We start from the raw sequence: 329,130 nt of genomic DNA on the forward strand, positions 1-329,130 counted from the left end.
GGTGGCGACCGGCGCCAACCAGGTCATCGCCTCATCCTTCTCCGGCGCGCTGTCGCATATGAAGCGCGGCACGCTCGACTTCAAGCTCGGCGGGGTGCTGCTTGCCGGCGGCATCGTCGGCTCCACCGGCGGCATCTATGTCTTCGCTTTCCTGCGCAGGCTGGGACAGCTCGACCTGTTCATCTCGCTGCTCTACGTCGTGCTTCTGGGCACCGTCGGCGGGCTGATGCTGGTCGAAAGCATCAACGCGCTGCGCGCCACGCGCAGCGGCGCGGCACCGGTGCTGAAGAAATCCGGCCAGCACAACTGGATCCACCGCCTGCCGCTGAAGATGCGGTTCAGGGCCTCGAAGCTGTTCGTCAGCGTCATCCCCGTGCTTGGGCTGGGCGCGGCCATCGGCTTCCTGTCGTCTATCATGGGTGTCGGCGGCGGCTTCATCATGGTGCCGGCTCTGATCTATCTCCTGAAAGTGCCGACCAACGTCGTCATCGGCACCTCGCTGTTCCAGATCATCTTTACCTCGGCCTACACCACTCTGGTCCACGCCACCACCAACCAGACGGTCGACGTGATGCTGGCCTTTCTTTTGATGGCCGGTGGTGTCGCCGGCGCGCAATATGGCGCCAAGGCCGGCCAGCGGCTGCGCGGCGAGCAGTTGAGAGCGCTGCTGGCGATGCTGGTGCTGGCGGTGGCGATAAGGCTTGCCATCGACCTCTTCGTCACACCGCCCAATCTTTATTCGCTGTCCGGCGCGGGCTTCAACTGATGAATGGCCTGAAAGCGCTCGCAACCGCCGCTCTTCTGTCATTGATCGCCGCCGCACCCGCGAAGGCGCAGACGCCGCCGACCGAAAGCATCCAGATCGGCCTTTCCACCGACAAAGTCTCGATCACCGCCGGCTTTTCCGGTGCCGACCTGACCATTTTCGGCTCGCTGGAAAATCCCGATCCGCTGGTGGCGCGCCAAGGCCGCTACGACATCATCGTCGTGCTCGAAGGTCCACCCAAGCCGGTGGTGGTGCGCCGCAAGGACCGGGTGCTCGGCGTCTGGGTCAACCTGGAATCCGAGACCTTCGAAAACGTGCCGGTGTCCTATTCGGTGGCGACGACGCGGCCGTTGCAGGACATCACCGAGCCGAACAGCTACAGGCAATTGTCGCTCGGCGCCTCCAATCTCTACATGCAGCCGGCCGATGCCGGCGACAGCCCGGCCACGATCGAGGAATTCACCGCGGCGTTGCGCGAACGCAAGGCCGCAACCGGCCTCTACAGCGAGAATGTCGGCGGCGTGCAGTTCCTGTCACAGAACCTGTTCCGCGCCACGGTGCGGCTGGCGCCGAACGTTCCGGTCGGCACCCACAAGGCGCGCGCGTTCCTGTTCAAGAGCGGCCTGTTCATCAAGGAGAGCTCGGCCCAGCTCGAAATCCGCAAATCCGGTTTCGAACAGTCGATCTTCCGTGTCGCCCACGACTATTCCTTCCTCTACGGCGTCTTCGCCATATCGCTGGCCATGGTGACGGGCTGGCTCGGAAGGTTGATCTTCCGCAAGGACTAAAGCGGCTACAAAGGGGGTTCCCCTTTCCTGGATCATGCTATAGACCGCCACCTCCCGGCCCGCCGGGCAACACGCACAATTCAATTCGGCAGAGCGGTCCGATCACCCCGGACGACAGAGAGCGCACGCTTCACAGACGGCGCCGAACCGCTGCCTTAGCAGAGATGACAGGAGGCTGCGATGCGCCCAGCATTCGCCGGCATCGATTTTGGCACTTCCAACTCCACCGTGGGCGTGGTCAGGAGCGGCCAGCCGCACCTCGTCGCGCTGGAAGGCGGCGAGGTCACGCTGCCAAGCGCCGTGTTCTTCAACTTCGAGGACAACCGTACCTGTTTCGGCCGCCACGCCATCGCCAATTACACCGACAGCGTCGAAGGTCGGCTGATGCGCTCGCTGAAGAGCGTGCTCGGCAGCGCGCTCGCGCAGGAAAAGACGCGCATCAAGGCGCGATCGATCGGCTTCATGGAGATCGTCGGCCTGTTCCTCGGCCATCTGCGAAAAAGACTGGAGGAGGATGCCGGCGGCGCCGTCGAGAGCGTGGTGCTCGGCCGGCCGGTGCAGTTCGTCGACGACGACGCCGAGGCCGATGCCAGGGCACAAAGCGAGCTCGAAGGAGCCGCCCGCGCCCAGGGCTTCAAGCATATCGCCTTCCAGTTCGAACCGATCGCGGCGGCCCTCGACTACGAGCAGAAGGTGACGCGCGAGGAACTGGCGCTGATCATCGACATGGGTGGCGGCACGTCGGACTTCTCGATCGTAAGGGTCTCGCCGCAGCGTGCCCGCTCGCTTGACCGCAAGGACGATATCCTGGCCAGCCGCGGCATCCATATCGGCGGCACCGACTTCGACCGATTGCTCAGCATCGCGCATGTGATGCCGGAACTCGGCTACCTCAGCCCGACCAAGGACGGCAAGCGCAACCTGCCGGCCAGCTACTTCATCGATCTTGCCACATGGCAACGCATCAACCTGGTCTACACGGCCAAGGCGATGATGCATCTGCGCCAGATCCGCTACGAGGCCGAGCGCGCCGATCTCGTCGACCGCTTCATCCATATCGTCGAGCACCGGTACGGGCACGCGCTGGCTGCTCTTGTCGAAAGGGCCAAGATCGAGCTGACCGACAAGGTCTCGGCCGATGTCGAGGTGAGGCTGCCGGAAGTCCAGTTCGCCGCCGAGATCACCCGAAAGGCGCTGGACGCCACGATCGCCAGGGACATCGAGCGAGTTGCCGCCACGGTCGGCCAGACCATCGGCGACGCCGGGGTCAAGTCGTCCGACATCACCGCCGTGTTCCTGACCGGAGGATCCACCGCGATCCCGCTGGCGAGACAAAAAATCCTGTCGCTGGTGCCTCAGGCTTCGGTCATCGAGGGCGATATGTTCGGCTCGGTCGGACTTGGCCTTTCGCTGGACGCGCAGCGCAAGTTCGGCTGATATCCGGACAATTCACGAACGCGCGGACGCCTTCTCGTCGGCCCCCAAATGCGCCTTGAGCGCCATCTGGGCCAAGCTTGCCTGGCGGTCGCGATGTGTAATCATGGCGAAGTCGCGTTTCGGCAGTTCGAGCGGCACGGACCGCAGGCTGCCTTCGGCGACGGCGCGTCCGACGACGAGCTCCGAAATGATGGTGGCGCCGGCACCGGCCTCGACCGCCTGGCGAACCGCCTCGTTGCTCGGCAGCACCAGAAATATCTGCAGGTCGTCAAGCGAAATCCCTTCGCGGCGCGCCAGATCCTCCAGCACCTCCCGCGTGCCGGAACCGCCCTCGCGGATGATCCAGCGCAGCCCTTTTATGTCGGGGCGGCCCGGCGCGATTTCGGCGATCTCGGGATGAGAACCGGCAACCACCAGCATCAACCGGTCGATATCGACCTTGGCGCGGCGCAATATGTCGGACTCGGTGCGCCCCTCGACCAGGCCGAGATCGGCGGTTCCATCCAGCACGCTGGCTTCGACCTGCCTGGTGTTGCCTATGCTGACGCTCAGCCTGACCGCAGGATAGGCTTCGTGGAAGGACGCCAGCCGGCGCGGCAGCCAATAGCTGGCGATCGTCAGGCTGGCGGCGATGGAGAGGCTGCCGGCAACCGTCTGCGAGACATGTTCCAGCACATTGCGTGCGGCGGCGGCTCGTTCCAGTACGGCCTTGGCTTCTGGCAGGAACCGGTGACCGGTCTGGGCAAGCTCGATGTTGCGGCCGACGCGGTTGAACAGATGGACGCCATGCTGCTCCTCAAGCGCGCGGATGGCGGCCGACGCGGCCGATTGGGAGATGCCCAGCAGCTCCGCCGCCTTGGTCATGTGGCCGCGTTCGGCGACGGCGACAAATATCCGCAACTGGTCAAGTGTCATAAGGCATTAAGAACCAATATCGATCGAATTTACAAGAACAACTGATTAGACGAGTTGATAGCTTTATTCTAAGTTTTCAATCGAAGTTAGAAAAAATTCGCTACCGATTGACAGAGAATGAAATGATCGGGCGGTTCAAGTCCCTGTTCGCGCACTGGACCCGCGGCCTGCGGCGGCGGCTGGCCGGCGATCGCTATCATCCGGAAGAGCATTACATGCGCGGTCCCGGGCCGAAAACCAGGGCCAAAGCCGCGAACCGCAGAAGCGCTCGGGGATCATGACCCAAGGATCTCTGCGCGGCGCGAATTCCGCCCCGTCCCAACGCCCGCTCGCCGACACGAACGCACCCGACGAGAACGATGGCGTCGACACCTCGCCCGCCGTCTCCGACCGCATCGCCAAGACCACATGCTATATGTGCGCCTGCCGCTGCGGCATCGACGTGCACATCAAGGACGGCAAGGTCCGCTACATCAACGGCAACAAGGATCATCCGGTCAATCGCGGCGTGATCTGCGGTAAGGGCAGCTCCGGCATCATGCAGCATTACAGCCCTGCCCGGCTGAAAAAGCCGCTGCTGCGCACCGGCTCGCGCGGCTCGGGAGAATTCCGCGAGATCGAGTGGGAGGAGGCCTTTTCGATCGCGACCGAGCGGCTGTCGAACATCCGCCGCAGCGACCCGAAGAAACTCGCCTTCTTTACCGGCCGCGACCAGTCGCAGTCCCTGACCGGCTGGTGGGCAAGCCAGTTCGGCACGCCGAACTTCGCCGCGCATGGCGGCTTCTGTTCGGTGAACATGGCCGCAGGCGGGCTTTATACGATCGGCGGCTCGTTCTGGGAGTTCGGCGAGCCCGACTGGGACAACACGAAATATTTCATGCTTTTCGGCGTCGCCGAAGACCATGATTCCAACCCGATCAAGATCGGCCTCGGCAAGCTGAAGGCGCGCGGCGCCAAGGTGGTGTCGATCAACCCATGTCGCACTGGCTACAACGCCATCGCCGACGACTGGATCGGCATCCGGCCGGGCACCGACGGCCTGTTCGTGTTCGCCCTCATCCACGAGCTCTTGAAGGCAGGCCGCGTCGATCTCGACTATCTCCTGTGCTACACCAACGCCCATGTGCTCGTCATCCAGGATCCGGGTGCGGCCGATGACGGGCTGTTTGTCCGCGAAAGCGCCGGCAACCCGCTCGCCTGGGACAGGGTGGCGAAGGTGCCTGTCCGCGCCACCGACGCCAGCGCCAAACCGGCATTGACCGGCAGCTTCACCGTCGACGGTCGTCGCTGCGTTCCGGTGTTCCAGCTGATCGCCGATCGATACCTCAATGAGAGCTATTCGCCCGATGCGGTCGCGGAGCGCTGCGGCATTGCCGCCGATACGATCCGCAGGATCGCCGCCGAGCTCGCTCATGTCGCCTTTGAGCAGACGATCGAACTGCCGTTGGCGTGGACCGACTGGGCCGGCCGCCGCCACGAGACGATTAGGGGACGGCCTGTGTCGATGCACGCGATGCGCGGCATCTCAGCCCATTCCAACGGTTTTCATTCTTGCCGAGCCATTCATCTTCTGCAGGTGCTGCTCGGTACGGTGGACGTCCCGGGCGGCTTCCGCTTCAAACCGCCTTATCCGCGTTGCGCGCCGCCAGGACCGAAGCCTGCCGGCAAGAACGTCCGGCCGATGACGCCACTGGACGGCATTCCGCTCGGCTTCGTCCGCGGGCCTGACGACCTTCTGGTCGATGAGGCAGGGGTGCCGATCCGCATAGACAAGGCCTATTCCTGGGAGGCGCCGCTCGCTGCGCACGGCTTGATGCACACCGCCATCCGTAACGCCTGGGCCGGCGATCCATACAAGATCGACACACTGATGATGTACATGTCGAACATGGCCTGGAATTCCTCGATGAACACCGTCGAGACGATTCGTATGCTGACCGACCGCGACGAGGCGGGCAATTACAAGATCCCTTTCATCATCTATTCCGACGCCTATTATTCCGAGACCGTGCCGTTCGCTGACCTCGTGCTGCCCGACACAACCTATCTCGAACGGCACGACTGCATCAGCCTGCTCGACCGGCCGATCAGCCATGCCGACGGACCGGGCGATGCTATACGCCATCCCGTGGTCGAGCCGGACCGGGACGTGCGCCCGTTCCAATCGGTGCTGATCGAGCTCGGCGCGCGCCTCGGCCTGCCGGGTTTCGTCAGAGAAGACGGGGCGGCCAAATATGCCGACTATGCCGACTACATCGTCAATCACGAGCGCACGCCCGGTATCGGCCCGCTTGCCGGCTGGCGCGGCAAGGACGGCAATTCGACCGGCAAGGGCGAGCCAAACCCGGACCAGTTGCAGCGCTACATCGACAATGGCGGCTTCTGGCACCGCGATTTCGCTGAGGACCAGCGCTACTACAAGATGGCCAACCGGTCCTATCTCGATTTCGCGGTGCAGATGGGCTTCATCCCGAAGGCCGAACCAGTCGTCTTCCAGCTCTATTCCGAACCCTTGCAGCGCTTTCGTCTTGCCGCGCGCGGCCATGGTCGGGCCGTGCCGCCCGAGAGCGAACGCCAGCGCATCGAGACCTACATGGACCCGCTACCCTTCTGGTACGTGCCGTTCGAGGAAGCGGCCGTCGACCAGCAGAAATATCCGTTGCATGCGCTGACGCAGCGGCCGATGCACATGTACCATTCCTGGGGTTCGCAGAATGCGTGGCTGAGGCAGATTACCAGCCAAAACCGGCTGTTCGTGCATGAGAGGACCGCCGCAGGTCTCGGCCTTGCCGACGACGACTGGGTGTGGATCGAAAGCATCAATGGCAAGGTCAAGGGACAGATCAAGCTGGTCGAGGGCGTGAACGAAAGCACGGTCTGGACCTGGAACGCCATCGGCAAAAGGCGCGGCAGCTGGGGGCTGAAGGACGATGCCGCCGAGAGCAATCGCGGCTTCCTGCTCAACCACATCATCGGCGACCAGACCGCGGCAGACACCAACGGCAGGCGGTATTCGAATTCCGATCCGGTGACCGGCCAGGCGGCATGGTTCGATCTCAAGGTGCGCATCGTCAAATGCGCGGCGGAGGAAGCCGGTTTCACCGAGCCGCAATTCGAGCGTTTCCACCAGCCGCCGCAATTCCAGCCATCGCCGGACACACTTCGCTTTGGCGCCGAATTCCGCATGAACAGGGAAGCCGCCAAATGACCTGCGTCCCCGCCCACATGGGCAAAAAACTAGGCCTGGTCATAGACCTCGACACCTGCGTCGGTTGTCAGGCCTGCGTCACCGCCTGCAAGGAATGGAACACCGGCGGCCACATGGCGCCGCTGACCGACATCGACCCCTATGGCGGCCATGTCGACGGCGTCTGGTTCAATCGCGTGCACAGCTACGAGCACACCACCGCGATGGGCGGCCGCACGGTGAACTTCCCGCGCTCGTGCCTGCATTGCGAGACGCCGGCCTGCGTCACTGTGTGTCCGACCGGCGCCTCCTACAAACGAGCCTCGGACGGCATCGTGCTGGTCGATGAGGACAAGTGCATCGGCTGCAAGCTATGCAGTTGGGCCTGCCCCTATGGCGCGCGCGAATTCGACACCGATGTCGGCGTGATGAAGAAATGCACGCTCTGCGTCGACCGCATCTACAATGACAATCTGGCCGAGGAGGACCGCGTGCCGGCCTGCGTCGCGGCCTGTCCGACCAGCGCACGGCATTTCGGCGATCTCGGCGACCCCGCCTCGGCGGTGTCGCAACTGGTTGAGGAGCGTGGCGGTGTCGACCTGATGCCGGAACTCGGTTATCGCCCGACCAACAAATACCTGCCGCCGCGCGCGCATACCGAACGCGCCGCAAAGATTTCTGCGCCAACCCTGGAGCCGGTGAGGGCCGAGGGTGGTTTCCCCGGCTGGGTCGACCGCATGCTCTCGAACTGACCACTATGCATCCAGCCTTCTCCGTCGTCTTCTTCACCACCGCCACCGGCGCCGGCTACGGCCTGCTGGCGCTGCTCGGCGTGCTGGCGCCACTTGGCGTCATCGCACCCGATTTCTGGCTGGGCTTCATCGGCATGGGACTGGCGCTCGGGCTGATCACCGCCGGCCTGTTGTCCTCGACCGGACATCTCGGCCGCCCCGAACGCGCTTGGCGTGCGTTCTCGCAATGGCGCAGTTCCTGGCTGTCGCGCGAAGGCGTCGCCTCGGTCGCCACCTTCGTCCCGGCCGGACTGTTCGGCATTGGCTGGGTCATTCTTGGCCGCACCGATGGCTGGGTCGCCGCCGCCGGACTTCTGGCAACGATTGGCGCCGTCATCACCGTCTGCATGACCGGCATGATCTATGCCTCGCTGAAACCCATCGCTCAGTGGCACAGCCCTTACACCTTGCCCGGCTATCTCATTTTCTCGGCTATGAGCGGCAGTGTGCTTCTGGCCGCGCTATGCCAAGGCTTTGCCGTCGGTTCCAAAATGCTTCTGGCAGCCTGCGTACTGCTGACCCTGCTCGGTTGGGCCTGGAAGCTTGCGACCTGGCGGTACAACGACCAATTGGAAATCCCCACCAACGCCAACACCGCAACCGGGCTTGCCGGGGGGACGGTTAGATCGCTGGAATGGCCGCATACCGAGGAAAATTATTTGCTCAAGGAAATGGGTTTTCGCATCGCGCGCAAGCACAGCGCAAAGCTGCGGCGGATCACCCAGCTCCTGGGTTTCGCGCTGCCCGCCTTGCTGCTGATTACGGCCTTCGCCTTGCCGTCACCTTTCGCGGCGCTCGCATCGGTGTTCGCCGCGGTCGCACAGTTTGTCGGCATGCTGGTCGAACGTTGGCTGTTCTTCGCCGAAGCGAAGCACACGGTCACTCTCTACTACGGGAAATAGCGGCTTCAGCCGGGTCGCAGCATCGAGCCTGAAATCGCAAAGATGCGGTCCGTGCCGAGCATATAGGCCATCAGCGATTCCAGGCGGAACAGGCCGGCATAGGCGCGGTCGAGCACGTTGAGTGAGCCGGTATAGGCGCCGAAGGCGGGCATGATCATGCGGCCGCCATCGCCGGCGAAGCAGCGCCGCCGCACTGAACGGCCCTGCTGGACGATGCGGGCGCAGGGATGGAGATGGCCCGATATCTCGCCCTCGACGCGCAGCTTCGACGGCTCGTGCCGGAACAGCAACGAGCCGATGGCGAGTTCGCGCACCGTATCGCCCGGCAGGTCGGCCGGCGCCTCCGGGTCATGGTTGCCGGCCACCCAGAACCAGTCGCGGCCCGCCATCAGCGCCTCCAGCCGTTCGCGGAAACTTCGATGCATGCGCTCGGCGCCGCCGCCATCATGGAAGGAATCGCCCAGGCTGATGACGATTGCCGGCTGGTAGTCCGAGATGACGGCCTGCAATCGCAGCAAGGTCGCGCCGGTGTCATAGGGCGGGAGCAGCATGCCGCGCCTTGCCAGCGATGAGCCTTTTTCCAGATGCAGATCGGAAACGGCCAGAAGCTTCAGCTCGGGAAAGTAGAGCACGCCGCGCGGATCGCAGACCGCACGTTCGCCGGCGATGCCGACCAGATCGGCGTCGGCGATCAACGATGCGCGCGCCAGCGAAAAATTCATTCCTCAGCCATCTCCGGCCCCATGGCTTCCTCAACCAGCGTGGCCGCATCCATCAGCAGCGTTTCATCGGCTTCGCCGTGCACCGGCATCTTGCCGATCTCGAGCATGATCGGCACGGCGAGCGGCGATATCTGTTCGAGGTTCTTATGCATGATTCGACCTTGAATGCGCGAGAGCATGTCCGCAAGTCTGCTGACATCGAGCAGGCCCGCCGCCGCGTCCGCGCGCGTCGCCTGGAGCAATATGTGATCCGGCTCATGGCTGCGCAGGACGTCATAAATAAGGTCTGTCGAGACAGTCACCTGACGGCCACTCTTCTCCTTGCCGGGATGACGCTTTTCGATCAGCCCTGAAATCAGCGCGCAATTGCGAAAAGTGCGCTTGAGAAGCCAGCTGTCTGCCAGCCAGGCCTCAAGATCGTCGCCAAGCATGTCCTCATCGAAAAGCGCGCCGAGCGAGGGTTTTCCGGCTTTGAACATCGCCCCCATGTCGCCCAGCGACCAAATGGCCAAGGCATAGTCGGTGGCGACGAAGCCAAGCGGCCTGGCGCCCGTCCTGTCCAGACGGCGGGTAAGCAGCATGCCGAGCGTCTGGTGGGCCAGCCTGCCCTCGAAGGGGTAGGCGACCAGATAGTGGCGGTTGCCGCGCGGAAAGGTCTCGATCAGCAGGTCATCGCGTTTGGGCAGCACCGATTTGTCGGCCTGGAAGCGCAGCCAGTCGGCCACCTGCTCGGGCAGTTTCTTCCACCGCCGCGGATCGTCCAGCATGGCGCGGACCTGTTCGGCGAGATAGGTCGAAAGCGGGAACTTGCCGCCGCCATAGTAAGGCACCTTCGCATCGCTGCCGGGCGCGTTCGAGACGAAGCACTCATTCTCGCGAATGCCTTCGAAGCGAAGAACTTTGCCGGCGAACATGAAGGTGTCGCCATGCGTCAGCGTCTCGAGGAAAGCCTCCTCGATCTTGCCTAAAACCCTGCCGCCGCGCGACACGGAACCCTTGCTGCCGGCCTGGACATAACGCACGTTGAGCGCCGGCACCTCGATGATAGTGCCGACGTTCAGCCTGTATTGCTGGGCCACGCGCGGATTGGATACCCGCCACAATCCCTCCTTGTTGAGGCGGATGCGGGCGTATCGCTCGTAGCTCTTCAAGGCATAGCCACCCGTGGCGACGAAATCGACGACGCGGTCGAATGTCGGCCGATCGAGGCCGGCATAGGGGGCCGCCGACCGCACCTCCTCGTAAAGATCATCCGCGCGGAACGGTGCGCCGCAGGCGCAGCCAAGGACATGTTGCGCCAGCACGTCGAGCCCGCCATCGACCAGTGGAGGCGTATCCTGCGCGCCGAGATAGTTGGCGTCCAGCGCTGCCCGGCATTCGAGCACCTCGAAGCGGTTGGCCGGGATGAGGATGGCTTTGGACGGTTCGTCCATGCGGTGGTTGGCGCGGCCGATGCGCTGTGCCAGCCGGCTCGCTCCTTTCGGTGCGCCGACATGCACGACAAGGTCGACGTCGCCCCAGTCGATGCCGAGGTCGAGCGTAGAGGTGGCGACGATGGCGCGCAGCGCATTGTCGCCCATCGCCTTCTCGACCCGCCGCCGCTGCGCGACATCGAGCGATCCGTGATGCAGCGCGATCGGCAAGGTATCTTCGTTGACGCGCCACAATTCCTGGAACAGCAACTCCGCCTGGCTGCGCGTATTGACGAACAGCAGGGTAGTCTTATGGCGCTTGATCTCGCGGTAGATCTCCGGCGTCGCGTAGCGCGCCGAATGCCCCGCCCACGGTACGCGCTCTTCCGAGTCAAGGATGGATATTTCGGGCTTTGCGCCGCCGGTAACGACGATCAGTTCGGCCATTTCGGGACTTGCCGTATTTTTGGGCGGATTCTGGCCGACCAGCCAGCGGCGCAATTCGTCCGGTTCGGCCACAGTGGCGGACAGTCCAATGGTCTGAAGCTCGGGCATGAACTGGCGCAGGCGCGCCAGACCAAGCGCCAGGAGATGACCCCGCTTCGAAATCACCAGCGAATGCAACTCGTCGAGCACGACATAGCGCAGGTCTTCGAAGAAACGCCTGGCATCGGGTGCCGCGATCAGCAGCGCAAGCTGCTCGGGCGTGGTGAGCAGGATGTCGGGCGGCACCAGCTTCTGCCGCTGGCGCTTGTGCGCCGGCGTGTCGCCGGTGCGGGTCTCGATGGTGAGGGAGAGCCCGATCTCCTCCACCGGTTTGCCAAGGTTGCGCTCGATGTCGACAGCCAGCGCCTTCAGCGGCGAGATGTAGAGTGTGTGGATGCCGCGATGGGCCTGACCCGGTTTTCGCCTGGCCCTGACGGCCAGTTCGGTCAGCGAAGGCAGGAACCCGGCCAGCGTCTTGCCGGCGCCGGTCGGTGCGATCAGCAGTACCGACTGCCCTGCCTGAGCCCTCGCCAGCAATTCGATCTGGTGCGCGCGCGGCGCCCAGCCCTTCTCGCCAAACCATCTGAGGAATGGGTCGGGCAGAATGACGGCGGCATTCTGGTCGGCAAGGCGCGGCTTCTCTGTCACGCGTCAGAGTTAGCGCGACGGCGCGCTAACGCCAAGAACAATCGGAACAAAAGGTGATCGAGCAGTTTTTCTCTCCCTGGGAGAAGGGAGGATTGGCGCTAGGGCCGCCGGAACCCCGTCGGCCCGCCGTAGAGATAGCCGATGCGGGCGACGGCTTCCTTCAGGCCTTCGCGCGACACCAACATGGTGTGGCCGTTGGCGTGGATCATGGTCTCGGCATCGGTCATGATGGCGACATGGCCTTTCCAGAAAACGAGATCGCCGCGGCGCAGGCCGGAATAATCGGGGCCTGGATCGAGCGGCTCGCCGATGCTCTGCGCCTGCATGTCGGAATCGCGCAGGACATCGGCGCCGGCCATGCGCATCGCCAGTTGCACGAGGCCGGAGCAATCGATGCCGAAGCCGGAGACACCACCCCAGAGATATGGCGTGCCGAGAAACATCTCGGCCACCGAAACATAGTCGGCGGCCACATTACTGAGCGGCCGCAGGTGACCCGCTATGATTGCCTCACCGGAGGGCAGGACGGCATAGTGGGTGCCGCGCGTTTCGGCGGACCCGGTCACCGTGACGGTGGACCCCATCGACAGCTGTCCCGCGATCGGAAGGCGCAGATCCGGGCCGGGATAGAGGAAAGTTCGGGGCACGGAGACGATATGGGTGAGCGCATGATCCCGCCCGCCCAACATGGCGTCGGCGACATAGCCGACATAACCGTCCCGTTCGGCCTGGATCCAGGCCCAGCCCTCTCTGTCCTCGAAAACGAGCACGTCATCGCCGAATAGCGCTTGCGTGTTGACACCAGCGTCTGGACGCGGAGCCTTGCGGATATCGGCAACCGGGATCGAAATCCGCGCCGGCCGGCCGGCGACAAAGCGGTCGGCAGCGACCTCTCCTTTCAATCTCGCATCGGCAAGATCGGGCCGAAAGGCGTGGAGGCGGGCATCCCTGGCGGTCAAATCAGTTCATCCATTGAAGCGGCTGGTCGTCAGATGGGCAGCTCTTGTGCCTTGGCGATGATACCATCGCCGAAGCGCTCGACAAAGAGGGCGCCCTCGACCGTGCGCTTGATCAGCACGTTGCGCTTGTCGAGCTCGTCACGATGGCGCGACACCAGTTTGAGCGCGCCCATCGTGTCGAGCGCCCTGGTGATGACCGGCTTGGTGACGTTGAGACGGGCCGCCAGCCCGCGCACCGTGTGCGGCGGCGGATCGAGATAGATGGTGAACAGGATAGCCGTCTGGCGCATGGTGAGGTCGGGCGCGTCGTCGCGCACCTGCGACAGCATCACTTGCTGCCACAATCGCAAGGCCTGGCTCGGGCGCATCGAAATCGACATCGCACGAGAATGACGGCAAATTGTTTCGGTTCCGTTTCAGTTTCAGCAATCTGCCGGCCCTGAAAGTCGCCGCCACATCAGCCAAAACGCTTCGAGATGACGTGCTCCAGTGCCCGGATGCCTTGCGCCTCGCCGCCGGCAGGTCCGTGCGGACGATCGGCGGGGTTCCAGGCGAAGATGTCGAAATGCGCCCAGCTTGCCGTCTTCTCGACAAAACGCTTGAGGAACAGCGCCGCGGTGATCGAACCGGCGAACCCATCGGTGGTGACGTTGTTGATGTCGGCGATCTTCGACGACAGCTTCGCATCATAGGGCCGCCACAGCGGCATGCGCCACAGCGGATCCTCGACCGCCAGCGAGGCGGCCGCCAGGTCCGAGGCCAGCGCCTCGTCGCCGGTGTAGAAGGGCGGCAGGTCCGGACCGAGCGCGACACGGGCAGCCCCGGTCAGTGTCGCCATGTCGACAAGCAACTGCGGCTCCTCCTCGTCGGCCAGCGCCAGCGCGTCGCCCAGAACCAGTCTCCCCTCGGCGTCGGTGTTGCCGATCTCGACTGACATGCCCTTACGGCTCGCCAACACGTCGCCAGGCCTGAAGGCGTTGCCGGCGATCGAATTCTCGACGGCCGGGATCAGCACGCGCAGCCGCACGTTCAATCCGGAGGCCATGATCATCGAGGCCAGACCCAGCACATTGGCGGCGCCCCCCATGTCCTTCTTCATCAACAGCATGCCGGACGACGGCTTGATGTCGAGGCCGCCGGTATCGAAACAGACGCCCTTGCCGACCAGCGTCACTTTCGGCGCGCTCCTTGGCCCCCAGCCCATGTCGATAAGGCGCGGTGCACCGGACGAAGCGCGGCCGACGGCATGGATCATCGGGAAATTCTGCTTGATGAGGTCGTCGCCCTTGATCACCGACACTTCGGCCTTGTGAATTTCGGCCAGGGCTCGAACCGCCTTCTCCAGCTCGTCCGGCCCCATGTCGCTGGTCGGCGTGTTGACAAGATCGCGCGTCAGGAAGACGCCTTCGACGATGCGGCGAACGCGTTTTGCCTCTACGCCGGCCGGCAATTCGAAGCGCAGCGCCTTGCCCGGTTTCTTGCCATAGCGGGTAAAGACATAGCCGCCGAGGGCCAGCGCGATCGCCGCCAGCTCCGGCTCGGCCGGCGCGGAGGCGAAATGCCAGTCGCCCTCCGCCAGGCTTTTCGCCAGCGCGCCGACGGCCAGCGCGCCCTCGCCGTCGCCAATGCCGAACAAGGCACCGCCGAGCGCGCCGTTTTCCGCAGGCACGATGAGCGTCCTGCCCGCTTCGCCGGAGAAGCCGTTGGCCCTGGCCCACGCCACGGCTGATGACGTCAGACCGGCCGTCTCCAGACCGTCCTTAGCCACCAGATGGACAGGAAGCGGGTTGTTCAGCTTGTTCTCGACCAGTTCCACTGACATTCGATGTTCTCCTGCCGACGTCCGTCGATTCGGCGCTTCTTAACTGTCCGTTAGGGTTAACAGAATATTTCTTCGAGAGGGAAGATGGTCACGCAATGGCCACGCGCACGAATGGAGGCCCAGGGTGCCGATGTCGACGAACCGCACGATGAACGCCAGCGGAAAGCGGCTCATCACCACGGCCTTCATGCTCGCGCTGGCCGCAGGCGTTGCCGGCTGCGGAACCGACAAGATCAGCACAGGCTCGATCGGACGCACCAGCGGCAAGCCGCTGGAGACGATGTCGGCGGGAGAATTGCACAATGCGACGGCAGCGCTTGGCCAGTCCTATTCCAGGAATCCCAACGATAAGCGGATAGCGACCAACTTCGCCGCGGCGCTGCAGATGGATGGCGATGCCGACCAGTCGCTTGCCGTGATGCGCAAGCTGGCGATCGCCTATCCCAAGGATCGCGACGTGCTTGCCGCCTACGGCAAGGCGCTGGCCGCCAACGGCCAGTTCGAGGCGGCGCTTGATGCCGTGCGCCGGGCGCAGACGCCGGAATATCCCGACTGGAGGCTGGTGTCGGCGGAAGCGGCCATTCTCGACCAACTCGGCCAGAAGGACGACGCGCGCCAGCTCTACCGCAAGGCGCTGGAGCTCAAGCCGAACGAACCTTCGGTGCTTTCCAACCTTGGCATGTCCTATGTGCTGGGAGGCGACCTGCGCACCGCCGAAACCTATATGCGCTCGGCCGCACAGCAGCCGAATGCCGACAGCCGCGTGCGCCAGAACCTGGCGCTGGTCGTCGGCCTGCAGGGCCGCTTCGACGAAGCCGAGAAGATCGCCTCGCAGGAGCTGTCACCCGAACAGGCGCAGGCCAATGTCGCTTATCTCAGGCAGATGCTGGCTCAGCAAAATGCCTGGAGCCAGCTCAAGGACCAGGACAAGGCGAAAGCCGCAACCAACTGAGCGGCACGCGGCCACCGAACCCTGCATAAGAGAACCGCGCTGCGTCAGCCGCGCGGTTTTTCTTTGGATCGGTCAGATTCACCTACTGGCTGCTGGTTTCGTGCGCCTGGCCGAAGATGCCGCGCTGGCTGACCTGGATGCCGGCAGGGCCGAGGATGATGGCGAAAAGCACCGGCAGGAAAAACAGGATCATCGGCACGGTGAGCTTGGGCGGCAAGGCGGCGGCCTTCTTCTCGGCAGCGTTCATGCGTTGGTCCCGGCTTTCACCCGCGAGCACGCGCAACGCATGCGCCACAGGCGTGCCGTAACGCTCGGCCTGGACGAGTGCCTGCGACACCGACTTGACGGATTCCAGGCCGGTGCGGCTGGCGAGATTCTCATAGGCCTGCTTGCGCTCCTGCAGATAAGAGAGCTCGGCGTTCGTCAGGATGAATTCTTCCGCAAGGGCCACCGATTGGGCGCCGATCTCGTCGGCGACCTTGCGCAACGCCGCTTCCACCGACATGCCAGACTCGACGCAGATCAGCATCAGGTCAAGCGCGTCCGGCCATGCCATCTGGATCGATTGCTTGCGCTTGGTGGCGCGGTTGTTGACATAGACGACCGGTGCGTAGAAGCCGCCATAGGCAACGAGGACGCAGACGAACAGCCGGATGAACAGTGGCTGCTGCGGCAGTCCTCCGAGCACGAATATGTAGATAACGCCCAGTGCGAAGCCGACAAACGGAAGCACGAGGCGGAAGAAGAGGAACCGCGTCAGCGGGTTCTGCCCACGAAAGCCGGCAACCTTGAGCTTCTGCAAAGTACCCTCGTCGGCGAGGGCGCGCCGCAGGTCGAGCCTGTCGACGATGTTGCGCATGCCGATCGACTGTTCTTCGCGCAGGCCCTTGCGGCGGCGATCCGCCTCGCTTGCAAGCCGCGCGCGCTGCTTGGCGCGCAATTCGTCGCGTTCCAGCGCGACTGACTTCATGCGCGCCTTGAGCTGGTTTCCGCCAAATGCCGGCAGCAAGGTGAAGACCGTCGCGAACACGGCAATGCCGACCAGCAGCGCGATCAGGAGGCCGGGATCCGTCAGTGATTTGACGACTTGTTCGGTCATGCCGCGGCCCTAGACTTCGAAGTTCATCATCTTGCGCATCACGAAGATGCCGATCGACATCCAGACGGCCGAAACCCCCAGGATCAGGTTACCGATGCTCGTGGTGAACAGCGGCATCAGGTAGTTGGGGCTGGAGAGATAGACGAGAAACGCGACGATGAAAGGCAGCGCGCCGATGATGGCGGCGGACGCCTTGGCTTCCATCGACAGCGCCTGGACCTTGGCCTTCATCTTCTTGCGGTCGCGAAGCACGCGCGAAAGATTGCCCAGCGCCTCGGAGAGATTGCCGCCGGCCTGCGACTGGATCTGAATGACGATGCCGAAAAAGCTCGCCTCGGTGCATGGCATGGTTTCGGGCATGCGCAAGGTGGCATCCGGGATCGACAGGCCCATCTGCTGCGAATCGACGATGCGGCGAAACTCGGCCTTGACGGGCTCGGGAGATTCATTGGCGATCAGGCGCACCGCATCGTTCAGCGGCAGGCCGGATTTGACCGCGCGCACGATGATGTCGAGCGCGTTGGGAAATTCGTTGAGGAATGCCTTGACCCGCCGCGCGCGGCGAAATGAGACGAACCAGCGCGGCAGGCCGAGCGCACCGGCCAGCAGCACGCCAGGCAAAACAAAAAGCGGCGCCCCCACCACAAAGGCGATGATCGTCAGGGCTAGGCCGCAAATGGCGGAATAGATGTAGAAGCGTTCGATGGAAACCTTCAGGCCGGCTTGGCGCAGTTGGGCTTTCAGCGGCGGTTTCTTGACCGCGCTGTCCTTGGATTTCTGCTTCTCGTCGAGTTCCTTCAAGGAATCCTGGACCGACTTGCGTCTTTTGGCCGCCTCCGCCACGCGATCGCGCGAGGCCTTGACGACGGAGCGATCCGTCTCCGCGGTCTTGATCGTTTCCAGCCGCTTGCCGGCCTGCTTTTCGTTGCTGATCCGGGTGAACAGGAATGCATAGGCGACCGCGCCGGCGCTGAAGCCGGCGAGCACGACAAACGCCAATACGGTGCCGTCAATTCCAAACATCGACCAGAACCCTTACGCCTGCAGCAGCGTCAGTCAGCGCGTTTCTCCATCGCCTCAAGCGCTATTGCGAGGCGCTGCTCCTCGCCATAGTAACGGGCGCGGTCCCAGAAATGCGGGCGACCGATGCCGGTCGATACATGCTCTCCCAGCAGCCGCCCATTCGCGTCCTCGCCTTTGATGTTGTAGAGGACGATGTCCTGCGTGATGATGACGTCGCCTTCCATTCCGATCACCTCGGTGATGTGAGTGATGCGGCGCGATCCGTCGCGCAGGCGTGCCGCCTGGATAATCACGTCGATGGAGCCGACGACGATTTCGCGCACGGTCTTCTGCGGCAGCGAAAAACCGCCCATTGCGATCATGGATTCGATACGATTCAGGCATTCGCGCGGGCTGTTCGAGTGGATCGTTCCCATCGAGCCGTCATGGCCGGTGTTCATCGCCTGCAGAAGGTCGAACACTTCGGGTCCGCGCACTTCGCCGACGATGATGCGCTCGGGCCGCATGCGCAGGCAGTTCTTGACCAGATCCCGCATCGTCACCTCGCCTTCCCCTTCGAGGTTGGGCGGGCGGGTTTCCAGACGGACAACATGCGGCTGCTGTAGTTGCAGTTCGGCCGAGTCCTCGCAGGTGATGACGCGTTCCTCGCGGTCGATGTAGTTGGTCAGGCAGTTGAGCAGTGTCGTCTTGCCCGAGCCGGTGCCGCCGGAGATGACGATGTTGCAGCGGACACGGCCGATGATCTTGAGAACCTCGGCTCCTTGCGGCGAGATGGCGCCGAACTTCACCAGCTGATCGAGCGTCAGCTTGTCCTTCTTGAATTTGCGGATGGTGAGCGCGGTGCCGTCGATGGCGAGCGGCGGCGCGATGACGTTGACGCGGGAGCCGTCGGGAAGACGCGCATCGCAGATCGGGCTGGATTCATCGACGCGGCGGCCAACCTGGCTGACGATGCGCTGGCAGATGTTGAGAAGCTGCTGGTTGTCACGAAAACGAATGCCGGTCTGTTCGACCTTGCCGTTGACTTCGATGTAGACGTTCTTGGAGCCGTTGACCATGATGTCGGCGATGTCGTCGCGGGCGAGCAATGGCTCGAGCGGCCCATAGCCAAGCACGTCGTTGCAGATATCCTCGAGCAGTTCTTCCTGTTCGGCGATCGACATCGCGAAATTCTTGATCGCGATGATGTCGTTGACGATGTCGCGGATTTCCTCGCGCGCGCTTTCGGGATCGAGCTTGGCGAGTTGCGACAGGTCGATCGTGTCGATCAGGGCGGCGAAGACCTGGCTCTTGGTGTCGTAGTAGGTTTCGCTCTTTTCGCGCGCCGCCCGCTTCGGCTCCGGAGCTATCGGCGGCGACTCGACCGCGCGGCGGGCCGGCGGTGCAACAGGAGCGCTCGACGCGGGTGCGGCCGCCGGCCTCGCAAGAACCGCCGTATCGGCCGAATCCGCGACGGCTGGCGCGGTCGGCGCCGGTGCCGGCTGGCGGAATTCCGGCTTGAACCGGTTGCCGTCGTCGCTGCCTCTCTTACCAAACATGATCGACTACCGATTCCACTGAAGAAGCATCATTTCTTGTTGCGCGAAAGCTTGCCGAGCAGATTTCCGAGACCCGCTTTTTTCTTCACCCGGATTTCGCTGCGGCCGGTCAGCACATGGGCAATTTCGTTGATCGTGGCGACAACCGGGTTCTTGGCGTCCATTTCACCAAGCATACGTCCGTTGTTAGCGGCATTGCCGAACAGCAGCGGGTCAAAGCCGATGATCGCCATCGCGGCCAGGCCGAGCGGCTCGGCGAAATCGGACGGGGAAATCTCCGGACGTTTGGGCACGCCGGCCTGATTGATGATGAGTTTGGGCGGCGAGTCGTTGGGACGAAGCCGTTTGAGCATGTCGACCAAATTCTTGGTATTGCGCAAATTGGCCAGTTCCGGCGTCGCCGTGATGACGATTTCATCGGCCTTGATCAGGGTGTTCTTGGTCCAACCCGTCCAGACATGGGGAACGTCGAGCACCAGGAGCGGCACGGTGCGCTGCGCGGTGTCGACAAGCTGCGTAAAGGCGTCGGGATCGAAATCATAGACGCGTTCGAGCGTCGAGGGCGCGGCGAGCAGCGAAAGGTGTTCGGCGCACTGGGTCAGCAGCCGGTCGAGATAGACTTCATCGATGCGCTCGGGCGAAAACACCGCTTCGGCGATGCCTTGCGCGGGATCCTGGTCGAAATTGATGTTGGCGGTGCCGAAAGCGAGGTCGAGGTCTGCGACGACCACCTCGGATTTGAACAGGGAGGACATCGCCCAAGCCACGTTATGGGCGATGGTGGAAGAGCCGACGCCACCCTTGGCGCCGACGAAGGCGATCGAGCGGCCGAGCGGCTCGGCTTCCGGATCGACAAAGATCGACGATATGACGCTGACGATGTCGGCCATCGACACCGGCGCGATGACATATTCGGAAATGCCGGAGCGGATGAGCTCGCGATAGAGGCCGACATCGTTGTAGTGGCCGATTACCACCACTTTGGAAGACGGGTCGCAATATTCCGAGAGCTGCGCGAGCTGTTCCAGCAGCTGTTTGGGTTCGCTGCGCGACTCCAGCAGGATCAGGTTCGGCGTCGGCGCCGACTGGTAGAATTCGATGGCCGTGGGGACGCCGCCCATATGGACCTTGAGATGGGCCTTGGTCATGCGGCGGTCCTCGCCGGCGCGCTCGACTGGATTGGCGACACCCTCGGTCTCGCAGAATGCCTGGATCGAGATGCGGGGAACCGGCCGCAGCGCCTGCATCGCGGCGATGTCCTGCGGCGAGGTCTCACCGCCGTCCACGGGGGTGTCATAGGCAAGGTTGCTCATGGTCATCTTTCCGTGACTTCTCTTTTCCTTAGGGCGCGGCTCAGTACGTCACTTCAGAATTGCCGAGGAACTCGTCCGAAATACCCCTGCTGCGGTAGACATCGATCACCGCGCCACGATTTTCCGCGTCGATGGTGGTCTGCTTGCGCGGCCCGATCAGGTCGGCCGGATTGGCCATCTGGGCGGCGAGATTGTTTTGATAGGAGCAGCCGAAATCGGCATAGTGTTTGTTCTCAGACGTCTCCAGCAGGTCATCTGGCCATCGTCCGCATTTGTCGGTCAGGGCCTTCACGGCGATATAGGCGACCCGGATCGGGGCGGATGTCTCGCTCGAGGCAGCCTGATAGGAGACGACCACGATCCGGTTGCGCTTGACGCCCGCGGCAATCGCGAGCCGGGCGAAATCGCGCGCTGCTGCGGCGGCGGCGACCTCGTTGGCCGAGCCGCTCGGAACCTGGATCGTCAGCGTCGGGGCAGCACTCTTGTCATAGCCGTCGAGGAAACCCAGGAGCGTATCGCGCTGCGAGCCGGTCATGCCGCGGTCACCTGCACCGACAGGTAGATCTATCTTTTGGTTCTTCTCGGCGATCACGATCGGATGGTTGGTGCGGTAGTCGTCTGGAATGGCGCCGACGGTGACACTGTCGCGCTGGGCGCAGCCGGCCAGCAATGCCGCCATCGCCACCGCCAGGGCAGGAATGGCGCGCCGGAGAATTCGCGAACGGCCGGAGCGCGTGGTCATGGCGATGGTCCTTGCCTGCAATGCTGACTGAGACATGTCCGCTTCCCCGTTCACTTGTAGATGAAGCCGACGACGCCGTGATAACGGCCGCTGGGCTTGTCCGTCTGCATTGTGCCGTAGACACGATTGACTCGGCCCAGGAACATACCGGCGCCATCGCTGGCGGCGTTGAAATTGTCGTCAGGTTTGGCGAGGTCGTTTCGTGCCACCGGTTTCACCAGATAGGGCGTGATGATGATCACCAGTTCGGTCTCGTTGCGCACGAAGTCTCTGCTTCGGAACAGTGTGCCGAGCACCGGGATCTTTGTCAGCCCGGGCAGGCCGGCGACAGCCTGCCTGACGTCATCGCGGACGAGGCCGGCGATCATCATAGAACCACCTGACGGCAATTCGACGGTCGTGTCGGCAAGTCTCTTGCGGATAGACAACAACGTGGTTCCGGGCAACCTGCCTGCAGCTTCCAGCGTGGTGGCGCCTTCGGCAGTAGGCTCCGACACGGACGTCCGGACCTTGAGGCTGATCCGACCGGCCGACAGCACAACCGGCTGAAACTCCAGGCCGATGCCGTATTCGAGTTTGTCGTTGGTGTATGTGACCTGCCCTGTCTTGTTCTCGTCTGAAACATTGTTCGTACGGCTGGTGATGAGATTGAACTCGCCACCGACCCTGAATGTCGCCTTCTCACCCGACACGGCGGTGAGGGTCGGCTCCGCCAGCGTCTTCATGACGCCACCTTGCTCCATTGCGTTTAGATACGCCTGAAGCGCCGAGGTGCCGATCGAAGCTCCCGAGAATTGCGACAGCGGTTTCCCAAGCCCGTATGCCGGGGTGCTCATCGCGTCATAGCTGATGCCGTTGCTACCGCCGCTGCCCACCATGTTGACGCCAAGCTGCTTCATCACGGAGCGGCTGACTTCGGCGACCGTCACCTTGAGCGTGACCTGGTCGTCGCCGATGATCTGCAAAAGATTGACGATTTTCGAGACGCGGCGTTCCTGGTCCGGATTGTTGATGTCGACACCACTCTGGGCCGAGCCGCCGGCCGCGGTCTGCGAATATTGTCCCGTCGTCGCTTCACCGCCCGAGACGAAGATCGTCGCCAGGTCGACGGCGCGTTTGGCGTCCAGCGGCGTGTCGACGGTTCCCGTCAGGACGACGTTGTCGTTCAGCAGTTCGACCTTGATGGACGATGTCGGGATGAAGCGCTTGATATAATCCTCCAGGCCTGCGACGTCGCGTTCGACGGCCAGATCGAGGCTGACGATCTGTTCGCCATTCGGCCCGAACACAAAGATGTTGGTCTCGCCAACCGCCTTGCCGAACAGGTAGATGCGCCTCGCGGTGCGGGTCACCGCATCGGCGACGGTCGGATTGGCGACAAGAATGTCGTAGGCATCACTCGGCAGGTCGATGACCACCGACTTGTTGAGGCCGAGCTTGACGCGCTGGGTGGCCGCCGAAGCCGAAACCTGTGCACTCTTGGCCTCGACAACGCTCTGCACGTTTGTCCCAACGAGCAGCAGGCCGAAAGCCGCTGCCATGATCGCCGGCAGTTTACCGCTTAGCCTCATTTCCTTGCCCCCACTTCGGAAACTTCGCCCGACTTGATCAGCCTGACCGTTCCCTTGCGGCCATTGCCGGAAACGAGATAGTCGGCCTCATCCAAATTCTTTTCCTGGGTGTCCGTGATCGCGCGCAGCGCGAGCGTCAGGCGATCCGCCATCTGCTGGGCGACGGTGATGATCTCCGCCTGCTTGGGCGTCAGTTCCAGCGTGGCGGTCTGGCCCACCCTGGTCTTCTTGCCTTCCTCGTCCTCCTGGATGGTCTGGTCGATCGCCAGGACGCGGATGTTCTTGAGGATGGTTTCGGTGTTGAAGCCGGAGCCGCCGCTGTTGGCATCGGCCCGGCGGGTCATAATGACGTCGACGAAATCATTCGGAAGGATGAAGCCGCCGGCAGAGGTGTCGGCCGATATCGTCGTGGCGACCGCCCGCATGCCGGAGGGCAGGATCGACGACATGAAGCTTTGCCCCTCGCCGATCAGCTTGGAACGCCGCACCGGCTCGCCCGCGTACATCGGCACACGGGCTATGGACCCCTTCAGTTTCTCCAGGGCGTCGGGAGCAGTGGCCTTGGTGATGAAATTGGCGTTGATGCCGTCGGCCGGCCAGGATTGCCAGGCAATGTTGTTCTCGAGCTGGCTGCCCATGGTGACATCACCCGACAGGACAAGCACGTCCTGCAATGCCACGGCGGGAGCCGCTGGACCGGACTCGACGATCTGCGGTGGCGGCGCGGCGACCATGTTCTTCGCGACATAGCCAGCACCACCCGCCGCGGCGACCGCCACGCTCAGAATAATCAATCGGGATGCTGGCATCTGTCCGAACCCTCGCCTTGGCAAACCACCTAGCCAGGCCGGACTTTGCAGCGGCAATCGTCAAAACAAGGTTAATGTAATGCTTACGATCGTGATTAATTTAAGGTTTACATAAATTAGCTGTATTGCGCAGCCACGGACAAACAGCCAGCCCCGCTCCGCGGAGCCAGCCGCAACACAGCCAAGGAATGATCGGTAAGGTCAGGCCGCCAGCCTGGCCAGCGCCCAGACCATCAGGGGCGAATCCGGGTAGGTCAGCAATCCGCCCAAACCGAGCGCGATGCCGTAGGGAACCCCGGTCGTCTCGTCCGCGAAGTGACGCAGGAACGGATTGCGGCCGGTAAAAACCGCAAGCGGCGACTTCCGGTAGACGAGAATGGCAAGCGTCAGCAAGCCGCCTATGAAGGTCGAGACCACGAGATACTCGACGAGCTGGATGTTGAGTCCCATCCACACGGCGGTCGCGGCCAGCAGCTTGGCATCACCGCCGCCCATGCCGCCCATTGCAAAGAGGCCGAACGTTGCGGCAAGAACCAGCGCGCCGGCGGCGAAATGCCAGCCATAGGCCGCCCATTCCATGCCGGTCAGCGGCGCAACCAGCGCGAAGACGACGACGAGCAGCACCGGCACGCGATTGGCGATCGTCATCGACAGCATGTCGGAGATCGCGGCGAACAGCATGCAGAACGGGAAGACGACGAAGATCAGGGCTTCAAGCATCGGCGCTATGCCTATTATCGGATTAAGCCGCACTCAATCTAAGCATGTTCGATTAACGATTGATGAGGCCCAGGGCAAAAAGACATTGAATAGAACAAGGGCCGCCAGGTGGCGGCCCTTGTCCAGAACGCAATCCGAGCGCTCAATATACTTGACGTCGTTCAGGGCGTCGGGACGTTGTTCAGGGACGTTCCGATAGCTTCGAACTTGGCGTTGATGGCGTTGCCAAGCGCGCCGGCGCCGACGATGATGGCGAGCGCGATGAGGGCGGCGATCAGACCATATTCGATAGCGGTCGCGCCGGATTCGTCCTTTACGAAACGTGCAATGAGATTAGACATTCGAGAGCTCCTACTCCACGTGTTACAGCACTTCCGTCAACTTCTGTGATGGTTGATCGGATGCTGCCAATCTAGGGAGAAGCTCTTTCGATCGACTTAATAAACAGCCTTACCGATTCCTTTCCCGGTTGGAACATATTGCGTGGTTAACTATGGGCTAAGCGCCGGCCGAGGCGCAATTCCCAGGCAAGCAGCCGCAAAAGAAACAGCTCCGCGGCGCGTATGACGATCGCGGCATATGGCGCCCGGGCCTGCTTAACCGTTGGTTCACCAATCTCGTTCATGTTCCGTTGAACAGTCCGCCCGCCTGGAGCGCGTCAATGGCCGAGCCGAAATCGTCGATCCTGATTGCCGTGCTTCTTGCCGCCGTGAGCTTTGTCATGCCCGCCAGGGCCGACACCGGCATCGAGGTCACCATGAACCAGGCCAAGATCGTCAAACTGTCGCGCCCCGCCGACACGATCGTGGTCGGCAACCCGGCAATCGCCGACGCGTCCGTGCAGGACGCCTCGACGATCGTGCTGACTGGCAAGGGCTTCGGCGTCACCAACCTCGTCGTCCTCGACCAGGATGGCAGCCCGATCATCGATGAACAGATCACCGTCGTGCGGCAGGCGGCCTCGTCGGTGCGCATCTACCGGCGCGCTGAAGTTCAGACCATGTCCTGCACGCCCTATTGCGAAAGCTCCTACAAGAGCGAAGCCGAAAAATCCTCAGAAGCCGAGATGAGCGTCAGCCGGTAGGCACGCGGTCCAGGTTAGCGGGTGGTTAAGGCGCCCGCGGCGACTTTAACGATCATTCAAACCGGACTTCAACTGGTTTGCACTAGTACACCTGCCGAGACCGTCTGGGGATGGGCAGGATCAGAGCATGAGCATCGAATTCGTCTCGACAACCGACCGCAAGGCAAGACGGGCACGGCTTTTCGCACGCTTCGCCGGCGACCGCCGCGGCAGTACGGCACTGGAATTCGCGCTGCTCGCATTGCCGTTCGCGGTTCTTGTCTTCGCCATCCTGGAAAGCTGCATCTCATTTGCCGGCCAGGAAGTTATGGCCAACATCACCGACGACATCGCGCGCAAATTGCGCACCGGGCAGTTGAGACCGGCCGACGTCGCCGGGGACAAGTTGAAGACCATGATCTGCGACAAACTGAAGATCATCGTCTCGCAGGATTGCCCAAATCAGCTGGACGTGGACCTTCGCGCATATACCACGTTCGCCGACGCGGCCACGGCCAGCTTCAAGATCGAGAATGGCGAGATCATCTTGATGCAAGGCGCCAACTCGCAGCCCTTCGCGACCACGCCGGGCCTGGCAGAATCGAAGAACATGCTGCGGGTCTTCTACAAATGGCCCGTCATGACCGATCTTCTGGCTCAGTCGATGGGCGGTAACAAGACACTGCATTTTGCATCGGTGACCTGGCAGAACGAGCCATTCGACAACTGAGTTCGCGGCGAAAGCAAAGCCAAGAAAAAGGGACGGGCATGATGCGTGCGGGGGCACATCCAGAAATTGCAGGACGCTGGGGGAAGTGGGTCGGTTTCATACGCGATCGCCGCGGCATCGCGGCGGTCGAGTTCGCTCTCATCGTGCCAATCCTGCTGATCATGTATTTCATCACCATGGAGGCTTCGCAGGCCATCGAGACCAGCAAGAAGGTCAGCCGCATCGGCAGCATGGTCGCGGATCTGGTCACGCAGCAACCGACCATCGTCAAGGCGGATCTGGATGCCATCATGAAGATCGGCACCTCCACCTTGCAGCCGTACAATCGCTCGAAGCCGGATATCACCATCACGGCAATACAGGTCACAACCGACACGCCGCCCAGGGTGAACGTGGTGTGGTCGCGCAAGGTGGTCAATGGTGCTTACAGTATCGGCACCGCCCTGCCCGCAACCACTACGGTTCCGGCAACGCTCAGGGTCGCAGGCACCTTTCTCATTCGTGTCGAAAGCAAACTTGGTTACAAACCGATCATCACCTGGTCCGCAGACAGCTCACAGACGGCCGGATTGACGACGGTCTTCAACCACATATCGATGGGCGAGACCTATTATCTGCGTCCGCGCAGGAGCCTGACGATACCCTGCGGCGACTGCTGACGACCCCTATCGCCGCACGCCACCATCCGACACCAGACGCACGATGGCGTGCGCCATCTCGTAATCCTTGGGAACCACGGTGGCGAAACCGCCGGAATGCCTCGATTCCAGCAGGTCGTAGATGTCGGGCGTCGTCGATTTGAGATTGGTCAGGAAAACCGCCAACCGGCGCTTGGCTTCCGGGTCGAGATCGCTACGCACCGCGTGAGGACCGTATCTCAGCAAACCCGACGTCCATACGACTTGAAGGGCGGTCGCCGAAAGCCCGGCGGCTTCGAGCCTTGCCTGCGTGCCCGATAGTCTTGGCTCGCCGTCGGCCGCCGCCGTCGCCCAGCCGAACAAGGCATCGGCCTGGCCATCGACCAGCATTCCTTCCGCGGCCGAGGCGGAACCGGCGTGAACCAGAAACGATGCGTCCTCTGCGATCTTGACGTGCTCGGCAGCCAGTCCGGCCAATGGCAAAAGAGAACCAATGCTGTCCGCCGGCGGCATGGCGATCCGGTGGGTTTCCATCGCGGCCAGGCTGGGCACCTTGCCATCCTTCGTCAGCAGCACGGCGCGGATGCCGACCGCGCCATCGGAATCGACCGGTGCCACAAGCGGTTCGACGCACTCGCAGCGTCTTGACGCCGTTGCATAGGCGGTCGCCGAGTAGACGGCATATTCGATGCGAGCATTGGCCTGCGCATCGATCAGCGCGGCATAGTCACGGGCAACGACGAACTCCACCTTCATGCCCAGCGCGTTGGTAAAGGCCTCGGTCAACCGCGCCAGGCCTGGAACGGTGTTGGCGGCGCCGGGTTCGGCGACGATGCCGATGCGAAACGTGCCGATATCGTCACGCCAGTCGGCGTGCGCCGAGCCGGACCAGACCGCGCCTTGCGCGATCATGAGAGCGGCGCATGTCTTCAGGGCAGCTTTCATGGGAGACCCGGTCCTGCGATCCGTCAATGAATTGGTTCCGGACTATCGCGCCGAGCGGTTGCCGTTTGGTTTCCGAATTGCCAATGCCGCCGTGGAACCCTATGTCTGGGTGCTCAAACCGGCAACAATGACCTCATGGCGCGTGCTTTCCTCTTCGTCCTGGATTCCTTCGGCATAGGCGGCGCCGCCGACGCCGAACGCTACGGAGATGCCGGTGCCAACACCTTCGCCCATATCACCGAGGCCTGTGCGGAAGGCCGCGCCGATCGCGAAGGACTTCGCCAGGGGCCGTTGTTTGTTCCCAACATGGCGTCGCTCGGACTTGGCAAGGCTGCCGAGACCGCGACGGGGCTGGGCTTTGCCGCTTTCGGGACGGATCTCGTCGACAATGCCTTCCACGGTGCCGCCCAGGAGGTTTCGAGCGGCAAGGACACGCCATCCGGTCATTGGGAGATAGCCGGCCTGCCGGTGCGTTTCGACTGGGGTTATTTTCCCGACACGATCCCAGCCTTTCCCGCCGAACTGACCGAGGCGATCATCCGCGAGGGCAAGGTGCCGGGCATTCTCGGCAACTGCCATGCGCCTGGTACCGAGATCATCGAACGGTTCGGCGAGGAGCACATCCGCACGGGCAAGCCGATCTGCTACACCTCGGTGGACTCAGTCCTGCAAGTCGCCGCGCACGAGGTCCATTTCGGACTGGAGCGGCTCTACGAATTCTGCAAGGTGGTGCGTCGCCTGGTTGATCCGTTGAGGATCGGAAGGGTGATCGCGCGACCGTTCGTCGGCGAGACGGCAGCCACTTTCGAGCGGACCTACAACCGACACGACTACGCCGTGCCGCCACCCGAGCCGACATTGCTCGACCGGCTGACGGCGCGTGGCAGCCGCGTCATCGCCGTGGGCAAGATCGGCGACATCTTTGCCCATCGGGGGATTTCGGAAGTGCGCAAGGCCGCGGGCAACATGGCCATGTTCGACCAGGCGCTTGATGCAATGGATGCGGCCCGCGACGGCGATCTCGTCTTCGCCAATTTCGTCGATTTCGACACCGAGTTCGGCCATCGCCGCGATGTTGCAGGTTATGCCGCCGCGCTCGAGGCCTTCGACCGGCGACTGCCGGAAGCATTCGCGAGATTGCGACAGGGCGATCTGCTGATCCTGACGGCCGACCACGGCAACGACCCGACCTGGCGCGGTACCGACCACACACGCGAACGCATTCCGGTGATCGGCATCGGACCAGGTCTGACGGGCGGCGACATCGGGCTGAGAACGACATTCTGCGACATTGGTGAAACCGTGGCCGAACATCTCGGGTTGGCGCACGGCCGCTACGGCACTTCCTTTTACCCGGATATGGGCGGCCATGCCTGAATTGCCCGAGGTCGAGACGGTCCGGCGCGGGCTGGAGCCGGTTCTGGAGGGTGCCCGCATCATCCGCGCCGAGGCACGCCGGCCGGACCTGCGTTTTCCATTCCCCGAAAAATTCGCCGAGCGGCTGACCGGCAAGACGATCACGGCGCTCGGACGCCGAGCCAAATATCTGACGATGGATCTCGAAGGCGGTCCCGCCCTGATCTGCCATCTCGGCATGTCGGGCTCGTTTCGCATCGAGACGGCCGACGCTGCCGAAATGCCCGGCGTGTTCCATCACGAGCGGTCGAAGAGTTCGACGCACGACCATGTCATCTTCGACGTCGCCTCTCGGGACGGCACCCGCTCGCGCGTGGTTTTCAACGATCCGCGTCGCTTCGGCTTCATGCTGTTTTGCGAAGGGCCGCCGGACACCCATCCGATGCTGGCGGGGCTCGGCGTCGAACCCACCGGCAATGCGCTTGACGGAGTGCTGCTGGCCTCACTGCTGAAGGGCCGGAAATCGCCGCTGAAGGCCGCTCTTCTCGACCAGAGATTGATAGCCGGGCTCGGCAACATCTATGTCTCGGAGGCGCTATGGCGCGCCGGGCTGTCGCCGCTGCGCGAGGCGGGCACGATAGCCAAAGCCGGCAAGAAAGCGGGTGAGCAAAGCCGGGGGCTTGCCGTGGCGGTCCGCTCGGTCATCGCAGATGCCATTGCGGCCGGCGGATCGTCGCTGCGCGACTACATGCAGACCGACGGTTCGCTGGGCTATTTCCAGCACTCCTTCGCGGTGTATGACCGGGAGGGCGAACCCTGCTCCAAGCCTGGCTGCGGCGGCCATATCGAGCGCATCACGCAGAGCGGCCGCTCGACCTTCTATTGCCGGACCTGTCAGCGGTGAGCTAGATCGATCTTCAATTGCCTGGAAGAGGAGCCGAAGCCATGGCCTATGAAACGATCGTCGTTGAAACCAGGGGCAAGGTCGGGCTGATCACCTTGAACCGGCCGAAGGCGCTCAATGCGCTGAATTCCCAGGTCATGGCGGAATTGGTGGCCGCGGTAAACGTGTTCGGGGCAGATGACGGCATCGGCGCGATGGTCGTCACTGGTTCCGAGAAGGCCTTCGCCGCAGGCGCCGATATCAAGGAAATGCTGTCGATTTCCTACGTCGATGCCTACATCAAGGACTTTTTCGTCGGCTGGGAAGAGTTGACCCGGGCGCGCAAGCCGATCATCGCGGCGGTGGCGGGCTATGCGCTGGGCGGCGGCTGCGAACTGGCGATGATGTGCGACTTCATCATCGCCGCCGACACGGCAAAATTCGGCCAGCCCGAAATCACGCTCGGCGTCATTCCCGGCATGGGCGGCTCACAACGCCTGACCCGGTTCGTCGGCAAGTCGAAGGCGATGGACATGTGCCTGACCGGGCGGATGATGGATGCCGCGGAGGCCGAGCGTTCCGGGCTGGTCTCGCGCGTCGTGCCTGCCGGCGAGCTTGTCGAGGAGGCCGTCAAGGCGGCGGCCAAGATCGCCGATTTTTCGCTGCCGTCGGTGATGATGGCAAAGGAAGCCGTCAACCGAGCCTATGAAACGACGCTCGCCGAGGGGCTGCGGTTCGAACGTCGACTGTTCCATTCGCTGTTTGCGCTCGACGACCAGAAGGAAGGCATGGCGGCCTTCGCCGAGAAGCGCAAGCCGAATTTCACCAATCGCTGACAGCGCACCTCCGGGGCGCGAAATGCTTCGGCGTGGCTGAAAAAATGCTCCGGCGCGACGACAGCCAAAAAGAACGCCAGCCAGCGTTGACGCGCCGGGAAAGCTGAACTATAAGCCGCACCAACCGAGGCGGCCCTGTGGCTGCCCGTTTGTTTTTTGTGCCCTGCGGCATGCCGCATGCGCCGACCAGATCAGAAGAGAGGCATCATGGCCAATACATCCTCGGCCAAAAAGGCAACGCGCAAGATCGTCCGCCGCGCGGCGATCAATAAAAACCGTCGCTCGCGCGTCCGCACTTATGTGCGCCAGGTCGAGGAGGCGCTCGCCTCCGGCGACAAGGCCGCCGCGCAGGCGGCGTTCAAGGCCGCCGAGCCGGAATTGATGCGTGCCGCGACAAAGGGCGTGATCCACAAGAACACCGCGGCCCGCAAGGTTTCACGGCTGGCCCAGCGCCTCAAGGTGCTGTCGGCCTGACGTCCCTTTCCGGACTGATCTTCTGAGAACCCGGCCGATAGTGCCGGGTTTTTTCGTTTGCCGGCAAGCACTTAAAAAGAATACTCGGAAACGGCGTCGAAAGCGGAGTTTGCGGTCCGAAATGCTTTGCCGGCATATGCGTGCCGGCTGATGGTCCAGATACTTGAAAAGTGTCGGCTAAAAAATTCTCCCTCCGCAGAAATAATCAATATTTCCCAGCTAGTTACAGATAGTCATCCACACGTTGTCCACAGCGCGGCGAAGCGCCAGGAGAACAACTGGCTGTCAAGCGATTTATTTCACAAAATTTCGCGCCAGCCCGGCTTTTTCATATTCGCCGGAAAAGGGTTTGAATCACAATGGCTTTGTCAAACTATAGTGCTGCCGCATGGCGCTTCGGCGCGCCGGACCTAACCAGATTCCTTAAAAATCCGTTAGACGTGGCCTTGCCCTATCCACAGCGATTTCGGTAATGTCGGTCCATCGAAAGGGATGGGCCGGGTGGCCCTGACCCAGCCTGAATGGGCCAGCTTAAATTGGCGGGGTTTGTGGCGCGGATCAAGTCCGCGGACAGGTTTGGTTTGCTCTTTTTCGATACGGTAGGGGACTGGCGTAACTATACATGGCAGGTCGACAGCGCCGGCGATTTTCGCCGGACGGTGTTGCATTGCCCTGACATACCCAACACGGACTGGCTTCCATGGGCCGGCACCGGTTCCCTGGACAATGGGCGACGTTCATCTGCCGGCGGCGGCAGCGGGCGTCGTAGCAAAGCGCAGTCGCTGGAACACGGATGCAGGAGGCGCATCCCCGGCGGAAAAACAGGTACAGAGACAAGGAACTCGATCATGCAGAGCGGCGTCGAAAGGGAGCTTACCAATGACATCCCATTTTCAGGAAATCTGATCGGAGCTGATGAGATGGCGGCTTCCAGCGACGCGGAACAGAAGTTCGACCGGGTCAAGGCCCAGTTGAAGGCGCGGTTGGGAACCGAAGTCTATTCGAGCTGGTTCGGGCGCATGAAGGTCGCGGAGGCTTCAAAGGGCATCGTTCGCATTTCGGTGCCCACTGCCTTCCTGCGCTCGTGGATCAACGGCCATTATCTCGACCTTATCTGCGAGCTTTGGAAGCACGAGGATCCCGAGATCCTCAAGATCGAGATCATCGTGCGCACAGCCACCCGCCAGGGGCGCAGCCATGCCGAACCGGAATTGGCGCCGGCGCGCAAGATGACGCGACAAACGCAGACGGCGCTGGCCGCCGGCACCGTAAGCCCCGGCAGGCTGGAGCGGGCTCCGGCGCCGCGCCCGGGCATGCCGGCCGAGAGCGAGTTCCGCCACAATGTGCTGGGATCGCCGCTCGATCCGCGTTACACGTTCGCCTCTTTCATCGAAGGGCCGTCGAACCGGGTGGCCTTCGCCGCGGCCAAGGCCGTGGCGGAATCGCAGTCGAGCGCGGTGCGCTTCAACCCGCTCTTCCTTCATGCGACGGTCGGCCTCGGCAAGACCCATTTGTTGCAGGCTATCGCCGCGGAATCGCTGAAGCAGAACCCGAAATCGCGCGTCGTCTACCTGACGGCGGAATATTTCATGTGGCGCTTCGCCACCGCGATCCGCGACAACAATGCCTTGACGCTCAAGGAACAGCTTCGCGATATCGACCTGCTCATCATCGACGACATGCAATTCCTGCAGGGCAAGTCGATCCAGCACGAATTCTGCCATCTGATCAACATGCTGCTCGACAGCGCCAAGCAGGTCGTCGTCGCCGCCGACCGGCCCCCGTCTGAACTGGAATCCCTCGAACCGCGGGTCCGCTCGCGCCTCAATGGCGGCGTCGCGCTCGAAATGTCGGCCCCCGATTTCGCCATGCGCCTGGGCATGCTCAAGCTGCGCCTCGCCACCGCCAGGCACGACGACGCTTCCCTCGACATCTCCGACGAGATCCTCAATCACGTCGCCCGCACGGTGACCGGCAGCGGCCGCGAACTGGAAGGCGCCTTCAATCAACTCCTGTTCCGCCAGTCTTTCGAGCCGCAGATCACCATCGATCGCATCGACGAGATCCTCGGCCATATCTACCGCACCGGCGAGCCGAAGCGGGTCCGTATCGAGGATATTCAGCGCATCGTCGCGCGGCACTACAATGTGTCGAAGACCGAGTTGCTGTCCAACAGGCGCACGCGCACCATCGTCAAGCCGAGGCAGGTCGCCATGTATCTGTCCAAGGTGATGACGCCGCGCTCGCTGCCCGAGATCGGGCGGCGCTTCGGCGGCCGCGATCACACAACGGTGCTGCACGCAGTGCGCAAGATCGAGGATCTTTCCGGCGGCGACAACACGCTGGCGCAGGAACTGGAACTGTTGAGACGGTTGATCAACGACCAGGCCTGAGCCGTTCGAAAACGCCTGGCGGCGTGCTTCGCCGCCTTTATCCCCAGAAAGCCCGCGTAGCCGGCCCGAACCGGTCGCGCGGGCTTGCGTTTGCTGGTTTTTTCCTGTCAGTTTACGCAGATTCTGAAGCCTGTTCAGACCTTTCGCGGGACGCCGCCAGCCGGAGACCCGCTCATTCATTCAAGCGAGCCTGGTTCGTCATGCGTGTTATCCTGGAACGGTCAAATCTCCTGAAGTCGCTCAACCACGTCCACCGCGTGGTCGAGCGGCGCAACACCATACCGATCCTGTCCAACGTGCTGCTCAGCGCCGAAGGCGCCAGCCTGGAAATGAAGGCCACCGACCTCGACCTGGAGGTGACGGAAGCGACGCCGGCCAAGGTCGAGCGGGGTGGCGCGACAACGGTTCCGGCGCATCTGCTCTACGACATCGTGCGCAAGCTTTCCGACGGTGCCGAGGTGATGCTGAAGACGGACGAGGACGGCAACGCCATGACGGTGACCTCCGGCCGCTCGAGCTTCCGACTGCAATGCCTGCCGCAATCGGACTTCCCCGAGCTTTCGGCCGGATCCTTCTCGCATATCTTCCGGCTCGACTCGGTCGCGCTCAAGGGGCTGATCGAGAAGACCCAGTTCGCCATCTCCACCGAGGAGACGCGCTATTATCTCAACGGCATCTATCTTCACACACATGAGGTCGGCGGCAAGCTGAAGCTGCGCTCGGTGGCGACCGACGGCCATCGCCTGGCGCGCGCCGAGATCGACGCGCCGGCGGGTTCCGAAGGCATGCCAGGCATCATCATACCGCGCAAGACGGTCAGCGAATTGCAGAAGCTGGTCGATGATCCCGACGTGGCGGTCACCACCGAACTGTCGGACACCAAGATCCGCTTCACCATCGGCAGCGTCATCCTGACTTCCAAGCTGATCGACGGCACCTTCCCCGATTATCAGCGGGTCATTCCCACCGGCAACGACAAGAAGCTGATCATCGACCGCCAGAGCTTCGCGGCCGCCGTCGACCGCGTCTCGACCATCTCCTCCGAACGCGGGCGCGCGGTGAAGCTTTCGATCAGTGAGGGCCAGGTGACGCTTGCGGTCAACAATCCGGATTCGGGCAGCGCCACCGAGGAGTTGGCCGCCGACTATTCAGCCGACCCGATCGAGATCGGCTTCAACGCCAAGTACCTGCTCGACGTTGCCGCACAATTGACCGGTTCAGAGGCCCGGTTCATGTTGGCCGACGCCGGTTCGCCAACGCTGATCCACGACATGGCCGATGAAACCGCGCTTTATGTGCTGATGCCGATGCGGGTGTAGAGCAGTAGCGGTTGCCGGCACAAACCCATATAAGTAAGCTTACACTTACCAATTTCCGCAACTATGCGGCGCTGTCGGTCGAGCTTGAGCCGGGCGCGGTGGTGTTTTCCGGTGACAATGGCGCTGGCAAAACCAATCTGCTGGAAGCGATTTCCCTGTTGACGCCGGGCCGCGGCCTGCGCCGCGCGCCTTACGCGGACGTCGCGCGTGAGGGCGGTGACGGCGGCTTTGCGCTGCACGCACGGCTCGACGGACCTGACGGCCAAGTCGAGATAGGGACGGGCATTTCGGGTGGCGACAGTCTTGGCGAGGGCGGCAGACGGGTGCGCATCAACGGCGCCACGGCGCGATCCGCCGAGGACATGCTGGAATGGCTGCGCGTCGTGTGGCTGACGCCGGCCATGGATGCTCTGTTCACCGGACCGGCCGCGGACCGCCGGCGCTTTCTCGACCGGCTGGTGCTGGCGATCGATCCAGGCCACGGACAGCGCGCCCTCGACTATGAAAAGGCGATGCGCGGCCGGAACCGGTTGCTGACGGAAGGTTCGCGGGATTTGAGCTGGTTCGAGGCGATCGAGATGCAGATGGCCGAGACGGGCGTGGCGATCGCCGCGGCGCGCGCCGAAATGGTGCGCCTTCTGGCCGCCATGATCGACAGGCTGCCCGACAGCGGCCCGTTTCCGCAGGCCGATATCGGCCTGTCGGGCGATCTGGAAGCCGAGATCGCCACCATGCCGGCTGTCGACGTCGAGGAGCGGTTCCGCCGCACGCTCGCCGGGGGCCGCGACCGCGACCGCGCCGCCGGGCGCACGCTCGAGGGCCCGCACCGCTCCGATCTCGTGGTCCGGCACCGACCCAAGGCGATGCCGGCGGAGCTGTGTTCGACCGGCGAACAGAAAGCCTTGCTTGTCGGCATTGTCCTGTCGCATGCCAGATTGACCGGCGAGATGTCCGGCTTGACGCCAATCCTGCTGCTCGACGAGATCGCGGCACATCTCGATGGTGGCCGGCGTGCGGCGCTGTTCTCGATCCTGGAGGAATTGAACTGCCAGGCTTTCATGACGGGAACCGATGCTGCGCTGTTTTCCAGCCTGGCGGGCCGGGCGCAGTTCCTGATCGTGGATCACGGCACGGTCGCGCCGATGGCTGTGTGAGCACCTGACAAGGTTTTTCTCCCGCTATATGATCGAGCCATGATCGCCACCGCCCTCACCGACGAAGAACTCGAACGCTATGCCCGCCACATCGTGCTGCCCGAAATTGGCGGCGCCGGCCAGCAGCGCCTGAAGCGAGCGCGGGTGCTGGTCATCGGCGCCGGCGGATTGGGCGCACCAGTGCTTGAATATCTTGCCGCAGCCGGCGTCGGCACGCTCGGCGTGATCGACGACGACACGGTTTCGCTCTCCAACCTGCAGCGGCAGGTGATTCACGGCACGAACACTGTCGGCATGCTGAAAACCCACAGCGCCAAGGCGGCAATTGCCCGCATCAATCCCAACACCGCTGTCGAAATCCACACATTGCGCCTGACCGCGGACAATGCCCAAGCCCTCGTCGCCCGTTACGACGTGGTCGTCGACGGGTCCGACAATTTCGAGACGCGCTATGTCGTGGCCGATGCCTGCGCGGCGGAGGGAAAGCCGCTGGTGCACGCCGCCGTGGGCCGTTTCGATGGCTCCGTGACCGTGCTGATGCCGTTCCAAGCCGATAGGGACGGCACCTCCAACCCCGGCTACCGCGACCTCTTCCCGGAGGCCCCACCGCCGGGTCTGGTACCGTCCTGTGCCGAGGCCGGGGTGCTTGGCGTGCTGACTGGGGTCATCGGCACGTTGCAGGCGATGGAAGCCATCAAGCTGATCACCGGCATTGGCGAGCCGCTGATCGGACGACTGCTGCTCTATGACGCGCTGGCCGCGCGTTTCGAGACCATCCGCTACAAGAGACGAAACTGACGTTGACGCGCACTGCCAATATCGTCATCACCCGGATTCCGGCCGATTTCGACCGCTGGAACGAAGTGCTCGCCCTGATCCTGCGCGCTTTCGCCTTCATGGACGGCATCATCGACCCGCCGTCCTCGGCGCACCTGCTCACCGCGGAAACCTTGCGCGACAAAGCCCGCCGCGAGACCGGCATGCTGGCGCTCAGCGGCAACAGGATCGTCGGCTGCATCTTCGCCCTGGAACGAACCGACCACCTCTATGTCGGCAAGCTCGCCGTCACGCCGGACTGTCAGGGCCAGGGCATCGGCAGGTTGTTGATGCAAGCCGTCCAGGATTTTGCCCGCAGCCGCGGCAAGGCCGCAATCGAGCTGCAGACGCGAATCGAGCTGGCTGGGAACCAGGCAGCCTTTGCCCGGCTCGGTTTTCGCGAGACCGTGAGAACGGCGCATGAAGGTTATGCGCGACCGACTTCGGTCACCATGCGCAAGACTGTTTCGTAAGTTTCCACTTACATTATGTTGCGAAGCCGCTCAGGTCCTGAGCGGCAGCACGCGATCCGGCGGGCGGTGGCCGTCGACGAAGGCGCGGATGTTGATGATCACCTTCTCGCCCATGTCGATGCGGCCCTCGAGCGTCGCCGACCCCATATGCGGCAAAAGCACGACCTTGCCCTTGGTCGCGAGCTTGAGCAGTTTTCCGTTCAATGCGGGCTCGTGCTCGTAGACGTCGAGTCCGGCGCCGGCGATCCTGCCATCCTGAATCAGCTTGACCAGCGCCTCCTCGTCGATGATGTCACCGCGCGCGGTGTTGACGATATAGGCGGTGGGCTGGAGCAGCGCCAGCCGCCGCGCCGAAAGCAGATGGAAGGTCGCCGGCGTCGAGGGGCAGTTGACCGAGATGATGTCCATGCGGGCCAGCATCTGATCGAGGCTTTCCCAATAGGTCGCCTCCAGCCCGTCCTCGACCGCCTGCAGCACGCGATGGCGGTTGTGATAGTGGATGGAGAGGCCGAAGGCCTTGGCACGCCTGGCAACGGCGGTGCCGATACGCCCCATGCCGACAATACCGAGCCGTTTGCCCCAGATGCGCCGGCCAAGCATCCATGTCGGCGACCAGCCAGCCCATTTCTTGTCGCCGGTGAGTACATTGGCGCCCTCCGCCAGCCGGCGCGGCACCGCCAGCATCAGCGCCATCGTCATGTCGGCCGTATCCTCGGTCAGCACGTTGGGCGTGTTGGTTACGGTGATGCCTTTCTTGGCCGCGGCCGCCACGTCGATCTTGTCGACGCCATTGCCGAAATTGGCGATCAGCTTGAGGTTTTCGCCGGCCTGGGCGATCAATGCCGCGTCGATGCGGTCGGTCACCGTCGGCACCAGCACGTCGGCCTCCTTGACCGCCGCGACCAGTTCCGGTTGCGTCATCGGCCTGTCCTCGACGTTCAGCCTTGCGTCGAACAGCTCGCGCATGCGGGTCTCGACAGGGTCGGGCAGTTTTCGCGTGATGACCACGAGAGGCTTCTTTTTGCCTGCCATTGTTTCCCTCGTTGAGACCTCTTTAACCAAGACCGGCGAAACTGGAAGCCGGTCGCGGTAGCCGATTTACCCATGTACCAAGCGGTGCCGCCGAAGACAAAGAAAAAGGGGCGCCGGGGCCGGCAGGCCAGCGCCGAAAGGAACGAAAGTGTCTGGTTTCGCGTCGCTTCGCCTGACCCTCAGCGCAGCATTTCTCGGCGCTCTGCTCTATTCACCCCAACTGTGCGCGCAAGGTGCAGCAGCCCCCGCCCAGAGCGTCGTCACGCTCGGGCCGAGCGGCCTGCCGCTGCCACGATTCGTCAGCCTGAAATCCGGCCGCGTCAATTCGCGTGTCGGGCCGGGCGCCAACTACTCGGTCGACTGGATGTATCTGAAGGCAGGCCTGCCGATGGAGATCATTCAGGAATTCGACACATGGCGCCGCGTGCGCGACGCCGACGGTTCGGAAGGTTGGATCAACCAGTCGCTGCTTTCGGGCCGGCGCACGGCGATCGTGGCGCCGTGGCAGCGCGGCAAGGGCGCCCAGATCAATCTCCTCAGGCGCCCCGAAAAGGACGCCAGCGTGGTGGCGATCGTCGAGCCGGGCGTCATGGGCACGATCAAATCCTGCGACGGCCAGTGGTGCGAAATGACGCTCGATGGCCACACCGGCTGGCTCGCCCAATCCGTCGTCTGGGGCGCCTATCCCGGCGAACGGGTCAAGGACTGATTTTTGGCCTTGCCGCGACTCGTTTGAACCGCAGGCCGGACCGTTTAGCGGCCGATGCGGCCGAGATGGGTATCCTGAAAGCTGCTCGACAGCTTCAAGCCGTAACCCAGCGCGCGATCGATAGCGATGTGGGCGATCCAGATCAATGCAACCGCTAGAGCGGCTGCATTGCCGAACAGGCTGCCGGCAAGCACCAAAAACACCGGTGGGACCAAGATGTGGAAGGCATTGTAGCAGGCGGCGCCGACGCGCGGCCCGGCGAGATAGCCGAACATGGACAGATCAGGCGCCAGGATCAACAAGGCGAACAACCGCCAGGACGCACCGGCGAGTGCATAAAAGACGATAGCGGACACCGCGACAGCGGCCCATTCCAGCCGGACAGCCAGATCGAGGGGTTTCATTCCCGGCCGTTCATACGTGCCTGGCCGTGCATACGTGCCCGGCCGTGCATACGTGCCTGACCGTCGGTCATTCGGCGCGTTTGGGGCGCAGTCTCACCACGATGTCGACATTGGCGATCTCCATCCCCTCGGGTGGTTCCGGTAGGTTGGTGACGGTGACCGGACCATTGGCGATGTCGAAAATCCGGTTTTCGCCTTCGATATAGAAATGGTGATGATCGGAGGTGTTGGTGTCGAAATAGGTTTTGGCGCCCTCGACAGCCAGAATGCGCAGGAGTCCCGCCTGGGTGAATTGGTGAAGGGCGTTGTAGACGGTGGCCAGCGACACCGGCACGCCGGCGGCGACGGCCTCCTCGTGCAGTTCCTCGGCCGACAGATGGCGGTCGCCCTTGGCGAAAAGCAGGTCGGCAAGCGCAATGCGCTGCCGTGTCGGCCTCAGGCCGGCTTCACGAACCCGCTTGTCCACAGCGACATTTTCCTTCCGGCAGCCCCGGTCCATCTGGTCGTCCAAGCTCACAGTTCCGCCTCAAGACACGTCCAGAATGGCAAAAAAATGGATGTCTGCCGAAACCGGACCCCTTTCGACATATATTCTGTCGTCCGGATGCGATCAATAGCGCGCATTGACCCGGCAAGACTGGCGGGTTAAGCGCAAACGCCGGTTTCCGGCCTGAAACAGATTGTGTTAGGACACCAACGACAAGGGCGCGCCAGCGCCCGGGACATATGGGAACGAGATTGATGGCGGGTTCGAAATCCAGCTACGACTACGAAGAATTGCTGGCCTGCGCCCGCGGCGAGCTGTTCGGACCGGGCAATGCCCAGTTGCCCTACCCGCCGATGCTGATGTTTGACCGCATCACCGAGATCAGCGAAACGGGCGGGGCTTTCGACAAGGGCTTCATCCGCGCCGAATTCGACATCAAGCCGGACCTGTGGTTCTTTGCCTGCCATTTCATCGGCAATCCCATCATGCCTGGATGCCTGGGCCTCGATGCCCTGTGGCAGCTGACGGGTTTCTATCTCGGCTGGCTGGGCGAACCCGGCAAAGGCATGGCGCTGTCGACCGGCGAGGTCAAGTTCAAGGGAATGGTCACGCCCTCGGTTAAAAAGGTCGAGTATGGCGTGGAATTCAAACGTGTGATGCGTGGCCGGCTGGTGCTGGGCATCGCCGATGGTTGGCTAAAGGCGGACGGCGAACCCATATACGCGGCAACGGACCTGAAAGTCGGTCTGTCCAAGCAGTCGGCGGTCGCTTGACCGTCGCCCTGGCCGACTTCGTGGCCAGCATTCCTGGAAGGAGTTGCGAATGAGACGTGTCGTAGTCACAGGCCTCGGCATCGTGTCGTCGATCGGCAACAATGCCAACGAGGTGCAAGCCTCGCTGCATGACGCCAAATCCGGCATCAGCTTCTCCGACTCCTTCGCCGAGCACGGCTTCCGCTGTCAGGTCTGGGGCGCGCCGACGCTCGATCCCAGCGCCATGATCGATCGCCGCGCGATGCGCTTCCTGAGCCAGGGAGCGGCCTGGAACCATGTCGCCATGGACCAGGCGATCGCCGATGCCGGCCTTGGCGAGAGCGACATCACCAATGAGCGCACCGGCATCGTCATGGGCTCGGGCGGGCCTTCCACCCGCACCATCGTCGAGGCGGCCGAAACCACGCTCAAGAATGGCAGCCCCAAGCGCATCGGCCCATTCGCGGTGCCGAAGGCGATGTCGTCGACCGCGTCGGCGACGCTGGCCACCTGGTTCAAGATCCACGGCGTCAACTATTCGATCTCGTCGGCCTGTTCGACCTCGGCGCATTGCATCGGCAATGGCTACGAACTGATCCAGTGGGGCAAGCAGGACATGGTGTTCGCCGGCGGCCACGAAGATCTCGACTGGACGATGTCGGACCTGTTCGATGCCATGGGCGCCATGTCGTCGAAGTACAATGACAGGGCATCTGCCGCTTCCCGCGCCTATGACGTCGATCGCGACGGCTTCGTCATCGCCGGCGGCGCCGGCGTGCTGGTGCTCGAGGAACTGGAGCATGCCAAGGCGCGCGGCGCCAAGATCTATGCAGAGATCGTCGGCTACGGCGCCACCTCGGACGGCTTCGACATGGTTGCGCCCTCGGGCGAAGGCGCGGTCCGCTGCATGCGGCAGGCGCTGGCGACCGTCACCACCCCGGTCGACTACATCAACACCCATGGCACCTCGACGCCGGTGGGGGATTCCCGCGAAATGGGCGCGATCCGCGAGGTGTTCGGCGAGAAGATGCCCTTCATCACCTCGACCAAATCGCTGACGGGCCATTCGCTGGGCGCGGCCGGCGTGCAGGAATCCATCTATTCGATCCTGATGATGCAAGGCGGTTTCATCGGCGAAAGCGCCCATATCGAGACTCTCGACCCCGAATTCGAGGGTATGCCGGTGGTGCGAAAGCGCATCGACAACGCCAGGATCGACACCGTTTTGTCCAATTCCTTCGGCTTTGGTGGCACCAACGCAACGCTGGTTTTCCAGCGCTATTCCGCATAAGGCCACGTTTTTTCCACGAGGATTGGCGATCATGGACGGATTGATGAAGGGCAAGCGCGGGCTTGTCATGGGCGTCGCCAACGATCATTCGATCGCCTGGGGCATCGCCCGGAAACTGTCCGAACATGGGGCCGAACTTGCCTTCACCTACCAGGGTGACGCCTTCGGCCGCCGGGTCAAGCCGCTCGCCGACAAGCTCGGCGCGGCGCTGGTGGTTCCCTGCGATGTCGAGGACAGCGCCTCGGTCCGCGCCACCTTCGAGACCTTGGGCAAGGCCTGGGGCGGGCTCGACTTCGTGGTCCATGCCATCGGCTTTTCGGACAAGAATGAGCTCAAGGGCCTCTACGCCGACACCAGCCGCGACAATTTCATCCGCACCATGGTCATCTCCTGCTATTCCTTCACCGAGGTCGCGCGCCACGCCGCGGCCCTGATGCAGGATGGCGGATCGATGATCACCCTGACCTATGCCGGTTCGGTGCGCGTCATGCCGAACTATAACGTCATGGGCGTCGCCAAGGCCGGCCTCGAGGCCAGCGTGCGCTATCTCGCCAACGATTACGGCCCGCGCGGCATCAGGGTGAACGGCATATCGGCCGGACCGGTGCGAACGCTTGCCGGCGCCGGGATTTCCGATGCGCGCCACATGTTCTCTTACCAGCAGCGCAATTCTCCGCTGCGCCGCACCGTGACCATCGACGAGGTCGGCGGCTCGGCACTCTACCTCCTGTCCGACCTCGCTTCCGGCGTCACCGGCGAAATCCACTATGTCGATTCCGGCTATCATATCGTTTCCATGCCGACGCTCGAGGAGCTGAAGCAGACGGATCGCGCGAGCGAATAGGCCATTACGCGAAATAGTCTTTTCTCCTGCGAAGAAATAATTCCCTTCCAATAAAATTGGATGCATTCGCGGAAACTCATTTTAAGGGCCTATCGGCTATAGAGTCCCGCAATTTGGGGACTTTCAATGCCTGCCGTCAGCAACCCGAACCGCACACCGGTGTTCCGGCTGATCACCATAGCCAGTTCGGGCATTGGCAGTTTCATTCTCGGCATCTGGGGGCTGAAGCACGCGCTTGGCGACGGCTTTGCCGGCATGCCGGCGGACGTGATGGTGGCGATCATGGCTGCCCTTTGCGCATTGGCGGCGGCGGGAGCCGCGATGTCTTTCTTCGCCGGCGTCGATGAATCGGCTGATTTCGTCTTCAACGAAACCCAGTTCGACAAGCTGACCGGATTGCTGGCGCGTCCGGCGATGGTCGGCAAGATCGCCGAGGCAGCCTGCGCGACGAGCCGCACCGGGGCCCCGATGTTCCTCATCGACATCGACATCGACCGGTTCAAGCAGATCAACGACGCGATCGGCTACAGCCAGGGCGACGAACTGATCCGCGCCTTCACCAAGCGGCTGCAGGCCTGCGTGCCCGAGCGCGTGCAGATCGGGCGCATCGGCGCCGGCGAGTTCGCGGTGCTGCTTCCCGATCATCAGATTCAGGGAACGATGGAAGCTATGGTGGAGAGGCTCATCGACGAGATGATGGAGCCCTATGAGCTCAGCAGCCACCAGCAATCGGTGAGCCTGTCGGTGGGCATCGTGGCGATGCCCAAGGACGGCGTCGACCCGGTCCTCATCCTGCGCCGCTCCAACTTGGCGCTGCAAAATGCGCGCGCCAGGGGAGTCGGCAACTGGTCGGTCTTCGATACCGAGATGGGTCGGGTCGCCGATCATCGCCAATGGGTCGAATCCGAGCTGCACATCGCATTCGAGCGCGGTGATTTCGACCTTCACTATCAGCCGCAGCTGGACCTGCCGAGCGGCCGCATCGTCGGCTATGAAGCGCTGATCCGCTGGAACCATCCAGAACGCGGCATGATCCCACCTCTGGAGTTCATCCAGATCGCCGAGGAAACCGGCATGATCAATCCGATCGGCGAATGGGTTCTGCGCAAGGCATGCAGCGACGCCCGCCATTTACCCGACGACTGCTTCGTCGCCGTCAACATCTCGCCGGTCCAGTTCATGACCAAGGACTTCATCGGCCTCGTGCGCGACACGATGCGGACCACCGGCATCAAGCCCTCGCGGCTGGAGCTGGAAGTCACCGAGACGGCCATGATGCAGGACCGCGACCGCGCCGCCGCCATCCTGAAAGAGCTTGCCGATATGGGCATCTCGGTTGCCGTCGACGATTTCGGCACCGGCTATTCCAATCTCAGCTACCTGATCGATTTTTCATTCGGCAAGCTGAAGATCGACCGCTCCTTCGTCAGCCGCATCGATACGGATTCGAGCTCCGGCGCCGTCGTATCGACCATTGTCGGCCTCTCGCGAGCACTCGGCGTCAGTATTATTGCCGAGGGTGTCGAGACAGAGGACCAGGCGACACTGCTCAGGGCAGCCGGTTGCGAGGTGGTGCAAGGTTATCTGTTCGGCCGGCCGGCGCCGCTTGCGGTCATGGCCGGCGAGGGACATGTCATCGAGGATTCGAGGCGCGTCGCCAATCTGCACTGAGTGTCACGCCGTTGCGTGTCAGCGACGCGCGGAAAGAACCTTGAACATGCCGTCACGGGCGAGCTCGGCATGGCTGGAGAAGGCGGCGGCCAGTGCCGGCTCGTAGGGCAGCTGGCGGTTCGCCACCATGTACAGCCGCGCTCCCGGCTTCAGCGCCTTTGCCGCTGCCCGGATCAGGCCGGCGCCGATCTCCGGTTCGGCCGCGCGGCTGCGATGAAAAGGCGGGTTCATGACGACCGCGTCGTAGCGACGCTCGACCGGCTCCCCCTGCAGGTCCGTCCAGAAGAAACCTTTCGCAACCGACTGGCTGGCCGTGGCAAGATTGGCTTTGGCGGCTTCGAGAGAAGCGAAATCCGCCTCATAGAGATCAAGTGCCGAGATGCCGGGCGAACGCGCTTCCATCTCCGCCGCCAGATAGCCCCAGCCGGCGCAGAAATCGGCGACATGGCCGCGCAGGTCGGCCGGAAGATGGTCCGCCAGCAACTTCGAACCGGCATCGACACGATCGAAGGAAAACATGCCGGGCGCCGTGCTGAAGCGGCCGTCGACCAGCCCGGCGGGATTGGCGGCACGCAGCGCTGTCGACGCGTCCGTCCCGGCCGGCCGGCGAAGCCAGAAGGCGATGCCGTGATATTTGGGCAGATGGCCTTCGAGCGGCACAAGCTCGTCCATGCGCTTGCGCAGGCTGGCGATGCCATCATCCTTGCCGCCGGCAATGACGATCAATCCGCCCTCGGTGACGCGCTCCAGCGCATCCGCGATGCGCAGCTCGTTCTGGCCGCGATGGCGGCCCGCGAGCACCAGCGCGGCGTCAAAGCCATCGCCCTGCGTTTGCGGGGTGACAGTGAAGCCCGCGGCTTGCAGCGCGCGAAAATGCGGCCGGAAGCCTTGCACCACGTGCAGCTCGGCGTCGAAGTCCCGCGGTGTCCGCAAGCCGGATTCGGCCCCGAGAAAAAGCGCCCGTTCGCCCTTGCCTGGCAAAGCGACCGCCTCGGCCTCGAATGGATGGAAAAGTGTCTTCAGCGGTTCGGCAGACATGCCTTTGCTCCATAAACGAAAGCGGGCGCGACATGAGCCGCGCCCGCTTCGATTTTTCGGTCAGGCCGTTCAGGCGGCGTTTTCTTCGCTCTCAGCCTTCTTGTCGCGAACGATTTCCTTGCCGGTGGCCTGGTCGACGACCTTCATCGACAGGCGGACCTTGCCGCGCTCGTCGAAGCCCATCAGCTTGACCCACACCTTGTCGCCTTCCTTGACGACGTCCGAAGTCTTGGCGACCCGGTCGTTGGCAAGCTGCGAGATGTGGACGAGGCCGTCACGCGGGCCGAAGAAGTTGACGAAAGCGCCGAAGTCGGCGGTCTTGACGACCGTGCCTTCGTAGATTTCGCCGACTTCCGGCTCGGCGACGATGGTGTGGATCCACTTCTTCGCCGCCTCGATCTCCTTGGCGTTCGCCGAAGCGATCTTGACCGTGCCGTCATCCTCGATGTTGATCTTGGCGCCGGTCTTCTCGACGATCTCGCGGATGACCTTGCCACCGGAACCGATCACGTCGCGGATCTTGTCGGTCGGGATGTGCATGACCTCGATGCGCGGCGCGAACTCGCCGAGCTCGGCGCGCGCGCCGGACAGCGCGTGGCCCATTTCGCCGAGAATATGCTGACGACCGTCCTTGGCCTGGTCGAGAGCGATCTTCATGATCTCCTCGGTGATGCCCTCGATCTTGATGTCCATCTGCAAGGAGGTGATGCCGTTGGCGGTGCCGGCGACCTTGAAATCCATGTCGCCGAGGTGATCCTCGTCGCCCAGGATGTCGGAGAGCACGGCGAAGCGCTCACCTTCCTTGATCAGGCCCATGGCGATACCGGCGACCGGCTTGGCCAGCGGCACGCCGGCGTCCATCAGCGCCAGCGAGGTGCCGCAGACGGTTGCCATCGACGACGAGCCGTTGGACTCGGTGATCTCCGAGACCACGCGCAGCGTGTAGGGGAACTGGTCTGATGTCGGCAGCATCGGGCGGATGGCGCGCCAGGCGAGCTTGCCGTGGCCGATCTCGCGGCGGCCGGGCGAGCCCATGCGGCCGGTCTCGCCGACGGAATAGGGAGGGAAGTTGTAGTGGAGGAGGAACTTCTCCTTGTACATGCCGGTCAGCGAATCGACATACTGCTCGTCCTCGCCGGTGCCCAGCGTGGCGACGACCAGCGCCTGGGTCTCGCCGCGGGTGAACAGCGCCGAACCGTGGGTGCGCGGCAGGACGCCGACCTCGGACACGATCTTGCGCACGGTCTTCAGGTCACGGCCGTCAATGCGCGAACCGGTGTCGAGAATGTTCCAGCGCACGACCTTGGCTTGGAGCTCCTTGAACACGCTGCCGATCTGCTCGGAGGAATATTTCGGCTCTTCGCCTTCGGCCGGAGCGAAGGCCGCCTTGACCTTGGCCTTGACGGCGTCCACGGCGGCATAGCGCTTCTGCTTGTCGGTGATCTTGTAGGCGTCGCGAAGCTCGTCGCCGACGATCTTCAGCATCTCGGCTTCGAGAGCGGAATAGTCCGGCGCGGTGAAGTCGCGCGGGTCCTTGGCGGCGACTTCGGCCAGCTTGATGATCGCGTCGATCACCGGCTGGAAACCGCGATGGCCGAACATGACCGCGCCGAGCATCAGGTCTTCGCCGAGCTCCTTGGCTTCGGACTCGACCATCAGCACGGCGTCGGCGGTGCCGGCGACGATCAGGTCGAGCTTGGATTCCTGCATCTCGTCGACATGCGGGTTGAGCACGTATTCGCCGTTGATGTAGCCGACGCGGGCGCCGCCGATCGGGCCCATGAAGGGCACGCCCGACAGGGTCAGGGCCGCCGAGGTGGCGACGATCGACAGGATGTCCGGATCGTTCTCGAGATCATGCTGGACGACGGTGACGACGATCTGCGTGTCGTTCTTGTAGCCGTCGGCAAAGAGTGGGCGGATCGGGCGGTCGATGAGGCGCGAAACCAGCGTTTCCTTTTCGCTCGGACGACCTTCACGCTTGAAATAGCCGCCCGGGATCTTGCCGGCGGCGTAGGTCTTTTCCTGGTAGTTGACGGTCAGCGGAAAGAAGTCGAGGCCCGGCTTGGGCTCCTTCATCGAAACGACCGTGGCGAGAACCTTGGTCTCGCCGTAGGTGGCGAGCACGGCGCCGTCGGCCTGGCGCGCGATCTTGCCGGTTTCGAGGATGAGCGGGCGACCGCCCCATTCGATTTCCACTTTGTGGTGATTGAACATGTCTTGTCCTTCATATGAGGAAAGGGCCGCGCCGTTTCAGCGTGCGCGGGTGCCCTTTCCCCTGGCTTCCTTTCTCGGGCAGCCACGGGCAAGACAACGGGAAGCTCGATCCATGTCGGCCGGATGGCCGCGCGAGCGTCCTGCAATCCTGCCCCATGACCGTCCATGGGGTGGCTTCGAGGGGGCCCTCTGCACGCTCGAAACCGGATTTGGCCAATCGATCCGACTGGCCCTGCGCATGACCCCACAAGCAGCGGCTTGTGGAATGCGTCACGCGCAAACTCAACTTGTTGGAGCGTCCGTCCGGCATCCGGATGGGTGCGCGGCGCTCCAGTACCTGCATTCGAGATCGGATTGGTCCGGTGCTCAAATGCGCGACCGGCGGGCCCTTGTGAGGCCCGCCGGTCAATTCGTCAACGGCGCAGGCCGAGCTTCTCGATCAGCGTCTGGTAGCGCGTGTCGTCCTTGCGCTTGAGATAATCAAGCAGGCTTCGGCGCTGGGAGACGAGAGCGAGCAGACCACGGCGGGAATGGTTATCCTTCTTGTGGTCCTTGAAATGGTCGGTCAGGTTCTTGATGCGCTCGGAAAGGATGGCTACCTGAACTTCCGGAGACCCGGTGTCGCCCTTGGCGGTTGCGAATTCAGTCATCAATTCCTGTTTGCGCTCGGCAGTAATCGACATCGTGTTTTTCCTTATCTGTTCGAGGAAACGGGTCGCCCTCAGCCGGGATGTCGTCCAGCAGGGGCCGGTGCAAGCAGAGCGTCATAGCGCTAAGCTGCGGCGCATATAGTGCAATTCCCAAGAAAACACCAGCCCAATTCACGAAGCCGGCTTTTCACGCCAAAACGGCAAGTTATCCCTGCCAAAGCCATTTTTTCCATTTGAAGAAGGCAATCAGCCCAACCGCGACCACGGCCATGAACAGCAGCGACAAGGGATAGCCGTAATAGGCCTTCAGCTCAGGCATGTTCCAAGGCGACGTCTCCGGATCGAAATTCATGCCCCAGACGCCGACCAGAAACGTGAGCGGCATGAAGATGACCGAGACGATCGTCAGATAGGAAATGACGTCGTTGGTGCGTGCCTGGCTCAGCGACAGATGCATCTCGATCAGGCCGGTCAGCATGTCGCGCTGGTTCTCGACCAGCTCGATCAGCCGCAGCGCGTGGTCGAGCGTATCGTTCAGGAAGACCTTGGTTTCGGCCTTCACATAGGACACGTCGTTGCGGATCAGCGTCGCTAGCGCATCGCGCACCGGCCACAGCACCCCCTTCAGCACATTGGCGTCGTGCCGCAATCCATGAAGCTGCTGCATCTGATGCTTGTGCGGTGCGTGCAGCATCTGGTCCTCGATGCTGTCGACGAGTTCGCCGGCCGCCTCGATCGGCGGAAAGTAGCTATCGACGATGGCGTCGATCAGCGCATAGGCGAGATAGTCGGCGCCACGGGCGCGCAGCCGGTTCGGCGCCGAGCTTTCGATGCGCTTGCGCACCGGATCGAACGGATCGCCTTCGCGCTCCTGGAAGGTGACGACGAAATTCTTGCCAAGGAAAACGGCGATCTGCTCGTAGCGGTGCGAGGCGACGTCGTCGATCATCCGCACGACCACGAAAGCATGGTCTTCGTAGAAATCCACCTTCGGCCGCTGGCCCGTGTTGACGACGTCCTCCAGCGCCAGCGGATGCAGGCTGAAGATGCGGCCGATCTCCTTGATCAGCTCGATATTGGCCAGGCCGGTGCAGTCCAGCCAGATGACCGGCCACTTTTCGCAATTGGCATTGACGTCGTCGATGCTGGCATTGTCGATCGTTTTGGACTTTTGCGGCGAGATCAGGGTGAGCCGCAGTTCCGAGCGTCGCGCCGCGGGATCGGCGATCAGCGTTCCGGGCGATGCACCGACCGGCGGCCGCCTGGCCCTGAGCGGCGCCCGCGTCTTGATCGCCTCAACCTTTGCCATGCGGCCCCTCGGATAGATATCGCATAGAGATTAGACGAGGGCCCTCACCCGGCAAAGACCCGTTTGGGCTTGAACATGCCCTGCTCGATGGCGCCGATGGCCACCAGCTTGCCGCGCGCGGTCGCGCAGGCTTCCTCGGCCTCCACCGGCGCGTCGCGGCCGCGGATGATGACGGGATTGCCGAGGCGGATCTTCGTCGCCGCATCGTCGCTGATGGCTATCTGCGGCAGGCAGTCGAGTGCCGCCGAGGTGTCGACAAGCAGCGCGTCGATCGCGGCAAAATCGATCGGCGCTTCTATCGAATCGGGGGACGGTTGCTGCGTGCCATGACCCTGCTCGCCGAAGCGCGCCGCCTCCAGTTCGGCGACGGTGACGAAATCCTCGGCGGTGAACGGCTCGACCTCGATCCGGCGCAGTTCAGAAATATGGCCGAAGCAGCCGAGATCGCGGCCCATGTCGCGGGCCAGCGAGCGCACATAGGTACCCTTGCCGCATTCGACCTCGAAAACCGTGTGATCGGCCCCGTGCTCGACGATGTCGAGGCGGCCGATTTCGATCTCGCGCGCGGGAATGTCGACCGTCTCGCCGTCGCGGGCGAGATCATAGGCGCGTTCGCCCGCGATCTTGATGGCCGAGAATTGCGGCGGCGTCTGCATGATGACGCCGGTGTATTTCGACAGCAGCGCCTGCACTTCGGCCTCCACGGGGCGCCGATCGGAGTCCCGCGTCACCGGACCTTCGAGGTCGTCGGTCGAGCGCTCCTGCCCCCAGGCCACGGTGAAGCGGTAGATCTTGGCGCCGTCCTGGACGTAGGGCACGGTCTTGGTGGCTTCACCGAGCGCGATCGGCAGCATGCCGGAAGCGAGCGGATCGAGCGTGCCGGCGTGGCCGGCCTTCTCCGCCTGAAACAGCCACTTGATCTTGGAGACGGCCTCGGTCGAGCCCATGCCGACCGGCTTGTCCAGCACCACCCAGCCCGAGATCGGCCGGCCCTTCTTCTTGCCGCGGCGCGCCATTATTCACTGTCCTTGTCGTCGTCCGCATCCAGATCGCGCGCCACTTCCGGCGATTTCAGGAGATCGTTGATCCTGGCGAAATTGTCGAAGGAGGTGTCGAGCCGGAAGCGAAACTCGGGCATGTACTTCATCTGCCGCAGCGCGCCGGAGACACGGCCGCGGACGAACTTGGCATGCTTGTTGAGTGCCTCGACCACGGCGCCGGCGTCCGTGGCGCCGAGCGGCGAGATGAAGGCGGTTGCGATCTTGAGGTCGGGCGACATGCGCACTTCCGACACCGAAACCACGGCATTCTCGACCAGCGGATCGATGATCTCGCCGCGCTGCAAGGTTTCGGACAGCGCATGGCGCACCTGCTCGCCGACGCGCAGCATGCGCTGGGATGGGCCTGATGTGGTCGAACGGGGCATTTTTTCTCGATCCTGAAAGCGTGGGGCGCGGGATAGGACCGTGCCTCATGTCTCAAATGTTTGCCAGGCGGCGGCCTCTCGGCCACCGCCTGGCATGACGGACGTCACACGAACTCAGAGCGTGCGGGTTACCATCTCGACGCGGAAGCACTCGATGATGTCGCCGACGCGCATGTCCTCGTAGTTCTGGAAGGCCATGCCGCATTCCTGGCCGCCCGGGACTTCCGAAACCTCGTCCTTGAAGCGCTTCAGCGTCTTCAGCGTGCCTTCGTGGATGACGACGTTGTCGCGGATCAGGCGCACGCCCGCGCCACGCTCGACCTTGCCTTCGGTGACACGGCAGCCGGCGATCTTGCCGACCTTGGTGATGTCGAATATCTCGAGGATCTGCGCATTGCCGATGAAGGTCTCGCGACGCTCCGGCGAGAGCATACCCGACAGAGCCGCCTTCACGTCATCAACGAGGTTGTAGATGATCGAGTAATAGCGGATCTCGATGCCAGCGGCCGCCGCCGCGGCGCGTGCCTGCACATTGGCGCGGACGTTGAAGCCGATGATCGCCGCACCCGACGTCTCCGCCAGCGACACGTCGCTTTCGGTGATGGCGCCGGCGCCGGCATGGACGATGCGCGCACGCACCTCGTCGGTGCCAAGCTTGTCGAGCGCTGCGTTGATCGCCTCGATCGAACCCTGCACGTCACCCTTGATGACCAGCGGGAACTCCTTCAGTCCGCTCGTCTGCAGCTGCGACATCATCTGTTCGAGCGAACCGCGCTGGCCGGCATGACGGGCAACCGCCTTCTCGCGGGCCAGACGCTGGCGGTACTCGGTGATCTCGCGGGCGCGGGCCTCGTTGTTGACCACGGCGAAGCGGTCGCCGGCCTGCGGCGTGCCCTGGAGGCCGAGCACCTCGACCGGCATAGCCGGCGGCGCTTCCTTGACGTGTTCGCCGCGATCGTCGACCAGCGCGCGCACCCGGCCCCATTCATTGCCGGCGACAAGGATGTCGCCCGGCATCAGCGTGCCGGTCTGCACCAGCACGGTGGCGACGGGGCCCCGGCCCTTGTCGAGCTGCGCCTCGATGACGACGCCCTCGGCGGTGCGGTCCGGATTGGCCTTGAGGTCGAGGATTTCGGCCTGCAGCAGGATCGCTTCGAGCAGCTTGTCTAGATTGGTGCCCTTGGTCGCCGACACTTCGACGTCCAGCACCTCGCCGCCCATCGATTCCACGAACACTTCGTGGCGCAACAGCTCGGAGCGCACTTTCTGCGGATCGGCGTCATGCTTGTCGATCTTGTTGATCGCCACGATGATCGGAACGCCGGCCGCCTTGGCATGGCTGATCGATTCGATCGTCTGCGGCATCACGCTGTCGTCGGCCGCCACCACCAGGATGGCAATGTCGGTGGCCTGGGCGCCGCGGGCGCGCATGGCCGTGAAGGCGGCGTGGCCGGGCGTGTCGATGAAGGTGATCTTCTGACCGTTCTTCTCGACCTGATAGGCGCCGATATGCTGGGTGATGCCGCCGGCCTCGCCGGAGACGACATTGGCGTTGCGGATCGCGTCGAGCAGCGAGGTCTTGCCGTGGTCGACATGCCCCATGATGGTCACGACAGGCGGCCGCGACACCAGGTCTTCCGGACGGTCGGCGATGTTGAACAGGCCTTCCTCGATGTCGGACTCGGCGACGCGGCGGACCGTGTGGCCGAATTCGGTGGCGACCAGTTCCGCCGTGTCGGCGTCGATGACGTCGCCCGGCTTCAGGATCTGGCCCTGCTTCATGAAGAACTTGACCACATCGACGGCGCGCTCGGACATGCGCTGCGCCAGTTCCTGGATGGTGATGGTTTCGGGCAGGATCACTTCGCGCATAACCTTCTCGCGCGGCTCATTGTGCATCGCGCGCTTGAACTTTTCCTGGCGGCGGCGCATCGACGACAGCGAACGGGCCCGCGCATCCTCGTCGGAAAGCGCTGAGTTCAGCGTCAGCTTGCCGCGACGGCGGTCTTCCTCGCCCTTGGTCGGCTTGGCCGGACGCGCCACTTCGGGCGTCACCAGGCGGCGCACCGGCGCACCGGCGCCAGTCCGCTTCGGCTTGACCTCTTCTTCCTCGTCGGCGGTCGCCAGTTCGGCGGCCTGCGGCGCGCGGCGACGCGCCTCTTCCTCGGCGCGGCGGCGGGATTCGGCCTCGGCCTGCAACCGCGCTTCTTCCTCGGCCTGGCGGCGTGCGGATTCCTCGCGCTCGCGCTTGCGGCGCTCCTCATCCTCGGCGCGGCGCTTGGCTTCCTCGACGGCGCGTTGCCGGTCCTCGACCTCGCGCGCCTTGGAGCCTTCGAGCGCCCTGCGGCGCGCTTCCATTTCGCTGCGCGACAGTTCGTTCAACACCATGCCGCTACGCTCGACCGGTGCCGGCGGAGGTGGAGGCGGCGCCTTGGGTGCCTCCTGCACGACGGGAGCCGCCGCGACCGCCGGCTTCGGGGTGAACACGGGTGCCGCCACCGCCGGCTCCGGCTTGTCGCCGGGCAGCGAGAATTTGCGCTTCTTGGTCTCGACCACGACCGACTTGGTGCGGCCGTGCGAGAAGTTCTGGCGCACGGTGCCCTGTTCCATGCCGGGGCGCTTCAGCGTCAAGGTCTTCTTCGGCGTAACACTCAACGTCTTGTCGTCGCCCGATTTCGTATCGCTCATTCCATATCCTCTGCGGCCTCATCTTCGTCAGCAACGGCCGCAAGCATTGCCAGATCGTCCGGGGTACCGCCCCGATATCGGTCGAGCGCAACCATGCGCTTCTGGACCGCCTTACCCGCGTCTCCCGCGAGGACGGCAGCATGTATCACATTTGTACCCCCCAATGCCAAGCTCAACTCGGCCTCGGAGAAAAGTTTGTAGGCAAGGATGGAGGGGCCGCCAATATGGACGGTCGCCCGCCGCGCCTGGCTGATCTTGCGCACGCCATCGTCTGAGGCTTCGGTCGCGTGGAGCACGAAAAGCGCCAATCCGCCGCGCACCGCGCTCTCCACCTTGGTGGCGCCCAGCGCGATCGCCCCTGCCTTGCGAGCGAGACCCAGCATGCCAAGGGCGGATCTGGAAAGCAGCCCATCGACCATGCCGCCGAGATCGGACGGCACGACCACCTGTGCCTTAAAGGCGCGGCTAAAAAGGTTCTTGGCCGCCGCCTTGTCGATATGTAGGCGGTCGGCGCTCACCCAGCAACCACGGCCGGGCAGATTTCTCTTGAGATCCGGAACGACGGCCGAATCCGGGCCGACGACGAACCGGATCAGTTCATCCGGTTCGGCCTGCTTGCGGGTGACGATGCAGGTGCGATCGTTCATCTCGTCCAAGGGCGGTTTCTGTGCGATGCGGTTTCACCTCACGCACCAACGGCTTCGTCAGCCGGCGCTTCTTCGGCTGCAAGCTCGTCTTCGGAAATCCAGCCGGCCTTGAGACGGGCCGCGAGCACCATCTGCTCGGCATCGGCGCGCGAAACGCCATGATCGGCCAGCACGCCCGGATACACCTTGGTCTCGCCGTCCTTGCGTTCCTTCCAGCCCGTGAGGTCGTCGGCGGCATAGCCGGCGAAATCCTCGATCGTCTTCACGCCGTCCTCGCCGAGCGTCACCATCATGGCGGTGGTGATGCCGGGGATTTCGCGCAGCTCGTCCTTGACGCCCAGCGCCTTGCGCTTTTCGTCGTGCTCGGCTTCGATCTTCTCCAGATATTCGCGGGCCCGGGTCTGGATCTCCGAGGCGGTATCCTCATCGAAGCCGTCGATCGAGGCGATTTCGCCGGCATCGACATAGGCGACTTCCTCGACACTGGTGAAGCCTTCGGAGGCGAGCACCTGGCCGACCATCTCGTCGACGTCGAGAGCTTCCATGAACAGCGCCGAGCGCTCGACGAATTCCTTCTGGCGGCGCTCGGATTCCTCGGCCTCGGTCAGGATGTCGATATCCCAGCCGGTGAGCTGCGAAGCGAGGCGCACATTCTGGCCGCGGCGGCCGATGGCCAGCGAGAGCTGGTCGTCCGGCACCACCACTTCGATGCGCTCGGCGTCCTCGTCGAGCACGACCTTGGCGACTTCCGCCGGCTGCAGCGCATTGACGATGAAGGATGCGGCCGAGGGCGACCACGGAATGATGTCGATCTTCTCGCCCTGCAATTCGGCGACGACCGCCTGGACGCGGCTGCCGCGCATGCCGACGCAGGCGCCGACCGGATCGATCGAGCTGTCGCGCGAGATGACGGCGATCTTGGCGCGCGAACCGGGGTCGCGGGCGACCGACTTGATCTCGATGATGCCATCATAGATCTCCGGCACTTCCATGGTGAAGAGCTTGGCCATGAACTGCGGATGGGTGCGCGACAGGAAGATCTGCGGGCCGCGCTGCTCACGGCGCACGTCGTAGACATAGGCGCGGACGCGATCGCCATATTTGTAGTTTTCGCGCGGGATCAGCTCGTCGCGGCGGATGATTGCTTCGCCACGACCGAGATCGACGATGACATTGCCGTATTCGACGCGCTTGACGGTTCCGTTGACGATCTCGCCGATGCGGTCCTTGTATTCGTCATACTGGCGGTCGCGCTCGGCCTCGCGCACCTTCTGCACGATGACCTGCTTGGCCGACTGGGCGGCGATGCGGCCGAAATCCATCGGCGGCAGCTGTTCGGCGATGAAGTCGCCGAGCTGGGCGTCGGGATTGCGCTCGCGCGCCGAGGAAATGGCGATCTGCGTGGCATAGTCGTCGACCTTCTCGACCACTTCCATCAGCCGCTGCAGCTTCATCTCACCGGTGTTGGGGTTGATGTCGGCGCGGATGTTGGTCTCCTGGCCATAACGCGAGCGTGCCGCCTTCTGGATCGCATCAGCCATGGCGGCGATGACGATCGACTTGTCGATCGACTTTTCACGCGCGACCGCATCGGCAATCTGCAGCAGTTCAAGTCTGTTGGCGCTTACAACCATGTTTTTTCTCCCGAGCCTGTTTGCCGGCCCCTGGGGCCTGGCAGCTCAATCAACTTTCCTGTTCGTGTTCTTCCGTAGCGCCCGGTTCCGTACCCTCCGGTACGTCGTCGTCCGGTTCGCCGCGGCGTTTCTTGGCTTCCTTGCGCGCCCTGTTGTCCTTCGACAACGCATCACGGATGAGGTCGTCGGTCAGGATCAGCCGGGCTTCGGCAATGGCGTCGTAGGGCACGCGCACTGTCGGCTCCTCACCGTAGGCCGCCTTGTCGCGCTCGATCAGCACATCGTTCTCACCGGCTTCGGCGATCTTGCCCTTGAAGCGCTTGCGATCCGCGACAACGACCGATGTTTCCATCTTCACCAGATGACCGGTCCAGGTCACGAAATCCGATTTGCGCACCAACGGCCGGTCGATGCCGGGCGATGAGACTTCGAGATGATACGCCTTCTCGATGGGATCGTCGACGTCGAGCGCCGGCGACACCGCACGGCTCACCTCTTCGCAATCCTCGACGGTCATGGTGCCGTCCTCGCGCTCAGCCATGATCTGCAGCGTCAGCCCGTTCTGGCCGGACAGATGCACGCGTACAAGGCGAAAGCCGATGCCGCGCAGCACCGGCTGGACGATCAGCGCGATGCGCGCATCGATGCCGCTTTCGCGGATGATGCGATCGTCGCTCTCGCTTGCCGTTGACGTCATTCGATTCCTGTCGATCATTCTCTAGCCGTCGGCAGGTAATAAAAAAGAGCGGGACCGGGTGGACCCACTCTTCGTCATACCGACCAAGAATTTGAGGCTGATATAAACGATCCGCCCCGGTGTTTCAAGCCCGCCGTCCCAACTGAGCGCATGTCCGGTGCATTGGGCTTGCGCCAGGTGCATGCCATCCATGCGGCAACGGCCCTTGTTGGTCCTCAAGCCGCGCTCCTATCTATGTTGCATTGCACAAAACGATAGCGATAGCGCGTCACCGCACGCGAAAGGACATGACAATGAACAGCCGCAAGGTTTTTTCCGCCATAGGCGATCTCTTCACCACATTCGGCAGCGCCGTAGCCGCGTCGCGGGCGGTGGAAGCCAGCCGCAAGCCGCACGCCCAGGATCTGCGCAGGCTCGGCATGGATCCGACGGCTTTCGACAAGATCGGCCGTTTCTGAACTCCGGCCAACGGGCGACATTCGATTTCTGTGTCCCCGCAACAATTGAAGATCGCCCCCCTCACGAAGGGCGCCTGGATCCTGATGCCCAATCCCGATGCCTGGGACCTGATGCCTAGGTCCTGATGAAGGTAAGATAGGCCGGCCGCCTGCCCTCGCGGACGGCTTTCGCCTCGTAGCGGGTGCCTGGCCAGCCATCGTAGGGGCGATGCCAGTCGACGGCCTCTGCAGCCTGCCAGGCGAAACCGCCATGCGCGCGGCAATGCAGCAGGGTCCAGTTCACATAGGTGTCGATGTCGGAAGCGAAACGGAATTCGCCGCCACGCTTCACAACGCGTGCGAAACGCTCGAGATTGACCGGGCTGACGAAACGGCGCTTCCAGTGCTTCTTCTTCGGCCACGGATCGGGATAGAGCAGGTCGATGCCATCGAGCGAGGCCTGCGGCAGCCAGTCGAGCAGCCGCGTGGCGTCGTCGTCGTAGACCCTGAGGTTGGCCAGCGGCTTTTCCCGCACCGCCATCATCATCTTGGCCATGCCGTTGACGAAGGGCTCGACACCGATAAAGCCGGTCATCGGCGCTTCGGTCGCGCGATGCAGGAGATGCTCGCCGCCGCCAAAGCCGATTTCGAGGCGAACGGCGGAAACATCGGCTTCGAACAGAGCCCGCAGATCCGACGGCGCCTCGGTCGTCAGATCGAGCCGATAGGCGTCGAGGCCGCTTTCCAGCGCCGCCGCCTGCTGCGGGCGAACCGGCTTGCCGCGCCGACGGCCGAAGAAGGCTTCTGTCGCGCGGCTTGGCCTGTCCCCGGAACTCATCGGCTGATCAAGGTCCTGTCGCCGCCCTCAGGCAGCGACAGCATCCTTGAGCGCCTTGGCGAGATCGGTCTTTTCCCAGGAAAAAGATCCGTCGCGGCCGGCCTTGCGGCCGAAATGACCGTAGGACGAGGTCTTGGCGTAGATCGGCTTGTTGAGGTCGAGGTGGCGGCGGATGCCGGACGGCGACAGGTCCATCACAGTGCGCAGCGCCTCCTCGAGCCTTGCCTCGTCGACCTTGCCGGTGCCGTGCAGGTCGACATAGACCGACAAGGGCTGGGCGACGCCGATGGCGTAGGAAAGCTGGATGGTGCAGCGGTCGGCAAGTTTCGCCGCCACAACGTTCTTGGCCAGGTAGCGCGCCGCATAAGCGGCCGAACGGTCGACCTTGGTGGTGTCCTTGCCCGAGAAAGCGCCGCCGCCATGGGGTGCGGCGCCGCCATAGGTGTCGACGATGATCTTGCGGCCGGTCAGCCCGGCGTCGCCATCAGGCCCGCCGATAACGAACTTGCCGGTCGGATTGATGTACCACATGCAATCGTCGGCGATCTTGAGGTCACCCAATGCCTCGCGGATATAGGGCTCGACGACCTTGCGCACCTTCTTGGAATCCCAGCTCGCATCGAGGTGCTGGGTCGACAGCACGATCTGCGTCGCTTCGGCGGCCTTGCCGTCGATATAGCGGACGGTGACCTGGCTCTTGGCGTCCGGCCCGAGCTTGCCTGCATCGCCGTTGTTCTGGTGGCGGGCGGCGGCCAGAAGTTCGAGGATCTTGTGGCTGTAGTAGATCGGCGCCGGCATCAGGTCCGGCGTCTCGCGGCAGGCATAGCCAAACATGATGCCCTGGTCGCCGGCACCCTCCTCGCCCTGGCGGTCGGAGGCATTGTCGACGCCTTGGCCGATGTCGGGCGACTGGCCATGCAACAGAACGTCGATCTTGGCCTTTTTCCAGTGGAAGCCGGCCTGCTCATAGCCGATCTCGCGGATCGCCTTGCGGGCGACCGACTTGAACTTCGCCGGGTTGACGACCGGATGGCCGGCGGCATCCCTCAGGATGTTGCCTTCCTTGTCCTTCTTCAGCAGCGTCTCGGGAACGCGCACCTCGCCGGCGATGACGACGCGGTTGGTGGTCGCCAGTGTCTCGCAGGCGACGCGGACTTTCCACGGGTCCATGCCCGTCTTCTTGGCCTCACGGTAGACCAGGTCGACGATCTCGTCGGATATCCGGTCACAAACTTTGTCGGGATGGCCCTCGGCAACGGATTCCGAGGTAAAGAAGTAGTTCTGCCGCGTCACGGGTGTCCCCTCTTGAAAAAACGATCGGCAGGCTGCCGATTTGGCGCGCCACGTGTTAGCGGGGCGAAGCGCCGCTCGTCAAGCGGTGCCGCCCTTCTGGCATGAATGTCGATGTCGATATTTTGTACCACCAGCGGCCGAAATGCCGCCGGCTCGAGTCCTGTTGCGGATCAGTCGGAATCTTCGGACGCCAGCGACTTCACCAGGTCTATGATCCTGCGACGCACCTTGACGTCGGCGATCTTGACGAAGGCCCGGTTGAGTTGAAGGCCCTCCGGGCTGCCGCAGAATTCCACGGCGAAAGCCATCGAAGCATCCTCCGCGAAACCGCGGCCGGCCGGGCTCTCCTGGCCCGGCGCATCCTCGAAAAAGAAGGCGACAGGCACGCCGAGTATGGATGCTATCGCCTGCAGGCGGCTTGCGCCGACACGGTTGGTGCCCTTTTCATATTTCTGTATCTGCTGAAATGTGATGCCGAGGTTCTCGCCTAGTTTTTCCTGGCTCATTCCCAACATATTGCGGCGAAGCCGGATGCGACTTCCAACATGGATGTCGATCGGATTCGGTTTCTTCTTGTTATCTTCTGTCATTTTTTCCTCGCCGAATTTTTTCGGCTTTGTGATTTTTTTCCTACCCAAACAAAGCCGGAGGCGACTGCCCCAACAGAACGATCCACCGGCTTCGAGAAATTTTCAGGCGTTACAGTATGAGTTTCTAATGTGTCGACTGTCAATTCACCCGTAGCCTTTGCCTTACATTGAACAGGACGGCAGCCAGGGCAAACAGCAACATGATCAGCATTCCGTTAATGCGCAGCTGGCCGGCGGACACGACAGCTTGCCGCGAGATTGGCACACGGACGTCGATGGCCCCGCGCGCGTCGATCGCCAGCGCATCGACGATGCGCCCCCGTGGGTCGACAACCGCCGAGATGCCGTTGTTGGCCGCACGCAACAAGGGCAACCCGTTCTCCACCGCGCGAATCTGAGCCTGCCTGAAATGCTGATAGGGACCCGGCGTATCGCCGAACCACGCATCGTTGGTAACGTTGACAATAAGCTGCGCTGACGTTGCGTCAACCGCCACCAGTTCGGGAAAGATCACTTCGTAACAGATGAAGGGCAAGGCGCGGACGCCATCCGGCAGCGTGATCGCATGCCGCTCATTGCCTGCCGTGAAGGTCACCGGGCCAGCGACCAGTTGTTCGATGCCGAAACGATCGAGCAGGTCGGCGAAAGGCAGGTATTCGCCGAACGGCACCAGATGGACCTTGTCGACGGCGTCAGCGATTTCGCCCTTGTCGTTGATCGCCACCACGGAGTTGTAGTAGCGGCTGCCGGCACCGGCCGCCGCACCGCCTTCCTCGCGCACGACGCCGGCGATCAGCATCTGGCCGGCGTCCAGCATGTCGCCCAGTGCGGTCAAAGCGTCCGGCCGCTCGGTGAGGAGGAACGGGACCGAGGTTTCGGGCCACAGGATCAGTTGCGGCTTTTCATGGCCGGGGTCCGGCGCCTTGGCCGACAGGCCTATCAAGGTGGCGAAGATACGGTCGCGCACCGAGGCGTCCCACTTTTCCGAAAGGTCGACGGCCGGCTGGACGATGCGCACATCGATCGTGCGGGCCTCAGGCGCGGCCGGAGCGTTGAGCCTGAGATAGCCGAAGCCGGCATGAGCGGCGACGAGCACGACAAGCAGCGCGACGCCAAGACGAAGATGCGTGCGCGCCGCCAGCAGCGCCGGCAGCGAGAAGACGAACACGGCGAGCACGTTCATGCCGACCATCCCGGTGACCGAGACGCTCTGCATCAGCAGGGGCACCGGCATCGCCGCGTAGCCGATCGCATTCCAGGGAAAGCCGGTGAACAGGAAGCCGCGCAGCCACTCGGCCAGCCCGAAGGCGGCGGCCAGGGCCGCGATGCGGCCGATGTCGTTGCTCCACAGGAGCCGGGCGACCATGGCCGCAAAGCCGTAGAAGAAGGCCAATGCAAAGGGGATGCCGACCACCGCGAAGGGCAGCGCCCAGGCGAAACTGTCGGCCTCTACAAGCAGGGCCGAGCCGATCCACCACAGGCCGGCGAGGAAATAGCCGAAGCCGAACCACCAGCCGACGGCAAAGGCCGGCCGCAGCCGCGCAAACAGGCTGCCCGAGGCCTCACCGGTCGCCCCGTCGAGCAGCCAGACCAGCAGCGGAAACGAAATGAAACAAGCGGCAAAGAAATCGTACGGCGCCTGGCCGAGCACCGCCAGGGCGCCCGCGAGGAACGCCACGAGCGCACGCCGCCAACCCCAAAACAGAATTATCCGGCCGGCCAGGCGGTTCATGCATTGTTCCGAGTCGTGCGAATCACGGCAGCAGATTTATCAGGCCGCGGCCTGCGCTCCAAACTTCGGGTGGTCTGCCGTGAAACCCACTCACCACTGCTGGAGCGCATCGCGTTTGAACTGATCAGACGACGCGCCTTAGATCTTTGTTTTTGTGCATGTCCTCCTCCCAAAACCGAAGTTACTTAGGGCGACATGGATCAGCGGTGCCACCCTTCTATGCGCACGTCGCCGAGCCGTTCGGCCTCTTCCAGCGGAACGGAGCGGATGGTCTGGGTGAAGGTCCAGACATGGCCCTCGGGATCGCGCGCCCGATACTGGCGCTCGCCGTAGAACTGGTCCGCCGGCTCCTGGATTATACCGGCACCCGCCGTCCGCGCCTGCTCGCAATGTGCATCAATGCCGTCTTTCAGCCTGACATAGACCGACTGCGTGTTCTTGCCCGAGACCGAGGCCGGGCTGGCGACGTAGTCGCTCCATTCGGAATCGACAATGATGTAGCAGTCGCCGAACCGCATCTCGGAATGGACGAGCTTGCCGTCGGCATCGCTGACCACCATGCTGCGCTCGAAGCCGAAAGCTGCCTCCAGCCAATCCAGCGCGGCCCGCGGATCCCTGTAGAACACGCCGGATCCCAAGGCGGCGTGCTTGAAGGGGTCTTCGGTCATCCGCAGGCGCTTAAGCCTGCTCGGTGCGCGCCGCGGCGCGGCGGCGACGTTCGCCCTTCTGGTTCTGCACGATGCGCACGCGCTTGACGCGGCGCGGATCGGCGTCGAGCACATGGAACTCGAAGCCAGGGATGGCCTGCACCACCTCGCCGCGCGCCGGCACCCGGCCAAGCGTGTTGAAGATCATGCCGCCGATGGTGTCGACATACTCGCCATGTTCGCCGGCGGCGAAATCCCCGCCGATCATCTTGGCAACCTCGTCGATCTCGGCCTTGCCGTCGACGACGAACACGCCTTCACCGGTCTGGGTGATCATCGGCTCGTCGTCGTCGTGCTCGTCCTCGATGTCGCCGACCACCATCTCGACGATATCCTCGAGCGAGACGAGCCCGTCGGTGCCGCCATACTCGTCGATGACCAGCGCCATCTGCGTGCGGGTCGTCTGCATGCGGCCCATCAGATCGGAGGCCAGCATGGACGGGGGCACGAACAGCACCGGCCGGATCAGGTTCAGTTCGCCTATGGTGCGCGAGAGGTCGACCTGGGTGAGGTCGAGAACCGTGGCGGCGGGTGTCTTCCTGGTCGCCCGGCCTTTCCTGACGCGCGCAATCTTGGTGATATGGGCCAGCACGTCGCGGATATGGACCATGCCGCGCGGGTCGTCGAGCGTCTCGGCATAGACCGGCATGCGGGAATGGCCGGACTGCTCGAACATGCCAAGCAGATCGCCAAGCGTGGTCGTGATCTCGACCGCCTCGATGTCGGCGCGCGGCACCATGACGTCCTCGACGCGCACCTCGCGCAGCCGCAGGATGTTGTTGAGCATGGCGCGTTCGCCCGGCGAAAAGGATTCGACATCGCTCGTCGTCTCGGCGAGCGCGCCGGCGATCTCCTCGCGCAGGCTGGTTCCGTTGCGTTGCCTGAACAGGCCCAGAACGCGGTTGAACAGGGAAGGCCCGGCAGGCGACGGCTCACTGGCAGCGCTGCCGGTGTTGGCAACGCCAGGGGTAATGGTACTCGGACTTGATCCCTCTTCCGACGTGTCGGAAGCCTTGGTCGCACTGCCGGCGTCGGGGCGGACGGCAGTTTCAGGTTTGTCGTTCATCTTCGTCCGTCAATTGGTTAGAAGTAGTTACGCGTAGGGATCGGGAATGGCAAGTCTGGCGAGCGCGGCGCGCTCGACGGCCTCCATCTCCTCGGCCTCGGCATCGGTCTCGTGATCATGGCCCATGAGATGCAGCAGGCCGTGGATGACGAGATGGGAAATATGGTTCTCCAGCGGCTTGTCTTCCAGTGCCGCCTCGCGCGCCACCGTCTCCGCGGCCAGTACGATATCGCCGAGCATCGGCGGCAGCGGACCGCCCTTGGGGAAAGGAAAAGCCGGAAAAGACAAAACGTTGGTCGGCTTGTCCTTGCCGCGCCAGCCGGCATTGAGCGCCTGGACATGGGCATCGTCGGAAAAAACGACGCTGAGTTCGGAACGGCCAGCCGCACCCGTCTCGGCGAATGCAGCGGCGGCGGCGGCGCCGACCAGCCGGACAAGCTCGGCTTCGTCCGGCCAATGCCCGGCCTCGACCGTCAGATCGATGTCGACGGGCAGCGGCGGAGCCGGCCCGTTCGGCGTTTCGGGCTCAGCCATGAGGTCGCTCGATCAAATCAGCCTTCGGTCCCCAGGCCGCGGGCGAGCTTGCCGTCCCGGTCGTAGGCCTTGACGATCTCGGCGACCAGCGGATGCCTGACGACGTCGCCTTCGTTGAAGCGGACCGTCACCATGCCGGTCACACCATCGAGAATCCGGAGCGCCTCGACAAGGCCGGACTTGGTGTTCTGCGGCAAATCGATCTGCGTTGGGTCGCCGGTGACGATCATGCGCGAATTCTCGCCCAGACGGGTCAGGAACATCTTCATCTGCATCGGCGTGGTGTTCTGCGCCTCGTCGAGAATGACGGCGGCATGCGCGAGCGTGCGGCCGCGCATGAAGGCGAGCGGTGCGATCTCGATCACCTCGGCGGCGATGGCGCGTTCGACCTTGTCGGCCGGCATCATGTCATAGAGCGCGTCGTAGAGCGGCCGCAGATAGGGATCGACCTTCTCCTTCATGTCGCCCGGCAGGAAGCCCAGCCGCTCGCCGGCCTCGACGGCAGGCCGCGACAGCACGATGCGCTCGACCATGCCGCGTTCGAGCAGCATCGCCGCATGCGCCACCGCCAGGTAGGTTTTGCCGGTACCGGCCGGGCCGATGCCGAACACCAGTTCCGAGCGCTCCAGCGCCCGCATATAGGCATCCTGCGTGAGCGAGCGGGCGTAGATCGTCTTCTTGCGCGTCGATATCTGGGCGGCCGAAACCTTGCCCTTGCGCTCCAGCGTCGGCAGCGTGAGCTGGTCATCGGCGGCGACCGCCATGCGCACGGCGCCGTCGACATCGGACTGGCCGATATCCACCCCCTTCTGGAGAATGCCGTAGAGATTGTCGAGCGCCCGGCGGGCCTGCTCGGCGGCGGAAGCCGACCCCTTGATGGTCAGCTGGTTGCCGCGCGAGCGGATGTCAACGCCCAGTTTCTGCTCAAGCCGGGCGAGGTTCTCGTCGAACTGGCCGTAGAGGGCGCTGGCAAGCTTGTTGTTGTCGAAAGTCAGTACGATGTGCGCCATGTCAGAAGCCCCAGATGCCGGTACCGGGGGCAGGTTCTTCAGCTCCGCTGCGCTCAACCGTCTCTCCTCATCTGCCGAGGTCATCAGACCAATTCGGCGAACAGGCTATTGTAACCCGTCTTCGTGATTCGCACCTGGATAATGTCACCGATTTCGCCGGCCTTTTCATCAACAATAACGGGCTGAAGCCAAGGTGAGCGTCCGACCTTCTGGCCGGCCTGGCGACCTGGCTTCTCGATCAGCGTATCTATGGTGCGGCCGACGAGACTCAAGCCGAAATCCTGCTGCTGCTTCAAAAGCAGCGCCTGGAGCCGCTGCAAACGCTCGTCCTTGACCGCTTCCGGCACATGGCCGGCCATCTCGGCGCCCGGCGTGCCGGGGCGCGGCGAATATTTGAACGAAAAGGCCGAGGCGTAGTTCACCTGGCGCACCAGCTCCATCGTCGCCTCGAAATCCGTCTCGGTCTCGCCGGGGAAACCGACGATGAAATCGCCCGACAGCGCGATATCGGGCCGCACGGCGCGGATGCGGTCGAGCAGCGCCAGATAATCAACCGCCGTGTGCCTGCGGTTCATCGCCTTCAGGATGCGGTCGGACCCGGATTGCACCGGCAGATGCAGATACGGCATCAGTGCCGGCAGGTCGCGATGGGCCGCTATCAGCTCGTCGTCCATGTCGCGCGGGTGGCTCGTGGTGTAGCGCAGGCGCGCCAGCCCGGGAATTTCGGCCAGCCTGAACAGAAGGCGGCCAAGGCCCCATTCCTCGCCGTTTTCGCCTTGCCCATGCCAGGCATTGACGTTCTGGCCAAGCAGCGTCACCTCGCGCACCCCGGCTTCCGCCAGGCGCTCGGCTTCGGCGACGATCTGTGCCACCGGCCGCGACACTTCGGACCCCCTGGTGTAGGGCACGACGCAGAAGGTGCAGAACTTGTCGCAGCCCTCCTGGACGGTGAGGAAGGCGGTGACGCCGCGCTTGATCACCTCGGCGCGCTTCGGCTGCGGCAAGTGCTCGAACTTGTCCTCGATGGCGTAGTCGGTTTCGACGATCTTCTCGCCGCCGCGCACCCTGGCCAGTACGTCCGGCAGCAGGTGATAGGTCTGCGGGCCAATGACCAGGTCGACGGCGGGCGAGCGGCGGATGATCTCGGCGCCTTCGGCCTGCGCCACGCAACCCGCGACGCCGATCAGCAATTCGCGGCCGGCGGCGGCGCGTTCGGCCTTCATTTCGCGGATGCGGCCGAGCTCGGAATAGACCTTTTCAGCCGCTTTTTCCCTGATATGGCAGGTGTTTAGCAGCACCAGATCGGCTTCGCCGATGGTCTGCGTCGCCGTGTAGCCGTCGGCGGCCAGCGCATCTGTCATGCGCTGCGAGTCATAGACGTTCATCTGGCAGCCATAAGTCTTGACGAAGACCTTTTTCGCTGCCGCGGAAATCACTGGCTGCTGTCCAGCCGCAGTGCCGATGTCGTCGGTTTCAACCGTGTTCAAGTCCATCCGGCGGCTTCTAACGCCTTTCCGCGACAAAAAACAGACGATTCTGCCTGGGGGCCTTCGGGATTCAGCGGCTCGGGCGCGGCGCGGCCAGTGCCGCCTGCATCATTTCGCGCACGCGGCTTTCCATCAGCTTCGCCGTTTCCTTCCGGTTCGACCCCTTGGCGAAGGCAATCGGTTCGCCGAAATGCACCTCGACATCGAGCGCGCCTTCCGCCATCAGCACTTTGAGATGCGGCATCAGATCCTCGTCGCCGATCCACGCCGCGATCGGCCGGTGCCGGCGGCCGAGCGGCACGCCATGCAACCGGGTATAGGCGATCGCTACCGGCTGGATGAAGACCTGCTCCGCCGCGCCCTCCGAAATCGCCATCGAGGCGGCACCGAACAGCGTGCTCTTGAAGGGCAGGACGATGTTGCCGTCGCCCGTCGAGCCCTCGGCAAACAGCACCATGGCATCGCCCTTGGCCATGCGGTTGGCGATCTCGCTCGCCTGGTCGCCGGACGAGCGCTTGCGCTCACGCTCGATGAAGACGGTGCGCTGCAGCTTCGACAGCATGCCGATCAGCGGCCAGCCTTCCATGTCGGCCCTGGCGATGAACTTCACATCGGCAAAAGAACCCAGCACCATGATGTCGGTCCAGGAGATGTGATTTGAGGCAATCAACAAGGGGCGGCGGTCGGACATCGTGCCGTTGACATGGATGCGCATGCCGAGCGCCCTGACGATCAGCCTGTGCCAGATCTTGAGGATGAAGGTTTCCGGCCACCAGCCGGTCTTCATCGACAGGACCTGCAAAGGCACCAGGATCAGCGAACCGGCGACGACCAGCCCTATCGCCAGGAAAACCCTGATTTTTCCGATCATCGCTCCACCCCGAAAACCTGGCTAGCGAAGATCGCGGCGCATGACAAGCGCGCCGGTCGGTCCATGCTCGGGCGACCTGTAATAGTTGGGGCGCTTGCCGACCTCGCGGAATCCGAGACGCCTGTAGAGGGCGATCGCGGCGACATTGGTCTCGTCGACCTCGAGGAAGAGCGCTTCGGCGCGTTGCGCGTGCAGTTCGCGCAGCACCGCGTCCATCAACTGCCAGCCCAGCCCCTGGCGGCGATGCGACCGCGCCACCGCGACGGTCAGGATCTCGCCCTCGCCGGCCGCCAGCCGGGCCAGCACGAAGCCGACCGGCGGCTTGGCGCCCTGCCCGGTTTCGCGCGCGGCATAGCCGAACACGGTGTCCTGTTCGAGCAAGGCCGCGAACTCGCCATCGGTCCATGGGCGGACGAAGTCCTCGCGGTGCAGGAGCGAGACCGCCGGACTGTCGGTGGTCCTGAGCGGTTCGAGCGCGTAATCGCGGCGGCGCGACTGGAGAAAAGGTATGCGCATTATTTCCCTTGCCTGGAAAGTATGAACCCGGCCTGCGGCTTGGCGTCGGCGCCGCGCAGATAAAGAGGTTTCGGCCTCTCGCCGTCGCCCTTGGCGACCGCCAGGCGGGCGTAAGTGAGAATGTCCGCGGTCGCCGTCTCGGGTCCGATGTCGAAGGAGCGTCCGGCGGATGCCGCGATCCGCGTCGCGGCGGTTCCGGCGAGCACCGAAGACCGCTCGCTCGCCATGGCCACGGCATCCGCCAGTGTGACCACGGCCGGACCGTAAGTCAAAACCGACATCTCATCATAGAGAGCGGCATGGATCTCCTCGCGTCCGGCATCGAGCGCGGCCAGCACGGCGCGCCCGGGAAATGCCCGTGCCGCCTCGGCTGCCAGCGCCTCGAGCGTCGTCACGCCGATTGCAGGCACCTTGAGCGCCAGCGCCAGGCCGCGCGCCGTGGAAACCCCGACGCGCAGGCCGGTGAAGGAACCGGGGCCGACGGAGACGGCGATGGCGCCAAGGCCGGCATAGGCGGTTGCGCCGGCCTTCAGCGCCTCGGCGATCACTGCCATCAGATGCTCGGCATGGCCCTTGCCTAAATCGAGCACCGCGCGGCCGAGTTCCTGCCTCGCCCCGGCATCATAGACGCAGGCGGCGCAGAGGTTGGCGGCACAGTCGATGGCGAGCATTTTCATGAAACGACCGGTTCGAAAAACAATTCCCTGTGCCTGCCACAGCGCGCCACCGCAAGGGGATAGCGCATAATTTGTTAAGCGGCTTCGCTCCGACGCAGCGGGAAGGTGTCTATGCGGCCGGCTCTATGCGCAGCATATGGTTGTCCCAGACGTAGTCCGGTTCGGACCGTGTCGCGCCATTGCCCTCGACGATTTCGCCGGCTCCGGTGGTGGCCATGAAACCCGTCCCGTCGGGCGCCACGCCACAGACCTCGACGAGCGCGCTTGACGAGACGAGCCGCCCGCTCGCCGCCTCGATCACCACAAGCGAATTGCCTTCCGGCGAAGAGACGGCGACGGTGCCGGCAGCCGGATTGGCGGCGACGGAACCGATATAGTTGCGGAAGCCGGACAGGACATCCCGCGGCATGTCGAGGAGCTGCAAATCCTTGCCGCGCGCGGCGCGGCCGACCAGCAGCGGACGGTCGGTGCCGGACCCCCTGTACTGGCAGCCGAACCAGACGGTGCCGGTCTGGTCGGTGTCCATGTGGCGGATCGACAGCTGGTGCAGCGCCGCCGGCAATTCGTGCTTCTCGACCAGATCGCCGGTGACACGGTCGATGAGCACATAGGACGGCTTCATAGTGGCTATGTTGAGCTCGGCGCGGCCATAATCGGGATGCGTCTCGATGCCGCCATTGGCAACTGCGATCGTCCTGCCGTCGCCCAGGAGCAGAAGCTCGTGCGGCCCCATGCCATAGGTCGGGAATTCACCAAGGCGCTTGAATTTCGCCCGCGCGTCGTAGACGCCGACGACGCCGGCCGCGTTGTCGAAATCGTTCTCGGTGGCATAAAGCAAGGCGCCGTCCGGGGAGAACACGCCATGGCCGAAGAAATGCCGGCCGGTGATGCTGGCGATGGTCAGCGGTTCATCGCGCCCGGCGTGATCGAAGACCACGGCGAAGGTGCCGGGCTGGCGGGCGAACACCACTGAGCGCTTCGATATGGAATCGAAGGTGACGTCGTGGCCGCGGTCGGGCAAGTCGATCGCGTGCAGGAGCTTGCCGGCCTCGGACAGGATTGCGGCGCCATAGCTGCCGTCGCGCTTGACGAAGGCGGTGGCGAAGACGGCATCGGCGGCAAGCGTATTTGCCCAGGCCGGCGGCGCCATCGCGGCGGCAAAACCGATGCCCGCGGCTCTCAGGAAATCGCGACGGTCAATGAGGGAGGTTTTCACGCTCAGTCCCCATCCAGCGAGGAAAAACCGGCGGTCAGGCCGAATTCGGCGGTCAGCCTTGTGCCGAACAGGGTCGACAGGCTGGAGGTGATCAGCGCGAGATGCTCGAGCTTTGCGCGCAGCGCCGGGTCGGCGAGCGCCATGTCGATCGGCCCCTGGACCGACTTCGCGGTGGCGACGCCGTTGACCAGCTGGATACGGATCGATTCCGCCATCCAGCGCGCATCGGGCGGCAGCGCATCGCCGAGCTTCGAGGCCTCGAACAGCCCGTCGATGCCGGCAAGGTTTCCAGCCAGCGAATTGGTGGTGTTTTGCGAACGCCAGTAGATCGCCTGTTTCGGCTTGTCCGCCTCCGGCTTGCCGCCCAGGAAGCCTTTCAGGCGCACGTCGCGAACCATGTCCAGCTCGTTGATGAAGATGCCGACCAGTTCCGTCACCGCTTCCGTGCCGTCGCGATAGAGCGGATTCTGCGGCCCCGGATTGGCCCAGAGCGCCGCAAAGCCGTCCGGCTTGTTCCAGGCGTCGGCGACATCGCCGGCCATGGTTTCGATGTTGCCGGCAACCGCCGCACCATAGGCGCAGCGATAGGGATCGTTCTTGCCGGCAAGCGCATCGGCGCCGTCACCGTAGAGCACGAACTCCAAGGCGCCGAGCCCCTGCATGGCGACGCTCTTGCCGGAAAGCTGTGCCGGATCGGTGGCGCTCGGGTCTTGGGCGGCCAACGCGGCCTGCACCTGTTTCAGGCCGATGCTTTTGCGATCCGGCCAGAACAGCATTCGCTCCAGCCGGTTGTTTTCCTTGATCGGGCCGAACCCGATGATCTCGGCCGAAGACCAGGCATCCACCGTACGCGAGAATTCGGCGCGAGCCGCATCGAGATCGCCCTTTGAGGGTTTTTCGCAAAGCGCGTGCATTGCCTTGTTCAAGCCCGCCGCGCGGTCGTGCAGACTGGCATAGGCCGGGCGGACAAAGCCGTCGATTGCCCGCTGGATGATGTCAGTGGCCTTCACCGCCGCCCATGCGGGGGTGGCGCCCAGCAGGGCCAGAGGAAGAACGAGAACCAGCGCGGAACGCTTCAGCATCAAAGTGACTCCAGGAATTTGAGCAATGCCTCGCGGTCGGCGGCGCCGGCGGCGGCGAAGCGGTCGCGCGACTTCTGGCCCTCGCCGCCATGCCAAAGAATCGCCTCGACCAGGCTGCGGGCGCGGCCATCGTGCAGATAGAAATTGTTGCCGTTGACCGTTTCGGTGAGGCCTATGCCCCATAGCGGCGGCGTGCGCCATTCGTTGCCCGTCGCCTCGCCCACCGCCTGGCCGTCGGCAAGGCCGGGGCCCATGTCGTGCAGCAGGAAGTCGGAATAGGGCCAGATAAGCTGGAAGGCCTGCGCCTTGTTGGGCGCGTCGCGGCGGGTTACGAATTTCGGCGCGTGGCAGGAAATGCAGCCGATCTCGTAGAAGAGTTTCTTTCCGGCGAGCACATCCGGGGCGCCGAGGTCGCGGCGCGCCGGCACGGCCAGGTTCTGCGAATAGAAGGTGACGAGGTCCATGACCGGCGCCGGCGCCTCGGCCGGACCGAGCCGCTCCTGCACGCCGTCCGGCATGGCAAGGCAATCCTTCTCGGCGGCGGTGCAGTCGCCCCAGTGTTTGGGCTCCTCCGGCGTCGAGATGCCGATGTCGCCGGCAAAGGCATCCGCGGCCTGCTGGCGGATTGACGCGGTCTGCGCCTTCCAGCCGAAACGACCAAGGGTGAGCGCGCCGCTCATGCCGTCGCGCACGATGTTCGGCCTGCCGGAAATGCCGTCGCCGTCCCGGTCGTCCGGATCGGCATGGGCGAGTATATCAGCAGGCGCGATCTGCTCGATGAGGCCGAGCCCGATCATCGGCGGCGTCAGACGCGGCGACAGCGTGGTGCGCGGATCGAGCGGGCCGTAGGCCAGATCATCGACCGCGTAAGCGGGCTTGCGCAGCGAAACCACGGCGCCGTCGCCGAGCCCGACCTTTTCCTCGCTGTAGTCGACGCGCATCCGGCCCTCGCCGCGCAGGCCGGGGACGGCCAGGTCCTGCAGCTGCGAACCGTAGACCGGATCGGGGATGTTAAGCAGCCTGTGGTCGGCAAGCCCAGCCTTCTCCTCCTCGGTGCTCGCCTCGCGCGCCAGCCGCAGGAACATCGACGTGCTGCCGGTGCCTTGCGGCGGACGGCCGCGGCCGTCCTTCAGATGACAGTTCTGGCAGGCGCGTTCGTTGAACAGCGGTCCGAGCCCGTCGGAAGCCTGCGTCGAGGACGGCGACGAGACCCAATTCTTGCGGAACAGGGCGTTGCCCAGCTTGAAGGTGCCTTCTTCCTCGAAGGTGATGTTGGCCGAGGATTGCGAGAAGGAATCGCGGTTGACGTCCTTCCTGGATGTGCCGGCGCCGCCTTGCATCAATTCGAACTGCTCGGGTTTCGAGAAGTCCTTGGTCGGCCTGGTAACGGCTGTGACGCGCGCCTGATCCTTCGGGCTGAGGTCGGTGCGCGTGGCGGCGAAATTGGCGGGCTGCTGCGAGCCGGACCCGCCCGTGGCGAAGGCCAAAAGGATGATGGCGGCCGAACCGGAAAGCACGACGCTTCCCGGTTTTCTGTTTGACGACAGCCCTTTGGCCCGCCGCCAGCGGCGCAGCAATGCTAGGGTGCGCCGCATTCCCGCATGCCCTTACTCCGCCTCGTCCGCCGATGCGGCATTGAGCTGGCCGTATTTTTCCTCGCCGATCGAGGCAAGCAGATCGAGCTGCGTCTCGAGGAAGTCGATGTGCCCCTCCTCGTCGGCCAAGAGTTCCTCGAACAGTTTCATGCTGACATAGTCGCCGGCTTCGTTGCAGACCTCGCGCGAGCGCTTGTAGGCGGTGCGAGCGTCATACTCGCCGGCAAGGTCGGATTCGAGCACTTCCTTCACGTTCTGTCCGATACGCAGCGGCGCCACGGACTGCAGATTGGGGTGCCCTTCCAGGAAGATGATCCGGGCCACGAGCTTGTCGGCATGGTGCATCTCCTCGATCGATTCGGCGCGTTCCTTCTTGGCGAGCTTGGCGTATCCCCAGTCCTCCAGCAGACGGAAATGGACCCAATACTGATTGACGGCACCAAGCTCCAGGAACAGAGCCTCGTTAAGCCGCTCGATGATCTGTGGTTCGCCTTTCATGGGTTCTGCTCCCGTATTGGACGCGCAGGCCTCTGACGCGATCCAGATGTGAAACGATGTCCACGCCGCTCGCCTGCGAGCGGGCGTGGTAGTTCTCGGTGACCCGAATGATCGCTTCGACCACATTTGGGAAGCAGCCGCAACAGCGACCGCGCTTGTGCATGGCGTGATAGACTTTTGCCGGCACGATGAGCTGCCAGGGATCCTGGTCCAGCAGCCCGACGATCGTCTGCTCAATCTCCTTCTCGGTGATGATGTTGCAATGGCAGATCAGCATAAACTTGCTCGGATGGCTGACGGCGCCTTCCGCGCCGTGTGGCTTGACTCTATCTTCCCCGCGCCGAAGCCCTTTGTGACTTCGGCCCGGGCTTCCAGGCTTCGACGCTTACTGGAACACCTTGTCCGGCGCATCGAGGCTGTCTGAACCCTCAAAGGCGATGGCGTTGAGCTTCAGCGCGCCGACGGCGCGTTCGACCGATTTGGTCTGGTCGACCAGTGCGTCGATTGCCGCCTGCACCGTGGCGTTGCCCTCGGTGTTGCCTTCGGCGATCTGCTGGTCGTAAGCCTCGCCGCCTTCGGCGCGGGCCTTGATTGCCTCCATCTTGGCGACGGTGGCATCGAGCTTGTCAGACAGTTCCTTGTCGATGGCCGGATCGGCCGCCTTGACCATGTCCGCCACCGACGGCCCTGAAACGACGGTGCCGTCCAGCCTGGTGTAGCTGGCGTGATAGGCGGCGCGGATACCGACGGCGTCATAAAGATGGGAATTGTAGGTGTTGTCGGAGAAGCAGTCATGCTCCTCTTCCGGATCGTGCAGCAGCAGGCCGAGCTTCATGCGCTCGCCGGCGAGTTCTCCGTAGGAGAGCGAGCCCATGCCGGTGAAGATGGCCGAAATAGCGGCGTTCGGCTCGCCGTCGACCAGGTTCTTGCGCGCAGCGCCGCCTTCCTTCCAGTCGCCGACCATCTCCTGGAGGTCGGACACCAAAAGCGTGCTGGCTGACTTCAGATATTCCGCGCGGCGGTCGCAATTGCCGCCGGTGCAGTTCTTGAGATCATAGTCGGTGTAGGGGCGCTCGCCGGCGCCCGGTCCGGTGCCGTGCAGGTCCTGACCCCAGAGCAGGAACTCGATGGCATGGTAGCCGGTGGCGACATTGGCCTCCACGCCGCCGGCCTCCTGCAGCGTGCCGGAGAGGAATTCCGGCGAAAGGTTCGAGGCGTCCACCTTCTTGCCGTTGATCTCGATCTCCTTGTTGGCGATCACATTGGCCGTGTAGAGCGAATTCGCGTCGGATTCTGTGCCGTAGCTCTTGGCGACATAATCGATCAGGCCTTCGTCCAGCGGCCAGGAATTCACCTTGCCTTCCCAGTCGTCGACGATCTTGTTGCCGAAGCGGTAGACCTCGGTCTGCTGGTAGGGAACGCGCGATGCCTTCCAGGCCTCGCGGGCGGCATTGAGCGTCTCGGCCGAAGGCTTGGCCAACAAGGTATCGACCGCCTTGTCGAGCGCCTGCGCGGTGGTCAGCGAATCCTCGTATTTGGCAAGCGCGATGTCGGCATAGGTCTTGATGACCGCCTTGGGATCGCTCTCGGCCTTGGCCGGCAGCACGAACACCGCCGCCGTCAGCAGCGCCGTGGCACTGATCGCCGCAAGCCTGCTGCCATGTCGTGCCGTCATTATCACTCTCCAGTTTTTCGGGAATTTTGTGAACGGCGCGCGCGACAACCGGCGCCAGGCCATGTGCAGGCCGTCATTCGCGGGGCATGCCGCGCTGTCGCGCGGGTCGAAGAAGAAAGACACCAAAATGCCTCCAATCGAAAGGGTTCAAGGCCCAGACATCAAAGGGATGCGCCGATGCGCGAGGCCCCATAAAGCTTCAGGACCGATGGAAGTCAACGAAAATCGACAGGAAAACTCAATCGAAACAACAGTTTAGAATTATTCTAAACTGCGATAGTCAACTTTAGCCGCCTGCACCGTGTGCCGACTTCATCGCCGAACTGTCCGATTGACAGCCGCCGTTCCGGGTGCGACCCGCAAATGGCCTCTTGCGGCGGCGCCAGACAATTGCCACGTGGCGAGACATCCTAAAATCAAGCTTGGGATCGGAATGCGATGAAGAACGGCGTGGTCATTGTCGGTGCGGGACATGCGGGCGTGCAGGCGGCGGCAAGCCTGCGCGAGGAGGGTTACGACGGGCCGGTGATCCTCGTCGGCGACGAGAACGAACTGCCCTATCACAAGCCGCCGCTGTCGAAGACCTTCATCAAGGATGCCGAGGCCAAGCCGCAACCCTTGCGTGGCGAGGCATTTTACACCGGCAACGCCGTCGACTACCGGCCGGGCGTTCGGATCGACCGCATCGATGCCGGCAGTCGCCGTTTGGAGATATCAGGCGGCGGCGAACTTGCCTTCGATCATCTGATCCTCGCCACCGGCTCGCGCCCGCGCCTCCTGCCGCTGCCCGGCGCGGATCTGTCCGGTGTGGTGTCGTTGCGCTCGCTGGCCGATGCGCGGCTGATCCGGGACTTGAGCGCACGGAGCGAAGACGTCGTCATCCTCGGCGGCGGCTTCATCGGGCTGGAGATCGCGGCGACGCTGCGCGCGGCCGGCCGCACCGTAACGGTCGTGGAAGCGGTCGACCGGCTGCTTGGCCGCGCCGTGGCGCCGATCGTGGCGAGCCATGTCCGCCAACGGCTGGAAGCGACCGGCGTGCACATTCTCACCGGCACCACGATCGCAAGGCTCGAAGGCGAAAACGGCCATGTCACGGCAGCGATCACCTCGTCTGGCGAAAGGCTGCCGGCGCGCATGGTCGTCGTCGGCATCGGCGCCTTGCCCAACGTCGAACTGGCCGGGGAAGCCGGCCTCACCATCGCCAACGGCATTCGCGTCGACCACCAGATGCGCAGCTCGGTGCCGGAAATCCTCGCCATCGGCGACGCCGCCTCCTATCGACACTGGTTCACCGGGGGCGACGTGCGGCTGGAATCGGTACAGAACGCTACCGACCAGGCGCGGCTTGCCGCGCGCACCATAACGGGCCATGCCGACGCCTATTCGGCCGTGCCCTGGTTCTGGTCCGACATCGGCGACATGAAGCTGCAGATGGTCGGTCTGACATCCGGCGGCGACAGCCATGTCGTGCTGGGCGATCTCGCCGACAACAAGTTCTCGATCTACCATTATGCCGCAGACAGGCTGCTCGGCATCGAATCGGTCAACCGCCCCGGCGACCACATGCTCGGCCGCAAGATGCTGAGCGCCGGCTTCTCGCCGGCGCCACAGACGGTGGCAGCGGGGCCGGACGGATTGAAAGCGGCGCTGGCCGCGTTCCAGAACAAAGAGTCAGCCGAGGCCAGTGCCTAAGATTGCCAATTTTTGCCATAGGCTATAAAATGCCTGAATGAGCACCATGAACATCTCCCTGCCGGAAAGCTTGAAGCATTTTGTCGATCAGCAAGTGACCGATCGCGGCTATGGCACGAGCAGCGAGTATGTGCGTGAATTGATCCGCCGCGATCAGGATCGTCAGCTTCTGCGCGGCTTGCTCCTTGAGGGCGCATCGTCCGCCCCGGGCGCTCCGGTTGACGACGACTATTTCGCCGCGCTGCGGAAACGGGCGCAGGGCCAATAGAGTAAGTGCCCATAAAGGCGATCATTCCTCGAAAACTAGCCCTGCGGGATGTCGAGGATGCTGTCGATTACTATACGCGAGAAGCTGGTTCGCGCGCGGCATTGGGCTACATCGAGGAGCTTCAAAACGCCTACAAACTGCTAGCCAGCCATCCGGCATCGGGCTCTCTGAGATATGGCTACGAAATTGGATTGCCTGGTCTGCGTAGCGTGCAAGTCAGGCGCTATCCATACCTGATTTTTTATCTTGAACAGACCGACCATATCGATGTTTGGCGGGTGCTGCACGCCAAGATGGACATTCCAGCCTGGTTACAGAATCCGAGCTCCTGACGGCACGTTCACCGGGTCCGGTGTAAGCCGTCAGGAGAAATGGGCGCCGCCCTTTCAGGCAGCGCGAACCTCGCGGATCGAGCTTTCCAGAATGTCGAGCGCCTCATTCATGATGCCGTCCTGGATGGTGAGCGGCGCCAGGAAGCGGATGACGTTGCCGTGGACGCCGCAGGTGAGCAGGATCAGCCCCTTGTCGAGCGCCTTCAGCCTGACCGCATTGGCCATCTCCGCCGATGGCAAGCCCTTCCTGACGTCGTTGAACTCGACCGCGTTCATGAAACCGGGGCCACGGATGTCGACGATTTCGGGGACGTCGTCGCGGATCGAGCCCAGACGCTGCTTCAGCCTGGCGCCGAGCGAGTTGGCGCGATCGCACAGTTTCTCTTCCTCGATCACGTCAAGCACCGCGTGCGCGGCGGCAACGCCGATCGGGCTGCCGCCATAGGTGCCGCCCAGCCCGCCGGGGCCAGGCGCATCCATGATCTCGGCGCGGCCGGTGACCGCCGCCAGCGGAAAGCCGCCGGCCAGGCCCTTGGCCATGGTGGTGATGTCGGCGGTCACCTCATGATGCTCCATGGCAAACATCTTGCCGGTACGGGCAAAGCCGGTCTGCACCTCGTCGGCAATGAGCAGGATGCCGTGCTGATCGCAGATCTTGCGCAGCGCGGTCATGAAATCGCGCGGCGCTTCGTAGAAGCCGCCCTCGCCCTGCACCGGCTCGACGATGATGGCCGCGACCCTGGCCGGATCGACGTCGGCCTTGAACAGGCGATCGAGCGCGGCAAGCGAATCGGCCACCGACACGCCGTGCAGCGGCACCGGGAACGGGGCGTGGAAGACGTCGGCCGGCATGGCGCCGAAGCCGACCTTGTAGGGCACGACCTTGCCGGTCAGCGCCATGCCCATGAAGGTGCGGCCATGGAAGCCGCCGGCAAAGGCGATGACGGCCTGGCGGCCGGTGGCATTGCGGGCGATCTTGATGACGTTCTCGACCGCCTCGGCGCCGGTGGTGACGAAGATCGTCTTCTTCTCGAACTTGCCCGGAAGAATGCCGTTCAGCCGTTCGGCCAGCCTTACATAGCTCTCATAGGGCACCACCTGGTGGCAGGTGTGGGTGAAGCGGTCGAGCTGCGCCTTGACCGCCTCGATGACCTTGGGGTGGCGATGGCCGGTGTTGACGACGGCGATGCCGGAGGAGAAATCGATGTAGCGGCGGCCCTCGACATCCCAGATCTCCGAGTTCTCGGCCCGGTCGGCGTAAATCTGCGTGGTCATACCGACGCCGCGCGAGATCGACTGGCTCTTGCGTTCGGAAATGGCTGAGTTCTTCATGATGTCCCTCATAGGGCCGGCGCCCGTTCTGCTTGATCAGATGTCTTCTGGGCTTATTTCATGCTTTCCTCAAGTCGGCACCGCCGGCAGGCGATTGGGCCTGAGGTATCGCGCCTGACCAGCCGGCGATATCCGTACCAGGCAACGGACTGCGTTGAAGGGTTCGGAGCCTTCGCGGCGCGCTGTTGAGGATCATTGAGCGGAAAAACCGCCTGTGCGGCGGGTCCCTGGCGCAACTCAGCACCATATCCAAATATCTATCATAGTTGCCTTCACCTCATCAAGGAAAAAATTCCTATCACGAAAAGCTGCCCGGCCGGGACCGGCCGTCGTCAGGCCTTTGCAAACCCGAGTCGGATCACTGATACGGGTACGAGTCCGGTTTCCTTTTTCGGGAGATCGACTATCGTGCCGGGATCCGCGAGGCATCGCGATCGGCGAGCGGCCCTGCGGCTGAGGGAGCCCATGAGCAGGAACGCGACATCGTCCGTCTCGCCGCCATCGGCCAAACCTTCCAATTTTTCGTCTTTTTCCATCGGCGTAGCGCTTTTCACTTGCACGGCCGCCCTGCTTTTGGCCGGCTGCCAGAAACAGGAAGCGGCGGAGAAAAAGCTGCCGATCATGGTGCGCACCGAGACCGTGGCGATGGCCGACTATGCGCCAAGAACCGCGCTGACCGGGGTGATCGCGGCGCGCACGCTGAATAATCTGTCGTTCCGGGTCGGCGGCCGCGTCGCCGAACGGCTTGCCGATGTCGGCCAGCATGTCGACAAGGGCGCGGTGCTTGCCCGCATCGACCCGCAGGAGCAGGAATCCGATTTGCGCTCGGCGCAGGCCGATCTCGACGCGGCGCAAGCGCAGTTGACCCAGTCCGCCGCCGCCTTCGAGCGGCAAAAGACGCTGCTTGCCCAGGGTTACACCACCAGGCGCGACTATGACGCCGCCGATCAGGCATTGAAGGTGGCGCAGGGCAGCCTCGACGCGGCGCAGAGCGCGCTCGCCAATGCCAAGCAGAACCTGTCCTTCACCGAACTCAAGGCTGGCGCCGCGGGCGTCATCACCGCCCGCCAGGTCGAAACCGGCCAGGTGGTGCAGGCTGCGCAGACCGTCTTCACCGTCGCCGAGGACGGCGACCGCGACGCGGTGTTCAACGTCCAGGAGACGTTGGTCGCCAGGACGCCGACGTCGCCGGCGGTGACGATCACGCTCCTGTCCGACCCGCAGATCAGGGCAACGGGCAAGGTGCGCGAAATCTCCCCGGCGGTCGATCCGGCGTCGGGCTCAATCCGGGTCAAGGTCGGCATTGCCGATACGCCCGCCGGCATGCCGCTGGGCGCGGCAGTCATCGGCTCGGTCGGCGCCAAACCGGCCAAGGCGATCCTGCTGCCCTGGCAGGCATTGACGTCCAGCGCCGGCAAGCCGGCGGTCTGGATCGTCGATCCCTCGACCGGTACGGTGACGATGGCACCGGTCGAGGTGCTGGCTTTCAATTCCGGCACCGTCGTCATCGCCAGGGGATTGGAGGAGGGCCAAAGCGTCGTCACCGCGGGCGGACAGCTGCTCAGTGCGGGTCAGAAAATCGAGATGTCGGGAGCGGGCCAATGAGCCGGCTGCCGCGCCTCCTGCTTGGCGTGATAGCGCTTGGCGCGCTCGCCGCCTGCTCGAAATCGGAGGAGAAGCCTCCGGAGATCATCCGGCCGGTGCTGTCGGTGGTGGTCGAGCCGCGCACCACGCAGGTCTTCGGCTTCGCCGGATCGGTCGAGCCGCAGGTCAGCGCCGATCTCGCCTTTCGCCTGCTCGGCCGGGTCGTGTCCCGCGACGTCAATGTCGGCGACATCGTCAGCAAGGGCACGACGATCGCGGCACTGGACCCGACCGCCTTGGAGCTGTCCGTCCAGGCGGCCAAGGCCGAGCTCTCCAATGCCGAGGCACAGTTTGCCAACGCCGCCGCCAGCGAGGAGCGCCAGCGCCAATTGCTTGCCACCGCCAACACCACGCAAGCCGTGTTCGATGCCGCGCAGCAGGCGAGGAAGGCGGCCGAGGCCAGTGTCGAGCGGGCCAGGGCCTCGCTGGCCAAATCGCAGGAGCAGCTCGGCTATGCCAGGCTGTTCTCGGATTTCGACGGCGTCGTCACCGCTGTCGGCGCCGAGGTCGGCCAGACGGTCTCCCCCGGCCAGACGGTCGTCACCGTGGCGCGCTCGGACCCGCGCGAAGCGGTGGTCGATATTCCCGACCAGTTGACCGGCGATCTCACGGCCGGCACGCCGTTCCAGGTCATCCTGCAATCGCTGCCGACGATCCGGACCGAGGCCAAGCTGCGCGAGATCGCGCCGCAGGCCGAGGGCTCGACGCGCACGCGGCGCGTGCGGCTGACGCTCACCGATCCGCCGCAGGCCTTCCGGCTCGGCTCGACCGTGACCGCAACGCGCATGACCACGGTGGAGCCGACGATCGAACTGCCGCTGTCGGCGCTCTTCCAGAGGAACGGCTCCGACAGGGTGTGGATCGTCGATGCGCAGACATCGAGCGTGAGCACGCGCGAGATCAAGGTTGCCTCCAGGAACGGCGGAACCTTCACGGTGGCTCAGGGACTGGAAGCGGGAATGCGCGTCGTCACCGCCGGCGTCCACAGCCTGACCGAAGGCCAGAAGGTCAAACTGCCCGCGGGAGGGGCCTCATGAAGGGCTTCAACCTCTCCGACTGGGCGCTCAACCACCGCTCGATGGTCTGGTATTTCATGCTGGTCTTCGTTGCGGCCGGCATCTTCTCCTACCTCAACCTCGGCCGCGAGGAAGACCCCGCCTTCACCATCAAGACCATGATCATCCAGGCCAATTGGCCCGGCGCTTCGGTCAAGGAGACGGTGCAGCAGGTGACCGACCGCATCGAGAAGAAGCTCGAGGAACTCGACAGCCTCGACTACACCAAATCCGTCACCACAGCCGGCCAGACCGTCATCTTCGTCAACCTGAAGGACACTACCAAGGCGCGCGATGTCGTGCCGAACTGGATTCAGGTGCGCAACATGGTCAACGATATCAAGGCGCAGTTCCCGCAAGGCGTCCAGGGGCCGTTCTTCAACGACCGTTTCGGCGACGTCTACGGCAACATCTACGCCTTTACGTCGGACGGGCTGACGCCGCGCCAGCTGCGCGACTATGTCGAGGATGTCAGGACAAAAATCCTGACCGTGCCGAATGCCGGCAAGGTGGACCTGGTCGGTGCCCAGGACGAGGCGATCTACCTCGAATTCTCGACCCGCCAGATCGCGGCCCTCGGCCTCAACCAACAGGCGATCGTGGCAAGCCTGCAAGCGCAGAACGCGATCACGCCGTCCGGCGTCATCCAGTCCGGCCCGGAACGCATCAGCGTGCGGGTCGGCGGCCAGTTCACCTCCGAAGACAGCCTTCGCGCGATCAATCTTCGCGTCAACGACCGCTTCTTCCGGCTGAGCGACGTGGCGACGATCACGCGCGGCTATGCCGATCCGCCAACGGCACTGTTCCGCTTCAACGGCCAGGACGCGATCGGGCTTGCCATCGGCATGAAGCCCAACGCCAATCTGCTCAAATTCGGCGAGGCGCTGCATGAGGCGATGAACAAGGTGCTGGCAGACCTGCCGGTCGGCGTCGGCGTGCATCTGGTCGCCGACCAGCCGGTCATCGTCGAGGAAGCGGTCTCGGGCTTTACGCGCGCCTTGTTCGAGGCGGTGGCCATCGTGCTGGCCGTGTCCTTCATCAGTCTCGGCATGCGCGCCGGCTTCGTCGTGGCGCTGTCGATCCCGCTGGTGCTGGCCATCACCTTCACGGTCATGTCCTATCTCGGCATCTCGCTGCAGCGCATCTCGCTCGGTGCGCTGATCATCGCGCTCGGGCTTCTGGTCGACGACGCGATGATCGCGGTCGAGATGATGGTGGCGCGGCTGGAGGTCGGTGATAGCCTGCGCAAGGCGGCGACCTATGTCTACACATCGACCGCCTTTCCGATGCTGACCGGCACGCTGGTGACCGTCGCGGGCTTCATTCCGATCGGCCTCAACAACAGCGCCGCCGGCGAATACACCTTCACCCTGTTCGTCGTCATCGCCGTGTCGCTGCTGGTGTCGTGGATCGTGGCGGTGCTGTTCGCGCCGCTGCTCGGCGTCACCATCCTGCCGGCGACGATGAAGACGAAGCATCACGACCAGCCGGGCCGCTTCACCTCGCTGTTCCGGCGTGCCCTTGTGGGCTCGGTGCGCCATCACTGGCTGACCATCATCGCCACGGTGCTGTTGTTTGCCGGGTCGATCGCCGGCTTCGGTCTGGTGCAGCAGCAGTTCTTCCCGCCATCGGACCGGCCGGAGCTGATCGTCGACTGGAATCTGCCGCAGAATTCCTCGATCGCCGACACGCGCGAGCAGATGGAGCGGTTCGAGCAGCGGGCGCTGGTCGGCAATCCCGACATCGACCATTTCTCGTCCTATATCGGCCAGGGCGCGGTGCGCTTCGTGCTCGCCTATGACGTGCAACCGGCCAATCCCTATTTCGGCCAGACGGTCATCGTCACCAAAAGCATCGAGGCTCGCAACCGGGTGAAGCCGGCGCTGGAAAAGCTGCTGCGCGAGGAATTCGTCGGCACCGACGCCTTCGTGAAGCTGCTCGAACTCGGACCGCCTGTCGGCCGCCCCGTGCAGTACCGCGTCGGCGGGCCCGACATCCAGACGGTGCGCGCGCTGGCGCAGCAATTCGCCGGCGTCATCTCGGCCAATCCCAAGCTCGCCGCGCCGACCTTCGACTGGAACGAGCCGCAGCGCGTGCTCAGGGTCGACGTGCTGCAGGACAAGGCGCGGCAGCTCGGCATCACCTCCTCCGACATCGCCAGCGCGCTCAACAGCACCGTCGGCGGCGCCACCATCACGCAAGTGCGCGATGCCACCTATCTGATCAATGTGGTGGCGCGCTCGCGCGAGGCCGAACGCGGTTCGATCGAGACGTTGCAGAACATGCAGCTGCCGACCAGCACCGGCGAGGCCATCCCGCTCGCGGCGGTGGCCAACTTCCGCTACGAGCTCGAACAGCCGACGGTGTGGCGACGCGACCGCATCCCGACCATCACGGTGCGGGCCGGCCTGGTCGGCGACGTTCTGCCGGCAACGGTGGTCAACGAATTGAAGCCTTCGGTCGATGCCTTCATCGCCAAGCTGCCGCCGGGCTATTCGATCGAGACCGCCGGCTCCGTTGAGGAAAGCGCCAAGAGCCAGGGGCCGATCGCGGCCGTCGTGCCGCTGATGCTTTTCGTGATGGCAACCATCCTGATGGTCCAGCTGCAGAGCTTCCAGCGCCTGTTTCTGGTCGTTGCGGTGGCGCCGCTCGGGCTGATCGGCGTGGTGGCGGCCCTGGTGCCGAGCGGCGCGCCGCTCGGCTTCGTCGCCATCCTCGGCGTGCTTGCCCTGATCGGCATCCTGATCCGCAACTCGGTCATCCTGATCGTGCAGATCCAGGACCTTGTCGCAGAGGGCAAGGACCGCTGGGCCGCCGTCATCGAAGCGACGGAACACCGCATGCGGCCCATCGCGCTGACGGCCGCCGCCGCCAGCCTGGCGCTGATCCCGATCGCGCGCGAAGTGTTCTGGGGACCGATGGCCTACGCGATGATGGGTGGCATCATCGCGGGTACTGCGATCACGCTGCTGTTCCTGCCGGCGCTTTATGTGACGTGGTTCAGGATCAAGGAGCCGAAGCGTCGGGATGAGCCGCCCGCTCTGGAGACCGGCGAACCGGTGCAAGCTCAGACCTGAGACATTGCCGAGTCATTCGTTGTCGTTGGTGGGTGTGGGACGCGATTTTGCCCGCTGCCAAGGTGACGATTTTGAGCTGCGCCAGGCATGCCAGCCTTCCGGCAAGTCGGCCAAGATTCGGATGCTTTCATCCCGCTGCAAAACGCTTTGCAGGCTCACGATCATTATGTCGCCTTCTTCAACAGGTCCGGTTTCGCTGTTGTGGAATTGCCAACTGCCGTCGTCATCGTCATGCGAGACATATGCGATCCAGTCGCCCCGGGTTACTATGCCCCTGTCCAAAAACACCCCGACGTTAGGAGGATCTGCAAACTGCCATTCCTTCATGACGTCCCCTAAGACGATCGGTTCGCAAGACAAGCGAATTCAAATAGCTCTCACAAACCCGTCGCTGGCCCGCAAGAGATTGCGCGTGTAATCCTTCGTCACGCGGCGTTCGACCAGGTCATCCGCCGTCAAATTCTCCACCGCCTCGCCGCTTTGCATCACCATCAGGCGCTCGCACATATGGGTGATGATGGCGAGGTCGTGGCTGACCATCAGGAAGGTGAGCTTGCGCCGCCGGCGGACCTCCTCGAGCAGGTTGAGCACCTCGGCCTGCACGGAGGCATCGAGCGCCGAGGTCGGCTCGTCGAGCAGCAGGACCGACGGTTCGAGGATGAGCGCGCGCGCGATCGCCACGCGCTGGCGCTGGCCGCCCGACAATTGATGCGAGTAGCGGAAGCGGAAGCCGTTGCCGAGACCGACCTCGTCGAGCGCCCGCTGGATGCGCTTTTCCCCGTCGCCAAAACCATGGATGGCGAGCGGCTCCTGCAGCAGGCGGTCGATGGTCTGGCGCGGGTGCAGCGAACCGTACGGATCCTGGAACACCATCTGCACTTCGCGGTAAAAGGCCTTGTCGCGGCGCGCGCCGAGCTTCTTGCCGTTGACCACGATGCTGCCCGAAGCGACCGGCGCAAGGCCGGCGATCGCCCTGAGCAGCGTCGATTTGCCGGAGCCGGATTCACCGACCAGGCCGAAGGATTCGCCCGGCTGCACGTCCAGGCTGACACCCTTCAGTGCGCGAAAGCGGTCGAAGATGACCTCCAGCCCGTCGACGGCGATTGCTGATGTCATGCCGCCCACTCCGGCTTGCGGTCGAGCACCGGCAACGGGTGACGATCGGCGCCGATCTTGGGCATGCAGTTGAGCAGGCCGCGCGTGTAGGGATGCTGGGCGCGACCGAGTTCGGAGGCCTTGAGCTGCTCCACCACCTTGCCGGCATACATGACGATGACGCGGTCGCAAAAGGACGAGACCAGGCGCAGATCGTGCGAGATGAAGATCAGCCCCATGCCGCGCTCGCCGACCAGCCGGTCGAGAATGCCGAGCACGTCGAGTTGCACGGTGACGTCGAGCGCCGAGGTCGGCTCGTCGGCGATCATCATTTCCGGCCCGGCGATCAGCATCATGGCGATCATGGCGCGCTGGCCCATGCCGCCGGAGACCTCGTGCGGATGCAGGTCGAAGACACGCCGGGGGTCGCGGATCTGCACCGCCTCCAGCATGGCCAGCGCGCGCTCCCGCGCCTCGGCCTTGGAGACCTTCTCATGCGTGCGCAGCGTCTCGACGATCTGGCGGCCGATGCTCATCACCGGGTCGAGCGAATATTTCGGATCCTGCAGGATCATGGCGATGCGATTGCCCCGCAGCGCGCGGCGCTCGCGCGCCGAGACGCCGAGCAGGTCGATGCCGTCGAAGGCCAATTTATTGGCTGATATCCGCGCCTGTGGCGGCGTCAGCCCCATGATGGCACGGCCGGTCTGCGACTTGCCCGAGCCGCTCTCGCCGACAATGCCCAGCCTTTCGCGGCCGAGCGAGAAAGAGACGCCGCGCACGGCCTCGATCAGCCCGGTGCGCGTCGGGAAGGTGACGCGCAGATCGTCGACTTCGAGCAGCGTCTTGCTGTCAGCGTTCATTGGTCGCCGCTCCGGGGGTCGAGCGCGTCGCGCAGGCCGTCGCCAAGCAGGTTGAAGCCGAGGCTGACGATCAGGATGGCGAAGCCAGGCGCGCCGGCCACCCACCATTGGTCGAGCACGAAACGGCGGCCCGAAGCGATCATCGTGCCCCATTCGGGCAGCGGCGGCTGCGCGCCGAGCCCGAGGAAGCCGAGGCCGGCGGCGGTGAGGATGATGCCGGCCATGTCGAGCGTCACGCGGATGATCAGCGAGGAGATGCAGAGCGGCATGATGTGGCGCAGCACGATGCGGAAGGGCGAGGCCCCCATCAGTTCCACCGCCTTGATGTAATCGGAATTGCGCACGGTCAGCGTTTCGGCACGCGCGATGCGGGCATAGGGCGGCCAGGAGGTGATGGCGATGGCGAGCACCGCGTTCTCGATGCCGGGGCCGAGGGCCGCGACAAAGGCCAGCGCCAGGATCAGCTTGGGGAAAGCGAGGAAGATGTCGGTGATGCGCATCAGTATGGCATCGGTCCAGCCGCCGGCATAGCCGGCGACGGTGCCGACCACGAGGCCGATGGGGGCGGCGATGATGGCGACCAGGATAACGACATAGAGCGTCCAGCGCGAGCCGTAGAGAATGCGCGAGAGGATATCGCGGCCGAGATCGTCGGTGCCGAACCAGTGCTCGGCGCTTGGCGCCAGCAGGCGCGCATTCTTCAGATCGCCGAAAGTCGGCGAATAAGGCGCCAGCACCCCGGCAAGGGCGGCAATGACCAGCAGCGCGATGATGATGAGCAGGCCGAGAAAGGCCAGCCGATTGGCGGAGAAACGCCGCCACGCGACATAGGCGCGGCCGAGCCTCGCCTGCATGCGCGAGGCCGGCCGCTCGCTGAGCAGCCAGTCGCGGCGGGAGAGGGGGGCGGCGTCGGAGGCGGTCATGACGATGCCTCTTGGCGCTGTCGACCCCCACTCCGGTCTGCTTCGCAGACCAACTCTGCCCCGTTCGACGGGGGAGAGGAAAGGCGCCAGGCGTGCGACCGGCTCTTCCTCTCCCCCGGGCAAGAGGAGATGTGGCCCGAAGGGCCGGAATAGGGGCGATTGGCGGCAGCCGAGCCCGAAAGTGGGATTCCTCTGCTCATCTTACCTTCGTCCTCGGGTCGAGCACGCGGTAAAGCAGGTCGGACAGGAGATTGATGGCTATGAACACCGAGCCGATGACGATGGTGCCGCCGAGCACCGCGTTCATGTCGGCATTCTGCAGCGAATTGGTGATGTAGAGGCCGATGCCAGGCCAGGAGAAGACCGTCTCGGTCAACACCGAGCCTTCCAGCAGCCCGGCATAGGAGAGCGCGATCACGGTCACCATCGGCACGGCGGCATTGCGCAATGCATGAGCCCAGATGATGCGGGTTTCCGACAGGCCCTTGGCGCGCGCGGCGACGATGTATTCCTGGGTGAGTTCGTTGAGCATGAAGGAGCGCGTCATGCGGCTGATATAGGCGAGCGAGAAATAGCCGAGCAGCGAGGCCGGCAGGATGATGTGGCGGAACGCGTCCCAGAAGACATCCCACTGCCCCTGCATCGCCGAATCGAGAAGGTAGAAGCCAGTGATCGGCGTGAAGGTGTATTCGTAGACGACGTCGAGCCGCGCCGGGAAAGCCACCCATTGCAGCTTGGCGTAGAACAGGACGAGCCCGAGCAGGCCAAGCCAGAAGATCGGCACGGAATAGCCGATCAGGCCGATGACACGGACGACCTGGTCGATGAGGCTGCCGCGCCTGACGGCAGCCAGCACACCCAGCGGCACGCCGAACAGCGCGCCGATCAGTGTCCCCAACGTCGCCAGTTCCGTCGTTGCCGGAAGGGCGCGGCGGATGTCGGTCATGACCGGATTGGTGGTCAGCACCGAGGTGCCGAAATCACCATTGAGGGCATTTTTGACATAAATATAGAACTGCTCGACCAGCGGCAGGTCGAGACCCATCTCGCGGCGCGTGCGTTCCACGACATTGGCCGGCGCCCGGTCGCCGAGCACGGCCAACACCGGGTCGATGGGGATGACGCGGCCAATGAAAAAGGTCACCGCGAGCAGACCGAGATAGGTCGTGATCGCGATCACCAGGAAGCGGCCGATCGATGAGAAAATGGCGACGGCACGGGCGCTGCCGCGCCCTGCCGCCGCCTGATTTTCAGCTACGCTCATCCGCCGGCGCTATTCCTTGGAAACCGGCCCAACGAAATTGGTGTCGAAGCTCGGGCCGAGCGCGAAACCCTTGAGGTTCTTGCGCAACCCGGCGACTTCCAGCTGCTGATGGATGATGACGAAGGGACTGGTATCGAGGATCTTCTGCTGCAGATCCTTGTACATGTCGGCGCGCTTGCCCGAATCCTTCTCCAGCAAAGCGGCTTCGGTTTGCTTGGTCAGGTCCGGAATATCCCAGGCGTTGCGCCAGGCCAGCGTCTTGGACTTGCCCTCATCCGAATTGTCCGGGTTCGAGGCAAAGGTCTGGGCATTGGAGTTCGGATCGAAATAGTCCTGGCCCCACTGACCGATATAGATGTCGTGGTTGCGGGCGCGGTACTTGGTCAACGTCTGCTTGCCGTCGCCGGGAATGATCTCCAGCTTGATACCGGCCTGGCCGAGCGTCTGCTGGATCGATTCCGCCATGCCGGTTGTCGGCTGGCCGGTGCGCACATCCATGGTCACGCTGAAGCCGTCGGGCAGGCCTGCCTTGGCCAGCAGTTCCTTGGCCTTGGCGACGTCGAGCTTGAACGGGTTCTTGTCCAGTTCTCCGAGCACGCCCTTGGGCAGGAAAGTCTGGTGGATTTCACCGATGCCCTTGAGGATGGTCGAGCTCAGCGCGTCATAGTCGACCAGATATTTGAAGGCCTGGCGGACTTCGGGCTTGGCGAGGTTCTGGTTCTTTTGGTTGAGGCTGATGTAGTAGACAGTGCCCTTCGGCGCACTGGTTGTGGTGAGGTCGGCGTTCTTGGCAATGGCGTCGAGGTCGTTTGGCTCAAGATTGCGGGCGACGTCGATGTCGCCGGCCTCAAGCGCCAGGCGCTGTGCCGAGCTTTCCTTCATGTTGCGGTAGATGACGCGGGCAAGCTTGGCCTTTTCGCCGTAGTAATTGTCGTTCCGTTCGAGCACGACGGCCTCGTTGGCGCGCCACTCACGCAGCTTGTAGACGCCCGAGCCGGCATAGCCGGTCTTCAGCCAGGCATTGCCGAAATCATTGTCCCATTTGTAGTCGGCGCTCGGCGTGACCGCCGCGACATGTTCCTTGACCAGCTTGGCGTCGACGACCGAGGCGACGGTGGCCGACAGGCAGTTCAACACGAAGCTCGGCGCATAGGCCTTGTCGACGATGAACTGGAAGGTGGTGTCATCGACCGCCTTGGCCTTTTCGGCGACATTGTCGCCGCTGATCCCGAACTGGTCGATGATGAAGGCCGGGCTCTTGTCCAGCTTGACGGCGCGTTCGAACGAATAGGCGACGTCGGCCGCGGTGATCGGGTTGCCCGAGGCGAATTTCAGGCCGGGCTTGAGCTTGAACGTGTAGGTCAGGCCATCGTCCGAGACGGTCCAGCTTTCGGCGAGGTCGCCCTTGACCTTGGAGGTGTCGCTGAGGTCGAGCCGGACCAGCAGGTCATAGGTGTTGCCGGTGACCTCGGCGGTCGACAGCTCGAATGCCTCGCCCGGATCCATGGAGATGATGTCATCGATGGCGAAGCCTTCGACCAGCGTGTCGGCTGGCGTGACCGCGCCAGCCGGCGCTCCCGCCAGAAGCAGCGCCGACATTGCGGCACCCGCAAGCAGAATGCGGGATCGTAGAGCAAGCTTTTCCATCATCATGGTGATTGTTCCCTGTTTTGTTGACCTGAGTTCCCGGCTCAGGGTTGCGGTGTTTTTCCAGGCCGACAAGGGCCCCCTTTGACCACTTACCGTCGTGGTTTTTGTCCAGTTGGTCAACAGCATATCCGGCGGCCTCGCGGCGGGCAACGAGCATTTATGCGTCGGCTCACTGGATCATAGTGGCAGGCGGGCGAGCCGGAGCATGCGAAGGCCAACAGAGGCCCGCATTCGAGAAAAAACCCTGACGTGGGAGTTACTTCAGAGCAGCGACCAGGCCGGCATCGGGGAAGCAGGTGGCGGGCTTGCCGTTCTTTTCCTGCCAGGCGCCGATCGAGCGGCGGGTCTTGAAGCCGGGCAGTCCGTCGGCACTGCCGACATCATAGCCCTTGGCCTCCAGCGCCCGCTGCAGGGCGGCGATGTCGGAGCGGTGGAGGTCACCGACCGCACCCCAGCTGCCGGAAAAATTCGCATCGCCATGGGCGATGCGGTCGGCGCCATGGCCGATGAAGAGGGCATAGAGGTCGCTGGTGTTGTATTGCTTCAGCACGTAGAAATTGGGCGTGGCGATGAAGGCTGGGCCGCTGCGGCCGGCCGGCATCAGCAGGAAGCCCTCGGCCTTCAGCTCGCTCGCCGGGAATGCCTTGCCGCCGACACGCTTGATGCCCATTGCGGCCCATTGCGAGATTGTCTTGCCCTGGTCGGGGCCTTCGAGCGAACAGGAGACGCTCTCGGGCACGGTCACCTCGAAGCCCCAGCCACGTCCCCTCACCCAGCCATAATGGACGAGATAGTTGGCGATCGAGGCGAGCACGTCAGGCGTCGAGCTCCAGATGTCGACACGCCCGTCGCCATCGAAATCCACCGCATGCTTGAGAAACGATGTCGGCATGAACTGCGGTTGGCCGAGCGCGCCGGCCCAGGACGATTTCATCGCATCCACCGGGGCCAATCCGCGCTGGACGATCTCGAGCGCCGCCAGCAGCTCGGTGCGGAAGAAGTCCTTCCTCGTCGACATGAACGCCTTGGTGCCCAGCACCTCGAAGGCGTCGTAAGGCATCTTCGCCGCGCCGAACCCTGTTTCGCGGCCCCAGATCGCCAAAAGGACCTCGCCCGGCACGCCATAGCGCTTTTCGATCGCGGCGAGTGTCCTGGCGTTGGCCGCCTCGCGCGTCCGCCCGCCCGATGTGACCGCGCGGATGGTCTTCTCGGCGAAATAGGCGCCGGGCGAGCCGAACTCGGCCTGATGCTGCTTCTGCGGCGTCTTCGGCTTCTCGCCGGGCATGACAAGATCGGGCAGCTTGAGATTGGGTTTGACGCCGTCGAAAGCGGCATCGAAGGTCTGCTTGGAAATGCGCTTTGCCTTGGCGTCAGGCCACAAATCGTTCCGCAGCCAGGCGCGGAACTGGTTGTCGACTTTGGCGGCCGAGGCGGGGGTGGAGAGGAACAGTGCAGCCAGTATCGCCAGGAAAAACGCAAAGCAGAACTTGCGGAGGCCGCGTTCCTTGGCGCCCCCCTCTGGCCTGCCGGCCATCTCCCCCTCAAGGGGGGAGATCGACTGTTGTCTCTGCCTTCGCCAAACACCGCCGTTGAAAAGGAGATGCCGGCTGCGAAATTGCCAATCTCCCCCCTTGAGGGGGAGATGTCCGGCAGGACAGAGGGGGGCGCCACGGAACGCCAACTTTTGAGGATGCGGGATCACCGTGACAAGCATCCTTCCCCGCAATCGCGTCAAAACGCCGTCCTGGAGCGCAGCGCTGCCGCCAGCGTGCCTTCGTCGAGATAGTCGAGTTCGCCCCCGACCGGCACGCCATGCGCCAGCCGCGTTATCTTCACCTCGAAACCGTGCAATTGATCGGTCAGGTAGTGGGCCGTGGTCTGGCCCTCCACCGTGGCATTGACGGCCAGGATGATCTCCTTGACCTCGCCGCCGGCGACGCGGTCGACCAATGAGCGGATGTTGAGCTGATCGGGGCCGATGCCGTCGAGCGGCGACAGCGTGCCGCCCAGCACGTGGTAGCGCACGTTCATCGCCGCCGCCCGCTCCAGCGCCCACAGATCAGAGACGTCCTCGACGACGATCAGCGTGCCGGCGTCACGGCGCGGATCGGTGCAGATCATGCAGGGGTCGGACGTGTCGACATTGCCGCAGGTGGAGCAAATGCGCACCTTGTCGGCCGCCTCGCCCATGGCGGCGGCGAGCGGCGACAGCAGTTGTTCCTTCTTCTTGATCAAATGCAGCGCGGCGCGCCTGGCCGAGCGGGGACCGAGCCCCGGCACTTTGGCCAGGAGCTGGATCAGGCGTTCGATCTCGGGACCCGCGATTCGCTTGGACATTGCCCTGATCTAGAGCAATTCCGCGAAAAGTGCGAAGCGGTTTTGCGTCCGGACCGCGTCTCCAACCAGCACCGGCAGGCCGTCAAGTGCGGCCCGCCTCAGTTGGTTTCGAGCGGACGGCTCTGGCTGACGATCATCGCGCCGATGGCATCGGTGTTCTCAGGCGTCGACTGGAATCCCATCGCCGCTTCCTGCGGCGCGCCCTGCACCGAGGAAATGACCTTCGTGTTCAAGGTCCCGCCAAAACGAGCGGCGTCCGGTTCCTCCATCGGCTCCTGCATCGCCACCATCGTCGGCTTTTCCTGGACGCGCGCAGACTTTGCGGCCGGCGCAGCCGATGCCGTCACGTAGGTCTGCTGGGCCGCCTTGCCGGAGCGCACCGGCTCCGCCGCGGCAGTCACGTAGGCCGCAGCGGTGCGATCGGATGTCTTGGCCGCCGGCTCGGCGGAAGCAACACGAGTCGCGGCAACTCCGGGCAGGGCTGCTGGCTGCTCGGCCGAGGCGACCGCGACCGTCGGCTCGTCCGGCAGCGGCTGCCAGTTGCGGCCGCGCTTCTCGTAGAACGCATTGCCGCCGGCGACCATGGTGTAATGCATGTTCTTGTAGGGGAAGCGCAGGCCCGCGGTGTGGAAATACATCGTGTTCTTGAGCTTGGCCTTGCGCTCGCCCTTGAGCACGGCGTCGGCGGCTTCCTCGACATCGGGCATGGCACGCGAATTCATCGGCCTGGTCATGACGCCGGGCGCGAACTGGCCGCGCTCGCCCACCACCGCGCAGATGGTGTCGCCATGTTTGCCGGAGCGCAGCCGGTTCATCACGACAGTGCCGACGGCGATCATGCCATCGCGGCTCGACCGGTTGGATTCGAAGAACATCGCCCTTTCCAGGCATTCCCTGTCCTTCGGCGTGTGGTAGCCGCGGGAGCTCAGGAAACTCGGCGTGATGGCGTCGGTCAGGCTGGACATGCCGTGTGACGCGGTCTGGCTGCAAGCGGCCAGGAACAGGGGAGACGTGACGACGCCGAGCAACAGCGGCGTCTTCCATCGCGTGGCAATCAACAGGTAACCCTCTCACTTCGATGCCCGCCCCCAGGCTGCGGCAAGAATGAGACACTTTCGGGCAAAATGATGGCTAAAACGTTATTGATGAGATGCTGTTGCCAAACTGGCACAGTTACGTGGCAAGATCCGGACTTCAAGCCTTTGTTTTATGCACGCCCTTGTCCAGGCCGAGACCGCTTTTGGACGACATGCATTATCGCCCGGCTGAAATCGCTGCCGGCCGTCCTGGCTCAATTTCTTCGAATTTCTCCGAGAACAGCCCGCGCTTCAGGAACAATGCTCGCGCATTGCGGGCGACCGGCGCGATCTTTCCCGGCCAGTCGCTGTCGATGAACTCGGACCTGGTGAAATCGGGGTTGGCCTCCCCGGCAGCCTCCAGGAAATCCGCGATCTCCAGCACGATGGCGCGTTCTTCCTTCGAGAGCGCCGAAGTACCGGCTTCGATCGAGGGGCGATGCACGAAATCCTCGAACAGGTTGAAATAGCCCTTGATGCCGACGAGATCGACGCCGGCATCAGAATCGGCCAGGATTTCCAGGATCTCGTAGATCCTGTTGCGGATACGCTGCTCGATCAGCCTTTCGGACGGCTCTTCGGCCATGGCCAACTAGTCTTTGGCTTTATGCATGTCGTTATCCCCAAAACCGTCGCACACTCTTGGGCGACATGCATCTAGAACGGCAGTTTCATTCCCGGCGGAATCGGCAGGCCGGCGGTCAGCGCCTTGGTCTTTTCCTGCATGATCTGCTCGACCTTGGCCTTGGCGTCATTGTGAGCGGCCAGAAGCAGGTCTTCGAGGATCTCCACCTCATCCTCCTTGAACAGAGACGGGTCGATCTTCAGCGACTTCATCTCGAACTTGCCGGTCAACGTGACAATGACCAGGCCGCCGCCGGCCTGGCCGACGGCTTCGACCGTGGCGATCTCGTCCTGCATAGCCTGGAACTTGGCTTGCATTTCCTTCGCCTTGCCCATGAGGCCGAGAAGATCTTTCATGGTCCGATCCTTTGCAGAGTCGTGGTTTCGTCAGGGTTCGTCGTCGTCCGCCGGCGGCTCGACCGGCACTTCGGCTTCGACCGCGTCGGCTTCCGGCGCGTCGGGGATGCGCACGTCGATGATCCTGGCGCCGGGAAAACACGCCAGGATGGCGGCGACCGTCGGATCGCTCTTGGCGTCGAGCAAAGCGTTCTCGCGCCTGGTCGATTCCATTTCGGCCAGCGTCTGGCCGCCCTCTTCCTTCGACAGCGACACCAGCCAGTTGCGACCGGTCCAGGCGCGCAGCTTGGTCGTCAAATCGTTGAGCAGCATTTTGGGCGCATCGTCGGTCAGGCTGACGTCGATGCGGCCGGGCTCGATGCGCACGAGGCGGATGCAGCGCTTGACCAGCACCTTGAAGGCGATGTCGCGCTGCGCGTCGGCAAGGGCGACAATATCGGCCAGCGATTTCAGCGGTATTGGCTGCGCCTCCGGCGCCGGCTGCACAGGCGCAATGAAGGCGGCCGGAGCGGGCGCGGCTTCCACCAGCCGCATGGTCTGCGCGCCGCCCGACCCGCCGGGCATGCGCGCCTGCGCCACTGCGCTGGCGCCGTTGCCACCAGGAGCGCCGCCATTACCGGGGCTCGCCGGCGCGCCGTTCGAACGCGGCGCGGCGCCCGGCGCCGGCAGGCCGTTCTCCAGCGATCTCAATGCTTCGTCCAGCGTCGGCAGGTCGGCCGCATGCGCCAGCCGGATCAGCACCATCTCGGCGGCACTTACAGGGCGGTTGGACGACTGCACCTCCGGGATGCCCTTGAGCAGCATCTGCCACGTCCGCGACAGCACCTTGATCGAGAGCGTCCGCGCGAAATCGGCGCCGCGCTCGCGCTCGTCCTGCGACAGCGCCGCGTCGTCGGCGGCGGCCGGAACGAAACGCAGCCGGGTGACGAGATGGTTGAATTCGGCAAGGTCTGTCAGCACGGCGGCCGGATCGGCGCCGGTGTCGTATTGCGCGCGCAATTCCGCCAGTGCCGCGGCAACGTCACCCTTCATGACATGTTCGAACAAATCGACGACGCGGGCGCGATCGGCGAGACCCAGCATCGCGCGCACGGCTTCGGCGCTGACCGCACCGCCGCCATGCGCGATGGCCTGGTCGAAAATCGATTGAGCATCGCGCATCGACCCCTCGGCCGCGCGCGCGATCATCGCCAGCGCGTCGTCTTCCGCCTCGATGCCTTCCAGGCCCGCTATCCGGGCGAGATCAGCCTTCACCACAGCCGCATCGATGCGCCTCAGGTCAAAGCGCTGGCAGCGCGACAGCACGGTGATCGGCACCTTGCGGATTTCGGTGGTGGCGAAGATGAACTTGACGTGCGGCGGCGGCTCTTCCAGCGTCTTCAACAGGCCGTTGAAGGCCTGCGTCGACAGCATGTGCACTTCGTCGATGATGTAGACCTTGTAGCGGGCCGAGACCGGCGCGTAGCGCACCCGTTCGATGATGTCCCTGATGTCGTCGATGCCGGTGTGCGAGGCGGCATCCATCTCGATGACGTCGACATGGCGGCCTTCCATGATCGCCTGGCAGTGCTCGCCGAGCACGGCAAGGTCGACGGAAGGCTGGTCGATTGTTGCCGTTTTATAATTCAGGGCCCGCGCGAGAATGCGCGCGGTCGTGGTCTTGCCGACGCCGCGCACGCCGGTCAACATCCAGGCCTGGGCGATGCGGCCGGTGGCGAAAGCGTTGGTGAGCGTGCGCACCATCGGCTCCTGGCCGACCAGTTCGGAGAAATTCGCCGGACGGTACTTGCGCGCCAGCACGCGATAGGCGCCAGCCTTGCCTATCTCCAGGCTTTTTGGTCCCGAATTTCCGGCTTCGCTCATTCGCCCGCAAAACTCCAAATGGCCGCGCCAAAAGGCGGCCGATTCCTGCGCATAGTTTCGCCCGCGCTGCAATGCGTCGTCAACGTCGCGAGAAGGGCCGATGAGGTGGGAGGCTGGAACAATGACCCGTTCCGGGCTCGTTAGGGCTGCTTCCTTCCGGACCTGACCCGGTTGGCGAGTGGATCGTCCACCACCAACCTCCCTCCGTCCATATCGGCAATTCGGCGACGAAATGCAAGGGCGCAGGCAAATCGGCTGCACCAGCCACGAGATTCGCTTGCAGCCTCGATGCAGCCGCTCTAGCGTTCATGACTCTGAGGAAAACACCAAAAGCAAGGGAAACGCCGATGCTGCCGGGCCTGAAGGCCGGATTCACGCTGGATACCCGGCTGGAGGCGGACAGCGAGCAGTTGATGTGGCTTGGGCTGTGTGAACTGCGCGTGATGAACGACCGCCGCTGGCCATGGCTGCTTCTGGTGCCGCAGCGGCCGGGCGTGGAGGAAATCCACGACATGACGCCGCTCGACCAGACAATGCTGACCTTCGAGACCAATATGGTGGCGCAGGCGCTGAAGAAGGTGACCGGCTGCACCAAGATCAACACCGGCGCGCTCGGTAACATCGTGCGCCAGCTGCACATCCACGTCATCGCCCGTTCGGAAGGCGATCCCGGCTGGCCAGGCCCGGTGTGGGGGCACGGCCTGCGCGAGCCCTATCAGCGCTCCGAGCTGCGCCGGTTTGCCGAAACGATAAGGGCGGCGCTATAAGCCTTCCCGTGTCCATCCCGAACGTGTCCATCCCGAACGCCCAGAGTCCGCATGAGCTTTAGCCTGTTTGACGCGCCCTTGCGCGAGCCGAGCCAATTCGTCGGCTTCGCCGGCAACAGTATCGACCGACAATCCGAGAACCGCGCCGACGATTCGGTCGACAAAGCGCTCGCCGATCCTGGAACCAGGCTGCTTTTGATGCAGGGCGGCCGGCTCTACCTGAAGGTTCGTGACGGCAGCTTCGATCCCTGGTTCGGCGTCGCCGAAAGCCTGCCCTTCCAGACCTTGCCCGGCAGCGGTGTGCTGCTTGGATTCTCCGACCAGGGCCCGGTGCTGGCGGTGACCGCCGGCCTCGAGCCGGAACAGCTTCCCGAAACGGTCAAGGCCATCGACTACCGCTCGGTCTACATGCAAGGCCTGATCGACGAAGCGGCCGCCGGAGCGATGGCGCAGGGCGCCGCGCTGCTCGCCTGGCACGCCAGCCATCGTTTCTGCAGCAAATGCGGGACCGAGTCACAAATGCGGGCCGGCGGCTACAAGCGCCATTGCCCGAATTGCGGCACCGAGCATTTTCCACGCACCGATCCGGTGGCGATCATGCTGACGGCGACGCGCGAGAAATGCCTGCTCGGGCGCGGCCGGCATTTCGCGCCGGGCATGTACTCCGCCCTTGCCGGCTTCATCGAGCCGGGCGAGACGATCGAGGCGGCGGTGCGCCGCGAGACGCTGGAGGAGGCCGGCATCCGGCTCGGCCGCGTCGTCTACCACGCCAGCCAGCCCTGGCCATTCCCCTATTCGCTGATGATCGGCTGCTTCGGCGAGCCGCTCAATGAAGACATCCAGGCCGACCTCAACGAGCTGGAAGACTGCCGCTGGTTCTTGCGCGACGAGGTGCGCCTGATGCTGGCCAGGGAGCATCCGGGCAATCTGATCACGCCGCCGAAGGGAGCCATCGCGCATCACCTGATCCGCGCCTGGGTCGACAGCGAATAATGGAAATCAGGAGAGGGAAATGATCCGCCATACCGTCGTGTTCACGCTGAAGCATCCGCCGCACTCGCTGGAGGAAAAAAGGTTCCTGGTCGACGCCAAAAAATTCCTCTCGGCGATCAGGGGCGTCACCCATTTCGAACAATTGCGCCAGGTCAGCCCCAAGAACGACTACCAGTTCGGCTTCTCCATGGAATTCGCCGACCAGGCCGCCTATACCAGGTACAACGACCATCCCGACCACGTCGCCTTCGTGCGCGACCGCTGGATTCCTGAAGTCGAGACCTTCATGGAGATCGACTATGTGCCCCTTGGCTGGTAGCTCAATCCGCTACCTTCCACTGCTCGCGTGACTCACTTGCCGGATAGACGCCGAGGATCCGCACTTCGCGCGAGAAGAAGCGAAGCTCGTCCAGCGCCAGCTTGACCAGCGGATCGTCGGGGTGGCCCTCGATGTCGGCGTAGAACAGTGTCGCCGTGAAGGCGCCGAGCTGGTAGCTCTCGAGCTTGGTCATGTTGATGCCGTTGGTGGCGAAACCGCCCATCGCCTTGTAGAGCGCGGCCGGCACGTTGCGGACGCGGAAGATGAAGGTCGTCATCATCTTGGCGTCAGGCGACGGGCGTTCGGCCCACTGCTTGTTCTTGGTCAGGACGACGAAGCGCGTGACGTTGGAATCGGTGTCCTCGACATTCTCCTCGATGATGTCGAGGCCGTAGAGCGTGGCGGCCAATGCCGGGGACAGGGCCGCCATGGTACGGTCCTTGACCTCGGAGACCATCTTGGCCGCGCCCGCCGTGTCGCCGGCGACAACCGCCTTCCAGCCATTTTTGCGGACGTATTTGCGGCACTGGCCGAGCGCATGGATGTGGCTGTGCACGGTTTTGATCTCGTCACGCCTCACACCTGGCAGCACCATCAGCTGGAAATGGATGGGCAGGAAATATTCGCCGATGATGTGCAGCCTCGATTCCGGCAGCAGATGGTGAATGTCGGCGACGCGCCCGGCGATGGTGTTCTCGATCGGGATCATGGCGAGATCGGCCTTGCCGGTTTCGACCGCGTTGAACGCATCCTCGAAGGTCGGGCACGGCAGCGGCTGCATCGAGGGATAGACGTTACGGCAGGCGGTGTCGGAATTGGCGCCGGGCTCGCCCTGGAAGGATATTCTGTTGGTCTTTTCAGGCATGGCCAAAGCTCGTTGAAGGGGTGTCGGTTCGGCGCTCAGTTTGAAAGGATCGTCCTGGCCCGTTCCAGGTCTTGCGGCGTGTCGACGCCGAGCGGCAGCGACCGCACGATCTCGGCGTCGATGCGCATGCCGGCTTCCAGCGCCCGCAACTGCTCCAGCCGCTCGCGGCGTTCCAGCGGCGACGGCTTGAGCGCCACGAAGCGCTCGAGCGCCGAGCGGCGATAGGCATAGAGACCGACATGGTGATAGAGCGCGCCCTCGCCCCAGGGCGCGGTGGCCCGGGTGAAATAAAGCGCCCTCAGCCTGGTGGCCGACAATGGCGAGCCAACGATCTTGACGACGTTGGGATTGGTCTTTTCCTCGTCGCGCTCGATCTCGACGCCGAGCGTGGCGATGTCCACCGCCTTGTCCTCGAACGGCCTGAGCGAGGCCACGATGATCGCGGGATCGATGGTCGGCAGGTCACCCTGCACATTGACGATGGTTTCGACCTTGTTTGCCGGATCCAGCACCGTCAGGGCCTCGAATATCCGGTCCGAACCCGATTCGTGGTCCGAGCGCGTCATCACCGCCTCGAAACCATGCGCGCGCACCGCTTCCGCCACGCCTTGCGTGTCGGTCGCCACCACCACACGGCCAAGCCCGGCCTCGGCGGCGCGGCGCGCGACATGGACGATCATCGGGGCGCCGGCAATGTCGGCCAGCGGCTTGCCCGGGAGCCGGGTCGAGGCCATGCGGGCGGGGATCAGGATCAAGGTGGACATCGGTTTGGCGGGCGTTCGAAACGAGGAGGGGAAAGTGGCAAAAGGTCTCACTGGAAGCGCCCTTATAGGTGTTGCAACGCCGGAGCAAAAGACCTAGTTTCCGCGCGATTTGACCGGCTCTGGAGGGCAGGTCTCGATACCGACGGACGGAGTGGACGGATCGGTCCGCCGGAAAAGGGAGCAAGGGGCGTATGGATTCCAACGAAGTCAACAAGCTGCTCGCCGGATTGCTCGGAACCGTTTTCGTGGTGTTCTCGGTCGGCATCGTGTCGGACGCGCTGTTTGCCTCGCCCGCTCCGGAAAAGCCCGGCTTCGCCATCGAGGCCGCCGAGCCCGCCGAGGGCGGCCCCGCCGCTCCGGCAGCCGCCGAAAAGCCGATCGCGGATCTTCTGGCCAACGCAAGTGCCGAACAGGGCGCTGCCATCTTCAAGAAATGCCAGGCCTGCCACTCCGGCGAGAAGGGCGGCCCCAACAAGGTCGGCCCGGATTTGTGGGATCTCATCGACCGCCCGGTCGCCGAGCATGAGGGCTTCGCCTATTCGGCCGGCATGAAGGAGTTTTCCAAGGGCGGCACAGAGAAGTGGACCTACGACAACATCAACCACTTCATCACCTCGCCGAAAAAATTCGTGAAAGGCACGGCGATGGGCTTTGCCGGCCTGCCGAAGGAAGAAGACCGCGCCAACGTCATCGCCTATCTGCGCACGCTGTCGGACAATCCCAAGCCGCTGCCCGCGCCGGGCGCTGCCGCCGATGCATCCGCCCCCGCCAAGCCCGCCGAAGGGGCCGCACCGGCCAAGCCGGCCGAAGGCGCAGCTCCTGCCAAGCCAGCGGCGCCTGCGGCTCCCGCCGCACCAGCTCCGGCCGCACCAGCTCCGGCCGCCCCGGCACCGGCGCCTGCTCAATAAACCGGATATAGTCTCGACGACCTTGAAAAAGCCGGGTTCAGCCCGGCTTTTTCGTTAGGAAAACCGCATATGCGGCGACAAAGCCGCGCATGGCGGTTTTCACGCGCGGCAAATCATCTAGATTGCCCTTTCTGGATGATGGCACGCATCGCGAAGAGGACAGTGGATGACGCTTGGCCGAGTGCTTCTCAAATCGTTGCTGGCGGCGGCCCTGCTGGCCGCGGGGTTGCAGGCGGCCCTGGCCGATGAATGGCGCACCACCTCATCGCTGATCGGCGAATCCAAATATGGCGACAATTTCCAGCACTATGACTACGTCAATCCCAACGCGCCCAAAGGCGGCACGCTGAATTCGGTGGTACTGGGCACGTTCGACAGCTTCAATCCCTATATCGTGCAGGGTTCACCGGCCGCCGGCCTGGTCGGGTTCGGCGGCGGCCTGCTCTACGACACGCTGATGGAGCAGGCGACCGACGAAGGCAGTGTCAGTCATCCGCTGATCGCCGACGCCTACAAATACCCGGCCGACTTTTCCTCGGCGACTTACCGGCTCGACCCCCGCGCGAAGTGGCATGACGGCCAGCCTATCACCGTCGACGACGTGATCTGGTCATTCCAGGTGCTGAAGGCCAACAGCCCGATGTACAGCCGCTATTTCGAGAACGTCACGGATGCCGTGGCCGTCTCGGATCGCGAAGTCGAGTTTCATTTCAGCCAGAAGGGCAACCGCGAGCTGCCTAAAATCCTGGGTGACCTCGCCGTGCTGCCGAAACACTGGTGGGAAGGCACGGATGCCAACGGCAAGAAGCGCAACGTCACCAGGCCGACGCTGGAGCCGCCGCTCGGCTCCGCCGCCTACAAGATCGCAAGCTTCAAGCCTGGCTCGGAAATCGTCTGGCAGCGCGTGCCGGACTATTGGGGTGCCAAGCTGCCGGTGAAGGTCGGCCGCGAGAATTTCGACAGGCAGCGTTTCACCTACATCCTTGATGACAATGCCGCCTGGCAGGCCTTCACCAAGGGCGGACTTGACGACATCAAACCGGAAAACAGTTCGAAGCGCTGGAAGACATTCTATGATTTCCCGGCGGTCAAGGCCGGCGATGTCATCAAGCAGGAATTCAAGACCACCTCGCCAGAGCCGATGCAGGCTTTTATGCTCAACCAGAGGCGCCCGCTGTTCCAGGACCGCCTGGTGCGGGCCGCGCTGACCTATCCTTTCGACTTCGAGACGATGAACCGTACGCTGTTCTACGGGTTCAACACCCGCACCAGCAGCTATTTCCAGGGAACTGAACTGGCCTCCAGCGGCTTGCCGCAAGGCAAGGAGCTGGAAATTCTGGAACAGTATCGCGACAAGCTGCCGCCCGAGCTGTTCACCCAGGAATTCAAGCTGCCGGTCTACGATTCGCCGCAGGCCGAGCGGAAATACCTGAAGCAGGCAGTCGACCTCTTCGCCAAGGCTGGATGGGTGATCAAGGGCGGCAAGATGGTCAATGCCAAGACCGGCGAGCCGTTCAAGTTCGAGATACTCGGCTGGAACGACACCGACCAGGTCATCTCCAGCCCCTATATCGCCAATCTGCGCAAGATCGGCGTCGACGCCACGTTGCGCATCATCGACCAGACCCAGTACGTCAACCGCGTCAACAATTTCGACTACGATGTCATTATCGGGCAACTCGGCCAGTCGGAATCGCCTGGCAATGAGCAGCGCGACTTCTGGAGTTCCAGGGCAGCCGACCGACCGGGGTCGCGCAACTACGCCGGCATCAAGAACCCGGTCGTCGATGCCCTGGTCGACCGCATCATCTTCGCCACCGACCGCGACGATCTGGTTGCCGCCACCCATGCGCTCGACCGCGTGCTGCTGTGGAACTACTACGTCGTGCCGCAGTACTATCGAGCCGTGGTCTGGCTGGCTTACTGGAACAAATTCGGCATTCCCGCCAAACAGCCGAGCTATATCGGCGCCGACCAGAATTCCTGGTGGATCGATCCGGAGAAGGAAAAGGCGCTGGCGGCCAAATACAAGGGCAACAATTGATGGCGGTGCTGCCCCGTCGCGATTTCCTGGGCTTGGGCAGTGCCGCCGCTGTCGCCGCCCTGTTGCCCGGAAAAGCCTTTGCCAATATTGCGACCGGCACCAAACTGCACGGCCTGTCCGCCTACGGCGACCTCAAATACAAACCGGATTTCACGCATTTCGACTACGTCAATCCGGATGCACCCAAGGGCGGCCAGATGAATTTCGCGCCGCCGAACGCCACGCTCAACCAAAGCTTCCTGACCTTCAACACGTTGAATTCCCTGGTATTGAAAGGAGATGCGCCGCCGCGCACCGAACTCTGTTTCGATTCCTTGATGGCAAGCGCGCTCGACGAGCCGGATGCGGTCTACGGCCTGCTTGCCGAGTCCGTCACCTTGTCGCAAGACCGCAACGGCTTCCGCTTCGCGCTGCGACCGCAAGCGCGTTTCCACGACGGCTCGCCGCTAACCGCCGAAGACGTCGTCTTCGCGTTGAAGCTTTACAAAGAGCAAGGGCATCCGAACCTTTCCCAGGCGTTGCGGTATATGACCGACGCGGTCGCCGAGGATCCACTCACCCTCAACCTTACCTTCAACGGCGAACAGTCCGCGCAAAACATCCTCAGGATCGTGGCGATGCCGATCGTGTCCAAGGCCTTTTATGCGGTCAATGATTTCAATGCCTCGACGATGACGCCGCCGCTCGGCTCGGGACCATACAAAATGGGGCGAGTGGCCGCGGGACAGACAGTCGAATATGAGCGCGTGCCCGACTATTGGGGCCGCGACCTCCCGGTGAATCGCGGCCAGTATAATTTCGACCGTATCCGCATCGACTTCTATCTCGACCGGCAGGCGGCGTTCGAAGCCTTCAAGAAGGGTGACACGCATTTTCGCGAGGAGTTTACCGCGCGGGTCTGGGCGACCGGCTACGATTTTCCGGCGCTCAAGGACGGCAAGGTCGTCAAACGGGAATTTCCCGGCGAGAAGACGCCAGACATGCAGGGCGTCGCACTGAACCAGCGTCGTGCGCAATTCCGCGATGAGCGGGTGCGACGGGCGATCGCCCGGTGTTTCGATTTCGAATGGATGAAGCGGGCGTTGTTTTATGGCTCTTACGAGCGCTCTCAATCGAACTTCGAACGGTCGGATTACAAGGCCGAAGGCTTGCCCTCGCCTGAGGAACTGGTCCTGCTGGAGCCATTCCGGGCCGAGTTGCCACCGGAGGTTTTTGGCGAAGCCGTGACGCAGCCTCTGTCCGACGGGTCAGGCCATGATCGCAAGCTGCTGGGCGAGGCTTCGAGATTGCTCGCGCAAGCCGGCTGGAAGCGGGCGGGCAATTTCGTCGTCAACGACAAGGGCGAGCGGCTGCGGGTGGAAATGCTGACGGAGGATGACGGCATCGTTCGCATCTACACCCCATGGTCCGAGAATATGAAGGCGATCGGGATCGACGCTTCGATCCGGCAGGTCGATTCGGCGCAATATGAACAGCGGCAGAGCGATTTCGACTTCGATCTTACCGTGCTGCATTGGTCGATCGGGGCGACGCCGACTGATGACAGCCTGGAGATGCTCTATGATTCTCGAATGGCGAAAATCCCGGGGCAGCGCAACTACCCCGGAACAGAAAGCAAGGCCATCGACGCGTTGATCGTGGCAGCCGGCAAGGCGCAAAGCCGGTCCGAACTCGTCACCGCGCTCAGAGCGCTCGATCGGGTCTTGCGCGCGCGGCTGGACTGGATTCCAACATACTATCTGGCGAATCACCGCGTCGCCTATTGGGACATGTTCGGCTTCGTCGAGCAAAAGCCCGATTTCGGCTTTCCGGTCGAGACGCTGTGGTGGTTCGACAAGGGCAAGGCGGCAAAAATTGGCAAAGGCTGAATTTCTTGCGGGCGTAAGCACCGCCCCTCACCTGCCTGCCCGTCCTCCGCAGCAGCTGCGCCGCAGCTGCGGAGGGTGGACCGGCATCCTCTGCCCGTATAGTGACGGGGAAAGAGGCGCGTTCATCGACGGTTTCGCCAATCACATGCGTCGGGAGGGCACCATCTGATGGGCGCCTATATCCTGCGCCGCATCCTTTTGATGATTCCGACCCTGTTCGGCATCATGGCGATCTCGTTCGCCGTCATCCAGTTTGCGCCCGGCGGCCCGGTCGAGCAGGTCATCGCCAAGCTGACGAACCAGGGCGGCAGCGACCGTCTGGGCGGTGGCGGCGGCGATGCGGGCGGCGGTAATTTCGATGCCGCCGGCGACGTCGGTTCAAAATATCGCGGCGCGCAGGGGCTCGATCCGGAATTCATCAAGAAGCTGGAGAAGCAGTTCGGCTTCGACAAGCCGCCGCTCGAGCGCTTCGGCCTGATGCTGTGGAATTATATCCGGTTCGATTTCGGCGACAGTTATTTCCGCGACATTTCGGTGCTCAACCTGATCCTGGAAAAAATGCCGGTGTCGATCTCGATCGGGCTGTGGATCACGCTCCTGTCCTACCTGATCTCGATCCCGCTCGGCATCCGCAAGGCGGTGAAGGACGGCAGCCCCTTCGACATCTGGACCAGCGGCGTCGTCATCGTCGGCTATGCCATTCCGGGTTTCCTGTTCGGCATCATGCTGATGGTGCTGTTTGCCGGTGGTTCGTTCTGGGACTGGTTCCCGCTGCGCGGCATCGTCTCGGACAATTGGGACCAGTTGTCATGGCCGGCCAAGATCGGGGACTATCTCTGGCACATGACCTTGCCGCTGACGGCGCTGGTGCTGTCGGCCTTCGCCACGACGACGCTGCTGACCAAGAATTCCTTCCTGGAGGAAATCCGCAAGCAGTATGTGGTGACCGCCCGCGCCAAGGGCCTCTCGGAACGGCAGGTGCTCTATGGCCATGTCTTCCGCAACGCCATGCTGATCGTCATCGCCGGTTTTCCCGGCGCCTTCATCTCGGCCTTCTTCACCGGTTCGCTGCTGATCGAAAACATCTTCTCGCTCGATGGGCTCGGCCTGCTCGGCTTCCGGTCGGTGGTCGAACGCGACTATCCCGTGGTGTTCGCCAACCTCTACATCTTCTCGCTTCTCGGCCTGTTCGTCGGATTGCTGTCCGACCTCATCTACACCTGGGTCGATCCGCGCATCGATTTCGAGCGGAGAGACGTTTGATGTCGGAGGCAAGTGTTACCGCCGGGGTCGTGCCGGAGCGGATGCCGCGGCCGTTTCTGTCGCCGCTCAACAAGCGCCGCCTGCAGAACTTCAAGGCCAACCGGCGCGGCTACTGGTCGCTGTGGATCTTCCTTGTCCTGTTCGTGCTGTCGCTGTTCGCCGAATTCATCGCCAACGACAAGCCGATCATCGCCTCCTACAAGGGCGAGATCCTGTTTCCGGTGCTGGTCGCCTATCCCGAAGAGAAGTTCGGCGGCTTCTATGCCGTCACCGACTATCGCGACCCGGTGATCCAGGACGAGATCAACGCCAATGGCTGGATGATCTGGCCGCCGATCCGCTATTCATACCAGACCGTCAACAACGCCATTCCCGAAGCAGCCCCGGCCAAGCCGTCCTGGCAGTATGACGCCAAGACGCGCTGCAACCAGTACCCGCAAGGGGCTGATGATCCGGCCTGCAGCGTCGGTAACTGGAACTGGCTGGGCACCGACGACCAGGCGCGCGACGTGCTGGCGCGGGTCATCTACGGTTTCCGCATCTCGGTGCTGTTCGGACTGATCCTGACCGCCGGCTCGGCTCTGATCGGCGTCGCGGCCGGCGCCCTACAGGGCTATTTCGGCGGTTGGACGGACCTGCTGTTCCAGCGCTTCATCGAGATATGGTCGGCTATTCCCGTGCTCTATCTCCTGCTCATCGTCGCCGCCATATTGCCGCCGGGCTTCTTCATCCTGCTCGGGCTGATGCTGCTGTTTTCCTGGGTGGCGTTGGTCGGCGTGGTGCGGGCCGAATTCCTGCGCGCGCGCAATTTCGAGTACGTCAACGCGGCGCGCGCGCTCGGCGTGCGCAACCGCACCATCATGTTCCGGCACCTGTTGCCCAACGCCATGGTGGCGACACTGACCTTCCTGCCGTTCCTGCTCTCAGGCTCGATCTCGACGCTGACCTCGCTAGACTATCTCGGTTTCGGCCTGCCGCCGGGCTCGGCCTCGCTTGGGGAATTGCTCAAGCAGGCGCAGCGCAATCTCAACGCGCCGTGGCTCGGCATTTCCGGCTTCGTCGTCATCTCGCTGATGCTGTCGCTGCTGGTCTTCGTCGGCGAAGCGACACGCGACGCCTTCGATCCGCGCAAGACGTTCCGATGAGCGAGCCTCCCCTGCTCTCGGTCCGGGACCTCAGCGTCGCCTTTGCGCAAGGCGGACAGCAGTCGCTGGCCGTCGATCACATCTCCTTCGACATCGCCAAGGGCGAGACGGTGGCGCTGGTCGGCGAATCCGGCTCCGGCAAATCGGTCTCGGCGCTGTCGGTGCTGAAGCTCTTGCCCTATCCCAGCGCAAGCCACCCCTCGGGCAGGATCCTGTTCCAGGGCGCCGACCTGCTCGCCATGAACGAGAAGCAGCTGCGGCAGGTGCGCGGCAATAAGATCACCATGATCTTCCAGGAGCCGATGACCTCGCTCAATCCGCTGCACACGATCGAGCAGCAGATCGTCGAAATCCTGAAGCTGCACCAGGGCATGGCCGACCGCGCGGCCAAGGCGCGCACGCTGGCCCTGCTCAACGAGGTCGGCATCCGCGAGCCGCAGAAGCGCCTCGACGCCTATCCGCACCAGCTGTCCGGCGGCCAGCGCCAGCGCGTCATGATCGCCATGGCGCTGGCCAACGAACCGGAACTCCTGATCGCCGACGAGCCGACGACAGCGCTCGACGTCACCGTACAGGCGCAGATCCTCGAATTGCTGGCCGGCCTGAAGAGCCGCAAGGGCATGTCGATGCTGTTCATCACCCACGACCTCGGCATCGTGCGCAAGATCGCCGACCGGGTGTGCGTGATGACCAAGGGCAAGATCGTCGAGATGGGGCCTACCAAGGACATCTTCGCCAATCCGCAGCACGCCTATACGCGCCATCTTCTGGCGGCCGAGCCCAAGGGCAAGCCACCTGCGGCCAACAGCGCCGCGGCACCCGTGATGACCGGCAAGGACATCAAAGTCTGGTTTCCGATCAAGCAGGGCTTCTTCCGGCGCACCGTCGACCATGTGAAGGCGGTCGACGGCATCGACGTCACCGTGCGGGCCGGCCAGACGCTGGGCGTGGTCGGAGAGTCCGGGTCGGGCAAGACCACGCTCGGCCTGGCGCTGGCGCGGATGATCTCGTCGAGCGGAACCATCCAGTTCAACGGGCGCGACATCAACCAGCTCTCGTTCAACGCCATGCGCCCGCTCAGGCGCGAATTGCAGATCGTCTTCCAGGATCCTTTCGGCTCGCTCAGTCCCCGCATGTCCATCGCCGAGATCATCGAAGAAGGCTTGAAGATCCACGAGCCGAAGCTGTCGCTCGACGAGCGCGACGACAAGGTGGTCGACGTGCTGAAGGAAGTCGGGCTCGATCCGGCCACGCGCAACCGCTATCCGCACGAATTCTCCGGCGGCCAGCGCCAGCGCGTCGCCATAGCTCGCGCCATGGTGCTCAACCCGCGTTTCGTCATGCTGGACGAGCCGACCTCGGCGCTCGACATGAGCGTGCAGGCGCAGGTGGTCGACCTCCTGCGCAGCCTGCAGGCCAAGCATGACCTCGCCTATCTCTTCATCAGCCACGACCTCAAGGTCATCCGGGCCCTGGCCAACGATGTCATCGTCATGCGCAATGGCCAGATCGTCGAAGCCGGTCCTTCCGAACAGATTTTTGAAAAGCCGCAAACCGACTATACTCGGGCGCTGATTTCGGCCGCCTTCAAGATAGAAACCGCCCCGACGGGGGTCGTCAGCGAGTGACTTCTCCCTTCGCAATTCCGGACGGAAAGCCGCCGCGCCTTTCCCGCAATTGCTCCAAACCGAACAACAGGACAAAATCCATAAATGGAAAAAGGCAAAATCCTGCTTGCCGTCACCGGCTTTCACCCGCAGCGCTGGCGTGAACTGCTGTCCGCAGAGCGCGAGGTGGTGCTCGAGCCGGACGGCGCCAGCGATCCTTCGATCACCTATGCGGTGGTGTGGAAGCAGCGGCCGAACCTGTTGGGGTCGCTGCCCAATCTGCGCGCCATCTTCTCGATCGGCGCCGGCGTCGACCACATCTTCTCCGATCCCGGCCTGCCGGATGTGCCGATCGTCAAGGTCGTCGCCGGCAATTTGGCCCAGCACATGACCGAATATGTCGTCTGGCGGGTGCTCGATCATCACCGCCAGGGCCTGCTGTACCGTTCGCAGCAGCCGAAGAAGATATGGCGCGAGCCGGCGCAGCGCACCGCTGAAGACATCTCGGTCGGCATCATGGGGCTCGGCAGTCTCGGCCGCGCGGCGGCGTCGGCGCTATTGTCGCTCGGCTTCGCGGTCAATGGCTGGTCGCGCACCGACCGGCCGATGGAAGGTGTCGCGACCTATTGCGGCGAGGCCGGGCTGATCCCGTTCCTCAATGCCACAGACATACTGGTCGTGCTGCTGCCGCTGACGGCGGATACCAAGGGTATCATCAATTACGGCGTGCTGAAGGAATTGCGCAAGCGCAACGGTCTTGGCGGCTCGGTGCTGATCAATGCCGGTCGCGGCCGCCTGCAGAAGGACGCCGACATCCTGCGCGCGCTCGACGACGGCACGCTGAAGGAAGCGAGCCTCGACGTCTTCGAGGTCGAACCGCTGCCGAAGACCAGCCCGCTCTGGGCCCATCCGAAGGTGTTCGTGACGCCGCATGCCGCGGCCACGTCCGATCCCGTCCACCTGGCACCGATCATGCTGCGCCAGATGGACGCCTTCGAGCGGGGCGAAAAGCTGGAGAACCTGGTGGACCGCAAAGCGGGATATTAAGGAACCTCGACGCGGCTCACGCTTCCTCCCGTCCGGCGGGGACGTGGAGGTGAGGGTCTCGCAGAGGCCAGCTTAGCCGGGCAGTGCGAGCTTCTTCTGCTTGTCCGGCTTGCCGCAATCGCGGCGCTCGATGGACCGATTCATGGCGTCGATCTCGCCGCTTGCCTTGTCGGCATCGCGCTTGGCCTTGGAACGCATGTCCGGGATGAACGGGCCAAAACCCATCGCCGGATTGGAGAAGGTCGGCTTGGCCTGCTGTGAAAGGTTGTGTTGCTGCGCCAAGGCGTTGCGTTGCGCCAGCAACTGCCCGCAAGGCACGCTGTCATACTGCAATGAGGACTGGACGTTTTCGTCCTGGCGCTCGGACATGGAGTTGCCGACACAGCCCGCCATAACGAGGCAAGAGGCCAAGGCCATCATGTTCCAGCGCATGGAAAATCCCTCCGTACGACACTGCCCCGACATAATCCGGCATGCGATTGGGGCTTTTTCGCAGCAGAGGCATCCGCAGGCCTCAGAGTGCGTTGCCTGACTGCTGCCCGGCGGGTGGCTGTAGGACGAGTCAGCAGTCTCTTGCAACAGGCTTCCCGCGCCCGAATTAGCCACTATCTTGGAACGATGCGCGCCAGCGACCTGCTCCATCCCCGGCCCGAGGGCCTTTACTGCCCGCCGGGCGACTTCTTCATCGACCCGGTGCGGCCGGTCAACCGGGCGCTGATCACGCACGGCCATTCCGACCACGCACGCTCCGGCCACGGCTCGGTGCTGGCGACGCAGCAGACGCTGGACATCATGAGGCTTCGCTATGGCGAGGGTTTTGCAGGCACGACACAGACGGCAGGACTGGGCGAGCGAATTGCCTTCAACGGCGTCGACATCAGCTTTCATCCGGCCGGCCATGTGCTGGGCTCGGCGCAGATCGCGGTCGTGCATCAGGGCATGCGCATCGTCGCCTCCGGCGACTACAAGCGGCAGCAGGACGCGACATGCCTGCCGTTCGAGCCAATCGCGTGCGATGTGTTCATCACCGAGGCAACCTTCGGCCTGCCGGTGTTTCGCCACCCGCCGGACGAGGAGGAGATCGCGCGGCTCCTGAAATCGGCGGCGCAGTTCCCCGAACGCTCGCATCTCATCGGAGCCTACGCGCTGGGCAAGGCGCAACGGGTGATGCGTCTGTTGCGCGACGCCGGCTACGACAGGCCGATCTATATCCACGGCGCGCTGGCCAAGCTCAGCGACTATTACCAGAGCCAGGGCATCGATCTCGGCACGCTGGAGCCGGCGACAGTGGAGAGCGCCAGCAAGGATGATTTCACCGGCGCCATCGTCGTCGGTCCGCCGGCCGCCTTCGCCGATCGCTGGGCGAGGCGCTTTCCCGATCCGATCTCCTGCTTCGCCTCGGGCTGGATGCGCATCCGCCAGCGCGCCAAGCAGGGCGGCGTCGAGCTGCCGCTGATCATTTCGGATCATGCCGACTGGGACGAACTGACCGCCACGATCAAGGAGACCGGCGCAGAGGAAATCTGGGTGACACACGGCCGCGAGGAGGCGCTGGTGCGCTGGTGCGAACTCGAAGGGATCGCTGCGCGGCCACTGCATCTGGTGGGGTATGAGGACGAGGGCGATTGATGGCATGAATCGCTTCGCCGAACTGCTCGACCGCCTTGTGCTGACGCCGTCGCGCAACGGCAAGCTGACGCTGCTGACCGATTATTTCCGCAGCGTCGAGGATCCCGATCGCGGGCTGGCGCTGGCTGCCATCACCGGCGACCTCAACATCGCCGCGATCAAGCCGGCGATGCTGCGCACCCTGGTGACCGAACGCATGGATCCGGTGCTGTTCGGCTATTCCTACGACTATGTCGGCGATCTCGCCGAGACCGTGTCGCTGGTCTGGCCGCAGACGCCCGGAACCATACCGAACCGTGAGCCGACGCTCGGTGAGGTGGTCGCGAAGCTGCAGGCGGCGAGCCGCTCCGACGGGCCGAAAGTGCTGTCAAACCTGCTCGACAGTGCCGGCATCTCGGCCCGCTTCGCCATCATCAAGCTGGTCACCGGCGGGTTGCGCATCGGGGTGTCGGCGCGGCTGGCCAAGCAGGCACTGGCGGATTTCGGCAAGGTCGACGTCGCCGAGATCGAGGAACTCTGGCACGGGCTGTCGCCGCCGTACACAGCCTTGTTCGCATGGCTGGAAGGCAAGGCCGCAAAGCCCGAGAGGGCCGCGCGGGCACTGTTCCGGCCGGTGATGCTGTCCAACCCGGTCGGCGACGGCGATCTCGACAGGCTCGACCCCGCCGATTACGTGGCCGAGTGGAAATGGGACGGCATCCGCGTCCAGGCGGTGTCGGAAGGCGGCATCCGCCGGCTCTATTCGCGCACCGGCGACGATGTCTCCGGCGCCTTTCCCGACCTCGCCGAGGCGATGGTTTTCTCGGCCACGCTCGACGGGGAATTGCTGGTCGGCGATCCCCGGGAAGCGACAGGGACATTCTCGGATCTCCAGCAGCGGTTGAACCGCAAGACGGTGTCACTGAAGATGCAGCAGCAATATCCGGCTTTCATGCGTTGCTACGACCTTTTGCAGGTCGGCGCGGAGGATTTGCGGGGATTGCCCTTCCGGGAGCGGCGCGTCCGCCTCGAAAACTTCGTGAAAACGCTCGACCCGAGCCGCTTCGATCTTTCGCCATTCGTCGCGTTCTCGGACTGGCAGGCGCTGGAGGAACTGCGCCGGGCGCCGCCGCACCCGATCATCGAAGGCGTGATGCTGAAGCGCTGGGATTCGCCCTATGTCGCCGGCCGGCCGAAGGGGCCCTGGTTCAAATGGAAACGTGACCCGCACACGGTGGACGCCGTGCTCATGTACGCCCAGCGCGGCCACGGCAAGCGCTCGAGCTTCTACTCCGACTATACGTTCGGCGTCTGGTCCGGAGCGGAAGGCGAGGAGGAACTGGTGCCGGTTGGCAAGGCCTATTTCGGCTTCACCGACGAGGAATTGAGGCAGATCGACAAATATGTCCGCGACAACACGATCGAGCGTTTCGGGCCTGTGCGTTCGGTGCGCGCCGACCGCGACAACGGGCTGGTGCTGGAAGTCGCCTTCGAAGGGCTCAACCGTTCGACGCGCCACAAATCCGGCGTCGCCATGCGTTTCCCCCGCATCTCGCGGCTGCGCTGGGACAAGCCCGCCAATGAGGCCGACCGCATCGAAACGCTGCAGGCGCTGCTCGATCGTTGATCGCACCCTCTCCGGTGCCGGCGCTCAAGGCTCGATGGAGACGCGGATCTCGTAGATGTTGACCGCCTTGCCCTCCTTGTCGAAATCGGAGTTGATGGCGATCGTTCCGGCCGAGCCGGGCCGCTTGTCGGGGAATTTCACGTCGAACAGATATTCGTTGCGCTGCTGGCCGACCGCATAGCGTTTGCGGCCGCAATCACCGAGCTCGCCGAAATTGCAGTCGATGGAGATCTGCGTGTCCTTGCCATCCTCGGCGCGGGCGACGATATCGAACACGGCATGCTTGCCGGCGAGCTTCTCCAGCACGCCTTGCCCCACATCGAAGCTGATCGCCGAACCGGAAGCGCCGGACTGGATGCGCAGGAATGGCCCGGAATCGTCCTTCATAGCTTCCGCCTTGGCATCCGACGGGGCGCTGACATGCGCCGGGTCGGTGGGCGAAAACACGTTGATCCAGTTGCGCGCCTGATCGGCAGCGCCAGGCTTTTCCGGCCCGGTCTCGCCATCCGCCGGCGTGAAATCGTCATCCTCGACGGTCGGTGGCGCTTCGGGCGGCGCGGTGTCGAGCTGGGCCTGGGTCTTGAACACGCCGGTCTGCATGGCGAAAAACAGGCCGATGCCGACCGCGGCGAGCAGCGTCACGGTGAGGAAGATGGCGGTCAGTGGCAGGCGCCGGCCCCTGATGCGCCTCTCGTCGCGATCGGGCGCCACTTCAGCCGTGGCTTCGGACGAAGCAGGAGCCGACATATCGATGGACGGCACGCCGGGAAGGGTCGCATCGGGCATGATGTCTGGAACGACCGGCAAGACGCGCGAGCGCGGCGCATCGGCGGCCGGCTGGGCAGGCTCGTCGAGGGAAACTGCGGGAGGTGCGGCGCTCTCGCCGGTTACGGCGGGTGCGACCGGGCTCGCCGGAAGCTCGACCGCCGGTGCATCGGATACAGCCTGGGGAGCGGCATCCGGCACCGCCGGCAGGAATTCGGATTCGATTTCGGTGATCTTGGCCTGTATCGCCTTACGGCGCTTGATGGCGAGTTCCACCGTCACGCCGGGATTGGCCTGGAGCGCACGGTCGAGCGCGGCGAAAGCCGAGCGATAGACCTTCTCGCGGTACGCGCGGTCCTCGGCATTGCCTCTTTCGAGGGCATTCCGGATCGCTTTTTCGATTGCGTCCAAGCGAGATCCCTCTGTGCGTTGCCCAAACCTCGGCATGATCGTTAGCCGCAGCCGACCAATCAATCAACGGGCGAGCGTCCGCATTCTGCCTCGTTGGAGTGTCCAAAGTCCATCTTGGCGGTATTCCGGCAACGAAATCAACATGCTTCATTGATCTTTGCCGGTACGGAGGCACCGGCCAAGCGCCATGTCCCGGCCGATCGGTAAAGGGCGTGGCAGCCGGCTTTGTCGGCGATGTGTCGGGGGGGACGACGCGCAACACGAATTGCCGGGCCGCATCCTGAATTCGCGATCGCCCATCTTGAATTCGCCGTCGGTTGAGTCTATCACCCAGCCCATCTTGGAGGCCTAACGCTTCCCGGGCCGCTTTAGCTCAGTTGGTAGAGCACATCATTCGTAATGATGGGGTCGCGTGTTCGAGTCACGCAAGCGGCACCAAAACCTTCCTAATCGCCTGTGCTCCCTACTCCCAAAGCACTGACAAATCAGTTGCTTACAGCAATCTAGCGCCTCCACAGGGTCGTCGCGACGCGATTACGGCAATCCTTGGGCGCGCCGCGGGTACAACATTTGCGCGGGGAGTGAAGAGAAGGTAATAGATCGACCCGTGCAGACAGGGCAGTCCGGGTTTAGCTCGACACCAAAAGGTGAATGCGATGCGGGTAAAATCTATCAAAATAAAAGACGTCGGCGGGATACGAGACCTCTCGCTGTCCTTCTCCCCCGGCATGAACATATTGTGTGGCCCGAATGGTGTCGGAAAGACAACGGTCTTAGAGAGCGTGGCACATTCGTTCTCATTCCAATCTCAAATATTAAAACGCAACGCGCTTTCATCGGAAGGATCGGTCGAAATAGTTGCCGATATTGACAGTGCCGAAGTACCACATGTGATTACGGTCCGCGATTTCAGCCCTATGCAGACATCTCCAGTTCTAGGGCTGCATCAGAATGCCAACAAACTTTTCTCACTCAAGGCTGAACGCTCTTTTTCGTATTATGCTTTGAATGCCATACAAGCGGACGTTGAGAAAAACCCTAATACAATATTCGAAGAGGCCAGGAACGGCATCAGCACCTTCGACTTTAAGCAATGGTTTGTAAACAGACATATGTGGGCCGCACATTCAAATTCGTTATCAAATCAGCAAATGTCGAATTATATGCTTGCAGTAAATTGCTTTAAAATACTTGATAGAGCATATGAGTTCCATAGAGTTGCTGCCGATACTAATGACATAATGATCAACAGCCCTCGCGGTGAGATATATTTCGAATATTTATCGTCTGGATTTAAGTCAACTTTATCTATCGTATTCGGCATCATTAAAGAGATTGAGTTTCGGTTCAAAAAACCTCACATCGTGGCAAATGAATTCGATGGGGTCGTTCTTATTGACGAACTAGAACTTCATCTTCACCCCGATTGGCAAGCGAAATTACCAGGGATATTGACGTCAATTTTCCCTAAATGTCAGTTCATAGCTACGACCCATAGTCCGCACATCATTCAGGCTGCTAATCCGAAAGAGGTAATAGCGCTCGGAAGCGACGATGACGGTCGTACGGTCAGACGTCAGATTCCTGACGCCGAGTTTGGATTCAGGGGGTGGACGATTGAAGAGGTTCTAACCGACGTGATGGGTATGTCCGACACAAGAACTGAGCAGTTTGAAGAAAGCATCAAGGCATTTAACGGAGCCGTAGACGAAGGCGACGTTGGCGGTGCAGAGACAGCATTTGAGCGGCTCGATAAGATGCTCCATCCAGGAAACGAGTTAAGGAAGCTTCTCCGCCTTCAGATGGCTTCAATCAGGCTGGACTGACCATGATTCGCCTCACTCGATCAGCCGCACCAGCCTACCTTACGAATGCAAAAGTCACGGAACTTACAAGCGAGTTCAAAGCGACGAAGGAATCTGTCTGGCGAAAACCACAGATCACTCAGCCTTTACTGTCTTCATCCGCCGATAAATGTGCGTACTGCGAATGCAAGATCGACGAAGAAAGTAAGTACATGGAGGTGGAGCATTTCAAGAATAAGAATGATTTTCCTGACCTGGTTGTCCAATGGGACAATCTGCTTCCGGCATGCAAGCGCTGCAACGTCAGTAAATCTACACATGACGTAGTTAATCAACCTATAATAAATCCTTATGATGATGAGCCAAGAAATCATCTATATATGAATTGGTATCGATTTATTGGAAAGGATCAAAAAGGCAAAACCACTGTCGATGTGATTTCTCTTAACGACACTGACAGGGCAACAACGAAGCGTTTTCAGATTGGTCAGCAGATACATATTAATATTTCTGACATTTTCGATAAGCTCGAAAGATATAAACTTGATGGCACCGTTCTGAGAAGAAACAGGCTGCTTGGATCTGTCAGAAATTTATTGCGTGAGTGCCAACGTAGCTCGGAGTATGCCGCCACTGCAGCGACTGTTGTCGTCAACGATGAGTTGTTTGGCACAGTATTGTTGGATATGCGCGCTCTCGATATTTGGTTGCCCGATTTGGACGCGCTCTATATCGAGGCGGTTAGCATATCGTATTAGGAGATACCTTCATCAACGGGGCAAGCGTCCTGTGGCCAGAGATCGAGGCGACTTCTGGCACCGTCAGACCCAGCTCAAACAATCTCCAATATCGCTTCATGCCTCAGATCGTGAAGTTGAAAGCCCGGCGCTTGGCGAGAGGCGTTGCGCGCTGACGTCCAGAAGAAACTGCTAAGCAAAGCCGTATACTGCGCGAGTATCTGCGCCATTCGTCATCGGCCTGCTGCTGTCGTCCTTACGGCATATGTCCCTGCCACAAGGGCAATCCACTTTCCGCAGCGAATTCTTTGTCCTCCGCGTAGATCGGTTCGCCTCTTCTCACCACCCGTCGAAGCAGATCCGCATCTTCGTTGGCGTGATATCGAAAGGCATTTCGGGTGTCGTATCCATGCCCGGCCTGGGACAGGGAAAAACCGCTGACCACCACAGGGGCGAAACCGGCGAAACGCGCCAGTATGATCGCGAAGGCCCCGGTGGAGATTTTCCGGTGCCAGCCGCGGAACATATGATACTTGCCGCTAAGCTGCCAGACGACGTTGGCAAGCTGCCATTTGGTAAGCGCCTGCAAGGTTTCATAACGATAGTTGAAGGTGCGACAACCGGCTTTCAGCTTGTCCTCGACATCAGGCCAAACCGGGATGATCAGGTGCTTTGCCTGGCGTCCGTTTAACAAATCACGCTTGTAGAAATCCTGCTCGCTGGCATCGACGAAAATGCCGCGGCGGATCACGGCGATATCGGGAACGGGGAGGCCGACGGTTTCCGCCAAAAGCTGGGAAGCATTGACGGTCACAAGTGCCCAATCGGCATCATATCCCTGCGGGAGGCGAAAATTCGGCGCCGACCCCATCACCAAGGCGGGCCCCGTGGCCCTGGGCAGGCGAAGAATTGGCTTTGAGAAGGCTGGCAAGAGATCCGAAAGCGGAGTTTTCATCCGGGAATCTGGACCGCCTGTTCCTCAAACGCGCGCAGGATGCTCTCTTCCCGGCTCCACAATTCGTCCCATTGCGTGGTCCCGGACCAGCCCGCAAACCAAGGGCCGCCGAGCGTGTAGTGCGCCAGCGAGACATCGGCGGGATCGAGTTCGGAAGCCGAAGCCCCGACGAGGTAGTTCCATGCCAGGGGCAACTCGCCGATCTCGTGATCCTCAAGCCATTTGAAGGCGTGGAGGTCACGTCCGGGCCACGTATTGAGCATCTCCTTGGTCAACCGCTTGTTGGCGGGATGATCCAGATTCCATAAAACGACCGACGACCAGTTTTTGCGACGATAGAACGTCTGCGTTTGTCCGTCCATCTTGACCGCTTCGGATTCGCGTTGCTGGTGCTTGACCGCCATGATCGCGTAGGAAGGATCGAGCAGATCGAGCAGTTTGACCGGATCCTTTAGAAACAGGACGTCGCAATCGCAGAACATGGCCCAGCCGCTTTGCCCCATGAACGGAACGGCAAAGCGCGATATGGCAAACTCGGTCGCCATCGGCGCCTCGGAAATCGGGCACCAGAGCTTACCGTCACGTACTTCCATCGGTCGCGTCATGATTCCTTGGGCTACAAGGTCCTTGAGCACGAGCGGCTGTATCTGCAACGGGGTGCTTGTCCGCCGATAGGCGCTCCATCGCGCCACGTCCAGAACTCGGGATTCGCGCGGATCATAGCCAATGTAGATTGGTATCATGTGGCAGTTCTATAATCTGATGTGAATTTAGACGAATCTAGCATGGCAGCACTGCACGCGGAAGACCAGAAGCACATTCGCAATGCCGTGTGTCCGGGTTGCCACGAGCGTTTCATCTCTGAAGGTGTCGATGGTGTTTTTGCGCGACAAGTGCCAAGCAACCGGCATCGCACCTCTTCACGACGGAGCTGTCGAGCGGGTCGTCGCACTCACATTTGAGACAGCTCACCAGCAAGCCACATCGACCGTTGTTATTGGACCTCACATCTCCTGGCCTGGCCCGTCCAGAGTGGCAGACCGAGCGAGTCCGCCACGTGCGGATCGCTCGTATAAAGGGGGAAACCGAGCGCCAACAGCGCCAGCAGGGTGGCACGGTCGGAACCGACGTGCATCCGGTCGATGTTCAGTTTGTTGTACACATGGCCGTGCGAACCTGGGTCAATACCCGTGATGATCACGGCCGGCGCGCCGTTATGCAAGGCGTAAAGGACCGCCGTGATCCCGGTCGAGAACTTCTCCTCCAGATGCATCTCGAAATTGGGCACACCCATCACTGCTTCGTAGAGCGCCATGCGCTGGTGACGGGTCATCGTGCGCAGGTCGCGACAGCGGTAGTTGAAGGCCGCGATGTTGCAGCGCAATTCCTCCATCGTGCGGTGTGCACGCACAATCCAGAGCAGATCGGTCTCCTGGCCGGTCAAGACGGCGCGCACGGCCACAGCGTTGGGCTTGGTCGCGTCAAGTTGGTTGACGTAAAGAAATGTCGCGTCAGGAGTACCCATCCCCCAGCGGGCAGTCACGGTCTGCGAGCCATTCACGGTAAAGAGTGTGAAAGCATCGCGCTGAAAACCCACCGGCGGGTTCGAGACCGGCGCGGAGCCCACGACGAGGACCGGCTTTGTAAGCGGCACAGGGTGCCGTGGCGCCTGGGGGTGCAGCAGGCGATATAACAGTTTCCGCTTAACCACGAGAAGCGGGTGATCGAACAAGCGCTTGCGCAGCGGCTTCTGTGCATCGGGATTCGCTGCGCTATGCTCTGCAATCTCCAGAGCGATCCCCTTGGCCTTCGCCAAACCGGCCTCCTCTCAATGCTTTCCCGGGCATGTACTCCCCCCTGCCAGCCGGCGTTGATCAGCGGCTTGATCGTTGGGGCAGGCAGCAACCATAACGTGACGAATCATTTCCTCCGGCGCTCTGATGGGAACCCTTCGCTTTTCCCCAAGCGCTTCAAGCCTCTCTCACTCAATGTCGCAACTCTACTGTATTCGGCACGAGACTGCATGCGGGTTGCTGTTGTTTGTTGCTTCTGATCACGGTTCGATAGAACTCCGTCCGAAACTCATGGTGCCAGATCGGCAGCATCGCCGAAGCGATAGCCGCGCTCAATACTCAGCAGAGGATCAATCTCCACCAGCCGAACAGGAATTTCAACATCCAATTTCGACAACAAACGGCAAGACACATTGCTGCAACTGCGACCGAATCTGCAACTGCGACCGAGACCCGACCTCAAAACGCCGCCTGGCACTGTGGATCGCGATGCTGGCCGAATGCATCCGCCATTGTCGAGACCGAGGTTTGATGTGAAACTCCCGGCGTCAGCATGGGAGGTCAAAATGCCCAACAGTTTCAAGACCGGAGACGTCGTCAAGCTGAAGTCCGGAGGCCCGAAGATGACGATAAGCGACGGTGCCGCCTCCGGCACATATATGTGCCATTGGTTCAACCGCGAGGGCGATGTATGGACCCCGCAGCATGCCGGCTTCAAGCCGGACCAGCTGGTGGTGGCGGACCAATCGACATAGAGCGGTTCACCGCTTCGCGGAAGCGGCGAAACGCTCTATCTCTTTGTTTTTACGCAATTCCATAGGGAAGCGCTACGCGCTTTTCCCGGGGAAACCGTACACACTTTTCTTGGAATTGCTCTAGTTCCTGCCCTTCGGCTGAAGGGTTCGAACATGGCGCAAGCAGCGCCCGATCGGGCGCGTTGTTGCGGCATGCGCCTGCCGGCACAAAAGTCACCGACGGATTTCTACCGCCGCTGCGTTTAACGGGAGAAGCGTCGCCACGGCACAATGCCATGGCAGCGCGCTAACCGGAGACGCCAGCATGATACGCCGTTCGATCCTTGCCGCTGCCTTGAGCCTGCTGACCGCCACGGCGTTCGCCCAGACGGCGACACAGCCTCCGGCCGCGACGTCCCCTTCTGCACCGCCTCCCGCTGCCGCGCCAGCCGCGTCAAAGACCAGGCCCGACATCACGTTGGCCAAATTCCAGAAGCGGCGTGAGAAGGCGATCATGGCCGCCGACACGGATGGCGACGGCAAGATCAGCCTGCGGGAATGGGAGGCCCTCCAGGCAAAGCGCGGCACCAAGGGCGACCCGACACAGTCCTTCGCGCGCGCCGACTCGAACCATGACGGCTTCATCGACCGCGCCGAACTCGATGCCTTCTTCGCCGAGCGCTTCGCCAGGTTGGACAAGAATGGCGACGGCGTTCTGAGCGTCGACGAAATGCCGGGCCACAAAACCGCTCCCAAGACGGAGCAATGAACGGGGGTAATGGCACGCGATGAGCATCAGGGGTGCGCCAGCCGATGAGCGCGGATCCGGACGAGGAGCTGGTTCGCCGTATCGGCGCCGGCGATCCGGCGGCCGTGCAAACGCTCGTCGCGCGCAAACTGCCGCGTATCCTGGCGCTTGCCGTGCGCATGCTGGGCGACGCGGCGGAAGCCGAGGATGTCGCGCAGGAGACCTTCGTCCGAATCTGGCGGCATGCCTCGGGCTGGCGGCGCGGCAATGCCCGCTTCGACACCTGGATCCACCGGGTGACGCTGAACCTTTGCTACGACCGGCTGCGCCGCCGCCGCGAATGGGTGACAGACGATCTGCCGGAGGTGGTAGACCCGGCGCCGCTTCCGGATACCCAGCCGCGGGAAGACACGTGGCGCGTCGAACAGGCCTTGCGAGCCATCGCGCCGCGGCAGCGCGAAGCCATCATCCTGGTCTACTATCAGGACATGTCGAACATCGAGGCGGCCACGACCCTGGAGATCAGCGTCGATGCCCTGGAGAGCCTGCTTTCGCGCGGGCGCAGGGCGCTGCAGGCGATCCTGGCCAGGGACGATGTCCATGAATGAGAACCGCGCCGCCATGAAAGCGCAGCGTTCGCGCCTTGCCGACACCGCCTGGCAGCCGGCTCCGATGATCGCAGCGCCGTGCGGGCACGCGATGCCAGCGGGCAAGGGGCCAACAGGCAAGGGAAAGACCGATGTCTGACCGATCCAGGGACGCACCGACGATGGATGCCGAACGCTTTGCCGCGCTGGCGTCAGCCTATGGCGGCGACTTGCGGCGATGGCCACAGGCCGAACGCGCGGCGGGCAGCATCCTTGCCGCAAGCGACGCGGGCGCGGCCATTCTGAGGGATGCCGGCAAGCTCGACGCCCTGCTCGACAGCTATCGCGTCGAAGCGCCCGGCAAAGCGCTGCACGGCGGCATAGTGAGGGCTGCCGACGGTCATCTTGCCCAACGCTGGCGCCAGCGCTTGTGGTGGCTGGGACTGGGACTTGCCGGCATCGGCCTGGCCGGCGCGGTTGCCGGATCGGCTTTGGTGATCGTCGCCACGCCTGAGGTTCAGCCCGATCAGTATGTGCTGGACGCCAATGCGACGGCGTTCGGCGATGCCGGTCCCGACGACACCATCGAGGAAAACCTATGAGCACGGGCCGCAAGCTCCTCATCGCGTCCGTGGCGCTGAACGTCTTCCTGGCCGGCGCCCTTGCCGGCGGGGCCGTCTGGCTGAGAAGTGGCAAGGCGGGCCAGGGCTATTCGCTGGAAGCGGCCGGAGGCCGGCTTCCGGACCAGGAACGCAGGATATTCCGCAAGGCGTTGCGTGAGGTCCGGCGCGAATCCCGCCAGGTCATCCTCGACGGCCAGCAGGCCAGGCGCGAGGCCGCCGACCTGCTGCGGCAGCCCACCCTCGACACGGCAGCGCTGACGGCCGCGCTCGAGCGGGCCCGCAACGCCGACGTCACCATGCGCATGCGGCTGGAGCAGCGCATCGTCGAGTTTGCCGCGGCAAGTTCGGCCGAGGATCGCGCCGTGCTGGCTGAGGCGCTGACAAGACGCGCCGCGTTGCCGCCGGCGCCAAAAAAATCGCCATAAGCACCGACGGAATGCGCCGAAGCCGCCGTTTAAGGCAAGAAGGGCACACCTGCCGGACCGCCTGGTGCGAACAGGTTTTCAACTTCGAGACCATTTGGAGTATCGTCATGAACCGTCTGACACAATACGCGGCCGCCGCCGCGCTTGCCTTGACCGGAACGGCCGCGACCGTTGCGGCGGCATCCGCCACGCCGATGCTGGCCCAGCCAAGCGCCCCGGCGCTGATCGAGCATGTGGCATGGGGTTGCGGCCCCGGCTGGCATCCCAACCACTGGGGGCGCTGCGTGCCCAATCGGGGGGTTGTGTATCAGCGTTATTACCGGCCCGGCCCGGTCTTCCACGTCTGGCACCCCCATCGTGTCTGGCACCCACATCGGGTCTGGCACCGCTGGCGTCACTGGTAAGCGTGCGCGGGGCCAGGCGCTTCACCGGCCTGGCCCCCTCGACCGCAGTAACCGATCCGACCTGAGCGCATCGCGCCGAAAACGGGACAATGCGCCGCGCTGGGCCTGAACAAGGAGAGCTGACGTGGCTATCCCGGCCAAAGGCTCCATGCCGCCGGACGCCGCCCTGGTCGGTGGTGCTGCTCGCCGGCGGCGCGATCAAGGGCGGCCGCATCATAGCCGACTGGCCGGGCCTGAAGCCGGCCCAGCTCTACGACCAGCGCGACCTGGCGCCGACCAGCGATGTCAGGGCGGTGCTGAAAGGCCTGTTCGCCGACCAGTTCGGGCTTTCGGCGGCGGTGCTCGTCGACAAGGTGTTCCCGGAGGCCGCGGCGGTGAAGCCGATGCGCGATCTGGTCGTCTGAATTCCCATCGCACATGGCGATTAAGGTTAAATTTACTATGGAATTGTTCGAAAGCGGCAAATGACACAAAGCTCCCCCAAAGGAACGCACAGACATGTTCGTGGGGAAAGCCATATCTCGACTTCAAGGGCCTTTGCGGGCCTTCTGCCATCCGCTGGCGTTGGTGCTGATCAGCCTCGCGGGCGTTTTTGGTGCCGGCCGGGCCGAGCATGAATGGCTGTCGGTGCCGTTCTCGCTGACATTGGTGGCGGCGCTCGCGGGAGCGGTGTTCCTGACATCGGGGCGCCTCGCCTTTTCCGTCTATCTCGCCTGGATGGCCGTTGCCCTGGTGACGCTGATCTCGGCGGTCAAGTTCCGGATGAAGGGGTTCTCGCTGCACTTCTACGACACGATCTTCGTGTCCACGGATCCGGGAGTGTATCGCTTCCTGCTTGGCTCCTATCTCCACCTCATCCTGCCTGTCGCTGCGGCGTTGGTGCTTGGCATCGCCGCAGTGATCCTGATCTTTCGCGCCGACCGGAAGCTTGGCTGGCCCGCATCGGCGCGCGCCCTGCTTCTGGCCGTCCTCGTCACGCTGGTGCCGCTGACCTTTCCCGCCGAGGCTTCGAAGGACCGGTACTTCTACTATATGCAGGGCCGGCACATGTCGGCCTTCTTCATCTCACTGATGGATCTGCGCAACCTGGTCGTCGAGCCGGCGTTCGAGCAGCGGCTGCAGGCCGTCGCGCCACAGCCACCCTTCGCCGACACGGTCGACTGCGGCGACCGGGCAGCGCTTCCCGATATTTTCTTCGTGTTGAGCGAAAGCCAGTCCGATCCAAGCTATTTTCCGCAGATCGCCAGCGGCGCGGGATTCCTGCAGCGATTTGCACCTGCCGCCGGCGAGCCCCGCCCGATGCAGGTCGAGACGTTCGGCGGCGGCACCTGGATCAGCAATTTGTCCTTGATGACCGGGGTTTCGGCCACCGATTTCGGCTGGCGAAGTCCCTATCTGACGATCACGCTACAGGATAAGGTCGCCGGCGCGTTGCCGGAGTTGCTGGCGCGCTGCGGCTATCGAACGGCCGTCATGACGCCGATGGACTTTACCTTCGTCAACGAGGGGCCTTTCTTGAAGTCGATCGGGTTCGAGAACGTCCTCGACATCAAGGATATCGCCGCGCCCTTCTACCATCTGCGCGACCGTTTCTATTATCACGCGGCGGAGGCATTCATCGCCAGGCACCGCCGGGAAGACGGCCGGCCACTGTTCCTCGAAATCCAGACCATGTTTCCGCACTCGCCCTATGAGGGGCGGATGGAGCCGGGATTGAAGATGGAAGGCGAGCCTTTCGCGGACGATTTCCAGGTCGGCGAATATCTGCGCCGCATGGCGATCGCGCGCGGCGACCTTCAGGATTTTCTTAAGCAACGGGAAGCGGAGGCCGGCACGCGCGGCGCCGTGGTGCTCGAATTCGGCGACCACCAGTCCTCGGCAACCAAGCCGTTTGTCGATGCGACCGCAGGCAGTGACGCGCTGGCCAAGCTTGACTCGCTCGCCTATCGCACCTTCTACACCCTCACGACGTTCCATCATCCACTGCGTCACCCGATGCCCGATATGGCGTCGCTCGATATTGCCTTTCTCAGCGCAAGCCTGCTCGATGCCGCCGGCCTGCCGATGTCACCCGTCATGTCTGATCTGGTGCGGTTGCGTGACCATTGCGGCGGCAGGTTCCATGGCTGTGCTGACCGGGCCGAGGTGGAGGCACATCTGCGCCGCCGCGCCGATTCAGGACTGCTGCATCTTTTCCCGCAAGCTGCGCCGCTTCATTCACAAGTCGAAACACGGTGACGGCGCGACGCGGCCTCAGTGTGTCGGCCCGGCCCCCAGCGTCGCCACCGTCTTGAGGGCGCCGTCGAGCATGTCGCCCTTCTCGTCCTTCAGCGCCGCCTCGCGCAGCCGCCTGATCCAGTCAGCGGCGTCGGCGCGCCCCTTGAGCAGGTCGAGCGCCGACAGCACGCGGTCGAACTTCGACTGGGCACGGACATGGGTGTCGCTGTAGCCCTTGATCAGCCGGCGGCAGTTCAGGATCTCGACGGCCAATGCATAGTCCTCACGCGCATGGCCCAGCGCCAGCGCGTACCAGCTCTCCAGATGTGCGGCTTCCACCTTGTGGCGCAGCAGGCGGCGGCGCCAGCGGCGCAGGCCGCCGATGAACCACAGAGCGGTGAAGCCGGCAAAACTATCGGTACGGATGCGTCGGCCGCGATTGATGCGACGGTCAAGGAAGGCGGCGAGCTTCGGCCGGTTCTCGATGTAGCTGCCCAGCCCCGCCGGCAGCGTGCCGCAGAACTCCTCGATGCGCGGATGGAAATACTCGGTCACCTGCAGGACCGAGCCATCCCTGACGCCGACCTCCTTGCGCACGCGCCTGTCGCGGGTCGAGCGCGTCTTCAGGTCGGCGACGCGGATCATGTCGTCGTAGCATAGGGCGTTCGCCAAATGCTTGGCGGCGGCGATCGAGAGGGCATAGGCTCGATCAGGCCCGTCCAGCACGACGGCTTTGTCCAGGCGGTCGAGATATTCGCGTCCGTAGGCAATGTCCTGATAGTCCACGACCTTTCGCAGACCGCGCAGCGCCATGTCGCGCACCGCCACGGGCATCACGTCGATGCGGGCGGCCAGGGCCTGCCAGCCTCGCAGGAGGTCTTGCGGGCCACTCACCTGTCCAGCGGCCAGGGCGGAGCCGACGACAGCCGCTTCCGCCGGCTTTGGCGCAGCCGATGATGCCGTGCCGCGCGCGCGATCATAGGCGGCGGCGAAGGCGGCGAGGCTGGCCTTGACGCCGCGGCCACCGGCGCCGATCGCCTCCTGGTAGCTTTCGCGCGTGAACGGCAGAGCGTCGGAGCCGGCCAGCGCGCCAAGCAGACTGGCCGAGATCATCGAGCCGCTGTCGGCGGCGATCTTTTCCATATCGAAAGCGATGAAGCGCTTCGATGCGGCTTCAGCCGTCGCGTGCACCTTCGACGACGACGCCCTGCCGTCGCCGGGCTCGATCTTTTCCGACACGGCGGCGATGCGGTGCGAAGAGGTGATCAACGTCGTGCGGTCGGGAGTGACAAAGCCGCGGATGATGGCGCGGCCGGCTTCCATCAGCTCGGCGGCGATCAATATGTCGACGTCGCCTTGCGAGGGCGACAGCGCGAAGACCGGCAGGCGGCCGGTGTCACGGGCCATCTCGACATAGTAGATGGTGGCGCCGGTGCGCTGGGCGACGCCGGCCACCGAGGTCGATTGCGCCACGTAACCGTTGCGCTCGGCGACGTCGGTGATCCAATCGGCAAGCACGCCGCCGCCCTGGCCGCCGACGGCAAGCACCGCAAGCTTGATAACGCGTTCGTCGTCGGCGGCGCCTGTCTTCGGGCGTAATGAGGCGTTGTGATCAAGCATCGGCGAACACCAGACGGCGGCCTTCGCGGCGACGCTGCAAAAGACCGATGACGGCGCGCCGGGCGCTCTCGAGGAAACGGTCCCAGCGGCTCGGATTGTGCACGACATCGGCGCGATAGAAGGACGGGCACAGCACCGCCGCATCGGCGACTTCGCCGCAATTGCCGCAGCCGACGCAGTTCTGGTCGATGCTCGCGACGGGATCGTCGCGCAGCGGATCGTCGAGCGACTTCACCGACAGCGACGGGCAGCCGGACAGCCGCATGCAGGCGTGGTCGCCGGTGCAGATATCCTCGTCGACACCGAACTTCGGCTTGACGACGCGCGTCCCACCCTTGATCGCCTTGTCGACCAGGGGCTTTTCGCGGCGCTGGCGGTTGAGCATGCATTCCGACGAGGCGACGATGACTTTCGGGCCTTTCTCGTCCGTGGTCAGCGCCTCGCGCAGCGTGTCCTGCATCTTGCCGACGTCATAGGTGCGGTCGACATGGCGCAGCCACTTGACGCCCATACCTTTCACGGCCTCGGTGATGGGATGCTTCGTCGACTTGGTCTTGTTGCCGGCGCGAGACGACAGGATATCCTGTCCTCCCGTCGCGGCCGAGTAGAAATTGTCGACGATGACGATGACGCCGTCGTTCTTGTTGAACACCGCATTGCCGATCGAGGAGGTCAGGCCGTTGTGCCAGAAGCCGCCATCGCCGACGAAGGAGATCGAGCGGCGCTTGGCGTCGGGTGAATTGAAGGCCGAGGCCGAGGCCGGGCCGAGCCCGTAGCCCATTGTGGTGGCGCCGAGTTCGAAGGGCGGCATGATCGAGAACAGGTGGCAGCCGATGTCGGACGCGATGTGGTGCTTGCCGAGTTCCTGTTCGACCAGTTTTGTCGCGGCAAAGATCGGCCGCTCCGGGCAGCCGATGCAGAAACCGGGCGGTCGACCTGGAACGACATTGATCAGGTCCGCCGTGTCGACGCCGTCGCCGACCTTGTTGGGAGCCCGCACTTCGCCGGGCAGAAGATGCGGCGCCTCGGTGCGCAGGAAGGCGCCGATGCCGTCGAGCATGACCTGGCCGGTATATTCGCCGGCCATCGGCAGGTGCTCCTTGCCGACCAGGCGGGTGCCACGCCCGGCCTTGTGCAGCATGGCGGCAAAGGCCTGTTCGATGTAGTTGGGCTGGCCTTCCTCGACGACCAGCACCGCCTGCTTGCCTTCGCAGAAGGACAGAAACTCGTCGTCGATCAACGGATACACGGCATTGAGCACGTAGAGCGGCACGTCGGTCTCGCCATAGGTGTCGGCAAGGCCGAGCCGCTGCAAAGCGCGGATGACGGAATTGTACATGCCGCCCTGCATGACGATGCCGACGGAGCCGTGATCGGAACCGAAGATCTCGTTGATCTTGCGGCTCTTGATGAAATCCACCGCCGCCGGCCAGCGCTTCGCGACCTTCTCCTTCTCGTGCAGGAAGGAAGCGGGCGGCAGCACGATGCGGCCGGTGTCGCGGCGGGGCGCCTCCAGCGCATCGGCCACCGTCATCGGCGGCCGCTTGTTGTCTTTGGCGGTGAAATGACCGTGGACATGGCAGCAGCGGATGCGCACCTGCAGCATGACAGGCGTGTTGGAGGCCTCGGACAACTCGAAGCCGTCTTCCACGGCCTTGACGATCGAGGGCAGGTTCGGGCGCGGATCGAGCAGCCAGACCTGGCTTTTCATGGCGAAGGCATGGCTGCGCTCCTGCATGATCGAGGAGCCCTCGCCATAGTCCTCGCCGACGATGATCAGCGCGCCGCCGGTGACGCCGCCAGATGCCAGATTAGCGAGCGCGTCGGAGGCGACATTGGTGCCGACCGTCGACTTGAAGGTCGCCGCGCCGCGGATCGGATAATGCACCGAGGCCGCCAGCATGGCGGTGGCGGTGGCTTCCGAGGCGCTCGCCTCGAAATGCACGCCGAGTTCGCCCAGAATGTCCTGTGCGTCGGCCAGCACGTCCATGAGATGGCTGATCGGCGCACCCTGGTAGCCGCCGACATAGCCGACGCCGCATTGCAGCAGCGCCTTGGTGATGGCGAGGATGCCTTCGCCGGCAAATTCCTCGCCCGCGCCGAGCCTCAGCTTTTCGACTTCCTTGGCAAAAGACCGTTCGGCCATTTTTGGCCTCCTTCCGTTGCCGCCCGGCTTCGGCGGCGCGTAGCTCTAGATGTCGTGCTTGCGAATGTTCTTCAGCATCTTCTGCAATGTCGCGATCAGCGCTGCATATTCGGCATCGTCGACATCGTCGAACATGGCCTCGAAAGCGTCATGCATGGCCGGCCAGGCACGGGTGAACTCGGTGCGGCCCTCGTCGGTCAGGAACACATGGCGGATGCGACTGTCGCTAACCCCCTGCTCGCGCCGCACAAGCCCCTGCCCCTCAAGGGTGTCGAGCGTGCGGCTCAAGGTCGACTGCTCGATCACCGTATAGACCGAGAGGTCGTTGACGGTGACGCCGTCGGTGACCGACAGCACCGCGAGCGCCCGCACCTGCGAAATGGTCAGGCCCTGCTTGCGGAAATCGTCGCGCAAGGTGGCGTTGTAGCGGCCCATGATGCGGTTCATCAGATAGGGCGCGAATTGCTGCAGGCCGATCTGGCCCAAGGTCGAAATGCGCTGGCGCTTTTCCGCGATTTTCTGCTCCATCACAGTCTCCCCGCCAGGAGAAAGCCGGAGCCGCCGCCGAGGCCCGCGCCCGGATGGGTCGAGGCGCCGATATGGTAGAGGTTCTTGATGCCGGTCTGGTGATTGCGGCTGGTCTTGAACGGCCGCCACAGGAAGGACTGGTCGACGGTCGAGGACCCGCCATAGGGGTCGCCGCCGACCAGATTGATGTTCATCGCTTCGAGATCAGCAGGCGAATAGGCGCGGCGCGCGATGACGCTGTCCTTGAAGCCATCGATATGACTGGCAAGGATCGCTTCGGCGCGATCGGCATAGGCCTCGCGCAGCGCGTCGGTCCACTGCCCGTCCGCCGGTGCCTGCAGCTTGCCGGCGGCATCACCCTTGATGTGACGGGGAGCCTCGGGCAGTTGCAGCCACAGGATCGCCTTGCCTTGCGGGCAACGCGAGGGATCGAGCGCGTGCGGCTGGCCGACGCAGATGGTCGGCACTTCGGGCAGCATGCCCCGCACCGCCTCGTTGCAGGCCTTCGATACCCCGTCCAACCCAGGCGTCAGATGCAGCAGCGCCACCTTGTCCAACCCCTGGCCTCGCCATGAAGGCGGCTTGTCGAGGGCATAGTGGATCTGGAAATTGCCTTTGCCGTAGCGGTATTTTTGCGTCGCTTCGACGTCGGTTTTGGGGCCGTCACTGCCGAGCAGCCGACCGTAAAGCTGCGTTGGCGTGACCGAGCAGATGACGCTCTTCTTCGCATGGACGGTTTCGCCCGAGGCCAGCCGCACGCCGGTGGCGCGACCTTCGGTCAGGATGATCGAGGCAACGTCGGCCTCGGTGGAGATGACCCCGCCGCGCTCTTTGACAAGCGCCTCGAAGGCCGACAGCAGGTTCTTCGCCCCGCCCTTGACGATCGGCGCGCCCGCAGCTTCCAGCGCGAAGGCGATGACCTTGGCGATCTGGCCGGAGAAAGCATCTTCCGGCCCAAGTCCGGCATGCAGGACCCACGGTGCCCACAGCGCGCGTATGGTTTCGGACCGATAGGTGCTCTCCAGCCATCCGCGCGCCGGCACCAACGCATCGCCGAGAAAGGCGGCCAGCCCGCGCGGGCTCCGCCGCCAGGCATCACCGGCGAGCAGCTTCGCCGTCGGGTAGGTCCACAGGCTGCCGCCGAGCAGGCCGAACAGCAGCCCGGCATTGCGCTCGATGCCGCCGACATCCTCGGCGTGCTGGTCGCCGTCGCCTGCGGCGATCGCATTGAAGGCGGCGATGTTGGCGGCGCGGTCGGTGCTGAGCACGGCATGGCTGCCGTCGGGCCGCAGCACCCCCGTCGGGGTGGCCGCGTGACAGAACTCCAGGCCATGCCGGGCCAAGTCCTTGCCCAGCGCCGCGTAAGCCGGCGAGGTAATGAACAGCACGAAGGTCGTCGCCATCACATCATGGATGAAACCGGGCGCGGTGATTTCCTCGGTGCGCATGCAGCCGCCAATGCGGTCGTTGCGCTCCAGCACGAGTACCTTGGCGCCCTTGCCGCCGAGCAACGCCGCGCAGACCAGCGCGTTGATGCCGCTGCCGACGATGATGTGGTCGGGGGCGTTCATTGGCGGTGGCTTTTCGTCGGCGGGTGGGATTCAATTGCGTGGGACAGCGCTCTACGGCGCCCCCCTCTGCCCTGCCGGGCATCTCCCCCACAAGGGGGGAGATTGGCCGTCATCTCGGCTTTCGCCAATTTCCAACGTCGCAGGATGGTATGCGGCGCCCGAGCCGCCAATCTCCCCCCAAGTGGGGGAGATGCCCGGCAGGGCAGAGGGGGGCGCCGTAGAGCGCGAGCGCCGCCAGTCTGCCTCCCTATCGCATCGCCCGCGCGCATGATCTTCTCCCGAAGATCCACTTCGCCCTATTTGCCCGGCACCAGCGCCAGGGCGCGGATCGGGCTGCCGGTGCCGTGCTCGATCTTGAGCGGCGCGGCGATCAGGATGGCGCCCTTCGGCGGCAACTGGTCGAGGTTGCACAGGCTGGCCAGACCATAGCGGTTGGCCTTGTGCATCAGCGTGTGGGCCGGGAATGGCGGCTCCATGCCGCCGGCCTTGCCGGCATCGGTGCCGATCGTCTCCGAGCCCCAGCCCTTGATGTCCTTGCTGATCAGGAACTGGATTGCTTCCGCCGTCGGGCCGGGCGTGTGTGGGCCGGTCTCGTTGGCGTTGAGGAATTCGGCTTCCGAGCCGTTGCGCTTGTACCAGTCGGTGCGCATCACCACCCATTCGCCGGCGTTGATGGCGCCATGCTTGGCTTCCCACGCCTTGATGTGATCGACGGTGAGCAGGAAATCATGGTCTGCGGCGGCTTCCTTGGAGCAGTCGATGACATTGACCGGACCAATAAAGTTCTGCGCCGGAATGGTGTCGGTGGCGCCATCCGGATAATCCTTGCCGCTGATCCAGTGCTGCGGCGCGTCGAAATGCGTGCCCGAGTGTTCGCCGAGCTTCAGCCAGTTCCAGGCCCACCAGGGACCATTCTTGTCGTAACGGGAGATGTTATGGATCTCGACCTTCGGCGTGTCGACGGCAAGTTCCGGCGGCAGCTTGATCAGCGGCGTGTCAGGACCGAGCGGCGCCGACAGGTCGACCACCTTGATGGCGCCTGAAAGAAGCTGGCCGGCGACTTCGCCGAGGAGTTGTTGCGTGTCCATGGTCTCTGTTCCCTCTTGTCTGATGTGCTGAAGGCTCGTTTCGGCCCTTAATATCCTACTAGACGAAAACATATGCATCTGCAATTATCTTTAAGCATAAAGGAAATGGGTGCGGGGCGTGAGCGAGTTCGACGCCATCTTTGTCGGGGCGGGCCACAACAGTCTGGCTTGCGCCGCGCATCTGGCACTCAAAGGCTGGAAAACCGGGGTTTTTGAGCGCAGTGCAACGATCGGCGGCGCCGTCCAGACCCGCGAGTTCACGCTGCCGGGTTTTCGGCACGATTTCGGTGCGATGAATCTGAGCCTGTTCGCCGGCTCGGCCTTCCACCGGAAATATGCAAATGAATTGAACGCCCACGGGCTGGAATTCGCGCCGGTCGCCGACTGTTTCGCCAGCGCCTTCCCGGACGGACGCTGGTTCGGCGTCAGCAACGATCTGGAAAAGACGGCCGCGCGCATGGCTGCCTTCTCCGCCGCCGATGCCGCCACGTGGCGCAAGCTGGTCGCCGCCTTCCCGGCGGAAGCAGAGCATCTGTTTCGCCTCTTGGGATCACCGATGAGCGCCCGCGCCCTTGCCGGCACGGCGTGGAACCTTTGGCGCAAGAAGGGCCTTACCGGCGCGCTCGATACCGGGCGCCTGCTGCTTTCCTCGCCCCGCGCGTGGCTGGAGGAGACTTTCGAGTCGCCCCATGTGCGGGCGACGCTCGCCACCTGGGGCATGCATCTCGACTTTGCGCCCGACATCGCAGGCGGTGCCGTGTTCCCTTATCTGGAATCCATGGCCAACCAGAGTTTCGGCATGGTGCTGGGCAAGGGCGGCGCCCACACCATCATTCGTGCCTTATCGGGGATGGTCACGGGCGCCGGCGGCAAGATCTTCACCAACGCCGAGGTGGCCGAAATCACGGTTTCGGCCGGCAAGGCGACGGGTGTGCGGCTCAAGTCCGGTGAGACGCACACGGCCACCAGGGCGGTCATTGCCGGCGTTGCACCCAAGGCGTTGGCCGGCACGCTTTTGCCCAACGGTTCCGGCGACGCCGGCTTCAACACGGCGATGCAAAAATTCCGCCACGCGCCGGGCACCATGATGATCCATCTGGCGCTGGACGATCTGCCGGACTGGCGCGCCGGCGCCGAGTTGCGGCAGTTCGCCTATGTGCATCTGTCACCGTCGCTCGACGCCATGTCGCGCACCTATCAGCAGGCGATGGCGGGCGTGCTGCCGGACGAGCCGGTGCTGGTCCTCGGCCAACCAACCGCGGTCGATCCGTCGCGCGCGCCTCAAGGCAAGCATGTGCTGTGGGTGCAGGTGCGCATGCTGCCGGCAGAAATCCTTGGCGACGCCGCCGGCAAGATCACGCCCGCGCATTGGGATCAGGTCAAGGATCGCTATGCCGAGCGCGTGCTCGACATCGTCGAAACCTACGCGCCCGGCCTGCGAGCCAAGATCCTTGGCCAGGCCGTGTTCTCGCCCATCGACCTCGAGCGCGAGAACCCGAACCTCGTCGGCGGCGACCAGGTTTGTGGTAGCCACCACCTGGCACAGAATTTCCTGTTTCGCCCGGCACGCGGCTACGCCGGTTGGAACACGCCTGTGGCCAATCTGCATCTCACCGGTGCCGCCACATGGCCGGGCGCCGGCACGGGTGCCGCCTCGGGCTTCATGCTGGCGCAACAGCTTGGCGGGAGGTAGCAGCCGAAAGGCATTGGGGTGGAGCAAGGCAAGGTACGGTTGCCCAGGGAACCCACTGATCAAACAACGAAGCCGTGCACGGAAAACAGAAAAACCAACAAGGGGAACGACCATGACAATCAACAGACGCGAATTGCTCGGATACGGTGCCGCCGCACTCGGGGCGACGGCCATCGGCCTGCCGAAGATCGCCGGGGCGGCGGCCGGCGAACTGACCATCGCCTACAATGTCAACCTGCCGTCCTGGGATCCGACCACCGGACCTTCGGCGGTCAACCCGACCATCCAGGGCCTCTACCAGTCGGTGTTCGATCAGTTCATCCCGCAGAAGCCGGACCTGTCCTTCGCGCCGGGGCTGCTCACCGAGTGGGGCTGGAATGACGACCGCACCAAGATCATGATGACGGTGCGCGAGGGCGTAACCTGGCATGACGGCTCGCCGTTCACGCCCGAGGACGTGGTCTGGTCGTTGCAGCGGGCCGGCGATGAAAAGACCGGCAACCCGATCCAGTTCGTGTGGAAGAACGTCAACAACTTCAAGATCGAGGGCAACAAGATCACGGGCGATGTCGTGCAGTTCGACCCGGTCTACTTCAAGTGGATGTCGTTCCTCACGGGCTACATCATGCCGAAGGCCTATTACGAGAAGGTGGGCGCCGAAGGTTTCGAAAAGGCTCCGATCGGCACCGGCCCGTACATGGTCGAGAAGTTCGAACGCAACGCCTTCCTGCGGCTGAAGGCCAATCCGAAGTACTGGGGCGGCAAGCCGGCATTCGAGAACGTGACGATCAAATTCGTCACAGACGCGGCGAGCCGTGTCGCCGAAATCGAGTCCGGCTCCTCGCAGGTGACGCTCGAGATTCCCTATGAGGAGTATGACCGCCTGATCGCCAAGGACGGTCTTGCCGGCTCGATCAAGAATGTTTCCGACATCGGCATGATCTTCTTCAACGACGTCGAGGCGATGCTGGACAAGAACGTGCGCCAGGCAGCCGTCATGGCGGTCGACAAGGAGCTTCTGGTCAAGCGGCTGCTGCGCGGCTACGGCCAGCCGCTCGCCACGCTGGAAACGCCGGAATACGCGGCCTACGACGCGTCGATCAAGGTCGAGCACAATCCGGAAAAGGCCAAGCAATTGCTGGCCGCTTCCGGCTATTCGCCGGAAAAGCCGGTCAAGTTCACCATCCAGACGACCAAGGGCTTCAAGCCCAAGGACTACGAGATGATCCAGGCGATCGTCGGCATGTGGCGCAAGGTCGGCATCGAGGCGACGATCGAGGTCTACGAGATCGCCAAGCACTACGAACTGCGCGCCGCCGACAAGCTGGCGCCGGCGGCCTTCTACAACTGGGGCAATGCCATCGGCGACCCGACCACCTCGACCGGTTTTGCCATGTATGGTCCGAGCCCGCACTCGGTGTGGGACAGCCAGGATCTGATCGACATGATCAACCCGCTGTGGGGTGAGAAGGACGAGGCCAAGCGCATCGCCGGCTGGAAGGCGGTGGACAAATATATCGCCGAGCAGGCCTATGTGCTGCCGCTGATGCAGTACGCGCAGCCAATCGTTCATGCCAAGGGTGTCAACGTCGTCCAGCATGTGTCCGGCGCGCTGCTACCGGCCCTGATGACCCCGGCCTAATATCGGCCCGGGTTTGCCGCGCGCCGTCCATAGCGACGGCGCGCATCTTCTTTCGGCATACGAGCCTCCGGGCTCCAGCAAAGATTTACATGCTCCTGCAACGATTCCTGATCCGTCTTTTGACGATGCTGATCACGCTGTTCGGCGTGGCCGTCGTCGTCTTCGTCGTGATCCGCATCGCTCCCGGCGATCCGATCGCCATGATGCTGCCGCCCGGCGCGACCGATGTCGACATCGCCCGGCTGCGGGCGCTCTACGGCCTCGACAAGACGATTGTCGAGCAGTTCTTCATCTGGCTGTCCGGCGTCGTCAAAGGCGATTTCGGCACCTCGATCTCGCTGCGGCAAGACGTGCTCGGGCTTGTCTTCAACCGGCTGCCGGCAACGCTGGAACTCGCCATCGTCGCGCTTATCATGGCGGTGGCGATCGGGGGGACGACGGCCATCCTCGGCGCCCGCGAACGAGGCACGGCGGTGGAAGCCGGCATCGACATCGCCAGCGGGGCGGCACTTTCCATTCCCGACTTCCTCTGGGGCCTGGTGCTGATCCTGCTGTTCGGGGTGCTGGTGCCGATCTTCGACATTTCCGGCCGGGTCTCGCCGCAACTCGACCTGCCCTTCGTCAGCCAGTTCTATCTGTTCGAAAGCTTGCTTCGGCTCCGCCTCGATCTCACATGGGATCTCCTGAAGCACATGCTTATGCCGGCAGTGGCGTTGGCATTGCCGCTGGCGGCGATCATCTCGCAGCTACTGAAACAATCGCTGAAGGAAGTGCTCGACCTCGACTATGTCGTGCTGGCGCGGGTGAAGGGTTTTTCGGAAACGCAGGTCATCCTGCGCGAGGCGCTGAAGAATGCCGCCCTGCCCACGCTGACGCTGGTCGGCGTGCAGTTCACCTTCCTGATCGGGGGCACGGTCATCGTCGAGCGGCTGTTTTCCTATGAGGGTCTCGGCAACATGGCGATCGACGCGGTCATCAACCGCGACCTGCCGCTGATCCAGGGCATCGTGCTGGTCTTCGCGCTGTTGTTCGTGCTGATCAATCTCGCGGTGGATATGATGTACGCCCTGCTCAATCCGAGGCTGCGCCATGGATGAGAGCCGCATCTCGAGACACGGCTCAAGCGCCAGGCTTTGGCTGGCCGGCGGCTGGCTGCTGCTGGTGCTGCTGGCGGCGATCCTGGCGCCGCTGGTCGCGCCGCGGGACCCGCTCGCGCAGGATCTTATGCTCGAACGTTTGCCGCCGTTCTGGCTCGATGGCGCGGAGCCCGGCTATTGGCTGGGCACCGACAGCCTCGGCCGGGATCTCTTGTCACGCCTGATCTTCGGCGGGCGCATCGCCTTCATCGTTGCGTTCGCCGCCGCCAGCGCCGCCTGCCTTGTCGGCTCGACCCTGGGCTTGATCGCTGGCTATTTCGGCGGCTGGGCCGACCGCATCATCTCGCGCATCGTCGATGTCTGGATGGCATTCCCGCCGGTGCTGTTCGCCATCCTTTTGGTTGCCGTGCTCGGCACGGGTTTGAGCTCTGTCATCCTGGCGATCGCGATCATCGACTGGACGCGTTTCTGCCGGGTCATCCGCGCCGAGGCGATGGGCCAGTCGCGCATGGACTATGTCGAGAACGCCCGCATCGCCGGCTATGGCCGCATCGGCATCATGCTGCGCGAAGTGCTGCCCAATGTGGTGCCATCGATCGTGGCGCTGCTGTCGCTGGAAATGGGCATCGCCGTCATCGTCGAGGCGATCCTGTCCTTCGTCAACCTGTCGATCTCGACCGACGACCCGACCTGGGGCGGCATCATCGCCGAGGGCCGGCTGTCGATCCACCAGGCCTGGTGGGTGCTGGTATTCCCGCTGATCACACTGATCCTGACCGTGCTGTCGTTCAGCCAGTTCGGCGAGGCGCTGAAGACACGTTTCGATCCGGTGCTGCGATGAGCGCCTGTCTCGATATCAAGGAGTTGAGCGCCGTGCTGCCGAACGGCCAGCGCGTGCTGCGCTCGGTGTCGCTTGCCGTGCAGCCCGGCGAAGTGCGAGCACTGGTCGGTGAAAGCGGCGCCGGCAAGACGATGATCGGCAAGGCGGTACTTGGCGTCTTGCCGTCGAGCGTGCGCATCGTCGAGGGCGATATGCGGCTCGAGGGCGAAGACCTCGGCAAGCTCAACCCGAAGGCACGGCGCACGCTGATCGGCGCGCGCACCGCACTGATCCCGCAGGATCCGCTGACCGCGCTCAACCCGTCGCGCCGCATCGGCCCGCAAACGACCGACCGGCTGGTGCGCATCCTCGGCTGGAGCGGCGAGAGGGCCGAAACCCGCATCCGGCAATTGCTGGACGAGGTGCAGATCCGTGACCCCGACCGGGTACTGAAAAGCTACCCGCACGAGCTTTCCGGCGGCATGCGCCAGCGCGTGCTGATCGCCGCAGCCTTCGCCGCCGAGCCCCGGCTGATCGTCGCCGACGAGCCGACCACGGCGCTCGACGTCACCGTGCAGAAGCAGATCCTGCGGCTCATCGCTGCGTTGCAGCGCGAGCACGGCACGGCGATCCTGTTCGTCACCCACGACCTCGGCGTCGTCGCCAAGATCAGCCAGAAGGTCTCGGTGCTCTATGCCGGCAAGGTCGTGGAAGAGGCCGAAACAGCTGCCCTCTTCGCGGCACCGCAGCACCCCTACACACGGGCACTGATGGCGGCAACGCCGCGCTACACCGATCCCCTCGCCTCGCTAAAGCCGGTCGACGAGGCAGTGCTGGCCGGGCTTGCCGCGGAGATTGCGGCCGCGGACCAGGCGTGGAGGCGACCGCATGGCTGAGCCGCTGTTTTCCGTGCGCGGCCTGAAAGTCGCGCTGCCCGACATGACCCGCAAGCCGCTGATCGGCCGCGCGCCGCTGGCGGAAATCCTAAAAGGCCTGGACTTCGACCTGCCCAAGGGATCGGTGACCGGCATCGTCGGCGAGTCCGGATCCGGCAAGTCGACGCTCGGCCGTGCCCTGGTACGACTGCTGGAGCCCAGCGCCGGCAGCATCAGCTTCGACGGCATAGACATCACGCATCTGCCGGAGGCGGAGTTGCGGCCGCTGCGCCGCGATCTGCAGATGATCTTCCAGGATCCTATGTCGTCGCTCAACCCGCGCCGCACCATTGCCAGCATCATTGCCGCGCCGCTGAAGCAGAACGGGCTTGGCGACAATCTCAGGGACCGCGTGGCCGAGGCCTTGCAGCGCGTCGGCCTGCCGCAGAGCTTCGCCGGCCGCTACCGCCACGAACTGTCGGGCGGCCAGCGCCAGCGCGTCGGCATAGCGCGCGCGCTGGCGCTGGCGCCGAAATTCGTGCTGGCCGACGAGATCGTCTCCGGCCTCGACGTCTCGACGCAGGCGCAGATCCTCACCCTTCTGGAGAAACTGGCGGAGGAGATGGGGCTGACGGTCGCCTTCATCAGCCACGATCTGTCGGTCATCCGGCGGCTGTGCCGGCAGGTCATCGTCATGCGCGAAGGCAGGATCGTCGAAGCGAGCGCGACGGACGCTCTCTTCGAAAATCCCCGACAGACCTACACGCGCGACCTGATCGCGGCCATCCCACTGCCCGAAATCGACGACGGCTGGCTGGATATTCCTTCCGCTGCCAAGGCTCCGACATGAATGCATACGCACGCCGAAAAGCGGGCTCGGATGTGCGACCGGCCAATGACAAAGCCCCGCCAAATGGAGGAGAAACTGACATGAAGACAACAATTCGAAATGCAGCACTCGCTGCCGCCATCCTCGGCAGCACCGGTGTGGCGGCAGCAAGCTCGATCCCCGGCATGCGCGGGCACGACCACACCGGCATCACGGTTCCCGACATGAAGCAGGCGGTCGATTTCTTCACCGACGTGGTCGGCTGCAAGAAGGCAATGTCGTTCGGCCCGTTCGCCGACGACAAGGGCACCTTCATGCAGGATCTTCTCGGCGTCGATCCGAAGGCTGTCATCGAGCAGGTCACCATGGTTCGCTGCGGCACGGGGTCGAACATAGAGCTGTTCAAATACACCGCGCCGGACCAGAAGGACCTGACACCGAAGAACAGCGACATTGGCGGTTTTCACATCGCCTTCTATGTCGACGACGTCGCGGCGGCGAAAGCCTATCTCGAGGCCAAGGGCGTAAAGACCAGGTTGGGGCCGCTGCCGGTCAAGGAAGGACCCGCCGCCGGCCAGACCATCCTTTACTTCCAGGCGCCTTGGGGCTTGCAGCTGGAAGCGATCAGCTATCCCGACGGCATGGCTTACGAGAAGGGTGCCGAGACGGTGCTGTGGAGCCCGAAGAACCCGGAAAAGTGACCCCACGGGCCGCGCGTGCGGCGATGCGCGAGCGCGCGGTCCGCTATTTCGCATAATCGTTTCGGCATAAAACTTTAAGCTTGAAATACCTTGGCCCCGGCGCGATACTGAAATCAAGCAAGCGAAGAGGAGATCGCACAGATGAAGGTTGCGGTTCTCGGCGGCGGACCAGCCGGCCTTTACTTCGCCATTTCGATGAAGCTGAGGGACGCCGCGCACGATGTGACGGTTTTCGAGCGTAATCGCGCCGACGACACGTTCGGCTGGGGCGTCGTTCTGTCAGCCGAAACGCTTGAGAATCTGGCCAGGAACGATCCGGTCAGCGCCGTCTGGATCAAGAAGCATTTTGCGTATTGGGACGACATCGCCGTGGTCCATGACGGCGTGCGCACTGTATCCTCAGGCCACGGCTTCTGCGGCATCGGCCGCAAGCGGCTCTTGATCCTGTTACAACGGCGCGCACGCGAGCTCGGCGTCAAGCTGATGTTCGAGACCGACATCGCCGATCCCAAGCCCTATATGGAGACGCATGACCTGGTCGTCGCCGCAGACGGACTGAACTCCAGGGCGCGCAACAGCTTCGTCGACATCTTCAAGCCCGACATCGACACGCGCAAATGCAAGTTCGTGTGGCTCGGCACCCATCAGAAATTCGACGACGCTTTCACCTTCATCTTCGAAAAGACCGAGCATGGCTGGGTGTGGGCGCACGCCTACCAGTTCGACAGCGACACCGCGACCTTCATCGTCGAGTGCAGCGAACAGACCTGGGCCGCCTTCGGCTTCGGCGCCATGACGCAGCAGGAATCCATCGCCGTCTGCGAGCGCATCTTCGAAAAGCATCTTGGCGGCCACAAGCTGATGACCAATGCCAACCACATCAGGGGTTCGGCCTGGATCAATTTCCCGCGCGTGCTGTGCGAGCGCTGGTCGTTCGAGAACCTGGCGCTGATGGGCGACGCGGCGGCATCGGCGCATTTCTCGATCGGCTCCGGCACCAAGCTGGCGCTGGAAAGCGCTGTCGCGCTGGCCGAGTATGTCGAAACCGAACCGGACCTAAAGGCCGCATTCCGTAAATATGAGGATGCGCGCCGCACCGAGGTGCTGAAGCTGCAGTCGGCGGCGCGCAATTCGCTCGAATGGTTCGAGGAGGTCGAGCGCTATCTTGGCCTCGATCCGGTGCAGTTCAACTATTCGCTGCTGACCCGCTCGCAGCGCATCAGCCACGAAAACCTGCGGCTGCGCGACGCGGAGTGGCTTGAAAGCGCGGAGGAATGGTTCCAGCGCCAGGCGGGCGCCGGCGCCAACAGGCTGCGCCGCGCGCCGATGTTCGCGCCCTTCAAGCTGCGCGACATGCGGCTCAGCAACCGCGTGGTCGTCTCGCCGATGGCGCAGTACAAGGCCGTCGACGGCTGCCCGACGGACTGGCATTTCACGCACTATGCCGAGCGTGCCAAGGGCGGCGCCGGGCTCATCTATATCGAGATGACCTGCGTCAGCCCCGAAGGGCGGATCACGCCCGGCTGCCCGGGCTTCTATGCGCCCGAACATGAGGCGGCGTGGAAACGGCTGGTCGATTTCGTCCATACCGAGACCGAGGCGAAGATCTGCGCACAGATCGGCCATTCCGGCGCCAAGGGTTCGACCCAGGTTGGGTGGGAAGGCACGGACGTGCCGCTCGCCTCGGGTAACTGGCCAGTCATGGCGGCATCGGCGGTCGCTTGGTCGCCGCAGAATCAGGTGCCGAAGACCATGGATCGCGCCGACATGGACAGAGTGCGCGACGAGTTCGTGGCTTCGGCTGAGATGGCCGACCGCTGCGGCTTCGACATGCTCGAGATCCACGCCGCGCACGGCTATCTCCTGTCGTCCTTCATCACGCCGGTCACCAACCGGCGCACGGATGCGTATGGCGGTTCGCTGGAAAACCGCATGCGATATCCCCTTGAAATCTTTCGCGCCGTACGCGCCGCCTGGCCGGCGCAGAAGCCGATCTCAATGCGCATTTCGGCCAATGACTGGGTCGGCATCGAAGGCGTAACACCCGCCGACGCCGTCGAGATCGCGCGGCTGTTGCATGAGGCCGGCGTCGACATTTGCGACGTCTCGGCAGGACAAACTTCGGTGCTGGCAAAGCCGGTCTATGGCCGCATGTTCCAGACGCCGTTTTCCGACCGCATCCGCAACGAAGTCGGCATGGCGACGATGGCGGTCGGCAACATCTATGAGCCGGACCATGTCAATTCGATCCTGATGGCCGGCCGCGCCGACCTGGTGGCGCTGGCACGGCCGCATCTCGCCGATCCCTACTGGACGCTGCATGCGGCGGTGGCGCTCGGCGACCGTGGCGTCAAATGGCCCGATCCCTATCTGCCCGGGCGCGACCAGATCTACCGGCTGGCCGAACGCGATGCCGCAGCGGGGCTGAAAGTATGACGGCCGCCGCGATGATCGCCGGCAGCCACGCCCTTGTCACCGGCGGCGGGTCCGGTGTCGGCCGAGCGATCGCTCTGGCGCTGGCTGGTGCCGGCATCGACGTCACCATATGCGGCCGCCGCGAGGCGGAGCTGGCCAAGGTGGCTGGCGAAAGCAAACGCATTTTCGCCATCACCGCCGATGTCACCGATGAGGCGGCGATGGCCTCGCTCTACGAGACGGCGGAGGCCGCGCGCGGGCCGTTCGACATCGTCGTCGCCAATGCCGGCATGGCCGGCAGCACGCCGGCGCACAAGACCACGCTGGCCGACTGGCAGCGGACGCTGGACGTCAACCTGACCGGCGCTTTCCTGACGGTGAAGCCGGCGCTCGCCGGCATGGCCGCGCGCAGGGCGGGCCGCATCGTCTTCATCGCGTCTACCGCCGGAGTGAAAGGCTACGCCTATGTTGCGCCTTACGTGGCGGCCAAGCATGGCGTCGTCGGCCTGATGCGGGCGCTTGCCGCCGAGACGGCGAAGTCCGGCGTGACCGTCAACGCGGTGTGCCCGGGTTTTGTGGAAACCGAAATGCTGGAGGAGTCCATCCAGCGGATCGTGGAAAAAACCGGCCGCTCGGTGGAGCAGGCGCGGGCGAGCCTTGCCGCGACCAATCCGCAAGGCCGCTTCATCCAGCCGCAGGAAATTGCCGCTGCCGTGCTGTGGCTGTGCGGCGATGCGGCAGCGTCGATCACCGGACAGGCAATTTCGATCTCAGGAGGCGAAACATGGTAGCCGGCCCCCTGCCCGCGCCGTCGGGACCCGGCAAGGACCGCTTGCGGCTGTGGATCAGGCTGCTGCGCGCCTCGCGCACGATCGAGGCCGAACTGCGCGAGCGCCTGAAGAAGGAATTCAACACGACGTTGCCGCGCTTCGACGTGATGGCCGCGCTCTACCGTGCGCCCGAAGGCATGCTGATGAGCGATCTGTCGCGCTTCCTGCTGGTGTCCAACGGCAATGTCACGGGCATCGTCGATCGGCTCGTATCCGAGGGGCTGGTCGCCCGCGCCCGCCGCAATGGCGACCGCCGCACCTCGATGGTGCGGCTGACGGATGAAGGCTCCAAATCCTTCGCCGTCATCGCTGCCGCTCACGAGGGCTGGGTCGGCGAATTGCTGGGCAAGGTGAGCGAGGACGACGCACGCCGGCTGACCGGCATGCTGACCTCGTTCCGCAGCAACTGGGAGGGACGCGAATGAGCAAGATGGCCGGCTTCAAGCCGAAGCATTTCCTCTGGCAGGTCGAAGGCCGGATCGCCAAGGTCCGGCTCGACCGGCCGGAGCGCAAGAACCCGCTGACCTTCGACAGCTATGCGGAACTGCGCGATACATTCCGCGACCTCATCTATGCCGACGATGTCGATGCCGTGGTGTTCCTGTCCAATGGCGGCAATTTCTGCTCCGGCGGCGATGTCCACGATATTATCGGCCCGCTGGTCAAGATGGACATGAAGCAGCTCCTGGCCTTCACCCGCATGACCGGCGATTTCGTAAAGGCGATGCTGAATTGCGGCAAGCCGATCATCGCGGCGGTCGACGGCGTGGCGGTCGGCGCCGGCGCCATCATCGCCATGAGCTCCGACATCCGCATCGCCACGCCGGACGCCAAGACGGCTTTCCTGTTCACCCGCGTCGGTCTTGCCGGCTGCGACATGGGAGCCTGCGCTATCCTGCCGCGCATCATCGGCCAGGGCCGCGCCGCCGAACTGCTCTACACCGGCCGCACCATGACGGCTGCCGAAGGCGAGCGCTGGGGGTTCTACAACAGGTTGGTCGATGCCGCATCGCTCGAGGCCGACGCGCTCGACATGGCGGCGCGCATCGTCTCCGGCCCGACCTTCGCCCATGGCATCACCAAGACGCAGTTGAACCAGGAATGGTCGATGGGCCTCGACCAGGCGATCGAGGCGGAAGCGCAGGCGCAAGCGATCTGCATGCAGACGCGCGATTTCGAGCGGGCGTACAAGGCGTTTGTTGCCAAGGAAAAGCCGGTGTTCGAGGGGAATTGAGGATGAGCAGGTTGATGGAGACGTTGGCGGGACAGCGCCCCCCTCTGGCCTGCCGGCCATCTCCCCCTCTAGGGGGGAGATTGGCAGCTTCGGCGGCGGCAGCCATCCTGCGGCGCAGGCGATTCGCGAAAGCCGAGATGAGGATCGATCTCCCCCTTAGAGGGGGAGATGTCCGGCAGGACAGAGGGGGGCGCCGTAGAGCACGGACTCTGGAGAATAGCGGAGGCAGAAATGCCTGACCGCTCCTTCCTCGACTGGCCCTTCTTCGAAGACCGTCATCGCGAACTGGCCGAGCACCTCGAAGCATGGTGCGCGAAGAACCTGCCCGTCGATCACCATGACGTCGACACTGCCTGCCGGGAACTGGTGGCCAAGCTCGGCCGGGACGGCTGGCTGAAGCCGACGGCGCTCGACGCCGACAATCCCGGCCCGCTCGACGTGCGCACCTTGTGCGTCACGCGCGAGACACTGGCGCGGCATGACGGGCTTGCGGATTTCGCCTTCGCCATGCAGGGGCTCGGCACCGGAGCGCTCAGCCTGTTCGGCACGCCGGAGCAGCAGCAATGGCTTTCGAAGACGCGCGCCGGTAAGATCATTTCCGCCTTTGCGTTATCCGAACCGCGCTCAGGGTCGGATGTCGCGAATATGGAGATGACCGCGAGCCGCGATGGTGAGGGCTATGTCCTGTCGGGCGAAAAGACCTGGATCTCCAATGGCGGCATCGCCGATCTCTATGTCGTCTTCGCCCGCACAGGCGAGGCACCCGGCGCCAAGGGGCTATCCGCCTTCATCGTGCCGGGGGACAGCAAGGGCCTCGACATTGCGGAGCGCCTTGAAGTCATAGCGCCGCATCCGCTGGCACGACTGTCTTTCGATCAGGTCCGCCTGCCGGCCGCCGCACTGATCGGCAAACCGGGCGACGGCTTTCGCATTGCCATGTCGGTGCTCGACGTGTTCCGCTCGACCGTCGGCGCGGCGGCACTCGGCTTTGCGCGCCGCGCGCTCGATGAAAGCATCAAGCGGGTGGCCGAACGCAAGCTGTTCGGCGCGCCAATGACCGAGCTGCAGATGGTGCAGGGCCATATCGCCGACATGGCGCTCGACGTCGATGCCGCGGCGCTTTTGGTCTACCGTGCCGCCTGGACCAAGGACATGGGCGCGGCGCGGGTAACGCGCGAGGCGGCGATGGCCAAACTGTTCGCCACCGACAAGGCGCAGGAGGTGATCGACAAAGCGGTGCAACTGCATGGCGGCGACGGCGTCCGCAAGGGTCACATCGTCGAAAGCCTGTATCGCGAGATCCGCGCGCTGCGCATCTATGAGGGTGCTTCCGACGTGCAGAAGGTGGTGATCGCGCGACAGGTGATGGGGGCGGCCTGACTCCGGTCACGTCAAGGTTTGGACGGTTTCGAACGCGGATATTGCGGAGAGTTTGAAATGCACGAGATTCTGCAGCCGGATGGCTGGGCCAAGCCGGTCGGTTACTCCAATGGCGTAGCGGCTCGCGGGCGGCTTGTCTTCGTCGGCGGACAGGTCGGCTGGAATGGGCAGTGCCAGTTCGAGACCGACGATTTCGTCAGCCAGGTGCGGCAGACGCTTCAAAATATCGTCGCGGTGCTGGCGGAGGCCGGAGCTGAGCCGCGGCACATCACGTCAATGACGTGGTATTTCACCGATAAGAGCGAATATCTGGCCAATCTCAGGGGTATAGGCGAGGCCTATCGCAAGGTGATCGGCCGGCATTTCCCGGCGATGGCCGCGATGCAGGTGATGGCACTGGTCGAGGACCGAGCCAAGGTGGAGATCCAGGCCACCGCGGTTATTCCGGAATAATCGGCCGTCGCTTCGTCATCCTGGGTGCAGCAAGGAGCGTAGCGATACGGCGCAGACCCCAGGATGAGAAATCAGGAAGGCGTCGGCCAGACTATTTTCCGCGAAGGCCGGCCTGCTCCAGCAGCGGCAGCACGTGATCGCAGAAATAGGGGAGTTCCTGCGTGTAGTTGACGAAGGACAGCGCAATGCCCTGGTAGCCATGCCCGGCAATGGCGACCATATCGGCGGCGATCGTTTCGGGCGTTCCGACCAAGGGATAGGTGCCGGCGCCGCCGGCGAAACGCTGGCGATAGCGGTCATAGGCATACGGGTCGTGCGACCGCGAGAATTCCTTTTTGCCGGCCATATGGGCATCGACCGCCTCACGGTCGGCCAGATCGACGGCATAGCGTGTGTAATAGGCCTGCGCCTCCTCCATCGTCGGCCGGCAGACGACATGCGCCACGGTGTAGACGCCGACCTCGCGGCCAGCCTTGTCGGCCCGCTCACTGATATCGGCGACATGTTTGCCGGCATCGGCCATCTCGGAAAAGGTCGTGAACAGATAGTCACATCTGGCGGCAGCGAAATCGCGGCCCGGACCGCCGAAAGCCGCGTTCATCGTCACCGGTCGCGGAACTTGCAGGCTGGCCGGCCGGCTCACGGCTTCCTTGAGACGATAATAAGTGCCCTCATAGTCGAGAGGTTCAGCCGACGCATACAGCCTTTCCAGAATTTCGATCCATTCGGCGGCCTGATCATACCCCTTCTCGACCAGCGGCGTGCCGAACATGCCGAATTCCTTCGGGTTCCAGCCGCAGACGATGTTGAGGCCGGCACGGCCCTGGCTGATATGATCGACCGTCGCCAGCGCCTTGGCGGCGTAGAGCGGATGCACGAGGGGCACATGCACGGTCATGAACAGGCCGATCCGCTCGGTGGCCACACTGAGCGCCGCCGCCCAGGTGAAGGTCTCGAACGACCATTCGCGCACCCTGTTGCGGCCGCCAAAGCCGCGCCAGCGCGCGATCGGCAGCAGGAATTCCAGCCCCGCGCGGTCGGCGATCTGCGCCGCCGTCAGATTGTCGTGCCAGCTTGCCGTCCAGCGTTCAGGCACATCCGATATGGCAAGGCCGCCGTCGGCATTGGTCGAGAAGACGCCGAGCTTCAGTCTGTTTGGGCCGTGCAGGGGATGCGCTTTGATCATGTCCGGAACTCGCGGCGGGAGATCGACACGCTAGGCCCGCGCGAAAATATTTCAAGCCTGAAATAGCTTCGCCTCGCCGCTGTTTGCGGATATGAATTCCGGCACGACAACAAGGGGATGGAACGATGAGCGGGTTTCGCCACAAATGCATCTGTAGGGAAAGCCTCGTCGGTTCCTTTGCCGCCATTCCGCATCCCGTTGCGGTCGAGGTGATGGCGCAGTCCGGTCTCGATTTCCTCTGCATCGATTGGGAACATGCCCAGATTTCGCGCGACATGATCGAGGCGATGGTGCGCGCGGCCGACATCCATCGCGTGCCGGCCATTGTGCGCGTGCCCGGCCATGCACCGGAAGCGATCGCCGCGGCATTGGACAGCGGCGCGCAAGGCGTGCTCGTCCCGCGCGTCTCGACCGCCGCCCAGGCGCAGGCGGCGGCGAAGGCCTCGCGTTATCCGCCGACCGGCGAGCGCGGCGTCGGGCCCGGACGGGCCGCCGGCTATGGCTACCGCATCTCCGAATATCTCGCTCAGGCCAATGACAGCATCGTCGTGGCGGTTCAGGTCGAGACATCGGAAGGGCTGGCCAATATCGAGGCGATCGCCGCCGTCGAGGGTGTCGACGTGATCTTCGTCGGGCCCGGCGATCTCTCCGTATCGATCGATGCGATCGGCCCGAAAGGCGCCGACAAGCTCGCGCAAGCGATCCGCAGGATCATCGATGTGACGATCGCGCATGGCAAGACATCCGGGATCTTCTGCGCCGAACCGCAGGATGTCGCCCGATGGGCAGCACTCGGCGCCAGTTTCTTCATCCTGGCCAGCGACACGATGCTTCTGGGGGCTGGCGCTGCTGCCGGCAAAGCCGGCGCGGATGCCGAACTGGGCAGGAGCGGCCGCAGCTAGCGCCATCGAAAGATATGCCAGGCGCCGCCGCCGCCAACTTTTTAAGCTTAAAACTTTTGCCTTGAAAACTGCGGTGGTTTGGATAAGCATTCCTCGATCGATGGCGACTGCCGTTCCGGACGGGCTTGCCGGACATCCATCGTGGTGCATCGGGTGGGATCAAAGGGTTTCAGTCCTTGTCGTTCATGCTGCCCCCAGTCATCCTCCAGCACGCTATGCCTGCGATGGCGTGCGCGCGCCAGTTCCACGATCCGCATACCGAGAGCATCGCCAATCTTGCCGATGTGCGTCTGCCGCGACCGGACAGCGCCCGACCGTGTGGCGGCGAGCATGAATTGACGCCCCGCTGGGAGGTGGGGCGGCAAGAAACCGTGCGGGCATCAGCCCGCCCGATCAACAACCAGAGGGAACACCCCAGAGGGACCAACAATGAGCCTGACCCGTCGCAATCTCATCCTTCTCGCGGCCGCCATCGGCATCGCCGCCGGACCGGCAACCGCCTATGCCGCCGATGTGCTCAATGTCGGCGCCTACCCGACCAACCCGCCCTTCGAGTACAAGAACGAGAGCGGCACTTTCGAGGGTTTTGAGGTCGACATCGTCAACGAAGCGGCAAAGCGCGTCGGCATGACCACCGACATCGCCGATCTCGGCTTCCAGGCGCTGTTCGCCGCCACCACCTCGAAGCGCATCGATGTCGCCATCTCGTCGATCACCATCACGCCGGAGCGGCTGAAGTCGCAGTCGTTCACGCAGCCTTACTATGATTCCGACATGGGCATCGCCACCAAGACCGACAGCCCGATCAAGGCCGAGGCCGACCTCAAGGGCAAGATCGTCGGCGTGCTGTCCGGCTCGACCGGCGAGACCTGGGTCAAGGCGCATCAGGAGGCCGATGGCCTCAGCGACGTAAAGGGCTATGACACACAGCAGAACCTTTTGCTCGACCTCAGCGCCGGGCGCATCGACGCGGCTGTCAGCGACATTCCGGGCATGCAGTACTCCTTCACCAAGATGAAGGATCTCACCGTCAAGGAACGCATCAAGACCGGCGAACAGTACGGGCTGATGATGACCAAGGACCACCCGCTGCTCGGCAAGCTCAACGACGCGCTGACGGCAATGAAGAAGGACGGCACGCTGGCCGCGATCCACAAGAAGTGGTTCGGCAGCGACGCGCCCGCCGATTCCTCGACCGCCAAGGAAATGCCGGTGCCGAAGGCCTGAGCGGCGGCCGCCAAGGAGAACGTGCCGGTTCGAAAGGCCGGCACGTTTCGTTTGATACATAACCCTCCCGGAACCAGCTCGGCGCGGCAAACCCGCTTTCGCTGTTCCGGCTTCTGCTCCAGCGTCACGGGACGCCAAACGGTTCGGGAAAGCCTCCCATGTCGCTGCTCGATACCTTCTTCAACGCCGACGTCATCGCGTCCAGTCTGCCGGCGCTGCTGCGCGGCTTTCTCAACACGCTGCTGCTCGGCCTGCTCAGCATCGGCATCGGCATCCCCATCGGCCTGGTGATCAGCCTGTTGCGGCTTTATGCGCCGAAGCCGCTCCGGTGGCTGGCGGTCGGCTACACCGATATCTTCCGCGCGCTGCCGGTGCTGGTCGTGCTGATCCTGATCTATTATGCGCTGCCCTTCCTCGGCATCCGCCTGTCGTCCTGGGCTTCCGCCGTAACGGCCTTCGCCATCATCATGTCGGCCTATTCGGCGGAAGTGTTCCGCTCCGGCATCGAAAGCATTCCGCGCGGCCAGTTCGAGGCGTCGCAGGCGCTCGGCCTGCCGTTCCTTTTGACCTTGCGCAAGGTGGTGCTGCCGCAGGCGGTGCGCGTGGTCATCCCGCCGATGACCAGCAACTGCGTCTCGATGTTCAAGGACACCTCGCTCGCCTCCACCGTGGCGCTGCCGGAACTCCTGAAGGAAGCGACCAATGCACAGTCGCTCTATGCCAATCCCTCGCCGCTGATCGGCGCAGCGCTGGTCTATCTCATCTTCCTGTGGCCGATGGTTCGCCTCGTCAGCCTGCTTGAAGACCGTTTCAAGACCGAGAAGACGCGCTGACCCGCCTACAATTTCCCATCTACCGAGCACTTCGCAGGAGACGACCATGAACAAGCATCAAGCCGCCAATGCGACCGGCACTTCCGGCGCGTTTCCTGTTGAACGAATCCGGGCGATGTTTCCGGCCTTGCAGCGGGCAGGCGACTTCATCTTCCTGGACAACGCCGCCGGCGCGCAGATTCCGCAGAGCGTGCTCGATGCGGTGACCAACCATCTGGTTTCGCACAATGTGCAGCGCGGCGGCCGTTATGGGCGCAGCGTCACCGTTGACCAATCGGTCGCCGATGCGCGGACAAGCGTGGCACTGCTGATCAATGCCTACAGCCCATCCGAGATCTGCTTCGGCATGAACGCCACCTCGTTCATCCGCCTGGTCAGCCTCGGCATCGGCCAGATGCTTGAAGAGCGCGACGAGATCGTCGTCACCGACATGGACCACGACGCCAACATCGCGACATGGCTGGCGCTCGAATCCGCCGGCGCCAAGTTCAAGTGGTGGCGCATGCGCGAGGACGGCAATCTGCATGTCGACGATCTGCGCCCGCTGGTTTCAGAACGCACCCGGCTTGTCGCCTGCACGGTGACGGCCCATTCCATCGGCTCGATCGTCGACGTCGCTTCGGTGGCAGGGATCGCCCACGCCGCCGGTGCCGAAGTGTTCCTCGACTGCGTACATTACGGGCCGCACGGGCTGATCGACGTCCAGGCCTGGGATTGCGACTATCTCGTTTGTTCCGGCTACAAGAATTTCTCGCCGCATATGGGTTTCCTGTGGGGCCGCTTCGAAACGCTGAAGCGGCTGCCGACCTTCCGCGAGGATTTCATCCCCGACGAGCCGCCCTACAAGGTCGAGGCCGGCACCTTCATCTACGAGAACGTGTCGGGCATGGGTGCGGCGGTGCAGTATCTGGAACTCATCGGCCGCAACCTTACTCCGTCCAACAACCGCTCGCGGCGCGAAAACATCGTCGCCGGCATGGGCGCCATCCGCGACTACGAGCTGGTGCTGGCGCGCGAGATGCTGGCTGTGCTGAAGAGCTGCGGGGCAACGATCTACGGCGTTTCCGAGGAGGCCCGGATCAACGAACGCGTGCCGACCTTCTGTTTCAACATCGGCAAATTGTCGCCGCAGCGGATCGTTGAGGAAATGGCCGAATTGCAGATCGGCATCCGCGACGGCCACATGTACGCCCCGCGCCTGATGAAGCGCCTTAACCTGTCGATGGACAGCGGCGCCATCCGCGCCTCGCTGGTGCACTACAATACGGTAGACGAGGTCAGGCGTTTCGGTGAAGCGCTGCGGGCTGTCATCGCGAAGCTGTCGTAAGCGCTCGACCCTTTTCGCGAGAGAAACCGGAGGCGTGACTGCCTCCGTTTCGTCATCCACGGGCGGAGCAAGGAGCGGAGCGACGCGGCGCAGACCCGAGGATGACGACCACCGCGGCTTAAGCCGCTTTCTTCTTCGCCAGCCTCGCCTTGATGCTGGCGACGTCGGCGCGCGGCGTGGCGGCGAACAGGGTCCTGGTGTAGCTGTGCTTGGGGTCTGAAAAGACCTCGTCGCGCGAGCCGTATTCGACCGCCTCGCCGAAATACATCACCATCACGTCGTCGGCGATGTAGCGCACCACGGAGAGGTCGTGGCTGATGAAGACATACGTCAGCTGGAACTCGTCCTGTAGGTCGGCGAGCAGGTTGAGCACCTGCGCCTGCACCGAAAGATCGAGCGCCGAGACCGGCTCGTCCAGCACCAGAAGGCTCGGGTTCAGCATCAGCGCACGGGCGATGGCGATGCGCTGGCGCTGGCCGCCCGAGAACATGTGCGGATAGCGGTTGTAGTGCTCGTGACCGAGGCCGACCTTCTTCAGCATCTTCATGGCGAGGTCGCGCCGCTCGGCGGCCGTCTTGTCGGTGTTGATCAGCAGCGGCTCGCCCAGCACGTCGCCGATCTTCTGGCGCGGGTTGAGCGATCCGTAGGGGTTCTGGAAGACGATCTGCACCTTGCGGCGCATCTCCCTGGTCAATCCGCCCCTGGCGATGTCGACCTTGTTGCCGTCGATGAACAGTTCGCCCGATGTCGCCGGATCGATGAGCGTGATGATGCGGGCGAGCGTGGACTTGCCGCAGCCGCTTTCGCCGACGATGGCGAGCGTCTTGCCCTTATCCACGGTGAACGAGACGCCCTTGACCGCGTGCACCGTGCGCGGCCCGCTGAACAGGCCGCCGCCGATATGGTAGTCGCGAACGATGTTCTTGCCTTCGAGGACGGTGGTGCTCATGCGGAGGCTCCCGCGGCCGAGGGCGCCGGCTCGAACAGCATGTCGGAAACGGTCGGCAGCCGGTCGCCGACCGCGTTCTCCGGCAGCGCCGACAGCAGCGCGCGCGTGTAGTTGCTTTTCGGGCTCTCGAACAGCGACAGCACGTCGGCCTCTTCCATCTTGCGGCCCTTGTACTGAACGATGACGCGGTCGGCTGTCTCGGCCACCACGCCCATATTGTGGGTGATCATGATCAGGCCCATGCCGTATTTGGCCTGCAGCGAAACCAGGAGATCAAGGATCTGCTTCTGGATGGTGACATCGAGCGCGGTGGTCGGCTCGTCCGCGATCAAGAGCTTCGGATTGCAGGCGATGGCGATGGCGATCATGACGCGCTGGCACTGGCCGCCCGACATCTGGTGCGGAAACGAGCTCAGCCGTTCTTCCGGATCGGCAATGCCGACGAGCTTCATCAATTCGATGGCGCGCGCGCGGCGCTGGGCGCGGTCCATGCCCATATGGAAGCGCAGCACCTCCTCGATCTGGAAGCCGACGGTGAAGCACGGGTTGAGGCTGGCGATCGGCTCCTGGAAGATCATGGAGATATCCTTGCCGACGATCTTGCGCCGCTCGGACGGGCTGAGCTTCAGCAGATCGACGCCGTCGAAGGCCATGCGGTCGGCCTTGACGGTCGCGGTGTTGGGCAGCAGCCCCATCACCGCCAGCATCGCCACCGATTTGCCGGAACCGGATTCGCCGACGATCGCCAGCACTTCGCGCGGCTCGATCGACAGGTCGATGCCCTGCACGGCCATGAACGGACCGGCGGCGGTGTCGAAGGAAACGGTGAGATTCTTGATCTCGAGCAGGGACATGCTCACGACCTCTTCAGCTTGGGGTCGAGCGCGTCGCGCAGGCCGTCGCCGATCAGGTTGATGGCAAAGACGGTGATCAGGATGGCAAGGCCCGGGAAGGTCACCACCCACCAGGCGCGCAGGATGAACTCGCGTGCTTCGGCCAGCATCGTGCCCCATTCCGGGGTCGGCGGCTGCGCGCCCATGCCGAGGAAGCCCAGCGCCGCGGCTTCGAGGATGGCGTTGGAGAAGGACAGCGTCGCCTGCACGATCAGCGGCGCGATGCAGTTGGGCAGGATGGTGACCAGCATCAGCCTGAGATGGCTTGCGCCCGCGACCTTGGCCGAGATGACATATTCGCGGTTCTTCTCCGCCATCACGGCGGCGCGGGTGAGCCGGGCGAAGTGCGGCTGCAGCACGAAGGCAATGGCGATCATGGCGTTGACCAGCCCAGGTCCGAGAACGGCGACCAGCACCAGCGCCAGCAGCAGCGACGGGAAGGCCAGGATGATGTCCATGATGCGCATGATGAGCGTATCCACCCAGCCGCGGCAGTAGCCGGCGAGCAGGCCGAGGATGACGCCGGAGATCAGCGCCGTGGTAACGACGACGAAGCCGATGGCGAGCGAGAAGCGCGAGCCGTAGATCAGGCGCGAGAGAATGTCGCGGCCGACGGCGTCGGTACCGAGCAGGAACTGGGCGCTGCCGCCCGCCTGCCAGGCCGGCGGCGTCAGGAAGAAGTCGCGGAACTGGTCGTCCGGCGAATGCGGGGCGAGCAGCGGCGCGAAGACCGCGATCAGGATCAGCAGCGCGAAGACGAAGAGGCCGATCACCGCGCCCTTGTTGATCGAGAAATAGTGCCAGAACTCGGCGAACATCTGCAGCCGGGCGTCCTGCGGCCTGACGACGGTCGCGGCTTCGATTGTGGCAGGGCCTTCGTTGGTCATGTCAATTCGCCCGGATACGCGGGTTGATGACGGCATAGAGCACGTCGACGATGAGGTTCACCGACATGACGATGAGCGCGATCAAAAGCAACCCGCCTTGCACGGTGAAATAGTCGCGCTTGGAAATAGCGTCGATCATCCATTTGCCGATGCCTGGCCACGAAAAAATGCTCTCGGTCAGGATGGCGCCGGTCAGGAGCGTGCCGACCTGCAGGCCAATGGTGGTGACGACCGGGATCAGCGCATTGCGGAAAGCGTGCAGCCCGATGACGCGGCGAGGCGCCAGGCCCTTGGCGCGCGCGGTGCGCACATAGTCCTCGCCGAGGACCTCGAGCATGGCCGACCGCGTCTGCCTGGCGATGACGGCAAGCGGAATGGTGCCGAGCACGATGGTGGGCAGGACGAGGTGCGACAGGGCCGAGCGGAATGCACCCTTCTGTCCGGAGATCAGGGAATCGATGGTCATGAAGCCGGTTACCGGCTTGAAGAAATAGAGAAGGTCGATGCGGCCGGAAACCGGCGTCCAGTGCAGCATGCCGGAGAACACGATGATCAGCAGCAGCCCCCACCAGAAGATCGGCATGGAATAGCCTGCCAGCGCCGTTCCCATGGTCAGTTGGTCGAACCAGGAGCCGCGGCGGATCGCGGCGAAGATGCCGAAGGCGACGCCGATGACGATGGCGAAGATCATGGCGAAGATGGCGAGTTCGACGGTTGCCGGGAACCGCACCAGGAAATCCTTGAGCACCGGCGTCTTGGTGGAAAACGAGGTGCCGAAATCACCGCTGAGGATATTGGCCAGATAGGTCAGGTACTGTCGCCAGATCGGCAGGTCGAAGCCGAACTGGTGCATCAGCGCAGCGTGACGTTCGGGCGACAGGCCGCGTTCGCCCGCGAGCACCAGCACCGGATCACCGGGCAGGATGCGCACGAAGCCGAAGGCGAGGATGGTTATCCCGATGAAGGTCGGGACGATGAGGGCGAGCTTGCCGAGGATATAACGCAGCATGGCGGGCGAGGTGGGACGGCGCTGTGGCGCCGCCCCGTTTCGCGAACCTTATTCGGCGATATCGACGCCGTCGAAGCGATGGATGCCGAGCGGATCCATCGCAAAGCCGGAGACGGTCTTCTGCATCGGCATGAACACCTTGGAGTGTGCGAGCGTCGCCCACGGTGCCTGTTCCTTGAAGATGACCTGCGCCTGTTCGTAGAGCTTGGTGCGCTCGGCCTGGTCGGAAACCGTCTTGGCCTTGTTGATGAGCGCATCGAAGTCCTTGTTGCACCATTCCGCGCGGTTGTTCGAACCGACGGAAGCGCAGCTCAAGAGTACACCGAGGAAGTTGTCCGGATCGCCATTGTCACCGGTCCAGCCGACGATGACGGCGCCGTCGTGATCGACCGCCGAAGCGCGCTTGAGGTATTCACCCCAATCGTAGCTGACGATGTTGACTGTGACGCCGACCTTGGCGAAGTCGGCCTGGATCAGCTCGGCGGTGCGGCGCGCGTTCGGCATGTAGGGGCGCGACACAGGCATGGCCCAGACATTCATCTTGAGGTCCTTGACGCCGGCCTCTTCGAGCATCTTCTTGGCCGCATCCGGATCGTACGGATCGTCCTTCACGTCCTTGTTGTAGGACCACATGGTCGGCGGGATCGGGTTGACGGCCACCTGGCCGGCGCCCTGGAAGACCGCGTCGATGATAGCCTTCTTGTTGATGGCCATGTTGAGCGCCTTGCGCACGCGCACGTCGTCGAACGGCTTCTGCTGGGTGTTGTACATCAGCGCACCGACATTGAGGCCTTCCTGCTCGTCGACCTTCAGGTTCGGATCGGCCTGCAGGCCGGTGATGTCGGCCGGCGCCGGGTAGGACATGATGTTGCATTCGCCGGCCTTCAGCTTCTGCGCACGGACCGCCGGATCGGTGGTGATGGCGAAGACAAGGTCGTCGATCTTCTGCTTGCCGCCCCAATAGTCGGGGTTGGCCTTGTAGCGGATGGCAGCGTCGGTCTGGTAATCGACGAAGATGAACGGGCCGGTGCCAATCGGCTTCTGGTTGAACAGTTCAGGCGTCTTGTCCGCCTGCAGCTTGTCGGCATATTCCTTGGAAACGATTGAGGCGAAGTCCATGCCCAGCGTCGGGATCAAAGTGATCGCCGGCTCCTTGAGGGTGAACTTCACCGTCAGGTCGTCGACCTTCTCGACCTTGGTGATGTTGTCGCCGAACTGGTCATTGTAATACTGGTAGGCAATGCCCGGTATGTACTGGAACCAGGGGCCGTTCTTGTCGACCTGACGCTGGAACGAGAACACCACGTCGTCGGCGTTGAAGTCGCGCGTCGGGGTGAAATAGTCGGTAGCGGCGAACTTCACACCCTTGCGAAGCTTGAACGTGTATTCCTTGCCATCGTCGGAAATGGACCAGCTTTCGGCCAGGCCCGGCGAGACCGTTGTCTTGCCATGATCGAATTCGACGAGGCGGTTGAAGACCGTACGCGAAGACGCATCGAACGTCTGTCCCGCGGTGTAGGGCGCCGGGTCAAAGCCTTCCGGCGAAGCTTCGGCGCAGTAGACCAAGGTTTTTGCGTTGGCCACGCCGCCCAGGACGCTTGCAGCCAGCAACGCGGCTGCAAAAGTCAGTTTCTTCCTCATTGAGCACTCCCTGATGTTTTTCCAAGCCCCTCTATCAGGCTCGCGAAGCGCGCATATAAGCACCGTTTCTCCGGCTTTGGAACACCCAGTTTGCCTACCCCATGGTAAGCGGGAAAAAAATCCTCCTCTCCGCAAAAAAATGGAAAAATTTAGTATTTTTTTCTATTCACAACATTATTAACGACCGCATTTTTTTATTGATCACCAATCTTACGAGATCAACGTCGCGCCCGCTTTCATATGACCGGGGATGCCGGACGATGCAGGGCCGCTGCGCCCGTGGTGGGAAAGATTTTCGGCGGCAAATCTTTCGACGGCTTGCCGCTGGGGCAAGGCTTGCACGCCCGCCGATAGAGGCCATACATAGACAAGGCACCGTCGGCAGCGGGGGACGCCTCTCTTAGCAGGAGGCGAGCGCGGCAGGGGCGAACAAAACAGGGAGGGACGGTTGGCAAAAGCATCGAACAGGACGGCTCCGCCGAAGACGGCCAAGGCGACCCTGAAGCCGGCCGCGGGCGCCGACAAGCAGCCAACGCCCTCCGCCAAGAACGCAAAGGGCGCAAAGAGCACAAAGGCAAAGGTCGCAGGGAAACCTTCCGCCGGCAAGGCGGACGCTGTTGTCAAACCGGCCGCGAAGCCGGCGGCCAAAGCCGTCCCCGCAAAGACGTCGGCGAAGGCCGGAACTGCTAAAACCGGGACGACAAAGACCGGTTCGACCAAGGCCGGGACGACGAAGACTGGCGCGAGCAAGACCGGGGCGACCCGGACTAGCAAGACTGGGGCCGCACAAGCCGCATCCGTGGCCAAGCCGGCACCGGCGGCCTCGAGACCGGCGGCCGCCAAGCGATTGCCGAAAGCGCTCACCGCCCTTGCCGCAGGCTTGCCGGAAAAGCCCTGGCTGGAAAGCTACCCGAAGAACATGCCGGCCGAGATCGGCGCCCTGCCCTACAGCTCCATCGGCGATTTCCTCGTTGCCGCCTGCAAGCAATTTGCCGGCCAGCCGGCCTTCACCTGCATGGGCAAGTCGATCACCTATGCGGAACTCGAACGGCTTTCGGCGGCGTTCGGCGCCTACCTGCAATCGACCGGGTTGCCCAAAGGCGCACGCGTCGCCCTGATGATGCCGAACGTGCTGCAATATCCGGTGGCGATGATGGCGGTGGCGCGCGCCGGCTACACGGTGGTCAACGTCAACCCTCTCTACACGCCGCGCGAGCTGGAACACCAGCTCAAGGATTCCGGGGCACAAGCGATCATCATCCTGGAGAACTTCGCCAGCACCTTGCAAGCGGTGATCGCCAGGACGTCGGTCAAGCACGTCGTCGTCGCGGCCATGGGCGACATGCTCGGCGGGCTCAAGGGAAGCATCGTCAATCTGGTGGTGCGCCGCGTCAAGAAGATGGTGCCGGCCTGGTCATTGCCCGGCCATGTCAAGTTCAACGCGGCGCTGAAGGTGGGCAGCGGCATGGGTTTCAAGCCGGCCAAGGTGGCGGCCGACGATATCGCGTTCCTGCAATATACCGGCGGCACCACGGGAATCTCGAAGGGTGCTATCCTGCTGCACAGCAACGTGCTGGCCAATGTCGCGCAGAATTCGCTGTGGCTGCAGGACGCTTACACGGTCAAGCCAAAACCCGCCCATCTCAACCTCATCTGCGCACTGCCGCTCTATCATATCTTCGCGCTGACCGTGAATGCGCTGATGGGCATGCAAATGGGTGGACAGAACATACTGATCCCCAACCCGCGCGACATCCCCGGCTTCGTCAAGGAAATGGGCAAGTATCCGATCCATATCTTTCCAGGCCTCAACACGCTGTTCAACGCGCTGCTCAACAATGAGGATTTCCGCAAGCTCGACTTCAAGCCGCTGCTCCTGACGCTGGGCGGCGGCATGGCGGTGCAGAAGGGCGTCGCCGAGCGCTGGAAGGCGCTGACGGGCTGCCCGGTCAGTGAAGGCTACGGCCTGTCGGAGACGTCGCCCGTGGCAACGGCCAACAAGTTCAGCTCCGGCGAATTCACCGGCACGATCGGCCTGCCGCTGCCGTCTACCGAGATCGCCATCCGCGACGAGGAGGACAACAATTTGCCGCTCGGCGAGGTCGGCGAAATCTGCATCAAGGGGCCGCAGGTGATGGCGGGCTACTGGAACCGGCCTGACGAGACCGCCAAGGTGATGACCAAGGACGGCTTCTTCAAGTCGGGCGACATGGGCTTCATGGACGAGCGCGGCTACACCAAGATCGTCGACCGCAAGAAGGACATGATCCTCGTTTCCGGCTTCAACGTCTATCCGACCGAGCTCGAGGAAGTCGTGGCGCTGCATCCCGGCGTGCTCGAAGTGGCGGCAATCGGCGTGCCGGACGAGCATTCGGGCGAAGTGCCGAAACTGTTCATCGTCAAGAAGGACCAGGCGCTGACCGCCGAGGCCATCACCGCCTATTGCCGTGAGAACCTGACCGGCTACAAGCGGCCCAGATACATCGAATTCAGGACAGAACTGCCGAAGACGCCGGTCGGAAAGATCCTGCGGCGCGCATTGCGCGAATAGGAGCCGGCTTGGACCACGATCTTGCCGGCGACGATGCGCCGGACCGGCGCCAGCGCCTCGACCCGGCCGAGTTCATCAAGGCCAACATGCGCCTTGTCCCTGCGCCTGCGCTTCCAGAAATCCGGTTTTACACGGCGCACCCCAGCAGCGGATTGAGACGGCTCGTCGAGCCCGAAGGCGATGCGGAAGATGCACCGGAGCCACAACCGCCCTACTGGGCCTACGCATGGGCCGGCGGCACCGTGCTCGCGCGCTATGTCCTCGACCATCCGATGACCGTGGGGGGACGCCGCGTGCTCGACCTTGGTGCCGGTTCCGGCATTGTCGGCATCGCTGCCGCGAAGGCCGGGGCCCGCGAAGTGATCGCCGCCGAGATCGACCGAAACGGCGTCGCCGCGCTCGGTCTCAATGCAAAAGACAACGGCGTCACGATCTCGGTGATCTGCAAAGACATTACCACCGGTCCGCCACCAGCGGTCGACCTTGTGCTGGCTGGCGACGTGTTCTACGGACCCGATGTCACCCAACGCATGATCCCCTTCCTCGACCGCTGCCTTGCCGCTGGCGTCGAGGTCCTGATCGGCGACCCGCGCCGCGCCGATCTACCATTGTCGCGGCTCAGGCTGCTCGCCGAATATCAGGTGCCGGATTTCGGCGACGCGAAGGGCGCCGCAAGCAGGCCGAGCGGCGTCTTTTCCTTCGAAGCCGAGACGCCGCTAGCGACGAGATCAGATCGTCTCCTTGACCCGCGCTGAAAGGAAATCCGGCAGGTCGACAACCGAATCCAGGATCACGTCGGCAATTCCGGCCAGAGATTCACGCGTGCCGGTGCCCGAGAGCACGCCGACCGCCAGGCCGCAGCCGCCGGCACGAGCCATTTCGAGATCGTGGCGGTTATCGCCGATCATGGCGACCTGCGTCGGCTTCAGGCCGGTGAGATCGCAGAAGGCCTGGATCGTATCCGGCGCCGGCTTGGGATTGGCCACCGCGTCATAGCCGTAGGCGGCGTCGAACAGCTGCGCGACGCCGAGCGTTACCAGCGTTTTTTCCGCGCCGCTGGTCGAATCGTTGGTGGCGACGCCGAGCCGATAGGACCTTGCGTGCAAGGTGCCGAGCGTTTCGACGATGCCCGGCAGAGCCACCGCCATCGCCGAGCCCTGCACCGAGGTGATCTGGTTGAAGCGGGCGACGGCCAGCATCTGGTCTTCATCGGACAGGCGCGGAAACCACAATTCGACGACGTCGAGATTGGTGCCGGAGGCAAAGATGGAGTCGGGCTTGAAGCGCCTGTTGGCGAAATCGAAGCCCGCGGCCGCAAGCAGCCTGTCGGCCTTCCAGCGGTCGCCTTCGGAGGCGTCCATGGCCATGAAGTCGGCAACCCCGAGCCAGGTCGCATTGAAGTCGACAAGCGTTCCGTCCTTGTCGAACAATATTCCCTTGATGTCTGCCAACTCAGTCACTCCGAACCACGCAATTGGTGGATGTGTTCCACCAGGCCGGCGGTCGAGGCATCCCGCTTTGCGGCACTTTCCTTGCCTTCCACGACTGGCAGAAGGCCGGTGGCCAGTTCCTTGCCGAGCTCGACGCCCCACTGGTCGAAGGAGTTGATGTCGAACAGCGTTCCCTCGACGAAGACGCGGTGTTCGTAGAGAGCGATCAGGCGGCCGAGCGTGCGCGGGTCGAGCTTGCGATAAAGAATGGTCACCGAGGGCCGGTTGCCGGAGAAGACGCGGTGCGGGGCAATGCGATCGACATCGGCCGGCTTCATGCCCTTGGACAGCATCTGCGCGCGCGCTTCCTCCAGCGTGCGGCCCCTCATGAAGGCTTCCGACTGCGCCAGGCAGTTGGCGAGCAGCAGGTCGTGATGGTGCTTCAGCTCCGGCTCGTGGCCGTTCGCCGCGGCGAGGAATTCGACCGGAATGAAATCGGTTCCCTGGTGCAGGAGCTGGAAGAAGGCGTGCTGGCCATTGGTGCCGGGCTCGCCCCAGACCAGCGGCCCGGTCGGCGTCGCCACGGGGCCGCCGTCCAGGGTGACGCTCTTGCCGTTCGATTCCATGTCGAGCTGCTGGAGATAGGCCGGCAGCCTGGACAGGCGCTGGTCATAGGGGATGACCGCGCGGGCCGGGTATTTGCAAACGACGCGATGCCACCAGCCGACAAGGCCAAGCAGCACCGGCAGGTTTTTGGCCAGCGGCGCTGTGCGGAAGTGTTCGTCCATTTCGTGCGCGCCATCGAGGAAGGCGCGGAAATCGCGTGGACCAATGGCGATCATCACGGGAAAGCCGATGGCGCCCCACACAGAATAGCGGCCGCCGACCCAATCCCAGAAGCCGAAGACGCGGTCCGGCTCGATGCCGAACTTCGCCACCAGGTCGAGTGCCGTCGAGACAGCGGCGAAGTGCTTGCCGATCGCTTCCTTGCCGAGCGCCTTTTGGACCCAGTCGCGCGCCGTCTGCGCATTGGTCATCGTTTCGACCGTGGTGAAGGTCTTGGAGGCGACGATAAAAAGCGTGCTCTCGGCGGAAAGACCCTTCAGCGTGTCGTGGATATGGGCGCCGTCGATGTTGGAGACATAGTGCGCGCGCGGACCGTCATGATAGGGCGCCAGCGCCAACGTCGCCATGGCCGGGCCGAGATCGGAGCCGCCGATGCCGATATTGACGATGTCGGTGATCTTCTTGCCGGTGGCGCCTGTCGCCTTGCCGGAACGCACCGCGTCGGCGAAGGCGCCCATCGCGTCCAATACGGCGATGACCTCCGCCTTCACATCCTGCCCGTCGAGCACGATGCCCTTGCCGGTCAGGTTGCGCAGGGCGGTGTGCAGAACAGCGCGGCCCTCTGTAACGTTGATCTTCTTGCCGGCGAACATGGCGGCGCGGCGGCCTTCGAGATCGGCGGCGTCAGCCAGATTCTCCAGCAGGTCCATCGTGCGCGCATCGACGGCGCATTTCGACCAGTCGAGCAACAGGTCGCCGTCGCTGGCGGAGAACGTCTTGAACCGCTGCGGATCGGCGGCGAAGGCCTGGCGCATCTCGCCGGCTGCCGCGGCGCGATGGTCGCGCAAGGCGGCAAGCTGTTTTTGGAAGGCTGACTGATCCACCGGCGGGCTCCTGGGACTGTTAAATTATCTTAGCAGACCGGATGTTTCCGGCGCGTGTCGTCGCGCCAAACTATTGAGCCGAATTCCGTCCGGTCAATACGCGGCGATGACGCACTGCGTTACACGGGATGCGAAGGCCGAAAGATCACTGGCATAAATCCCAAAGATCAGAAAAATTGATTGGCGCAACCCCTTGTGCCACCGTTACATTCGACTGGTCCAGCCAAACGAAAAAAGCTGGCCATCGAGGAACATTTCCCATGCCACAGCGCAACGACACGGCCATATGGTCCGGCCTGTTCCGGATTTCGGCCGAATCCGGCCAGACTTTGCAGGCACAGATCCGCCAGGCGATCGTGGCCGCTATTCTCGACCGCCAGATCGCCGCTTCGATGCCGCTTCCGTCATGCCGGATATTGGCCGAAAAACTCGGCGTGGCGCGCGGAACCGTGGTGCTGGCCTTCCAGCAACTGGTCGACCAGGGCTTCCTGGTGGCGCGCGAGCGGCGCGGCCATTTCGTCAATCCCGACGTTTTGGCGACGCCGGCCAAGCCGCACCAGAAGGCGCCCGACCAGGCCAACGAGATCGACTGGAAGGCACGCCGGCAGATCGCGGCCAGCGACATGCCGCCGCCAGCCAAGCACGAGAACTGGATCAAGTCGTCCTACCCCTTCGTCTATGGCCAGTTCGATCCGGCGCTGTTCCCGACCGCCGAGTGGCGCGAGTGCAACCGCATGGCGCTTGCCGTGCTGGAGATCCGCAACTGGGCCTCCGACATGGTCGATCGCGACGATCCGCTGCTGATCGAGCAGATCCAGGCGCGGCTGCTGCCCAGGCGCGGCATCTTCGCCAACCCCGACGAGATCATCGTCACGCTGGGCGCCCAGAACGCGCTCTACATGCTGGCGACGCTTTTGATGACCAAGGGCTCGAAGGTGGCGATGGAGGATCCGGGCTACCCCGACGCACGCTCGATCTTCCGGCTCGCCGGCGCCGACATCCAGCCGGTGCCGGTCGACCAGTCCGGCATCGTAACCTCTTCGATTCCCAACGATTCCGGCTTTGTCTTCGTCACGCCCAGCCATCATTGCCCGACCATGGTGCCGCTGTCGGCGGAACGCCGGCAGGACCTTCTGGCGCGCGCCAACCGCTACAACCAGATCATCATCGAGGACGGCTATGACAGCCAGCTTCTCGACGAGGCGCCGCAGCAGGCCTTGAAGAGCCTCGACCGCTCGGGCCGCGTCATCTATGTCGGCTCGATGTCGAAGACGCTGGCTCCGGGCCTGCGGCTTGGCTACATCGTGGCCTCGGCTGGACTAATCGCCGAACTCAGGGCGCTGCGCCGCTTCATGCTGCGCCATCCGCCGGCCAACAACCAGCGCGCGGTCGCGCTGTTCCTGTCGCTCGGCCACCACGAAGCGCTGGTGCGGCGGCTGTCGAGCGCCTTCGACGAGCGGCGCAAGCGCCTGGTCCATGCGATTTCCGCTTTCCTGCCCGAGTGGCGTTCGACCGACTCGGCCGGCGGCACGTCGCTGTGGCTGGAGGGACCGCGCGGCACCGATTCCCGCGGACTGGCCGAGGCCGCCGCCTCGCGCAGCGTCATCATCGAGCCGGGCGACCGCTTCTTCGACCGCACCGAAAAGCCTTCGCGTTTCATGCGCTTGGGCATCTCCTCGATCGCGCTGCAGCATATCGAGCCCGGTATCCGCGAACTTGCAACCGCCGCGGGCCGCAGGCCGGCCGCCGCCTGATCACCTGGGCCTGACCACCTCCCGGGAGCCGCGCAACAGCGGCTCCTGCTTCTTTAGCACTGGCATATGCAACCGGACCGGCTGGCTCATAGGCTGTGCCAATGCCGGCGGCATAGTCGAGGCCTAAAGGGGACGAAGCAGCCGATGGTGGACCAACCGCCGCCCTGCTTCCGAGAAAAGGTGGAGTGCTTCCATGTCAGTGGCTGTCGAAAAGCAGGAAGCGGCCGACCAGCGTTCGCGCCGCTCCGGCGGACGCGAAGCGCGTCGCGCCATGCGGGCGGCGCCGCTCGCCGACGACATCAGGCCGGTTCGCGCCGGCCTTGAGGGGGGGAGCTATGGCCCCCTGCGCGGCACTGATTGCGAGCGCATCCACGAAGCGGTGCTGACCCTGCTGGAGACGGTCGGCTTCGCCAACGCAATCCCGTCCTGCATCGAGGCGCTGACCAAGGCCGGCGCCAGCCATGGCGACGACGGCCGTATCCGTTTCCCGCGCGCACTGGTGCTCGACACGATCAAGCGGGCGGCGCGGCATTTCACGCTGCACGGCCAGGACCCGAAGCACGACATGGTGATCCAGGGCAAGCGCGTGCATTACGGCACGGCGGGTGCTGCCGTGCATCTTGTCGACGTCGAGAAGCGCGAGTATCGCGAATCCTTGCTGCAGGACATCTATGATGCCGCGCGCATCGTCGACGGGCTCGACAACATCCATTTCTTCCAGCGGCCCATGGTGCCGCGCGACATTCCCGATCCGCTCGAAATGGACTTCAACACGCTCTATGCCTGCGTGATGGGCACGTCCAAGCATGTCGGCACGTCCTTCACGGTGCGGGAGAACGTGCAACCGGCGCTCGAAATGCTCTACGCGATCGCCGGTGGCGAGGAGAATTTCCGGGCCCGGCCGTTCGTGTCGAACTCCAACTGTTTCGTCGTGCCGCCGATGAAATTCGCCGAGGACGCCTGCGGCGTGCTCGAGGCCTGCGTCGAAGGCGGCATCCCGATCCTGCTGCTTTCGGCCGGACAGGCCGGGGCCACCGCTCCGGCGGCGATCGCGGGTGCGGTGGTGCAAGCCGTGGCCGAAGTGCTGGCCGGCCTTGTCTATGTCAACACCATCAAGCCGGGCCATCCGGCGATCTTCGGTACCTGGCCGTTCGTGTCGGATCTGCGCACCGGCGCCATGTCCGGCGGCTCGGCCGAACAGGCGGTGCTGACCGCGGCCTGCGCGCAGATGGCGCAGTTCTACGACCTGCCAGGCGGTTCGGCCGCAGGCATGACGGATTCGAAACTGCCCGACATCCAGTCCGGCTATGAAAAAGGCATTACCAATGTGATGGCCGGCCTTTCCGGCCTCAACCTGGTCTACGAATCGGCCGGCATGCATGCGTCCCTGCTCGGCTTCTGCCTGGAAAGCCTGATCATCGACAACGACATGCTGGGCCATTGCCTGCGCTGCGTGCGCGGCATCGAGGTGACGGACGACGCGCTGTCGATCGACACCATTGCTGATGTCTGCCTGAAAGGCCCGGGCCACTATCTCGGCAACGAGCAGACGCTGAAGCTGATGCAGACCGAATATTTCTACCCCGCCGTCGGCGACCGGTTTTCGCCGAAGGAATGGAACGAGAAGGGCCGACCCGACATATTGCAGCGGGCGATCGTCGAGAAGAAGCGCATCCTCGCCGAACGCTTCCCGCGCCATGTGCCGAAGCCGCTCGACGACAGGCTGCGCGCCCGCTTCGGCGACATGATCAAGCTGCCGCGCAACGGCATGGGCGGCTGAGAACGCCCCCCTTTGAAAATAGGTTAATCCGCGCTCAACCCATAATGTTCGACGACCTCGGTATTGACCAGCTTGGCGTGTACCGCCATCAGCACGATCTGGGCGTCGAAACTGTCTCCGGCATCGACCGCGGCCTCTATCCGACGCTCCACGTCCTGCCGCGGCTGCGCGCCATGAGAGCGCTCGAATGCCTCAGGCCCAGCAATACAATAGCTGAACAAACACGCCACTTGCGCATAAGCCTGCGGCGGCGGCTCGTCGGGCCAGTGATCCTTCATCAGGTTGACGATGGTGAGCTTTACGCCCTCCGGCACAAGGGCGGGATGCAAGTCGGCTCCGCGCAATGCGGCATCGAGCTGCCTGAGGTCGCTTGAACGGCCGAACATGCCGAGGAAACCGAGGGAAGAGCGTCGTTTGGCCATCATGGTCCAATCTGTTTCCCAGCAAATTGAGTGGCCTGGCAACGGAATGCAAATGCCGTGCAGGTGGTTTCTGCCCATGTCAGCTGGCTATTCGTGACAGGGACGCATTATCTGCGCCCCGATTCGAACAGTTCCACCAGATTGCCGGATGGGTCCCGCAGCAATATCTGGCTGCCGCCCATGCCCTTGACGATTTCGTTCCTGAAAGCCTGGCCGGCAGTTTTCAGCTTGTAAACCACGCCTTCGAGATCCTCCACCTCGATCTGAATGCGGTTCCAGCCGCCGGGTTCGGGCACGCTGCCGTCGGGCATCGGCTGCGACGCCCCACCAGGGCCGCCAGCGGCATTGAGCAGAAGCCGCAGGTTGCCCCTGGAAAGCATGGCGAAGGACGGCGCCGGGTGCATGGCGACCGTGAAGCCGAGATGGTCGCGGTAGAAGGCGATCGCCCTGTCGACGTCATTGACGATATAGCGAACGTTGACCGTTTCCATGGTCTCCTCCGTGCCGAAGCTACCCACTCGCCGCAAGCAATAAGACACCCGCCAGGGCCGATCCGGCAAGCGTCGGCAGCATGCCGATTTTCAGCTTGAGGATGGCGATCATGGTAGCGCAGGACAGCAGCGCGGCACGCCAGTCGATCGAGGACAGCACCGGCATCTCCATTCCGAGCCCCGTCGCGCGCACGTCGCGGAAGATGACGTGCAAGGCGAACCACAGGGCCAGATTCATGATGACGCCGACGACCGCCGCGGTGATCGCGCCCAATGCCGCCGACAATGCCTTGTTGCCGCGCAGCGCCTCGATGTAGGGCGCGCCGAGGAATATCCAGAAGAAGCACGGCGTGAAGGTAACCCACAGCGTAAGCAGCGCTCCAAGCGATCCGGCAAACAACGGATATGGCGATCCGGAATGGCGCAAGCCTGCAAGGAAGCCGACGAACTGCAGGACCAGGATGAGCGGTCCTGGCGTGGTTTCGGCAAGGCCCAGGCCATCGACCATTTCGCCTGGCGCAAGCCAGCCAAGAGAACCGACGGCCGCTTGCGCGACATAGGCCAGAACGGCATAGGCGCCGCCGAAAGTGACGACCGCCATGAGGCTGAAGAAGCCGCCGATCTGCGTCCAGACGCTGTTTGCCGATGTGAACGCCCAGATCAGCACAACCGGTCCAAGCCAGATCGGCAGCCAGATCGCGATGGTGCGCGGCGCGTGCCATCGCGTCGGCCTGGTGTGGGCCAGTTCGCCGCGCTCGAACATCAGATCGACCGCGCCCGTGGCGTCGGGAGCTTCGTCCTTGCCATGCGCGGCGCCAGAAAACAGGGCCGGCGCGATGCCGTTTCCGACCCATCCCACCAGTCCTGCAAACAGGACGAGGAGCGGAAAGGGGACGTTGAGCACGTAGATGCCGACAAAGGCGCAAAGCGCGATCGCCGCCATAACCCGGTTCTTCAAGGCGCGCCGGCCGATGCGGATCACGGCCTCGACCACGATCGCCAGCACCGCCGCCTTCACCCCGAAAAACAGCGAGTCGACCAGCGGCGCATCGCCATAGAGCGCATAGAGGATGCTCAAGGTCAGCATGACGACCGCCCCGGGCACGACGAAGAGGATGCCGGCGACAAGACCGCCGATCGTCTTGTGCAGCAGCCAGCCGATGTAGATGGCGAGTTGCTGGGCCTCGGGGCCAGGCAGCAGCATGCAGTAGTTCAGCGCATGCAGGAAACGCTGCTCGCCGATCCAGCGCTTTTCCTCGACCAATTCCCTGTGCATGAGCGCGATCTGCCCAGCCGGTCCGCCGAAACTGAGCAACCCGATCTTCGCCCAGAGTTTCGTGGCCTCGCGGAAGCTCGGGACCGCAGGCGCCTCGATGAGGTCAGCACTTTCCTCGGAAAGGAGGGAGCTCATGACGCCTTCGCCCCGGCCGGCCAATTGTGCGTTTCGTCGGTGGCATCGCGGCACCAGCGGAAGAACGCGTCGTAAAGCAGCATGCCGGCATCCAATTGTTGCAGGTCATCGCGAAACATGCGCGACAAGCCAAGCGAGGCGGCGAGAAATCCCGCCGCCTGCGGAACCAGGTCGAGGCTGGCCGTGTCGGCTGCGCGCACGATCACGGCGAGGCGGTCGAGCGCTTCGGATTCGAGCCCGAACTCCTCGAGCATCGTGTCGAAGGTGCAGCGCTCGCCGCGATGGCTCCAGAACGCATTGTCGATGTCGAAAGGCACGGCCTGAAAACGATCGGCGACATCGGGCACTTCCGCGGCGTCGACGAACAGGAAGACCGCTTGAGGATCGACGAAACGGCGGATCAGCCAGGGGCAGGCAATGCGATCGACTTTGGGCCGGGCCCGCGTCACCCAGACGGTGCGGCCCTTGTCGTCACGAGGCGGCATCCTGTCGGCACGGACCAGAAGGCCGTGGGCGTCCCGCCAGGCTTCGAAGCCGCCTTCGAGCGATTCGGCGGCAATCCCTTCATGACGCAACCATGCGGCGACGCCTTGCGAGAGCTTTTTTCCCTGCTGGCAGACGACCGCCACGCGGCCACCGGCGAAGTCGGCTGCCCAAGTCTGGACGGTTTTGAAATCGCGCCGGTACGACGCCGGCAGCAAACGTGGATCGGCGTTGTAGTCGTCCTCGGTACGGATATCGAGGATTGCAGGCGCGCCCGGCAAACCGACCATACGGATCAGTTGCGGCACGGTGACAGCGGTTGTTGACGGCATGGCGTCCACCTCCTGAAAGAGAAGCCTGGACGCGAACGTTGGGCTGACGCCTCACGGGGTCGTCGCGATGAACCCCTTGCAGCGATGGTGGATTTGTTGGGCAGGCTTGTCAAGGACGCAATGTCCCCGGCCTGTGGCAGGCCGCGAAACGGAAAGACGACCGGCGGCCGATCAGGCCGCCGATCGGCGATCGCTATCCGTCAATTATCGCTTGAAACGATCGATGATTGTCCGGGGAATAATCAGTGATTGTCCCGGGGCACGCCCTTCGTATGAGCGACGTCCTGGTATTTCACCGCCGGTTTCAGCACCATGCCGCCCGAGAACTGGTCGACCATACCGCGCTGGATTTCCTGCCATGGTGTCTGGTGCTCGGGATAATGGTAGCCGCCATTGTTCTGCAGCTCGGCGCGGCGGCGGGTGATCTCGTCATCGGTGACGAGAATGTTGGCCGTGCCCTTTTTCAGGTCGATGCGAACGCGGTCGCCTGTCTTGAGCAACGCAAGCCCCCCGCCGATGGCGGCTTCCGGCGAGGCGTTGAGGATGGAGGGCGAGCCTGACGTGCCGGACTGGCGGCCGTCGCCGATGCAGGCCAGCGCGTGGATGCCCTTCTTGATGAGATAGGCCGGCGGCTGCATGTTGACGACCTCGGCGCCGCCGGGATAGCCGACCGGACCGGCGCCGCGCATGAACAGGATGGTGTGCTCGTCGATCCCTTGCGCCGGGTCGTCGATGCGGGCGTGGTAATCCTCCGGACCGTCGAAGACCATGGCATTGCCCTCGAAGGCCTCGGGGTCCTTCGGGTTGGAGAGATAGCGCTCGCGGAATTCGGGCGAGATGCCGCTGGTCTTCATGATTGCCGAATCGAACAGATTGCCCTTGAGATTGATGAAGCCGGCATTGGCCTTCAGCGGCTCGGCGACAGTGCGGATGACCTCGCGGTTCTCGTTGACGGCATCGCGGCAATTGTCGCCCATTGTCTTGCCGTTGGCGGTCAGAGCATCCGGATGCGGCAGCAGCCCGGCTTTCATGAGCTCCGCCACCACGGCCGGCACGCCGCCCGCGTGATGGTAGTCCTCGCCCAGATATTCGCCCGTCGGCTGGAGATTGACGATGAGCGGCACGTCGAGGCCGATCTTCTGCCAGTCGTCATTGTCGAGCGGCACGCCGAGATGGCGGGCGATGGCGTTGAGATGGATCGGCGCGTTGGTGGAGCCGCCGATCGCCGAATTGACGACGATGGCGTTCTCGAACGCCTTGCGCGTCATGATGTCGGAGGGCTTCAAATCCTCGTGCACCATATCGACGATGCGTTTTCCCGTCTCGTAGGCGATCTGGCCGCGCTCGCGATAAGGAGCCGGAATCGCGGCCGAACCCGGCAGCTGCATGCCGAGCGCCTCGGCCAGCGAGTTCATGGTGGTGGCGGTGCCCATGGTGTTGCAGTAGCCGGTGGACGGCGCCGAGGAGGCGACGATGTCCATGAACTCGTCGTAGCCGATCTCGCCGGCCGACAGGCGCTGGCGCGATTCCCAGACGATGGTGCCCGAACCGGTGCGCTTGCCCTTGTGCCAGCCGTTAAGCATCGGACCGACCGACAGCGCTATGGCCGGAATGTTGACGGTCGCCGCCGCCATCAACAGCGCCGGCGTCGTCTTGTCGCAGCCGATGGTGAGCACGACGCCGTCAAGCGGATAGCCATAGAGCACTTCTACCAGGCTGAGATAGGCAAGGTTGCGGTCGAGAGCTGCGGTCGGGCGCTTGCCGGTCTCCTGGATCGGGTGGCACGGGAATTCGAAAGGAATGCCGCCCATCGAGACGATGCCTTCGCGCACGCGTTTGGCGAGCTCGATGTGGTGGCGATTGCAAGGCGACAGGTCGGAACCGGTCTGGGCAATGCCGATCAGCGGCTTGCCCGACATCAGTTCGGCGCGCGTCAGCCCGTAATTCAGGTAGCGCTCCAGATAAAGTGCCGTCATGCCCGGATTGTCGGGGTTGTCGAACCACTCCTGCGAGCGAAACTTTTTCTTTCCTGTGGGGGCGCCAGCCATCATGGTCTCCGTATTTGTATGACAAATCGATATGACAACGCGCGGATGCAGGCAAGGGGCACGCGTGATCTGAATCCGGACTTTGGTGCGATAGACATCAATCGGGCCGCACGCTACCAACAATCCGACATTGGTCGTCCGGGAGGTTCTGATGGCTTTGGTGATCGAGGGCGAGGAGCGCATCGCCGCACCCCTCCAGAAAGTTTGGGAAGCGCTGAACGATCCGGCGGTGCTGAGAGAAAGCATCCCCGGCTGCCAGAGCCTCGAAATGAAGTCGCCGACCGAGATGGCGGCGACGGTGGTGCTGAAGATCGGCCCGATCAAGGCGACCTTCAACGGCGAGGTGACGCTGAGAAATCTCAATCCCCCGCATGCCTACACGATCCAGGGCGAAGGCAAGGGCGGCATCGCCGGCTTCGCCAAGGGCGGCGCCGACGTGACGCTGACCGAGGATGGGGCGGACGCGACGGTGCTCAAATACGCTGCCAAGGCCGAAGTCGGCGGCAAGATCGCCCAGCTCGGCAGTCGGCTGATCGAATCGACCTCGAAGAAATTGGCGGGACAGTTCTTTTCGAGCTTCGGCGAGAAGGTGGGGGCTGCTTAGGCTGGTCTATCCAGCGTTAGCGCCCCTGGACGACATTACTCGAAGACGATGCTCGGCACGGCGTCCGCGGCCGCGCCGCGCTCTTCGTTGACCCTGTCCCAGACCTTCGAAGCGATATCGCGATAGATCTTCGCTTCGGCACTGTCGGGCTTCGATGCCACCACCGGCGCACCTTCATCCGAGCTTTCGCGAATGCCCATCTCCAGCGGCACCTCGCCAAGGAAGGTGACGCCGAGGCGCTCGGCCTCACGGCGTGCGCCGCCATGGCCGAAGATGTCGTAGCGCTTGCCGGTGTCGGGGGCGAGGAAATAGCTCATGTTCTCGACGATGCCGAGCAGCGGCACGTCGACTTTCCTGAACATGTTGAGGCCCTTGCGAGCATCGATCAGGGCCAGATCCTGCGGCGTCGAGACGATGACCGCGCCGGCCAACGGCACCTGCTGGGCCATGGTGAGCTGGGCGTCACCGGTGCCAGGGGGCATATCGACGACGAGCACGTCGAGTGGCCCCCATTCGACTTCGCGCAGCATCTGCGTCAGCGCCGACATCACCATCGGCCCGCGCCAGATCATCGGCGTTTCCTCGTCGACGAGGAAGCCCATCGACATCACCTTGAGACCGTAATTCTGCATCGGTTTCAGGATCTTGCCGTCGACGGTCTGCGGCCGGCCGCGGATGTTGAGCAGCCTTGGCATGGACGGGCCATAGATGTCGGCATCGAGCACGCCCACTTTCAGCCCGTTGGCGGCGAGGCCGAGGGCCAGATTGACGGCTGTGGTCGACTTGCCGACACCGCCCTTGCCGGACGCAACCGCGATGATCGCCTCGATGCCGGGCACGCCGCGCTTGCCCTGGCTGTGCGAGGCAGGCGCATGGGGCGCCGGGCGCGGCGCGGCAACGGGCGGGGCGGGACGTGGCGCCGGGCGCGCCGCGACAGGCGCCTCCATGCCGCCGCCCTTCTTCTCCGCCGTCAAGGCGACGACGGCGCCGGCGACACCAGGAATAGCTTTCACGACACGCTCGGCCGCGGCGCGCAATGGCTCCATCTCCTGCGCCCTGGCGGCCGGAACGGTGATCGAGAAGAACACTTTCGAATCGGCGATGAAAATCTCGGAAACCATGCCGAGGTCGACGATGTTGCCGGTGAAATCGGGGCCATTGACCGTTTTCAGGCGCTCGATGACGGTTTCCTTGGTGACGGACATGGCTGTTGCTTCCCTGGCGTTCGGCTGCTGCTCACATAGTGCAGATCGCCGGCGGCTCCAAGCGCCAGGCCGCGACATCAGCCTGCCAGGCGAACCGCCAGATAGGTCAGTGCAGAAATCGCCGCCGTCGCCGGCAAGGTGACGACCCATGCGATGACGATGTTGCCGGCTATGCCCCAGCGCACCGCCGAGACACGGCGGGCGGCGCCGACGCCGATGATGGCGCCGGTGATGGTGTGCGTGGTCGAAACCGGAACACCGAGCCATGTCGCGGCGAAGAGGGTGATGGCGCCGCCGGTCTCGGCGCAGAATCCCTGCATCGGGTTGAGCCTGGTGATCTTCGAGCCCATCGTGTGGACGATGCGCCAACCGCCGAACAGCGTGCCCAGCGCCAATGCCGACTGGCAAGTCAGGACCACCCAGAGCGGCACGTAGAAATCCGTTCCGAGCATGCCTTGGGAATAGAGCAGCACGGCGATGATGCCCATGGTCTTTTGCGCATCGTTGCCGCCATGACCGAGCGAATAGAGGGAGGCGGAAAAGAACTGCATGACACGGAAGGTACTGTCGACGGCAAACGGCGTCTGGCGCACGAACAGCCAGGAAACCACCAGGATCAGGAGAAGCGCCAGGACAAAGCCCGTCGCCGGCGACAGGACGATGGCGGCGACCGTCTTGCCGAGCCCCGCCCAGACGATGGCACCCGTGCCGGCCTTTGCGACGCCTGCCCCCACCAATCCGCCGATCAACGCATGCGAACTGCTCGATGGGATGCCGGCGATCCAGGTGACGATGTTCCAGACGATGGCGCCGACCAGGGCGGCGAAGATCACCGCCGGGGTGACGATGCTTGCATCGATGATACCCTTGCCCACGGTTTCGGCGACATGGAGGCCAAAGAACATGAAGGCGATGAAATTGAAGAAGGCCGCCCAGAACACCGCGTAATGCGGTCTCAGCACCCGGGTCGAGACAATGGTGGCGATCGAGTTGGCGGCGTCGTGCAGGCCGTTGAGGAAATCGAAGAACAGCGCGACGGCGACAAGGCCGACCAGCAGGGGAAAGGCGATCGCGACTTCCATCGCCTAGACGTTCTCGATGACGATGCCGCTGATCTCGTTGGCGACGTCCTCGAAGCGGTCGACCACCTTCTCCAATTGGCCATAGATCTCCGAGCCGATCAGATAGGCCATCGCATCGCTGCGGCCGTGCCGCCTGAAGAGATCCTTCAGGCCCTGCTCATGCAGATCGTCGGCTCGGCCTTCGGCACGCATGACTTCCTCGGCGAGTTCGTTCAGGCGCGCACTGTTGGCGCCGACCTTGGCCAGCAGCGGGATCGCCTCCGCGACGAGCCTGGCGGCATCGACAATGACGGCGCCCATTTCCTGCATCAGCGGATCGAATTCCCTCTTCTCGAACAGCCGCACCGTCTTGACGGTCTTGTGCATCATGTCGATGGCGTCATCCATCGACTGGATCAGGTCCTTGATATCGCCGCGGTCGAAAGGCGTGATGAATGAGCGCCGCACGGCAAGCAGGACTTCGGCGGTGATATGGTCGGCTTCGTCCTCGAGATCGACGATCTTTTCGCACCAATGCTCGATGTCCTTGCCTAGGAGGAGCTGCTGCAGGGCCTCCGCGCCGCCGACCACCGTGCGGGAATGCCGCTCGAACAGGTCGAAGAAGCGATCTTCGCGCGGCAACAGCTTGCGGAACCAGCCCAGCATGTTCGTCCCTCCCGGCGCACCAGTTCCATCCACATAGCGCCGCATGCGCCCATGGGGAACAGTAAGCCGGCTGAAAGATGTGGATGCAGCCAATTGCAGGCACCGCTCGCAATTGGCTGGCCGCCGGCAAAGCGGGGGTCGTCAAGCGACCGGAGCGACCTATTTCCAAGGAGGCGCCGGGGACGACAAGCAGCGAAGGAGAAACGATCATGCTTGCAAACAGCAACGCGACGGCCAACCTCGCGGTGAAAGAGCTGGCGAAGGCAAAGGCTTTCTACGAGGGGACGCTCGGCCTGAAACAGGTGCATGACGAGGGTGGCGAACTGATCGTGTACAAAAGCGGCGACACCACGATCAATGTCTATCGCTCTCAGTTCGCCGGAACCAACAAGGCGACGGCGGTGACGTGGACGGTCGGCGATGAGATCGACACCGTCGTCAGCGGGCTGAAATCGAAGGGCGTTGCGTTCGAGCACTACGAGATGCCCGGCCTGAGCCTGGAAGGCGACATCCATGTCGGTCACGGCATGAAGGTCGCCTGGTTCAAGGATCCGGACGGCAACATCCTCAATCTCGTCGACCGATAGGTTTCTGCGATCAAGCATCGGCTTGGGGCGATCGACATCGCAGTGGCCGGCAGCCCTCTGGCGCGGTGCGGCGGCGGCGGTTAGCTTCAGATATGATCGACAAGCTGGAATTTTTCATCGCGCTGGCCAAGGAAGAGCATTTCGGGCGGGCTGCCGAAGTGTGCGGCGTCACCCAGCCCACCTTGTCGGCCGGCATCAAGCAACTTGAGGGTCAGCTGGGCGTGATGCTGGTCCTGCGCGGCTCGCGCTTCCAGGGCCTGACCCCGGAGGGCAAGCAGGTGCTGGTGTGGGCGCGCCGCATCGTCGGCGATACCAGAACCATGCGCGAGGAGATGCGGGCGGCGCGGCACGGCTTGTCGGGACGTATCCGCATCGCCGCCATTCCCACCGCGCTCGCCATGGTGGCGCGGCTGACGACGCCATTCCGCGAAAAACACCCCGGCGTCACCTTCTCGGTACTGTCCCGGACCTCGATCGAAGTGCTGTCGCTGCTCGGCAATTTCGATATAGACGCCGGCGTCACCTATCTCGACAACGAACCGCTCGGACGAGTGACCAGCGTACCACTCTACGATGAGCGCTATCAGCTGATCACCGCCATCGGAAACCCCTATTCCGACCGCGACAAGGTGACATGGGCCGAGATCAGCCACCTGCCGCTCTGCCTGCTGACCCCGGACATGCAGAACCGCCGCATCATCGACCAGCACCTGGCCGAGGCCGGTGTCGAGGTCCGGCCGACGCTGGAATCCAATTCGATGATCGTGTTGTTCTCGCATATCCGCACGGGCAAATGGTCCTCGATCATGCCGCTCAACCTCACGGAAACGTTCGGCTTTTCCGAACCTATCAGGGCTATCCCGATCGTCGAGCCGGACGCCAGCCACACGGTCGGGCTGGTGGCCGCGTTGCGCGAACCGCATACGCCGCTGGTTTCGGCGCTGCTGGACGAGGCGATGGCGCTTGCAGACGATTTCCGCGCCCACCGCTAGGTTAGGGAATACAGGTGCTGGAACTCGATAGAAAATTTCTATCGAACGACGGATCAGCTTTATTGATTTCAGGGGTTTCTCCTGATTTTGTAAAGACTTAGCGATAAAGCCACCGACCAGGGAGGGCGCTGCGTGACGATGCAGCCTGCAAGTACCGAGATCGCATCGCGCACGGCCGCGATCATCCAGGAGCTGAAAGATCTCGAAGGTCCGCTGCTGCCGATCCTCCATAACATTCAGGAAGAGTTCGGCCATGTGCCGCAGGCAGCACTCCCGGTCATTGCCGACGGACTGAACCTTTCCAGAGCAGAGGTGCACGGCGTCGTCACCTTCTATCACGATTTCCGCGCCCGCCCGGCAGGCCGGCATGTGCTCAAGCTCTGCCAGGCCGAAGCTTGCCAGTCGATGGGTTCCGACGTGGTCGCCGCCAGGATCAAGCAATTGCTCGGCATTGATTTCCACGAGACTGCGAAAGACGGTTCGGTGACCCTGGAGCCGGTTTATTGCCTCGGGCTGTGCGCCTGCTCGCCCTCGGCGATGCTCGATGGCGAGGTGATCGGGCGGCTCGACAACGAGAAGATCGAAGAAATCGTCGCAAAGGTGCGCTCATGATCCCGCGCATCTACATTCCCGGCGACTCCGGCGCGCTGGCGCTCGGTGCCGAAAGGGTCGCCAAGGCAGTTCGCGCTGAACTCGCCGAGCGCGGCGTTGAGGCCAAGATCGTCCGCAACGGGTCGCGCGGCGCCTATTTCCTAGAGCCTATGGTCGAGGTCGCCACAGCAAACGGCCGCGTCGCCTACGGGCCGGTGAAGCCGTCCGACGTCAAGAGCCTGTTCGACAATGGCTTTCTCACAGGCGGCCACCACAAGCGCTGGCTGGGCGCGCCGGACAAGATCCCGTTCCTGGCCAAGCAGACCCGTCTGACCTTCGCGCGCTGCGGCATCAACGACCCGCTGTCACTCGACGCCTATAAGTCGCTTGGCGGACTGAAGGGCCTGCAGAACGCGGTGGCCATGGCCCCGGCCGACATCGTCAAGCAGGTCACTGACTCGGGGCTGCGCGGCCGCGGCGGCGCCGGCTTCCCGACCGGCATCAAATGGAAGACGGTGCTCAATACGACATCCGAGCGCAAATACATCGTCTGCAACGCCGACGAGGGCGACAGCGCCACCTTCGCCGACCGCATGATCATGGAGGGCGATCCCTTCGTGCTGATCGAAGGCATGGCGATCGCCGGCATCGCCACCGGCGCGACCAAGGGCTTCGTCTACATCCGCTCGGAATATCCGCATGCGGTGGCGGTCATGAACAAGGCCGTCGAGGTCGCCCGCAAGGCCGGGGTGCTCGGCGTCAACGTGCTCGGTTCGCCCAACGCCTTCGACATGGAGATCCGCGTCGGCGCCGGCGCCTATGTCTGCGGCGAGGAGACCTCGCTTCTGAACAGTCTGGAAGGCAAACGCGGCGTGGTGCGCGCCAAGCCGCCGCTGCCGGCAATCCAGGGCCTTTTTGGCAAGCCGACGGTGATCAACAACGTCATCTCGCTGGCTTCGGTGCCTGTCATCATGGACAAGGGCGCCGCCTACTACAAGAATTTCGGCATGGGCCGCTCGCGCGGCACGATCCCGATCCAGATCGCCGGCAACGTCAAGCGCGGTGGCCTGTTCGAGGCGGCTTTCGGCATGACGCTCGGCGAAATCATCGACGATATCGGCGGCGGCACGGCCACCGGCCGGCCAGTGAAGGCGGTGCAGGTCGGCGGTCCACTCGGCGCCTATTTTCCGCGCGCGCTGTTCGACACACCGTTCGACTATGAGGAATTCGCCAAGCGCGATGGACTGATCGGCCATGCCGGCATCACCGTATTCGACGACACCGCCGACATGCTGAAGCAGGCGCGCTTCGCCATGGAGTTCTGCGCCATCGAAAGCTGCGGCAAGTGCACGCCCTGCCGCATCGGCTCGACGCGCGGGGTGGAGACCATCGACAGGCTCGCCGCCGGCATCGAGCCGGAGAAGAACCTCGCCCTGGTTACCGATCTCTGCAACACGATGAAGTTCGGATCGCTCTGCGCGCTGGGCGGCTTCACGCCCTACCCGGTGATGAGCTCGATCACGCATTTCCCCGAGGATTTCAAGCCCGCGCCGGCGCGCGTGGCTGCTGAATAGGAGCTGGCAGATGAACATCAAAGCCGACTTCCCGACGCTTATCGAAGAGATCGATTACGGAACTCCGCAATCGAAGGCTGAGAAGCGGATCACGCTGACCGTCGACGGCCGCAGCATCAGCGTGCCGGAAGGCACGTCGATCATGCGCGCCGCGATGGAAAGCGGGGTCGAGATCCCGAAGCTATGCGCCACGGACATGCTGGACTCGTTCGGTTCCTGCCGCGTTTGCCTGGTCGAGATCGAAGGGCGCGGCGGCACGCCGGCGTCCTGCACGACGCCTGTCGGCGAAGGCATGGTGGTGCGCACGCGGTCGGAACGGCTCGACGCCATTCGCCGCGGCGTCATGGAGCTCTATGTCTCCGACCATCCGGTGGGCTGGAACGAGAAGGCCGGAACCGGCGCCAGTGAGTTCGACGCGGTGGCGAAGTCGGTTGGCCTGACCGAGAACCGCTACGGCGTCGAAGGCCGCAATCACGTCAAGGAGGATGGCGTCGCGCCCGGCCACGGCTCGCTGGCCGTCGACTACGTCGCGCGTGACGAATCCAATCCGTATTTCACCTATGATCCGGCGCAATGCATCGTCTGTTCGCGTTGCGTGCGGGCCTGCGAAGAGGTGCAGGGCACCTTCGCGCTGACGATCGAGGGCCGCGGCTTCGAATCGCGCATGGTCGCCGGCATGCACGAGGATTTCATCGCTTCCGAATGCGTGTCCTGCGGCGCCTGCGTGCAGGCCTGCCCGACCGATGCGCTGCGCGAGAAGACAGTGCTCGCCAAGGGCCTGCCGGAACGCTCGGCCGTCACCACCTGCGCCTATTGCGGCGTCGGCTGCTCGTTCAAGGCCGAAGTGAAGGACGACGAGGTCATCCGCATGATGCCCTACAAGGAGGGCAAGGCCAATCACGGCCATTCCTGCGTGAAGGGCCGCTTCGCCTATGGCTATGCCACTCACAAGGACCGCATCCTGTCGCCGATGATCCGCGAGAAGGTCAGCGATCCCTGGCGCGAAGTGAGTTGGGAGGAGGCGATCGCCCACACGGCCAAGGAGTTCCGCCGCATCCAGTACCAGTACGGACGTACGGCGATCGGCGGCATCACCTCGTCGCGTTGCACCAATGAGGAGACCTATCTGGTCCAGAAGCTGGTGCGCCAGGGCTTCCGCAACAACAATGTCGATACCTGCGCGCGCGTCTGCCATTCGCCGACCGGCTACGGGCTCGGCCAGACCTACGGCACCTCGGCCGGCACGCAGGATTTCGATTCCGTCGAATTCACCGACGTCGCCGTCATCATCGGCGCCAATCCGGCTTCCGCACACCCGGTGTTCGCCTCGCGGCTGAAGAAGCGGCTGCGCCAGGGGGCCAAGCTGATCGTGCTCGACCCGCGCCGCACCGAGATGGTCAAGTCGGCGCATATCGAAGCCGACTACCACCTGCCGCTGAAGCCCGGCACCAATGTCGCCGTGCTGACGGCGCTCGCACATGTCATCGTCACCGAAGGCCTGTTCGACGAGGCCTTCGTCCGCGAGCGCTGCGACTGGACGGAATTCCAGGACTGGGCGTCCTTCGTCGCCCTGCCGGAGAACAGCCCCGAAACCGTCGGCAAGCTGTCCGGCGTCGATCCCGAACTGATCCGCGGTGCGGCACGTCTCTACGCCAAGGGCGGCAACGGGGCGATCTACTACGGCCTCGGCGTCACCGAGCACAGCCAGGGCTCGACCACGGTGATGGCGATTGCCAATCTCGCTATGGCCACCGGCAATATCGGTCGCCCGGGCGTCGGCGTGAACCCGCTGCGCGGCCAGAACAACGTGCAGGGCTCGTGCGACATGGGCTCCTTCCCGCACGAACTGCCAGGCTATCGCCATGTCTCGGGCGACGCGGTGCGCGACATCTATGAAAGCCTGTGGGGCGTGAAGCTGGACGACGAACCCGGCCTGCGTATCCCCAACATGCTGGATGCCGCCGTCGACGGCTCCTTCAAGGGCATCTACATCCAGGGCGAGGACATCCTGCAGTCCGATCCCGACACCAAGCATGTCGCCGCCGGACTGGCCGCGATGGAATGCGTGGTCGTGCACGACCTTTTCCTCAACGAGACGGCGAACTACGCGCATGTGTTCCTGCCGGGCTCGACCTTCCTTGAGAAGGACGGCACCTTCACCAATGCCGAGCGCCGCATCAACATGGTGCGCAAGGTGCTGGAACCGAAGGCGCGTTACGCCGATTGGGAAGCGACGCAGGAGCTTGCCCGTTCCGTCGGGCTGGACTGGAACTATGCGCATCCGTCCGAGATCATGGACGAAATCGCCAAGACGACGCCGAGCTTCTCCGGCGTCTCCTTCGAGTTGCTCGACCGCCTCGGATCGGTGCAGTGGCCCTGCAATGAGAAGGCCCCTCTCGGCACCCCGGTCATGCATGTCGACGGCTTTGTGCGCGGCAAGGGCAAGTTCATCCGCACCGAATATGTGGCGACGGACGAGCGAACCGGGCCGCGCTTCCCGCTGCTTTTGACCACCGGCCGGATCCTGTCGCAGTACAATGTCGGCGCGCAAACGCGGCGCACCGACAATATCATGTGGCACTCCGAGGACCGGCTGGAGATCCATCCGCACGACGCCGAGAACCGCGGTTTGCGCGACGGCGACTGGGTGCGGCTGACCAGCCGCTCCGGCGAGACGACGCTGCGCGCGCAGATCACCGACAGGGTGTCACCGGGCGTGGTCTATACGACCTTCCACCATCCCGACACGCAGGCCAACGTCATCACCACGGACTTTTCGGACTGGGCGACCAACTGTCCGGAATATAAGGTGACGGCGGTGCAGGTCGGTGCCTCCAACGGACCATCGGAATGGCAACGCGACTATGACGAGCAAGCGCGCAACAGCCGCCGCATCGCCCCGCTGGAAGCGGCGGAGTAGAACTTGGACGAGGCATTCGACAATAAGAGCTTCAATCTTGATGGTTGATCGACCACCATTGCGTCGAGCTTCACTCGATACCTCTTCCCCGATCGACGGGGGAGAAGAAAGGCGCGAGGGGTGCGTCTCGTGACTCGCAAACGCCCCGCCATCACCGAAATGTCCCGTCTCGCTCGCCGCGCCAGCGGCACGGCAGCGGCCCGCCGCATGGTGCCGGAAGAAACGCCGGTGGCGTTCTCCTTTGCCGGCACGACGCACGCGGTGATGATGGCGAGCCCGGCCGATTTGAAGGATTTCGCGCTCGGTTTCTCGCTGACCGAAGGCATCATCGCTTCATCCGACGAAATCGAGGCGATCGAGGTCGAGGATCTCGGCGCCGGCATCGACATCCAGATTCGACTGAAGGACCAGGCCAACACGCGCTTCGAGGCGCGGCGGCGCAGGCTCGCCGGACCGGTTGGCTGCGGGCTGTGCGGCATCGAATCCATCGAGGAAGCGATGCGCTCGGTCGATACAGTTGGTGCGTCTAAACTTACGCTTGATGCCGGCGACATCGTCCGTTCCGTCAAGCTTCTCGCCAAGATGCAGCCGCTGCACAGCGAGACGGGCGCGGTGCACGCCGCCGGCTTCTATATCCCCGGCAAGGGCACCGTCATTGCGCGCGAGGATGTCGGCCGTCACAACGCACTGGACAAGCTGGCCGGCGCATTGGCCAAGGCCGGCATCGACGGCGCGACCGGCGCGGTGGTGGTGACGTCGCGCGTCTCCGTCGAGATGGTGCAGAAGACGGCGACGATCGGCTCGCCCTTCATCATTGCCGTCTCTGCGCCGACCGCGCTCGCCGTCCGCACCGCCGAACAGGCCGGCATGACGCTGGTGGCCTTGGTTCGCGGCGACGATTTCGATATTTTCACCCATCCGGACCGGGTGGTTCGCGGAGTTGCCAAACATGTCGCATGACGAAGACCACATCATGAGCACCAGCGAGAAGCTGGTGCGGATGGCCAACCAGATCGCGGCCTTTTTCCACTCCAGGCCGCGCGAAGAAGGCGTGGCCGGGGTGGCCGAGCATATCAACAAATTCTGGGAGCCGAGGATGCGGCGTCAGTTCTTCGAGATGCTGGACAGCGGCGGCGACGGCTTCGATGAACTCGTCGTGGCTGCCTCGACCAGGATCAAGCGGCCGGTCTCGCCCGCCGAGGCCGATCTGAAGCTCGGGCTCAAGCTTCCCCCAGGCGACGTAGCCGCCCAGCAAAAATAGCCATTGGTTCGCGTCCGCTTATATTTCCTTCCGCTAAAGTTTAAGCTGCCGCACGCGACGCAGCTCTGCTATGGTCAGCGATCCGAAATCGCCAGGCCGGGCGGAACAACTCGTGAGGCCGATCGAGACCCGATACGCCCGTAGCGGCGATGTGCGGATCGCCTATCAGGTGGTCGGCCAAGGCGCGTTCGATCTCGTCTTCGTGCCGGGCTTCATCTCCAATCTCGACCTGCATTGGGAGGATGAAGGCTATAGCAGGCTGCTGAAACGGCTTTCCGCCTTCTCAAGGCTGATCCTGTTCGACAAGCGCGGCACCGGCCTGTCCGACCGCGTCGATGCCAACCATCTCCCCAGCCTCGAAACGCGCATGGACGACGTGCGTGCGGTGATGGACGCGGCCGGCAGCGGCCGCGCGGCCCTGCTCGGCGCCTCGGAAGGCGCTCCGATGGCCATGCTGTTCGCCGCCACGTATCCGGAGCGGACGCGCGCCCTGGCGCTCTATGGCGGCTATGCCCATTTCCACCGATGGGTAATGCCGCCGGAACGGCTGGAGGCATTCATCGCGACGACGGAAACCGCCTGGGGCACAGGCGCCACCTTGCCGCATTTTGCGCCCGGCCGCGTCGAAGACAGTCACTTTGCCGCCTGGTGGTCGCGATTCGAGCGGCTGTCGGCAAGTCCAACGGCGGCGGCGGCGCTGGCGCGCATGAATGCCGGCATAGACGTGCGCGGCATACTCTCGGCGATCAGCGCGCCGACGCTGCTGATCCACCGCCGCAACGACGCGCGCGTCGATCCCGATGCCAGCCGCTTTCTCGCCCGGAAAATCCCGAACGCCCGGCTTGTCGAAATCCCCGGGCGCGACCACCCGGTGTGGACCGGTGATGTCGACCGGGTCGCCGACCTGATCGAGGAATTCCTGACCGGCGAGCCGGCCGTGGCCGACAGCGAGCGCGTGCTCGCCGCATTGCTGGTGACGCGTATCTACGATACGGCGCGCCTCGGCGATCGCATGTGGAGCGAGCGCAGCCAGCGATTCCAGGAGACCTGGCGATTGCTGGTGGGGCGCCATGGCGGACGTGTCGCAGGCACGCATGGCGAGCTGATGATCTCGCGCTTCGACGGTCCGGCGCGCGCCATACGCTGCGCGGCGGCATTGCGCGAAGCGGCGCAGGAGATCGGTGTGGCCAGTGCACAGGGCGTGCATGTCGGCGAGATCGAGATGCGCGGACCGCCGGTCGGCTTGACTGCACGCGTGACCATACAACTTGCGGCCCATGCCAGCCGCGGCGAGATCCTGGCGTCGCGGCTGGTTTCCGACCTGGCGACCGGCTCCGGCCTACACTTCATCGATGGCGGACGCATTGCGCTCGACGAGTTGGACGAGCCGTTGGCGTTTGTTCTTGCGACGTCCGAGCAGCATCTGGAACCCGCCTGCCGATCCAAGCCCAGGCCTGCCGAACCGGCCGCGCTGACGGCGCGCGAAAGCGAGGTGGTGAGCCTGATCGCCGACGGCAAAAGCAATGCCGCGATCGCCGCCGAGCTCAACCTCAGCGAGCATACGGTCAAGCGTCACGTCGCCAACATATTGCTCAAGCTCGACCTGCCGTCGCGGGCGGCGGCGGCCGCGTTTTCGGCACGGAACCCTGGCCCGCACGGGCCATAAAGGCCATGGCGCTTTCGGGCGAAGCGGCCGATGGCGTCGGGGATTATCAATTCTTCCCATGCAGGCCAGGCGATATCGCCGTGACGGTACTGCGAAGGGAGGATGAAATGGTGAAATCAAGTCGCAAGACCAGATTGCTCGTCATCGCGGCCGGCGTCGGCGCCTTGCTGGCCCTGGCTCCGGCGCGGGCCGAGGATGCCTCGGCGACGGCAGCATACAAGGACATAGAGGCCACGCTCGGCTCCGTACCGGACATGTTCAGGACTTTGCCTGACGTGGCGGTCGCCGGTGCCTGGGCCGAGATAAAGTCGATGCAGCTCAACCCCAAGACCGCACTCGACGGCAAGACCAAGGAACTCATCGGGCTTGCCGTCGCCTCGCAGATTCCTTGCCAGTACTGCGTCTACTTCCACACCGAGGCCGCCAAGCTCAACGGCGCGACCGACGAGGAGATCAAGGAAGCGGTGGCGATGGCGGCGATCGTTCGCCACTGGTCGACGATGCTCAACGGCAGCCAGGTCGACCTCACAGCCTTCAAGAAGCAGACCGACGACGTGTTCGCGGCCGTGAAGGCCAAGTCGCAGTGACACTATCGCTGCACGGCGATGACCGCCGGGCAGCACTTTGCTCATCAACCGCCCGATCGGGAAGACGGGCCCATGGAGGACGAAATGCTGACCAAGACACAGACCGTTGACGGCGCGGCAATCAAGAAAGCCATCGAAGGGCGCGACGGACAGATGCTGTCGAGCTTTTACGCCGACGATGCGGTGTTGCGGGTCGTCGACCGCAATAATCCGCCGAGCAAGCCGCGCGAGATCCGCGGCCGAGCGGCGATCAGCACATTCTGGGACGACATCTGCAGCCGGGCAATGACCCACAAGGTCGATACCGCCATTGCCGATGGCGACAATCTCGCCTTCACGCAAGCCTGCGCCTACCCGGACGGGACCAAGGTGTTCTGTGCGGCGATGCTGGAACTCAAGGGCGGGCGGATTGCACGGCAGACGGTCGTGCAGGCCTGGGACGAGTAAGCGGCATCAGCCGCATCTTCGGAGGAGGAAAACATGTTCAGCGCCAGATGGCAGATCGACGCCAGGTTCGGACACAAGCAGACCGTGCTCGACCTCATGCGGAAATGGGAATCCGAGATCGGTTCGCAGGTCGGCGTCGCCGACCTGAAGTTCCAGATCATGACGGGTTCGATCGGCGCGCGGGAGGCGACGGTCGAATCTCACCACCAGGTCGAAAGCCTGGCCCAGTTGGAAGAGTTCTTCGCCAGGATCGGCAAGATCGACGCGCATGCCAAATGGGGCAAGGAGATCGAGCCTTACGTCGTGTCGGGCACCAGCCTCTGGCAGATTTTCCGCATCGTCGAATAATGCATGTCGCCCAAAGGTGCCCATAGAACAACGATCTGAAGCGCGCCGCATCGGTCCCTTTCGACGCGACGCGCTTTCGCTACCATGACGGCTTCCGCCTGCCCGCTATGGCTCTCCCGGGCCATTTCCCCACTGGCCCTTTCGGGCGAAGCAGCGAGGAGCCGGATCGGTGCAATGTGCTCTCCTGCACCATCCTGCGCACCCGACGGATGGACGGCACAAGCAAAGCAACAAGATAAATCGTCGCGTCGAAACCATATGGCGCGGGCGCGATCAGGGAGGAAACCGATGACCGACGAAACCTATGCAAAACTGCGTGAAGGCTTGCGCGGAGAGCTGATCCTGCGCGGCGAAGCCGGCTATGAGGAGGCCCGCAAGGTCTACAACGGCATGATCGACAAGAGTCCGGCGCTGATTGCACGCTGCGTCGATGTCGCCGACGTGATCGCCGCTGTAAGGTTCGCGCGCATAAACGACCTCCTCATCGCCGTGCGCAGCGGCGGCCACAACGGCGCGGGATTGGGGATTTGCGACAACGGTCTCGTCATCGACCTGTCGATGATGAAAGGCGTCCATGTCGACCCGAAAACCCGCACCGTGAGGGTCGCGCCCGGCTGCACTTCGGGCGACGTGGACCACGCCACCCATCCTTTCGCGCTCGCCGTTCCGTTCGGCATCGTTTCGACCACGGGCGTCGCCGGTCTAACCCTTGGTGGAGGAACGGGCTATCTCACGCGCAAGTACGGTCTCACCATCGATAATCTGATCGAGGCCGATCTGGTGCTGGCCGATGGCAGCATGGCGAAGGCCAGCAAAAGCGAGAATCCCGACCTGTTCTGGGCGCTCCGGGGCGGCGGCGGCAATTTTGGCGTGGTAACCAGCTTCCTGTTCAAGGCTCATCCGGTGAACATGATCTTCGGCGGTCCGGTGTTCTGGGACGCCAGGCACGCGTCGGCGGTCATGCGTACCTATCGCGACTACCTGCCGGAAGCGCCGGAAGACCTCGGCGCTTTCGTCGGCCTCAAATCCGTCCCTTCGAGCGATCCTTTCCCGCGCGAGCATTGGGGCAAGCGCGCCTGTGCCATCATCTCGTGCTACAACGGCACGGAGGAGGACGGGCGCAAGGCCATGGCGCCGCTGCTGGACACCTTGCCGCCGCCAATGTTCAACTGGATGGGCGTAATGCCGTTCCCGGCGATGCAGTCGCTATTCGACCCGCTCCTTCCGAAAGGCCTGCAATGGTACTGGAAGGGCGATTTCGTCAAGTCGCTTCCCGACGAAGCGATCGCGACCCATATCGCCCAGGCCGCCCAGGCGCCCAGCGAATTGTCGCTTATGCATCTATACCCGATTGACGGCGCCGTCCGCCGCGTCGGCAAGGACGAGACCGCCTGGAACGCGCGTGACGCAAGCTGGTCGATGGTCATCGCCGCCATCGACCCCGATCCGGGCAAAGCCGCCGACCTGACCGCGTGGGCACGGAATTACTGGGCGAGCGTCCATCCCCATAATGGCGAGGGCGGCTACGTGAACTTCATGATGGACGATGAAGGAGACGCGCGCTTGCAGGCGAGCTATGGCGGAAATTACGAGCGGCTGAGCCAGGTTAAGCGAACCTACGACCCATCCAATGTCTTCCGGGTCAACCTGAACATCAAGCCTGCGACATCGGCGATGCCGGGCCGGACGGCCGCGTAGTGCCGGGGTCTCGCCGCTGATGCCGTTCGGCGGCCGTGCCTGTCAAATGCAGCGCAATCGCGAAGTGGAATGGCGCTGACGACCCTCTCAAGCGGGGTCGCCGGCGCCGGCCACAGCCATATAAGATCTGCCTTTGCCGGAAGGAGACAGATTACCCGTGCGCCACCATCACATGGCGCACGGCGGTATAATCCTCCAGCGCGTAGAGCGACATGTCCTTGCCGTAACCGGACTGCTTCAGCCCGCCATGCGGCATCTCGTTGGTCAGCATGAAGTGGGTGTTGATCCAGGTGCAGCCATATTGCAGGCGAGCGGCCGTCGCCATGGCGCGCGAGACGTCCCTGGTCCACACCGACGATGCCAGCCCATAATCGCTGTCATTGGCCCAGTTCACCGCCTCGTCGACTTCCGTGAAACGGGTGACCGAGACCACCGGGCCGAAGACTTCGCGGCGCACGATCTCGTCCTCCTGCAAGGCGCCGGCGACGACGGTCGGCTGGTAGTAGAAGCCGGTGCCCTCGCCCGGCTTGCCGCCGGTGGTGATCTCGATGTGCTTCAATTCCGAGGCGCGCTCGACGAAGCTCGAGACACGGTCGCGTTGGCGGCGCGAGATCAGCGGGCCGATCTCGTTCTCGGCATCGTCCGGCAGATTGTACTTGATGGTCGACACGGCCGAGGAGAGATCGGCGACGAGCTTGTCGTAGACCTTCTTGCCGGCATAGATGCGGCAGGCGGCGGTGCAGTCCTGGCCGGCATTGTAGTAGCCGAAGGCGCGCAGGCCGTTGACCACGGCGCCGAGGTCGGCATCATCGAAGACGATGACCGGGGCCTTGCCGCCGAGTTCCAGATGCGTGCGCTTGACCGACTTGGCGGCCGCCTGCAGCACCTTCTTGCCGGTGGCGACATCGCCGGTGATCGAGATCATGTTGACCTTGGGATGGTTGATCAGCGTATTGCCGACGCTGTCGCCGCGTCCGAGCACGACATTGACGACCCCTTCGGGCAGGATTTCGGCCAGGATCTTCGCCAGTTTCAGCGCCGTCAGCGGCGTCTGTTCCGACGGTTTGAAGACGACCGTATTGCCGCCGCCGATCGCCGGCGCCAGCTTCCAGGCCATCATCATCAACGGGTAATTCCACGGCGCGATGGAAGCGACGATGCCGATCGGATCGCGCCGGACCATCGAGGTGTGGCCCGGCAGGTATTCGCCGGCTACCTGGCCTGGCATGGAGCGGACGGCGCCGGCGAAGAAACGGTAGCAGTCGACGATCGCCGGGATTTCATCATTGAGCACGGCATTGATCGGCTTGCCGCAGTTCAGCGCCTCGAGCGCCGCGAATTCCCTGGCTTCGGCCTCTATGCGGTCGGCGATCTTAAGGAGATAGCCCGAGCGCTGCGCGGGCGTGGTACGCGACCAAGCCGTGAACGCCTTCCCGGCAGCCGTCACCGCCGCCTCGATCTGCGCCGGGCTCGCCTCGGGGAGATTGAGAATGGTCGCCCCGGTCTTCGGATTGAGGACCGACTCCTCGGTCTCGGTGCCTTTCTCGAACTTCGAGCCGATCAGCATCTGGGTGTCCATTGGGTTCTCCATTGGCAATAGTGAGTAGTGAATGATGAATAGTGAGTAGTGAGTAGTGAGTAGTGAGTAGGTTTCTGCCGCGTATTCACTATCCAAAACTACTATTCACCATCCTCCCATTCACTATTCACTATTCACTACTCACTACTCACTACTCACTGCTCACTATTTCATTTCCCGCTGCCGGCGATCTGGTCGCCGTCGCGGGTCAGGTAGTAGGCGGCGAGGATCGGCAGCAGCGTCACCAGCACCACCACCATCGCCACGACATTGGTGACCGGGCGCTGGCGCGGGCGGATCAGTTCTTCAAGCATCCAGATCGGCAGCGTCTGCTGCTGGCCGGCGGTGAAGGTGGTGACGATGACCTCGTCGAACGACAGCGCGAAGGCCAGCATGCCGCCGGCAAGCAGCGCCGTGGCGATGTTGGGCAACACGATATGCCGGAAGGTCTGGAAACCATCCGCGCCGAGATCCATCGAGGCCTCGATCATCGAGCCCGAGGTGCGGCGGAAGCGGGCAACGGCATTGTTGTAGACGACAACCACGCAGAAGGTGGCGTGGCCGAGCACGATCGTCCAGAACGAGAACGGAATGTCGGCCAGCGCGAAAGCCGAACGCAGCGCAATGCCGGTGATGATGCCGGGCAGCGCGATCGGCAGGATGACCAGCAGCGAAATGGTTTCACGGCCGAAGAATTTCGTCCGTGACACCGCGGCGGCGCACAGTGTGCCGAGAACCAGCGCGATGGCCGTTGAGATGGCGGCGACGCGCACCGAGAGCGACAGCGCTTGCCACACGTCCGGCCGGTTCCAGGTGACGGCGAACCACTGCGTGGTGAGCCCCGGCGGCGGCCAGACGAAGCTCTTCTCTTCGGTCGTGAAGGCATAGACGAAGATCAGCAGGATCGGTAGATGCAGGAACAGCAGGCCGCAGGCCGCAGCGATCTTCAGGCCAAGCGGAGCCGATTGGGCACGGTCAGAGCGCATCGAAGGCCCCCATGCGCTTGGCGCCCCAGAGATAGAAGCCCATGATGACGATCGGCACCACCGTGAAGGCGGCGGCGAGCGGGATGTTGCCGGCCGTGCCTTGCTGCGAATAAACGGCCTGGCCGATGAACAGGCGCGACGTGCCGATGATCTGCGGGATGATGTAGTCGCCCAATGTCAGCGAAAAGGTGAAGATCGAGCCGGCGACGATCCCCGGCAGCGCCAGCGGGAACAGCACATTGCGGAAGGTCTGGCCTGGCGAGGCACCGAGATCGGAAGAGGCCTCGACCAAATTGCCGGGCACGCGCTCGAGGGCTGCCTGCACCGGCAGGATCATGAAGGGCAGCCAGACATAGACGAAGACGATGAAGGTGCCGGTGAAGGACACCGACAGCGAGTTGCCGCCGACGACCGGCAGCGACAGCCACGCATCGAGCAACCACAAGAGGTTCAGCTTGGCGAGCAGCCAGGTGAGAATGCCTTCCTTGGCCAGGATCAGTTTCCAGGCGTAGATCTTGACCAGGTAGCTCGACCACAGCGGCAGCATGACGCCGAGATAGAACAGCGCCTTCCAGCGGCCGCGCGCATAGCGCGCCGCGTAGTAGGCGATGGGGAAAGCGACGACGGCCGAGGCCAGGGTCACCAGGGCCGCCATCGTCACCGTGCGCAGGATGATGTCGAGATTGGCGGCCTGCAACAGGTCGCCATAGGTCTTCAACGTGAACTCACGATTGATGAGGCCGGAGAACTCGTCGATCGAGAAAAAGCTCTGCGCCAAAAGAGCGAACAACGAGCCGATGTAGACGATGCCGAGCCACAGGACCGGCGGCAGCAGCATAAGCAGAAGGAGCAGTTGCGGCCTGCGCCAGAAGAGGTCGGAGAGCGCGCCGCGTATGCCGCCGCTGCCGGGCAGGATGGCAGGGGCTGGGCTGGGGTTGAGCGCGGCAATGGTCATGGGGCCGCCGTGTGCTGAAGAGAATTATATGAGAGGCCGCGTTCTGCGTCGCCCCCCTCTGTCCTGCCGGACATCTCCCCCTCACGGGGGGAGATTGGCAATTTCTCGGCCTCGCCAATTCTGCGACGTTGGAAATTGGCGAAACCCGAAAGGGCAGCCAATCTCCCCCCTTGAGGGGGAGATGTCCGGCAGGACAGAGGGGGGTGCTTCGCGCAAGCCTTCATCACACCGGCTCGTCCATCAAATGCAGGCTCTCGCGGTTGAAGGTGAGCACCACCGCCTCGCCTTCCCTGGGCAAGGCCGTGCCGGCAGGCACGATGGCGTGCAATTTCAGACCGTCGGCATCGAGCGCCAGCCTGGTGGTCGCCCCGAGATAGTTAGTTGAGACGAGGCGCGCGGCGACGCCCTCGCCGCTCGCCGCGCGGCCGACGCGGATGGATTCGGGGCGCAGGCTGCCCCAGCCGCGCTGGCCGCAATAACGCTGGACGAAATCCGGCGGCAGCACGTTGGAGGAACCGACGAAATCGGCGACGAAGCGAGTGCTCGGCCGCTGGTAGATATCTTCCGGCGTGCCGATCTGCATGATCCTGCCGTCGTTGAAGACGGCGACGCGATCGGCCATCGACAGCGCCTCGCCCTGATCGTGGGTGACGAAGACGAACGTTATGCCGAGCGCCTTTTGCAGCGACTTCAGCTCTTCCTGCATGTTCTCGCGCAATTTGAGGTCGAGCGCGCCGAGCGGCTCGTCGAGCAGCAGCACCTTGGGCTGGTTGACCAGTGCGCGGGCCAGCGCGACGCGCTGGCGCTGACCGCCGGAAAGCTGGCCGGGGCGGCGGGCGCCGTAGCCGGGCAGCCTGACCAGCGACAGCGCCTCTTCCGCTGCCTTGTGCCGCCCGGCTTTGCCGACGCCCTTGACCATCAAACCATAGGCGACATTGTCGAGCACATCGAGATGCGGGAACAGCGCATAGTCCTGGAAGACGGTGTTGACGTTGCGGCGATAGGGCGGAACACCCTCGGCGCGCTCGCCGAAGATCGAAATCGAACCCGCCGTCGGCTGCTCGAAGCCGGCAATGAGGCGCAGGCAGGTCGTCTTGCCGGAGCCCGACGGCCCGAGCATGGCGAAGAACTCGCCAGGCACGATTTCGAGGTCGACCGTGTCGACGGCGCGCACGCTGCCGAAATGGCGCGAGACTTTTTGAAAGGAAACGGCTGAGGTCATGGAGTGTCCTGATCTGCCGGGCTCATCGATCTCAGGCGGCGCCGCCCCTCATCCGCCTGCCGGCACCTTCTCCCCGTGAAGGACAGGGAAAGGGACGCGCGCCAACGCTGGCGATACCCTCTCCCCGTTCTTCACGGGGAGAGGGTAAGGGTGAGGGGCGGCGCCGGCTTCGGCAAAGTAAGGCTAGGTCACCGCCCGCCGATGACGCCGATATAGTCCGACACCCAGCGGTAATAGGGCACGCACTGGTCGTTCTGGGTGGCGCATTTGGTCACCGGCGTCTTCCAGAACTTGATCTTGTCGAAATTTTCGTAGCCGTTGGTCTTGCAGCCTTCGTCGGTCAGCAGCTCGTTGCCCTTGCAGGCGGCGGGGACGACCGGCAGCGAGCCGAACCAGGCCGAGACGTCGCCCTGCACCTTGGGCGAAAGCGAGTGTTCGAGCCACATATAGGCGCAGTTCGGATGTGCCGCGTCGGCTTCCATCATGGTGGTGTCGGCCCAGCCGGTGACGCCTTCCTCCGGCACGGTCGAGGCTATGGGCTTCTTGGCCGCGATCAGCGTGTTGACCTGGTATGGCCACGAGCCGGAGGCAACCACGCCTTCGTTCTGGAAATCGTCGACCTGGATGGCGGCGTCGTGCCAGTAGCGGCCGACCAGCGTGCGCTGGACGCGCAGCAACTCAAGCGCGGCCTTGTACTGGTCCTCGTTCAACTCATAGGGGTCCTTGATGCCGAGCTCCGGCTTGTGGAACATCAGGTAGTTGGCGGCATCGGCAATGTGGATCGGGCCGTCATAGGCCTGGACGCGGCCCTTGTTGGACTTGCCGTCCGGCAGCTTCATCTCCTCGAAGACGATGTTCCAGCTCTTGGGCGCTTCCTTGAAGACATCGGTATTGTACATCAGCACGTTCGGCCCCCACTGGTAGGGAACGCCGTAATGCACCTTGTCGACGGTGAACCAGGGGGCGTCCTTGATGCGGTCGTCGACCGTCTTCCAACTCGGGATGAGATCGGTATTGATCGGCTGCACGCGCTTGCCGGCAACGAGGCGCAGCGATGCATCGCCCGAAGCGGTGACGAGGTCGAAGCCGCCCTCGTTCATCAGCGAGACCATCTCGTCCGACGTGTTGGCGGTCTTGACGTTGACCTTGCAGCCGCTTTCCTTCTCGAAGGCGGTTACCCAGTCATAGCCCTTGTCGGTTTCGCCACGCTCGATATAGCCCGGCCAGGCGACGATATTGACCTCGCCTTCACCTTTGCCGAGTTCCGTGACCTGAGCGATGGCCTGGCCGGAGAAGGTCAGCGCGACCGTCAATGCAGTGCATGACTTCAGGAATGAATTCATCGTCGATCTCCCATTGATAGGGCCCGCGCTTCGGCGGCGGCTTGTTCCCTGAAGCGAAGTTGCTGTGAAAATCCCGGTTTCGCAAATTCATTTATCAGAAGGGGGATATCGGTTTTTCCGATAGATCAGCGGCCGTTCTTGTCGGGGCGCTGGCGAACCATGCGCTGCGACTGCGCCAGGCCGATGAAATCGCGCGCAGCCTGCGGCAGGCCGGAGCCGCGGCGCCAGACCATCCCGACCTGGACGACGGGTAGGGCACCGGAGACGTCGCGCGATTCGATGCGGTCGCCTTCCAGCGACCACGGCCGGTAGACGAGGTCGGGCAGCAGCGCCACGCCCGCGCCGGTGGCGACAAGGCTGCGCACCGCTTCGACCGAACGGGTGCGGAAGGCGACATGCGGCTTGGCGCCGATTGCCGTCAGCAGCTTGCCGGTGTTCTCCTCGATCTCGTCGACGGTCAGCATGATCAGCGGCTCCGAAGCGATGTCGCCGATGCCGATGATGTCGGCGCCGGCGAGCGGATGCCCGAGCGGCAGCCACAGGCGGTAAGCCGAGACTTCGAGGATTTCGGATTGCAGCGCGGTTCGGTCGCGCAGATTGGACGTGACCATGACCGCGATGTCCAGCTTGCCGCCGATCAGCAGATGCTCGAGATAGTCGCCATTGTCCTCGATTGCCGAGACCTCGACGCCGGGATAGGCACGACGGTAGCGGGAAAGCAGGTCCGACAGCACATAGCCGGCGACCAGCGAGGTGACGCCGAGCTGCAGCCGGCCGCCCGCTGTCGCCTGCTCGCCGAGGAAGGCGCGGCGCGCATCGGACACATCGGCCAGGATCTTGGTGGCATGACGCAGGAACTGGTGGCCCTTGTGGGTGATGTTGAGGCCGCGCGGATGGCGGTCGAACAATTCGACGCCGAGATCGCCTTCGAGCTCCTTGATCGCTTCGGTGACCGAGGATTGCGAAATGGAGAGGTTCTGCGCGGCACCCGACACCGTGCCCTGCTCGGCGACGGCGATGAAGAACTGCAACTGGCGGATGGTGAAAGCCATGGCCCGGACTAAACACGGCGGAGACGACGCTGGGAAGTGGAACGGATCGGCAACTTGACGGCCCCAGAATCGTAACTAAATAAGTTACATGAAACGCAACAGCCGGCTGTCTTCCACCTTGCACATTCTGGTCCACATGGCCGAGAAGCCCGAGCGGGCGCTGACCTCGGAGCAGCTTGCCACCTTCATCCATACCAATCCGGTCGTGGTGCGCCGCACCATCGCGGGGTTGCGGGATGCCGGCATCGTCACCTCGTCACGCGGACATGGCGGCGGCTGGCTGCTCGGGCGCCCGCCCGACGAGATCTCGCTGGCCGAAATCAGCGCCGCGCTTGGCGAGACGCTGCTGCCGTTCGGCACCGAGCCGGAGAGCCCCGGCTGCCTTGTCGAGCAGGCCGTGATCGCCGTCCTCGACGATTTTCGCATCGCGGCGGAGAAGCTGCTGGCGGAGAAGCTCAGCCGTATCACGCTGGCCGACCTGACCGCCGACTTCCGCCGCCGTTACGACCTCATAGGAGTCTCCAGCCATGCAGTATGATCTTGCCGTCGTCGGCGGCAGCTTTGCCGGCCTGTCCGCTGCCATCCAGGCGGCCCGGGCCCGGCGCAACGTCCTGGTGATCGACGCCGGCCGGCCCCGAAATCGGTTCGCCGCGCATTCGCACGGCTTCCTCGGCCAGGACGGGCGCACGCCAGGCGCCATCCTGGAGGAGGCAAGACGGCAGTTGCTGGCCTATCCGACGGCTCGCCTTGTCAACGGACGTGCGGACAAGGCGGTCGCCAATAGCAGCAGCGACTTCGAAATCAGCACAGAGGGCGGCGAGACCTTCGGCGCCGCGCGGCTGGTTCTGGCTACCGGCGTGCGCGACATCCTGCCCGAAGTTCCCGGTCTTGCCGAGCAGTGGGGCAAGACCGTGCTGCACTGCCCCTATTGCCACGGCTACGAGGTTTCCGGCGGGCCGCTTGGCGTGCTGGCGACCGGGCCCATGTCCCTGCATCAGGCGCAGTTGATCGCCGACTGGGGCGACGTCACGCTGTTCGGCAATCGCCTGATCGAGCCCGATGCCGAACAGATGTCTGCCTTGGAAGGCAAGAATGTGAGGTTCGAACCCGCTGCGGTCGCCGAACTGCGGGAGGATGGCACGGGCGGCTTGACGGTGATCCTCGACGACGGCCGAAAGGCCGGGGTTCGCGCGATATTCACCGCGCCGCGCAATAGCATGGCGAGCCCGATGGCCGAACAGCTCGGTTGCGGCTTCACGGACGGTCCCCTCGGCCCGGTGATATCAATCGATGACAGGCAGCAGACGACGGTCCCCGGCGTCTTCGCCGCCGGGGACGCATCACGCGCGATGCACAACATCGCCTTCGCCGTATCGGGCGGCGCCTTCGCCGGCATATGCGCCCACCAGTCACTGGTATTCGGTTAGCTCAGGCTGCGTTGCCCGCGACGCTGAGCCGCGCACCGGCCTGCGCCAGGCCGGCAGCGATGTCGCGCGGCGGCGGCCGGTCGGTGGCGAGCTCGGAAAAGCCATCGAAGCCGCAGACCTGGACCAGGCCCTGGCGCCCGAACTTGGAATGATCGGTGACGACGAGCGAACGCTGGCCGCGCGACAGCACCATGCGGGCGAACTCGGCCTCGTCGAGATCGTAATCCATGACACCCGTCATCGCATCGACGGCACCCGTCGAGATCACCGCATGGCTGACCGAGAAGCGGCTGACGAAGTCGATGGCCGAGGCGCCGAAGGCGGCGCCGGAATCGCTGCGCAGCTCACCGCCGGCCATGTAGACCTTGTTGCCGTTGACGGTGGCCAGCGTGCGGGCGATGTCGGATGAGTTGGTGACGACCGTCAGCCGCCGATGGCCGAGCAGTTCACGCGCCAGGAACGAGGTGGTCGTTCCCGTGTCGAGCATGATCGATTCGCCGTCGCGGATGGTGGCGGCGACCATGCGGGCGATGAGGCGCTTGGCCTCGGCGTTCTCTCGCATGCGCCGTTCGAACGGCGCTTCGCCGATCGTCGACGGCAGGCCGACGGCGCCATGCATCTTCAGGAGCGAGCCGTCGCTGGTGAGGGGCTTGACGTCGCGGCGCACGGTCTCCAGCGAAACGCCCAGCCGGTCGGCCAGGCTGGCGATGGTGACGGTGCCTTCCTCCTGCAGAAACCGCAGGATTTCGCCGTGCCGCTTGGAATGGCTCATCGGGTCATTTCCAGTCGCGCCATGATGCAGTGACCGCTTCTATGGCAAATCTGCCGCATATTACAAGGAATCTCGAAAGAATACGGGCAGGAAAGCAGAAAAAACCACAGAATCTCGTTGACAACGTGGCTTACCCGGCGTGACACTGATGCCGTGTCAGGCTCGCACTGCCACGGAAAAGCGATAGCGGAGCCTGATCCGAATTTGTGTGCCCCAAGGTCTGGAAACTGCCTGACGCGAGGGCGACTGGAAGAATTTTCTCATCCGCGGGGGCGGATGCCGGCCTCGAAGAGCCCGGCACGTGGGGCTCGTCGGTGCGGCGCGGGATACCGATCCCGAATGCCGCGCCGGCGAGGTCTTTGCCAGAACGAGCGTCCGGACAAACGGCGGGTCGCCACGGCGGCGCCGCCCCGTCGGCGCCTTGCCGTACGAAGGGCGAATTCATGACGGCCGAGGACCGCATCCGCGCCCTGCCTTGCTGGACGGGCAGCGTCGAGATCGAGCCGCTGCCCGGCGGGCTGAGCAATGCCAATTATCGGGTTAAGGACGCGGCCGGGAGGCATGTCGTGCGTTTCGGCAGGGACTATCCCTTCCACCACGTCTTTCGCGAGCGTGAGGTGATGACCGCACGCGCCGCGCATGCCGCCGGTTTCGCGCCGGCGGTCCGCCATGCCGAACCCGGCATTCTCGTGACGGAGTATCTCGGCGCCAAGACCTGTCTGGCTGAGGACGTGCGCGCCAATCTCGGCCGTGTCGCCGCCCTGATGCGCGGCTTTCACCGTGAGATGCCCAACCACGTCTCCGGTGCCGGCTTCATGTTCTGGGTGTTCCACGTCATCCGCGACTATGCGCGCACGCTGGAGGACGCCGGCAGCCGCAAGGCGAGCGACCTGCCGCGTCTGCTGATGCTGGCCGACGAGCTCGAACGCGCCCAGAAACTGCTGCCGATCGTGTTCGGCCACAATGATCTTTTGCCGGCGAATATTCTCGACGACGGCAGCAGGCTATGGCTGATCGACTTCGAATATGCCGGCTTCAATACCGCGATGTTCGACCTTGCCGGCGTCGCCTCGAACGCCGGCATGAGCGACGAGGAATCCTTCGCCTTCCTGACCGCTTATTTCATGAAGGAGCCGGACGAGGCGATCCGCCGCTCGCATGCAGCCATGCAATGCGCCTCGCTGCTGCGCGAGGCGATGTGGAGCATGGTTTCGGAACTCTACCTCGACGTGCCCGGCATCGACTACGTCGCCTACACGGAAGAGAACCTGACGCGGCTCGATGCCGCGCTGGAAAACTACCGGACAAAATACGGGACCTGAATTCATGACCTTGCCAACCCAGGCAGCGATCGTCGTCATCGGCGGCGGCATTATCGGCTGCTCGACGGCCTACCATCTGGCCCGCGACCACAAGGCAGATGTGGTGCTGCTCGAACAGGGCAAGCTGACCTCGGGCTCGACCTGGCACGCCGCCGGCCTGGTCGGGCAGCTGCGCTCGTCGGCCTCGATCACCCGCGTGCTCAAATATTCGGTCAACCTCTACAAGGGCCTGGAGGCCGAGACCGGCCTTGCCACCGGCTGGAAGATGAGCGGGTGCCTGCGCCTTGCCACCAATGCCGACCGCTGGACCGAGTACGAGAGGCTGGCGACGACAGCGAAGAGCTTTGGCATGGACATGGAGTTGCTGTCGCCGGCAGAGGTCAAGAACATGTGGCCGCTGATGGAAACCGGCGATCTCGTCGGCGCTTCCTGGCTGCCGACCGACGGTCAGGCGAGCCCATCCGACGTCACCCAGTCGCTGGCCAAGGGCGCGCGCATGCATGGCGCAAGGCTTTACGAGGAAGTGCGCGTCACCGGCTTCGAGATCAAAGGCGGCCGCATCATTGCGGTGAAGACCAACATGGGCGACATCGCCTGCGACAAGGTGGTGAACTGCGCAGGACAATGGGCACGGCAGGTTGGCGCCATGGCCGGCATCAACGTGCCGCTGCAGCCGGTGAAGCACCAGTTTATCGTCACCGAGAAGATCGACGGGCTGGCGACCGATGTCCCGACCATCCGCGACCCGGACCGGCGCACCTATTTCAAGGAAGAGGTCGGCGGGCTGGTGATGGGCGGCTATGAGCCAAACCCGCAGGCCTGGACGACAGATCTCCCCGGAGGCGACGTGCCCAATGACTGGGAGTTCCGGCTGTTCGACGACGACTATGATCATTTCGAACAGCACATGAGCCAGGCGATCGCGCGCGTGCCGGCGCTGGAAACCGTCGGCGTCAAGCAGATGATCAACGGGGCCGAGAGTTTCACGCCGGACGGCAATTTCATCCTCGGCGTGGCGCCCGAATGCGCCAACATGTTCGTCGGCGCCGGCTTCAACGCCTTCGGCATCGCTTCGGGCGGCGGCGCCGGCTGGGTGCTGGCGCAATGGGTGGTCGATGGCGAGGCGCCGTTCGATCTGTGGGTCGTCGACATCAGGCGCTTTTCCAGCCTGCATCGCGACCGGCACTGGGTCCGCGAGCGCACGCTGGAAGCCTATGGCAAGCACTACACGATCGGCTTTCCGCATGAGGAGTATCTTTCCGGCAGGCCGCGCATCGTTTCGCCGCTGTACAACAGGCTGAAACAGCATCGCGCCGTGTTCGGTTCGAAGCTCGGCTGGGAGCGGCCGAACTGGTTCGCCCCCGAAGGCGTCGAGCCGCGTGACGTCTATTCCATGGGCCGGCAGAATTGGTTTTCAGCCGTCGGCGACGAACATCGCCATGTGCGCGAGAAGGTCGGCATCTTCGACCAGTCGTCCTTCGCCAAATACGAGCTGACCGGGCCCGACGCGCCGAAGGCGCTGGACTGGATCTGCGCCAACGACGTCAACAAGCCGGCCGGCCGGCTGACCTATACGCAGCTTCTCAACACGCGCGGCGGCATAGAGGCCGATCTCACCGTGTCGCGGTTCGGCGAGGACAGGTTCTATATCGTTACCGGCACGGGCTTCCGCACCCATGACCTGTCCTGGATCAGCGACCATGTCGAAAAGGAGCTCGACATCACGCTCACCGACGTCACCGAGGATTTCGGCACGCTGTCGCTGATGGGACCGCGCGCCCGCGAAGTGCTGGCCGGCGTGACCGATGCCGACATTTCCAACAGCGGTTTCCCATTCGGCCATGCCCGCGAGATTGTCGTTGCCGGCCACACCGTGCGGGCGTTGCGCGTCACCTATGTCGGGGAACTCGGCTGGGAGCTGCACGTGCCGATCTCCGCAACCGGCGAGATCTTCGACGCGTTGATGTCGGCAGGCAAGCAACATGATATCCGCCCGGTCGGCTACCGGGCCCTGGAATCGCTGCGACTGGAAAAGGGCTATCGCGCCTGGGGCTCCGATATCACCCCCAACGACACGCCGCTGGAAGCCGGCCTCGGCTGGGCGGTGAAGCTTCGCAAGAACACGGATTTCGTAGGGCGGCGCGCCTTGGAGAAAATCACTGGCGGGCCATTGAAGAAGCGTTTCGCCGGCTTCACGGTCGACGATCAGGACATCGTGCTCGTCGGGCGCGAGACGATCCTGCGCAATGGCGAGCCGGTCGGCTATCTCAGCAGCGGCGGCTATGGCTACACCGTGGAGAAGAACATCGGCTACGGCTATGTGCGCAATGCCGACGGCGTGAGCGACGATTTTCTCGCCTCGGGCCGCTATGAGCTGGTCGTGGCGATGCAGCGCACGCCGGCAAAGATCCATCTCGAGCCGATGTATGATCCGGCCGGGAACAGGATCAAAGCCTGATCAGTTCACACGCAAGGCGAGGCAGCGGCTGGGCACCGTGTCGGCCTCGCCCGGCATCGAGACGTACGGGCGCGTTTCCTCGATGCGGGTGACCAGCCCCTGAGCCTCCAGCTCAGCGACTCGCGCGTTAAAGCCTAGATCCCAGATCGTGTTCTTGACCGTCAGCACGATCACGCCGCCCGGCCGGCAGATGCGGATCAGTTCGTCCAGCCCTTCGGCACCGACATGGCCCGAGGTAAAGACGCCGGCCGAGATCACCCCGGCATAGGCATTGTCGGCAAAGGGCAGCGGCCCGCCAAGCGCAAGGCAATGCAGGGCCGAATAGACGCCCTTGCGCTCTGCCTGATCCAGCATGCCTTGCGAGATGTCGAGCGCCTCGACCTCGGGATAGCCGGCAATGTCCAGCCATTCGCCGATGAGCCCGGTGCCGGCCCCGGCATCGAGCAGCGGGGCCGAGCCACGCGGCAGATGCCTTGCCAGCAAGGCCAGGCAGATGGTGGGATGACGATAGCCGGCGGCCGACATGTCGCTGTCGTAGGTCTGCGACCAACGGTCATAGAGCGCCGCCACGTCTTCCGGGCGCTTGGCCGCGTAGGCAGCGCCAAGCGCGCCCTTATGCTTGCTGTCGGTCACTTTCGTCCTGTCCGCCATGCCCCTAAATTGGTCTCGCACGGATGATAGCCAAAGCACGAATTTTGTGGAACCGTCTCTGCGACAAATAACAGCGGGGGAGCGGGCATGACAATGGACGAGGCACGGACAAAACTTGCCGCCATTCCCATGCTGGCCGGCTATAACGGGACGCTGGAGCGGCTTGGCGGCCTCACCAACCTGGTTTTCAAGGCCGGGGACTTCTGCCTGCGCATTCCAGGCAAAGGCACCGAGGAATATATCAACCGCGCCAATGAGGCGGTGGCGGCGCGCGAAGCGGCTAAGGCAGGCGTCAGCCCCGAGGTGCTGCATGTCGATCCGGGCACCGGCGTGATGGTGACGCGCTTCATCGCCGGCGCCGTAACCATGTCGCCGGAAAAATTCAGGGTTCGGCCGGGCAGCCCGGCGCGTGCGGGAGAGGCCTTCCGCAAGCTGCATTCGTCCGGTGCGGTGTTTCCGTTCCGTTTCGAACTGTTCGCGATGATCGATGACTATCTGAAGGTGCTGTCGACCAAGGAGGTCGCCCTGCCCGCCGGCTATCACGACGTGGTGCGCGAGGCCGGTGGCGTGCGCGCGGCGCTGTCGGCCCACCCGCTGCCCGTCGTCGCCTGTCATTGCGACCCGCTGTGCGAGAATTTTATCGATGCGGGTGACAGGATGTGGATCGTCGACTGGGAATATTCAGGAATGAACGATCCGCTCTGGGATCTTGGCGACCTCTCCGTCGAAGGCAAGTTCGATGCCGCGCAGGACGAGGAGATGATGCGCGCCTATTTCGGCGGCGAGGCGAAACCGGCGGAGCGCGGCCGCATCGTCATCTACAAGGGGATGTGCGACCTGTTGTGGACACTGTGGGGACTGATCCAGCTCGCCAACGACAATCCCGTCGACGATTTTCGGGCCTATGCCGACGGCCGCTTCGCGCGCTGCAAGGCGCTGATGGAGACGCCGGAATTTTCACGGCACCTGGCGGTGATCCGCGAGGGCTAATTCACGCCCTTCGGCACGTTTTCAGGCGGCACCGTCGTGTCGACCACCTTCTGGCGATGGAAGATGAACAAGCCGGCCAGCACGACGATGACCGAGCCGATGAGGATGCGCGGGCCGGGAACGTCGCCGAAGAACGCCAGCCCGAAGACCACCGCCCATAGAAGCAGCGTGTAGTGCAGCGGCGCCAGCGTCGAGGCCGGGGCCAGCTTGAGCGCCCGCGTGATCATCAGATGGGCACCGCAGGAGACGATGCCGAGCAGCAGCATGGCGCCGAAATCGAGCGCCGACGGCGTGTGCCAGGCGCCGATGGTCAGGGCGCCGCCGACCAGCAGCGTGCCGATGGTCTGCCATGTCACCAGATTGGTGTCGCTGGTGCCGCGCAAGCGCCGGTTGAGGATGATGGCGAAAGCGAAGGCAATGCTGCCCGCCAGCGCGAAGCCCGACGACAGCGAGAAAGCCGCCGAGGAGGGCTTGAGCATGATCAGCACGCCGCAGAAGCCGAGCAGGATCGCCATCCAGCGGCGCCAGCCGACCTTCTCGCCAAGCAGGAGATGCGAGAGTGCCGCCACATAGATCGGCCCGGCCATATAGAAGCTCATCACATCCGCAAGCGGCAGATAGACGACGGCGGCATAGAAGAGCCCGGTATCGAGCGTGGTCATGATGACGCGCAGGACCTGCAATTCGGGCCTTTCCATGCGGAACAGCTTGGCGGCGCCCTGGTGGGCGATCATCGGACCGAGCACGAAAAACGCGCCGATCGACCTGATCAGCACCACCTGGCCGACGGAAAAGCTGGCGACCAGCCATTTGCCCATGGCGTCGTTGAGCGCAAACAGGAAGTCGCCGGCCAGCATCAAAAGAATGCCGGCCAGAAGCACGTTCCTGATTGTGGAATTCTGCGCCACGGGTTGCGTCATGCCGATCCATTGCCTGTCTAGAGCGGTTCACCGTTTTACGAAAACGGCGAACCGCTCTATCTCTTTATCTCGCCCAATTCCGGACGGAAAACCGTACACACTTTTCCTGGAATTGCTCCAGGCCGCGTCGTAGACGGAAGCGGCCGTTTTGACGAGGAGAAATCCGGGAATCGGCAAGGCCAGCGCCGGGAATCGGCTGGGTCTAGGACGATGTGTGCCGCCGGTTCACCAGTGCCGGCCTGCCGGGGACGGCAAGCCGGGTGTCCTGCCTGGTTCGTTCCGCCACCACCTTGCCCCTGGCGATGACGCAAATGCGTTCGGGGCGCAGGCGAATGGCCTCGACCGGATTGCCGGCGTCGAGAACGACCAGGCTGGCGCGCTTGCCGACGGCGAGGCCCAGATGATCGAGCCCCATGATGGCGGCATTGACGTTGGTGACCATGTCGAAACAGCGCGCCATGTCGGCCGGGCTCGACATCTGGGCGACGTGAAGCCCCATGAAGGCGACGTCGAGCATGTCGGCGGTGCCCAGCGAATACCAGGGATCGAGCACGCAATCCTGGCCCCAGCCGACGCGGATGCCCAGCGCCAGCATCTCCTTGACCCGGGTCATGCCGCGGCGCTTGGGAAACGTGTCGTGGCGCCCCTGCAGCATGATGTTGATCAAAGGATTGGGGATGACGGAGACGCCCGCCTCGGCGATCAGCGGCAGGAGTTTCGAGACGTAGTAATTGTCCATGGAATGCATCGAGGTAAGATGCGAGCCGGCCACCTTGCCCTGAAGGCCGAGACGCTGCGTCTCATAGGCCAGTTGCTCGATGTGACGCGACAGCGGGTCGTCGGTCTCGTCGCAATGCAGGTCGACCATCAGGCCGCGTTTTGCCGCGATCTCGCAAAGCTCGGTCACCGAGCGGGTGCCGTCGGCCATGGTGCGCTCGAAATGCGGAATGCCGCCGACGATATCGACACCCAGATCCAGCGCGCGGATGGTGTTTTCCCGTGCACCGGGCGAGCGGTAGAGCCCATCCTGCGGAAAGGCGACCAATTGCAGGTCGATATAGGGCGCCACCGTCTTCTTGACATCGAGCAGCGCCTCGACCGCCAGCAGCCTGTCGTCGCAAACGTCGACATGGGTGCGGATGGCGAGCAATCCCATCGACACCGCCCAGTCGCAATAGGCGAGCGCGCGATGGCGCACCGCTTCATGCGTCAGAAGCGGCTTCAGTTCGCTCCACAGAGCAATGCCTTCAAGCAGCGTGCCCGAGGCGTTTATCCGCGGAATGCCGTAGGAAAGCGTCGCATCCATATGGAAGTGCGGGTCGACGAACGGCGCAGAGACCAGATTGCCCCGCGCGTCAATCGTCGTGCCGGCGTTGCCATCGAGCTTCGGCTCGATCGTCGCGATCGTCTCGCCGACGATGCCGATGTCGGCAACCCTGCCGTCAGGCAATGTGCCGCCGCGAACGATAAGGTCGAAATCCATCTGTGTCGTCCCCGAAGAATCAGCACCTGTCGGCTGCCGCCGTGATCGCGGCGGGCGAAAAATCTTGCCACGTGGCGCCGCCCCTCATCCGCCTGCCGGCACCTTCTCCCCGTCTAGAGACGGGGAGAAGGGAGATGCTGCGACCTCGCCGCCATTTTTGCAACGTCTACAATTGGCGAAATCTTTGGTTATAGCCCTTTCTCCCCGTCACTTACGGGGAGAAATGTCCGGCAGGACAATGAGGGGCAGCACGAACCTGGCCGATTCGAGCGCTACTCCGGAACGTGCCTCACCGCACCCTTGTCGGCGCTGGTGGCGAAGGCGGCGTAGGCGCGCAACGCGGTCGTCACCTTGCGCTTGCGTTTTTCTTCGGGCTTCCAGGCCAGGGCGCCCTTGGCCGCCATCGCCGCCCGGCGGCTGGCGAGCTCCTCATCGCTCACGGCGAGGCGGATCGAGCGGTTGGGGATGTCGATCTCAATCGTGTCGCCTTCCCGCACCAGCCCGATCGTGCCGCCTTCGGCGGCTTCGGGCGAGACATGGCCGATCGACAGGCCCGACGTGCCGCCGGAGAAGCGCCCGTCGGTGATCAGCGCGCAAGCTTTGCCCAAGCTTTTCGATTTCAAATAGCTGGTCGGATAGAGCATTTCCTGCATGCCGGGGCCGCCGCGCGGTCCTTCATAGCGGATGACGACGACGTCGCCGGCCTTGATCTCATTCGAGAGAATCGCCTTGACCGAGGCATCCTGGCTTTCGAACACCCGCGCCGGGCCGGTGAATTTCAGGATCGACTCGTCGACGCCGGCCGTCTTCACGATACAGCCGTCGAGCGCCAGGTTGCCCTTGAGCACGGCAAGGCCGCCGTCTTTGGAAAAAGGCGTCTTCGCCGAGCGGATAACGCCCGTCTCGCGGTCCAGATCGAGCTCGTCCCAGCGACGATCCTGGCTGAAGGCGACCTGCGTCGGCACGCCGCCGGGCGCGGCGAGGAAGAAATCTCGCACGTTCTGGCTTGAGGTGCGCGAAATATCCCAATGATCGAGCGCCTCGCCGAGGCTTGATGTGTGCACGGTCGGCAGGTCGCGGTTGATCAGTCCGGCTTGGTCGAGCTGGCCGAGGATCGCCATGATGCCGCCGGCGCGGTGGACGTCCTCCATGTGCACGTCGGACTTGGCCGGCGCCACCTTGCACAGCACGGGCACCCTGCGCGACAGCCGGTCGATATCCTCCATGGTGAAGTCGACCTCACCCTCATGCGCCGCGGCCAGGATGTGCAGCACGGTGTTGGTCGAGCCACCCATCGCGATGTCGAGCGTCATGGCGTTCTCGAACGCGCCCTTTGAAGCGATGCTGCGCGGCAGCGCCGTCTCGTCGTCCTGCTCGTAATAGCGTTGGGCGAGATCGACGATCAAGTGTCCGGCCTCGACGAACAGCCGCTTGCGGTCGGCGTGCGTCGCTAGTGTCGAACCGTTGCCCGGCAGCGACAGGCCGAGCGCTTCGGTCAGGCAGTTCATCGAATTGGCGGTGAACATGCCCGAGCAGGAACCGCAGGTCGGGCAGGCGGAGCGCTCGATGACCTTGACGTCCTCGTCGGAGATCTTGTCGTCGGCGGCGGCGACCATGGCGTCGACCAAGTCGAGCGCCTGCGCCTTTCCGGCGAGCACCACCTTGCCCGCTTCCATCGGCCCGCCGGAGACGAAGACGGTCGGGATGTTGAGGCGCAGCGAGGCCATCAGCATGCCGGGCGTGATCTTGTCGCAATTGGAGATACAGACCATGGCGTCGGCGCAGTGGGCGTTGACCATGTACTCGACGGAATCGGCGATCAGCTCGCGCGACGGCAGCGAATAGAGCATGCCGTCATGGCCCATGGCGATGCCGTCATCGACGGCGATGGTGTTGAATTCCTTGGCGACGCCGCCGGCCTTCTCGATCTCGCGCGCGACCAGCTGGCCGAGATCCTTCAGGTGGACGTGGCCCGGCACGAACTGGGTAAAGGAGTTGACCACGGCGATGATCGGCTTGCCGAAATCGCTGTCCTTCATGCCGGTGGCGCGCCAGAGGCCGCGGGCGCCGGCCATGTTGCGGCCATGGGTGGTGGTGCGGGAGCGATAGGCAGGCATGAACTTTCCTTAGCTGGCTGGCTGCGCCCGATGCGGAGCGTCGCGGCCCTGAATATGGATCGCAGGCGTTATAGACCGGCAATTATTGTCTGGCCACATTTTTGCAATGCGCCAGATTCTCCAGAAAAATTCAGAGTTTGCGAAAAAAGATGGCCTCCCGTGTCGGATCGCCTACCGGGCGCCCGTCCTTGGATCAACGGCAAGGGAGTGGGACCATTTTCTCAGACGGCCGTTCCATTGTAGCAGCAAGAAGCAACCGAGGAGCACGACATGCAAAAGATCACCACCTGCCTGTGGTTCGATGGACAGGCCGAAGAGGCGATGAACCACTATGTCTCCATCTTCAAGAATTCGAAGGTGCTGAGCGTCATGCGTTGGCCCAAGGGCCACGCCGATGAAGGCAAAGTGCTGCTGACCACGTTCGAGCTCGACGGCGTGCCGTTCCAGGCGCTCAACGGCGGACCGCAATTCAAGTTCAACGAGGCGATGTCGCAGTCGATCGACTGCAAGACGCAGGAAGAGGTCGACTATTTCTGGGAGAGGCTCACCGAGGGCGGCGAGCCCGGCCCGTGCAGCTGGCTGAAGGACAAGTTCGGCGTCTCCTGGCAAGTCGTGCCGGAACAGCTGCCGCGCCTGCTCCAGGATCCGGACCGGGAAAAGGCCGGCCGGGTGATGAGTGCGATGATGAAGATGGGCAAGATCGACATCGCCAAGATCGAAGAGGCGGCGAAGGGGTGAGAAGTGGTCCGCGTAGCGGACGGAAAGCCAATTGCTGGGCTTTCCGAGCTTCGAACGCCCTGAGCCTGCGAAGGGCAGGGCTGTCCATTGATTTTTGAGGCCGGCGCTGCCCCTCATCCGTCGCCTTCAGCGACACCTTCTCCCACAACAAGGGGAGAAGGAAAAAGGCAGCGCCGCTACGCCGCCTTGTCGCGGACCTGGTAGTCCTTGATCGTGGCGAAGCGGATCGCCTTCCAGCGCTCGGCTTCGTAGTTCAGCGAGAAGGCGTGCTGGGCGAGGAACACCGGGTCGTTGTCGAGATCGCGGGCAATGTCGCCGCGATGGGCTTCGATGAAGCGCTGCACTTCCGTCTTGTCGTCAGCCGATATCCAGCGGCAGACCGAAAAACGCGACATCTCGAATTCGACCGGCAGCGTGTATTCGAAGTTCAGCCGCTCCTTCAGCACGTCGAGCTGCAGCGCACCGACGACGCCGACGATGGCCGGCGAGCCGTCCTCGGGCGAAAACAGCTGCACGACGCCCTCCTCCGCCATCTGGTGCAGCGCCTCCTTCAGCTTCTTGGCCTTCATCGCATCACCGAGGCGCACACGACGCAGGATTTCCGGGGCGAAGTTCGGCACGCCGCGGAACAGGATTTCCTCACCCTCGGTCAGCGTGTCGCCGATGCGCAGCGTGCCGTGGTTGGGGATGCCGACGACGTCGCCGGCAAAGGCCTCGTCGGCGGTGACGCGGGTGCGGGCGAAGAAGAATTGCGGCGCAGACAGGCTCATCGGCTTGCCGGTGCGCACCAGCTTGGCCTTCATGCCGCGCTCGAGCTTGCCCGAGCAGACGCGCACGAAGGCGATGCGGTCGCGGTGGTTGGGATCCATATTGGCCTGGATCTTGAAAACGAAGGAGGTCATCTTGTCCTCGGTCGCCTCCACCATCCGGGTGTCGGCATCCTGCGCGCGCGGCGGCGGCCCGAAAGCGCCGAGCGCCTCGATCAGGTCGCGCACGCCGTAATTGCGCAGCGCCGAGCCGAAATAGACCGGCGTCAGATGGCCCTCGCGAAAGGCGTCGATGTCGAGCGGACGGCAGGCTTCGCGCGCGAGTTCCAGCTCCTCGATGAAGGCCTCGCGCTCGTTTTCCGGCAACAGGCCGGCGACGCGGTTGGAATCGGGACCGTTGACCGGAGTGCGTTCCTTCTCGTCATCGCCCTTGCGCACGGCGTTCAGCGCCAGGTGGTAAGTGCCCGAAAACGTCCTGCCGCGGCCGATCGGCCAGGTGATGGGCGCGGTATCGAGCGCCAGCTTCTGCTCGATTTCGTCCAGTATCTCGAAGGGATCGCGGCTCTCGCGGTCCATCTTGTTGACGAAGGTGATGATCGGGATGTCGCGCAGCCGACAGACCTCGAACAGCTTCAGCGTGCGCGGCTCGATGCCCTTGGCGGCGTCGATGACCATGACCGCCGAGTCGACCGCCGACAGCGTGCGGTAGGTGTCGTCGGCGAAATCCTCGTGGCCGGGCGTGTCGAGCAGATTGAAGACGTTGTCCTCATACTCGAACGTCATCACCGAGGTGACGACCGAAATGCCGCGTTCGCGCTCGATCTTCATCCAGTCCGACCGGGTCTGGATGCGGTCCTTCTTGGCCTTGACCTCACCGGCAAGCTGGATGGCGCCACCGAACAGCAGCAGCTTTTCGGTGAGCGTCGTCTTGCCGGCGTCCGGGTGGGCGATGATCGCGAAAGTACGGCGGCGCGATACCGCCTGTTCGATGTCTTCAGCCAATTTATGAAATCCTGTCTGTGGCGCGGGCTTCTAGCAGCGCTTTCCCGGCCTGTCGAACAGATTTGCCCGGATCGGTCCGCCGGCTCTTGAGATAGGGAAGACGCGATGGCATCAGAAGACCTGTTCGATGGAGATCCTGCATGAGCAAGAAAGTGATCGTCATCGGCGCCGGCATCATCGGCGCCTCGATCGCCTGGCACCTGGCCAAGGCGGGCGCGCAGGTGACGGTCATTGCCGACAGCGCTGCCGGCGGCGTGGCGACGCCGAACTCGTTTGCCTGGATAAATGCCAGCTGGGGCAATCCGGAACCGTATTTCCGGCTGCGCATCCGCTCCATGGCGGAATGGTCGCGGCTGGCGCAGGACCTGCCCGGCCTTCCGCTCGCCTGGTGCGGCGGGCTGTGCTGGGACTTGCCGGCGGACAAATTGGAGGCCTATGCGGCGGAGCATTCGTCCTGGGGTTATGGCATCAGGCGGGTCGACCGCGCCGGCGCGGTCGGCATCGAGCCCAATCTCGCCGGGCTTCCCGACTTTGCCTTACATGTCGCCGAGGAGGGTGTCGCCGAGCCGGTCGCAGCGACGAACGCGCTGCTGGCCGACGCCGAACGGCGCGGTGCGCGCTTCGTCTCCAGCACGGTTACGGCGTTGGTCCAAACCGGCGGCAGGACGACGGGCGTGGACACGTCGCATGGGCTGTTTGCAGCCGACGAGGTGGTGATCGCGGCCGGCGTCGGCTCGCCGGAGATTGCCGCGACGGCCGGCATAAGGCTACCGATCGAAATGCCGCCCGGCCTGATCGTCCATTCGCGACCTTACAGAAAATTGCTCAACGGTCTGGTGCTGGCCGAGCGGCTGCACATGCGCCAGACGGCGCAAGGCCGCATCATCGCCGGGTCTGATTTTGGCGGTGCCGACCCGGGGATGGATGCGGCGGCGACGGCGCGCGAGCTGTTTGCGGCGGTGCAAGCCATGCTGCGCGGCGGCGATGGCCTGGAACTCGATTTCCATACGGTCGGTTACCGGCCGACGCCGATCGACGGCTTCCCGATCATCGGCCGCGCCGAGGGCATGGACGGCCTCTACATCGCGGTCACGCATTCCGGCATCACGCTGGCGCCGGCGGTCGGCTTGTTCGCGGCGCGCGAAATCCTCGACGGCGAGCGCGATCCGCTGCTGGCGTCCTATGGATTGGGTCGGTTCGCTCAATAGCTTGGTGGACGGCTCTCTACGGCAATTCGCGCCGCGAGGAGGCTACCCGGCCAGCGCCAGCTTCGCCGGGGCCGGCGCAAACGGCTGAATATTCACGCCATCCCTGGTCATGGTGACGAAGCTCGATGGCGGGATCGCCTGCCAGTCGCCGCCTTCACGGTCGAAGGGTTCGGAGACGATGCAGCGGCCGCCGCCCTTGGCGGCGGTATAGAGGGTGGGCGCGTGGTCATCCGTGGCGTAGCGGACCGCGTGGAGCGCCTGCCCGTCGGAAAAGGCGGCCGTCAGCTTCAGCGCCGGCTCGATGCCGGCACGCCGCGAAGCCTCCAGCACGCGGCTGGTGGCACGGGCGACGGCGCCTTTCGGATCGGCGGCCAACCCTTCGTCGATCATCAGGAGAAAAAACAGCTCGGAATCGGTGGTGCCCTCGCGCTGGTCGAAGACGGCGTCGGACAGCGAATTTTCCAGCGCGCGGCGGATCTTCTCGAAGCCGCCGATCTGGCCGTTGTGCATGAACGACCAAGGGCCCGAGATGAAGGGATGGCAATTCATGCGGCTGGTGGCGCCGCCGGTCGAGGCGCGCACATGGGCGAGAAACAATCCGGATTTGATCTGTCGGCACAAGCTCTTCAGATTGGGATCGGACCAGGCCGGCAGGATGTCGCGGTAGAGGCCGGGCTCGGGCCGGTCGCCATACCAGGCAAGGCCGAAACCATCGCCATTGGTCGGCGACTTGGCTTCCTCGGCGCAATGGCTCTGGGCGATCAGCGAGTGGCAGGGCGCCGTGAGGATGTCTTCGAGGAAGACCGCTTCACCGAGATAGGCCGCCCACCGGCACATCGCTTCTTCCGTTCCTAGGCGTGGTCCGGAAGGGCCTTGGGCTCCTTGACCGCGTGCGAACCTCTGTTGTGCGTCCGCTCGTAAAGTTCGCGGACGATTCGGCTGGCGGTAGTCTCGAACAGAAATGGCAAGAAAGCGTGAACGAGGGCGGCCCCGGCGGCCGTCAGCAGGCGCGAGGAAAACCAGGCGGCAAAGGCCATGTGACCGAAATAGGTTTCGCCAACCTTGGCCGGATGGGAGGTGAAAATCCTTGCGACCGACATGCTGCTTCCCCTTCAGCGCTTAAAGTTCCTGATATGGGGTATCCTGGCACGGTTCGTCGGTTCATCGGTCTCAAAATGTCCTTGTATTTTGCTTGTTCGTGGGACAAACATCCCACATGGCCATCGAAATCGACGAAATCGATCGGAAATTGCTCGCCGAATTGCAACGCGACGGCACGTTGTCGGTCGACCAGCTGTCCGAACGGGTAGCCTTGTCGCGCAACGCCTGCTGGCGGCGCGTCAAGCGGCTGGAGGAGGATGGCGTCATCACCGGCCGGGTGGCGTTGGTCGATGCCGAGAAGCTCGGGCTCGGCCTCTCCGTGTTCATCCTGGTCCGGACCTCAAATCATGATCCCGAGTGGTTGCAGAAATTCCGGGCGGCGGTGACCGGGTTTTCCGAGATCACGGGAGTCTACCGCATGTCCGGCGACCTCGACTATGTCTTGCGCGCCCGCGTCGCCGACGTGAAGGCGTATGACCGGCTCTACCAGCGGCTGATCGCCAAGGTGGCGCTGTCGGACGTTTCGGCGTCCTTCGTGATGGAGGAGATCAAGGAGACGACGGTGGTGCCGATGGAAGTGCGCTAAGGGTTGGCTCCGGCCATAGTGATGCCCGAAAGAAAGCCGTTGATAGGATTGCGGGCGAATTGACCGAATCGGCAATCGCGCCGATAGGATCGATTTTATGCGCGCAGCCATCCAAAATTCCTCCGTCATCGGTCCGACCGTCGGCTTCGTAAGGTTACCGCATGCGGAAGGACTCCCCCTCCCTGCCTATGAAAGCCCCGGCGCCGCCGGCATGGACCTGCGCGCGGCGGTGCCCGACGATCGGCCGCTGCTGATCCTACCGGGAAAACGTGCGCTGGTGCCGATCGGACTGATCCTGGAAATTCCCGAAGGCATGGAAGGCCAGGTGCGGCCGCGCTCCGGCCTTGCCTTCAAACACGGGCTGACCGTCCTCAACACGCCGGGCACGATCGACAGCGACTATCGCGGCGAGGTGAAAGTGCTGCTGGTCAATCTCGGCGACGAGGATTTTGCGGTGACGCGCGGCATGCGCATCGCCCAGATGGTGTTCGCCGCGGTGACGCAGGCGGGCGTCGAAGAGCGCGACCTGGCCGGCGGCACGGCGCGCGGTTCGGGCGGGTTCGGCTCGACCGGCACGGCCTGATGAACATACCGAAACTTGTCATCTTCGACTGCGACGGGATTCTGGTCGATACCGAGAACCTGGCCAACCGGCGTCTCGCCGAATGGCTGAGCGAAGCCGGGTATCCCACCAGCTTTGAATATTGCCGCAAGAACTTCTCCGGCCGCAGCATGGTCTCAGTGCAGAAGCAGATCGAAGAAGAGACCAGCGTCAGGCTCGGCGCAGACTTCGTCGAGCGCTGGAATGCAGGGCTGCCGGACCTGTTCGCCCATGGGGTCGAGGCGATTCCCTATGTCCGGGAGTTCGTCGAGGCTGTCCGCGCGGCCGGCATCGCCTATTGCGTCGCCACCTCGGCCAGGGTGTCGAAAATGCACATCACGCTTGGCCAGACCGGCCTGCTGCCGCTGTTCGAACATGCGATGTTTTCCTCGACCATGGTCGCGCGCGGCAAGCCGTTTCCGGACTTGTTCCTACATGCGGCCAAGACGATGGGCTTTGCGCCTGCCGACTGCATCGTCATTGAGGACAGCGTCGCCGGCACGCAGGCCGGCATCGCCGCCGGCATGCGGGTATTTTCCTATCATGGCGACCCCTACAGCGACCGTGACGGCTTGATGCGAGCCGGCGGCATCCTGTTCGACGACATGCGCACACTGGCCGGACTGGTGCCGATCCACTGATCGGCGCCGGTTTTGACGGGGTTGCAGGGACGCGCCGGACGAATTGTCAGCAGAGAACGCGAAACGCTTCTGAGCCAACCGCATTCGTTTGCCCGGGCAAGGCGGGCAAGCTAAAATCCGCGCCATCGCACTCAACACGATGGGGGAACTTCCATGGACAAGGGCAAGATCTTTCGCGACCTGCATGCCTCGACCTTCGTCATGCCCAACCCTTGGGACGTCGGCACGACGAAGCTGCTTGGATCCTTCGGTTTCAAGGCGCTGGCGACGACCAGCGCCGGTTTCGCCTTCTCGCGCGGCCTGCCGGACGGCGCGGTGACCTTCGACCAGATGATCCATCATTGCCGCGAGGTGACGGCGGCAACCGAGCTGCCGGTTTCGGCCGACCTCGAACGCGGCAAGGGCGACAGCGCCGAGCAGGCCGCCGAAACCATCTTCGCGGCTGAAGCCGCCGGCCTTGCCGGCTGCTCGATCGAGGACCACACCGGCGACCCGAACAAGCCGATCTATGATTTTTCGCACGCGGTGGAGCGCGTCGCGGCGGCGGCGGAAGCGGCCCGCGCGCTGAAACGCGATTTCGTCTTCACCGCGCGGGCGGAGAACTTCCTCTGGGGCAAGTCCGACCTCGACGACACGATCAAGCGGCTGCAGGCATTCGAGAAGGCGGGCGCCGACGTGCTCTACGCGCCGGGCATCGGCGACGTCGAGATGGTGCGCACGGTCTGCTCGGCGGTGAGCAAGCCGGTCAACGTCATGGCAAGGCCCGACTTCACCATTGCCGATCTGACCGCGGCCGGGGCAAAGCGCGTTTCGCTTGGGCCGTGGCTCACCAACTTCGCCTATGGCATGCTGGAAACGGCGGCGCGCGAGATCCAGCAGGACGGCACGTTCGGCTTCGCCCGCGCCGCCATGCCCTTCGGCAAGTTGCAGGCGCTGTTTGGCAAATCGGGATAAGCGGGCCGAACACATGACGCTGACCGTCGTCGACATGCACACCGGCGGCGAGCCGCTGAGGATCGTCACCGGGGGTTACCCCGATATCCCGAAGGGCACGATCCTGGAAAAGCGCGCCCATGTGCGCGACCATCTCGATCATCTCCGGAAAATCCTGATGTTCGAGCCGCGCGGCCATTACGACATGTACGGCGCGCTGCTGGTCGAGCCCGATTTGCCGGGCGCCGACCTTGCCGTGCTGTTCATGCACAATGAGGGCTATTCGACCATGTGCGGCCACGCCATCGTCGCGCTCGGCCGCTATGCCGTCGACGAAGGGCTGGTGACCAAGCGGGAACCGGTGACGATGGTCAACATCGAGGCGCCCTGCGGCATGGTGATTGCCTCGGTCGAGGTGCGCGACGGCAAGGCAGGTGCTGTGTCGTTCGAAAGCGTGCCGGCGTTCTTGTTCGCACGCGACCGCAAGATCGAGCTGCCCGGCTACGGCGCGATCGGCTTCGACATCGCCTATGGCGGCGCATTCTATGCGCTGGCCGACTGTCACCAGTTCGGATTGGAATTCGGCCGCGATCGGGTGCGCGATTTCGTCGATGCGGCGACGGCGCTGTCCGAAAGGCTGAAGCAGGAATTTCACCTGTCGCACCCCGACCATGCCGACCTCGCCTTTCTCTACGGCACCATTTTGACGGACGGGCGGGATACGTTTTCGGGTGAGCCGACGAAAAACGTCTGCGTCTTCGCCGAGGCGCAGGTCGACCGGTCGCCGACCGGCTCCGGCGTCACCGCCCGGCTGGCGGCGATGCATGCCAAGGGCGAGATCGCAACAGGCCAGACACGCACTTTCGAGAGCATCGCCGGCTCGCGCTTTTCCGGCGCGGTGGCGCGGATGGCGAAAGCCGGACCGCATGAAGCGATCATCGCCCGCGTCGGCGGCCGCGCCTACTATTGCGGCCGGGCGGAATTCATCGTCGAGCCCGACGACGAACTGGGGCGCGGCTTTCTGCTGCGGTAGGGACTGGCGCATCAACGGGACGGCTTGCTCCGCCGATCGGGCTGGGCCGAGATCGCCTTGTGCAAATGCACCATCATGGCTGCGGCAAAGAGCGGCGTCACCAGGTTGAGCAGCGGCACGGCAAGAAAGGCCGCGATGACCAGGCCGGCGAGAAAGACCGTCCGGGCATGGTGCCGGCGCAAGGCCCTGGCCTCTTCTTCCGGGCGGAAACGCATGGCGGCGAATTCGAAGAATTCGCGCCCGAGCAGGTAGCCGTTGACGATGAAAAAGGCGGCGATGTTGATGCCCGGCGCCAGCAGTAGCAGCAGGGCGACGATGTTGCCCAGAACGACGACGCCGAAGAACTTTATCGCCAGCACCAGCGAGCGCAGCGCCGGCATGGCGCGGCCGGGCGGATCGCCGGGATAATCGGTACGCTCCACCACTTCGGCGACATCGTCGAGGAACAGACCGGCGACGACGGCCGTGGCCGGCGCGACGACCAGCGCCATGCCGAAAGCAAGCGCGATGGCCGCGACGATGCCGCCCAGCCAACCGGCCCAGGACGGCAGGCCGGGAAACAGCGTGTGCAGCCACGGCAGCGCCAGCCACTCGACGAGGCTGGTCAGCCCGAACCACAAGGCGACCAGCGCAAGCACAGTCAGGCCTAGCGTCTTGAGGAAGACGGCGCGGAATTCGGGCGAGAACAACTGGCCGGCGGCGGCGCGGGCGGCGCTGGAGATCACGGTGCTTCCAACCTCACTTCGAACGCCGTGAGGATAGGCAGCAGGTCCACCCGTCACAAGCGTCTGTTGCCATGGCAATCGCTTGAGGGCTCGAATTCTCCGCATCCACCCTCTTGCGAGCGTCGGCGCCCCCAACTTCGGCAATTGAAGGCGATTGCCCCGTTTGACTATTGTGCGAGCGCCGGCTTGCGGGTGGGAATGGTCATGGCCGCGACGCCGGCGACGACGAAGGCCATGCCGAGCCAGGCCGTCGAACCCAGGCTTTCGCCAAGGAAAACGGCGCCGATGCCGACGCCGATCGGCACGCGCAGATAGGCCTGCGAGGTCGTGCCGACCGAGCCCAGCGTGTGGATCAGGCGGAAATAGATGACGAAGGCCAGCGCGGTCGAAAACACCGACAGGCCGAGCAAGGCCAGGATCGACGCCGTCGACGGCGCCAAGGTCCAGGGCTGGTCGACGGCGAGGCTGAGCGGCACCAGGATGACGGCGCCGCAGAGCATCGAGCCGGCGGCGGGCAGCATCGGGTCGAGGCCCTTGAAGCCTCGGCCGAAGATCGCCGCCCCCGCATAGCAGACCGTTGCAAGGACGATGGCAAGCTGCGCCCAGAGTTCATGGCCGAGGCCGCCCAGCGCCTGTGTGCCCACGATGAGGCAGATGCCGGCAAGGCCGGCGCCGACGCCGATCAGTTTGCGCAGCGTCACCGGTTCGTGGCGGGTGATGAGCGCCGTCAGAAGGAAGGTGAAGATAGGCGACGTCGCGTTGAGGATGGTGGCGAGGCCGGCATCCACCGAGCGCTCGGCGGCGGCGATCAGGGTGAACGGGATGACGCTGTTGAGGCACGCCTGGAAAGCAAAGCGGCGCCAGCTCGCCGCATCGGCCGGCATGGCGAGCCCGCGCCAGCGGATGATGGCGAACAGGGTCGCGCCCGCGATCAAGGTGCGGGCGGCGATGAACGTCACCGGCGGGATCGTCTCGACGCCGATCTTGATGAAGGTGTAGGAGGCGCCCCAAAGCACCGCCAGGAGGGCGAGCAGCGCCAGATCGGTGTTCATGTCGTTTCTTTCAGGCATGGGCTTGCCGCCTTCGGGCCGGGATCGAACGGCCCTTTTTAGGCAAAGCCGCGGTGAAATGCTTCGGCCACGACCGAATTGTCGTAGCTCCTGGGCGTCACGCGATATGAACATGGCCTAGGCAAACCGGTTGCAAATCGCTAGACCCGCGCCCGGCCGGCATGGCAAGAAGCCGGCGCGGATTTTGGCGGAGACATTGATGCCGGACTATGACGTGCTTTGCATCGGCAATGCGATTGTCGACATCATCGCCCAGTGCGAAGAGGAATTCCTGGAGACCAATGGCATCATCAAGGGCGCGATGAACCTCATCGACACGCACCGCGCCGAGCTACTCTACAGCCGCATGGGCCCGGCGATCGAGGCGTCCGGTGGCAGCGCGGGCAACACGGCGGCCGGCGTTGCCTCCTTCGGCGGCCGCGCCGCCTTCTTCGGCAAGGTTTCCAACGATGCTTTGGGCGAAATCTATGCCCACGACATCCACGCCCAGGGCGTCGCCTTCGACACCAAGCCGCTTCAGGGCGAGCCGCCGACGGCGCGCTCGATGATTTTCGTCACCCCCGACGGCGAGCGCTCTATGAACACCTATCTCGGCGCCTGCGTCGAGCTCGGGCCGGAGGATGTCGAGGCCGACAAGGCGTCGGGCGCCAAGATTACCTATTTCGAGGGCTATCTGTGGGATCCGCCGCGCGCCAAGGAGGCGATCCGGCAGACGGCCAAGCTGGCGCACGCGGCGGGCCGCGAAGTGTCGATGACCTTGTCGGATTCGTTCTGCGTCGACCGCTACCGCGACGAGTTCCTCGAGCTGATGCGCTCGGGCACCGTGGACATCGTCTTCGCCAACAGCCACGAGATCAAGTCGCTCTACCAGACCTCGTCCTTCGACGAGGCGCTGGCCCAGATCCGCAAGGACTGCAAGGTCGCCGCCGTGACGCGTTCGGAAAAAGGCTCCGTCATCGCGCGCGGCGACGAGACCGTCGTCATCCAGGCGACCGCCATCAAGGAGCTGGTCGACACGACGGGCGCCGGCGACCTCTATGCCGCGGGTTTCCTGCATGGCTATACCCAGGGCCGCGACCTCAAGACCTGCGGCGATCTCGGCTCACTGGCGGCCGGCCTGGTGATCCAGCAGATCGGGCCGAGGCCAAGGCAGAATCTGCGTCGCGAGGCCGAGCTGGCGGGGCTGCTGTAGGGGGGCGGTGAAGCTGCCGATCTCCCCCCTCGTGGGGGAGATGGCCGGCAGGCCAGAGGGGGGGGCGCTGTCCCGCTGGCATATCCAGGGTTCTACACTGCCGCCAAGCCCGAAATGAACGGCATGAGCGTACTGTCATGTCGGGGCGCCAGTTCGAAGAGTATGGGCACGCGGAAGGGAACCACCGCAACCTAGCGATCCTTCGCGCGCCCCTCTGCCCTGCCGGGCATCTCCCCCACGAGGGGGGAGATCGGCAGCTTCACCGTCGCGCGGCTGTCACACATCGCACCTACACGCAATCTGGGCGCCCTTTGACTGACATTTGGGCGCCCTCAACCAGTTGGGGTGCCAAGATGCAAGAAAGCAAGCTGTCGGGCGGCCGGATTTGTTGCCGCCGCGATTTCCGCTTTCCACATTAGAAATTCAGCAACGGGCGCAGTCGGGGAGGAGCGCTCGCGGCCCGAAGACAGATGCATGAACAGATTTCACATAACCGGTCTTAAACAAGACGACTTCGCGGACATGGTCGCGGAGAAGGTCGAGCGGGCGCTCGCCCACTATGACGAGGCCATCAACAAACCCACCATGGTCTCGGTTGGCAAGATCGCCGGCAGCATAGCGTCAGCCGTCACCTTGCTATCGCCGACGCATCAGCGCGCCATCGATGCCATTCATGCCGACCTTCCGGGGCTGGCGTCGAAATTCGTGCGTGCGCTGGCCGTGGAAGCCGCGCGCCGCAGCGAAGCCGGCACCGCGGGCGCCACAAATCCATCGGCGGGTTTCGACGGCCCCGCCTCCCCGCTTCCGCGCACCCAGTCCGACGACCTCGAATCGATGCTGATCGAAGACTGGGCCGGTCGGGTCGCCGGTTCGACCTATCTGGAGGAACACCTGCGCATTGCCCGCTCGACCCTGCACCGCTGGCAAAGGCGGGGCGAGGTGGTCGCCTTGCGCAAGGGCGGCCGCAAGCACGTCTTCCCGCTGGCGCAGTTCGTCGACGGCAGGCCGGTGGCGGGTATTCGAGAGGTGCTGTCGTTGATCGGCAATCCGAGGCTGGCATGGCTGTGGCTGACCCGCCCCTCGGCGCCGCTCGACGAGCGCATTCCCATCGACCTGCTGCGGCAAGATCAGGTCAAGGAGGTCGTCGAGGCGGCGCGGGTGTTTTCCGCGGGTTAAGCGCGATCAGATCCGCCGCTGCTTTCGCATCCGACGCGCGGACCTTCCTCAGGTCCCCGCCGTGTAGGCCGCGATCGCCGCCATGTTGACGATATCGCTGTCCTTGGCGTTCAGCGAGACGATCTGCACCGGCTTGTTCAGCCCGACCAGCAGTGGGCCGATGACCGTCGAGCCGCCGAGCTCCTGCAGCATCTTGGTTGAGATCGAGGCGGAGTGGAAGGCCGGCATGATCAGCACATTGGCCGGGCCGGTCAGCCTCATGAACGGGTATTGCGCCATGGCACGGGCGTTGAGCGCGACGTCGGCGGCCATCTCGCCGTCATACTCGAAATCGACGCGGCGCTTGTCGAGGATGCGCACGGCTTCTTGGATGCGCTCGGAGCGCTCGCCGTGGGGATGGCCGAAGGTGGAATAGGCGAGCATGGCGAGCCTCGGCTCATAGCCCATGCGGCGGGCAAAGCCTGCCGCTTCCTCCGCGATATCGGCGATCTGCTCGGCGTTCGGCATGTCGTGCACGGCGGTGTCGGCGACGATCACGGTGCGGCCGCGCGCCAAAACGATCGACACGCCGATGACGCGGTGGCCGGGCTTGGCGTCGATAACGCGCCTGACATCGTCGAGCGCGGTGGAATAGTTGCGGGTGACGCCGGTGACGATGCCGTCGGCATCCCCCAGCGCCACCATGCAGGCGGCGAAATGGTTGCGGTCGTTGTTGATCAGGCGCTGGCAGTCGCGGAACAGGAAGCCTTTGCGCTGCATGCGCTCGTAGAGATAATCGGTATAGACCGAATTGCGGCGCGACAGGCGAGCATTGATGATCTCCAGCCCCTGCTTGTCGAGGTCGATGCCGGCGTGCCTGGCGTTCTCCTTGATGACGTCGTCGCGGCCGAGCAGGATGGCGGTGCCGAGCCGCTGGTTCACATAGGAGACGGCGGCGCGCATCACTTGCTCCTCCTCGCCCTCGGCGAAGACGATGCGCTTGGGCTGGCGGCGCACACGGTCATAGATGCGCTGCAAGGTCGAGGCGATCGGATCACGGCGGGCCGACAGCTCCTGCGCGTAGCGGTCGAGATCGAGGATCGGCTTGCGGGCGACGCCAGAATCCATCGCCGCCCTGGCGACGGCCAGCGGAATGGCCGAAATCAGGCGCGGATCGAACGGCACCGGGATGATGTAGTTGGGGCCGAATTTCGGCCGGTTGCCTTGGTAGGCTGCGGCGACGTCGTCGGGCACGTCCTTGCGTGCCAGGTCGGCAAGCGCACGCGCGGCGGCGATCTTCATGTCGTCATTGATGGTGGTGGCCCGCACATCCAGCGCGCCGCGGAAAATATAGGGGAAGCCGAGCACGTTGTTGACCTGATTGGGATAATCCGAACGCCCGGTCGCCATGATGGCGTCGGTGCGGATCTCCGCCACTTCCTCGGGCGTGATCTCGGGATCGGGGTTGGCCATGGCGAAGATGATCGGGTTCTTGGCCATGGAACGCACCATGGCGGTGGTCAGCGCGCCCTTGGCGGAAAGGCCGAGGAAGACGTCGGCGCCGTCCAGCGCCTCGGCCAGCGACCGCGCATCGGTCTTGACCGCATGCGCCGACTTCCACTGGTTCATGCCTTCGGTGCGGCCCTGGAAGACCACGCCCTTGGTGTCGCACAGGATGATGTTTTCGGGCGCAAAGCCCATCGCCTTCATCAGCTCGATACAGGCGATGCCGGCCGCACCGGCGCCGTTGCAGACCATCCTGGTGGTCTTCATGTCGCGGCCGGTGATCTCCAGCGCGTTGATCAGGCCGGCGGCCGAGATGATGGCGGTGCCGTGCTGGTCGTCGTGGAAGACCGGGATGTCCATCAGCTCGCGCAACCGCTGCTCGATGATGAAGCATTCCGGCGCCTTGATGTCCTCCAGGTTGATGCCGCCGAAGGAGGGCCCAAGGAAGCGCACGCAGTTGATGAACTCGTCGGCGTCCTCGGTGTCGACCTCGAGGTCGATGGAATCGACGTCGGCGAAGCGCTTGAACAGCACCGCCTTTCCCTCCATGACCGGCTTGGAGGCCAGCGCGCCGAGATTGCCCAAGCCCAGGATCGCGGTGCCGTTGGAGATGACGGCGACCATGTTGCCGCGCGACGTGTAGTCGAAGGCACGGCTGGGATCCTCCGCGATGGCCAGTACCGGCACGGCGACGCCAGGCGAATAGGCGAGGCTCAAATCGCGCTGCGTGGCCATCGGCTTGGTGGCGACGATCTCGAGCTTGCCGGGCCGCCCCATGGCGTGGAATTCGAGCGCTTCCTGCGCGCTGACGGACGGACCGCTGTTTTCGGTTTTCCTTGCCATGATGCTTTTGATTTCCTCGCCATGCGGCACCTCCTTGAGGCGGGTGCCTTGTGTGATTCCGAATTAAGACTACGCGCCGCCGCGTGTAAACCGCCAAGCGTTACCGAACTGGCGTCGGAAGGACGCATGGCGTTCAATGGTGGTTGATCTCCGTTCTTCCCCTGCTTTTCCAATGGCCGGCATTAAACCCCGCCGCCACATCTGCTAGCGTGAGCGCATGAACATGCACATTCAAAACGAACCGGACGCTCCCGAGGCGATCACGCCGGCAGCCGCTGGCGGCGTCACGCCGATGATGGAGCAGTTCATCGAGATCAAGGCGGCGAACCCGGATTCGCTGCTGTTCTACCGGATGGGCGATTTCTACGAGCTGTTCTTCGAGGATGCGGAGAAGGCGAGCCGGGCGCTCGGCATCGTGCTGACCAAGCGCGGCAAGCATCAGGGACACGACATCCCGATGTGCGGCGTGCCAGTGCATGCGGCGGACGACTATCTGCAGAAACTGATCGCGCAGGGTTTCCGCGTCGCCGTCTGCGAGCAGATCGAGGATCCGGCCGAAGCCAAGAAGCGCGGCTCCAAATCGGTGGTGCGCCGCGATGTGGTGCGGCTGGTGACGCCTGGCACCATCACCGAGGACAAATTGCTGGCGCCGTCGGAATCGAGTTTCCTGATGGCGCTGGGACGAGTGAAGGGCGGCGGCGATCCAAGAAGTGGGGAGCGCGGCGGCGCGACCGGGACCCAAGGAAGCTTTGCCCTGGCCTGGATCGACATTTCGACCGGGGCTTTCCGGGTCACAGACACCACCGCCGACCGGCTGCTGGCCGACATCTTCCGCGTCGATCCGCGCGAGCTGATCGTCGCCGATCCGGTGTTCCACGATCCCGAATTGCGACCGGTATTCGACATGCTCGGCCGCGTCGCCAACCCGCAGCCGCCGAGCCTGTTCGATTCGGCCTCGGCGGCCGCGCGCATCGCCCGCTTCTTCGAGGTGGCGACACCGGACAGCTTTGGTGCGTTTTCCCGTGCCGAGCTGTCGGCGATCTCGGGCGCCATCGCCTATGTCGAAAAGACGCAGAAGGCCGAGCGGCCGCCGCTGTCGCGCCCCGAGCGCGAGGAGGCCGGCTCGACCCTGTTCATCGACCCGGCGACGCGCGGCAACCTGGAACTCCTGCGCACGCTGTCGGGCAGCCGTGAAGGCTCATTGTTCAAGGCGATCGACCGCACGGTGACCGGCGGCGGCGCCAGGCTGCTCGCCGACCGGCTGATGGCGCCGCTGACCGATCCGGCGGCAATTGCCGCGCGGCTGGATTCGGTGTCGTTCTTCCGTTCCGAGACGCGGCTTTGCCAGACCGTGCGGGCGAGCCTGAAGAGCGTCGCCGACATGCCGCGCGCGTTGTCGCGGCTGGCGCTCAACCGCGGCGGCCCGCGCGACCTCGGCGCGCTGCGCGCCGGCTTCGAGGCGGCCGGCGCGATCGCGGAGGTCTTTGCCGCGACCGCCCTGCCCCAGGAATTGGCGGCGGCGCTCGCCGCCATCCGGGCGCTGCCGCACGCGCTTGCCGGGCATCTGACGCAGGCACTTGGCGAGGAACTGCCGCTGCTGAAGCGCGACGGCGGCTTCATCCGAGGCGGCTACAACGCCGAGCTCGACGAGATGCGGGCGCTGCGCGACGAGTCGCGAAAAGTGATCGCCGGGCTGGAGCGTTCGCTGATCGAGGAGACCGGCATTCGGTCCCTGAAGATCCGGCACAACAATGTGCTCGGCTACTACATCGAGGTGACCGCCAACCATCACGCGGTGATGACCGGCAGCGATGGCGCCAAGGCGCGCTTCATCCACCGCCAGACCATGGCCAACGCCATGCGCTTCACCACGACGGAGCTGGCGGAGCTGGAAACAAAGATCGCCAATGCCGCCGACCGGGCGCTGAGCATCGAGCTTGCCGCCTTCGACGCGCTGACGGCGGAAGCGGTCGGCGAAGCGGAGAAGATCCGCGCCGGGGCCGATGCGCTCGCCGTGCTGGACGTGTCGGCGGCGCTCGCGCTTTTGTCGGAAAGCGAGGCCTGGTGCCGGCCGCTGGTCGATGCCAGCCTTGCCTTCGAGATTTCGGGTGGGCGCCATCCCGTGGTCGAACAGGCGCTGCGGCGCTCGGGCGAAGGGCCGTTCGTGGCCAATGACTGCGACCTGTCGCCGGAGGGCCGCGCCAAGAACGGCGCGATCTGGCTGCTGACCGGCCCCAATATGGGCGGTAAATCGACATTCCTGCGGCAGAACGCGCTGATCGCCATCCTGGCCCAGACCGGCTCTTTCGTGCCGGCGACATCGGCTCATATCGGCGTCGTCGACCGCCTCTTTTCCCGCGTCGGCGCCTCGGACGATCTGGCGCGCGGCCGATCGACCTTCATGGTCGAGATGGTCGAGACGGCGGCGATCCTCAACCAGGCCGGCGAACGGGCGCTGGTAATCCTCGACGAGATCGGCCGCGGCACCGCCACGTTCGACGGCCTGTCGATCGCCTGGGCCGCGGTGGAATATCTGCACGAGAAGAACCGCTGCCGGGCGATCTTCGCCACGCATTTCCACGAAATGACCTCGCTTGCCGGCAAGCTGGCGCGGCTCCACAACGTCACCATGCGGGTCAAGGAATGGGAGAACGACGTCGTCTTCCTGCACGAGGTCGGCAAGGGCGCGGCCGACCGCTCCTACGGCGTCCAGGTGGCGCGGCTGGCCGGCCTGCCGGAGGCGGTGGTGGACCGTGCCAAGGAAGTGCTGCACCAGCTCGAGGAAGGCGAGGTTTCGGGCAAGACCAACCGGCTGGTCGACGACCTGCCGCTGTTTTCAGTGGCGGTGAAGCGGGAAGCGCAGAAGCCGGTCAAGAGCGATGCGCTGGGCGTCGCACTCAGTGACATCAATCCCGATGAGATGACGCCGAGGGAAGCGCTGGAAGCGCTTTATCGGTTGAAGGGGTTGGCGGGGATGTAAATTGAACCTGCTGGCATGGCGGTATCGCCGAAACCGCCAATCTCCCCCCTCGAGGGGGGAGATTGGCAGCTTCACCGACAACGCTCAGATCATCTCCAGCCCGCGTTTGCGGCTCGGCGGCGGGAAGGCGCGGTCGAGGTCGGCGAGGTCTTCGCGCGTAAGCTCGATGTCGAGTGTCGCGACATTCTGGCGGACATGGTCCTGGCTGCTGGCCTTGGGAATGGCGATGACGCCATCCTGGTGCATCACCCAGGCCAGTGCGATTTGTGCCGCGGTCGCACCGTGGCGGTCTGCGACCGCGTCTAAACTGGCATTGCGCGCCAAGGCGCCCTGCTCGACCGGCGAATAGGCCATAAGAGGAATTCCGCGTTTCCGGTTCCAGGGCGCCAGATCGAACTCAAGGCCGCGCCGGACCAGATTGTAGAGCACCTGGTTGGTCTGGACGTTGCCGCCGTCGGGCAGGCCGACCAGCTCTTCCATCTCCCCGGTGTCGAAATTGCTGACGCCCCAGTGGCGGATCTTGCCGGCTTTCTTCAGCGCCTCGAAAGCTTCGACGGTTTCGGCCAGGGGCACGCTGCCCGGCCAATGCAGCAGATAAAGATCGATACGGTCGGTCGCGAGGCGCTTCAGGCTGTTTTCGCAGGCGCGCTGCGCACCGGCGCGCGAGGCGTTGGACGGCAGCACCTTCGAGACCAGGAAGACCTCGGCACGCTGCCCGGCAATGGCTTCGGCCACCACCTCCTCGGCGCCGCCGCTGGCGTACATTTCGGCGGTGTCGATCAGCTTGACGCCGAGATCGAGACCAAGCTTGAGGGCATTCACCTCCTCCGCGCGACGGCGCGAATCCTCGCCCATTTTCCAGGTGCCCTGGCCGAGAACGGGGATGACTTCGCCGCAGGGCAGCGTGGTGGTTCTGACGCTCGATGGCATGGCAGGCTCCAGTTGAGACGGGATCGCATCACAGGCCGGACGAGAAATTCAGAGGCGTTCTCGCCGAGCCGCGAAAGCTTACTTCACCGGATGGGCGGCGAGCCAGTCCTGCATCTGCTTGATCTCGGCTTCCTGCGCCGCGATGACCGCCTCTGCCAGCTTGCGGATCTCGGGGTCCTTGCCGTTGGCGAGTTCGACCCTGGCCATGTCGATGGCGCCCTGGTGGTGAGGGATCATGCCGCGGACGAAATCGACGTCGGCATCGCCGGTGTATTTGGAGGCCATCATGTCGGCGTGCATCTTGTCCATCGCCGCCTTGTAGCCTGCGGTCGATGGGCCTTCCGCCCCCGTAGCCATGCCGGCCATGTCGTGCTTCATCTCTTCGCTCTGTGCGGGAACGCTTTCGAGGAAGACGGCAACCAGCATTCCAGCCGCCATCAGCAGCAGCACGATTCTCTTGGCCAAGGTCATTGATGGTCTCCTGTTGATCGGGTTTCGTATTTGGGGGATCGGCTCAAAGTTTCAATGTCCTCAGCCGCAACGCATTGGCGATCACTGAAACCGAGGACAGGCTCATCGCCGCCGCCGCCAGCATCGGCGACAACAGCGTGCCGGTCAGCGGATAGAGCACGCCGGCCGCGACCGGCACGCCAAGCACATTGTAGAGGAAGGCGAAGAACAGGTTCTGCCTGATATTGCGGATGGTCGCCTGCGCCAGTGTGCGGGCACGCACGATGCCGTTGAGGTCGCCCTTGACCAAAGTGATGCCGGCGCTTTCGACGGCGACATCGGCGCCGGTGCCCATGGCGATACCGACATCGGCGGCGGCCAAGGCCGGTGCGTCGTTGACGCCGTCGCCGGCCATGGCGACGCCGGCGCCCTTGCCGCGCAATTCCTCGACCAGCGCGCCCTTCTGTTCCGGCAACAGGCCGGCGCGGACTTCGTCGATGCCGAGACTCCTGGCGATCGCGTTTGCCGTGCGCTCATTGTCGCCGGTCGCCATGATGATCCTCAAGCCGCTGTCGTGCAGGGCCTTGATCGCCTCGGCGGTGGTCGCCTTGACCGGATCGGCGACGGCCACGATGCCGGCCAATTTCCTGTCCACGACGACGAACATCGCCGTCTTGCCATCGCCTTGTAGCGCTTCGGCCGCGGCCGAAACGGTGGACACGTCGGCACCGAGATCACGCATCATCGCGGCGTTGCCGAGCGCTACATTCCTGCCCGAAACGGCACCGGAAACACCCTTGCCGGTGACCGCCTCGAAGCCATTGGCTTCGGCGACCCTTACACCGCGGGTCGCGGCGCCTTCGACAATAGCCTCGGCCAGGGGATGCTCCGAGCCCTTCTCCAGGCTCGCGGCGAGGCCCAGCAATTCCTCCTCCGAAAACCCATCGGCCGCCACGACATCCGTCAGTTTCGGCCGGCCTTCGGTCAGTGTCCCCGTCTTGTCGACGATCAGCGTATCGACGGAAGCGAAGCGTTCGAGCGCGGCGGCCTCCTTGATCAGCACGCCGGCGTGGGCGCCACGTCCGGTGGCGGTCATGATCGACATCGGCGTGGCGAGGCCGAGTGCGCAGGGACAGGCAATGATCAACACCGAGACCGCCGAGACGATGGCGAAGATCAGGCTGGGCGTGGGCCCAAAGATCGCCCAGGCGACAAAGGCAGCGATGGCGACCAGAACGACAGCCGGGACGAAGTAGAAGGAAACGCGATCGGCCAACCCTTGTATCGGCGCGCGCGAGCGTTGCGCCTTGGCGACCAGCTCGACGATGCGCGAGAGCGTGGTCTCGGCGCCGATCCGCTCGGCGCGCATGATCAGCGAGCCATTCTTGTTGAGCGTGCCGCCGGTGAGGGCATCCCCTTCGGCCTTCTCGACCGGCAACGGTTCGCCGGTGATCATCGATTCATCGATGGAAGAGCGGCCTTCGAGCACGGTACCGTCGACCGGCACGGCATCGCCGGGCCGGATGCGCAGGCGCTCGCCGGCCTTGACGCTGTCCAGCGGCACATCGCTCTCGGAACCGTCCTCTCCTATGCGGCGGGCGGTCTTGGGCGCAAGGTCGAGCAGGGCGCGGATCGCCGAGCCGGTCTTTTCGCGGGCGCGCAGTTCCAGCACCTGGCCGAGAAAGACCAGCGCGACGATGACGGCTGCGGCCTCGAAATAGACCGGCACCGCCCCGCCATAGCCGCGGAACTGATGCGGAAAAATGTCCGGGAACAGCGTCGCGACGACGCTGTAGAGATAGGCCGCACCGACGCCGAGCGAAATCAGCGTCCACATGTTCGGGCTGCGGTTGCGGATCGAGTCCCAGCCGCGATGAAAGAACGGAAATGCGGCCCAAAGCACGACCGGGCTTGCGAGCGCCAGCTCGATCCAGACCTTTGTCCGGTCCTCGATCAGGTTCTCGAACGACAGACCGATCATCGGCGCCATGGCGACGATGAGAAGGGGCACCGAGAGCACCGCACTGACCCAGAACCGCCTGGTGAAATCGACCAGTTCGGGATTTGGCCCCTCATCGCCTGTCGGCACGCCCATCGGCTCGAGCGCCATGCCGCAGATCGGGCAGGAGCCGGGCTTGTCGCGGACGATCTCGGGATGCATCGGGCAAGTGTATTGGGTGCCTTTCGGCATCGCTTCCGGCGCCGGTCTGTCGCCGAGATAGGTTTGCGGCGCCGCCTCGAATTTCGACTTGCAGCCGGCGGAGCAGAAATAGAAGCCCTGGCCGTCATGGCGCAGAAAATGCTTTGCCGTGGCGCGGTCCACGCTCATGCCGCAGACGGGGTCGGTGGCGGTCAGGTATTGTTTCGGCTCGGCTTGGAACTTTGTCCGACAGCCTTCGCTGCAGAAATGATAGAGGCGGCCAGCATGCTCCGATACCGGCTTGCCGGCGGCTGGATCGACGATCATGCCGCAAACCGGATCGCGCGTGACGGCGCCGGCATCCACGGCCGCGCCTTTTGCCGCGCAGCAACCACCATGCGCGTGATGATCGTGATCTGAATGCGTCATTTCGAATGCCTCTATCAAACTGCTTCGAGCCGGAGGTAGTCCTTCCAGTAACTGGAAGGTCAAGGACTGGCTTGAATTTTATTGTCGCGGGTGTCCCGCACCATGGAAACGCGTCAACCCGCCCCCATACCCAGCGCCGCGGAAACGCGCTATAGACGCCGCCCAAAAGGCAAGGCCAACCGGTACCATGGCGAAAATCTCCCTGAAGCTCGATGAACTGATCGACGGCGACGCCTTGCGCCGCGAGATGACCGCGCTGACGGCGGCCACGACCGGGGACGGCTCCGGATCGGCCGCCCGCGCCGGGGTTCTCCAGCTTCTCAAGGGCCGGCTCGCCGCGGGCCGCAAAACAGCCGAGGCCATGCTGAAGCAGGATGGCGGCGGCAATGCCTGCGCCGAGCGGCTGTCGCATCTGATGGATGAGCTGATCCGGGCGCTCTACGATTTTGTCGCGACCCATGTCTACCGGGTAAAGAACCGGTCGGTGGCCGAACGCATGGCCGTCGTCGCGGTCGGCGGCTATGGGCGCGGCACGCTGGCGCCGGGATCCGACATCGACCTCCTGTTCCTGTTGCCCTACAAGCAGACGCCGTGGGGCGAACAGACAGTCGAATACATGCTCTACATGCTGTGGGACCTCGGGCTGAAGGTCGGCCACGCGACCCGCAACATCGAGGAATGCCTGCGGCTGTCGCGCACCGACATCACCATCCGCACCTCGATCCTGGAAGCGCGCTTCCTGTGGGGTGAGCAGAAGCTCTACGACGAACTGATGCTGCGCTTCGACCATGAGGTGGTGCGCACCACCGGACCGGAATATGTGCAGGCCAAGCTCGCCGAACGCGACGAGCGCCATGCCAAGGCCGGCGAAAGCCGCTATCTGGTCGAGCCCAACGTCAAGGACGGCAAGGGCGGCCTGCGCGACCTGCAGACGCTGTTCTGGATCGGCAAATATTTCTACCGGGTGCGCACCGGCGAGGAGCTGGTCGAGAAGGGCGTCTTCACGCAGGCCGAATACCGCGAGTTCCAGAAGGCCGAGGATTTCCTGTGGGCCGTGCGCTGTCACATGCATTTCCTCACCGGCAAGGCCGAGGAGCGGCTGCATTTCGACATCCAGCGCGAGATCGCGGAGCGGCTGGGCTACACCACGCATCCCGGCCTGTCGGCGGTCGAGCGCTTCATGAAGCACTATTTCCTCGTCGCCAAGGATGTCGGCGACCTGACCCGCATCTTCTGCGCCGCGCTCGAAGAGGAGCAGGCCAAGCATGTGCCGGGCTTCAACCGCATCTTCCTCACCTTCCAGCGCCGCAAGCGCAAGCTTGCCGGCACGTCGGATTTCATCGTCGACAACCACCGTATCAACATCGCCGACGACCAGGTGTTCGAGCGCGATCCGGTCAATCTGCTCAGGCTGTTCTGGTTCGCCGACAAGCACGGGCTGGAGTTTCACCCCGACGCGCTGAAGCTGCTCACCCGCTCGCTCGGCCTGGTCAACAAATCGCTCCGGCGCGACGAGGAGGCCAACCGGCTGTTCCTCGACATCCTGACCTCGGACCGCAACGCCGAGCTCAATCTGCGCCGCATGAACGAGGCGGGGCTGCTCGGCCGGCTGATCCCCGATTTCGGCAAGATCGTCGCCATGATGCAGTTCTCGATGTACCACCACTACACGGTCGACGAGCATCTGATCCGCTGCATCGGCGTGCTGGCCGAGATCGAGCGCGGCGACGGCGAGAAGGTGCATCCACTGTCGCATTCGCTGATGCCGGGACTGAGAAAGAGCCGCGAGGCGCTCTACGTCGCCGTGCTGCTGCACGACATCGCCAAGGGCAGGCCGGAGGACCATTCGGAAGCCGGCGCCCGGATCGCCCGGCGCATCTGCCCGCATATGGGACTTTCGACCACCGACACCGAAACGGTGGCCTGGCTGGTCGAGAACCATCTGGTCATGTCGATGACGGCGCAGACGCGCGATCTCAACGATCGCAAGACGATCGAGGACTTCGCCTCGATCGTGCAGTCCGTCGAGCGGCTGAAGCTGCTTCTCATCCTCACCGTCTGCGACATCAGGGGCGTCGGACCGGGCGTCTGGAACGGTTGGAAGGGCCAGTTGCTGCGCACGCTGTACTACGAGACCGAACTGCTGCTCACCGGCGGCTTCTCGGAAGTGTCGCGCGCCCAGCGCACGGCGGCGGCGCGCGAGTGCCTGGCCGAAGCGCTCGCCGGCTGGCCCGACAAGATCCGCAAACGCTATGTCGGCCTGCACTATGAGAATTACCTGCTGACCGTCGACCTGCCGGACCAGCTTCGCCACGCCGAATTCATCCGCGAGGCGGATGCGTCCGGCAACAAGCTTGCCACCATGGTCAAGACGCACCAGTTCGAGGCGGTGACCGAGATCACCGTTTTGGCGCAGGACCATCCGCGCCTGCTGTCGGTGATCGCCGGCGCCTGTGCGGCGGCCGGCGGCAACATCGTCGACGCGCAGATCTTCACCACCTCGGACGGCCGCGCGCTGGACACGATCCTGATCTCGAGGGAGTTCGATCGCGACGAGGACGAGCGCCGGCGTGCCGAGCGCGTCGGGCGGCTGATCGAGGACGTGCTGTCGGGCAAGAGCTGGCTCCCGGAGATGATCGAGAAGCGCACCAAACCCAAGCGCGGCGCCAAGGTCTTCCGGATCGCGCCGCGCGCCGAAATCCGCAACACGCTGTCGAACCGATTTTCGGTGATCGAGGTCGAGGGGCTGGACCGGCCGGGCCTGTTGTCGGAGATCACCGGAACGCTGTCCGACCTGTCGCTCGACATCGCGTCGGCCCACATCACTACCTTCGGCGAAAAGGTGATCGATACGTTCTATGTCACCGACCTCACCGGCCAGAAGATCGACAGCCCGTCACGCACCACCACCATCCGCAACCGGCTGACGGCGACGCTCGAGGGCACGGCCTCCGAACGCGGCAGCAGGACCAGGGCCGCCGCCGAGTGAGCGCCACCATCACTTTGTCCCAATCGCGCAGGCAGTCTCCAAACGCATGAGCCTCGTCAAGAAATTCGCTACGGTCGCTTCCGGCACGCTGATGAGCCGCGCGCTCGGTTTCGGCCGCGAGATGCTGATGGCGGCAGCACTGGGCACCGGACCGGTGGCCGACGCCTTCAACGCCGCCTTCCAGTTTCCCAACACCTTTCGCCGGCTGTTCGCCGAAGGCGCCTTCAACGCCGCCTTCGTGCCGCTGTTCGCCAAGGAGATCGAGACGCACGGCACCGACGGCGCCAAGCGCTTTTCAGAGGAAGTGTTCGGGGTGCTGTTCACGGCGCTGCTGGCGCTGACCATCGCCATGGAACTGGCGATGCCGCTGATCGTGCGCTACCTGGTGGCGCCGGGTTTCGCCGACACGCCGGGCAAGTTCGAGACGACCGTCACTCTGGCGACGATCATGTTCCCCTATCTCATCTGCATGTCGCTGGCCGCCATGATGGCGGGCATGCTGAATTCGCTACGCCGCTATTTCGCCGCGGCGATCGCGCCTGCCTTTCTCAACATCATCCTGATCAGCGTGCTTGGCTATGCCTGGTATCATGGGCTGGATGCGCATGCCGTCGGCTTCAGCCTGTCCTGGGGCGTTCTGGCGGCGGGCCTCGTGCAGCTCGCCATCGTCTGGGTGGCGGTTCGCAACGCCGGCATCTCGATCGGTTTCCGCCGGCCGAAGATGACGCCGAACGTGAAGCGGCTCCTGATCCTGGCGCTGCCGGCGGCGATCACCGGCGGCATCACCCAGATCAACCAGCTGATAGGCACCGCCATCGCCTCGGCGCAGGACAGCGCCGTCTCCTCGCTCGCCTATGCCGACCGCGTCTACCAGCTGCCACTTGGCGTGGTCGGCGTCGCCGTTGCGATCGTGCTGTTGCCGGAACTGTCGCGGGCGCTGAAGTCGGGCAATCTGATCGAGGCGGCCAATCTGCAAAACCGCTCGGTCGAATTCACCTTGTTCATGACCTTGCCGGCTGCGGTGGCGCTCTGGGTCATGTCTGAGCCGATCGTGCGGCTGGTCTATGAGCGCGGCGCGTTCGCCGCCAACCATTCGACGCCTGTCGTGGCGGCGATCCTGGCGATCTTCGGGCTCGGCCTGCCGGCCTTCGTGCTGATCAAGGCGTTCACCCCGGGCTATTTCGCCCGCGAGGACACACGCACGCCGATGACCTTCGCCGCCATCTCGGTGGCGGTGAACGTCGCCACCGCGCTGACGCTGTTTCCGAGGATGGGCGCGCCCGGCATCGCCGTGGCCTCGGCGGTGGCCGGCTGGGTCAACGCGCTGATGCTGCTCGGGGTGCTGATCCGGCGCGGCCATTGGGGCCGCGACGTGCCGCTTCTGAAGCGCATTCCGCGTCTGGTGCTCTCGGCGGGGGTGATGGGCGTCGCCCTCTATTTCGCCGAACACTGGCTGAGCGCCAGCCTCGGCTCCGGCTCGCCGCTGGTCGTCAAGGCGACGACGCTGCTGGGGCTGGTGGCCGGCGGGGCGCTGCTCTACTTCGTCACGGCCTTTGCCAGCGGCGGCGCCGATTTCGGCATGATCCGGCGCAATGTGAAGCGCGGCTCAGGCAAAGCGACACCACCAGCCGTAAACGCCGAGCTGGACGAGTAGGCCGGGCAGCCCGACTGCAATAGCAGTCTTGATCGCAGCGTCATGTTCGTCCATAAGCGCGCCGTCGCAAGACTTTCGCCGCACGCGGTTTCCAGCCGCGTGATTGGCTCCGAAAAGTCTGCAACTTTTCGGAATCACGCTTATACGGCCCTCCACAAGCCACGAGGAAACCATGTCCGCCTTCAAGCCACTCGTCTTCTCCGGCGTCCAGCCGACCGGCAATCTGCATCTTGGCAACTATCTCGGTGCCATCAAGAAATTCGTCGCCCTGCAGGAGACGTCCGACTGCATCTACTGCGTCGTCGACCTGCATTCGCTGACGGCCCAGCTGGTTTATGACGACCTCAAGGACCAGACGCGCTCCATCACCGCGGCATTCCTGGCCTCCGGCATCGATCCGAAGAAGCACATCGTGTTCAACCAGTCGCGGGTGATGCAGCACGCCGAGCTCGCCTGGATTTTCAACTGCGTGGCGCGCATCGGCTGGATGAACAAGATGACGCAGTTCAAGGACAAGGCCGGCAAGGACCGCGAGAACGCCTCGCTCGGCCTGCTTGCCTATCCCTCGCTGATGGCAGCCGACATCCTGCTCTACCGCGCCACCCATGTGCCGGTCGGCGAGGACCAGAAGCAGCATCTGGAACTGACGCGCGACATCGCCCAGAAATTCAACAACGACTTTTCGGACCGCATCGCCGGTCTTGGCGTCGGCGTCGAGATGCAGGTCGGAGAGGAAATTGTGAACGGCTACTTTCCGATCACCGAGCCGGTCATCGGCGGGCCGGCGGCGCGCATCATGTCGTTGCGCGACGGCTCCAAGAAGATGTCGAAGTCGGACCCGTCGGATCTGTCGCGCATCAATCTGACCGACGATGCCGACGCCATCTCCAAGAAGATCCGCAAGGCCAAGACCGATCCGGAAGCCTTGCCGAGCGAAGTGGACGGCCTCGCCACCCGGCCGGAAGCGGAAAACCTGGTCGGCATTTATGCCGGCCTTGCGGACATATCGAAAGAGGCGGTGCTGAAGGAGTTCGGCGGCCAGCAGTTTTCGGTGTTCAAGCCGGCACTGGCCGACCTGGCAGTCGAAAAACTGGCTCCCGTCGCCGCCGAAATGCGCCGCATTTCCGATGACCGCGCCTATGTCGACGCGGTGCTGAGGGACGGCGGCGAGCGCGCCGGCGTGCTGGCCGAAGCGACGATGAAGACGGTGCGCGACATCATCGGGCTGCTGCAGGACTGATCCGCATCCTTATGCCCCGCACCATACCGGCCAAAGACCGGCGGCTTGCCGCCGGTCAGCCGCAGTGGCAGATTGCGGCCGAAATGACATCGAGTAAATAGACATGGTCTCCAAACGCCTCAGCCGCGAAGCCGGACATCGCCGGAAGTTCCTGGCGATCATCGACGATACGCCCGAATGCGAGCGCGCCGTCGCCTACGCCTCGAAGCGGGCGCTGAGCACCAGCGGCGTGCTGGTGCTGCTCTATGTCATCGAACCGGACGATTTCCAGCACTGGCTGGGCGTCGAGAAGATCATGCGCGAGGAGGCGACCGCCACCGCACGCACCGCGCTCGACAGCTATGCCAACAAGGTGCGCCAGAAGCTCGGCATCGAACCCGAGATGGTGGTGCGCGAGGGCAAGCCCACCGAAGAGATCCACAAGCTGATCGAGGAAGATCAGGATATTGCCATCCTGGTGCTGGCGGCCGGCGCCGGCAAGGAAGGGCCCGGGCCGCTGGTCGGCGCGGTGGCCGGCAAGGGCGCCGCCTTCCCTATCCCGGTGACCGTGGTGCCGCAAAACCTTTCGGACGAGGAAATCGACAGCCTCGCCTGAAGCCCGCCAGGGATTTCGATCCCCAGCCAGCAAAAACATTCCGCCAGCCAGCCGTTCGGGCGACGCGTTTCGCTTGAATGTCCAGCCGATAGAGCTTATTTAGAATTATTCCAAACTATCTGCCCGAGACGGGCACGGAGACGGCCATGTTCATCCAGACCGAATCGACGCCAAACCCGGCGACGCTGAAATTCCTGCCCGGCAAGGAAGTGCTTTTGGAAGGCACCGCCGATTTCCGTGATGCCGACAGTGCGGCGACGGCCTCGCCGCTGGCCGGCCGGCTGTTCGAAATACCGGGCGTCACCGGCGTCTTCTTCGGCTACGACTTCATCACCGTGACCAAGGACGGGCCCGACTGGCAGCATCTGAAGCCGGCGATCCTGGGCGCCATCATGGAGCATTTCATGTCCGGCGCGCCTGTCATGGCCAATGCCGGCCCGGCCGCGGAGACCAGCCAGACCGGCGAGTTCTACGACAAGGCCGACGAGGAACTCGTCATCACCATCAAGGAGCTGCTCGACACACGGGTGCGCCCGGCAGTGGCCCAGGATGGCGGCGACATCACCTTCCGCGGCTTCGAGAACGGCACCGTGTTCCTGCACATGAAGGGCGCCTGCGCCGGCTGCCCGTCATCGACGGCGACGCTGAAGCACGGCATCCAGAACCTGCTCCGCCACTTCGTTCCCGAGGTCCAGCAGGTCGAACAGGTCGCCTGACCATTCGTCTTCGCCGAGCGCGGCGACGATTCTCAAAAAGCAAGCAACAAAAAACCGGGCCGAATTGCCCGGTTTTTTGTTGGGGACGTCCGTTGTTGCCTAGACGGTCCGCGTACGAACGGTTTTGACCATGAACCTCGCGGTCACGGTCAGAGGACGATGACCTTGGCGCCGACCTCGGCGCGATCGTAAAGGTCGATGATGTCCTGATTCATCAGCCGGATGCAGCCCGAAGACATCGCCTTGCCGATCGAGTTCCATTCCGGGCTGCCATGCAGGCGATAGCCCATGTCGCCGCCCTTGTTGAACAGGTACAGAGCGCGCGCGCCGAGCGGGTTCTTCAGGCCCGGCTCCATGCCGCCGGCGAACTTGGCGAGTTCCGGCTGGCGCTTGATCATCTGCGACGGCGGCGTCCAGGTCGGCCATTCGCGCTTGATGGCGACATGGGCGGTGCCATGCCACTCGAAGCCCTCGCGGCCGACGCCGATGCCGTAGCGAATTGCCCGGCCGTCACCCTCGACGAAGTAGAGGAACTTGTTCTGCGTATCGACGATGATGGTGCCCGGCTTTTCCTTGGTGTCGTAGTTCACCTCCTGCCGGTGATACTTCGCGGGCACCTTTTCGATCGGGATGCGCGGCAGCTGGTAGCCGGCGTCGGTCACCGCGCCATAGTCGTTGGAGAATATCTGCCCGCCAATGGTGCTGCAACCGGCGAGTGCGGTGGACAGCGCCAGTGCGGCAATTACTGCAAGCGACTTCATGCGCATGAGGTGATCCGTGCCCCGCCAAACATCCGCGGCACGAGTCGGCCGCTTTCTTGCCATCATTCATGCTGGCATTTGCTTTGCTTGCCAAGTACGCGATGCCTATATGCAAGACCTCACCTGCCGGTAAGCCAGCAACTGCGGCATTTCGGCAACAGCCTTCACCGGATTGTGAAGGAAATTCAATGGCCATGACTCTCGGGCCAGCAGGAATCGAGGAACAACCATGAATGTCGGCGACGCCGCCCAGCGTTCCGGTCTGCCAGCCAAGACCATCCGCTACTATGAGGAAATCGGCCTGATCGCGCCTGCGCGTGCCGGCAACGGCTATCGCGACTATTCGGGCGACGACATCCATCGGCTGACCTTCCTGCGCCGTGCCCGCAACCTGGGCTTTTCCATTGACGATTGCCGCCAGTTGATGGCGCTTTACCAGGACCGCAGCCGCGCCAGCCACGACGTGCGCGAGATCGCCACCGCCCATGTCAGGGCGATCGAGGAGAAGGTGCGCGAGCTGCAGGCGATGCGATCGACCCTGCAGAAGCTCGTCCAGGCCTGCCATGGCGACGACCGGCCGGACTGCCCGATCATCGATGACATTGCGGGAACCGCGCCGCTCGGCGATAAAGCCGTCACGGTCGCATAGATCCGTGCCGGCCAGGCCCGACGCCTCTCGGCTACGGAGGGAGGATGCCGATGGCCTCGATGACTGTCGAACTGCACAATGTCGAAGGCACCGAAGCCGCCATGGGCTGGGCCGGCGGCCACACGATCGTCGTCGACCGGCCCGAGGGCAAGGCCGGCGGCATGGGCCTGGGCTTCAATGGCGGCCAGCTGCTGGCGCTGGCGATTGGCGGCTGCTTCTGCAACGACCTTCGCTATGTCGCCGACGAGATCGGCGTGAAACTCGGCAGGATCGCCGTCTCAGTGAGGCGTGATCTCGACGGCAAGCCCCTGCTGGCGACCGCAGCAAGGATGACGGTTTCCTGCGAGACCTTGGACGGGTCCGATCCCCAAAGGATCATTGACGGTGCCAGCGCGGTTTCGACGGTCAGCAACTCGTTGCGCCAGGGCGTGCCGATTACGATCGAAATGGTGGAGCCTGGCCGCTCATAGGCGATTATATGGTTGACAAACCCAACGTTAGGGTGTAATAAGGTAACAACTCGCGAGACAGAACGGCCTGCCCTTCCATAAGGCGGGCCGTTCGCGTTATTCAGGCTTAAACGGAGGCACCTGGAATGGGCATCACCTGTGTGCGTAGGGGTAGGCAGGCACAGAAGGTAAGTGACGCGGTTGATGGCAGGGTTCGCCGGCTCGGCCCTGTTGTGGCGATAGATTTTGAGACCGGGGACTTGAAGCAACGAGGCACCGACTGGTCCGTCCATATCGAAGCCGACAGCTTTGAAGAAATGGCATTGGCCATGGTCAATGCCGCGCCAGACGATGCGGCTGCGGCATTCGCTTGGGCACTAAGCAAAAGATTGTGAGCGCTACCCAGCCGTAGGGGAATGACGCAGCTTTCCCATTATCCAAATTGAGCGTATGACTGGCATTCGCTTGGAGGGGCGCATGCTGGGGGTTGAAGGCTGGAAAATCGCTTGGGGCGTGGTTTTCCTCATTGTAGAATTTGTTTTGATCTATGGTGCGGTGCACCATATAATCAATCCAGAAATCCGGAACTCACGAGACGCCAAACGGTTCAATGAGAGCGTCAAGTACGCCGCGAGCGCGATAAATGCGCTTGCCGTGGGTATGATCGGTGGTTCGGTAGTCGTACCGGCAATTAACCACCAGGACCTACAATGGTGGTCATTAGCTTGGGCGATAGGTGGTTTCGCCCTACATACGGTAGGACACTTAGTCCTAAGCCTATTACGGAAGGAGGACGGCTATGAATGAGATCGGTATTTTCGTGCCCCTCGCTGGCTTGGTCTTTGGAGCTGCGCTCTATCTCGCCCTACGAGGCGTAAAGCACCCCAAACAGGGTGGCGTCAAGAAACATGGGAAGCCCGCTTAGGCGGGCTTTTTCTTGTCCGCTTCGCGCTTCCGCCGCACCAATTCCTTTATCTGCTCATTGGTGAGCTTCGGCGCGTGGGCGATTTTGTTCACCACAGCCTCAAAGGCAGCGTCGGACTGATCCGTTTTCAGTTCGCGCGCCGCGTCGCGGAATTTGTCGATTTGCGGCTTATCACTTGGCTTAGGCATAGGAATATAGACTCCGAGTCCGACGCATGATAAACGAAACGCACGAAAGCGCCGAAGGCTATGGACGCCCCGACGCTTTCGCTCTTACCCCCTGTGGAAGGGGGCAGGGTGAGCCGCCATCAGGCGGCTACCGGTATTCTCCGGGTCATGAACCACATGACGCATCCTCCTTTCACTCGCTTGGGTTCTGTGTCGCGGCCCGCTGGCCTGCAAAGACGCGACACACTCGAAAATCTGGAGCGGCGCACCCTATTGGAATGCGTCGCTTTTTCGTTTCTGCGGCTCCCCGATTTCAATCTCCCCGTCGCCCTCATAAATCATGTCGAAGGCGTTCGCTGCGAGCCGAAGCCATTTGATCCGTTCTGAGTGCTTCCACTCCTCCCCCGGTGTCGGAAGCTCTTTAAGAAGGCCCTGGATAAACGGGTGATAGTTGTCAGCACCACCACCGCCATCCCCGCCGCCGGCAAACCAAATTTTCCTGCCCCGGCCAGCGTCATCATCACGTTGTTCCTTTTTGCCTTCATGTGCGTCGGCAGCGTTCTCCCCAGCGTTCGCGATGGGCGGGCGCACAAGGCGGTCTCGATCTCCGTTGGGGAAATAGCCTGCTTGGCTTGCAGACCTATCGAAGGCATGGCGAGCTTTTTCCTTTTGCTTTGGTGCGACACCAAAGCCCACAAAAGCATGTTCCAGTGGCGCCGGTCGTGGAGGCAGTTGCTTGCCCCGGAACTCGTCATAGACGCGCTTGTATAGTGGCACTTTCAGAAAAGAGTCTGCGCGCGCGGCTCGCTCTCGCTTGGGGTCCACAATCGCAAACCCCAATTCGGTCAGTTGATATTTGCCACCGACCGTCTCGATGATGCCGAACGTTCGGGCGGTTGCAATCTTAAGTCGGAAGTTGCCGCTTGACGGAGCCTGCTTCATTGCGGCCGCCAACTGGTCGGCGTCCACCGGAACGCCGCCACAATCCATTATGCCGCGCGCGACGCTGATGCCGTCATCCTGATCGCCATAGGGAAATTGAATTGTCGATTGGTCGCGGGACTGTTTGTCCTCAGCGGCGGGTGCGCTGCTCTGGTTTGATGAATCTACCATCGCCGTTCTCCGTGTCCTCCCACAGGCGCGAGTCGCCCTCGCAGAGGAACTGGATATGCGATCTAAGGCATTTTGGCCCTGCCGTCCATCGAATTCTCATAGCGTGTCCCCGATTATGATTTTGGGGACATGTTCTCTTTTGGTGCCACCCATGACCGCAGCCGCTTCCTGGCATAGCGCCAGGGCGGTAGCTCTAGCTGCGCGGGCCTGCGGAAGTGCGTCCGCTTTTCGTCAAGCAGGTCTATGATAGGTGAGGCGCTTATCAGTTGCGCCCTTCAAGGCGATGAAAGCGCGGGTGCCGTCATCGACGCCAAGCGCGATGCGGTTGCTGTAGCGGAAATCGAACTCGGCAAGATAGCGGTGCAAGTGTCGCTCGCTGCAATGCTGGTAAATGCCCTTCATGCCGCGCTTGAAGATCGAATAGAAGCCTTCGACGGTATTGGTGTGGACGGTCTTTTCGCCTTCGTAGCGGACATACTCGTCCTTGGAATGCGTGACGACATCATGCGAAGCAAATTCCTGGCTGGCGCGGCGATAGATGCCGCTTTCGTCGGTCATGAGTGCAGTCTCCCGCGCGATGTTGGCGCGAACGATTGGCATGACGGTTCCGATTCGGGCGGTATCGACGTGGAAGGAACGGGCGCGGCCACCACGCTCACCAGCGTAACGACCGTGTTCTTGTGTGCGCCGCCGCCACGTTTAACCCGAGTGCCGGCAAGACGGCCTGTGTATGTCTCGTCAACCTCAACGGTCTTGCCGTTGCCGCCGAGCGGGGAGAGGTCGCCAGACGCCATTGCAAGACGAATGCGATGGCATAGGAACCAAGCAGCCTCATAGGTGCATTCGAGTATGCGATGCATCTGGTGAGCGCTGATGCCCTTCTTAGAGGCGCACATGAGGTGGATGGCCTGAAGCCACTTGGTGAGCGGCAAATGGCTTTCCTCGAAGATCGTGCCCATGCGCACGGTGAACTGAGAACGGCAGGCACTGCACTTGTACAGGCCATGACGCTCGACACCGTGGGGGTTCTTTTTGGAAGCCTTCGTGCGAATGCCCTTCAAGGCATAGTGCTTATCAACAGAGCCGCACTTGGGGCAAACCGGACCATTGGGCCACAGTATCGATTCCACATGCTCGAAAGCCTTGGCTTCGTCGTGGAACTCGGGGCGGGACAAAATGGACATGGCGATAACTCCTTGATGTTGTTATCGCCTATTGAGTTGGGTTTGTTAACCAGATAATGCCCCGCTCATAACGGGTTCAAATCGTGAACAAAATCTGGCATGGTCCCGTCATGCCAATCATCTCACCGATTCCCCTGAACCCGCTCATCGATGGTCGCCAGTCCGAACGCGCCATGCTGGTGCGGCGCGGGGTGCAGCGCCTGCTCCGCGAAATGGGCGCGCATGTGCTGCCTGAACTGTCGCTGGCGACCGGCCGCCGCGCCGACCTCGTCGCGCTGACCCGCCACGGCGACATATGGATCATCGAGATCAAATCCTCGGTCGAGGATTTTCGTGTCGACCGCAAATGGCCCGACTACCGGCTGCACTCGGACCGCTTCTTCTTCGCCACCCATCCCGGCGTGCCGGCGGAGATTTTTCCCGAAGAATGCGGCTTCATCCTCTCCGACGGCTATGGCGCCGAGATTTTGCGCGAGGCGCCCGAGCACCGCATGGTGGCGGCGACGCGCAAGGCGCTGATGCTGCGAATCGCGCGGGCCGGCGCCGCGCGGCTGCTGGCGGCGGAGCTCGCCGGGGTGGCCGTGCCTGCGCTGGAGGGGGAGAGCGAATAGGCTGGCAGGCAGGAGATAGAACGCAACCCACGGCGCCGCCCCTCATTGTCCTGCCGGACATTTCTCCCCGTATAGAGACGGGGAGAAAGGTGCTGTCATCGGCGATTCGCCAACTTATGGAAGAAAACGCCAAGGGGTCGCGTCACCCCTTCTCCCCGTCTCTATACGGGGAGAAGATGCCCGCAGGCAGATGAGGGGCAGCGCGACCTCGAAAAGAGTGCATTGAAGTCGCTGATACGCCCCTACTCCTCGCTTTCATCCACCTCAGTCGCCGCCGGCGCCATCAGCAGGACCGCCGCTCCGAGCAGCGCCGCGACCAGGGAGCCGGAGAGAATGCCGACCTTGACCGCGTCCTGCAGCGCCGTGTCGCTGGCGAAGGCGAGCAGGCCGATGAACAGGCTCATGGTGAAGCCGATGCCGCACAGCAGCGAGATGCCGATCATGTGCAGCCAGCCGGCATGGGCCGGCAGGTCGGCGAGACCGAAGCGGATGGCAAGCGCGGAGGAGCCGAACACGCCGACCAGCTTGCCGACGACGAGGCCGGCGGCAACGCCGAGTGTCAGCGGCTCGAACAGCGCGCCGACGCTGAGGCCCGCCAGCGAAACGCCGGCATTGGCGAAGCCGAAGATGGGGATGACGACGAAGGGCACTATTGCGTGCAGGCCGTGCTCGAGCCGGTGCAGCGGCGAATGATCGAGATCGCGTTCGATGCCGGCGGTGCGTTCGAGCGGAATGGTCAGGGCCAGCGCCACGCCGGCAAGCGTGGCATGCACGCCCGACTTCAGCACCAGCACCCACAGGATCGCACCGAGCACGAGGTAAGGCACGAGGCTCATCACCCGCATGCGGTTGAGCACGACAAGCGCGGCGATCACCGCGAAGGCGGCGCCCAGATAGGCAAGCGACAGACCGCTGGTGTAGAAGATCGCGATGATGATGACCGCGCCGAGATCGTCGATGATGGCAAGGGCGGTGAGGAAGATCTTGAGCGAGGCCGGTACGCGGCTGCCGAGCAGCGACAGCACGCCGAGCGCGAAGGCGATGTCGGTGGCGGTCGGGATCGCCCAGCCGGACAGCGCGCCCGCATTGTCACGGTTGATGGCGACGTAGGCCAGCGCCGGCACCACCATGCCGCCGGCCGCCGCGATGCCGGGCAGCACCCTGCGCGGCCAGGTCGAGAGCTGGCCGTCCAGCATCTCGCGCTTGATCTCCAGGCCGACGAGCAGGAAGAACACCGCCATCAGTCCATCATTGACCCAATGCGACACGCTGAGCGGGCCGAGATAGGCGTGGAGGACGGCAAAATAGGTTCCGGAGAGCGGTGAGTTGGCGACGATCAAGGCCAATGCCGCCGCCACCATCAGCATGATGCCGCCGGCCGCCTCGCTGTCGAGAAATTCGCGCAAGACGGAAACCGGCCGCTCTTTCAAGTCCCGCATGTCACCCTCCGTTATGCCGCCTGTTCGGCAGGCTTATTGTCGAGGCCGGCGGCGCCCCTCATTGCCCTGCCGGGCATTTCTCGCCGTATAGTGACGGGGAGAAAGAGGCTGGCCGCAGCGTCGGCGCCTTTTTGCAACGCTGGTGGTTAGCGAAATCGGCGATGATAGCGCCCCTCTCCCCGTCACTATACGGGGAGAGGATGCCGGCAGGCAGGTGAGGGGCGGCGCCGAGTTCGACAATTGGATGCTTCCCCGTAAGCAGAAACCGGTCCGAAGGAATGCTCAGCGCATCGCGCTCCTAGCGCGGCGCGCGCTTGGCCAGGATGCGCTGCAGGGTGCGGCGATGCATGTTGAGGCGGCGCGCGGTCTCGGAGACGTTGCGCTCGCACATTTCGTAGACACGCTGGATGTGCTCCCATCGCACGCGGTCGGCCGACATCGGATTTTCCGGGGGCGCGGCGCGCTCGCCGGCCGTGCGGGTTAGCGCAGCAAAGACGTCGTCGGCGTCGGCCGGCTTCGACAGATAGTCGACGGCGCCGAGCTTCACCGCCGTCACCGCGGTGGCGATGTTGCCGTAGCCGGTCAGGATGATCGCGCGGGAATCCTCGCGCTTCTCACGGATGGCGGCCACGACGTCGAGGCCGTTGCCGTCGCCAAGCCGCATATCGACCACCGCGTAGGCGGGCGGATTGGCGCGTGCCTTGCCGACCGCCTCCTCGACGCTCTCGGCCGTTTCGACCACGAACCCCCTGGTTTCCATGGCGCGGGCCAGACGGGTCAGGAACGGTTTGTCGTCGTCGACGATCAGAAGCGAGGTGTCCTCGCCCTCAACCATTGCGCCATTGTTTTCATCGCCTGTCATCGTCTTGAAATTCCTGCTGCCTTAATTTTACGCAGATATAGTTTTGCGTCGCGATTGTCCAATTTACGCGGTGTCAAACATCGTCGCGGGCGCCGATTCCGGGTTCAGGAAAACATTTCTGGGCCATGAAATCCGCACCATGGCGCCCTCGCCCAGTCCGCTCGAATTGCGAAAGTCGAGCGTGGCGCCCGATCGCTCGAGCAATGTCTTGGCGATGAACAGGCCCAGCCCCAGCCCGCCGCCGGCCTCCGTGCCCTGGCGTGTCGACATATAGGGCTCGCCGATGCGGTCGATGATCTCGGGCGGAAAGCCGGGACCGTCATCGATGATCGAGAAGGTGACGGTGGCCTCGTCCCAGCTCCAGCGCACGGTGACGCTCTCGCGGGCGAAATCGACGGCGTTCTCCACCAAATTGCCAAGGCCGTAGATGACGCCGGGATTGCGGCGCCCGACCGGCTCGGGGCCGCTGCGCTCGCCGGGCCTAAGCTTGATCGAGATGCCGAAGTCGCGGTGCGGCGCGGTGACCTCCTCGACCAGCGAGGTCAAAGGCAGGCGGGACAAATGCGCCTCTCCCTCGGACGACAGGCTGGTCAGGCGCTTGAGGATCTCGCGGCACCGCTCGCTCTGGGAGCGCAGCAGCGTCACATCCTCCCCGTATTTCGCGTCCTTGCCGAGCGCCTTTTCCATCTCCTTGGCGACAAGCGTGATGGTGGCGAGCGGTGTGCCCAGCTCATGCGCGGCGGCGGCGGCCAGCCCGTCGAGTGCCGACAGATGCTGCTCGCGCTGGAGCACCAGTTCAGTGGCGGCGAGCGCATTGGCCAGGAGGCGGGCTTCCGCGGCCACGCGGAAGGCGTAAATGGCGGTGAAGGCGATCGAAGACAGCACCGCCATCCACATGCCGGCAACATAGATGAAGGGCATCGCCAGCGGCGCGCCTTCATGCCAGGGCAATGGCAAGTGGAAGAAGACCAGCAAGGTCGCCGCCGTCATCACCAGCCCCCCAAGCACCGCGGTCAGGCGCAAGGGCAGCGACGTCGCCGAAATGACCACGGGCACCGTCATCAGCAGCGAGAACGGATTGGTAAGGCCGCCGGTCATGTAGAGCAGGCCGGCAAGCTGGAGGCTATCAAAGATCAGGATGCCGAAGGCCGCGAACGGCGTGAGCCGGTGCGCGGCCGGGAACCGAAAGGCAAGGAGCAGGTTCATCCAGGCCGAACACGCGATCAGGGCAAAGCACAGGCTGACCGGCAGTGGGAATTTCAGGCCGTAGGCGACGAAAAGCACCGTCACGCTCTGGCCGACAATGGCAAGCCAGCGCAGCCGGATCAGCGTGTTGAGGCGCAGTCTCTGGCTCTGCTGGAAATCGGGAGAACGCAATACGTTGATCATGGCCATGAAATACAGCCGCGAAGCGGCGAGCGCTAGGTGGATGACGAAGCGATGGCGTTTGCGCCAATCGCCAAGCAACTACGTCCCGCGCGGCTTGGCGCGGCTGGTGGCGGCGGCGAGCAGCGGATTTTCCGGCCACACGTGCTTGGGATAGCGACCGCGCATGTCGGCGCGCACATCGGCCCAGGAGCCGCGCCAGAAGCCGGGCAGGTCGCGCGTCGTCTGGATCGGCCGGTGCGCGGGCGACAGCAGTTCGAGCGTCAGCGGCACGGTGCCGCCTGCGATTGCGGGGTGCCGGTCGAGGCCGAACAGTTCCTGGACACGAACCGCCAAAACGGGCCACTCGCCGTCATAGCGGATCGGCACGCGACTGCCGGACGGCACGTCGAAATGGGTCGGCGCAAGCGCGTCGATCCGGCGCTGCAAATCGTGCGGCACAAGCGCCGTCAGCCCGGCCGGGACGACACCCGGATCGATGGCCGAGAAGGATGCGGCACCCGACAGGAACGGCAGCAGCCAGTCGTCGAGGCGATCGATAAGTGCCGTGTCGGACATATCGGGCCACGGCGCCCCAAGGCCGCGATGCAGCCAGGACAGGCGCTGGCGCAGCGTCTCGGCCTCCTTGCTCCAGCTCAGCAGCGAAAGTCCATGTTCGCGCAAGGCGTCAAGCATGGCGCGGTCGGCCTCATTGCCGGTTGGCGGAGGCAGCATGCGCTCGGCCAGCGTGATAGCGCCGAGGCGTACGGTTTCGCGCACGCGCACGGCGCGGCGCTCGCGATCGAAGCTCGTTTGCCTGCGGGTTTCGATCCTTTCCGCCAGTGCTGAACGAATATCGTCCTCGCTGATCGCCGCCGCCGCCGTGATGCGCGCATTCTGCGCCTTGCCCTGCAGGTCGGCGACAACCAGAAACGCCTCGCCGGCAAGCGGATCGGCAGCATCGAGCATGGCACCGGAGCCGTTGGCCAGCACGAAACGCCCGCGCTCGCCGCGCGCCTTGGCGACGCGGTCGGGCCAGGCATGGATGAGGAGAGGACCAGCGCTGCCACCCTCCCCCTTGTGGGGAGGGTCGGCGCGTAGCGCCGGGGTGGGGGTGCGGCGCCAAAGCCCCCCGCCCCGCTCCGCTTCGCGGATCGACGTTCCGGGGCGAGCCACGGGTCTCGCCCGTCCTTCGGACCCCCATAAGGGGGAGGGTGAAGAGGCCTGCCTCGCCAGGCGTTCGGCGAGTTGCCGCGCGGCGGTGGCGCGCGGCGATCTTTCCTGGCGAAAGCGCATCAGCCGGCGTTCGAGATCGGCGCCGTCACCGCCCAACCCGCGCTCGGTCAGCAGCACCGCGAGCATGGCCGCCTCGCCGGCATGGCCGCCGCGGGCCGCCTCGGCGACCATATGCGCCAGCCGCACCGGCAGAGCGAGCTTGCGCATCGCGGCGCCCGCTTCCGTCAGCCGCCCCGCCTCCTCGATGGCATCAAGCGCGCGCAGCAGCGCCCTTGCCTCGTTGAGCGCCGGGGCCGGCGGCGGATCGAGGAAGGCGAGGCTCGTCGGATCGGCGACACCGAAGGCGGCGCAGTCGAGCAGCAGGCCGGAAAGGTCGGCCTCGAGGATTTCCGGCGGGGTGAAGGCTGGAAGCGACGCCGTCTGTTCGGCGCGCCACAGTCGGATGGCGACGCCGGCCTGCGTGCGTCCGGCACGGCCGGCGCGCTGGTCGGCGGAGGCCTTGCTGGCGCGCACCGTCTCCAGCCGCGTCAGGCCGCTGGCCGGCTCGTAGCGCGGCAGCCGCGACAGGCCGGAATCGATGACGACCCGCACGCCGTCGATGGTGATGGAGGTCTCGGCGATCGACGTAGCCAGCACCACCTTGCGGCGGCCCGCCGGCGCCGGCCTGATCGCCGCGTCCTGCGCCTTGCCATCGAGCATGCCGTAGAGCGGCACGATATCGGTGTCGGCGCCGACCTTGCCGGCAAGCCGCTCGGCGGTGCGCTCGATCTCGCGCTGGCCGGGCAGGAAGGCAAGCACGCTGCCGCTCTCGTCGGCAAGAGCGGAGCGGATCGCCTTGGCCATGGCATCTTCGATTGCGATGCCGGCCGGCCGTTCGTCGTAGCGGATGTCGACGGGAAAGGCACGGCCTTCGCTTTCGATCACCGGCGCGCCCGACAACAGCTTCGCGACACGGGCGCCGTCCAGCGTCGCCGACATCACCAAGACGCGCAGGTCCGGCCGCAGCGCGCCTTGCACGTCGAGCGCCAAAGCGAGGCCGAAATCGCCGTCGAGCGAGCGCTCGTGGAATTCGTCGAAGATCACGGCCGAGATTCCGGGCAGTTCGGGATCGTCAAGGATCATCCGCGCCAGCACACCTTCTGTGACGACCAGTATTTTTGTCCGGGCCGAAGTGCGGTTCTCCATGCGCATGGCATAGCCGACGGTGGCGCCGGGCTCCTCATCAAGCAATTCGGCCATGCGGCGGGCGGCGGCGCGGGCGGCGAGCCGGCGCGGCTCCAGCAGCACGATCTTGCCCGTGCCCAGCCATGGCGCATCGAGCAGCGCCAGCGGCACCAGCGTCGTCTTGCCGGCGCCGGGCGGCGCCACAAGCACGGCGCCGTTGCCGGAGCCGAGTGCATGGCCCAGCGCCGGCAGCACGGCGGATACCGGAAGCTCCGGCAAGACTTTTGTCGTCATCGCGCCCGCATATCAGCGCTCGTGGTCGCCATGCAACCGGCGCCAGATCAAAGCCGGGTGCGCGAAAACGGATTCCAGCGCACCGTGCCCAACCGTACTTCCTCGCGCACCATGGTGAGCAGGCCGGACCCACCGACGACCGCGAGGCCGACCAGCGACAGCCAGTCAGGATATTCCCGGAAGAACAGCGCACCGAGGATGACCGCCCAGACTATCTGCGAGTAATGCGTCGGCGCGATCCGGTTGGCGGGCGCGTATTTGACGGCCAGCAGCTGCAGCAATTGTCCGCATGCGGTGAAGGCGCCGGCCATTATCAGCCATGCAAGCTGCCTTGCGTCGGGAAGCGTGAACGAGGTAGCGGCGATGCCGATGCCGTTGAACAACAGGCCGTAGCCGATCAACACGCCGAGCATGGTCGTGCGCTTTTCCTGCTTTGCCAGCGAGCGCATCAGAATGACGCTGGCGGCAGCGAGGAAGGCCACGCCAAAGGCGGCGAGGTGCCCAAGATTGAGTTCGCGAAAACCCGGTCGCACCACCAACATGACGCCGGCAAAGCCGGCGACCACCGCAAGCCAGCGCCATGGACCCACCTTTTCCTTAAGGACGACCGTGGAGAGGATAGTGACGCAGAGCGGCGCCAGAAAGACGAGCGCGTAGACTTCGGCCAGCGGAATGGTGGTGAAGGCATAGACGCTAAGCACGCCCGAGGCGATGCCGGCCCAGGCGCGCGCCTGCACCGCCCAAGGCCGTTTGGTGCGCCAGAAATCACGCCAACGCTCGTCCGCCGGCCGGGTGAAGAAGAGAAAGCAGCCGGCAAACAATATCGAGAAGAAACCGATCTCGAACACCGTGAACTGCCCACCCAGGCTTTTGACAACGGCATCGCTGCCCGAATAGCTTGCATAGGCGATCAGGGCGAGCAGGATTCCGTTCGTCACGTTTTTCCATTTCCGGGGAGAGAAGCGTTGAAAATACTGGCGCTCGGCGCGCATCCTGACGACATCGAGATATTCATGTTCGGTACGATGGCGGCCTATGCGGCGCAAGGCGCAGAACTGACTTTTGCCATAGCCACGGATGGTGCCAGGGGCGGCAAGAGCGATCCCACGGTTCTCGCCCGTGTCCGTCGCGAGGAGGCAACGGCCGCGGCCGCGCTGCTCGGGGCGGCGCCGCGCTTCCTCGACTTTCCCGACGGCAGGCTGGTGGCGGATAACGCGCTGATCGGCGCGCTGAAGACGCTGATTGGCGAAACCGGACCGGATCTGGTGATTACCCATGCGTCCAACGACTATCACGCCGACCACCGCGCGCTGTCGGACGCCGTGCGCATCGCGGCGTCGTTCGCCGTACCGGTGCTGCATGCCGACACGATGGGCGGCACCGGATTCTCCCCGACCCATTATGTCGAGATATCAGCCCAGGCCGAGATCAAGGCCAAGGCGATCCGCCTGCACCAGTCGCAGGATCCGGAGCGCTTCGTCGACATCGCCCGCACGCAGAATTTTTTTCGCGCCGGCCAGTGCAACGGCGCGCCGGGATCACAGGCCGAAGCCTTCCGCTTCGAGCCGATGTTTCCCTTTGCAGACATTCGCGACCTGCTGCCGCCGGCGCCGCCGATCCGACCGGTCATCGTGAGCACCAAAAGGGTCGACTGAGCCGGGAGACGGCTGCTCCATCGCGGTGACCGTGCCCGACGACGAGACCACCGGCTGACGCACCGGTGCACACGGCCACATGGGCACGCCCGGGCCGGACCGTGCTTTTCTTCCCGGAGGGCCACGATGTCGCACCTTTGCGGCCAGGACCGGGCCGGATCAGACGAATTGAGGGAAGACATCGCCGGAAAAAACAGCATAGGCTATTGCCAGGACGGCAAATCTTCCCGGGGAGGAAACGGATGGCTTCACGCTATCACGAGGTCTATGACGGCTGGAAACGCGACCCGGAAAAGTTCTGGGCGGATGCGGCGAACGCCATCGATTGGTACACGCCTTACGACAAGGTGTTCGATGCGGAAGCCGGCGTTTATGGCCGCTGGTTTACCGGCGCCACCTGCAACACCTGCTACAATGCCCTCGACCGGCATGTCGCCGGCGGGCGTGCCGACCAGATCGCGCTGATCCATGACAGCGCCATCACCGGCACCGTGAAGACATTCACCTATGCCGAGCTCAAACGCGAAGTGGTGGCGCTGACCTCGGTGCTGAAGAACCGCGGCGTCGGCAAGGGTGATCGCGTCATCATCTACATGCCGATGGTGGCGGAAGCGGCCATCGCCATGCTTGCCTGCGCCCGCGTCGGCGCCGTGCATTCGGTCGTCTTCGGCGGTTTTGCCTCGCATGAGCTCGCCACCCGCATCGACGACGCCAGGCCGAAGGTGATCATTTCGGCCTCCTGCGGCCTGGAGCCCGGCCGCGTCGTCGCCTACAAGCCGCTGCTCGACAAGGCGATCGAGATATCCCGCCACAAGCCGGACGCCTGCCTGATCCTGCAGCGCGACCAATTGCGCTGCGAGCTCAGGGACAATTACGACATCGACTATGCGGACGCGGTCGCGCGCGAGCGGGCGGCCGGCGCCAATGTCGACTGCGTTCCAGTGCTTGCCACCGACCCGCTCTATATCATCTATACGTCAGGCACGACCGGCCAGCCCAAGGGCATCGTTCGCGACAATGGCGGCCACATGGTGGCGCTCGAATGGACGATGGAAAACGAGTTCGGCGTCAAGCCCGGCGAAGTGTTCTGGGCGGCGTCCGACGTCGGCTGGGTGGTCGGCCATTCCTACATCGTCTACGGGCCGCTGCTGCATGGCTGCACCAGCATCCTGTTCGAAGGCAAGCCGGTCGGCACGCCCGATGCCGGCACCTACTGGCGGGTGATCGCGCAGCATGGCGTGGTCGCCCTGTTCACCGCGCCGACGGCGTTCCGCGCCATCAAGGGGCAGGATCCCAGGGGCGAATTCGTCGCCAGATACGACCTGTCGAAATTCCGCACGCTGTTCCTCGCCGGCGAGCGCGCCGATCCCGAAACCATCAAATGGGCGGAGCAGAAACTGAACGTGCCGGTCATCGACCATTGGTGGCAGACCGAGACCGGCTCGCCAATGACCATCAACCCCGCAGGCCTCGGCCTGCTGCCGGTAAAATACGGCTCACCCGGCGTGCCGATGCCCGGCTACGACATCCGCGTGCTCGACGATGCCGGCCACGAGGTGCCGCGCGGCACGCTCGGCAATGTCGTGGTCAAGCTGCCGCTGCCGGCGGGCTGCCTGCCGACGCTGTGGAACGCCGACGCCCGTTTCCGCCAGGCCTATCTCGACGAGTTCCCCGGCTTCTACAAGACCGCCGATGCCGGCATGATCGACGAGGACGGCTACCTCTACGTGATGGCCCGCACCGACGACATCATCAATGTCGCCGGCCATCGGCTGTCGACCGGCGCCATGGAAGAGGTGCTGGCAACGCATCCCGATGTCGCGGAATGCGCCGTTGTCGGCATCGCCGATGCGATGAAGGGCCAGGTTCCGCTCGGCTTCGTCGTGCTCAACGCTGGTGTCTCGCGCGAGATCGGCCTCATCGAGAGCGAAGTGGTGGGGCTGGTGCGCGAGCGCATCGGCCCGGTCGCCGCCTTCAGGACGGTGGTGACGATCAAGCGGCTGCCGAAGACGCGGTCGGGAAAGATCCTGCGCGGGACCATGCAGAAGATCGCAGACAAGGAAGATTGGACCATGCCGGCGACGATCGACGACCCGGCCATCCTCGACGAGATCACGGCCGTGCTGAAGGAGCGCGGCATCGGGGTCTAGATGATCGGGCGCAGCAGACACGATCCTTCCGTTTGTTGAGCGGTCGGCGCCAACTGTCACATCTGGCCAATCTTTTGTTGTGCAATGCAACAACAGACTCTAGGGTTTGGCTTGGGGGGCCATTCCAAAGGCACGGCATGGCTCAGCACAAGGCGACATTCGGCGGCGTCGACATATTGCGTTTCCTGGCCGCCGTCATGGTGATGTTCTATCACTATGGCTTCTGGGTATGGGCATTTCCTGACGGGGTTTCGGCGCGCGCGACCGGCGGCATCCCGCCCCATCCCGAAATGGCCTTGGTCGGCTCCGGCTGGGTCGGCGTGCAGATATTCTTCGTCATCAGCGGTTTCGTCATCGCCTTCAGCGCCGAGAATTCGACGCCGCTGCGGTTTTTCGAGGCAAGGGTGAAAAGGCTGGCGCCGGCGGTCTGGATCTGCGCGCCGGTGACCGCGGCGGTGCTGCTGCTCACCGGTCTGAGCTGGCCAACCGATGCCGTGATCAGGCTCGTTCGCACCGGCCTTTTCGCGCCCTACGGCCCTTGGGTGGACAGCGTCTACTGGACGCTCGGCATCGAGATCGCCTTCTACGCTGTCGTCTGGATCCTGTTGCGGCTTGGCCGCTTCCACCTGATGGAGACGGTGGCAGTCGTGATCGGCCTCGTCAGCACGCTGTTCTGGTGCCTCTATTATCCGCTCGGCTGGTCCGACCTCGCCGAGACACGCTGGCTGCAGCTCGTCCTGGTGCACCATGGCTCTTTTTTCGCCGTCGGCGTGCTCATCTGGCTGATGCGGTTCAAGGCGGTGACGGCCTCGCGCCTAGCCTTCTGCCTGCTGTTCCTGGGCGGGGGCGTGCTGCAAATCGCCAGTTCGGTCGATGTCCACAGCGCCAAGGTCGGCGCCGCGATGCCCTATGCGCCGCCGATCCTTGTCTTCCTGGTCGCCATCGCCCTGATGGCATGGTCGCTGCGGCTCGACCTCAGCTGGAGCGGCTGGCGCCGGATCGGCCTGATGACCTACCCGCTCTATCTGATCCACGACGTCATCGGCGCGGCGATGCTCGGCGCGATGGTCCGCGCGGGATTTCCCTATCTCCTGTCGATGGCAATGGTCGGCGCGACCATGATCGCGGCAAGCTGGCTGGTGGCGACCGAAGCCGAACCGCGCATCCGGCTGCTGCTCGACCACACGGTGTTCCGCTACCGGCTCAGGGCGGCGTAGTCGCGATCTTGTTGACCAATGAGGATTGACCAACGGGCACCTCGGTGCCTTCCTCGCAGGAGCGCACTGTCCAGCCGCAGGGTTCCGAGGCCTGGATAGTGAGTCGCGGCCCTGTACAAAGTTAGGGACCAATCGATGCGGATCGTCAGGATAGCCGAACTGGAAATCGATCCTGACCAGATCGACAGCTACAAGGCCCTGATTGCCGAAGAGATCGAGGCCTCCGTGCGAATCGAGCCGGGCGTGCTCTTCCTTCATGCCGTGTCGGTAAAAGGTGCGCCTGAAAAGGTGCGCGTGATCGAATGCTACGCCGATCAGACGGCGTACGAAGCCCATCTGACCACACCGCATTTTCTCAAGTACAAGACGCAAACGGCGAACATGGTGCGGTCGCTTCGGCTTATCGAAACCGACCCGATCGCGCTGTCTGCGAAACCCGGTCAGAACTCAAACTGACCAGGGCTTGGACCGACACCGCCGTCCATCCAGAGCGGACGATCGACCTGCCGTCGAAATCGCTGGCAAGCGAAATAGACTGATCTGCTCTGGGGCCGACCTGCTTCCAATCCATGTCGCCAACCTCAAAGCGCGTCGATTCTGCGCAATATAATATTGCTCCGGATGTCATTTCATAGACATCGCCAATCAGCCAAAGAAACCGGGCGTCACGGGCTAGCATGGGTCTTTGGATCGGGCGCGGCTGCTTGAATCCGCCAAGCAGTACGGAAGCTACCTCGTTATAAATTCGACCCTTGAAGATGCCCGTACTTGTTTCGCCGGCTTGTTCGCTTTACGAACGGCAATGACCCTCATCTCTCGCATTGCCGCCCTTGCTTTGCTCGCCATCATTGTGTTCGCGACGCTGTCGCCAATCCAGATGCGGCCCCACCTGGGTGACCCAGATTTCGAACGCGCCCTCGCCTACGTTCTGTTCGGCGTGGCAATGGGGCTCGGCTTTCCAAACCGCTTGGCTGGAACTGTCACTATAGTTGTCGTCGTAGCCACTGTGCTGGAGCTGATGCAGCTCCTCGAACCCGGTCGGCATGCGCGCCTTTCGGACGGCTCACTGAAGGCTTTGGCAGGCATCCTCGGAATAGTTGTCGTCCATCTCAGTCTTTTGGTGGCGAGCCGCTATTGGCCGCGTAAGCTGACATTGCCTGCCGAATGATGCCCGGGTTTAGACTCCCACTGTAGCCCGCCGCAGCCACATAGGCGATGACCTGCCTCGTCACTCAGGCACGGAAATCGCCACGGTTGAACTCAGACCGTTGTCTTGCTGCGCACTTCGGTCTTGTCGAGATAATAGCTCGAGTACTGGCCGAAGAATTTTTCGGACGCTCCGAACGAGCCGTATTTGGCGAGCTTCTTGAGATCGACCTTGTTCAGCACCGCGCCGACGATCTTGTTGGCGACATAGGGTTCGGATTCGAGCATCGATCTCACCATCGCGCGCGGCGTGCGGCCCCATTCGGTGACCAGCACGAAGCCGTCGACAAGCGGCGCGAAGGCCTTGGCGTCGACCACCGGCCCCAGCGGCGGCAGATCGACGACGATGTATTCGAAGGTCTCCTTGGCGTTGTCGATGAAGCGCCGCATGCCGGCCGAGGAGAGAAGCTCGCTGGTATGCGAGAAATTGCCGCGCAGCACGGCCGGAATGATCGCCAGCTTGGTCTGCCGGTCGATCTTGCCGACCGACTGCCAGGTCTGGCCGCTCACCACCGCTTCCATCAGTCCCTGCTCGGCCTCCATGCCGAGGCTGCGGCTCAAGCCCGGATTGCGCAGGTCGCCGTCGATCAGCAGCGTCCTGGCGCCGTTGGCGGCGAGCAGTCCGGCCAGATTGGCCGCGACCGTCGACTTGCCTTCGCCGGGAAGGACCGAGATGACGCCGATGACGCGGCTGCCCTGCCCTTCCATGACGACGTCGAAGGCGATCTTTGCGCTGCGCAGCGTCTCGGAGAACATCGACGCCGGAGCATCGACGCTGACGCGCATGCGCGCGCGCTTTTCGGCCGCGGCCGGCGATTTGGCGGTTTTGAGATCCGGGTCGGCCGGCTTTTCCTCCCTGGCGGTCTTGCCGCCGATGACAGGCAGATAGCCGAGGAATTTGAGGCCGACGCGGTCGCGGACATCCTCGCCGGTCCTGAAGAAACGCTCGTTGAATTCGTTCAGGCCGCCGAGCCCGGCACCCATCAACGTGCCCAGCACAAGCGAGAGCGCCAGCACAACCACCGTGCGCGGGCTGGAGGCGCTGAGCGGCGTCGATGCATCCGAGATGATGCGGATCTTCCCGACCGGGAAGGATTGCTGCTGGGCGGCTTCCTCGTAGCGGCCGAGGAATGTCTGGTAGAGCGTGGAGAGCGCCGTCGCCTTCTGGTCGAGTTCACGCAGCTTGACCTGCGACTGGTTGTCGATTGCGCTCTTGCCTTGCGCCGCGGCGACATTGGCCCTGAGCGCGGTCTCGCGCGCCAGCGCCACTTCATATTCGTTGCGATAGCTTTCGGTCAGCTGCTTCAACTCGCCGAATATCTGCGCCGATATGTCGGCCTTCTCCTTGGCGAGCGCCACCGCCTGCGGATGCTGCGGCCCGAAATTGGCCTCGACATCCTGCTGCCGCTTGGCGACGGCGAGATAGCGCGTCTTGAGCGCCGCGATGACCGAGCTGCTCGGCTGGTCGCTCGATATGGCGGCATCCTTGAAGGCGTTCTCCGAGCCGCTTTCGACGATGGACTTGTATTGCTGGTAGCGGGCGCTGGCCCGGGCGGTATCGGCCTGCGCCACGATAAGCTGGGCGTTGAGGTCGGCAAGCTGCTTGGCGCTCATCAGCTGGCCGTCGCTGTTGGCGGACAGGCCGTGCTCGGCCCTGAATTTCTCGACCGCGAGCGATGCCGCCTGCGAGCTTTCGCGCAGTTCCGTCAGCCGGCCCTGCAGCCAGACCGCTGCGCGCTCGGTGGCATCGAAGGAGGCGTCGAGCTGGTCGGCGAGATAGGCATCGGCATAGGCTTTGGTGATCGCGGTCGCCAGTGCCGGGTCCGTCGCCTGGTAGCCGAGCGCGATGACATAGCTTCGCCCGACGCGCTCCGCCTGCACCTCGTTCTGCAATTTGAGGATAGCGTAGTCGCGACGAGAGGTCGCGATCAGCGCATCGCGGGTGGCGGGGTCGAGCTTGGTGACGTCGCCGACGCCCGGCATGGGAGGACTGGGGCGAACATACTGGATCAGGCCGCGGATCAGGCCGATGCCCTGGGCGAGCGCCGACTGGGGCGGGTTCATGAATGCGTCGTTGCGGTCGAGCTTCAGCTTGTCGACGACCACGGCGGCAAGCCTCGTCGAGGTCAGGATTTCGATCTGGCTCAGGATGGCCGAATCGGTCTGCATGGTCGTCGACGCCGCCGAAATGTCGTCGACGATCTTGTTCAGCCCCTCATCGATCAGCACGCTCGAGACCGATTGGTATTTGGGCGGCGTGGTCTGCAGATAGAGCAGGCCCAGGACAAGACCAATGACCGCGCCCAGGACAACCACCTTGGCCTGCCGCGCTGCCATGCCAAGCAGCCGCTCGACATCGATGAAGTCTTCGCCGTCTCCTGCTTCCGAATTCGGCAATGGCATCCTCTTGTCGAGAGGAAAGTTGGCATAGTTCATCTTCGGTCCAATTCCAGAGCCCGTCCATCCCAATCATCGGGATGGGCTCTATCTCACTGTTTTAACATGATCTTTTCCGAAAACCGCCTTGCGCTTTCCGGGATCATGCCTTGGCTCCCAGGCACTTCGAAGATCGGGAGCATTGCCAAAAAGCAACGCAAGTTCCATGCCGGACGCCACAGGGCGTTGCGCGCATCGCACCGTCAGCCGTCCGACAATGCTCCCGAAACATGGGCATTATGCGGCTTCTTCCTGTCGTTCATGCGACCGGACGAACTCCTGGAGCATCTCGAAAACCGGACCCTTCATGTCGTCGCGCGCCAAGGCGAAGGCGATGTTGGCCTGGATAAAGCCCTCCTTCGAGCCGCAGTCGAACATGCGGCCCTTGAAAGGCTGGGCAAAGAAGGACTGCTCCTGCGCCAGGCGGACCATGGCGTCGGTCAGCTGGATCTCATTGCCCGCGCCGCGCTGCTGGTTGCCGAGCAGGGCGAAGATCTCGGGCTGCAGGATATAGCGGCCGTTGATGTAGAAGTTCGACGGCGCATTGGCCGGCGCCGGCTTTTCGACCATCGCCGTCACCTCGAAACCGCCGCCAATGTCGGCGCCGCGGCCGACAATGCCGTATTTGTTGGTCTCGGTCGGGTCACAGCGCTCGACCGCAATGACGTTGCCGCCGGTCTCGGCATAGAGGTCGGCGACCTCGGCCAGGCAGCCGCGGCCGCCGAACGAAACCATATCAGGCAAAAGCAGGGCGAAGGGCTCGTTGCCGATGACCTCGCGCGCGCACCAGACGGCGTGGCCAAGGCCTTGCGGGGATTGCTGGCGGATGAAGCTGGTGGCGCCGGCCACCGGCAGCAGGCTTTCCAGCGACTGCAATTGCGCCTTCTTGCCGCTCTGCTCCAGTGTTCCGATCAATTCCGGATGCAGGTCGAAATAATCCTCGATAACCGCCTTGTTGCGGCCGGTCACGAACACGATGTGCTCGATGCCGGCCTCGAAGGCCTCATCGACGGCGTATTGCACGACGGGCCGGTCGACGACGGGAAGCATTTCCTTCGGCATCGACTTGGTCGCCGGCAGGAACCGCGTTCCAAGCCCCGCCACCGGTATCACGGCCTTCCTGATTTTCTTCATCGCAAGTTCCTTCTGAGGAGATCGACTTCAGTCCATTCGCAGGCCAGGAAAAATCCCTCCATGTGCCTGCATCTTCACCTCCCCGCCCCTACGGCAAATTGTGCCGCTACTCGTCGCAACCGCACGGCGATCGGCATGCCCATATGCCTGACCGCCGCCGGGTCGCTGAGCGCCGTCCGGATCGCCTTGAGCGGGGACCGCGCCTTGATGTGCTGGACCATCGACAGGAACGAGGCTGCCTTGCGCAGGCTGCGGCTGCGCCGGGCGAAGGCCGCTTGCGCGGCCGCGTCCATCTGATGGCTTTGAGCGAAAATTGCATCGGCCTTGCGCATCGCCTCGACATGATGAGGCTCGAGCACGCGCGAAATGGAGCCGCTGCGGATGTGATAGACATAGCCGATGTCAGGCTCGACCACGCACCTGCCGCCCTTGGCCAGGGCGTTGGCCAGGAAAATGTAATCCTCGCCGATGATCAGGTCCTCGTCGTAGCGAAGTCCGTTTTCTTCCAGGAAGCGGCGCTCGAAGATCGGCTTGAGATAGCCGAGATTGAACTTCGATTCGAAGACGACGTTGCCGGCGATATAGCTGGCCAGCGAGATCTCGCCCAATTCCTCCAGATAGCGCGTCGGGAACATCGCATCCTCGATCACGCCGTCCTCGCGGACGACCTGGAGGTTGTCGACGGCGATTTGCGCGCCCGCCCTTTCGGCCCGCGCGATCATGGCGGCGATGCGGCCGGGATAGACCGCGTCGTCGGAATCGAGGACCGCGACCCAGCGGCCGCGGGCAGCCTCGAGGCCGGCGTTCCTGGCGCCGCCGGGGCCCCTGTTCTGCGCAAGCGCCACGACGCGCACGATGTCTTGCGGATAGGCCCTTGCCACGTCGAGCGTCGCGTCGCGCGACTCGTCGTCGACGACGACGACCTCGACGCTGACACCCTTCTGCGCGATGGCGCTGGCGATCGCCCGGTCGAGGGTCGCCTCGGCGTTGTAGGCTGCAATGACGAAGGAAACGTCCGGGACGAAGCTGACGTCAGGCTGCACGCTTGCCTCCTTCCTGTGGCGAGGGCTGGCCGTAGAGACGTATCTCGCGGATGCCGACAAGGCCGCTGACGACGCCGACATGCATAATGCCGCGCAGCACGCTGCGGTTCCGCCGCACGGGGCTGGCAAGGAAGGGAAACGCCGCGGCGAAGCAATAGGCTGCCTTTGCCGAGGCAATGGCGACCTGTTTGAGCAGGCCAATGCCGCTGGCATTGCGCCCCAGGAGATGGCCATGCGTCTGCCCGACGCGGAAGCGGCGGCGGCCAAGCCAGTCGAACGCGGCCCTGGTCCGTGGCACGACCTCGTCCACCCAAGCCTCCGGAGAAAACGCGATCGTGCCGCCTGTCTTGTGCATCTGGTCGAAGAATTCGGTGTCCTCGCCGCCGGTCTGGCCACGCGCCAGGCTGAAGCGGCGCCCGCGCAGGCTGTCCGACCCCATGTCGAGCAGCACGTTGCAGGTGTAGCCGGTGCGGATCTCGCCGCGCACCCAGACCGGCAAGGTCGAATGGAAGTCGCCACGCCGCATCCAGTCCGGCGCATCGGCCCCATAGCGCGCCTTGACCGGGCCCAGCACGGCGGCGGCGCGACTTGCCTGGGCTGTTGCGACGAGCTCGGCAAGCCAACGCGGCGAAGCCGTCTCGTCGTCATCGATGAAGGCGACGAAATCCGACGTGCTGGCGTCAAGACAGGCATTGCGGGCGATCGAGATGTTGCGCGCCGGGCAGTGGTGATAGCTGATCGGCAGCGTCAGTTCGCGCGCCAGGGCCGTCACCAGATCCCTGGCGCTCGGCGTGTCGTCATTGTCGGCGACGATGACACGGACATCGAAACCGGCCAGCCTGTCCATGGCGTCGAGCGAGCGCAGCGTGTGGGCCAATTCCGGCCGGCGGAACGTGCACACGCCGATATCGATGCTGCGGTTCTTGCCTGGAACCGCCATCACGCGACCCCGCGCTGTTTGCCAAGGCCGAGAAGCTGCAGCCAGAAACCGACGGACCAGCCGAAATGCATGACCATCGCCGAGACGCCGGCAAGCGCGATGTCGGCATTGCGCTGGCTTACCGCCGTCCACAGGCCATAGCCGAGGCACACCGTCGCCCAGATCAAAAACGGCACCGCCGCCAGCCAGTGCACGAAGGAAAAGGCTGCGAGCACCACCACCGGGAACACCAGCAGCGGCACCATCTGCCGGACCTTCGGGATGACGCGGTGCTTCAGGACGTTCTTGGCGCGTCCGCGGCCGTAGCCGAGATACTGGAAATAGAGGCCGCTGAGCGACGCGCGCGGATAGTAGACCATCTGCGTCCTGCCGCTCATCCAGATCCTGTAGCCGGCCTGTCTCAGCCGGTAGTCGAGCTCGGCGTCCTCATTATGGCTGAACGTCTCGTCATAGCCGCCGACGGCCTGGAAGGCAGAAATCCGCATCAGCGCGTGATGGCCGTGATCGACCCATTCTCCGGCGGACAGATGCCTGTGCTTGGAACCGCCGGTGCCGAGCTTTGAATTCTGTGCCGCCGCGGCCGCCTTCTGCACGGTGCCGCTGCCGCTGGTCAGCATCGAGACCACGACCGAATCGGCGCCCGTGGCCAGCGCTTCCTCGACCAGCCGGTCGCAATAGTCGGCGGGGTAGCCGCCATGGGCATCGATGCGGATCAGATATTCGGCACCATCGCCGAATCTGGCGACGGCAAGATTGATCGCCGCGCTCTGGATGCGCTTTTCATTGTGGAGCAGGACGATGCGGGGATCCTCTTTCGCGCGTTCGCCGACAATGGCCGGGGTATCATCGGTGCTGCCGCCATCGGCAACGACGATCCTGGCACCGAGCCTCGCCGCCGCGGGGCTGAGCTGGTCGAGCAGCCCACCGATATGGGCTGCCTCGTTGAGGCAGGGAATCACGATCAGGCTGGAGGGGAGCGCTTGCATCATCGGGCGATCTCCATCCTAGGCCAAAGCCTCGGCCGCGAAGGGTTGGCGCATGGCGGCCAGGCTGCGAAGCTTGTCGACCAGCGCCTGGCAATCGCTGCGATCATAGCTCCATATCCTGGGGTTGCGCGACAGAACGCGCTCCTTCAACGTGCTGAAGCGGCGCTCCTCCATCTTGCCGATGGCGGCTTCGAGCGCGTCGGGTGAGGCTTCGGGCAACAGAATGCCGATGCCTTGCCGGCCGAGGAACCGCCCGGTTTCCGTGTTGGCCATCGAGATCGGCACCGCGCCGAAACGACAGCCTTCATAGAGTCGGTTGGGCAGCAGCCATTCGGAATTCTGGCCCGCCTCGAAGAAATCGATCGCCCAGGAGAAATGCACGTCCCGGTAGATCGCCGCCATGTCCTCCGGGTTGCGGTAGGGTCCGCGAAACGAAAGCCAGGGCTCGGCCTCTACGAAGGCGTGGAAATCCGGGAATTCGGTCAATGCCGGGCGGCCGCGCAGCACGATCTCGAACCGGCCATCGGCGCGGCGCGAGAAATCGGCCAGGAGTTCGAGCGAGCGGCGGCAGCGCAATGCCCCGAACCAGCCGATGCGCCAGGGTGGCGCGACAGGCGCCTCGGCCATCTCATGCTCGGCCGGCAGGATCGCCGCTGCCTCGAAATATTTGTTTTCGACCAGTTCGACCGGCGCCGTCACCTGGCCGAACGGCTCGAAATAATTGGCGGTGAATGCGGGCGAACTGGTCACCAGCAGCTTTACGTCCCTGGCAAGGTAACGTTCCGTGGCACGCAGCGCCCTGCCGACCGCATCGCTGCGAAGCATCAGGCGATGGATGTCGAGGCATTCATAGACGATCGGCACCGCGGCGCCGAATGCCGTGTTGGCGCGGCGGGCGAGCGCCAGCATTTCCAGGTTGCGCGCGATGATGAGATCGGGCCTCGGCATGCCGCGGAGCCTGGTGCCGATCGAAACCGCCGCCTTGGCGACTGCCGTCAGGCGCTGGGCGAATCGCCCGTCACGCGTCGCGCCGAGATCCAGCGGCCGCAAACCCTCGACGTCGGCAATGCGATTTGCCGTGCGGCGGAAGCCTGCGAGCGTGACCTGGGCGCCACCTGCCCTGAGCATTGTAATCCGCCGGCGCACTGCCGGGTCGGAAACGTCATGCACAAGGTACAAGACATTCAGCATGAAAACTCGACCGCTGTTGGCCCACCCACGGCGAACCTAGTACAGGTCTTGCTGCATCGCAACATTTTTGGTGCAGCGTAGCAAAATCCACGTTTTTTGTTGCACTGCAAAATAAATGCCGTAATTTGGCCGCGGCGGCGGTTGCAGGGTTCCTGGTCGGAACCTGCACAAGAATCAGGAATCCTGAATTTGGAAGCCAATCCATTCGATCCGCCAGAAGGCTCACTGCGCAAATCGGTCGGGCGTGGCGCGGTCGTGACGGCCTTGTCGCAGTCCGTGCGGGTCGCCACGCAGATCATTTCCGTCATCGTGCTGTCGCGTCTCCTGTTGCCGCAGGATTTCGGCGTCGTGGCGATGTGCGCGCCGGTGCTGGCCTTCATCGCGCTGTTCCAGGATTTCGGCCTCACCCAGGCGACCATCCAGAAATCGGGCATACGGCACGACGAGGTGAACTACCTGTTCTGGATCAACGTCGCCGTCAGCGCCATCCTGGCCTGCGTGCTTGCCGGCGCGGCACCGCTGGTCGCCGCCTTCTACGGCGAACCGCGTGTGGCTGGCCTGGTGGCGGCGCTGGGCCTGCAGATCATGGCCTACGGCCTCGGTGCGCAGCATCTGGCGCTCCTGACGCGCCGCATGCAGTTCGGCCGCCTGGCCATCATCGATGTCGCAGGCGCCGTGGCTGGTCTTGCCGTGTCGATCGCCTGGACATTCGTCGACCGCTCCTACTGGGCACTTTTCGCCGGCACCTTGACCGGAGCCGTGCTGCCGACGCTGTGCTACTGGGCCAGTTCGCGCTGGCGGCCCAGCCTGCCGCGCAAGGTCGCCGGGATCAGCGAGCTGATCAATTTCGGCGCCGGCATAACCGGCTTCAACTTCGCCAATTTCTTCGCCCGCAATCTCGACAACGTGCTGATCGGAAAATACTGGGGCGAGGCGCAGCTCGGCCTCTATGACCGTGCCTACAAGCTGCTCCTGTTCCCGCTGAGCCAGATCACGAACCCGCTGTCGAAGGTGATGGTGCCGGCTCTTTCCAGGCTGAAGGACGAGCCCGACCGCTACCGCAGCGCCTATCTTCGCGTCATGCCGCTGATCCTGCTGGTGGCGCTTCCCGGCGTCGCTTTCGCCACCGCCATGTCGGACATACTCATCCCCTTCGTGCTCGGCGAGCAGTGGCGCGCGAGCGCCTCGATTTTCCTGGCGCTGGGCTTCGCCGGGCTGCTGCAGCCGCTCAACAATCCGGCCGGATGGCTGTTCGTCAGCCAAGGCCGTTCCGGCGACTTCATGCGCTGGGGCATCATCACGGCGGTGACGTCGGTGCTCGCTTTCGTGCTGGGCCTGCCTTATGGCGCGCTCGGCGTGGCGATCGCCTATGCCGTCAGCGAATATCTGCGCACGCCTTTCCTGTGGCTCTATGTCGGCAGGAGCGGGCCGCTGCGGGCAAGCCACGTTCTTCGCGCGGCGACGCCGTTCGTGCTCGGCGCGCATGGGGCGCTGGCGGTGGTCTGGTTGGTCAAGCCGCTGCTGCCGCAGCAGCATGTCATTGCCTTGGCCAGCGGCGCGATCCTTGCCTATCTCATCACCATCGTCATCGCGCTGGCCTTCGCAGCCGGCCGTGAAGCCTTGCGCGAGGCCTTGAAAATGCTGCCGGCAAGGCCGCCGGCGGCAGCACCGCGCGAGGCGCAATAATTTTGGCGCTTTCGACCCTTACCGTTCACCCGAGCATCAGGCCTGATCCATGCATTACCGATCGATCTCAGACATGAACGACGCGATCGTGAGCAACCTTCACCGGTTGCCGCGCGACATCGACCTGGTGGTCGGCGTCCCCAGAAGCGGGGTGCTGGCAGCGACGCTGGTCAGTCTCGCGGCGAACATACCGATGACCGACCTGGACTCCTTCCTCGAGGGTCGCGTCTACACATCGGGCATCACCAAGCGCCGTGCGGTGCTCGACCGCAAGGTCGCGGAAATGCGCAAGGTGCTGGTGATCGACGACAGCGTCTCCGGCGGCAACGCCATGCGCGACGCCCGCGCCCGCATAGAGGGTGCCGGCATCGAGGCAGACTACACCTTTGCCGCCGTGTTCGGGCTTGAGCCGCAGCATGCCGAGACCGATGTCGTCTTCGAGGTCGTGCCGCATCCGCGCATGTTCCAGTGGAACTTCATGCATCACAAATTCCTGGCGCAATGCTGCGTCGACATAGACGGGGTGCTGTGCCTCGATCCGACCGAGGCGGAAAACGACGACGGTCCGGCCTACGAGAAATTCCTCAGCGAAGCGCGGCCGCTCCATACCGCGACCCGCAAGATCGGCTGGCTGGTGACCAGCCGGCTGGAGAAATACCGCGCGCTGACCGAGGCCTGGCTGGCCAAGCACGAGATCAAGTACGATCATCTGATCATGCTCGACCTGCCGAGCAAGGCGGAGCGTCAGCGGCTTGGCGCGCATGGCAGTTTCAAGGCCGAATTCTACCGAAAATCCGATGCCATCCTGTTCATCGAGAGCGAGCACGAGCAGGCGCTGAGGATCACCGAGCTGTCGGGCAAACCGGTGCTGTGCGTCGAAACGCACATGGTCAGCTTTCCCAACGCGCTGTCGCTCCCGGCGCTCGGCCAGGCGGCGCGCAACCTGCCGGCCAGGTTGCGACAGGCCAAGTCACAGGAAGGGCGCAAGGGCGCCGCCAAGGCCCTTGCCCGCGCCCTGCTCGGCGCCCGCGGCTACGAGACGCTGAAAAGCCGGGTCAAGCGCCTGGCCTGATCCGCCAAGGCTGCGAATCCAGATTAACGGGTTCCTTCGGAGTGTTCGCCGGCGCGCCGGTCGAGAAGCATCAAACGAAAAACCCGCCTGTGCGGCGGGTTTCCGACGCAACTCAGCACCATGACCAAAAATCTACCATAGCTGCCTTCACCCTGTCAAGAAAAAATTCCTATTCCAGGGCTGCCGGGTCCGGTGCCAGCCTGAGCCTTGGCTACGCCGCCTGTCGCGAACGCTGCTGCGTGGCCTTGTCCAGTATGGAAAAGAAGGTGAGGAACTGGCGGTCAGGATCGAGCTCCGGACGCTCGGAGAAGCTGCGCGCCGTGGCCGAGAGCCGGTCATATTCCTGGCGGTCGTTCCACAGCAGCCTGACAGCCGCGACCCAGTCGGCGAGCGGAGCTTCGTAATCGAGCACCACGCCGCCCGGTCCGACCGCTTCGGGCAGGCCGCCGCGCCGCGAGCCAATGACGGGAATGCCGCTGCAATGGGCTTCCGAGGCCACACGGCCCCAGGCCTCTTCCCATTTGCTGGGCGCCAACAGGATCCTGGTGCGGCCATAGACGGTCTTCATGTCGCCGGTGCGGTTCTCCAGCCTGATGTTGGAGAACGGGGCGATGGTCTGCTCGATGCGGGCGCGATGATCGTCGGCGAGCTTCCAGCTCTCCACGAACAGGAACGGAATCTCGGGGCAGGCGCCGGCGATGCGCACGGCGAGCTCGAAGCCTTTCTCCTCGTACGGATTGATCAAGGTGACGAACTGGCCCGTGGTCGGCGTGCTGTAGAGGGCGGCATTGATGGTCGGCGGCAGCACCGCCGCATCGATGCCGAACTTCTGTTTGTAGGCGCGCGCGGTGAATTGCGAATTGGCGATGTAGAGCGCCGAATGCAGCTCGCGCAGATCGCCGCCCAGCTCATGGAACTCGACGTTCCTGAGATAGACGACCAGCGGCACGCCTTCGGCCTGCAGCGCCTTGCCCACCGGAACCGACTTGTGGCATTGGACGACGGCCACGTCCGGCTTCAATCTGCGGACGGCAAAGTCGGCCGCCTTCCAGGGAAACCAAGCCCGCACCACCGGATAGCCGGGAAAACTGTCGATGACCGCCGGCTGACGCAGCAGCTTCATCTTGGCGCGCGCCTTGAAGCCGAAGACACCGTCGCCGAACAGGGCGGCCAGTACGGCCGCCTCATGGCCGTGCTCGATCAACTGTTCCGCCAGATGATGGGTGCTCGACTGGACGCCGCCGCTGAATTCGGGCGTGTATCCGTTTCCGCCTGCAAAAAGAACTTTCATGGTCCTGGCTCCTGGTTCTTTCGCGTTTCGTTCAATGTGGCCCGAGAGCTTGCTCCGGCACCGCCTCAGGCACTCTGTTGCTCGAGATTGGCGAACGGATTGGTGCATGGCTGCCATCCGGTGAACCGGATCGGATCGCCCGGCGAACTGCGCCAGGCGTAGTCGGTCAGCATGTGGAATTCGGCGATCAGCCAGCGGTCGAAATGCAGGAGGTCCTGCTTCTTCTGCTCCGGCAGCAGAGCGCGGGCTTTGCCCAGCCTTGTCTCCTCGAGCAAGGTGACGGCGTCGCTGAGTTTCTTGCTCGGGAATATCCACGGGTTCCTGTCGCGGAACGCCAGGACGAACTGCTGCAAATGCTCGATGCGCATGTTGAGCTTGCCGAAATATTTCTCGAGCGTGACGCGCACCAGATCCTCATCCGAAAACGAGGACACTGCCGCGTAGGCAATGCCGGTCGATACCACCCCGCCCGCCATGACGGCCAGTGCGGAGCGTCGCGAGATCTCTATCATCTGGTTTGCTCCTCTCACGCCATCCGGCTCGCCGCCCGCAGGGACAGCGCTGCCGCGGTCAGGCTCGGATTGGCGCATGAACAGCTCGGATATGTGCTGGTGCCGACCACGACCAGGTTCCTGAGCTGGTGATGAATCATGCCGCTGTCGACCACCGAATCGGCCGGGCCCGTTCCCATCCGGAGCGTACCCTGGACATGCGATTCGGTTGGCCGGATGCCGCGATCGAAAAGCTGTTCGACCGGTAGCGGGGCGAGCAGCCCGGGCAGTTTCTCCAGCGCCCGCGCCATGCCCTTGACCGCGTAGTCCGACGGCGCCTTGAAGCTGACGAAGGCGTTGTCGTTCTCGTCGAGCGTGACGAAATTTTCATGGTCGAGCAGGTTCTCGGTCACCACGACAAGGGGCAGCGCCTGGCGCAGCCGCCCTTTCTCGGCGCGCATGCCGTGTTGCCAGCGGTTCTCGAAATAGACCAGCGCCGCGGCGTGCTCGGACCGGTGCGGACCGTCATAGAGACCGAAATTCAAGCCGGTGGTGATGGTGCTGCCGTCGAAATTGTCGACACCGTCGAGATAGACCTCGAAATTCCAGCCATAGGATTCATGCAGGCCGCGGCCGACGAATTCGCCTCCCAGGCCGGACCGCAGCATGATCGCCGCGCTCTGGATGGCATTGGCGCCGAGAATGAAGAGGTCGCCGCTGACCTGATATTCCTTGCCGCCATGGACGAAGGTGACCGAGCGGACCGTCCCGCCGACATGATCGAGCCTGCGCACTTCCGAACCGAGGCAGACCGACACGTCGGGATGCTCGAAGACATGCATCAGGCCATTGTTGGCGGTGAACTTGGCGTCGACCGGGCATAGCCAGCATCTGAGGTTGGCGCAGCACGAGGTGCGCTGCGCGGTCGGCACGCGGGCGCGCGCGGTGGGCATAACGAAATGCTGGCCTGGCTGCGCCGCCTTCATCATCCGGTCGGGCGTCGACATGCGGTGCGGCGGCTGCGGAAAGGGCTTCGAGCGCGGCAGCATCGCCGCCATGTCGGGATCGCCCGAGATCGACATGATGTCTTCGGCGTCGCAATAGAACGGCTCGACGTCGTCATAGCTGATCGGCCAGTCATTGCCGATGCCGTAAGTGCTTTTCAGCCTGAAGTCGTTGGGATGGAACCTCGGCGTCTGCGCGAACCAGCAGTTGGTGCCGCCGCCCAGCCCGATCGTGTAGTTCCAGGGCTTGTCGGAATTGGTCTTGTAGGTCGACTCGTCCTCGATGTCGGTGTTGACGTTCTGCTTGAGCTGCCATTCATGCGTGTTGTGCCGGCCCCATTCCAGGAGCAGGATGCGCGCCTTACGCCGCTTCGTGAATTCGTGCAGGAAGAAGGCCGAACCGAAACCGGAACCGATCGCGACAACGTCGAAGTGGTCCTTGGTGATCTGCTCCGGCTTTACGTCCAGCACCATCAGCCGCAACTCCTTTCCGGGTCTTGTGCGTTCGTCATGGCAAGCACACCGGCCGGCCGCGGCGATCCCACATTGGATTGCCCAAACCCGGTCTCATGCCGCCATCCTGCCGATCGAGTGATATTCGATGCCGTGGCGGGCGATGACCTTGGGATCATAGAGGTTGCGGCCGTCGAAGATGATCGGCGTGGTCAGCGCGTCCTTCAGCGCGTCGAAGGACGGCGCGCGAAAACTCTTCCACTCGGTGGCGATCAGCAGCGCATCGGCGCCGCGCAGCGCCGCTTCCTTGGTGCCGCACAGAAGCAGGTCGTCGCGCAGCCCATAGATGGCCTGGCATTCCTGCATCGCCTCGGGATCATAGGCCTGCACGGTGGCGCCGACGTTCCAGAGTGCCTCCATCAGCGTGCGGGCGGGCGCCTCGCGCATGTCGTCGGTGTTGGGCTTGAAAGCCAGGCCCCAGAGCGCGAAGGTCTTGCCCTTGAGGTTGCCCTTGAAATAGCGGTTCACCTTGTCGAACAGCACGGACTTCTGCTCGTTGTTGCGCTCCTCGACGGCGCGCAGCAGCTTGGCGTCGAACTTGACGCCTTCGGCGGTCTTGATCAGGGCGCGCACGTCCTTGGGAAAGCAGGAGCCGCCATAGCCGAGGCCCGGATAAATGAAGTGGTAGCCGATGCGCGGATCGCTGCCGATGCCCTTGCGCACCTCCTCGATGTCGGCGCCGAGCTGTTCGGCCAGATTCGCCATTTCGTTCATGAAGCTGATCTTGGTGGCGAGCATGCAATTGGCCGCGTATTTGGTGAATTCGGCGCTGCGCACATCCATCACGATCATCTTCTCGTGGTTGCGGTTGAAGGGGGCGTAGAGCTCACGCATCACCGCCTCGGTGGCCTCGCTCGATGTGCCGACGATGATGCGGTCCGGCCTCATGCAATCGGCGACGGCGGACCCTTCCTTGAGGAATTCCGGATTGGAAGCGACGTCGAAGGTCAGGTCCTCGCGGCCTCTTTTCTTCAGCGTTTCGGCGATCCTGGCCTTGATCTTCTCGCAGGTGCCGACCGGCACGGTCGACTTGCCGACGACGATCTTGGGCGCATCCATTTCCCGGCCGATCGCCTCGGCGACCGCCAGCACATATTTGAGATCGGCCGAGCCATCCTCGCCGGGAGGCGTGCCGACCGCGATCATCTGGATTTCACCATGCCTGACGGCGGCGGCCGCGTCGGTGGTGAACTTGATGCGGCCGGCGGCATGGTTCTCCCTCACGATGCTTTCCAGGCCCGGCTCGAAAATCGGGACGAGACCTTGATTGAGCCGCTCGACCTTGTTCGCGTCGATGTCGACGCAGACGACCTGGTGGCCCACTTCGGCAAGCACAGCAGCCTGCACGAGACCGACATAGCCGATACCAAACACCGTCAGATTCATTCTGTTTCGTTCCTGTCCAGGGCGGCGGACCGTGGTCGGCCCAACCGTTTCAAATCGACTTTTCCAATAGGTTCTACTTTACGCTGCATGCCAGCGATTCCGGAAACTGGCAGGGTTCGCCCTGCGCGGTGAAGGCGACGCGCTCGATTTGCAGCGAAAGCTTGCGTCCGGGATCGGCGAATGCGCCCAACCATCCGGTCATCGTATCGCTGCCCCAGAGGCTGAAGAAGATCTTCTGAGCATGGCTGGGCAGCTTTGCCGGATCGGTGATGGTGTTCACCAGTTGGCCGTTGACGTACCAGCGCAAACTGTCCTTCTGCCAGACGAAGGCGTAGTCGTTGAAGGCCTTTTCCGTGCCGCCCGGCACGTCGACCAGCTTCTCGTTCTTGCCCTTGCCGGCGATGTAGGCATTGACCTGCACCTTGGACGTGTCCTTGGTCAGGATCTCGAAGTCGATCTCGTCCCAGGGCTGCTTGTCCGACGGGCCGATATAGGAGAAGAAAGCCGCGTTGAGGCCGGGACCGGTGTCGGTCTTCATGCGCGCCTCGTAGGTGCCGTAGCCGAAGCGCTGCTTGGTCTGGATTTCGCCGCAAGCGTAGTCGCGGTCCTTCGTCTTCTGCTTCTCGAAACCCAGCGACAGCACGCCGTCCGCCAGGCTGACCTGCCCCTTCGCCCAGGTACAATTCTGATGGCCGCCATTCGTCCAGCCATCGGAGACATACCAGCGCTGGCGGTTGAAGCTGGTGAAATCATCGACGAATGAGGGCGCCGACTTCAGATCCTGCGACCAGGACGGCGCCGGCCCGGCGAACAGGCCAGCGAGAGCGGCCAGCGCGACCAGGGCAGCCCTGCGTCCGGCGGAACCGCCGGGGCGGGCTTGCCTGGCCTGGCGCGTTGACGACATGCCGCGAACTGCGACGGTGAACGTGGTTCTCGGATCCGCATTCATACGAAACTCAACCTTTGCGCTGTGCATCCCCAACCCAAAGTAGCCATTCGAGCCGTTGCCAAACGGCGCTTCCTTTCTCTCGTCAGCCCCTCCCCAAGCTGCCTTCCCGCCTCGCGCCAAATCCACCCTTCAGCCTTCACCCTCTGCCGGCGCCCGCCGGTTTGGCGAGCCTCTGGCTGGCCGTCATATCGGACGACCCGTCCTCATCGAAAACCATGTCCAGCGAATGACGAAGCTCCCGGACCATGCCGTTCTGGCGTGACAACGCCGCGATGCGGCGCTCGCAATTCAGAATCGAGGTCGTCAATTCATCGACCTCGGCGGAGCGGCGCGCAGACGCCGAGCCGTTCTCCATGGCCTCGACCAAAAAGGCGGCGTTGGTGGCCGTCGCCTTGTAGCGATTCTCCAGCCCGTTTCGCTCCGCCTCGATCTCGGCCGCGATCTGCTCGAACAGCTTCGCCAGGCGGTCGAGGCGCGAAATGTCGGTCTGGCGGTCGCGGGCCGGATTCCTTGATCTGAAGCCGAATATCGAGGCCATGCGTTCAAAGTCCTATGGTAGTCCGGCCGTCGGCCGGACCCCTTACCGGTTCAATATCGGGCAGTCCGATCGGAGGCCAGCTCATTGGCCATTCTAATTGCTGCACCGCAACATAGACTGCCATCCCCGGGCCGCGTAGGCAACCACCCAATTCGTAAACTCATAAATCCGCCGGAAATGGTTTGCGCGACGGGCTGGCAAGAGCGCGGCCGGATACCCGCATTCAAGGCTGCTTGCCCGTGCTGGTGCCGGCCATGAGAAAACGCATTGGCGGCACATGTTGACGACGGGAGGCAAACCCGACGCGGCGAAACAGCGCCTCGAGCTTGTCGGACGCCACGCCCTGGACGATGGGAACCAGGTTGGATTGGCTTGCGAAGGCATAGGCCGCGGCCGACGCCAGGCCCCGCTCGGCCTTGACGTCGAGGAAATTGCGCAGCCGGTATTTGTCGCGCACGTGGCGCTCGTGGCGGCGCAGCACCGCTTTGGAACCCTCAGGCAGGCTGTCGATAGCCAGCAGCGCCAGGTCGGCGTCGGCAAGACGCTTCAGGTCCTGGGTCTTGTGGCGGCCGCTCAGCGAATCGGCCCGCACGATGGCGCCGTAACCGCAGGAGCGGATGACCTTGAAGCGCGCGCCGCTGGCGACCGCGCGCGCGTAGAGTTCGTAATCCTCGCCCAGACGCAAGCTCTCGTCATAGCGCAAGCCGTGCCTGTCGAGAAAAGCGCGGCTGATCACCGGCTTGAGGAAACCGAGTTCGCCTCTGCGCACGTTGCGCCTGGAGATGTTGCCTTCGACGAAGCGCTCAAGGTCGAGGAATTCCGGCTCGGCCGCGAACTGCGGTACGACGATCTGGGTGACATCGCTCAAGGCGTCGTCCCTGATGAGCATGATGTTGTCGGCCGCGAAATCCCAGTCCGCGCCGGCAAAGAGGTTATGAAACCTGCCCGCGAGAAAGAAGTCGTCGGCGTCAAGAATGGCGATGAACGGCGATTGCGAGGCGGCGATGGCGGCGTTGCGGGCGAAGGAGGGGCCGCGATTGACGTCGAGCCGGATCACCGCGAGCCGGCCGCTGCCGTCATCGGCGGCGCGGGCGACTTGGGCCGTGTCATCGCTGGAGGCGTCGTCGACGACGACGACTTCCGCCACTTCCGGTTCGCGTAGCGCGGACGCGATGGCGACCGCGATTGTTCGCGCCGCGTTTCGGGCCGCGATGATCACGCAGACCTTTGATTCCGTCATCGACATGAATTTGCCTCTTGCACAGGTTCCATTCTGCCCTCGCCCTGTACGTGTCCGATGCCCGACGGGCTTCCCGTCACGGGCTGCCCTGCCGTTCGAAGATGCGGCGGCTGATGTCGGCCGATGCCGCCCAGCCGGCTTCCGCCAGATAGCGGACCGGCGCACGACCGCACAACTCCCACAACACGGTGCGCCGCTGCGGCCAGCGCAAGGATGACAGCCATGGCGCGATGACCATGTTGAGCAGGTCCTCATTGCCGATGCGCGACAGCATCCGCGCGGCGCGCTGCGAAAGGAGCGTGTCGGCGCCGCCGAGGAGCACGTCGGCGGCGCGCAGGCCCAGCAGCAGCGTGTCGTCCAGCCCCTGCGCCGCGGCGGCATCGAGCAGGCGCTGCTGCTCGGCTTCGTCCAGGCGGTCGGCGCTGGCGCGCACGTCGCAGACGTAACCGGCGCAGGGTTCCCGGTTGAAAAGCGCCTTGGCGACGCTGATGCAGGACAACAGCAGAGTGTCGGCCGCAGATGTGAACGGCACCTCGACGCCGGTGATCTCGACCTGCCGTTTGCGCCGCAGGAAGCCATCCGCGTCGCGCGGGCTGGGCGAGCCGGGTTGCTGGAGCCGATAATGCAGATCGACAGTGGATTGCGTCGGCCCGTCGCCGCGGATCATGTGCTGTTCGCCGAGGAAACGGACCCACCAGACGGAGCGCGACTTGCCGGCGATCTCGTATCCGATCGAGCGGAGCGCCTCGCGCGCCCTGAAAAACCCGGCCGGCGCCACCAATATGTCGACATCGCCCGAAGGCTTCATGAAATGATCGTCGTAAAGCAGATGCTGCTGGAAGGGACCTTTCAGGAAAACGAAATCGATTTGCCTGTCGCGCAGCGCCGCCTGGATCGCCATCGAATCCATGATGCAGGACGCGTTCATCGAAACGGTCTTCCGGCGGTAGGCGTCGAGCCATTGAGAGAGCTGGGCCGGCGGCCCATTCGCGGGTGCGCTCGACAGCACCTTGAGGATAAAGGTCGCGACCTTGTTCAACCTGGCTATGTCGGTGACATTGGCCACGGAGAGGCCGGAGGCATCGCCGGGCGCGGCGCCGGATCGCGCCGCGAAGAACAGCCGCAGACAGGCCTGCACATAGGCGATCTCGCTGGCGCAATCGGCGGCGCGCAGTCGCTCATATGAACGTTCGGTCAGGGCCATCGGGCGCACGGTTCTCCAGAAGCGATCGGCGCGACGCCTATGCTGCAGGTGCGAAGCAAAGCATCGCCAAAAACTTTTGCGCCGTCCAGTTTTTCCTTTTGCAGCGCAAAAATCCGGCCCCGACGTTTATCGAAACCGGCTCGGGCGAACGATGAGGAGAACTGCTGGACCCCAGGGGACGAGTGGCCTTTTCGGCGTTCCGTAGCAAACCTACCGGGAGACCCGGTGCTAGGGCATTATTGTCGCCATGCCTTGAAGTGACAGGGCTTATAAAGTTTATATATGCAAATCAATTTCTTATGCTGACCTAGTGCATTAGGCCCATATGCAGGGATCTCGAGGCGATGAAGGCCAAAGCTTGAGATCGTTACTCACGACTGTGTCTGCGCGCGCAGTCCATAATTGATTAATGCGCGGTAAATCAGGCTTGACTCATAAATGCTGCCATGCAGCTATTGCATCGCAGCATGAAAGTGCCGCCGGCAATCGACAGGCCGTTTCCAGTCCTTGATGGAGTGTAAAATGGAACAGAATGTTGAAAAGCAGGAGTACGAAACGCCCAGCCTGACGGTTCATGGTTCGATTGAAACCATCACTCAGGGCGGTGGCGGCAACACGGCGCTCGACGCAGCATTTCCTGCGCACACGCCGATTGGCGACCTGACGTTCTCCTGAACCTGTCCTGATTCTGGAGGGACACGTTGGGCCTCTGGAATCCAAGAACCATAAAGGGAGTCGGGGTGAAAATCCCGGCCTCTCTTCATTGCCTGACCCGGCTTTTCTTCATCGCCAGAATTGTCGACACGCATTGCGGACAGTGTGTAGCAAACGAGGTTTTCGGATGAACTGGAACCCATCTGACCACGATCGCGTAAGTGCGACCAAGGAAGCGGTTGCCTGCGAATTCGGCAATGGCCTGGCGCTTCTCAACCTGAAATCCAACATCTACTACAGCCTCAACGGGGTAGGCACGTTCATCTGGGAGCTGATTCAGGAGCCGAAACCAATTGCCGAAATCCGCCGGGCCGTGCTCGCGCGCTATGATGTCGACGCCGAGCGCTGCAGGGCCGATGTCGACGCGCTGTTGAAAGGTCTGGCCGATAGCGGACTTGCGAGGCTGCATCATGAGGAACCTGTCTAGGCAGGTTCCGCAAAAGCGGGTCACGGTTTTGCGGCAAGAACCTGCGACGGAGAAAAGTCCCGACCAGACGAAGCACCGGCGGCGTCGGCTTCGAGCTCTCTCCCTGAGTGGCCCGGAAATGCTGTTCCTCTGCCGCTGCCTGCTGGTGGTCGCGGCCGTTCGCCTGGGGCTGACCCTGTTCTCCTACAACCGCCTTCGCGGCATCGTCACCCGGCTGGAGGCGCGTGAATGCGCCAGCACGGGAGAACTGCGCCGTGTCGCCTGGGGCGTTGCCGCCGCGGCCCGCCTGGTGCCGCGCGCAAGCTGCCTCACCCAGGCGCTCGCCGGCCAGTACATTCTCGCCCGCCAGGGCAACGCCTCGAAGATCCGCATCGGCATCGAGCGCGACACCGGCCGGCAGCTGAAGGCGCATGCCTGGCTGATCAGCGGCAACCATGTCGTCCTTGGCGGCTCGATAGACAGGTTTGTCCCTCTCGTCGACTATGGTCAATGACCGATGAGCGGCGTGGCCGGTATCCTGCACGGGCACGAGGCGCCGGAGTCCGCAGCCGATATCCAGCGCATGCTGGCCCGCATGCGTCATCGCGCCCGCGACGGCAGTTCGTGGTGGACCGACAAGGCTGTCGCGCTCGGCCACGCCTGGCTCAACACGACCGATGAAGCCGGCCCCGGCCCGCTGACGATGGCGGGCGGCAAACTGGCCGTCACCGCGGATTGCCGCCTGGACAATCGCGACGAGCTGACGGCACGGCTCGGCGTCCGCGACGCATCGGTTGCCGACGCCGTGCTCCTGATGTGGGCCTATCTGCGCTGGGGCGAAGCCTGTCCCGTGCACCTGCAAGGCGACTTCGCCTTCGCCATCTGGGATGCCGAGCGGCAGGTGCTGTTTTGCGCGCGCGATCATTTCGGCGTCAAACCGTTCTACTATCACGCGGACGGGCAGCGCTTTGTCTTTGCCTCCGAGATCGGCCCGATCCTTGGCGTCACCGGGGCCGGCGCCCGCCTCAGCGAACATCAGATCTCGGGTTTCCTGGCAGGGCTGCCAGACGATCCGCAAGCGACGCCTTATACCGATATTTTCCGCCTGCCGGCGCGCCACAGCCTCACTGTGACGGGGCAGCGCGTGACGCTGCAGCGATACTGGCAGATCGAGCCGTCGTCGCGGCCTATGCGCCCGGACGCCGCCGAGGAATTCGCCCACCTCTTCTCGCAGTCCGTGCGCAACCGCATGCGCGGAAGCGCGGCGGTCGGGGCCATGCTGAGCGGCGGCCTGGACTCCTCTTCGATCGCCTGCGTGGCGGGCCGGCAAAACCTGTCCGAGGGAAAGCCGAGGCTGCCCACCTTTTCGCTGGTTTTCGAACGCGGTTCGGCGATGGACGAAACCCCCTTCATAGACGCGGTGCTGGAACAAGGGCGCGTCGACGGCACGCTGATCCCGGTCGGCAACTACGCGCCGTTCGCGGAATTCGAACGGGTGCTGGAAGAGCAGGAAGGAACGTTCCTGGCGCCGGGCCTTACGCTCACCCGGGAGGTCTACAGGACGGCGGGCGCCAAAGGCGTCAAGGTGCTTCTCGACGGCCATGGCGGGGACGAAGTCGTATCGCAGGGGCACGGCCATCTGCACGAGCTTGCCAACGCAGGCAAGTGGCTGGAGCTGTGGCGCGAGATCCGCAGCGCTTCCAACACCTATGGCGACGGCATGCTCGGCATGTATTTCCAGTTCCTGACCATCTACGGGCCTGCCTGGCGCGTGGCCAGGCTCAGGCACGCCGCGAACCGGCTCCTGCACAGGCTGCGAAAGCCGGCCCAGGGCGGAAGCTGGCGCGACCTGATCAATGCCGATCTTGCCGGCCGCACCGAGCTCATCGAGCGGGTTCACCGAGCCGGCTACAAGCCGCCCGACGTCAGCGCCAGCGAGGCGCTGACCCACCGCTGGATTCTTTCCAACGGCTATGTGCCGCATGCTTTCGAAGTCCTCGACAAGGCGGCCGCCAATTTCGGCGTCGAACCTCGTTATCCCTTCTGGGACAAGCCGCTGGTCGAGTTCTGCCTGGCATTGCCGGGCGAGGAGAAGCTCAGCCGCGGTTTTGGCCGCTACGTGCTGCGCCGCGCCATGCAAGACGTGCTGCCGGCGGCGGTCCAGTGGCGGCGCGACAAGATCGATTTCACCGGCAATCTCGTCAACGGCATGCTGCGCAACCACCGCGACCTCCTGGAACAGGTGCTCGGCCCGGACGCCGGCCGCATCGAACCCTACATAAACCTGCCGGCCGTGAAGGCTGCCTATGCCCGGCTGCTCAGTCGGCCCGACCGGCCGGCGCCGCTCGATGTCCAGTATGTCTGGCGCTCGGCGTCGCTGTCGCTGTGGCTGCGGCAGGTGCAGCGCGCCGGGAGTGCCGCATGACGCCGTTGAACGAGCCGCTGGCCCTCCGCCCGCGCGCGCAAGGCTGGCCGCGCGGACAGCGCCGTTTTTATCGGGCCTACGGCCTGACCATCGCTTCCGAGGTGACATTGCCAGAACTGGAGCCGGCCGAACCCGCAGCGGCGGATATCGTGATCAGTGTCGGCGCGATCGATATGCCGAAGCCTTCGCCCGAGGCCGCGACCATTTTCCGCTTCGAACCGGATCGGCAATATCTGGCATGGCACGCCGTAGGTGCGTTCCTGATCAGCGACGCCTGCCGCATCGAGGTCGAGCCGGCGCCCGGCATCGACGACGCACTGATCGCGTTCCCGCTGCTGGGACCGGTGATGGCGCTCATCCTGCACCAGCGGGGCCTGCTCGTGCTGCATGCCAGCGCCGTCGCGATTGCCGGCAAAAGCGCCATCTTCATGGGCGACAAGGGCGCCGGAAAATCGACGACGGCAAGCGCCATGATCCGTGCCGGACACGAACTGCTTACCGATGACGTCGTGGCGCTCGATCTCAGCCATCCGGACGAGCCGATGATCGTGCCGGGTTTTCCCCAGATCAAGCTGGCGGCCGACGCCGCTGCCGCGATTTCGCTTGAAGGGGCACAAGTGCGGCCGCAGGTGCATCCGGCCATCAACAAGGCCCAGCACCGCTTGCAGAGTGCCTTTTCGCGCGACAGGGTTCCGGCGACCCGCATCTACATTCTCGAGCGCGGCCGAAAGGCTGAGATCTCGCCCATGCCTGGCATCGCCGCTTTGCCGGCCGTGATCAGATTTTCATATGTCACGCGCTTCGGCCGCGCCGCCCTGGTCGGCGATTTCGCGGCGGCGCATCTCGGGCATTGCGCGCGGCTCGCCGATCGCGTCGGCGTGTGCAGGCTCGAAGTGCCGACGGGCTTCGACAGAATCGGCGAGGTCGTGAGCCTCGTCGAGCATGACTTGATGGCAGGACAGGGGTAGCAGGAGATGTCGAAATCATCGCTCCTTCGCCCGTCATTGTTTCGGGAAATCGCCGGGTTCGGCGCCGTTATCGCCCAGATAGGCGGGCGGCGGACCTGGACGGCACTGCTCTTCCTGATCATGGGCAGCCTGACCGAAGGCATCTCCATCCTGTTGCTGGTTCCGCTGTTGCAGCTGGTCGGACGCTCCGGCCAGGACTTCGCGATCAAGCTGCCCGACAATGATTTCATGCGTTGGCTGGTGCCGGACGGCACGCTGAAGCTGACCACGATGCTGTGCATGCTGGTGGCGCTGGTCGCGCTGCAGGCCGCCTTCAACCGCTTCAAGTCGGTCTACATGGCCAGTCTTCTCTTCGATTTCATCAACCGCCTGCGCATGAACCTGTTCGAAAGCATCGGCAAGGCACGATGGGGCGTCTTCACGCGCATGCGCGGCTCCGACCTCGACCATGCGCTGACCGGGGACATAGACCGCGTCCAGGGCGCGGCCTTCTCGCTGCTGATGCTGGTGCAGATCGCCGTGCTTCTGGCCGGCTATCTCGTGATCTCCATGTTCATTTCGCCGGTCATGACGCTGTTCGCCGTGGTCATCGGCATGCTGATGTTCTTCGCGCTGCGGCCATTCCGGTCGCGGGCCACCGCCTTTGGCCAGGTCCTGACCACCAACCGCCAGGATCAATACCGGACGGTCTCGGAATTCCTCGGCGGCATCAAGGTGGCCAAGAGCCTGAACATCGAGGCGACCTATTTCGCGCAGTTGCAGGCGACACTTGAAAGAATGAAGGCCGACAACATCGCCTATGTGCGCAACAGTTCGACCGGCACCGCCCTGTTCCAGGTGGCGAGCGTGATCGGCTTGAGCCTGTTCATCTATGTTGCGCTGGTTCGCTTCGACCTCTCACTGGCCGAGATCGTGGTGCTGCTACTGGTCTTCATGCGCATCGCGCCGCGCTTCATGGACATGCAGACGCAGGCGCAGCAGGTCCTGATCAACCTGCCCGCCTATGCCGCGATGCGTAGTCTGCAGATGCGTTTCGACGCCGAGCGGGAACCTGGCCATGCCGGGATCCAGGACGCTCGAAAGCTGTCGCTCGATTTCGGACTGAATGTTCGCGGCGTCTCCTTCGCCTACGAGGACGGCGCCGCCAAGACGGTGGTGAGCGACATCACCTTCGGCCTTCCGGCCGGCAAGGTCACCGCCCTTATCGGCCCTTCGGGATCAGGCAAGAGCACGATCGCCGACATGCTGCTCGGCCTGCTCGAGCCGACAGCCGGCACGATCCTCGTCGATGGCGTCGAGATCGACGCCGCCAATCGCCGGGGCTGGCGCGACCAGGTCGCCTACGTGCCGCAGGACGTGTTTCTCCTGCACGACACGATCGCGGCGAACCTACGCCTGGCCGCACAGCAAGCAAGCGACGATGAACTGTGGGCCGCATTGCGATCGGCCCATGCGGCCGAATTCGTCGAACGGCTCGACCTCAAGCTCGAAACGGTGGTCGGCGACCGCGGCGTGCGGTTGTCGGGCGGCGAACGCCAGCGGATCGCGCTGGCGCGCGCCTTGCTGCGCAAGCCGTCGCTGCTCATCCTCGATGAGGCGACCAGCGCGCTCGACTGGCAAAACCAGTCGCTGATCGCGCAATCGATCGACGGGCTGCGCGGCTCGATGACGATCCTGACCATCGCGCACCGGCCATCGATGATCGCGTTCGCCGACTGGGTGGTCGCGATGGAAAACGGCCGTGTCGTCGAGGTCGGGCAATATCGGCGGCTGAAGGCGAAAGCAGGAAGCCGGTTGTCCCGGATGCTTTCGGGCGAACAATCTGAGTCCGAACCCGCCGACGTGGCCTGAGGCCAGCCTGGTCTGGGTCAGTGAAGGCTTCGCCCGGCGCCGCCCAGCTTTTCACCCTCGGCCACCTCGGCCGAACCCAGCTTTCTTTCGGCCTCGCGTGTCCTGTCGGCCGGCGTCGGCGCGCTTTTGACGATCATGGCATAGACGAGCACGAAGTAGCCCGCCTGGATGACCACGGCACAAATGATGACGCGCAGCAGCGTCGTGCCTATTGAAGCGCCGCCCAGCCATGACCAGCCAACGACGATCGCAAGAGCGAAAATCATCCCAACGATGAATTTTGGAAGCGACATACCCAACAGCCCACAAACCGGCCCGGGTATATTCCAATCGTTGCCCCACCCGAGCGTCGTCCCTTGTCATGCGGGCTTGTTAAGTCGCCCGCTCCCGGCCGGTTGCTTCCGGCCTTTCAACCTGTCGCCACTTTGACAGGTATAATTTGCAATTCTATTAAGGCGAGCAAAAGGCCGCAAGGGCAACTGCATTTATTTTTAGGTGAGCTTTTGCGCTCGACTCGCTCATGCTGCAACGCACACGACGGGATTACGCGCAACTTCGGCTCTTTGGTGTTTTTCAGTAGAATCTACAATATTGAATAGTATTTTATGTGAATACGATCGAATATCATGCCACGCTAAAGCACCAACGAGCTCCACTCAGGGGCATAAAGAACGCCCCGCCTAGAAGTTGCCCCAAAAGCGCCTCTATTTTTCCCGCTATGCCCATTTATTGTCTTAAATGTGCTAAATATTCCGAAATTTGTGCAGGGCGCGCTTATTATTTAGTCAATTCATGACGTGACTATTTCAAAGGTGTGGGAAATTGTGTGTTGCGCTGCAACATTTTTTTGATATCGTGCCGTAAACCATCCGGTCAACGCATGGAGTTTTGGCATGAGGGATGTTGCCAAGTCGGCCACAGCGGAGTTTTCGCAGGCTGGCGTCGATTTTCCACCGCCGATCGGCGGCCTTATCAAGCGCAGTTTCGATATTGCCGGTTCACTGGCCGCCCTGATCGCTCTCAGCCCGCTGTTCGTGATGATAGCGCTGCTCGTCAAATTCTCCGATGGCGGATCGATTTTTTACGGTCACCGGCGAATCGGGCGTGGCGGACGGGTTTTCCCTTGTCTCAAGTTCCGCACCATGGTGCCGGACGGCGAAAGGGTGCTGGCTGCCTATCTGGCGGCCAATCCGGAAGCCAAGGCGGAATGGATAGCCACCCGCAAGCTGAAGAACGATCCGCGCGTCACCCGGGTCGGCGCGGTCCTGAGGAAACTCAGTCTCGATGAGTTGCCGCAGGTCATCAACATCCTTCAGGGCGACATGAGCCTTGTCGGACCTCGCCCGGTCGTGCGTGACGAACTGGAGATCTATGGCAGCGCCGCCGTGTATTACCTGAAGTCCCGCCCCGGCCTGACCGGCCTGTGGCAGGTCAGCGGCCGCAACGACGTCTCCTATGACAGCCGCGTCGCGTTCGATCGCCACTATGTCGAGAATTGGTCACTTTTTGAGGATATTCGCATCATCATCAAGACAGTTCCGGCTGTCTGGATGTCGCGCGGCTGCTACTGAGCGGTCGCGAACCGGATCGCACGCGGGAGATTTCTCCCGGCAGGCATCGGGCGCAGGCTCATCGGGCTGGTGGGGCCAAAGCGGATCGGAACATTCAGTTGAAGATAGACATGTTCGAAGTTTTTTGCAGCGGCCCGCATTCGGGCCGCTCGCGGCGTTTGCGGCTCGTGGCCAGCTGCCTGGCCCTGTCGCTCGCCCTGCCTCGGATCGCCATTGCCGACGAGTACCATCTCGGATCGCAAGACAAGCTCACCATCCGTATCGCGGAGTGGCAGACCGTCGAAGGCACGTTCCGCGACTGGTCGGCGGTGAATGGCGTATACACGGTCGGGCCGGCCGGAATGCTGTCGGTGCCTTTCGTCGGCGAGCTGCCGGCATCCGGCAAGACAACGGCCGAAGTCGCGGCGGCGATCGGCGAGGCGCTGCAGCACAAGCTCGCTTTGTCGGACCGGCCCGAGGCATCGGTCGAAATGGCGCAGTTCCGGCCGTTCTATATTTCGGGCGAGGTGCAGAACCCCGGCCAATTCCCCTATGTGCCCGATCTTACGGTGCTGAAGGCGGTCAGCATCGCGGGCGGCATCCGGCGAAGCGCCGACTACGGCCCGCAGCTCGGCAAGGACCTGGTCACCGCCAAAGGCAATTTCGACATATATGACGATCAGCGCGTTCGACTGATCGTCAAGCGCGCGCGCATCGATGCCGACCTTGCGGGCAAGTCGAGCTTCGACGTGCCGAAGGAGGTCGAGGGCGACCCGAGACTGCAGGCCATCGTCGCGGACGAGATGACGATCCTCACGGCTGACCAGAAGGCGCTGAAGCTGAAGCTCGAGGCGCTCAGCGATCTGAAAGGGGTTCTGCAGGCCGAGATCGAATCGCTGCAGAAGAAGATCGTCAACCAGCAGAAGCAGGTCGACCTGGCGCAGCAGCAACTCACCAGCATCGGTCCGCTGGCCCAGAAAGGCCTGGTCGCCAACGCAAGACTGCTGGATTCGCAACAGTCCGTCACCGACCTTCAGGGCAAGATCCTGGACTACGAAACGGCCATCCTCACCGCCAAGCAAGCGATCAGCAAGGCAACGCAGGATGCCATCGATGCCCAGAACACGCTGAGCTCGAGCCTCGCCGCCGATCGGCAGCAGACCGAAGCCGACCTGAACGAGGCCGCGCTGAGGGTCAACATGCAGAAAGGATTGATGGCCCAGGCCACCGATCCCGCCACCGTGGCCGCCAGCGCAACCAACGAAGAGCCCACCCTGATCTATTCACTGCTGCGCGCTGCCGACGGCAAGACGAGCGAGATTGCGGTCAAGGAAGACACCCCCGTGTTGCCGGGCGATGTGATCAAGGTCAAGCTGGCGCCAATGCCCAGCCAGTAAGTGGTCGAACGGCCGGAGATAAGAGCAGCTCACCGTTCACGAAAACGGTGAGCTGCTCTATCCCTTTGTTTTTGCGCAATTCCGGACGGAAAGCGCTGCGCGTTTCCCGGGGAAGCCGTACACACTTTCCTGAAATTGCTGGAGCGGGGCGGCGTTTGAGGGAATCGCCAGCCGCTCTATCGCCTGCTTTGACCCAATCCCAAACGGGAAACCGATCGGTATTCATCGAGCGGCGTCCGTGCCAGGCTCGGGGCCGCTCCAGCCTCTGGCGGCATTTGCCTCTTCGATCCTTGCCGCAGACAGGCGAGGACGGGCAACGGGCAGTCGCGCCAGCTTGAAGAAGCTGAAATACATCAGGAAGGACCCCATGATGTAGGGGTTGAGGATCTCGACCTCGACGAAGGAGCGGATCAGGAGCAGCACCATGACGCCGGCCAGAACGACCGAATCCGCCCGCCATGTTCCGAACGCGACCGCCGAGACATGGCCGTAGAGCGTGCGCAGGATGACCAGCGAAACCAGCGTCGCCCCGACGAAGCCGAGTTCGACAAGGGCTTCGATGTAGGTATTGTGGAAGTGGAAGCCGGTGCGGGTGGTGATGTAGAACTCGTTCCACAGGCGCTCGGCCTCGGCAAAACCCTGGACCCAGTACGCGGCATAGCCGACGCCGAGCATGGGCGCCCTCTGCGCGGCGTTCCAGCCCTGCTCCCACAGATAGGTGCGCCCGGTGAGCGTCGAATCCTTGCCGAACAGGCCGAGGACGAAGTCCATGAGGCCGAGATTCAGCGCCACAAGGATAGCGACGACCAGCATGCCTGTGCCGACTAGGAAGATCACCCGGCGGTAGCGTCGCGACAGCACCTTGCTCATGGCAAGCAGCATCACCAGCGCCAGCACCGCCGGTGTCGAGGCCATCGAGGTGGCCGAATGCGAGATGACCAGCAGATAGGCCGACAAAAGCACCACCGGCACCGTCAAGAACAGGCTCAGCCGGCCATGCCTGAGGAAGGCGATGAAAACGACGCTGAAATAGATGCCGAGCGAGGCGACGAAGCCGATCTGGTTCTTGGAGGCGAAAGCGCCGACGAAATTATAGGTGCCGTCGAGGACGTCCTCGGAATAGGCCCCGACCTTGAGAGAGTAGAGCAGGACGACGAATATGCCGACCAGGGCGCCTATCGTCAGGGTCCGCACACTGACGGCGCGCGCCGCGACATAGGCGCAGGCGATGTGGGAGAAATACTGGACGGCCGTTCTCGCGGAGATGCCGGGAGCGTCCGACCAGAAGACGGAGAAGCATACATAGGCCGCGAACGACAATGGCAGCCAGGCGCTGGACAGATGCCGCAGGAACCGCCTGTAGTCGACCATGATGAGGGGCAGCCACACCGCATAGTAGGCCAGGATCAGCACCTGGCCGAATATGACGGAGTAGGAGAATGCCCAGACCGAGACGGCAACGGCAAAACTGCCGTAGACCGAGTTCCTCTCGGGATCGACCAGCAAGGACTTTGGAATCTTCATCTCAGGTTCTCGCCGAGCCTACCCCGGACCGCCGCGTAATCGGCAGGCATCTCCGTAAGAAGGGTGCAATCGACGGCATCTCCATTGTGCAGTGCAATATAACCTATCGCGCCGCGCGCTCAATGGCAAATGCGGTCACCTTGTCTTACAGCCAGGCGAGCGCCGAGAGATCAGGTCCGGGACAGCCGCCCGGACGGGATCGGACTTCTCTTTCCATTGCCGGCCTCTCCATCGAGGCCGCAACCAGCCGTGCGCGCTACCAAAGTGCTCCGCCGGTGACCTGTATGTTTTCCATGGTGATGCCCTTGGCCATATCAGAGCAGAGGAACACGGCCAGCGCCGCGATCTCCTGCGGCTGGAGGATGCGCTGCTGCGGGTTGCCCCTGGCGATCTCGGCCATCGCGTCCTCGGCCGTGCGGCCCTTGCCCTCGCGCTCGACGACCTGCGCCACGTTGCGGCGCATCAGTTCGGTCTCGACCCAGGTCGGGCTGATCATGACGCAGGTGACGCCATGCGCCGCCCCTTCGAGCGCCACGCAACGGGTGAGGCCGAGGAGACCGGCCTTGGAGGCGCAGTAAGCGGGATTGTCCTTCCAGCCGACCGAGGCGGCGGTCGAGCCGATGTTGACGATGCGGCCCCAGCCGCGCTCGATCATGCCGGGCAGCACAGCGCGGGTGGCGCGGAAGGCGCCGGTGAGATTGGTGTCGACGATCTTGTCCCACAGCGCGTCGGAATGGCCGCAGACCGGCTGCTCGGCCGTGGTGCCGGCGGCGTTGACCAGGATGTCGACAGGACCCACCGCCGCCTCGGCGTCGGCCGCGAAACGGTTCGTGACGTCGCTGTCGCGCACGTCAAGATGGGCGGCGTAAATCCTCGTTCCATGCGCGCCGAGAGCCGAACGCACGCGCTCTATCTCGTCAGCGCCGGGATAGTAGGCGGCGTCGGATCTCTCCACGCCGCCAGGTGCGACATAGGAACCGACAGCGACATTGGCGCCGGCCTGCGCCAATGCCGTGGCAATCGCCAGGCCCATTCCGGAGAAGCCACCGGTGACGATTGCGCCGCGGCCGGAAAGGTTTGTCATCGGGCATGGCCTCCGCGCGGCACGGGACGGTCCATCAGTCCCGAGAGGATTTGAACTTCATAGGCCAACATAACCTCGATCGAAGCCCGTTTCGAAGCCGGTGACGAAACTTGTGTCCTTGGCATCAGCTTCCCTTGTCCATCGGCTCGAGCGGCTTGCCCAGCCAGTCGCGGTAGAAACCTTCCAGGTCGGGTTCGAAATCATGGACGATGGGATAACCCGGCGCCGCGGCCTCGACCTCGTGCAGCGTGCCGCATTGCGGACAGATGAACTCGCGGATTTCCATCCATTCGGGATCCGGCAGGTCGCTGTTGGGATAGATCTCGCGCAGCGCCTCCTCGCTGTCGCGCACGATGATCGAAGCCTTCAGCTTCCAGTTCTTGCGGTAGTCGCCGAAGGAATGGCCGCATTCGCAACGGGTTACCCGCTCATCGCCGCTCTGGCAGATGAAGAGGTGGTCGCCAACAGGGAGCAGTATCGGATCGCTCCAGCCGACACGGTCCTGCAAAACCGAAACATATTTGAAGAACCGGTCGTCGTCCTTGTAGGCGCTCATGACGCGGCGCGTCTGCGGCCAGGGCAGCGTGCCCGCGACCAGATCGGCGATGACTTCCTTGCTGTATGAGGTCATGGTCCCTACTCCACGCCGAAGGTCGATTTGGCGTCGACATCCCAGAAGGTTGAAAAATCCCTGGTGAAGCGCGGCGAGAGCTTGATGGCGCTGGCATACATCTTCTTCACCTCGGGCGCGAAATCGACCGCCTTCACCCGCTCGCGCTCCTTGGCCATCCACTCCGAGACCGGCCTGGCCCGAGCGAGCCGGCGCGACCGCATCTCGGCGCGGTGGCGCTTGGTGGCTTCGAGATTGGCGACGGGATAGCCGTCCTCGTCCTCGTCAAGCACGATCCCGAAGACATTTTCGGCAGCTTCCCTGGTGAGATAGCCGTTCTCGACGTCCGATGCTGTCTTGAGCGGGTCGCGCTCCAGCACGTCGCCATAGCCGCCCCCGCCATTGTAGGAATGGGTGAACACGTCGCCGGTTTTGTGGGGTGCGGTGATATAGGGCCCTTCCATCGTCACGTGCTGGCCTTCGAGCCGGACCTCGAGTTCGGAACGATAAGGATTGGTGCCGGTATGGTGCGCCAGCGGCGCGCCCTTTTGTGCAAGCTCGAAGATGTTGCTGTCGCGCACCGCACGGTGTTTTTGGCAGGTCGGCGCCGGATAGCCGCCGCAGAGCCCGCCATTGTCGAAGACGCGCGAGGAGTGTTCCGAGGTGACCAGCCGGAGATGGTCGGTCTTGCTGACCAGCCAGGTCGACAGGAAGGCGCAGCCGCCGCGATATTTGCCGGCGCCCCCGGAATTGGCAACGATTGAACGGCCGATATAGACCATCGGCATGTTCTGTTCCCAGATCTCGATGTTGCCCATGTCGGATTCAGGATTCCAGCCGACATAGGCGGTGTCCAGCCCATCCTTGATGGCAAGCGCGCCGGAACCGGCGGCCGCGCATTCGAAATGCGCCATGCCGAACAGCGTGCCGTACTGGCTGGTTCCCCCCATCTCGATCATCGGGCTGTTGACCTGGCCGACGAAGGCCTCCTCGACGAAGCCGCGGGCGATGAATGATCTCGACAGGAGCCGCTGGAAGACGCCATAAGCCGGCAAGAGCAGCGCCCAGGACGTGGCGGTGGCCACCATCTCATTGTCGGGATTGGTCCAGGTGCCATGCGGCAGCTTCAGCTCCGTCGCCATCCAGGCGCCGTCATTGACCAGGCCTTCGAAATTCATGTGCTGGGTCAGCGTCACGAACATGCCGCCATCCATGCCGGCCGGCGTGCAGTTCATGGAATGATAGCCCCAGGGCTGCGTGCCCTCGAAATCCATGATGATCTTGCCGCCCGTGGTGATCTCCATTTCGATCGGAATGTTGTAGAGCCAGTCGGGGTCGCCGAGCGGCTGGTAGCCCGGCTTGCCCTTGGTGACGTGACCGTAAAAAGTATGCCCCCGATAGATGCCGGGAACGGTCAGTTGCCGCGTGCGGGCGAGTTGCGCGCGGCGGCCCTCCTCGATGAATTCCTTGGACACCTTCATCCAGTAGTCGAGGCCGATCTCGTCGATCAGCGCCTTGACGCTTTCGCGCATGTCGATGCAGGAGGCGACCTTGGCCTTCTCGTCCAGCACCCAGTAGATGGGCATGCGCAGATTGCGCTCGCAGCGGATCACGTAGTCGCGCCGCAGTTCGTCGTTCTGGCCGACTTTTTCGGCACAGACGAACAGGCCTTCGGTGAAGCGCTCCTGGGCCAGCGCCACGTCGCCGCCCGGCGTGATGCCGCCGGCCTCCAGCTCATGGCAGACGGCGCCGGCCCAGCCGACGAGCTTGCCCGAGTGGAAGATCGGCACCACGTCCATCACGTCGGGCACCTGCACCGTGCCGATGAAGGCGTCGTTGTTGGCGAAGATGTCGCCGTCGACGATGCGGGGATTTTCCTCGTAGCCTTGTCTGATCATCCATTTGATGAAGCGGCTCATCGTGTGCACATGCACCATGATGCCGTTGGAGAGCGCGATCGCGTCGCCCTCGGGCGTGTAGATGGCGACGACCATCTCGCCGACCTCGCGCACGCCGGGCGAAGCCGAGATGCGACGCGCCATCTCGCGCGCCGAGACGCAGTAGGCGCGCAGCTTGGTGTGCAGCGTCTCGAATTTCAGCGGATCCTGGTTGCGCAGTTCGAGATCGGTAATGCCGTCATAGCAGCCGGTCTCGTCCATGAGCCGTTCGGATTCGATCAGCCGCTCGCGGAGGCGCAGGGCGGAGGCGGGTTTGTCCAGCATGGCGTTCGCCCTCTCAAGCGTGGGAGTAGTGGAGCAGCGTCCATTCGTCGACGAAGACACGGTCCCGCGGATGGACGACGAGGGTGGTGGCGGGGTGTTCGATGATGGCCGGGCCGGTCACCTCATGCCCCGGCAGCAGAAGATCCATCTCGTAGAGATCGGCCTTGTGCCAGCGGCCGCCAATATAGGCCTCGCGCACGCCCTTGTGCGCGGATGCGGGGCTTGAGGGGCCGAGCGGCCGCTTGAGCAGCACGGGCTTGACCTTGTCGGCGGTGGCGATGAGACCGAGTTCGGTGATCGAGAAGCCGGCTTCACCATAACGCGAGACGCGATGGTTGACCTTGGCGTAGACCGCTTCGAACTCGTCGATGACCTTGCGCATGTCGTCGGCCGAATTGATGGCCGATAGGGGCGCCATCACCTCGACGTCCTCGAGCTGGCCGGTATAGCGCATCATCAGGAACGGCACCGTCCTGATCTTGTCCAGCGCATGACCGTCGGCCACCATCTCGTCGACCGCGGCCCTGGTGAGATCGTCCCAGACCGCGGTCACTCTGGCACCGAAGGCCAGCAGTTCGGCCTCGCTTGCGCGCGCGCCGATGTCGATCTGCGTGGATACCGAATGCCGGCGCATGAAATCCGCCGTGGTGCAGCCGAAGGCGGAGAAGGCGGCCGCGAACTGGAAGGTGATGATATCCTTGAAGCCGATGCCCCTGGAGCAGCCGGCCAGATGCAACGGCCCCGAGCCGCCATAGGAAAGCAATGTGAACTCCGAAGGATGGATGCCCTGGCCGGAGATGACGCGGCGCAGCGCGTTGTTGGCGTCTGCTTCCAGCATGTCGATCATGCCTTCGGCGGCTTCATCCACGCCGACGCCGAGCAGACGGGAGCACTTTTCCTCGAAGGCCTTGCGCGCCTTCTCGACCTGCAGCACGACCTTGCCGCCGAGGAAATAATGCGGGTTCAGCCGACCGAGGATGGCGTCGCAATCGGCGATGGTCGGCTCGGTGCCGCCCCTGGCGAAGCAGATCGGGCCGGGATCGGCACCGGCGCTTTCCGGCCCGAGCGAGACTTTCTTCGTCAGCGGATCGACCTTGAGGATCATGCCGGCGCCGGCGCCGATCGTGTCGAGATGCAGCGTCGGCACGTTCAGCTTGAACCGGTCCATCAGCGGCTCGTTCTCGATCCGTGTCTGGCCGCGCGTGATGACGCCCATGTCGAAGGAGGTGCCGCCCATATCGGAGCAGATCAGCGAGTCATTGCCGATCAGCTTGCCGACATAAGCCGCGCCCAGAATGCCGCCGATCGGACCCGAGATCATGGTTTCGTGCAGGCGCGGATGATTGATCGAGGTGAGGCCGCCGAAGGAGAGCAGCGTCTGGACGCCATATCTGAAGCCGTATTTCTTCGAGACGTCCTCGATCCCCTTGAGCTGCTTGCGGCCGCGCGAGGTGGCGTAGGCCTCGATCAGCACCGAGTTCAGCCGCGACTGCTCGCGGATGACCGGGCGCACCTCATGGCTGCTGTAGACGAGGATGTCGGCTCCGGCGGCGGCGATCTCCTCGCGGCAAATCTCGGCGATGCGCTTCTCATGCACCGGATTGACATGCGAGAAGATCGTCATGATGCAGACCGCCTGGACCTTGTCGGCGATCAGTTTTTTCGCCGCGGCACGGACCTCATGTTCGTAGAGCGGCAGGATGATGTCGCCGAACTGGTCGATGCGCTCGGTGACGCCGTGAGTGCGTCGGCGCGGCACCAGCGGATCGGGATGATGATGCGTCACAGCGTGCAGCCGGTCGGCATAGGAATAGTCGGCCCAGGCCTGCAGGCCGCGACCCATCAGGATCATGTCCTCAAGGCCCTTGGTGGTGATCAGGCCGAGTTTCCTGCCGGTGCGCGACAGCAGCGTGTTGAGCATGCCGGTGCCGGAATAGAGCACCACATTGACGCCCGAAAACAGGGCCTCCAGCGAGATGCCCCAGGCGTCCGCCGCGTCCTCGGCCGAGGCGAGGAACCCCTCGGCCTCGTTCTTCGGCGTCGTTGCCGACTTGCCGATCTTGAAGCGGCCGTCCTGATCGACAAGGATGGTGTCGGTCATGGTGCCGCCGGCGTCGATGCCGATGACGATGGGATTGGTAGAGATATGGTCCACGGGTCGCCTTCCCTTGCCGAGCATGACCACAGGCTAGATTCGCGGGACCGGATCGCGCCATATGCCTAAAGGCACAATGACGGGCGGGAGCTCGTCGCCGAAAAAGAGGCATGCGCATGGGCAACATCTGGGCGCCGCTCGCCATGGCGATCGCTGCCACCGGCACCGACAGGCATGTCGACTGCCTGATCGACCTGATCGGCGCCGACATCGCGCATGACCTGGTGACGGTGACGCGCTATTCGGCGACGCAGACGCCGCAATTCGTCAAGCACCGGCGCTTCTCCGACGAGATGGTGCGGCGCTACCTTGATAATTACTACGTGTTCGACCCCTTCTACGCTTCCTGGCGGCGCGAGCGCCGGCTGGGCATCATGCCGCTCAAGCGGCTGGCCGACGACGAGGCCAAACGCGGCCAGTACATAGCCGGCTTCCTCGCGCAATCGGAGATCTGCGATGAAGTCGGCATCATGCTGGCCGATGGCGGCGACTGGTGCCTCGGCATTTTCCTCGATCGTTCGACCACAGCGTTCAAGGACAACGAGATCGCCCTGCTGACCGAGCGGCTGCCGGTGTTCGAGGCGCTGCACGCGCTCGACATCAAGGCGCGTGGAAGCGATTTCTCGCGCAGTTCGGCGCCCTCCAGCCCCGGCGCCTCGCCGCGCCAGCAGCCCACAATTCCAGCGAGCCTGTGGCCGGAACTGTCGCTCAGGGAAAGGGAGCTCGTGCAACTGATCCTGACCGGCCATCCGACCGCCAACATTGCCGAGCGGCTCGGCATCACCGTCGGCACGGTCAAGAACCATCGCCGGCGCATCTATGAGAAACTCGACATCACCACCGAGCGGGAATTGTTCCTGCAGTTCTTCCTGTACCGCTCGGACAAATAGGCCTGGCGCTGGTGCAAGCGCTGGACAGGCAGATCGAGGGGAGCCCGGCATAACGCGCCTCAGGGATTGGCCCAGACGATCGAGGTGCATGCCGGCTTGAACTTGGCCGGCGGCGACCTCACAGTCACCCCCGAACATGGTTTCGCCGAGCGGAGCCGATTTGCGCCAGGACAGGGGAAAATGAGATGCCGACGATTTTCGCGGAACGGTTTGCCGGACGCTCGGCGGTGATTACGGGCGGCGCATCCGGCATCGGCCTCGCCGTCGCACAGAGGCTGATCCAAGAAGGCGGGCGCGTTTCGGTTTGGGACCGCGATCCCGCCCAGATCGAAGCGGCCAGGGCTTCGATCCCAGCGCTGCATGGCCAGACCGTCGATGTCGCCGACCCGGCGGCGGTGGATCGGGCGGCGCGGTCGACGATCGAGGCGCATGGCGGGGTCGACATCCTGATCACCAGCGCCGCCATCACCGGTCCCAACATGACCGCCTGGGACTATCCGGTGGAGGACTGGCGTCTGGTCATCGACATCAACATCAACGGTGTCTTCTACTGCAACAAGGCGCTCGTCCCGCACATGCTGGAGCGCAATTACGGCCGCATCGTCAACATCGCCTCGATCGCCGGCAAGGAAGGCAATCCCAACGCTTCCGCCTACAGCACATCCAAGGCCGCGGTGATCGGCCTGACCAAATCGCTCGGCAAGGAACTGGCCAAGACCGGCATAACCGTGAACTGCGTCACGCCGGCGGCGGTGCGCACGGCGATCTTCAAGCAGATGAGCCAGGAGCATATCGATTTCATGCTCTCCAAGATACCGATGGCGCGCTTTGGCGAGCTCGACGAGGTGGCGGCGCTGATTTGCTGGATCGCCTCGGAGGAATGTTCGTTCACGACGGCTGCCGTCTTCGACGTCTCCGGCGGCCGCGCCACCTACTGATGTGGTGCGGCGCTTTCCGGCTGGCGGCAAGCCACTACAATTGCGCGTGAGGAAGCAACCAACGGAGCTGGACAAGCGTACAGTGGCCGAAGCCGGAACCCGGCAACGGCAACAATGAGGGCGAAGACATGACCAGGCGTGACAGTTCGGCCCGCGCGCAATTCCTGCACCTTTCTCCGACAATCGCGACGACCGGACCGGAGCTTGCCGCATTTGCTTAAGGTCGAGCTTGCCATCCTGTCGGACGACGACCTTCTGGATCGTTTCCAGCGCGCGGCCTTCGGCTATTTTCTGGAAAACGTGAACCCCGAAAACGGGCTGGTCGCCGACACGTCGCGGCCGAATTCACCGGCCAGCATCGCGGTCGTAGGCTTTGCGCTCTCCTGTTATCCGATCGGGATCGATCGCGGCTGGATGGAGCGGGAAGCAGCGGTGGAGCTGACGCTCGCCGCGCTGCGTTTCTTCTGGACCAGCACGCAAGGCAGTGGCGCTGATGTCACCGGCCACAAGGGTTTTTACTATCATTTCCTCGACATTCGCACCGGACTTCGGGTGTGGCGCTGCGAACTGTCAATGGTGGATACGGCATTGCTGATGGCCGGCATTCTCGTGGCGGGCGCCTATTTCCGGGGCGACAATGACGAGGAAGCCGAAATCCGCCGGCTGGCCGAGGCGCTCTACCGGCGCGTCGACTGGCGATGGGCGCAAGGCAGTAGTCCGACGTTGCGACAGGGCTGGAAACCGAAGAGCGGCTTTCTCCACTATGGCTGGGAAGGCTACAATGAGGCGACGATCCTCTATGTCCTGTCGATGGCCTCGCCCGACAGCCCGACGTCCGACGACAGCTACGCGGGCTGGACGGCGACCTATCAGTGGGAAAACATCTACGGCTACGACGTGCTTTATGGCGGTCCGTTGTTCATGCACCAGTTCTCACACGCCTGGATCGACTTCGCCGGCATCCGCGACGCTTTCATGCGCGAGAAGAATTCGGACTATTTCGAAAACAGCCGCCGCTCGACCTACCTCCACCGCGACTATGCTCGGCACAACCCCCATGGCTATGATGGATACGGAGAGAACCTCTGGGGGCTTTCGGCCGGGGACGGACCGGGCGGCTTTCGCAGCAGCATACAACGGCGGCGGCGCCGGTTTTCCGGCTACGTCGCGCGCGGTGCGCCTTTCGGGCCGGACGACGGCACGATCGCGCCGTGGTCCTATCCGGCGTCGCTGCCTTTTGCGCCTGATATCTGCATGGCGGCGCTGCGCCATCTCGCGGATCGCTACCCCCAGGTGATCGACAATTTCCGGCTGCCGAGCGGCTTCAACCCGACGCTGGCCAACCGGCGAAAATTTGGCCGCGACGGCTGGGTGTCGGAAGGCCATTTCGGCCTCGACCAGGGCATCGTGGTGATGATGATCGAGAACCACCGCTCGCGCCTGGTGTGGGAGCTGATGCGTTCCAACCAGTACATCCGCCGCGGCCTTAACAAGGCGGGGTTCACAGGCGGATGGCTGTCGCAGCCGGCAAGCCCGGATGGCCGCGATGTCGCTTGAAGGGACGAAAGCTGCCGGTTTTCCGGCCGACCACAATGATGTCGAGCTGGTCAGGGGCGCCCATCCGCCGCATTGGCGAAACCCGCCGCCCACCGGACCATACAATCTCGTCGTCGTCGGCGCCGGGCCTGCCGGCTTGACTGCCGCGACCGAAGCGGCAAGCCTCGGCGCGAAAGTGGCGCTGATCGAACGCGGGTTGATCGGCGGCACGTGCATCAACACCGGCTGCATCCCGTCCAAGTCGATCATCCGTACATCCAGGCTCTATGCCGACATGCGCGATGCCGAGAATTTCGGAGCCGATGCGCCGGACCATCTTCGCGTCGATTTCCAGCGCGCGATGACCAGGATGCGGCGCATCCGGCAACGGATCAGCCATGCCGACAGCGCTGAGGCGCTTGCTGCGCTGGGCATCGACGTTCATTTCGGCGAAGCCCGGTTCGAGGGAAGCGATTGCGTGACCGTCGCGGGAACCACGCTGCGCTTCCGCAAGGCGCTGATTGCGACAGGCGCGAGGCCGGAGTTTCCATCCATTCCCGGCCTGGTCGAGGCCGGCTATCTCAGCAACGAGACGATGTTCGACCTTGTCGACTGCCCGAAGCGGCTGCTGGTCATCGGCGGCGGGCCGCTTGGCTGCGAGACAGCGCAGGCCTTCTGCCTGCTCGGCGCGAAGGTCATCCTGGCGCAGAGCGATCCGATGTTCCTGCCCGGCGAGGAACGCGACGCCGCGCAGATCCTTTCGGAAGCGCTGGCGCGCGAGGGGGTCGAGGTCCGACTGAACACCGAAGTGGTGGCGGTGCGCAGGGACGGCGACAAGAAGCTCGCCGACCTGGTGCGGGACAGCGACATGATGACGATTTCCGTCGACGAGATCATCACCGGCATAGGCCGCTCGCCCAATGTCGACGGTCTTGGCCTCGACGAGGCGGGGGTTGCCCACGATGCCAAAGGCATCAAGGTGGACGATTATCTCAGGACCTCAAACCCGCGCATCTATGCGGCGGGCGATGTCTGCCTCGACTACAAATTCACGCATACCGCTGAAGCAACAGCCCGCATGGTCGTGCAGAACGCCCTGTTTCTCGGGCGCAAGAGGCTGAGCGAATTGGTGGTTCCGTGGTGCACCTACACCGATCCGGAAATCGCCCATGTCGGCCTCTATCCGGTGGAGGCGCGCCGCGACGGCATTCCGGTCAAGACCTATACGGTGCTGATGCACGATGTCGCCCGCGCGGTGATGGACGGCGAGGAAGAGGGTTTCGTCAAAATCCATGTCAGGGAAGGATCAGACCGCATCCTCGGTGCGACCGTGGTCGCCGCCCATGCCGGCGAGATGATCAACGGGGTGTCGCTCGCCATCAGGTCGGGCATGGGATTGCACGCGCTGGCCGACGTCATCCATCCCTTCCCGACACAGGCGCAAGGCATCAAAATGGCCGGCGACGCTTACCGGCGAACGCGGTTCACCCCTTTGTGGAGGCATCTGGCGGCACGCTGGCTGGCGTGGTCCAGGCGATGACACTTGTGTCCCGTCGGCGTTGGCGCGGGCTTCAGCCGTGCAGGTCCCGCGAAATCGGCGGGCCGACCGAAAAGCCGGTGAAGGTGACCTCGAAGCCTTCGCGCTGCGGCGAACAGCACATCATGCCGACATCGACCGCCTTCGAGACCGGGAAGTAGGCGAGCCGCACCGGCTTCCAATGACCGTCGGAGACATCCAGGTACTGGACGCGGATGGTCTCGGCATGGCGGGTCAACCGGATCGCGACGCCATCCGGACCGGCCGGAATGGTGGCCAACGACCAGTCCGAGGCATCGTTGGTGACGACAACCGAGAAGTACACCACGCCGTCGGTATATTCGATGCCGGCCTTGATCCAATGCGTTTCGCTGAGGCGGAGCATCAGCCCCGCCTGGTCGTAGAGCACCTCATAGCGTCCGTTGACGGTGACTTCCGCGGTGAAATCGCCCTCTACGCGCTTGTAGAGGAAATGGCCGTTGTCGCGCCAGAAACCGTAAAAGGTCTCGCGCCAGAAGTCCGTCTCCTTGCCGGTGCGCACATGAACCGCATCGCCGTCGATGGAATGATGCGGCGGCGGATTGAGCCAGGTCAGATCCTTGTCTTGAACTGTCATCGCCTTGTCTCTTGGTGCACGCGAAGGCTTCGCCGGCCCGGTCAGCCGGCGCCCCGATCAGCCTGCAAACGTGTAGGCGGTCTTCACGGTGGTGTAGAATTCCATGGCGTATCGGCCCTGTTCGCGCGGACCGTAGCTCGAGCCCTTGCGGCCACCGAAGGGAACATGGAAATCGACACCCGCCGTCGGCAGGTTGACCATCACCATGCCGGCCTCCGAATTGCGCTTGAAATGCGTGGCGTGCTTGAGGCTGGACGTGCAGATGCCGGACGTCAGTCCGAATGGCGTATCGTTGGCGACGGCGAGCGCCTCGTCATAGTCCTTGACGCGGATGACGCTGGCGACAGGTCCGAAAATCTCCTCTCGCGAGCTGCGCATGGCGTTGGTGGCATCGGTCAGCAGCGCCGGCCGCAGGAAGAAGCCCGGCGTCTTGCGGTCAAGCCGCTCGCCGCCGAAGGCGAGCGTGGCGCCTTCCCTGACGCCGATGGCGATGTAGTCTTCGTCCTGCTTGAGCTGCGTCGCATCGACGACGGGACCGATCTGGGTCTGCGCGTCGAGCGCATCGCCGACGACCAGTTTGTCCATCCGTTCCTTGAGCGCTTCGACGAAACGGTCATGAATGCCGTTCGTCACGATCAGCCGGGACGAAGCCGTGCAGCGCTGACCGGTCGAGAAGAAAGCGCCGTTGATCGCGCAATCCACAGCCGTAGCGAGGTCGGCATCATCGAGCACCACCAGCGGGTTCTTGCCGCCCATTTCGAGCTGGAACTTGCGCATGTGCTCGACGCTCGCCGCGGCGACGCGCTTGCCGGTGCCAACCGAGCCGGTGAAGGTGATGGCGTTGATGTCCGGGCTGTCAAGCATCGCCTGGCCGACCACCGAGCCCTTGCCCATGACGAGGTTGAGCACGCCCTTGGGCAGGCCGGCACGGTGCAGTATGTCGACGATGGTCCAGGCGCTCTCGGGAACGAGATCCGCCGGCTTGAAGACGATGGTGTTGCCGTGGGCAAGCGCCGGAGCGATCTTCCAGGCGGGAATGGCGATCGGGAAGTTCCAAGGGGTGATGATGCCAACCACGCCGACCGCTTCGCGCGTGATCTCGACACCGACGCCCGGCCGCACGCTAGGCACGACTTCGCCCGAGAGGCGCAGTGTCTCACCGGCGAAGAAATCGAAGATCTGGGCGGCTCGAATGGTCTCGCCAATGCCTTCGGCCAGCGTCTTGCCTTCCTCGCGCGCAAGGTTGCGGCCGATCTCGTCCTTGCGCGCCAGGATCTCGTCCGACGTCTTCTTCAGCACCGCGTGACGGACCAGCAGACCCGAGCGCGACCAGGCGGGAAAGGCCGCCTTGGCCGCGGCGATCGCCTGTGCCGCATGTTCGACACCTGCGGAAGCGTATTCGCCGACGATGTCGCCGGTATCGGACGGGTTGATGTTGCGGGAGCCGGCATCGCCGACCCACTCGCCGTCGATGAGGTTCTGTCGAAGCGGTGCCATGTCGTGTCTTTCCTGCTGGTTCGCCGCGCGGCGGCATCTGTGTGATTGTATTTGCCAGACAATTGCGCTGCGGGAAAGCACGCTTTGCGCGGACGGCCGCGACAAAGTCTCTCGGTTCGCGGCCCCGCGCGACCTGCTGCCCGCGTCGCATCGTCCTTGGCCCAACAGGTTCGGCGACACATCGTTCCAATCACCACGAAACGGGTCTGTACATGTATGTCCATAGTCTTGATTTGCCCGGGGCGGCGTGTCATGCGTCGTGCCGATGGAAGCCACCGACACGACAACCCAGCGCGCCGGCGCCACCGGCAACATCAAGGTCACCCGGGAAGACTGGCTCAAGCTCGCGCTTGAAACGTTGATTTCGGACGGCGTCGAAAGCGTCCGTGTGCAGACGCTCGGCCAGAAGCTCGATGTGTCGCGTTCCAGTTTCTATTGGTACTTCAAGAGCCGCCAGGACCTGCTCGACCAACTGCTGGATTATTGGCGGCAGACCAATACAAGGTTCATCGTCGAACGCGCCGCGCGGCCTTCCGCGACCGTCATCCGCGGGGTGATGAGCATCTTCGAGTGCTGGGTGGACGAGAAGCTGTTCGATCCGCAGCTGGATTTCGCGATCAGGGCGTGGGCCCGGCGATCGCCCGTCATCAGGCGGGCTCTCGACGACGCCGACGAGGAGCGCGTCGACGCCATTCGCGACATGTTCAGGCGCCACGGCTATGACGAGGAAGACGCCTTCGTGCGCGCCCGCGTGCTCTATTTCATGCAGATCGGCTACTACTCGCTCGAGCTCGATGAACCGATGAGCAGCCGTCTGCCGCACGTCGCGTCCTATCTGCGCAGCTTCACCGGCCAGGAGCCCACGGCACAGGACGTCGAGGATTTTTCGCGCTATGTCGAGGAAACGCTTTCGCGCAGCCGTTAGCGACAGCCGCGCTTTTACATCACGGCACGAACTAGACATATATGTACAATAGCGTTACGCCTCAGCCCATTGAACCAACCTCCTCCAGCACGCCATGACCAGACGCTATTCCGCTTTGTCGCTCTTGAAGGAAGGCCTCGCCGGCCAGACCGGCTGGGAGCCGGCCTGGCGCTCGCCCGAGCCGGAGCCGTCCTACGACGCGATCGTCATCGGCGGCGGCGGCCACGGGCTGGCGACGGCCTATTACCTGGCGAAGAATCACGGCATCGCCAGAGTAGCGGTTTTGGAAAAGGGCTGGATCGGCGGCGGCAATACCGGCCGCAACACGACCGTGGTGCGCTCCAACTATTACTATCCGCAGAGCGTCGAGCTCTATGGGCTGGCGCACCGGCTCTATGAGGGACTGTCGAAGGACCTCAACTACAACGTCATGCTGTCGCAGCGCGGCATGGTCAGCCTGTGCCACTCGACCGCCGAAATGGAGACCGGGGCACGCACAGTCAATGCCATGCAGATCAACGGCATCGATGCGGAGCTGTTTTCGCCCCAGGATGTGCGCCGGGTGGCGCCGATCTACAATTTCACGGCCAATGCGCGCTTTCCCGTGTTCGGCGGCATCTGGCAAAGCCGGGCCGGCACCGCGCGCCACGACGCGGTCGCCTGGGGTTATGCACGGGCCGCGAGCCGACTCGGCGTCGACATCATCCAGAACTGCGAAATCACCGACTTCATCGTCGAGGGCGGCCGCTGCCGCGGCGTCCAGACGACGCGTGGCGCCATCCGCGCGGACCGCATCGGCATGGCCGTGGCAGGACATTCCTCGGTGCTGGCGGCCAAGGCCGGCTTCCGCCTGCCGATCAATTCCTATGCGCTGCAGGCCTGCGTAACCGAACCGGTCAAGCCGATCCTCGACACGGTGGTACTGTCGCCCGGCACGGGCGTCTATGTCAGCCAGTCCGACAAGGGCGAGATCGTCATCGGCGGCGGGCTCGACCGCACTCCCTCCTATGCCCAGCGCGGTAACCTGCCGACGCTGGAGGGGGTGATCGCGGGGCTGTTGGAAATGTTCCCGATCTTCGGCCAGTTGAAGCTGATGCGGCAATGGGCCGGGATCGTCGACGTCGTGCCCGACTCCTCGCCGATCATCGGTGAATCGCCACTGCCCAATCTGTTCCTCAATTGCGGCTGGGGCACGGGCGGCTTCAAGGCGATCCCCGCCGGCGGCACGCTTCTGGCGAACCTTTTGGCAACGGGCAGGCACAACGACATCAGCCGCCCCTTCGATCTCGACCGCTTTGCCAGCGGGCGGCTGATCGACGAAGCGGCCGGTTCCGGCATCGCGCATTGATGCATGTCGCGCAAAAGTGCCGAGCGGCCTTAGGGCAACGACATGCATAAGACGACGACTGAGGTTTGCCATGCAGCTTTTCCCTTGCCCGTTCTGCGGCCCGCGCGACGAGACCGAATTCCACTATGGCGGCGATGCCGGCAATGTCAGGCCTGATGGCGCCGAGGTGCCGATCGAGCACTGGGCCAACTACCTCTATCTGCGCTCCAACCCAAAAGGCGCGGCGCGCGAGATCTGGGTGCATATGAACTGCGGCGAATTCTTCGTCATGGAGCGGGACACGGTTACGCACAAGGTGCTGTCTTCGGCTGCCCTGGGCGGGGAGCACGCGGCGTGACCGCCTCGCGCCTTAGCACGGGTGGCAGCGCCATCGACCGCTCGCGCCCGATCCGCTTCAGCTTCGACGGCGCCACCGTGCAGGGATTCGCCGGCGACACCATCGCCTCCGCGCTGCTGGCCGCCGATGTCGCGGTCGTCGGCCGCAGCTTCAAATACCATCGGCCGCGCGGCATCTGGGGCGCGGGCGTCGAAGAGCCGAACGCGCTGGTGGATATCAGCGGCCCGCAAACGACGCCGAACACGCGCGCGACGACCGAGCCGGCGCGCGACGGGCTGGTCGCCAAAAGCGTCAACGCGACACCCAATGCGCTGGCCGACCGCAACGCCTTCCTCGACCGCTTTTCCCGCTTCATTCCGGCCGCCTTTTACTACAAGACCTTCATGTGGCCGGACTGGCACATGTTCGAGCCGCGCATTCGCGCCATGGCGGGACTGGGTCAGGTCGACAAGGACTGGACGTCGCCCGGCCCGGCCGACCAGATCAACCATCATTGCGACGTGCTGGTGATCGGCGCCGGACCGGCCGGGCTGGCAGCGGCAAGGCTGGCGGCCGGCGCGGGCCGCTCCGTCATGCTGGTCGACGACCAGCCAAAGCCCGGCGGGTCGCTCGGGCACCGCGCCGGCGAGGTCGACGGCAAGCCGGCGGCCGTGTGGGTCGAGGAGACGGTTGCGGGGCTTTCCGCCGGCGGTCACCTGGTCCTGCCTTCGACCACCGCATTCGGTATCTACGACCATAATCTGGTCGGGCTTAACCAGCGTCATTTCGACGGCCGGCCGGACACGCTGTGGCGGATCAGGCCGCGCCGGATCGTGCTGGCGACGGGCGCCATCGAGCGGCCCCTGCCATTCGCCAACAATGACCTGCCGGGCATTCTCTCGGCGGACGCGGCGCTCAGCTATCTCAGGCGCCATGCGGTGCTGGCCGGCCGCCATATCATCGTCGCCGCAAACAATGACAGCGCCTATGAAGTGGCGGAGGCGGCCGCCGAGGCCGGCGCCGACGTCACGCTTGTCGACATCAGGCGCGACGGTATGCCCGCCGCGCCCGCCAAGGTGCGGATGCTCAAGGGCCGCGCGCTCACCGCCGCGGCCGGCAAGCTGCGCGTCGAGGGTGTGATGCTGGACGACGGCACCAGGCTCGACGCCGATTGCGTGCTGGTGTCGGGCGGCTGGACACCGACCATCCATCTCTTCGGCCAGGCCAAGGGCAAGCTCGCCTGGAGCGAGGCGCGCGCGGCCTTCCTGCCGGGCGATCCGGTCGAGGCCATAGCGGTGGCCGGGGCTGCCGCCGGCGCGGTTTCGTTGTCGGAGGTATTCGCCGGTTCGCAGAAAGCCGTCGCGTCGCTCGGCCCGACGAAGGCAGCAGTGCCGCGCAGCAGCGGAACGGAGGCGACCAGCGGGATAGTAGCGGCATGGCCAACGCCGGGTTCGAAGGGACGCATCTGGATCGATTACCAGAACGACGTGACGGTGAAGGACATAGAGCTGGCGGCGCGCGAAAATTTCGTCTCGGTCGAACATCTGAAGCGCTACACGACGCTCGGCATGGCGACCGACCAGGGCAAGACCTCCAACCTGCCGGGCCTGGCGCTGATGGCCGGGATCACCGGCCGCACGGTGCCGGAAGTCGGCACCACGACCTATCGTCCGCCGTTCACGCCGGTTCCGCTGGCGAGCTTCGCCGGCGCGCGCAGCGGCGAACTGATGGCGCCGGTGCGGCGGCTGCCGCTGGAGAGCGTGCATCGTGCCAGCGGCGCCGTGTTCCAGGAGTATGGCGGCTGGCTGCGCCCGGCCCACTACGGCGGCGGCGGCGATACGGATCGCTCGATCCAGGACGAGGCGCGCCGCGCCCGCCAGTCCGTCGCATTGTTCGATGGCTCGACGCTGGGCAAGATCGAGGTGATCGGACCCAAGGCGGCCGCGTTCATCGATTTCGTCTATTACAACACGATGTCGACGCTGAAGCCGGGCCGCTGCCGCTACGGCTTCATGTTGTCCGAGAATGGCGTGGTCTTCGATGACGGCGTGCTGGTGCGGCTAGACGAGCATCGCTTCGTCGTGTCGTGCTCGTCCTCGCACGTGGCCGCCGTGCATGCGCGGCTGGAGGAGTGGCGCCAGGACCGGTTCGGGCGCGGCGCGGTCTACATCCACAACGCCACCCCGGAAATGGCAACCCTGACCGTTTCGGGACCGAACGCCCGGAAACTGCTCGAGACGGTTGATCTCGGCCTTTCGCTCGACGATGGCGAGCTGCCGCACATGGCGGTTGGCGTCGGCAGCTATGCCGGCGACGAGCTGCGCATCACCCGCGTCAGCTTCACCGGCGACAGAAGCTATGAGATCTCCATCCGGGCTGACCGCGCCGAGCCTCTGTGGGCGCGCCTGCGCGACGCCGGGCAAGCGTTCGATGCGGTCGTCATCGGCCTCGAGGCGCTGATGATCCTGCGCGCCGAGAAAGGCTTCATCGTGATCGGCAAGGACACTGACGGCACCACGCTGCCGCATGACCTTGGCGTCGAGGCCCCGCGGGTAAAGCGCCAGACCGAATTCGTCGGCCGCCGCTCGCTGTTCACCGAAGAGGCTTCGCGCGGCGACCGCATGCAACTGGTCGGGCTGACGGTGCCGTCCGGCGAAGCGCCGCTGCCAACCGGTGCGCATGGCATCAAGCGCAGCGGCGGCAAGCTGCGCAGCCAGGGCTTTGTCACATCGAGCTACCGGAGCCCCACGCTTGGCCGGCCGGTTGCGCTCGGCCTGATCGAGCGCGGCGCGGCCCGCCACGGCGAAACGATCGAAATCCAGCATCTCGGCAAGGCGATGACGGCGACGATCACCTCGCCATGCGCCTTCGACCCGGCAGGAGACCGGCTCAATGCGTGATCTCGCCCAAAAATGGCCGGTAGCGCCGGACTGGCAGTCGGCAACCATCAGTGCACCGGGTCTCGAGGCGCGCACGATCCCGGGCCTTCACCAATTGCTGGTCAGCGGCAATCTCGACGCCTGGGCGCGGAGATCCGGCATGGATGGCAACGGCGTGGGCGCCTTTGGCAGCGCGCAAGGTGACCGCTATGCGGCGCGTCTGGCGCGCGACCGCCTGCTCGTCGTGTCGAGCACACCGCTCGCCATCGCCGCGGGTTGGCGCGCGGAAGGTTTCGCGGTGACGGCGATCAGCGCTGGACTTCATGTGTTCGAGGTCAAAGGCTCGGCGATCGACGCTTTCATCGCGCGCGGATCAACGCTTGACCCAAACAAGGAAAGCGCCAGTGCCGCACTTTCCTTCGCCGGCGTCAGCGCCATCGCCTACCGCCACCGGGACCGACTGCGCATCCATGTCGATCGCGGCCTGGCATCCTATCTCTGGACGTGGATCGAAACGGCTCTCAGAGCGTGAACGACCAGAACAGGCAGGCCAGCGTGGCCGCCGCGAAGACAACGAAAAACAGACTGCGCAAGAGCACGTTGCGGCGAAGCTCGTTCATGACGAAGTGGCAACCGACGATAGCCGCCGCAAACAGGAACCGCCAGTTCAGCAGCGCCCATAGGGCGTCGCGCTGGCCGAATGCCCATCTGGCGACGAGACAGCCTACGATGGAGGCAAGGAGCACGATCACGGTCCAGAAGATGGCATCGGCTGCATGGGTGAGCACGATGCTGGCGGCTCTGATCGGCAGGATCATCATCAGCAGCGCGCTGAAGAAATAGACAGCGGCGAGTGGTATGAACATCCCGGCATCGGCAATGCCGTCGAGGCGCCTGACGCCGATCGCACCGTAGGGGTAGCCGTGCCTGGCCACCACCAGGCTCAAGGCCATGAGCAGCACTGTCAGCACCGCGACCAGGGCGAAGGACGTGAGGGCTTTGCTCATGACGGTCCCGTTCAAAGCGAATCAAACAAGAACCGTTTTAGTCAATGGCCGCATATTGCGTAAGCACCGGCGCGCCCGACGGCAGCGAAATCGGCAGGCAGCCCAGCATCAGTGGAGCGGGCGGCCAGAACGAAACCGCCGCGTCGACCGCCTGAGCGGCGCGCTTCAGGCTGCGGCGGGCAGCGATGTCCAACAATTCCGAAGCTGAATCCGGTTTCTACAACCCCGAAATTTGAAAAAGTGACTGTTTGGTGGAGCCAATCGGAATCGAACCGACGACCTCTTGAATGCCATTCAAGCGCTCTCCCAACTGAGCTATGGCCCCACTTCCGGCAGTCAACCGGCGCCGTTTCCGGCGAAGAGATCCGGCGCGGGTTGGAGACCGCGCCGTTAGTGCAGGCGGCTTCTAACCCCGCCCTTCGTCAATATCAAGCCTTCATCAGCGGCTTTTTCTTCACAAGCTGCGAAAGCCGCCAAACGCTTGCGTTCCCGGCCTTGTCAGACCTCGTCGTCGTCGTCGCCGACGCCGATCATGTCGGCGACGTCGTCGTCCTCTTCCTCTTCGTCGGCGAGGAACGTATCGTCCTCGTCGTCGCCCAGGTCGACATCATCCTCGTCGTCGCCGAGATCGGGCAGATCGTCGCCCTTGACGTCTTCGTCAGCCTCTTCGAGCGAGACGACTTCTACGCCCTCCTCGTCCTCGGCGTCCACTTCCTTCTCGGCCACTTCCTCTTCCTCCTCGAGGGCGGCGATCTTGCCTTCCTCGAAATAGGAACGCGGATAGGTCTTGCCGGTATAGGGCGAGACGATCGGGTCCTTGTTCAGGTCGTAGAATTTTCGACCCGTTTCAGGGTCGATACGCTTTGTGCCAAGTTCGGTTTTTGCCACGGCAAGCCTCGTCGATAAAAGAGTGGTCCCCTTAACCACTGTTTGCAGCGCTGTCAAAGCCAAAAGCCGGCGTCACAAAACCATGCGTTGGAAGGCCTAGCGTCAAGCGTCGACCATGGGGGATGACCATTTCGGCCCACCGTGATACGAGACCGCCGCAACAAATGAAAAGCGCCGGCCCGCCGGCATTCCGTCCAGGGAAATTCCATGTCTCACGCCGCCGCTTCCAAGCCGGCCACCGCCCGTAAATGTCAAGCGCTTTCCGGTACGGCGCGCGTGCCGGGCGACAAGTCGATCTCGCACCGCTCCTTCATGTTCGGCGGGCTCGCCTCCGGCGAGACCCGCATCACCGGCCTGCTCGAAGGCGAGGACGTGATGCGCACCGGCGCCGCCATGAAGGCGATGGGCGCGCATATCGAGAAGCGCGGCGACGAATGGGTGATCCGCGGCACCGGCAACGGCGCGCTGCTGCAGCCGGAAGGGCCGCTCGACTTCGGCAATGCCGGTACCGGCTCGCGGCTGACCATGGGGCTGGTCGGCACCTATGACATGGAAACGACCTTCATCGGCGATGCTTCCTTGTCAGGCCGGCCGATGGGCCGCGTGCTGGAGCCGCTGCGCCAGATGGGCGTGCAGGTGCTGAAGGCAACGCCCGGCGACCGCATGCCGATCACGCTGCATGGGCCAAAGCATGCCGCCCCGATCACCTATCGCGTGCCGATGGCCTCCGCGCAGGTGAAATCGGCGGTGCTTCTCGCCGGCCTCAACACGCCCGGCATCACCACCGTCATCGAGCCTGTCATGACGCGCGACCACACCGAAAAGATGCTGAAAGGCTTTGGCGCCAATTTGTCGGTCGAGACCGACGAGCGCGGCGTGCGCCATATCTTCATCGAGGGCCAGGGCAAGCTCACCGGCCAGACGATCGCTGTGCCGGGCGACCCATCCTCGGCCGGCTTCCCGCTGGTGGCCGCGCTGATCGTGCCGGGTTCCGAGATCGTGATCGAAAACGTGCTGATGAACCCGACCCGCACCGGGTTGCTTTTGACTTTGCAGGAGATGGGCGGGCAGATCGAGATCTTGAACCCGCGTAACGCCGGCGGTGAGGATGTCGCGGACCTGCGCGTGCGTTACTCCGAACTCAAGGGCGTCACCGTGCCGGCCGAACGGGCGCCGTCGATGATCGACGAATATCCGGTGCTGGCGGTTGCCGCCAGCTTCGCCGAGGGCGAGACGCTGATGCAGGGGCTGGAGGAACTCAGGGTAAAGGAATCCGACCGGCTGTCGGCGGTAGCCAATGGGCTCAAGCTCAACGGCGTCGACTGCACAGAGGGTGAGGCATCGCTCGCGGTGCGCGGAAAGCCCGGCGGCAAGGGGCTCGGCGGCCACCCCAATGGCCCGGACACGACCGTGCAGACCCATCTCGACCACCGCATCGCCATGAGCTTCCTGATCATGGGGCTGGCGACCGAGAAGCCGGTGACCATCGACGACGCCAACATGATCGCGACAAGTTTCCCGGAGTTCATGAGCCTGATGACGGGGCTTGGGGCGGAGATCGGGTGAGAGTTGATGGGTTGGGGCCAAACTGAAATGCCGGCAGGACAGCGCCCCCCTCTGTCCTGCCGGACATCTCCCCCACGAGGGGGGAGATCAGCCGTCACAGCGGCCTTCGCAAATCGCCCGCGTTGCAGAAGTGAGCGAGGCGTCGGAACTGCCAATCTCCCCCCTTGTGGGGGAGATGTCCGGCAGGACAGAGGGGGGCGCGACGGATCGCAAGCTCTCTCCGGACCGCTACGCTGTTCGGTTTCAGGTATGCTGGCCTGCCAATGACACACGTCTTCACCATCGCCATCGACGGTCCGGCCGGAGCCGGCAAGGGCACCCTCGCCCGGCGTCTGGCCGATCACTACCGACTGAACCTGCTCGACACCGGCCTCACCTACCGTGCCGTCGCCCATGCCTTGCTGCGGCTTGGCTTGCCGCTCGACAATGTCTCGGCGGCCGAGACGGCCGCGCGCCAAGTCGACCTGGCGAAGCTCGACCGGGCCGTCTTGTCGGCGCATGCGGTTGGCGAAGCGGCCTCGAAGGTCGCGGTGTTTCCAACGGTGCGGCGCATCCTGGTGGAGAAACAGCGCGAGTTTGCCAAATCCCCTCCGGGTGCCGTGCTCGACGGTCGCGACATCGGCACCGTGGTGTGCCCCGATGCCGACATCAAACTCTATGTGACCGCGAGCGCCGAGGTGCGGGCAAGGCGCCGGCTGGCGGAGATCGAGAGCATCGGCGGCACGGCTGATTTCACCGAAATCCTCGCCGATATCCGGCGCCGCGACGAGCGTGACATGGGCCGCGCCGACTCGCCCTTGAAGCCTGCCCCCGACGCGCACTTGCTTGATACCAGCGAAATGGCTATAGAAGCCGCGTTTCTCGCGGCCAGAACTGTCATCGACGACGTGCTATCCAAGGGAAACAAGGCCTGATCCGGGTTTTCCCTCGAGTTTCCGTTGCTGGAGGCAAAGGAAATACCCATATCGGGCACGAACCAGCCTGCCAGCATTCTTCATGCGCCGGACTTGCCGCCTTAAGCGGCCAAGGGCTCTTTGCCCGGAACGCCGGCAGGCCAACGCAACGCTAACCCACGGCGCACGCCCCGCTAAAGATGCGGGGTATTCCAGGAGAAACAATGTCTGTAGCAAATCCCTCTCGCGACGATTTCGCGAGCATGCTCGAAGAATCATTCACCGCCGGCCATTCCGGCGAGGGCCAGGTTGTCCGGGGCACGATCACCGCGATCGAAAAGGACATGGCCATCATCGACGTCGGCCTCAAGGTCGAAGGCCGCGTGCCGCTGAAGGAATTCGGCGCCAAGGGCAAGGAATCCACCCTCAAGGTCGGCGACACGGTCGAAGTCTATGTCGAGCGCATCGAGAACGCGCTTGGCGAAGCCATGCTGTCGCGCGAGAAGGCTCGCCGCGAAGAGAGCTGGGTGCGTCTCGAAGAGAAGTTCACCAAGGGTGAGCGCGTCGAAGGCGTCATCTTCAACCAGGTCAAGGGCGGCTTCACCGTCGACCTCGACGGCGCCGTGGCGTTCCTGCCGCGCAGCCAGGTCGACATCCGCCCGATCCGCGACGTGTCGCCGCTGATGCACAACCCGCAGCCTTTCGAGATCCTCAAGATGGATCGCCGCCGCGGCAACATCGTGGTGTCGCGCCGCACCGTGCTCGAGGAGAGCCGCGCCGAACAGCGTTCGGAAATCGTGCAGAACCTCGAAGAAGGCCAGGTGGTCGAAGGCGTGGTCAAGAACATCACCGATTACGGTGCGTTCGTCGACCTCGGCGGCATCGACGGCCTGCTGCATGTCACCGACATGGCATGGCGCCGCGTCAACCATCCGACCGAGATCCTCAACATCGGCCAGACGGTCAAGGTGCAGATCATCCGCATCAACCAGGAAACGCACCGTATCTCGCTCGGCATGAAGCAGCTCGAGAGCGATCCGTGGTCGGAGATCGGCACCAAGTTCCCGATCGGCAAGAAGATCAAAGGCACCGTCACCAACATCACCGACTACGGCGCGTTCGTCGAGCTGGAGCCGGGCATCGAAGGCCTTATCCACGTTTCGGAAATGTCGTGGACCAAGAAGAACGTGCATCCCGGCAAGATCCTGTCGACGACGCAGGAAGTCGATGTCGTGGTGCTCGAAGTCGATCCGGCCAAGCGCCGCATCTCGCTCGGTCTCAAGCAGACGCTGGAGAACCCGTGGGAGGCTTTCGCTCGCAGCCATCCGGTCGGCAGCCAGGTCGAGGGCGAGGTCAAGAACAAGACCGAGTTCGGCCTGTTCATCGGCCTGGAAGGCGACGTGGACGGCATGGTGCACCTTTCCGACCTCGACTGGACCCGTCCGGGCGAGCAGGTGATCGAGGAGTACAATCGCGGCGACATGGTCAAGGCGCAGGTGCTCGACGTCGACATCGAGAAGGAGCGCATCTCGCTCGGCATCAAGCAGCTGGCCCGCGACACGGTTGGCGAAGCGGCGACTTCAGGCGAGCTGCGCAAGAACGCCGTCGTCACCTGTGAGGTCATCGGCGTCAAGGATGGCGGTCTGGAAGTGCGGCTGGTGGAAAGCGGCATCGAGACCTTCATCAAGCGCTCCGACCTTTCCCGTGACCGCGACGAGCAGCGCCCCGAGCGCTTCACCGTCGGCCAGAAGGTCGACGCCCGCGTCATCGCCTTCGACAAGAAGACCCGCAAGCTGCAGGTCTCGATCAAGGCGCTGGAAATCGCCGAGGAGAAGGAAGCGGTCGCCCAGTACGGCTCGACCGACTCCGGCGCCTCGCTGGGCGACATCCTGGGCGCCGCGCTGAAGAAGCAGGGCAGCTAATCGCCCTTTCGCACAGGCCCGAAACAAAACCCCGCCGGAGCGATCCGGCGGGGTTTTTCTTTGTCGGAAACTCGGACGCAGCCCGAGGATCGTCGGAATCAACTATGCGCCTTATGCGCGACCGTAGAGCGGCACCAGCGTGCCGCTCATCGCCTGGTTGGCGGGCGAGGCAAGGTAGGCGATGGCCTCGGCCGCCGCTTCGAGGCTGACCCATTTGCTGAAATCGGCATCCGGCATGTCGGCACGGTTGGCCGGCGTGTCGAGCGTCGAGGGGGCCACCGCATTGACCAGGATGCCCTGGTGCTTCAGCTCTTCCGCCATGGCCACCGTCATCGCCGCGACCGCTGCTTTGGAGGCGGCATAGGCGACCATGCCCGAGCCGCGGCGCGGATCAAGCCCGGCGCGTGCCGTCACATTGACGACGCGGCCGGCGGTGCCCGCCGCCAGCATCGAGCGCACCGCCGCACGGCTGCACAGGAACGCGGTGCGGGCATTGGTATCCATCATCTCGGCAAAGGAGGCGGATTCGATCTTCTCCACAGGCGCCTTGGCAAAGCCGCCGGCCAGATGGATCGATCCCCACAGGGCGGGAACCTGGGCATAGAAGGCTTCGACCTTGGCGGAGTCCGACAGGTCGACATTGTGTGCCAGCCTGACGTTCTCGTGGGTGGTGAAAGGGAAATGCGAAGGTGCCGCGGCATGGGCGTTCGGCACATGGCAGACCGCGCCCTCGCCCAGCAGCTTGCCGACGACCGCGCCGCCGAGCGCACCGGTCCCACCGGTCACAACGATGTGCCTGCCCTGAAGTGTTTCCGTCATCCTGGACCGCTCCTGTCTTTTTTTGATTATGTCGCTTGTTTCGCCGCGCCGACGCGAAGCGTCGCGCCTTTCGTGCGATCACTCAATTGATATCTCGACATGGCAGCCGTCGCGTCTTTGCATGTGTCGGGCAGCGGCGACCGTTGCCGCGCAAAAGCCAAGCCGGCGAATGACCACGATGCAGGTAGGAAAATCGACGCCGGCGTGAAGCTTCAATCGACCGTGATTTCGATGACGCGCGGCAACCCCGTTGCCCGGGCGCGCTTCAGCGCGAGTGGCAAGGCGCCGGTATCGGCGATCCGTTCGGCGCCGATGCCATAGGCCTCGGCCAGTTTGCAGAAATCCGGCGGTGCCGGGGACACGCCGACGGGTTCCACGCCGACGTCGAGCATCGAAGTCTCGATCTCGCGATAGCCCCTGTTATTCCAGACGACGAAGATAACGGGTGCCGCGGCATCAAGCGCCGCGCCAAGCTCGGGTAAGGTGAACTGGAAGCCACCGTCGCCGGTGAGGCAAACGACGGGCGCGTCGGGCATGGCGAGCGCCGCGCCCACCGCCGCCGGCGGGCCGTAGCCCAGCGCGCCGAAGCCGGTGGCGGCGTTGAACCAGCCGCCCGGCCGGTCGTGATCGTAATAGAGGTTGGCGGCGTAGACGGGCTGGGTGGAGTCGCCGACGATGATCGCGCCCGGCAGGGCGTCGCGGATGGCTTCCACCGCATGGACCTGCGCCGCATGGACGGGGGTCAGTTCGGCGCGAGCCGCCTTTCGCGCCGCCGCGGCGCGGTTCTTCCCGTCCTGCCTGCCCGCGTCGACCGAGCCGAGCGCGGCAAGCAAGGCTTCGATCGCCTCGGCGCAGTCGGCCTGGATGGCCACCGTCGCCGTACGGCGCGCCAGCTGATCGGCGCCGATGTCGATGCGGATCAGATTGGCCGGCAGGACAAATCCGCCATCGCCATAGCCGTCATAATCGGTCGGGCCGAACTCGGTGCCGGCGGCAATGACCAGATCGGCCTCGCCCATCAGCGCGCGGACGGCTTTCAGGCTGGGACTGGCCGGTACGCAGAGCGGATGGCGGTGGAGCAGGCCGCGCGCATTGGTCGTCTCGACGACCGGCGCGTCCAGCCTTTCGGCCAGGCGCCGCAGCGCATCCTCGGCACGCTTGGCGCCGCCGCCGGCCAGGATGAGCGGGAGCCTAGCCGCCGCACAAAGGTTGGCCGCCGCGGCGATGGCCGTCGCCCCGGCAGCCGGTGGCGCGGCGTTGCTCAGCACCGCCGCGATCCCATCGGCAGGCTTGACCATGACGTCGGTCGGAATCTCGATATGCACCGGGCCCGGTCGCGATGAGGAAAACAGCGCGAAGGCACGGGCGAGCGCGCCGGGCAGTTCGCTGGCCTCGGTGATGCGTTGCGAAAACAGCGCCACCTTTTCCATCATGCCGCGCTGGTCCGGCAGTTCGTGCAGGAAGCCCAGACCCTTGCCTAGCGTCGGCGTGGCGTTGACGCCCGAGATCACCAGCATCGGCACCGAATCGGCGCGCGCCTGTGCCATGGCGGTGATGGTGTTGGTCAGACCCGGGCCGGTGATGACGAAGGCGACGCCCGGCCGGCCGCCGGCGCGCGCATAGCCGTCGGCCATGAAGCCCGCGCCCTGCTCGTGGCGCGGCGTGACATGGCGGATCCTCGAACGCGCCAACCCGCGATAAAGCTCGACCGTGTGGACGCCGGGAATACCGAACACGGTGTCGACGCCATGCGCCTCGAGCAGTGAAATCAACGCTTCGCCAATGGTGGTCATTAGTGTTCTCCCCTTTCCGGCTCGAGGCCGAGCTCGGCTTCGACAGCCTTGATCCCAATCGCCGCCAATTCGCCGGGCGAGAACATCTCGCCGGCCAGGCAGCCTTCGATCCAGAGTCCGTCGATGATCGCGTTGATCGCGATGGCATGGTGGCGCAACTGGCTTGCGTCCGGCTTGCACTGTTCGGCGGCGAGCACTTCGGCCACAACCGCCTCCACCTCGTTGCGAAAGCCGAGATAGCCTTCGCGGTGGGCACGGGCCAGGGTCGGATCCGCACCGGCGCGGCCGATGAAGGTTGCCCAGAGCGAAAAAACCCGCGCGTCGATGATCGGCGCGTTGAGGTTGGCGGTGACGAAAGCCGCAAGGCGTTGCCGCGGCGAGGCATCTTCCATGACCAATGCTGCTTTCGCCTGCTCGGTCATGCGGCCGACCAGTGCCGTATAGGCCTCCTGCAGCAATTCTTCCTTGCCGGGGAAATAGTGCCGGATCAGCCCGGCGGTAACGCCGGCCCGCAATGCGATGGTGCGCAAGGTGGCGCCCTGCAGCCCATGTTCGGCCACGCTGTCCAGAGTCGCCTCGATCAGATCCTGCCGCCGCCGCTCCTCGCCCTCGCGACGGAACTTGCGGCGGGATGGCGCATTCATTGGCGCAGGATCGGCCGCGTCAGGCATGTCGGCCCACCTTCGCAGGCGATGCAGAGCGCATCCGCCTCGAAGACTTCAACCATGCAGCCCGCGGCCTCCATCGCGGCCTTGGTCTTGGGAAAGCCTGCAACGGCAATGACATTGAGCGGGCTGGTCGGCAGTACGTTAAGGCTGAGGCCGTTGGAAGCAGCGAACTCCTCGGCATCGCCTTCGACCAGCCGGATGCCGCGTGCCTTCAGCATTTGATAGAACGGGGCCGGCAAAAGCGGCGAATAAACCAGCGCGAGGTCGTCCGCCAACGGGCTGATCACCGACATCAGATGCAGGCACGCCTCTTCGCCCTGCCACAGCGGCAGATCAAAGCCGTAGACGGAAACGCCCAGCGGCGTCAGCAGGTTGGAAACCTGCTGGATGCCTTCCTGGTTGGAGCGGACACCGCGCCCGATCGCCACCGTGCGGGCGTCTACCCAGACACAATCACCGCCTTCGACCTGACCGGGAGCCTCGACGCGGCCGAGGATCGGAATGCCCAGCCTTGTGTAGGTTTCCTCATGCAGCGAGGGCTCCCTGGCGCGTAGTGGCTTACCCATGGACAGGATCAGCGCGCCGCGACCGGTCATCAGCGATGGGTCGTGCGTGAACACCGAATCCGAAAGTCCGTCGGCCTTGTCTTCGATCCATTCGATTTCAGCGCCGGAAGCCGCTACCAACTCAGCAAGGGCCGCGTGCTGCGAGGCAGCTTTCGCCGGATTGAACCCCGGGCCATAGTGCCAGGCAGATCTGTCGGCGTCGCGCATGGCGTTGGCCGCCGACCGCATCAGCACGCGCCGCAGCGTCGCCGCCATGGACTGTGATCCGAAAGCGCTCATCGGTGCCCTTTTTAGCTGAAAAAAATCGAGAAAATTTCATGAAAGGCTATTTATACACTTGCACAACAAGGCCGCAAGTGCCGTAATGAGCGGGATTGACGGGCTCGCGCGGTTGGGTCCATGCTGAAGTCTGGAGCGGGGCAGTACAGCGTATGTTGATTAGCCGGGTAGACGTTCGACGAGCTGCCATCGACTACACGGAGGTCACCTGTTGAGCACGGCGGGAGTTGCCGCAGCCCCATCCGGTGAGGCGCAAAATGGCGCCGCCGAAGCCATCCACGTCGAGAACCTGCACAAGAAATTCGGTGAGCTGCACGTGCTGAAGGGCGTCTCGCTGTCGGCGCGCGACGGCGAGGTCATCGCCATCATCGGCGGTTCGGGCTCAGGCAAATCGACGCTGTTGCGCTGCATCAACTGCCTGGAGAATCCGACCAGCGGCATCATTCGCGTCAATGGCGAGGAGATCAAGCTGAAGGCGGACAGCCACGGCCATACCGTGCCGGCCGACCGCAGGCAGATCGAACGCATCCGCTCCAAGCTCGGCATGGTGTTCCAGAATTTCAATCTGTGGAGCCACATGACGCTGATCGAGAACGTCATCGAGGTTCCCGTGCATGTGCTGGGCGTCAAGCGCGACGCGGCGATCGCCCAGGCCGAAAAACTGCTCGTCCGCGTCGGCCTCGCCGAAAAGCGGGATGTCTATCCGGCCTACCTGTCGGGCGGCCAGCAGCAGCGCGCCGCGATCGCTCGCGCATTGGCGATCAATCCGCGCGTCATGCTGTTCGACGAACCGACCTCGGCGCTCGACCCCGAACTGGTCGGCGAGGTGCTTAGAGTGATCGGCGATCTGGCGCGCGAAGGCCGCACCATGGTGCTGGTCACCCACGAGATGAAGTTCGCGCGCGAGGTCGCGACGCATGTCGTCTATCTCTACAATGGACTGGTCGAGGAGGAAGGCCCGCCGGAGCAGATCTTCGGCGCGCCCAGATCCGAAAGGCTCAAGCAATTCATTCGCAACATCGGCTAGCGAGGGCGGAAGAAAACCGGGAACCAACAACAAACTGGGAGTCGTGAAATGAAGACTGTTCTGAAGACGTTCGCCGCAGCGCTGCTGCTCGGCGTCGCCGCCATCGGCGTGGCCAAGGCCGATCCGGTCAAGATCGGCATCGCCGCCGAGCCGTATCCGCCGTTCACCTCGCCGGATGCTTCGGGCAAATGGGTCGGCTGGGAGATCGAGTTCATCGACGCCGTCTGCGCCGAGGAGAAGCTCGACTGCGTCATCACGCCCGTCGCCTGGGACGGCATCATCCCGGCGCTGACCACCAAGAAGATCGACCTCATCGTCTCTTCGATGTCGATCACCGACGAACGCAAGAAGACGATCGACTTCTCGGATAAGTACTACAACACGCCGACGGCGATCATCGGACCGAAGGACCAGAAATTCGGCTCCGCGCCGAACGATCTCAAGGGCAAGATCCTGGGCGTCCAGGTATCGACCGTGCATGCCGTCTACGCCAAGAAGCATTTCGGCGCCACGGCGTCGGAGATCAAGGAGTACCAGACGCAGGACGAGGCCAACAACGACCTTGCCGCCGGGCGCCTCGATGCGGTGCAGGCCGATTCCATCGCGCTTGGCGAGTTCCTCAAGACCGACCAGGGCAAGGCCTGCTGCGACCTGAAGGGCATGGTGGCTCCGGACGACGAAGTGCTCGGACCGGGCGTCGGCGCCGGCGTGCGCAAGGAAGACACCGAGCTGAAGGAAAAGATCAACGCCGGCATCAAGGCGATCCGCGCCAATGGCAAGTATGACGAGATCTCGAAGAAATACTTCGATTTCGACATATATGGCGGCAGCGGCGCGCAGTCGAACTGACGTGGCAGTGCCACGCAGTCGGACTGACGACCTTCGCATGGGCTGGAGGACAAGGCGCTGACGCCAAGTCCTCCAACCCGACCTTTCCCACGCACCCTTGCCGCCGGCGGCTTGCGCCGGCGGATTGAGCCAGCAATCCGGGGGCGAAGCTGATCGATTCATTTCTTCCGGCCTCTGCGGCCGGCATCATCGAACTCCTGTCGCCCGCGCCCGTCGGCTGGGGCGGGACGCTCATGCTTGGGCTGCTGCATTCGCTTGAGATCGCCGTCGGCGCCACGATCGTCGGACTGTTGATCGGAACCGGCGGTGCCTATGGCAAGCTTTATGGCGGCCCCGTGGTGCGCGACCTGCTGGCGGTCTACACGACCATCGTGCGCGCGGTACCGGAACTGGTGCTGATCCTGCTCCTCTACTACGCCGGTACCGACCTGATAAACCAGATGCTGACCGCCATGGGCTATCAGCGCGTCGACATCAGCGGGCTGGTGGCCGGCATCGCGGTGCTCGGTTTCGTCCAGGGTGCCTACTCGACCGAGGTCATACGCGGCGCCATCCTTGCCGTCCCACAAGGCCAGATCGAAGCTGCCCGCGCTTACGGCATGTCTCCCGGCCTTCTCTTGCGGCGCATCACGTTGCCGGCAATGCTGCCCTTCGCCATTCCAGGTCTCGCCAATCTGTGGCTGATCGCCACCAAGGATACGGCGCTGCTGGCCGTGGTCGGCTTCTTCGAATTGACGTTGGCGACGCGGCAGGCGGCGGGCGTCACCAAGGCCTATCTGATATTCTATCTCGCGGCCGGCATGCTCTATCTGGCCGTGACGCTGTTTTCGAACCTCGTCCTTGGTCGCGTCGAGAAATGGGCGCGGCGCGGCATGCCGTCGATCAAGGAGGCGCGCTGATGGCGAGCGAAGCGGCCATCATCAACAGCGCGGCTCGCGCCTCGCTCTGGCTGCAACCGCATCGCATCGTGCTGATCCTGATTGCGCTGGGGCTGGTGCTGTCCGCTGCGTTCTTCATGCGCTGGGACTGGCTGCCGCAATATTACGGCCTGGCCCTGCTCGGCATCTGGCGCGCGCTGTGGATCCTGGCCGTCACCTGTCTGTTGGGCTTCCTGATCGCCGTGCCGGTCGGATTGGCACAGGCTGGCGGCCCGATCTGGTTCGCGGCGCCGGCGAAGATCTTCTGCACCGTCATCAGGGGAACGCCGCTGCTGTTACAGCTGTGGCTGCTTTACTACGGGCTGGGTTCGTTGTTTCCGCAATATCCGTGGATCCGGGAATCCTGGATGTGGCCCTATCTCAGGCAGGCATGGCCTTACGCCGTCCTGGCGCTGACGCTCTCGTTCGCGGGTTACGAGGGCGAAGTGATGCGCGGCGCCTTTGCCGGCGTGCCGAAGGGGCAGCTCGAAGCCGCACGTGCGTTCGGCATGAGCCGCTGGAAGATCTTCCGGCGTATCTGGCTGCCGCAGGCCTTCTACCGGGCGCTGCCGACGCTGACGGGGGAAACCGTGCTGCAGTTGAAATCGACGCCGCTGGTGGCTACCATCAGCGTCATCGACATCTTCGCCGTTTCGTCGAAGGTCAGACAGGACACTTACCTCACCTATGAGCCCTTGCTGCTGCTTGCCTTGATCTATATGGCGATCACCGGCATTCTGGTCTTCGCCTTCGGCAGGATCGAGGCGCGGATTCCGAACAAGATCGGCTAGGGACCTAGTGAGTAGGGGTTAGTGAGTAGGAAGTGGCTAGCCGCCACCACCCATTGCTGACTACTCACTACTCACCACTCACTAAAGGCAGTCGCCATGCAACTCAGTCTCGAACAGGCAACCGGGCTGTGCCGCATGGCGGCGCTGGGTGCGGGCGCCAACGAGGAAGCGGCGCAATCGCTCACCGCCTCGATCATATCGGCCGAGGCGGAAGGACTCTCGACCGTCGGGCTGTCGCATTTCATCGACTATCTCGAAGCGCTGGAGGCCGGCCGCATCGACGGCAATGCCGAGCCGGTGATCACCCGGCCGGCGCTAGCAGTCTATCTTTCCGATGCGCAAGGCGGGCTGGCGCATACCGGCTTCGACCGCACGCTCGACGAGCTCGCCAAGGCGGCAAGACTGTTCGGCGTCGCCATCTTTTCGCAGAAGAATGCCTATACATGCGGCGCCCTCGGCTACTTTACCGGAAGGCTGGCAGCGCAGGGGCTAGTCTCCTTCGCCGCCACCAACGGTCCCGCCGTGCTTGCCGGTTCGGGCTCGGTCAAGCCGGTCTATTGCACCAACCCGATGTCCTTCGCCGCACCCGCCGCCGACGGCCCGCCGCTGGTCATCGACCAGTCATCGAGCGCCACCGCCTTCGTCAATATCCGCAAGGCGGCCGAGGACGGCAAGAAAATCCCCGAAGGCTGGGCGCTCGATGCCAGCGGCAATCCCACTACAGATCCGGCCGCAGCCATGAAGGGCGCCATGCTCGCCTTCGGTGGCCAGCGCGGCGCCAACATCGCGCTGATGGTCGAGGTGCTGGCGGCGGGTCTATCGGGGGCAAACTGGTCGCTCGATGCGCCCTGGTTCACCGGCGGCCCGGACAATCCCGGCACCGGCCTGTTCGTGCTGGCCGTCGAGCCCAAGCTGCTCGATCCGGATTTCGAGCAGCGGATGAAGGATCAACTCGATCGGCTGCGCCGGCGCTACGGCGTGCACATACCGGGCCGCTCCCGGGCCGAGGCGGCGGAGAAGGCCGCGGCACGGGGCATCAAGGTCTCCAAGGCCGTGGTGCAGCGCATTTCCGAATTCGCCGAGCGCTATTCGGCCTGAAATAAATTCTTCTTTTCAGCTCATCAGCCGCCGGCGCTTGCCCGCGGCATGGCCATGCGTGTTTTTTTCGCGCGCGGTCTGAACCTTTTCGAGCGTCGGGGCGACCAATGCTTGTCCAGGGCAGGATGAGCTTGCCGATCCAGACCGGGGAACAGCACGTCACATCGAAATCTGCTCCACGCCAAGGCATGGCCTTCGCGTCCCGGAGAAACCAACCTCAGTGAAAAGGAACCATCATGACCAGCACCAAGACCACCATTCTGACCGCCGTCCTTCTCCTCGGCTCGTTCATGGGCGCGACCCAGGCGGCCAACCTGAAGGCCGCGCCGGTCAAGCCGTCCAGTCCAGGCGTCATTGCCGCGCCGGGCGGCGGCGCTACCGAGGACCACTATTGCAAGAACGGTCACGCGAAATTCGCCAGTTGCAGCGCCGATTTCATCGCGGCCTGCAAGAAGGTCGGTGGCACCATGTCGGATGTCCAGGGCTGGGGTGGGCGTACTTGCTTCACGCCCTCCTGATACCGTCTCAGGTCAGGCCGCTCCGTTGGCCCCTGGCTTCGCATGGATGTCATCCGGAAAACCCCGCCTCGGCGGGGTTTTCTGCGTCATCCAAGGCGTTCTGAAGCGCTTTTGTCCCGACGCAATTCCCAAGCTCTTTTCCTGGGAAAGCCGCTTCACACTTTTCCTGGAATTGCTCTGAGAACCAGGGCGGCAGCGACGACGCGTCACCCTTTGCGTTTGACGCGAAACGGATTATGAAACGGCTTCAGCCAAGCTTTCGAGCGCCGGAGCCAGCCATGACCGAAATCCTGCAGACCCCCAAGCTCGTCGTCATTTTCGGCGGGTCGGGCTTTGTCGGCCGCCACGTGGTGCGGGCCTTGGCCAAGCGCGGCTATCGCATCAGGGTCGCCTGCCGCCGGCCCGATCTCGCCGGCCATTTGCAGCCGCTCGGCAATGTCGGCCAGATCCAGCCCGTGCAGGCCAATGTGCGCGTGCGCTGGTCGGTCGACCGCGCCGTGCAGGGCGCCGATCATGTCGTCAACCTGGTTGCCGTGCTGCATGAGAGCGGCCGGCAGAAATTCACGGCCGTGCACGAATTCGGCGCTCGCGCGGTGGCCGAAGCGGCACGCGCAGCGGGCGCCGGCCTGACCCATATTTCGGCCCTGGGCGCCGACCTGGAAGCCGCATCCAACTATGCACGCACCAAGGCGCTTGGTGAAAAGGCCGTTCTGGAGACGATCAAGGACGCCGTGATCCTGCGGCCGTCGATCAATTTCGGACCGGAAGATAGTTTCTTCAACCGCTTCGCCAACATGGCGCGTTATTCGCCGGCACTGCCGCTGATCGGCGGCGGCCATACCAAGTTCCAGCTGGTCTATGTCGGCGACGTCGCCGAAGCGGTGGCGCGCTCGGTCGATGGCAAGGTCAAGGGCGGTCATATCTACGAGCTTGGCGGCCCGCAGGTGCTTACTTTCAAGGAAAGCATGCAGGAAATGCTCGCGGTGATCGAGCGCAAGCGCCTGCTGGTTCCGGTGCCGTGGTGGGTGGCGAACCTGCAGGCGTCGATCCTGGGCCTCTTGCCCAACCCGCTGCTGACCAAGGACCAGGTGCTGCAATTGCGCGAGCATAATGTCGTGTCGGAGGAGGCTGCCAAAGCCAACCGCACGCTCGCCGGCCTCGGCATCCAGCCGCAGGCGCTCGGCACGATCCTGCCAAGCTATCTCTGGCGTTTTCGCGCGGCCGGTCAGTTCCAGCGCAAACCGGCGGTCTGAACATAGGCCGACGGCGGGCGATTACAGGCGCGAAGTGATCCGCATGGGCAGCCCGCCTTGCGGCTGGGTGGTCAGCTTCTGGACCGGCCACGGCCTGGTTTGCGCGATGGAATCGAAGCGGAAACGCGACAGCAGGACGGCGAGCGCGATGATCGCTTCCTGCATGGCGAAGCTGGCGCCGATGCAGACGCGCGGCCCGGCGCCGAACGGCAGATACTGAAAGCGGTCGATCTTTTCGCGGTTTCCCGGATGGAACCGCTGCGGCATGAACGCGTCCGGCCTGTCCCACAGCTTCCTGTGACGGTGGACGACCCAAGGCATGACCAGCACGGCCGCGCGCCTCGGGATGTGGAGATCCCTCCAGTTCTCCGGCTCGATCGGCTCGCGGTTGATCGACGGCGCCGGCGGATAGAGCCTGAGCGCCTCGTCGAAGGCGGCGCGGGTGAGCGGCATGGCGTCCAGCCATCTGGTCGGATCGGGCTCGCGCGCCAGCACGGCATCGATCTCGCGCTCGATCTTTTCCCGCTCCCATGGCGCCTCGGCCAGGCAATAGAGCGTCCAGCCCAAGGCTCGCGCCGTGGTCTCATGGCCGGCACCGATGAAGGTGATGATGTTGTCCTCGACTTCCGAGCGTGTCAGCCCGTCCGGCCCCTCGGCCTTGAGCAGGAGGGTCAGGAAATCCTGCGGCACGGCATCGGCATCGCGCCTGAGTCTCTGTTCGCGTATCTTGACCGTATTGCTGACGATCTTGCGGAAATAGGCCATGGTCTTGCGGCCGCGGATGCGGGTAAGCCGCGGCAGCCATTCGGGCGCGCGCAGCAGGTCTAGCGGATCGACGCGGCCCATGGTCTCGAACAGCCGGTCGATCTCCTTGGCGAAACTGCCCGGCTCCCCCGCGATTTCCCCGGAGAACAGCGTCTCGGCCAGGATGTCGTAGGTCAGCAGCGTCATGTCGTGGGCAATGTCGGAGATGCCGCCATCCTCGTAGCGGGAGGCGAATTCAAGCGTGCGCTTGAGCATCGGTCCCGCGAAACCAAAGATGTGACGCGGCGTGAACACCGGCGCCATCGCCTTGCGCGAACGCTTCCAGACCTCGCCTTCGGCCGTCAGCAAGCCGTCGCGCAGGATCGGCCGCAGGATGAGCTGGCGCACCGTCGCCATCTTGTAGTTCCTGGCATTGTCGACCAGGACATGGCGAATGAGGCCCGGGTCGTTGGCGATGACCAGCGGTCCGCCGACGCCGTTCACCGAGATCCAGGGCTCGTTGTAGGTCGGCTCTCCCCACAGCTCGAGCGGGTTGCGGTAGACGATGCGCATCATCTCCAGCGTCGAGGGCGGCGATGTGCGCGGCCTCGGCGCCGGCGGAACGAAGGGGGCGGGCTGAGTGTCCATGGCTGCTCCGCTGGCAAGCGCGTCGCGCTAGTCCTTGCCTCCGTTCAATGTAGTGACTGACGCACGGCGCGTCCATGTGGCCTGACGGTAAAAGCCCGTGCCCCGACGGGACGGAGCGATGCTCCCATCATCCGATTGTGACCGCTCGCCAAACGGCGCGGTCTTGTCCATGACGGCGCTCTGCCGTAGGTCACAGTCACCAACAGATACCGTCAATCGAAGGAGCCCGCCTTGAAGCACCAGTTGAACATCATCATCGGCAGCACCCGGCCGGGCCGGGCCGGGCCGGTTTTCGCTCACTGGCTGGAGCGGTTCGCGCGCGAGCACGGCAAGTTCGAACCGGTGCTGACCGACATCGCCGCTTTCGATCTGCCGGTGCTGGACGAGCCGCACCATCCCAGGCTCGGCAACTACCTGAACGATCATACCAAGGCCTGGTCGAAGGCCGTCGATGCCGCCGACGCTTTCATCTTCGTGGCACCGGAATATAATTACTTCGTCGCACCGGCCATCGTGAACGCGATCGACTATCTCTCGCGCGAATGGAAATACAAGCCCGCCGCCATCTTCAGCTATGGCGGCGTTTCCGGTGGCCTGCGCGCAGCACAGGCGCTCAAGCCGCTGCTGACCTCCGTCGGCGTCATGCCGGTTCCGGAAGGCATCGCGCTGCCGCTGTACCAGAAGCTGCTGGGGACCGACGGCTCCTTCGAAGCGAGCGAGCAGGTGCAGGGCGGGGCAAGAACCATGCTGGAGGAGTTGCTGCGCTGGAGCGAGGCGCTGAAGCCGATGCGCGCCGGCTGATGCAAGCCGGCTCGCCCGCGCCGTAGACAGGCGGAATGTCGGCAAACGACCGAACGGTGGGCGGTTCGGCCTGCGTTTGCCATGCGCTTTGCTGCCGGTGCTTTTTGATCGCCGTCGTCGCGGCGGCGGAAGGCACTTGCGCAAGCTCTGGCGGCTGGCGACCCTGCCAATGCCGAGCGGGCAGAAGGGGCAGCCGGCGCCAAGATAGAAGTTCACGATCAAAATTCCTGCGCGACCGGCTGGCTAAGGTCAAAGCCTCTCGCCAATAGCTGGCCAACGGTGCGCTTTTCCGCCCGGAAATGCCTGCAAACCTTGGAAAAACCACCTTTAACGCCTATATCTAGGCAATATTGAAAGCGCGATTCGGGGGCGATTTTTCGCGCTCCACCAGCCGCCTCTAGACAACAGGTTTTCATGAGCGACCAGACTGAGAACGCCAACGGCGCCGAAGCCGAATACGGCGCAGATTCCATCAAGGTTTTGAAGGGCTTGGATGCCGTCCGCAAACGGCCCGGCATGTATATCGGCGACACCGATGACGGTTCGGGCCTGCATCACATGGTCTATGAGGTCGTCGACAACGCCATCGACGAGGCACTGGCCGGTCATGCCGATCTCGTCACGGTGACGCTCAATCCCGACGGTTCGGTCACCGTCATCGACAATGGGCGCGGCATTCCCACCGATATCCATCCCAGCGAAGGCATTTCGGCAGCCGAAGTGATCATGACGCAGCTGCATGCCGGCGGCAAGTTCGACCAGAACTCCTACAAAGTGTCCGGCGGCCTGCACGGCGTCGGCGTCTCTGTGGTCAACGCCCTGTCGGCCTGGCTGAAGCTCAAGATCCGCCGCAATGGCAAGATCTTCGAGATGAGCTTCACACACGGCAATGCCGACGCGCCGCTGAGCGTTACCGGCAGCTATGAACAGGACAAGCAGCCCGGCACCTATGAAGGCCGCAGCGGCAGCGAGATCACCTTCTTTCCGTCGTCCGAGACCTTCACGATGGTCGAATTCGATTTCGGCACGCTGGAGCATCGGCTGCGCGAGCTTGCGTTCCTGAATTCGGGCGTGCGCATCGTGCTGACCGACGCCCGCCACGCCGACGTCGTGCGGCATGAGCTGCACTATGATGGCGGCCTGGAGGAATTCGTCAAATATCTCGACCGGGTCAAGAAACCGCTGATCGACAAACCGATCGCCATCAGGGCCGAGCGCGACGGCATCACCGTCGAAGTGGCCATGTGGTGGAACGACAGCTACCACGAGAATGTGCTGGCCTTCACCAACAACATCCCGCAGCGCGACGGCGGCACCCATCTCGCCGGTTTTCGCGGCGCCCTGACGCGTCAGATCACCGGATATGGCGATTCCTCGGGCCTGACCAAGAAGGAAAAGGTCTCGCTGATCGGCGACGATTGCCGCGAGGGGCTGACGGCAGTGCTGTCGGTCAAGGTTCCCGACCCGAAATTCTCCTCGCAGACCAAGGACAAGCTGGTCTCCTCGGAAGTCCGGCCCGTGGTCGAAGGGCTGGTCAACGAGGCGCTCGGCACCTGGCTCGAAGAACATCCGAGCGAAGGCAAGGTCGTGGTCGAGAAGGTGATCCAGGCCGCGGCGGCGCGCGAGGCCGCGCGCAAGGCGCGCGACATCACCCGCAAGACCTCGCTGGGCGTCACCTCGCTGCCCGGCAAGCTTGCCGACTGCCAGGAACGCGATCCGGCGAAGTCCGAGATCTTCATCGTCGAGGGCGACTCGGCCGGCGGCTCCGCCAAGGGCGGCCGCTCGCGCCAGAACCAGGCCATCCTGCCGCTGCGCGGCAAGATTCTCAATGTCGAGCGCGCCCGCTTCGACCGCATGCTCAGTTCCGACATGATCGGCACGCTGATCACCGCGCTCGGCACCTCGATCGGCAAGGACGAATTCAACGCCGACAAGCTGCGCTACCACAAGATCATCCTGATGACCGACGCCGATGTCGACGGCGCGCATATCAGGACGTTGCTGCTCACCTTCTTCTTCCGGCAAATGCCGGAATTGATCGAACGCGGCCATCTCTATATCGCCCAGCCGCCGCTTTATAAGGTGACGCGCGGCAAGAGCTCGCAATACATCAAGAACGAAAGCGCGTTCGAGGAATTCCTGATCGGCTCGGGACTGGAAGAAGCCTCGCTCACGCTCGGCTCCGGCGAGGTTCGCGCCGGACAGGACCTGCGGGCGGCGATCGACGATGCGCTCGCGGTGCGCCAGCTCATCAACGGCCTGCACACGCGCTACAACAGAGGCGTCGTGGAGCAGGCGGCGATCGCCGGCGGGCTCAATGCCGACGTCGTCGCCGATCTTGGCCGCGCCAATGCGATGGCGGAGCGGATTGCGCAACGTCTCGACATCATTGCCGAGGACACCGAGCGCGGCTGGACCGGCCGGATGTCGACTTCGAATGAGGGTATCGGCGGTTATGTGTTCGAACGCACGGTGCGCAGCGTCAAGGAATACGCCCATCTCGATATGGCGTTGATCAATTCAGCCGATGCGCGACAGCTCGACCGCTACGCGCAGCGGCTCAGCGACGTCTATGGAGCGCCGCCCGTGCTGCGCCGCAAGGATGTCTCGGAACCCATCTCGGGACCGTTGGCACTGCTCAACGCGGTGTTCGCGACCGGCCGCAAGGGCCTGACCATGCAGCGCTACAAGGGCCTGGGCGAGATGAACGCCGAGCAGCTTTGGGAAACCACGCTCGATCCGAACGTGCGTTCGCTGCTGCAGGTCAAGGTAAACGACGCCACCGACGCCGACAGCCTGTTCTCGCGGCTGATGGGCGACGAGGTCGAGCCGCGGCGCGAGTTCATCCAGGACAACGCGCTGTCGGTGGCCAATCTGGACATTTAATCCGGAGTCATCCCGGGACCATTGGCGCGCGTCGGTCGCCAGTGTTTCCGTTGCGAGATTCATTCGAACCGCCGGAACGGAAGCTTCTTTCCAGCATTGTGACAGTATCGATCACAATTCCTGGCGAAGGAGGCTCCCATGGGACGCGGCATCTTGCTCTGGTTACTCGGGGTTCCAATCCCGATCATCCTTCTCATCATGCTTTTCGCGCGATAGGGGGCTGTCATGCAGTCCACCCTGTCGATCACGGATGATCCCGGCGCGGTGGAATCGTCCGCCACCGCTATCAGCTGGGGTCCGATCATCGCCGGTGCCTTCGCCGCCTCGACATTGACCTTCATCCTGATGCTGCTCGGCTCCGGCCTGGGGTTGAGCATGGTCTCGCCATGGTCGGGCTCAAGCGCCTCTATCACCAGCTTCGCGGTTTCGACCGCGGTCTGGCTGATCGTCGTGCAATGGCTGTCATCCGGCCTCGGTGGCTATCTTGCCGGCCGGCTGCGCACCAAATGGGTGGGCGTGCATACCGACGAGGTTTATTTCCGGGATACGGCTCATGGCTTCCTGGCATGGGCGCTGGCGACGCTGCTGGTCGTCGGCGTACTCGGCTCGGCGCTGTCGGCGGCTGTGGGTTCCGGCGTCCAGGCTGTATCCAGCGTGGCCGCCGGCGCCGCCCAGGGCGCTTCGGCCGGTGCATCGGCCAATGCAGGCGGGGCATCGACGGACAATGCCACATCCTATCTGGTGGACTCGTTGTTCAGGCCGGCGGACGCGGCGAGACTGGCGGCAGCCAATCCGCAAAACGACGCGGCGGCGGCGGCGCAGGCATCGCGCATCCTGGTCGCCAGCGCTGCGGCTGGCGAGGTTTCGCCCGAGGACAAGACATACCTGTCGCAGCTGGTCGCGGCACGCACCGGCCTGTCGGAAGCAGACGCCAAGACGCGTGTCGATACGCTGCTGGCAAAGGCGCAGGACGCCAAGGCCAAGGCCCAGCAGGCGGCCGATACCGCCAGGAAGGCGAGCGCCACATTTGCGCTTCTCGGCGCCCTGTCGCTGGTCATCGGCGCCTTCATCGCCAGCGCCGCGGCCGCCCTCGGCGGCAGGCAGCGCGACGACGAGGAGGCCGTGTTCCTGACCAGCCGTTGAACATCGTCCCAAGTCCAAAACTGAAGAAGCCCGGAGAGCCGGGCTTCTTCATGCGGACGATCTGACCGAGTCAGTGATCCATGGCCTTGACGATTTCCTCGGTCATCTTCTTGGCGTCGCCGAGCAGCATCATGGTGCCGTCCTTGTAGAACAGCGTGTTGTCGATGCCGGCATAGCCGGAGCCGAGCGAGCGCTTGACGAACAGGCAGGTGCGCGCCTTGTCGACGTCGAGGATCGGCATACCGTAAATAGGTGAGGACTTGTCGTCCCGCGCGGACGGGTTGGTGACGTCGTTGGCGCCGATGACATAGGCGACGTCGGCCTGCGCGAATTCGGAATTGATGTCCTCGAGCTCGAACACTTCGTCGTAAGGCACGTTGGCTTCGGCCAAGAGCACGTTCATGTGGCCCGGCATGCGGCCGGCCACGGGGTGGATGGCGTATTTGACGTCGACGCCATTGGCCTTGAGCTTGTCGGCCATCTCGCGCAGTGCGTGCTGGGCCTGGGCGACGGCCATGCCGTAGCCAGGCACGATGATGACCTTCTGCGCGTTCATCATCAGATAGGCCGCATCGTCGGCCGAGCCCTGCTTGACCGTGCGCTCGATCCCATCATCAGCGCCCGCGGCTGCGGTCTCACCACCGAAGCCGCCGAGGATGACGGAGATGAAGGAGCGGTTCATGCCCTTGCACATGATGTAGGACAGGATGGCACCCGACGAGCCGACCAGGGCGCCGGTGATGATCAGCGCCAGATTGCCGAGCGTGAAGCCCAGAGCCGCGGCCGCCCAGCCGGAATAGGAATTCAGCATCGACACCACCACCGGCATGTCGGCGCCGCCGATCGGGATGATGAGCAGCACGCCCAGCACCAGCGATGCGGCAACGATGAGCCAGAAGACGAGCTTCGATTCGGTGGTGACCAAAAGCACGATCAGCACGACCAAGGCGATGCCAAGCGCGATGTTGATGAAATGGCGGCCGCCGATCATGATCGGCTTGCCGGACATGCGCCCGTCAAGCTTGAGGAAGGCGATGACCGAGCCGGTGAAGGTGATGGCGCCGATGGCCACACCCAGGCTCATTTCGACCAGCGCCTGGGCGTGGATGTCGCCCGCCGTGCCGATGCCGAAGCTTTCCGGCGCATAGATGGCGGCCGCCGCCACCATGACGGCGGCAAGGCCGACGAGCGAGTGGAAGGCGGCGACCAGTTGCGGCATCGAGGTCATGGCGATGCGCCTGGCCGTGACGGCGCCGACGCCGCCGCCAATGGCAAGGCCGAGCACGATCAGGCCGAAGCGTCCGGCCGATGGCGTGGCCAGCGCCAGCGTGGTGGCGATGGCGATGCCCATGCCGATCATGCCGTAGAGATTGCCCTGCCGGCTGGTGGTCGGGTGCGACAGGCCGCGCAGCGCCAGGATGAACAGAATGCCGGAGACCAGATAGAGGAAGGAGGCGAGATTGACGGTCACGTCACTTGTCCTTCTTCTTGTACATTGCCAGCATGCGCTGGGTGACGAGGAAGCCGCCGAAGATGTTGACCGACACCAGCATCAGCGCGACGAAGCCGAAGCCCGCGGCGACGCCCGAGGCGGCAATGCCGACGGCAAGCAGCGCGCCGACGACGATGACCGAGGAGATGGCGTTGGTGACGGCCATCAGCGGCGTGTGCAGCGCAGGCGTCACCGACCAGACGACGTAATAGCCGACGAAGATCGCCAGCACGAAGATGGCCAGGCGGAAGACGAAGGGATCGATGGCGCCGCCCGACAGCGCCTGCGCGGCGTCGCCGGCCGCCTCAGCGCCTCCGGGAGCATTTGCCAGGTTCTGCACCGCCAGCCGGACGGCAGCACTTGCCTGGTCGAGCTGGTCGAGGGCTTTCTGCAAGGTCTGGTCCATCACGCGGTCCCTTTCGGCTTGGGCGAGGGCGACTTTGGCGAGGGCGACTTGGGCGGCGGGGGCGACTTGGGCGGCGAGGGCTTGGATGCGGCAGCTTTCCTGGGCGCGGCTTTCTTGGGCGCCGAAGCATCAGCGACCATTGTGCTGGCCGGGATCGCCGGCGGTTCGATATATTGGCCCTTTGGCGGCTGCTGGTCGGCCTTGGCGAAGGCCGGATGGACGATCTTGCCGCCGTCGGTCAGCATGGTCGCCTTGACCAGGTCGTCATCGCGGTTGATGGCAAGCGTCTTCGTCGCCTTGTCGACCAGGGTCTCGAGGAAAGCAAAAAGGTTCCTGGCGTAGAGCAGCGAAGCGGAGGCCGCGACGCGGCCCGGCACGTTGAGATGGCCGACGATCTTGACGCCGTTGGCCGTCGTCACGACCTTGCCAGGCACAGCGCCCTCGACATTGCCGCCGCGCTCCACAGCAAGATCGACGATCACCGAACCAGGCTTCATCGAGGCGACCATGTCAGCCGACACCAGCCTCGGCGCCGGGCGGCCGGGGATCAGCGCCGTGGTGATGACGATGTCCTGCTTGGCGATGTGCTCGGCGGTCAGCGCCGCCTGCTTGGCCTGGTAATCCTTGGACATCTCCTTGGCGTAGCCGCCGGCGGTCTCGGCCGCCTTGAACTCTTCGTCCTCGACGGCGAGGAACTTTGCGCCAAGCGAGGCGACCTGTTCCTTGGCGGCGGGGCGCACATCGGTCGCGGTGACGACCGCGCCGAGCCGGCGCGCTGTGGCGATCGCCTGCAGGCCGGCGACGCCGACGCCCATGATGAACACCTTGGCGGCAGGAACAGTGCCGGCCGCCGTCATCATCATCGGCAGCGCCCGGTC

General features: G+C 63.8%; 297 protein-coding genes, 2 tRNA genes, 1 other RNA gene and 4 pseudogenes (1 of these 304 running past the window's edge). 151 read left to right on the forward strand and 153 right to left on the reverse strand.

The window, feature by feature from the left end; all coding sequences use genetic code 11:
* The 3 genes from FJ942_RS08590 to FJ942_RS08600 form a co-directional block, all read left to right on the forward strand.
* Positions 1 to 766, forward strand: the 3' portion of a protein-coding gene (locus FJ942_RS08590) for a sulfite exporter TauE/SafE family protein (RefSeq protein ID WP_140496679.1). Its footprint begins 158 nt before the window's first position; 766 of the gene's 924 nt are visible here — the last part of the coding sequence; its start codon lies off the left edge, out of view; it ends in the stop codon at positions 764 to 766.
* Positions 766 to 1,554 (forward strand): TIGR02186 family protein, encoded by a 789-nt coding sequence (locus tag FJ942_RS08595; RefSeq protein ID WP_140496681.1) that lies wholly within the window; start codon positions 766 to 768, stop codon positions 1,552 to 1,554. Before FJ942_RS08590 ends, FJ942_RS08595 begins: the two co-directional genes overlap by 1 nt.
* Before the next feature lie 180 nt (positions 1,555 to 1,734).
* Entirely contained in the window at positions 1,735 to 2,991 is a 1,257-nt protein-coding gene (locus FJ942_RS08600) for an Hsp70 family protein (protein ID WP_140897486.1), read from the forward strand.
* Positions 2,992 to 3,003: 12 nt separating this feature from the next.
* Here the strand turns inward: FJ942_RS08600 and FJ942_RS08605 are convergent, their stop codons facing one another.
* Positions 3,004 to 3,906, reverse strand: coding sequence for a LysR family transcriptional regulator (locus FJ942_RS08605; protein WP_140496685.1), 903 nt, complete (start codon positions 3,904 to 3,906; stop codon positions 3,004 to 3,006).
* A 277-nt stretch (positions 3,907 to 4,183) separates the two neighbouring features.
* Between FJ942_RS08605 and FJ942_RS08610 the strand changes: the two genes are divergently transcribed.
* The 3 genes from FJ942_RS08610 to FJ942_RS08620 are packed head-to-tail and all read left to right on the forward strand — an operon-like array spanning position 4,184 to position 8,786.
* Positions 4,184 to 7,114, forward strand: a complete 2,931-nt coding sequence (locus tag FJ942_RS08610) for a molybdopterin oxidoreductase family protein (RefSeq protein WP_140897487.1) — start codon at positions 4,184 to 4,186, stop codon at positions 7,112 to 7,114.
* Positions 7,111 to 7,845, forward strand: a complete 735-nt coding sequence (locus FJ942_RS08615; RefSeq protein ID WP_140897488.1) for a 4Fe-4S dicluster domain-containing protein — start codon at positions 7,111 to 7,113, stop codon at positions 7,843 to 7,845. The genes FJ942_RS08610 and FJ942_RS08615 overlap by 4 nt, the downstream gene beginning before the upstream one ends.
* A gap of 5 nt (positions 7,846 to 7,850) precedes the next feature.
* Positions 7,851 to 8,786: a DmsC/YnfH family molybdoenzyme membrane anchor subunit gene (locus FJ942_RS08620; RefSeq protein WP_140513222.1), complete on the forward strand. Its 936-nt coding sequence runs from the start codon at positions 7,851 to 7,853 to the stop codon at positions 8,784 to 8,786.
* Between the two features lie 5 nt (positions 8,787 to 8,791).
* On the opposite strand, the gene pdeM is transcribed toward FJ942_RS08620, so the two are convergent.
* The 5 genes from pdeM to FJ942_RS08645 form a co-directional block, all read right to left on the reverse strand.
* Positions 8,792 to 9,508 carry a ligase-associated DNA damage response endonuclease PdeM gene (pdeM, locus tag FJ942_RS08625; RefSeq protein ID WP_140496693.1) on the reverse strand — a complete coding sequence of 239 codons (717 nt, stop codon included), beginning with the start codon at positions 9,506 to 9,508 and terminating at the stop codon, positions 8,792 to 8,794.
* Entirely contained in the window at positions 9,505 to 12,054 is a 2,550-nt protein-coding gene (locus FJ942_RS08630) for a ligase-associated DNA damage response DEXH box helicase (RefSeq protein ID WP_140897489.1), read from the reverse strand. Before FJ942_RS08630 ends, pdeM begins: the two co-directional genes overlap by 4 nt.
* Positions 12,055 to 12,152: 98 nt before the next feature.
* Positions 12,153 to 13,013, reverse strand: a complete 861-nt coding sequence (locus tag FJ942_RS08635; protein ID WP_140496697.1) for an NlpC/P60 family protein — start codon at positions 13,011 to 13,013, stop codon at positions 12,153 to 12,155.
* Positions 13,014 to 13,042: 29 nt separating this feature from the next.
* Positions 13,043 to 13,393 carry a MarR family winged helix-turn-helix transcriptional regulator gene (locus tag FJ942_RS08640; protein WP_140513216.1) on the reverse strand — a complete coding sequence of 117 codons (351 nt, stop codon included), beginning with the start codon at positions 13,391 to 13,393 and terminating at the stop codon, positions 13,043 to 13,045.
* A gap of 77 nt (positions 13,394 to 13,470) precedes the next feature.
* Positions 13,471 to 14,835, reverse strand: coding sequence for a leucyl aminopeptidase family protein (locus FJ942_RS08645; protein ID WP_140629770.1), 1,365 nt, complete (start codon positions 14,833 to 14,835; stop codon positions 13,471 to 13,473).
* Positions 14,836 to 14,965: 130 nt separating this feature from the next.
* Between FJ942_RS08645 and FJ942_RS08650 the strand changes: the two genes are divergently transcribed.
* A complete protein-coding gene (locus FJ942_RS08650) occupies positions 14,966 to 15,787 on the forward strand; it encodes a tetratricopeptide repeat protein (RefSeq protein ID WP_140496703.1) in 822 nt (273 codons plus the stop codon).
* Positions 15,788 to 15,869: 82 nt separating this feature from the next.
* Here the strand turns inward: FJ942_RS08650 and FJ942_RS08655 are convergent, their stop codons facing one another.
* The 9 genes from FJ942_RS08655 to FJ942_RS08695 form a co-directional block, all read right to left on the reverse strand.
* Positions 15,870 to 16,886, reverse strand: a complete 1,017-nt coding sequence (locus FJ942_RS08655; protein WP_140496706.1) for a type II secretion system F family protein — start codon at positions 16,884 to 16,886, stop codon at positions 15,870 to 15,872.
* Positions 16,887 to 16,895: 9 nt separating this feature from the next.
* Positions 16,896 to 17,909: a type II secretion system F family protein gene (locus FJ942_RS08660; protein WP_140496708.1), complete on the reverse strand. Its 1,014-nt coding sequence runs from the start codon at positions 17,907 to 17,909 to the stop codon at positions 16,896 to 16,898.
* A 29-nt stretch (positions 17,910 to 17,938) separates the two neighbouring features.
* The gene (locus FJ942_RS08665) at positions 17,939 to 19,447 is read right to left on the reverse strand and encodes a CpaF family protein (RefSeq protein ID WP_140560882.1); all 1,509 of its coding nucleotides are present in this window, start codon (positions 19,445 to 19,447) and stop codon (positions 17,939 to 17,941) included.
* A gap of 29 nt (positions 19,448 to 19,476) precedes the next feature.
* The gene (locus FJ942_RS08670) at positions 19,477 to 20,766 is read right to left on the reverse strand and encodes a CpaE family protein (RefSeq protein ID WP_140513212.1); all 1,290 of its coding nucleotides are present in this window, start codon (positions 20,764 to 20,766) and stop codon (positions 19,477 to 19,479) included.
* Positions 20,767 to 20,800: 34 nt separating this feature from the next.
* The gene (locus FJ942_RS08675; RefSeq protein ID WP_140685033.1) at positions 20,801 to 21,538 is read right to left on the reverse strand and encodes a CpaD family pilus assembly protein; all 738 of its coding nucleotides are present in this window, start codon (positions 21,536 to 21,538) and stop codon (positions 20,801 to 20,803) included.
* Between the two features lie 14 nt (positions 21,539 to 21,552).
* Positions 21,553 to 23,073, reverse strand: a complete 1,521-nt coding sequence (locus FJ942_RS08680; protein WP_140496723.1) for a type II and III secretion system protein family protein — start codon at positions 23,071 to 23,073, stop codon at positions 21,553 to 21,555.
* Entirely contained in the window at positions 23,070 to 23,882 is an 813-nt protein-coding gene (cpaB, locus tag FJ942_RS08685; RefSeq protein WP_140513206.1) for a Flp pilus assembly protein CpaB, read from the reverse strand. Before cpaB ends, FJ942_RS08680 begins: the two co-directional genes overlap by 4 nt.
* Before the next feature lie 201 nt (positions 23,883 to 24,083).
* Positions 24,084 to 24,602, reverse strand: coding sequence for a prepilin peptidase (locus tag FJ942_RS08690; RefSeq protein WP_140513204.1), 519 nt, complete (start codon positions 24,600 to 24,602; stop codon positions 24,084 to 24,086).
* 161 nt (positions 24,603 to 24,763) lie between these two features.
* Positions 24,764 to 24,943 (reverse strand): Flp family type IVb pilin, encoded by a 180-nt coding sequence (locus tag FJ942_RS08695; protein WP_140496730.1) that lies wholly within the window; start codon positions 24,941 to 24,943, stop codon positions 24,764 to 24,766.
* Between the two features lie 320 nt (positions 24,944 to 25,263).
* Between FJ942_RS08695 and FJ942_RS08700 the strand changes: the two genes are divergently transcribed.
* From FJ942_RS08700 to FJ942_RS08710, 3 genes are all read left to right on the forward strand, one after another.
* The gene (locus tag FJ942_RS08700; RefSeq protein WP_140496732.1) at positions 25,264 to 25,686 is read left to right on the forward strand and encodes a pilus assembly protein N-terminal domain-containing protein; all 423 of its coding nucleotides are present in this window, start codon (positions 25,264 to 25,266) and stop codon (positions 25,684 to 25,686) included.
* Between the two features lie 127 nt (positions 25,687 to 25,813).
* On the forward strand, positions 25,814 to 26,395 hold the full coding sequence (locus tag FJ942_RS08705) for a TadE/TadG family type IV pilus assembly protein (protein ID WP_140897490.1): 582 nt from the start codon (positions 25,814 to 25,816) through the stop codon (positions 26,393 to 26,395).
* A gap of 38 nt (positions 26,396 to 26,433) precedes the next feature.
* Positions 26,434 to 27,054, forward strand: a complete 621-nt coding sequence (locus FJ942_RS08710) for a TadE/TadG family type IV pilus assembly protein (protein WP_140624819.1) — start codon at positions 26,434 to 26,436, stop codon at positions 27,052 to 27,054.
* 6 nt (positions 27,055 to 27,060) lie between these two features.
* On the opposite strand, the gene FJ942_RS08715 is transcribed toward FJ942_RS08710, so the two are convergent.
* Positions 27,061 to 27,978 (reverse strand): PhnD/SsuA/transferrin family substrate-binding protein, encoded by a 918-nt coding sequence (locus FJ942_RS08715; RefSeq protein WP_140557605.1) that lies wholly within the window; start codon positions 27,976 to 27,978, stop codon positions 27,061 to 27,063.
* Positions 27,979 to 28,113: 135 nt separating this feature from the next.
* Between FJ942_RS08715 and FJ942_RS08720 the strand changes: the two genes are divergently transcribed.
* The 9 genes from FJ942_RS08720 (at position 28,114) to FJ942_RS08760 (ending at position 37,682) form a co-directional block, all read left to right on the forward strand.
* Complete coding sequence (locus FJ942_RS08720; protein ID WP_140728874.1) at positions 28,114 to 29,355, forward strand: phosphopentomutase; 1,242 nt, start codon at positions 28,114 to 28,116, stop codon at positions 29,353 to 29,355.
* The gene (gene mutM, locus FJ942_RS08725) at positions 29,348 to 30,238 is read left to right on the forward strand and encodes a bifunctional DNA-formamidopyrimidine glycosylase/DNA-(apurinic or apyrimidinic site) lyase (protein ID WP_140496743.1); all 891 of its coding nucleotides are present in this window, start codon (positions 29,348 to 29,350) and stop codon (positions 30,236 to 30,238) included. Before FJ942_RS08720 ends, mutM begins: the two co-directional genes overlap by 8 nt.
* A gap of 41 nt (positions 30,239 to 30,279) precedes the next feature.
* Positions 30,280 to 31,053, forward strand: a complete 774-nt coding sequence (locus tag FJ942_RS08730; protein ID WP_140564841.1) for an enoyl-CoA hydratase — start codon at positions 30,280 to 30,282, stop codon at positions 31,051 to 31,053.
* Positions 31,054 to 31,260: 207 nt separating this feature from the next.
* Positions 31,261 to 31,527, forward strand: coding sequence for a 30S ribosomal protein S20 (gene rpsT, locus FJ942_RS08735; RefSeq protein ID WP_140496747.1), 267 nt, complete (start codon positions 31,261 to 31,263; stop codon positions 31,525 to 31,527).
* Positions 31,528 to 32,375: 848 nt separating this feature from the next.
* Positions 32,376 to 33,920 (forward strand): chromosomal replication initiator protein DnaA, encoded by a 1,545-nt coding sequence (gene dnaA / locus FJ942_RS08740; RefSeq protein WP_140496749.1) that lies wholly within the window; start codon positions 32,376 to 32,378, stop codon positions 33,918 to 33,920.
* A 200-nt stretch (positions 33,921 to 34,120) separates the two neighbouring features.
* Entirely contained in the window at positions 34,121 to 35,239 is a 1,119-nt protein-coding gene (gene dnaN, locus FJ942_RS08745) for a DNA polymerase III subunit beta (RefSeq protein WP_140496751.1), read from the forward strand.
* Between the two features lie 11 nt (positions 35,240 to 35,250).
* Positions 35,251 to 36,393 (forward strand): DNA replication/repair protein RecF, encoded by a 1,143-nt coding sequence (gene recF / locus FJ942_RS08750; RefSeq protein ID WP_140685037.1) that lies wholly within the window; start codon positions 35,251 to 35,253, stop codon positions 36,391 to 36,393.
* Between the two features lie 39 nt (positions 36,394 to 36,432).
* Entirely contained in the window at positions 36,433 to 37,191 is a 759-nt protein-coding gene (locus FJ942_RS08755) for a molybdopterin-synthase adenylyltransferase MoeB (protein WP_140496755.1), read from the forward strand.
* A 2-nt stretch (positions 37,192 to 37,193) separates the two neighbouring features.
* Positions 37,194 to 37,682, forward strand: a complete 489-nt coding sequence (locus tag FJ942_RS08760; protein ID WP_140496757.1) for a GNAT family N-acetyltransferase — start codon at positions 37,194 to 37,196, stop codon at positions 37,680 to 37,682.
* Between the two features lie 30 nt (positions 37,683 to 37,712).
* On the opposite strand, the gene FJ942_RS08765 is transcribed toward FJ942_RS08760, so the two are convergent.
* Positions 37,713 to 38,714, reverse strand: a complete 1,002-nt coding sequence (locus FJ942_RS08765; RefSeq protein ID WP_140496760.1) for a D-glycerate dehydrogenase — start codon at positions 38,712 to 38,714, stop codon at positions 37,713 to 37,715.
* Between the two features lie 148 nt (positions 38,715 to 38,862).
* On the opposite strand from FJ942_RS08765, the gene FJ942_RS08770 reads away from it, so the two are divergent.
* Positions 38,863 to 39,423: an SH3 domain-containing protein gene (locus FJ942_RS08770; protein ID WP_140649397.1), complete on the forward strand. Its 561-nt coding sequence runs from the start codon at positions 38,863 to 38,865 to the stop codon at positions 39,421 to 39,423.
* A gap of 44 nt (positions 39,424 to 39,467) precedes the next feature.
* On the opposite strand, the gene FJ942_RS08775 is transcribed toward FJ942_RS08770, so the two are convergent.
* Both FJ942_RS08775 and irrA read right to left on the reverse strand, forming a co-directional pair.
* Positions 39,468 to 39,827 carry a DUF4260 domain-containing protein gene (locus tag FJ942_RS08775; RefSeq protein ID WP_140496764.1) on the reverse strand — a complete coding sequence of 120 codons (360 nt, stop codon included), beginning with the start codon at positions 39,825 to 39,827 and terminating at the stop codon, positions 39,468 to 39,470.
* A gap of 67 nt (positions 39,828 to 39,894) precedes the next feature.
* Entirely contained in the window at positions 39,895 to 40,326 is a 432-nt protein-coding gene (gene irrA, locus FJ942_RS08780) for an iron response transcriptional regulator IrrA (protein WP_181165297.1), read from the reverse strand.
* 242 nt (positions 40,327 to 40,568) lie between these two features.
* Between irrA and fabA the strand changes: the two genes are divergently transcribed.
* The 4 genes from fabA to FJ942_RS08800 all read left to right on the forward strand — a co-directional run bounded on the left by fabA (position 40,569) and on the right by FJ942_RS08800 (position 44,872).
* Positions 40,569 to 41,087 carry a 3-hydroxyacyl-[acyl-carrier-protein] dehydratase FabA gene (fabA, locus tag FJ942_RS08785; RefSeq protein WP_140496768.1) on the forward strand — a complete coding sequence of 173 codons (519 nt, stop codon included), beginning with the start codon at positions 40,569 to 40,571 and terminating at the stop codon, positions 41,085 to 41,087.
* Positions 41,088 to 41,136: 49 nt separating this feature from the next.
* Positions 41,137 to 42,357, forward strand: coding sequence for a beta-ketoacyl-ACP synthase I (fabB, locus tag FJ942_RS08790; protein ID WP_140496770.1), 1,221 nt, complete (start codon positions 41,137 to 41,139; stop codon positions 42,355 to 42,357).
* Positions 42,358 to 42,388: 31 nt separating this feature from the next.
* Positions 42,389 to 43,201: an enoyl-ACP reductase FabI gene (gene fabI, locus FJ942_RS08795; protein ID WP_140496772.1), complete on the forward strand. Its 813-nt coding sequence runs from the start codon at positions 42,389 to 42,391 to the stop codon at positions 43,199 to 43,201.
* A 126-nt stretch (positions 43,202 to 43,327) separates the two neighbouring features.
* Positions 43,328 to 44,872, forward strand: coding sequence for a bifunctional diguanylate cyclase/phosphodiesterase (locus tag FJ942_RS08800; protein WP_140513180.1), 1,545 nt, complete (start codon positions 43,328 to 43,330; stop codon positions 44,870 to 44,872).
* 18 nt (positions 44,873 to 44,890) lie between these two features.
* Here the strand turns inward: FJ942_RS08800 and FJ942_RS08805 are convergent, their stop codons facing one another.
* The 10 genes from FJ942_RS08805 to rimP form a co-directional block, all read right to left on the reverse strand.
* Positions 44,891 to 45,910 (reverse strand): class I SAM-dependent methyltransferase, encoded by a 1,020-nt coding sequence (locus FJ942_RS08805; protein ID WP_140658050.1) that lies wholly within the window; start codon positions 45,908 to 45,910, stop codon positions 44,891 to 44,893.
* A 69-nt stretch (positions 45,911 to 45,979) separates the two neighbouring features.
* Positions 45,980 to 48,127, reverse strand: a complete 2,148-nt coding sequence (gene pnp, locus FJ942_RS08810; RefSeq protein WP_140513176.1) for a polyribonucleotide nucleotidyltransferase — start codon at positions 48,125 to 48,127, stop codon at positions 45,980 to 45,982.
* 413 nt (positions 48,128 to 48,540) lie between these two features.
* On the reverse strand, positions 48,541 to 48,852 hold the full coding sequence (rpsO, locus tag FJ942_RS08815; protein ID WP_281405124.1) for a 30S ribosomal protein S15: 312 nt from the start codon (positions 48,850 to 48,852) through the stop codon (positions 48,541 to 48,543).
* Between the two features lie 130 nt (positions 48,853 to 48,982).
* Positions 48,983 to 50,086, reverse strand: coding sequence for a magnesium/cobalt transporter CorA (gene corA, locus FJ942_RS08820; protein WP_140897491.1), 1,104 nt, complete (start codon positions 50,084 to 50,086; stop codon positions 48,983 to 48,985).
* Positions 50,087 to 50,130: 44 nt separating this feature from the next.
* Positions 50,131 to 51,102 (reverse strand): tRNA pseudouridine(55) synthase TruB, encoded by a 972-nt coding sequence (gene truB, locus FJ942_RS08825; protein ID WP_140897492.1) that lies wholly within the window; start codon positions 51,100 to 51,102, stop codon positions 50,131 to 50,133.
* Positions 51,102 to 51,512 carry a 30S ribosome-binding factor RbfA gene (rbfA, locus tag FJ942_RS08830; protein WP_140759455.1) on the reverse strand — a complete coding sequence of 137 codons (411 nt, stop codon included), beginning with the start codon at positions 51,510 to 51,512 and terminating at the stop codon, positions 51,102 to 51,104. The genes truB and rbfA overlap by 1 nt, the downstream gene beginning before the upstream one ends.
* 114 nt (positions 51,513 to 51,626) lie before the next feature.
* Positions 51,627 to 54,200, reverse strand: a complete 2,574-nt coding sequence (infB, locus tag FJ942_RS08835; protein WP_140513170.1) for a translation initiation factor IF-2 — start codon at positions 54,198 to 54,200, stop codon at positions 51,627 to 51,629.
* A complete protein-coding gene (locus FJ942_RS08840; RefSeq protein ID WP_140897627.1) occupies positions 54,197 to 54,847 on the reverse strand; it encodes an RNA-binding protein in 651 nt (216 codons plus the stop codon). The genes infB and FJ942_RS08840 overlap by 4 nt, the downstream gene beginning before the upstream one ends.
* 38 nt (positions 54,848 to 54,885) lie before the next feature.
* On the reverse strand, positions 54,886 to 56,481 hold the full coding sequence (gene nusA, locus FJ942_RS08845) for a transcription termination factor NusA (RefSeq protein WP_140496790.1): 1,596 nt from the start codon (positions 56,479 to 56,481) through the stop codon (positions 54,886 to 54,888).
* A gap of 49 nt (positions 56,482 to 56,530) precedes the next feature.
* Complete coding sequence (gene rimP / locus FJ942_RS08850; RefSeq protein ID WP_140496792.1) at positions 56,531 to 57,178, reverse strand: ribosome maturation factor RimP; 648 nt, start codon at positions 57,176 to 57,178, stop codon at positions 56,531 to 56,533.
* 293 nt (positions 57,179 to 57,471) lie between these two features.
* Here rimP and FJ942_RS28465 point away from each other — a divergent pair, with 293 nt between their 5' ends.
* The gene (locus FJ942_RS28465) at positions 57,472 to 57,636 is read left to right on the forward strand and encodes a hypothetical protein (RefSeq protein ID WP_181165285.1); all 165 of its coding nucleotides are present in this window, start codon (positions 57,472 to 57,474) and stop codon (positions 57,634 to 57,636) included.
* 115 nt (positions 57,637 to 57,751) lie between these two features.
* Here FJ942_RS28465 and FJ942_RS08855 read toward each other — a convergent pair whose 3' ends face one another.
* The 18 genes from FJ942_RS08855 to FJ942_RS08940 all read right to left on the reverse strand — a co-directional run bounded on the left by FJ942_RS08855 (position 57,752) and on the right by FJ942_RS08940 (position 75,002).
* The gene (locus FJ942_RS08855) at positions 57,752 to 58,453 is read right to left on the reverse strand and encodes a tRNA (guanosine(46)-N(7))-methyltransferase TrmB (RefSeq protein WP_140624826.1); all 702 of its coding nucleotides are present in this window, start codon (positions 58,451 to 58,453) and stop codon (positions 57,752 to 57,754) included.
* 27 nt (positions 58,454 to 58,480) lie between these two features.
* Positions 58,481 to 59,746, reverse strand: a complete 1,266-nt coding sequence (gene metK, locus FJ942_RS08860; protein ID WP_140496798.1) for a methionine adenosyltransferase — start codon at positions 59,744 to 59,746, stop codon at positions 58,481 to 58,483.
* Between the two features lie 170 nt (positions 59,747 to 59,916).
* A complete protein-coding gene (locus tag FJ942_RS08865) occupies positions 59,917 to 60,336 on the reverse strand; it encodes a helix-turn-helix transcriptional regulator (RefSeq protein ID WP_140496800.1) in 420 nt (139 codons plus the stop codon).
* Positions 60,337 to 60,475: 139 nt separating this feature from the next.
* Positions 60,476 to 62,068 carry an apolipoprotein N-acyltransferase gene (gene lnt, locus FJ942_RS08870; RefSeq protein WP_140496802.1) on the reverse strand — a complete coding sequence of 531 codons (1,593 nt, stop codon included), beginning with the start codon at positions 62,066 to 62,068 and terminating at the stop codon, positions 60,476 to 60,478.
* Between the two features lie 200 nt (positions 62,069 to 62,268).
* The gene (locus FJ942_RS08875; RefSeq protein ID WP_140496804.1) at positions 62,269 to 62,736 is read right to left on the reverse strand and encodes a VOC family protein; all 468 of its coding nucleotides are present in this window, start codon (positions 62,734 to 62,736) and stop codon (positions 62,269 to 62,271) included.
* A gap of 10 nt (positions 62,737 to 62,746) precedes the next feature.
* On the reverse strand, positions 62,747 to 63,841 hold the full coding sequence (locus FJ942_RS08880) for a hemolysin family protein (protein WP_140496806.1): 1,095 nt from the start codon (positions 63,839 to 63,841) through the stop codon (positions 62,747 to 62,749).
* A 27-nt stretch (positions 63,842 to 63,868) separates the two neighbouring features.
* Positions 63,869 to 64,375, reverse strand: coding sequence for an rRNA maturation RNase YbeY (gene ybeY, locus FJ942_RS08885; RefSeq protein ID WP_140897493.1), 507 nt, complete (start codon positions 64,373 to 64,375; stop codon positions 63,869 to 63,871).
* A 17-nt stretch (positions 64,376 to 64,392) separates the two neighbouring features.
* Positions 64,393 to 65,385, reverse strand: coding sequence for a PhoH family protein (locus tag FJ942_RS08890; protein WP_224518987.1), 993 nt, complete (start codon positions 65,383 to 65,385; stop codon positions 64,393 to 64,395).
* 83 nt (positions 65,386 to 65,468) lie between these two features.
* Entirely contained in the window at positions 65,469 to 66,878 is a 1,410-nt protein-coding gene (gene miaB / locus FJ942_RS08895; RefSeq protein ID WP_140897494.1) for a tRNA (N6-isopentenyl adenosine(37)-C2)-methylthiotransferase MiaB, read from the reverse strand.
* 64 nt (positions 66,879 to 66,942) lie between these two features.
* Positions 66,943 to 67,743 carry a lysophospholipid acyltransferase family protein gene (locus tag FJ942_RS08900; protein ID WP_140880044.1) on the reverse strand — a complete coding sequence of 267 codons (801 nt, stop codon included), beginning with the start codon at positions 67,741 to 67,743 and terminating at the stop codon, positions 66,943 to 66,945.
* Positions 67,744 to 67,764: 21 nt separating this feature from the next.
* Positions 67,765 to 68,259: a ribosomal protein S18-alanine N-acetyltransferase gene (gene rimI / locus FJ942_RS08905; protein WP_140629792.1), complete on the reverse strand. Its 495-nt coding sequence runs from the start codon at positions 68,257 to 68,259 to the stop codon at positions 67,765 to 67,767.
* Entirely contained in the window at positions 68,259 to 68,936 is a 678-nt protein-coding gene (gene tsaB, locus FJ942_RS08910; protein ID WP_140897496.1) for a tRNA (adenosine(37)-N6)-threonylcarbamoyltransferase complex dimerization subunit type 1 TsaB, read from the reverse strand. Before tsaB ends, rimI begins: the two co-directional genes overlap by 1 nt.
* Before the next feature lie 109 nt (positions 68,937 to 69,045).
* Entirely contained in the window at positions 69,046 to 70,152 is a 1,107-nt protein-coding gene (locus tag FJ942_RS08915; protein WP_140897498.1) for a DUF1513 domain-containing protein, read from the reverse strand.
* Positions 70,153 to 70,154: 2 nt separating this feature from the next.
* Positions 70,155 to 71,234, reverse strand: coding sequence for an imelysin family protein (locus FJ942_RS08920; RefSeq protein WP_140556723.1), 1,080 nt, complete (start codon positions 71,232 to 71,234; stop codon positions 70,155 to 70,157).
* The gene (locus FJ942_RS08925; protein ID WP_140556725.1) at positions 71,234 to 72,829 is read right to left on the reverse strand and encodes a di-heme oxidoredictase family protein; all 1,596 of its coding nucleotides are present in this window, start codon (positions 72,827 to 72,829) and stop codon (positions 71,234 to 71,236) included. The genes FJ942_RS08920 and FJ942_RS08925 overlap by 1 nt, the downstream gene beginning before the upstream one ends.
* A 12-nt stretch (positions 72,830 to 72,841) precedes the next feature.
* A complete protein-coding gene (bfr, locus tag FJ942_RS08930) occupies positions 72,842 to 73,327 on the reverse strand; it encodes a bacterioferritin (RefSeq protein WP_140496826.1) in 486 nt (161 codons plus the stop codon).
* Positions 73,293 to 73,604, reverse strand: coding sequence for a (2Fe-2S)-binding protein (locus FJ942_RS08935; protein ID WP_140496828.1), 312 nt, complete (start codon positions 73,602 to 73,604; stop codon positions 73,293 to 73,295). Before FJ942_RS08935 ends, bfr begins: the two co-directional genes overlap by 35 nt.
* Before the next feature lie 108 nt (positions 73,605 to 73,712).
* A complete protein-coding gene (locus FJ942_RS08940) occupies positions 73,713 to 75,002 on the reverse strand; it encodes an imelysin family protein (protein WP_140556727.1) in 1,290 nt (429 codons plus the stop codon).
* Positions 75,003 to 75,440: 438 nt separating this feature from the next.
* On the opposite strand from FJ942_RS08940, the gene FJ942_RS08945 reads away from it, so the two are divergent.
* Genes FJ942_RS08945 through FJ942_RS08955 form a run of 3 tightly spaced genes read left to right on the forward strand, consistent with a single transcriptional unit; the run spans position 75,441 to position 77,294 of the window.
* Positions 75,441 to 76,694: an FAD-dependent oxidoreductase gene (locus FJ942_RS08945; protein WP_140556729.1), complete on the forward strand. Its 1,254-nt coding sequence runs from the start codon at positions 75,441 to 75,443 to the stop codon at positions 76,692 to 76,694.
* A gap of 37 nt (positions 76,695 to 76,731) precedes the next feature.
* Positions 76,732 to 76,962 carry a type II toxin-antitoxin system ParD family antitoxin gene (locus FJ942_RS08950; RefSeq protein ID WP_140496834.1) on the forward strand — a complete coding sequence of 77 codons (231 nt, stop codon included), beginning with the start codon at positions 76,732 to 76,734 and terminating at the stop codon, positions 76,960 to 76,962.
* Positions 76,963 to 76,973: 11 nt separating this feature from the next.
* Complete coding sequence (locus tag FJ942_RS08955) at positions 76,974 to 77,294, forward strand: type II toxin-antitoxin system RelE/ParE family toxin (protein ID WP_181167355.1); 321 nt, start codon at positions 76,974 to 76,976, stop codon at positions 77,292 to 77,294.
* 54 nt (positions 77,295 to 77,348) lie between these two features.
* Here the strand turns inward: FJ942_RS08955 and FJ942_RS08960 are convergent, their stop codons facing one another.
* Complete coding sequence (locus FJ942_RS08960) at positions 77,349 to 78,626, reverse strand: 4-aminobutyrate--2-oxoglutarate transaminase (RefSeq protein WP_140496838.1); 1,278 nt, start codon at positions 78,624 to 78,626, stop codon at positions 77,349 to 77,351.
* Positions 78,627 to 79,091: 465 nt separating this feature from the next.
* On the opposite strand from FJ942_RS08960, the gene FJ942_RS08965 reads away from it, so the two are divergent.
* Genes FJ942_RS08965 through FJ942_RS08975 form a run of 3 tightly spaced genes read left to right on the forward strand, consistent with a single transcriptional unit; the run spans position 79,092 to position 84,402 of the window.
* The gene (locus FJ942_RS08965; protein ID WP_140897500.1) at positions 79,092 to 80,231 is read left to right on the forward strand and encodes an efflux RND transporter periplasmic adaptor subunit; all 1,140 of its coding nucleotides are present in this window, start codon (positions 79,092 to 79,094) and stop codon (positions 80,229 to 80,231) included.
* Positions 80,228 to 81,307, forward strand: a complete 1,080-nt coding sequence (locus FJ942_RS08970; protein WP_140897502.1) for an efflux RND transporter periplasmic adaptor subunit — start codon at positions 80,228 to 80,230, stop codon at positions 81,305 to 81,307. The genes FJ942_RS08965 and FJ942_RS08970 overlap by 4 nt, the downstream gene beginning before the upstream one ends.
* Positions 81,304 to 84,402: an efflux RND transporter permease subunit gene (locus tag FJ942_RS08975; protein ID WP_140897504.1), complete on the forward strand. Its 3,099-nt coding sequence runs from the start codon at positions 81,304 to 81,306 to the stop codon at positions 84,400 to 84,402. The genes FJ942_RS08970 and FJ942_RS08975 overlap by 4 nt, the downstream gene beginning before the upstream one ends.
* A 12-nt stretch (positions 84,403 to 84,414) precedes the next feature.
* Here FJ942_RS08975 and FJ942_RS08980 read toward each other — a convergent pair whose 3' ends face one another.
* The 13 genes from FJ942_RS08980 to ffs all read right to left on the reverse strand — a co-directional run bounded on the left by FJ942_RS08980 (position 84,415) and on the right by ffs (position 96,656).
* Positions 84,415 to 84,729: a hypothetical protein gene (locus tag FJ942_RS08980; protein WP_140896346.1), complete on the reverse strand. Its 315-nt coding sequence runs from the start codon at positions 84,727 to 84,729 to the stop codon at positions 84,415 to 84,417.
* Positions 84,730 to 84,768: 39 nt separating this feature from the next.
* Positions 84,769 to 85,518: an ABC transporter ATP-binding protein gene (locus tag FJ942_RS08985; RefSeq protein WP_140523828.1), complete on the reverse strand. Its 750-nt coding sequence runs from the start codon at positions 85,516 to 85,518 to the stop codon at positions 84,769 to 84,771.
* Positions 85,515 to 86,360 (reverse strand): ABC transporter ATP-binding protein, encoded by an 846-nt coding sequence (locus FJ942_RS08990; RefSeq protein ID WP_140523825.1) that lies wholly within the window; start codon positions 86,358 to 86,360, stop codon positions 85,515 to 85,517. The genes FJ942_RS08985 and FJ942_RS08990 overlap by 4 nt, the downstream gene beginning before the upstream one ends.
* A complete protein-coding gene (gene nikC, locus FJ942_RS08995) occupies positions 86,357 to 87,283 on the reverse strand; it encodes a nickel transporter permease (protein ID WP_140496850.1) in 927 nt (308 codons plus the stop codon). The genes FJ942_RS08990 and nikC overlap by 4 nt, the downstream gene beginning before the upstream one ends.
* Before the next feature lie 196 nt (positions 87,284 to 87,479).
* Positions 87,480 to 88,547, reverse strand: coding sequence for an ABC transporter permease (locus FJ942_RS09000; protein WP_140496853.1), 1,068 nt, complete (start codon positions 88,545 to 88,547; stop codon positions 87,480 to 87,482).
* Between the two features lie 9 nt (positions 88,548 to 88,556).
* Complete coding sequence (locus FJ942_RS09005) at positions 88,557 to 90,200, reverse strand: ABC transporter substrate-binding protein (protein WP_140496855.1); 1,644 nt, start codon at positions 90,198 to 90,200, stop codon at positions 88,557 to 88,559.
* Positions 90,201 to 90,453: 253 nt separating this feature from the next.
* The gene (locus tag FJ942_RS09010) at positions 90,454 to 91,731 is read right to left on the reverse strand and encodes a lytic murein transglycosylase (protein WP_140897506.1); all 1,278 of its coding nucleotides are present in this window, start codon (positions 91,729 to 91,731) and stop codon (positions 90,454 to 90,456) included.
* A gap of 197 nt (positions 91,732 to 91,928) precedes the next feature.
* A complete protein-coding gene (gene recR / locus FJ942_RS09020; protein ID WP_140496859.1) occupies positions 91,929 to 92,534 on the reverse strand; it encodes a recombination mediator RecR in 606 nt (201 codons plus the stop codon).
* 98 nt (positions 92,535 to 92,632) lie between these two features.
* Complete coding sequence (locus FJ942_RS09025) at positions 92,633 to 93,592, reverse strand: cell wall hydrolase (protein WP_140513118.1); 960 nt, start codon at positions 93,590 to 93,592, stop codon at positions 92,633 to 92,635.
* A 196-nt stretch (positions 93,593 to 93,788) separates the two neighbouring features.
* Positions 93,789 to 94,196 (reverse strand): hypothetical protein, encoded by a 408-nt coding sequence (locus FJ942_RS09030; RefSeq protein WP_140496863.1) that lies wholly within the window; start codon positions 94,194 to 94,196, stop codon positions 93,789 to 93,791.
* A 71-nt stretch (positions 94,197 to 94,267) separates the two neighbouring features.
* Positions 94,268 to 94,591 carry a YbaB/EbfC family nucleoid-associated protein gene (locus tag FJ942_RS09035; protein ID WP_140496865.1) on the reverse strand — a complete coding sequence of 108 codons (324 nt, stop codon included), beginning with the start codon at positions 94,589 to 94,591 and terminating at the stop codon, positions 94,268 to 94,270.
* Positions 94,592 to 94,621: 30 nt separating this feature from the next.
* Positions 94,622 to 96,454, reverse strand: coding sequence for a DNA polymerase III subunit gamma/tau (locus FJ942_RS09040; RefSeq protein ID WP_140897508.1), 1,833 nt, complete (start codon positions 96,452 to 96,454; stop codon positions 94,622 to 94,624).
* Between the two features lie 105 nt (positions 96,455 to 96,559).
* An RNA gene (gene ffs / locus FJ942_RS09045) (signal recognition particle sRNA small type) lies at positions 96,560 to 96,656 on the reverse strand.
* Positions 96,657 to 96,801: 145 nt separating this feature from the next.
* On the opposite strand from ffs, the gene FJ942_RS09050 reads away from it, so the two are divergent.
* From FJ942_RS09050 to FJ942_RS09060, 3 genes are read left to right on the forward strand one after another with little or no spacing between them, the layout of a single operon-like run.
* The gene (locus FJ942_RS09050) at positions 96,802 to 97,221 is read left to right on the forward strand and encodes an HIT family protein (protein WP_140556749.1); all 420 of its coding nucleotides are present in this window, start codon (positions 96,802 to 96,804) and stop codon (positions 97,219 to 97,221) included.
* Between the two features lie 51 nt (positions 97,222 to 97,272).
* Positions 97,273 to 98,214, forward strand: a complete 942-nt coding sequence (nudC, locus tag FJ942_RS09055) for an NAD(+) diphosphatase (protein ID WP_140496871.1) — start codon at positions 97,273 to 97,275, stop codon at positions 98,212 to 98,214.
* 19 nt (positions 98,215 to 98,233) lie between these two features.
* Positions 98,234 to 98,533 carry a Dabb family protein gene (locus FJ942_RS09060; RefSeq protein WP_140523808.1) on the forward strand — a complete coding sequence of 100 codons (300 nt, stop codon included), beginning with the start codon at positions 98,234 to 98,236 and terminating at the stop codon, positions 98,531 to 98,533.
* 1 nt (position 98,534) lies between these two features.
* Here the strand turns inward: FJ942_RS09060 and FJ942_RS09065 are convergent, their stop codons facing one another.
* Positions 98,535 to 99,398 carry a prephenate dehydratase gene (locus tag FJ942_RS09065; protein WP_140817645.1) on the reverse strand — a complete coding sequence of 288 codons (864 nt, stop codon included), beginning with the start codon at positions 99,396 to 99,398 and terminating at the stop codon, positions 98,535 to 98,537.
* 35 nt (positions 99,399 to 99,433) lie between these two features.
* Positions 99,434 to 100,162: a 3-deoxy-manno-octulosonate cytidylyltransferase gene (locus tag FJ942_RS09070; RefSeq protein WP_140556751.1), complete on the reverse strand. Its 729-nt coding sequence runs from the start codon at positions 100,160 to 100,162 to the stop codon at positions 99,434 to 99,436.
* A gap of 191 nt (positions 100,163 to 100,353) precedes the next feature.
* On the opposite strand from FJ942_RS09070, the gene FJ942_RS09075 reads away from it, so the two are divergent.
* From FJ942_RS09075 to FJ942_RS09105, 7 genes are all read left to right on the forward strand, one after another.
* Positions 100,354 to 101,070, forward strand: coding sequence for a cytochrome c family protein (locus tag FJ942_RS09075; RefSeq protein WP_140897511.1), 717 nt, complete (start codon positions 100,354 to 100,356; stop codon positions 101,068 to 101,070).
* A 166-nt stretch (positions 101,071 to 101,236) separates the two neighbouring features.
* A complete protein-coding gene (locus FJ942_RS09080; protein ID WP_140523803.1) occupies positions 101,237 to 103,114 on the forward strand; it encodes an extracellular solute-binding protein in 1,878 nt (625 codons plus the stop codon).
* Positions 103,114 to 104,982 (forward strand): extracellular solute-binding protein, encoded by a 1,869-nt coding sequence (locus FJ942_RS09085; protein ID WP_140496884.1) that lies wholly within the window; start codon positions 103,114 to 103,116, stop codon positions 104,980 to 104,982. Before FJ942_RS09080 ends, FJ942_RS09085 begins: the two co-directional genes overlap by 1 nt.
* A gap of 168 nt (positions 104,983 to 105,150) precedes the next feature.
* On the forward strand, positions 105,151 to 106,245 hold the full coding sequence (locus FJ942_RS09090) for a microcin C ABC transporter permease YejB (protein ID WP_140496886.1): 1,095 nt from the start codon (positions 105,151 to 105,153) through the stop codon (positions 106,243 to 106,245).
* Entirely contained in the window at positions 106,245 to 107,390 is a 1,146-nt protein-coding gene (locus FJ942_RS09095; RefSeq protein ID WP_140657889.1) for an ABC transporter permease, read from the forward strand. The genes FJ942_RS09090 and FJ942_RS09095 overlap by 1 nt, the downstream gene beginning before the upstream one ends.
* Complete coding sequence (locus tag FJ942_RS09100; RefSeq protein WP_140513100.1) at positions 107,387 to 109,018, forward strand: ABC transporter ATP-binding protein; 1,632 nt, start codon at positions 107,387 to 107,389, stop codon at positions 109,016 to 109,018. The genes FJ942_RS09095 and FJ942_RS09100 overlap by 4 nt, the downstream gene beginning before the upstream one ends.
* Positions 109,019 to 109,102: 84 nt before the next feature.
* On the forward strand, positions 109,103 to 110,044 hold the full coding sequence (locus FJ942_RS09105; RefSeq protein ID WP_140897513.1) for a glyoxylate/hydroxypyruvate reductase A: 942 nt from the start codon (positions 109,103 to 109,105) through the stop codon (positions 110,042 to 110,044).
* Positions 110,045 to 110,116: 72 nt separating this feature from the next.
* Here FJ942_RS09105 and FJ942_RS09110 read toward each other — a convergent pair whose 3' ends face one another.
* Positions 110,117 to 110,413, reverse strand: a complete 297-nt coding sequence (locus tag FJ942_RS09110; protein WP_246679726.1) for a hypothetical protein — start codon at positions 110,411 to 110,413, stop codon at positions 110,117 to 110,119.
* 249 nt (positions 110,414 to 110,662) lie between these two features.
* Between FJ942_RS09110 and FJ942_RS09115 the strand changes: the two genes are divergently transcribed.
* Positions 110,663 to 111,673 (forward strand): ligase-associated DNA damage response exonuclease, encoded by a 1,011-nt coding sequence (locus tag FJ942_RS09115; protein WP_140496897.1) that lies wholly within the window; start codon positions 110,663 to 110,665, stop codon positions 111,671 to 111,673.
* Between the two features lie 4 nt (positions 111,674 to 111,677).
* Positions 111,678 to 113,279 carry a cisplatin damage response ATP-dependent DNA ligase gene (locus tag FJ942_RS09120; RefSeq protein WP_140496899.1) on the forward strand — a complete coding sequence of 534 codons (1,602 nt, stop codon included), beginning with the start codon at positions 111,678 to 111,680 and terminating at the stop codon, positions 113,277 to 113,279.
* 24 nt (positions 113,280 to 113,303) lie between these two features.
* Here the strand turns inward: FJ942_RS09120 and FJ942_RS09125 are convergent, their stop codons facing one another.
* Complete coding sequence (locus tag FJ942_RS09125) at positions 113,304 to 114,455, reverse strand: hypothetical protein (RefSeq protein ID WP_140897515.1); 1,152 nt, start codon at positions 114,453 to 114,455, stop codon at positions 113,304 to 113,306.
* 362 nt (positions 114,456 to 114,817) lie between these two features.
* Here FJ942_RS09125 and FJ942_RS09130 point away from each other — a divergent pair.
* The 3 genes from FJ942_RS09130 to FJ942_RS09140 all read left to right on the forward strand — a co-directional run bounded on the left by FJ942_RS09130 (position 114,818) and on the right by FJ942_RS09140 (position 117,018).
* A tRNA-Thr gene (locus FJ942_RS09130) sits at positions 114,818 to 114,893 on the forward strand.
* A 218-nt stretch (positions 114,894 to 115,111) separates the two neighbouring features.
* On the forward strand, positions 115,112 to 116,281 hold the full coding sequence (locus FJ942_RS09135; protein ID WP_140897517.1) for an AAA family ATPase: 1,170 nt from the start codon (positions 115,112 to 115,114) through the stop codon (positions 116,279 to 116,281).
* Positions 116,282 to 116,283: 2 nt separating this feature from the next.
* Complete coding sequence (locus FJ942_RS09140; RefSeq protein ID WP_140897519.1) at positions 116,284 to 117,018, forward strand: HNH endonuclease; 735 nt, start codon at positions 116,284 to 116,286, stop codon at positions 117,016 to 117,018.
* A gap of 235 nt (positions 117,019 to 117,253) precedes the next feature.
* Here FJ942_RS09140 and FJ942_RS09150 read toward each other — a convergent pair whose 3' ends face one another.
* Together FJ942_RS09150 and FJ942_RS09155 are read right to left on the reverse strand one after the other, a co-directional pair.
* Positions 117,254 to 117,952 (reverse strand): hypothetical protein, encoded by a 699-nt coding sequence (locus FJ942_RS09150; protein WP_140897520.1) that lies wholly within the window; start codon positions 117,950 to 117,952, stop codon positions 117,254 to 117,256.
* Positions 117,949 to 118,695 (reverse strand): hypothetical protein, encoded by a 747-nt coding sequence (locus FJ942_RS09155; RefSeq protein WP_140496937.1) that lies wholly within the window; start codon positions 118,693 to 118,695, stop codon positions 117,949 to 117,951. Before FJ942_RS09155 ends, FJ942_RS09150 begins: the two co-directional genes overlap by 4 nt.
* 105 nt (positions 118,696 to 118,800) lie before the next feature.
* Between FJ942_RS09155 and FJ942_RS28835 the strand changes: the two are divergent.
* Positions 118,801 to 118,936 (forward strand): annotated as a pseudogene (locus tag FJ942_RS28835) (IS630 family transposase); the annotation flags it as partial.
* Positions 118,937 to 118,946: 10 nt separating this feature from the next.
* On the opposite strand, the gene FJ942_RS09160 reads toward FJ942_RS28835, so the two are convergent.
* Positions 118,947 to 119,768, reverse strand: coding sequence for a membrane-anchored protein (locus FJ942_RS09160; protein WP_224671420.1), 822 nt, complete (start codon positions 119,766 to 119,768; stop codon positions 118,947 to 118,949).
* 543 nt (positions 119,769 to 120,311) lie between these two features.
* Between FJ942_RS09160 and FJ942_RS09165 the strand changes: the two genes are divergently transcribed.
* The 8 genes and pseudogenes from FJ942_RS09165 (at position 120,312) to FJ942_RS09200 (ending at position 125,504) form a co-directional block, all read left to right on the forward strand.
* Positions 120,312 to 120,500, forward strand: coding sequence for a DUF2158 domain-containing protein (locus FJ942_RS09165; RefSeq protein WP_140496939.1), 189 nt, complete (start codon positions 120,312 to 120,314; stop codon positions 120,498 to 120,500).
* 304 nt (positions 120,501 to 120,804) lie between these two features.
* Positions 120,805 to 121,248, forward strand: a complete 444-nt coding sequence (locus tag FJ942_RS09170) for an acid-shock protein (RefSeq protein WP_140523783.1) — start codon at positions 120,805 to 120,807, stop codon at positions 121,246 to 121,248.
* 44 nt (positions 121,249 to 121,292) lie between these two features.
* A complete protein-coding gene (locus FJ942_RS09175; protein WP_140897522.1) occupies positions 121,293 to 121,835 on the forward strand; it encodes an RNA polymerase sigma factor in 543 nt (180 codons plus the stop codon).
* Between the two features lie 131 nt (positions 121,836 to 121,966).
* On the forward strand, positions 121,967 to 122,416 hold the full coding sequence (locus tag FJ942_RS09180) for a hypothetical protein (RefSeq protein ID WP_140897525.1): 450 nt from the start codon (positions 121,967 to 121,969) through the stop codon (positions 122,414 to 122,416).
* Positions 122,413 to 122,862, forward strand: a complete 450-nt coding sequence (locus tag FJ942_RS09185; protein WP_140556769.1) for a periplasmic heavy metal sensor — start codon at positions 122,413 to 122,415, stop codon at positions 122,860 to 122,862. Before FJ942_RS09180 ends, FJ942_RS09185 begins: the two co-directional genes overlap by 4 nt.
* A gap of 107 nt (positions 122,863 to 122,969) precedes the next feature.
* On the forward strand, positions 122,970 to 123,266 hold the full coding sequence (locus FJ942_RS09190) for a hypothetical protein (protein WP_140738420.1): 297 nt from the start codon (positions 122,970 to 122,972) through the stop codon (positions 123,264 to 123,266).
* A gap of 173 nt (positions 123,267 to 123,439) precedes the next feature.
* A pseudogene (locus FJ942_RS09195) lies at positions 123,440 to 123,670 on the forward strand (hypothetical protein); the annotation flags it as partial.
* 94 nt (positions 123,671 to 123,764) lie between these two features.
* Complete coding sequence (locus tag FJ942_RS09200) at positions 123,765 to 125,504, forward strand: sulfatase-like hydrolase/transferase (RefSeq protein ID WP_224680772.1); 1,740 nt, start codon at positions 123,765 to 123,767, stop codon at positions 125,502 to 125,504.
* A gap of 15 nt (positions 125,505 to 125,519) precedes the next feature.
* Here the strand turns inward: FJ942_RS09200 and FJ942_RS09205 are convergent, their stop codons facing one another.
* From FJ942_RS09205 to FJ942_RS09230, 5 genes are all read right to left on the reverse strand, one after another.
* The gene (locus FJ942_RS09205) at positions 125,520 to 127,103 is read right to left on the reverse strand and encodes an indolepyruvate oxidoreductase subunit beta family protein (protein WP_140564895.1); all 1,584 of its coding nucleotides are present in this window, start codon (positions 127,101 to 127,103) and stop codon (positions 125,520 to 125,522) included.
* Positions 127,096 to 129,249 (reverse strand): indolepyruvate ferredoxin oxidoreductase subunit alpha, encoded by a 2,154-nt coding sequence (locus FJ942_RS09210; protein ID WP_140523774.1) that lies wholly within the window; start codon positions 129,247 to 129,249, stop codon positions 127,096 to 127,098. Before FJ942_RS09210 ends, FJ942_RS09205 begins: the two co-directional genes overlap by 8 nt.
* 45 nt (positions 129,250 to 129,294) lie before the next feature.
* A complete protein-coding gene (locus FJ942_RS09215; RefSeq protein WP_140496955.1) occupies positions 129,295 to 129,777 on the reverse strand; it encodes a MarR family transcriptional regulator in 483 nt (160 codons plus the stop codon).
* Positions 129,777 to 131,348 carry an NAD(P)/FAD-dependent oxidoreductase gene (locus FJ942_RS09220; protein ID WP_140556773.1) on the reverse strand — a complete coding sequence of 524 codons (1,572 nt, stop codon included), beginning with the start codon at positions 131,346 to 131,348 and terminating at the stop codon, positions 129,777 to 129,779. Before FJ942_RS09220 ends, FJ942_RS09215 begins: the two co-directional genes overlap by 1 nt.
* 296 nt (positions 131,349 to 131,644) lie before the next feature.
* Entirely contained in the window at positions 131,645 to 132,436 is a 792-nt protein-coding gene (locus FJ942_RS09230) for a cyclase family protein (protein WP_140496959.1), read from the reverse strand.
* Between the two features lie 118 nt (positions 132,437 to 132,554).
* On the opposite strand from FJ942_RS09230, the gene FJ942_RS09235 reads away from it, so the two are divergent.
* The 13 genes from FJ942_RS09235 (at position 132,555) to FJ942_RS09300 (ending at position 146,405) form a co-directional block, all read left to right on the forward strand.
* Positions 132,555 to 134,129 (forward strand): NAD(P)/FAD-dependent oxidoreductase, encoded by a 1,575-nt coding sequence (locus tag FJ942_RS09235; RefSeq protein ID WP_140564900.1) that lies wholly within the window; start codon positions 132,555 to 132,557, stop codon positions 134,127 to 134,129.
* Between the two features lie 112 nt (positions 134,130 to 134,241).
* Positions 134,242 to 135,771 carry an ABC transporter substrate-binding protein gene (locus FJ942_RS09240; RefSeq protein WP_140556779.1) on the forward strand — a complete coding sequence of 510 codons (1,530 nt, stop codon included), beginning with the start codon at positions 134,242 to 134,244 and terminating at the stop codon, positions 135,769 to 135,771.
* Positions 135,772 to 135,860: 89 nt separating this feature from the next.
* A complete protein-coding gene (locus FJ942_RS09245; RefSeq protein ID WP_140564904.1) occupies positions 135,861 to 136,868 on the forward strand; it encodes an ABC transporter permease in 1,008 nt (335 codons plus the stop codon).
* The gene (locus FJ942_RS09250) at positions 136,861 to 137,709 is read left to right on the forward strand and encodes an ABC transporter permease (protein WP_140496967.1); all 849 of its coding nucleotides are present in this window, start codon (positions 136,861 to 136,863) and stop codon (positions 137,707 to 137,709) included. The genes FJ942_RS09245 and FJ942_RS09250 overlap by 8 nt, the downstream gene beginning before the upstream one ends.
* The gene (locus tag FJ942_RS09255; RefSeq protein ID WP_140513068.1) at positions 137,706 to 138,584 is read left to right on the forward strand and encodes an ABC transporter ATP-binding protein; all 879 of its coding nucleotides are present in this window, start codon (positions 137,706 to 137,708) and stop codon (positions 138,582 to 138,584) included. The genes FJ942_RS09250 and FJ942_RS09255 overlap by 4 nt, the downstream gene beginning before the upstream one ends.
* The gene (locus tag FJ942_RS09260; protein ID WP_140559702.1) at positions 138,577 to 139,413 is read left to right on the forward strand and encodes an ATP-binding cassette domain-containing protein; all 837 of its coding nucleotides are present in this window, start codon (positions 138,577 to 138,579) and stop codon (positions 139,411 to 139,413) included. The genes FJ942_RS09255 and FJ942_RS09260 overlap by 8 nt, the downstream gene beginning before the upstream one ends.
* A gap of 80 nt (positions 139,414 to 139,493) precedes the next feature.
* The gene (locus tag FJ942_RS09265; protein WP_140523755.1) at positions 139,494 to 140,093 is read left to right on the forward strand and encodes a VOC family protein; all 600 of its coding nucleotides are present in this window, start codon (positions 139,494 to 139,496) and stop codon (positions 140,091 to 140,093) included.
* A 141-nt stretch (positions 140,094 to 140,234) separates the two neighbouring features.
* Complete coding sequence (locus FJ942_RS09270) at positions 140,235 to 142,529, forward strand: bifunctional salicylyl-CoA 5-hydroxylase/oxidoreductase (protein ID WP_140523753.1); 2,295 nt, start codon at positions 140,235 to 140,237, stop codon at positions 142,527 to 142,529.
* The gene (locus FJ942_RS09275) at positions 142,526 to 143,299 is read left to right on the forward strand and encodes an SDR family NAD(P)-dependent oxidoreductase (protein WP_140897527.1); all 774 of its coding nucleotides are present in this window, start codon (positions 142,526 to 142,528) and stop codon (positions 143,297 to 143,299) included. The genes FJ942_RS09270 and FJ942_RS09275 overlap by 4 nt, the downstream gene beginning before the upstream one ends.
* The gene (locus tag FJ942_RS09280) at positions 143,293 to 143,763 is read left to right on the forward strand and encodes a MarR family transcriptional regulator (RefSeq protein ID WP_140513060.1); all 471 of its coding nucleotides are present in this window, start codon (positions 143,293 to 143,295) and stop codon (positions 143,761 to 143,763) included. The genes FJ942_RS09275 and FJ942_RS09280 overlap by 7 nt, the downstream gene beginning before the upstream one ends.
* Positions 143,760 to 144,572 carry an enoyl-CoA hydratase family protein gene (locus FJ942_RS09285; protein ID WP_140897529.1) on the forward strand — a complete coding sequence of 271 codons (813 nt, stop codon included), beginning with the start codon at positions 143,760 to 143,762 and terminating at the stop codon, positions 144,570 to 144,572. Before FJ942_RS09280 ends, FJ942_RS09285 begins: the two co-directional genes overlap by 4 nt.
* 231 nt (positions 144,573 to 144,803) lie before the next feature.
* Complete coding sequence (locus FJ942_RS09295) at positions 144,804 to 145,952, forward strand: acyl-CoA dehydrogenase family protein (RefSeq protein ID WP_140670816.1); 1,149 nt, start codon at positions 144,804 to 144,806, stop codon at positions 145,950 to 145,952.
* A 57-nt stretch (positions 145,953 to 146,009) separates the two neighbouring features.
* Positions 146,010 to 146,405 carry a RidA family protein gene (locus FJ942_RS09300; RefSeq protein ID WP_140674109.1) on the forward strand — a complete coding sequence of 132 codons (396 nt, stop codon included), beginning with the start codon at positions 146,010 to 146,012 and terminating at the stop codon, positions 146,403 to 146,405.
* Positions 146,406 to 146,496: 91 nt separating this feature from the next.
* On the opposite strand, the gene FJ942_RS09305 is transcribed toward FJ942_RS09300, so the two are convergent.
* Positions 146,497 to 147,591, reverse strand: a complete 1,095-nt coding sequence (locus FJ942_RS09305) for an LLM class flavin-dependent oxidoreductase (protein WP_140897531.1) — start codon at positions 147,589 to 147,591, stop codon at positions 146,497 to 146,499.
* A 125-nt stretch (positions 147,592 to 147,716) separates the two neighbouring features.
* On the opposite strand from FJ942_RS09305, the gene FJ942_RS09310 reads away from it, so the two are divergent.
* A complete protein-coding gene (locus FJ942_RS09310) occupies positions 147,717 to 148,493 on the forward strand; it encodes an HpcH/HpaI aldolase/citrate lyase family protein (RefSeq protein ID WP_140897533.1) in 777 nt (258 codons plus the stop codon).
* Between the two features lie 47 nt (positions 148,494 to 148,540).
* On the opposite strand, the gene FJ942_RS28470 is transcribed toward FJ942_RS09310, so the two are convergent.
* Positions 148,541 to 148,825, reverse strand: a complete 285-nt coding sequence (locus tag FJ942_RS28470; protein WP_181169867.1) for a hypothetical protein — start codon at positions 148,823 to 148,825, stop codon at positions 148,541 to 148,543.
* A 97-nt stretch (positions 148,826 to 148,922) separates the two neighbouring features.
* Here FJ942_RS28470 and FJ942_RS09315 point away from each other — a divergent pair, with 97 nt between their 5' ends.
* The 3 genes from FJ942_RS09315 (at position 148,923) to FJ942_RS09325 (ending at position 151,880) form a co-directional block, all read left to right on the forward strand.
* The gene (locus tag FJ942_RS09315) at positions 148,923 to 149,720 is read left to right on the forward strand and encodes an ABC transporter substrate-binding protein (protein ID WP_140496991.1); all 798 of its coding nucleotides are present in this window, start codon (positions 148,923 to 148,925) and stop codon (positions 149,718 to 149,720) included.
* Positions 149,721 to 149,878: 158 nt separating this feature from the next.
* On the forward strand, positions 149,879 to 150,553 hold the full coding sequence (locus FJ942_RS09320) for an amino acid ABC transporter permease (protein ID WP_140496993.1): 675 nt from the start codon (positions 149,879 to 149,881) through the stop codon (positions 150,551 to 150,553).
* A gap of 46 nt (positions 150,554 to 150,599) precedes the next feature.
* Complete coding sequence (locus tag FJ942_RS09325) at positions 150,600 to 151,880, forward strand: cysteine desulfurase-like protein (protein WP_140897535.1); 1,281 nt, start codon at positions 150,600 to 150,602, stop codon at positions 151,878 to 151,880.
* A 118-nt stretch (positions 151,881 to 151,998) separates the two neighbouring features.
* On the opposite strand, the gene FJ942_RS09330 is transcribed toward FJ942_RS09325, so the two are convergent.
* The 5 genes from FJ942_RS09330 to FJ942_RS09350 form a co-directional block, all read right to left on the reverse strand.
* Positions 151,999 to 152,829: a dipeptide ABC transporter ATP-binding protein gene (locus FJ942_RS09330; protein ID WP_140496998.1), complete on the reverse strand. Its 831-nt coding sequence runs from the start codon at positions 152,827 to 152,829 to the stop codon at positions 151,999 to 152,001.
* Entirely contained in the window at positions 152,826 to 153,683 is an 858-nt protein-coding gene (locus tag FJ942_RS09335; RefSeq protein ID WP_140497000.1) for an ABC transporter ATP-binding protein, read from the reverse strand. The genes FJ942_RS09330 and FJ942_RS09335 overlap by 4 nt, the downstream gene beginning before the upstream one ends.
* Positions 153,684 to 153,685: 2 nt before the next feature.
* Positions 153,686 to 154,540 (reverse strand): ABC transporter permease subunit, encoded by an 855-nt coding sequence (locus FJ942_RS09340; RefSeq protein WP_181169874.1) that lies wholly within the window; start codon positions 154,538 to 154,540, stop codon positions 153,686 to 153,688.
* A 70-nt stretch (positions 154,541 to 154,610) separates the two neighbouring features.
* Entirely contained in the window at positions 154,611 to 155,618 is a 1,008-nt protein-coding gene (locus FJ942_RS09345; RefSeq protein WP_140497004.1) for an ABC transporter permease subunit, read from the reverse strand.
* A gap of 48 nt (positions 155,619 to 155,666) precedes the next feature.
* Entirely contained in the window at positions 155,667 to 157,259 is a 1,593-nt protein-coding gene (locus FJ942_RS09350; protein WP_140624862.1) for an ABC transporter substrate-binding protein, read from the reverse strand.
* Positions 157,260 to 157,707: 448 nt separating this feature from the next.
* Here FJ942_RS09350 and FJ942_RS09355 point away from each other — a divergent pair, with 448 nt between their 5' ends.
* Together FJ942_RS09355 and FJ942_RS09360 are read left to right on the forward strand one after the other, a co-directional pair.
* Positions 157,708 to 159,810, forward strand: coding sequence for a long-chain fatty acid--CoA ligase (locus FJ942_RS09355; RefSeq protein ID WP_140897537.1), 2,103 nt, complete (start codon positions 157,708 to 157,710; stop codon positions 159,808 to 159,810).
* An 8-nt stretch (positions 159,811 to 159,818) separates the two neighbouring features.
* On the forward strand, positions 159,819 to 160,565 hold the full coding sequence (locus FJ942_RS09360) for a methyltransferase (RefSeq protein WP_181168361.1): 747 nt from the start codon (positions 159,819 to 159,821) through the stop codon (positions 160,563 to 160,565).
* Here the strand turns inward: FJ942_RS09360 and FJ942_RS09365 are convergent.
* Both FJ942_RS09365 and pgi read right to left on the reverse strand, forming a co-directional pair.
* Positions 160,539 to 161,261 (reverse strand): HAD family hydrolase, encoded by a 723-nt coding sequence (locus tag FJ942_RS09365; RefSeq protein ID WP_140497010.1) that lies wholly within the window; start codon positions 161,259 to 161,261, stop codon positions 160,539 to 160,541. The two genes, FJ942_RS09360 and FJ942_RS09365, sit on opposite strands and share 27 nt — an antisense overlap.
* 5 nt (positions 161,262 to 161,266) lie before the next feature.
* A complete protein-coding gene (gene pgi / locus FJ942_RS09370; RefSeq protein ID WP_140897539.1) occupies positions 161,267 to 162,910 on the reverse strand; it encodes a glucose-6-phosphate isomerase in 1,644 nt (547 codons plus the stop codon).
* 260 nt (positions 162,911 to 163,170) lie between these two features.
* Here pgi and FJ942_RS09375 point away from each other — a divergent pair, with 260 nt between their 5' ends.
* Both FJ942_RS09375 and FJ942_RS09380 read left to right on the forward strand, forming a co-directional pair.
* Complete coding sequence (locus FJ942_RS09375; RefSeq protein WP_140497014.1) at positions 163,171 to 164,664, forward strand: PLP-dependent aminotransferase family protein; 1,494 nt, start codon at positions 163,171 to 163,173, stop codon at positions 164,662 to 164,664.
* A 193-nt stretch (positions 164,665 to 164,857) separates the two neighbouring features.
* Complete coding sequence (locus tag FJ942_RS09380) at positions 164,858 to 166,444, forward strand: trimethylamine methyltransferase family protein (RefSeq protein ID WP_140497016.1); 1,587 nt, start codon at positions 164,858 to 164,860, stop codon at positions 166,442 to 166,444.
* A 23-nt stretch (positions 166,445 to 166,467) separates the two neighbouring features.
* Here FJ942_RS09380 and FJ942_RS09385 read toward each other — a convergent pair whose 3' ends face one another.
* The 5 genes from FJ942_RS09385 to FJ942_RS09405 all read right to left on the reverse strand — a co-directional run bounded on the left by FJ942_RS09385 (position 166,468) and on the right by FJ942_RS09405 (position 171,631).
* The gene (locus FJ942_RS09385; RefSeq protein ID WP_140897541.1) at positions 166,468 to 166,866 is read right to left on the reverse strand and encodes a hypothetical protein; all 399 of its coding nucleotides are present in this window, start codon (positions 166,864 to 166,866) and stop codon (positions 166,468 to 166,470) included.
* 107 nt (positions 166,867 to 166,973) lie between these two features.
* The gene (locus tag FJ942_RS09390; protein ID WP_140556807.1) at positions 166,974 to 167,357 is read right to left on the reverse strand and encodes a VOC family protein; all 384 of its coding nucleotides are present in this window, start codon (positions 167,355 to 167,357) and stop codon (positions 166,974 to 166,976) included.
* Between the two features lie 19 nt (positions 167,358 to 167,376).
* A complete protein-coding gene (chrA, locus tag FJ942_RS09395; protein WP_140497020.1) occupies positions 167,377 to 168,768 on the reverse strand; it encodes a chromate efflux transporter in 1,392 nt (463 codons plus the stop codon).
* On the reverse strand, positions 168,765 to 169,583 hold the full coding sequence (locus FJ942_RS09400; protein WP_140497022.1) for a sulfurtransferase/chromate resistance protein: 819 nt from the start codon (positions 169,581 to 169,583) through the stop codon (positions 168,765 to 168,767). Before FJ942_RS09400 ends, chrA begins: the two co-directional genes overlap by 4 nt.
* Positions 169,584 to 169,825: 242 nt before the next feature.
* Positions 169,826 to 171,631, reverse strand: coding sequence for an IlvD/Edd family dehydratase (locus FJ942_RS09405; RefSeq protein WP_140497024.1), 1,806 nt, complete (start codon positions 171,629 to 171,631; stop codon positions 169,826 to 169,828).
* A gap of 151 nt (positions 171,632 to 171,782) precedes the next feature.
* On the opposite strand from FJ942_RS09405, the gene FJ942_RS09410 reads away from it, so the two are divergent.
* Complete coding sequence (locus FJ942_RS09410; RefSeq protein WP_140497026.1) at positions 171,783 to 172,235, forward strand: carbon monoxide dehydrogenase subunit G; 453 nt, start codon at positions 171,783 to 171,785, stop codon at positions 172,233 to 172,235.
* Positions 172,236 to 172,270: 35 nt separating this feature from the next.
* On the opposite strand, the gene FJ942_RS09415 is transcribed toward FJ942_RS09410, so the two are convergent.
* The 3 genes from FJ942_RS09415 to FJ942_RS09425 form a co-directional block, all read right to left on the reverse strand.
* Entirely contained in the window at positions 172,271 to 173,440 is a 1,170-nt protein-coding gene (locus FJ942_RS09415; RefSeq protein ID WP_140497028.1) for an Mrp/NBP35 family ATP-binding protein, read from the reverse strand.
* A gap of 77 nt (positions 173,441 to 173,517) precedes the next feature.
* A complete protein-coding gene (locus FJ942_RS09420) occupies positions 173,518 to 174,522 on the reverse strand; it encodes an inorganic phosphate transporter (RefSeq protein ID WP_140497030.1) in 1,005 nt (334 codons plus the stop codon).
* Between the two features lie 3 nt (positions 174,523 to 174,525).
* Entirely contained in the window at positions 174,526 to 175,167 is a 642-nt protein-coding gene (locus tag FJ942_RS09425) for a DUF47 domain-containing protein (RefSeq protein WP_140497032.1), read from the reverse strand.
* 209 nt (positions 175,168 to 175,376) lie between these two features.
* Here FJ942_RS09425 and FJ942_RS09430 point away from each other — a divergent pair, with 209 nt between their 5' ends.
* From FJ942_RS09430 to FJ942_RS09490, 12 genes are all read left to right on the forward strand, one after another.
* A complete protein-coding gene (locus FJ942_RS09430) occupies positions 175,377 to 175,754 on the forward strand; it encodes a VOC family protein (RefSeq protein WP_140497034.1) in 378 nt (125 codons plus the stop codon).
* 92 nt (positions 175,755 to 175,846) lie between these two features.
* Positions 175,847 to 176,746, forward strand: a complete 900-nt coding sequence (locus tag FJ942_RS09435) for a LysR family transcriptional regulator (RefSeq protein WP_140497036.1) — start codon at positions 175,847 to 175,849, stop codon at positions 176,744 to 176,746.
* 132 nt (positions 176,747 to 176,878) lie between these two features.
* Positions 176,879 to 177,358 carry a formate dehydrogenase subunit gamma gene (locus FJ942_RS09440; protein ID WP_140497038.1) on the forward strand — a complete coding sequence of 160 codons (480 nt, stop codon included), beginning with the start codon at positions 176,879 to 176,881 and terminating at the stop codon, positions 177,356 to 177,358.
* Positions 177,355 to 178,911: an NADH-quinone oxidoreductase subunit NuoF gene (locus FJ942_RS09445; RefSeq protein ID WP_140497040.1), complete on the forward strand. Its 1,557-nt coding sequence runs from the start codon at positions 177,355 to 177,357 to the stop codon at positions 178,909 to 178,911. Before FJ942_RS09440 ends, FJ942_RS09445 begins: the two co-directional genes overlap by 4 nt.
* A gap of 10 nt (positions 178,912 to 178,921) precedes the next feature.
* A complete protein-coding gene (fdhF, locus tag FJ942_RS09450) occupies positions 178,922 to 181,831 on the forward strand; it encodes a formate dehydrogenase subunit alpha (RefSeq protein WP_140649429.1) in 2,910 nt (969 codons plus the stop codon).
* 129 nt (positions 181,832 to 181,960) lie between these two features.
* Positions 181,961 to 182,791 (forward strand): formate dehydrogenase accessory sulfurtransferase FdhD, encoded by an 831-nt coding sequence (gene fdhD, locus FJ942_RS09460; RefSeq protein WP_140649431.1) that lies wholly within the window; start codon positions 181,961 to 181,963, stop codon positions 182,789 to 182,791.
* Positions 182,781 to 183,092, forward strand: coding sequence for a formate dehydrogenase subunit delta (locus FJ942_RS09465; protein WP_140649433.1), 312 nt, complete (start codon positions 182,781 to 182,783; stop codon positions 183,090 to 183,092). Before fdhD ends, FJ942_RS09465 begins: the two co-directional genes overlap by 11 nt.
* A gap of 112 nt (positions 183,093 to 183,204) precedes the next feature.
* Positions 183,205 to 184,758: an alpha/beta fold hydrolase gene (locus FJ942_RS09470; protein WP_140497048.1), complete on the forward strand. Its 1,554-nt coding sequence runs from the start codon at positions 183,205 to 183,207 to the stop codon at positions 184,756 to 184,758.
* A 107-nt stretch (positions 184,759 to 184,865) separates the two neighbouring features.
* Positions 184,866 to 185,345, forward strand: a complete 480-nt coding sequence (locus FJ942_RS09475; protein ID WP_140580500.1) for a carboxymuconolactone decarboxylase family protein — start codon at positions 184,866 to 184,868, stop codon at positions 185,343 to 185,345.
* A gap of 18 nt (positions 185,346 to 185,363) precedes the next feature.
* Complete coding sequence (locus FJ942_RS09480) at positions 185,364 to 185,792, forward strand: nuclear transport factor 2 family protein (protein ID WP_246679728.1); 429 nt, start codon at positions 185,364 to 185,366, stop codon at positions 185,790 to 185,792.
* Positions 185,793 to 185,825: 33 nt separating this feature from the next.
* Positions 185,826 to 186,140, forward strand: coding sequence for a hypothetical protein (locus tag FJ942_RS09485; RefSeq protein ID WP_140580502.1), 315 nt, complete (start codon positions 185,826 to 185,828; stop codon positions 186,138 to 186,140).
* Between the two features lie 288 nt (positions 186,141 to 186,428).
* Complete coding sequence (locus FJ942_RS09490) at positions 186,429 to 187,838, forward strand: FAD-binding oxidoreductase (RefSeq protein ID WP_140897543.1); 1,410 nt, start codon at positions 186,429 to 186,431, stop codon at positions 187,836 to 187,838.
* Between the two features lie 151 nt (positions 187,839 to 187,989).
* On the opposite strand, the gene FJ942_RS09495 is transcribed toward FJ942_RS09490, so the two are convergent.
* The 6 genes from FJ942_RS09495 to FJ942_RS09520 all read right to left on the reverse strand — a co-directional run bounded on the left by FJ942_RS09495 (position 187,990) and on the right by FJ942_RS09520 (position 194,975).
* The gene (locus FJ942_RS09495) at positions 187,990 to 189,417 is read right to left on the reverse strand and encodes a gamma-aminobutyraldehyde dehydrogenase (RefSeq protein WP_140556818.1); all 1,428 of its coding nucleotides are present in this window, start codon (positions 189,415 to 189,417) and stop codon (positions 187,990 to 187,992) included.
* Positions 189,418 to 189,587: 170 nt separating this feature from the next.
* A complete protein-coding gene (locus FJ942_RS09500) occupies positions 189,588 to 190,403 on the reverse strand; it encodes an ABC transporter permease (RefSeq protein ID WP_140523673.1) in 816 nt (271 codons plus the stop codon).
* Positions 190,393 to 191,358, reverse strand: coding sequence for an ABC transporter permease (locus FJ942_RS09505; RefSeq protein WP_140497058.1), 966 nt, complete (start codon positions 191,356 to 191,358; stop codon positions 190,393 to 190,395). The genes FJ942_RS09500 and FJ942_RS09505 overlap by 11 nt, the downstream gene beginning before the upstream one ends.
* Before the next feature lie 223 nt (positions 191,359 to 191,581).
* Positions 191,582 to 192,580 carry an ABC transporter ATP-binding protein gene (locus FJ942_RS09510; RefSeq protein ID WP_140580508.1) on the reverse strand — a complete coding sequence of 333 codons (999 nt, stop codon included), beginning with the start codon at positions 192,578 to 192,580 and terminating at the stop codon, positions 191,582 to 191,584.
* 188 nt (positions 192,581 to 192,768) lie between these two features.
* Positions 192,769 to 193,923: an ABC transporter substrate-binding protein gene (locus FJ942_RS09515; protein ID WP_140559728.1), complete on the reverse strand. Its 1,155-nt coding sequence runs from the start codon at positions 193,921 to 193,923 to the stop codon at positions 192,769 to 192,771.
* A 125-nt stretch (positions 193,924 to 194,048) separates the two neighbouring features.
* Complete coding sequence (locus FJ942_RS09520) at positions 194,049 to 194,975, reverse strand: LysR substrate-binding domain-containing protein (protein ID WP_140513010.1); 927 nt, start codon at positions 194,973 to 194,975, stop codon at positions 194,049 to 194,051.
* 88 nt (positions 194,976 to 195,063) lie between these two features.
* Here FJ942_RS09520 and FJ942_RS09525 point away from each other — a divergent pair, with 88 nt between their 5' ends.
* Both FJ942_RS09525 and FJ942_RS09530 read left to right on the forward strand, forming a co-directional pair.
* Complete coding sequence (locus tag FJ942_RS09525; RefSeq protein WP_140513008.1) at positions 195,064 to 195,513, forward strand: Rrf2 family transcriptional regulator; 450 nt, start codon at positions 195,064 to 195,066, stop codon at positions 195,511 to 195,513.
* Entirely contained in the window at positions 195,503 to 196,402 is a 900-nt protein-coding gene (locus FJ942_RS09530; protein WP_140897545.1) for an NAD(P)/FAD-dependent oxidoreductase, read from the forward strand. Before FJ942_RS09525 ends, FJ942_RS09530 begins: the two co-directional genes overlap by 11 nt.
* Before the next feature lies 1 nt (position 196,403).
* Here FJ942_RS09530 and FJ942_RS09535 read toward each other — a convergent pair whose 3' ends face one another.
* The gene (locus FJ942_RS09535; RefSeq protein ID WP_140564921.1) at positions 196,404 to 197,174 is read right to left on the reverse strand and encodes a DeoR/GlpR family DNA-binding transcription regulator; all 771 of its coding nucleotides are present in this window, start codon (positions 197,172 to 197,174) and stop codon (positions 196,404 to 196,406) included.
* Between the two features lie 443 nt (positions 197,175 to 197,617).
* Here FJ942_RS09535 and FJ942_RS09540 point away from each other — a divergent pair, with 443 nt between their 5' ends.
* Together FJ942_RS09540 and FJ942_RS09545 are read left to right on the forward strand one after the other, a co-directional pair.
* Positions 197,618 to 198,496 carry a phosphotransferase family protein gene (locus tag FJ942_RS09540; RefSeq protein WP_140497071.1) on the forward strand — a complete coding sequence of 293 codons (879 nt, stop codon included), beginning with the start codon at positions 197,618 to 197,620 and terminating at the stop codon, positions 198,494 to 198,496.
* A gap of 4 nt (positions 198,497 to 198,500) precedes the next feature.
* Positions 198,501 to 200,954 (forward strand): FAD-dependent oxidoreductase, encoded by a 2,454-nt coding sequence (locus FJ942_RS09545; RefSeq protein ID WP_140670800.1) that lies wholly within the window; start codon positions 198,501 to 198,503, stop codon positions 200,952 to 200,954.
* Here FJ942_RS09545 and FJ942_RS09550 read toward each other — a convergent pair whose 3' ends face one another.
* The gene (locus FJ942_RS09550) at positions 200,955 to 201,587 is read right to left on the reverse strand and encodes a class I SAM-dependent methyltransferase (RefSeq protein ID WP_181165288.1); all 633 of its coding nucleotides are present in this window, start codon (positions 201,585 to 201,587) and stop codon (positions 200,955 to 200,957) included.
* 105 nt (positions 201,588 to 201,692) lie between these two features.
* Between FJ942_RS09550 and FJ942_RS09555 the strand changes: the two genes are divergently transcribed.
* The gene (locus FJ942_RS09555) at positions 201,693 to 202,595 is read left to right on the forward strand and encodes a phosphotransferase family protein (RefSeq protein WP_140523657.1); all 903 of its coding nucleotides are present in this window, start codon (positions 201,693 to 201,695) and stop codon (positions 202,593 to 202,595) included.
* Here FJ942_RS09555 and FJ942_RS09560 read toward each other — a convergent pair.
* From FJ942_RS09560 to ilvD, 3 genes are all read right to left on the reverse strand, one after another.
* Positions 202,592 to 203,515 (reverse strand): DMT family transporter, encoded by a 924-nt coding sequence (locus FJ942_RS09560; protein WP_140523654.1) that lies wholly within the window; start codon positions 203,513 to 203,515, stop codon positions 202,592 to 202,594. The two genes, FJ942_RS09555 and FJ942_RS09560, sit on opposite strands and share 4 nt — an antisense overlap.
* A gap of 202 nt (positions 203,516 to 203,717) precedes the next feature.
* Positions 203,718 to 204,998, reverse strand: a complete 1,281-nt coding sequence (locus FJ942_RS09565) for an amidohydrolase family protein (RefSeq protein WP_140523652.1) — start codon at positions 204,996 to 204,998, stop codon at positions 203,718 to 203,720.
* A 272-nt stretch (positions 204,999 to 205,270) separates the two neighbouring features.
* The gene (gene ilvD / locus FJ942_RS09575; RefSeq protein WP_140523649.1) at positions 205,271 to 207,115 is read right to left on the reverse strand and encodes a dihydroxy-acid dehydratase; all 1,845 of its coding nucleotides are present in this window, start codon (positions 207,113 to 207,115) and stop codon (positions 205,271 to 205,273) included.
* 270 nt (positions 207,116 to 207,385) lie between these two features.
* Here ilvD and FJ942_RS09580 point away from each other — a divergent pair, with 270 nt between their 5' ends.
* The gene (locus FJ942_RS09580; protein WP_140497085.1) at positions 207,386 to 207,853 is read left to right on the forward strand and encodes a VOC family protein; all 468 of its coding nucleotides are present in this window, start codon (positions 207,386 to 207,388) and stop codon (positions 207,851 to 207,853) included.
* A gap of 176 nt (positions 207,854 to 208,029) precedes the next feature.
* On the opposite strand, the gene FJ942_RS09585 is transcribed toward FJ942_RS09580, so the two are convergent.
* A complete protein-coding gene (locus FJ942_RS09585) occupies positions 208,030 to 209,622 on the reverse strand; it encodes a peptide chain release factor 3 (protein ID WP_140497087.1) in 1,593 nt (530 codons plus the stop codon).
* Positions 209,623 to 209,762: 140 nt separating this feature from the next.
* On the opposite strand from FJ942_RS09585, the gene FJ942_RS09590 reads away from it, so the two are divergent.
* Positions 209,763 to 210,830: an FAD-binding oxidoreductase gene (locus FJ942_RS09590; RefSeq protein WP_140556831.1), complete on the forward strand. Its 1,068-nt coding sequence runs from the start codon at positions 209,763 to 209,765 to the stop codon at positions 210,828 to 210,830.
* A gap of 42 nt (positions 210,831 to 210,872) precedes the next feature.
* On the opposite strand, the gene FJ942_RS09595 is transcribed toward FJ942_RS09590, so the two are convergent.
* Together FJ942_RS09595 and FJ942_RS09600 are read right to left on the reverse strand one after the other, a co-directional pair.
* Positions 210,873 to 211,667, reverse strand: coding sequence for a class II glutamine amidotransferase (locus FJ942_RS09595; RefSeq protein WP_140523643.1), 795 nt, complete (start codon positions 211,665 to 211,667; stop codon positions 210,873 to 210,875).
* A gap of 14 nt (positions 211,668 to 211,681) precedes the next feature.
* Positions 211,682 to 211,930 carry a DUF6356 family protein gene (locus tag FJ942_RS09600; RefSeq protein ID WP_140523640.1) on the reverse strand — a complete coding sequence of 83 codons (249 nt, stop codon included), beginning with the start codon at positions 211,928 to 211,930 and terminating at the stop codon, positions 211,682 to 211,684.
* 116 nt (positions 211,931 to 212,046) lie between these two features.
* On the opposite strand from FJ942_RS09600, the gene FJ942_RS09605 reads away from it, so the two are divergent.
* The 5 genes from FJ942_RS09605 to FJ942_RS09625 all read left to right on the forward strand — a co-directional run bounded on the left by FJ942_RS09605 (position 212,047) and on the right by FJ942_RS09625 (position 215,725).
* Positions 212,047 to 212,517: an Lrp/AsnC family transcriptional regulator gene (locus FJ942_RS09605; RefSeq protein WP_140497095.1), complete on the forward strand. Its 471-nt coding sequence runs from the start codon at positions 212,047 to 212,049 to the stop codon at positions 212,515 to 212,517.
* A 97-nt stretch (positions 212,518 to 212,614) separates the two neighbouring features.
* The gene (gene dut, locus FJ942_RS09610; protein WP_140556833.1) at positions 212,615 to 213,100 is read left to right on the forward strand and encodes a dUTP diphosphatase; all 486 of its coding nucleotides are present in this window, start codon (positions 212,615 to 212,617) and stop codon (positions 213,098 to 213,100) included.
* The gene (locus FJ942_RS09615) at positions 213,100 to 213,759 is read left to right on the forward strand and encodes an HAD family phosphatase (protein WP_181167621.1); all 660 of its coding nucleotides are present in this window, start codon (positions 213,100 to 213,102) and stop codon (positions 213,757 to 213,759) included. The genes dut and FJ942_RS09615 overlap by 1 nt, the downstream gene beginning before the upstream one ends.
* Positions 213,760 to 213,912: 153 nt before the next feature.
* Positions 213,913 to 214,713, forward strand: coding sequence for an oxaloacetate decarboxylase (locus tag FJ942_RS09620; RefSeq protein WP_140523629.1), 801 nt, complete (start codon positions 213,913 to 213,915; stop codon positions 214,711 to 214,713).
* A gap of 13 nt (positions 214,714 to 214,726) precedes the next feature.
* Positions 214,727 to 215,725 (forward strand): proline racemase family protein, encoded by a 999-nt coding sequence (locus FJ942_RS09625; RefSeq protein ID WP_140670796.1) that lies wholly within the window; start codon positions 214,727 to 214,729, stop codon positions 215,723 to 215,725.
* An 11-nt stretch (positions 215,726 to 215,736) separates the two neighbouring features.
* Here FJ942_RS09625 and FJ942_RS09630 read toward each other — a convergent pair whose 3' ends face one another.
* Together FJ942_RS09630 and FJ942_RS09635 are read right to left on the reverse strand one after the other, a co-directional pair.
* Positions 215,737 to 216,450, reverse strand: coding sequence for a sulfate transporter family protein (locus FJ942_RS09630; RefSeq protein ID WP_140556837.1), 714 nt, complete (start codon positions 216,448 to 216,450; stop codon positions 215,737 to 215,739).
* Between the two features lie 167 nt (positions 216,451 to 216,617).
* Positions 216,618 to 217,520, reverse strand: a complete 903-nt coding sequence (locus tag FJ942_RS09635) for an EamA family transporter (protein WP_140897547.1) — start codon at positions 217,518 to 217,520, stop codon at positions 216,618 to 216,620.
* A 199-nt stretch (positions 217,521 to 217,719) separates the two neighbouring features.
* On the opposite strand from FJ942_RS09635, the gene FJ942_RS09640 reads away from it, so the two are divergent.
* Both FJ942_RS09640 and FJ942_RS09645 read left to right on the forward strand, forming a co-directional pair.
* Positions 217,720 to 218,712 (forward strand): adenosine kinase, encoded by a 993-nt coding sequence (locus FJ942_RS09640; RefSeq protein ID WP_140512976.1) that lies wholly within the window; start codon positions 217,720 to 217,722, stop codon positions 218,710 to 218,712.
* A gap of 474 nt (positions 218,713 to 219,186) precedes the next feature.
* A complete protein-coding gene (locus FJ942_RS09645; protein ID WP_140512974.1) occupies positions 219,187 to 219,888 on the forward strand; it encodes a hypothetical protein in 702 nt (233 codons plus the stop codon).
* 48 nt (positions 219,889 to 219,936) lie between these two features.
* On the opposite strand, the gene FJ942_RS09650 is transcribed toward FJ942_RS09645, so the two are convergent.
* On the reverse strand, positions 219,937 to 222,216 hold the full coding sequence (locus tag FJ942_RS09650; protein ID WP_140497115.1) for an NADP-dependent malic enzyme: 2,280 nt from the start codon (positions 222,214 to 222,216) through the stop codon (positions 219,937 to 219,939).
* Between the two features lie 217 nt (positions 222,217 to 222,433).
* On the opposite strand from FJ942_RS09650, the gene mutS reads away from it, so the two are divergent.
* The gene (gene mutS, locus FJ942_RS09655; RefSeq protein ID WP_140897549.1) at positions 222,434 to 225,196 is read left to right on the forward strand and encodes a DNA mismatch repair protein MutS; all 2,763 of its coding nucleotides are present in this window, start codon (positions 222,434 to 222,436) and stop codon (positions 225,194 to 225,196) included.
* An 84-nt stretch (positions 225,197 to 225,280) separates the two neighbouring features.
* Here mutS and FJ942_RS09660 read toward each other — a convergent pair whose 3' ends face one another.
* The 3 genes from FJ942_RS09660 to FJ942_RS09670 form a co-directional block, all read right to left on the reverse strand.
* Positions 225,281 to 226,126, reverse strand: a complete 846-nt coding sequence (locus FJ942_RS09660) for an aldo/keto reductase (RefSeq protein WP_140630060.1) — start codon at positions 226,124 to 226,126, stop codon at positions 225,281 to 225,283.
* A gap of 78 nt (positions 226,127 to 226,204) precedes the next feature.
* Positions 226,205 to 226,597 (reverse strand): DUF305 domain-containing protein, encoded by a 393-nt coding sequence (locus FJ942_RS09665; protein ID WP_140897551.1) that lies wholly within the window; start codon positions 226,595 to 226,597, stop codon positions 226,205 to 226,207.
* 43 nt (positions 226,598 to 226,640) lie between these two features.
* A complete protein-coding gene (locus FJ942_RS09670; RefSeq protein WP_140897553.1) occupies positions 226,641 to 229,145 on the reverse strand; it encodes a heavy metal translocating P-type ATPase in 2,505 nt (834 codons plus the stop codon).
* A 187-nt stretch (positions 229,146 to 229,332) separates the two neighbouring features.
* Here FJ942_RS09670 and FJ942_RS09675 point away from each other — a divergent pair, with 187 nt between their 5' ends.
* The 5 genes from FJ942_RS09675 to FJ942_RS09695 all read left to right on the forward strand — a co-directional run bounded on the left by FJ942_RS09675 (position 229,333) and on the right by FJ942_RS09695 (position 236,339).
* A complete protein-coding gene (locus FJ942_RS09675; RefSeq protein ID WP_140512962.1) occupies positions 229,333 to 232,134 on the forward strand; it encodes a [protein-PII] uridylyltransferase in 2,802 nt (933 codons plus the stop codon).
* Positions 232,135 to 232,180: 46 nt separating this feature from the next.
* Positions 232,181 to 233,788: a murein biosynthesis integral membrane protein MurJ gene (gene murJ / locus FJ942_RS09680; RefSeq protein WP_140897555.1), complete on the forward strand. Its 1,608-nt coding sequence runs from the start codon at positions 232,181 to 232,183 to the stop codon at positions 233,786 to 233,788.
* A 172-nt stretch (positions 233,789 to 233,960) separates the two neighbouring features.
* Positions 233,961 to 235,028: a tryptophan--tRNA ligase gene (gene trpS, locus FJ942_RS09685; protein WP_140497129.1), complete on the forward strand. Its 1,068-nt coding sequence runs from the start codon at positions 233,961 to 233,963 to the stop codon at positions 235,026 to 235,028.
* A 103-nt stretch (positions 235,029 to 235,131) separates the two neighbouring features.
* Positions 235,132 to 235,623: a universal stress protein gene (locus FJ942_RS09690; RefSeq protein WP_140497131.1), complete on the forward strand. Its 492-nt coding sequence runs from the start codon at positions 235,132 to 235,134 to the stop codon at positions 235,621 to 235,623.
* A 146-nt stretch (positions 235,624 to 235,769) separates the two neighbouring features.
* Positions 235,770 to 236,339, forward strand: coding sequence for a NifU family protein (locus FJ942_RS09695; protein ID WP_140497133.1), 570 nt, complete (start codon positions 235,770 to 235,772; stop codon positions 236,337 to 236,339).
* 149 nt (positions 236,340 to 236,488) lie between these two features.
* On the opposite strand, the gene FJ942_RS09700 is transcribed toward FJ942_RS09695, so the two are convergent.
* Positions 236,489 to 237,106, reverse strand: a complete 618-nt coding sequence (locus FJ942_RS09700) for a L,D-transpeptidase (RefSeq protein WP_140497135.1) — start codon at positions 237,104 to 237,106, stop codon at positions 236,489 to 236,491.
* A gap of 223 nt (positions 237,107 to 237,329) precedes the next feature.
* On the opposite strand from FJ942_RS09700, the gene cueR reads away from it, so the two are divergent.
* The 4 genes from cueR (at position 237,330) to FJ942_RS09720 (ending at position 239,005) form a co-directional block, all read left to right on the forward strand.
* On the forward strand, positions 237,330 to 237,749 hold the full coding sequence (cueR, locus tag FJ942_RS09705) for a Cu(I)-responsive transcriptional regulator (RefSeq protein WP_140559742.1): 420 nt from the start codon (positions 237,330 to 237,332) through the stop codon (positions 237,747 to 237,749).
* 50 nt (positions 237,750 to 237,799) lie between these two features.
* Positions 237,800 to 238,219 carry an OsmC family protein gene (locus FJ942_RS09710; RefSeq protein ID WP_140897557.1) on the forward strand — a complete coding sequence of 140 codons (420 nt, stop codon included), beginning with the start codon at positions 237,800 to 237,802 and terminating at the stop codon, positions 238,217 to 238,219.
* A gap of 125 nt (positions 238,220 to 238,344) precedes the next feature.
* On the forward strand, positions 238,345 to 238,593 hold the full coding sequence (locus tag FJ942_RS09715; RefSeq protein ID WP_140649452.1) for a hypothetical protein: 249 nt from the start codon (positions 238,345 to 238,347) through the stop codon (positions 238,591 to 238,593).
* Between the two features lie 82 nt (positions 238,594 to 238,675).
* Entirely contained in the window at positions 238,676 to 239,005 is a 330-nt protein-coding gene (locus FJ942_RS09720; protein ID WP_140670788.1) for a hypothetical protein, read from the forward strand.
* Positions 239,006 to 239,119: 114 nt separating this feature from the next.
* Here the strand turns inward: FJ942_RS09720 and FJ942_RS09725 are convergent, their stop codons facing one another.
* The 3 genes and pseudogenes from FJ942_RS09725 to FJ942_RS09735 all read right to left on the reverse strand — a co-directional run bounded on the left by FJ942_RS09725 (position 239,120) and on the right by FJ942_RS09735 (position 241,587).
* Positions 239,120 to 239,311 carry a hypothetical protein gene (locus FJ942_RS09725; RefSeq protein WP_140897559.1) on the reverse strand — a complete coding sequence of 64 codons (192 nt, stop codon included), beginning with the start codon at positions 239,309 to 239,311 and terminating at the stop codon, positions 239,120 to 239,122.
* Positions 239,312 to 239,560: 249 nt separating this feature from the next.
* A complete protein-coding gene (locus tag FJ942_RS09730) occupies positions 239,561 to 240,403 on the reverse strand; it encodes a hypothetical protein (RefSeq protein WP_140649456.1) in 843 nt (280 codons plus the stop codon).
* 231 nt (positions 240,404 to 240,634) lie between these two features.
* Positions 240,635 to 241,587 (reverse strand): annotated as a pseudogene (locus tag FJ942_RS09735) (IS1595 family transposase).
* Positions 241,588 to 241,697: 110 nt separating this feature from the next.
* On the opposite strand from FJ942_RS09735, the gene FJ942_RS09740 reads away from it, so the two are divergent.
* Complete coding sequence (locus tag FJ942_RS09740; protein WP_140497303.1) at positions 241,698 to 242,198, forward strand: MmcB family DNA repair protein; 501 nt, start codon at positions 241,698 to 241,700, stop codon at positions 242,196 to 242,198.
* 242 nt (positions 242,199 to 242,440) lie between these two features.
* Here FJ942_RS09740 and nhaA read toward each other — a convergent pair whose 3' ends face one another.
* The 5 genes from nhaA to FJ942_RS09775 form a co-directional block, all read right to left on the reverse strand.
* The gene (gene nhaA / locus FJ942_RS09750; RefSeq protein WP_140897561.1) at positions 242,441 to 243,637 is read right to left on the reverse strand and encodes a Na+/H+ antiporter NhaA; all 1,197 of its coding nucleotides are present in this window, start codon (positions 243,635 to 243,637) and stop codon (positions 242,441 to 242,443) included.
* Positions 243,638 to 243,935: 298 nt separating this feature from the next.
* The gene (locus FJ942_RS09760) at positions 243,936 to 244,499 is read right to left on the reverse strand and encodes an ActR/PrrA/RegA family redox response regulator transcription factor (protein ID WP_140624884.1); all 564 of its coding nucleotides are present in this window, start codon (positions 244,497 to 244,499) and stop codon (positions 243,936 to 243,938) included.
* 63 nt (positions 244,500 to 244,562) lie between these two features.
* Positions 244,563 to 245,894, reverse strand: coding sequence for an ActS/PrrB/RegB family redox-sensitive histidine kinase (locus FJ942_RS09765; RefSeq protein WP_140513548.1), 1,332 nt, complete (start codon positions 245,892 to 245,894; stop codon positions 244,563 to 244,565).
* Between the two features lie 72 nt (positions 245,895 to 245,966).
* Positions 245,967 to 248,558 carry an ATP-dependent helicase HrpB gene (hrpB, locus tag FJ942_RS09770; RefSeq protein ID WP_140897563.1) on the reverse strand — a complete coding sequence of 864 codons (2,592 nt, stop codon included), beginning with the start codon at positions 248,556 to 248,558 and terminating at the stop codon, positions 245,967 to 245,969.
* A 47-nt stretch (positions 248,559 to 248,605) separates the two neighbouring features.
* Entirely contained in the window at positions 248,606 to 249,496 is an 891-nt protein-coding gene (locus FJ942_RS09775; protein ID WP_140897565.1) for a DMT family transporter, read from the reverse strand.
* A gap of 27 nt (positions 249,497 to 249,523) precedes the next feature.
* On the opposite strand from FJ942_RS09775, the gene FJ942_RS09780 reads away from it, so the two are divergent.
* The 5 genes from FJ942_RS09780 to FJ942_RS09800 all read left to right on the forward strand — a co-directional run bounded on the left by FJ942_RS09780 (position 249,524) and on the right by FJ942_RS09800 (position 254,748).
* Entirely contained in the window at positions 249,524 to 250,213 is a 690-nt protein-coding gene (locus FJ942_RS09780) for a PIG-L deacetylase family protein (protein WP_140523588.1), read from the forward strand.
* Between the two features lie 242 nt (positions 250,214 to 250,455).
* Positions 250,456 to 252,363, forward strand: coding sequence for a propionyl-CoA synthetase (locus FJ942_RS09785; RefSeq protein WP_140897567.1), 1,908 nt, complete (start codon positions 250,456 to 250,458; stop codon positions 252,361 to 252,363).
* A 137-nt stretch (positions 252,364 to 252,500) separates the two neighbouring features.
* Positions 252,501 to 253,580 carry an acyltransferase gene (locus tag FJ942_RS09790; RefSeq protein WP_140728830.1) on the forward strand — a complete coding sequence of 360 codons (1,080 nt, stop codon included), beginning with the start codon at positions 252,501 to 252,503 and terminating at the stop codon, positions 253,578 to 253,580.
* Between the two features lie 135 nt (positions 253,581 to 253,715).
* Positions 253,716 to 254,036, forward strand: coding sequence for a putative quinol monooxygenase (locus FJ942_RS09795; protein ID WP_140897569.1), 321 nt, complete (start codon positions 253,716 to 253,718; stop codon positions 254,034 to 254,036).
* Positions 254,037 to 254,382: 346 nt separating this feature from the next.
* Positions 254,383 to 254,748 carry a hypothetical protein gene (locus FJ942_RS09800; protein ID WP_181169869.1) on the forward strand — a complete coding sequence of 122 codons (366 nt, stop codon included), beginning with the start codon at positions 254,383 to 254,385 and terminating at the stop codon, positions 254,746 to 254,748.
* 92 nt (positions 254,749 to 254,840) lie between these two features.
* Here FJ942_RS09800 and FJ942_RS09805 read toward each other — a convergent pair whose 3' ends face one another.
* The 6 genes from FJ942_RS09805 to FJ942_RS09830 all read right to left on the reverse strand — a co-directional run bounded on the left by FJ942_RS09805 (position 254,841) and on the right by FJ942_RS09830 (position 262,516).
* Positions 254,841 to 257,222: a polysaccharide biosynthesis tyrosine autokinase gene (locus tag FJ942_RS09805; protein WP_140497157.1), complete on the reverse strand. Its 2,382-nt coding sequence runs from the start codon at positions 257,220 to 257,222 to the stop codon at positions 254,841 to 254,843.
* A 237-nt stretch (positions 257,223 to 257,459) separates the two neighbouring features.
* The gene (locus tag FJ942_RS09810; protein ID WP_140512943.1) at positions 257,460 to 258,356 is read right to left on the reverse strand and encodes a UTP--glucose-1-phosphate uridylyltransferase; all 897 of its coding nucleotides are present in this window, start codon (positions 258,354 to 258,356) and stop codon (positions 257,460 to 257,462) included.
* A 74-nt stretch (positions 258,357 to 258,430) separates the two neighbouring features.
* A complete protein-coding gene (locus FJ942_RS09815; RefSeq protein ID WP_140897571.1) occupies positions 258,431 to 259,399 on the reverse strand; it encodes a glycosyltransferase family 2 protein in 969 nt (322 codons plus the stop codon).
* On the reverse strand, positions 259,389 to 260,339 hold the full coding sequence (locus tag FJ942_RS09820; RefSeq protein ID WP_140523578.1) for a glycosyltransferase: 951 nt from the start codon (positions 260,337 to 260,339) through the stop codon (positions 259,389 to 259,391). The genes FJ942_RS09815 and FJ942_RS09820 overlap by 11 nt, the downstream gene beginning before the upstream one ends.
* Positions 260,339 to 261,328 carry a glycosyltransferase family 2 protein gene (locus FJ942_RS09825; protein WP_140897573.1) on the reverse strand — a complete coding sequence of 330 codons (990 nt, stop codon included), beginning with the start codon at positions 261,326 to 261,328 and terminating at the stop codon, positions 260,339 to 260,341. The genes FJ942_RS09820 and FJ942_RS09825 overlap by 1 nt, the downstream gene beginning before the upstream one ends.
* 15 nt (positions 261,329 to 261,343) lie before the next feature.
* A complete protein-coding gene (locus FJ942_RS09830) occupies positions 261,344 to 262,516 on the reverse strand; it encodes a glycosyltransferase (RefSeq protein ID WP_140897575.1) in 1,173 nt (390 codons plus the stop codon).
* Positions 262,517 to 262,705: 189 nt separating this feature from the next.
* On the opposite strand from FJ942_RS09830, the gene FJ942_RS09835 reads away from it, so the two are divergent.
* Both FJ942_RS09835 and FJ942_RS09840 read left to right on the forward strand, forming a co-directional pair.
* Positions 262,706 to 264,202: a lipopolysaccharide biosynthesis protein gene (locus FJ942_RS09835; RefSeq protein WP_140897577.1), complete on the forward strand. Its 1,497-nt coding sequence runs from the start codon at positions 262,706 to 262,708 to the stop codon at positions 264,200 to 264,202.
* Positions 264,203 to 264,251: 49 nt separating this feature from the next.
* Positions 264,252 to 265,274: a phosphoribosyltransferase family protein gene (locus FJ942_RS09840; protein ID WP_140497171.1), complete on the forward strand. Its 1,023-nt coding sequence runs from the start codon at positions 264,252 to 264,254 to the stop codon at positions 265,272 to 265,274.
* Positions 265,275 to 265,485: 211 nt separating this feature from the next.
* On the opposite strand, the gene FJ942_RS09845 is transcribed toward FJ942_RS09840, so the two are convergent.
* The 8 genes from FJ942_RS09845 to FJ942_RS09880 form a co-directional block, all read right to left on the reverse strand.
* Positions 265,486 to 266,565, reverse strand: a complete 1,080-nt coding sequence (locus FJ942_RS09845; RefSeq protein ID WP_140630096.1) for a glycosyltransferase — start codon at positions 266,563 to 266,565, stop codon at positions 265,486 to 265,488.
* 65 nt (positions 266,566 to 266,630) lie between these two features.
* The gene (locus FJ942_RS09850) at positions 266,631 to 267,077 is read right to left on the reverse strand and encodes a hypothetical protein (protein ID WP_140497175.1); all 447 of its coding nucleotides are present in this window, start codon (positions 267,075 to 267,077) and stop codon (positions 266,631 to 266,633) included.
* 14 nt (positions 267,078 to 267,091) lie between these two features.
* Complete coding sequence (locus FJ942_RS09855) at positions 267,092 to 268,534, reverse strand: GMC family oxidoreductase (protein WP_140580556.1); 1,443 nt, start codon at positions 268,532 to 268,534, stop codon at positions 267,092 to 267,094.
* 93 nt (positions 268,535 to 268,627) lie between these two features.
* Positions 268,628 to 269,959, reverse strand: coding sequence for a UDP-glucose/GDP-mannose dehydrogenase family protein (locus FJ942_RS09860; RefSeq protein ID WP_140556874.1), 1,332 nt, complete (start codon positions 269,957 to 269,959; stop codon positions 268,628 to 268,630).
* A gap of 73 nt (positions 269,960 to 270,032) precedes the next feature.
* Positions 270,033 to 270,908, reverse strand: coding sequence for a family 16 glycosylhydrolase (locus FJ942_RS09865; protein ID WP_246679736.1), 876 nt, complete (start codon positions 270,906 to 270,908; stop codon positions 270,033 to 270,035).
* 136 nt (positions 270,909 to 271,044) lie between these two features.
* Positions 271,045 to 271,446 (reverse strand): hypothetical protein, encoded by a 402-nt coding sequence (locus tag FJ942_RS09870; RefSeq protein ID WP_140497183.1) that lies wholly within the window; start codon positions 271,444 to 271,446, stop codon positions 271,045 to 271,047.
* A 223-nt stretch (positions 271,447 to 271,669) separates the two neighbouring features.
* Positions 271,670 to 272,692 carry a glycosyltransferase gene (locus FJ942_RS09875; RefSeq protein ID WP_140897581.1) on the reverse strand — a complete coding sequence of 341 codons (1,023 nt, stop codon included), beginning with the start codon at positions 272,690 to 272,692 and terminating at the stop codon, positions 271,670 to 271,672.
* Positions 272,693 to 272,762: 70 nt separating this feature from the next.
* Positions 272,763 to 273,890, reverse strand: a complete 1,128-nt coding sequence (locus FJ942_RS09880) for a nucleotidyltransferase family protein (RefSeq protein ID WP_140897584.1) — start codon at positions 273,888 to 273,890, stop codon at positions 272,763 to 272,765.
* A 522-nt stretch (positions 273,891 to 274,412) separates the two neighbouring features.
* Between FJ942_RS09880 and FJ942_RS09885 the strand changes: the two genes are divergently transcribed.
* The 6 genes from FJ942_RS09885 (at position 274,413) to FJ942_RS09910 (ending at position 280,254) form a co-directional block, all read left to right on the forward strand.
* Positions 274,413 to 274,565 (forward strand): lasso peptide, encoded by a 153-nt coding sequence (locus FJ942_RS09885; protein ID WP_140497189.1) that lies wholly within the window; start codon positions 274,413 to 274,415, stop codon positions 274,563 to 274,565.
* Between the two features lie 166 nt (positions 274,566 to 274,731).
* Entirely contained in the window at positions 274,732 to 275,031 is a 300-nt protein-coding gene (locus tag FJ942_RS09890; protein ID WP_140497191.1) for a PqqD family protein, read from the forward strand.
* A gap of 118 nt (positions 275,032 to 275,149) precedes the next feature.
* Positions 275,150 to 275,524 carry a lasso peptide biosynthesis B2 protein gene (locus FJ942_RS09895; protein WP_224618327.1) on the forward strand — a complete coding sequence of 125 codons (375 nt, stop codon included), beginning with the start codon at positions 275,150 to 275,152 and terminating at the stop codon, positions 275,522 to 275,524.
* A 3-nt stretch (positions 275,525 to 275,527) separates the two neighbouring features.
* Positions 275,528 to 277,435 carry a lasso peptide isopeptide bond-forming cyclase gene (locus FJ942_RS09900; RefSeq protein ID WP_140556881.1) on the forward strand — a complete coding sequence of 636 codons (1,908 nt, stop codon included), beginning with the start codon at positions 275,528 to 275,530 and terminating at the stop codon, positions 277,433 to 277,435.
* A complete protein-coding gene (locus FJ942_RS09905) occupies positions 277,432 to 278,403 on the forward strand; it encodes a serine kinase (RefSeq protein ID WP_140897586.1) in 972 nt (323 codons plus the stop codon). Before FJ942_RS09900 ends, FJ942_RS09905 begins: the two co-directional genes overlap by 4 nt.
* Positions 278,404 to 278,409: 6 nt before the next feature.
* A complete protein-coding gene (locus FJ942_RS09910) occupies positions 278,410 to 280,254 on the forward strand; it encodes an ABC transporter ATP-binding protein (RefSeq protein ID WP_140897588.1) in 1,845 nt (614 codons plus the stop codon).
* A 17-nt stretch (positions 280,255 to 280,271) separates the two neighbouring features.
* On the opposite strand, the gene FJ942_RS09915 is transcribed toward FJ942_RS09910, so the two are convergent.
* Entirely contained in the window at positions 280,272 to 280,547 is a 276-nt protein-coding gene (locus FJ942_RS09915) for an exopolysaccharide production repressor exox (RefSeq protein WP_140624900.1), read from the reverse strand.
* A gap of 600 nt (positions 280,548 to 281,147) precedes the next feature.
* Between FJ942_RS09915 and FJ942_RS09920 the strand changes: the two genes are divergently transcribed.
* Both FJ942_RS09920 and FJ942_RS09925 read left to right on the forward strand, forming a co-directional pair.
* Positions 281,148 to 281,825, forward strand: a complete 678-nt coding sequence (locus FJ942_RS09920; protein ID WP_140497203.1) for a sugar transferase — start codon at positions 281,148 to 281,150, stop codon at positions 281,823 to 281,825.
* 110 nt (positions 281,826 to 281,935) lie between these two features.
* Positions 281,936 to 283,201 carry a polysaccharide biosynthesis/export family protein gene (locus FJ942_RS09925; RefSeq protein ID WP_181167418.1) on the forward strand — a complete coding sequence of 422 codons (1,266 nt, stop codon included), beginning with the start codon at positions 281,936 to 281,938 and terminating at the stop codon, positions 283,199 to 283,201.
* A 222-nt stretch (positions 283,202 to 283,423) separates the two neighbouring features.
* On the opposite strand, the gene FJ942_RS09930 is transcribed toward FJ942_RS09925, so the two are convergent.
* The 5 genes from FJ942_RS09930 to FJ942_RS09950 all read right to left on the reverse strand — a co-directional run bounded on the left by FJ942_RS09930 (position 283,424) and on the right by FJ942_RS09950 (position 290,796).
* A complete protein-coding gene (locus tag FJ942_RS09930) occupies positions 283,424 to 284,725 on the reverse strand; it encodes an O-antigen ligase (protein ID WP_140897590.1) in 1,302 nt (433 codons plus the stop codon).
* A 256-nt stretch (positions 284,726 to 284,981) separates the two neighbouring features.
* The gene (locus FJ942_RS09935; RefSeq protein ID WP_140512906.1) at positions 284,982 to 285,809 is read right to left on the reverse strand and encodes an SDR family NAD(P)-dependent oxidoreductase; all 828 of its coding nucleotides are present in this window, start codon (positions 285,807 to 285,809) and stop codon (positions 284,982 to 284,984) included.
* Positions 285,810 to 285,933: 124 nt separating this feature from the next.
* Positions 285,934 to 286,440: an acetone carboxylase subunit gamma gene (locus FJ942_RS09940; protein WP_140497211.1), complete on the reverse strand. Its 507-nt coding sequence runs from the start codon at positions 286,438 to 286,440 to the stop codon at positions 285,934 to 285,936.
* 5 nt (positions 286,441 to 286,445) lie between these two features.
* Entirely contained in the window at positions 286,446 to 288,641 is a 2,196-nt protein-coding gene (locus FJ942_RS09945) for a hydantoinase B/oxoprolinase family protein (RefSeq protein WP_140497213.1), read from the reverse strand.
* A 13-nt stretch (positions 288,642 to 288,654) separates the two neighbouring features.
* Positions 288,655 to 290,796 carry a hydantoinase/oxoprolinase family protein gene (locus tag FJ942_RS09950; protein WP_281406728.1) on the reverse strand — a complete coding sequence of 714 codons (2,142 nt, stop codon included), beginning with the start codon at positions 290,794 to 290,796 and terminating at the stop codon, positions 288,655 to 288,657.
* A 110-nt stretch (positions 290,797 to 290,906) separates the two neighbouring features.
* Between FJ942_RS09950 and FJ942_RS09955 the strand changes: the two genes are divergently transcribed.
* From FJ942_RS09955 to FJ942_RS09970, 4 genes are all read left to right on the forward strand, one after another.
* Positions 290,907 to 291,686 (forward strand): helix-turn-helix transcriptional regulator, encoded by a 780-nt coding sequence (locus FJ942_RS09955; protein ID WP_140897594.1) that lies wholly within the window; start codon positions 290,907 to 290,909, stop codon positions 291,684 to 291,686.
* A gap of 185 nt (positions 291,687 to 291,871) precedes the next feature.
* Positions 291,872 to 292,624 carry an SDR family NAD(P)-dependent oxidoreductase gene (locus FJ942_RS09960; protein ID WP_140512897.1) on the forward strand — a complete coding sequence of 251 codons (753 nt, stop codon included), beginning with the start codon at positions 291,872 to 291,874 and terminating at the stop codon, positions 292,622 to 292,624.
* Between the two features lie 213 nt (positions 292,625 to 292,837).
* The gene (locus FJ942_RS09965; protein ID WP_140817804.1) at positions 292,838 to 294,181 is read left to right on the forward strand and encodes a glucoamylase family protein; all 1,344 of its coding nucleotides are present in this window, start codon (positions 292,838 to 292,840) and stop codon (positions 294,179 to 294,181) included.
* The gene (locus FJ942_RS09970; protein ID WP_140512895.1) at positions 294,171 to 295,700 is read left to right on the forward strand and encodes a mercuric reductase; all 1,530 of its coding nucleotides are present in this window, start codon (positions 294,171 to 294,173) and stop codon (positions 295,698 to 295,700) included. Before FJ942_RS09965 ends, FJ942_RS09970 begins: the two co-directional genes overlap by 11 nt.
* Before the next feature lie 31 nt (positions 295,701 to 295,731).
* Here FJ942_RS09970 and FJ942_RS09975 read toward each other — a convergent pair whose 3' ends face one another.
* Positions 295,732 to 296,313, reverse strand: a complete 582-nt coding sequence (locus tag FJ942_RS09975) for a DUF1349 domain-containing protein (RefSeq protein ID WP_140497223.1) — start codon at positions 296,311 to 296,313, stop codon at positions 295,732 to 295,734.
* 57 nt (positions 296,314 to 296,370) lie between these two features.
* Positions 296,371 to 297,810 (reverse strand): aldehyde dehydrogenase family protein, encoded by a 1,440-nt coding sequence (locus FJ942_RS09980; protein ID WP_140556897.1) that lies wholly within the window; start codon positions 297,808 to 297,810, stop codon positions 296,371 to 296,373.
* Between the two features lie 265 nt (positions 297,811 to 298,075).
* Here FJ942_RS09980 and FJ942_RS09985 point away from each other — a divergent pair, with 265 nt between their 5' ends.
* The 5 genes from FJ942_RS09985 (at position 298,076) to FJ942_RS10005 (ending at position 303,810) form a co-directional block, all read left to right on the forward strand.
* The gene (locus tag FJ942_RS09985; protein ID WP_181169871.1) at positions 298,076 to 298,735 is read left to right on the forward strand and encodes a TetR/AcrR family transcriptional regulator; all 660 of its coding nucleotides are present in this window, start codon (positions 298,076 to 298,078) and stop codon (positions 298,733 to 298,735) included.
* Between the two features lie 94 nt (positions 298,736 to 298,829).
* A complete protein-coding gene (locus tag FJ942_RS09990; protein WP_140523508.1) occupies positions 298,830 to 300,083 on the forward strand; it encodes a sarcosine oxidase subunit beta family protein in 1,254 nt (417 codons plus the stop codon).
* 70 nt (positions 300,084 to 300,153) lie between these two features.
* Positions 300,154 to 300,420, forward strand: coding sequence for a sarcosine oxidase subunit delta (locus FJ942_RS09995; protein ID WP_140512890.1), 267 nt, complete (start codon positions 300,154 to 300,156; stop codon positions 300,418 to 300,420).
* Positions 300,417 to 303,299, forward strand: a complete 2,883-nt coding sequence (locus tag FJ942_RS10000) for a sarcosine oxidase subunit alpha family protein (RefSeq protein WP_140897596.1) — start codon at positions 300,417 to 300,419, stop codon at positions 303,297 to 303,299. Before FJ942_RS09995 ends, FJ942_RS10000 begins: the two co-directional genes overlap by 4 nt.
* Positions 303,292 to 303,810 (forward strand): hypothetical protein, encoded by a 519-nt coding sequence (locus FJ942_RS10005; protein WP_140497233.1) that lies wholly within the window; start codon positions 303,292 to 303,294, stop codon positions 303,808 to 303,810. The genes FJ942_RS10000 and FJ942_RS10005 overlap by 8 nt, the downstream gene beginning before the upstream one ends.
* On the opposite strand, the gene FJ942_RS10010 is transcribed toward FJ942_RS10005, so the two are convergent.
* From FJ942_RS10010 to FJ942_RS10020, 4 genes are all read right to left on the reverse strand, one after another.
* Positions 303,800 to 304,285: a hypothetical protein gene (locus FJ942_RS10010; RefSeq protein WP_140897598.1), complete on the reverse strand. Its 486-nt coding sequence runs from the start codon at positions 304,283 to 304,285 to the stop codon at positions 303,800 to 303,802. The genes FJ942_RS10005 and FJ942_RS10010 overlap by 11 nt on opposite strands.
* A gap of 37 nt (positions 304,286 to 304,322) precedes the next feature.
* Positions 304,323 to 304,478, reverse strand: coding sequence for a hypothetical protein (locus FJ942_RS28475; RefSeq protein WP_181168359.1), 156 nt, complete (start codon positions 304,476 to 304,478; stop codon positions 304,323 to 304,325).
* 56 nt (positions 304,479 to 304,534) lie between these two features.
* Positions 304,535 to 304,610 (reverse strand) — tRNA-Ala (locus tag FJ942_RS10015).
* A gap of 173 nt (positions 304,611 to 304,783) precedes the next feature.
* Positions 304,784 to 305,173 (reverse strand): TIGR02300 family protein, encoded by a 390-nt coding sequence (locus FJ942_RS10020; RefSeq protein ID WP_140497238.1) that lies wholly within the window; start codon positions 305,171 to 305,173, stop codon positions 304,784 to 304,786.
* A 207-nt stretch (positions 305,174 to 305,380) separates the two neighbouring features.
* Here FJ942_RS10020 and aroA point away from each other — a divergent pair, with 207 nt between their 5' ends.
* The 3 genes from aroA (at position 305,381) to rpsA (ending at position 309,554) form a co-directional block, all read left to right on the forward strand.
* Entirely contained in the window at positions 305,381 to 306,739 is a 1,359-nt protein-coding gene (gene aroA / locus FJ942_RS10025) for a 3-phosphoshikimate 1-carboxyvinyltransferase (protein WP_140649465.1), read from the forward strand.
* Positions 306,740 to 307,002: 263 nt separating this feature from the next.
* Positions 307,003 to 307,653, forward strand: coding sequence for a (d)CMP kinase (cmk, locus tag FJ942_RS10035; RefSeq protein ID WP_140512881.1), 651 nt, complete (start codon positions 307,003 to 307,005; stop codon positions 307,651 to 307,653).
* 203 nt (positions 307,654 to 307,856) lie between these two features.
* Positions 307,857 to 309,554: a 30S ribosomal protein S1 gene (gene rpsA / locus FJ942_RS10040; protein ID WP_140497246.1), complete on the forward strand. Its 1,698-nt coding sequence runs from the start codon at positions 307,857 to 307,859 to the stop codon at positions 309,552 to 309,554.
* A 111-nt stretch (positions 309,555 to 309,665) separates the two neighbouring features.
* On the opposite strand, the gene FJ942_RS10045 is transcribed toward rpsA, so the two are convergent.
* The 4 genes from FJ942_RS10045 to FJ942_RS10060 all read right to left on the reverse strand — a co-directional run bounded on the left by FJ942_RS10045 (position 309,666) and on the right by FJ942_RS10060 (position 313,679).
* A complete protein-coding gene (locus tag FJ942_RS10045; protein WP_140497248.1) occupies positions 309,666 to 310,373 on the reverse strand; it encodes an SDR family NAD(P)-dependent oxidoreductase in 708 nt (235 codons plus the stop codon).
* 212 nt (positions 310,374 to 310,585) lie between these two features.
* Positions 310,586 to 312,166, reverse strand: coding sequence for a 5-guanidino-2-oxopentanoate decarboxylase (locus tag FJ942_RS10050; protein ID WP_140897601.1), 1,581 nt, complete (start codon positions 312,164 to 312,166; stop codon positions 310,586 to 310,588).
* On the reverse strand, positions 312,166 to 312,837 hold the full coding sequence (locus FJ942_RS10055; protein ID WP_140497252.1) for a TetR family transcriptional regulator C-terminal domain-containing protein: 672 nt from the start codon (positions 312,835 to 312,837) through the stop codon (positions 312,166 to 312,168). The genes FJ942_RS10050 and FJ942_RS10055 overlap by 1 nt, the downstream gene beginning before the upstream one ends.
* A complete protein-coding gene (locus tag FJ942_RS10060; RefSeq protein WP_140897603.1) occupies positions 312,807 to 313,679 on the reverse strand; it encodes a dimethylarginine dimethylaminohydrolase family protein in 873 nt (290 codons plus the stop codon). Before FJ942_RS10060 ends, FJ942_RS10055 begins: the two co-directional genes overlap by 31 nt.
* Positions 313,680 to 313,890: 211 nt before the next feature.
* Here FJ942_RS10060 and FJ942_RS10065 point away from each other — a divergent pair, with 211 nt between their 5' ends.
* From FJ942_RS10065 to FJ942_RS10095, 7 genes are all read left to right on the forward strand, one after another.
* Positions 313,891 to 314,706, forward strand: a complete 816-nt coding sequence (locus tag FJ942_RS10065) for an ABC transporter ATP-binding protein (RefSeq protein ID WP_140497256.1) — start codon at positions 313,891 to 313,893, stop codon at positions 314,704 to 314,706.
* 48 nt (positions 314,707 to 314,754) lie between these two features.
* Positions 314,755 to 315,555 carry a transporter substrate-binding domain-containing protein gene (locus FJ942_RS10070; RefSeq protein WP_140897605.1) on the forward strand — a complete coding sequence of 267 codons (801 nt, stop codon included), beginning with the start codon at positions 314,755 to 314,757 and terminating at the stop codon, positions 315,553 to 315,555.
* Between the two features lie 233 nt (positions 315,556 to 315,788).
* Positions 315,789 to 316,454 carry an ABC transporter permease gene (locus FJ942_RS10075; RefSeq protein WP_140497260.1) on the forward strand — a complete coding sequence of 222 codons (666 nt, stop codon included), beginning with the start codon at positions 315,789 to 315,791 and terminating at the stop codon, positions 316,452 to 316,454.
* Entirely contained in the window at positions 316,454 to 317,263 is an 810-nt protein-coding gene (locus FJ942_RS10080; RefSeq protein WP_140819102.1) for an ABC transporter permease, read from the forward strand. Before FJ942_RS10075 ends, FJ942_RS10080 begins: the two co-directional genes overlap by 1 nt.
* A 96-nt stretch (positions 317,264 to 317,359) precedes the next feature.
* The gene (locus FJ942_RS10085; RefSeq protein WP_140497264.1) at positions 317,360 to 318,361 is read left to right on the forward strand and encodes an Ldh family oxidoreductase; all 1,002 of its coding nucleotides are present in this window, start codon (positions 317,360 to 317,362) and stop codon (positions 318,359 to 318,361) included.
* Between the two features lie 236 nt (positions 318,362 to 318,597).
* A complete protein-coding gene (locus FJ942_RS10090) occupies positions 318,598 to 318,879 on the forward strand; it encodes a hypothetical protein (protein ID WP_140512869.1) in 282 nt (93 codons plus the stop codon).
* Between the two features lie 278 nt (positions 318,880 to 319,157).
* Entirely contained in the window at positions 319,158 to 320,132 is a 975-nt protein-coding gene (locus FJ942_RS10095) for a complex I NDUFA9 subunit family protein (RefSeq protein ID WP_140819100.1), read from the forward strand.
* 21 nt (positions 320,133 to 320,153) lie between these two features.
* Here FJ942_RS10095 and FJ942_RS10100 read toward each other — a convergent pair whose 3' ends face one another.
* On the reverse strand, positions 320,154 to 321,524 hold the full coding sequence (locus tag FJ942_RS10100) for a cytochrome P450 (protein WP_140819098.1): 1,371 nt from the start codon (positions 321,522 to 321,524) through the stop codon (positions 320,154 to 320,156).
* Between the two features lie 231 nt (positions 321,525 to 321,755).
* On the opposite strand from FJ942_RS10100, the gene FJ942_RS10105 reads away from it, so the two are divergent.
* The 3 genes from FJ942_RS10105 (at position 321,756) to FJ942_RS10115 (ending at position 326,354) form a co-directional block, all read left to right on the forward strand.
* Complete coding sequence (locus FJ942_RS10105) at positions 321,756 to 322,325, forward strand: NADPH-dependent FMN reductase (RefSeq protein ID WP_140897607.1); 570 nt, start codon at positions 321,756 to 321,758, stop codon at positions 322,323 to 322,325.
* A 414-nt stretch (positions 322,326 to 322,739) separates the two neighbouring features.
* Positions 322,740 to 325,211 (forward strand): DNA topoisomerase (ATP-hydrolyzing) subunit B, encoded by a 2,472-nt coding sequence (gyrB, locus tag FJ942_RS10110; protein ID WP_140512864.1) that lies wholly within the window; start codon positions 322,740 to 322,742, stop codon positions 325,209 to 325,211.
* Positions 325,212 to 325,436: 225 nt separating this feature from the next.
* Positions 325,437 to 326,354: a hypothetical protein gene (locus FJ942_RS10115; RefSeq protein WP_140497276.1), complete on the forward strand. Its 918-nt coding sequence runs from the start codon at positions 325,437 to 325,439 to the stop codon at positions 326,352 to 326,354.
* 70 nt (positions 326,355 to 326,424) lie between these two features.
* Here FJ942_RS10115 and FJ942_RS10120 read toward each other — a convergent pair whose 3' ends face one another.
* The 3 genes and pseudogenes from FJ942_RS10120 to FJ942_RS10130 form a co-directional block, all read right to left on the reverse strand.
* A complete protein-coding gene (locus tag FJ942_RS10120) occupies positions 326,425 to 327,825 on the reverse strand; it encodes an NAD(P)(+) transhydrogenase (Re/Si-specific) subunit beta (RefSeq protein ID WP_140512860.1) in 1,401 nt (466 codons plus the stop codon).
* A gap of 1 nt (position 327,826) precedes the next feature.
* Positions 327,827 to 328,252, reverse strand: coding sequence for an NAD(P) transhydrogenase subunit alpha (locus tag FJ942_RS10125; protein WP_140580588.1), 426 nt, complete (start codon positions 328,250 to 328,252; stop codon positions 327,827 to 327,829).
* A pseudogene (locus tag FJ942_RS10130) lies at positions 328,252 to 329,130 on the reverse strand (NAD(P)(+) transhydrogenase (Re/Si-specific) subunit alpha); the annotation flags it as partial. The gene FJ942_RS10125 and the pseudogene FJ942_RS10130, both read right to left, overlap by 1 nt.

Source organism: Mesorhizobium sp. B2-4-2 (assembly GCF_006442845.1).
Taxonomy (GTDB): Bacteria; Pseudomonadota; Alphaproteobacteria; order Rhizobiales; family Rhizobiaceae; genus Mesorhizobium.

Excerpts from the sequence above, each read along its gene's own strand:
- FJ942_RS08595 (WP_140496681.1), top strand. The coding sequence starts at position 766 with ATGAATGGCCTGAAAGCGCTCGCAACCGCCGCTCTTCTGTCATTGATC.
- FJ942_RS08600 (WP_140897486.1), top strand. The coding sequence starts at position 1,735 with ATGCGCCCAGCATTCGCCGGCATCGATTTTGGCACTTCCAACTCCACC.
- FJ942_RS08605 (WP_140496685.1), bottom strand. The coding sequence starts at position 3,906 with ATGACACTTGACCAGTTGCGGATATTTGTCGCCGTCGCCGAACGCGGC.
- FJ942_RS08610 (WP_140897487.1), top strand. The coding sequence starts at position 4,184 with ATGACCCAAGGATCTCTGCGCGGCGCGAATTCCGCCCCGTCCCAACGC.
- FJ942_RS08615 (WP_140897488.1), top strand. The coding sequence starts at position 7,111 with ATGACCTGCGTCCCCGCCCACATGGGCAAAAAACTAGGCCTGGTCATA.
- FJ942_RS08620 (WP_140513222.1), top strand. The coding sequence starts at position 7,851 with ATGCATCCAGCCTTCTCCGTCGTCTTCTTCACCACCGCCACCGGCGCC.
- pdeM (WP_140496693.1), bottom strand. The coding sequence starts at position 9,508 with ATGAATTTTTCGCTGGCGCGCGCATCGTTGATCGCCGACGCCGATCTG.
- FJ942_RS08640 (WP_140513216.1), bottom strand. The coding sequence starts at position 13,393 with ATGTCGATTTCGATGCGCCCGAGCCAGGCCTTGCGATTGTGGCAGCAA.
- FJ942_RS08645 (WP_140629770.1), bottom strand. The coding sequence starts at position 14,835 with ATGTCAGTGGAACTGGTCGAGAACAAGCTGAACAACCCGCTTCCTGTC.
- FJ942_RS08650 (WP_140496703.1), top strand. The coding sequence starts at position 14,966 with ATGTCGACGAACCGCACGATGAACGCCAGCGGAAAGCGGCTCATCACC.
- FJ942_RS08655 (WP_140496706.1), bottom strand. The coding sequence starts at position 16,886 with ATGACCGAACAAGTCGTCAAATCACTGACGGATCCCGGCCTCCTGATC.
- FJ942_RS08660 (WP_140496708.1), bottom strand. The coding sequence starts at position 17,909 with ATGTTTGGAATTGACGGCACCGTATTGGCGTTTGTCGTGCTCGCCGGC.
- FJ942_RS08665 (WP_140560882.1), bottom strand. The coding sequence starts at position 19,447 with ATGTTTGGTAAGAGAGGCAGCGACGACGGCAACCGGTTCAAGCCGGAA.
- FJ942_RS08670 (WP_140513212.1), bottom strand. The coding sequence starts at position 20,766 with ATGACCATGAGCAACCTTGCCTATGACACCCCCGTGGACGGCGGTGAG.
- FJ942_RS08675 (WP_140685033.1), bottom strand. The coding sequence starts at position 21,538 with ATGTCTCAGTCAGCATTGCAGGCAAGGACCATCGCCATGACCACGCGC.
- FJ942_RS08680 (WP_140496723.1), bottom strand. The coding sequence starts at position 23,073 with ATGAGGCTAAGCGGTAAACTGCCGGCGATCATGGCAGCGGCTTTCGGC.
- cpaB (WP_140513206.1), bottom strand. The coding sequence starts at position 23,882 with ATGCCAGCATCCCGATTGATTATTCTGAGCGTGGCGGTCGCCGCGGCG.
- FJ942_RS08690 (WP_140513204.1), bottom strand. The coding sequence starts at position 24,602 with ATGCTTGAAGCCCTGATCTTCGTCGTCTTCCCGTTCTGCATGCTGTTC.
- FJ942_RS08695 (WP_140496730.1), bottom strand. The coding sequence starts at position 24,943 with ATGTCTAATCTCATTGCACGTTTCGTAAAGGACGAATCCGGCGCGACC.
- FJ942_RS08700 (WP_140496732.1), top strand. The coding sequence starts at position 25,264 with ATGGCCGAGCCGAAATCGTCGATCCTGATTGCCGTGCTTCTTGCCGCC.
- FJ942_RS08705 (WP_140897490.1), top strand. The coding sequence starts at position 25,814 with ATGAGCATCGAATTCGTCTCGACAACCGACCGCAAGGCAAGACGGGCA.
- FJ942_RS08710 (WP_140624819.1), top strand. The coding sequence starts at position 26,434 with ATGATGCGTGCGGGGGCACATCCAGAAATTGCAGGACGCTGGGGGAAG.
- FJ942_RS08715 (WP_140557605.1), bottom strand. The coding sequence starts at position 27,978 with ATGAAAGCTGCCCTGAAGACATGCGCCGCTCTCATGATCGCGCAAGGC.
- FJ942_RS08720 (WP_140728874.1), top strand. The coding sequence starts at position 28,114 with ATGGCGCGTGCTTTCCTCTTCGTCCTGGATTCCTTCGGCATAGGCGGC.
- mutM (WP_140496743.1), top strand. The coding sequence starts at position 29,348 with ATGCCTGAATTGCCCGAGGTCGAGACGGTCCGGCGCGGGCTGGAGCCG.
- FJ942_RS08730 (WP_140564841.1), top strand. The coding sequence starts at position 30,280 with ATGGCCTATGAAACGATCGTCGTTGAAACCAGGGGCAAGGTCGGGCTG.
- rpsT (WP_140496747.1), top strand. The coding sequence starts at position 31,261 with ATGGCCAATACATCCTCGGCCAAAAAGGCAACGCGCAAGATCGTCCGC.
- dnaA (WP_140496749.1), top strand. The coding sequence starts at position 32,376 with ATGCAGAGCGGCGTCGAAAGGGAGCTTACCAATGACATCCCATTTTCA.
- dnaN (WP_140496751.1), top strand. The coding sequence starts at position 34,121 with ATGCGTGTTATCCTGGAACGGTCAAATCTCCTGAAGTCGCTCAACCAC.
- FJ942_RS08755 (WP_140496755.1), top strand. The coding sequence starts at position 36,433 with ATGATCGCCACCGCCCTCACCGACGAAGAACTCGAACGCTATGCCCGC.
- FJ942_RS08765 (WP_140496760.1), bottom strand. The coding sequence starts at position 38,714 with ATGGCAGGCAAAAAGAAGCCTCTCGTGGTCATCACGCGAAAACTGCCC.
- FJ942_RS08775 (WP_140496764.1), bottom strand. The coding sequence starts at position 39,827 with ATGAAACCCCTCGATCTGGCTGTCCGGCTGGAATGGGCCGCTGTCGCG.
- irrA (WP_181165297.1), bottom strand. The coding sequence starts at position 40,326 with ATGGACCGGGGCTGCCGGAAGGAAAATGTCGCTGTGGACAAGCGGGTT.
- fabA (WP_140496768.1), top strand. The coding sequence starts at position 40,569 with ATGGCGGGTTCGAAATCCAGCTACGACTACGAAGAATTGCTGGCCTGC.
- fabB (WP_140496770.1), top strand. The coding sequence starts at position 41,137 with ATGAGACGTGTCGTAGTCACAGGCCTCGGCATCGTGTCGTCGATCGGC.
- fabI (WP_140496772.1), top strand. The coding sequence starts at position 42,389 with ATGGACGGATTGATGAAGGGCAAGCGCGGGCTTGTCATGGGCGTCGCC.
- FJ942_RS08800 (WP_140513180.1), top strand. The coding sequence starts at position 43,328 with ATGCCTGCCGTCAGCAACCCGAACCGCACACCGGTGTTCCGGCTGATC.
- FJ942_RS08805 (WP_140658050.1), bottom strand. The coding sequence starts at position 45,910 with ATGTCTGCCGAACCGCTGAAGACACTTTTCCATCCATTCGAGGCCGAG.
- pnp (WP_140513176.1), bottom strand. The coding sequence starts at position 48,127 with ATGTTCAATCACCACAAAGTGGAAATCGAATGGGGCGGTCGCCCGCTC.
- corA (WP_140897491.1), bottom strand. The coding sequence starts at position 50,086 with ATGGCAAAGGTTGAGGCGATCAAGACGCGGGCGCCGCTCAGGGCCAGG.
- truB (WP_140897492.1), bottom strand. The coding sequence starts at position 51,102 with ATGGCGCGCCGCGGCAAGAAGAAGGGCCGGCCGATCTCGGGCTGGGTG.
- rbfA (WP_140759455.1), bottom strand. The coding sequence starts at position 51,512 with ATGCCCCGTTCGACCACATCAGGCCCATCCCAGCGCATGCTGCGCGTC.
- infB (WP_140513170.1), bottom strand. The coding sequence starts at position 54,200 with ATGAGCGATACGAAATCGGGCGACGACAAGACGTTGAGTGTTACGCCG.
- FJ942_RS08840 (WP_140897627.1), bottom strand. The coding sequence starts at position 54,847 with ATGAACGATCGCACCTGCATCGTCACCCGCAAGCAGGCCGAACCGGAT.
- nusA (WP_140496790.1), bottom strand. The coding sequence starts at position 56,481 with ATGGTTGTAAGCGCCAACAGACTTGAACTGCTGCAGATTGCCGATGCG.
- rimP (WP_140496792.1), bottom strand. The coding sequence starts at position 57,178 with ATGACGTCAACGGCAAGCGAGAGCGACGATCGCATCATCCGCGAAAGC.
- FJ942_RS28465 (WP_181165285.1), top strand. The coding sequence starts at position 57,472 with ATGAACAGCCGCAAGGTTTTTTCCGCCATAGGCGATCTCTTCACCACA.
- FJ942_RS08855 (WP_140624826.1), bottom strand. The coding sequence starts at position 58,453 with ATGAGTTCCGGGGACAGGCCAAGCCGCGCGACAGAAGCCTTCTTCGGC.
- FJ942_RS08865 (WP_140496800.1), bottom strand. The coding sequence starts at position 60,336 with ATGACAGAAGATAACAAGAAGAAACCGAATCCGATCGACATCCATGTT.
- lnt (WP_140496802.1), bottom strand. The coding sequence starts at position 62,068 with ATGAACCGCCTGGCCGGCCGGATAATTCTGTTTTGGGGTTGGCGGCGT.
- FJ942_RS08875 (WP_140496804.1), bottom strand. The coding sequence starts at position 62,736 with ATGACCGAAGACCCCTTCAAGCACGCCGCCTTGGGATCCGGCGTGTTC.
- FJ942_RS08880 (WP_140496806.1), bottom strand. The coding sequence starts at position 63,841 with ATGAACGACAAACCTGAAACTGCCGTCCGCCCCGACGCCGGCAGTGCG.
- ybeY (WP_140897493.1), bottom strand. The coding sequence starts at position 64,375 with ATGGCTGAGCCCGAAACGCCGAACGGGCCGGCTCCGCCGCTGCCCGTC.
- FJ942_RS08890 (WP_224518987.1), bottom strand. The coding sequence starts at position 65,385 with ATGGCGCACATCGTACTGACTTTCGACAACAACAAGCTTGCCAGCGCC.
- miaB (WP_140897494.1), bottom strand. The coding sequence starts at position 66,878 with ATGGACTTGAACACGGTTGAAACCGACGACATCGGCACTGCGGCTGGA.
- FJ942_RS08900 (WP_140880044.1), bottom strand. The coding sequence starts at position 67,743 with ATGATCGGAAAAATCAGGGTTTTCCTGGCGATAGGGCTGGTCGTCGCC.
- rimI (WP_140629792.1), bottom strand. The coding sequence starts at position 68,259 with ATGCGCATACCTTTTCTCCAGTCGCGCCGCCGCGATTACGCGCTCGAA.
- tsaB (WP_140897496.1), bottom strand. The coding sequence starts at position 68,936 with ATGAAAATGCTCGCCATCGACTGTGCCGCCAACCTCTGCGCCGCCTGC.
- FJ942_RS08920 (WP_140556723.1), bottom strand. The coding sequence starts at position 71,234 with ATGCTGAAGCGTTCCGCGCTGGTTCTCGTTCTTCCTCTGGCCCTGCTG.
- FJ942_RS08925 (WP_140556725.1), bottom strand. The coding sequence starts at position 72,829 with ATGCGGCGCACCCTAGCATTGCTGCGCCGCTGGCGGCGGGCCAAAGGG.
- bfr (WP_140496826.1), bottom strand. The coding sequence starts at position 73,327 with ATGAAAGGCGAACCACAGATCATCGAGCGGCTTAACGAGGCTCTGTTC.
- FJ942_RS08935 (WP_140496828.1), bottom strand. The coding sequence starts at position 73,604 with ATGCTGATCTGCCATTGCAACATCATCACCGAGAAGGAGATTGAGCAG.
- FJ942_RS08940 (WP_140556727.1), bottom strand. The coding sequence starts at position 75,002 with ATGACGGCACGACATGGCAGCAGGCTTGCGGCGATCAGTGCCACGGCG.
- FJ942_RS08945 (WP_140556729.1), top strand. The coding sequence starts at position 75,441 with ATGAAGAACGGCGTGGTCATTGTCGGTGCGGGACATGCGGGCGTGCAG.
- FJ942_RS08950 (WP_140496834.1), top strand. The coding sequence starts at position 76,732 with ATGAGCACCATGAACATCTCCCTGCCGGAAAGCTTGAAGCATTTTGTC.
- FJ942_RS08960 (WP_140496838.1), bottom strand. The coding sequence starts at position 78,626 with ATGAAGAACTCAGCCATTTCCGAACGCAAGAGCCAGTCGATCTCGCGC.
- FJ942_RS08965 (WP_140897500.1), top strand. The coding sequence starts at position 79,092 with ATGAGCAGGAACGCGACATCGTCCGTCTCGCCGCCATCGGCCAAACCT.
- FJ942_RS08970 (WP_140897502.1), top strand. The coding sequence starts at position 80,228 with ATGAGCCGGCTGCCGCGCCTCCTGCTTGGCGTGATAGCGCTTGGCGCG.
- FJ942_RS08975 (WP_140897504.1), top strand. The coding sequence starts at position 81,304 with ATGAAGGGCTTCAACCTCTCCGACTGGGCGCTCAACCACCGCTCGATG.
- FJ942_RS08980 (WP_140896346.1), bottom strand. The coding sequence starts at position 84,729 with ATGAAGGAATGGCAGTTTGCAGATCCTCCTAACGTCGGGGTGTTTTTG.
- FJ942_RS08985 (WP_140523828.1), bottom strand. The coding sequence starts at position 85,518 with ATGACATCAGCAATCGCCGTCGACGGGCTGGAGGTCATCTTCGACCGC.
- FJ942_RS08990 (WP_140523825.1), bottom strand. The coding sequence starts at position 86,360 with ATGAACGCTGACAGCAAGACGCTGCTCGAAGTCGACGATCTGCGCGTC.
- nikC (WP_140496850.1), bottom strand. The coding sequence starts at position 87,283 with ATGACCGCCTCCGACGCCGCCCCCCTCTCCCGCCGCGACTGGCTGCTC.
- FJ942_RS09000 (WP_140496853.1), bottom strand. The coding sequence starts at position 88,547 with ATGAGCGTAGCTGAAAATCAGGCGGCGGCAGGGCGCGGCAGCGCCCGT.
- FJ942_RS09005 (WP_140496855.1), bottom strand. The coding sequence starts at position 90,200 with ATGATGATGGAAAAGCTTGCTCTACGATCCCGCATTCTGCTTGCGGGT.
- FJ942_RS09010 (WP_140897506.1), bottom strand. The coding sequence starts at position 91,731 with ATGGCCGGCAGGCCAGAGGGGGGCGCCAAGGAACGCGGCCTCCGCAAG.
- recR (WP_140496859.1), bottom strand. The coding sequence starts at position 92,534 with ATGTCCAAGCGAATCGCGGGTCCCGAGATCGAACGCCTGATCCAGCTC.
- FJ942_RS09030 (WP_140496863.1), bottom strand. The coding sequence starts at position 94,196 with ATGGCCGAAGAGCCGTCCGAAAGGCTGATCGAGCAGCGTATCCGCAAC.
- FJ942_RS09035 (WP_140496865.1), bottom strand. The coding sequence starts at position 94,591 with ATGAAAGATCTTCTCGGCCTCATGGGCAAGGCGAAGGAAATGCAAGCC.
- FJ942_RS09040 (WP_140897508.1), bottom strand. The coding sequence starts at position 96,454 with ATGAGCGAAGCCGGAAATTCGGGACCAAAAAGCCTGGAGATAGGCAAG.
- FJ942_RS09050 (WP_140556749.1), top strand. The coding sequence starts at position 96,802 with ATGCTGCCGGGCCTGAAGGCCGGATTCACGCTGGATACCCGGCTGGAG.
- nudC (WP_140496871.1), top strand. The coding sequence starts at position 97,273 with ATGAGCTTTAGCCTGTTTGACGCGCCCTTGCGCGAGCCGAGCCAATTC.
- FJ942_RS09060 (WP_140523808.1), top strand. The coding sequence starts at position 98,234 with ATGATCCGCCATACCGTCGTGTTCACGCTGAAGCATCCGCCGCACTCG.
- FJ942_RS09065 (WP_140817645.1), bottom strand. The coding sequence starts at position 99,398 with ATGCCTGAAAAGACCAACAGAATATCCTTCCAGGGCGAGCCCGGCGCC.
- FJ942_RS09070 (WP_140556751.1), bottom strand. The coding sequence starts at position 100,162 with ATGTCCACCTTGATCCTGATCCCCGCCCGCATGGCCTCGACCCGGCTC.
- FJ942_RS09075 (WP_140897511.1), top strand. The coding sequence starts at position 100,354 with ATGGATTCCAACGAAGTCAACAAGCTGCTCGCCGGATTGCTCGGAACC.
- FJ942_RS09080 (WP_140523803.1), top strand. The coding sequence starts at position 101,237 with ATGACGCTTGGCCGAGTGCTTCTCAAATCGTTGCTGGCGGCGGCCCTG.
- FJ942_RS09085 (WP_140496884.1), top strand. The coding sequence starts at position 103,114 with ATGGCGGTGCTGCCCCGTCGCGATTTCCTGGGCTTGGGCAGTGCCGCC.
- FJ942_RS09090 (WP_140496886.1), top strand. The coding sequence starts at position 105,151 with ATGGGCGCCTATATCCTGCGCCGCATCCTTTTGATGATTCCGACCCTG.
- FJ942_RS09095 (WP_140657889.1), top strand. The coding sequence starts at position 106,245 with ATGTCGGAGGCAAGTGTTACCGCCGGGGTCGTGCCGGAGCGGATGCCG.
- FJ942_RS09100 (WP_140513100.1), top strand. The coding sequence starts at position 107,387 with ATGAGCGAGCCTCCCCTGCTCTCGGTCCGGGACCTCAGCGTCGCCTTT.
- FJ942_RS09105 (WP_140897513.1), top strand. The coding sequence starts at position 109,103 with ATGGAAAAAGGCAAAATCCTGCTTGCCGTCACCGGCTTTCACCCGCAG.
- FJ942_RS09110 (WP_246679726.1), bottom strand. The coding sequence starts at position 110,413 with ATGTCCGAGCGCCAGGACGAAAACGTCCAGTCCTCATTGCAGTATGAC.
- FJ942_RS09115 (WP_140496897.1), top strand. The coding sequence starts at position 110,663 with ATGCGCGCCAGCGACCTGCTCCATCCCCGGCCCGAGGGCCTTTACTGC.
- FJ942_RS09120 (WP_140496899.1), top strand. The coding sequence starts at position 111,678 with ATGAATCGCTTCGCCGAACTGCTCGACCGCCTTGTGCTGACGCCGTCG.
- FJ942_RS09135 (WP_140897517.1), top strand. The coding sequence starts at position 115,112 with ATGCGGGTAAAATCTATCAAAATAAAAGACGTCGGCGGGATACGAGAC.
- FJ942_RS09140 (WP_140897519.1), top strand. The coding sequence starts at position 116,284 with ATGATTCGCCTCACTCGATCAGCCGCACCAGCCTACCTTACGAATGCA.
- FJ942_RS09150 (WP_140897520.1), bottom strand. The coding sequence starts at position 117,952 with ATGAAAACTCCGCTTTCGGATCTCTTGCCAGCCTTCTCAAAGCCAATT.
- FJ942_RS09155 (WP_140496937.1), bottom strand. The coding sequence starts at position 118,695 with ATGATACCAATCTACATTGGCTATGATCCGCGCGAATCCCGAGTTCTG.
- FJ942_RS09165 (WP_140496939.1), top strand. The coding sequence starts at position 120,312 with ATGCCCAACAGTTTCAAGACCGGAGACGTCGTCAAGCTGAAGTCCGGA.
- FJ942_RS09170 (WP_140523783.1), top strand. The coding sequence starts at position 120,805 with ATGATACGCCGTTCGATCCTTGCCGCTGCCTTGAGCCTGCTGACCGCC.
- FJ942_RS09175 (WP_140897522.1), top strand. The coding sequence starts at position 121,293 with ATGAGCGCGGATCCGGACGAGGAGCTGGTTCGCCGTATCGGCGCCGGC.
- FJ942_RS09180 (WP_140897525.1), top strand. The coding sequence starts at position 121,967 with ATGTCTGACCGATCCAGGGACGCACCGACGATGGATGCCGAACGCTTT.
- FJ942_RS09185 (WP_140556769.1), top strand. The coding sequence starts at position 122,413 with ATGAGCACGGGCCGCAAGCTCCTCATCGCGTCCGTGGCGCTGAACGTC.
- FJ942_RS09190 (WP_140738420.1), top strand. The coding sequence starts at position 122,970 with ATGAACCGTCTGACACAATACGCGGCCGCCGCCGCGCTTGCCTTGACC.
- FJ942_RS09200 (WP_224680772.1), top strand. The coding sequence starts at position 123,765 with ATGTTCGTGGGGAAAGCCATATCTCGACTTCAAGGGCCTTTGCGGGCC.
- FJ942_RS09205 (WP_140564895.1), bottom strand. The coding sequence starts at position 127,103 with ATGCTTGATCACAACGCCTCATTACGCCCGAAGACAGGCGCCGCCGAC.
- FJ942_RS09210 (WP_140523774.1), bottom strand. The coding sequence starts at position 129,249 with ATGGCCGAACGGTCTTTTGCCAAGGAAGTCGAAAAGCTGAGGCTCGGC.
- FJ942_RS09215 (WP_140496955.1), bottom strand. The coding sequence starts at position 129,777 with ATGGAGCAGAAAATCGCGGAAAAGCGCCAGCGCATTTCGACCTTGGGC.
- FJ942_RS09220 (WP_140556773.1), bottom strand. The coding sequence starts at position 131,348 with ATGAACGCCCCCGACCACATCATCGTCGGCAGCGGCATCAACGCGCTG.
- FJ942_RS09230 (WP_140496959.1), bottom strand. The coding sequence starts at position 132,436 with ATGGACACGCAACAACTCCTCGGCGAAGTCGCCGGCCAGCTTCTTTCA.
- FJ942_RS09240 (WP_140556779.1), top strand. The coding sequence starts at position 134,242 with ATGACAATCAACAGACGCGAATTGCTCGGATACGGTGCCGCCGCACTC.
- FJ942_RS09245 (WP_140564904.1), top strand. The coding sequence starts at position 135,861 with ATGCTCCTGCAACGATTCCTGATCCGTCTTTTGACGATGCTGATCACG.
- FJ942_RS09250 (WP_140496967.1), top strand. The coding sequence starts at position 136,861 with ATGGATGAGAGCCGCATCTCGAGACACGGCTCAAGCGCCAGGCTTTGG.
- FJ942_RS09255 (WP_140513068.1), top strand. The coding sequence starts at position 137,706 with ATGAGCGCCTGTCTCGATATCAAGGAGTTGAGCGCCGTGCTGCCGAAC.
- FJ942_RS09260 (WP_140559702.1), top strand. The coding sequence starts at position 138,577 with ATGGCTGAGCCGCTGTTTTCCGTGCGCGGCCTGAAAGTCGCGCTGCCC.
- FJ942_RS09265 (WP_140523755.1), top strand. The coding sequence starts at position 139,494 with ATGAAGACAACAATTCGAAATGCAGCACTCGCTGCCGCCATCCTCGGC.
- FJ942_RS09270 (WP_140523753.1), top strand. The coding sequence starts at position 140,235 with ATGAAGGTTGCGGTTCTCGGCGGCGGACCAGCCGGCCTTTACTTCGCC.
- FJ942_RS09275 (WP_140897527.1), top strand. The coding sequence starts at position 142,526 with ATGACGGCCGCCGCGATGATCGCCGGCAGCCACGCCCTTGTCACCGGC.
- FJ942_RS09280 (WP_140513060.1), top strand. The coding sequence starts at position 143,293 with ATGGTAGCCGGCCCCCTGCCCGCGCCGTCGGGACCCGGCAAGGACCGC.
- FJ942_RS09285 (WP_140897529.1), top strand. The coding sequence starts at position 143,760 with ATGAGCAAGATGGCCGGCTTCAAGCCGAAGCATTTCCTCTGGCAGGTC.
- FJ942_RS09295 (WP_140670816.1), top strand. The coding sequence starts at position 144,804 with ATGCCTGACCGCTCCTTCCTCGACTGGCCCTTCTTCGAAGACCGTCAT.
- FJ942_RS09300 (WP_140674109.1), top strand. The coding sequence starts at position 146,010 with ATGCACGAGATTCTGCAGCCGGATGGCTGGGCCAAGCCGGTCGGTTAC.
- FJ942_RS09305 (WP_140897531.1), bottom strand. The coding sequence starts at position 147,591 with ATGATCAAAGCGCATCCCCTGCACGGCCCAAACAGACTGAAGCTCGGC.
- FJ942_RS09310 (WP_140897533.1), top strand. The coding sequence starts at position 147,717 with ATGAGCGGGTTTCGCCACAAATGCATCTGTAGGGAAAGCCTCGTCGGT.
- FJ942_RS28470 (WP_181169867.1), bottom strand. The coding sequence starts at position 148,825 with ATGCTCGCCGCCACACGGTCGGGCGCTGTCCGGTCGCGGCAGACGCAC.
- FJ942_RS09315 (WP_140496991.1), top strand. The coding sequence starts at position 148,923 with ATGAGCCTGACCCGTCGCAATCTCATCCTTCTCGCGGCCGCCATCGGC.
- FJ942_RS09320 (WP_140496993.1), top strand. The coding sequence starts at position 149,879 with ATGTCGCTGCTCGATACCTTCTTCAACGCCGACGTCATCGCGTCCAGT.
- FJ942_RS09325 (WP_140897535.1), top strand. The coding sequence starts at position 150,600 with ATGAACAAGCATCAAGCCGCCAATGCGACCGGCACTTCCGGCGCGTTT.
- FJ942_RS09330 (WP_140496998.1), bottom strand. The coding sequence starts at position 152,829 with ATGAGCACCACCGTCCTCGAAGGCAAGAACATCGTTCGCGACTACCAT.
- FJ942_RS09335 (WP_140497000.1), bottom strand. The coding sequence starts at position 153,683 with ATGTCCCTGCTCGAGATCAAGAATCTCACCGTTTCCTTCGACACCGCC.
- FJ942_RS09340 (WP_181169874.1), bottom strand. The coding sequence starts at position 154,540 with ATGTTCGCCGAGTTCTGGCACTATTTCTCGATCAACAAGGGCGCGGTG.
- FJ942_RS09345 (WP_140497004.1), bottom strand. The coding sequence starts at position 155,618 with ATGCTGCGTTATATCCTCGGCAAGCTCGCCCTCATCGTCCCGACCTTC.
- FJ942_RS09350 (WP_140624862.1), bottom strand. The coding sequence starts at position 157,259 with ATGAGGAAGAAACTGACTTTTGCAGCCGCGTTGCTGGCTGCAAGCGTC.
- FJ942_RS09375 (WP_140497014.1), top strand. The coding sequence starts at position 163,171 with ATGCCACAGCGCAACGACACGGCCATATGGTCCGGCCTGTTCCGGATT.
- FJ942_RS09380 (WP_140497016.1), top strand. The coding sequence starts at position 164,858 with ATGTCAGTGGCTGTCGAAAAGCAGGAAGCGGCCGACCAGCGTTCGCGC.
- FJ942_RS09385 (WP_140897541.1), bottom strand. The coding sequence starts at position 166,866 with ATGGCCAAACGACGCTCTTCCCTCGGTTTCCTCGGCATGTTCGGCCGT.
- FJ942_RS09390 (WP_140556807.1), bottom strand. The coding sequence starts at position 167,357 with ATGGAAACGGTCAACGTTCGCTATATCGTCAATGACGTCGACAGGGCG.
- chrA (WP_140497020.1), bottom strand. The coding sequence starts at position 168,768 with ATGAGCTCCCTCCTTTCCGAGGAAAGTGCTGACCTCATCGAGGCGCCT.
- FJ942_RS09400 (WP_140497022.1), bottom strand. The coding sequence starts at position 169,583 with ATGCCGTCAACAACCGCTGTCACCGTGCCGCAACTGATCCGTATGGTC.
- FJ942_RS09405 (WP_140497024.1), bottom strand. The coding sequence starts at position 171,631 with ATGGCTGGCGCCCCCACAGGAAAGAAAAAGTTTCGCTCGCAGGAGTGG.
- FJ942_RS09410 (WP_140497026.1), top strand. The coding sequence starts at position 171,783 with ATGGCTTTGGTGATCGAGGGCGAGGAGCGCATCGCCGCACCCCTCCAG.
- FJ942_RS09415 (WP_140497028.1), bottom strand. The coding sequence starts at position 173,440 with ATGTCCGTCACCAAGGAAACCGTCATCGAGCGCCTGAAAACGGTCAAT.
- FJ942_RS09420 (WP_140497030.1), bottom strand. The coding sequence starts at position 174,522 with ATGGAAGTCGCGATCGCCTTTCCCCTGCTGGTCGGCCTTGTCGCCGTC.
- FJ942_RS09425 (WP_140497032.1), bottom strand. The coding sequence starts at position 175,167 with ATGCTGGGCTGGTTCCGCAAGCTGTTGCCGCGCGAAGATCGCTTCTTC.
- FJ942_RS09430 (WP_140497034.1), top strand. The coding sequence starts at position 175,377 with ATGCTTGCAAACAGCAACGCGACGGCCAACCTCGCGGTGAAAGAGCTG.
- FJ942_RS09435 (WP_140497036.1), top strand. The coding sequence starts at position 175,847 with ATGATCGACAAGCTGGAATTTTTCATCGCGCTGGCCAAGGAAGAGCAT.
- FJ942_RS09445 (WP_140497040.1), top strand. The coding sequence starts at position 177,355 with ATGATCCCGCGCATCTACATTCCCGGCGACTCCGGCGCGCTGGCGCTC.
- fdhF (WP_140649429.1), top strand. The coding sequence starts at position 178,922 with ATGAACATCAAAGCCGACTTCCCGACGCTTATCGAAGAGATCGATTAC.
- FJ942_RS09465 (WP_140649433.1), top strand. The coding sequence starts at position 182,781 with ATGTCGCATGACGAAGACCACATCATGAGCACCAGCGAGAAGCTGGTG.
- FJ942_RS09475 (WP_140580500.1), top strand. The coding sequence starts at position 184,866 with ATGGTGAAATCAAGTCGCAAGACCAGATTGCTCGTCATCGCGGCCGGC.
- FJ942_RS09480 (WP_246679728.1), top strand. The coding sequence starts at position 185,364 with ATGACCGCCGGGCAGCACTTTGCTCATCAACCGCCCGATCGGGAAGAC.
- FJ942_RS09485 (WP_140580502.1), top strand. The coding sequence starts at position 185,826 with ATGTTCAGCGCCAGATGGCAGATCGACGCCAGGTTCGGACACAAGCAG.
- FJ942_RS09490 (WP_140897543.1), top strand. The coding sequence starts at position 186,429 with ATGACCGACGAAACCTATGCAAAACTGCGTGAAGGCTTGCGCGGAGAG.
- FJ942_RS09495 (WP_140556818.1), bottom strand. The coding sequence starts at position 189,417 with ATGGACACCCAGATGCTGATCGGCTCGAAGTTCGAGAAAGGCACCGAG.
- FJ942_RS09500 (WP_140523673.1), bottom strand. The coding sequence starts at position 190,403 with ATGCGCTCTGACCGTGCCCAATCGGCTCCGCTTGGCCTGAAGATCGCT.
- FJ942_RS09505 (WP_140497058.1), bottom strand. The coding sequence starts at position 191,358 with ATGACCATTGCCGCGCTCAACCCCAGCCCAGCCCCTGCCATCCTGCCC.
- FJ942_RS09510 (WP_140580508.1), bottom strand. The coding sequence starts at position 192,580 with ATGACCTCAGCCGTTTCCTTTCAAAAAGTCTCGCGCCATTTCGGCAGC.
- FJ942_RS09515 (WP_140559728.1), bottom strand. The coding sequence starts at position 193,923 with ATGAATTCATTCCTGAAGTCATGCACTGCATTGACGGTCGCGCTGACC.
- FJ942_RS09520 (WP_140513010.1), bottom strand. The coding sequence starts at position 194,975 with ATGGCTTTCACCATCCGCCAGTTGCAGTTCTTCATCGCCGTCGCCGAG.
- FJ942_RS09525 (WP_140513008.1), top strand. The coding sequence starts at position 195,064 with ATGAAACGCAACAGCCGGCTGTCTTCCACCTTGCACATTCTGGTCCAC.
- FJ942_RS09530 (WP_140897545.1), top strand. The coding sequence starts at position 195,503 with ATGCAGTATGATCTTGCCGTCGTCGGCGGCAGCTTTGCCGGCCTGTCC.
- FJ942_RS09535 (WP_140564921.1), bottom strand. The coding sequence starts at position 197,174 with ATGAGCCATTCCAAGCGGCACGGCGAAATCCTGCGGTTTCTGCAGGAG.
- FJ942_RS09540 (WP_140497071.1), top strand. The coding sequence starts at position 197,618 with ATGACGGCCGAGGACCGCATCCGCGCCCTGCCTTGCTGGACGGGCAGC.
- FJ942_RS09545 (WP_140670800.1), top strand. The coding sequence starts at position 198,501 with ATGACCTTGCCAACCCAGGCAGCGATCGTCGTCATCGGCGGCGGCATT.
- FJ942_RS09555 (WP_140523657.1), top strand. The coding sequence starts at position 201,693 with ATGACAATGGACGAGGCACGGACAAAACTTGCCGCCATTCCCATGCTG.
- FJ942_RS09560 (WP_140523654.1), bottom strand. The coding sequence starts at position 203,515 with ATGACGCAACCCGTGGCGCAGAATTCCACAATCAGGAACGTGCTTCTG.
- FJ942_RS09565 (WP_140523652.1), bottom strand. The coding sequence starts at position 204,998 with ATGGATTTCGACCTTATCGTTCGCGGCGGCACATTGCCTGACGGCAGG.
- ilvD (WP_140523649.1), bottom strand. The coding sequence starts at position 207,115 with ATGCCTGCCTATCGCTCCCGCACCACCACCCATGGCCGCAACATGGCC.
- FJ942_RS09580 (WP_140497085.1), top strand. The coding sequence starts at position 207,386 with ATGCAAAAGATCACCACCTGCCTGTGGTTCGATGGACAGGCCGAAGAG.
- FJ942_RS09590 (WP_140556831.1), top strand. The coding sequence starts at position 209,763 with ATGAGCAAGAAAGTGATCGTCATCGGCGCCGGCATCATCGGCGCCTCG.
- FJ942_RS09595 (WP_140523643.1), bottom strand. The coding sequence starts at position 211,667 with ATGTGCCGGTGGGCGGCCTATCTCGGTGAAGCGGTCTTCCTCGAAGAC.
- FJ942_RS09600 (WP_140523640.1), bottom strand. The coding sequence starts at position 211,930 with ATGTCGGTCGCAAGGATTTTCACCTCCCATCCGGCCAAGGTTGGCGAA.
- FJ942_RS09605 (WP_140497095.1), top strand. The coding sequence starts at position 212,047 with ATGGCCATCGAAATCGACGAAATCGATCGGAAATTGCTCGCCGAATTG.
- dut (WP_140556833.1), top strand. The coding sequence starts at position 212,615 with ATGCGCGCAGCCATCCAAAATTCCTCCGTCATCGGTCCGACCGTCGGC.
- FJ942_RS09615 (WP_181167621.1), top strand. The coding sequence starts at position 213,100 with ATGAACATACCGAAACTTGTCATCTTCGACTGCGACGGGATTCTGGTC.
- FJ942_RS09620 (WP_140523629.1), top strand. The coding sequence starts at position 213,913 with ATGGACAAGGGCAAGATCTTTCGCGACCTGCATGCCTCGACCTTCGTC.
- FJ942_RS09625 (WP_140670796.1), top strand. The coding sequence starts at position 214,727 with ATGACGCTGACCGTCGTCGACATGCACACCGGCGGCGAGCCGCTGAGG.
- FJ942_RS09635 (WP_140897547.1), bottom strand. The coding sequence starts at position 217,520 with ATGCCTGAAAGAAACGACATGAACACCGATCTGGCGCTGCTCGCCCTC.
- FJ942_RS09640 (WP_140512976.1), top strand. The coding sequence starts at position 217,720 with ATGCCGGACTATGACGTGCTTTGCATCGGCAATGCGATTGTCGACATC.
- FJ942_RS09645 (WP_140512974.1), top strand. The coding sequence starts at position 219,187 with ATGAACAGATTTCACATAACCGGTCTTAAACAAGACGACTTCGCGGAC.
- FJ942_RS09650 (WP_140497115.1), bottom strand. The coding sequence starts at position 222,216 with ATGGCAAGGAAAACCGAAAACAGCGGTCCGTCCGTCAGCGCGCAGGAA.
- mutS (WP_140897549.1), top strand. The coding sequence starts at position 222,434 with ATGAACATGCACATTCAAAACGAACCGGACGCTCCCGAGGCGATCACG.
- FJ942_RS09660 (WP_140630060.1), bottom strand. The coding sequence starts at position 226,126 with ATGCCATCGAGCGTCAGAACCACCACGCTGCCCTGCGGCGAAGTCATC.
- FJ942_RS09665 (WP_140897551.1), bottom strand. The coding sequence starts at position 226,597 with ATGACCTTGGCCAAGAGAATCGTGCTGCTGCTGATGGCGGCTGGAATG.
- FJ942_RS09670 (WP_140897553.1), bottom strand. The coding sequence starts at position 229,145 with ATGACGCATTCAGATCACGATCATCACGCGCATGGTGGTTGCTGCGCG.
- FJ942_RS09675 (WP_140512962.1), top strand. The coding sequence starts at position 229,333 with ATGGCGAAAATCTCCCTGAAGCTCGATGAACTGATCGACGGCGACGCC.
- murJ (WP_140897555.1), top strand. The coding sequence starts at position 232,181 with ATGAGCCTCGTCAAGAAATTCGCTACGGTCGCTTCCGGCACGCTGATG.
- trpS (WP_140497129.1), top strand. The coding sequence starts at position 233,961 with ATGTCCGCCTTCAAGCCACTCGTCTTCTCCGGCGTCCAGCCGACCGGC.
- FJ942_RS09690 (WP_140497131.1), top strand. The coding sequence starts at position 235,132 with ATGGTCTCCAAACGCCTCAGCCGCGAAGCCGGACATCGCCGGAAGTTC.
- FJ942_RS09695 (WP_140497133.1), top strand. The coding sequence starts at position 235,770 with ATGTTCATCCAGACCGAATCGACGCCAAACCCGGCGACGCTGAAATTC.
- FJ942_RS09700 (WP_140497135.1), bottom strand. The coding sequence starts at position 237,106 with ATGCGCATGAAGTCGCTTGCAGTAATTGCCGCACTGGCGCTGTCCACC.
- cueR (WP_140559742.1), top strand. The coding sequence starts at position 237,330 with ATGAATGTCGGCGACGCCGCCCAGCGTTCCGGTCTGCCAGCCAAGACC.
- FJ942_RS09710 (WP_140897557.1), top strand. The coding sequence starts at position 237,800 with ATGGCCTCGATGACTGTCGAACTGCACAATGTCGAAGGCACCGAAGCC.
- FJ942_RS09715 (WP_140649452.1), top strand. The coding sequence starts at position 238,345 with ATGGGCATCACCTGTGTGCGTAGGGGTAGGCAGGCACAGAAGGTAAGT.
- FJ942_RS09720 (WP_140670788.1), top strand. The coding sequence starts at position 238,676 with ATGCTGGGGGTTGAAGGCTGGAAAATCGCTTGGGGCGTGGTTTTCCTC.
- FJ942_RS09725 (WP_140897559.1), bottom strand. The coding sequence starts at position 239,311 with ATGCCTAAGCCAAGTGATAAGCCGCAAATCGACAAATTCCGCGACGCG.
- FJ942_RS09730 (WP_140649456.1), bottom strand. The coding sequence starts at position 240,403 with ATGGTAGATTCATCAAACCAGAGCAGCGCACCCGCCGCTGAGGACAAA.
- FJ942_RS09740 (WP_140497303.1), top strand. The coding sequence starts at position 241,698 with ATGCCAATCATCTCACCGATTCCCCTGAACCCGCTCATCGATGGTCGC.
- nhaA (WP_140897561.1), bottom strand. The coding sequence starts at position 243,637 with ATGCGGGACTTGAAAGAGCGGCCGGTTTCCGTCTTGCGCGAATTTCTC.
- FJ942_RS09760 (WP_140624884.1), bottom strand. The coding sequence starts at position 244,499 with ATGACAGGCGATGAAAACAATGGCGCAATGGTTGAGGGCGAGGACACC.
- FJ942_RS09765 (WP_140513548.1), bottom strand. The coding sequence starts at position 245,894 with ATGGCCATGATCAACGTATTGCGTTCTCCCGATTTCCAGCAGAGCCAG.
- hrpB (WP_140897563.1), bottom strand. The coding sequence starts at position 248,558 with ATGACGACAAAAGTCTTGCCGGAGCTTCCGGTATCCGCCGTGCTGCCG.
- FJ942_RS09785 (WP_140897567.1), top strand. The coding sequence starts at position 250,456 with ATGGCTTCACGCTATCACGAGGTCTATGACGGCTGGAAACGCGACCCG.
- FJ942_RS09790 (WP_140728830.1), top strand. The coding sequence starts at position 252,501 with ATGGCTCAGCACAAGGCGACATTCGGCGGCGTCGACATATTGCGTTTC.
- FJ942_RS09795 (WP_140897569.1), top strand. The coding sequence starts at position 253,716 with ATGCGGATCGTCAGGATAGCCGAACTGGAAATCGATCCTGACCAGATC.
- FJ942_RS09800 (WP_181169869.1), top strand. The coding sequence starts at position 254,383 with ATGACCCTCATCTCTCGCATTGCCGCCCTTGCTTTGCTCGCCATCATT.
- FJ942_RS09805 (WP_140497157.1), bottom strand. The coding sequence starts at position 257,222 with ATGAACTATGCCAACTTTCCTCTCGACAAGAGGATGCCATTGCCGAAT.
- FJ942_RS09810 (WP_140512943.1), bottom strand. The coding sequence starts at position 258,356 with ATGAAGAAAATCAGGAAGGCCGTGATACCGGTGGCGGGGCTTGGAACG.
- FJ942_RS09820 (WP_140523578.1), bottom strand. The coding sequence starts at position 260,339 with ATGGCGGTTCCAGGCAAGAACCGCAGCATCGATATCGGCGTGTGCACG.
- FJ942_RS09825 (WP_140897573.1), bottom strand. The coding sequence starts at position 261,328 with ATGATGCAAGCGCTCCCCTCCAGCCTGATCGTGATTCCCTGCCTCAAC.
- FJ942_RS09830 (WP_140897575.1), bottom strand. The coding sequence starts at position 262,516 with ATGCTGAATGTCTTGTACCTTGTGCATGACGTTTCCGACCCGGCAGTG.
- FJ942_RS09840 (WP_140497171.1), top strand. The coding sequence starts at position 264,252 with ATGCATTACCGATCGATCTCAGACATGAACGACGCGATCGTGAGCAAC.
- FJ942_RS09845 (WP_140630096.1), bottom strand. The coding sequence starts at position 266,565 with ATGAAAGTTCTTTTTGCAGGCGGAAACGGATACACGCCCGAATTCAGC.
- FJ942_RS09850 (WP_140497175.1), bottom strand. The coding sequence starts at position 267,077 with ATGATAGAGATCTCGCGACGCTCCGCACTGGCCGTCATGGCGGGCGGG.
- FJ942_RS09855 (WP_140580556.1), bottom strand. The coding sequence starts at position 268,534 with ATGGTGCTGGACGTAAAGCCGGAGCAGATCACCAAGGACCACTTCGAC.
- FJ942_RS09860 (WP_140556874.1), bottom strand. The coding sequence starts at position 269,959 with ATGAATCTGACGGTGTTTGGTATCGGCTATGTCGGTCTCGTGCAGGCT.
- FJ942_RS09865 (WP_246679736.1), bottom strand. The coding sequence starts at position 270,908 with ATGAATGCGGATCCGAGAACCACGTTCACCGTCGCAGTTCGCGGCATG.
- FJ942_RS09870 (WP_140497183.1), bottom strand. The coding sequence starts at position 271,446 with ATGGCCTCGATATTCGGCTTCAGATCAAGGAATCCGGCCCGCGACCGC.
- FJ942_RS09875 (WP_140897581.1), bottom strand. The coding sequence starts at position 272,692 with ATGTCGATGACGGAATCAAAGGTCTGCGTGATCATCGCGGCCCGAAAC.
- FJ942_RS09880 (WP_140897584.1), bottom strand. The coding sequence starts at position 273,890 with ATGGCCCTGACCGAACGTTCATATGAGCGACTGCGCGCCGCCGATTGC.
- FJ942_RS09885 (WP_140497189.1), top strand. The coding sequence starts at position 274,413 with ATGGAACAGAATGTTGAAAAGCAGGAGTACGAAACGCCCAGCCTGACG.
- FJ942_RS09890 (WP_140497191.1), top strand. The coding sequence starts at position 274,732 with ATGAACTGGAACCCATCTGACCACGATCGCGTAAGTGCGACCAAGGAA.
- FJ942_RS09895 (WP_224618327.1), top strand. The coding sequence starts at position 275,150 with ATGCTGTTCCTCTGCCGCTGCCTGCTGGTGGTCGCGGCCGTTCGCCTG.
- FJ942_RS09900 (WP_140556881.1), top strand. The coding sequence starts at position 275,528 with ATGAGCGGCGTGGCCGGTATCCTGCACGGGCACGAGGCGCCGGAGTCC.
- FJ942_RS09905 (WP_140897586.1), top strand. The coding sequence starts at position 277,432 with ATGACGCCGTTGAACGAGCCGCTGGCCCTCCGCCCGCGCGCGCAAGGC.
- FJ942_RS09910 (WP_140897588.1), top strand. The coding sequence starts at position 278,410 with ATGTCGAAATCATCGCTCCTTCGCCCGTCATTGTTTCGGGAAATCGCC.
- FJ942_RS09915 (WP_140624900.1), bottom strand. The coding sequence starts at position 280,547 with ATGTCGCTTCCAAAATTCATCGTTGGGATGATTTTCGCTCTTGCGATC.
- FJ942_RS09920 (WP_140497203.1), top strand. The coding sequence starts at position 281,148 with ATGAGGGATGTTGCCAAGTCGGCCACAGCGGAGTTTTCGCAGGCTGGC.
- FJ942_RS09925 (WP_181167418.1), top strand. The coding sequence starts at position 281,936 with ATGTTCGAAGTTTTTTGCAGCGGCCCGCATTCGGGCCGCTCGCGGCGT.
- FJ942_RS09930 (WP_140897590.1), bottom strand. The coding sequence starts at position 284,725 with ATGAAGATTCCAAAGTCCTTGCTGGTCGATCCCGAGAGGAACTCGGTC.
- FJ942_RS09935 (WP_140512906.1), bottom strand. The coding sequence starts at position 285,809 with ATGACAAACCTTTCCGGCCGCGGCGCAATCGTCACCGGTGGCTTCTCC.
- FJ942_RS09940 (WP_140497211.1), bottom strand. The coding sequence starts at position 286,440 with ATGACCTCATACAGCAAGGAAGTCATCGCCGATCTGGTCGCGGGCACG.
- FJ942_RS09945 (WP_140497213.1), bottom strand. The coding sequence starts at position 288,641 with ATGCTGGACAAACCCGCCTCCGCCCTGCGCCTCCGCGAGCGGCTGATC.
- FJ942_RS09955 (WP_140897594.1), top strand. The coding sequence starts at position 290,907 with ATGCGCATGGGCAACATCTGGGCGCCGCTCGCCATGGCGATCGCTGCC.
- FJ942_RS09960 (WP_140512897.1), top strand. The coding sequence starts at position 291,872 with ATGCCGACGATTTTCGCGGAACGGTTTGCCGGACGCTCGGCGGTGATT.
- FJ942_RS09970 (WP_140512895.1), top strand. The coding sequence starts at position 294,171 with ATGTCGCTTGAAGGGACGAAAGCTGCCGGTTTTCCGGCCGACCACAAT.
- FJ942_RS09975 (WP_140497223.1), bottom strand. The coding sequence starts at position 296,313 with ATGACAGTTCAAGACAAGGATCTGACCTGGCTCAATCCGCCGCCGCAT.
- FJ942_RS09980 (WP_140556897.1), bottom strand. The coding sequence starts at position 297,810 with ATGGCACCGCTTCGACAGAACCTCATCGACGGCGAGTGGGTCGGCGAT.
- FJ942_RS09985 (WP_181169871.1), top strand. The coding sequence starts at position 298,076 with ATGGAAGCCACCGACACGACAACCCAGCGCGCCGGCGCCACCGGCAAC.
- FJ942_RS09990 (WP_140523508.1), top strand. The coding sequence starts at position 298,830 with ATGACCAGACGCTATTCCGCTTTGTCGCTCTTGAAGGAAGGCCTCGCC.
- FJ942_RS09995 (WP_140512890.1), top strand. The coding sequence starts at position 300,154 with ATGCAGCTTTTCCCTTGCCCGTTCTGCGGCCCGCGCGACGAGACCGAA.
- FJ942_RS10005 (WP_140497233.1), top strand. The coding sequence starts at position 303,292 with ATGCGTGATCTCGCCCAAAAATGGCCGGTAGCGCCGGACTGGCAGTCG.
- FJ942_RS10010 (WP_140897598.1), bottom strand. The coding sequence starts at position 304,285 with ATGAGCAAAGCCCTCACGTCCTTCGCCCTGGTCGCGGTGCTGACAGTG.
- aroA (WP_140649465.1), top strand. The coding sequence starts at position 305,381 with ATGTCTCACGCCGCCGCTTCCAAGCCGGCCACCGCCCGTAAATGTCAA.
- cmk (WP_140512881.1), top strand. The coding sequence starts at position 307,003 with ATGACACACGTCTTCACCATCGCCATCGACGGTCCGGCCGGAGCCGGC.
- rpsA (WP_140497246.1), top strand. The coding sequence starts at position 307,857 with ATGTCTGTAGCAAATCCCTCTCGCGACGATTTCGCGAGCATGCTCGAA.
- FJ942_RS10045 (WP_140497248.1), bottom strand. The coding sequence starts at position 310,373 with ATGACGGAAACACTTCAGGGCAGGCACATCGTTGTGACCGGTGGGACC.
- FJ942_RS10050 (WP_140897601.1), bottom strand. The coding sequence starts at position 312,166 with ATGACCACCATTGGCGAAGCGTTGATTTCACTGCTCGAGGCGCATGGC.
- FJ942_RS10055 (WP_140497252.1), bottom strand. The coding sequence starts at position 312,837 with ATGCCTGACGCGGCCGATCCTGCGCCAATGAATGCGCCATCCCGCCGC.
- FJ942_RS10060 (WP_140897603.1), bottom strand. The coding sequence starts at position 313,679 with ATGAGCGCTTTCGGATCACAGTCCATGGCGGCGACGCTGCGGCGCGTG.
- FJ942_RS10070 (WP_140897605.1), top strand. The coding sequence starts at position 314,755 with ATGAAGACTGTTCTGAAGACGTTCGCCGCAGCGCTGCTGCTCGGCGTC.
- FJ942_RS10075 (WP_140497260.1), top strand. The coding sequence starts at position 315,789 with ATGCTTGGGCTGCTGCATTCGCTTGAGATCGCCGTCGGCGCCACGATC.
- FJ942_RS10080 (WP_140819102.1), top strand. The coding sequence starts at position 316,454 with ATGGCGAGCGAAGCGGCCATCATCAACAGCGCGGCTCGCGCCTCGCTC.
- FJ942_RS10085 (WP_140497264.1), top strand. The coding sequence starts at position 317,360 with ATGCAACTCAGTCTCGAACAGGCAACCGGGCTGTGCCGCATGGCGGCG.
- FJ942_RS10090 (WP_140512869.1), top strand. The coding sequence starts at position 318,598 with ATGACCAGCACCAAGACCACCATTCTGACCGCCGTCCTTCTCCTCGGC.
- FJ942_RS10095 (WP_140819100.1), top strand. The coding sequence starts at position 319,158 with ATGACCGAAATCCTGCAGACCCCCAAGCTCGTCGTCATTTTCGGCGGG.
- FJ942_RS10100 (WP_140819098.1), bottom strand. The coding sequence starts at position 321,524 with ATGGACACTCAGCCCGCCCCCTTCGTTCCGCCGGCGCCGAGGCCGCGC.
- gyrB (WP_140512864.1), top strand. The coding sequence starts at position 322,740 with ATGAGCGACCAGACTGAGAACGCCAACGGCGCCGAAGCCGAATACGGC.
- FJ942_RS10115 (WP_140497276.1), top strand. The coding sequence starts at position 325,437 with ATGCAGTCCACCCTGTCGATCACGGATGATCCCGGCGCGGTGGAATCG.
- FJ942_RS10125 (WP_140580588.1), bottom strand. The coding sequence starts at position 328,252 with ATGGACCAGACCTTGCAGAAAGCCCTCGACCAGCTCGACCAGGCAAGT.